Origin of the sequence: Variovorax sp. W2I14 (assembly GCF_050435205.1) — a bacterium.
Taxonomy (GTDB): Bacteria; Pseudomonadota; Gammaproteobacteria; order Burkholderiales; family Burkholderiaceae_C; genus Variovorax; species Variovorax paradoxus_C.
Genome location: NZ_JBNDJX010000001.1, coordinates 3,091,075 through 3,551,380, shown reverse-complemented (window position 1 = coordinate 3,551,380; position 460,306 = coordinate 3,091,075). Strand labels below are relative to the sequence as shown.

Sequence of the window (460,306 nt, the reverse complement as noted above, 5' to 3'; positions counted from 1 at the left end):
CGGCCGGGCGTGAAGGGCACCGTCGCGGCATGGCCCGCGTTCTTCGCGCCTTGCTCCACACCGGCGCAGCCGGCCAGCACGATCAGGTCGGCCATCGAGATCTTCTTGCCGCCCGATTGCGCCTTGTTGAACTCGGCCTGGATGCCTTCCAGCGTGTTGAGCACCTTGGCCAGCTTCGCCGGCTCGTTGACTTCCCAATCCTTCTGCGGCGCCAGGCGGATGCGGCCGCCATCGGTGCCGCCGCGCATGTCGGAGCCGCGGTAGGTGGCGCCCGACGCCCAGGCCGTCAGCACCAGGTCGGAGACCGACAGGCCCGACGCAAGAATCTTGGCCTTGAGCGCAGCAGCGTCCTTGTCGTCGACCAAGGGGTGATCGACCTTCGGGATCGGGTCTTGCCAGATCAGCTCTTCCTTCGGCACTTCCGGGCCCAGGTAGCGCGAGCGCGGACCCATGTCGCGGTGCGTCAGCTTGAACCATGCGCGCGCGAAGGCGTCGGCGAACTGCTCCGGGTGCGCGAGGAACCGCCGCGAGATCTTTTCGTAGGCGGGGTCCAGGCGCAACGAGAGGTCGGTGGTCAGCATGGTCGGCAGGCGTTTCTTCGACGTGTCGTGCGCATCCGGAATGTCGGCCGCAGCGCCCTTGGCCTGCCACTGTCCGGCGCCGGCCGGGCTCTTGACCGGCTCCCATTCGAACTTGAACAGGTTCTCGAAGAAGAGGTTGGTCCACTTCGTCGGCTCCTGGGTCCAGGTGACTTCCAGGCCGCTGCCGATCGCGTCGCCGGCGATGCCGCTGGCATGCGTGCTCTTCCAGCCCATGCCCATTTCTTCCAGGTCGGCCCCTTCAGGCGACGAGCCGACGAGGTCCGCCGGACCGGCGCCGTGGGTCTTGCCGAAGGTGTGGCCGCCGGCGATCAGGGCGACGGTTTCCTCGTCGTTCATCGCCATGCGGGCGAAGGTCTCGCGGATGTCGCGTGCCGCCGAGACCGGGTCGCCGTTGGCGTTCGGGCCTTCGGGGTTGACGTAGATCAGGCCCATCTGCACGGCGCCGAGCGGATTCTCCAGGTCGCGGTCGCCGGTGTAGCGCTTGTCGTCGAGCCAGGTGGTCTCGTTGCCCCAGTAGACGTCCTGGTCGGGCTCCCATGTGTCGGGGCGCCCGCCGGCGAAACCGAAGGTCTTGAAGCCCATGGACTCCAGCGCCACGTTGCCGGTGAGGATCATCAGGTCGGCCCACGAGATCTTGCGGCCGTACTTCTGCTTGATCGGCCACAGCAGGCGCCGGGCCTTGTCGAGGTTGACGTTGTCGGGCCAGCTGTTGAGCGGCGCAAAGCGTTGCTGGCCACGACCGCCACCCCCACGTCCGTCGCCGGTGCGGTAGGTGCCGGCGCTGTGCCAGGCCATGCGGATGAACAACGGTCCGTAGTGGCCGAAGTCCGCCGGCCACCAGGCCTGCGAATCGGTCATCAGCGCATGCAGGTCTTGTTTCAGCGATGCGTAGTCGAGGCTCTTGAACTCCTTCGCATAGTCGAAGTCCTGGCCCATCGGGTCGGACTTGGAGGAGTGTTGGTGGAGCAGGTCCACCCGCAACTGGTTGGGCCACCAGTCGCGATTGACGGTACCGCGACCGACCGCATGGTGGACGGGACACTTGGCTTCCGTTTGAGGCTGGGTCATCGAGGTTTCCAGTTCTTTGTTTGAGGGCTCTGCATTCTGAATCCGTAACGACGAGCAGGGCAAATCCTTTGGCTATGACGACCATAGCGTTCGATACTCTTCAACCTGCCTTCATCCGATCTCAATCCGCATGCCCGAACTCCCCTACAGCCCCGCCGCCGATCGCAACAAGCAGCCCATCCTCGATGCATTGACGCGCATCCTCGGAGAGCACGGCACCGCACTGGAGATCGCATCCGGCACGGGCCAACACGCCGCGTGGTTCGCAACCTCGATGCCCCGATGGACCTGGCAACCCACCGACGCAGACCTCCGCACCTTGCCCGCGCTCGCAAGCCGGGTCGCGGAAGCCGCACTGCCCAATCTCCGGCCGCCACTTCTGCTCGACGTGATGTCGCCGCGATGGCCATCGCAGGACACTGCATTCGCTGAAGGAGAACAAGAAAAGTTCGATGCGATCTACTGCGCCAACATGCTGCACATCGCGCCGTGGGCCACATGCGCCGCCTTGATGCAAGGCGCCGCGCGGCATCTCCGTTCCGGCGGATTGCTGATCACCTACGGGCCTTATCTCGAACGCGGCGTCCCAACGGCTTCGAGCAACATGGCGTTCGACCAGGACCTGCGTGCGCGCAATCCCGCCTGGGGCATCCGCCGCCTGGAAGACGTCGCTGCAGAGGCGCGTCGGGCGGGCCTTGCGTTGCGTGAGCGGCATGCGATGCCGTCAAACAACTTGCTGCTGGTCTTCGGCCGCTGAAATCAAGGCTCGCGAACCATGATCCAACTCTCTGCCCCGCCGCCCATACCCGGCTCTGCTTCTCTTCACACCATGCAAGAGCGCTTCATCGCCGACATCCTCAAGAACCGAAACAACCAGGCAATCCTCGCGCGATGGGATGCGCTGGCTCTCCCCGACGGATGGCTGGTCGCCGGCTGCCTTTTTCAAACCGTGTGGAACCTGCGGTCCGGCGCTGCGCCGGAAGCGGGCATCAAGGACTACGACCTGTTCTATTTCGATGCCGACGACACGAGCGAGGCGGGGGAGCGTCGTGTGCAAGCGCGAGCCGATGAAGCGCTGGGCGATCTCGGCATCATGGTCGAAGCCTCGAACCAGGCGCGTGTTCACCTCTGGTACGAATCGTATTTCGGCCACTCCTACGAGGCGCTCGGCAGCGCGCGCGATGGCATCGACCGCTTCCTTGTTCCAGCCACATGCGTCGGTGTTCGGCCGGGCGAGCTCTATGCACCGAACGGTCTCTCCATGCTGTACGACGGCGTGCTGACGATGAACCCGCTGATGCCGCATCGCGAGCTGTTCGACAAGAAAGCGGCGTCGTATCGCGCGCGATGGCCGTGGCTGCAGATTCAGCCGGGCGGTCTTCCTCACGCCAGGACGGGCTCGACATGCTGAAGAAAACCCTTGCCGCATTCGGTCTGCTGCTGCTCGCCGCCATCGCCTACCTCGCTCTCTGGCCCGTCCCGGTCCGGCCCGTCGTCTGGTCCGCGCCTACCGACCCCGGCTACACCGGCGCCTTCGCGGTCAACGATCATCTTGCGCAGCTCAACATGATCGACCTCGGCCGCGAAGAGGGCCCGGAGCACATCGTCATCGGTCCCGATGGCAAGCTCTACACCACGGTGCTGAGCGGCAACATCCTTCGCATGAACCCAGACGGCAGCGCGCAGGAAGCCTTCGTCAACACGGGTGGCCGCGTGCTCGGCTTCGACTTCGACTCAAGCGGCAATCTCATCGCGGCCGACGCCATCAAGGGGCTGCTGTCGATCAGCCCTTCGAAGCAGATCACCGTGCTCGCCAACCAGGTCGACGGCCAGCCGATCCGCTATGCCGACGGCGTGGTGGTGGCGCGCGGCAGCGGCACGATGTATTTCACCGACGCATCGACCCGCTTCGCACCGGCCGAGTGGGGCGGCACCTTCGAGGCCAGCGTGCTGGACATCCTCGAGCAGTCCGCCACGGGTCGCGTGCTGGCCTACGACCCCGCCACCAAAGCCACGCGCGTCGTCGCGCGCGGCCTCGCGTTTGCGAACGGCATCGCATTGAGCGCCGACGAGAAAAGCCTGTTCGTTGCCGAGACCGGCAAGTACCGCGTGTGGAAGATCGGGATCGACGCGAGCAACCTCGACGTGGGCGCGGGCACCGCCAACCCGCAAGCCGCCGTGCTGCTCGACAACCTCCCCGGCTACCCCGACAACCTGATGCGCGGGCTCGACGGCAAGATCTGGGTGGGCCTCGTGAAGCCGCGCAACCCGACCATCGACAAGCTCGCCAACAAGCCGTTCCTGCGCAGCGTGACGATGCGCCTGCCGCGTTCGCTGTGGCCGGTGCCGAAGGCCTACGGCCATGTGGTCGCGTTCAGCGAGGACGGCAAGGTGCTCGCGAGCATGCAGGATGCGACGGGTGCGTACCCCGAGACCACGGCCGTCACTGAAACGCGTGATCGGCTCTATGTGCAGAGCCTGCATGCGAAGGGGCTGGGGTGGTTGAAGCGCTAGCTGGGTTCTGAACGGACGGCGCAGATCGAGAAAGCCGTGGCACCTGCAGGAAGGGCTCGCTCAATGCCCGCGTCAATCCATGTGCGCCACCGCCTTGACCTCGATCAACTGATGCGGAAACGCGAGCCCCGAAACGCCAACGAGCGTCACCGCCGGCCGGTGCGCTCCCATGTACGCCTTGAACACAGGCACCAGCGCTTCCGTGTGGGCCTGTGGGTCGGTCACATAGATCACCAGCTCCGCAAGGCTCGCCTTCGTCACGTTGAACGCCGCGAGCACGCGGTCGAGGTTCTCCAGCGTCTGGGTTGTCTGCGCCGCGATGTCGCCTTCGCCGACGAACGCGCCCTGCATGTCGTGCGAGAACTGCCCCGATATGTAGAGCGTGCCGTTCACGCTGTACCCTTGGCCGACGCCGAAGGCTTCTTCCCACGGCACGCCATGGCTGTAGAGGACGGGCTGTTGTTTCATGTGTGCTTTCTTTCCTTCCGGACAGTGACTGATGAAGTGATGAACGACTGTAGTCACGCCATTGGCGAAGCGGCTTCTACACAGACGCGAAGCGCATTCCATCCCGACCACCTCCATCCCCAGCCATGCAGCGCACGAACCTGAACGAGATCCTGGTCTTCATGGCTGTCGTCGACGAAGGCAGCTTCATCGCCGGCGGGCAGGCCATGGGCCTCACGCGCTCGGCGGCGGGCAAGGCGGTGGGCCGGCTCGAAGACAGGCTCGGCGTGCGCCTCTTGAACCGCACGACGCGCACGCTGAGCCTCACCGACGAGGGCCGGGTGTTCTACGAGCGCGGCCTGCTGATCCTCTCGGCGGTCGATGAGGCAGAGGCGAGTGTGGCGGGCCCTGGCGGCGCGCCGCGCGGCGTGTTGCGTCTCACCGTGCCCGACGCCTTCGGCCGGCTGGTGGTGCTGCCGCTGCTGCAGAAATATCTCGCGGCATGGCCCGAGTTGCAGGCCGAGGTGAGCTTCAGCGACCGGCTGGCCGATGTCGTCGAGGATGGTTTCGACCTGGCCGTGCGGATCGGTGCAGGCGGGGAGAGTGCGGACACGGGGCTGGTCTCTCGCGTGGTCGCCAGGTACAAGGCGCTGTTGTGCGCGTCACCTGCCTACCTTGCGCGACAAGGCGAGCCGATGGACATCGACGCGCTCGCGGGCCACGACTGCCTGTTCTTCAGCAGCCGCAACCAAAGACAGAGCTGGCGCTTCCGAAGCGAGGGTGGCGACTGGATCAAGGCACAAGGGCGCAGCCGCCTGCGGCTGGACAGCGGAGAGGCCTTGCGCGATGCCGCCGCCGCCGGGCTCGGCATCGCACTGCTTCCGGACTTCCTCGTGGCCGAAGACCTGGCCGCGGGGCGCCTCCGGCAGGTGCTGCCCGGGCTCGATGCAGGCGATGTAAATATCTTCGCGCTGTATCCGACACGTCGGCTGCTGGAGCCGCGCGTGCGGCGGTTCATCGACCTGATGGCCGAAGAACTTCCCCGCTGAAGCGGGACACATGGATTCCTTGATCCACGTCTTCGTGTGGCTCCTGATCGGCATCGCCATCGGCCCGCTGCTGCTGCTCGGCATCTAGGCGATCGCCAGCTACTTCGGACTCGGGATCGCCGACCGCATCCTGTTGCTGACCGGTCGGGTCCTCGCCCTGCAGTGGTTCAGCGGCGGCGTGCTGAACGCCGTGGGCGGAATCGCGCTCGCTGCGCTGTGGGTGTGGGCCGTGCTGCACTTCGATCCGCTCCCGCACCGGCTGCTCGCTGCCTTGCTGGTGCCGTTCGGGGCCTGGAGGGCTTACCTGGGCGTCGCGGTGCTCAACGCGATCTCGAAGACGGAAGACTTGCCCTGAATGCCAGCCCACCTGCGCGGCGGGCACTTCACTGACCCTGAGAGAGTGCGATCGCATCGGCGCCCGCCGGATACCGCAGCTTCGTGCTCGCATCGTTCGCGGCATGCCACACGGCCTCGGCCACATCCGCTTCGGTCGTCACCGCAGCCGGACTTCCCAGCGCAGCGAAGATCGACTGCGCAAGCGGTGCATACGCCTCGGGAATCAGGCCCTGCATGCGCTCCGCCCCATTCGCCGTGAAGCGCGTGCCCGGTCCATAGCCCGGCTCGACGAGCTTCACGCGCACGTTGAATGGCTCGAGTTCGAACGCGAGCGATTCGGTGAAGCCCTCGATCGCGGTCTTGCTCGCGGTGTATGCCGCCACGAGCGGCATGGGCGCCAGCGTGACGGTCGAAGTCACGTTGATGACCAGCCCCGATCTGCGCTGGCGAAACTGCGGCAGCACGGCGTGGGTCGTGGCCATCATGCCGAAGGTGTTGGTCTCGAAGATCTCGCGCACGGTGGCCATCGGCGTGGCCTCGAATGCGCCGAACAGGCCGAGACCTGCGTTGTTCACGAGCACGTCGATGGGGCCGGCGGCTTCGAGCGCCGCCGCGATGCTCTCGGGCTTCGTCACATCCAGAGGCAGCACGCGCAGGCGCTCCGAGCGGGGCAGAAGTTCGGTGCGCGGCGTGCGCATGGTGGCGACGACATGCCAGCCCTGGGCGAGAAAGTGGCGCGCGGTTTCGAGGCCATAGCCGGACGAGCAGCCGGTGATCAGGACGGTCTTCATTGGGTTTCTTTCCTTGGAGGTTTGGGTAGAAGGTGCGTCACGATATCGGCGATGGGAAGGACTTTCTATAATCAAAGATCCATAATTTGTTCGCAGGAGTCCTGATTGACCGATCCGCTTGCAGAGGTCGTCTCGTTGCTTCGGCCGCGCGCGGTGTATTCGAAGGTGATCGGCGGCGCGGGCGCATGGGCGGTGCGTTACTCGGCCTTCGGAGAACCCAGCTTCTGCACGATGCTGGAGGGCGAATGCACCCTGGCCGTGGACGGGCAGGCGCCCATCACCCTCATGGCCGGCGATTTCGTGCTGATGCCGTCCACGCCCGGCTTCACGATGTCGGCCCTCGAGACGGCAGAGCCTGTCTTCGTCGATCCCAGGCTGGCGCCCGCGCCGACGGACGAAATCCGCCACGGCAGGCAAGACGGTCCACCGGATGTGCGAATGCTCGGCGGCTACTTCGCCTTCGATTCGCCGGACGCCTCGCTGCTGGCGTCGCTGCTTCCGACGCTGCTGCACGTGCGCGACGTGGGGCGGCTTTCGGTGCTGGTGCAGTTCGTGCGGGAGGAGTCGATCGAAGCGAAGGCTGGGCGCGATCTCGTACTCGAACGATTGGTCGAACTGCTGTTGATCGAAGCGCTGCGCTCCACGCCCGGCGAAAGCGCGCCGCCGGGGCTGCTGCGCGGGTTGGCGGACCCGCGGTTGTCCGTGGTGCTGCGGCACCTGCACGGCGACCCGGCGCAACCCTGGACGGTGGCCGAGCTCGCGAAGAAGGCGGCGCTGTCGCGCTCGGCATTCTTCGAGCGTTTCCTGCGCGCGGTCGGGCTGCCGCCAATGGAGTATTTGCTGGCGTGGCGCATGGCCGTCGCGAAGGATCTGCTCGCTCGCGAAGATGTCGGCATCGCCGAAGTTGCAGAACGCGTGGGCTACGGGTCGGCCAGCACGTTCAGCACGGCGTTCAGCCGGCATGTGGGGCAATCGCCGGGGCGGTACGCGCGGCAGCACTAGCCGGCGCTGCATTGCCGGCCTCCGCTGTCGTCAATAGCGGCGCAGCGCCTTGGGAATGGTCGCGACGATCAGCTTCTTGTCGCCCAGGATCATCAGGGTCGTGCCGTCCTTGCTCACTTGCATCCTGGGCCTGTAGCAGGAGTATTTGGGATAGGTCGACGCCTGGCAGGCGGGGAAGTCGGCCAGCGTGAAACTCCCGATCTGAGACAGGTTGACTCGGGTGCCGGCCGATGGGGTCGTATCGAAGGCACGGACAACCGGCAGCGCGGGCGATCCGGGTTCGACGACGTAGTTCAGCGTGTACGCCCGGCGCCCATCCGGCGAGATCCGGGCGGCCCTCATGTCATTCACCAGAGGCAGCGTACCCACCGTGCCGAACGCGCGGTCATAGACCGTTTCGCCGCTGAACAGGAAGCGATTGCCATCGTCGCTCAGGCTCGTCATCCAGTAGAAAAAATCGAGCCCGACGGGATTCGTCCGGAGCACGCCGTCGCCCCCGTCCATATAGAGCATCGGCGGCCTTGGCGTGAGGCCCGCGGTCTGGGTCACCATCAACCTGGACCCATCGCCCGAGACTGCGAAGTACGGTCCTGAGTAGCACATGGGGCAGGCGACGGTTCCGAAGGCCTGGGTGCGCAGATCGAAAAATCCCAGGTTGTGCCAGTTGTAGCCCTCCCCCGATGGCATCCACAGCTTGCCGTCGCCGGCGAATGCGATCGCCACCTCGATGTTGCTGCCCTGGTCGCCAATGCCGAAGGGTGCGATATGGGTGCTCTTCACGCTGAACGTCGCCAGGTCGATCAGGTGAACCTGGTTGCTGCCATCTGTCGCAGCCAGCACGCTGGCGTCGGGCGCGAGCGCGATGTCCTGCAGGCCGGGCAGGGAGAGCGACGTGCTCGTCCAGTTCATGCCGTTGGTGCGGAACCGCACGATGGCACTCAGACCGATCGATTCGTAGGTGGTGGGATACGAGGCGTAAATGTCGCCATGCACCGCGTCATAGACTAGGGTCCGAGGCATGCCGAAGGCGCTGGTGTCGAGCGTTCTGTACACCACAACACCATCGCTGGCTGCTCGCTGTGCGAGAGCCGCAGAGACATCCGCACCCGATGAACGAAGGGCGGCGACTCCTCCCAGCGAGTCGGCGGCTCCGGCGGACAACTGTGTCGCATCGGCCGCGTCTTCCTTCTCCAACTTGTTCGCCACCGCAGGCGAAGAGGGCGACTGTCCGGACGACAAGCCGCCCAAACCCCCTCCGCCACCATCACCTCCACCGCCGCAAGACACGAGCGCTGCAAGCAGCAATGTCAGGGCAACCCTGCAAGTAAGTGTTCCCATCCCTCACACTCCTACTCTTTGTGAATACTTTTCGTCTTTGTGATTGCGCGCGTTGAGGCGGTTCCACTTATATCGTCGGCGCGGCGTATTCTGCACGAGGCCAATGAGGGAAACGTGCTTCGGTGCCGGCACCCTGGTGTTTGTGCCAGTGGAGTCTGTATCGATCGGGGGGGCGACCGGTCGGGGTTCCGGATTTCAGGCCAGGTGCCCGAGCGCGATGCGAAACCGAAGCTCCGGCGTGCCCCCCAACTCCGCCGTCTTGATGAACTCCTCCGCAAGCACGCCGCCATTGGCGCGAATGACGTGTTGCGAGGCTACGTTGTCCGGGCTGGTCGTGATTTCGACATAGCCTAGCCCGACTGACGCAGCCTCTGGCAGCAGCGAACGCAGCGCTTCCTTGGCATACCCTCTGCCGCTCTTCCAAGGCACGACGCCGTAGCCGATGTGCCCGAGGCAATAGCCGGGCAGGGCGTTCGTGCCGTGCTGCCAACGCAGGCCGATGCTGCCGCAGAACTCGCCGTCCCACAGCCATCGCCGATAGCCGGGCAAGCGCGGGACCGTGCTGCCATCGGGAAGCGCGACTGGTGGCCCCTTGGCTTCGCGGTCGACAAGGCTCTTCAGAAACCCATCGGCGTCCGCTCGTATCAGCAGGAGTTCTTCTTGGGTGGCCTCGGGCCGAAGGTTGTTGGGCGACCATCCGCGTTCGAGCGCGGCGACATAGCCCGCCAGATACTCGTGTGACGGCCAGACCAGCCGGGCTGTTGAAGTGGCTTCGGGAATCGGCATGAGATCAATTTTCGGTGAGAAGGCTGGCCCTCACACCACCTGCGGCCGCCACGCGATGACGCCCTGCGTCCGCGCCCGCACCTCGGGCGAGGCCAGGCAACTGGCAACCGCCTCGTAGCCCGGCGCACCCGGCCAGGGCGCGACCCGGCTCGGCGGGCTGTGGTTGGCGGGGCAGAAGATGATCGACTCGTCGGTGCCCACCGCGGCCAGGTCCAGGATCACGCAGGAGCGCGTCAGCAGAAAGAGCGGTCGGGCATCGGGGTCCCGGCGGCGCAAATGCGCGCTCACGGCTTGCTGCGTGGCCGAATCCAGCCCTTGCTCCACCATGTCGACAACCAGCGCGGCCGGGCCTTGGTTTTCCAGTCCGGCGAACAGCGCGATCAACGCATCGGACACCGTAGCGCCATCGTCGGCAAGCCAGGCCAGCGTCTGTTCGACGCGCGACCTGAGCGCCGTGTTGGCATCGAGCCGTGCCGCCGCATTGCCGCCCTCGAGCCGCTCCAACCCGAGGAACGCAGCGGACGGCAGGGTCTCGGCAATGCGCAGGGCCAGCCGGGTCTTGCCGCTGCCCAGCGGTCCGACGATGTAGTTCAGTGGCCGCACGTCGCACAGCCTGAACAGCTCGCCGCCCCAGGGCCAGGGAAGTTCGAACTCGACATCGATCCTCGCGGCAGCGCCCAGCAGTTGCGTCAACGCCTCGGCTGTCGGTGCCCGGCCTTGGGCGAGGTCGGTCCGCAGATGGCGGACTTTTCCGATGGTCTCCGTCAATTGACGGGCGCGACCCTCTAGTGCCGCTTGGTGCGCGGCCAGCGCAGATTCGAGCGTCGCTGCATCGCCTGCCAGTACGCGCGCCACCTGCGCAACGCTCAGGCCCAGTGCGCGCAGGGCCACGATCTCGGCGCCGCGGGTCATTTCGTCGGGGCTGTAGGAGCGCCATCCAGCGGCATTGCGCGCCGGCGCCACCAGGCCGCGCTGCTCGTAGAGACGCAGTGCCTTGGCGGAAACGCCGAGCCGCCGGGCCGCCTCGGCTGGGTTGAGGAATCGGGTGGAAGCGTTCAAGAATCACCTCGTGGTTGGATCGGACACTGCCTTTATCGAGGCGGCCGCAGGGGCCGGGTCAAGTGGATTCCACGCGACGCGTCCGAAGGCCCGCGCCTACGGCCGCGCCTGAACCAACGGCTCCAGCTCCGCCCGCAAGCGCCGGATCGTCACCTCATGCCGCAGCGTCTGCGCACCGCGCCCGTACGTCATCGCCTTGCGAACCAGCCGCAGCTGCTCGCGCTGCAGTTGCGTCTTCAGCCGCCTTGCCCGCAGGCCGAAGGTCCAGCCGATCTCGCGGCGCACCTTGTAGCGCTGCAGCGGTGCGCCCAGGCGCATCCATTCGTCGTCGCGGATCAGCTCGCGTTCGGGCACGAAATACGCCGCGAGCGCATGGAGGTACGCGCCGTTCTCGCGCGCGGCAACGCGCCAGAAGAGCCCGGCCGCGATCATCGCGGGGATGCCCTTCACGGCGAGCATCACGGCCATCTCGCGGTAGCTGCCGTCGAAGAGGTCTTCCAGCCACGGCGAGTTCCAGATGAAGTGCATGGCCCAGGCGAGCGCGAAGCACAGCACGGCCACGGCGATCCGCGTCAGCTTCGATCGCTCCGGATGCAGCAGGAACCAGGCAACGCCGAAGGACGCGATGGTCGTGTAGGCCGCGTGGCTCCAGAGGCCGCTCAGCAGCCCGCGCGTGAACAGGTTCAGCAGCACCGGATACACCTGGTTCTCGAGCGGAAAGTGCATCGAGGCGTTGACGGTGTAGCTCAGGTTCTCCACCACCTGGAAACCGAGGCCCGCCATGGCGCCGACGATCAGCACCGAGAGGTACGTCTGGAACTGGTTGCGCGCCACCAGCACGAGCAGGATCACGCCCGCGAGCTTCAGGAACTCCTCGGTGATCGGACCTGCGATGGCTGGCCCCCAGGCCGCCACGAAGTCCGGCGACACCAGCTTGGCGCACAGGCCCTGGATGGCGATGTTCGCCGGCGCGGCGAAGTACACCGCGCCCATTCCGCCCCATGCGAACGCGAGCACGAAGGCCTCGGGCGGATGTTGTTCGAGCAGGTCCAGCGTGCGAAAGACGAGCAGGAAAAGCAGCGTGTAGATGCCCCACACCAGAAGGCCCAGCAACGCGGTGACGGGCACCACGCGAAAGCCCATCGAGAACATGTTGACCGTGTAGAAAAGGCCGTTGACGATCATCGCGGCCAGCAGCCAGAACGCTGCGCGATGCGGTTGCCAGAACGAGTCGGTGCCCACTGGCCATTCGCCGCGATCCTGTTCGGGGCCGGCGAGTCTCTCTGTGCCCTCGGAACTCATGGCGAAGCCTCCAGGTCCATCGACTCCAGCATGCTGCGGGCCTCGGCCATCGCTTCGTTCAGGCCGTCACTGGCGCCGTAGAAATCGATCTGCACGAGCGACTTTCGCTGCAGGTCGACCACCTGCCAGAACCGGCCGGCGAGCTTCGATCCGTAGTACGCGAAGGTCTTGCCCTGCAAGCCCCATGGTGTGACGAAATCGGAGATGTCGCCGTCGATCTCCAGGTGCTGGCCGCGCTCCATGAGGCGCTGCTGCCGCACCAGCGGCCCGTCGGGCCCGCCCACCCAGGGAGCGGTGGAGACCAGGAACTTGTGGCCGCCCTTGAAGAGCATCAACGACCTGCCGGCCTTGGAGCGGTCCACGTCCATCTCCCATCCGGCGGCGGGCTCGAACCGCGCATGGCCGACGGACACGGTCTGCCCCACGGGCAAGGGCCGCGCGCCGGGCGTGTGGTTGTTCCAGAAAGTGAGGCCGCCCACGTAGGCGGCGATGGCCAGGAGCACCGCGAGTGCGCCTGGCCAGGTGCGGTACGGAATGCGGCGTGACGGCTCGGGCATGCCGCGATGCTGCCATACGGCAGGCGCCGCTCGCTGCTCAGCCCTGCGTGCGCGCCTGCTTTCGGCGCCAGTCCCCGGGCGGCAGTCCGAAGCGCCGCTTGAAGGCCCGGCTGAACGCCGCTTCCGATTCGTAGCGCGCGTGGTCCGCGATGGTCTTGATCGGCAATTCGCTGCTCTTGAGACGCCGTGCCGCCAGCTGCAGGCGCCAATGTCCCAGGTACTGCATCGGCGGCTGGTCGAGGAAGTGCTTGAACCGCTCGCCGAGCACGGTGCGGGAGACGCCCACGCCGCGTGCCAGCCGCTCCAGCGTCCAGTCTTCGAGCGGCGCCGCGTGCAGCAGCTTCAGTGCCGGTCCGGCCACCGCATCGTTGCAGGCCGCCAGCCAGCCCACCTCGCCGGCCGTCAGGGTCTGCATGTGCTTGCGCAGGATTTCCACGAACATCAGCTCGGTCAGGCGCGGGAGCATGGTCCGCCAGCCGGGTTGCGGCTTGCCGGCTTCGTTCACGGTGTGCCGGATGGTGGTCGCCAGCCACTGGTCGGAGGGCGTGCTGTCGGGCCGGATGTGCAGCACCTCCGGCAGGTGCCCGAGCACGGGATGGAACAGCAGTTCGTCGCAGCGGATGAAGCCGCAGACGATGCTGGTGGATGCTCCGCCTCCGCCATGCTCGACCACCGGCATGCCGGTCCATGGCAACTGCGGCAGCAGCTGGCCGATGTGCACCGGCGCGGCGCTGTCGGCGCATCCGCCCAGACGGTGGACGCCACCCGATGGCAGCACCACCGCGTCGCCGCTGTCGAGCCGCACCGGTTCGCGGTCGGGCAGTGCCAGCAGGCAGCTGCCTGCTCCGACGATGTGAAAGGGAATCACGCGGCTCGAACCGAGCGCGAGCATCGCCGCGAGCTGCCCCGAGTCGGCGCTCGTGACCGACCAGGGCTCGCGAAACTCGGCGCGGAACAGCACCATGCCGGTGACGTGCATGCTTTCGAGCAGGTCCGAGAGCAGGTCGCCTGCCCCCGGCGCCATGTCGGGCGGCGTGCCCGGCGTTGTTTGGATCAAGACTTCCGGCATTTCGGTCATGGCCTGCCTCCTGCACGAAGCGTACGCTGGCCTTTCTTCAATCACTCATCCGAAAGGAAGGCCGCAATGAACACCGAGACACGCGATCTGGTTGTTGTGGTGACGCATGGCATCGACCACGAATTGTCCTCCGTCGGGCTGGTGATCGCACTGGGCGGCATGACATCGGGGCTGAAAGTCTCCATCTTTCTCACGAGCTCGGGCGTCGACCTGGTCCGGCGCGGCGCCGCCGACACCACGCACGTGAAGCCGCTGGAGCCCCTTGCGGACATGCTGCGCGACTTCGTGGCGCGCGGCGGCACGCTGTGGGCCTGCACCCCGTGCGTGAAGAGCCGCGGCTACACGCAGGAGAACCTGATGGAAGGCGTCGTCATCGCGGGGTCGAGCGTGATGCACGAACTCATCAAGCGAGGCGCCGCGACCCTCAGCTTTTGAGAGGCGCGGCAGCCGGGCCGCTACAGTCGGCCCACGTCCACCCGACCTGCCGCTCCTCCATGCCAGATACCGCCGTGCCCCCGCAGCGGGCCGAACGCCCGCGACGCCTGCAACCTTTCCGAGTGCCGCCGTTGCGTTGGCTCTCCATAGGGGTCTTCCTGCTGATGGCGGGTTGCGCCAGCCCTCCCGCGCCGCAGAGGACGCCGGTCTCCAGCATTCCACCGCTCACGGCCGAGCAATCGAACAGCATCACGATCCATGCGCTGGGGCTCGTCGGCACGCCGTACCGCTATGGCGGCAACACGCCCGAGGGCGGCTTCGATTGCAGCGGGCTCATCGGCTATGTGTACCGCAGCAGCCTGGGGCAGGTGCCGCCACGCACGGTCTCGCGCATGGCGTCGTTCGGCCGGCCCGTGGCGATGTCGGAAATTCGTTCCGGCGACCTGGTGCTGTTCGGCAACTCGACGCCGTCGCATGCGGGCATCTACGTCGGCGACGGGCGCTTCGTGCATGCGCCATCGACCGGTGGCGAGGTGCGGCTTGACCGGCTCGATGGCGTGTACTGGTCGCGGCAGCCGACGCAGGCGCGGCGGCCCTGAGCTGCTGAACCCGGCTGGCTAGATATTCAGCGCCGGGAACGACTTCACCAGATCGTCCAGTGCCTTGAGCTGCGTCAGCAGCGGCTCCAACTGCGCCAGCGGCAGCGCGCTCGGGCCATCGCACTTGGCCTCGGCCGGGTTCGGATGGGCCTCGAGAAAAAGACCGGCCAGGCCGACCGCCATGCCGGAACGCGCCAGGTCCACCAGTTGCTCCCGCCGGCCGCCGGAAGCGGCGGCGCCGGCCTCGCGTTGTTGCAGCGCATGGGTCACGTCGAAGATCACCGGCAGGTCTTGCGTCACCTTCTTCATGACGCCGAAGCCCAGCATGTCGACCACGAGGTTGTCGTAGCCGAAGCAGGTGCCGCGGTCGCACAGGATGATCTGTTCGTTGCCGGCTTCCTTGAACTTCTCGACGATGTTCAGCACCTGCGACGGGCTCAGGAACTGCGGCTTCTTGATGTTGATGACGCGGCCGGTCTTGGCGAGCGCCACCACCAGGTCGGTTTGCCGCGCGAGGAAGGCCGGCAGCTGCAGCACATCGACCACCTCGGCGACCGGAGCGGCCTGCCAGGGCTCGTGCACGTCGGTCAGCAGCGGCACGCCGAATTCGGTCTTGACCTCCTGCAGGATCTTCAGGCCTTCGTCCAGGCCGGGGCCGCGGTACGAATGGATCGACGAGCGGTTGGCCTTGTCGAAGCTGCCCTTGAAGACATAGGGAATGCCCAGCTTGCCGGCAACGCGCACGAATTCGGCCGCGGTGCGCAGGGCCAGGTCGCGCGACTCGAGGACGTTGACGCCGCCGAACAGCACGAAGGCGCCGTCGTTGCGAACATTGATCTGGGGATGGATGGTGACGGTGGACATGGGGGAGTTCTCCGGATACGTGGCGGCATTCTCGCGCCCCGCGGGGGCGGGCGATCCGGCCGGGCCCGTGCGCACCTCGGGTTTTCCTCGGGTTTCCCTCGGGTTTTCCATTACGCAGTGCCACGCAACCCGCCCACGCGGTCCGACGGATGCCAATGCGCGCCCTTGCGGCAAGACTCCCGGGTTCCAATATCGAGGAGACATCCGCATGCAAACCCTCCGCCGCCACCTGGTGTGGCTGGTCGTGGCCGTCGTCGGCGCATTCGCGCTCGGCACGGTGGCCCTGACCCGTGGTGAAAGCGTCAACGCCCTCTGGGTGGTGGCGGCCGCGATCTGCACCTACCTGATCGCCTACCGTTACTACAGCCTCTTCATCGCCGACAAGGTGCTGGGGCTCGACGGCAACCGCAAGACGCCCGCGCACCGCCACAACGACGGCCTGGACTACGTGCCGACCGACAAGAACGTGCTGTTCGGCCACCATTTCGCGGCCATCGCGGGCGCGGGTCCGCTGGTGGGCCCGGTGCTCGCGGCGCAGATGGGCTACCTGCCCGGATTGCTGTGGGTGCTGGCCGGCGTGGTGTTCGCCGGCGCGGTGCAGGACTTCATCATTCTCTTCATCTCCACGCGCCGCGACGGCCGTTCGCTCGGCGATCTCGTCAAGCAGGAGATGGGTGTGGTGCCCGGGATGATCGCGCTCTTCGGCACCTTCATGATCATGATCATCATCCTGGCGGTGCTGGCGCTGATCGTGGTGAAGGCGCTGGCCGAATCGCCATGGGGCACCTTCACGGTGGCCGCGACGATCCCGGTGGCGCTCTTCATGGGCATCTACCTGCGCTACATCCGCCCGGGGCGCATCGGCGAGGTCTCGCTGATCGGCTTCGTGCTGCTCATGCTCGCCATCTTCGGCGGCCAGGCCGTGAGCCAGAGCGCCGAATGGGCGCCGCTCTTCACCTTCGACGGCAAGGCGCTCACCTGGATGCTCGTGGGCTACGGCTTCGTCGCCGCGAGCCTGCCGGTGTGGCTGCTGCTCGCGCCGCGCGACTACCTCTCGACCTTCCTGAAGATCGGCACGATCATCGCGCTGGCCATCGGCATCGTGTTCGTGATGCCGACGATGCAGATGCCGGCCATCACGCAGTTCGCGCAGGGTGGCGGGCCGGTGTGGTCGGGCAGCTTGTTCCCGTTCCTGTTCATCACCATCGCCTGCGGCGCGGTGTCGGGTTTTCATGCGCTGATCTCCTCGGGCACCACGCCCAAGATGCTGGACAACGAGCGCCATGCGCGCTTCATCGGCTACGGCGGCATGCTGGCCGAATCGTTCGTGGCGGTGATGGCGCTGGTGGCAGCCTCGTGCATCGAGCCGGGCATCTACTTCGCGATGAACAGCCCGGCTGCGCTGGTCGGCAGCACCGCGCAGCAGGCGGCGCAGACCATCTCGAGCTGGGGCTTCGTGGTCACGCCCGAGATGCTGCTGCAGACCGCCAAGGACGTGGGCGAGACCACCATCCTCGGCCGCGCAGGCGGCGCGCCGACACTGGCCGTGGGCATGGCCCATATCCTCCACCAGGTGATCGGCGGGCAGGCCATGATGGCCTTCTGGTACCACTTCGCGATCCTGTTCGAGGCGCTCTTCATCCTCACCGCCGTGGACGCCGGCACGCGCGCAGGCCGCTTCATGCTGCAGGACTTGCTGGGCAGCTTCGTGCCCGCGCTCAAGCGCACCGATTCGCTGCCGGCCAACCTCGTGGCGACAGCGCTGTGCGTGGCGGCCTGGGGCTACTTTCTCTACCAAGGTGTGGTCGATCCGCTGGGCGGCATCAACACGCTGTGGCCGCTCTTCGGCATCTCCAACCAGATGCTCGCGGCCGTCGCATTGCTGCTCGGCGTGGTGGTGCTGTTCCGCATGAAGCGCGAGCGCTATGCGTGGGTGGCCATCGCGCCGGCCGTGTGGCTGCTGGCGTGCACGCTCACGGCGGGCTGGCAGAAGATCTTCTCGGCCGACCCGAAGATCGGCTTCCTCTCGCATGCGGCGAAGTACACCGAGGGCCTCGCCAACGGCGTGTTGGTGGCACCCGCGAAGACGCCCGAGGCGATGTCGCGCATCGTCTTCAACGACCGCCTCGACGCGGCGCTGTGCGCGCTCTTCATGTTCGTGGTGCTGAGCGTGCTGGTCTACAGCATCAAGGCCTGTCTTGCGGCGCGCGCGGCCAACCGGCCGACGACGCAGGAGACGCCGTTCGAGCCGGCCGGCGCATCGGCCGCGGCGGCCCACTGAGCACGCCCATGGCCCTCGCATTGCCGGAAGCCGGGCGCTACTTCGCCCGCTCGCTCAAGCAGTCGCTGCGGCTGATGGTCGGCCTGCCCGACTACGACGCCTACCTCACTCACATGGCGGCCACGCACCCGGACCGACCGCCGATGAGCTACGAGGCCTTCTTCCGCGAGCGACTGGAGGCGCGCTATGGGGCGGGCAAGGGGCGTTGCTGCTAGGCGCATCAGTTGTGCGACCCATCCGTTCGGGCTGAGCCTGTCGAAGCCTTGCACACGGCTTCAGTCACCTGTTGTTGTTCGCTTGACCCGCGCGGAACGCGGGTGCTAGCCTGCTCCGCCTGCAAGGAGCAGGCTTTCTTTTTCGTGCCGGGCTGATGCCGCACATCGAACGAACAACAGAAACGGACCTCATGACTTTTCCCAAGCGCCCATCCCCCTTCAAGAATCCCGCGCCGATGCGCGCCGCCTGCCAGAGCGCGCTGCTTGCCTGCGCATTGCTCGCCGCGGCCGGCAATGCCATGGCCCAGAAGCCGCATCAGGGTGCGCTCGATGCGGCCACGCAGCAGAAGGACGAGGCGCTGAAGCTGCTGGAGCGCATGGTCAACATCGACTCCGGCTCGACCGTCACCGAGGGGCTCGACAAGGTGCGCGAGATGGCTGTCGAGGAGCTGCGCCAGCTCGGCGCGCGCATCGAGACCTTTCCGGCCGATCCTCACCCCGGCACCAACGTGGTCGCCACGCTGACGGGGCAGGGCAAGAAGAAGATCCTGATCCTCGCCCACATCGACACCGTGTTCAAGGACGGCACCGCCGCGGCCAAGCCGTTCTACATCAAGGACGGCCGCGCCTACGGCCCCGGGGTGATGGACAACAAGGGCGGCGTCGTCGCCGGGCTGCAGGCCCTGAAGGTGCTGCAGAAGATCGGCTTCAAGGACTACGGGCAGATCACCTTCCTCATCGACACCAACGAGGAGATGGGCTCGGTGGGCACCACCGCGCTCATCGAGCGCGTGGCCAAGCAGCACGACGTGGCACTGAACCTGGAGCCGGGCCGCCCGGCCGATGGCCTCGTGGTGGAGCGCAAGGGCTCGGCCACCGCGCTCGTCGAGGTGAAGGGCCTGGCCGCGCACGCGGGCGTGGCGCCCGAAACCGGCCGCAACGCGGCGATGGAAGTCGCGCACCAGGTGCTGCAGCTCTCCAAGACGGCGGATGCCGCGAAGAAGACCACGGTCAATTTCACCGTGCTCACGGCCAACGGCGCGACCAACGTGATTCCCGCCGCCGCGAGCGCCAAGGGCGATGTGCGCGTCGCCACGCCCGAGGAGTTCGACCGCGTCGAGAAGGACATGGTGCGCATCTCGCAGAACAAGCTGATCCCCGACACCGAAGTGCGCGTGCGCCTCGTGCGCGGCCTGCCGCCGATGCCGCGTTCGCCCGCCTCGGACAAGCTGGTGAAGATGGCCGAAGGCATCTACGCCGAGATCGGCAAGAAGCTCACCATCGAGAGCAGCGGCGGCGCGGCCGATGCGAGCCTCGTGGCCGGCGTGGGCGTGCCGGTGCTCGACGGCTTCGGCATCGTGGGCGGCGGCATCCACACGCCGGAGGAATACGCCGAGGTCGAGAGCGTGGTGCCGCGGGTGTACCTGCTGTCGCGCATGCTGATGGACCTGAGCGCCAACTGATCGACGGCGGGCTGACCGGCAACTGACCGTGTAGGACGGCTGCTTACAATCGCCGGCTCGCGCGAATGCGACCCCCTTCACCGATCCACCGGCCGCTGCGCCGGTTCGGATCGGCAAGGGAACCCAACCCAGATTTCTCCAGGCAGGGCCCGTGCGTTTCGTCATCCGATGGATGGCGGGATGGCATGGCGCTTCGCGATTTTTTTTATCGCCCTGAAAGAAACCCGATGCCCGTTCGTTCGCGCGCGCCCCGCCTGTGCCTCCAGCCCCTGCCTGTTGCAGTCCTCGCCGCCCTGGCCGTTCTGCACTTCGCCGCACAGGCGCAAAGCGGCACCGCGCTCAAGGAAGTGACCGTCAACGCCGAGCAGGACGCCGGCTACGCGCCCTCCGTCAGCAGCACCGCCACCAAGGGTTCCGCGCCGTTGCGCGACATTCCCCAGGCGGTGAACGTGCTGCCCGCGCAGCTCTTGCGCGACCAGGGCGCGACCTCGATGCAGGACGCGCTGCGCAATGCGCCCGGCGTGTCCTTCAATGCCGGCGACGGCCAGCGCGACCAGGTGGTGATCCGCGGCTTCTCCGCAATCGCCGACTGGTTCGTGGATGGCGTGCGCGACGACGCGCTGTACTTTCGCGACCTGTCGGACACCGAGCGCATCGAAGTGCTCAAGGGACCGGCGGCCGTGCTGTATGGCCGAGGCTCGTCGGGCGGGCTGATCAACCGCGTGACGAAGAAGCCGGTCTTCGAGCGCCCCTTCGGCGAGGTCTCGCTCGGCCTGGGCAGCAACGATTTCAAGCGGCTCACCACCGACCTCAACCGACCCATCGGCGAGAACATGGCGTTCCGCCTGAACGTCGCGCGCGAAAAGTCGGGCAGCTACCGCGACCAGCAGTTCATCGACCGCTACAACATCGCGCCCTCGCTCGCGATGAAGTTCAGCCCGCAGACCGACCTGCTGCTGCAGTACACCAATGCCTACGACCAACGCCTGACCGATTTCGGCATTCCTGCCCTCAACGGCCGGCCGGTGAACGTGCCCATCGGCACCTACTACGGCTCGGCGCTCGCCAGCCGCGACGACACCACCACGACGCGGGTGCAGTCCTTCACCGCCACGCTGAACCATCGCTTCAGCGATGCGCTGAACCTGCGCAACACCACCCGCTACTACAGCTACAAGCTCGACCGTTTCAACACCCTGCCCAGCGGCACCACCGATCCGGTGCGCATGACCGTGGGCCGCACGCGCGGCTTTGTCGACCGCGACGAGAGCGGCTGGTTCAACCAGACCGACCTCACGTGGCGCAACGACCTCGGCGGCTTCAAGCAGGAGTGGCTGGTCGGTGCCGAATTCGGCAAACAGGACAAGCGCCTGTACTCGGTGTCCTCGGCGACCGGCTACGAGCGCGTGAGCATCCTCAACCCGGTGGCCGTGCCCGCGCCCATTCCGTTCGCCAGCTACCAGGCCACGAGTGCGATTCCGAGCAATTCCACCTTCAAGACGGCGGCGCTGTATGCGCAGAACCAGATCACGCTGGCGCCGCAATGGAAGGCGCTGGTCGGCGGGCGCTACGACGTGTTCGACCAGGAGACCTCGTTCGAGCGCTCACTCGCGCCGATGTCGCGCACCGACCGCAAGTTCAGCCCGCGCGCGGGCCTGGTCTGGCAGCCCACCGACACGCAGTCGTACTACGTGTCGTACAGCCGCTCGTTCCAGCCGTCGGCCGAGACCTTCGCGCTGTCGGCCAACAACGCGGCCAACGAACCCGAGATCACGGTGAACAAGGAGATCGGCGCCAAGTTCGATTTCCTGGACGGCACGCTCAACCTCACCACGGCGCTCTTCAACCTGGAGCGCTCGGGCATGAAGAACACCGACCCGGCCAACCCGGCGCGACAGATCAACGTGGGCACGCAGCGCACCAACGGCATGGAGCTCGCATTGGCCGGCAAGCTGCCGGGGCGCTGGGACGTCAGCGCGGGCTATGCGTACCTCGACGGCCGCATGACCAAGTCGCTGGCCACGGTGAACGCGCTGCAACTGCCCGTGGGCGCCCCGATACCGGTGCAGGGCAAGGTGGCGGCGCTCACGCCGCGGCACTCGGCCTTCGTGTGGCTCATGAAGGACCTGGGCAACGGCCTGAGCGCGGGCGGCGGCGTGAATTACGTGGCCGCGCGCTATGCCTCCCTCAGCAACCTGGTGACACTGCCTTCCTACGTCACCGGCGACCTGGCGGCCAGCTACAAGACCGAGCGCTACGAACTCTCGGTGAACCTGAAGAACATCACCGGCAGGAAGTACTACGTGTCCGCGCACGGCAGCGTGGACAACCTGATCATGCCGGGACCGGGACGCGAGCTGCAGGTGTCGCTGACCGCGAAGTTCTGAGCGCGCGCCCGTGAGGGCGAGCCTCAGGCGCCGGCTGAGGCGTCCTGCGCGAATTCCAGTTTTTCTTTTGGCGCGCGCGAGGCCACGATGGCTCCACATCAATGACATGAGGAGAACGTCGATGGCATCCGAACTCAACCAGGTCGCGAGCTGGTCGCTGCGCTGGCGCATCTTTCTCTCGGGCGCGCTCTGCCTCATGGCGGCGTTCGCCGCGGCGGGCCCGTCGGACCGCAGCCTCGAACTGCATGCGGCGCAGCGCTTCCAGCTTGCGCTCGAAGCCCAGACCGCCCGCGACTACCGCACGATGCTCGTGCAACTGCGCGAGGCCGCCACACAGGGCGATGCCGAGGCGCAGGAAATGCTCGGCATGGTGTTGCTCACAGGACCGGTGCTCTATGGCATGTCGGTGCGCGCCGATCGCTGCGAGGCGCGCCAGTGGATGCGCCAGGCGGCGATGCAGGGCAGTGAAACGGCGAAGGTGCAGCTGACGTTTCTCAATCGCTTGCGCAATTCGCCGGTGGGCGTGAGCGCTTGCGATTGATTGACGTGAAGCGAGCGGGCACGAGCGGCCCGCTCGTTGCGCTTCAGGGTGCCGTGGACGCGCCGAGCAGGTAGTCGGTCACCTCGTCGGAGAACCACGTGAGTTGCCCATCGACGATCACGCCCTCCGAGCCGCCCGGGTCGGGCTGCACGGTGGGCATGCCGTGGGCGACCAGTGCCTCGGCGCAGCCGACCCAGTCGCCGTCATCGGTCGGCCGGTTGAGCGAGGCCCACGACAGCGAGCCGCGGACGTTGTCGCCGAAGCCATGCCGCTCGGTCCAGGTGGCGCCGTGTGCGAGCAGGAAGCGCGCGAGCGCCGCATCGCCGCGGAACACGGCCTGGTTCAGCGCGGAGCCGTCCCAATCGCCGCCGGTCGTGGCGATCGGCCAACCGAGCTCGACCATGAGCTGCACGGCCGCGCCGCAGCCCGGCTGCGCGGCGAGTTCGGGGAGCAGGCGCAGTTGCGCGGGAGACAGCGTGGAAAGCACCGTTGGATGTTCTTGCTGGAGGCGTCGTGCGGTGTGCCCGTCGCCGCGCGCGCATGCGGCGACGAACTGCTCGTCGAGCGGCAACTGCGCATTTCCGCCGGTGCGTTGAGCGAGCAGTTGCGCCACCTCCGTCAGCCCGAAGCGCAGCGCCAGCGTGTGCGCATCGATGCCTTCGGGCGTGCGCGCCGACGCATCGGCACCCGCGTCCAGCAGCGCCTCGATGTGCGCGGCCGAGCGACGCCGCCGGATGGCCCACAGCAGCGGCCATCCCCAACTGCTCGAGGGTTCTCCGGGCGCGACCTCGTTCGGATCGCCGCCGTGGGCGAGCAGCAGCTGCAGCGATTCGAGCTGGTCGAGGTCGAGCACGCGGTAGAGCGCGTTTGTGCCTGAGACACGCGCACCGGCCTTCAGCAGCAGGCGCGTGCAGGCGGGTTCTTCGACCGAGTGATAGAGCGATTCGCCGTCGTTCGGATCTGCGCCAGCGTCCAGCAGCAGTCGCGTGATCTCCGCGTCGCGGTTCTGGCCTGCTGCGCCGTACAGCGCGGACAGGCGGTCTGTCCCGGACGGCGCAGCGAGCGACGCGGGCGGCCAGCGGCTGCCGATGGCCTGGTTCGGATCGGTGCCGGCATCGAGCAGCAGCTTCGCGCAAGTGCGCAGGCGCTCGCGAAAGGCCGGCAACTGCACCAGGCTGGAGTACGTGACGGCGTTGAGCGGCGGCAGCAAGAGCGGACCTCCCGCGCGCCGGACCCAGTCCGGATCGCGCGCGATCGCCTGGCGCAGCACGTCGGCATCGCCGATGGCGCAGGCGAGGTACGGATCGTCGCCCAGGAGGCCCGGGCTTTCTTCGAGCAGGCGCGCAGCCACCGCGGGCTTTGCAACGTTGTTGCCGCCCGAGATATCGCCCGCATACGCGGCGCGCAGCCAGAGCAGCACCGCGCGCGCCGGGTCGTTCGCCTGCGCGATGCGGGCAAGCACGAAGCCCTGCAGATCGACCCACGACACGAAGCCGTACTCGCGCGCGAGGCACGACTGCGCATCGTGCAGGCGCAGGCCGAGCGCTGCAATGGCGGGGTCGTCCTTGCCGGCGGCAAGCGGGAGCGATTCGCGGAATCGGGAAAAGCCGGCGGGGTCGCCGCTGCGGTAGCTGGCAAGCAGCTCTTTGGCTTGCTTCTTGAGATGCCCGAGATCGGGCCGAGCGGGAATGCGTTTCACATCAACCTCCGTGCATGAAGCGCCGACGACCCGCAAATCCGGCTGCACAAAGGAGCTGGTGAATGGCGCCGCGCGAGCGCGCGGCAGCATGCAAAAGCAAGTGGGTTCAACCCTTCCCGCGGGCCCGGGCGCGGCTTGCACCGCGGGGGCGATGTTAGGGCATGAGGCGCAAGAGGGTCAACGCGAACCGGCCATCGCCGCGAATCCGCGTGTCAGGTCGGCCCTCAGGTCGGCCGGCGCTTCCAGGCCGATATGCAGCCGCACGACGGCGCCGCGCGCGCTCCAGTCGGTCACGCTGCGTGCGGCGCGCATGTTGGTCCACGCCACGAGGCTTTCGTAGCCGCCCCATGACGAGCCACGGCCGAAGAGATCAAGCGCATCAACGAAGCGCTCGACGACCGCGTTCTCGGTGCCCGGCTTGAACTCGAAAGAGATCAGCCCGTTGGTGCCGCTGCAATCGCGCTTCCAGATGTCGTGGCCGGGGTGCTGCGGCAAGGCGGGGCAGAACACCGTCGCCACTTCGGGCCGCGCTTCGAGCCAATGCGCCACTTCGAGCGCATGCCGCTCGTGCATCTGCAGCCTTGCGGAGAGCGTGCGCATGCCGCGCAGCACCAGCCAGGCATCGTCGGGGCTCACGGTCATGCCGAAAGCGTCGCAGCGTTCGTTGAGCGGCCGCCACGCTTCGCGCGTGGTGGCGACGGTGCCCATCATCACGTCGGAGTGGCCCGAGAGGTACTTGGTGGCGGCCATCGTGGAGATGTCCGCGCCGAGAGCGAGCGGCCGGTATTGCACGCCCGAACCCCAGGTGTTGTCGGCCGCGAGCAGGGCGCCGCGTGCATGCGCGAGTGCGGCGAGCTTGGGCAGGTCGCACATCTCGTAGACCAGCGAGCCGGGGCACTCGGCATACACGAGCCGCGTGGTGGGCTCGAACAGGTCTTCGATGCCGCTCCCGTCCGCCGCGAAGAAGCTGCTGCGAATGCCGTACGGCTCGAGGAACGAATGCACGAGGTTGCGCGTCGGCTCGTACACGCTGTCGGACATCAGCACGTGGTCGCCCGGCTGCAGGTACGACAGCAGCACCATGCCGATGGCCGCGAGCCCGGTCGGAAAGAGCCGTGTGCGGTAGGCGCCTTCGAGCTCGCTCACCGCGTCTTCGAGCGCGAAGGTGGTGGGCGTGCCGCGCGCGCCGTAGCTGAAGGCGCGCTCTTCATCGCGGCGTGCGCGGGTGTCGCGCATCGCGGCCACGCTGTCGAACAGCACGGTGCTCGCTCGCACCAGCGGCGTGTTGACGGGCGTGCCGCCGAAGTACGCCGGCGCTTTGCCGGTGCGCGTGAGCCGCGTATCAAGGGCCTGGGCCGCGGGGTCTTCTTTGTGCGAGTCGGACATGGTGGTGTTCTGTCGAGCGTGGGCCAAGCCTCTATGGTGCGTCAATCCGCCTTCGCGCCGGAGAGCTTGACGATGCGGGACCAGCGGTCGATGTCCTGCTTCAGCTGCGCCGCGAAGGCGTCCGACGAGTTGGCCACCACTTCGCTGCCGCCGTCGTTCACCAGCTTGGTCACTTCGGGCAGGCGCAACGTGCGCACGATGGCTTCGTTGAGATAAGCCACGCGTTCGGGTGGCGTGCCGGCCGGGGCGAAGAATCCGTACCAGTCTTCGAAGCGCGCGCCGGCGTAGCCCAGCTCTTCGAGGGTCGGCGACTTGGCGAACACGCCGATGCGGCGCGGGCTGGTCACGGCGAGCACGCGCAGCTTGCCGTTCTGCACGAGGCCCGCGACGGAGGCGGTGGAAGTCACGAGCACATCGACCTGTCCGCCGAGCAGGTCGGTGAGTGCAGGGCCGGCGCCCTTGTAGGGCACGTGGGTCATGTCGATGCCGTTGTCCTTGGCGAGCACCACGCCCACGAGGTGCGAGAGCGTGCCGTTGCCCGGCGTCGCGTAGGTCACCTTGCCGGGCGTCGCCTTGGCCTTGGTGGCGAGGTCGGCAAAGCTCTTGAGCGCCGAGTTGGCATCGACCACGAGTGCGAGCGGCGCTGCGTTGATCTGCGTGATCGGGATGAAGTTCTTGATCGGATCGAACCCGGCCGAGGCGTAGAGCGTGGGGTTCACCGCCATGATCGACACCTGCGAGGTGAGCACCGTGTAGCCGTCGGGTTTGGACTCGGCCACCGTCTTGGCGCCGATGTTCCCGCCGGCGCCGCCGCGGTTGTCGACCACCGCGGCCTGGCCCATGATTTCCGGCAGGCGCGTGGTGACCAGCCGCGCCGTCGCATCGTTGCCGCCGCCGGGCGGGAAGGGCGAGATGAACTTCACCGTCTGTGAAGGGAAGCCGTTCCGCGCGGGCAGCGGGTCGGCCGATGCGGGCTGCAGGGCCAGCGCCGCGAGCCACGTGGCGGCAAGGGCGAGACGAGCGAGATGCGGAACGCGGAAGGCAGACGACATGGCAGGACTCCTGAAATAGGAACGGACAACGACGAGCGGAAATGGAGAAAGCGGTGGCTAGGCGTGCGATGCGGCCGAGGGCAGCCTGAACGCGGCGCGCTCCTGTGCATCGAGCTGCGCGACGAGGCCGGTTTCCCACGCGAGGTAGCGGCGCGCGGCCTCCTTGTTGCCGTCGTGCCGGTCGTGCACGAAGAAGAGGTAGTCGATGCAGTCGCTGTCGGCGGGCAACGCGGGCGTGGCTTCGACGGGCAGGCCGGCGGCGCGCCATGCGGTCATGCCACCTTCGAGCAGGAGCGGGGCGTGATCGGCGAGTTCGGACGCGGCGGCCCATGCGGCGAGCGCAGCGTCGTCGGCAATCAACACGATCTGACGCATCTCGCCCTGCACGTCTTCGGCAAGGCGCGGACGAATCGACCAGCGCGCCTGCGGGATGTGACCCGCGCGAAATTGCATGCTGCCGCGCAGGTCGATCAACGCGACGTCGTTTTGCGCGAGCCGCGCAGACAGCGTTTGCGCATCGATCGTCTTCAATTCGGGGGCAGTCGACGTGGCTGCGGGCGCGAGCGAGAGCCCGCTCGCGAGCCCGCCTTCGAGCACGCTCGCGTCGTGTCCCATCTGCCGCAGCCAGCTCGCGATAGTGGGCGCACGTACGCCGTCGTTGTCGATCAGTACAAGCCGCGCACCGCGCACGCCGAAGTACTGGTCGCCGGCCTGCATCAACTGGCCGCCGGGCGTGTGCTGCGCGCCGGGCAGGCTGCCGGCCGCGAACTCCTCGGGCGTGCGCACGTCGCAGAGGAACAGGGTGTGGTCCGTTTGCGCTGCCCATTGCTGCACGGTCTTCGCCGTCACCGTGGGCACATCGAAGCGCTTGGCCAGCGCCTTCGCGGCGGGGCGCAGGTCGGTGGTGCCGCTGTCGGCCGCATAGCGCTGCGTGCCGCCGTGTTCGAGTGTGTGGTCGTTCAGGTACCAGCCCTGCGTGCCGTTCTCCAGCGCATAGACCGGGTTCGGCGAGCCCGAGGTTGATGAGCGTCTGCGCGCCGATGATGCTGCGCGTGCGGCCCGCGCAGTTGATGACGATGGGTGTGGTCGTGTCGGGCACGAGCTGCCGCACGCGGTAGGCCAGTTCGCCGTTGGGGCAGCAGGTGGCGCCGGGGATGTTCATCTTGTGGAACTCGCTGACGGGGCGGCCGTCGAGCAACACGACCTTGTCCTTGCGCGCGAGCATCTCGGCCAGCTGGTCGGCGCTGACGCGGGGCGTGTGGTACGTCTCCTCGGCCAGTTCGCCGAAGGTCTTCGAAGGCAGGTTCACGCCCGCGAAGAGCACGTAGCCCGCGGCCTTCCACGCGGGTGCGCCGCCTTGCAGCACATGCACGTCGGTGTAGCCCAGCGTGGTCAGCCGTTCGGCCGCGCGCAGGGCCACATCGGATTCGCCATCGTCGTACGCGACAACCCGCACGCTGCGGCGCGGCAAGAGGCGCGGTGCGTCGATTTCGAGCCGGCTGAAAGGCAGCGGGATGCCGTAGAACAGGTGTGCCTCTCCGTACTGGCCGTGCTCGCGCACGTCGAGCAGCGCGATCTCGCCGCCGTCGTGCAGCCAGGATTTGAGGGTCTTCGGGTCGATGTGAGAAGTCATGAGGCAAGTCGTTGGGACGAACGAGGTCCTGCGAGGCGCGCGCCTCGCATGAAAGAAGGTGAAGCGAAAGGAGGAAGAGGCCTAGCGGCGCGTCTGCACGCCGATGCCCATCGTCTGGTACGTGCCCGCAGCCATGTCGTACGCGGTGCGCTGGTTCAGCGTCTCGAGCGCGCGGCCGTACATGTGCAGGTGGCGAATGACCTGCTCGCCCTGGATCTCGACCGAGTGGATGTCTTCAGGCATCAGCGCGATGCCCTTGCCCGGTGCGACGACAACCAACTCGGTCTCTTTGAGCTTGCCAACGCCCGGCACGGAGCCATCGTCGGTGCGCGCATACACGCGGTTGTGCTCGGTGCCTTCGACGGCCGCGATGCAGGCCCAGGTCGTGTGGTTGTGCGGCACGATCTTCTTGCCCGGGCGCATCACGTTCAGGTAGAGCGCGTAGCTCTGGTCCGGGTCTTCGGCGATCAGGTAGCGGGCCTGGTGTTCGCCGGCTTCGGGCGGCGGAAAGTCGGCGGCGCCCCAGTACTCGGTGTGTGCGGCCAGGCCTTGCAGCGAACCGAGCACCGCATCGAGCTTTTCGCGGGTTGGTTCAGCGCCGCCGATGGCTTTCTTCATTTCGGCGATCGATGCCTCGACCGCCTGGCGGCGTTGCTCGGATGGGGTGCTCATGCGGTTTCTCCAGTGGGGTTGCCTGTTTCGTGTGCATTCACTGTAGTGACGGCGGCGTGACGCAACAATCCAAGCGCCAGAAGAAACACATCAATAAAATTAATGTATGCCCACGCTCGATCTTGAACTGCTGCGCTCGTTCGCGGCCGTTGTCAGTCTCCACAGCTTTGCGGCCGCGGCCGTTCACCTGGGGCGCACGCAATCGGCGATCACGCAGCAGATGCAGCGGCTGGAAGAGCAGATCGGCCATCCGCTCTTCATCAAGCAAGGCCGCCAGAAGCGGCTGACCGAGCACGGCGAACGGCTGCTGAGCTATGCGCACCACATGCTCGCACTCAACGACGAGGCGCTCCGGAGCCTGCGGCAAGGCCAGCTCGAAGGCAACCTGCGCATCGGCGCGCCGCACGACGTGGCCGAGACGATGCTGCCGCTGTTGCTGACCGAGATGGCGCGCACTTCGCCGCTGTTGCAACTGGACATCCACATCGGCCGCAGCCCTTACTTGATGACCTCGCTCAAGAGCGGCGAGGTCGACATGATCATTTCCAACCGCGCCGATCCGCAGTCGCAGTTCGAAGGCGTGGTGCTGCGCAACTCGCCCACCGTGTGGCTGTGCGCGGCCGGCTATGTGCACGACCCCACGAAGCCGGTGCCGCTCATCATGGCGGACGGGCCCAGCATCTTCCGGCGCATCGGGCACGAGGCGCTGGATGCCGCGGGCGTGGCGTGGACACCGCGGTACACATCTTCGAGCCTGATCGGCATCAAGGCGGCGCTCAGGGCAGGGCTGGGCGTGACGGCGCGGGGCGTCGAGCAACTGGATGCGGGGCTGAGGGTGCTGGGCGCGGGCGACGGCATGCCGCGGCTGCCCGACCTCGCGTACTACCTGTATGTGCGCAGCCATGTGGTGAACCCGGTCACGCGGCAGGTGTTCGAGACACTGAAGAAGCACCTGCGGTTGCCTCGGACGGACATGCCGGCCTGACGGCGTTTGCGTCGGTGCCGAATCCGCCGGCCCCTTCCTCGCGTAACTGATGGGCGTGTGAAGAATCCCGTCGGTTTCGAGACAAAGGTGTTCATGAAATTTCCCTCTGGCCTGGGTTCGAAGCCCTGGCTGCTTGGCGCGCTCTTGGGCAGCGCCGCAGCGTCCGCCCAGCAGGCCCACCTGCCTGCCATCGAGATCGTCGGTCCGCGCGATGCCTCCATCGGTGTGGCGGACAGCGCCAGCGAAGGCGCGGTAGAGCGCGAGTCATTCCAGAGGCGGCCCAAGCTGCGGCCCGGCGACATCGTCGAAGCGGTGCCGGGCGTGGTCGCCACGCAGCATTCGGGCGACGGCAAGGCCAACCAGTATTTCCTGCGCGGCTTCAACCTCGACCATGGCACCGACTTCGCAGTCACGGTCGACGGCATGCCGGTGAACATGCCTACGCACGGACACGGCCAAGGCTATGCCGACCTGAACTTCCTCATTCCCGAACTCGTGTCGGGCGTGCGCTACCGCAAGGGGCCGTACTTCGCCGAGAGCGACGACTTCTCGCTCGCGGGCAGTGCGTCGCTCGACTACTTCAGCGTGCTCGATGCGCCCTTCGCCGAACTCACGCTGGGCGCCAACAACTTCAGGCGCCTGCTGGCCGCGGGTTCGCAGACCCGCGAGGACCAGACCTGGCTGGGCGCCATCGAGATCGAAGGCAACAACGGGCCCTGGGACGTGCCGGAAAACCTGCGCAAGGTGAGCGCCGTGGCGCGCTACTCGCAAGGCTCGCCCACGCGCGGATTCAGCGTCACCGGCATGGCCTACAAGAGCCGGTGGACCTCGACCGACCAAGTGCCCGAGCGCCTGATCGACAGCGGCCAGCTCTCGCGCTTCGGTTCGCTCAACCCCACCGACGGCGGCAGCACTGAGCGCGTGAGCCTGTCGGGCAAATGGTTCGACAAGGGACCGGATGGCGAGACGACGATCAGCGCCTATGCGATTGCCTACCGCTTCGGCCTGTTCTCCGACTTCACCTATTTCCTGAACAACCCGGTCAACGGCGACCAGTTCGAGCAGACCGACCGCCGGCGCATCTTCGGCGCGCAGGCGGCCCGCACGATGCCGACGAAGTTCGGTGGCCTGGACGGCGTCCTGAGCTTCGGTGCGAGCTGGCGCGGCGACCGGATTTCGGAGGTGGGCCTCTACGACACGCAGGCGCGCGAGCGGCTCTCGACGGTGCGCAACGACAAGGTCTCGCAGGACCTGTTCTCCGTGCACGGCCAGCAGCTCGTGTATTTCACCGACCGGCTGCGCGGCTACGCGGGCGTGCGCGGCGACATGCTGCGCTACCGCGTCGACGGGCGCGAGCCCGTGTACGGCGCCATCAACAGCGGCAGGGGCCGTGATTCGATCGCGAGTCCAAAGGCCGGCCTCGCCTTCGCGCTGACGCCGCAGCACGAGCTCTACCTGAACGCCGGCGTCGGCTTTCACAGCAACGACGTGCGCGGCGCGACCATCGCCGTCGACCCCGCGAGCGGCGCGGCCGCCGATCGCGTGCCGGCGCTCGTCAAAGGGCGCGGCGCGGAGCTGGGCTGGCGCTTTCAACCCGACGAGAACTTCACGGCGACGGTGTCGCTGTGGCAGCTCAAGCTGGATTCGGAACTCGTGTACGTCGGCGACGCCGGCACCACCGAGCCCGGACGCGCCAGCAGCCGCCGCGGCATCGAGGCGACGATGCGCTGGAGGCTGAGCAGCGCCTGGCGCGCGGAGTTCGACGGCGCGGTGTCGCGCGCGCGCTTCAAGGGGCTCGCGCCCGAAGGCGAGGGCAACTACATCGACAACGCGGTCGAGAAGGTGTTTGCCGCCGGGATCACGTACACGCAAGGCCCGCTCACCACGTCGCTGCGGCTGCGCTACCTGGGCCCGCGCGCGCTCGACTCGCGCAACGTCGAACGTTCGAAGGCCGTGACGCTGCTCAACCTGGGTGTCCGCTACGCCGTCAACCCGCGGCTCACGCTGGGCCTGGACGTCTTCAACGTCGCCGGCAAGAAGGGCAACGACATCGAATACGCCTACGCTTCGTGTTCGGCGGGCGAGATCGCGAGCGGTGCCTGCGGCGAGGGCATCGACGGCCGGCATGTGCATCCGATGGAGCCGCGCAGCGCGCGTGTCAGCGCACGGTGGACTTTCTGAACGCCGAGCGGTCGGGCGTCAGTTCAACGGCGTGAGGTGCGAATGCGGATGTGCCGGTGCATGCGCGTGGGCATGCGGTGTTGCGTCGTCCGTCAGCGCCACCACATTCACGTGGCCGTGGCGAACGCCGCGCAGCGACATCAGCTGGTCCGCCACATCTTGTACGGCTCCTACCGGACCGCGCAGCACCACGCACTCCATGCAGCTGCCGTGATCCAGCGGCGTCTGATGGCAGGCGACGGCCATGCCATGGTGCGCATGGCGCAGGGCCAGGAGCCGCGCGGCCAGTGCGAGCTCGCGCGTGTCGTACACATAGCTGACGTTCGCGATGCACGACGACACCACGGCGTCGAACTGCATGCCCCTGAGCCCCGCGCGACCGAGCCCGTAGCGGATCAGGTCGCGCACGGCCTCGGAACGGCTCGTGTAGCGCTTCTGCGCAATGAGCATCTCGAACTGCCGTGCGAGTTGCTCGTCAAGGGAAATGGTGAAGCGGTTCATCGGCGGTATGCCTGCAGGTACGCGAGCCGCCATCTGCCGGATTCAGCGCGCGTGCCTTCCTTTCCCTTTCTCATCTTTGCTCTTTTCAGGAGAACGGCAGCACCTTCACGTCGAGCACGCGTTCGCACAGCCACACCGTGGCGAGGGCCACCGCGGCGACCGAACCGCCGTGCAGCACCAGTGGCGGATACCGCCGCCAGTTGCGCAACCCCAGGAGCACGACGAGCGCCACGACCACCACCGCCAACTGGCCGGCTTCCACCCCCAGGTTGAACTGAAACAGCGCGAGCACGAACTGCCGCGTCGGCAGTTCAAGCTCGCCCAGGGCGCCCGCGAAGCCGAAGCCATGGATCAGGCCGAACAGGAAGCTGAAGAGCTTGCGGCGCCCGCGCAGCACGGGCCAGATGTTGTCGAGCGCCGCCACGATGATGGTGAGCGCGATCGCGGGCTCGATGATGCGCGGCGAGATCGTCACGATCTTCAGCCCCGCGAGCGCCAGCGTGATCGAGTGCGCGATGGTGAACATCGTCACGATGCCGAGCATCGGCAATGCGGCGTCCTTCCATGCGCGCACGGGTGTCCAGCCGCCGCCCTGACGCTTGAGCACGGCGGGCAGCAGGAGGCAGATCAGAAACAGGATGTGGTCGTAGCCGATCAGGATGTGGTGGATGCCGTCGCGAAAGAAGCTGGCCGGAGGTGCGGCACCTTGGGTGTCAGCCCATCCGATGGAGACGACGCCGGCCGATGGGTCCAGCGAGCGCAGCAGCGGCGCGGCGGCGCCTCTGGTTTCCGCGCGCAGCAGGCCGCGGTGCGTCGGGTCCACGTCCTGGAAGAGACGGTACTCGATGGACAGTGCATCGGCCGCGCCGCACGGTGCGCGCATCTGCAGCACGAGGTAGGCGCCGTCGATGCGGTTCTCGATGGCGGGCGCCTGGGTTTCGGCAGGCGCGCATTGGCCACCCTGAAGCCGCAGCCGCCCCAGCGCAAAGGCCTTGATGTCGTCCAGGCGGGTGCGTACTTCGCCCCAGGAAAGTTTCTGGTCGGCATTGGCGTCCAGGTCCAGCACTGCATCGAGGTCGCGCAGCGCGATGTCCCAGCGCAGGTCGATGCGGTCGCCGTCGCGCGAGAGCTGAAGGTAGGCGTCGCTGGCCTTGTGCGCATGCGCCGGCAGCACGAGCAAGGCGAGCATCCAGAAAAACAGCGAGACCGGCAAGGAGCGAAAGATGCGCGAGGTCATGGCATGGCGTTCAAAGCAGCGCATCGACACGTGCATCGCGCAAGCCGATCTGCTGCACCAGGGCCTTGACTTCGGCGCGCGCCGGCTCGTCCTTCGCCGCGACGGCGGCGCGGGCGAACAGCAGCAGGTCGATGGGTTCGCGTTGCAGCTTCACGTTGAGCCTGGCGAGGTCGAGCGCGCGCTTTGCATTGCCTTCGACGTCGAGCGCGAACATCGCTTCCTCGCGCGCATGAACCGCGGTGGTGCCGGGCCGCTCGGCGGCCGCGCCGAAGCGGGCCTTGAGTTCGTCCGCGTCCGCGCGCGCGCCCTCGAGGCCGCGCGCGGCGATGGCCATGCGCAGCAGCACTGCATCGCTGCGTGCTTCCGTCTCCAGCAGCGGGGGGATCTCCTTGGGCCGGCCGGCGCGCTGCAGGTAGTCGCTGTAGGCGAGCAGCAGATAGCCCGAGCGCTCGACCTGCAACGCGCGGCGATAGGTGGCGTCGGCCTCGGCGGGGCGGCCGGCGAGCTCCTCGATTTCGGCCAGGCTCGTGAGCAGCCACTGGCGCGTGCCGGCCTGCTCGCGGGCCTGGAGCTGCGGGTCGTCCAGCAGCTTCTTCAAGGTGCCTCGCGCCTCGTCATGGTTGCCCCGCAACCCGGCGTTCTCCGCCATGCACGCGAGGCCGTAAAGTGCCGGCCCGACCCGGCCGAGCGCGCGGCAGGCCGCGTCCGATTCGTTGTAGCGGCCGCGCACGCGATAGATGGTGGCCAGCGTGATCCAGGCCTGAGCGTTGGACGGTTGCCGGGTGAGCGCGGTCTTCAGCAGGGCCTCTGCGCCGTCGAAGTCGTGCAGGAACTGCGCGATGGTGGCGCGCATCACCAGCACGGCCGGTGGCGTCTCTCGGGGCGGCAGGGCGGCCCAGTGGGCGAGGGCGCCCATGGCATGGCCCGCGTAGCGCGCGTCGCCCTGCGAGCGCGCGAGTTCAAGGTAGCGGGTGGCCGCGGTGACGGCCACTGTCACGTCCGTGGGCCGTTGCTGGAGTTCGCGGCGCAGCGTGCGCGCTTCGCGCGACCATCCGGCGACGGAGGGCAGCGATTCCACGACTTCGTTGTCGTCGGTGGGAACGCGGGGTGCGGCGCCGACGCAGGTTGTCGCCGCAGCCATCCAGAGGGCTGCGGCGCATGCCTGCAATGCGTACCGCGCGGACAGGCGCCGGCGCATCGCCGTCACTCGGTGGAGACAGGGTCCTTGGTTTCAGAGGTCGGCGGCGGATCGAACATCGCCACGTCCGCGGCCTCGGCCGTGTCGAGTCCGCCGCCGGTCACCAGTGCCTTGACGTAGGCGATGAAGGTGTCGTATGCATCCGCTTGCGGCGGTGGCGTCGTCGGCGGCTGTCCCCCTCCGGCGGGCGGGAACGGATAGAAGCTGAAACCCCCGCCGCCGCCGCCACCACCACCGCAACCCGCGAGGATCGCGGCGACCAGGAGCGGGCCGGCGACGCGATAGAACTTGTTCTTCGTCATGACGTTCTCTTTATTGAGCGCCAGGCAGCGGCGTGTTCAGGTAGGGGAAGGTTTCCGGGAACTGCGCCGCGCTCTGCATCGCGCCGTCGGTGATCGCCGCCGAGCCCGCGGGCGCGTCGGACGGCTTGCAGCCGACCTTCAGCGTGTCGGTGGCGCCGGTGGCCACGCACAGCACGCCCATGGCCACACGCAGTTCCGCATCGACAACGTCGTCGCCCGGGCGACGGCCGTTCGGGAAGCCGGCCGTGTCGCCGCCCAGGACGCCCAGGTTGTTCTGGCCTGCCTTGGGTGTCGGCGCGATGCCGGTGTTCAGCCGGAGCATTTCCGAGGCGGTCACATTCGCGGGCTTGTTGACGCCCTCCACGCCTGTCAGGAACGCGGCCACGAGGTCGGTGCGCGGGAAGTTCGTCGGCGCCGGTGCCGAGGGGAACAGCGTTTGCACAAGCGCGGGCAGCGTCGGATTGGTCACGTAGTCGGCGAACTGCCCGTCGTCCTTCGGCTTGGAGCTGTTGAAGCGGTCCTTGTCCTTCAGGCCGATGACGACCTCGTTGACCAGGGGCATGCCCAGGCGCGAGACCTGCGCCCATGCGCCGCCGGCCAGCGTGGTGGTGCCGTGGCCACGCTTGGGCGGGCTCGCGACGAGCTGGCCCTGGCGCACGCTTGCGGTGGTCCAGCCGCCGATGATCGGCTTGCCGGCGGTGGTGACGCAGGCGATGGGCACTTCGAGCGCCATGGTGGTGACGTTCTTGCCGGCGAGTGCGTCGGGGTTGCCGTTCGGCGTACCGAGCGGGTTCAGGTTGATCAGGTCGAAGACCTGGCCCAGGGCCACGCTGAACGGGTCCTTGCGCTGCCCGACGAACACGCGGCCCGGTGCCGCGCAGCCCGGGATGTTGACGTTGTAGAGATGCTGGGCCGCATAGGCGGCATAGCCCGTGGGGCCGCCGAAGGTCTTGTCGCCGATGTTGTCGGTCGGCTTGTCGAATTCCTTGACGCCACCGGCCGCGGTGACGGCCTCGCTGGTGCCGGTGCGGCGGTCCCCGCGCACGATGTTCAGCGTGAAGGTCTCGCGCAGGTTGCTGGTCGCCTGGTTCGGGCCCGTGATGCCGCCGGCCTGCACCAGCGGAATGGAGACCTGCTTGCCGGCGATCGGCAGCTGGATGTCCCGCAGCGTGTTCTTGAAGCGGAACTGGAAGGTGATGTTCTCGACCGCATCGCCGTCAGTGTCCAGGTGGATCTCGTAGAGCGCGTTCGGGTCCATCGCGAAGTAGTTCGGGCCGCCGTACGGACTCTGGTCGGGCTGGTAGTTCGCGATGAGGGTGACGTAGTCCTGGCGACCCGTCTCGTAGCTGCGGAACATGTAGAAGTCGGTGGCGTCCACCTTCGGCGTGCCGGCGATCGATGGCGCCTCGCGGTGGCTGGAGGCAAAAGCGCCGGATGCCGTCATCGTGCAGGCCGCGAGAACGCAGGCATGCAGGGGAATTCGAACGAAATTCATTGCTGTCACCCTCGGTAGGAGTCGGTTGTTGGAAGGAGTCCAACTCCAATACGGAGGCAATGGCTGAACGGTTTGTCGGACAGCCGCCCGTGAATTTCATACGAAACGGGCATGGCGTCATACGCCCGGCGATGCTGCCCTCAGGTCGACCAGATCCGGGGCGTGGCTGCTGGCAACTGCCACAACTCGGCCCGCCAAGCCTGCCAAATCTCCCGCAGCAACTGCATCGCAGGCTCCACCACAGGCGCCAGCACACGCAGCACAACAACTTCCGCATGCGGGCTGGTCGCGCCAGCGCTGTCGAACAGCTCATGCGCTTCAAGCAATCTGCGCGCATGCGCCAGCAGCGTTTCGCGCCGCGCCCGTGTCGCCGGCGAGCCCGACACGAAGAACAGCGATGCAATGCACTTGTGCCCGCCAAAACCCAGCGGACTCTGCAGCAACCGTTGATCCGCCGCATCGATGCGCCCACGCTCCAGCCACACCCCAGGCACTTCGATGTGCTGCAAGTAGCTGCCCCGCTCGAACGGCTGGTTCGCATTCGGCAACCCAAGCGCCGTCACATCCCATCCGATCATCTCGGCACCCGGCTCGACCTCGATCGTCAGCCGGTTCTCCGCCTGGCATCCGCTGTAGCAAATGGCTTCCAGTGGCAGCCATTCGAGCCGCGCGCCCCTGGCCAGTCGAATGCGCGTGCGTTGCAACGCAAGCTCGCCTTCGGAGCGATAGAAGCGCGAGGCCCCCGGCGTGGTGATCAGCCCGTGGCTGCCATCCGCCCCTTCGATGTCGATGTCGAGCGTGTCCCCCCCGACCAAGCCACCCGGCGGATGCACCAGCACGTTGTGGCAGATCGCATCGCCTTCGGGGTACAGGCTCTGCAGGATGCGCAGCGGCCCGTCGTGACGGAAACGGGCGACGGTGCGGTCGGATTCTTGTTGGTAGTCGAGGTGGAGACGGGCGTGCCAGGGCATGCGCCGAGTCTATCGAGCCATGACGCCGCTCTCGCCGCTCAGACTTTCCAGGCCCCGTCGTGTGCCGCGGCGGATTCGTCCAGCAGCGCCGGCCCGATGCACTCGATCGGGTGCGGCGATGCGCGGAACACGTCGCGGCACGAGAGCTCCGCATCGCGCTGATCCTGGCGCTCCCCGCGGAACACGCGCAGGCGTTCGGCGTCGATGCCGAACACCACGCGGCCGATGTTCGACCAGAAGATCGCGCCCGCGCACATCACGCAGGGCTCGCCCGAGGCATAGAGGGTGGCGCTCGCGAGCGTGTCGCGCGAGATGCCGCGGCCGGCCAGCGCGCGGATCGCGTTGGTCTCGGCGTGGCCGGTGCAGTCGCCCGTCTCGCCCGTGTTGTTGTAGGCCTCGGCCAGCACCTCGCCGTCGGCGGAGACGATGACCGACCCGAAGGGGCGGTTGCCCTGGCGGCGCGCAAGGTGCGACCAGCCGATGGCCTTGCGCAGGTACCGCCCGTCGCGCTCGTCGAGCGCGGTTTCTTCGGGGAGCGAGGTCGTGTTGTTTGTGTTGCTGAAGTTCATGCCTTGGTGGAAATCATGCGTTCGTTGCGTGATGGGAGCATCGAGGTGTTGAAGATGGCGTCGGCCGCGGGCTTGACCTTGAGTCCGAAGACGTCGGCCACCTCGTCGACCTGCTGCTCGAGCGTGAGCTTTCGGATGTCGCCGAGGCCGTGGCCGCGCGTGTCCGCCGCGCCCACATATTGCGCCGTGACGCTCCAGCGTTCAAGTTCGATCTTCTCGTCGAGGATGGGCTCGCGCTGGCGCATGGCGGCGATGCTGGGCGCCGGGTTGGCAAAGGTCTCGACGATGGCGCGGTTGGTCGCGCGCAGGAAGGCGGCGACGACCTTCGGGTTCTGCGCGACGAGATTGCTGCTCGCAAGGATCGCGTTGCCGTACAGGTTGACGCCCGCGTCCGCGTACTTGAGCACCGAGAGTTCCTCGGGCTTCATGCGCGCGAAGAGCGAGATCGCCGAGTCGTGGAAGTAGGTGGCGGCATCGACATCGCCGCGCACCATCACGTTGTCACGCGCGCTGAAGTCGGTGGTCTGCCACTGGAAGGCGTCGGCACGCATGCCCTGCTTGCGCGCGACCATCGGCCAGGCGCGGCGGGTCGATTCGACCGCCGCGGCCGCCACCTTCTTGCCCTGCAGGCTCTTGAACTCGCCGGTCACGCCGCGGTCCTTGCGGCCGATGATCACGAACGGTGCGCGGTTGTAGTACTGGTACACGGCCTGCACCATCGGTGTGCCGGGGTTCTGGGCATTGAACTCGACCAGCGAGCTGATGTCGCCCAGGCCCATCTGGTAGACGCCGCTCGCGATGCGGGTGATCGAGGCGACCGATCCGGCGCCGGTGTCGATGCTCACGTCGAGCCCTTCGTCCCTGTAGTAGCCCTTGGTATGCGCGAGGAAGAACGGCGCGGTCTGGCCGTTGATGCGGAAGTCGAGCGTGAACTTGATCGGGGTGAGCTTGCCGGTGCCTTGGGCCATGACGGACGGAACGGCAAGGGTCGCGGCACTGGCCGCTAGAAAGAATCGACGTTGCATGTGGGGCCTCGGAATCTTCGGGTCTTGAAAAAACCTTCCGCTGCAAGAACAAAGCAGAAGGCGCTTCAAGAGCAATTTCCGGGCGGGCGCACGTTCATGGTGCGTGCGCTGCTGAACGCTTCTACTCTTGCCATCGCTGTTGCACGACGCATGCCAAGGGGTTTTTCTCGGGCTTTGTCGTCGTGGCTTGGCGCATCGGCCGGGCTGCGCGCACAATCCGGGCGCGCAATTTGCAAGGCAGGTTGCGCAGAGTAGAAGCGTTCAGCCGCGCGATGCCCCACGCAGCATCCAGGCAGGAAATTGCTCTTTCAGGTTCGTTCGTACCCACGCGCAACAACAGAAGGAGTCCACGCATGCTCGTTACCCAACAACCCGTCTTCCGCAAGTTCTGGCATGCCGTCATGCCGCTCACCGAACTGGCCGATGGCCCCAAGCCTTTCAGGCTGCTGGGCGAAGACATCGTTCTCTTCATCGACGCCAGCGGCGAGCCGGCCGCGCTGCGCGATCGCTGCTGCCACCGCACGGCGAAGCTCTCGAAGGGCTGGTGCGTCGATGGCCAGGGCAAGGCCTGCGGACAAGGCGCCATCCAATGCGGCTACCACGGCTGGACCTACGACCGCAGCGGCCAGGTCATCCGCATTCCGCAGTACGAGGCCGACCGCAAGATATCGCCCGAGTACCGCACGACGGCTTATCGCTGCACCGCGCGCTACGGCTATGCATGGGTGGCACTTGAAGAGCCCATCGCCGACATCCCCGAGATTCCGGAGTTCACCGACCCGGCCTACCGCACGATCTTCCAGTTCCATGAAGAGTGGCAGACGAGCCCGATGCGCGCGCTCGAAAACTCTTTCGACAACTCGCACTTCAGCTTCGTGCACCGCGCCACCTTCGGCGTGGCCGCGAGCCCGAAGCCGAGCAAGTACGAGCTGGTGGAAAACGAATCAGGCTTCTACGCGGAGACGGTCATCGAGGCGAGCAATCCGGTGAAGTTCCACGCGATCAGCGGCGTGACCGATGCGATCACCACGCGCCACATGCGCAACGCCTATTTCCTGCCGTTCTCGCGCCGCCTCGACATCGAGTACCCGAGCGGCGTGCGGCACATCATCATCAATTGCTTCACGCCCATCGACGACGGGCGCATGCAGCTGTGCCAGTGGCTGTTCCGCAACGACACCGAGGCCGACTGCGCGGCGCAGATGCTGATCGATTTCGACGCGGAGATCACGCGCGAGGACAAGGACATCCTCGAATCGACCGACCCCGATGCGCTGGTCGACACGCGGCGGCGCGGTGTCGAGTATTCGATGGAGTCGGACCGGCCCGGCATGCTGATCCGCAAGCACCTGATGCAGCTGCTTGCGAAGCATGGGGAGGCGGAAGTGCACCGCGGGAATGCTGCGCGCCGAGTCATTACCACCCCCGTTCGGGCAGAGCTTGTCGAAGCCTCGCGCAGCGGTTCGACAAGCTCAGCGTGAACGGTTTCGGGGGCGGTGCGCTACTCAGGCCGTTGCAGTGACGGGGCTCGGGCGCGCGCCGCGCGATGGCGCCTGTTCGTAGCGGTCCATGCCGAGCCCGTCGGTGCGGATGTCCGGCTGCTGGCCCATCACCATGTCCGAGATGAGCTTGCCCGAGCCGCAGGCCATGGTCCAGCCCAGGGTGCCGTGGCCGGTGTTGAGGAACAGGTTCGCATAGCGCGTGGCGCCGACGATGGGCGTGCTGTCGGGCGTCATCGGACGCAAGCCCGTCCAGAAGGTGGCGCGCGGCAGGTCGCCGCCGGGGAACAGGTCGCTCACCACCTTCTCCAGCGTGGCGCGGCGGGCCGGGTTCAGGCGCAGGTCGAAACCGCCGAGCTCGGCCATGCCGCCGACGCGGATGCGGTTGTCGAAGCGCGTGACCGCGACCTTGTAGGTCTCGTCGAGCACGGTCGATTGCGGCGCGAGCGATTCGTCGAGAAGCGGCACGGTGAGCGAGTAGCCCTTGACGGGGTACACGGGAATGTCGAGGCCCAGTGAGGCGATGGCCGCACGCGAGTAGCTGCCGAAGGCCATCACGTAGCGATCGGCCGTCAAGATCTTGCCGGTGGTGGTGCGCACGCCCGTGATGCGGCCGCCGTCCGTTTCGAGGCCGTCGATGGATTGGCCGAAACGGAAGTCCACGCCCAGGCCGCGCGCGATGTCGGCGAGGCCGCGGGTGAAGAGGTGGCAGTCGCCGGTTTCGTCGTTGGGCAGGCGCAGGCCGCCGGTGAGGCGATCGCGCGCGCCGGCCAGCGCGGGCTCGATGCGGGCGAGGGCGTCGCGATCGAGCAGTTCATAAGGCACGCCGCATTCCTCGAGCACCGCGATGTCACGCTGCACCGCATCGAGCTGCGCCTGCGTGCGGAACAGCTGCAACGTGCCGCCGGTGCGGTGTTCGTACTGCAGGCCGGTGTCGGCGCGCAACTGCTGCAGGCAGCCGCGGCTGTATTCGGCCACGCGCATCATGCGTTCCTTGTTGACCGCGTAGCGCTCGGGCGAGCAGTTGCGCAGCATCGCCGCCATCCATCGCAATTGGAACAGCGTGCCGTCAGGGCGGATCGACAGCGGCGCGTGCTTCTTGAACATCCACTTGATTGCCTTCAGCGGAATGCCCGGCGCGGCCCACGGCGTGGAGTAGCCCGGCGACACCTGCCCGGCGTTGCCGAAGCTGGTTTCTTCCGCGGGGCCGGACTGCCGGTCGAGCAGTGTCACGTCGGCGCCGGAGCGCGCGAGGTAGTAAGCCGTGGTGGTGCCGATCACGCCGCCGCCCAGAACGATGACTTTCATGGTGTATCCGCTGATTCAGATGGAATACATGGAATCTAAAGTGCACAATGCAGTGGCTTCCATTGTTTTTCAGGGTTTCGCGGTGAAATTCGCTGCCGAAAATCCCCCAACGCAGCCCGAGGAGTGAAATGCCGGAACTCGACCGAATCGACCGCAAGATCCTCGACCTGCTGCAGCGCCAGGGCCGTGTTTCGATGACTGAATTGGCCGAGCACATCGGCCTCTCGGCCTCGCCTTGCGCCGAGCGCGTCAAGCGCATGGAGCGCGACGGCGTCATCACCGGTTACCACGCGCGCGTGTCGCCGGAGGCGCTGGGCAAGACGCTGCTGGTGTTCGTGGAGATCAAGCTCTCGGCCAAGTCGGGCGATGTGTTCGACAAGGTCAAGCAGGAGCTGCTGCACATGCCCGAGGTGCTCGAATGCCACCTCGTCTCGGGCAGCTTCGACTACCTCGTGAAGGCGCGCCTGAGCGGCATGAGCGAATACCGGCACCTCTTGGGCGACATCCTCAAGAAGCTGCCGGTCGCGGCCGAGTCGCACAGCTATGTGGTGATGGAAGAGATCAAGGAAACGCTGGTGCTCGCAGTGGACCGCTGACGACTACGGATCGCCGCGACTACCATCCGGTCGCGCCAACGAATCTCTTTTCATCCCCAAGGAAACCGGCATGAGCATTTCGATCCGCCGCGACGGCACCACCGGCACGCGCCACATCCTCAAGATCCGCAACCACGAGATCCCGGTCGATGCTTCGCCGGCCGGCGGCGGCGCCGATGCCGGCCCCGAGCCACACGACCTGTACGACGCTTCGCTTGCTGCCTGCAAGGCGCTCACGGTGCTGATCTACGCGCGCCGCAAGGGCATTCCGGTGGAAGACATCGAGGTGGTGGTCGATCGTGACGACAGCGAGGAGCGTAAGGGCGTCTATCGGCTGAAGTCGGGCCTGCGCCTGACCGGCGATCTGACCGAAGCGCAGCGCGACGAGTTGCTGCGCGTGGCGGGCAAGTGCCCGGTGCACAAGCTCATGACCGAGGTGAAGACCGAGATCGAGACCGGCTGGGCCGACTAGCCTTCGGATTTTTTGCGCGCGGCCTCCACGCGCTTCGCATAGCGATCTCCCCAATCGGCCAGCGGCCCGAGCGCCGCATTGAGCGTGGCGCCCAGCTTCGTTTCCGAGTATTCGACGCGCGGTGGCACTTCATGAAAGGCCTCGCGGTTGACCAGACCATCGGTCTCCAGCTCGCGCAGTTGCTGGATCAGCATCTTCTCGCTGATGTCCGGCAGCAATCGCTTCAGCTCGCCGAAGCGGCGCGGCTGCACATGCAGCTCCCACAGGATGACGGCTTTCCACTTGCCGCCGATGACTTCGAATGCGGGCCCGATGCCGCAGTTGTAGGGCTTCATTGCCTTCATGCCTCGATCCAATACATGCGTTTTGGTAAGTACCGCACTTTATGGTAGGTACTTGACCGTTTGCAAGTGGAATTCCTACGATGCACCCGTCATCACAAGCGTGCAATATCTGCATTGGAATCGCCATGAGCAACAAGGAAGTTTCGGTTCTCGGCCTCGGTTCGATGGGCATCACCATCGCGCGGCTTTATCTCGCGCAGGGCTACAAGGTCACGGTGTGGAACCGCACGGCTGACAAGGCCGATGCGCTGGTCGCGAAGGGCGCCGTGCTTGCCCGCAGCGCGGCCGAGGCGGTGCGTGCCGCCAAGGTCGCGGTGATGTGCGTCTACGACTACCGGGCTGTCGAGGCCATCCTCGCGATGGAAGGCGTTGCGGCCGCGATGGACGGCCGCCTGCTGGTTCAACTCACCACCGGCAGCCCCAGCGATGCGCGCGATGCCGAGGTGTGGGCGCACCGGCACGGCGCCACTTACCTCGAAGGCGCCATCCAGGCCGCGCCGGACCAGATGGGCCAGCCCGACACGCCGATCCTCATGTCCGGTGCGGAGGCTGTTTTCCGCGCAGCGCAGCCGCTCCTGAAAGTGCTGGGCGGCGGCACCGTGTACCTGGGCGAGAAGGCCAGCGCCGCCGCAGCGATGGACCTTGCAACGCTCTCCACCATCTACGGCACGCTGCTCGGCTTCATGCATGGCGCGCGCATCGCCGAGCACGAAGGCTTCGACGTGGCCGAATACGGCCGCATCGTCGCCGGGATCATGCCGACCTTCGCCGGCTTCCTTCAGCATGAAGGCGCCGTGATCCAGTCGGGCGACTTCAAGATCTCGCAGAGCCCGATGCGCATCTCGGTCGAGGCGACACAGCGCATATGGCAGACGGCGCAGGAGGCGGGCATCAACACCGAGTTCCCGGCGTTTGCCGCGGGCCTCTTCAGGCGCGCGGATGCGGCGGGGCTCGGCGGCGAGGAAATCGCAGCGCTGATCAAGCTGCTGCGCTGACCAGCACGCATGCGCGTCATGCCCACGTCACATGGCACGAAGTTCGTGCCGGCGCCGGGGTTGAAACCAAAGCGGTGGGGTCAACGAGGAAGGAGGGCTGTTCACGTCGATGCGCTTTCCGGATGAGCGCGTTCCAGTGTGGTTTTCGCGTCTGAAGAGCACCTGCGTTCTTCATGAAGGTTTCCTGAAGTCCCCGCGTGGGGCTTGGCAGATACTTCGCCCCATTCCGGCCAATGGGCGACTCCGCCCTGCACACCCCATGAACCTTCTGCTTGTTGAGGACGATCTCGATCTCGGCAACGGCGTGCGCATCGCGCTGGCCAACCAAGGCATGGACGTCGTGTGGGTCCGTCGCCTCGACGACGCCTTGCGCACCCTCGCTGGCGGCACCTTCGACATGGTGCTGCTGGACCTCGGCCTGCCCGACGGCGACGGACTCGACCTCTTGTTCCGCCTGCGCCGCGACCGGCAGATATTGCCGGTGCTCGTGCTGAGTGCGCGCGATGCGCTCGACGACCGCCTGCGGAGCCTGGACGACGGCGCGGACGACTACCTCGTCAAGCCCTTCGCGCTGGCCGAGCTGCTGTCGCGCGTGCGGGCATTGGCGCGCCGCAGCTACGGCTTCAACGACGAGACCATCCGCATGCGCGGCCTCGCGCTGCACGAGCCCACGCGCGGCGTGATCGTCGATGGCGAGCCGGTCGAGTTGTCGCGCTGCGAGTTCGACCTGCTCGCGCTCCTGCTCAAGCGTACCGGCCGCGTGGTCACGCGCCGCGTGATGGAAGAGCAGGTGTTGCCCGGCGGCCAGGCCAACGGCAGCAACTCGCTGGAGGTGCACATCTCGAACCTGCGCAAGAAGATCGGGCAGGGCTACATCCGCACGGTGCGCGGCATCGGCTACGTGATCGATGTGCAGTCGCTGGTGCGGAGCACGCCCAGATGATGCAGGCGCTGGCGCTGCGCTGGAGGAAGTGGAAGCAGCCTTCGCTGATGCGGCGCCTGCTGCTCGCGCAGATGGTCGTGGTGGCGCTGTTGTGGACCATGGCCATCGCGCTCCTGCTCTACGACTCCTACGAAGACCCTGAGCTCTTGAAGTACCAGAAGATCTTCCACGCCATCACGACGATTGCGGAGAACCTGGCCGACCGGCCCGATCGCCAGCAGGAGACGCTGGCCGCCTTCGACCAGGTGCTGGTCGAAGCCTCGGGCGACGGCGACGCCGCCTCGGACACGGCGGCCGTGCTGCAGGTCTGGCAGAAGGATCGGCTGATCTACCGCTCCACCGCTGGCGTGCCGGTCATCCTCAACACGGTGCCCAACCGCATCGAGACCGTGGAGGCGGGGGGCCGTGCATGGCGTGCGCGCACGCACGTCTCGCCCAATTCCGATACGCGCGTGACGCTGGCCGAGCCGAGCGTCTGGCGCCTTACCGTCACCATGGCGTACCGGGGCTACTACCTGCTGCCGCTGGTCATCAGCCTGCCGTTCCTGATCTTCCCGGCTTGGCTCTCGATGCGCGTCGCGCTGCGCCCCTGGCGGCAGGTGACCAAGGAAACCTCCGAGCGCGGACCCGCCGACATGACGCCGCTGTCGTACACGCCGCCCCACAAGGAATTGCAGCCGCTGGTGCAGAGCATCAACAGCCTCTTGCAGCGCGTGCGCGACAGCACCTCGCGCGAGCGCAGCCTGATCGCCGATGCGGCCCACGAACTGCGAACGCCGCTCGCGGCCATGCGCGTGAACGTCGAGGCGCTGAAGGAGCAGAGCACCGACGAAGGCCAGCGCGAGCTCATGGGCAACCTCTTGCGCAGCAACGACCGCGCCGCGCGGCTGGTGGGGCAACTGCTGCAGCTCATGCGCAGCGATGCGGTGCTGCATGGCGACCTGCCGGTCATGCTGTCGCTCGACGCGCTGGTGCAAGACCGGCTGGCCATGATCGAAGGCCTCGCCAGCGCCCGCGGCGTGGAGCTGGAACTCGAATGCGAGGGGCACGTGCCGGTGCTGGGCGAGCGCGAAAGCCTGGTCTCGATGATCGACAACCTGATCAACAACGCCATCAAGTACAGCCCGGCGAACGGAACGGTGCTGGTGAAAGTGGCCAGCGAAGGTGACCGGGCGGTGCTGACCGTGGCCGACCAGGGCCCAGGCATTCCGCCCGCGCTGCGCGAGCGGGTGTTCGACCGGTTCTTCCGCAACCCCGACCAGACGCAGAGCGGCAGCGGGCTGGGCCTGGCCATCGTCAAATCGGTGGTGGACCGGCACAGCGGCGAAGTGGTGCTCGAAGAGGCCGAGGGCGGCGGCCTGCTGGCTACGGTGCGCCTGCCGCTGGCGGTGGCCGAGGCGCCCCAGCCCCTGCTTTCCCTCTGAAACCTCCCTCCGGGCACGGCCAAAGGGCCTGGTCAGGTCCATTTTGGGGCGGAGATTTACAATGCCCGGCTACCCCCGGCGCCGTCTACAGGACACTTTCACCAATGAAGTGGGTCATTCTTGCAATCTTCGCGCTCAGCGCGCTCTACGTTCACTTCCGCGGGCAGGTCCGGCATCGTTTCTTCAGACAGCTTTCTGATCACTCGACCTTCCTCGCGCCGCTGAACGTCTTCATGTACCTTTTCTCGAAGGTGCCCGGCACGCCGTACCTGTCGCCCGCGCAGTTTCCCGAGATGCGCGTGCTCGAAGAGAACTGGGAAGTCATCCGCGAAGAGGCGCTGGCCATGCGCAACGGCGGCAGCATCAAGGCCTCGAGCCAGTTCAACGACGTGGGCTTCAACTCCTTCTTCAAGAGCGGCTGGAAGCGCTTCTATCTCAAGTGGTACGACGAGGCGCATCCTTCGGCCGCCATCCTGTGCCCGCGCACCACCGAGCTGCTCAAGGGCATCGGCACCATCAAGGCCGCCATGTTCGCCGAGCTGCCGCCGGGCAGCCGTCTCGTGCGCCATCGCGATCCCTTCGCCGGTTCGCTGCGCTACCACCTGGGCCTGTGGACGCCCGGCGTCGAAGGCTGCTACATCGACGTGGACGGCCAGCGCTACCACTGGCGCGACGGCGAGGCCGTGGTGTTCGACGAGACCTTCATCCACTACGCCGAGAACACCACCGATCACGACCGCGTGATCCTGTTCTGCGACATCGAGCGCCCGCTGAAGTACCGCTGGGCCAGCGCGGTGAACCGCTGGTTCGCCAAGAACCTGCTGGCCGCTGCGAGCTCGCCCAATGACGCGGGCGACAAGACGGGCGGCATCAACCGCGCATTCAAGTACATCTACCAGATCCGCGTGATCGGCAAGCGCCTGAAGGCCTGGGACAAGCGGGCGTACTACCTCGTGAAGTGGTCCATCTTCGGCGGCCTGGCGCTCTGGATCTTCTGGTAGTCGTGAAGGGGGATCACCCCTAGTCTTCGCGCACTTGGTGTCGCTTCGCCTACCCGCTGCTGGGGGCAATACCCGAGAGTCGGCAAGGCCGGTTCCTCGGTAATCCCGAAGGATCAGGCCTCGGCCAGCACCAGCCGCTTGCGCTTCGTGCGTGCCCAGCCGACAAGCACCGCCAGCAGCGTGCCGCCGACCACGTCGAGCAGCACGTGCTGCCGTGTCGCCAGCGTCGAGTAGACGATGCCGAAGGCCCACAGCAGGTTCAACCATTGCGTCCACGAGGGCGCATCCACGCTGCGCAACTGACGGCCCAGCAGCATGGCCGTGAACACCGCGAAGGCCACGTGCAGCGATGGGAAGGCATTGCCGCCCACGTCGGTGGCCTTGAGGAACTGCAGCGCCGGGTACTGCGACCAATCGACAGCGAACACCGGCACCGTGGTCGGAAAGAACCAGAACACTGCAAGACCGACGGCCGCCATGGTTGCGGCGCCCCGCGCACAGGCCCACAGCTCTGCCTTGTCTTTCGCGAAGGCGGGGGCGAGCGAGATGTAGAACCACAGCGAGCCATAGAGCAGCATCGCGTCGTCGCTCACGTCCACCCAGTGATCGAGTGGCGTGAGCGGCATCACCGTCGGCGTCGACGGCGGGTTGTGCATCACCCAGAAGTACAGGAAGAAGAAGCCCGAGATGCCGAGCGTGGTGCCGATCATCTTCACGATCCAGAGCGTCGCGAACCGCTGTCCCAGTGCCAGGTACCACGGTACGGAAGGAAGGGCTGCGGGGCTTGAGCGGGATGTCATCACCGATGCGGCTTTCGGGGAGGGGGGAGCGCCACAGCTTATGCAGCCGCATTGCGTGAACATTGCGCAGCCCGACAGGGCGCGGCAGGGGGCCTCTCCTAGAATGTCCCGCCCATCCGTTCGCACCGCCCACCTCTCATGAGAATCCTGCTCGTCGAAGACGAAACCGATCTGGCGCAGGCACTCGCGTCTGCCCTGCGTCAGAACCAGGCGGTGGTCGATGTGGCGAGCTCCCTGCGTGAAGCCGAAGAGGCCGCGCTCGGTGCGCAGCACGACGTGATCGTGCTCGACCGCGGCCTGCCCGACGGCGACGGCCTCTCGCTCGTGGCGTTCCTGCGCCAGAACGACATTGCCGCCGCGGTGCTGGTGCTCACCGCGATGTCCGATGTGGCCGAGCGCGTGCTGAGCCTGGATGGCGGCGCCGACGACTACTTGGCCAAGCCCTTCTCGATGGACGAACTCATGGCGCGCGTGCGCGCACTCGCGCGCCGCCCCGCGGTGCGCGCCAACCTCATGATGACGCTCGGGCAACTTCGCTTCGAGCATCACACGCGGCAGGTTCATGTGGGCGAGGTCGGCCTCACGCTCCCGCGACGCGAACTCCTGGTGCTCGAAGCCCTGCTCGAGCACCGCGGCCGCACGGTGCAGCGCGAAGCACTGCAGGACCGCGTGTACGGCCACAAGGACGACATCCAGTCCAATGCGCTCGACACGCACGTCTCGCGCCTGCGCTCCAAGCTCGACAAGGCCGGTGCGCAGGTCGAGATCCATGCGATTCGGGGCGTGGGGTATCTCATCTGTGCGGCATCGGCGCTGTGAGCGGCATGAGCCTGTTCTCCCTGCGCTGGCGCCTGATCTGGAGCTTGATCCTGCTGCAGGTGGTGGTCGGCTCGCTGGTGCTGGGCGGCTTCCTCGGGCTGGCCTGGGTGCTGGGGCGCGTGGTCGACGAAAACGGTCAGGAGACGGTGGCGGTAATCGGGCGCGCGGTGATGCGCGGCGCCGATGGCCAGCTGGCCATCGAACCGACACGGGAGCTGCGCGGCCTGCAGCAAGCCGATCCGCCGCTCTGGTTCATTGCGCGCGACGAGCACGGCTCGGAGCTGCGCAGCGGCGATGTGCCGCCCGTCTACGCGGCGCTCATGCAAGCGTTCGGCGATGTGGAACGCGTGGCCATCAACCCCGAGGACGACAACACCCGGCCCAAGGCCCGCTTCGAGCGCGTCGAGACCCGCGCGGGCCCCATCGCCGTGATGGCGCAGACCGGCGGCCCGCTGACGATGAAGAACACGCTCAAGGGAACCGGCATCGCTTTCCTGTGGCTGGTGGCGCCGATGGCACTGCTGACGAGCCTGGGCGTGATCCTGGCGACGCCGTTCGTGGTGAAGCGCGGTCTGAAGGGTGTTGTGGCCACGGCCGAGCATGCAGAGGGCATCGACGTGCACGAGCGCACCACGCGCCTGCCGCTGGCCAATGTGGCGAGCGAAATCCGACCGCTGGTCAATGCCGTCAACCGCGCCTTCGACCGGCTCAACGAAGGCTACGACCGGCAGGAGCGCTTTCTGGCCGATGCCGCGCACGAACTGCGCACCCCGATCACCACGCTGCAGATCCATCTGGAGGGCCTTCCGAACGATCCGCTCAAGGTGAAGCTGATGCAGGCCTCTGCGCGGCTCGCCACGCTGGCCGAGCAGTTGCTCGACCTGCAACGGCTCGACCACCTCGTGCCGCAAGAGCAGCAGGTGGACCTGAAGGCGCTGTGCGAGCGCGTGGCGGCCGACATCGCGCCGCTCGCGATCCAGAACCGCTGCACGCTCTCGGTCGATGCACCGCAGGCGCTGACCGTGCGCGGCGATGCGCCGTCGCTCGAACGCGCGCTCAGCAACCTGATCCAGAACGCCATCGAGCATGGCGGGCAGGGCTGCGACATCGAGGTGCGGCTGTGCGAACCTTCATGCATCGAGGTGCTGGATTCAGGGCCCGGCATTCCCGAGGCGGACCGCGAGCGCGTGGTGGCGCCGTTTCACCGGCTGGTGCCGCGTGGGCGAGGTGCGGGGCTGGGGCTTCACCTCGTGGCCGAAGTCGCGCGCCTGCATCGCGGGCAACTGACCATCGGATCGAGCGAATCGGGCGGCGCGAAGATGCGGCTCGAACTGAACCTCAGCGCCTGAGAATCTCGTCGCCATGAACCTCATCGACCGGCTGCCCGAGCCCACGAATCTCGCCAGCGCGCAGGCGTTGATCGCGCGCGTGCAGGCGGTGCTCGATGCCCAGGGGCTCGCCATGCGCCCACCGCCACCGGAGCCCACCACCTGCTGCGGGCGCGGCTGCAACGGCTGTGTGTGGGAGGGCTGGCTCGCCGCGGTGAACTACTGGCGCGACGAGGCCTCGCTGCTGCTGGCCTAGCGCCCGAAGCCCTAGCGGGTCTCCCAGAACCCGCGGTGCGTGGCGATCATTTCCTCGGCCGCTTCAGGCACCGGTCCGATCACTTCGACCTTTTTCTGTCCGCGCGCGAACACCTCGCGGCAGGGCAGGCTCAGCGTCGGGTTCTCGGGGTGGTCGCCGGTGAGCGCGAGCAGTGCCGATTCCTCGGCGCCGTAGACGACGCGGCCGATGTTCGCCCAGTAGCTCGTGCCTGCGCACATCGCGCAGGGCTCGAAGGTAGTGACCAGCGTGCATTGCCACAGGTACTCGGCCGGCCAGTTCTGCGCGGCGTGGCGCGCGAGCGTGGCCTCGGCGTGATTCACCGTGTCGATGTTGCCTTGCGCGGCGAGGATGGTCTCGCCATCGGGCGCGACGAGCACCGCGCCGAAGGGATGGCGGCCCATCGCCATCGCGCGGCGGGCCACTTCGTCGGCACGCCGCAGCGCGCGAATGATTTGATCCTGATTCATGCGCGCATTATTGGTTTTGCGAACCGCGGTGCGCCCAGCCGGTCGTGTGCTTCTCGATCACGCTGAAGAGTTCGTACATCAGCATCGCCATCGCGCCCACCACCATCAGTCCCGCGAAGGCCAGGCCCATCTGCATGGCCGAGCCGGCGGAGATCAGCAGGTAGCCGATGCCTTCGTTGGCGGCAGTCATCTCGCTCACCGTGGTGCCGACGAAGGCCAGCGTGATCGCCACCTTCAGCGAGCCGAAGAAGTAGGGCATGGAGCGCGGCAGGCCGATCTTCATGAGCACGTCCCAACGCTTGGCGCCCAGCACGCGCAGTACGTCTTCGAGCTCGGGCTCGAGCGTGGCAAGGCCGGTCGCGATGTTGACCATGATCGGAAAGAAGCTGATCAGGAAGGCCGTGAGAATCGCCGGCCCAGCGCCGATGCCGAACCACACCACCAGGATCGGCACGAAGGCCGCCTTGGGCAGCGCGTTGAAGGCCGTCATCAGCGGATAGATCGCCGCATACGCGATGCGCGAACTGCCGATGACGAAGCCCATCAGCACACCCACCACGATCGCAAGGCCGAAGCCAGCCATCGTGACCCAGAAGGTGCGCCACGCATGGCCCGCGATGATTTCCTTGAACTCCCAGAACTGCGTCCAGATGCGCCAGGGGCTCGGGAAGATGAAGTCCGAGACCTCGAAGCCCGCGCAGATGATCTGCCACAGCAGGATGACGGCGACCAGCAGCAGCCAGGGCGCCCAGCGTTCGATTTGCTTGGTGTTCTTCATGGCGCGCCGTTCAGTGGGAAACAGCCGCAGCGGTTTGCGCTGCACTGATGCCCGTGTTTCGGATCGCACCGATGTGCCCGCGCAATTCCAGCACGATGTCGGTGAACTCCTTCGTGTAGGTGAGTTCGAGCTCGCGCGGACGCGGCAGCTCGATCTCGCGCTTCACCACGAAGCGGCCCGGGCTCTTGCTCATCACATACACCGTGTCGGCCAGAAACACCGATTCGCGCAGGTCGTGCGTGACCAGGATCACGTTGAACTGCTGTTCGGTCCAGAGGTCGCGCAGGATGCACCACAGCTCTTCGCGCGTGAACGCATCGAGCGCGCCGAAGGGCTCGTCGAGCAGCAGCATCTTGGGTTCGTGGATGAGTGCGCGGCAGATGCTCGCGCGCTGCTGCATGCCGCCCGAGAGCTGCCACGGGAACTTGTCTTCGTAGCCCGCAAGCCCGACCTTCTGCAGCAGCTTGCGCGCACGCTCGATGTATTCCTTGCGCTTGGCCTTGAAGTTCGAGCGGTAGGGCTCGACGATTTCCAGCGGCAGCAGCACGTTGTCGACCGTGGTGCGCCACGGCAGCAGCGAGGGTGCCTGGAAGGCCATGCCCGAAATCTTGAGCGGCCCGGTCACGGGCGCGCCATCGATGCGGATCTTGCCCATCGACGGCATCTTGAGCCCCGTGGTGAGCTTCATGAAGGTCGACTTGCCGCAGCCCGAAGGCCCGACGATGGCGATGAATTCACCGCGCTTGACCTTCAGGTCGATCGCCTCGACCGCGAAGTGGTTCTCGCGCAGCAGCTCCTCGTTGTACGCGAGCCAGACGTCCTGGAATTCGACGAAGGGGGCGGCGACGTCGCTCGGTGCGCCTGCCATCACTTGCGCAGGATTCCGCTGAGTTCGGCCGCCGGCGGCAGCAGGGCGGCCGTCCACACGGCATCGGGGCTCACGCGGGTCTTCGTGTTGAAGGCGTCGGACACCTGCGACGCCATCAGCGACATGCGGCCCGCGTTGACGCCGCCGAAGCCTTCGGCGCGCGCATCGGCGCTGTTGATCACCGTGTCGATGGCCAACTGCAGGCGGCGGGTTTCCAGCTTGCTGTCGATGATGCCGTCGCGCGCCTTCACCGATTCGATGGCCACGGCCGGGTTGGCGATGACTTCCTTGGCACCCTTGGCGAAGGCCGAAAGGAATTTCTTCACCGCCTCCGGGTTCTCCTTGATGAGCTTGGGCGACGCGATGATCACGTTGCCGTAGAGCTTCACGCCGTAGTCGGGATAGGGAAGGATCACCACGTCGGCCGCCTTGGCGCCGCGCGCCTCCAGGTTCAGCAGCGAGGTGAAGGTGAAGCCGGTGATGGCGTCGATGTCGCCGCGGATCAGCATGGTCTCGCGCAGCGTCGGGTCCATGGCGGTCCAGTTGACCGCGCCGACGTTGTTGGCCTTGGCGAAGATCGGGAATGCGCGGCGGCCCGCGTCGAACACCGGCGCGCCGAGCTTCTTGCCGGCGAGGTCGGCGGGCTTGGTGATGCCGCTCTTCTTGAGCGCCATGACCGAGGCCGGCGTGTTGTTGTAGACCATCATCACCGCGACCGGCTTGTTCGGGCTGTCGGGGTTGTTGGCGTGGAACTCCATCAATGCCGCGAGGTCGGCAAAGCCCATTTCGTAGGCGCCCGAAGCCACGCGCGTGACCGTCCCGCCCGAGCCGTTGCCCGCGTCGATGGTCACGTCCAGCCCGGCCGCCTTGAAGTAGCCCTTGGCGGCCGGATGCAGGAACAGCGCCGCCGGCCCTTCGAAGCGCCAGTCGAGCTGGAACTTGATCGGCGTCGGGGCTTGGGCAAAGGCTGGTGTGAGGCCGAAGCTGAAGGCCGAGGCGGCGAGGAAGGACTGGAGCAGTAGGCGCTTGTTCATGCGGGAATCCGTGAAGGTGAATGCTTCGGCATTCAAGCAAAAACGGTGCCCGCACGCGATTGGTGCGAACCCTTCCGCACCTTTCCTTGGCGTTGCCGGGGCGTCCGGCTTAGAGCGCGGCGCCGATCTTGCGCAACTCGGCGATCTGCGGTGCCTTGGGCAGCCAGACCTTGTCGAATTCCGCAATGATCGACGCGGGGTTGTAGCCTTCGCCGCTCTTGATGGCGATGCCGCTGCCCTTGAACTTGTCGATCAGGCCGAGCTCGGTCGTCACGATGTCCTTGATCTGTGTGTCGAGCGACTGCTTGACCAAGTCGGTGATAAGCGCCTTGTCCTTTGCGTCGAGCGTTTGCCAGATGCGGCCCGACACCAGCGGTGCGAAGGGCATGAACAGCGCGTTCATCGGCAGCATGGTCTTGGCGACGCGGTCGAAGCGCTGGTTCCAGGAAAACTCGATGTCCGCCTCCAGCCCGTCGACCTGGCCGTTGGCCATGGCGTCGAATACGCCCGGCGTCGGAATGGGCGTGGGCGCTGCGCCCAGCAGTTGGTAGAAGTCGCGGTACACCGGCGTGGGGTTGATGCGCAGCTTCATGCCCTTGAGGTCGGTGGGCGTCGAGATGTCCTTGGTTGCGAACACCACGCGCATGCCGGTGATGCCCCAGCCCAGGCCGACGGTGCCGGTCTCGCGCGGCAGCACATCGAGCAGCTTCAGCGCGGCGGGCGTGCGCACCAGGGAAGCGACGTTGGTGGTCGAGCGTACGAGGTACGGCGCGTTGATGGCCGCCACGCTGGCCACGCGCGAACCCAGTTCGGCCGCCTGGATCCAGCCCATGTCCAGCGCGCCGGACTGTAGCTGCTGCATCATGGCCGACTCGTTGCCGAGCTGGCCCGAATGGAACACCGTGGCGCTCAGGCGCCCGCCGGTGGCCTTCTTGAGCGCTTCGCCGAAGCCCAACGCGGCGCGGTTCCATGAGTGGCCCGCGGGCGTGATGAGACCAAGGCGGAATTCCTTGGTCGTCGCGGCACGCGACACGGTGCCGAAGAGGGCGGTCGACGCGGCGGCGGTGCCGGCTGCGGCCTTGACGAACTGGCGGCGGGAGAAGGACATGCGAGGCTCCGGTTGAGTGAAGAGAAAAGGAAGGAAAGGCAAAAAAGGGGGGTGTTACTTGATGAGCGCGAGCGACAGGCCGGGATACAGCGACAGCAGCACCAGCGCCACGCAGCAGATCACGAAGAACGGCAGCGTGACGATGAACATCTTTCCGGGCTTGGCGCCGGTCACCGCGGAAGCCACGAAGAAGCTCAGGCCCACCGGCGGCGTCATCAGGCCGAGCACGAGGTTGATCACCACCACCACGCCGAAGTGGCGCGGGTCGATGCCGTAGATCTCGGTGGCGATGGGCAGCAGGATCGGCACGGTCATGATCAGCCCGGGAATGCCGTCGATCACGGTGCCGATGACCAGCAGGATCAGGTTGACCAGCAGCAGGAAGGTGATCGGGTCCTTGGCGACGGTCTGGATCCATGCGGCCGTGGCCTGGGGCACCTTGCCGTAGATCAGCAGCCACGAGAACACCGCGGCGGCCGCGACCAGGAACAGCACCACCGCCGAGTAGATCGCCGCCTTCAGCAGGATCTGCGGAATCATCGCGAAGCGGAATTCCTTCGTGACGTAGCGGCCGACCAGCACCGCGGCCATTGCGCCCACCGCCGCCGATTCGGTCGGGTTGGCGACGCCGCCCAGGATGGAGCCGACGATGACGATGGGAATCAGGAGCGTCGGGCAGGCTGTGAGCACAGTGTGCAGCCGCTGCTTGAGCGTGCGTTTCTCGGTGCGCGGATAGTTGTAGACCATGCCCATGCACGCGATCACGATGAAGAAAAGCACCGTGAGGATGACGCCGGGAATGATGCCGGCGATGAGCATGTCGCCCACCGCCACCTGCGCCAGCACGCTGTACACCACGAACATCACCGACGGCGGAATGATCGGGCCGAGCATGCCGCCGTACACCGTGATGCCGGCGGCGAAGGTCTTGTCGTAACCCTGCTTTTCCATCTCCGGCACCATGATCTGGCTCATGATCGCCACTTGCGCCGTGGCAGAGCCGATGATCGACGACACCAGCATGTTGGCCAGGATGTTCACGTAGGCGAGGCCGCCCTTGACCGAGCCGATGAAGGCCAGCGCCAGGTCGACCAGTCGCCTGGTGATGCCGCCGCCGTTCATGATCTCGCCGATCAGGATGAAGAGCGGAATGGCGATGAGGCTGTAGCTGTCGACGCCGCCGAACATCTGCACCGGGAACGACTGGAACAGCACCGTGTCGCCCGAGTTGAGGATGTAGACGATGCCCGAGAGGCAAAGGCAGGCGCCGATCGGCACGCCGATCAGCATGATCGCCAGGAAGAAGAAGGAGGTCAGCATTTCAGTTCACCGCATCGGCGTTGGCGACATGGAACTCGTTGTGCACCCGCTTGGGCTGCAGGCCGAGGTCTTCGATGAGGTTGGACAGCGCATGCACGCTGAGGGTGAGCGAGAAGACCGGCAGGATGATCTGGACCAGCCATGTCGGCCAGTCGAGCGTCTGCGTCTTCTCCGTGTAGAGAAAGTTGAAGGTTTCCGCGGCGAACTCCTTCGCGTCGAAGCCGTGGCGCACGATGCCGATGGGGTCCATCCAGAGCCAGCACATCGCCAGCAGCGCCAGGCCGAGCAGCAGCACCCCGCCGGAGGCGCAGGCCTTGACGATGCCCGCGGTTTTGGCGCCCAGCTTGTCGGTGAGCAGCGTGACCGCGAAGTCCAGCCGCAGCCTGGTCATCGCGGAGGCGCCGATGAAGGTGAGCCAGACCACGCAGTACACCGCGGCCTCGTCCACCCAGTAGAGCGGGAAACCGCTGTAGCGGGTGACAACGTTCAGCAGCACGAGCGCGATGAGCAGACCCATCAGGCCGGAGAGCAGATGGCGCTCGCAGCGAAGGACGAAGTCCGACACATCGAGCATCCGGCGGGACAGCCGCCCGCGTTTCAAGGCGTGTTCTTGCATGGTGTTGCGGCCCTGGTGGCAAGAGGAAGGAGGAGTCGCTGGCTCAGGCAACCGACTGGTACTGGGCCGGGCGCGTGGCGAGCGCCTTCTTCACGATGTTCTCGATGAAGGCGCGCTCCTCGCCAATCAGCGGCAAACGCGGACGCCGCATGTGCTCCGTGCCCACGCCGACCAAGAGGTCGATGAGCTTCAGGTTCTGCACCAGCTTGGTCGATACATCCAGGTGCAGCATCGGCGTCATCCACTGGTAGAGCTTCAGCGCCTCGGCGAACTTGCCCGCCTTCATCAGGTCGTAGAGCGCCACGGTCTCGCGCGGGAAGGCGCAGCCAACGCCCGCGAGCAGGCCGTCGCAGCCGAGCGCCAGGCCTTCGTAGGCCAGGTCGTCCACGCCCAGGAACAGCTGGTAGCGGTCGCCCACCGTGTTGCGCAGGTCGGTGATGCGGCGGATGTTGTCGGTGCTCTCCTTGATGGCGGCGATCCACTCGCAATCGGCCAGCTCGACCATGTGCTCGGGCTTCAGATCGACGCGGTAGGCCACCGGGTTGTTGTAGACCATGATGGGTTTCTGCGCCGCGTTCGCGATGGTGCGCACGTTGAGCATGGCTTCGCGCGCGTCGGCCACATAGATCACCGAGGGCATCACCATAAAGCCGGCCACGCCGAGCTTGTTGGCGCCGTCCACGTAGCGCAGCGCCTCGCGGGTGCTGGTCTCAGACACGTTGGCCAGCACCGGGATGCGGCCGTCGGCGGCTTCGAGCGCGATCTTGGCGACCTGCAGCTTTTCTTCGAGCGTCAGCGTGCTGGCTTCGCCGAGCGAACCGCAGGTGACGAGGCCGTGGATGCCGTTGCGGATCTGGAAGTCGATGTGGCGCGCGGTACCTTCCGCATCGATGCTTTCGTCGGCGTGGAACTTGGTGGTGATGGCGGGAAAGATGCCTTGCCAGCGGGGATTGGTCATGGTGCTGCTGCTTCGAGTGAGTGAGTGAAGGGAGGGATTTAAATATATTAGTAAGATATTTGAAATATCCGCTCAGGGTATTAGCAGATTGCGTGCCAGCCGAATTGGTGGTTGGAGGCGCCTGAAAAGGGCCGAAAGCGCCTCGGGCGGCACCGTCCTGGCGCACCGGGCGCCGCCACGGATGCCTCGGGCGAAAAAAAGCCCCGCCTGCGTTCACCGCAGCGGGGCGTGTAGGTCCGGAACCGGACGCCGGGCTGTTACTTCAACGCCGTCGTCGCATTCGCCACAGCCAGCGCCGTCATGTTGACCACGCGCCGCACGGTCGACGAAGGCGTCAGCACATGCGCCGAGCCCGCGCCGCCCAGCAGGATCGGGCCGACCGTGATGCCATTGGCACCGGTCATCTTCAGCACGTTGTAGAGGATGTGCGCCGAGTCGAGGTTCGGGCACACGAGCAGGTTGGCCTCGCCGGTGAGCGTGGTCTCGGGCAGCGCGGTGCGGCGCACTTCTTCCGAAAGCGCGGCGTCGCCGTGCATCTCGCCGTCGCACTCGATGTCGGGTGCCATCTGTGCGAAAAGGTCGCGTGCGAGGCGCATCTTGCGCGCCGAGCCGCGGCTGGAGGTGCCGTAGTTCGAGTGCGACAGAAAAGCCACCTTGGGCGGCAGGCCGAAGCGGCGCACTTCCTCGGCGGCCATCAGCGCGATGCTCGCGAGCATCTCGGCGCTCGGGTCTTCGTTGACGTTGGTGTCGGTGATGAACACCGTGCGCTTCTCGAGCGTCAGCGCGTTCAGCGTCGCGAAGCCCGGCGCGCCGCGCTTCAGGCCGATCAGGTTGCGGATGTGCTCCAGGTGCACGTCGAAGCGACCGACCAGGCCGCAGATCATCGCGTCGGCATCGCCCAGGTGCAGCATCAGCGCGGCGATGGTGGTGTTGGAGCGGCGCACCATGGTCTTGGCGGCCTCGGGCGTCACGCCGCGGCGGCCCATGAGCTTGTGGAAGGCCTCCCAGTACACACGGAAGCGCGGGTCGTCTTCGGGGTTGACGATCTCGAAGTCGGTGCCCGGGCGGATGTGCAGGCCAGCCTTCTTGATGCGCGCCTCGATCACGGCAGGGCGGCCCACCAGGATCGGCTGCGCCAGGCCTTCATCGACAGCCAGCTGCGCAGCACGCAGCACGCGCTCGTCTTCGCCTTCGGCGTACGCCACGCGCTTGGCGGTGGCCAGCTTGGCGGCGGTGAACACCGGGCGCATGAACATGCCCGTCTGGTAGACGAAGCGCGTGAGGTGCTGGCGGTAGGCCTCCATGTCCTCGATCGGGCGGGTGGCCACGCCCGAAGCGGCGGCCGCCTTGGCCACGGCCGGCGCGATGCGCAGGATGAGCCGCGAATCGAAGGGCTTGGGAATGATGTAGTCGGGGCCGAACGAGAGCTCCTGTCCCGCGTACGCCGTGGCCACTTCCTCGCTGATGTCAGCCTTGGTGAGGTCGGCGATCTCGCGCACGCAGGCCAGCTTCATTTCTTCCGTGATCTTGGTGGCGCCGCAATCGAGCGCGCCGCGGAAGATGTACGGGAAGCACAGCACGTTGTTGACCTGGTTCGGGTAGTCCGAACGGCCCGTGGCGATGATGCAGTCCGGCCGCACGGCCTTGGCCAGTTCGGGGCGAATCTCGGGCTCGGGATTGGCCAGCGCCAGGATGATGGGCTGCGTGCCCATGGTCTTGACCATCTCGGCCGTCATCACGCCGGGGGCCGAGCAGCCGAGGAACACATCGGCGTCCTTCACCACGTCGGCCAGGGTGCGGGCGCCGGTGTCTTCCTGGGCGTAGCGCGACTTCGATTCGTCAAAACCGCCCGCGCGGCCGATGAAGATGAGGCCCTTGGAATCGCAGGCGTAGATGTTGGCGGGCTTGGCGCCCAGGCCGACCATGACGTCGAGACACGCGATGGCTGCAGCGCCGGCGCCCGAGACGGCGATCTTCACGTCCTCGATCTTCTTGCCGACGAGCTCCAGGCCGTTGATCAGCGCCGCGGCCGAGATGATGGCCGTGCCGTGCTGGTCGTCGTGGAACACCGGGATGTTCATGCGCTCGCGCAGCTTCTTCTCGATGTAGAAGCACTCGGGCGCCTTGATGTCTTCCAGGTTGATGCCGCCCAGCGTCGGCTCCAGCGCCGCGATGATGTCGACCAGCTTGTCGGGGTCGTTCTCGGCCAGTTCGATGTCGAACACGTCGATGCCGGCGAATTTCTTGAACAGGCACCCCTTGCCTTCCATCACCGGCTTGGCGGCCAGCGGGCCGATGTTGCCCAGGCCCAGCACCGCGGTGCCGTTGGTGACCACGCCCACGAGGTTGCCGCGGGCGGTGAATTCGACCGCCAGCGACGGGTCGGCCGCAATGTCGAGACAGGGATAGGCCACGCCCGGCGAATAGGCCAGCGACAGGTCGCGCTGGTTCAGCAGGGGCTTGGTGGGGGTGATCGAAATCTTGCCCTTGACGGGCGAGCGGTGGTATTCGCGCGCTGCCTCGCGAAGTGCTTCTTCTGCGGGGGAGAGGGGTGCAGCCATGAAATGTCTCCTTGTTTCTGACGGGCAATGAGGCTACCGCAAAAGCGCGGCCCGCTCCCGCGGGGGGAATGCCGAAAACGCCTAGACCCATAGCCTGCGCGAAACCGGGTCGGCCGGTTCGCTAAACTCCGGCGCTGTTAACCAAGGTGAATCAAGGTTAACCAGTTAACCATAACAAGGCCGAGCCTTGCCGCGACGGCGGCCGGCATCGTCAACCCAGACACGAAGACAACGGAGGGGCAGCGCATGACACCCGGACCTTTCACCACCACCGACCCCGATGTCGTGGTCATCGGCGGCGGCCCTTCGGGCTCCACTGTGGCCGCGCTGCTGGCGGACAAGGGCCACGACGTGGTGCTGATCGAGAAGGCGCAGCACCCGCGCTTTCACATCGGCGAATCGCTGCTGCCGATGAACATGCCGCTCTTCGACCGGCTGGGCGTGCGCACCGAGGTCGAGGCCATCGGCATCAAGAAGCACGGCGCCGAGTTCGTCTCGCCCTGGCACGACCACACGAGCCATTTCGATTTCGGGCAGGCGATGGACAAGAGCTTTCCGTACGCGGTGCATGTGCGCCGCTCGGAGTTCGACGAATTGCTGTTCCGCCACGCCGGCAAGCGCGGCGCGCGCACCTTCGAAGGCCAGCGCGTCACCGGCGTGGACATGGACGCCGGCAAGGGCACGCCAGACAACCGCCCGCTGGTGAAGATCAAGGCCGACGATGGCACCGAGACCCAGTGGCGTCCGCGCTTCGTGATCGACGCGAGCGGCCGCGACACCCTGCTGTCGAACCAGTTCGACGCCAAGCAGCGCAACCGCAAGCACGCGAGCGCGGCGCTCTATGGCCACTTCGCCAATGCCGAGCGCCGCCCGGGCCGCTTCGAGGGCAACATCTCGCTGTTCTGGTTCGACCACGGCTGGTTCTGGTACATCCCGCTGAAGGACGGCACCGTGAGCGTCGGCGCCGTGGCCTCGCCCGCGTACTTCAAGCGCCGCCAGGGTGCGTCGCTCGAAGACTTCCTGATGGAGACCATCGCGCTCGCGCCCAAGCTGGCCGCGCGCCTGAAAAACGCCACGCTGATGGAGGGCGCCACCGCCACCGGCAACTACGCCTACGACTCGAAGTTCTGCCGCGGCGACCGTTTCATGATGGTGGGCGATGCCTACGCCTTCGTCGACCCGATGTTCTCTTCGGGCGTGTACCTGGCGATGAACAGCGGCTTCGAGGCCGCGAACGCCGCCGACCTGTGGCTCAGGGGCGAGGCGAAGGAGGCTGAAAGGGCTTTCCGCCATTACGAGAAGGTCATGAAGCGCGGCCCGAAGATGTTCTCGTGGTTCATCTACCGCATCACCTCGCCGGCGATCCGCCGGCTCTTCATGGCGCCGCGCAACATCTGGCGGATGCAGGAGGCGCTCTTGTCCATCCTGGCCGGCGACCTGTTTCGCGACACGCCCATCGGCCCGCGCTTCTGGGGCTTCAAGGTGACGTACTACGCCTCGTGCATCGGCATCCTGCCGCAGGCCATCAAGACTTGGGCATGGCGGCGGCGGAACCTGAAAGAGTCACTGGAAACGGCCAAGACCTGAGGTCTTCACCGTTCTCCCTGAGCCTGTCGAAGGGCCGGCGCGTGATCGCGCAAGGCTTCGACAAGCTCAGCCCGAACGGTGGTCGTGAAGGGAACGCCTCTGGCCTCGATAGCAGCCCGTTCACACTGAGCTTGTCGAAGTGCTGGCGAGAAGCTTCGACAAGCCGAGCCCGAACGGTGGTGACCGATCAGTCCGGTGTGACGGTGTGCTGCGCCAGTGCTTCGAGCGCCTTGACCAGCGCCGAGTGATCCGACTGCCCATGGCCGAGCGCCGCGCAGGCGTTCATCAGCTGCGCAGCACCCGCCGTCTGCGGCAGCGCCACGCCCAGCGAACGCGCGCTCTGCAGCGCGAGGTTCAGGTCCTTCTGGTGCAGCGCGATGCGGAAGCCCGGTGCGAAGGTGCGCTTGATCATCCGCTCGCCGTGCACTTCGAGAATGCGCGAACTTGCGAAGCCGCCCATCAGCGCCTGGCGCACCTTGGCCGGATCGGCGCCGGCCTTCGATGCGAACAGCAGCGCCTCGCCCACGGCCGCGATGTTCAGCGCCACGATGATCTGGTTGGCCACCTTGCAGACCTGGCCGTCGCCCACGCCGCCCACCAGCGTGACGTTCTTGCCCATCTTGTCGAGCAGCGGCTTCACGCGTTCGAAGGTGCCTTCGTCGCCGCCGCACATGATCGTGAGGCTCGCGGCCTTGGCGCCGACTTCGCCGCCCGAGACCGGCGCGTCGATGTAGCCGCAACCCAGCGCCACGATGCGCTTGGCAAACGCCTTGGTGGCGATCGGGTCGATGGAGCTGCAGTCCACCACGATCTTCCCGCGCGAGTCCTTCAGGCCTTCGGCCACGCCGTGCGTGCCCGGCTCGCCGAAGAGCACCTTCTCCACGTCGGGCGTGTCCGGCACCATGATGAAGATGATGTCGGCCTGGCGCGCCACCTCGGCGGCCGAGGCGCAGATCTTCGCCTTCGAGATGAAGGGCTCGGGCGTGTTGCCCTGCGTGTTCACGAAGAGCTGGTGGCCCGCGTCGAGCAGGTGGCCCGCCATGGGGGCGCCCATGATGCCGAGGCCGATGAATCCGATTTTCTGGGGTGTGGTCGTCATGTCTGTCGTTTCCGATTTGAAGTTGTCTTTGTCTCTTATTGCGTGAGGGCTTCGCGCCACCCCAGGCCATCGACCGTGTCCTTGCGCGGCTTGTATTCGCAGCCGATCCAGCCGTCGTAGCCGATCGCATCGATGTGCTTGAACAGCCACGGGTAGTTGATCTCGCCCGTGCCCGGCTCGCCGCGGCCGGGGTTGTCGGCCAGCTGGATGTGGCCGATCTGCGCAAGGTGCTTGGTCAGCGTGTTGCCGAGCTCGCCCTCCATGCGCTGTGCGTGATAGATGTCGTACTGCACCTTCAGGTTGGGCGAGCCCACCGCCTCGATCAGCGCGAGCGCCTTGTCGGTGCGGTTCAGGTAGAAGCCCGGAATGTCGAAGGTGTTGATCGGCTCGATCAGCATGCGGATGCCGGCCGCTTCGAGCTCCCGCGCGGCCAGGCGCAGGTTGTCGATCACCGTGCGGTTGACCGCATTGATGTCGGCGCCCTCGGGCACCTTGCCGATCAGGCAGTTGACCTGTGGGCAGCCGAGCGCGGTCGCGTAGTCGATCGCCATGCCGATGCCTTCGGCGAATTCGCCGGTGCGGTCGGCAAGGCACGCGATGCCGCGCTCGCCCTTGTCCCAGTCGCCGGCCGGCAGGTTGTGCAGCACCTGCTGCAGGCCGTTGGTGCGGAGCGCCGCGGCGAGTTCCTTCTTCTCGAAGGGGTAGGGGAAGAGGTATTCCACTCCCTTGAAGCCCGCCTTGGCGGCGGCTTCGAAGCGTTGCATGAACGGCAGCTCGGTGAAGAGCATCGTGAGGTTGGCTGCGAACTTGGGCATGTTGCGTGTCTCCTTGCTTGTTCGCTTGCTCAGTCCAGCATCTCGGCCGCGACCGCGGTGGGCGCATCGGCCGGGTGCTCGGCCAGCGGCTCGAACTCGGTGATGTTGTCGATCTCGGTGCCCATCGCGATGTTGGTCACGCGCTCGAGCATCACCTCGATGACCACCGGCACGCTGAACTCGGCCATCAGCGCCTCGGCGCGCTGGATCGCCGGCGCGATCTCTTCCTGCTTGTTCACGCGAATCGCCTTGCAGCCCAGGCCTTCGACGACCTTCAGGTGATCGACGCCGTAGCTGCTTTCGATGCCGGCATCAGGCCCCGCATTGATGTTGTCGAACGCGAGCTGCACGCAGTAGTCCATCTCGAAGCCGCGCTGCGCCTGGCGGATGAGGCCGAGGTAGGAGTTGTTCACCACGATGTGGATGTACGGCAGCTTGAACTGCGCGCCCACGGCCAGCTCCTCGATCATGAACTGGAAGTCGTAGTCGCCCGAGAGCGCGACGATCTTGCGCGTCGGGTCGGCCGCACGCACGCCCAGCGCGGCGGGAATGGTCCAGCCCAGCGGGCCGGCCTGGCCGCAGTTGATCCAGTGGCGCGGGTTGTACACGTGCAGGAACTGCGCGGCCGCGATCTGCGAGAGCCCGATGGTGCTCACGTAGCAGGTGTCGTTGCTGAAGTTGTTGTTCATGCACTGGTACACGCGCTGCGGCTTCATCGGCACTTCGTCGAAGTTGGTCTTGCGCAGCATCGTCTTCTTGCGCTCGATGCACGACTTGGCCCATTCGCGGCGGTCGGTGAGCTTGCCCGCGGCCTTCATTTCCTCGGCCACTTCGACGAAGAGCGTGAGCGCGGCTTTCGCGTCCGAGACGATGCCGAAGTCGGGCGTGAACACGCGGCCGATCTGCGTGGGCTCGATGTCCACGTGCACGAACTTGCGGCCCTTGGTGTAGACGTCGACCGAGCCCGTGTGGCGGTTGGCCCAGCGGTTGCCGATGCCCAGCACGAAGTCGGAAGCGAGCATCGTCGCGTTGCCGTAGCGGTGGCTGGTCTGCAGGCCGCACATGCCGGCCATCAGCGGATGGTCGTCGGGGATCGCGCCCCAGCCCATCAGCGTCGGGATCACCGGCACGCCGGTGGCTTCGGCAAAACGCACGAGCAGGTCGGACGCATCGGCGTTGATGACGCCGCCGCCGGCCACGATCAGCGGGCGCTCGGCCGCTTGCAGCATGCCGATGGCCTTCTCGATCTGGGCGCGCGTGGCGGCCGGCTTGTAGGGGGTGAGCGGCTCGTAGCTGTCGATGTCGAACTCGATCTCGGCCATCTGCACATCGAAGGGCAGGTCGACGAGCACGGGGCCAGGGCGGCCCGAGCGCATCAGGTGGAAGGCCTGCTGGAACACCTGCGGCACCTGGCCGGGCTCGCGCACGGTGACCGACCACTTGGTGACGGGTTTGGAGATCGACTCGATGTCGACCGCCTGGAAGTCTTCCTTGTAGAGCCGCGCGCGCGGCGCCTGGCCGGTGATGCAGAGGATTGGAATCGAATCCGCCCAGGCCGAATAGAGGCCCGTGATCATGTCCGTGCCCGCCGGGCCCGAGGTGCCGATGCACACGCCGATGTTGCCCGCGACTGCACGCGTGTAGCCCTCGGCCATGTGCGAGGCACCTTCGACGTGGCGCGCAAGGATGTGCGAGATGCTGCCGCGCTGGCGCAGCGCCGAGTACATCGGGTTGATGGCGGCACCGGGCACGCCGAAGGCCTGAGTGACGCCTTCTTTTTCCATCACAAGCACGGCGGCTTGGACTGCTTTCATTTTTGCCATGAGACTGTCTCCATTAAGTGGAGCCCACTGTAGGAAGTGGGAGCCATTCGAAGAAGACGGCTGCGGACCATAAAACCTATTCCGTCGCAGAATAACTGGCTACCATCCGCGAATGGACAGACTCTTGGCAATGGAAATGTTCGTGCGGGTCGTGGAGACCGGCAGCTTCTCGAAAGCGGCGCGCGAATTCAACACCACGCAACCCACCGTGACCAAGCAGATCGCGGCGACTGAAACGCGGCTGAAGGTGCGCCTTCTCAACCGCAACACGCGCGGCGTGAGCCTCACGGAACCGGGCGCGCTCTACTACGAGAAGTGCAAGACCATCGTGCGCGATGCCGAGGAGGCCGACAGCATCGTGCAGTTGCGGCAGAACCAGGCGCAAGGGCTGCTGCGTGTGGGCACTTCGGTGGCATTCGGGCGGCGCGTGGTGGTGCCGCTCGCGCTCGAATACATGCGCCGGCATCCGCAGGTGCAACTCGACCTGAGCTTCGAGGACCGTTATGTCGACCTCATTGCGCAGGGCATCGACGTGGCGATCCGCATGGGCAAGCTGGCCGATTCGTCGCTGGGTGCGCGCTACCTCGGCGCGAACCCGTGGGTCATGGTGGCGGCGCCCGGCTATCTGAAGAAGCACGGCACGCCGAAGCGTGCGCAGGACCTGAGCGCGCACGTGGCGCTCATCTACAGCAGCGTGGTGGGCGATGAGTTCTGGCGCATGCACACGCCCAAGGGCGAGCCGGTGACGGTGCCGGTCTCGGGTCGCTTTCGCTCGAACAATCTCTCGGCTGTGCTGGCGGCCGCGCGCGACGGGTTGGGCATCGCGCTCATGCCGCGCTACGTGGCGAGCGAGTCGATGGCAGCCGGCAAGGTGGTCGCGGTGCTCGGCGACCACGCGTTGCCCGAGCAGGAGATCCACGCCGTGTTCCCGTCGCCCAAGCTGGTGCCGGGCAAGGTGTCGGGGTTCGTCGCGTTCCTGCAGGGGCGGTTCGATGAAGGCTGGTGGGCGGCCTGATACGGACTTGCGATTCATCGACATCCGTTCGGGCTGAACCCACGCGCCCGTTCGGGCTGAGCTTGTCGAAGCCTTGCGCCGGCACTTCGACAAGCTCAGTGCGAACGGATCGGGAAGCGGCGGTAAACCCGGCCATCGTTCGCGTTGAGTTCAAAAACATCCGTTCGGGCTGGGCCTGTCGAAGCCTCGCGCGGCGCTTCGACAAGCTCAGCGTGACGGTTTGATTTTTTCAGGCCGGAACGAACGCCCCGTGCAGACCCAGCGGAAGCGCGTACGGCAGCGTGGCCTGTGCCACCGGCCCTGCTGCCAGGTGATCGGCAGCGAAGCACGACAGCACCGTTCTCTGCCGGCCGAAGTCGAGCACCGTGCCCAGCACCCAACCCGGCTTCGAGCCATCGGGCACGAAGACGTGCTCTTCCACGATGGACCGCGGCCCATAGCTGAAGCGCTGGCTGCGACCGGTCTCGACATCCGTGCGCGCGACCGCACCGAAGCCCGGCAGGCCGGGCCGCAACTGTGTCGCGTGCACCACATGGCGATGGCGCAGGCCGACGCGCCGCGGATCGATGCGCGGAAACTCCGCTTCCAGCGGCAGTGCTTTCTGCGCGGCCTCGCCGGTGCCGAGGTTCAGCGTGGCGACGGTCAGGTGCGGACGGGTGCTTCTTGCGATGCGCGCCCGCATCAGTTCGCGGTTGGTCGTGAACACTGAGTCGGCGTTGTCGGAGCGCACGTAGTCGATGTGGATCTGTGTGCCGCGCGGCGTGTCTTCTTCCCAGGCATTGCCCACGTGGAACAGGAAGCCGGCCGGCAGCGTGAGCATCTGGCGCTTGTCCCAATTCTGTTTGTCGACCACCAGCGCGCGCATGCCGAGTTCGGGCCGCCAGACATGCGCGTCGAGAAAGCTCGCGCCGGCTTCCTTGCGCTTGCCGTCGTAGACCAGCGGTGGCATCAGGAACACCAGGTGCCGATCGGTCACGGCGAAGTCGTGGACCATCCCGATGTCGGGCACGGGCAGTGCGGTCGCGCGGCGGAGGGCCCCGTCGGCGCCGATCTCGTACAGCGCCATCAGGCCTTGGCTGCTGCTGACGCCGAAGTTCCAGACCGTGCCGTCGGGGTCCACCTTGGGATGCGCCGAGAAGGGCATGCCCGCGAGGTCGGGCCGCCAGGTCTTCACGCCGAGCGTGTCCAGCGTGCGCGCATCGACGCGCGTGGCCGAGCCGCCTTCCCACAGCGCGAGCACTTCGCCCTGCAACGGCAGCACGCTGGTGTTCGCGACGTTGATGCTGTCGGCCGAGGTCGGCGGCTCGACGCCTGGCGGCATGGTTCCGAAGGCCTCGAACAGCCGGCGTCCGGCCCGCACCTCGGCCACGCGCTTGGGCGTGGCGACGTAGCGGCCCTGATGGCGCACATCGGACCCATCGATCACGAAGCGATGCACCATGCCGTCGCCATCGAACCAGTGGTGGTAGCGCTCGCCGCCCAGGTCATGGCCCGCCGGACCGATGCGGAACAGCGTGCCGGCGACGGCGTCGGGGAAGCGCCCGCGCACCGTGGCGCGGGTCAGCGGCAGGTCGCCCGGCGGCGTGGCGAAGCCGGTCTTCCAGGGCGCGTCGGCCGCCTCGAAGTCGGTCTGCCAGGTGTCCTTGCCCGCGGCGCGCGCCAGGGGCGCAAGAAGGGAAAGTGCGCCGGCCGAAGCCAGCAGGCGCATGAGTTCGCGTCTTTGCATGGCGGCCTCAGCGCAGGTGGATGACGGTCTGCAGGTCGGCATCGACGCCGATGGTGGCAGCGTCGAATTCGGGCGCGCCGCGGTTGCCCTTGGCGTCGTTCGAGAAGCCGTAGCGTTCGGTCGGCATGCCCAGCAGGTTGGTGTCCAGCTTGCCGTTGCCGTTCTCGTCCGCGAACACGCGCACCGCATAGCGCCCCGGCGCCAGGCCCGGGAACACGAGCTGCGCCGCACCGGCGCGCATCGGCACCATCTGCGAAGCCAGCGCGGTGCCTGCGAAGCCGGCGGCGCTGTCGTAGAGCGCGGCGTACAGCGTGGCGTCGGCGGCGGGGCCGTCGGCCACGCTCAGGCGCAGGTCGGCGGCAAAGGCGCCCAGCGGCGCGAGGAGGGCGGCGGCGCACATCGCGCGCACGGCCGGGCTGGAAGGGAGAGCGAAAGGTTGCATGGCGGGCCTCGTTGCAGTGAAGAGGCCCCGACGATCCCGCAGGCGCCGAGCGGCGCCCAGCGGCATGCGACGAAATGCGGAAATGCGCGCGCCAAATGCAGCGAGTGCGCGCGACCGGCGGCGGGTGCGCCGGCTTGTGGCGGGGTCAGCCCTTCTTGCGGTTCTCGGGCAGGACTGCCGGGTCGGCTGCTTCCGGCGTCTGCGGCGGCTCGATCGTCTGGTGGCCGTTGCCCACATGCCCCGAGTCCGCGAACAGGCTCCACGCCGCCATGAACAGCGCCGCGATCACCGGCCCGATCACGAAGCCGTTGATGCCGAAGATCGCCATGCCGCCGATGGTGGACATCAGCACGATGTAGTCGGGCATCTGCGTGTCCTTGCCCACGAGCACGGGGCGCAGGATGTTGTCGACCAGGCCGATCACGAACACGCCCACGAAGATCAGCACCCCGCCCTGCCAGAAGTGCCCTGTGGCCAGGAAGTAGATCGCCACCGGGCCCCAGATGAGCGCCGCGCCCACGGCGGGCAGGAGCGACAGGAAGGCCATCAGCACCGCCCACAGCAGCGCGCCCTGCACGCCGAGGAACCAGAATGCCAGCCCTCCGATCGTTCCCTGCGCGATGGCCACGGCCACGTTGCCCTTCACGGTGGCGCGGATCACGGTGGTGAACTTGTTGAGCAGGTAGTGCGTGTGCGGCTTGGCGAGCGGCACCGCGTCGCGCATGGTCTTGGAGAGCGTCGAGCCGTCGCGCACCAGGAAGTACAGGAGGTACAGCATCACGAAGAAGCTGATGACGAAATCGAAGGTGTTCTGCCCGATGGCCAGCGCCTGCCCTGCAATGAGCTGGCTGCCCTGGCCCGCGATGGCCGAGATGCGCGCCTGCCAGGCCGCCACGTCGCCCAGGTTGAAGCGCTCCACCAGGTTCAGCAGCCACTGCGGCGCGGCGGCCAGGATCTGCTGGAAGTAGGCCGCGAAATTGATCTGGCCCGAACGGATGTTCTGCGTGACCAGCGCGACCTCCTGCACCAGCGACACGCCCACCATCGCGAGCGGCAGGATGACGATGAACAGGCAGATGGCCAGCGTCGAGAGCGCGGCGGCATTGCGCTTGCCGGGCATCTTCCTGAGCAGCCACTTGTAGAGCGGCGTGAACAGGATCGCCAGCGCCACGCCCCACAGCACAGCGCCGAAGAACGGCAGCAGCACCCAGACGAAGGCGACAGTGACGGCGGCGAGCAGGGCGAGGAACACGCCGCGCTGGAGTTGGGGTGAATTCATAGGTGTCTCGGACTGTAGCCGAGCAGGGCGGCGCCATCCTGTCAGCGGGCACGCTCTTGTGCAGGGGCGCGCCATGAGCGGGCGATTTCGCCCGCAGCTGTTGCCGGGCCGTCGCCGCGTGCTATCTCATCGATAGCGTGCCGTGGCACTAATGCACGGACGGCTTCAGCGCTTGGCGCGCGGCAGCGCGACCGGCGCCAGCGTGGCGCGCAGGCGGCTCGGCGCATCGGGCTCGGCGGTGGCTTCCACCTCGAGCGCACGCTCGACGTTGCCGATGTGATCGAGCATCAGGCGGCGCGCCTTGTCCGTGTCGCCTTCTTCGAGCGCCGCGACGATGGCGCCATGCTCCGCGCACGACTGCCCGGCCTCGTGCTTCGACTGGTAGAGCGTGGCCGCGAGCGTGGTGCGCGCCGTGAGGTCGCGCAGCACGTCGACCAGCAACTGGTGCCCCATCTGCTCGGCGAGGCAGACATGAAAGTCCGCCAGCAGGAAGGCGCGCGTTGCGGCATCGGCGCCTTCGATGGCGCGCTGCTCGTCGGCGATGTGGTCGCGGAGCTTCCGGATCACCTTGCCCAGCGGCCGGCCTTCGCTCGCGGCCAGGATGCCGGCCTCGACGATGCGGCGCGCCGAAAACGCATCGCGCGCTTCCTCGGCCGAAGGCTCCACCACGTACCAGCCGCGGCGCGACTGCACCTCGACGAAGCCGCGCGCCTGCAATTGCATGAGCGCCTCGCGCACCATCGTGCGGCTCACCGCGAAGTTCTCGGCCAGGGCCTGCTCGCCCAGCCGCTCGCCCGGCGCGAGCTTCTGCGCAAGGATCGCCTCGACGACGCGCTCGGCGATGGCGGTGGGACTGACGTCGTTGGCCATTGTTTTCAGTGGGCGGTGGAAGTGGATGCAGCGACGGTGTTTGTCACGGGCGCGTCGGCGAGCGGCTCGTCGTCCGGCGTGTACGTGCCGTCGAGCACCGCATGCGCGCGCTCGCGGTCGATGTCGCCTTCCCACGCGGCAATCGCCACCGTTGCCACGCAGTTGCCGATCAGGTTGCCGAGCGCGCGGGCGATGCCCATGAACCAGTCCACCGACAGCACCAGCACCAGGCCGATGGCGGGGATCGCCGGAATCGCATGCAGCGTCGCGGCCAGCACCACGATGGCCGAGCCCGGCACGCCGTGCGCGCCCTTGGAGGTGACCAGCGCGATCGCCAGAATGGTCAGCAGGTCCGCCATCGAGATCGGCGTGTTGGTCGCCTGCGCGATGAACACCGCCGCGAGCGTGATGTAGATCGAGAAGGCATCGAGGTTGAACGAGTAGCCCGTCGGGATCACCAAGCCCACCGTCGAATCGCGGATCCCCATGCGGCGCAGTTTGGCCATGATCTGCGGCAGTACGCTGTCCGACGAGGTGGTGGCGAACACGATGGCGAGCTCTTCGCGCAGGTACCGCAGCAGCTTCCACAGGGTGAAGCCCGAGAAGCGCATCACCAGCCCCAGCACCACGAACACGAAGACCAGCACAGCGCCATAGAAGAGCGCGACCAGCATGCCCAGCTGCTTGAGCGAACCGATGCCGTACTGCCCCACCGTGAACGCGATGGCGCCCAGCACGCCCAGCGGCGCCAGCTTGATGATGATCCCCATGATCTTGAAGAGCACCAGCGAGAGCGCGTCCACCACCACCGCCACCGGTTTGCCGCGATCGCCCAGGAGCGACAGCGCGCAGCCGAACAGCACCGCGAACAGCAGCACCTGCAGCACGTCGCCCGTGGCGAAGGCGTTGACCACCGTGGTCGGGATCAGCTTCATCAGGAACTCGACCGTGCCGCCGCTGGTGAGCTTGTCGGCGTTCGACGCATAGGCGCTCATGGCGGCCGGGTCGAGCTTGGCCGGGTCCACGTTCATGCCCACGCCCGGCTGGAACACGAAAGCCAGCACCAGGCCCATGGCGAGCGCGATGGTGGTGAGCACCTCGAAATAGATCAGCGCCTTGACGCCCACCCGCCCCACGCGCTTCAGGTCCCCCGCGCCCGCGATGCCGTGCACGACGACGCAGAACACCAGCACCGGGATGATCATCTTGATCAGCTTGATGAAGCCGTCACCCAGCGGCTTGAGCTTGACGGCGTACTCGGGCCAGAAGAGGCCGGCGAGCACGCCGAGCACCAGCGCGATGACCACCTGACCGAAGAGCGATTTGGCGAAGCGAGGCATGGAGTCTCCTGTCTTTATGTCTTGTCGAGGTTGCATGCAAGCGTCGCTTTGTCTTGCATACAAGAAATGTAGGCAAGAAGGGTTCAAGGGCGGCAGAGGGTATTCCCGGGCGTCTGGAATTGCCTACGGGATGGCGATCGAACCTTTGCGCCCCGGGGCTGTCTGACCGGCCAAGCTGGAGCATCAGCGAATCGGTTCGAAGTGCGTGGACGGACGCACATGCAGCGACAGGAGGAACGCATGTCCATCAGGCCCCTCGTCGGGAGCGGTGAGATCGTCGAGCGCGTTGCGTCGACGAGGTCGGCGCTCGATAGGTCCTGGCTCGGCGGAAGGGTGCGCCTGGACCATCGGCACTGGCAGTCCGCGGAGAGCGATGTCGTCTGGACGGCGCCCCAGCACCTGCTGGTACTCACCGACAGCGGGCGCACCGGGCGAACCCTGATTCGCGCGAACGGCAAGGTCGTCTACGACGGCGCCGACTACGCGGGCGCGCTGACCTTCGTGCCGGCAGGGACCGAGCGGCGCAACGCCTATCTGGAGGCCCGACTGTCCTATACGGCACTGTGGATCGACCCGAGTTTCGGAAGCTCGGCCTTGCCGGACGGCATCGGCATCATCGCCAACGCGCGCGACGAGGTCCTGCGTGTCCTGATCGCCAGCTTGCGCGACGAACTGCTGGCCGGCTGGGGCCCGTCGGCGGGCTATGTGGAGCATCTGACCGCGCTCGTCCTGGATCGGCTGGCGGTCGTCGGCGGCCGGGCCGCATCACCGCTCCCGCCGACCCGGCACGCCGCGCTTTCTCGCCCGGCCAGCGAAAGGGTGCGTGACTATGTGCGTGCCCATGTGGGGACGGATCTCTCGATCAAGGACATGGCCGCCGTCGCCGGCCTCGCCCCGGACAGCTTCGCGCGGCGTTTCAAGGCGACGACCGGCATGTCTCCCTATGCGTTCGTTCTGGAGGAACGCGTGCGGCAAGCCGAAGCCCTGCTGGCCGAAACCCGCGAGCCCATCGGAGGCATCGCCATGCAGCTCGGCTTTGCCAGCCAGAGCCACCTGACGTCCACGTTCCGGCGGCAACGCGGGATCACGCCGCTGGCTTTTCGCGCGAATTTCGTTCCGCGATCCTGACAAGCCTCCGGGTTTCTGAAAGACGGCGTGCCAGGCGCCTTCGCATACTTTCATCGCAGGAACAAGCCGGCTTCCGTCGGTGAATGGGCTCGATGCCCGATGCCGCCGATCCCGGGATCTGGCGAATCAACCCTTCTCAAGATGACGGACACACGATGACTCCATCCGACGACGATGCCCTGACCCGCAACGCGCCCGTCACGCGCCGCGAATTCCTGGCCGACACCGGCATGGCCGGCGGTGCGGCAGCGCTGATGCCGATCTGGCCCAACCCGGCGCGGGCGCAGGCCGGACGCGAAGACGGCGCGGCCGCCTTTGCCGAGATCGCATTGCGCATCAACGGCCGCGAGCACCGGCTGAACGTGGACACCCGCACCACGCTGCTGGACCTGCTGCGCGAGAACCTCGCACTGACCGGCACCAAGAAAGGCTGCGACCACGGGCAATGCGGTGCGTGCACCGTGCTGGTGGAAGGGCGCCGGATCAATTCCTGCCTCGCGCTTGCCGTGCTGCATGACGGCGCGGCGCTCACCACCATCGAGGGCCTGTCGCGCGGCGATGCGCTGCATCCGGTGCAGGCCGCCTTCATCGAGAACGACGGTTTCCAGTGCGGCTACTGCACCCCGGGGCAGATCTGCTCGGCCGTGGGCATGCTGGACGAAGCCGCCAAAGGAGCGGCGAGTTTCGTGACGCCGGACGTGCGGGCGAGCGGGCGGGTAGACCTGACCGATGCCGAGATCCGCGAGAGGATGTCCGGCAACATCTGCCGATGCGGTGCGTATCCGGGCATCGTGTCCGCGGTCAGGTCGGTGGCCCTGCCCGCGAGCCGCCGGAGGGCTCGCGCATGAAGCCCTTCGCCTACCTTCGCCCGGCCGACGAAAGCGCAGCCATCGAGGCGGCCAGCCGCGAACCCCGCTCGACGATGTTCATCGCCGGCGGCACCAATCTCGTCGATCTCATGAAGGAGGGCGTGGCCATGCCCGACCGGCTGGTCGACCTGAACCGCTTGCCGCTCTCGCGCATCGAGACCACGGCCCGGGGTCTGCGCCTGGGAGCGCTTGCGCGCAACAGCGACACGGCCAACCACGCCGCGGTGCGGCAGCGCTACCCGCTGCTGAGCCAGGCCATCCTTGCGGGCGCGTCGGGCCAGTTGCGCAATGTCGCCACCAACGGGGGCAACCTGCGGCAGCGTACGCGCTGTCCGTATTTCTACGACGTGAACCAGGCCTGCAACAAGCGCCTGCCGGGCTCGGGCTGCGGCGCGCTGCAGGGCTTCAATCGCCACCATGCGGTGCTGGGGGCGAGCGAGCAGTGCATCGCCACCTACCCGGGCGACATGGCGCAGGCCCTGCACGCGCTGGAGGCGACGGTGCAGGTGCGAGACCCGGACGGCCGCCGCGCCATTCCCATCGCCGATTTCCACCGGCTGCCCGGCAACGAGCCGCAGCACGATGCGAACCTCGCGCCCGGCGAACTGATCACCGCGATCGACCTGCCCGCCGATGCGGCGCGCTTCGCTTCGCGCTCTGTCTACCTGAAGGTCCGCGAGCGCGCGAGCTACGCCTTTGCCTTGGTGTCGGTCGCCGCCGCGGTGGACATGGACGGCAACCGGATACGCGAGGCGCGCCTGTGCCTGGGCGGCGTGGCGCACAAGCCCTGGCGGGTGCGGGAGGCGGAAGCGATGCTCAAGGACGCCCGCCCCGACGCAGCCACGCTGCGGGCCGCCGCCGAGGCCGGGCTTGCCGAAGCCAGGCCGCTCGCGCACAACGGGTTCAAGGTCGAGCTCGCCCGGCGCCTGCTGGTGCGTGCGATCTCGCAGCTGACCCTCGACCACGCGACGGAGCGCCGCGCATGAAGCCCAATACGCAACCGCTCGTCGGCCAGGCCGTCTCGCGAATCGATGGCCGTCTCAAGGTGACGGGCCAGGCGCGCTATGCCGCGGAGTTCCCTTTCGACGGGCTGGTGCATGCGGTGGCGTTGAACAGCAGCATCGCGGCCGGCACCATCCGCGACATCGACACCCGTGCGGCCGAACGCCTGCCCGGCGTGCTGGCCGTCATCACCCACCGGAATGCGCCGCGCATGCCGGCGCAAGAGAGGGCAGACGCCGCAGAACCGGCTGACCCGCGCGATCCCGGTGCTGCAGGACAACCGGATTCACCACCACGGGCAGTTCATCGGCATCGTGGTGGCCGAGACGATCGAGCAGGCCCGTCACGCGGCCAGGCTGGTGGCGGTGAGCTACGACGCGCGGCAGCCGGCCATCGGCTTCGATGACCATCTCGAGAACGCATATGCGCCGCCCATCGTGAATGCGGGGATCAAGACCGACTCGGCGCACGGCAACGCGGATGCCGGCCTGGCGGCGTCGGCGATGCGCGTGGATGCGGTGTACGACACGCCCATCGAGCACCACCACCCGATGGAGGCGCACTCGACCATCGCCGTCTGGAACGGCGACCGCGTGACCGTGCACCACTCGCTGCAGATGGTGGTGGAAGCCGTGCCGACGATTGCCGCCACCTTCGAGATCCCGCGCGAGAACGTGCGTGTGCATTCGCCCTTCGTGGGCGGCGGCTTCGGCAGCAAGATACAGACGCGCGACAACGCGGTGCTCGCCATCCTGGCGGCGCGCATCGTGCGCCGGCCGGTGAAGCTCATGCTGACGCGCCAGCAGATGTTCATGAACGTCGGCTTGCGCCAGCACAACCGGCAGCAGATCAGGCTGGGCGCGGACGCCGACGGCCGCCTGCAGGCCGTGGTCCACGAGACGATGACCCACACCTCGATGACCGAGGAGTTCGTCGAGCAGACGGGTGTGATGGCCCGGATGATGTATGCCACGCCGAACTCGCGCGTCACGCACCGCGTGTTCCGGTTGAACGTGCAGACGCCCAAGTGGACGCGCGCCCCGGGCGAGGCGCCGGCGAGCTTCGCGCTCGAATCGGCGATCGACGAGCTCGCGGCGGCGATGAAGCTCGATCCGATCGCGCTGCGGCTGCGCAACGACACCCCGATGGACGCCGACACCGGCCTGCCGTTCTCGTCGCGCTCGCTGGCCGAGGCCCTGCACCTGGGCGCGGAGCGATTCGGATGGCATGAACGCAAGGCCGAGCCGCGTGCCACCAAGCGCGGGCACTGGCTGATCGGCCATGGGGTGGCGGCGTCGTCGCGCGGCGCGCCGTTCCGCGGCGCATCGGCCAGGGTGAGCATCACCCGCCGCAGCCGCGTGGACGTGCATGCGCTGGTGGAGATGGCCGCCACCGACATCGGCACCGGCAGCTACACCATCGTGGCGCAGGCGGCGGCGGACGCGCTGGGGCTGCCGCTGGACCGCGTGGAGGTGCGGCTGGGCGACTCGGCCCTGCCGCGCACGCCCGGCTCGGGCGGGTCGTGGGGGGCGGGCACCTTCACCGCGGCCGCGCAGGCGGCGTGCCGCCAGGCGATGGATGAATTGCAGGCGCGCTCGACCCTGAAGTTCGTGCGCCCGCCCACGGTGGCCGAACTGATGCAGGCCGCCGGCGTGAACGCCCATTCGGCCAGCGTCGACATGCCCGGCCCGGAGCCTGCCAAGGCCACGCATTCGCACTACACCTTCGGCGCGAATTTCTGCGAGGTTTGGGTCGACGAGGACCTGGGCATCGTGAAGATCCCGCGCTTCACTGCGGCGATCGCCGCCGGCCGCATCCTCAACCCGAAGACCGCGCGTTCGCAGATCGTGGGCGGCATCGTCTGGGGGCTCGGCAACGCGCTGATGGAAGAGTCGGTGCTCGACACGCGGGACGGCAGCTTCATCACCCGCACGCTGGCCGACTACCACGTGCCGGTGAACCTGGACATCGGCGACATCGATGTCGTGTTCGTGCCGGAGACCGATCCGCGCGTGAACCCGATGGGCGCCAAGGGCATCGGCGAGATCGGTGTGATCAGCGTCGCCGCCGCGGTGGCGAATGCGGTCTACAACGCGACCGGGCGGCGCGTACGCTCGTTGCCGCTGACGCCGGACAAGCTGCTTGCGGGAGCCGCGGGCTGAGCTGTGGGATTTCGCCGATCTTTGTCCCGAGAGGGGGCGGTAAAAGCCTGTACTTGTTGCAGTAAGGATGCTAGTCCGGAACATTAATGCTTGTGCCGCTGCCACTTGCCGTTTGGTATCAGACATCTCGTACTCTCGACGCAGCGGACTTTCACATCAGACAACCGACATGCACGCCATCCTCATCCACGGCCTCGGCCGAACGCCCGTCTCGATGCTGCTGCTCGCCAGGCGCCTGCGCGCCAAGGGAATCACGACCCATCTGTTCGGCTATTCCGCCGCGTTCGAAGGCTGGGATGCGTGCGTCGCACGGCTTCGCGGATTCATCGCCACACGCACGCATGGCGAGCGCTTCATCGTGGTCGGGCATTCGCTGGGCTGCGTGTTGACCCGGGCCGTGTTGCCGACCTTGGCGCACGCGCCGGAACTCGGCGTTTTCCTGGCGCCGCCGAGCACGGCATCCAGCCTGGCGATCAGGCTGTCGAGGCGGTGGTTGTTCCGCGTGCTGACCGGCGAGATGGGCCAGTTGCTGGCCAGCCGGAACTTCATGGACGCCTTGCCGGTGCCCGACATTCCCTTGCGCGTGTACGCCGGCACCAAGGGGCCGCGCGGCAAGTGGATGCCGTTCGGCGACGAACCGAACGACGGCATCGTCTCGGTGAAGGAAGTTCAACTGGCATCGATCCCGGTGCAGCTGCTGCCGACCATCCACACCCTCATCATGAATTCACGCCAGGTGGCGGCCGATATCGGAGCGGCCTTGAAGCAGTGACATGCGCCGCGTCCGGCGTTGCGGCCGTTCGCCGCGATGCAAGCATGTCCACCGATCTTTCAAGGCCCGTCAGGTCCTTCCTGTGCCGCAGTGCTTCTTGGATGGTGTCTAGGCAGCCCCGGGGCGAACGACGATGCCGAGCGCGAGCCAGGCCTCCAGCGCGTCCACCACATCCCAGTGCTCGACCAGCAGGCCGTCTTGCAGGCGATAGCGGTCCGCCGTCGAGAAGTGCAGTGCCTTGCCCGTGGCCGGCACGCCGAAGAAGACGCCGGTGTGCGTCGCCTCCCATTGCGTCATCGCCATGAGGCCCTCATCCTCGACAAGGACCTCCTGGTGCACCGGCTTCAGGTCGGGCAAGCCCGTGTAGAAGGTCTTCACGAATTCCTTGTAGGCGGGCCGTACATCGATGTGCGATGCACCGCTCGATCGTGCCGCCTCCAACAGCGGACGGACATTGGCGCTGTGGCTCGAAAATTCCGGATGCAGATGGTCGTCGACGGCTGCTAGATCGTGCAGGTTGTAGAGCCGGCTGCGAAAGTCGAGAAAGCGTTCCCTGATGCGCGCGATGGGTGTCATTCGGTGGTCTTCCGTTGGTTGAAAAACCCAGCGTAGAGGGCCTAACATCCCTCGACAAGACAGGAAGTTATCCGGGTATAAAAAACACCGGTCTCACGCAATGACCTCACCGTCCAGCATCCCGGCGCGCGCCGAAATGGCCGCGTTCCTGCGCAGCCGCCGCGAGCGTTTGCAGCCCGCCGAAGTCGGCCTTCCGACCACGGCGAGGCGGCGCACGCCGGGCTTGCGGCGCGAAGAGGTGTGCCACCTCGCAGGCGTCGGCCTTGCCTGGTACACGTGGCTGGAGCAGGCGCGCGAGATCGAGGTGTCGGCGCATTTCCTCGACCGCATCGCCCAGGCACTGAAGCTCGATGCGACCGAGCGCGCGCATCTTTTCACCTTGGCGCACAACCGGCCGCCGCCGATCGTGCCCGGTCCTTCGCTCGCGGTCACGCCGCACCTGCGCCGCATGCTCGATGCAGTCACCGGGCCGGCCTATCTCGCCACCGCATCGATGCACGTGATTGCATGGAATGACGCGCTGTCGGCGGTGTTCGGCGACCTCTCGGTACTCGCGCCCGAAGACAGGAACATGCTGTGGCTGGTGTTCGCAAGCCCAGCGCACCGTGCGGCGATACCGCAGTGGGAAACCGATGCACGCGCCATGCTCGCGCGCTTTCGCGTCGAGTTCGGGCGACATCGCGACGATCCGGTTTTTCTCGCGTTGATCGAACGCCTGCAGGCCGCCAGCCCCGAATTCAGGCAATGGTGGCCGGACCACAACGTGAGCATGCGCACCGACCGGGCCAAGCGCTTCGAGGTGCGCGGTGTCGGGCGGATGGAACTGGAGCAAAGCTCGTTCATGGTCGAGGAGTCGCCGGACATGCGGCTCGTGGTCTACACGCCGGTCGATGCCCAGAGCGCGCGGAAGGTGAAGCTGCTGCAACGCCGCTGGAATGAACGTGATGCGCAACATCTCGGTTCAGCCCATCGTTAGCGAGCACGGCCGATTCCAGTGCAACTGCGTCGCGCGCAGCGTGGGTTCGTTACTGGTCCCGCTCCCGCACCGTGATGTAGCCATGCCCGAGTGCCTCCATCTGCGCAAGCATTCCGACCGCCTGCGCGAAGAGCGCCGGTTGCTCCTTGAAGGTAAAGCGCACGTGCTCAGGCAACTCGAGCGCCCCGGCGCCTTCAGGCGTGAGGGCGAGTGCGAGGCCTTCGCCCCGCACCGCGAGCGCCAGGACTTCCCCGCTACATGCCAGGTCCTGGCTCGTACGCTCCAGATACAGCGCGTCTTCTTCCAAGATGCCGGTGGGCGTCTTCCCACAGACGACGTGCAGTACGTCCAGCGGCTCGCCCAGCGAGGCAAAGCCGAGCGTGAGCCACAGCATGCCGTCGTCGTCGCCCACGAAGAGTTCAACCACGTCGAAAGCGGTGATGGCTACAGGTTCCGGCACGGCGTGATTCATTCGGAGTGGCGTGAAGGTTTTCGCGGGGACTCTAGGAGGCCGATGGCCGGCTCGCCAGTGTCGGAAGTCACCCCTCCCGGGTCGCGGGCATGCCTGCCGCTTGCTTGCATCGCCCTCGTACCATTGCCCACATGCGAACACTCCCACTCCCCACCGGCGGCGAGATGCCGGTCCTCGGCCTTGGTACCTGGCGCATGGGCGAGGTGGCCTCACGCCGCGCGGCCGAGGTCGCCGCGGTGCGCGAAGCCATCGTGCTGGGCTACCGGCTCATCGACACCGCCGAGATGTACGGCGAAGGCGGCGCCGAGACCGTGCTCGGCCAAGCCATCGGCGAGGCGCTGCGTGCGGGCGATGTGCGGCGCGATGAGCTCTTCATCGTGAGCAAGGTCTACCCGCACAACGCGAGCCGCCGCGGCACGCGCGAGGCTTGCGAGCGCAGCCTCAAACGATTGGGGCTCGATGCCATCGACCTCTACCTGCTGCACTGGCGCGGCAGCCATCCATTGCGCGAGACGGTCGAGGCGATGCATGCGCTGGTGTCTGACGGGCGCATCGGTCACTGGGGCGTGAGCAACTTCGACACCGACGACATGGAGGAGTTGGAGGGCGTGATCGGCGGCGGACCCGGCTGCGCAGCGAACCAGGTGTACCTGTCGCTCGGCGAGCGCGGCCCCGAGTTCAGCTTGCTGCCCTGGCTGCGCGAACGCGGCATGCCGTTGATGGCCTACAGCCCGATCGACCAAGGTGCATTGGCCGAAGGCGATGGGCTCAGTGAAATAGCCGAGCGCCTCGGCGTGACCGCCGCGCAGCTCGCGCTGGCCGCGGTGATCGCGCGGCCCGGCGTCGTCGCGATTCCGAAGGCGGTGCGCAGCGCGCATCTGAAAGAAAACCTTGCAGCCGCCGAACTGAAGCTCGATGCGGCGACCCTTGCCGAACTGGATCGCCTGCACCCACCGCCGCGGCGCAAGACGCCGCTGGCGATGATCTGATTTCCCTTAGTGCGCGTCAGCGTGCTTGGCCGCCGCAATCACGGCTTGCTCGTCGTGCTTCGCGCCGTTGAGGAACAGGTTCAACAACACCGCCGCAATCGACGCGAGCAAGATGCCCGACTCGATCAGCGAGTGGATCGCATGCGGCATCCACTGCTTGAAGTTGGGCGCGATCAGCGGAATCATCCCGACGCCGATCGACACCGCGACGATCATCGCGTTGTGGCGATTGTTCTTGAAGTCCACGCCCGAGAGAATGCGGATGCCGGTGGCCGCCACCATGCCGAACATCACGAGGCCCGCGCCGCCGAGCACCACGGTGGGCAATGACTCCACCAGCGCTGCCATCTTCGGCAGCAGGCCCAGCACGATGAGAATCACGCCGCCCGCCACGCACACATAGCGGCTCTTGATGCCGGTGACGGCCACAAGGCCCACGTTCTGCGAGAAGCTGGTGTACGGAAAGGTGTTGAAGATGCCGCCGATCAGCGTGCCCAGGCCGTCGGTGCGCAGACCCTTGGCCAGGTCCTTCTGCGTGATCTTGCGGTCGGTCATCTCGCCGAGCGCGAGGAACATGCCGGTGGATTCGATCATCACCACGATCATGATGAGCGTCATCGTCAAGATGAGGATCGGGTCGAACTGCGGCATGCCGAAGTGAAAGGGCAGCACGATGTCGACCCACGCGGCCTTGCCGACTTTCTCGTAGGTCATGAGGCCGGTGAACGTGGCGACGACCGCGCCGATCACGATGCCCAGCAGCACCGAGATGTTGGCGACGAAGCCCTTGGCGTACTTCACGATCAGAAGAATCGACACGAGCACCAGCGCCGCGACGCCGAAACCCGAGAGGTCCGCGTACTTGGGGTTGGGCACGGTGGGCATGATCGCGAAGCCCTTGGGCACCGCGGGAATGGAGCTGCCCGGCGAGGTGACTTCGGCGAGCCACTTGGCATACACCGGGTCGACCAGCGCGGGCGCCGTCGGCCCCACGGGGTTGCCGAAGATCCAGTTGATGCCCACGCGCATCAGGCTGATGCCGATGACCGCGATGATCGTGCCCGTGACCACCGGCGGAAAGAACCGCAGCATGCGGCTCACGAGCGGCGCGATGAGGATCGACACCACGCCCGCGCCGATGATCGCGCCGAAGAGCAACTGCGCGCCGTTCTGCCCGGGGTTGGCATTGGCGATCGCCACCATCGGTGCGACCGATGCGAAGGTCACGCCCATCATCACCGGCAGCTTGATGCCGAAGAACTGCGTGGCGCCCAGCGCCTGGATCAGCGTGGCGATGCCGCAGCAGAAGAGGTCGGCCGAAATGAGCAGCGCGACTTCATCGGGCGAGAGCTTGAGCGCGCGGCCGACGATGAGCGGCACTGCGACGGCGCCCGCGTACATCACCAGCACGTGCTGCAGGCCGAGGGCCGCGAGCTTGCCGGAGGGCAGGCGCTGGTCCACCGGATGGACTGTTGAAACAGCGGAAGAATCGGAAAGGGTCTCGGCCGTCATCGTGTATCTCCTGGCGCAGGCAAGGGGAGAAAAGGCGCGGACGGCGCGGCGTTTCGCGGCGTCCACAAAGTGTGTACGCGAAACTGTATACAATTTATGCGGCAATACGGATGCAGGAAAACCCGCATCGCAGCGCGCAATGGTGTCGGGCTGTTTCGGGTGGTTCTAGGCGAGCAGGGCCTTGACCAGGTCGAGTTGCCGGTCGGGCTTGTCGGTGCCCAGTTCGAGGCTCGCTTCGATGCGTTCGAGGTGCTCGGCCATGCAGACCACGGCACCTTCCACGTCGCCCTTGCGGCAGATGCGAAGGAAATCGGAGTGCTCGTCCGACGAGCAGTGCGGATCGTTCGACGAGTGATACAGCATCGCGATCAGCGAGCTGCGCGCCACCAGCTCGCGCACCAGTTCCGTCAACGTGTGGTTGCCCGTGGCTTCGGCCAGCGCCACGTGGAAGTCGCCCAGCACCTTCTCGCGCACCGTGCCCATCGCGGGGCTCTGGCGAAGCGCGGTGCGCTCGAACTTGATGTGCTGCTCCAGCACCTGGTAGTCGCGCGGCCGCGCATTCGCGATGAAGAGGCGCACCACTTCGCTCTCGAGGATGCGGCGCACCGCGAACACCTCGCGCGCCTCCTGCACCGTGGGCTGCGAGACGAAGGCGCCCTTGTCGGGAATCATCTCGATGAGCTTGTCCTTCGACAGCATCAGGAGCGCCGCGCGCACCTTCGTGCGGCTCACCGAATAGACGCGGCCCAGCGCTTCTTCGCGCAGCCACGTGCCGGGCGGCAGGCGCTTCTCGACGATCGCGGTGGCGATGTCCTGGGCGATGCGCTCGATGGAGCTTCCCTTGCCAACGGCTACACCGTTCTCGGCCGGCGTGGCGATGGGTTCGGTCGGGGCGGGGGTTTTGGAACTGGCGCGAGGCATGCGGCAATTGTGGCTCAGCGTTCGATGGCTTTGCCCGCACACGCTTGCATCACCCGCGCAGCGTGAAGCTTTCGAGCGCGCCCGTCATGGTCTTGGGCAGCGGCCGCGCGAGTTCGCCGCGCTTGCTGGTCCTGAGCTTCAGCGTGACCAGCGATTCGATGAGCTTGGTGCCCGCGGCCACGCCATCGATCACCGGCACGCCGAGCAGGTCGCCGATGTGCTCGCACAGGTCTGTCATGCCGGCGCAGCCGAGCACGATGCAGTCGGAGCCGTCTTCTTCGAGCGCGTGCCGGCATTCGTCGACGATGCGTTCGCGCGCGTTGGAACCCGGCTCTTCAAGCTCGAGCACCGGCAGCTCGCAGGCGCGCACGTTGGCGCAGAAGCGCTCCATGCCGTAGATCTCCGCCAGATGCCAGGCCTGGCCCATCGTGCGGCCCAGCGTGGTGACCACGCTGAAGCGGCTGCCGATCATGCTGGCCAGGTGCATCGCGGCCTCGGCGATGCCGACCACCGGACCGCGCGCGAGTTCGCGTGCAGCCTTCAGGCCCGGGTCGCCGAAGCAGGCGATCACGTAGCCGTCGATGCCCTCGCGCTCGCCCGCGGCAATCTCCTGCAGCAGGCCGGGCACGGCCAGCGCCTCGTCGTAGTGGCTCTCGATGGAAACCGGCCCCATGGCCGGGCTGACCGCGACGATTTCCGTGCCGGCGTGCGCCACCGCGCGGGCGCAGGCGCCGATCTTCTCGGTCATGCTCCAGGTGGTGTTGGGGTTGATGATCTTGATGCGCACGGCGCGGCCCTTTCTTTCTCTTCAGTGTTTCTTCAAGTCTTGTTGCTGCGGTTCAGGAGCACGTAGAGCACGAAGCCCAAGCCCATGCCGATGAACCATGCATAGTTCGCGCCACCGCGCAGCGCCGGCACCATCACGCAGAGGATGGGCACGAGCGCCGACGGCACCAGCGCCTGGATCGCCTTCGGGTTGTAGCCGCCGCTGTACCAGTACTTGCCCTGCTTGCTCATGGTGTAGAGCGCATCGACGTCGATCTTCTGCTTGCGCACGATGTAGTAGTCGGCAATCAAAATGCCGAACAGCGGGCCGATGAACGAGCCCAGCACGTCGAGCGTGTAGTGAATGACTTCGGGGCTGTTGTAGAGGTTCCACGGCGTCAGGAACACCGAGCCCACCGCGGCGATCATGCCGCCCGTGCGCCAGCTGATGTGCTGCGGCGCCACGTTCGAGAAGTCGAAGGCCGGCGAGACGAAGTTGGCGACGATGTTGATGCCGATGGTGGCGATCATGAAGGTCAGCGCGCCCAGCACGACGGCGGTGGTGCTGTCGATCTTGCCCACGGTGTGCACCGGATCGGTGATGAGTTCACCGAACACGGGCAGCGTGGCGGCGGTGGTGATCACGGTCAGCAGCGAGAAGAACACGAAGTTGATGGGCAGGCCCCAGAAGTTGCCCTTCTTCACCGCGTCGAAGCTCTTGCCGTAGCGCGAGAAGTCGCCGAAGTTGAGCATCGGGCCGCTGAAGTAGCTCACCACCAGCGCAATGGCCGAGAGCATCACCGGCAGCGCGTCCCAACCCTGGAACTTGATGCCGCCCAGGTTCAGGTCGATCTTGCTCCAGCCCGCCTTCCACACCAGCCAGCCGCACAGTACGGCCATCACCACGTACACGGCCGGGCCGGCCCAGTCGATGAACTTGCGGATCGCTTCCATGCCGTGCCAGAACACGAAGGCCTGCAGCACCCACATGACCATGAAGGCGACCCAGCCGAGCGCGGAGAGGCCGACAAAGCCGTACTGCGCGACATCGGCGTACGGCGCGAGGCCGGGCGCCATGTGCAGCGCCAGCACCATGAAGGCGGCCGACGCGAGATACGTCTGCACGCCGTACCAGGCCACCGCGATCAGCCCGCGGATGATGGCCGGGATGTTCGCGCCCAGCACGCCGAAGGACGCGCGGCACACCACCGGGTAGGGCACGCCCGTCACCTGGCTGGGCTTGGCCACGAGGTTGCAGAAGAACTGCACGATCACGATGCCCACCAGCAGCGACACCAGCACCTGCCAGCTCGACAGGCCCAGGGCGAACAGGCTGCCGGCGGTGATGTAGCCGCCCACGCTGTGCACGTCGGACATCCAGAACGCGAAGATGTTGTATTGCCCCCAGGTCTGCTTCTTGAGCGGCGCGAGGTCCTCGTTGGTCAGGCGCGGGTCGTAGCCGGGCTTGATGAGGGCGTTCGATTCCGCGTGCGGCGCAAGGCCCGCTTCGCTGGCCCCGGCGGGGGCGTGGCTCACGACTGTGCTCATGGTCTTTTCCTCGTGCAAGTGTTGGGAAGATGAAGCCCGTTTTTGACGCAAATATCGCGCCACATATCGAGTGCGTTATTTGTATACAAAAAATGCACGCAATCAAGACCATTCGGGGAATCATATATCCGTAGATTCCCTGATGCGGCTGGCCGTCAATGAAGTGCGTCGCCATTTCGCCCCCCAACGGCCGCAGTCAGGTTTGACTTCGCCAAGCGGGCGAAAGCCTACGGACGCTGCATTTACTGCGCGCGCGGCTCTTTGTCGCCGGCTCGCAGGTACTTCTTGAAGGTATTGCGAGACAGGCCTGTACGCCTGGCTCTCTCGCGAATGCACATCTGCTCGCGCAGGGCCCAGCGTCTACCGGTTGTTTGCCAGCCGAACTCAGAGCCCCTGGACGAGGTCTTCCTGTTCAAGGCCGGTGGGCGCCTCGATCACTCCGGACAGCCTCGATTGCCAGCCAATCAACCAGAGGTGGAGTTCGGCGTGTTCTGCTTGCGTGAGCTTCGCTCCTCGCAAGGCCACCTCGTCGAATTTGGTCAGCACCTCGCCCACGGGCAGCTGGACTGTCTCCGAGAGTCGCGTCGGGCGCTTTGCCCACTTGGGCGCGTCACCTGTCGCCAGCCACCGCGCATGGACACGGAAGTAGTCCGCGATGGCAAACAGATACGACGAGTTGATGCCGTTGTTGCGGCCGGAGAGCCAGTTCGAGATCGCGGGACGCGACACGCCGCAGTGTCGCGCCAGATCGGCCTGCCACCCCCGGTCAGCATTTGCCGCGAGCTCGTTCAATCGTTCGCTGAAACTGCCGCTCATCTGCATCGCTCCACAACTTTCAAGTCGAAACAAGGGGTGGGATCGGCCGCAACGGACCTTTGAAAATTGCGCTTTGACCGAGGCGGCCGAACAGAAGGTGCCGCCGCTTGCTCAGGGAACCGGAGCCGCAGCAATCCTGTTCGCAAGACGGCAGCAGTCGGCGGACATCGCGGCCCTTCGCACGCCTGCACGTTTGTCGAAAAAAGGTGAACTATTCCCGCTACTTCCTGAATTTGCTGTGACAAATGTTAACAGTTTCAGGCTCTTCGTTTGAAAATGTGAACCAAAGGTTTCCTGGAAAACCTGGACTCCCTGGCCCCGCGGCGCAGCACAGATGCTCTCAAGCCGCCGGAATGTTTCACGGAAAAAACAAACAAACGGACCTCCGAGCCGAAGATGCGAGACTTTTCTTTGTCCGATGTGCGGCTCTTCACGAAAGCCGCCCAACTCGGAGGATTGACGCCGGCGGCCGACGCCCTGAGCGTGCCCAAGGCGTCCGCTTCGCGCCAGCTCCAGCGGCTGGAAGCGATGGTCGGGCACCAGCTGCTGCATCGCGGCTCCGCGCGGTTTGCACTCACCGAAGAGGGGCGCGAGTTCCTGGTGGCGGCCCAGCATGTGCTGACCGTCCTGGACGACGTCATGGTGAGCCTTTCTTCAGGCGGTGGCACGGTGGCCGGGCGGCTGCGCGTGATCGCCCCTCAGTACTACGGCAGGGACCTGCTCGCGATGCACCTACCCCAATTCATGTCCACCTATCCGCAGCTCGAGGTTGCAGTCGAAACCGGGAACGACCTTGACGAGCTGTCCCGCGGAGAGGTCGACGTGGCGATCCGGCGCGGGCGGGAGGGCTGCGACGAAATGGTGGCGCGCCACCTGATGGACGAGCCCATGGTGCTGTGCGCCGCACCGTCCTACCTTGCGTCGCGCCTCGCCATCGAGAAAGTGTCCGACTTTGCGTCGCATGCATTCCTGGTCAGCGAATCCGAAGGGCGCAAGAAGGAAATCAGCCTCCCGACGATCGGCGAAACCCACCGGCTGAGCGTGGAGAGCGTATTTCAATCGGACGACCAGGAATTGATCCTCAAATTGACATTGGCGGCCAAGGGAATCGGGATGTTGCCTTTGTCGCTGGCGCAGTCGCATATCGACAGCGGCGCATTGGGGCCGGTATTGCCATCCCTGAATTTGTCGCCTCAGGAAATCAATCTGGTTTATTTGCCGTCGCGCCGCCATTCCCCAAAGATCAAGATTTTTGTTGATTACGTTGTGAATATCTTCAAACAGCCTTGATGCCCACCGGGCACTCGACCGGCGGTCGCTCCGCCCCGGACAGGCTCCCTCCCTTCCAGCCTTGTCGCCTGCATTCCGCAGGAGACCCGGCGTGCGCCACGAAGGTTCTTCGGGTGACGCCGGCTCACCAAGCTCGGAGTTGTCGAAAACGGGACTGTCGTTCCATACCGATAATTTTGTGGAAAGTTAACACAAAACTACTCATTTGAACGCGCGCTCAGTAACATTGAGAAATACTCTATAACAATCTGAGATCGACTGACAGCGACAGAGAAATCGTGCAGTCCTGCGGATGGCGGCCCTTTCGAGGCAATTCGAAAGAGGGCGCCGATCGCTCTTCCAAGCACCGGCCGTTGCAAAGGCCGGTGCTCCTCCCGCGGCCCGAGCCGCTCAAATTCATCACCGGCCCGAGCTGGAGGTGGACCCCTGTGTGTCTTGAATCTGGAGCAACCATGTCCATTAAAAAACTGACTCAAATCGTGTCCCGTCGTCGAATTTCCAATTTGGGAGCGTGCGCGTTCCTGCTCGCCGGTTTTGCCGGCTTTATCGGTTTTTCCGGACCGGCTGCGGCCCAATCCGCGCCCACCCTGGAGGCCGGCCAGAAGAAGGCCGTTGCCGTCGTCCTCACCCAGTCCAAGGTGGTGAAGGACGCACAGGGGAGGGAGCAACTGGTCGATGCCAGCTCGGTCAAGCCCGGCGACATCGTCGAGTACCGGGCCGTCTATACCAACAACACCGGCAAGCCGGTCACCGGCCTGGTGGCGGACCTTCCGATTCCCGAAGGTCTGGAGTACCAGCCGCGCAGCGCCAAGCCGGGCGCGGGCCTGGTCCAGGCCGCCGCCAAGGACGCCGTGTTCGGCGCGGAGCCGCTCATGCGCAAGGCCGCCGGCAACAACAAGACCGAGCCGGTGCCCTATGCCGACTACCGGTCGCTGCGCTGGACGCTGGGCCAGCTGCCCGCCAACGGCAGCACCGCCGTGAGCGCGCGCGCCAAGGTGGAGACGGTCGCGCCGGCCGCAACGCAGGCCTCGGTGGCAGCGCCGACGTCGCCGGCCGCGCCGGCACAGCGCTGATCCGGCGCCCCGCCTTCTTCACCGTATCCCCAGCGACCGATTTTTTCGAGTGCAGCCCGGCTGCCGCGATTTCGAGCAACGAAACACGGCAACCGGGTTTTTTCATGTCCCACCGCCTTTTTGACCACCGAGGAGAAACCACGTGATTTCCACCCTGCCAACCCGGCGCGGCATCGGCTTCAAGCCGACCGTGTCCTGGGCCGGCGCCGCAGCCTTGACGCTGGGCTTCCTGTTCGGAAGTTCAGCCGCCCTGGCCGCGGCCCCGCCTGCCAATACCGTCATCGGTAACCAGGCTTCAGCCACTTACTCCGACTCGGCCGGCACCACGCAGCTGGCCACGTCCAACCTGGTCCAGACCACGGTCCAGCAGGTGGGTTCCTTCACGCTCGACTCGGTCAACCAGGTCACGACGACCATCGTCAACACCAAGATCGGCGCCGCGGGTTCCATCGTCTATGCACCGCACACGCTGACCAACACCGGCAACGGTACCGACACGTTCACGCTGACGGTCGATGCCGACGCCGACAAGTTCTCCAAGGTCGAGGTCTACGCCGATGCCAACGGCGACGGCGTGCCCGACGGCACCACCCCGCTGTGCACGGCCGCAGCCGCGGGCGTCTGCAGCGTGCCCGCCCAGAGCGTGGCCGGCAACAACGGCGTGTTCCGCTTCGTCGTGGCGTACACGATCCCCGGCACGGCCAACGGTGCCGGTGCTTTTGAAACGGCGACCATCACCGCCACTCCGGGTACCACGGCGCTGTACACCGCGCCCAACACCTCGGCGGCCGACAAGGATCAGGTCACGCTGACGACGGACGCGGCGTTCAATGTCACCAAGTCGATCGGCATTCCGTCCGTGGCTGGTCCGGGCAATGGCGCCTGGCCGACCGCGACCAGCGGTGGTCCGCGCTCGACGGCGGCATGCGCCACGACCTGGTCGGCCGGCCTCGCTTCCAGCGCGACCTGCCAGTACACGGTCTACACGCTCACGTTCAACAACACGGGCGGCGCGCCAGGCAGGTTCGCAATGTCCGACGCGCTGCCGAGCGGCATGACCTACGTCGCGGGTTCCGCGGTGTGGAGCAGCGCACCCGGCACGGCACTGGGCGACGGCGTGGGCGGCGATCCGGCCGGCATCGACTTCCAGGTGAGCGGCAATACGCTGAACACCGTGGTTGCCGCGCTGGGCCAGAACGTGACGCAGACCGTGAGCTTCGTGGTGCTGGTGAACAGCAACGCGGCGATCGGCACCTCGACCACCACCAACGTGGCGAAGTTCGAGCCGGCCAACGTCCCCTTGACGATCACGGCGGCAGCCATCGGCACGCCGGGCTCGAGCACCAACCCGTCGGCCTACACGGTCGTGGCGAGCTACAGCATCGCGGTGGGTACCAACCCATCGACCGCTGCCACCGCCGTCGACACGACGCCCGGCACGCCCAACGGCACCGCAGCCGACCTGACCACGCGTCCTTCGGTCGTGGCCGGCGGCAGCGTCAAGTTCGCGCAGTCGGTGTTCAACGCGGGCACCGGCACCGACACCGTGAACCTCACGGTGGCGGCAGGCACGTTCCCGGCAGGCACGACCTTCGTGCTGTTCGCGGCCGACGGCGTCACGCCGCTGCTGGACACCACCGGCGACGGCGTGCCCGACACCGGCCCGATTGCGGCCGGCGGCAGTGTCAACATCGTGGTGCAGGCCAACGTGCCGTCCGCCACGGCAGTGGGCGCCGGTCCGTTCGCGGCCACGGTGACCGGCCGCTCCGCAGGCGACGCGACCAAGATCGATGCCACGCTCGATCGCGTGACCATCGTCGTCGGTTCGCTGGTCGACCTGACCAACACCGCGGCAGGCACGGGCACCGGCTCGGTGGCTGACGGCGACCTGGGCCCCGGCCCGAGCCCGCTGCCCACCTCGACCAATGCAACGGCCGCCGGCACCGGCACCGTGTTCGCGCTGTTCGTCAAGAACAACGACTCGGTCAACAACACCTACAGCCTGGCTGCCAGCCAGTCGACCAGCTTCCCCGGCACCCTGCCGACCGGCTGGACGGTGAAGTTCGTGGCGTCGGGCGGCACCTGCGCATCGGCGGCGATCACCAGCGTGGCCGTCAATGCCGGCGCGCAAGGCCAGGTCGCTGCCTGCGTGACGCCGCCTGCCACGCAGTCGCCCGTCACCGCGCAGAAGGTCTACTTCCAGGTGCAGTCCACCGCCGTCGCCTCGACCGGTGTGATCGTGTCCGACACGAAGACCGACGCCGTGACCGTGACCGCCGCACTGGTGTCGAGCGCCACGCTCACGCCGAACAACAGCGGCCAGCTCGCACCGGGCGGCACCGTGGTGTATCCGCACACGCTGACCAACACCGGCAACCAGAGCTGCGGTGCGTACACGCTGACGGCCACCGTGCCGGCGGCCGACGCCTCGCTCGGCTGGACCACCGCGATCTACCTGGACGTCAACGGTGACGGCCAGATCGACGCGGGCGACACGCTGGTGACCGGCCCGCAAGCCGGCCCGCTGGCCGTGGGCGCATCGCAGAAGCTGCTGGTGCGCGTGTTCGCACCGGGCGGCGCCAGCGCCGGCGCAACCGACACCACGACCGTGACCGCGACCTTCAGCGGCCCAGGTGGCTGCGGCGCCCCGTCGGCCACCGACATCAGCACCGTGATCACCGGCCAGATCCGCGTCCTCAAGACGCAGGCTGCCGACGTCGCCTGCGATGGCACGGCGGACGGCGCATTCGCGGCAGCACCGCTGTCGCTCAAGCCGGGCCAGTGCATCGTCTACAAGGTCGTCGCCACCAACGAAGGCACCTCGCCGGTCGCCAACATCGCGATCAACGATGCAGTGCCTGCGTACACCTCGCTGAGCGCCACGCAACCCACGGCTGCAACGCAGTGCACCTCGACCGGCGTGTCCGGTACGGCACTCGTCTACGCACAGACCGCCACCGCGGTGAGCTGCGGCAGCGCCAGCAATTCCGTGGCCCCGAGCGGCACGGCCACGTTGACCTTCGCCGTGAAGATCAACCAGTAACGACAAGGGTTTGAGTCGCCGGCGGGCCTTGCGGTCCGCCGGCTTTCGCGAGGCGCTGCCGCATCGGCTCGCTTCGCCTTTTTCCCTTGCCGCTTCCAACAAAGCAGCACGCAACCGCACCTGTATTTGCAGGCGGCAGAGGAAAAAGTTTTTTGAGTTTTGACGGCTCGCGCCGCGTGCGAGGGGCCGACGGAAGGTTCGTGGCGTGCAATTTCTTCTGGCGTACCTGAGCACCCGCTCGCAGCAATGGCGAGGCGGCATGGCCGCTGCCGTCGCTGCGATGGCGGTTCTGTGCTGCACGGTCGCCGGACCTGTCGCGCACGCCGCCGCGCCGGCCGGCGGCACCGTGCTGCGCAACGTCGCCACCGCCACCTATGTGCCGGCTGGCCTTGCGCAGACCGAGATTTCGAGCTCCAACAGCGTCGTCGCCAGCGTGCTGCCGGTGGAGGCGCTGGTGCTCACGCACGACCAGTCGGTCGACCGCCCGCCGGCCTCGGTCGTCACGCTGAGCCACCTGCTCACCAACACCGGCAACGTGCCGTCGAGTTACACCATCGGCCTGGCGAACAACGGTGCGGGCTGTCCGGCCGATGCGCTCGATCTCTCCGCGCTGCGCGTGGTGCGCGACAGCAACAACAACGGCGTGGTCGATGCGGCCGATCCGGTGCTGCCGCTGGGCGCCGGCGGCGCGATCGCACTGCAGCCCGGCGAAACCGCGGCGCTGCTGGTGCAGGGCACCGTGCCCGCCACGGCCACCGGGAGCGCCTGCGTGGTGCTCGGCGCCACCACCGCGCTGCAGAAACTCAGCGCGGTCAACCGCGACACCGTCACCGCGGGCGACGTGGCGGTGCTCGCGCTCACCAAGTCGGCCAGCTATCCGGGCCTCGTGGTGCCGGGCAGCACGCGCATCGACTTCACCGTGTCGAGCACCAACATCGGCGCGCGCGACGCCCGCCCCGGCAACACCGCCGCACCTGCCGGCACGCCGGTGCTGGTGAACGGCACGCCCACCGCCCTGTTGCTGGTGCGCGACCTCGTGCCCGCGGGCACGCGCTACATCGCGGGCAGCCTGCAGAGCACGGCGGCCGGCGCGGTGCGGCTGTTCCGCCTGCCGGGCGATGCGGACTTCAGCTATCGCACCGTGGACGACGCCTCGGCCGTCGAAGTGGCCATCGGCGTGCCGGCACCGCTGGCGCGCAATGCGTCGATCGCGATGCAGTTCGCGGTGCAGGTCAAGGCAGACCAGGCGGGGGACATCCGCAACACCGCGCAGGGCTACTACAACGACGGCGTGGCGCCGGCGGCGTCGCCCTCGAACACGGTGGTCATCACCTCGAGCCAGAACCGCATCGGCGTCGCCAAGGCGGCCTCGACGCCGCGCATGAACCACGGCGCTGACGGCCAGCTCGACGGCACCGCCACCGTGAGCTTCAGCGTCAACGTGCGCAACTACGGCGCCGTGTGGCTCTACGGCGTGCAGGTGGCCGACCTCATGGAAGGCAGCGGCACCACGCAGTTCGGCGCCTTCACTCCGGCGGCCGTGCCGGCCGCGAACCAGTACACGATCGTGCCGGGCTCGCTGGCCATCGCCAGCAACCAGGGCAATGGCGTGAGCGGCACCGTGGCCGCCGTCAACAGCGCGTTCAACGGCACCGCCGGTGCAGAGAACCTGCTCGCACCCGGCGCGGTGCTGCCGGTGGGTGCGCAGTTCACCGTGCGCTTCGACGTGCGCTTCAATGTCGGCGGCCGCGCCGGCACGCTCCTGAACACCGCGCGCGCGCAGGGTGCGCTCGCGCCCGGCGGGGCACCCGTGGCCTTCGACGATTCGGTCAACGGCAGCAACCCTGATGCCGACGGCGACGGCAATCCGAACAACGACAGCTCGCCCACGCCGGTGTCCACGCAGTTGCCCACGCTCTCGCTGGTCAAGACCGCCTCGGCGCCGCGCCGAGTGGCGCAGGGCGTGTACGAGCTCGACTACCACCTGAAGGTGACCAACACCGGCGTGGCCGCGGCGCCGAACCTGCGGCTCATCGACAACCTGAACTGCACCTTCGACATGGACAAGCCCGACGGCCTCGTGGCCGCCTGGGAACTGATCGCACCGCCGAAGGCGCGCAACGGCGTGCTCAACGCGGCGGCCGGCTTCACGGGCCGCGCGAGCTGCGACCGCGAGTCGCTGGCGAGCAGCGATCCGTTCAAGCTGCCGACCGAGGCCGTGCTGAGCGTGACCGACGGCAGCCGCTCGCTCGCGCCGGGCCAGAGCGAAGAGCTGTCGTTCACCGTGCGCATGACGCAGAAGCCCGCGGCCATCGGCGGGCGCATGGCTGTCACCAACAAGGGCTGGGCCGCGGCCTTCGACCAGAACACGGTGAACGTCACGCCGGCCATGCTGGTGGTGGCGAGCGCGAGCTCGGTGCAGTCGCTGCTGGTCGATCCGCAGGGCGTGGTCTACAACGCGGTCACGCGCGAGCCGGTGGCCGGCGCGGTCGTCACGTTCACGCGCCAGTCGTGCAGCAGCGGGGCGGTCACGCCGATCACCACGGACCAGTTGTACGGCGGCGCGTCGGGCCTCTACACGGTCAATGCCAACGGCAGCGTCTCGATGGTCACCGGCGCCGACGGCGGCTACCAGTTCTACCTGCAGTCGCCGCCGGTCACCGGCTCGTGCACCTATGCGATCGGCGTGGTGCCGCCCGCGGGCAGCGGCTACGTGGCGCCGTCGCAGCTCATCCCGGCCACGGCCGGCACCTTCAGCCGCTGCGGCGCCATCGTGCCCAATGCCGGCGCGCCGCAAGGGGCGGATGCGACAACCCATTACTTCTCGGTCAACGCAGGCCTGGACGCCGCGGGCGCCGCCTGCGACGTGGTGCACAACCACATCCCGCTCGATCCGGGGAATGTGCTCGGGCTGGTGCTGCGCAAGGAAGGCAGCAAGCGCCAGGCCGAGTTCGGCGACTTCATGGACTACGCCCTGGTCGTCACCAACAAGACCGGATTTCCGGTCACCGGCGTGCGCCTGTCCGACACGCTGCCGCCGGGCTTTGCTTATGTGACCAAGAGCGTGCGGCTGAATGGCGCGGCGGCGGTCGATCCGGTCGGCGGCGCGGGCCCGCAGTTGTTCTTCGACTACCCGGCGCTGAAGCTGGGCGTGGACCAGTCGGCCACGGTGCGCTATCGCGTGCGCATCGGCGTGGGCGCGCCCACCAACGGCGACGCCGTCAACCGCGCGCGCGCGAACTCGGGCCCGATGCAGTCGAACCTGGCGAGCTGGACCGTGCGCGTGACCGGCGGCGTGTTCTCCGACGACGCCTTCATGTTCGGCAAGGTCTACATGGACTGCAAGCGCAACGGGCGGCAAAAGGGCGACGATGAAATCGGCGTACCCGGCGTGCGCCTCTACATGGAAGACGGCACCCACGTCATCACCGACGTGGAGGGCAAGTGGAGCCTGTACGGCCTGAAGCCCCTCACGCACGTGCTGCGCATCGACCAGACCACGCTGCCCCGCGGGGCGCAGCTCGCGGTGCTCGACAACCGCAATGCCGGCCGTCCCGAGAGCCGTTTCGTCGACCTGAAGAAGGGCGAGTTCCACAAGGCCAACTTCATCATCGGCAACTGCGACGCACCCGACGTGATGAACGACGTGATCGCGCGCCGCGCGGCCATCGCCGCCATCCCTGACACCGAAGCCGAAGCGCAGGTGCGCATGCGGCTCGACCCCGAAGGCCGCATCGTGCCGGTGGGCGACGTGCGCTCGCTGCCCGCCAGCGGCCAGTCGTCGGTCACGGGCAGCACCGGCAGCACCGGTTCCACGCTCGCCAACTCGGCACCGCTCATCGCGATGCCGGTGGCACCGTCGGGCGCAAGCAGCTTCGTCAACGGCGCATCGGGCACGGCGAGCGGCACGCTCGGCGCCAGCGCCGCGCCGGCACCCACGCCCGCCGGCAGCCTGTTCGCGGCATTGAACGGCCTGCCCACCAACGCGCAGGGCGCTTCGGCCACGGGTGGCGGTGCGGCCGGCGTGGGCGCCTTCGCCAGCCGGCCGGTCAACACCAGCACCCAGATGCTCGAGCCGCGCGCCAACCCGCTGCTGCCGCAGGCCGTGCCCAGCCTGGTCGAACTTGAAGCACTGCTGCCGCGGATCGAAGGCAACGCCCTCGGCTTCATCGACCTGAAGGACGGCGACACGCTGCCGGCCCAGTCGGTCAATGTGCGCGTGAAGGGCGAGGCCGGCCTCGCGCTGCGCCTCACCGTCAACGGCAAGGCCATCGAGGAGCGGCGCGTCGGCAAGAAGACCCAGCTCGATGCGAAGAAGCTCGGCGCCTGGGAATACATCGGCGTGGTGCTGCAGCCCGGCGCCAACCGCCTGTTGCTGGAGGGCATGGACCCCTTCGGCAACGCGCGAGGCGCCGCGCAGCAGATCACCGTGGTCGCGCCCGACAAGCTCGGTGCGATCCAGGTCGAGCTGCCCGCGTCCGCGCAGGCCGACCTGCGCACGCCCGTGATCGTGAAGGTACGCCTGACCGATGCCGCCGGCGTGCCCGTGACCGCGCGCACCCAGCTCACGCTGGAAACCGACCGCGGCCGATGGCTCGACGAAGACCTGAACCCCGCCGAGCCGGGCACGCAGGTCTTCATGGAAGGCGGCGCGGCCGAGTTCCGCCTGCTGCCGCCCGGCGAACCCGGTGATGCGCGCCTGCGCGTGACGGCCGGCAGCTTCGTGAAGGAAGTGCGCCTCGCGCTCTTGCCCGAGATGCGGCCAATGATCGGCGTGGGCATCGTCGAAGGCGTGCTCGACCTCACCAGGCGCGGCGGCGTGCCGTTGGGCGCCATGCCTGCCGGCGCCGCCTTCGAGGCCGAGCTCGCCGGCCTGGCCGACGAGAGCAACAACCGCCGCGCGGCCGCCCGCAGCGCCTTCTTCTTCAAGGGCACCGTCAAGGGCGAGTACCTGCTCACGGCCGCCTACGACTCGGCCAAGGCGCGCGACGACCGCCTGTTCCGCGACATCCGGCCCGACGAGTTCTATCCGGTGTACGGCGATTCGTCGGTCAAGGGCTTCGACGCGCAGAGCACGCAGAAGCTCTACGTGCGCATCGACAAGAACCGGTCGTACCTGCTGTACGGCGACTTCACCACCGCCAGCAGCACCGAGGTGCGCAACCTGAGCCAGAACAACCGCGCGCTCACGGGCGCCAAGCACGTGTACGACGACGGCAACGTGCGCGCCACCAGCTTCTTCTCGCGCACTGCGCAGACGCAGCAGGTGGAAGAGTTCCGCGCGGTCGGCACCTCGGGCCCGTACTACCTGAGCGCCACGGGCGGCGAGTTCGTCGACAACAGCGAGCAGGTCGAGGTGGTGGTGCGCGACCGCAACCAGCCCAACCTCGTGCTGCAGCGCACGACGGTCGCGCGCTTCGTGGACTACACGATCGAGCCGCTCACCCGCCGCATCCTGTTCACGCATGCGATCTCCTCGGTCGATGCGAACCTCAATCCGCAGTCGATCCGCGTGACCTACGAGGTCGATGCCGGCGGGCCGAAGTTCAACGTGGCCGGCACCGACGTGCAGGTGAAGGTGACCGACAACCTGCAACTGGGCGTGGTCGCGAGTACCGACGAGAACCCCGAGAACCGCCGCAAGCTCGGCGCGCTCACCGCGGTGGCGCGCGTGGGCGAGAACACCACCATGGCTGGCGAGTGGGTGCGCACCGAGTCCGACAAGAACGGCAAGGGCAGCGGCGGCCGCGTGGAGCTGCGCCACCAGACCGAAGACCTCGCCGTGGTGGCGCTGGCCAACAAGACCAGCACCGGCTTCGACAACCCCGGCGCGAGTTTCTCGGCCGGGCGCACCGAAGCCTCGGCGCGCGCCGAGTACCGCATCGACACCAGCACCGCGCTGCGCGGCGAGGCGCTCTTCAGCCAGGACGCGCTGCTCGGCGGCAGCCGCCGCGGCTTCACCGCCAGCGTGCAGAAGAAGGTCGGCGAGCAACTGGTCGCCGAAGTGGGCCTGCGCCACGGGCAGAGCGGCGCGGGCCTGGGCACCAGCTCGGGTTTCGACTACGGCCAGATCTCGACCTACAGCGGCAATCTCGGCAGCGGCGTGGGCGCGGGCAACGTCACCGCGTTGGGCGCCGCGGCCGCCGCGAATGCGAATGTGGAAGACCTGACGACCGTGCGCGCGCGCATCTCGGCCCAGGTGCCGGGCCTGCCGCAGGCCAATGTGTTCGTCGAGGGCGAGCAGGACATACGCAAGTCCGATCGCCATGTGCTGGCCATCGGCGGCAACTACGCCGTGACCGACAAGACGCGCATCTACGGCCGCTACGAATTGGTCTCCAGCCTCTACAGCCAGGACGAACTCGGCACGACCGGCTCGAACAACGTCGGCATCCTGGGCATCGAGAGCAGCTACATGGAAGGCGGCCGCGTCTACAGCGAATACCGGCTGGCCGACAGCATCGACGGCCGGGCCGCGCAGGCGGCCACCGGCGTGCGCAACACCTTCAAGCTCAACGACCAGTGGCGCCTGACCGGCGGCATCGAGCACACGCGCCAGCTCGGCGGCCTGGCCAACAGCGGCAACACCGGCACGGCCTATTCGGGCGGCCTCGGCCAATCGACGGCCATCACCGGCGGCGTCGAGTACGGCACCGAGCGCGTCAAGGCGAGCGGCGTGCTCGAAGGCCGGCGTGGCGACGATGCGAACACGCGCCTGTTCAGCGCCGGCTTCGGCTACAAGATCGATCGCGCGTGGAGCCTGCTCGCACGCAGCGTGATGAGCGACAGCGAAGGGCAGGGCACCAACGCGGGCAACGAGCATCACCTGGCGCGCCACCAGATCGGCCTGGCCTACCGTCCCGTCGACACCGACAGCTGGAATGCGCTGATGCGCTACGAGCGCCGTTCCGAGCGCGTGGTGGGCACCGGCAGTTCGACCGGTGCGCTCGACGGCGCGAGCGTCTTCGGTTCGGGCTCGGGCAATGCGAGCTTGCCGGGCAGCACGAGCGCCGACATCGTCTCGGCCCACCTCAACTACAACCCGCGTCCCGGCACCGTGATCAACGGGCGCTACGCGGCCAAGTGGTCGCGCGCCGACGACGGCTGGCTCAGGAGCACCTACTGGGCGCACCTGCTGCAGGCGCGCTACACGCAGGACATCGACAAGGACTGGGACTTCGGCATCCAGGCCGGCCTCTTGTACGGCAAGGGCGGTGCGCTGCAGAAGACGCTGGGCGTCGAAGTGGGCTACCAGGCGATGACGAACCTGTGGGTCTCGGTGGGCTACAACGTCGTCGGCCTCAAGGACCGCGACCTCACCGCCAACGAATACACCAGCAAGGGTGCGTACATTCGCCTGCGCTTCAAGTTCGACGAGACGGGGCTCGGCTTCCCCTCGGCAGGCGCCGCGAGCGCGAATGCGGCAGCCCGCCCATGACAAGAAAAGATTCGGCCGGCATGGCAGGACAGATGACTCAATTCCTTTTTTCGGGCGTCCTGCGCGCGCGCGCCGTGCTGGCGCTCGTTGCGCTTTTGGCGCTGCTCTCACTGCTGCTCATGCCGGCACCGGCGCAGGCCGCGCAGGCCACGTGCACGCCGCAATCGGGCTACAACTCGTGCGTGCGGATGACCTACTCCGGCGACGACCAGACCTTCACCGTGCCGACCGGCGTGACCTCGGTGTTCATCAAGGCCTGGGGCGCCGGCGGCGGCGGACCCAACAGCAGCTACTTCCCCACGCAGCGCGGCGGTGGCGGCGGCGGGTTCGCCTCCGGCACGCTGACGGTGACGGCGGGCAGCGCGCTCGGTGTTCGCGTGGGCGAGGGCGGCGGCGTCAACGATACGTCGACGACCTACGGCGGCGGCGGCGCGGGCGGCACCTCGCAGGCGACGGCCATCGGCGCGAGCGGCGGCGGCCTGTCGGGCGTGTTCGCCACCACGACCTACACGCAGGGCAACGCGCGCCTCATTGCCGGCGGCGGCGGCGGCTCGTCGCCGGGCGGAGACGTGGGCACGCCTGCCGGCGGCGGCGGCGGAGGCGCGAGCGGAAGCGACGACGGCGTTGCCGCCAGCGGGCGGCCCGGCACCCAGGCGGGCGGCGGCGCGGCCGGCTCGGGCGGCACCTGCAACCTCGGCGCACCGACGGCCGGCTCCGCGCTGCAGGGCGGCAACGGCGGCTCCACCAACGAGAACCAGAACGAGGGCGGCGGTGGCGGCGGCGGCGGCTACTTCGGCGGCGGCGGCGGGCTGTGCCAGGGAAGTTCGCCCAACGGCATGGGCGGTGGCGGCTCCGGCTATATCGGCGGCGTCACCGGCACGACCTCGACGGCGGGGGCGATCTCTACGTCCAACAATGGCGGCGGCGCGGCGGCCGGCACGGGCGACACCCACTACGCGGCCGGCATCGGCAACGGCGGTGGCGGCGACGCCAGCGGCGGCAACGGCCAGGTGGTGATCCAGTTCAATGCGCCGCCGTCGATCACGCTGTCCAAGACGGCGCCGGCCACGGTGGCACCGGGCGCGGCCATCGCCTACGTCCTGAGCCTCACCAACAACGGCCCCGCCGCCACCGGCACTTCGGTGGTCGTGCGCGAGCAACTGCCGCCGGGTGTCGTCGCCGTTTCGGCGAGCGGCGGTACCGGCGTCAATTCGGTGAGCTGCGGCACGCTGCCCAGCGCAGCCGGCGCAGCGCTGACCTGCACGTTGACGCTGACCAACGCCGGCATCGCCGCCAACGGCGGCGCGCGCAGCTTCACGCTCAATGCCACGGCGCCGCTGGTGGCCGCGGGCACGGTGCTCACCAACTACGCGAACACCAACGTGGCCGGCAGCGGAACGCCGGCCACGGCGCCGGGTGCGGCGTGCGTGTCCAACGCCACGGTGAGCTGCGCCAGCGCCGCGACCACCGTGGTCACCGGCGCCGCGGCCCTGGCGCGTTCGGGCGAGCGCACCGTCACCGACAACCAGGTGGCCAACGGCAGCGCGCAGGACGTGCTCGAAGCCATCGTGCGCGACGCGGCCGACAACCCGGTGGCCGGCACGGTGGTGACCTTCGCCGCCACCACTGGCGTGGCCTTCAATGGCGGCGCCGTGGGCGCGGCAGGCACCTGCACCACCGCCACCGACGGCACCTGCCAGGTCAGCGCGACCAGCACCGTGCCGGGTACGAAGAGCACCGTGGTCAGAATCCCGCTCGGTGTGTTGACCGGCGTCTTCACCGCGAACGGCCAGAGCTACGGCGCGAGCCCGGCGAGCTACAGCTTCGTGGCCGGCACGCCGAGCGCCGCCCAGTCGGGCCTGCGCGTGGTCACGGACAACCAGATGGCCAATGGCACCGCGCAGAACGTGCTGCAGGTCTTCGTGCGCGACGCGAGCGGCAACCCGGCCGGCGCCGGCGTGGTCGTGAACTTCGGCGCCACGCCCGACGTGGCCTTCAACGGCGGCGCGGAGGGCGCGGCGGGAAGTTGCACCACCAGCGCCGCCAGCACCTGCCAGGTGACGGCAACGACCACCGAGGCCGGGAGCTACAGCACCACCGCAGTCACCCTGGGCGGCGCGGCACTGGGCGGCACCTTCACGGCCAGCGGCAGCAGCTACCTGCCGAGCCCGCAGACGTACCGGTTCCTGGCACTGCCGACGGTGACTATCCGCGCGATCTCGACCAACGGCGTCGGCACCTTCGATTTCACCGGCACCAACGGCCTGGCCGCGCAGAGCATCACCACTACCGTGGCCGGCACCGCCGCCAGCGCAACGACCCAGACGCTCACCGCCGCGAGCACCGCCACCACCATCACCGAAAGCGTGCCACCGGCGGGCTACACACTGACGGCCGCGTCCTGCACTGGCCTGCCCTCCGGCGGCACCGCCACGTTCTCGGGCCGCACGCTCACGCTCAATGCCGCGGCCACGGTGCCCGGCACCAACCTGGTCTGCACCTTCACCAACACGGGCGCCACCGGCACCACCTCGCCGCCGGTTCCGCCAACGGTGAGCTGCCTCTCGAACGCCGCGATCTTCAACACCGCCTACAACGGCGCGAACGGACCGCCGCTCACCAGCGGCCGCGACACGGTGTGGGAGTCGGGCGAGGGCGCTGCCAGCGGCGGCCCCGGCACCGTGAGCTCGTGGCAGCGCGCCTACGTGGGCAACAAGGCGCCCGGTGCGTGGATCGACTCGCCCTTCGGCAACGCCAACTGGAACTCGAACTACAACCCGAACCACACGGGCAACGTCGACGTCTACCACCGCTTCACCTTCAACATGGCGGCCTCGGTGAACCCGGCGACCTTCTCGCTGAAGCTGGACTTCTATTCCGACAACTCGGTGGCGGAAGTGTTCGTCAACGGCGTGCTGCAGACCGTGCCCGGCGTGCCGCAGGGCGGCAGCGATCCCTACAACTTCCGGGGGTTCGATCCGGGCCGGCAGGCGAGCGCGACGCTCGCGAGCAACTGGCGCGCCGGCAGCAACACGGTGGTGGTGCACATCAAGAGCGGAGCGAACGCCGAAGGCTTCCTCGCGCAGGCGACCACCACCGCGGTCTGCGCGCCGCCGACCGTGGTGCTGTCGAAGACCACCACAGGCGGCGCCGGCGGCCCCTTCAACTTCACGCTGAGCAACACCACCCAGACCAACGGCGTGGTCAGCACGGTGGCAGCGGGCACGGCGGTGCAGGTCGACGGCAACACCGCGACCGCCGGCACGCAGCCCTTCTCGGCCACGACGCAGGGCGCCGCGATCACCATCGCCGAGCCGGCGGTGCCGGGCTGGAACCTGGCGGGCGCGACCTGCACCGATGCCGGCACGCCCGTCGGCAGCCTGGGCAGCGGCGCCGACGCGCGCACCTACACGATCCCCGCGGCCAGCGTGCAGTACGGCCGGCCGCTGGTGTGCACCTTCACCAACGCCGCCTCGGCCACGGTGACGATCAGCAAGGTGAGCAACGGCGGCGTGGGACCGTTCGGCTTCGCCGGCACCAACGGCCTCGCGGCGCAGACGATCACCACGGTGACGGCCGGCACCGCGGTCGCGGGCGCGATCCAGACGCTGACCGCGCCCGGCGTGGCCACCACCATCACCGAAGACCCGCTGCCCGCCAACTACGCGCTCACCGGCGTGAGCTGCACAGGCCTCGGCGCGGGCGGCACCGCCACGCCCGACCTGCCCAACCGCAGGGTGACGCTCGATGCGGCGGCCACCGCGGCGGGCAGCAACATCGCCTGCACCTTCACCAACACCTTCACGCCGCCGTTCCCCCGGGTGCAGATCGTGAAGACCACCACCGGCGGCACCGGCACCAACCTGTTCGGCTTCGCGCTCAGCGGGCTCTCGGCCGCCACCGACAGCATCAGCGTGACCGGTGCCGGCACCGCGAGCGGCGCGGCCAACCTGACCGGCACGGCCGGCCAGTTGGCCAAGATCAAGGAAAGCGCGCCCGCCGGCTGGCCCGCCAACCCGGTCAGCGCGAGCTGCCTCGATGCTTCCAGCGCCACGCCCACCGTGCCCTTCGGCACGCTCGCGGGCAACGAGCTCACGATTCCTGCGGCCAACATGGTGGCCGGCGCCAACATCACCTGCACCTTCGTCAACAGCTTCGGCTTCAGCGTGACGGGCCGCGTGTTCCTCGACAACGGCACAGGCTCGGGCGTGGCGAACGACGGGCGCATCAACGGCACCGAAGGCGGCATTGCCGGCGTGAGCGTGCGGTTGACCAACTGCGCGGCCACCGTGCTCTCGAGCGCCACCACCGACGGCGCCGGCAACTACGCGCTCGACGTGCCCTTTGCCACCGCCGCCAATGCGCCGCTGTGCGTGGAAGAGACCAACACCGCAGCGCGCCTGTCGACCGGCGCCTCGTTCGGCAGCGTGGCGCTGCCCTCGGGCACGGCGGTGGCGGGCGGCGGCACGAGCTACACCTACACCCGCACCGGCACGCCCGACCGCATCGCCTTCACTTGGAACGGCACCGGCCACGCCGGCCTGAACTTCGGCGACGTGGACCGCAACACCTTCGCGGCCGACGGCGCCAAGAGCGGCATGCCCGGCAGCACCGTGAGCTACGCCCACACCTTCATCGCGCGCACCGGCGGCACGCTGCGCTTCGGCATCTCGAATTCGGTCGACACGCCGGCGGTGAGCGGCTGGAGCGGCAAGATCTTTGCCGACACCGGCTGCACCGGCGCGCAGCAGCCCGGCGCCGCGCTGCTGTATCCGCCCTCGGCACCGCTCACGGTGGTGGCGGGGCAGAACGTCTGCATCGTGATGCAGGAGTTCATTCCGGCCAACGCGGCCAACGGCAACAACAACCAGAGCACGGTGCAGGCAAGCTTCGACTTCACCAACGCCGGCCCCGCGCTCAGCGCGAGCTACACGGTGCTGGACACCACCACCGTGTCGAACAGTGCGCTGGAGCTCAAGAAGGAAGTGCGCAACGTCACGCAGGGCGCGAGCTTCGGCGTGAACAACCAGGCCAAGTCGGGCGAGACGCTGGAGTACCGCGTGACCTACACCAACAACGGAACCACGCCGATCTCCGGCATGACGGTCAACGACACCACGCCCCAGTACACCAGCTTCGTGGCCGCGCAGGCCGGCACCACGCCGGCTTCGCTCACCGCATGCAGCAAGAACACGCCGGCCAATGCGTTGCCTGCGCCGGCTGTGGCCTGTGCGGCCTCGCAAGCGGCGGGCGGCACCGGCGGGCTGCGCTGGTCCTTCACCGGGTCGCTGGCGCCGGGCGCCACCGGGGCGGTGCTGTTCAGCGTGAAGGTGGACTGAGCCAGGTCGCCGCGAGGGCGCTCGGCCCGCGCGCCTTCATTCCGCGGTGTGCGAGCCTGCTGTCCCTTGCATGCTCAGCCTTTCGCCGGCCAGCCAGATGTAGAGCTCGATGCGCTCGGCCTCGTTCATCTGCTCTTGCCGGGCGACCACTTCCTCGAACTTGCTCAGTACCTCGCCCACGGTCGGGTGCACATTCTTTGACAGGTCCATCGGGATTTCGGCCCACTTGGGGCCTGCACCGGTGGCCAGCCATCGCGGGTTGACCCGGAAATAGTCGGCAATGGCGAACAGGTGCGTCGATTCGATGCCCTTGTTTCGACCCGAAAGCCAGTTGGTGATGGCTGCACGCGTCACCCCGCAGTGGCGGGCGAGGCTGGCCTGCCAGCCGCGGCCGACGTCCGCCGTGAGTTCCTTCAGACGCTCGGTGAACGTACCGCTCATCACGCGTACCCCGGGATCCGACCTCGCCTTTGCGGCGAGGCAAAGAGGCGCAAGGAGCGCCGCGGCGAGGCCGCGATGGGGCAACACTGCAGGAGCAGCCAGGGGAACGGGCGCGTCCCTGTGCGTCGGGGGAGGTGATTCACCGGATGAAAAGCGCTGCCTGGGAGGGCGAAGGACGGAGACATGAAATCCAGGGGTTGGGAACGGTTCCGTGACGCTCTCCCTGCCAGGCTCTGCGTCCATGGTCTGCGCCGATGCATCTGTGCATTTTTTCACGAAGACGGTTATTTGCCATCATCAACTAGTGACATCTGCGATGAATTGATCAGGCAAGCAACACTGGTCCGGATCGCATGCGCTTTCGCTGGCGTTCGTGGGCTGGCAAGGGCACTACCTCCTCACGACACCACGGGTCCGGGCGTCTCTTTTGACCTTGGCCGCCTCGAGCTCTCGTTCGGAATGGAGCTGGTGCTTGCCGCAGTTGTCGCAGCGATAAAGGCGCAGCCACGGCAGGAGTCGCATCCACGTGCTGCGGCGCATGCGCTTGAGATGATCGATGCCGCAGGGGCAGGCAGAAAACAGGTTTTGCATGAAGAGGGCGATCTGGATGTGATGGACCCCCTTGCCAAGCTCTGACGGCTTATCGGCAGATGCACTGCAGTGCAGCATTTTTCAGCGAGCCCCTGAGTGCCGCACTCCCATGTTCACGGTATTTGTAACTTTGTTACTACATTCGTGTCCATTGAACCGCGAGGCTCTGGCTGCACTCCAGCTCCTCGGAGCAGACGAGCCGCGGACATGCCCGGATCGCGCATTTCGCCGTCGGTTGGTCTTGGCTCGCTCGACGCGCGACGTCAAGCAGCCTTCACCGGCGCACATCGGGCCGGAAGATGCGGATCTTCGACAGACCTGACCGGAACACCCGGCCGGTTGCCTCTGCCGTCAGGCACCTCTCAAGTGAGATTCGCGTTCCTCGGCCAGTGACGGCGCGTGCCGCCCGCGCGGCGGTCGGCCTTTTCGGGAACGGCGTCCTGTGCATTCAGTTCCTGGCTGCGCAACTCGACGCGGCGCAGGCATTCGAGAAGCACGTCGTGGTGCCTCTCGTCGAGGCCATCGAGCAGGCCGGTGTTGAGATCGGCGATGCGCGGAAACACGTCCTCGTAAAGCTGCCTGCCGGCGGCGCTCAGCTGCACGTGCACCTCGCGGCGGTCGTCGGTGTCCTGCCGCCTCTCGACCAACGCCTTGTCGAAGAGGCCGCGCAGGGCGCGCGAGGTGAGCACGCGGTCCAGCTTCATTCGCTCGGAGAGTTCAGAGGGCCTGATCTCCCCGATCTGCGCAAGCATGCCGATCAATCCCCACTCGCGGTGGGTGATGCCATGGCGCTCCTCCACGATGCGCGTTGCCAGTTTGCTGCCCGGACGCAAGGCGCGCCACAGGCGGTGGAGCAGGAGATCGTCCAGCGCGCGGGGCGCGCTCGGTTCGGTCGTATCGGCAAGGGCTTGCATGCGATTTCGGGGTCAGTTGGTCACACGGAACGTGGCATCGGCGCGACCCGTCGGGTTGCCGATCGTGTCCATGCGCAATGAACCAGCAGGTAGCCCGCCGACTGCGCTTGCGCGCCGTCCCATGCGGCGACCGGCATGACCGCGGCAAAAAGCCGAACGGATCGATTTCAAGTACGTCTTCACCAGTGAATTCCTGTCTCCATATAAAGGCAGCCCGTTCGCTCGCTGCCGCTTGCCGGCGAAGGCGCTGAAGGCTTGCCCAAATCCCGTGATCGCCAACCCAGCCTTGTCGAAAGGACGGATTCACGAGCCAAGGGGTTCGTTGCCCCTCGCTTATCCGGCGAGTAGGCGACGGCGATGCTAGGGAAGCATCCGCAGGAGCACCAATCGTTTTTTCGCTTGCTGAGATACCTAAAGTTCAGAAGTCCCAAGGAATTGAATCGCCGTATCAGAAATCGGCGAATCCAACTGCAAAAAATTGCGCGTCATAGAAATACTGGCCCACGTGCAATTTGCCTGGCAACTGATTGCAATGTTATTGGCAAAAATTCATTGCCGATCTCAATGATATGGAGCGAGGGAAGGCTCCTTTGGCTGCCGAGCCGCGAATCAGACGGTCGTCCGGGGGAATACGCCGCTAGCGTTTGATTGAATTGCATTGAGTAATTGCGTGCATCAATTTCCGAGGGAAATGTACAAGCCGAATTTGTCGAGTTGGTTCTGATGCCGAGGACTCGAATCGAAGCGCTCCACGCCTGCTGGTCAGCTACGGAAGGGCGGTCACCCCCGACGCGCAAGCCTTGCGCCGGACCCACCGCAATCAGCGCCCTAATTCTTTCCTAATTAACAGGTCAGCCCATGGTCAGGCCACCTGTGGCTGCGAATTGTCACGCCGCAAATGTATGCATTGAATTAGCCAGAAATTAGCAAAAAGCCAAATCCTCTTTTGACACATAGATGTCACCCGCTATTTCTACATTGCTCCTCGATGTGGCGTTTCGTACTCAAACGCACGATGCCCGCATGGCTCATGCAGGCCGGTCAAAACCATCGATAACCAACAGCCCCTATATATGATGATTTTCCAGAAAAGAGTTTTGCTCTCGTCATTGACGACGGTTGCAGCCTGCGTGCTCGCCGCTTGCGGCGGCGGAAGCGACGGAGGGAGCGGCTTCTTCCCGATCGTTCCTCCGCCGAGCAATACGAGCAGCACGACCTACAGCGGCGTGGTCGCCGCCAGCGGCTACGTGCCGGGCAGCACCACCGGCAACCCGGCCCTGAAGCCCGGCTATTACCAGAAGGCCACGGTCTTCGTCGATGCCAACGGGAACGGCGTGCTCGACAGCGGCGAAACCTCGACCGTGACCGATGCCAGCGGCAAGTTCACGCTCACGACCAGCGCCAGCGGACAGCTGGTGGCCGACATCGGCACCGGCACGACGAACACCGCCACCGGCGCCGTCGTGGCCAAGCACCTGATCCTGCGCGCCTCGGCCGCCCAGATCGCCGACCAGGGCACGGACAAGATCGTCATCAGCCCGCTGTCGAGCGAAGCGCAGCGCCTGGTGGAAGCCAACGGCAGCGACTACGCGACCGAAAAGGCCAACCTCGCCGCACGCATGAACGGCCCGGCCTTCAACCTCGGCGATGCGAAGTTCAGTGACCCGCTGGCGGACGTGAACACCCTCGGCGGCGCCACCCAGTACGCCGCGCTGTATCAAGACAACGAGCTCACGAACCGCTACACCTACGCGACCGCCAAGCTCGACCGCAAGGACATGTTCCCGGACAACCTGGCCATCGCCGGCGGCGACCCCCGCCTCGTGGGCCTCGCGGGCGTGACCCTCACCAACTCCGACGGCACCAAGGCCACCCCCTCGGCACCGACGCAGAAGCAGGCGGTCATCACCTTCGCCCAGGCGCAGCAGGCGGCCTTCGATGTGGAAGGCGTGCCGGCGTACGACAACATCTTCGTGATCATCGAAGAGAACAAGTCGACCGATGCGATCGTCGGCAACCCGCGGGCCGTGAACATCAATCACATCCTGAACAACTACAACCAGCTGAGCACGTACTACTCGACCGGCAATCCGTCCGAGCCGAACTACACCGCGCTGGGCGGCGGCGACGACTTCGGCATTCACGACGACAACTGGTTCGGCTGCGGCGCCGTCGCGCCCTACGACATCAAGGACGTCGCATTCGCCGGCGGCACTGCCTCCGACGGCCAGCCGCTGCCGGCCCAGGGCGACCGCCCGCCGACGAACACGCGCGCGGGCTGGAGCGGGACCGCTGGCGCGACCTGCAGCGACACGCCGACCGGCGGCACGGTGCACAACGTCCCCGGCGACAACCTGTTCACGCTGATGTCGAGAACGGGCCGCACGATCCGCACCTACAGCGAATCGATGAACCCTGGCCAGGACGTGCGCGGCGACAGCATCGCCGATGCCAACGTGGTCGCCACGTACGACACGAGCCGCCTGAAGGGCGTGACCAACCTCGATGGTTCCGCCATCCCCGCCCTCGTCGGAACGTCCAACTTCGCGGTGGTCAACGGCCTCTACAAGGTCAAGCATGGTCCGTCGATCGCCTTCCAGGACGCGCGCAACCTGCCCGAGTTCGCGGCCACCAACCGCACCATCTTCGGCACGCAGTACCAGGAAGCCGACTGGCTCAAGACCACGGCCTACAAGGTGCCGGGCGGCTGGGTCTACGACCAGTTCAGCAAGGACCTGGCCGCGGGCGACGTGGGCAACATCAACTTCATCGTGCCGGACCAGTGCGACGACATGCACGGCGTGGGCAGCGATTCGAGCTGCCAGGGCGGCAACGACGGCCAGGGTCCCAACATCAAGCGTGCCGACATCTACCTGGGCATGACAGTCAAGGCGATCCAGAACTCGGCGCTGTGGAAGAACCCGCACAAGCGCGTGGCGATCGTGGTGATGTTCGACGAAGGCGAAGGCGGCAGCAACGGCTCGTGCTGCGGCTGGAACGCGGGCGGCCCGAATTCCGGCGCCGCGCCGGTGACCGTGGACGCGAGCGGCAAGGCCGTCGCCACCACACCGCCGGCCAACTACGCCGGGGGCAAATTTCGGCCACGGCAATTCGATCTTCGGCATCCTCACGAACCAGCAGGACGTGGGCACGGCGAAGAAGAAGGTTGCCGACAGCGACGCCTACAGCCACTTCTCGTTCCTGCGCACGCTGCAGGACATGTTCCAGATCGCCGACCCGGCGGTCGATGCGACGTACCTGAACCGCGCCAAGTACTCGGAAGCGTTCATCACGGCCAACATCCTGGCGCTGCCTGAGTACCAGAACAGCGCGGACACGCACTTCGACTCGGTGCGTCCGATCAACCACGCCTACGTGATCCCGGCCAACTACAAGCAGAAGCTGTACGCGAACGACATCGTCGGCGTGAAGGATCTGGAGACGGGCCAGACGGAAGGCCAGATCACGCCGCAGGTCGGTGCCGATGCGAGCCAGAGCAGCGTCTGGGCGACGAAGTAAGTCAACCGAAGACCGACGACAGAAAAGCCGCGGAGGGTGCGGAGGCGGGACGCGAGGCGTCTTGCCTCCGCGCCCTCCGCGGCACAAGCTTGAAGCGATCTCTCTTTTGATGAATCTGGCAACGGACAAGATGGTCCCGCTCGTCATGGCGCTCTCTGTAGCGCTGTTGGCTTTGACGGCGTGCAACGGCAACGGCAATGCGGTGGCGACCGCCCCCGCCCCGCGCAAACAGGTGCTGAGCATGCCGGCGCAGGTCGGGCAGCTGGCCTTCTTCGACAAGAACCTCTCTAGCGGCAGGAACATGTCGTGCGCGAGCTGCCACGACCCGCAATACGCCTACGGTCCGCCGAACAGCATCTCGGTGCAGCTGGGATCCGACATCAAGCAGACCGGCGCGCGCGCCGTGCCCTCGCTGCGCTACAAGGAATCGACGCCGCCCTTCAGCGAAGACGCACCGAACCCCGATGGCGTGACCTCCAACTCGCCGGGCGGCGGCTTCATGTGGGACGGCCGCGGGACGACGACGATGGCGGCACAGGCCGCACTGCCGCTGCTCAACCCGGTCGAGATGAACAACAGCTCGAAGGAGGCGGTCGTGAAGGCGGTGCAGAACGGCGCCTATGCAGGCCTCTTCAAGCAAACCTTCGGCGCCAACGTGTTCGACAACACCGATGCCGCCTTCGACGCCCTGGGCACCGCGATCCAGGCGCTGGAGACCGAAGACCTGAGCTTTCATCCGTACAGCAGCAAGTACGACCTCTATGTCTTCAACAAGATCGGCGGCGTGCTCACGCCGGCCGAGCGGCGCGGCGAGGTGCTGTTCCACAGCACCGGCGTTACCAACTGCTCGGGCTGCCACTACACGGGCGCCAACTTCAACGGCAACAGCGGCCTGATGACGGACTTCACTTATCAAGCCCTGGGCGCGCCGCGCAACGACCGGTCGATCCCGAACAACCCGGACCCGATTCCGGCGAACGACGACCCGGCGTATTTCGACATGGGCCTCTGCGGCCCCTTCCGCACCGACTACATGCCGGCCCCGGGCAAGGCCCATCCGTACTGCGGCATGTTCAAGGTGCCGGTGCTGCGCAACGCGGCGACGCGCGGCGCCTTCTTCCACAACGGCGTGCTGCATTCGCTGGAGCAGGTCGTCAACTTCTACAACACGCGGGACACCAATCCCGAGTACTGGTATCCATCGCATGGCGACGGCACCGGCAAGCCGCAGGCCAATCCGGTCTGGGCGCTGCAGCCCACCGCCGTGCCGGGTGCGACGGTCGACAAGTACAACGACCTGCCGCCAGTGCAACAAGGCAACGTCGACGAGGAAATGCCGATGGGCACCGGCGAGGGCGGCGAGAAGACGCTCGCCAGCGGCACGAAGCCGCGCGCGCCCGGCGCCACCCCCGTCATGACGCCGCAGCAGATCGCCGACCTGGTCTGCTTCCTGGGCACGCTGAGCGACGGCTACCAGCCTTCCTCCGCGCCATCGGCCAGCGGCAGGTGCGTGAAATGAAGACGAATGCAAGCGCCATCCTTCGGTGCATCGGCGGTGCGGTGTCCCTGCTGGTGGTCCTGGTCTCGTTCGCCGGCTGCGACAACGAAGCGGCGCGCATGCCGAGCCAGGAGAACTTCACCGCGACGACCAACGACTACCTCGCGCAACGAGGCCATGTGTGCCTCGCCAAGTACGAGTGGCCGATCAAGGTGCTGGCCGGATCGCGCGAACCCGATGCGCAGCAGATGCTCGTGCTCGAGAAGCTGGGGCTGGTGACGGGCAAGGATGTCGTCGCCGCCACCCCCAAGGACACGACAGCGACCGCGCCGGCCCGCGAATACGCGCTGACCTATGCGGGCCGCAAGTCCTATCTGCAGGTGCCGGTGGTGATCCGCACCACGACCGAGAACATCACGCACCCAGCCGACTTCTGCGCGGCCACGCTGAGCCTGGACCGCCTCGTCGGCTGGGACCCGCCGCAAACGCGCGATGGCCGCACCGCGACCTCGCTGCTCTTCACCTACCGCATCGCGCTCGAACCCTGGGCAGCGACCCCCGAGGCGCAGCAAGCCTTTCCGCTGCTGGCGCGCGCCATCCAGCGCGAGGGAACGATGCAGATGCGCCTGGGCGTCCACCTGACGCAGCGCGGCTGGGTCGCGGACGAACTCGATGCGCACTGACCGAATCCACGACCGCCACGCTTTCCGTCAATCCACAACAAGACTCCGCATGAATTTCCGTTCCATTCGCCCGAGCCGCCATGCCAAGACCCTGGCGGGCATCGCCCTGGTCTCTGCACTGGCCGCATGCAGCACCAGCCACGATGCCAACGCACCCACTGCCGAGAACCTCGCGGCGCCGCTGGACGACTACCTGGCCCAGCGCGGCGACATCTGCCTCGCGATGGCCGACTGGCCGATCGACCTGACCGAAGCCGAGGCCGGCGCCGGTGCCCGCCATGCCATCCAGTTTCCGGTGATGGAGCAACTGGGCCTGGTGCACAGCACCATCGTCGCTGTGCCCAAGAGCACAGAGAACCCGGATGGCGCCGTCAAGCGCTTCGAGCTGACCGATGCGGGCCGCAAGTTCTACAAGCCGCATGCGTCCGTAGTGCAGGGCGCCGGACAGCAAAAACAACCGGCCAACGATTTCTGCGTGGCGCATCTCAAGCGCGAGCAGATCGTCGACGTCAAGGTCGATGCCTCCAACGCGCAGCATCCGATGGCGGTGGTGAGCTACACCTACCAGATCGACACCGCACCGTGGATGCAGGACGCCGATGCGCAGCGCGTGTTTCCGATGGTCGCGCGCATCGCCAACGGCGCGGGCGGCAAGCTGCAACTGCGCCAGGGGTTCACGCGCGGCGACAAGGGCTGGGTCGCCCAGACGGGGCCGGTCTGATTCGGCAACGCGCATGAGCACCGTCGTCCGTTTCTCGCCCGACCTGGGCCGCTGGCTCACGCACAACCTCAATGCCGGCCAGATGCCGCAGGCGCTGGTGGCCACGATGCGAAAGCAAGGCATGAACGAGCGGGCCGCGCAGGCCATCGTCGCGGCCTACCTCGACGCGCGGCAGCGCGGCGGGCCGATGCCGGCCGATGCCATCGAACTGCCGGACGAGACGCCGTCCAAGGCGGTGGCGCGGCTCGCGCCGGGCACGCGAATCCTCGCGGCCGACCGCGAGATCGTCGTGCACTCGCGCGGCGAAGACCCGGTCTTTGCGGCACTCGGCAACGTCGTGGATGCCCACGAATGCAAGGCCCTCATCGAGATGGCGAAGCCGCGCCTGAAACCTTCCACGCTGGTCGATCCGATGAGCGGCCGCGACGTGGTGAGCGACAAGCGCGCGAGCTGGGGCATGTTCTTCCGCCTCGGCGAGAACGACCTCGTCGCCCGTCTCGACCGGCGCCTTTCGGCGCTGATGAACCTTCCGCTGGAAAACGGCGAGGGGCTGCAGTTGCTGTACTACCCGACCGGCGCCGGCAGCGAGCCGCACCACGACTACCTGGCGCCCACCAACGCCGCCAACCGCGAATCCATCGCGCGAAGCGGCCAGCGCGTGAGCACGCTGGTGACCTACCTGAACGACGCGCCGGAAGGCGGCCAGACGGTCTTTCCGCAGCTCGGCCTGGCGGTGTCGCCGATACGCGGCAACGCCTGCTACTTCGAATACTGCGATGGCAACGGCCGCGTCGATGCACGCTCCCTGCACGCGAGCGCGCCGGTGACGCGGGGCGACAAATGGGTCATGACGAAGTGGATGCGCGAGCGCCGCTTCGTGGCCGCCGACGACGCGGCGCGTTGAAGCGGCCATGAAAGAAGCGCCATGCCCCCGGCGAGGGACATGGCGCTTCGTGTCGGGCAAAAACTACTGCGCCGCGACCTTCACGAACACCGGGTTCGAATAGAACCACAGGTCGCTGTAGTTGCGCGCGTTGATGGCGTTGAAGCGCGCCACGTTGTCCGCGCCGCTTGTCTGCGCATCGAACAGCGGCTCGCCGCCCGCGGTTTCGTTGGGCACGTCGGTGCCGAGGTTGGTGCCGCGCAGGCGGAAATACTGGTTGCTGCCGGCCTTGACCGTGTAGCTCACCGAGAAGTAGCCGTCGGCATCGAGCTTCCAGTCGCTGCGCGTGAAGCGCTTGACCACGCGGGTCGATGGATTGGTGTCGCGCGCATAGCCCGGCGTGCCCGGGGTTTCGCGGCCGATCACGTCGCCTGCGATGAGGTCGACGTGATCGACCACGGGCTTCACGTTGGCGAACACGCCGCTGCCCAGCTGGAACTCGTAGTTGTTGCGCTCGGGGCTCTTGAAGCGGATGGTGATCTTCAGGTCTTCGCCCGGCACGGCCGGCACTTCGGCGCCCATCTCGCCCGTGGCCTTGGCGCTCTGCACCTTGAAGTCGAGCGCGTCGATCAGGCCGCCGTTCACCGCGAAGAGCTTGCCCGCGCGAAAGGCCGCGAGCAGCGACTTCGGGTCCTTGATGTCGCCCCAGAGGTGGTTCTTCGCGTACTCGCCAGGTGCATAGCCGCTGCTGTACTGGCCCTGCGAGACGGTGAAGTGGTAGTCGGAATCCGCCACGTTCCAGATGTGGCGGCCCTCGGACAGCAGTGCGTCCCAGGTGCCGCCGAGTTTGGCGACCAGGTAGTCCACGCCGCCGTAGGTGCGCGAGGGCAGGTTGGCCGGCGTGTAGGCGCTGTTGTAGCCGCCGCGGTCGGGCTCCATCTGGTTGCCGACCATGCCTTCGAGCGAGAACACGATGTTCGGCGCGGCATCGTTCATCTCGCGCAGCTGCGCGGCCGTGTACTTGCCCGGGTTGCGCGAGGGATGGTTGATCTGCAGGTAGCTCGTGTCCGGATAGTTCTTCTTGAGCCAGGCGATGGCCGCAAGCACGTCGGCGTGCGTGGAGAAGGCGCGCGCATCCTTCGCATTCCACGCCGTCACGTCGTCGGCCGGGAACAGCGCGGGGTCGCGGTTGGTGAACAGGTATTCGAACTGGTTCGCGGCCTTGAGCGCGGCATCGGACATCGGGCTGTCGGTGAGGATGCCCACGTTGCCGTGGTCGTGCGTGGCCATGTCCCATTCGAAGGACGCGAAGATCGTCTTGTCGGCGTACTTGCCGCCGGCCTGCAGCGCCTTGATGCGCGGCACCTGGTACTTCGCCATGCCCTCCGAGAAAGGAATCTGCTTGGCCAGCTTGTTGCCGTTGTTGTCGTAGGAAGACAGGCGCAGGTGATCGGAAAGTGCGGCCCAGTCGAGCCCGAACTGGTCGAAGGCCTTGGCGAGCACTTGGTCAAGCGTGGAGATCTGCTGCGTGTCGTCCGACTGGATCGTGTGGACGTGCAGGTCGCCGACGGTCCAGCGGCCGGTGGGTTCCGAGGGCGGCGCCGGCGGCGCGGGAGGTGGCGATGCAGCAGGGGCCGGTGCGGGCGCCGGTGCCGCCGGAACGATGGGCAGCCCCGCGAACGGGTTGCCGCCGCCAGAGCCGCCGCCGCAAGCGGTCAGGGCGGCCGCGGCGAGCGCGAAGGTGGAGAAGCGGGCGGCGGGGGAGCGGGAGGAAAGAGGATGGGATTTCATGACGGCAGACACGGCGACGGCCAGCAAAGGCTGGCCGTCGCTCCAAGGTTTCAAGAGAACCCCGAGTCTGGAATCCTGTCGTGACGCGGCGATGAAACTGAAGTGAAAGGTTTGAGCGGGAAAGGCCGAAGTCTCGTCCGCGGGAACGCTCGCTACAGTGAATCACCGGCCGACGTCATCCGCCGGACAAGGACGACACGTGCGACATCTTCTTTCATCGGTTCTTGCCGCAACCATTCTCGCGATGCTCCTCTCCGCGAGCGCGGCCGCGCAGCCGATCACCAGCGAAAACTGCAACGCCAAGCGCGAAGCCATCGAGCGCGACATCGACGCGGCAAAGGCCAAGGGTCAGGCGCAGCGGGTGCGTGGGCTGGAGCGGGCGTTGAGCGCCAATCAGCGCAACTGCAGCGAGGAGCGGCTGCAGGCCGAGCACCGCAAGCGGGTGAAGGCCCAGGAGCGCAAGGTGGCTGAGCGACAGCGCGAGCTGCAAGAGGCCAAGCACAAGGGCCGCGCAGACAAGATCGCGCAGCGCGAGGGCAAGCTGCGCGAGGAGGAGGCCGAGCTCGAGCGGCTGAAAGCCGCCCACTGAGCCCGCCGAGGGCCGCCCTCAGGCCAGCAGGTCGCTCAGCGTGCGCGCAATCACCTTGGTCGCGCGGCGCAGGTCTTCGAGCACCACGCGCTCGTCGCTGCGCTTGGCGTGCGACTCGAGCACCGTGCGCGGGCCGGCGCCGTAGATCACGCCGGGAATGCCGGCTTCGCCGTAGAGGCGCACGTCGGTGTAGAGCGGCGTGCCCATCGCCTTGACCGGCTCGCCGAACAGCTCGCCGCCGTGCTTCTGGATCGCATCGACCAGCGGCTTGTTGCCCGCGAGCGGCTTCATCGAGTTGGCGAGCAGCAGTCGCTTGATGTCGACCGTGATGCCGGCGCTTTCGGCGGCCGCATCGGCGATCACCTTGCGGATAGTCGCTTCGACCTCGACCGGGTTCTCCTCGGGGATCATGCGGCGGTCGAGCTTGAACACCACCTTGCCGGGCACGACGTTGGTGTTGGTGCCTCCTTCGATGCGGCCGACGTTGAGGTACGGGTGCGTGATGCCCTCGACCTTCGACGTCACCTGCTGGTAGAGCGTGTTTTGCGCATAGAGCGCGTTGAGGATCTTCACCGCGCCTTGCAGCGCATCGACACCGGTGGTCGGAATGGCCGCGTGCGCCATCTTGCCGTGCACCGTCACTTCCATCTGCAGGCAGCCGTTGTGCGCGGTGACGACTTCGTAGCTGAAGCCGGCCGCGATCATCAGGTCGGGCTTGGTCAGCCCCTTCTCGAGCAGCCAGCCCGGGCCGAGGATGCCGCCGAATTCCTCGTCGTAGGTGAAGTGCAGCTCGACGCCGCCCTTGCTCGGCTTGGCGACCGCTTCGAGCGCACGCAGCGCGAAAGTGAAGCTCGCGAAGTCGCTCTTGCTCACCGCGGCGGCGCGGCCGTAGAGGCTGCCGTCGGCGATCTCGCCACCGTAGGGGTCGTGCGTCCAGCCTTCGCCGGGAGGCACCACATCGCCGTGGGCATTGAGCGCGACCGTCAGGCCGTCGTTGCCGTACTTCCGGCGCACGATCAGGTTGGTGATCGATTCGAGGCCGTAGTCCTTCACCTCCTGCGCGGGCACGGCGTGCTTCTCGGCGTCGAGGCCGAAGTCCTTCAGCAGCTCGGCGGTGCGCTCGGCGTGTGGCGCGTTGTTGCCCGGAGGCGTGTCGGTGGGCACGCGCACGAGTTCCTGCAGGAACTTCACTTCTTCGTCGAAGTGGGCGTCGATCCAGGCGTCGAGCTTGGCGTAGTCGGTCATGGGTGTTCTTCTGAAAGTCAATGAGCTTGTTCGGCTGCGAGGTCGTTCAGCAGGTTCTGGAAGGCCTGCACCGCGAGCTGGATGTCGTCGTTGGTGCTCGATTCGAGCGGGTTGTGGCTGATGCCCGAGTTGATGCCGCGCACGAAGAGCATGGCCTGCGGCATCACCTCGTGCAGCTTCATCGCGTCATGGCCGGCGCCGCTGGGCATGCGGAAGAGCGGAATGCCCAGCGCATCGACCGCTTTCTCCCAGCGCTGCTGCCAGTCGGGCGCGCTCGGCGCGGCGGAGGCGCGCATGCTTTCCTCGATCTCGTAGCGCACGCCGCGGCGTGCGCAGATGGCCTTGAGCTCGGCGAGCACGTCGTCGGTCAGCGCGTCGCGCTGCGCGTTGTTCGGCGCGCGCATGTCCAGGCTGAACTTGCAGCGGCCGGGCACCACGTTGATGGAACCGCTGGGCACTTCGAGCATGCCGACGGTGCCGACCGAGTCGCCGTCTTTCGCGGCGCGCTGCTCCGTGTAGAGGATGAGTTCGGCGACCGCGGCGGCGGCGTCGCGGCGGCGGTCCATCGGCGTGGTGCCGGCGTGGCTGGCCGTGCCGATCACTTCGCCCACGAAGCGCACGCCGCCGTTGATGGCGGTGACGATGCCCAGCGGCAGGTCGAGCTCGGTGAGCACCGGACCTTGTTCGATGTGCACCTCGACAAAGCCGAGGTAGCGTGCCGGGTCGCGCTGGATCTTCGGAATGTCTTCCGGCTTCAGGCCCGCGTGCTGCATGGCCTCGCGCATGGTGATGCCGTCGGCATCCTTCTGGTCGAGCCAGCGCTGGTCGAAGTGGCCGATGAGCGCGCCCGAGCCGAGGAAGGTCGCCTTGTAGCGCTGGCCTTCTTCTTCCGCGAAGCCGACGACTTCGAAGGCGAAGGGCAGGCGCTTGCCTTGCCGTGCGAGTTCGCGCACGCAGGCGATCGGCACGAAGATGCCGAGGCGCCCGTCGTACTTGCCGCCGTTGCGCACGGTGTCGTAGTGCGAGCCGGTGAGCAGGGTCTTCGCATCAGGAGTCGAGCCCTCGTAGCGGCCCACCACGTTGCCGACCGCATCGACGTGCACCGAGTCGAAGCCCACGTCGCGCATCAGCGCGCTGATCTGCGCGGCGCAGGCGCGGTGCGCGTCGGTGAGGTAGGTGACGGTGAGCTGGCCCTTCTCGGCATAGCCGGGGTCGGTGTGCACCGAGAGCTGTTCCTGCCAGTCCCACACGTCGTTGCCGAGCGTGACGTCGGCGGCGAACTTGTCGTCGAGGCGGATCTCGGCGATGCGGTGGATGTTGCGCAGCGCTTCGCCGAGTTCGAATTCGGGGTGGTTGAAGAGCCGGCGCTCGAAGGTGTCGATGATCTCGCGCTTGGCGAGGCCGGTGCCGCGCGGGCCGCGCACCGCCAGGATGAACGGAAAGCCGAACTTCGCGTTGTAGTCGGCATTGAGCTTCTGGATCTTGGCGAACTCTTCGGGCGTGCAATCGGTGAGGCCGGCCTTGCTCTGTTCGTTGGTCGATTCGGCCGTGAGTGTCTTGCTGACCATGGCCTTGCCCGCGAGCTCGGGGTGGGCGCGGATCAGGCCGATCTGTTCGTCGACCGAGGATGCGGCCAGTGCTTTCACCAGCGCGTGCTTCAGGTGCGCGAGCGAGCGGAAGGGGCGGGCGGGCAGCGCGCGTTGCGCGATCCAGGGCGAGTGTTCGTAGATGCCGTCGAGCAGGGCGACGGCTTCGGCGGGCACGGCCGCGTTGAGTTGGGCGATGGTGAGGCTCATGGTCAACTTCCTGTGACGGCCGATGCGGCGTCCGATGTGTAGGGATGCGCCTGCTTCCAGTGCCGCGCGATGTCCACGCGCCGGCAGACCCACACGCGCTCGTGCTGCGCGATGTGGTCGAGGAAGCGCTGCAGCGCGGTGATGCGGCCGGGCCGCCCGAGCAGGCGGCAGTGCATGCCGATGCTCATCATCTTGGGGCTGTTGTCGCCGTTCGCGTCGCCTTCTGCGTAGAGCGCATCGAAGGTGTCCTTCATGTACTGGAAGAACGGGTCGGCGTGCGAGTAGCCCTGCGGCAATGCGAAGCGCATGTCGTTCACGTCGAGCGTGTAGGGCACGATGAGCTGCGGCACCACCGTGCCGTCGGTCTTCTGCACCTTCATCCAGAAGGGGAGGTCGTCGCCGTAGTAGTCGCTGTCGTATTCGAAGCCGCCGTAGTCGGCCACGAGGCGCCGGGTGCGCGGGCTGTCGCGGCCGGTGTACCAGCCGAGGGCGCGCTCGCCGGTGAGCTTTTCGATGGCCTCCATGCCCAGGCGCATGTGCTCGCGCTCGGTGGCTTCGTCGAGGTTCTGGTAGTGGATCCAGCGCCAGCCGTGGCAGGCGATCTCGTGGCCGAGTTCCTTGAACGCTGACGTCAGCTCGGGGTAGCGCTCCAGCGCCATGCCCACGCCGAAGACGGTGAGCGGCAGGCCGCGCTTTTCGAACTCGCGCAGGATGCGCCAGACGCCCGCGCGCGAGCCGTATTCGTAGATGCCTTCCATGCTGATGTGGCGGTCCGGAAAGCTGGCCGGATTGAACATCTCGGAGAGGAACTGCTCCGAGCCCGCGTCGCCGTGCAGCGTGGCGTTTTCGCCGCCCTCTTCGTAGTTGAGAACGAACTGCACCGCGATGCGCGCGCCGCCCGGCCATTGGGCATGCGGCGGGTTGCGGCCGTAGCCGACGAGGTCGCGCGGGTAGGGCAGGGTGGTGTCGTAGACGGTCATGAGGTCAAGGGCTTTTCAGGACAGTGCGAGAGCGATGTCGTTGGTCGGAACCTTGCGGTCGAAGGTCAGGTTGGCCTCGACGTGTTCCAGGTGTTCGGTCATGAGGCGCACGGCGCGCTCTTCGTCGCGGGCGGCCAGCGCCTTCACGATGTCGGCGTGCTCGTCGTTGGAGTGCTCGGCCGCGCTCACGCTCTGGTACATGAGCGTGATGAGGGCGCAGCGCGAGATCAGCTCGCCGAGGATCTGCGCCAGCACCTGGTTGCCCATGAGCTCGGCCATGCGCACATGGAAGTCGCCGAGCAGCTCGGTGCGGCCCGAGATGTCTTCACCCGACACGGCGGATTTCTCGAGCGCGACGTGTTCCTTCAGCGCCTTGATCTTGGCCGGCGTGACGGTGCGCACGAACTCGCGTGTCATCTCGGCTTCGAGCATGCGGCGCACGGCGAACACCTGCTTGGCCTCGTCCACCGCCGGTGCGGCCACGAAGGCGCCGCGCGCCGGCTCGAGGCGGATCAGCTTGTTCTGCGAGAGCTGGAACAGCGCCTGTCGCACCAGCGTGCGAGAGACACCGAAGTGATCGGCCAGCTTCTGCTCGGCGAGCTTGGTGCCGGGCTGCAGGCGATGCTCGACGATGGCCTTGGTAAGGGCATCGACGATCGAACGGGTGGTGGAGGACTCCATGTTTTTCATGATAGACCCAAAGCCGGTAACTGTATACACTTTTGTCCACCGGAATTTCCCGCCCCCGATCCGAGCCCCTCGCTCGATCTTTCTCGATCTTTGAAGGAGCGCCCCATGGGCTTGAGCACTCACGTACTGGACACGATGCACGGCGGCCCCGCGGCCGGCATGGACGTGGCGCTGTACACCACCGACGGCGATGCCGCGACGCTGGTGAAGCGCTTCACGCTGAATTCGGACGGCCGCAGCGACGGGCCGCTCTACGACAACCACTCGATCAAGGTCGGCACCTACCGGCTGGTGTTCGACGTGGCGGGCTACTTCAAGGCGCGCGGCGTGAAGCTGCCCGAGCCGAATTTCCTCAACAAGGTGTCGCTGGATTTCGGCGTGGCGCACACCGATCAGCACTATCACGTGCCGCTGCTGGTCAGCCCGTGGAGCTACTCCACGTACCGCGGCTCCTGAGGTCAGTCGCCTTGTTGCTGACCTTCGGTGAGCGTGTCGAGCTGGAATCGGCCGCTCTTGTCCCAGAGCCAGGTGTCCGTCCACGTCACCGCGCCGAGCCGCGTGGCGGCAGGGAAGGGCGCGGCCTGCAGCACGGCGCGCTCGATCTCGGCGATGACCTCGGGCGCATGCTGCGGTGCGCGCAGCCAGTGCATCGAGACGACCTTGCCGCCCGTATCGAGGTTCACCTGCAAGGTGCCGACCGCGTAGAGCATGGGCGGCATCTGCCCGCTGTAGATGCGCGACCGGTTGAGGTCGTACACGTGGCGGGCCGCATCGCGCCGATAGTCGCGCGCGGTGGCCGCATTCGATGCGCGAGGAACGGCACCGGATGCGCCGCCTTTGGCGCTGCTCAACTGACCGGGAACCGCGCCGGGGCTGCCGCAGCCGGCGAGCCAGAGTGCGGAACAAAGAACGGATGCCGCCAGTGCAAGGCGGCGCGGCGTAAGCTGGGCATTCATCGCCGGGTTTATACCGTGAGTCCTTGCGGGCCCGGCAACCGAAGGTATCGGGCATGAGCGGTGCGGTCGATCAATTGCTGGCACGTCTTCGCACCGAAGACGCCGTGCTGGTGCGTGTCGAGTCCACGCAGGGCTCGGCGCCGCGCGAGGCGGGCACGTGGATGGCAGTGTGGGCCGATGCGCTCACGGCCACCATCGGCGGCGGGCAGCTCGAATACCAGGCCACGCAGGAGGCGCGCGAACTGCTCGCGGGCAAGCGCGCCATCGACGGCATCCAGCGCTATCCGCTCGGCCCCAGCCTGGGGCAGTGCTGCGGCGGCGTGATGTTCCTGTCGTACCGGCGCATCACTGCAGCCGATGCACCCGCATTGCAGCGCGAACTGGTCGCACAACTCAAGCCCGTCGCGCTGTTCGGCGGCGGCCATGTAGGCGCCGCGCTCGCACGGCTGCTCGCCGCGCTGCCGTTTTCAGTGCGCTGGATCGACAGCCGCGACGGCGTTTTCCCCGACGAACTCCCCGCGCAGATCGACACCGAGCATTCCGAGCCGGTGCAGGACGCCGTGGCCGCGCTCGCCCCGGGCAGCCGCGTGCTCATCATGAGCTTCAGCCACGCCGAAGACCTCGACATCGTCATCGCGTGCCTCAAGCGCCTGCGCACGCGCAACGACCTGCCCTACATCGGCCTCATCGGCAGCAAGACCAAGTGGGCCACCTTCAGCCACCGGCTCGAAGCGCGCGGCTTCACGACCGACGAACTGGCACGCATCACCTGTCCGATCGGCGTGCCCGGCATCACGGGCAAGGAGCCCGAGGTGATCGCCGTCGCGGTGGCGGCACAGTTGTTGCAATCTTTGGGCTGATGTGCGGGACGTTCGGGAATGACAGAGCCGTTCACGCTGAGCCTGTCGAAGCGCCGCGCACGGCTTCGACAAGCTCAGCCCGAACGGCCGTCATCGGTCTCGCATAAAAAAGCACCCCGACCTTTGCCAAAACTGTATACACTTTCGGTCCACAACAAGCCGCAGCGGAGCGAGGCCCATTTCATGGAGCCTGCGTTCGCGGCACTTTCTCTGCTTACAGCGCCCGCAGTGGTGAGCAGGCTGAAACCCCTCATCGACGCCCCACGCGTCTAGAGGGTTGAGAGAGAGCACATGGAAAGCTATTACCTCGACTGGGCCAACCTGCTGCTGCGCTGGGTCCACGTCATCACCGCCATCGCCTGGATCGGCGCCTCCTTCTACTTCGTGATGCTGGACAACAGCCTCGAGAAGCCGCAGGACCCCGAATCGCTCGACAAGGGCGTGGGCGGCGAGCAGTGGGCCGTGCACGGCGGCGGCTTCTACAACATGCAGAAGTACGCGCTGGCGCCCAAGAAGCTGCCGGACCACCTGCACTGGTCGTACTGGGAGAGCTACTCCACCTGGATCACCGGGTTCACGCTCTTCACCATGTCGTACCTGTGGAACGCCAGCACCTACCTCATCGACAAGTCGAAGATGGACTGGCAGCCCGGTGCCGCCATTGCCGTGGCGCTGGCTTTCTTCGTCGTGTTCTGGATGGTCTACGACGGCATCTGCCAGGTGTTCGGCCGCCGCAAGAACGGCGACACCATCGTCGGCGTGCTGATCGCGATCTTCATCGTCTTCGCGACCTGGCTGGCCTGCCAGTGGTTCGCGGGCCGCGCGGCCTTCCTGCTCGTGGGCGCCATGATGGCCACCACGATGAGCGGCAACGTGTTCTTCTGGATCATCCCAGGCCAGCGCAAGAACGTGGCGGCGCTGCGCGAAGGCAAGCCGGTCGATCCGGTGCACGGCCAGCGCGGCAAGCAACGCAGCGTGCACAACACCTACTTCACGCTGCCGGTGTTGTTCGCGATGCTGAGCAACCACTACAGCTTCACCTACACGCACAAGTACAACTGGATCGTTCTGCTGCTCATCATGCTCGGCGGCGCGGCCATCCGGCAGTTCTTCGTGGTGCGGCACCGCTTCAAGCTCGGCAACGCGGGCAACCCGCTGCCGTATGCGCTGGTCGGCATCGTGGTGCTGGGCCTCACGATCGTCTGGATGAAGCCCGAGCCGGCCGCCGCTCCCGTGGCTGCCGCAGCGGCGCCCGCGGTCGCGTATGCCGACGTGCAGAAGGTGCTCGAGCAACGCTGCTTCATGTGCCACGGCGCGGCCGTGCAGATGAAGAACGTGCGCGTCGATTCGCCCGACCAGGTCGCGGCGCATGCGCAGGCGATCTACCAGCAGGTGGTGGTCACGAAGATCATGCCGATGAACAACGCAACCGGCATCACCGATGAAGAACGCGCATTGATCAGCCGCTGGTTCCAGGCTGGCGCAAAGACGAATTAAGACGAATCGGATAGACCGCGGTCAAGAGAGCGGGCCCACCGCTCCCCGCACAATTGCCGGATGGAGACAAAGCAAGCCATGACCGCATCGACCTCGTCCTTCGGGCCCGCGCCCGATCCGCGCGAAGCACCCCGCGCCTTCCTCGAACACCTGTACCGCGTGGCGGTGGACCGCGCGCTGCCGCTGTCTACGCTGGGCGCCCACCTGCCCAAGCCGCCCAAGGGACGCACCGTGGTGCTGGGCGCCGGCAAGGCAGGCGGCTCGATGGTGCAGGCGCTCGAAGCCCTGTGGCCGGCGGATGCGCCCCTCTCGGGCCTCGTCGTCACGCGCTACGACCACATTCCGCCGCGCCCCGAAGGCGTGCCGCAGCGCATCGAACTCGTCGAGGCCGCACACCCCGTGCCCGACGCGGCCGGGCAGCAAGCGGCCGAGCGCATCCTCGCACTCACGCAGGGGCTCACGGCCGACGACCTCGTGCTGTGCCTGATTTCGGGCGGCGGCTCGTCGCTGCTGGTGCTGCCCGCCGAAGGCCTCACGCTGGCCGACAAGCAGCGCATCAACAAGCAACTGCTCGACAGCGGCGCGCACATCGGCGAGATGAACTGCGTGCGCAAGCACCTCTCGCGCATCAAGGGCGGCCGGCTGGCTGCGGCCTGCGCGCCGGCGCGTGTCGTGACGCTCACCATCAGCGACGTGCCGGGCGACGACCCGGCCGTCATCGCGAGCGGCCCCACGGTGCCCGATGCGACGACGTGCGCCGAGGCGCTCGCCATCCTCGACCGCTACGGCATCGAAGTGCCCGCACCCGTGCGGGCGCAACTGCAAAGCGGCGAACTCGAAACGCCCAAGCCGAACGACAAGGCCTTCGCCGGCCACGAGACCCACATGATCGCCACGCCCCAGCAGTCGCTCGAAGCGGCGGCCCAGGCGGCGCGCGAGGCCGGCATCGAGGCGCACATCCTCAGCGACGAGATCGAAGGCGAATCGCGCGAAGTCGGCAAGGTGCATGCGGCCCTGGCGCGCGCCGCGGCCCAACGCGGTCAGCCGTTCGCTCGGCCCTGCGTCATTCTTTCGGGCGGCGAGACCACGGTCACGATCCGTCCCCGCCAGCCGGGCCAGGCCAAGGGACGCGGCGGCCGGGCCGGCGAGTTCTGCATGGGCCTGGCCGGTGCGCTCATGGGCGTGCCGAACGTGTGGGCGCTGGCCGCCGACACCGACGGCATCGACGGCGTGGAAGACAACGCCGGCGCCTTCGTCACGCCCGACACCCTGGCGCGCGCCACCGCTGCGGGGAAAAAGCTGTCGGACCACCTCGACCGCAACGACGCCTACGGCTATTTCGACGCCATCGGCGACCTGTTCGTGACGGGGCCGACGAACACCAACGTCAACGATTTCCGCGCGCTTTTGATCCTGTAAAGGGGCAAAAGGGCGATTTGTGAGCCCCGGCGAAGACTGTTAACTCGGGTTAATCTACGCACCCGGCGGCAATTTGCCGCCGCTGTCGCATGCGCACCTCCCAAAAGGTGCCGCGCCGCGCACCCAGATTTCCCCTTTTCATCATCCAGTCCTCGAAGGAAAAGCTCGTCATGACCGCCACCTACACCGACACCCGCCTGCTGATCGACAACGAATGGGTCGACGCCACCGGCGGCAAGACGCTGGACGTCGTGAACCCCGCCACCGGCAAAGTCATCGGCAAGGTGGCGCATGCCAGCATTGCCGACCTGGACCGCGCCCTGGCCGCCGCCCAGCGCGGCTTCGACAAATGGCGCAACACCCCCGCCAACGAGCGCGCCGCCGTCATGCGCCGCGCCGCCGGCCTCATCCGCGAACGCGCCGGCGACATCGCCAAGCTGCTGACGCAAGAGCAGGGCAAGCCGCTCGCCGAAGCCAAGGGCGAGACCCTGGCTGCCGCCGACATCATCGAATGGTTCGCCGACGAAGGCCGCCGCGTCTACGGCCGCGTCGTTCCCTCGCGGAACCTGGCCGCGCAGCAGCTCGTGCTCAAGGAGCCGCTCGGCCCCGTCGCAGCGTTCACGCCGTGGAACTTCCCGATCAACCAGATCGTGCGCAAGCTCGGCGCAGCGCTGGCCACCGGCTGCTCGTTCCTGGTGAAGGCGCCCGAGGAAACCCCGGCGTCCCCCGCCGCGCTGCTGCAGGCTTTCGTCGACGCCGGCATTCCCCCCGGCACCGTCGGCCTCGTGTTCGGCAATCCCGCTGAAATCTCGAACTACCTCATCGCCCACCCGATCATCCGCAAGGTCACCTTCACCGGCTCGACGCCGGTCGGCAAGCAACTGGCCGCGCTGGCCGGCTCGCACATGAAGCGCGTCACGATGGAACTGGGCGGCCACGCCCCGGTGATCGTGGCCGAAGACGCCGACGTTGCCCTGGCCGTCAAGGCCGCCGGTGCCGCCAAGTTCCGCAACGCGGGCCAGGTCTGCATTTCGCCGACCCGCTTCCTGGTGCACAACAGCCTGCGCGAAGAGTTCGCCCGCACGCTGGTCAAGTACACCGAAGGTCTGAAGCTCGGCGACGGCCTTGCCGAAGGCACGACCATCGGCCCCCTGGCCAATGCGCGTCGCCTCACCGCGATGGCCTACGTTCTCGAAGACGCGCGCAAGAAGGGCGCCACCGTGGCGGCCGGCGGCGAACGCGTCGGTGACTCGGGCAACTTCTTCGCGCCCACCGTGCTGACCGACGTGCCGCTGGACGCTGACGTGTTCAACAACGAACCCTTCGGCCCCATCGCCGCGATCCGTGGCTTCGACACGCTCGAAGAAGCGATTGCCGAAGCCAACCGCCTGCCATTCGGTCTGGCCGGCTACGCCTTCACCAAGTCGATCAAGAGCGCGCACCTGCTGAGCCAGAAGCTCGAACTCGGCATGCTGTGGATCAACCAGCCTGCCACCCCGTCGCCGGAAATGCCGTTCGGCGGCGTGAAGGATTCGGGCTACGGTTCGGAAGGCGGCCCCGAGGCGCTCGAGGCTTACCTGAACACCAAGGCTGTCTCGATCCTCGGCGTTTAATCAGTCCTCGGCGCTGGCGTTCCAGAAGGCCTGCTGGACGCCATTCAGCGCTTCGAGTTCCGTGATCACCTGGTCGAGCTCCAAAGGCTCGACCGCGGTCGCATACAGCGTCGCTTCGATCTCCGTGTCGGCCGGCCCGAAGGCGTGCTGGTCGACATCACGCACCGGGTAGTTCGCGGCTTCGAGCAAAAGCAGCAGCTGGTCCATCACATCGGGCCGTGCTGCGCGCGAGCAGATCACCCGCACCGTGTAGGTCGCCTCGCTCGATTCTTCATTGATCGGCCGGCGGTTGATGCGGTTCACCACCGGCAGCAGCAGCGTGTTGCTGGCCAGCACGAACATCGCGGCGATCATCGCTTCGCCGATCAGATCAGCGCCCGCGCAGGCCCCCACGGCCGCCGACCCCCACAGCGTGGCCGCCGTGTTCAGGCCCGTGATGTTGGTGCCTTCTTTCATGATCGCGCCCGCGCCCAGAAAGCCGATTCCGGAGACCACGTAGGCCGCCACATGCACGGCCCCATCGTGGCCATGCAGCCGGTTCGCCATGTCCACGAACACAGCAGCACCCACCGCCACGAGCGTGTTGGTGCGCAGGCCCGCGGCGCGCTGCCGTATCTGGCGCTCCAGGCCGATCAGCGAGCCGAGCGTGAAGGCGACCGCCACGCTGACGAAGGTGTCGAGCAGCGAGGGCAGGTTGAAGTTTTGAATGGCTTGCATCCGATATGTCTTTCGATGTTTTGCGCCAGTGTGCGGGGCTTGGGTGTCATCTGCGTGTAGCTTTGTTCAGGGCGTCGATCACGCCGACGGGGTACACGGCGAAGCGAATGTCCCCCGGCTTCGCCTCCTCCTTGATTTCGCTGCGCAAGGCACCCCATCGGCGTGCTCGTCTTCAGAGCCGTTGTTGATCAGCGATACACCAGCAGCGTGCCCAAGTGCGCAGGGCGTCGGGTGCTCCCCGCAGCGAAATAAAGGAGGAGCGAAGCGGGGGACATTCGCGGAGGGGAGTACCCGGCGGCCTGTGCACGCGCCCTGAACAAAGGCGCTTGATGCTCACTGCCACCCATACCGCCGCGCATACCAACCTTTGACCGTCTGCGTCAGCACCGCATACCCCACCAGCATCGCCACCAGCCACGGGAAGTAAGCCAGCGGCAGCGCCTGTAGCTTGAAGTAGTGCGCGAGCGGCCCCATCGGCAGCCAGATGCCGACAGCCGCGATCGCCGCACCCATCGCCAGCAGCGGCCAGGCCGCGCGGCTTTGCAGGAACGGGATCTTGCGGGTGCGGATCAGGTGGACGATGAGCGTCTGCGACAGCAGCCCCTCGATGAACCAGCCCGACTGGAACAGCGTCTGGTGCTCCACCGTGTTGGCCGAGAACACGTACCACATCACCGTGTAGGTCAGGATGTCGAACACCGAGCTCAGCGGCCCGAAGAACACCATGAAGCGCCCGAGGTCGGCCGGGTTCCATTGCTGCGGCGACTTGAGGAATTCCTCGTCCACGTTGTCGAACGGAATCGCGATCTGCGACACGTCGTACAGCAGGTTCTGCACCAGCAAATGGAGCGGCAGCATCGGCAGGAAAGGCAGGAATGCGCTCGCCACCAGCACCGAGAACACATTGCCGAAGTTCGAGCTCGCGGTGAGCTTGATGTACTTGAGCATGTTGGCGAACGTGCGGCGACCCTCGACCACGCCTTGCTCCAGCACCATCAGGCTCTTCTCCAGCAGGATGATGTCGGCCGACTCCTTGGCCACGTCCACCGCGCCGTCCACCGAGATGCCGATGTCCGCTGCACGCAATGCCGGTGCGTCGTTGATGCCGTCGCCCATGAAGCCCACCACGTGCCCGTTGGCATGCAGCGCGTGCACGATGCGCTCCTTGTGCGCGGGCGTGAGCTTGGCGAACACCTGGTGCTTTTCGACCAGCACCCGCAGTTCGTCGTCGCGCAGGTTCTCGATTTCGCGGCCGAGCACGATGTGGCCGGCCTCGATGCCCACGTCGCCGCAGACCTTGCGCGTGACCAGTTCGTTGTCGCCCGTCAGCACCTTCACCGCCACGCCGTGCTCGGCCAGCGCGCGCAGTGCGGGCGCGGTCGATTCCTTCGGCGGATCGAGAAAGGCCACGTAGCCCAGCAGCGTAAGGCCCGATTCATCGGCCACGCTGTACGCGGGCTTGCGTGCATCGGCAGCCATCGTGCGACTGGCCACCGCCACCACGCGCAGGCCCTGCTTGTTCAGCTCCGAAGCGACGCTGTGGATGCGCGCGAGCAGCTCGGCATCGAGCGCCAGCACCTCGGCGCCGCGCTCGACCGAGGTGCACACCGACAGGATCTCTTCCAGCGCACCCTTGCAGATCAGCAGGTGCTCGCTGCCGCCGTTCTCCACCACCACCGACATGCGGCGGCGCGAGAAGTCGAAGGGCACTTCGTCGATCTTGCGGTAGGCCGTCTGCAGCCGGGTCTCGGGCTGCATCTCGGCGTGGTTCAGCACCGCCTTGTCGAGCAGGTTCTTCAGGCCCGTCTGGTGAAAGCTGTTCAGGTAGGCGAGTTGCAGCACATGGTTGGAGCCCTCGCCCCATGCGTTGGTGTGGCGCTCCAGCACGATGCGGTCCTGCGTCAGCGTGCCGGTCTTGTCGGTGCACAGCACGTCCATCGCGCCGAAGTTGTGAATCGCTTCGAGGCGCTTGACGATCACCTTCTGGCGCGACATCACGACCGCGCCCTTGGCGAGCGTGGCGGTCACGATCATCGGCAGCATCTCGGGCGTGAGGCCGACTGCGATCGACAGCGCGAACAGCGCCGCTTCCCACCAGTCGCCCTTGGCCACGCCGTTGATCACCAGCACCAGCGGCGCCATCACCAGCATGAAGCGGATCAGCACCCAGCTCACGCGGTTGATGCCGGCCTGGAAGGCGCTGGTGCCGCGGTCGGTGGCCGTCACGCGCTGCGCAAGGGCGCCGAAGAAGGTGCGGTCGCCGGTGTGAACGATGAGTGCAGTGGCGGTGCCGCTGATCACGTTGGTGCCCATGAAGAGCAGGTTCTCGCGCTCCAGCACGCCGGCCTCGTGGTCGCCGCGGTCGATGGAGAACTTCTCGACCGGCATCGCTTCGCCCGTCAGCGCCGATTGGCTGATGAAGAGGTCCTTGGCCGTGAGCAGCCGGCAGTCCGCCGGAATCATGTCGCCGGCCGAGAGCGCGATCACGTCGCCCGGCACGAGGTCGCGCATCGGCACCTCGACGCGCACCGTGCCCGCGTGCGTGGCATCGAAGCCCTCGTCGCCCGCGGCGCCGGCCTTGCGACCCGGCGCGGGCCGCAGCACCGTGGCCGTGTTGCTCACCATGGCCTTGAGCCGGTCGGCCGCCTTGTTGGAGCGCGACTCCTGCAGAAAGCGCAGCACCGTCGAGAGCACCACCATGCTGCTGATGACCAACGCGGCCTTCATGTCCTCGGTCACGTACGAGATCAGCGCCAGTACCGTGAGCAGCAGGTTGAAGGGGTTGCGGTAGCACTGCCACAGGTGCGTCCACCACGGCAGCGGCTGCTCGTGGCGCACCTCGTTGCTGCCCAGGCGCTTGCGCAGCACCTGCGCGTGGCCTTCGCTCAGGCCGCGCGGCGAGCTGTCGAGCTTCACGAGCATCTCGCCGGCATCGGTGCGCGATGCCGTGGCCAGCGCCTTCGCGATGTCGGGCGGCATCGCAACCGAGCTCACGCCGACCGGCTTGGAGCCCAGCAGCGTCTGCCAGCGCTCGAAGTGATGCAGCATGTGGCGGCTGCGCAGGAAGCTCTCGAAAAAGGACTTCAGGACGTTCTTCATTTTTTTCTCCTCGCGGCGCAGGCCGGGCAGGAGAAGAACGCCCACGCGTCAATCAATCAGACGTGCGAGTCTCTCCGCAGCACGGCGCGCTGCGCTGTTGTTGCAATCGACAGGAACCGGTGGGGCGCGCAGGGGCGCCGATGAGGGGCTGGGTCCATGGAAGGCCTCCTTCGTGGCGTGCGGCCGGGTTTCAGCGCTGTGCTGCGCGCAGTGGCTGATCGAGCAGCAGGAAGAAGCTGCGGATGCGCCGCGTGGTCCAGAGCGCGGCGGCCCGGTCCAGCGTTTCGTTCTCGACGTCCTGCGCCGTCACCGCGCGCGCAGGCTCGTGCGCCGACGGGCGAACGGGTTCCTGCACCGGCTGCTGATGCTGCTGCTGCTGACGAGTTTGAAATTGACGCATGACAAGGCTCCTTCGTGTGGAAGGGCCTCGCGCACGAACACGCAAGCTGACTGAACAAGTCAGTGACGGAGAACGACGGATTTCGGGAGGGGAGAACCGCTGGCCTGATTGGCGAACGGGTCACGCTGCGTGCACGGCGGCCACAGCGCGAGAGAGCCTGCGCTAGAGGGCCGGATGTGTCACGCCTGCCGAGGCACGCGTCTTCTTGTCACTGATCCAACTGGCACTGTCCACGCACGGGGCTCCGAAGTAAAGATGCAGGATTGTTGCACCGCGTCACAATGAGCGTCAACCTTTTTGGGCTTGTCCTGCAATGCCAGCAGGGTCGTTATCGCCTCGTTGTTGCGATTTCGCCTCGGCCTGCGTTTCAACCTTTCAACAGGCTTTCAATTCGATGACTCAACCCTGCGTCTTGTTCATTTGCACCGGCAATATCTGCCGGTCTCCCACTGCCCATTCGCTCCTGCTGCACAAGGCCCGCCTTGCAGGTATCTCTGTCGATGTCGACAGCGCGGCCATCTCCGACGAGGAGCGCGGCAACCCGCCCGATCCGCGCTCGGTTGCCGAGGCGCGCCGGCGCGGCATCGAGATGCACGCGCATTGCGCGCGTCAGGTTCGTAGCAGCGACTTCGAGCACTTCGACTGGATCGTCGGCATGACGGCGCAGCATTGCGCCGCGCTGCGACGCCTCGCACCTGCGGGCACCGCTCACAAGGTGCACCTGCTCACGGACTTCTCCGAGGACGACGAAGGCGATGTGCCCGACCCCTGGTACGGCGGCCGGCAGGCCTTCGTCGAAGCCTTCGACCTGATCGATCGCGGCGTCGACGGTCTGCTCGCGAAGCTCCAGGCCAAGACCTGCTGAGCGGCTATTCGCACAGCGCGCGAATGCTCGGCGGAATCGGCACCGCACGGATGCCTCCGCCTTCGCGCTTCGCCGCGAAGATCCGTACCTCCTCGCATTCGAGGATCAGCTCTTCGCCGCGCGTTACGCGGTAGGTCTGCACAAAGCTCTTGTCCCGCCACTCGGTGATGCGCACCGCAATTTCCAACGTGTCGCCGTAGCTCGCGGCTTTCACGAAGCGCGTGTGAGTGTCGACCAGCGGCGTGCCGATCACGCCGAGCGTCTTCGTGGTTTCTTCCCAGCGCGGCACGCCGCAGCCGGCGAAGAAATGCCGCGAGGCCGCATCGATCCAGCGAAAGAAGTTGGGAAACCAGACGATGCCGGCCGGATCGCAATCGCCGAACTCGACGCGTGCGGTGTAGACGATTTCCTTGTGTGTGCTCATCAGCCCATTCTCGTCGGCAGCCACAGCGCGATGACCGGGAACGCGATCAGGATCACCAGGCGCACGATGTCCGTCACGATGAACGGGAGCACGCCCTTGAAGATGGTGGTGAAGCTCACGTCCTTCACCACGCTCTTGATGACGAAGACGTTCATCCCCACCGGTGGATGGATGAGGCCCAGCTCCACCGTCATCACGATGATCACGCCGAACCAGATCGGGTCGAAGCCCAGGTGCACGATCACCGGAAAGATGATGGGCACCGTGAGGATGATCATCGCCATCGCGTCCATCAGGCAGCCGAGCACCAGGTACATCACCATGATGAGCGCGAGCACGCCGTAGCGGCCGATGCCCAGGCCGGTGAGGAACTCGGTGAGCTTCTGCGGGCTTTGCGTGATGGTGAGGAAGTAGCCGAACAGCAGTGCGCCGATCAGCACCGTGAACACCGCCGCCGCCGTGCGCGTGGCAGAGAGCAGCGCCTCGCGGATCTTCGGGCCGTCGAGCTTGCGCCGCACGAGCCCGAGGATGAACGCGCCGCTCGCGCCCACGCCGCCGGCTTCGGTCGGCGTGAAGAAGCCGCCGTAGAGCCCGCCGATCACGAACACGAACAGCACCAGCGGCGCCCACACGTTCTTCAGGTCCTTGAAGCGTTCCGACCACGGCTTCACCTCGCCGCCGGGCAGCCAGTCGGGCCGCAGCTTCACGATGATCGCGATCGTCAGCACGTACATCGCCATCGCCAAAATGCCCGGCACGATGCCCGCCATGAAGAGCTTGCCGATGTCCTGCTGCGTAAGGATCGCGTAGACCGCGAGCACGGTGGACGGCGGCAATATCGCGCCCAGCGTGCCGCCCGCGGCGATCACGCCGGTAGAGAACGACTGCGGGTAGTTGAAGCGCCGCATCTCCGGATACGCCACCGCCGAGAACGTGGCCGCCGTGGCCACCGACGAACCGCAGATCGCGGCGAACCCGCCGCAAGCTACAACGGTCGCGACGCCGAGGCCGCCGCGCAGGTGGCCGATCATCGAGTTGGCGGCCTTGAAAAGTTCGCGGCTCACACCCGACACCGACACCAGCGCGCCCATCAGCATGAACATCGGGATCACGCCGAAGGTGTAGTCGGTCACGGTGCGCATGGAGGTCTGGCCCACCAGCTTCAGCGCGGGCCCGGGGCCCACGAGGTAGCTGTAGCCGACAACGCCCACGAGGCCCATCGCCATGCCCACCGGCACGCGCAACAGCATCAATACGAAGAGGGCGACGAAGCCCAGGATGGCAACTGCGTCGGGGCTCATTCGTCGGCCTTCTGTTCAGCGTGAACTTCTTCTAGCTGCTCGGGATGAAAGATCAAACGGTAGGTGCGAATGGCGATCAGCAGCACCGCACACACGTCGCCGAACCAAGCCACCTCATAGAACGGCCAGGTCGGGATGTTCATGTCGTAGGTCAGCACGTTGTCGACGTAGGTGCTGCGCACCTTGTCGAACAGCATCGCGGTCTGCACCGCCACCACGAACAAAAGAACGAGCGTGGCGAACACGTCGATCACCCGCTTCATGCGCGGGCCCGCCGCCGTCCACACCAGGTCGACCGTGATGTGGCCGCCGCGGTAGCTGGTGGCCGCTATGCCCCAGAAGATCAGGATGCCCAGCAGCATGCGGCCGAAGTCGTAGGCGTCGGGGATCGAGGTGTCGAAGAACTTGCGCAGCACCACGGCCACGAAGATGTTGAGCGCAACGATCCCCACGAAGATGGCGGCGAGCCATTCAATGGTGTTGATCGCGCGGTCCATATAGCTGGCGGACCGGGCAGCCATCGCTCAGAGCGCCGACTTGTATTTCGTGAGGCTGCCCTTCAAGGCATCCATCACCGCCTTCGGGTCTTCGCCCACCTTCTTCACGCTCTCGGCCCATTGCGCCTCCGAAGGCGCGGCCGCCTTGCGCCATGCGTCGAGCTGTTCCGGCGTGAGCTTGTAGACCTCGTGCCCCGATTGCGCCGCGATCTTCGCGCGCCCGCCGAATTCGAAGTCGGCCCAGGGCCCCGCCACCTTCTGCGCCCATTCGCTGGTGCAGTGGTCGTCGATCACCTTCTTCTGCCCGGCGGACATCGCGTCGTACTTGCCCTTGTTCATCACCCAGACGAAGGGCGTGACGTAGAGCGGCGCATCCATGTGGTACTTCACCACCTTGTCGATGCCGAAGAGGCCGATCGATCCCCACGGGAAGGTGATGGCATCGGCCACGCCGCGCTCCAGCATGTCGCGCGACTCGGGCGCCGAGGCCTGCACGTTGGTTCCGCCCAGCGAAGTGATGAGCTGGCCCACGGTGCTGGTGGCCGGGCGCACCTTCATGCCCTTGATGTCGGTGGGCAGCGTGATCTTCTTGCGCGAGTGGAAGGTGCCGGGGTCGTGCACGAACGCGAAGCAGTACTTCACGTCCTTCATTTCCTTGGCCGCGTAGTTGCGATACCAATCGTCGATGGCGGCCGAGCCTTCCTTGCCATTGGCGAAGAGGAAAGGCAACGATGCGCCGGCCATCACCGGGAAACGGCCCGGCTGGTAGCCCGGGTTCACGTACGAGAAGTCGGCGATGCCGTCGCGCGCCATGTCGTAGTGATCGAAGGCCTTGCCGAGCTGCTCCGACGGAAACAGGATCGCGGTGAGGGTGCCGTTCGATGCCTTCTTGATGTCGTCGGCCCAGGCCTGCAGGGCCGGGTTGAGCGGGTGTTGCGCGGGCACCCAGCTCGAGAGCTTGAGCTGCACGGGCTTGTCCTGCGCGTGCACGGCGGGCGTGCCGAGCACGAGCGCCGCGCAGGCTGCGAGCAGGGCGGCGGGCGAGGGGCGCACGCTGCGGCGATGGGAGTGGCGGTCGGTGGTTTTCATGGTCTCCTTCTTTATGGTCTGTTTGAAATCGTCGAGACCGGTCAGCCTAGGCAGTGGCGTGGACCGGGTAAATGGAGGCTTTCCCGCGCGGGATTTCCTTGGGGGGTGCGGTGGCGCGGGCAGGCCGACGTGGCGCCGGCGAGTTCGCCCCCCCCGCGATGCGCCGACGAGCGTCATCGTGCGCGCGGCGGCGGTGGTCTTCGACGTTGATCGATGCCATCGTGTCGCCTCCCGCCTCAGGCGCCGCCGTTCGGCTTGCGCTTCATCCAGCGGATGGGCTGGGCCCTGACCGCGCGCGCGGGCGCACCGTGCGCGACCAGCGCGGCATCGAGTGCGCGGCCGGCGTCGTCGGTCAGGGCGGCGTTGCGCGCCGCCGCCACGGATTGCGCGCGCACGGACGGCGCCACGCCGGGCTGTGCCGCGAGATGGTCGGTCACGTGCAGCAGGTTCTCCTTGCCGCGTTCGTTGGTGCTGCCGTAGCCCTTGATGAGCCTGCCGCACAGCGCAAGCTCGTGGCCCAGTGCCCAGGCCTCGCGCGTGCCGGCTTCCACGGCCGCGAGCCAGCGTTCGATCAGCGCCTGCTCTTCGGCGAAGCGGCTGCCTCGGCGGCGCAGCCACTTCAGCGACGACAGGAGCCGCAGCGACGCCATGCCCAAGACCGAGTGGCTGCCCACCTTGAGCGGCAGCGCCCAAGGCTCGCGGCCGCGCGCCTGCCGGCCGCGGTCCCACGCGGTCACGCGGCGCGACAGCGCGGGCGGCAGCAGCGCGGCGAACTCGGCGGCGCCGGGTTTGAAGTGGTCGTAGAGCTTCACGATGTCCTCGTCGCCCGCGCGCACTTCCTGCCGCACGCGCTGGGCGCGGCTCGCGCGCCCCTTGAGCGCGGCCACGCGCACGATGTCGTCGAAGGCCATCCACAGCGCGAGCCAGCGCGCGGCCTCGCGGGTGAGGGCAAAGCCGTGCGCGCCGGCCGGATCGGCGGCGCGCTCGGCATCGAGCACCTTGCCCAATCGATCGGCGTACAGCGCCGCGTAGGCGGCGTCCTGGTAATCGAGCACACGCGCGTGGCCGAGCGCGAGCAGGTCGTGCACGGCCGGGGGAAAGCGGCGCGCCAGTTCGTCGGGCAGGGCGCGCGCGGGTGGCGGCGCATCGGCGGTGTCGCCGGCCATCACGCTGTTCACGAAGGCGGCCTGCGTGCGCGGTGCGCTCACCGCATCGAAGGCGGCCGCGAAGCCGCGGAGGCTGGCGGCGGCCATCTTGTTGAGCTTCTCGGGCGCGCTCGTGTCACCGCCGCGCACCACGTGCTCATAGGCTTCGCGCGGAAACGGGAAGAGGCCGCTGCCCGCGATGGCGCCGAGCATCACGGCGCTGACCACCGTGCCGGTGTCGCGCGCGATGGCGTTCATGTCGAACACATGGTGCTCGCGGCTGAAGGCTTTCACCACATCGACCAGCCGTTGCGCATCGGCGCGCCCGTCGCCGGGCTCCATGCGCTCAGCGGTGGTGAAGATGCGCGCCGACGAGCTGATGACCAGCGTGCGCAGCGGCGCGCTCATGCCATTGCCGATCTGCCGCGCGGTCTCCAGCAGTTCCGACGAAACGATCGCATCGAGCGCGCCGGGCACCGGGCTCAGGCTGAACACCGGGCGCCTGCCGCCCAGTTGCGCGAGCGGCACGGGGAACACCTCGATGTAATAAGTGGTGGCGCCGGTGCGCTGCGCGACGCCGGGGATGGAGGTGCTTTGCGCGGCGTAGCCCGCATGGCGGGCGATGTCCACCAGCCATTCGGTGAGCACGCCGCCGCCTTCGCCACCGAGGGCGCAGACGAGGAGGGTGAGGGGACGATTCGTTTCCATGGCGCGGCTCATGTGGCTCATGCGGGTTGCAGTGCGCGAACGACCGCGCCGCGCAGCGAGTGCACGAGGCGTTCGTGCCACTTCGGGTTCTGCACCACCTCGGCGCGATAGAAGCTCGGGCACAGCGTGGCCGCGTGCGCGTTCTCGCCGCACAGGCCGCAGCCCACGCAGCCGTCGATCACGGTCGCGACCGGGTCGACCTTCAGCGGATCGGGGTTGTCCTTGAGCGTGAGCGTGGGGCAGCCCGAGAGGCGGATGCAGGCGTGGTCGCCGTTGCACACGTCTTCATCGACGCCGTACTTCACGCGCACCACGCGCTCGCCCTTCTTGAGCAGGCTGGCGATCCACGGCTTGATGCGCCGCTGCCGCTCGAGCTGGCACTCGCCCTCGGCGATCACCACCTTGAGGCCGTTGAAGTCGCTGGTGAGCGCCTCGGTCAGCGTCTTGCGCATGCGCTCCACGTCGTAGGTGGTCACGGTGCGCATCCACTTCACGCCCAGGCCGGTGAGCGTGGCCTCGATGGTCTGGTTCTTGTCGACCAGGCTCTGCTGCTTGTCGACAGCGCGCTCCTTCATCTCATCGTCGGGCGTGGAGATGATGTCCTGCGTGCCGGTGGCCGAGGTGTAGCCGTTCTTGAAGATCAGCAGCACCGCGTCGTCGTCGTTGAAGAGCGCGCTCTGCACGCCGGTGAGCAGACCGTTGTGCCAGAAACCGCCGTCGCCCATGATCGAGAGCGTGCGGCGGTTCATCATCGGCGCCACGCCCGCGCGGCTCGCGAGGCTCATGCCATAGCCGAGGATCGAGTGGCCCATAGAGAACGGCTCGAAGGTGCCGAAGGCGTGGCAGCCGATGTCCGCCGCGATGTGCACCGGCCCCGTCTCCTGCTGCGCGAGCTTGAGCGCGGAAAACACGGGGCGCTCGGGGCAGCCGATGCAGAAGCTCGGCGGGCGGTTGGGCAGCGGCGCGGTGAGCTGGCGCGCGACGGCCTCGCGGCGCTCGCGGTTGCCCGCGAGCCAGACCTGTGCGGACGACAACGCCTCGCCGGCCTCGATGTATTTCGCGGCGAAGGCGCCGATGCCGCCCGACAGCACTTCGACGCCGTACTCGCCGGCCGCGGGCAGCATGTCCTTGCCGTGCAGCGGCGTCTGGATGTCGCGTCGGCGCAGCAAGGTCGCGATGTCCTGCTCGATGTACTCGGGCTGGCCTTCTTCCACCACCAGCACCGCGCGCTTGCCGATGCAGAAGTCGGCCACTTGCTCCGGCACCAGCGGGTAGGTCACGTTGAGCACGAGGATCGGGATGTCGGTCTCGCCGAACGCATCGGCCAGGCCTTGCTGCTGCAGGCTGCGGATCAGCGCGTTGTAGAGCCCGCCCTGCACCACGATGCCCAGGTCCGTATGGCGATGGCCCGGCATCAGCTCGTTGAGCCCGTGTTCGACGATATAGCGCCGCGCCGCCGGAATGCGCGCGTCGCCCTTGAGCTTCTCGTGGCGGAAGGTGACGGGCGGGTGCGCGAGGCGCATGTAGTCGAAGCCCGCGGGCTCGGTCATCAGTGCGCGCGTGGAGACGGCGGGCGCGATGTTGTCCTTGCACTCGAAGCTGCCGCGCACATGGCAGGTGCGGATGCGCAGCTCCATGAGGCAGGGCATGTTCGAGGTTTCCGAAAGGCGAAAGCCTTCTTCGACCATGCGCACCATCACGCCGAGGTCGGGCCGCGGATCGAGCAGGCACATGCTCGACTTGAGCGCGTAGGCATGGGTGCGTTCCTGGATCACGCTCGCGCCTTCGCCGTAGTCCTCGCCCACCACGACCAGCACGCCGCCGGTCACGCCCGGTGAGGAAAGATTCGACAGCGCATCGGCCGCCACGTTGGTGCCGACGATGGATTTCCAGGTGACCGCGCCGCGCAGCGGGTAGTGGATGGAGGCGCCGAGCATCGCCGCGGCCGAGGCTTCGTTCGAGCACGCCTCGACATGTACGCCGAGTTCATCCATGTAGGCCTTGCCCTGGACCATCACGTCGAGCAGGTGCGACACGGGCGCGCCCTGGTAGCCGCCCACGTAGGCCACGCCCGACTGCAGGAGGCCCTTGGTGATGGCGAGGATGCCCTCGCCGTGGAAGGTGTCGCCGGCGCCCAGACGCAGCATTTCCACTTCCTTGCTGAATGAGACTTCCAAGAGATTCGGCTCCGATAGGGGGGGTTGATGGGTGGTTGGGGGGAATTTCGGGTGCGCGGTGCGCTGCGTCCGCATGGCGCACTCGCAGATGTCGTACGGCGGTGTTACTTCGGTGGAGGCTTCGCGGGTGCGCCGGGAAAGCGCGCGACGTAGTAGGCGAGCGTGTCCAGGTCCTCCGGCGCGACGCGGCTCACCGCCTCGCCCATGGCCTGCGTGTAGCCCGGGCGCTTGCCCGTGCGAAAGCCGTGCAGCGTGAGCTGCAGGTAGTCCTCATGCTGCTGGCCGATGCGCGGCACCTGCTGGCCACCGCTCAGGTCGGCGCCGTGGCAGATCACGCAGCGATGCTCTTGCGCCAAGGCTTGGCCGCGCGTCATGCGTGCGACATCGGGCGGCGCGGCGGCCGGCGGTGCGGGCACCGCGGGCAGCGTGGCGATGTAGTCCGAGAAGCCGCGCAGGTCGGCGTCGGTCATGGTCTTGGCCACAGCCGTCATCACAGGGTTGTCGCGCCGGCCTTCTCTAAAGAGAAAGAGCTGCGTGATCGCATAGAACGAATGCTGGCCCGCAAGCACCGGCGTTCCGGCCATGTCGCTGCGGCCGTTCGCGCCGTGGCACGAGGCGCACAGCGATGCGTAGCGCTGCGCATAGCTAGGCTGCGCTGACGCAGCCGGCTTCGTGCCCTGCGCAACCGCCGACGACAGCGCCACCGCCATGAAGCCCGTCGCTAGCGCTTTCGCAATGACGCCGGCTCTCGTCATCTGCCGCCGTAGCTGATGCGATAGATCGCACCGGCGTGGTCGTCGCTCACCAGCATCGAGCCATCTTTCAGCACGAGGAAGTCCACCGGCCGGCCGAGGTAGGTGTTGTTCTCGACGAAGCCCGTCATGAAGGGCTCGACCTTCGCGCCGCCCTTGCCGTCGGGCCACGCGACTGCGATGTCGGCGTACTTCGTGGTGCGGTTCCACGGGCCGTGGCGCGCGATGAACATCGCGCCGCGGTACTTGGCCGGGAAGCTCTTGCCGTTGTAGAACGTGAGGCCCAGCGCCGCGGCATGCGCGCCGAGCAGGGCCGCGGGCTTCTGGTAGTCGTCGCAGCGCTTGCCCCAGCCGAACTCCGAATCGAGGATGTTGCCCTGGTGGCAGTACGGATAGCCGAAGTGCTGGTCGGGCTTGGTCACCACGTTGAGCTCGTCGTTCGGCAGGTCTTCGCTGAGCCAGTCGCGGCCGTTGTCGGTGAACCAGAGGTTGCCGGTCTTCGGATCGAAGTCGAAGCCCACCGTGTTGCGCACGCCGCGCGCCACCGTCTCGATGCCGCTGCCGTCGGGGTTCATGCGGAAGATGCGCGCATGCGCGTCGTCGGGCTCGCAGAGGTTGCAGGGCGCGCCGACCGCGTAGTAGAGCTTGTCCTTGTGCATGCGCAGGTACCGCCAGCTGTGGTCCTGGCCGCCGGGCAGCTTGTCGTTGAGCACCACCGGCGTACCGGGGTTGTCCAGCTTGTCCTCGATGCCGTCGTAACGCACGATCTGCTTGTGCGTGGCCAGGAAGAGCGCGCCCTTGTAGAACTCGATGCCGGTGGCGAACTCGGTCTTGTCGATGATGGTCTTGGCCTTGCGGTCGCCCTTTTCGGCAATGGCGTAGACCTTGTTGCCCACGAAGAGCGTGCTCACGAAGACCGTGCCCTTGGCGCCCTGGCGCAGCTCGCGCGCATCGAGCACGCCGGAGGCCCAGGTCTCCACCTTGAAGCCCGGCGGAAGCTTGAACTTGGCGGTGGGCAGTTGGTCGGGTGCGGTGGGAATCGGGAAGGAAGGCACGGGTGCGAGACGCGTGGCGGCCTCGTTCTTGGGTCGGCCCTTGGCCCACCCCGGTTCCTCGGCCGGGGGCTGTTGGGCCCATGCGGCGGTGGCTGTGAAGAGCAGGGCGGCGAGGACCGCGTGCGAACGGCGTAGGGCCATGTCGTGTCTCCTTCTTGTCGTGGGGTGTTCGATCGATTCGGCTTTGGGGCCGACTGAAAACCGCTCACCAGTGTGCGTGCCATGGGGTCCGTGCTCAATAAAATAATCAAGCTAAGCAATATGAATGGCATGCATATCGACTCGGTCGACCTCAACCTGCTGCGCTTGTTCGATGCGGTCTATCGCGAGCGCAGCGTGAGCCGCGCGGCGGAGTCGCTGGGCCTCACGCAGCCTGCGGCAAGTCACGGTTTGGGGCGGCTGCGGTTGTTGCTGAAAGACGCGCTCTTCACGCGCACCCCTGGCGGCGTGGCGCCGACACCGCGCGCCGACCGGCTCGCGGTCGCGGTGCAGGCGGCGCTCAGCACGATCGAGGCGGCGCTGCACGAGCCCGATCGCTTCGAGCCGCAGGTCTCGCGCAAGAGCTTTCGTATTCACATGAGCGACATCGGCGAAGGGCGCTTCCTGCCCGCGCTGATGGCGCGGGTGGGCGAGCTGGCACCCGGCGTGCGGCTGGAGACCCTGCCGCTGCTGCCGGCGGATGTCGCGCCCGCGCTCGACAGCGGCCGCATCGATTTCGCCTTCGGTTTCCTGTCGAACGTGCGCGACACGCAGCGCACGCATCTGCTGAAAGACCGCTACATCGTGCTGCTGCGCAAGGGCCATCCGTTCGTGAAGCGCCGGCGCAAGGGGCAGGCGCTGCTCGAGGCGCTGCAGGAGCTCGACTACGTGGCCGTGCGCACGCACGCCGACACGCTGCGCATCCTGCAGCTGCTGAACCTCGAAGACCGCCTCCGCCTCACGACCGAGCACTTCATGGTGCTGCCGGCGATCGTGCGTGCCACCGATCTCGCGGTGGTGATGCCGCGCAACATCGCGCGCGGTTTCGCGGAAGAGGGCGGCTACGCGATCGTCGAGCCGCCGTTTCCATTGCGCGACTTCAGCGTGTCGCTGCACTGGAGCAAACGCTTCGAGGGCGACCCGGCCAATCGCTGGTTGCGGCAGGTGATCACGGCGCTGTTCTCCGAGCGCGCCTGAGGCGACGGCGCGTTCGACAACCAAAGTACGCGCCGTGTTGCGTGTACGCGCGGGCATCTGCGATTAACACGATGAGCGATGCCCCTACAACTTCCTCGCCAAGTTGCTGCATCGCAACAAGCTTTTGGGGTGCACGGCGCCCGAAATACGATGAAAGCCTTCGATTCCGAAAGCCGCGATTCATGTCGCAACGCAAGGATGAAATCTTTCGCGCTCAAAGGCGTTCATGAAATGTTTTTACCCCAAAAACCGTCATTGAAAGTGTTGCAACCACTTGTACAGTGGACTGGCAATGTGAACGGATTGTTACCGCGGAGCACCGGCATTTCTCCTTGAGCGGCCGATGCACGACGCGTCCATTTCACGCGCACATGCATCGTTGCCAATTTCACTCAAGACCTGGAGAAGTGCATGAGTACCGTCGATCAGCTGGGCCGCACCGCCCCCCTTACCTCGGGGCAGATGGCGATGTGGCTCGGCGCAAAGTTCGCCTCGCCCGACACCAATTTCAACCTCGCCGAAGCCATCGACATCGCGGGCGAGATCGATCCCGACATCTTTCTCGCCGCCATGCGCCAGGTGGCCGATGAAGTCGAGGCCACGCGATTGAGCTTCGTGGATACCCCGCAAGGACCGCGGCAGGTGGTCGCACCTGTTTTCGCTGGGGAAATTCCGTACCTCGACCTCAGCGGCGACAGCGATCCGCTGGCCGATGCAGAGCGCTGGATGCGCGCCGACTACACCCGCAACATCGACCTCGCGCATGGGCAACTGTGGCTGTCCGCGCTGATCCGCCTCGCGCCCGATCGCCACATCTGGTATCACCGCAGCCACCATATCGTGCTCGACGGCTTCAGCGGCGGGCTCATTGCACGCCGCTTCGCCGACATCTACACCGCGATGGCCGACAACAACGCAGCGGTGCCCGAAGACTCGCGCCTCGCACCGATCTCTCAGCTCGCTGACGAAGAACATGCCTACCGCGAGTCCGGCCGCTTTCCGCGCGACCGCCAGTACTGGACCGAGCGCTTCGCCGACGCACCCGATCCGCTGAGCCTCGCCTCGCGCCGCTCGGTCAACATCGGCGGCCTCTTGCGCCAGACGGTGCACCTGCCCGCGGTCAGCGTGCAAGCCTTGCAGGCCATCGCGCAGGAGCTCGGCACCACGCTGCCGCAGATCCTGATCGCCACCACCGCCGCCTACCTGTATCGCGCAACGGGCATAGAGGACATGGCGATCGGCATCCCCGTCACCGCGCGCCACAACGACCGCATGCGCCGCGTGCCCGCGATGGTCGCCAACGCGCTGCCGCTGCGCCTCGCGATGCGCGCGGACCTGCCGATTCCGGAACTGATCCGCGAAGTCGGCCGGCAGATGCGGCAGATCCTGCGGCACCAGTCGTACCGCTACGAGCACCTGCGCAGCGACCTCAACATGCTGGTGAACAACCGGCAGCTCTTCACCACCGTGGTCAACGTCGAGCCCTTCGACTACGACTTCCGTTTTGCGGATCACCCCGCCAAGCCGCGCAACCTCTCGAACGGCACGGCGGAAGACCTCGGCATCTTCCTGTACGAACGCGGCAACGGACAGGACCTGCAGATCGACTTCGACGCCAACCCCGCAGTGCACACCGCAGAGGAATTGGCCGACCACCAGCGCCGCTTGCTGGCGTTCATCGATGCTGTGATCCGCCTGCCGCTGCAGGCTGTCGGCCAGATCGACCTGCTCGGCGCCGACGAACGCAAGCAGTTGCTGGTCGAGTGGAACGACACGGCCCACGCGGTGCCCGACACGCACCTCACTGCGCTCATCGAAGCGCAGCTCGCCGCCAACCCGCAAGCCATTGCGTTGCGCTTCGACGGCGACGCGATGCCCAACGAAGAACTGAACCGCCGCGCCAACCGTCTCGCGCACCTGCTGCGCGCACGCGGCGCAGGCCCTGAGCGCACCGTGGCGCTCGCGATTCCGCGTTCGATGGACCTGATGGTCGCGTTGCTCGCCACGCTGAAGACGGGCGCGGCGTACCTGCCGGTCGACCCGGACTTCCCGCAGGACCGCATCGCCTTCATGCTCGGCGATGCGCAGCCCGTGTGCCTCGTCACGACCGAATCCCTCGCGGAGTCGCTGCCGGCAGCCGCCCCCACATTGCTGATCGATGCAGCGCAAACGATTGCCGAGTTGGTGACTTGCGACGACAAGAACCCCGGCGTCGCGATCGATCCCTCGCACCCGGCCTACGTGATCTACACCTCGGGCTCGACCGGCATGCCCAAGGGCGCGGTCGTGTCGCACCGCGCCATCGTCAACCGCCTCTGCTGGATGCAGGACCGCTACGGCCTCCAGGCCGACGACCGCGTGCTGCAGAAGACACCCTCGAGCTTCGATGTGTCGGTGTGGGAATTCTTCTGGCCGCTGATCGACGGCGCCACGCTGGTGCTCGCGAAGCCGGGCGGCCACAAGGATGCGGCGTACCTTGCTAGCCTCATCGCCGACGAAGGCATCACCACCATTCACTTCGTGCCGTCGATGCTCGAAGTCTTCCTGCTCGAACCCACGGCTGCCGCGTGCACCACGCTGCGCCGTGTGATCTGCAGCGGCGAGGCGTTGTCGCCCGCGCTGCAGTCGCAGTTCCAGCAGCGCCTTTCGTGCGAGCTGCACAACCTCTACGGTCCGACCGAGGCCGCGGTCGACGTCACTTCGTGGGAATGCGAACGCACGGCCGAGGCGGAAGCCACGAGCGTTCCCATCGGCCGCCCGATCTGGAACACGCAGATGCACGTGCTCGACAGCGGCATGCAGCCCGTGCCGGCCGGCGTGACCGGCGAGCTGTACATCGCAGGCGTCGGCCTCGCGCGCGGCTATCTCAAGCGCCCGCTGCTGAGCGCCGAGCGCTTCATCGCCAACCCCTACGGCGCGCCCGGCAGCCGCATGTACCGCACCGGCGACCTCGCGCGCTGGCGCAAGGACGGCAGTCTCGATTTCCTCGGCCGCGCCGACCAGCAGGTGAAGATCCGCGGCCTGCGCATCGAGCCGGGCGAAGTCGAATCGGCGTTGTTGCAGCATCCGCAGGTCGCGCAGGCCGCGGTGGTGGCGCGCGAAGACGTACCGGGCGAGAAGCGCCTCGTGGCCTACGTCGTCGCCGCCGATGCGGCAGATCCGCAAGCGGCCGAACTGCGGGCACACCTCGCGCAATCGCTTCCCGAGTACATGGTTCCGTCAGCCTTCGTCAGCCTCCCGTCGCTGCCGCTGGGCCCGAGCGGCAAGCTCGACCGCAAGGCGCTGCCGCCCCCCGAAGTGCAGGCCGCAACACCTTATGCCGCGCCGCGCACGCCGACCGAAAAGATCCTCGCCGGCCTCTGGGCCGAGACGCTGCACCTGCCGCGCGTCGGCGTGAACGACAACTTCTTCGAACTCGGCGGGCACTCGCTGATGATCGTGCAGCTCATGTCGATGATCCGGCAGCAATTCATGATCGACCTGCCGGTCGACACGCTGTTCCAGGTCTCCACCATCGCGGGCCTCGCCGAACTGCTCGACCAGGAATCGATCACACGTCCGAGCCTCACTCCGATGCCGCGCCCCGCGCGCATTCCGCTCTCGTTCGCACAGCGCCGCCTGTGGCTGATGAACCAGCTCGAAGGCGCGAACCCAGCCTACAACATGCCGCTCGCGCTGCGCCTCTCCGGCACGCTCGACCGCGCCGCGCTGCATGCGGCGCTCGGCGACCTCGTGCAGCGCCATGAAAGCCTGCGCACCGTCTACCCGAACGAAGACGGGCTGCCGTACCAGCACATCCTGGACGGCGCGGATGCGCGCCCGGCGGTGATTGAGGCCAACAGCAGCGAAGAAGAAATCGCCGCGCAACTTCACACCGCTGCAGGCCATGCCTTCGACCTCGGCAACGCGGCGCCGTTGCGCGTCTACCTGTTCAAGCTCGTGGCCGACGAGCACGTGCTGCTGCTTCTCACGCACCACATCGCCGGCGACGGCGCGTCGCTGCTGCCGCTGGCGCGTGACCTCAGCGTGGCTTATGCCGCGCGCTGCGAAGGCAAGGCGCCGGGCTGGGAGCCGCTGCCGCTGCAATACGCCGACTACGCGCTGTGGCAGCAGGAACTGCTCGGCAGCGAAGACGACGCCGACAGCATGGCCGGCCGCCAGCGCGAGTTCTGGCGTTCCTCGTTGGGCGACCTGCCCGAGCAACTGGCATTGCCCGTCGACCACGCACGTCCTCTCGTTCCCACCTACCGCGGCGACGTGGTTCCGCTGCAGATTCCGGCGCACGTGCACGAACGCATCCTGCAACAGGCACGCGACGGGCAGGCGAGTGTTTTCATGGTGCTGCAGGCCGCGCTCGCGGGTCTCCTGAGCCGTCTTGGGGCGGGCGACGACATCGTCATCGGCAGCCCGGTCGCCGGGCGCAGCGACCACGCGCTGGACGAGCTCATCGGCTGCTTCGTCAACACGCTGGTGCTGCGCACCGACACCTCGGGCCAGCCGAGCCTGCGTGAACTGGTCTCGCGCGTGCGCGCCACCAACCTCGCGGCCTATGCGAACCAGGAGTTCCCGTACGACCGCCTCGTCGAGCTGCTGCGCCCGGGCCGCTCACGCGCCAACCTGCCGCTGTTCCAGGTCATGTTGGGCTTCCAGAGCACCAACCGCCTGTCGTTCAGCCTGCCGGGCCTGTCGATCACGCCGCAGCCGGTGGCCATCGATACCGCGAAGTTCGACCTGTCGTTCATCCTCGGCGAGCAGCGCAGTGCCGATGGCCTGCCGGGCGGCATCTCCGGCGGCATCCAGTACAGCACCGACCTGTTCGAGCGCAGCACCATCGAAGCCCTGGGCGCGCGGCTGGTGCGCTTGCTCGAAGAGGCTTGCGAGGCACCCGACGACGCGGTGAGTGGGCTCGCGATCCTGAGCGCGGAAGAAACCGATCGCCTGCTCTCCGACTGGAGCGGCCGCACGCGCGCTCTCGCACCGCTCTCGTTCGCCGACATGGTGGCTTCGCACGCCGCCGAGCGCCCGCATGCAGACGCGGTGGTGCTCGACGACGCGACCGTGAGCTACGCCGAACTCGATGCGCGCGCCAACCGGCTCTCGCACCTGCTTCGCGCACAGGGCATTGCGGCCGGCGCCATCGTCGCGACGGTGCTGCCGCGTTCGCTCGACCTCATCGTGGCGCACCTGGCCATCGTGATGGCCGGCGCGGCCTATCTGCCCATCGACCCCAACCACATGGCCGCGCGCAGCGCCTTCGTGTTCGAGGAGGCCGCGCCCGCCGCCGTGCTGACGCACGAGGCGCTGCTGCCCGAGCTGGCCGGTGTTCTCCGCTGCATCGCGCTGGACAGCGACAGCATGGTCGCCGCGCTGGCCATCCAGTCGGACGAACCGCTCGCGCAAACGGCCGCGCCCGACGATGCCGCCTACATCATCTACACCTCCGGCTCCACCGGCGTGCCCAAGGGCGTGGTCGTGCCGCATGCGGGCCTCGCCAGCCTTGGCACCGCGATGGCGGAACGGCTCGTCATCGACCACGACTCGCGCGTGCTGCAGTTCTCCTCCAGCGGCTTCGACGCGTCGGTGATGGATCAGTTGATGGCCTTCCGCGCCGGCGCCGCACTGGTGGTGCCGGGGCCGGAGCAACTGCTCGGCACGGACCTCGCCGACCTGCTCGAGAAGCAGGCCGTGACCCACGCGCTGATTCCGCCCGCCGCACTCGCGACCTTGCCGCATGGCGAGTTCCCGCACCTGCGGACGCTGGTGGTCGGCGGCGATGCCTGTCCCGCCGCGCTGGCCGCGAAGTGGTCAGAGGGCCGCCGCATGATCAACGCCTACGGCCCGACCGAGATCACCATCTGCGCGAGCATGAGCGCGCCGATGACGGCCGGGGAGCTGCCTTCCATCGGCCAGCCGATCTGGAACACGCGGATGTACGTGCTCGACGACGCCCTGCAGCCGGTGCCGCCGGGCGTCGCGGGCGAGCTCTACATCGCTGGCAGCGGCGTGGCGCGCGGTTATCTCAACCGGCCGGCGCTGAGCGCGGAGCGCTTCATCGCCGACCCGCACGGCGCCCCCGGCAGCCGCATGTACCGCAGCGGCGACCTCGCGCGCTGGCGCGCCGACGGCACGCTCGATTTCCTCGGCCGCGCCGACCAGCAGGTGAAGATCCGCGGCTTCCGCATCGAGCCGGGCGAAATCGAATCCGTGCTGCTCAAGCATCCGCTGGTCACGCAGGCCGCAGTCATCGCCCGCGAAGACGTGCCCGGCGAGAAGCGCCTCGTCGCCTACTTCGTCGCCGGCTCCGAACCGCAGCCGACCGAGCTGCGCGCCCATATGGCGCAGGGCCTGCCTGACTACATGGTGCCCTCGGCCTTCGTGCGCCTGCCTTCGCTGCCGCTCACGCAAAGCGGCAAGCTCGACAAGAAAGCGCTGCCGGTGCCCGACCAGCAACCCGTCGCGCTGTATGTGGAGCCCCGCACGCCCACCGAGAAGCTGCTCGCGGACCTCTGGGCCGAGACGCTGCACCTGGAGCGCGTCGGCATCCACGACAACTTCTTCGAGATCGGCGGGCATTCGCTCATGGCCATCCAGCTCGGGATGCGCATCCGCCAGCAGGTGCGCGCGGACTTCCCGCACGCCGAGGTCTACAACCGCCCGACCATCGCCGACCTGGCCGCGTGGCTCGACAACGAAGGCGGCACGGCCGAGGCGCTGGACCTGTCGCGTGAACTCGACCTGCCCGCGCACATCCGCCCACAGGCCACCGCGCCGAAGCTCGCACCGCGAAGTGTGTTCCTCACCGGTGCCAGCGGCTTCGTCGGCAGTCACTTGCTCGCAGCGCTGCTGCGCGACACCGCGGCCTGCGTGGTCTGCCATGTGCGTGCGCCCGACGAACAGGCCGGCGAAGCGCGCCTGAAGCGCACGCTGGCCCAGCGCCAGCTCGGCGCGATCTGGGACGACGCGCGCATCAAGGTCGTGACCGGCGACCTCGGCAAGCCGCGCCTGGGTCTCGATGACGCGGCCGTGCAGTTGGTGCGTGATGGCTGCGACGCCATCTACCACTGCGCCGCGCAGGTCGACTTCCTGCATCCCTACGCGAGCCTCAAGCCCGCGAATGTCGACAGCGTGGTCACGCTGCTCGAATGGACGTCGCAGGGCCGCGCGAAGAGCATGCATTACGTCTCCACGCTTGCGGTGATCGACCAGAACAACAAGGAAGACACCATCACCGAGCAGTCGGCGCTGGCCTCGTGGAGCGGGCTGGTCGACGGCTACAGCCAGAGCAAGTGGGTCGGCGATGCGCTGGCCCGCGAGGCGCAGGCGCGGGGCATGCCGGTCGCGATCTACCGGCTGGGGGCCGTCACCGGCGACCACACGCACGCGATCTGCAATGCCGACGACCTGATCTGGCGCGTGGCGCATCTCTATGCCGACCTGGAAGCGATTCCCGACATGGACCTGCCGCTGAACCTCACGCCGGTGGACGACGTGGCGCGCGCCATCCTCGGCCTCGCGGCGCAAGAGGCCTCGTGGGGCCAGGTGTTCCACCTGATGAGCCAGGCGGCGCTGCGGGTGCGCGACATTCCGCACGTCTTCGAGCGCATGGGCATGCGCCTCGAGCCGGTCGGGCTCGAACCCTGGCTGCAGCGCGCACATGAACGGCTGGCGGTGGCGCAAGACCGCGACCTGGCCGCCGTGCTCGCCATCCTCGACCGCTACGACACCACGGCCACGCCGCCGCAGGTGAGTGGCGCGGCCACGCATGCGCAGCTCGAAGCCATCGGCGCGCCGATCCGCCCGGTGGACCGCGACCTGCTGCAGCGCTACTTCGTCGACCTGGGCATCGACACCAAGGCGCGCCGCGCCTTGGAAACCACCACTACATAGGAGCAAACGGAATGGCACGCTATCTCATCGCAGCAACCGCCTTGCCGGGACACGTCCTGCCGATGCTGGCCATCGCGCAGCATCTGGTGGGCCAGGGGCACGAGGTTCGGGTGCACACCGCGAGCCAGTTCAAGGTGCAGGCCGAGGCCACCGGCGCGAGCTTCACACCGTTCGAGCGTGCGATCGACTTCGACTACCGCGACCTCGACAAGCGCTTTCCCGAGCGCCAGCGCATCGCCTCGGCGCATGCGCAGATGTGCTTCGGCCTGAAGCACTTCTTTGCCGACGCGATGGCCGCGCAGCACGCGGGCCTGCGGTCGATCCTCGAAGACTTCGAGGCCGACGCCATCCTGGTCGACACCATGTTCAGCGGCACCTTCCCGCTGCTGCTGGGCAAGGCGCGCGAAGACCGTCCGGCCATCGTCGGCGTCGGTATCTCGGCGCTGCCGCTGTCGAGCTGCGACACCGCCTTCTTCGGCACCGCGCTGCCCCCGTCGGCCACGCCGGAAGGGCGGGTGCGCAACAAGGCGATGAACGCCAACCTCAAGCAGGCGATGTTCGGCGAGGTGCAGCGCTACTTCGACACGCTGCTCGCGCGCGCGGGCCTGCCCGCGCTGCCCGATTTCTTCGTCGATGCGATGGTGAAGCTGCCCGATCTGTACCTGCAGCTCACCGCGCCTTCGTTCGAGTACCCGCGCAGCGATCTGCCCGCGTCGGTGCATTTCGTCGGCCCGCTGCTCTCGCCTGCGAGCCGCGACTTCACGCCGCCCGAGTGGTGGCATGAACTGGACGACGGGCGCTCGGTCGTGCTGGTCACGCAGGGCACGCTGGCCAACCAGAACCCGTCGCAACTGATCGGCCCGACGCTGCAGGCGCTGGCGGGCGACAAGAACATCCTCGTCATCGCCACCACCGGCGGCCCGGTGCCGCCGGCGCTCACGGTGAACCTGCCCGCCAACGCGCGCGTCGTGCCTTTCCTGCCCTACGACCGGCTGCTGCCCAAGCTGCACGCGATGGTCACCAACGGCGGCTACGGCTCGGTCAACCATGCGCTGAGCCTTGGCGTGCCGCTGGTGGTCGCCGGCACTTCGGAAGAAAAGCCCGAGATCGCCGCGCGCGTGGCCTGGTCGGGCGCCGGCATCAACCTCGCCACCGGCCAGCCGACCGCGCGCCAGGTCGGCGACGCGGTGCGCAAGGTACTGGGCAACTCCACCTACCGCCAGCGCGCGGCGGTGCTGCGCGAGGACTTCGCGTGCCATCGCGCGCTGACCGGCATCGCGGAAGCCCTCGAGGCGCTGCCGCAAACCTCCGCATCCGCGGAAATGGCCTGAGCCTGAACCTCACAAGACAACAAGGAAATTCGAGATGAGCAATCCCTTCGACGACAAGAACGCCAGCTTCCAGGTGCTGGTGAACGACGAGGGCCAGCACTCGCTGTGGCCCGCCTTCATCGCCGTGCCCGCTGGCTGGCAGGTGGCGCTGGCGCCGACCGACCGCGACGCCTGCAGCGCCTACATCGAGGCGAACTGGCAGGACATGCGGCCGCGCTCGCTGGTGGCGGCCACGGCGGCTGGCTGACGCCGAGGATGTCCGTCCCGTTCGGTGCCGTCGTCGTCACCTATTTCCCGACCGACGAGCAAGTGGCGAACCTGCATTCGCTGGCCGCCTCATGCCCGCGCCTCTGCGTGATCGACAACACGCCGCAGGTCGACGGCTGGCATCCGGCGCTCGTCGAGGCGGGCGTCCCGGTGCTGCACAACGGCAACCGCGGCGGCATCGCGGGTGCCTTCAACTGCGGCATCGCCGAACTCGAAGCGCGGGGCGCCGAACTCTTCTTCCTGCTCGACCAGGATTCGAAGTTGCCGCCCGGCTACTTCGATGCCATGTGCGAGGCTGCGACGGTGGCGCGGGGCAGGGAAGGTGAGCGTGAAGACGACGCGGCGTTCCTCATCGGCCCGCTGGTGCACGACACGAACCTGGATGCGCTGATCCCGCAATTCGGCCTCGAGGGCAAGCGCGTCTACCAGTTCGACCTGCGGCAGCCCTTCACCGAGCCGTTGATGCGCTGCGCCTTCATGATCTCCTCGGGCTCTTTGATTTCGCGCGGCGCGTGGGCCAGGGTCGGCCGCTTCGACGAGCGCTACGTGATCGACCACGTGGACACCGACTACTGCATGCGCGCCCTCGGCAGCGAGGTGCCGCTGTACCTGAACCCGCACGTCGTGCTGCGGCACCAGATCGGCGACATCCAGGCCCGGTCGCTGTTCGGCTGGAAGATCCATTTCATCAACTATCCGGCGGCGCGGCGCTACTACATCGCGCGCAATGCGCTGGACCTTTCGCGGGCGCATGTGCGCGCCTTTCCCGCGATTCTTTTCATCAACGTCTACACGCTCAAGCAGATCCTGCCCATGCTGATGTTCGAGCGCGACCGGCTGAAGAAGACCATCGCGCTCGTGCTCGGCTGCTTCGATGGCCTGTTCGGGCGGCTCGGGGGGCTCATCGAGGCGCATCCCCGCGTAGGCAAATACCTGATGAGTCGCAGCGAGTGAGCGCCACCCTTCCAGCACCGCGCGTGCGCCGTGCCGCGCTCGCCTTCATCTTCGTGACGGTGCTGATCGACTTCCTGGCGTTCGGCCTGATCCTGCCCGGCCTGCCGCACCTGGTGGAGCGCCTGGCCGGCGGCAGCACCGCGACGGCGGCGTACTGGATCGCGGTGTTCGGCACTGCGTTCGCGGCAATCCAGTTCGTGAGCTCGCCGATCCAGGGCGCGCTGTCCGATCGTTTCGGTCGGCGGCCGGTGATTCTGTTGTCGTGCCTCGGGCTCGGCGTGGACTTCGTGTTCATGGCCCTGGCCGACAGCCTGCCGTGGCTGTTCGTCGGTCGGGTCGTGTCCGGCGTGTTCTCGGCCAGCTTCACCATTGCCAATGCCTACATCGCCGATGTGACGCCGCCGGAAGATCGCGCCCGCAGCTACGGCATCGTGGGCGCGGCCTTCGGCATGGGGCTGGTGTTCGGGCCTGTGCTCGGCGGGCAACTGAGCCACATCGATCCGCGCCTGCCGTTCTGGTTCGCGGCCGGCCTGACGCTGCTCAGCTTCTGCTACGGATGGTTGGTGCTGCCGGAGTCGCTGCCGCCGGAGCGACGCGCCCGCAAGTTCGACTGGTCGCATGCCAATCCGCTGGGGTCGCTGCTGCTGCTCAAGCGCTATCCGCAGGTGTTGGGGCTGGCGGCGGTGATCTTTCTCGTCAACCTGGCCCAGTACGTCTACCCGAGCGTGTTCGTGCTGTTTGCCGACTACCGCTACCACTGGAAGGAAGACGCCGTGGGCTGGGTGCTCGGCGCGGTGGGCGTGCTCAGCGTGTTGGTCAATGCGCTGTTGATCGGGCCGGGCGTGAAGCGCTTCGGCGAGCGCCGTGCGCTGTTGTTCGGCATGGGCTTCGGCGTGCTCGGCTTCATCGTCATCGGCCTGGCCGATGTGGGCTGGATGCTTCTGGCCGCACTGCCGTTCGGCACCTTGCTGGCGTTCGCCGGGCCGGCGGCGCAGGCGCTGGTCACCCGGCAGGTTGGCGCGGCCGAGCAGGGCCGCATCCAGGGCGCGCTGACGAGCCTGGTGTCGGTGGCGGGCATCGTCGGGCCGGCGATGTTTGCCGGCAGCTTCGGCTATTTCATCGGCACGGACGCGCCCGTGCACCTGCCGGGCGCGCCGTTCTTCATCGCCGCGCTGTTCCTCTGCATCGGCACGCTGATCGCGTGGCGCTACGCACAGCCGAAACCCACGGCGACAGCGGTGCCCGAGCCGACCTGACGCGAGCGGCCCGGGGTGCGCCCCGCGCCCATGGCCCGGTAATTGCTCCCGCCTTCCAGGGTTTCCCCCTAGGTCGCATACCCGCGCCCACATACGCAATATGGCTCCCGCGGTATGTGGGTTGCGGCCCAAGCGACTAACGTCCAGGCTTGGCCGGAAACACCGAGCCGCCCACGAGCGAAGCGCATGAGTACAGAGCCCAACAATATCCAGCCCGTCCGTTTTTTCCATCGCGGCAAGATCGTCGACGTCAGCGGCGTGCATCCGACCCGTTCGGTGCTCGACTGGCTGCGCGAGGACGCGCACTGCACCGGCACCAAGGAAGGCTGCAACGAAGGCGACTGCGGTGCCTGCACCGTGGTGATCGGCGAGCTGGCCACCGACGCGAATGCACCCGGCGCCATCGGCGGCCTGCAACTGCAGACGGTCAACGCCTGCATCCAGTTTTTGCCCACGCTGCACGGCAAGGCGCTCTTCACGGTCGAAGACCTGAAGGCGCAGTGCGCCGCCCCGGCGCTGCAGGACAAGAAGCACCCCGTCCACACGCTGCATCCGGTGCAGCAGGCGATGGTCGACTGCCACGGCTCCCAGTGCGGCTTCTGCACGCCGGGCTTCGTGATGTCGCTGTGGTCCACCTACGAACACCACCAGGCCGAGGGCACGCAGCCCACGCGCCAGCAACTGGCCGACGACCTTTCGGGCAACCTGTGCCGCTGCACCGGCTACCGCCCGATCCTCGATGCGGGCCAGCGCATGTTCGACCTGCCGGCCGTGCGGCTCGACACGAAGCCCGTGGTGGCCGCGCTCACCGCGCTGCAGAACGGCGGGCAAGACCTGAACTACGCCGCGCCGCTCGGCGCCCGCATCGACCACTTCCACGCCCCCAGGACCATCGCCCAGCTCGCCGCGCTGCGTGAGCAGAAGCCGCGTGCCCAGTTGCTGGCCGGCTCCACCGACGTCGGGCTCTGGGTCAACAAGCAGTTCCGCGACCTCGGCGACATCATCTATGTGGGCGACGTGGCCGAAATGAAGACCATCGAGACCCGACAGACCACCGATGGCGGTGAGCTCTACATCGGCGCAGGCGCCTCGCTCGAATCCGCGTTCGAAGCCTTGGTGCAGCGCGTGCCCAGCCTGCAGGACGTGTGGCTGCGCTTCGCCTCGCCGCCCATCCGCCATGCCGGCACCATGGGCGGCAACGTGGCCAACGGCTCGCCCATCGGCGACTCGCCGCCGGTGCTGATGTCGCTCGATGCAGAGATCGAACTGCGTCGCGGAGACGCGGTGCGCCGCATGCCGCTGCCCGACTTCTACATCGACTACATGAAGAACCAGTTGCAGCCCGGCGAATTCGTGCAGGGGCTGGCGATTCCGCTGGCCGCCATGCGCCGCCAGGTGCGTGCCTACAAGATCAGCAAGCGCTTCGACTGCGACATCTCGGCGCTGTGCGCGGGCTTCGCGATCGAACTCGAAGCGGGCAGCGACACGGTGAAGGCCGTGCGCCTGGCCTTCGGCGGCATGGCCGCGACGGTGAAGCGCGCGGCGAATGCCGAAGCCGCGCTCGTCGGCAAACCCTGGACGCAATCCAGTGTCGCCACCGCCAAGCTCGCGCTGGCGCAGGACTTCAAGCCCCTGTCGGACATGCGCGCGTCGGCCGACTACCGGTTGCAGGTGGCGCAGAACCTCATCCAGCGCCTCTGGCTCGAAACCCGCACCGAAGACGCGCTTTCGCTCGAAGAAACCAGCGTCTGGAGCGTGATGCCCCATGCCTCCGCCAAAGCGCAGGCGGAAGGAGTCTGACCATGAACAAGCCCATCGACGCCCGCCTGCTGCAGCCCGCCGAGGCCTTTGCCGATTACCTGAAGAACACCGCCGCGCGCATCGACCCCGCGGCCGAAGCGGTCGCGCACGACCTGGGCGCACGCGTCGGCATCAGCCGGCCGCACGAGTCGGCGCACCTGCACGTGGCCGGTGAAGCGACCTACATCGACGACATTCCCGAAATCACGGGCACGCTGCATTGCGCGCTCGGCCTTTCGCCCGCCGCCAACGGCCGCGTGACGGCGCTGTCGCTCGACGCGATCCGCGCGATGCCCGGCGTGGTGGCGGTGCTGACGGCCGAGGACATCCCAGGCACCAACGACTGCGGCTCGATCATTCACGACGATCCGATCCTGCTGCCTGTGAACGACGGCGGCGAGATCCGCTACCTCGGCCAACCCGTGTTCGCGGTGATCGCCGAAACGCGCGAGGCCGCGCGCCGTGCTGCCGCCAAAGCCAAGGACGCGCTGACCATCGAGGCGCAACCGCCCGTCATCACGCCGCAGGACGCGCATGCGCGCGGCCAGTACGTCGTGCCGCCGATGCACATCGTGCGCAGCGGCGGCAGCGCCAACGAAGGCGACGAGGCCGCTGTGCGCGCCGCCATCGCCAAGGCGCCGCATCGCCACAAGGCCACGCTCGACGTGGGCGGGCAGGAGCAGTTCTACCTGGAAGGCCAGATCAGCTACGCCATTCCTAAGGAAGGCGGCGCGCTGCATATCCACTGCTCCACGCAGCATCCGAGCGAAATGCAGCACTTGGTGGCGCATGCGCTGCACCTGCAGTCGAACGAAGTGCATGTCGAATGCCGGCGCATGGGCGGCGGCTTCGGCGGCAAGGAATCGCAGTCGGCGCTGTTCGCCTGCGTGGCGGCCATCGCGGCGCGGCAACTGCAGCGCCCCGTGAAGCTGCGGCTGGACCGCGACGACGACTTCATGATCACAGGCCGCCGCCACTGCTTCTGGTACGAGTACGACGTCGGCTTCGACGACGAAGGCCGCATCCTCGGCGCGGAGATCACCATGGTCTCGCGCGCCGGCCACTCGGCGGACCTCTCGGGCCCGGTGATGACGCGCGCGCTCTGTCACTTCGACAACGCCTACTGGCTGCCCAACGTGGCGATGCACGGCTTCTCGGGCAAGACCAACACGCAGAGCAACACCGCGTTCCGCGGCTTCGGTGGCCCGCAGGGCGCCATTGCCATCGAGAACATCATGGATTCGGTGGCGCGCGAGTTGAAGTGCGACCCGCTCGACGTGCGGCGCGTCAACTTCTACGGCAAGGCGGAGAACAACGTCACGCCCTACCGCCAGACCGTGACCGACAACATCGTCCATGAACTCGTGGCCGAGCTGGAGGCCAGCAGCGACTACCGCGCGCGGCGCGAAGACATCGCCGCGTTCAACAAGAAGAGCACGGTGCTCAAGCGCGGCCTGGCGCTCGCGCCGCTCAAGTTCGGTATCTCGTTCAACGTGAAGCACTTCAACCAGGCCGGCGCGCTGGTGCACGTGTACACCGACGGCTCGATCCTCGTGAACCACGGCGGAACCGAGATGGGGCAGGGCCTCAACACCAAGGTGGCGCAGGTGGTGGCGCACGAGCTGGGCGTGAGCTTCGAGCGCGTGCGCGTCACCGCGACCGACACGACCAAGGTGGCGAACACCTCGGCCACGGCCGCATCGACCGGCGCCGACCTGAACGGCAAGGCCGCGCAGGATGCGGCACGGCAGATTCGCGAGCGCCTCGCCGACAGCGCGGCGGAGCGCCACGGCGGCAAGGCCAGCGACGTGCGCTTCGCGAACGACAAGGTCGAGGTCAACGGCAAGTCGCTGACCTTCAGCACCGTGGTCGGCGAGGCGTATCTCGACCGGAAGCAACTCTGGTCCGACGGCTTCTACGCCACGCCCGGCCTGAGCTGGGACAAGGACAAGATGCAGGGCCGCCCGTTCTACTACTACGCCTACGGCGCGGCGGTGAGCGAAGTGGTCGTCGACACGCTCACCGGCGAATGGAAGCTGCTGCGCGCCGACATCCTGCACGACGCGGGCAAGTCGTTGAACCCGGCGGTGGACATCGGCCAGGTCGAAGGCGCCTTCATCCAGGGCATGGGCTGGCTCACGACCGAAGAGCTGGTGTGGCACCCGCAAAGCGGCAAGCTCACCACGCACGCACCGAGCACCTACAAGATCCCGACCGCCAACGACTGCCCACCGGTCTTCAACGTGCGCCTGTTCGAAGGCCAGAACTTCGAGGATTCGATCCACCGCAGCAAGGCCGTGGGCGAGCCGCCGCTCTTGCTGCCGTTCTCGGTGTTCTTCGCGATCCGCGATGCGGTGTCGGCGGCCGGCGGCCACAGGGTCGATCCGCCGCTGAAGGCGCCGGCCACGAGCGAGTCGATTCTTCGTGCCGTCACCGCCGTGCAGGCGGGGCCGGCTGCATCGGCCGAATGAAAACGGGCCGTGCTCGCACGGTCCGAGCTTCACTCCCACACCCGGTTTCGCCAAATGCTGCGCTGTATAACTGTTCGCACAGACAAGAAAGGTGTGAACAGCCATGAGAGACCAAGCGCTTTTCGACAAGATCGATCTCCACCTGATCCGGGTGCTTCACACCGTGCTGACCGACCGCAGCGTCTCGCGCGCCGCCATTCGCCTGGGGATGTACCAGCCGGCCGTCTCGGCTGCGCTCAAGCGCCTGCGCGAGCTGTCGGGCGATCCGCTCCTGGTGCGCTCGGGCTCGGGCATGGTGCCCACCGATGCGGGGCTGCGGATGATCGAACCCGCGGCCAGCATCCTGCGTGCGGCCGAGATGCTGTTCTCCGATGCGCGCGGCTTCGAACCGCAATCGGCGGCCACCACCTTCCGCATTGCAGCGAGCGACTACATGGACCCGCTCTTCCTGCCGATGCTGGTGGCGCATGTGAAGCGCGAGGCGCCGCTCTGCCAGATCGAGATCCACGCGCTCTCGCCCGATTCGGACTACCACGGACATCTCGCGCTCGGGCAGGTCGACCTGGTGATCGGCAATTGGTTGAAGCCGCCGGAAGACCTGCACATGGCGCGGCTCTTCGGCGACGAGGTGGTGTCGCTGGTCAACCAGGACCATCCGGCGGTGCGCCGCGGCTGGGACCTGGAGACCTGGCTCGCGGCCGAGCACATCGCGCCCACGCCCATGCATCCGGGCGGGCGCGGCATCATCGACCAGATGCTCGACGAGCTGGGCCGGCAGCGCAACATCACCGCGCGCTGCGCGCACTTCAGCCTCATTCCCGACATGGTGGCCTCGAGCCTGCTGGTACTCACCACCGGCCGCCAGTACTGCGAGCGTTTCGCCGCGCGGCTGCCGGTGACGATCATCGATTGCCCGGTGGCGCTGCCGCGCCTCATGTATTACCAGCTCTGGCACGAACGCACCCATTCGTCGAGCTCGGCGCGGTGGCTCCGCGAATGCATCAAGGAGGTGGCGGCGTCGCTGCGGCCTCCGGTTTCCGCGATATCCGGCGCGGCCCGCCCGTTCGCCGCCCCTGAAACCCCGGATCCCTGAAAAACCCCCGTTCGCGCCGGCGTCGTGAGCGGGGGAACGATGAAACCGCCACTACAACAGCTGGAGACAAGCGAATGAGTACGTTGGAACAGGCGCCCAAAGGCGCCGAGCCCCACACCCCGGGGCATGTCGAGTCCGCGCGTCCGCGTGCGGCTGTGGGCAGCGCAAGCGGCTCGGGTCTGCTTGAGCGGGTGTTCAAGCTCAGTGCGCACAACACCACGGTGCGCACCGAGGTCATCGCGGGGCTCACGACCTTCCTCACGATGGCCTACATCATCTTCGTGAACCCGACCATCCTCGGGGACGCGGGCATGCCGAAGGGCGCGGTCTTCGTGGCCACCTGCCTCATCGCTGCGCTGGGCACGCTGATCATGGGCCTCTATGCCAACTACCCGATCGCCATGGCGCCGGGCATGGGCCTGAACGCCTACTTTGCCTACGTGGTGGTGCTGGGCATGGGCTACACGTGGCAAATTGCGCTGGGCGCGGTGTTCATCTCGGGGTGCCTGTTCCTCATCGTCACGGTCACCGGATTGCGGGAGCTGTTCATCGCGGGCATACCGCAGTCGTTGCGAACGGCGATCACGGTGGGCATCGGCATGTTCCTCGCGCTCATCGCGCTGAAGAGCGCGGGCATCGTCGCGGCATCGCCCGCCACCTTCGTGACGCTGGGCGACCTGCACTCGCCACCGGTGGTGCTGGCCACGCTGGGCTTCCTGGTCATCGTGGCGCTCGACAAGCTCAAGGTGCGAGGGGCGATCCTCATCGGGATCCTGCTGGTGACGGTGCTGTCGTTCTTCTTCGGCGGCAACAAGTTCCATGGCGTGTTCGATGCGCCGCCGTCGATCGCGCCCACCTTCATGCAGCTGGACATCCTGGGTGCGCTCAAGGGCGGCATCCTGAACGTGGTGCTGGTGTTCTTCCTGGTCGAGATGTTCGACGCCACCGGCACGCTGATGGGCGTGGCCAAGCGCGCCGGCCTCCTGGTGCCCGGCAAGATGGAGCGCATGAACAAGGCGCTCCTGGCCGACAGCGGCGCGATCTTCGCGGGCTCGCTGCTCGGCACCTCGAGCACCACGGCGTACGTGGAAAGCGCGGCCGGCGTGCAGGCGGGCGGCCGCACCGGCCTCACGGCCGTGGTGGTGGCGGTGATGTTCCTCGCCTGCCTCATGATCTCGCCGCTCGCGGGCTCGGTGCCGGCCTACGCCACCGCCCCGGCGCTGCTCTTCGTGGGCTGCCTCATGCTGCGCGACCTCGTCGAGCTCGATTGGGAAGACACCACCGAGGTGATTCCCGCCGCGGTGACCGCGCTGGCCATGCCCTTCACCTACTCGATCGCCAACGGCCTGGCCTTCGGCTTCATCACCTATGCGGTGCTCAAGCTGTGCACCGGGCGGGCACGGGAAGTGCATGCGATGGTGTGGGTGATCGCGGCGATCTTCCTGTTCAAGTTCGCCTACATCGGCGGGCACTAAGAGATTGAGAGGCACTTCGGCATGACCGCTCATCCCCCGCAAACAGACCCGCTCTGCGTTGCAAATGCTCGCCATAGCCCTAGCCATGGCTGCGCTTTGCGCCTTGATCGGCCCCGTTTGCGGGGGCTGCTCGGCCACGCCGAAGCGCCTCTCAACCTCTGAGCTGAGCGCCGTCGGGCGCCGCTGGTCGCGGGAGCAGTCGTCAGTGCTAATAAACTGACAACTGTTCCCGCTTTGTTGCTGTTGAACGAGACAAACCCACGAAACCCGGCATGACAACCCCCCGACTCCAGCTCGCGCACATCACCAAGCGGTATCCCGCGGTGGTGGCCAACAGCGACATCTCGCTGGCCGTCGCTCCCGGCGAAATCCATGCCGTTCTCGGCGAGAACGGCGCGGGCAAATCGACGCTGATGAAGATCATCTACGGTTCGGTCAAGCCCGACGAAGGCACCGTCACCTTCGACGGCCAGGCCGTCAACCTGCGCAATCCCCAGCAGGCGAGGGCGCTGGGCATCAGCATGGTGTTCCAGCACTTCAGCCTGTTCGACACGCTCACGGTGGCCGAGAACGTGTGGCTGGGCCTCGACAAATCGCTGCAGCTCGCGGAAGTGGCGCGCAGCATCACCGCCAAGGCCAGCGAATACGGGCTGGACATCGACCCCTCGCGCCCGGTGCATACGCTCTCGGTGGGCGAGATGCAGCGGGTCGAGATCATCCGCGCACTGCTCACCAACCCCAAGCTCCTGATCCTGGACGAGCCGACCTCGGTGCTCACGCCGCAGGCGGTCGTCAAGCTCTTCACGGTGCTCAACAAGCTGGCGTCGGAAGGCTGCAGCATCCTTTACATCAGTCACAAGCTGCACGAGATCCGCGAGCTGTGCACCGCCTGCACGGTGCTGCGCGGCGGCAAGGTCACGGGCGTGTGCAATCCGCAGAACGAGAGCAACGAATCGCTCTCGCGGCTGATGATCGGCAGCGAGCCGCCGCCGCTGCAGCACCGCCCTGTGCACGCGGGCGCCGTGGCGCTGCGCGTGAAGGGGCTCACGCTGGCGCGCGAAGACCAGTTCGGCGTCGACCTCGACGGCATCTCGTTCGAGGTGCGTGCGGGCGAGGTCGTCGGCATTGCGGGCGTCTCGGGCAACGGCCAGAAAGAACTGCTCTACACGCTCTCGGGCGAGGACGTGCGCGCCGATGCCTCGATGATCCAGGTGTTCGACAAGCCCGCCGGCCGTCTCAGGCCACGCGCACGCCGCGCACTGGGCCTGCACTTCGTGCCCGAGGAACGCCTCGGCCGCGGCGCGGTGCCCACGCTGGGGCTCGCGCACAACCTGCTGCTCACGCGCGGCAATGCGGTGGGCAAGGGCGGATGGATCCGCACCGCCGCACTCGAAAAGCACGCCAAGGGAATCATCGAGCGCTTCAACGTCAAGGCGGGCGGCCCGAATGCGGCGGCGCGTTCCCTCTCTGGCGGCAACCTGCAGAAGTTCATCGTCGGCCGCGAGATCGACGCCAACCCCAAGCTCTTCATCGTCTCGCAGCCCACCTGGGGCGTGGACGTGGGCGCGGCCGCGCTCATCCGTGGCGAGATTCTCGCGTTGCGCGACGCCGGCTGTGCGGTGCTGGTGGTGAGCGAAGAGCTCGACGAGCTGTTCGACATCAGCGTCCGCCTGCACGTCATCGCCAAGGGTCGGCTCTCTCCGTCCATCGACCGTGCCGCGGCCACGCTGCCGCAGATCGGCGAATGGATGAGCGGACTCTGGAACAAGGAAGCGGCTCATGCTTAAGCTCGAACCCCGCCCGGAGCTTTCGCGCTTCTGGACTTTTGCCTCGCCAATCCTGGCGCTGCTCATCACGGTGCTGATCGGCGTGGCCCTCTTCGCCGCGCTCGGCAAGGACCCGGTCAAGGGCCTGATGGTGTTCTTCTACGAGCCGATCAAGAACGGCTATGCGCTCGGCGAGCTGATGATCAAGGCGACCCCGCTGCTCATCATCGCGCTCGGCCTTGCGGTGTGCTTCCGCTCCAACGTGTGGAACATCGGCGCCGAGGGGCAGTTCGTGTTCGGCGCCATCGTCGCGGGCGGCGTGGCGCTGCTGGCCGACAAGAACACGGGCTCGTGGATCGTCGTCGCCATCCTCGTCGCGGGCACGCTCGGCGGCATGGTGTGGGCGGGCATCGTGGCGTTCCTGCGCGACAAGTTCAACGCCAACGAAATCCTCGTGAGCCTGATGCTGGTCTACGTGGCCACGCTGCTCCTGAGCTACATGGTGTTCGGCCCGTGGAAGGACCCGCAGGGCTACAACTTTCCGCAGTCCAAGACCTTCGAGGCGGTCACGCAGATCCCGCGGCTCTTCAAGGGTTCGCGCGTGAGCATCGGGTTGATCATTGCGCTGGTGGGCGTGGGCGCGCTGTGGGTGTTTTTGTTCCGCACGCGCGCGGGCTTCGCGCAGCAGGTCGGCGGCCTCGCTCCGGCGGCGGCGCGCTATGCCGGCTTCTCGGCACGGCGCGCGGTGTGGATCGCGCTGCTCACCTCGGGCGGCGCGGCGGGTCTCGCCGGTGCGCTCGAAGTCGCCGGCCCGCTCGGCCAGCTCACGCCCTATGTGCCGGCCGGCTACGGCTTCGCGGCCATCATCGTGGCCTTCGTCGGGCGGCTGCATCCGGTGGGCATGGTGTTCTCGGCCATCCTCATGAGCATGTTCTACATCGGCGGCGAGCTGGCGCAATCGCGCCTCGGCCTGCCCAAGTCGCTGACCGGCGTGTTCCAGGGTCTCTTGCTCTTCACGCTGCTGGCCTGCGACACGCTCATCGCGTACCGCATCCGCCGGAAGGCCGCGGCGAAAGCCATCCTCGCGACGAGCTCGCTGCAAGCCAGCACGCCGCTGACCGCGCCTGTTGCGCGTTCGAACGAAGGAGCCCTCTGACATGGACAGCTACGCACTCCTCCTCGGCTCCACGCTGAGCGCCGGCACCGTCCTCGCCATCGCCGCACTGGGCCTCCTCATCAACGAGAAAGCCGGCATCGTCAACCTGGGCGCCGAGGGCATCATGCTGTGCGCCGCCATCGCCGGCTTCGCGACGGTGGTCACCACGCACAACCCCTGGCTCGGCTTCCTTGCGGGCATGGCGGCAGGCGCATTGCTCGCCGCGTTCTTCGGCGTGCTGGTGATCTGGCTCAACACCAACCAATACGCGACCGGGTTGGCACTCAGCTTGTTCGGCGTCGGTTTCTCGGCCTTCGCCGGCATCAACTTCGTGCAGGCCAAGCTGCCCGAAAGCGCGAGCTATGCGATCCCCGTGCTGGCCGACATTCCGCTCGTCGGCCCCGCGCTGTTCCGCCATCACCCGATGGTGTATTTCGCGGTGGTGCTGACGGTCGGGCTCATCTGGTTTTTGTACCGCACGCGCGCGGGCCTCGTGCTGCGCTCGGTCGGCGAATCGCCCGAGTCCGCGCACGCGCTCGGCTATCCGGTGCGGCGCATCCGCTTCATGGCGGTGATCGCGGGCGGCGCGCTCTGCGGGCTGGCGGGCGCGTACCTCTCGACGGTCTACACGCCGCTGTGGGTCGAAGGCATGGTCGCGGGCCGCGGCTGGATCGCCTTGGCGCTCACCACCTTCGCCACCTGGCGGCCGATCCGCGTGCTGCTGGGCGCGTACCTCTTCGGCGGCGTCTCGATGCTGGGTTTCCACCTGCAGAGCAGCGGCGTCGATGTGCCGCCCCAGTTCCTCAGCATGCTGCAGTACATCGCGCCGATCGTGGTGCTGGCGCTGATCTCGCGCAACCCCGCGTTCATCCGCATCAACATGCCGGCTTCCATAGGGAAACCGTTCTACCCCGGCTCATAATCGCGTTTTTCGTTTTCCCGCCAACCCGTCCTTTTTGAGGATTTCCGACAATGAATGATCTGAACAAGCGCTCCCTGCTCAAGCTGGCCGCCCTCACGGCGGTCGCTTCGGCGGCCCTGATCGGCTGCGGCAAGAAAGAAGAAGCGGCAGCACCGGCCGCGGCCCCCGCGCCCGCTCCGGCCCCCGCAGCAGCCGCACCGGCTCCGGCAGCGCCGCTCAACATCGCATTCGCATACATCGGCCCGGTGGGCGACGGCGGCTGGACCTTCGCGCACGACAACGGCCGCAAGGCGCTCGAGAAGGAATTCGGCGACAAGATCAAGACCACCTTCGTGGAAAGCGTGCCCGAAGGCGCCGACGCCGAGCGCGTGTTCCGCGACATGGTCGGCCAGGGCAACAAGCTGATCTTCGGCACCACCTTCGGCTATATGGAGCCAATGCTCAAGGTCGCCACCGACAGCAAGGACGTGAAGTTCGAGCATGCCACCGGTTACAAGACCGCCGACAACATGCGCACCTACGACAGCCGCACCTACGAAGGCGCGTACATGGCCGGCATCATTGCCGGTGCCATGACCAAGAGCAACACGCTCGGCGTCGTCGGCTCGGTGCCGATTCCCGAGGTGCTGCGCAACATCAACAGCTTCACGATGGGCGCGCAGTCGGTCAACCCGAAGATCACCACCAAGGTCGTGTGGGTCAACGAATGGTTCAGCCCGCCCAAGGAAACCGAAGCGGCCACCGCGCTCATCAACGGTGGCGCCGACATCCTGTTCCAGAACACCGACTCGCCCGCCGTGCTCAAGACGGCGCAAGAGAAGGGCAAGCGCGCCTTCGGCTGGGATTCGGACATGACCGCCTACGGCCCGAAGGCCCACCTCGGCTCGGCCACCATCAACTGGGCGCCGTACTACATCAAGGCCACGCAGGACGCGCTCGACGGCAAGTGGGCGACCGGCCAGGCCTGGTGGGGCGTGAAGGAAGGCGCCATCGACCTCGTGTCGATCGCCGAGGACGTGCCGGCCGAAACCAAGGCCAAGGTCGAGGAAGTGAAGAAGGGCCTGAAGGACGGCAGCTTCTCGATCTGGAAGGGCCCGATCCTTGGCCAGGACGGCAAGGAAGTGGTTGCCAAGGACGCGGTGGCCGACGACAAATTCCTGACGGGCATCAACTTCTACGTCAAGGGCGTCGAAGGCAAGGTGCCCGGCAAAAACTAGGCTCGCCCCCAGGCTGCGCGCACTTCGTGTCGCTTCGCCAACCCCCTACCGGGGGCAACACCAGCGGCCCGGCGAAGCCGATTCCGCGGTGTTCGCCAAGGGGCCTTGCGCCGATAGAAAGCTGCCATCTGTTGGCAGCTTTTTTTTTGAAGAAGGGATTCGCACCATGAAACCGATGTTCATCGCCGCAGGCGCCGCACTGCTGTCGGCCTCGCTGTCGTTCGCGGCCGAGCCCGCGAAATTCTCGAAGGACGAGAAAGCCCTGCAGAAGGCCGTCTCCGACACCGAGATGTGCTTTCACTTCGCCGGCGAGTTCAATGGCGACGGCTCCGCGCGCGACAAGGAAATCAACCACATGCAGCGCAAGAACTGCAACAAGGCGGGCCAGCAGCTGCTGCAGAAGGCGTATCGCGCGAACCCGCAGGACGCGCGCCTCTATCCGGCCGTGCTGATGCTCAACAGCTTGGCCACGGAGTTCCTGTCGAAGGCCGAGGTGGCCAGGCTGTGCGCGGCGTCGAAGACGGAACTGGTCTGCCCCTGAGCCCAGGGGCAGACGGCGGCGCCGTGCCCTACTTCGGCGTGTAGGTGATCTGCGTGGCGACGACCATCCCGAAGTCCTCGCCGATGCGGGTCACCAGCTTGAGCATCTGGCCGCGGTAGGGGCCGTCGGCGGCGATCCAGTTGTCCTGGTTCTGGATGAGGTCCGTCCCGTCCACTTGCCGCACGCGCGTGATGCCAGAGAACTTGCAGGCACTGAACGAGCCCATCGGCGTCACGAGGGTCTCGCGCCCGACGAAGGTGTCCGTTCCCGAGATGGGCTGCTCGTTCCGGATCTCTCCGTTCGCGCCGCTCACGGACTTGACCACGTAGTTCAACTCCAGCGTCTGGCCCGGCGACATGACGGGCATCGCGAACGTCGGCACGTTGGTGTTGGTGCCGAGCGCAGGGTCGGCGCCTTCGCCACCATTGCGGGAGCCGTATCGCAGGATCTTGCCGTCCACGAAGTCGATGTACTGCCGCTCCGTTCCTTCCGAGTTGTTGAAGTAGTTGAAGGTGGTGCGCAGCAGCCGCACCGGGTTCGCGTCGGCAAAGGACTCGCGGGTGCGGGTGACGGTGGTCACGCGCTGCTTGAAGGTCTGGTCCTTGGCGGTGACGTCCAGTTCCACCACAGACGTGGTGCCCTCGTGCAGGTCGGCTTCGTTGAAGCAGGCTGCGGACGAGGTGTTGTCGGGGTTGGGGGCCGGTGCAGGTGCGGGTGCGGGGGCCGGAGCAGGGGCCGGAGCTGGCGGGCTGACCGGAACGATCTGGAATGGGCTTGGGCTGCTATCGCCGCCTCCACCACAGGCAGCCAGCGTCGCAACGGCCACGGCCGCCAATACAAATCTTGTGTTCATGAGCTTCCCTCTTTGTTCTAGAAAAAGAAGCCCGGAGGTCTGGATTCGCCTCCGGGCGCGCCGAACTATGGCGCGGGAGCACCCATGTTCACCAGTGCCATAGGTCACGCAAACTTTGGTGTCTACGGCTTGCCGGTGCACCTGTCCGCAAGCACGATTTCCGCCCTCGAAGCGCTCGAAGCCCCCCTGCGGCACGTCGCTTGCTGCGACCGGTGCGCAAGCACGGCCGCAGGGAGTAAAAAAACGCTTACATTGGTCGCCTCGCACTCCCGCCAGAACGCCTCCCATCCGAACCGCGAGTCCCATGTCCGCGACAGCCCAAAACCTCGCCGATGCCTGCTTTCCCGGCTTCGGCTCGGCGTTCACCATGGCGTTCCAGCCGATCGTGGATGTCGCGCGGCGCGAGATCTTTGCGCACGAAGCGCTGGTGCGCGGTCTTTCGGGACAAGGCGCCACCGAGGTGCTCGCCGGCATCGACGACTCGCAGCGCTTTGCGTTTCATGAAGCCTGCCGCGTGAAGGCCATCGAGATGGCGGCGGGGCTGGGCATGGCATCCAGGCTCAGCCTCAACGTGCTGCCGAACGATGTGGCCGGCCGGCCCGAGTGCTTTCGCACCGCCATGGCCGCCGCGCAGCATTGCAATTTTCCGGTGGACCGCCTGATGTTCGAGGTCACCGAGGGCGAGCGGACGATCGACCTGCCCGGACTCGCGGCCGTCTTCCATGACTTCCGGCGCCACGGCTTCACCTCGGCCATCGACGATTTCGGCGCCGCCTATGCCGGTTTCGGGATGCTCGCCGCGTTCCAGCCCGATGTCCTGAAGATCGACATGAGCCTGGTGCGGAACATCCATGCCGACCCGGTTCGGCTGGCCATCATGAGGGGCTTCGTCGCCACCTGCGACGAACTCAACATCCGGGTGATCGCCGAAGGCGTCGAGGTGCCGGAAGAGGTCGGCGCCCTTCATGCGCTCGGCGTGGACCTGTTCCAGGGCTACTTCTTCGCAAGGCCCGCCATTGCCGCATTGCCGGCGGTGGCCTGGGGCACCGCCTGACCTGACCTGACGGGGCGGGGCGGGCGAGTCCCGCTCACACGTTGCTGGTCGCGCGCACTTCCTCGATGGTCGTCTGCCCGGCCAGCACCTTCTCGATACCGTCCTGACGCAGCGTGCGCATGCCTTCGCGCAGCGCCGCTTCCTGCAGTTCCTCGGCACGCGCCCCGTTCTGCACCAGGCGCCGAAGCGTCCTGGACACCACCATCAGCTCGTGAATGCCCACACGGCCCTTGAAGCCCGTATCGCCGCAATGCGGGCAGCCGGTGCTGGTGAAGGTGTGCAGATGGCCGTCGCGCCCATGGCGTGCGATCCAGTCGCCGCGCACCGCCTCGCGTTCGGCGGGCGTGGCCTCCGCGCCGAAGGCATGCATGTAGTCGGCCAGCAGTTCCTCGACCTTCTCGGGGCTCGCGGGGCTGCTGGTCGTGCACTGGGTGCAGAGGCGGCGCACCAGCCGCTGTGCCAGCACGGCCAGCAGGGAGTCCGCGAAGTTGAAGGGGTCCATGCCCATGTCAAGCAGGCGCGTCACGGTCTCGGGGGCGCTGTTGGTGTGCAGTGTCGAAAGCACGAGGTGGCCGGTCAATGACGCCTCGATGGCCGTCCTGGCGGTTTCCTCGTCACGGATTTCGCCCACCATGATCACGTCGGGGTCGGCGCGCACGAAGGCCCGCAGGGCCTTGGCAAAGGTCCAGTCGATGCGCGGATTGACCTGCACCTGCCTGAGCCCCGCCTGCGTGATCTCGATCGGGTCTTCCGCGGTCCAGATCTTTCGCTCCGGCGTGTTGATGTGCATCAGCGCCGAGTGCAGCGTCGTGGTCTTGCCCGAACCCGTGGGGCCGACGCACAGCACCATGCCGTAGGGGCGCTCGACCGCCTGGGTGAGCTGCGCGAGATTGCGCGGCGAGAGGCCCAGCGCGTTCATCGCGATGGGCTTGGCCGATGCAAGGATGCGCATGACCACGTCTTCCAGGCCATTGCTGGTCGGGATGGTGGCAACGCGCAGCTCGATGCGGTGCTGCGGCGAGTACTTGCCGAAGTTGATCTTGCCGTCCTGCGGCTTGCGTTTCTCGCTGATGTCCAGGTCGCACATGATCTTGATGCGCGCCACCACGGCGTTGCGATAGCTGGACGGAAGCTCCAGGTACGTATAGAGCCGGCCGTCGCGGCGAAACCGGATGCGGGTCTTTTCGTCGCCGGGCGAGCTTTCGACGTGGATGTCCGATGCGCCTTCGCGATGCGCCTCCAGGATCATGCTGTTGATCATGCGCACCAGCGAGTTGTCCGACTGCTCGATCGGCGCCTCGGTGCTGGCGATCGAGCGGCCTTCTTTCTCGAGCGTTTCGAGCAGTTCGCTGGTGCCGGCCATGTCGAACTCCAGTGGCCGCATCGGATCGAAGCTGGCCGGGCGCGGCGTTGCCGGGTCGCCGAGCTTCTCGTAGGCCTTGTGCAGCACGCCGTCCAGGTCGAGGCATTTCCCGACCACCGGGATCACCTTCGACTGGGCAATGAATTCCACTTCGTCGATGGCCGAACGCCGGTTCGAGGGATCGTCCAGCGCGAGGACCAGGCGGCCCTCGTGCAGCATCAGCGGCATCACCTGCAGGCGCTGCGCCGCGCTGTGGCCGATCTTGCGCAGGGCCTCGGCGGACGGCGCGAACAGGTGCAGGTTGACCAGCGGATAGCCCATCTTGTGCACCAGCGCCGCCTGCAGCTGGGCACGGTTGATCAAGCCCATGCGCACCAGCATCTCGCCCAGCGGCACCGTGGGGGCGAGCTGCTGCTGAACCAGTCCACCTTGCAACTGCGCCGCGGTGATCATGCCCAGCGACATCAGCGTCTGGCCGATCTGCGCGATCGGCATGCGGGTCTGGGCATCGAGTTCGGTCAGCAGTTGTTCCGGTGTGGTGACTTCGGCGGATGGCATGGATGGAATCTCCTGTTCTGGTTTCTCTGCGCTGGCACGCAGCGAGCGTTGGCGTGCAGTGGTGCTGCGGCCGGAGCCGCGGTTCATGGGCAACGGATCAATCGGAAAACTCGAACCTGTTCCTCCCCGCCGACTTGGCGGCGTAGAGCGCGCTGTCCGCATGCGCCAGCAATTCTTCGGCGGTGACCGGTGCATCGCCGCCCTGGCGGAATGCGATGCCGATGCTCGTCGTGACCTGCAGCAGCTGGCTGTCGAGGCGAAACGCGGGGGCGCGAATCTGCGCGAGGATTTTCTGTGCAACGGCTGCCGCCCCATCCCGCGCAGGCAGGTTTTCCAGAACGACAACGAACTCGTCCCCCGCCAGCCGCGCCACGGTGTCGGTGGCGCGCACGCTGGACCGCAGGCGGTTGGCGTATTCGGCCAGCACGCTGTCGCCGCTCGCATGGCCCAGCGTGTCGTTGATGGTCTTGAACGCGTCGATGTCCAGGAACATCAGGGCCATCGCGCTTCCGGTGCGCTGCGCGCGCAGGAGCGCCGCGGGCAGGAGCTCGTTGAAGGCGAGCCGGTTCGGCAGGCCGGTGAGCGTGTCGAGCCGGGCCAGCTCGATCAGCTGGCTCTCCACCGCCTTCAGGGCCGTGATGTCCAGGCAAAGCGAGAAGATGCCGTTCGTGGCGCCGTCCGCGCCGACATCGGGCACCAGGCTGATGCGGGCGACACGACCCGCGCCGACGGCCCGGGTCTGGTCCTCGAACTCCACACGCTCGCCGGCGAGCGCCCGGTCGATCAAGGCCTTGCGCTTGTGGTACACGCCATGGCCCACCACATCGTGGAGCGGCCGGCCCAGCAGTTGCGAGGGTTCGAGTCCGAACCACTCGCGATGGGTGGCATTGGCGAAGGTCACGATCTCGTCGCGGTCGATGTAGGTGATGAGCGCGGGCAGGTTGTCGGTGATGGTGCGCAGCCGGTTCTCGCTGTCGGCGCGCTGCAGTTCCGCCTGCTTGAGCGCGGTGATGTTGAAGGTCATGAGATAGAAGCCCAGGACGCGGCCGCCAAGGTCCTTGTCGGGAATCAGGTGGGCCTGGAAGTGGCCATCCTTGCCGTGCAGCGGCGCATGCAACGGAAAGCGCACCTGCTTGCCCGCGAGCACCACCGGGATGTAGGGCGCGTGCTGTGCGTACATCGATTCGCCCAGCGCCGAGCGCAGCGTGACGCCGTCCAGCGGGCGGTCGCCATGGTCTGCCATCTGCCGCGCGCGGCTGTTGGCGTAGAGGCAGTTTTCCTCGGTGTCGAAATAGCCCACCAGCGCGGGAATGCTGTCGGTCACGTCGCGCAGCCGCTTCTCCTGCTCGGTCAGGGCCTTGCGCACGTTCACTTCGTCGGTGATGTCGAAGGTCATCGCGAACACGCCCTGCACCGCGCCGCTCGCATCCTGGTCGGGAATGTAGTGGGCCTTGTAGGTGCGCTCGCCGATGCCGCGCGCAGGATCGCCTTTTTTCTCGACGACCACGGCCTCGCCGGCCAGGGCGCGCCGGATGTAGGGCTCGACGATGGCGAAATCCGCCGCACCGCGCGCCTCGGGCATCGACTGGCCGACCATCGAATCGTTCCGGAGCAGCGCCCGGATGTGCGCGTTCACGAAGGTGTAGTTGAGCGATGCGTCGACATGCGACACCAGCGCAGGAATGTTGTCCGCAATGATGCGGACCTTCGCCTCGCTGTGCGCCAGGCTCACCTCGATGCGCTTGCGCTCCGTCACGTCGAAGGTCATGGCGTAATAGCCGCGGTACTGCCCGGCGTGGTCGAGGTCGGGAATCAGATCAGTCTGGAAAAAGCGCTCTTCTGCATCTGGCCCCGAGGTGTCGCGGCGCTCCAGGCTGACCGATTCGCCCATCGCCACGCGCCGCAGCCCGGCTTCGAGTGCCGCGTCGTCGCCGGGGCTGCGCATGCTCTGCACCCGCTGCCCGATAAGCTGCGCGGCGCTCTGGCCCAGCTTCTCGCACAGGCGGGCATTCACGAAGGTGTAGCGGCCTTGCGCGTCGGCATGCGACACCAGGGCCGGGAGGTTGTCGGTGATGTCGCGCAGGAATTTTTCGTCCGCCTGCCGTTGCCGCATCAGCCGGTCGAAGGTGCGCGAGAGGTCGCCGATTTCATCGTTGGTGTACCTGCGCAGCGCCGCCACTTCGGCCGGTGCGGCTTGCGCACGCAGCATGTGGCGGTGCAGCGCGGTCAGGGGCTTGAGTTGCTGCCGCACGACAGCCAGCGCGATCGCACCCGCCAGCAACGCGAGCACGAAGGCCCCCGCCCAGGCCGCCCGCTCGATGGCATCGACGTGCGCAAACGCCTCGTCGCGCGGATACATGGCGCCCATGATCCAGTCCGCCTGCCGCAGGCGCCTGAATGCATACAGGCCGTGCACGCCCTCCCGGTTGACGCCTTCGGTCGCGCCCTCGAAGCCTCTGATGGCGCGCTCTATCTCGGGGTTGCGCGCCGTGTTCGGGCTGGCTGCTTCGAGCACGCGCTCTTCGCGGGGATGGTCCACGACGATGCCGTTCGTCGTGGTGATGAACAGGTACCCGGTCTCGCCGAACCTGACGCTCGCCAGCTCCCCCAGGATGTTGCGCTCCTTCAGGTTGATGGAGGCCGTGATCACGAACTGCACGCGCCCTGCGCTGTCCAGCACCGGTTCGGTGATGGCGACCTGCGCCAGGCCGTTCAGCCGGTTGCGGTAGGGCTCCGAGATCACGCCCTCCTTGAAGGCCACCGTGTCCCGGAAATACGCACGGTCCTTGATGTTGATCCGGCGGACCTGGTTGGCGTTGTTGAGGTTTGCCACCAGGTTGCCGTCCATGTCGATGAAGGCCACGTTGTCGAACGCCTCGCGCAGCGACGCGTGCCGTTCCAGAAAAGCCTGCAGCGGCGCCGCGTCCGCCAGCGTGAGCGCCTCCGCGCTGTCGCCGAAGGTCTTCAGCAGCGTGCGCCGGCTGATGAACTTCTGGTCAACCGCATCCGCCAGCGCCGAAACCCGCGCGAACTCCTCCTGGGCAATCGACTCCCGCATGCTGGTCTTGACGAACTGCAGCGCCATCGTGGCAATGGCGAACGTCGCTGCCAGCACCACTGCCGCCACGCCGAGGCTCATGCGCGTGTTCAGACCGATGCGGAATTTTCTGGAACCTGATGGATTCATTGACCTGCATAGTGCATCGCAACCAAGGAACGGGTGCAGGCCCGCAAGTTAGGCGTTCCGGGAGAGAAGCGCAAGTAGCCATTCACCTGACCGGGCGTAGAGCGCAGGTTGCTTCAGGTCGGCACGCCTCTCGTCCGGATCACGCCTGCCGCGCTGTCGACGAACCCCTGTATCAACCGCTGCCGGGGCGACGCCCGCAGCCACAGCACGCCGAAGCGCCGCGGCTCCGAGGGCAGCGGCAGCGGGATCTTCACGATGCGCTGGCCGTCGAGCAGCGGCGATGCGATGTCGGGCACCAGCGAAACGCCCAGCCCCCGGTCGACCATCATCGCGATCGCCAGCAGCGAGCTGAGCTCGAAGCGCTCCTGCGGCACGATGCCCGCGGCGCGCAGGTACCGGTCGGCCTGCTTGCCGCCGCCGAGCGCGCGGTCATAGCGGATGAACGGCGAGGTTCGCAGCAGTTCGTGCGGGTCGCGCCTGGCAAGGCGGCTTGGCGCGAGCAGCACCAGCGGTTCCTCCCGCAGCAGCGACCAGTCGAAGGTCTTGGCAAGCACATACGGCGGATAGAGGCACACGGCCGCATCGAGCTCGCCTTGCTGCACCGCCTTGTGGAGCGTGGCCGTCGTGCCCGATTGCAGGAAAACCTTGACGCCCGGATGCGTCTTCACGAAGCGCGCGAGGATGTCCGGAAGCAGGCTGTGAATCGCCGTGTTGATGGTGCCGATGAGCAACTCTCCGCCGGCCGCGTCGCTGTTCAGCAGCGTCTTGATGTCGCCCACCTCGCGCAGCAGGTTGCGCGCGCGCTGCAACAGCAGGTGCCCTGCCTCGGTCGGCTGCACCGTGCGGCCCGCGCGGGCGAGCAGCGGCGCGTTGAGTTCGCGCTCCAGCGTGCGTATTTGCTGGGCCACGGCCGCGGGCGTCAGATCGAGCCGGCGTGCCGCTTCCGACATCGAGCCCGACTCGACCACCAGGAGAAAGCTTTGCAGGTAGGCGGTTTCCATGAAGATAGATTTTCTATGAACTGATCATAGAAAGCATGTGTTTTTCTTTTCTCACGCGCTGCGCACACTGCGGCGCATGAGAAGCAAACTGTTCGTTCCCGGCACGCGCCCCGAGTTGTTCGCCAAGGCGCTGGGCGGCGCGGCCGATGGCGTGTGTTTCGACCTGGAAGATGCGGTGTCCGAGCCGCGCAAGGGCGAGGCGCGCGATGCCGTGCGGCAACTGCTGCAGGGCGATGGCGTGGCCGCATCGGGCAAGACCGTGATCGTGCGCGTCAACGCGATGGACACGCCGCACTTCGCGGACGACATCGCGGCGGTCGCCCAGCCCGGCGTCCACCTCATCAACATCCCCAAGCCCGAGAGCCCGGCGCATGTACGTACCGCCGTCGAGGCCATCGAGCGCGCCGAGCAGGCCAACGGCGTGCGCGCGCCCATCGGCCTGTTGCTGAACATCGAAGCGCCTTCGGCGTTGCGCACCGCGGCGCAGCTTGCGTTGGCGCATCCGCGCGTGGCGGGGCTGCAGTTGGGGCTCGGCGATCTGTTCGAGCCGCTGGGCATCGCGCGTCGCGAGCCGGCCGCGATCCAGCAGGCGATGTTCGCGATGCGCATCGCCGCGGGCGAGGCGGGTGTCTATGCCTACGACGGCGCGTTCGCGGACATCCGCGATGCCGAGGGCTTCCGCGCCGAAGCCATGTTGTCGCGCAACCTCGGCTTTCTTGGCAAGACCTGCATCCATCCGAGCCAGATCGCGATCGCCAACGAGGTGTTCCGGCCGACCGATGAAGAAATCGCCCACGCCTGCAAGGTGGTCGAAGCCGCGCGCGACGCCGATGCCAAGGGCGTGGGTGCCTATGTGGTCGACGGAAAAATGATCGACATCCCTTTCGTGATCCGCGCACGCGCCATCGTTGCGAGCGCGCGCAGCCTGGGCCTGCTGCCGGGTTGAGTTTTTCGCTTTCTTTGAAAAATCAGGAGACAAGACAGATGAAGATTTCCCCGTTGTTTCGCTTGCGCACGCTCGCTGTTGTTGCAGCTGCCGCTGGCGGCTGCCTGTCGAACGGCGCCGCCTTCGCACAGGCCGCGTATCCGACCAAGACCATCACCATCGTCGTGCCCTATCCGGCGGGTGGCTCGAACGACACCTTTGCGCGCCAGGTGGCCAAGGAACTGGGCGACGAGCTCAAGCAGCCGGTGATCATCGACAACCGCCCCGGCGCGAGCGGCAACACCGGCACGGGGCAGGTCTCGAAGGCCGCGCCCGATGGCTACACGCTGGTGGCGGTGTCGTCGAGCATGACGACCAATGCGGCCGTGCAGTCGAAGCTGCCGTTCGATCCGGTCAAGGGCCTCGCGCCCATCGCGATGTTCGCCAAGGGGCCCTTCATCGTGGCGGTGAACAACGAGTTCCCGGCGAAGACGCCGGCCGAGCTCATCGCCGCCATCAAGGCGAAGCCGGGGCAGTACAACTACGCCTCTTCGGGTGCGGGCAGCGTCAACCAGTTCGGCACCGAGCTGCTCAAGGCCAAGGTGGGCGACCTGCAGATCGCGCACATCCCCTACAAGGGCATGGGGCCGGCCGTGACCGACCTCGTCGGCAACCAGACGCAACTGCTGATTTCGAGCGGGCCCTCGCTGCTGCCGATGGTGCGTGCAGGCAAGCTGCGCGCCGTGGGCATCACGAGCCTGAAGCCCAGCCCGATCGCGCCCGACCTCACACCGGTTTCCACGGCAGTGCCGGGCTATGAATTCGAACTCTGGTGGGGCCTGCTCGCACCGGCGGGCACGCCGCCCGACGTGGTCGCCAAGCTCAACGGTGCCGTGAACAAGATCATCACCAAGCCCGAGATCGCGGCCAACTTCCTGCGCGAAGGCGCCATCGCCACGCCGCTCTCGCCGGCGCAGTTCGGCACGGTCATCGCCGAGGACGTCGAACGCTGGAAGAAGCTGGCCAAGCAGCAGAACATCACCGCCGACTGAGCATTGAAGAAAGAAGAATCCATGAGCCTCGACGTCCCCCACGACGACACTCGCCTGCCCGCGCGCACCGGCCCCGCGGGGCCATTGAGCGGCCTGCGCGTGCTCGACCTGAGCGCCTACATCGCGGGCCCCTACGGCTGCTCGCTGCTGGCCGACCAGGGCGCCGAGGTCATCAAGATCGAGCCGCCCACGGGCGACAACCTGCGCAAGTACCCCTCGACACTCGAAGCCGAGAGCCGCGCCTTCATCGGCGTGAACCGCAGCAAGCTCGGCGTGGTGCTCGACCTGAAAAATGCGGAAGACCTTGCCGCGTTGATGGCGCTGGTGCGCACGGCCGATGTGCTGGTGCACAACTTCCGGCCCAGCGTGCCGCCGCGGCTGGGCATTGCGTACGACCAGCTGAAAGTGGTCAACCCGCGCCTCATCTATTGCAGCCTCACGGGCTATGGCGAGACCGGTCCGCTGCGCGAGAAGGCCGGCTACGACCAGGTGCTGCAGAGCATGACCGGCATGTGCGCACTGCAGGGCAAGCGCGGCGAGCCGCCCGAGATCATCTACGGCTCGGTGGTCGACTACTACGCGGCCGCGCTGGTCGCCGCGGGCGTGGCCTCGGCGCTGTACGAACGCGAGAAGAGCGGCCAGGGCCAGTTCGTCGGCGTGTCGCTGTTGCGCTCGGCGCTCACGATGCAATCGGCGCGCATGGTGTGGGCCGAGGGCGAGCCGAAGGAGGTGGGGCGCGACATGCGCTCGGGCGGCATCACCGGCCTGCATCCGACGCGCGAAGGGCACCTCTACATCTCGGCCAACACGCCGCACTTCTGGCAGGCGCTGTGCGCCAAGGTGGGCCTGCCCGAACTCGCGGCCGACGAGCGCTACGACTCGGTGCGAAAACGCGCGCTGCACTTTGCAGAGATCGTTCCGCGCCTGCGCGAAGCGCTGGCTGCACGCACCGCGCTCGAATGGGAAGAGCTGTTCGGCGAGGAAGTGCCTTGCGCGGCGGCACGCACGGTCGAGGACATGTTCGACAACGAGCAGGTGTTGGCCGAGGACATGGTGGCGAACTTCGCGCATCCTACGCTCGGCTCGTACCGCGGATTCACGCGGGCGGTGAAGTTCGGACGCACGCCCGGCCCCGAGCCCTTTGCGGCGCCAACGCTGGGGCAGCACACGGACAAGGTGTTGAAGACCACGAACGCAGCGGACTGAAAACGCGCATGGACGTCAGCTACCCCAACAGCAGCGGAACGCGCCGACCCGTTAGCGTGGCGCCAGAGGGCGCGTGCGATGCGCACATGCACATCTACGACCGCCGCTTCGAGCTGCACGGCTCGCCCGACGCGATGGTCGACAAGGCCACGGCCGACGACTATCGCCTGTTGCAGCAACGCATCGGCACGCAGCGAACGGTCGTTGTGCAGCCGCGCGTGCATGGCACCGACAACAGCGTGACACTGGACGCCATTCGCGCGCTCGGTGCCGAGAACACGCGCGGTGTCGCGGTGGTCCGGCCCGACGTGACCGATGCCGAACTGGAGCGTCTGCACGCGGGCGGCATTCGCGGCATCCGCTTCACGCTCTATACGAGCGCCAATGCGGCCACAGATTTCTCGATGGTCGAGCCGCTTGCACAGCGCGTGCATGCGCTCGGCTGGCATGTGCAACTGCACTGGAGCGCCGACCAGATCGCGGCGCATGCGGACCTGCTTGCGCGGCTGCCGTGCACGATCGTCTTCGACCACCTCGCGCGGTTGCCGCCGCCCGACGCGCTTTCGCATCCCGCGTTCGATGTGGTCAGCCGGCTGCGCGACAACGGCCGCACGTGGATCAAGCTGTCGGGCCCTTATCTCGATTCGAAGCTGGGAGCTGCGGGCGGCTACGCTGACACGACGGCCATCGCGCAAGCCTGGGTCCGCCAGGCCCCCGAACGCGTGGTGTGGGGCAGCGACTGGCCGCATCCGACCGAGCCTCTTATCAAACCCGACGACGCGGTGTTGTTCGACCTGTTGAGCCAATGGGTGCCCGACGCGGGCACACGTCACCGCGTGCTCGTCGACAACCCGGCGCTGCTGTACGACTTTGCTGAAATGACGACAAAGACCGAGACACCTGAAAAATGACGAAGAGACGCTTCCTGAAATCCATCGCCGCGCTGGCCGCGTGCACTCCGCTGCTCGGCTGGGCCGCATGGCCCGACAAACCCATCCGCATGGTCGTGCCGTACGCCGCGGGCGGCGGCGCCGACAACACCGCGCGCGTCGTCGCGCAGCACATGAGCACCGCGCTCGGCCAGCAGATCGTCATCGACAACAAGCCCGGCGCCGGCGGCGTGATCGGCGAGGACAACGTGGCGAAGGCCCCGGCCGACGGCTACACCGTGCTCTACGACGCCTCGGCGTTCTCGGTGAACCCGTCGCTGCGCAAGCTGCCATTCGATGCGACGAAGGATTTCATTCCCGTCTCGCTCGTGGCCACCGCGCCGCAGATCCTCGTCGTGCCCGCCACCGCGCCGTACAAGACGGTGGCCGAGTTCCTCGACTTCGCGCGCAAGAACCCCGGCAAGCTGAGCTTCGCCTCGGCGGGCGGCGGCACCGGCTCGCACCTGGCGGGCGAGGCGCTGAACGAGCAGGCGAAGGTCAACCTGATGCACGTGCCCTACAAGGGCGGCGCACCGGCGCTGACCGACGTGATGGGCGAACAGGTGTCGGCGTACTTCGGCAACGTGGCCTCGACGCTGGGCTACGTCAAGTCGGGCAAGCTGCGCGCGCTGGCGGTGAGCTCCAGCAAGCGCGTGAACGGGCTGCCCGACACGCCCACGCTCGCCGAGTCGGGCCTGCCGGGCTACAACGTGGTCGAGTGGAACGGCGTGTTCCTGCCCAAGGGCACGCCGGCCGATGTCGTTCAGCGGCTGGGCAAGGCGGTGCAGGCGGCGGTGAACGATCCCACGGTGAAGCAGAAGCTGCTGCAGTTCGGCCTGGAACCCGCGGGCACCACGCCCGAGGCGTTCGCGAAGTTCGTACAGGACGAGATGGGGCGGGTGAGCGCGTTGGTGAAGGCTCGGAACATCCGCGTCGATTGAGCGCGGCCACGGCGCAGCGGCTCAGGCAGGGAAGGCGTCCCAGCGCTTCTTGAAGGCTGCGAACACCGCAAGCGGATTCAGCTGCTCGGCCGACCGGTCCTCCAACGCTTCGGCTTCGTCGGAATCCGAGATGCTGCAAAACAGGGTCAGCGCCTGCCTGTCGGCCCCCGCGCCGAAGAAACCTTCCTGGTCCAGATCGGCCAGCGCCTGGGCCATCGTGTCGTGCAGTCGCGAGCGGAAGGCACCGAAGGCACGGTCGTCGTCCAGCGTCAATAGATGGATACTCAGACGCTTGCACGGTGCGTCGAACCGCTCCGCGTGCACGGCTTCGTAGGCCCACTCCGCAGTGCCCCAGCGGGCGTACGCGACATCGGCGGGGTCGGTGAATTCGCCGTCCAGCAGGATGCGTTGAAAAGCCTCCTCGCTGTTGGCGCTCGGGCAGACCGTCATCGCGCCGTCGTCGGTGTAGAGGGCCATCGCATAGAACCGCTCGTTCGGGTGCGCGGCACGCAGCGTGCCGAAGGCGTGGCGGGCGGCATCGCGGATCTGGACGCGGAGCGTTTCGAAATCGAAAGAGGTCATGTGGGCTGAGGGCAAGTGAGCCAGCCGCGATGTTAGATGGGCTCTCGCTTTCATCGGCCTCCGCCGCTCGGACCACGCTGGCGCAATCAGCCTGCGCAAATTGCCGCGGCTGGCCCCGGGTACTCCATCTCCTGCATGACCCAGTCATGCTGTGCCTCGCCATGGCGCGCGGCGATCTCGCACAGCGTGCGATCCAGTTGCTGCACCGGCTTGAGCGAGGAAGTCAGCAGCAGGCGGGTCGATTTTTCGCGAGCTGGCTGCGTAACGAGCACGAGCCCGCTGCGCAACGTGACCGAACCGGACGCAGACGCAGCATCGACTTTCATATGCCCCGTGCGCGTCCACGCATCCGCCGCCAGCGCAAGCGCGATGTCGTCGGTGCCGTTCCGCACTTCGATTTGTCCCTGCTCGCCGCGCCAGAACGCGGCCTTGTTGAGCAGGTAGCTGCCGCCGCGCTTCACGTCCAGGCCGAAGGGTGCACTGTCGTGTGCGGGGCTCCACGACGCCACGCCGAGTTCGTCGGCCATCGACTTCGCCTTCTCCGGCCCGCCGATCGCTTCGACCAGCGCCAGCATCGTCGGCACCGAGGCGGTGATGCCGGTGGTGGTCGCGACATCGCGGTCCATCACGTAGCGTTGATGCGGCACATGGGTCGCACCGGGGTGGCGCTTCAGCAGCGTCTTGCGGTCGTACCAGTGGCCTGCGAAACGCCGCCCGTCGAGCAGCCCGGCATAGCCGACCACCAGCGCGCCCGAGCAGACGCCGATCACCCGCGCGCCCCGCGCGGCCTGCTGCTTCAGCCAGTCCGCCACCGCTGGATCGTCTTCGACGATCATCGCCGGCACGATCACGTAGTCCGGCCCCGAGGGATGCGCACGATCGAAGCTCGCGAAGTCCTGTGCGCCATCCACCTGCAGCGCGGGATACAGGGTCACCCGGCCGCTCTTCGGCGCGACGATCCGCACATCGGCCACGTCGGCGCGCTGGAGCACCGCGTGGGGCAGCAGCAGGTCGGTCGTTTCGGTGCCTTCGTTCAAGGCGAGCACGGCGATCACCGGCCTGCCAGCGCGACGCGGCTTCAGGGCTTCGACGAAGGCCTGCTGCTCGCGCTCCCTCGCGGAGGCGTCGGCCGGCGTGGGCGGCAGCGGCGCGCCCGCGCCGCATCCTGCGAGGGCAAACGCTGCAATACTGGCGCCGATCAGCGCCCACACCGCTCTCCACATGGCTCTGTTCTCCTGTCAACCCGACGATGCCCAGAGATTAAGAATGCCGACCCCGACCCACAAGGACGAAGACACCGCGGTTCCTGCCAGCAACGTCGTGCTGGTCGTGTTCGACGGCGTCGAGGTGCTCGATGCCGCCGGCCCTTCCAGCGTGTTCAGCAAGGCCGAGGAGATGCGCCCCGGCACCTACCGCCTGCACATCGCATCGCCCGGCGGCGGCACGGTGTCGACGAACGGCGGCTTGCAGTTCGGAGGCACGCTGGCGCTGCAGCAGTTGCCCGCCGCCATCGACACGCTGATCGTGGCCGGCGGCGACGAGCCCGCGGTGCGCGAAGCGATCGTCGAGCACTGCATCGGCGCGTGGCTGAAAGACGCCGCACCGGGCATCCGCCGCGTCGCGAGCGTGTGCAGCGGCGCTTTCGCGCTCGCGGCGGCGGGCCTGCTCGACGGTCGGGATGCCACCACGCACTGGCGCTGGTGCGACCAGCTGCAGGCGCTGCGGCCGCAGACGCGCGTGCAGCGCGAGCGCATCTATGTGCGCGATGGCCCGGTGTGGACATCGGCTGGCGTCACGACCGGCATCGAATTGGCGCTGGCGCTGGTCGAAGACGACCTCGGCCATGGCGTGTCGATGGACATCGCCCGCACGCTCGCGCTGCCGATGCTGCGCGGCGCGGAGCAGCCGCAGCTGAGCCAGGCGCTACAGGCGCAAGGCGCGGCGAGCCATCGGCTGCGCGAGCTGGTGGCGTGGATCGGCACGCATCCGCAGGAGACGCTGTCGGTCGAGTTGCTGGCCGAGCGCGTGCAGATGAGCCCGCGGAATTTCGCGCGCGCGTTCGCGGCGGAAACAGGCTGCACACCGGCGCGCTTCGTCGAGCAGACGCGCGTGGCCGCGGCGGCGCAGTTGCTGCGGCAGACGGAGTGGCCGCAGGAGCGCATTGCAGCGCGCAGCGGTTTCGGGTCGGTCGACGCACTGCAGCGTGCGTTTGCGCGGCAGCATGGTGTGACGCCGCAGCGCTATCGAGATGGTGGCGATGGCGAAGGGCGCCATGCATCCAGGTAGCGGACTGCCATTCCACCCGGCGCGGCCGCCCCCGATGAACCGTCACGCGCAGATCGAACTGAATGAACAATGACAACGAGGAGCACCATGACCCTTTCGACGAAGAACCTGAAGCCGCTCCCGGGCATCCAGGAACTGAAGCGGCTGACGCAATCGCTCGCCATGCTCGACGCCATCCTGTCGCCGGAGTGGGAGTACCGCTACTACTCGTTCAACCAGGCGTGGTCGGATGGCGGGATGATGGCCTCGATGCGTAATGGCTCGGGGGACCACTGGTTCGCCATCTTCTGCGCGGCGGGTGCTGCCATCCATGGCCTTGCGCATGAGGCGCCGATTTTCAGGCACGGCAATCCGCAGCCCGCGATCTTCGAGGGCCTGCCTTCGGCGTTCCACGCGAACCTCTTGCACGAGCCCGCATTCGCCACCCACGACAGCACGTTCTGCATCTGGCGCCTGAGCGACGACGAACACTGGTCCTGCGGAAATGTCGAACTTCCGGCGGGTGAAGACCCCGATGGATCGGCTGATTTGCTCGGAATTCTTGCGGGGCGCCCCGAGCAATACGCAGCGTTCGCCGGTGAGTACTACGAGCGCGATGTCGCCGTGGGCGACGTCGCCGCGATCTACCGCCACGAGCCGCTCAGCGTGGAACTCGTTCGGCGGCTCAATTCCGATGTCGATCTGGCGTCGCTCGCCGATGACATTGCCGAGATCGGGTATCCGCGTTGAGCGCGCGCTAGATCACGACCACCAGCTTGCCCTTGGCCTCGTTCTGTTCCATCGCCCTGTGCGCTTCGGCGATGTCGTCGAACGCATAGGTCTTGTCGATGGGAACGGAAAGCTTGCCCGACGCCACATCGTCGAGATAGCCTTGCAGGACGGGTGACGGCAGGTCCGCCGCCTCGCCCGAATAGGCGCACAGCCTCACCGCATCGGGCAGATAGCCGATCGGGTAGAAATCCTTGACGGTCCATTCGTTCGACAGCATGCCCGTGAAGCACGCGACACCGCGCCGGCGCAATGCGCGCAGGGTGTCGGGCAGCGTGGGCGTTCCGACCAGTTCAAGGGCGAGATCGACCCCTTCCGGGAAAAGCTTGCGGACCTGCGGCGCCACGGCGCCGTCGTCGATCAGCACATGATCGACACCGGCTGCGGCCAGCGCGGACTGCTTGGCTGCGCTTCGCGTGGTCGCAAGAACGGTCAGGCCGCGTTGCTTCGCAAGGCTCGCCGTGGCCAGCCCCACCGATGAGGTTCCGCCCCGGATCAGGATCGACTGGCCCGCCTTTGCATCGAGCGCCGACACGAGCGAGCCGTACGCGGTCTGCAGCATCTCGGGCACGGCGCCCACCACGTCCCAGGGCAGCGTGCTCCTGAAGGCGATCACATTCGACACGGGCACGCAGGTGTATTCGGCATAGCCGCCGTCGTAGGTGCGGCCCATGTTGCCCATCATCGCGACGACTTGCTGCCCGACCGCGAACTCGTTGCCCGGGCACGCGGCGACTTCGCCGCACGCCTCGATGCCCAGCACGCGCGGAAAGGTCACGCCCTCGGCAAGGCCGATGCGGGTGTGCAGCTCGGAGCGGTTGAGCCCGAAGGCGCGCACCTTGATGAGCACCTGCGCGGGACCGGGCACGGGAATGGGCAGGGCGCGAATCTTCAGGGCCTCGGGCGGGCCCGGGGCGTCGAGCACGACGGCGCGCATGGTGGGGGTCATGGAAGTCCTTGGAGTCGAGGACCGAAGCGTAGCGTTGTCGAGTTGCCGATGCGACTCCGCTGGGGAAAACTCATTTCCACCAGCGCGGGTAGTCGTTCCTCGGGTGACGTGTTCCCCGGTGCGCCGGGAAACGCCTGAAAACGCCGCTCAAGCCAACCGGTCCAGCAAGCTGTACCAAGCCACCCCGCCCGCCACATAGAACCGCTGCAACCGATGCAGCGGTATCGGCTGCATCTCCGTCACCGGATACGGAAACTCCGCCTTCGCATCCACGAGCCGCGCCGCGAGGTGCTTGCCCATGCTCGTTGCGAGCGCGATGCCGCGCCCGTTGAAGCCCAGCGCGATCGTCATGCCCGGTGCGGGCGTGTGCACATGCGGCATGAAGTCGCGCGTGACGGCGATGCGGCCGGCCCAGCGGTATTCATAACGCAGCGGGCCGAGTTGGGGAAACAGCAGTTCGAGCGAGCGCTCCAGGTGCGCGAAGTCCGCGGGCCCTTCCGGATCGGCGAAGTGTCCGCGCCCGCCCATCAGCAGGCGGCCCTGCGCGTCCTTGCGGAAGTAGAGCAGCAGCCGCTGCGAGGTCGATGCCGTTTCGCCGCGCGAAAGAATCGCATCCGCGGCGGCGCCTTCGAGCGGTGTCGTCGCCACGATGAAGCTGTTCGCCGCGAGCACGGTGCGCGACAGCCCCGGCCACAGTGGCCCGGTGTAGCCGTTGGTCGCCAGCACCACCTGGTCCGCGGTGACGGTGGCGCCGGTCGATGTGCTCGCATGCCAGTGCGCGCCCCGGCGCTCCAATGCCGTGACTTCGGTGCCGCCATGCACCGCCGCACCGAAACCCTGCGCGGCGCGCACCAGCCCGCGCGTGTAGGCCAGCGGCTGGATGCCACCGGCGCGCGGGTCGAGCCAGCCGCCCGCGAAAGCCTCGGTGCCCAGGCGCGCGCTGACGGCGGCGTGGTCGAGCATTTCCGTCTTCACGCCGCGTCGGGCCCATTGTTCTGCGCGCGCATGCAGCCCGGCCACCTGCTTGGGCGAATAGGCCACCTGCAGCCAGCCGTTGCGCACCGGCTGGCAATCGATGCCGTGCCGCGCGATCAGGTCGAACACGACATCGGCCGAGCGGGAGACGGCGTCGATCAGCGGCGCGGCGCGGTCGCTGCGGTAGAGGCGCGTCAGCTCGTCGGGGTCGTGCTTCAGCGTGGGATTCACCTGCCCGCCGTTGCGCCCGGACGCGCCCCAGCCGGGCTCGTTCGATTCGAGCACGCAGACCTGCACGCCCGCCTCGGCGAGGTGCAGCGCGGTCGAGAGGCCCGTGAAGCCGCCGCCGACGATCAGCACATCGACCTTGCGCGATTCGCGGAGCGGCGGCGTCGGCGGGGCAGGGGGCGCGGTGGCAGCCCACAGCGACGGCGGAAGCCCTGCGCTCATGCCCGCACCTCGGCTGGGACGGCCGACGACGGATGCAGCACGCGCCGCAAAAAGTCCTGCGTGCGCGGCTGCTTCGGTGCGCCCAGCACCTGCGCGGCGGGGCCTTCCTCGACGATGCTGCCGCTGTGCAGGAAGCACACGCGGTCGGCCACCTCGCGTGCAAAGCCCATCTCGTGCGTGACCACGATCATGGTCATGCCTTCGTCGGCCAGCGCGCGCATCACGCCGAGCACGTCGCCGACCAGTTCGGGGTCGAGTGCCGAAGTGGGCTCGTCGAACAGCATGGCCTCGGGCTTCATCGCGAGCGCGCGGGCGATTGCCACGCGCTGCTGCTGGCCGCCGGAGAGCTGCGCCGGATAGGCGCCCGCCTTCTCGGCGAGCCCGACCTTGGCGAGCAGCGCGAGCGCCTCTTCGCGCGCCTCGGCGGGCTTCTGGCCCAGCACGTAGACGGGGCCTTCCATCACGTTCTCCAGCACCGTGCGGTGCGGAAACAGATTGAAGCGCTGGAACACCATGCCCATGCGGCTGCGCAGACGGTGGATGGCGCTGCTGTCGCGGTCGACGCGTTCTCCGAAGGCGCGCACCTCGCCGCCTTCGTACGACTCCAGCCCGTTGATGCAGCGAAGCACCGTCGACTTGCCCGAGCCCGAAGGCCCGATGAGGCACACCACCTCGCCCGCATCGACATGCAGGCTCACGCCCTGCAGCACGCGGTGCGTGCCGAAGCGCTTCTCCAGTCCATCGACGCGGATCATGGCTGCTTCCTTCCGGCGCCGAAGCGCTTCTCGAGCCGCCGCAGGCCGTAGACCAGCGGCAGGCTCATGAGCAGGTAGAGCAGGGCAACGAGCGTGTAGACCGTCATGTTCTGGAAGGTGGACGAGGCGATGAGCTGGCCGGCGCGGGTCATTTCGGCCACGGTGATGGTGGAGACGAGCGAGGAGTCCTTGAGCATCATCACCAGCGTGTTGCCGTAGGGCGGCAGCGCGATGCGAAAGGCCTGCGGCAGGATCACGCGCCGCATGATCAGCGCCGAGCGCATGCCCATGGCCTGCGCGGCTTCGCGCTGGCCCGGGTCGACCGCCTCGATGCCGGCGCGGAAGTTCTCGGCCTGGTAGGCCGAATAGGCGATGCCCAGGCCGATCACGCCGGCCTGGAAGGCCGTGAGCTGCACGCCGAACTCGGGCAGCACGAAGTAGATGTAGAAGAGCTGCACGATGATCGGCAGCCCGCGGATCACGTTGACGATCACCGCGCCCGTCCACGCGATCGCGCGCACGGGCGAGAGCTTCATCAGCGCGAGCCCGAGGCCGATCGCGCTGCTCAGCAGGAACGAGAGCACGGTGACCTGCACCGTGACCACGGCGCCCTGCAGGAGGATCGGCAGGAAGTCCTGCGCGTTCTGGGGAAAGGAGGCAGCCATGGGTGCGATGCGTCGTCAGATGCCCCACTTCTGGACGATCTTCGCCAGAGTGCCGTCGGCCTTGATCGCGGCAATGGCCTTGTTCAGCCGCGCCATGGTTTCGGTGTCGCCCTTGCGCACGACCAGGCACACGTCGCCCACGTTCACCGGCTTGTAGCTCTCGACCAGCTTCACGCCGGGAAAGGTGTTCTGCCGCAGCTGGTAGGCAATGATGGGCTGGTCGCCCAGGCCGGCCTTGATGCGGCCGAGCGAGAGGTCGCGCGTCATGTCGGCCACCGAGTCGTAGCTGCGAACTTCTTTGAAGATGCCCTTCTTGGTGAGCATGTCCAGGAACACGGTGCCGACCTGCGCACCGACCACCTCGCCCTTGAGCTCGTCGAGCGAGACGTACGCGCGGGCGTCGTCGGCCTTGACGATCAGGCCCTCGCCGTACGAATACACCGGGTCGCTGAAGTCGACCACCTCCTGGCGCGCCGCGGTCTTGAGCATTGCGGCCGAGACGATGTCGATCTTGCGGGCGGTGAGCGAGGGAATGAGTGCCGAGAACACCGTCTGCTGCACGTTGACGCCGAAGCCGCCGGCCTTGCCGACGGCAGTGACGGTGTCCACCATCATTCCCTGGATGGTGTTGGTCTTCACGTCCAGAAAGGTGAACGGCACGCCGGTGGCAGTGGCGCCCACGTTGTAGGCCGCGGGCGCCGCGCCCTGCGCCCCGGCCAGCGAGGCGGCACCAGCGACGCAGAGGCCCAGGGCAAGCTGGCGAAGCTGGTGCAGTTGGCGAAGGCGGTGAACGATGCGATGAACGATGGAATTCACGGAAGCACTCCTCGGAAAGGTGGATGAAAGAGCAGAAGGAAAACTGTCGATAGGGGCGATGGGCCGTTGCAACATGTATGCCAATAATCGATTCTTTCAAATCTCATATCAATAATGAAAAACCACTAGACGAATCATTGGTATCGATATTCGATATTTCAGGGCGACATAGCTATACTTCGCAGCCATGGACGCCACACCCGAATCCGCTCCCGAAGACAGCCCGAGCCTCTTGTTCAACCAGTCGCTGGAGAAAGGCCTGGCCGTGCTGCAGGCCTTCAGCGCCCGGCGGCGCACCATGACGCTGGCCGACGTGGCCGAGGCGACCGACATCACCAAGAGCTCGGCGCAGCGCATGGTCTTCACGCTCGAAAAACTTGGCTACGTGCGCAAGCACCCGAAGACGCGGCGCTACCAGCTCACGCCGCGCGTGATGGAGATCGGCTTCAACTACCTGGCGGCCAATTCGCTGATCGACGCGGCCAATCCGTTCCTCGCGGAACTGACCAAGGTGACTGCCGAGACTTCGTGTCTCACCGAGCCCGACGGGCTGGACATGGTCTACGTCGCGCGCTTCGTGAGCGCGCAGTTCGTGCCGGTGCACATGCCGATCGGCAGCCGCATCCCGATGTACTGCACCGCCTCGGGGCGCGCCTACCTGGGCGCGCTGCCCGAAGACGAGGCGCGGGCGCTCATCGAGGCGTCGGATCGCGTGCCGCACACCGCCCACACCCGCACCGACGTCGACGAGATCCTCGAGGTGCTGCGCCAGGCGCGGCGGCAGGGTTTCGCCACCAATGCCGAAGAGCTGTTCCTCGGCGACATGACGATTGCCGCTCCGGTGGTGGGCAGCCAGGGCCGACCGGTCGCATCGGTGCACATCGTCGCGCCGACCAGCCGCTGGACCATGGAAGAGGCGGTGCGCAAGCTCGCGCCGACGCTGCTGCTGTGCGCGCGCTCGCTCACGAACTCGGCCCGCGGCATCGACTGACGGCTATACGTTTCGCACGATGGCGCGGGCCGTGCCTGCCTTTATGCTGTGCGGGATCACAACGCACAGCCCCACGCCATGACCGACTTCCGCCCTGTCTACGACCCGCGCTTCGACAACATTCCCGCCGACCGGCTCCCCGAGCTGCTGCGCGCCATGCCCAAGGCCGAGCTGCACATGCACATCGAAGGCTCGCTCGAACCCGAACTGATCTTCGCGCTCGCGCAGCGCAATGGCGTGGCCATTCCGTATGCCAGCGTCGAAGACCTGCGGAAGGCCTATGCCTTCACCAACCTGCAGAGCTTTCTGGACATCTACTACGCCGGCGCGAGCGTGCTGCTGAAGGAGCAGGACTTCTACGACATGGCCTGGGCTTATCTGGAGCGCGCCGCGGCCGACAACGTGGTGCACACCGAGATGTTCTTCGACCCGCAGACGCACACGGCGCGCGGCGTGGCAATGGAAACGGTGGTCAGCGGCTTGCACCGCGCTTGCGTCGATGCGCAGCCGAAGCTCGGCGTGAGCGCATCGCTCATCCTCTGCTTCCTGCGCCACCTGAGCGAAGAAGAGGCTTTCGAAACGTTGGAGCAGGCGCTGCCGTTCCGCGACTTGTTTCTCGGCGTGGGCCTCGATTCGAGCGAGGTCGGCCATCCGCCCGAGAAGTTCGCACGTGTGTTCGCACGCTGCCGCGAGCTGGGCCTGCACCTCGTCGCGCATGCGGGCGAAGAAGGCCCGCCCGAATACGTGTGGAGCGCGCTCGATGTGCTGAAGGTCGAGCGCGTCGACCACGGCGTGCAGAGCGCCAAAGACCCGGCGCTGATGAAGCGGCTCGCGCAAGACCGCGTTCCGCTCACCGTGTGCCCGCTGTCGAACCTCAAGCTCTGCGTGTTCCCCGACCTCTCGAAGCACAACCTCGGCGCGCTGCTCGATGCGGGGCTCGTTGCCACGGTCAACTCGGACGACCCCGCCTACTTCGGCGGCTACATGAACCAGAACTTCACGCAGACCTTCGAAGCCACCGGGCTCAAGGTGCAGCACGCCTGGCAGCTCGCGGCCAACAGCTTCGAGGGCAGCTTCATCGACGTGGCAGCCAAGCGCGCCTACGTGGACCGGCTCAACGCCGTCTTCGCGAGCTTCTGATCGGCAACGGCGGTCCGCGGCACCAGCAGCGGCATCGCCACCAGCGCGCAAGCGCTCGCCGCGAGCCACACCATCGGCCAGCCCTGCAGCGCGAGCAGGTGCGGAATCGAGAAGGGCGTGACGAAGCACACCAGGAACACGCTGGTGTTCGCCATGCCCAGCGCGGTGCCGGCGCGCGCCGCACCGGCCAGCGTGGCGAGCTCGGTGTAGGCCACGCCGTGCCAGGCCGACACGCACACGCCGCTCACCCCCAGCAGCACGACCAGCGCAATGCGCAACGCCAGTGAATCGGCGGTGTGCGTGCCCGCGGCCATCACCAGCACCGCGAGCGCTGCGAAGAGCAGCACGCTGAGTGCGCTGCAGGCGCGCAGGTAGGCGGGGCGGTTGCGGCGGCGGTCGGTCCAGCGGCCGCTCCACACGCGCATCACCATCGCGCCGACCTGCGTGAAGACCATGGTCGCGGTGATCGTCGCGAGGCCCGCATGCCCGAAGTCGTGCAGGAACACCGTGCCGAAGGACAGCACCGCGAATTGCGGCGCGCAAAGGATGCCGATGCCCAGCACGATGCGCCAGACGCGGGCGTCGCGCAGCGGCCCGGTCTTCGGAGCTTCGGCCGTGGCCGCTGAGGTGCGTGGCGCATCCTTCGCAATCGGCGGCTCGTGCACCCATGCCCAGCTCATTAACGCACTCAGCGCACACAGTAGCGCGAGCAGGCCGTAGAGCGCAGCAAAGCCGAAGTGCAGCGCGACGAACGGCAGCACGAGCGCGCCGATGCCGCCGCCCAGCGGCACGGCGGTCTGGCGGATGCTCATCGCGAGCCCGCGCTCGCCCGCGGCGAACCACGTCATCACCGCGCGGCCGCTCGCGCCATTGACGCTGCCGCCCAGGAGGCCGACCAGCAGCAAGCCCGCGGCAAGCCAGCCGAGGCCGGGGATGTGCTGCGCGCTCGGAGCGGCCCAGAGCGCCATTGCCACGAGCGCGATCGCGGTGCTGCCGAGTCCGGTCAGCAGCACCGGCCGATCGCCCCAGCGGTCGGTCAAAAGGCCCCACGGCAGCTCGCTCACCGCGATGCCGAGGCCCATGAGGCCGAGCACGAGGCCGAGCGTCGCGTTGTCCAGTTGGTAGCCGGTGCGCATCAGCACGGCAGTCATGGGAATGCCGCTGAAGGCCACTGAGAACGCCGCATTGGCGGCCACGCCCGCGGCCAGCACCTTCCAGCGGTGGCGGGGCGAATACGAAGGAGAAAGAGACGACTGGGTCATGGTGCGGCGAAGTTTCCGCCGTTGCCAAGGTTTTGAAAATCAGAAATAATGAGTGAACCGTCCCAAAAATCAGGATGATTGAAAAAGGATGAATCCATGTCCCAGGTGATGTTCGATCTCGACGTGCTGCGCAGTTTTTCCACCGGCATCGCACTCGGCAGCTATGCCCGCGCGGCCGACCGGCTGGGGCGCTCCACTTCCGCGGTGAGCGCGCAATTGAAGAAGCTGGAGGCGCAGGCCGGCACCGTTCTGTTCCGCAAGGCCGGCCGTGGCCTGGAACTCACCGATGCCGGCGAAACCTTGCTGGCCTACGCACATCGCATGCTCGAGCTCAACGAAGAAGCGAGCGCCGCCATGCGCGGCGCCGACCTCGAGGGCTGGGTGCGCCTGGGCCTGCAGGAAGACTTCGGCGAGACGCTGCTGCCCGCGGTGCTCGGGCGCTTTGCGCGTGCGCATCCCAAGGTGCGCATCGAGGCCTGCGTGGCGCGCAGCGCCGAATTGCGCGAGCGCCTCGAACTCGGCAAGCTCGACCTCGCGCTGGCGTGGGACGCGGGCGACCAACCGCCGTCGCTGCATGCCGAGCGCGTGGCGCGGCTGCCACTGCAATGGATCGGCCCCGCGTCCGGCGACATGCTCGATGCGGCCTGGTGGAAGGAGCGCGAGCGCCGCGATGGCGCAGGCCGCGGCGCGCGCAAGTCGAAGGAACCGCTGCCGCTGGTGCTGCTCGATGCGCCGTGCCCGCTGCGCGACATCGTCACCAACACGCTCGACCGCGCCGGCGTGCCGTGGCGCCATGCGTTCACCAGCGCAAGCCTCGCTGCACTGTGGGCCGCGAGTTCGGCGGGCCTCGGCCTCACGGTGCGCACGCCTTTCGGGCTGCCATCGCATGTGCGCGCCATTGACCGCACGGCGGTCGGCCTGCCGGCGCTGCCGCAGATGTCGATGGCGCTCTATCGCGCGCAGGCCAATGCCGAGGCCCCGGTCGGCCGGCTCGCGTCACTGCTGCTGGAGGCTGTGCGACAGCATGTGCAGGTGGAGGCTGCGCAGTTTCACTGAGTCGCGCTGGACACCAGCGGGCCTGCGCGGCGGGTGCCGACGGTGATCGTCAGCGCTCAGCTGATGCGGCCGCTCGCTGGGCGAGCCAGTTCCATCCAGCGCCTGCGGCCATCAGCACACAGGTGCCGAGGAACACCGCCCGCATGCCGATGTGCCCGCCCACGAAGCCGCCGAGCAGCGGCCCGGCGACCTGCCCCGTGTACTGCGCCGAGGTCGAGTACCCGAGCATGTTGCCGGCCACGCGCTCGGGCACGTTGTGGCGGATCACGCTCGCGATGCAGGGCAGCAGCCCGCCGAGCGAGAGCCCCATCAGGAAGCGCAGCACCACCAGCTGCCAGCCCGAGGTGACGAAGGCCTGCGGAATCAGCAGCAGTGCCGACACCGCGAGGCACCCGACGATCACGTTCCAGTGCCCGATGCGGTCGGCCAGCTTGCCCAGGCGAGAGGCCGAGAGGATGCTGCCGAGCGCGGCTGCGGACATCACGAGGCCGGCCATCATCGTCACACGATCCGGGTCTTCGACCAGCGTGGCGACGTAGACGGTGATGATCGGTTCGATCGACATGTTGGCCAGCATCAGCAGCATGCCGGTGAAGAGCATCGCGATGAGCGGGCGCTTGTCGGGAATGGCGGCCCAGCCGGTGTCGGAGGCGTCGCCGTGCTTCGAGGCCGACGGTGCCTTCTTCTCTTCGCGGATCATGAAGGCGGTCGCGAGAAAGGCCACGAAGATCATCGCGCCCGCCGCGAAGAAGGTCGCCCGGATGCCGATGAGCGGCGGCAGCGCGCCACCGACCAGCGGACCCACGAGGTTGCCGGCCATGATGGCCGAGGACATCGTGCCGAGCGCCCAGCCGGTGCGGTCCTTCGGCGTCTGCGTGGCGACCAGCACCATCGAGCCCGAGGCGTAGCCGCCCAGCAAGCCCGCGAGCAGACGCAGGCCGACCAGTTGCCACACGTTGCCCGCCATGCCGATGAGCGCCATCGCCACCGCCATGCCCAGGCTCGCGCGGATCAGCATCGGCTTGCGGCCATAGCGGTCGGCCAGGCGCCCCCACAGCGGCGCGACCAGCGCAGCGCTGAAGAAGGTGGCGCCGTAGGCCGCGCCGGACCATTGCACGATGGTCGCATGGTCCTGCACGCCCAGTTGCTCGACGTAGAGCGGCAGGAAGGGCAGCAGCAGCGTCATCGCCACGATGGTGGTGAAGGAGCCGAACATGCAGACGGCGAGGTTGCGCTGCCAATGCGCGTGCGCAGCGACGCTGCTGGCGGAAATTGTCGGGTTCGTCATGGGGCGAACCATTGTCCCGCCGCATGGGCGAAGGCGCGCCTGCCGATTCGCGGCGGCACCCATCGTGGCGTTGCATGGGTGCGCGCCGCGCGCGCCGTTCGTGTGACCGATCGGCCGCCGGTCAGGCCGTCTTGAGCTGCTCGGGATCGATCGGCAGCTTGCGCACCCGCTTGCCCGTCGCCGCGAAGACGGCGTTCGTCAGCGCCGGCGCCAGCCCCGAGGTGCCGGGCTCGCCCATGCCGCCGGGCGCTTCCTTGCTCGCGACGATGTGGGTCTCGATGATGGGCGTCTCGTTCATCCGCACCACGCGCACGTCGTGGAAGTTCGATTGCTCGATGCGTCCGTCCTTCACCGTTGCCTTGCCCCAGAGCGCGGCCGAGATGCCGAAGATGACGCTGCTCTGCACCTGGGCCTGCACGGTGTCGGGGTTGACGATCACGCCCGCGTCGAGCGCGCAGACCACGCGCTTGACGCTCACGTCGCCCGACTTGGTGACCTCCGCATCCACCACCAGCGCCATGAAGGTGCCGAAGGCGAATTGCAGCGACACGCCGCGCCCCTGGCCCGCCGGCAGGGGCTGGCCCCAGCCGGATTTCTCGGCGGCGAGCTTCAGCACCGCCAGCGCGCGCGGGTTCTGCGCGAGCAGCGCGGTGCGAAAGGCGACGGGGTCGGTCTTCGCGGCGGCCGCGAGTTCGTCGATGAAGCTCTCGACCACGAAGACGTTGTGCGTCGGACCGACGCCGCGCCAGAACGCGGTCGGCACCGGCGGCTCGTGGTTCACGTAGTCGACCAGGATGTTCGGCAGCGCGTAGGGCGGCTTCTCGGCGCCGTCGATGGTCTCAGGGTCGAAGTTGTTGTTGTAGGCCGGCGGCAGCCAGCGCTTGAGGATCGAGGAGCCGGTGATGCGGTGGCTCCACGCGACCGGCTTGCCCTGTGCGTCGAGCCCGGCGCTCACGCGGTCGTAGAAGTAGGGGCGGTACATGTCGTGCTGCGTGTCTTCTTCCCGCGTCCAGATCACCTTGACGGGGCCGTCGACCTTCTGCGCGATCTGCACGGCGCGCGTGACGCTGTCGACCTCCAGCCGCCGGCCGAAGCCGCCGCCGAGCAGGTGGTTGTGCACCGTCACCTTCTCCACCGGCAGGCCCGTGACCGCGGCGGCCGCGGCCTGCGCGCGCGTGAGCACCTGCGTGCCGACCCACACCTCGCAACTGTCCTTGCGCACGTGCACGGTGCAGTTGAGGGGCTCCATCGCCGCGTGGATGAGGAAGGGCACTTCGTAGACGGCCTCCAGGCGCTGCGCCGCGCCGGCCATGGCCTTGGCGTTGTCGCCTTCCTTGCGCACGACCGCGCCTTGCTTCTGCGAGGCCGCAGCCATCGCCTGCACGATGCTTTCGGTGCTCACCTTGGCGTTGGCGCCGTCATCCCATTCGATGACGAGAGCGGCCAGGCCCTTTTTCGCCGCGCCCATGTGGTCGGCGACGACCGCCACGCAGTCGTCGAGCCGCACGACCTGGCGCACGCCGCGCACCTTCAGCGCGGCAGCGTCATCGACGCTGCGCACGCGGCCGCCGAACACCGGCGACTGCTTGAGCGTGGCGACCCTCATGCCGGGCAGGCGCGCATCGATGCCGTACATCGCGGTGCCGTTCACCTTGGCGGCGCTGTCCAGGCGCCTGGCCGGTGTGCCGATCAGTTTGAAGTCGGCTTGCGGCTTGAGCTCGACCTTCTCGGGCACGGGGAGCTTGGCGGCATCGGCGACCAGCGCGCCGTACTTTAGGCGGCGTCCGCTCGCGGTGTGGACCACCTCGCCGCGCACGGCGCGGCACGAGGCCGGCTCGACGCGCCAGCGCTGCGCCGCGGCCTGCACGAGCACCGTGCGGGCCGTGGCGCCTGCGCGCCGCATCGGCTCGTAGGCACCGCGGATGGTGGTGGAGCCGCCGGTCACCTGGAAGCCCAGCAGCGGGTTGCCGTAGAGCTTGTCGCTGGGCGGCGCGTGTTCGAGGCGCACGCCGGCGAGGTCGATCTCCAGTTCCTCGGCAATCAGCATGGGGATGCTCGTGTACGTGCCCTGGCCCATTTCGATAAAGCCCATGACCACTGTCACCTGGCCATCGGGGGCGATGCGCACGAAGGCATTGGGTGCCCAGGCCGCAGCAGTGGGACCGGCCGCATCGGCGGTGGAAGGGGCGACGCCGAAGCCGACGCCGATGAGCAGGCCGCCGCCGAGCGCGGCGCCCACCGAGAGAAAGCTGCGGCGCGACAGCGCGGTGTCGGCTTCAGGGGTCGTCAATCGATCGAGGATCATGTCAGGCCGCCTTCTTTGCTGGTGCTGCTGTCTTGCCGGAAAGAGCGAGTGCCGCTTCCTTGATGCCGGCGCGGATGCGCACATAGGTGCCGCATCGGCAGATGTTGCCGCTCATGGCGCCATCGATCTCTTCGTCGGTGGGGGATGTGTTCTTGCTCAGAAGGGCCGTGGCCGACATCAGCTGGCCCGATTGGCAGTAGCCGCATTGCACGACGTCCAGGTCGAGCCAGGCCTTCTGCAGTGCGCGTCCGACGCGCGTGCCCGCGAGCGATTCGATGGTGCCCACGTTCGCCTTGTTCACCGATTCGACCGGCGTGATGCACGAGCGCGTGGCCACGCCGTCGATGTGCACCGTGCAGGCCCCGCACATGCCCAGGCCGCAGCCGAACTTGGTGCCCGTCATGCCGAGCACGTCGCGCAGCACCCAGAGCACGGGCGTGTCGCCGTCGACGTCGACCGGCCGTTCGATTCCATTGACTTTCATAGCGGTTCTTTCTGTTGTATGCCGCGTGGGACGGCTGATTGACCGGTCGGAGGATGTCACGTAGCCTTTCGGCCGGAATGTCGAAATTACCTCTTTTCAGGACATCATGCAGAAGCGCATCGCCGTCGTCGTTTTTCCGGGCTTCCAGATCCTCGATCTGGCCGCCGTCGCCGCCTTCGAGCTGGCCAACAAGCACGCGGGCAAGCCGGTCTACAAGGTCGAGCTGCTATCGGAAACCGGCGGCGTCATTCCCAGTTCGTCGGGCATCGGCGTCGAGACGAAGCGGTTGACCGCATCGAAGTTCGACACGCTGGTGATGACCGGCGCGCTCACCATCGAGCCGACCTCCGAAGGGCTTTGCAGGATGCTGCGCACGGGCCAGCGCAACGCTCGGCGCATGGCCAGCATCTGCACCGGCGCATTCGGTCTTGCGGACGCGGGGCTGCTGGACGGCCGGCGCGTGACCACGCACTGGGCCTTCGCGCAGGAGCTGCAGAAGCGCCATCCGCTGGCCAAGGTGCAGCCGGACCGCATCTTCATCAACGACGGCTCGCTCTGGACATCGGCCGGCATGACCGCGGGCATCGACCTGATGCTCGCGCTGGTGGAGGAAGACCTGGGTGTGGAGGCCGCACGCATGGTCGCGAAGAACCTTGTCGTCTACCACCGCAGGGCGGGCGGGCAATCGCAGTATTCGGCGCTGCTCGAACTGGAGCCCAAGTCCGACCGCATCCAGCAGGCACTGGTGCATGCGCGCGCCAACCTGCGCGGTGCGCTCTCGGTCGAAGACCTTGCCGAAGTGGCGCACCTGAGCCCGCGCCAGTTCAGCCGTGCCTTCAAGTCGGAAACCGGCCAGTCGCCCGCGCAGGCCGTCGAGCACCTGCGCGTAGAAGCGGCGAAGGCGTTGATCGACGCGGGCGGCCTGGCGCTCAACGTGGTGGCCGATGAAACGGGCTTCGGCGACCCTGAGCGCATGCGCCGCGCGTTCCTGCGCACGCTGGGCCAGCCGCCACAGGCCGTTCGCCGGGTGGCCAGGCAAATTTCGGAAGTGGCGTAAAAAGAGGTTTATATGACATTTACGCCATAACCTTGAAGGGGGAAACTTCCTTTCATGCCGCACCGACGCGGCTTCCAAAGGAACCTCCAATGACTGCAACACCCAAGGGCACAGCCCTCATCACCGGCGCTTCTTCAGGCATTGGCGCCGTCTACGCCGACCGGCTCGCCCGCCGCGGCTTCGACCTCGTGCTGGTCGCGCGTAGCGGCGATCGACTGCAGGCGCTGGCCGCCAGGCTCACGACGGAGACGGGCCGCAAGATCGAGACGATCGCTGCCGATCTCACGGACAAGAAAGACATCGCGCGCGTCGAAGCCGCCATCCGCACGAACCGCGAGCTCACGCTGCTGGTGAACAACGCCGGCGTCGGCGCCACCGCGCCGCTGCTCGCCTCGGACATCGAGAAGATGGAAGAGATGATCGCGATCAACGTGAATGCGCTCACGCGCCTCACGTATGCGGCCGTGCCGGGCTTTGTGGCGCGGGGCGCGGGAACGCTGGTGAACATCGCGTCCATCGTGGCGGTTTCGCCCGAAACGCTCAACGGCGTGTACGGCGGCAGCAAGGCCTTCGTGCTCGCGCTCAGCCAGTCGCTGCAGCATGAGGTGGGCGACAAGGGCGTGCGCGTGCAGGCCGTGCTGCCGGGCGCGACCGCCACCGAGTTCTGGGGCATTGCGGGCTTGCCGGTGGAGCACCTGCCGAGCGCGATCGTCATGAGCGCGGAAGACATGGTCGATGCCGCGCTCGCGGGTCTCGACCAGGGCGAGAAGGTCACGATCCCGTCGCTGCCCAACCAGGACGAGTGGGACGCTTTCGATGCGGCGCGGCGCGCCATGTCGGGCCGGATTTCCAGTTCGGTGCCTGCCGCTCGTTATGGCGTGAAAGGCGCGAGCGCAGAGGCAGCAGCGGTGGCCTGAAACGGTCGCACTAAAATCCGCATCCCGCAGTTGGGCGTCCCGGCCGACTGCGGGTTTTTGCTTTTCCGGGGCCATGTAGAGGACCACCATGTACAAAAACCTCGCGGGCCGCGCCGTTCTGGCGTGGGTGACCGCCTGTTTTTTATCTCCCGCTTTTTCGCAAACGCCGGCGCCCAATGCACCGCTGAAGATCGGCTTCGTCTACGTCACGCCGGTCACCGATGCCGGCTGGGTGCGCCAGCATGAAGAGGGCCGCAAGGCCGTCGATGCGGCGCTCGGCGCGAAGGTGAAAACCACCTTCGTCGAGAACGTGGCGGAAGGCGCCGATGCGGAACGCGTGATCCGTGATCTCGCGCAGCAGGGCAACAAGCTCATCTTCACGCCCAGCTTCGGCTACATGGAGCCGACGCTGAAGGTGGCGCGCGATTTCCCCGATGTGAAGTTCGAGTCGATCACCGGCTACAAGCCCGCGGCCAATGTCGCGACCGCCAATGCGCGCTACTACGAAGGCCGCTATCTCGCGGGCATCGCGGCAGGGCGCATGACGAAGACGAACGTCGCGGGCTATGTGGCGGGTTTTCCGATTCCGGAGGTGCTGCAGGGCATCAACGCGTTCACGCTGGGCATGCGCTCGGTGAACCCGAATGCGAAGGTCGTCGTGGTGTGGCTCAACGAGTGGTTCGATCCGCCGAAGGAGCGCGATGCGGCCATGGCGCTCTTCAACCAGAACGCCGACGTCGTCGCCTTCCACACCGGCTCCACGGCCGTGATGGCCGCGGCGCAGGAGCGCGGCAAGATGGCCATTGCGTACCACTCCGACATGCGCAAGATCGCGCCCGATGCGCAGATCGTCGCGGTCACGCACCAGTGGGGCGGCTACTACACGCAGCGCGCAAAAGCCGTGCTCGATGGCACCTGGAAGAGCGGCAATCTCTGGGGCGGCGTGAAGGAAGGGATGATCCGCGTCGGCGACTTCGGCACCAAGGTGCCCAAGGCCGTGCAGCAGGAAGTGCTGGCGCGGCAGCAGGACGTCGCGGCCGGCAAGCTGCAGCCGTTTCGCGCGGTAAGCGCCGATGTGCGCGACAACGAGGGCCGCGTCGTGATCGCCAAGGGCGCGCAACTGAACGACGAGCAGATCCTCAAGATGAACTGGCTGGTCGAGGGCGTGCAGGGCCGCGTGACGCGCTGATTAGCCCAATCGCTCCACAACGAAGTCGACGAAGGTCCGCAGCTTGGCGCTAGGCCGCGCTTCGGGCAATCGCATGATGTGCACGGCGCGCGTCGGCAGTTGCCACTCGGGCAGCAACTGAACCACCTGCCCCGACGCCAGGGCAGGGCCGAGGAGCGCATCGGCCTGCACGATCACTCCCACGCCGGCCATTGCGGCGGCGAGCAGCGCTTGTCCGTTGTTGGTGGTGAGCGGACCGCGCACCGGCACATGCACCGTCTGGCCGTCGCGCGTGAAACGCCATGCGTGGTCCGGGCCCCAGGTGGCAAAGCCCAGCAGAGGAAACGCTTCGAGGTCCGACGGGTGCTTCGGCTGGCCGTGACGCGCGACCCATGCGGGGCTTGCGACCGCGAACATGCGCGCCAATGCGAGCGGCCGCGCGATGAGGCGTTCATCGACCGCCGCCCCTGAGCGGATGCCGCAGTCGAAGCCTTCTTCGGCCAGGTCGACCACGCGGTCGTTGAGCACCAGGTCCACCTTCACCTGCGGATAGGCGGCGATGTAGTCGCCGATCACGGGCGTGAGCCGGTGCGCGCCGTAGGCCACCGGCGCCGTGACGCGCAGCACGCCTTGCGGCATCGCGCGCAGCGATTCGGCCACGCCGTCGGCGGTGTGCACGCTCGCAAGCACGTCGCGGCAGCGCTCCAGGTAGGCGGCGCCGATTTCCGTGAGCGCATGGCGGCGCGTGGTGCGTTCGAGCAGGCGCGCACCCAGTTGCGCCTCCAGCGCGCGGATGTGCTTGCCGACCATGACGGCCGAGAGATCGAGCGCCTCGGCGGCCGCCACGAAGCTGCCCGCGTCCACTGTGGCGACGAAGACTTCCATGGCGCGCAGCTTGTCCATATTGAGAACCAAAAGTTTCGAATTGCCGAACCGAACGGCAATTTATCAAACTATCCGTTCGCAAAACAATGGGCTCCTCTTGATTCATTTGGCGAGGTTTTTCATGAAGATTCTTGTTGTGGGCGCCACGGGTGCCATTGGCGGTGCGGTGGTCCAGGTTCTGGCCGAACGCGGGCACGACGTGGTGCGCGCAGGGCGCACGCGGGGCGACCTGCAGGTCGACATCACGAGCGATGCGAGCGTCGAGGCGCTGTATGCGGCGGTGGGGCGCGTGGATGCAATCGTCTCGGCGGCCGGTGGCCTGTTCTTTGGGCCGATTGCCGAGATGCGGCCGGCCGACTTCAACGTCGGTCTGCAGGACAAGCTCCTAGGCCAGGTGCGGCTCGCGTTGCTGGGGCAGCACGTTTTGGCCGATGGTGGGTCGATCACGCTGACCACTGGCGTCGCGGCCGAAGACCCGGTTCGCGGCGGGAGCAATGCGGCGGCGGTGAATGCCGGGATTGAAGGTTTCGTGAAGGGAGCGGCAATCGAACTGCCGCGCGGCCTGCGCATCAATGCGGTGAGTCCGACGCTGCTGACCGAATCGCTGGCGGCGTATGGCGCGCTCTTTCCGGGCGTCGAGACCGTGCCGGCCGCGCGTGTGGCGCTGGCATACGTGCGCAGCATCGAAGGCCCGCTGACGGGGCGCGTGTTGCGCGTATGGCAATGAGCGGGCGCGCACGGCTGGCCGGCGCGTTGCTCGCGCTTGCCGCGACGGCGGCCACTGCCGCACCGCCCGCGACGCAGGCGCTGCCCGAGGACTGGTATCCGGAGAGCGTCGCCATCGGACCGGACGGCGCGTTCTACGTCGGCAGCTGGCGCCAGGGCGCGGTCGCGCGATTGAAGCCGGGCGCCGCGACTAAAGCCGAGGTGCTTGTGAAGCCCGGTGCCAACGGCCTCGCGAACGGGCAGGGCGTGCTGGTCGATGCGAAGCACCGGGCCCTGTGGGTCTGCTCGGGCAACAGCGGCTTCACCACCGTGCCGCAGACGCCGAGCGCGCTCAAGCGCTACGACCTCGCCACCGGTGCGCCGCATGCGAGCTATGCGATGCCCGATGCGGGCTACTGCAACGACCTGGCGCAGGACGCGCACGGCAACGTCTACGTGACCGACTCCTTCCATCCGCGCGTGCTGCGGCTCGCGCCGGGCGCGGTCGCGCTCACGGTCTGGAAGGAAGACCCGGCGCTTGCCGGCGAAGGTCCCTACAAGGGACTGAACGGCATCGCCATCGATGGCGGGCGCGACGTCTATGTGAGCCTCGTGGCGGAGTCGTCGCATCTGCTGCGCATCGGGTTGGGCGCGGACGGCCGGGCGGGCGAAGTCACGCGCATCGAGGCGCCGCGTGTGATGAAGAACGTCGACGCGATCCGCGCCTGGCAACCCGGGCGGCTGGTGCTGTTCGAGAGCAATGCCTTCGGCGACGGGCCGTATGGCGGGCAGGTCACGGTGGCGCGCGTCGATGGCGCGAAGCTCGGGCTGCAAACGGTGGTGACCGGGCTCAACGATCCGTCGTCGGGCGCAGTGCTGGGCGACCGCGTCTACTTCATCGAGTCGAAATACGCGCTGCTGACCAAGCGCAAGGATGGCGACGGGCCCGTGCCGCCCGGCGTGCCGTTCGACATCCAGTCGCACGTGTTGCCGCAAGACTGAGCGGCCGCCGGGGAGTGCATTCGCATATAGCACTCATATGCGCATGGAAATTGCGACTGCGCGAGGCTGGATTACCCTCCGCAGCCACGATGAAAAAAGCCTACCGCGCCTCCCTCCTGCGATTCGACAACGCCGGCCTGCCCCTTTTCGATGAAGACGGCCTGCTGGTCGTCGGCCCCGACAACGCTGGCCGGCAGCGCGTCGTCGATGCCGGCAGCCACGCCGCCGTGTCGCCGCGCCATCCCGATGCCGAGGTGACGCACCTGCCGGGCCGCATCCTCGCGCCGGGCTTCGTGGACATGCACATCCACTTTCCGCAGACCGACATCATCGGCGCGCCGTCGCCGGGCCTCTTGCCCTGGCTCGAGAACTACACCTTTCCGGCAGAGAGCAAATTCGCCGACCCGGCGCATTCGCGCGAAGTGGCCGACGTGTTCTTCGACGAGCTGCTGCGCAACGGCGTGACCACCTCGCTCACCTTCGCGACCTCGCACGTGGCCTCGGTCGATGCCTTCTTCGAGAGCGCGCAGCGCCGAGGCCTCCGAATGATCACCGGCAAGGTGCTGCAGGACCGCAACTCGCCCGACGGCGTGCGCGATGAAACCGAGCAGAGCCTGGTCGATACCGAGTCGCTGATCCGCAAGTGGCACAACGTCGACCGCCTGGGCTACGCCATCACGCCGCGCTTTGCGCCGACCAGCACCGACGCGCAGATGCGCGGCGCGGGCGAGCTGGCCGCGAAGTACGGCGACACCTGGATCCAGTCGCACGTGGCCGAGAACAAGGACGAAGTGAAGTGGGCGCGGGAGCTCTATCCGAAGTCGCGCTCCTACCTCGACGTGTACGCCGGCTTCGGCCTGATGCGCGAGCGCGCCGTGTACGCGCACTGCATCTACATCGACGACGAAGACCGCCGCCTGATGCGCGAGACGAAAACCGCGGCCGCCGTAAGCCCCACCAGCAACCTGTTCCTGGGCAGCGGCTTCTTCGACTTCGGCGCGGCCGACCGCATCGAGTCGCCGTACGGCCTCGCGAGCGACGTGGGCGGCGGCACCAGCTTCAGCCCCTTCCACACCATGCTGGCCGCCTACTACGTCGGCCGCGAAGGCCAGACCAAGACCGGCCTGAGCATTCCGCCCTCGCGGCTGTGGTGGCACCACACCGGCGGCGCGGCGCGCTCGCTGGGGCTCGATGGGGTGGTCGGCAACCTGCAGCCGGGTTGCGAGGCCGACTTCCTGGTGCTCAACCCCGCCGCCACGCCGCTGCTGGCGCGCAAGACGAAGCTGGCGAACACGCTGGAAGAAATGCTCTTCGCGATGATCGTGCTGGGAGACGACCGGCTCATCGAGCGCACGGTGATCTCGCAGGCGGGCTGACCTCTGCGGGGGAGGGCGCCGAGGGCGCCCGTGCCACAATTCGGCCCCGATTCCCCCGCAGCAGCAGCGAGCGCATATGAGCATCAAGAGCGACAAATGGATCCGGCGCATGGCCGAGCAGACTGGGATGATCGAGCCCTTCGAGCCCGGTCAGGTCCGCGAAGCCTCTGGCCACAAGATCATCAGCTACGGCACCTCGAGCTACGGCTACGACATCCGTTGCGCGCCCGAATTCAAGGTCTTCACCAACATCCACAGCACCGTGGTCGACCCGAAGAACTTCGACGAGAAAAGCTTCGTCGACATGCATGGCGACTACTGCATCATCCCGCCCAACAGCTTCGCGCTGGCGCGCACCGTCGAGTACTTCCGCATTCCGCGCAACGTGCTGACCATTTGCCTGGGCAAGAGCACGTATGCGCGCTGCGGGATCATCGTCAACGTGACGCCGTTCGAGCCCGAATGGGAAGGCTACGTGACGCTGGAATTCAGCAACACCACGCCGCTGCCCGCCAAGATCTACGCGGGCGAAGGCTGCGCGCAGGTGCTGTTCTTCGAGAGCGACGAAGTCTGCGAGACCAGCTACAAGGATCGCGGCGGCAAGTACCAGGGCCAGCGCGGCGTGACTCTGCCGAAAACCTGACGCGCCACCGGGCCCGGCACTGACGCCCGGTTACCCCGGGCCGCCCTGAGGCAAGTACCATCCTGCAACGGTCCGGCAACACTTCTGCAATGCCGGGAAGGAGACTGCGATGAGATGGGAAGGCAACGAACAATCCGACAACGTTGAAGATCGCCGCGGCGAAGGTGGTGGGGGCGGCGGTGGCGGCTTCATCGGCGGACGCGGCATCGGCATCGGCACCATCGCGGTCGCGCTGATCGCAGGATGGATCTTCGGCATCAACCCGCTCACCGTGCTGAGTTTGCTCAGCGGCGGCGGTGGCACCGAGCAGGTGCAGCAGGCACCGCAGGGCCCCGCGCCCAGGCCGCCTTCGGGCGACCGCGAAGCGGCCTTCGTCTCGACCGTGCTCAAGAACACCGAAGTGGTGTGGACCGACATCTTCCGCAAGAACGGCGGCAACTACCAGGCGCCCCGGCTCGTGCTGTTCCGCGGCGCCACGCCCACCGCTTGCGGCACCGGGCAATCGGCGATGGGGCCGTTCTACTGCCCGGGCGACAAGAAGGTCTACATCGACCTGGGCTTCTACGACACGCTCAAGAACCAGCTCGGCGCGCCGGGCGAATTCGCACAGGCCTACGTTATCGCACACGAGGTCGGCCATCACGTGCAGGACGAGCTGGGCATCACCGCGAAGGTCGACGGCATGCGCGGGCGGCTGAGCCAGTCGCAGAACAACGCGGTGAGCGTGCGCGTCGAGCTGCAGGCCGACTGCTTTGCGGGCGTGTGGGCGCACCATTCGCAAGAGTCGAAGAAGTGGCTCGACCCGGGCGACATCGAGGCCGCGATGAACGCCGCGCAGAAGATCGGCGACGACGCCCTGCAGCGTTCCGCGGGCCGCGCAGTGGTGCCGGACAGCTTCACGCATGGCTCCAGCGCACAGCGGCAGAAGTGGTTCGGCGCGGGTTATCAAAGCGGCGACATGAAGTCGTGCGACACCTTCAACGCGCGGAATCTTTGAACTTCATGGGGCCGAAGGCCCGATGCTTGTTGACTTCGATGCTATTGAATAAGTAGCAATGCCGGCGGCGCGGACGTTGTCACCGCGCCGTCACTGCCGTTTTTTGCGGCAATGCGACAATAGCGGGCTCAATGACAAGCTCCTTCTCCAATCTTTCGCTGGCAGAACCGCTGGCCCGCGCCGTAGCCGAAATGGGCTACGAGACCATGACACCGATCCAGGAGCAGGCCATTCCGGTCGTGCTGTCGGGTCAGGACGTGATGGGCGCCGCGCAGACCGGCACCGGCAAGACGGCAGCGTTTTCGCTCCCGCTGCTCCAGCGCATGCTCAAGCACGAAAACGCCTCCACCTCGCCTGCGCGGCATCCGGTGCGCGCGCTCGTGCTGCTGCCCACGCGCGAGTTGGCCGACCAGGTCGCGCAACAGGTCAAGCTGTACGCCAAGTACACGAACCTGCGCAGCACGGTGGTGTTCGGCGGCATCGACATGAAGCCGCAGACGCTGGAATTGAAGAAGGGCGTCGAAGTGCTGGTCGCCACGCCGGGCCGGCTGCTCGATCACATCGAAGCCAAGAACGCGGTGCTCAACCAGGTCGAATACGTGGTGCTCGACGAAGCCGACCGCATGCTGGACATCGGTTTCCTGCCCGACCTGCAGCGCATCCTGAGCTACCTGCCCAAGCAGCGCACCACGCTCCTGTTCTCGGCCACGTTCTCGCCTGAAATCAAGCGCCTGGCCGGCAGCTACCTGCAGAACCCGGTCACCATCGAAGTGGCGCGGCCGAACGAAACGGCTTCTACGGTCGAGCAGCATTTCTACAGCGTCTCCGACGACGACAAGCGCCGTGCGCTCAAGCAGATCGTCAAGCAGCGCGGCATCACGCAGGCTTTCGTGTTCGTCAACAGCAAGCTCGGCTGCGCGCGCCTCGCACGCTCGCTGGAGCGCGACGGTCTGCGTACCACCGCACTGCACGGCGACAAGAGCCAGGACGAACGCCTGAAGGCGCTCGCCTCGTTCAAGGCCGGCGAAGTCGACCTCCTGGTGTGCACCGACGTCGCGGCCCGCGGCCTCGACATCAAGGACGTGCCCGCCGTCTTCAACTTCGACATTCCGTTCAACGCCGAAGACTACGTGCACCGCATCGGCCGCACCGGCCGCGCCGGCGCCTCGGGCCTGGCGGTGAGCTTCGCGAGCGGCGGCAACGATGCACGCCTGGTGGCCGACATCGAGAAGCTGATCAAGAAGAAGATCGAGCTCGAACCCGTCGAGTTCGAAGAAGACCGCCCGCGCGGCCGCATCAACGACGGACGCCGCCACTGGCGCGAAGAAGGCGAAGCCGGCGACGCACGCGACGTGCTCGACCAGCCGCGCGAACGCAGCAGCAGCGGCTTCGGCGCCGACGCTCCCCGTCGCAGCAGCGGCGGTGGCGGCGGACGCCCGCACCGTGCGCCTTCGGCGCCGCGCGATCCGTTCTTCGACAAGCCCTACGAGCCGGGCGCGGCCGATGCCACACCGGCATGGGAAGCCGCCGCCAAGGCAGCGCCTGCACGCGGCATCTCGAGCAACATCAAGAGCAAGCGCAAGGTCGCGGCGCTGTTCAAGAGCGCCGAGCCGAGCTGATCCGGCTCGTGCCGTGCAAAGCCGCGGCATCCCTTCCAGAAACACCGAGGAACCGGCTTTGCCGGGCCTCTGGTGTTGCCCCCGGTAGAGGGTAGGAGAAGCGACACGAAGTGCGCGCAGCCGGGGGCGAGCCTTGCTCACCGCCAGCCGCGGTGCCAGCCGTATTGCGGATGGTGCCAACCCCAGCCGTAGCGCGGGTGGTACGCCCACACGAAACCAATTCCTGGCGACACATACGTCGGCGCCATATAGGCCACGCCCGGAGGCGCCGAATAGACGGGTTGGGCCGGTGCAACGACGCAACCGGTAAGGGCGGCTGAGAGCGCAACGGCCGACAGCGCAAGAACAACAGGAAATCTCATGGCGAAGCTCCTTGGGGGCGAGTTGTTGTGGGTGTGCACAACCAACGCCTTGCAGAGCCCTCGGATGACGGCCTTTACGCCTGCGACACAGTGTCACCGGCGTGTTGTCATCCTTTCAAAACGCTTTCTCAGATCACCTTGAAATGATGCGTGCCGTCGCGCCCCAGTTGCGCGACCAGGCCGTACTCCCAGTCGAGGTACGCCTGCATGGCTTCCGCCGGTGCATCGGTCCCTTCATAGGGCCGGCGATAGCGATCGGTGCGCGCTGTCGCAAGGCGCGTCTCGCCGGTCTCCGCTTCGAGCCCTGCGGCGAACCATGCCGCATTGCCACCGGCGAGCACCAGTACTTCGACATCGCGTTGTCCGCGTGCATCGAGCAACGCGCGCAGGTCGGCCGCGGCATAGCGCGCGAGCAGGCTGCTGCCGCAGGTCAGTACGTAGCGCTGCGATGCGGGGATGACCACATCGATCGCACCCGCGAGCTGCGCGCGAATCACATACCAGGCGCCCGGAATGTGGCGCTTCACGTAGTTCGCGCTGGTGGTCACGTCGAGCACGGCGGTGCCGGGCTGCTTCAGCAACTCGGCCAGTGCCTTGGGCGCGATTTCTCCGACCGTTGCGGCGACTGGCGGATAGGCGGGCGAGGGCGCCGCCTTCTCGGTGAACGCCGAAGCAGAAGGCGCTGTGTCGGGCACATAGACCTCCCACCCCATCTGCGCGAGCCACGATGCGCTCATCGATGCGCGCACGCCATCGTCGTCCGCCAGCACGATGCGCGCGCCGCGCACCGGCACCTGGTGATCGGTCTCCTGCACCAGCTGTCCGCCGGGCGCGCTTGCAAAGCCGGGCAGATGGCCTGCCGCATATTCCTCAGGCGTGCGCACGTCGAAGCGATAGACCGTGCGGCCCGGCGCCTCCAGCGTCTGCACCGCATCGAGCGGGATGCGGCGCACGCCGGCCTTGTCGGCCACGCGGCGCGCATCGGCCTCAGCCTTCGCGCGAAGCGGATCGGACACCGCAGCCGGCGCTTGCCGGCTCGCGCCATGGTCCAGCACCTGCCCCGCAAGCTTCCAGCCGATCGTGCCGTTGCGCAGGGCCGCCACCGGGTTCGGAATGCCCGCATTCACCAGCGACTGCGTGCCGATGATGCTGCGCGTGCGGCCCGCGCAATTGACGATCACCTGCGTAGCCGGATCGGGCGCGAGCTCGCGCACCCGCAGCACCAGCTCCGCGCCGGGCACGCTGGTGGCCGAGGGAATGCTCATCGTCTGGTACTCGTCGAAACGGCGCGCATCGAGCACCACCACGTTGGCCTTGGCCTCGACCAGCGCCTTCACCTCGGGCGCGGAGAGCGAGGGCGTGTGCCGCTCGTGCTCGACCAGTTCGCCGAACGACTTGCTCGGCACGTTCACGTCGCGAAACAGCTCGCCGCCCGCCGCGCGCCAACCTTCGAGGCCGCCTTCGAGCAGATGAACGTTCGTGTAGCCGAGCGCGGCGAAGGTGCGCGCGGCAAGCGGTGCGAGATCGACGCCTTCATGCGTGCCATACAGCACGATGAAAGTGTCGAGGCGCGGAATGCGCCGCCAGGCCTCGATCTCGATCTTCGAGAGCGGCAGGTTCGCGGCCCACAGCGGGTGCTCCTGCGCGAACGGATCTTCCTCGCGTACGTCGACGAGCGCCGTTTCTTCGCGCGCAATGAGCCGCTCGCGCACGGCGGAAAAAGACACGAGGGGGAAGGCAGCGGTCGTCGTCATGCGAAGGTCGATCTGAGTTCTTCGGAGCGGTCCCAGAGGTTGGGAAGCAGCGTGTTGGAGTAGCCCGAGACAAACGGCTTGCGCCCGCCCTCGGCCGGGTAAGTATGCCGCCGTACCGCACCGATGTTGGCGCCGTAGACGTGGATGCTGATCGACACGCGGTCCGCATGCGCGTTGTGCACGCGGTGCAGGTCGCCGACGGTGGGCGACAAGGCCTCCACGTCGCCGGCATCGAGCCGCACCGCGTCGCCCTGCGGCTGCGCGCGGCCTTCGTCGTCGAACACATGGCCCTGGCTGTACTCCGCGCCGCGCAGCATGCCGATGAGGCCCCACACCGTGTGGTCGTGAACCGGCGTGGCCTGCCCCGGACCCCAGACGAAGCTCACGACCGAAAAGCGCTCGGTGCTGTCCGCATGCAGCAGGAACTGCTGGTAGCGCGCCGGGTCGGGCCGTGCGAAGGCATCGGGCAGCCAGTCGTCGCGCGCGACCAGCGTGCGCAGCAGCGCGCCGCCTTCACGAAGGATGCGGGGCTCGTCGGGCGCGCTGTCGAGCAGCCGGCCGAAGGCGCCGACGAAGTCGCGCAGCGGCGCGATCACGCGGGGCGCTTCCAGAGTTGTGTGTCGGTGATGGCGCGCACGTCCACGCGCACCGGCAGGATGCCGTCGCGCGCCGAGCGGTCGGCCACGGCCTGCAGCGCGACGATGTCCGCCTCGCTCACCGGCCTTCCCGCGACAGAGGCGCGCGCCGTGATGATGCGTGCCGACTCGATCGGCAAGCGCGTGAGCTGGCTGTAGGCCTGCGCATAGGCCTCGGGGTTGGCCAGCGCCCAGTCGCCCGCGCGGCCCAGCCGGTCGAGGAACTGCACGATGGCCGCGCGCTTGGCCGGATCGGCCAGCGAATGCTCGCTGGCGGTGATGAAGCCCAGGGCCGTGTTGATGCCGCGCCCGTCGCGCAGGATGCGCCCACCCTGTTGCAGCGCAATCGCGTAGTACGGATCGAAGATGGCCCACGCGTCGATCTGCTTCGAGGCGAACGCGGCCGCCGCATCGGTCGGGAGCACGAACTTCACCGTGACTTCGCTGCGCTGCACGCCGGCCTCTTCGAGCGCGCCGTAGAGCTGGTACTGCGAAATGCTGCCGCGCGCCGACGAGACGATCACCGTCTTTCCGCGCAGGTCGCTCACGCTGCGCAGCGGTGAATCGGGCTGCACCACGATGCCCAGCGAATCGGCCTTGCCGACGCGCGTGGCGACGATCTTGAGCGGTGTCTTGCCGACGGCCGCGGCGAGCACCGGCAGATCGCCGGCCATTGCCGTATCGACCGCGGCGCTGCGCTGCGCCTCGAACAGCGGCGCGGCGCCCTGGAAGTTGGCCCAGCGATAGGCAAACGGCGCGCCCTCGAGCGCCTTCGACGCCTCGAACAGCGAGCGCAAGCCGCCCGCCTGGTCGCCGAGGATCAGCGTGGTTTGCGGCTGCGCCCACGCACGCAACGAGCCGGTCGCGGCCAGCGAGAGTGCCGCGCCTTGTTTCAACCAACTGCGGCGAGATGCTTTGGAAAACAGCAGATTGGTCATGCGGCAACTCCCGTCGACAGCAGCGCTCGCTTGCCCGCGCCCACCAGGATCGCATCGTCCTGCGGCGTGTGGATGCGGCTGCACAGCACGTCGCGGTAGTGGCGCTCCAGCGGGTTCTGCCGCGTGAGGCCGTGGTTGCCGCTCAGCTGCAGCGCGAGTTCGACCACGCGCACCGCGTTGCCCGTTACCGTGTGCTTGAGCAAGCCACTGTCGGTGGCTGGCTGCGCGTGGCCGTTGTCGACGGCCGAGGCCGCGTCGTCGAGCAGCACGCGGTTGGTGCGCAGCAGCGCCTCGATCTCGCCGACATGCTCCTGCACGCGCGGCAGGCTCGCGAGCGGCGCGCCCAGACTGCCGGGCGCGCGCTGGTTCAAGAAGCTCACCAGCCAGTCGCGCGCGGCCTGGGCCACCGCGTCGTAGAGGCTGCCGAGCAGCACGACCATCCAGGCCTGCTGGGTCGCGTGCGCGTCGATGTCGGTCTGGCTGCCGGCGTCGGGTGCCCAGTCGGCTGGTGCGCGCAGATCGACGGCGTGGTCGATGTCGATGGCCACGTTCTCGAAGATCACCTCGTGGCTGCCCGAGGCGCGCAGGCCCAGGTGGTCCCAGCTCGCGATCACGCGCACGCCGGGGGTGTGGCGCGGCACCAGGAACACGCCGGTGCGCGGCACCGCTTCGTCGGTGCGCGCCCACACGGCGAGCCATGTGAGGCCTTCGATGCCGGTGGTGTAGAGCTTGTGGCCATCGATGGCCCAGCCGTTGCCGCTGCGCCTTGCGACGGTCGAGGGCAGGCCGCCGCGCGAGGGCGAACCAAGCGCCGGCTCCACGCGCAGCGCGTTGATGAGCGCGCCGCGCTCCACCGCATCGCGCGCCACGCGTTCGCGCAACTGCGGCGGCCAGCGGTTGTCGCCACGTGTGAGCGCGTGGTGCTGCAGGTAGGTCATCGTGAGGATGAGCGCGGTGGCCGGCTCGCCGCGCGCGACGGCCGCGATCACGCGACGCGCTGTCGCCAGCGTGGCGCTCCCGCCGCCATGCGCCGCGGGTGCCACCAAGCCGACGAGGCCGTTCGCCTGCAACGCCTCGAAGTTTTCCTGCGGGAAGGCGCCGCTGCGGTCGTAGTCGGCCGCCGTGGCAGCGAACTGGGCCGACAGCCGGGCCAGCAGCGCGGCATCGACGGTGGCGGAAGGGGTTTCTTCTTCAGGCGTGGCCGACGGGCGGCGCAAGGGGAGTGCACTCATGGTCCCGCACGGTACCGACCCGCCGGCCGTCCGAAAACTACGCATCGCGCATATGCAAACTCGTTTTTCTGCGTTCGCTTTTGCGGGGTACCTCGGTACGGTCTCGCTTCTCTCCTGCGGCTCCCGTGGGCAGGGAAGAAGAAAGACCGCAACGCATGACACCCGATTTCCCCCTCGATCGCCGCAGCCTGCTGCAGGCCGCCGCCGCATGGGGCGCATCAGCCGCCTCTGGCCTCGGAGTGCAGGCGGCACAGGCCGCAACACCATCGCGCGACCTTTCGGGCGTGACCTTGCGCGTCGGCACCTACAAGGGCCTGTGGCGCCCGCTGCTGCAGGCCTCGGACCAGGCGAACACGCCCTACAGGATCGACTGGCGCGAGCTCAACAACGGCGTGCTGCACATCGAAGCGATCAATGGCGACGCGCTCGACCTGGGTTCGGGCAGCGAGATCCCGCCGGTGTTCGCGGCACGCCAGAAGTCCAGCGTGCGCCTCGTCGCCGTGACGCACGAAGACCTCAACAACCAGGCCACGCTCGCGCGCAAGGACTCGCCGATCCGCACCATCGCCGACTTCAAGGGCAAGCGCGTGGGTTACGTGCGCGCCACCACCTCGCACTACTACCTGGCCAAGCAGCTGGCCGAGGCGGGGCTCTCGTTCAGCGACATCCAGGCCGTGAGCCTCACGCCCTCGGACGGCCTCTCGGCCTTCGCACGCGGTGACCTCGATGCCTGGGCGATCTACGGCTACAACGGCCAGATCGCGCGCACCCAGTACGGCGCGCGGGTCATCAAGACCGGCGTGGGTTATCTCTCGGGCAACTTTCCGATCTACGCCAATCCGCGCGCGCTCGACGACACGCTGCGCCGCGCGGCATTGAGCGACCTGCTGCAGAGGCTGCAGCGTTCGTTCGCATGGATCAACGGCAACTACCTGGCCTATGCGCGTGCGCAGTCGGCCGAGACGCGTGTGCCGGTCGGCGACATCGTCGAGCTCTTCAACGGCCGCAGCGGCGACTACAGCCTCGGCCCTGTCAGCGACGCCGTGGTGCGCAGCCACCAGGACGTGGCCGACACCTTTTTGAAGATCGGCGTGCTCGACGGCCCGGCCGATGTGAAGCCTCTGTGGGATCGCAGCTTCGAAAGCGTTCTGCGCCTGCCCGCCGCCTGATCGACCCCCAAACCTCGACAACAAACAAAGGACTCCCATGAGCCAGAACACCCAGAGCGACGTTGAATTCATCGGCATGATCCAGGGCCAGAAGGTCTCGGAGATCCACCCCGCCAAGGGGCCGGCCATCGACCGCGACTACGTGCGCGCATTCGCACAGGCGCACGAGAACGCCGGCTTCGACCGCGTGCTCGTGCCGCACCATTCGACCGGCCCCGACGCCACGCTCACCGTGGCGTATGCCGCCTCGGTCACCGAGCGCATCCACTTCATGCTCGCGCACCGCCCGGGTTTCGTTGCGCCCACGCTAGCGGCGCGGCAGTTCGCCTCACTCGACCAGTTGAGCGGCGGCCGGCTCGGCGTGCACTACATCTCGGGCGGCTCCGACGAAGAGCAGCGCCGCGACGGCGACTGGCTCGACCACGACCAGCGCTACGCCCGCACCGACGAATACCTGGAGGTGCTGCACAAAGTGTGGGCCGCCGAAAAGCCCTTCGACCACGAAGGCGCGCACTACCGCTGCCAGAGCGCTTTCTCCGAAGTGAAGCCGCTGCAGACGCGCAACGGCAAGCCGCATGTGCCGGTGTATTTCGGCGGTGCGTCGGAGGCGGCGATCCCGGTCGCCGGCAAGTACGCCGACGTGTATGCGCTGTGGGGCGAATCGCTCGATCAGGCCCGCGAGCTCACGACGCGCGTGCGCGCCGAGGCCGCCAAGCACGGGCGCAGCGTGCGCTTCTCGGTGTCGTTCCGCCCGATTCTCGCGGAGACCGAAGAGGCCGCCTGGGGGCGCGCCGAGAACATCCTGGCCGAGACCAAGCGCCTGCGCGTGGTGCAGGGCTACAACCGCGGCGGCCCGCAGCAAAGCGAAGGTGCCAAGCGCCTGCTGGCCGCGGCCGACAAGGGCCCGCGCGTGGACAAGCGCCTCTGGACGGCCATCGCGCAGGAAATCGGCGGCCGCTCCAACAGCACCGCGCTGGTCGGCACGCCCGAGCAGGTGGCCGACGCGCTGCTCGACTACTACGACCTGGGCGTGACCACCTTCCTCATCCGCGGCTTCGATCCGCTGGAAGACGCGACCGACTACGGCCGCGAGCTGATTCCGCGTACGCGCGAACTCGTTTCGCAGCGCGCAGTCTCCGTTCGCAAAGCGGCATGACCTGACTTTCTCCCTCCCCCTCTGGGGGAGGGCAGGGGGTGGGGCAAGCGGCATTCACGACGCCGCAGCCTTTCGAGCGCCGCTTGCCCCCATCCCAACCTTCCCCCGAGGGGGAAGGAGCAAAAACCGAACACGAGGAATCCCCATGAGTGCCGTTCTCTCCATCGACCGCAGCGCGGCCCAGCCGCTCAGGCTCAATCCGAATCCGCAGCAGAAGTACTGGTTCGACCCGGTCCCGCCGCGCACCAGCGTGCAGGCCGAGCGCCGCCACCGGCAGGAGCGCCTGGCGGGCGCGTTCCGCCTGTTCGCGCGCTTCGGCTTCGCGCAGGGCCTGGCCGGCCACATCACCGCACGCGACCCCGAGCTCACCGACCATTTCTGGGTCAACCCGCTGGGCATCCACTTCTCGCGCATCAAGGTCTCCGACCTGCTGCTCGTCAATGCGCAGGGCGAAACCGTGATCGGCGACAAGCCGCTCAACAAGGCCGCCTTCGCGATCCACGCGGCGATCCACGAGCACAACCCGAAGATCGTCGCCGCCGCCCACACGCACTCGACCTACGGCAAGGCCTGGTCCACGCTCGGCCGCAAGCTCGACACGATCACGCAGGACAGCTGTGTGTTCCACGAAGACGTGGCCCTTTTCGACGACTTCACCGGCATGGTGGTCGACACCAGCGAGGGCGACCGCATCGCCGAGGCGCTGGGCGACAGGAAGGGCGCGATCCTCAAGAACCACGGCATCCTGACCGCGGGCCCGACGGTGGAGGCGGCCGCGTGGTGGTACATCGCGCTGGACAACGCCTGCCACACCCAGCTCCTCGCCGAAGCCGCCGGCAAGCCGCAGCCCATCGACGAGGAAACCGCGCGCCACACGCACAGCCAGATCGGCGGCCCGGAGGGGGCGATCCATTCCTTCGACAGCCTCTATGAAGGCCTCGTGGAAGCGGAACCCGAGCTGCTGCTTTGAAACCCGGTCGCGCACGGAAACCCATGGACCCGCTCGACCCATCCCGCCGCAAGCTCCTCGCCCAAGGCCTCGCCGCCGCCACGGCCGCTGCCTTGCCCGCCTTCTCTCTGCCGGCCCGCGCACAACAGGGCCGCCCGGTGCTCAAGGCCGGCGACCAGAAGGGCGGGCTGCGCGCGTTGCTCGAAGCGGCCAACGGGCTCGAAGGGTTGACCTACGACATCCAGTGGTCCGAATTCCCCGCTGCGGCACCGCTGGCCGAAGCGCTGAACGCGGCGGCAGTCGATTCGGGCCCCATCGGCGATGCGCCGCTGATCTTCGCGCTGGCCGCGGGCACGCGCGTCAAGGCCATCGGCGCGAACCGGTCCGATTCCTACGGCACGGCAGTGCTGGTGCGGCCCGATTCCTTGCTCAAGACCGCGGCCGACCTCAAGGGCAAGAGCATCGCCACCAACCGTGGCTCCATCGGCCACTACGTGACGCTCAAGGCGATCACCGCGGCGGGACTGAAACCCGAGGACGTGAACATCCGCTTCCTCGCGCCGGCCGATGCCAAGCTCGCGCTCACGCAGGGCTCGGTCGATGCCTGGGCCACGTGGGAGCCCTACACCGCGCTGGCCGAGGTGAGCAAGCACGCGCGCGTGCTGGTGAGCGGGCGCGGACTGCTGCCGGGCCTCAGCTACCTCGCGGCGACGGACTCAGCCATCGCCGCCAAGCGGCCGGTGCTGCAGGACTTCCTGCAGCGCGTGGTGAAGGCGCAGCTCTGGTCGTACCGCAATGTCGACGCCTACTCGGCCGCGCTGGCCCGCATCATCGGCATCCCGCCCGAGGCGGCGAAGCTGCAGTTCGAGCGCCGTCAGCAGAAGTGGGTGGCCATCGATGCACAGGTGGTCGCCGACCAGCAGGGCACGGCGGATTTCTACCGGCAGGTAGGGCTCATCAAGCAGCCGCTCGATGTGAAGGGCACCTTCGACACCAGCTTCGGCGTGGCGGGTTAGGCGGACGGCGCCTGCGGCACCTGAGGCATCTGCCAGGGGTCCGGACGCTCGAGGCGGTACGTCTGCGACAGCGCGCGGAACTCCTGCGGCGCCATGCCGTGGGCCCGGCGAAAGGCGCGGGTGAAGTCCGACGCGCTCTTGAAGCCGACCGCATAGGCCACGTCCGTCACCATCATGTGCGGGTAGCGGGCGAGTTCGTCGGCCGCCTGGCGCAGCCGCAGGTGGCGGATGTAGGCGCCCAGGCCGCCTTCGTGCTGGAACATGCGGTAGATGGTCGGGCGCGACACATGCAGGGCGCCGACCACGCCTTCGGGCGTCAGCTCGGCGCGGTGCAGGTTGGCCTGGATGTAGCGCCGCACCCGGCCAAAGAGCGCCGCCCGCGCCGCCGAGCGTGCATTGCCGCTCAGGCCGGCCTGCTTGCCGAAGGCAGCGACGACCAGGTGCGCGGCGTTGCGCACGGCGCTGTCGGCCGCGGCGGCGGTCATGCCGCCGATGTTGGCGCCCAGCGCCGCCGCGTGTTCGAGCGCCAGCCGCGTGAGCGGGGTCGCGTCCTGGATCGTGCGGCCGTGGATGGCTTCTGGGTCGGGCAGGGTCTCCTGCACCAGCGAGGCTGGCACGAAGAAGGTGAGCACCCGGCAACTGCTGCGCCGCATGCGCACCGGCTGGTTCATGTCCAGCGCGAGGATCTTCGTGGTGGCGCTGGAAGAGGGGGCTTTGTGGCGCGGCGACGAGGCGCGCAGCGCGACGTCATCGACGCCGCCCTCTGCGAACACATGGAACACGTAGTCGCGCACGCTGTCCGTCGAGATGCGGGCCAGCGAGCGCTCGAGCAGCATCGCGTCGGAGCGGCAGTCGGTGAAGAGGAGGCCATCGACCTTGTAGCGGTCGATCTCCGCGCTGAAAGGCTTCCCGATGTCCGCCTTCGAAGGCAGCACGTCGATCACGTGGCCCACCCGCTCCCGCCAGGCCAGCAGTTGCCGGTGCGCCGGCTCGCCATGCACGCTGAAATGGCTGCGCGCCACGGTGCCTTGCGCGGGAAGGGCGGGAGCCTGGAGGTCGCCTCGACGGGCGCGGGAGTTCATGGGTGAGGAGAAATTCGCGAGGTGCGACCGCTGCGATTGCGCGATCGCGGCACCCAATGAATGGAAAAAATCGTTAAATAAGGCGCAAATTCGAATGAATTCTCTCAATAACTGAGACGGACGGTCAAGTCCGCCGGACCGGCTCCACGACTCTTGCCTTCGAGCGGCCGCATGGCCGAACGAACCTGATTTCTTGAGCGAGTACCGAAATGTCCACAGGAAAAGCCGATCCCGCCGCAGCAGCCACCGGTGCCTTCGGTCATCTCTTCAACGAGGCCAGCGAGGACGAACTGGCCGCCCTGATGTTTTCCATGGAGCGCAGCAATTCGCCCGGCGCCTCGCGCATCGCGCGCCACATGCTGGCGCTGATCGCGGCGGCCGCGAAATCCCGGCCTCCTTCGGCCATCGCGACGAAGCCCCGCACGGGCGCCGCGCCGCCGGCGGCGAACGTTTCGCTGTCTCCGCGAGAACTGCAGGTGCTGCAGCTGGTGTCGCAGGGCCTGAGCAACCGCCGGATCGCCGAGGCGCTCAGCCGGTCGGCCAACACCATCGACACGCAGATCAAGAGCATCTACCGCAAGCTGGACGTCAACTCGCGGACCCGGGCGGTGCGCGCGGCGATGGAGCAGGGCTTGCTGAGCTGGGACGGCAGCCGTCCGCAGTAGCCCGGCACTGCAAGTGCTCCATACAGCGTTGCGTTCGAAAAGATAAAACCGTTCACGCTGAGCTTGTCGAAGCGCCGCGCGAGGCTTCGACAAGCTCAGCCCGAACGGTTCTCATGGATTGATCGCCAATTCGTATCAGGCGCCGCTGCCGCTGTCGCCGCATTCCGCAGCCCGCGCCAACTGCGACAGGCGCTTGACCAGCGGCTCGAAAAGCTCCGCCGACGTATTGCCATAACCCAGCACCAGCCCGTTGTCCGAGGGCAGCGGCCGCAGCGCGAAGCTCGACAGGGCCACGGGCGCGAGCTGGTGGCGCAGCGCCTCGGCGGCGATCCGCCGGTCGTCGAAGCGGGGCGGCAGGCGCACGGTGAGGTGCAGCCCGCAGTAGCCGCCGTCGATCTCGTGCGGCACTTTCAGGTGCCGGGTCAGCGCGAGCCGCAGCGCCTGCTGCCGGTCGCGGTACAGACGCCGCATGCGGCCCAGGTGCCGGCCGAACTGGCCGCTCTCGATGAAGTCGGCCATCGCCAACTGCTCGTGGCGGTGGCCGCCGCGCAGCATTTCCTCGAGCGGCGCCTGCACGCTGGCCAGAAGCGCTTCGGGCAGCACCAGGAAACCCAGCCGCAGCGACGGAAACATCGTCTTGCTGAAGGTGCCGATGTAGAGCACGGGCGCGTCGGGCACCAGCCCCTGCATCGCGCCGATCGGCTCGCCGGTGTGGCGGAACTCGCTGTCGTAGTCGTCTTCGATGATCCAGGCGCCGTGCCGGCGGGCCTCGGCGATCAGCGCGAGCCGGCGCGCGATGCTCAGCACCGCACCGGCCGGATACTGGTGCGAAGGCGTCGTGTAGATGAGGCGGGGCGGGTGCCTCCGCCAGTCTTCCGCGCTCGCATGGAGGCCTTCCGCATCGACGCGGATCGGCACCATGTGCATGTCGCCCGCGCGCATGGCCGCCTTTGCGCCGCGGTAGCCCGGGTCTTCGATCCAGCCGGTTTCGCCGGGGTTCGACAAGAGCCGCACGCACAGCGAGATGGCTTCCTGCGCGCCCTCGGCGATGACGACCTGCCGCGGCTCGCAGCGCACGCCGCGCGCAATCGCCAGGTGCCGCGCGATCGCCGCGCGAAGCCGGGGCTCGCCCAGCGGATCGCCGTAGCCGAGCGTGGCCGGGCTCGCGGTGCGGATGGCGCGGTCGAGCGCGCGCCGCCAGGCGGTCGCGGGAAAGTGCGACAGCGCGGGCACGCCGGGGCGAAAGGTGGCGTCCGGCTCGGTGAAGGCGGTGCGCGGCTGGATGCTCGCGAGGCGGTGCGCGGTAGTTGGCGAGCCCGTGGTTTTGTTGCGCGGGCGCTTTGTCGTCGTGGTCGCTGCCGGAGACGACAGCTCGGTCACCCGCGTGCCCTGGCGGTCGGGCTGCACGTAGCCCTCGGCGGCCAGGTGCTCGTAGGCGGCGGTGACGGTGTTGCGCGAGATCGCGAGCGCCTCGGCCAGCGCGCGCGAGCCGGGCAGGCGGCTGCCCGGGGCGAGGCGGCCATCGAGGATGGCGCGCTTCAGGCGCTCGTGCAGCTGGCGCTGCATCGAGTCCGCGTCACGGTCCCGCGCAAGCGGGGACTCGAGCAATGCGGCCAGGTCTGGCGGGTTGGGCATGAAGCGATGGACGGAGCGTGGCACTACGAAATGAATGCCTCGTGGCACTTCTCGTAGAGCCACGGCGGGCGTACTTTACCGTTCTCCGGCATCGCCGCTCTTCGCTCCTGAAAGACTCTTCATCCCATGCCAGCCCGCCACAACGAATTCGGCCAATCCCTCGGCCCCCTCATGCCCGAATGGAGCGCCCGCCCGCTGCCGCCGCGCACGCCCGTCGAAGGCCGCTACTGCACGCTCGAGCCGGTGAACGCCGCGAAGCACGCCGACGACCTGCACGCCGCCTACGCGCAGGCCCCCGACGGCCGCGACTGGACCTACCTGGGCGCCGAGCGGCCCGCCGACCTGAATGCCATGCGCGCCCATGTCGAGCGCCTTTCGCAAACCACCGACCCGCTGCACTTCGCCGTCATCGACAGGCAGAGCGGCCGGGCCGTCGGCACGCTGTCGCTGATGCGCATCGACGCCGCCAACGGCGTGATCGAGGTCGGTCATGTCAATTTCTCGCCGCTGCTGAAGCACACGCCGATGTCGACCGAAGCCCAGTACCTGCTGATGAAGCTCGTCTTCGAGGGGCTGGGCTACCGGCGCTACGAATGGAAGTGCGACAACTTCAACGAGCCGTCCAAGCGCGCGGCAGGCCGCCTGGGCTTCCAGCCCGAGGGCCTGTTCCGGCAGTACAGCATCTACAAGGGCCGCAGCCGCGACGCGGCGTGGTTCGCGATCCTCGACAGCGAATGGCCCGTTCTGCGCAAGGCGTTCGAGCGTTGGCTCGCGGCGGAGAACTTCGATGCGGACGGCCGGCAACGCATGGCGCTGGACAAGTTCCGGCTGCCGCGCGCGGATTGAGGGGAGAGAGATGCGGCGCCGGGCTCGCGCGGCCTTGCGGCAGCAGGCGCGGGAAATGCTAGATGGTTCCGGAAAATAACGATTGTTGAAAGCCCGGCAGCTTTCTATGCTGGGCGAACGCCGCATTTTTTCGCTGTTCCGTCTTCCCCCTTTGCCACCCATGCCCATCGATTTCGCATCCACCCCTTCCCCTCGTCAAAACCGCCGCCAGCGCCGCCTGTTCGCGCTGGTGCCCGCAGCGTTCCTCTTCCTGTGCAACGGCCCCGCGCAGGCCGCCGAACTCTCTCCGGCGCTTGCCGAGCGCCATGCGCAGGCCACCTACCGCGAGTACTTCGAACTGCTGGCCCTGCCCAACGACGCCACCGTGCCGGAGGACATCCGCAAGAACGTCGACTGGCTCGAGCAGGCCTTCCGCAAGCGCGGCTTCACGACGAAGCAGTTGCCCAACAACGGCAAGCCGATGCTCTATGCCGAGTTCCCGGGGAGCGACCCTGCGCGCAAGACGGTGCTCTTCTACATGCACCTCGACGGCCAGCCGGTGATTCCCGCGCAGTGGGCGCAAAAGAGCCCATGGACGCCGGTGCTCAAGCGCAAGACGGACAAGGGCGACTGGGAAGAGATCGATTCCGCCCCGCTCTTCAGCGGCCCGCTCGACCCCGAATGGCGCGTGTTCGGCCGGGCCTCGGCCGACGACAAGGGCCCGATCATGATGATGCTGGCGGCCATCGATGCGCTCAAGGCTGGCGGCGGCCAGCCGGCGGTCAACGTGAAGGTGATCCTGGACAGCGAGGAAGAAAAGGGCTCGCCGTCGATCAGCCAGGTCATGCAGGCGCACCGCGAGCTCCTGCGCAGTGACGCCATCGTGATCCACGACGGCCCGATGCACGCGACCAACCGGCCCACGCTGGTGTTCGGCAACCGTGGCGCGGCCGATGCGCGGCTCACCGTGTACGGCGCCAAGGTGCCGCTGCACAGCGGGCACTACGGCAACTACGCGCCCAACCCGGCCCAGCGCCTCGCCAGCCTGCTGGCCTCGATGAAGGACGACACGGGGCGGGTCACCGTCCCCGGCTACTACGACCGCGTGAAGATCGGCGAGGCCGACCGCAAGATCATGGCCGCCGTGCCCGACGACGAGGCCGCGCTCAAGCGCCGCCTGGGCATCGCGCAGACCGACAAGGTCGGCGCCAACTACCAGGAGGCGATGCAGTACCCCTCGCTGAACGTGCGCGGCATGGCTTCGGCAGCCGTGGGCGACAAGGTGGCGAATATCGTCCCCGACAAGGCCGAGGCCGAGATGGACCTGCGCACCACGCCCGATTCCGACGCACCGTACCTCGGCAAGCTGATCGAGGCGCACATCGCCAAGCAGGGCTACCACCTCGTGAAGGGCGCACCGACGGACGAGGAGCGCGCCCGCTACGACAAGATCGCGAGCTTCACCTACCGCAGCGAGGGCGCCGACGCGGCGGGCTCGCCGATCAATTCACCGATCGGGCAATGGGCCTACAAGGCCTTGACCGACACCTTCGGCACCAAGCCCGAACCGGTGCGCATCCGCATGATGGGCGGCACCGTGCCGACGGCGGAAATCGTGCGCGTGCTGCAGGTGCCGTTCGCGATCATTCCACTGGTGAACGCCGACAACAACCAGCACGCGGCCAACGAGAACCTGCGCATGGGCAACTACGTGACGGGCGTGCAGACGGTGTACGCGTTGATGACGCACGGGTTCTGAGCGCGCGGCGCGCTCGCTCGTCAGGCTTGCTTGCCGGGCTTCTGCGCCGCTTCGCACTTCACCTGGATCAACTCGCGCTCGTCGAGCGTCGCGCCGATGCGAACGGCGCTCAGGCACCCGCCCCACACGCAGCCGGTGTCGGTCGAGAGGAGGTCGGGTCGCGAGAGCCAGCCAAGCGTGGACCAATGGCCGAATGCGACGGTGGCTGCCGCAGTCTTGCGGCCCGGCACATCGAACCACGGCAGGAGGCCTTCGGGGGCGGGGATCGCGCCGTCCTTGGTCTCGAAGTCCATCACGCCCTCGGGCGTGCAGTAGCGAAGGCGCGTGAGCGCGTTGACGATCACGCGCAGGCGCGCGCTGCCGGTGAGCGTATCGCTCCATTGCGCCGGCTCGTCGCCGTACATGGTGAGCAGGAAGTCGCCGAGCGCCGGACCGCGCAGCACCGATTCGACCTCTGACGCCAGCGCGAGCGTGTCGCCGACCGTCCACTGCGGCAGCACGCCGGCGTGGACCATCAGCAGGTCGCTAGCTTTGTCGCCCTGGCCGATCTGCATGTGCAGCGCCATGTGCTGGTGGCGGACCCAGTCGAGCATCGCCTCGCTGTCGGGCGCGGCCAAAAGATCGGCCAGCGTGTCCTTGCGGCCGGCCTTGCGCGCGCCGTGCGCCACGCCCAGCAGGTGCAGGTCGTGGTTGCCCAGGAGGCTCCGTGCCGAGGCGCCGTAGCCCTGCACGCGGCGCAGCACGGCGGCCGAATCGGGGCCCCGGTTGACCAGGTCGCCGAGCAGAACGAGGGTGTCGCGGCTGGGGGAGAAATCGATCTCGCCGAGCAGCCGCCCGAGGGCAGGGTCGCAGCCCTGCACGTCGCCGATACAGTAAAGTGACATTCCCTCATTCTCTCCCCCTGTTCATGGATGTCTTCCTGCTGGCCTTGCTGACCACCCTCAACGCGGTGTTCGCAATGTCCGAAATGGCCCTTTCAACCAGCCGGCGCGCACGCCTCGCAGCCCTGGCCGAAACGGGGGACACCGGCGCGGCCGCTGCGCTGAAATTGATGGAGGCGCCCACCCAGTTCCTCTCGACCGTGCAGATCGGCATCACCTCGATCGGCATGCTGAGCGGCATCGTCGGCGAGGCCGCCTTCGCCGCGCCGCTGGCGGTGTGGATGGAGAGCGTGGGCATGGGCGCGGGCACCGCCAGCATCGTCTCCACCGCAGTGGTGGTGACCTGCATCACCTTCTTCACCATCATCTTCGGCGAGCTGGTGCCCAAGCGCATCGGCCAGCTCTACCCCGAGCCGGTGGCGCGCTGGGTGTCGCGCCCGATGCGGGGCCTCGCCAAGGGCGCCAAGCCCTTCGTGTGGCTGCTGGCCGGCGCCACGGCCACCATGCTCAAGGTGCTGCGCATCGATGCCAATGCGGCGCGCTCGGTGACCGAAGAAGAAATTTCCGCAAGCCTCGAAGAAGGCGTCGATGCCGGCGTGATCGAGCAGCACGAGCACCAGATGGTGCGCAACGTGTTCCATCTGGATGACCGTCGCCTGTCGTCGCTGATGATCCCGCGCGCCGACATCGAATGGCTCGACGCCTCCAACACCGTGTCGCAGGCGCTGCAGAAGGTGGCGGATGCGGCGGCGCTCAACCTCGTGCACTCGTGGTATCCCGTCTGCCGCAACTCGCTGGACGACGTGGTCGGCGTGATCAGCGTGGCGCACCTGCTGCGCCTGGGCTCCGCCCACAAGGGCGTGCTCGGCCAGGAGGCCACGCCGGCCGTGTTCGTGCCCGAAACGCTCACCGGCATGGAGCTGCTCGAACAGTTCCGCGCCCGCGCCGGCCGGTTGGTGTTCGTGGTCGACGAATACGGCGTGGTGCAGGGCCTCATGACGCCCCGCGACCTGCTCGAAGCCATCACCGGCGAGCTGCAGCCCGGCATGCAGACCGACGCCTGGGCGCGCGAGCGGCCCGATGGCGTGTGGGAGCTCGATGGCCTCATGCCCGTGTCGGAACTGCGTGCGCGCCTGGGCATCCGCGAACTGCCCGAAGAAGACCGCGGCCGCTACAACACGGTGGCCGGCTTGCTGATGTCGGTGTCGGGCCGGCTGCCCGCGGTGAGCGAGCGCATCGAATGCGCTGGATGGATCTTCGAGATCGTCGCGCTCGAAGGCCGCCGCATCGACCGCGTGCTGGCTTTGCCCGACCCCGCGGCGCCGCACGAAGAATAAGCAACAGGCACCGCACGGCCATGCTGTCGCTGCTCGCACTGAGCTGCCCGCAATGCTCCGCGCCGCTGCCCCGCGCCGCGCGCTGGCGCACCGTCAACTGCAGCTACTGCGGCGCGACCATCACGCGCGGCGAGGAAACGGTGGAGCGCGAGAGCTTCCGCGCGGCCTTGCGGCGAGCCAACGCCGACGTCGCAGGCGGACGCATCGTGCAATGGTGCGGCGCGCGCTATCGCGTGCTGGCACCGCTGGGCTTCGGCGAGCACAGCGAAGTGCTGTTCGCCGAGCGGCTCGGTGCGGTGCCTGAGCGCGTCACGCTGAAGCTGGCGCGCGAAACCTCCGACAACGATGTGCTGCTGCGCGAGGGCGCGGTGCTGCAGGCGCTGCAAGACCTGTCCGTTCCAGGCGCCGCCTACTTCACGCGCCGGCTGCCGCAGCCGTTGGGCACGGGCATCGCCGAAGGCCTCGGCGACGGCAAGCGACAGGCCCTGGTGCTGCGCCATCCCACCGGCTTCTGGGGCAGCCTGCAGGATGTGGCGCAGGCCAACCCGCAAGGCATCGACCCGCGCCACGCCGTCTGGATCTGGCGCCGCATGCTCGAGGTGCTGGCCTTCCTGCATGGCGCCGGCTGGACGCATCGCGATCTTTCGCCCGCGCATGCGCTGGTGCATCCGCGCGACCATGGCGTGCTGCTCATCGGCTGGTCGCAGGCGCGGCAGGCCTCGGGTTCGGCGCATGCGGCCGCTGCGGCGCGCGATCTCGCGCAAGCCGCGTGGACCGTGCGTGCGGTGCTGCACGGCGGCTCGGCCGGAGAGCCGGGGCTCGGTGCGCGCACACCCGCGCCACTGGCTGCGCTGCTGCGCCAGTGCAGCGAAGACGCCGCCTTCTGCGAACGCCTCGGCGCGCAGGGCATCGAGCAGGCGCTGTCGGCCGCATCGCGCGAAGCCTTCGGCGCACCGCAGTTCGTTCACTTCGATCCCGCACCGCGCCTCGGCGGCTGACTGACAGACAGACTGACATTCCAAGGAGCACCCCATGGGTTACGGAAACTACTCGCACGCCGCCCACACGGCGCTGATCGCCGACCGCGCCGCCAAGCCCGGCGCCGAGGTGTTCACGCAAACGGCCACGCATGCGCTGATGAACCCGCACGGCCTCAAGGTGCGCGAGTCACGCGACAACGCCGACCACCCCAACTCGCTGGGCATCGTGTTCGCGCTCGACGTCACCGGCTCGATGGGCGACATCCCGCAGACCCTCGCGCGCCGCGAGCTGCCCACCTTCATGAAGTTGCTGACCGACTGCGGCGTGGCCGACCCCCAGCTCATGTTCATGGCCATCGGCGACGCCACTTCCGACCGCGCACCGCTGCAGGTCGGCCAGTTCGAATCGACCGCCAACCTCATGGACCAGTGGCTCACCTGGAGCTACCTCGAAGGCGGCGGTGGCGGCAGCGGCGAGGAGAGCTACGAACTCGCCTTCTACGTGATGGCGCAGCACACCGACATGGACTGCTGGGTCAAACGCAAGAAGCGCGGCTACCTGTTCGTGACCGGCGACGAGCTGCCGTACCCCGCCGTCTCGCGCCACCAGATCGAGGGCCTCATCGGCGAGAAGCTCGACGAGGACATCCCCATCGAGGAAGTCATCGCCGCCGCTGCCGAGACCACGAACCTGTTCTTCCTGATTCCCGACGCGCAGCGCCGCCGCCGCTGCGAGCCGCGCTGGCGCGAACTGCTGGGCGATCACGTCATCTGCATGGATTCGCCCGACGACGCCTGCGCCGTGGCCGCCGGCATCGTCGCGCTCACCGAGAAGGCCGTGCCCAACCTCGACGGCCTCGCCAAGGTGATGGGCGCGACCGGCATGGCCAAGGAGCGCGTCGGCGGCGTGCTGCATGCGCTCGATGCGTATGCGGCGCTGCTCGACCCGACTGCGCCGCGCCGCGCGCCGCCGGCCACGAGCGCGCCACAGTCGTCGTGGTGGAAGCGGCTCTTCGGCTGAAGGCTGCGTGAGCATCACCGCCGCGGCCACGCGCTACGTCTCGCTGCTGGGTCTGGGTTTCGGGGACTGCGGCAAGGGCCTCTTCACCGATCACCTGTGCGGCGCGTGGCAGGCGCACACGGTGGTGCGCTTCAACGGCGGCGCGCAGGCCGGCCACAACGTGGTGCTGCCCGGTGGGCGGCACCACACCTTCTCGCAGTTCGGCGCCGGCAGTTTTCATGCGGGCGTGGCGACAGTGCTCGCGAGCCCGGTGGTGGTGCATCCGACGGCGCTGCGTGTCGAGGAAGAGGCGCTGCGCCGCGTGGGCGTGACCGATGCGTTCGCGCGCTTGCTGATCGACGCGCGCTGCCGCGTGACCACGCCATTCCATCAGGCCGCGGGCCGGCTGCGTGAATGGGCGAGGGGAGCGGCGGCGCATGGCACTTGCGGCGTGGGTGTCGGCGAGACGGTGCAACAGGCGCTGGCTGCACCCGGCGATGCCTTGCGCTACGGTGACTTGTTGCATCGTGCGCGCACGCTTGAAAAGCTGGAGGCTTCGCGCACGGCACTGCGCCGCGAGTTCGCAGACATGGCGCCACCGCACCCCGAGGCCGCGCAGGAGCTGGCGTTGCTGGCCGACGCTTCGCTCGGCCAGCGCTGGTTCGACGCCGCGGCGCCGTGTGTGCGCCTGTCGCCGCCTGCAAGCGCCGACGCCATCGGTGCAAGGCTCGCGCGTCCCGGCACCGTGCTGTTCGAAGGCGCACAGGGTGTGCTGCTCGACGAATGGCGCGGCTTTCATCCGCACACCACGTGGAGCACCATCTCGGCCGCCGCTGTCGAAGCCGTGCTGCATGACGCGGGGATCGATGCGCCCGTGCAGCACCTGGGCGTGCTGCGCAGCTACCTCACGCGCCACGGTCCGGGTCCGCTGCCCACGCACGAACGTGCACTCGATGCGCGATTCGCCGAGCCGCACAACGCCGATGAAGGCTGGCAAGGCGCGTTCCGACGCGGCCACCCCGACGCGGTGCTGCTGCGCTATGCGCTCGGCGCGGCCGGACCGCTCGACGGTTTGGTGGTGAGCCATCTCGATGCCGTTGCGGGTGCGGGTCTGCATTGGTGCACCGGCTACCGCGCCGCTGACGGCACCCACGTTGCGTCGCTGCAGTTCATCGACAAACCAGACCTCGACCATCAGCACGCACTGACGCAGTTGTTGCAAGGCGCACAGCCCGTCTACGAACTGCCCCCCGTCGACAGCGCGCAAGCGTGGCTGGAGCGCGCCGAAGCCTTCAGCGGCCTGCCCGTGCGCTTCGGCGCCTTCGGCCCGACGCGCGACACCGTACGGGCGCGTGAGCACATCTGAAAGACCGCGTGATGCTCAACATCTTCCTGATCGTCGGCGCCGCGCTCAGCGTCATTGCAGCGCTGCTGCACATCTGCGTCATCTTCGGCGGGCCCGCGTGGTATCGCTTCTTCGGGGCGGGCGAGCGCATGGCCAGGGGCGCGGAAGCGGGGCACTGGTATCCGCCCATCGTCACGCTGTTGATCGCCGGCGTGCTGGGCGTGTGGGCGGCGTACGCGCTCTCCGGTGCGGGTGTGTTGCAGCCGCTGCCGTTGCTGGCGTTCGTGCTTCCCGCCATTACCGCGGTCTACCTGCTGCGAGGGCTCGTTGCCGTGGCGCTGTTCGTGTTCGACCGGCGGCGGCTGAGCGCCTTCTGGGTGTGGAGCTCGGCCATCTGCTTCGCGTTTGGCCTCGTCCATCTGATCGGACTCGTTCAGGTCTGGGAGACGCTCTGAACGAGACCCTGATCGATCAGCGTGACAGCAGCGCTCGCAGCCAACGAAGAAGCGGCCAGCCGGCAACGATCAGGACTGTCGAGACCAGCAGTGCTTCAATGGTGAGAGACCGCTCTGCCAACTGCGCCAGGTCCGGCTGATTCTGGTATTCGAGGTAGTAGCCGCCGCGCCTGAAGAGCCTGATGAATTCCGCTCCCACCTGGACAATGCGATGCAACCCGAGCACGGCAAGGAAGGCGAAGGTCACATAGGCCCAGGGCTTCTGCAACTTGCCCCACCAGAATGCAGAGGTGATGCCGACCAGCAGCACGCACACGGCGAACGGCAGCACCAGCGAGAGAAGGAACGACACGATCGCGTCAGCCTTGCGCTTCGAACCCAGGCGCCTGGCTCATCTCCGAAGGCTTGTAGATCTTGTGCTGCGCAATCGCAGTGCCTGCGTCGGAAACCACCAGCAGCCGCCAGAGCGGCTCGCGCACCGAGCAGGCCTGTTCCTCGCTCGTGAGCTGGAACTTGGGCGATCCGGTGGAGGTGCCCTTCACCACGACGCGCAGGAGCGTCGCGCCCTTCGCGTTCGACACCTCGATGCTGTAGCCGATGTTCTTGCCGGTCAGGTCTTCGGCGTTGTAGCCGTAGCCCTTGAAGTGACGCATGACGTAGTCCATGGCGGCGGCCTGGACCTCTTCGGGCGAAACCGGCGCGGGCGGGGCGGCGACCTCGGGCTCGACCTCGGCCACCACCGGCACGCTGCCGCGCGCCGTGGCGGCCTTCACTTCCGCCTCGTCGGGCGTCCAGCCGCGCGGGCCGCGGACCAGCACCGCGAGCTGCTGCTCGGGCTCCCAGCTGGCGACGTGCCATTCGGCATCGTCGCGCACGCGCGTGGAGACCTTCGCGGCCTTGTTGCTTTCCAGTTCGGCGATGGCGACCCGGTTGGTCTGCAGCACTGCCCGGAAGCCCTGGCCTGCGTCGAAGGTGCGCTTGAGCAGTGCGAGGCGGTCCTTGGCGCGCTGGACCTGGAAGGCGGTGCGCGTGCCGCCGCCGGCGCGAAGCTGCGTGTCGAGCGATTCGAGGCAGAACCAGCGCCCGCCGCTGCCGACGCTCACGTATTCCGCCCAGATGGTGGCGATGACGTTGTCGCCGGTCGCCAGCCAGGCCTGGTCGAACGGCTTTTCCCGTGCGTCGAACACCCCCATCTTGGCGACGATCTCGACCGGCGTGAGCCGGGGTCCTGAGAGTCGCATCTCATCGATGACGGTGAGTACGTGGGGGTCGACTTCCTTGTCCATGCGGGTGGTTTTGTGGCGTGTTTGGGGGGTGGGAGTATGCCGCATCGGGTGCGCGCGACGTCGTGTGGCGGGCCGTCGCACTTGTCTCGGCGGCCGCAATGGGCCATTCTTTTGCCATGCCGGGCGTCCGTTCGGCGTTCGGAAAAAGGAATTGCCATGACCGGGGCCGACCTGCCCACCCTCTACCGAAGCTACATCGCCTGCCTCAACGCGCGCGACTGGGCGAATCTCGACAGGTTCGTTCACGCGGAGGCTCATTACAACGGCCGGCGGATCGGCCTCGCCGGCTATCGCGAGATGCTGGAGAAGGACTGCGACGAAATCCCCGACCTGCGCTTCGACATCCGCTTGCTCGTCTGCGATCCACCCCGCATTGCCAGCCGGCTGCAGTTCGATTGCACCCCGAAGGGCGCGTTTCTCGGGCTGCCGGTGAACGGCCGGAAAGTCTCGTTCGCCGAGAACGTGTTCTATGAATTCCGGGATGAAAGGATCGCAAGCGTCTGGTCAGTCATTGACAAGGCGGCCATCGAGGCTCAACTCGCCGGCGACAGCAGAAAAGGCGCGGCACCGGAACAGGCAAGGCAATCCCCATGAAGGTGTCGGCCCGAAGGCACCGACCGCGCTGCAATCTCACATCGGCGGCATCCTGTCGAACTTCGGCAACGCCGGGTCCAGGAAATCCCATGCGTGACCGCGCACGCCGTACGTGATTGCCTGCGGCCGGTAGCGGGCTGGATCGTCCAGGCTCGCGGCATGCACGGCGAACATGTCGGGCATGGCGGCAAAGCTCACGTACACGGGCGATCCGCAGCGCGGGCAGAACGCGCGGGTCTTCACATGGCCGCTGTCGCTCACCATGTCCCACAGCGTCGCTTTGCCGCTGTGCTTCACGCCGGCGCGGGGAAAGGTGAGGTACGAGCCATGGCCGGTGCCGCTCTTGCGCTGGCAGTCGCGGCACTGGCAGTCGTTCTGGAAGACCGGCTTGCCCGAGATCTCGTAGCGGATCGCGCCGCATGCGCAACCGCCTGTGTAAGGCTGGTCGATCTCTGCTGTTTTTTCGATGATGTCGGTCATGGGGCGCTCCGTTCCGTTGGTTCCAAAAAATCCACGCATGCCGCATGGCGTGAGGACCAATCTATTCGAGGGAGCGCACCGCGAGGGAGTAACAAGATCGTCGCGAATCGCCGGGTCGGGCCGCGCGGTGGTGCGCGATCTTGAGGAGATTTCCGCTGGATATCATCGCGCTCCAGAACAAAGGAGCGGATTCATGGGGAACAAGGTGCAGGGCGTGATCGCCGTCGTGTGGGGTGGCTGGGCAATCACCCGCTGGATGAATCTCCCGCAGGCTGCTGCCGGCGCCGAAGCCGGCTATTCGGCCGGAAAATCCGCCGGCATGCTGGTCTTCGCCGTCGTGTTGCTGGCGTTCGGGGCGTACAAGCTGTTCAAGCGCTAGGCCGCGCAGTCAGTCATCTTGCGGGGTGACCCTCATCGGCGATGGATGGGTCCGAGGGAAGCACACGAAAGCGCTGCTGCACCCGTCATGTCACATCTTCCTGATGTGCGTCATTCCGTGCTTGCTGGATCGATCGTCTTCGTTGCGATGCCATAGAGCGCCAGCATGCCCAGCACATGCCCGATGGCCACGCCGGGCTCGCCCGATTCGATGCGCGCGATGGTCTGCACATGCACGCCGAGCCGTGCAGCGGCTGCCGACTGGCCTTCGCCGGCGCGCGTGCGTGCCAGCTTGGCCTGCGCCCCCATGTGCTTGATCGCCTGGAGGGCGTCGCTGTCGATGTCTGCCGAGATGCGTTTGCCTTGAGCCATGGCGGAATTGTCGCTGCACAATCCGGCCGTGCCCCGAACCCAGCCAGACCCTCAGCCCACGCCCGCGGCCGTCCTCACCCCCACGCCGTATTGGCTCTATCTCCTGGAGTGCGAAGGCGGCGTGTACTACGCGGGAGTCGCGCTCGATGTGGAGCAGCGCTTCTTCCAGCATGTCTTCGGGCTGGGCGCCAAGTTCACGCGCGCGCGTCCGCCGTTGCGCGTGCTTGCCGCCCGCGTCTATCCGGACAAGGGGGCCGCATTGCGGGCGGAGCTCAAGGTGAAGGCACTGCCTCGAACCCGCAAGCTCGCCTTCTTCGAGGCCGATACCTAGTCGCGGTCCGCCGCAGGAAGAGAACAGCGCATGGCGACAAAGGTGCTCCTGGATTTCCTCGCTTCGGTCCGCGACAAGGCCTTGCTGCGAATCGACGCCAGGTCGGTGCTTCGCCCTGTTATCGCGCTGGTCCTCGCCGCCGTGCTCGCGGCCTGCTCCAGCTTGCCTCTGCAGATCGCCACACCGCCGACCGCCGCCATCGGCGACTACGCGCAGACGCCCCTCGGCGCCATCACGCAGAAAGTGCTCCCCACCGATGGCCGCTCGGGGTTCCGTCTCCAGCCCTACGGCCCCAATTCGTTCGCCACGCGCATCGAACTCACGAAACTCGCCACCCGCAGCCTCGACGTGCAGTACTACCTGCTGCCAGGCGACAACACCGGCCGCGCGCTGATGCGTGCCATGCGCGATGCCGCCGCACGCGGCGTTCGCGTGCGGCTCCTGGTCGACGACCTCTACACCTCCGGCGAAGACGACCTGCTGCTCGGCCTTGCGAGCTACCCCAACGTCGAGGTGCGCCTCTTCAATCCGTTCCCGGGCGGCCGAAGCAGCATGGCCACCCGCTTCATCAGCTCGGGCTTGTTCGACCTCCGCCGCGTCAACCGGCGCATGCACAACAAGCTCTTCGTTGCCGACAACGCGGCGGCCGTGGCCGGTGGCCGCAACATGGCCGATGAATACGTGATGAATGCCGAGGGCAGCAACTTCATCGACATGGACACCTTCGTGGCCGGACCGGCGGTGCGCGACCTGTCCGCCGAGTTCGACCACTACTGGAACAGCGAGGTCGTGTATCCGCTCGAGCGCATCGCGCACAGCGGTTTGAGCCGCGCGCAGTTGCAGGACCGCTTCGAGCGCCAGACCGCGGCGGCCAAGCCTCCTGTGGCGGCCGAGATTCCACTGGACGGCAAGCCGCTGCATCCGAGCCCGGACGATCCACCCTTGCTGCCGCTAGAACTCGTGCCCATGCTCAATCTGCCGTTCGAGCTGGCGAAGCGCCAGCTGAGTCCGCTGCTGTGGGCCAATGCACGCGTGCTGTTCGATCCGCTCACGAAGACGCAGGGGCTCAACGAGCGCGAAGGCTCGATCAAGGGCACCGTCACCGAAGGCGTCGTGCAGTGGCTCATGACGGCCGACAAGAACATCAAGATGGTGTCGCCGTACTTCGTGCCGAGCGACGAGGCCGTGGCGAACCTCGTGCGGGCGCGCAAGGCCGGCCTCGGCGTCGAGCTGGTGACCAACTCGCTCGCATCGACCGACGAGCCTTGGGTCTACGTGGGCTACTGGCCGCACATCAAGGATCTGCTGGCCGCGGGCGTCGTCATCTACGAGATCAGCCCCTCGCTGAGCGTGAAGCGGCGCAAGCTCGGCGTCTTCGGGCACCGCACCGGTGCGCTGCACATGAAGAACGCGATCCTCGACCACAAGGAAGTGTTCCTCGGCTCGATGAACCTCGACCCGCGCTCGGCGAGGCTCAACACCGAGCTGGGCATCATCATCCAGAGCGAGGAAATGGCGCGGCAGCTGGAGAGCTTCGCGGATGCGGGCAGCGGCTACACGCTGCGCCTGGGCGCCGATGGCCAGGGCATTGAATGGGTGGAGGAAGACGACGGCAAGCAGACGGTCTACGACGTGCCGCCGGAGACGACCGCGTGGCAACGCCTGCGGCTGCGCCTGCTGGCGCCGTTCATCCCCGAGCAGGAGCTCTAGCAGGCCCGGCGATGTTCCCGGCTCTTGGGGACGAAGGCCTGTTGCCAATGAACACGTCTTTCGCGCGGCACCCGTGAATAAACTGCTCCGATGAAACGCAAGAGCCTGGGCATCGGAACGGGCCTGGCCGTGGGTGTGGCCACCGGCCTGGCGATCGACAACATCGGCATGGGGATCGGCATCGGGCTCTCGCTCGGCATCGCGCTGTCCCTGGCCGTCGACGAGAAGGACAAATGAATTCATGAGCACCGCGGACGATACGGACGACACGGACGACATGGAAACCTGGCTGCTCGAAGCCGGCGACGCAATCATCGAGAAAAGGGCGGCGCAGGGCGAGGCCTCGCTCTCGCCGTCCGAGCATGCGATCTATTGCATGTGGGCTCTCGACTACGCCGTGAGGAATGCGGGCTCTCTCGATGCGTTGGAAGACGTGCACGAGACGGCGATCGCAGAGCTGGCTGACTTTGCCCGCGCGCACAAGATCGACATGCTTTCCACGCTGCTCGACATGACTGCGGATGAGGATGAGGAAGCGTTCGTCGATGCCTACTACGAGCAGTTTGACACCGCCTGCACCGAACTGAGACGTTTGAACGAAACACGGCATTGAGCGGAAAGGGCTGCGCTCGTGGAGTGCATCGATATGATCGCCGCCACACAACCGCGGAGACCGGCGATGCGCATGCACCGAAAGATCAATTCTTCACTGGCCCATCTCGCAACCGCATTGCTGTTCGCGGCCATGCCGCTCAAGTCCGCATGGGCAGATGAGCCCGCCGCATGGCCCACCGCCGGTTGGGCGACGAGCACGCCCGAAGCACAGGGCATGGACTCTGCGGCGCTCGCCAAGCTGGTCGAACGCGGCGAGGCGAACAGCCTGGACAGCATCCTCATCACGCGCAACGGCAAGCTGGTCGCCGAGGCCTACTACGCGCCGTACCGCGCGGGCCTCAAGCACGCGGTCAACTCCGTCACCAAGGCCGTCGTCGGCACGTTGACCGGCATGGCGATTCAAGACGGCCTGCTGGCCTCGCGCGACCAGCCCGTGCTCGAGTTCTTTTCCGGTCGCACGGTGGCGAACGCCGATGCCGCCAAGAAGTCGATCACCCTCGGCCACCTGCTCGACCAGACCTCGGGCCTCGACTGGAAAGAAAAGCTCGACGCCAGCGTGCCCGAAAGCATGATCCAGATGCGCCGCAGCCGCGACTGGCAGGGCTTCGTGCTCGACCGGCCGATGGCACAGGCGCCCGGCAGCAGCTTCAACTACAACAGCGGCAACTCGCACCTGCTGTCGGCCATCGTCGCGAAGAAGACGGGCGGCAGCACGCTGGCCTATGCGCAGAAGCGCCTGTTCGAGCCGCTGGGCGTCGCCGACGTCCGCTGGATCAAGGACCCGCAGGGCATCGAAGCGGGCGGCTTCGGCCTCTACCTGCAGCCGCGCGACATGGCGAAGATCGGCTACCTCTACCTGCGCAAGGGCCAGTGGGCGGGCCGGCGGCTGCTGCCCGCCGAATGGGTGGAGAAGGTGTTCAGCGCTTCCGTCGACATGGGCTTCGGCGCCAAGCCGGCCTTCAGTTATGCCAACGGCTGGTGGACGATTCCGGAAAACCGCGCCTACATCGCGGCGGGCTACAACCGGCAGCTGATCATCGTGCTGCCCGAGCTCGACGTGGTCGCCGTCACCACCAGCCGGCGCAACTTCCCGCTGCCGCCACTCATCGACGCGATCACCGCGGCCGCACGTTCGGCCACGCCGTTGCCCGCGGACACCGTCGCACAGGCGCAGCTCGCCGACCGCATCCGCGATGCGGCCGTCGAGAAGCCGAGCGCGGTCGCGTCTCCTTCCGAGCTCGCGGCGGTGGTCTCCGGCAAGGTCTGGCAATTCGATCGCAATGTGCTGGGCATCAGGAGCCTGATGCTCGACCTGAAGGCTGTGACGCCGGCCTACGAGATCGTGTTCGACAGGAAGGACGCCGATGCGCCCGCACAGCCCTTCGCGGGGCCGATCGGGCTCGACGGCCTTTTTCGCATCAACGACAAGGCCGCCAACGCGCCCGTTGCAGTCAAGGGCGACTGGCTCGATGCGCAGAGCTTTCGCATCGTCTCGCGCGAACTGGGCGAAGACATGGTGGTGACGTACACCCTGCGCTTCGACGGGCAGCGGGTGAACGTGGCCTTCGAGAACAGCCGCGGCTTCAAGGCGCAGATGCAGGGCCGGGCGGAGGAGTAGCAGCGCACGCGCAGCGCACGTGGTTGCCTCAGGCTTGGCCGCGCGCCTTCGCATCGATCTTCCAGCAGGCGGCCGCAAAGCGCACTTCATCGCCATGCACGAACGGATCGAAGGCGGCGCGTAAGGTGCCGATGACCTGCCGGCGCGTCGCCTCGTCCGCGTCCTCGAGAACCTGGCCGACGACGCCGAGCCGCGTGAAATAGCCGACGAGGTCCTTCTCGGGATAAGCGCAGCTCGCATCGATCGGCTGGATGTCGATTTCGCCCCATCCGCTCTCCTGCAGGATGGACGCGACCCGATGCCGGTCCGCAAAGGCGAACTGCCCCGGTGCGCCCGGCTGGCGCACCGGCAGGTTCGGCAGCAGCGGCGCCGCTGCGCGCTCGGCGGCGGTCATGTAGGGGTTCTCGGCGGCGCTTCGCCATGCGATGACCTGGAGCCGCGCATTCGCGCTCGCCGCACGGCGCAGGTTCGCGAAGGCGGCTACCGGGTCGTTGAAGAACATCACGCCGAAGCGCGAGATGACGAGGTCGAAACTCGCGGGCTCGAAGGCGTGGGTCTGCACGTCGGCGGCGATGAAGCGAGCCGTCGAGCCTAGCTGCGCGGCGCGTGCGCGGGCGACCGCGACCATCGGCTCCGAGATGTCGATGCCGAGGCAATCGCCCTGCGCGCCCGCTGCCCGTGCAGCGGCCAGCGTGGTGCTGCCCGTTCCGCAGCCGACATCGAGCACCCGCCGCGCGGAGGTGGCGCGCACCGTGTCGGCGAGCAGGTCTTCGAACGAGGCGAACATCCGGTCGAGCGTCGCCTGTCCGTCGATCCAGGCGCGGCCTGCGCGTCCATTCCAGAGCGTGGCCTGTTCGGTGGGATTCGATTGCGTGGCATTCATGGGGTCTGGTCCTTTCTTTGCATGCCCCCGGGAAAAGAGGCGACGACTAGACTGTGCAACTTCAAGTCGACTTGAGGTCAAGCGGTGCAACATCTGGACATTGCCGAGGTGGCGCAGCAGTCGGGTATTCCGGCTTCGACGCTGCGGTTCTACGACGAGAAGGGGCTCATCGCCTCGACCGGCCGACGCGGGCTGCGCCGCCTGTTCGATGCCGGCGTGCTGGAACGGCTGGCGCTCATCACCGCAGGGCGCGCCGCCGGTTTCTCGCTCGATGAAATCGGCCGCATGTTCGCGCCGGAGGGCTCGCCGCGCATCGACCGGCAGATGCTCGCGGCCAAGGCCGACGAGCTCGACCGCACGATCCAGAAACTGAGCGCCATGCGCGACGGCCTGCGCCACGCGGCCGTGTGTCCCGCGCCGAGCCACATGGAGTGCCCCACCTTTCGCCGCATCCTGAGGGCGGCCGGCTCGGGTGCCATCGGCGGGAGAAGGAAGAAGAAAACGCCTCACCCGCCAGGGAACTAAATCCTGACACAACCCTATCCAGGAACGAGGCGAAACTAGGGCACCGCTCAAGTACACAAACACAGGCCTCGCGCCACCTGCCTCGCTGCTCAGGAAAAAACCTTGCTCTCCAAAGCCAAAGTCGCCCGCATCGCGCTCTCCGCCTCGGCCGCCGCCATCGGCAGCCTCGCCGCCTACTGGACCCTTCTTGCCACGCGGCAGGGGCACATCCTCTTCAATGCCCGCAAGCACCCGGTCGTCCAGCTGTCGGACGACTTTTCCACCTACTCGCACACGGTGCCGGGCGGCATGGTCCGCGGCTATGTCTACCACCCCCAGGGCGAAGAGGCGGTGCAGGACCTGTTCATCTATTTCGCGGGTCGCAGCGAAGACGTTCGCGCCACCGCGCAGACCTTGCACTGGCTGCCGGAAGGCTTCGGCTTCGCCGCGATCAACTACCGCGGCGTGGCCGACTCGCAAGGCCACCCTTCGGAAATCGCCTCCGTCGAAGACGGCGCGCAGTTCGCAAAGCACCTGCGCCGCGCCTTCCCGAATGCGCGGCTGCACGTCGTCGGCCGCAGCCTCGGCACGGGCGTGGCCATCCAACTCGTGGCGCGGCAGGAATTCGCGAGCCTGCAACTGGTCACGCCCTACGACTCGATGCTCGAAGTGGCGAAGAAGCGCTTCCCGCTCGTGCCGCTGTCGCTGCTGCTGCGCAACCGCTTCGACTCGCTCACGCACTGCGCGGAGGTCGCGGCCAAGACCCAGGTGCTGCTGGCCGAGCACGACGATGTCGTGCTGCCGGAGCGCTCGCAGAAACTCATCGCGGCATGGCCGACGCCGGTGTCCGTGGAGACCGTTCCGGAGTCGGACCACTACAACATCATGGGTCTCGAAGAGACGTGGCTGCGGCTGATCGACTTTGCGTTGACGGCGATATTGCCGGAGCCGAAGGCGGCGTAGCTGCTTTATTCGAGAGGACCGCGATGAAGTTTCAACGCCCCGGCAAGCTGGAGGGATTCCTCCACCTGGTGGATGGCGCAATCGGCATCGGATTGATCTCCGGTGCCGCGCTGGCCGCGATCGTCGGTCAGTTCATCCTGGGCGGAATACTGACGGCACTCGCAATCGGCATGTTCTTGCGATTCAAGCGCGGGCGCGTTCGCAAGTAGAAGCTCCGAAGCCAGCGCGCACCCGCATCGAAACCACGGCAAACACCACTGGCGATCAAGCCTGTGACGGCGAGCATTGCCGCCGTGTGAACACCCACCGCCGCGAACGCGAGCATCAGTGAATCGGATGCAGCGATCTGCTTGCCCGCGCCGTCTGTCATGCACAGCGGAATCAACGCCGGCACCAGCATCAACCCCGCCCCGTGCGCGGTGGACATCATGAAAGACCAGAGCGCGAGCCCGGCATGCCCTGCCGGCGCACGCGCAGGCTTGGGCGTCCGGTGCCAGAGGTGAAGCACCACGGCCGCAACGAACAGTCCACCCGCCAACACCTGCATCGCCACACGGTCCATCGCGAGGCCCAACGCCACTGCGCCAGCTACCAGTGCAATCGATGCCGCATGCCCGACCGCGATCGGCATCAGTGCCCGCAGCGCCTGTGCCCGGTCACCCGAGCGCACGCCCCACGCGGCGGCCAGCATCCAGCCGGTCGCGGGGTTCAGCCCGTGAAGGGCGCCGACTCCCGCGACCGCGAGCCATGGCCAGAGGTCCGCGGCTGCCATGGCATCGTCTCCGCGCGTTCAGTGGTTGCCGTGGTCGTCGCCGTGGCAGCACGAACCCGCCGCGGGCTTCGCGGCCACCGGCTGCGGCTCGTAGCGGTCGTGATGCCGCACCCAATCCATCGCGTAGACCGGGTTCTGCTCATCGCGCCCCTTGGGCGTGAGGTCGAGCAGGTTGTACGTGCCCATCATCACTTCGACGCCGCGCTCGTAGGTCGAGTAGGTGTGGAAGACCTCGCCCGCGTCGTCCTTGTAGAACACGCTGATGCCGGGCGCCTCCTGCGCGGGGAAGGGGCGCACGCTGTAGTTGTAGTAGACCTCGCCCTTGCCTTCAGCCCATTCCTGCGGCTTGAAGCTCACGCCGAAGTCGTAGTTGAAGTCGCTGTCGTGCGCCGACACCCACTTGAACTGCCAGCCCATGCGTTCGCGAAAGCGCTCGATCTCGGCCAGCGGCGCGCGAGAGACGACCAGCAGCGTCACGTCGCGGTGCTCCAGGTGCACCTTCATGCCCGCGATGTGATCGGCCATGTACGAGCAGCTCGGACAACCTTGCTCCCAGTCCGGGCCGAGCATGAAGTGCTGCACCACCAGTTGGCGGCGGCCTTCGAAGAGATCGGCGAGCTTGCGCGGTCCTTCGGGTGTGTCGAAGCTGTAGTTCTTCTCGACGCGTGTCCACGGCATGGCACGGCGCTCGCGGGCGATCTGGTCGCGCAGGTGCGTCAGTTCCTTCTCGCGCGCCAGCAGCGCCTTGCGCTGGGCGAGCCATCGGTCCTTCGACACGACGGGGTGGTTCTTCAGGCTGCTGGTTACTTCTGCAACGGCGGTGTTCATGGTGTGTTCTCCTTGAGTGAGTTGGGGAGCGCGAAGGCCTGGGTTCAGGCCCTGGCGGATTTCGGACGGCGCACGGCGCGGATTTTTCCGGTGCCGCCGCCACCGCAATAGAAGAGGTCGGCCCCGTCGGACTCGAGCCCGCTGATGTTCACGCCGCGCGGCATTTCCAGCCGTTCGAGCACGGCGCCGCTCTGGGGATCGATGTGGCGCAGTTCGCTCTCGTCGCCTTCCCAGGTGGCGTGCCACAGCTCGCCGTCGACCCAGGTCACGCCGGTCACGAAGCGGTTCGATTCGATGGTGCGCAGCACCGCGCCGGTGGCGGGGTCGATCTGGTGGATCTTGCGGTCGCGGTACTGGCCCACCCAGAGGCTGCCCTCGGCCCAGGTGAGGCCCGAGTCGGCGCCGTGCCCGGGCGCGGGAATCGACTTGAGCACGTCACCGGTGGCGGGGTCGATCTTGTCGATGCGCTCCTCGGCGATCTGGTAGAGGTGCTTGCCGTCGAAGGCGGTGCCGGCGTCGGCGGCGCGGTCCAGCGTGCGGGTCTGTTCGCCGCTTTTGGGGTCGAAGGCGATCAGCCGGGCACCGGTGGCGGCCCAGACGCGCTGGCCGTCGTGCGTCACGCCGCCCACCTTGTCGACGCCGTCGAAGGGACCGTACTCGCGCACGACCTCTGCCATGCGCACGGCGGACTGGGTGCTGCTGCTGTCTTTCTTGCTGTTCATCGTTGGCTCCTTGGGGAGGCACCGCGGATCGGCGCCTTGGAGACAACTTTAGGCAATCGGCAGCGAAGAGGGGAGTAACAAGATCGTCGTGAATCCCGCGAGCGGCGGCGCGAGCCAGCGCTGCGCCCGCGCCCGGCCGATGGCGCGCACGCGCCCCTCGGCCTCCAGTTCGGCGAGCGCGCGCTGCACGGTGCGCTGGCTGGCGTCCAGGGCGAGCGCGAGGGCCGAGGTCGACCACGCCGCGCCATCGGACAGCAACGCCACCAGCGCGCCCTGCTCGCCGTCGATGGGCGGCGCCAGCAGCACCACCTCGCGCCCGTCGCGCGGCTTGAGGGCGAAGCCGCGCGCGGTGGCCTCGATGCCCGCTTGTGCCGCGACGAGCGCGCGCAGTCGGCCGATCTCGACGCGCAGGCGCGCGCGCAGCGTTTCGTCGGGGTGGCGGGTGTTGAAGGCGTAGGCGATCAGCGCCTCGCGCTCGACATCGCCGGGCCAGGCTTCCGCGAGCGCACGTGCCAGCGCGAACAGCACGGGCCGGCGCGCGAGCGGCCGCCATGCATCGCCGGCACCGACGCCGCGGCGGCAGGCATCGACCACCAGCGCGTCGGAGGCCAGGAGCGCGGCGACCTCGTCCAGCCGCAGCGCCTGCTCGCCGCCGGGAAAGAGCCGCCGTGCGGCGGGGCGGTCGAGCGCGGCCAGCGCTTCCGCCACCTCGGCCGCGAGCGCCGGCACGCGGGCGCGCCCGGCCGCTTCGTGCGCACGGGCGAGCGAGGCACGCGCGGGGCCGATGCGCAGCGAGCGCAACGCCAACTCGGCCGCGGTGAGTTCGGCCACCGCCGCGAGCGGCGGCGACAGCGCCTGGCCATCGAGCAGCGCCAGCGCGGCGGCGGCCTCGTCCAGGCGCCCGAGCAGCAGCAGCCGGCGCGCCGCGATGAGCCGTGCCTGCCGCGCGTTGGCGAAATCGTCATGCGCTTCGAGCGTGGCAGCAGCCGCTGCGAGCGCGCGTGGCGTGCCGCCCAGGTCGCGCATCGCCATCGCCACTTCGGCCTCGGCGACGACGCAGCGCGCACGCGCCAGCTCTTCGTGCGCGCCGAAGGCACGCGCGGCGCGGCGCAGCAGTTCGCGGGCGCGTGGGTGTTCACCGAGCTGCGCCATCGCGATGCCGCGCAGGGCCAGCGCGGGCGGATCGTCGCGCAGCGCGATGCGCTTGAGCGCGCCGAGCGCGTCCCCGCCGGCGAGGGCGCGTGCGGAGGCGGCGATCAGGGAGTCCATGGGGGCCGAGGCTACACCGGCAGGGGCGCCATCGGCCTCCATGTCCGGCCGGCATGCTTCCTCCCGTCCTACACGGATCGCGCGCCGCGGTCCTCAGGATCGCCGCATGAACAAACTGATCCTTGTGGGCGTGAGCGTGGTCGCGTGGTCTTCGTTCGCCGCCGCGGAAGAGGTGAAGGTGCCGATCGACAGCAGCGACAAGGGCACCGTCTACGTCGCCCCCAACGTCAACTCGACCGAAACCTCGGCCTACACCAAGGGCGCAACCGTCGGCGTGCAGCGGCCCGACGGCAGCGGAACGTACATCGGCACCGACACCTCCATGCCGCGGCCGGTCTATTCGCTGGGTGGGAGCACGGGCGGGAGTCTCTCGTTCAACGGCGGCGTGACTTCCGACGGCAAGGCCAACAACGGAGTGAAGGCGGGCGTCACCATCAAGTACTGATCCGGTCCGACGGATAGACTCCCCCGCACCATTGCTTGAGGAGACCCTTGATGCCGATCGACACCCTCGCCACCTGGCACCGGCTCGTGAAATCGCATGACGCGAAGGGGCTTGATGCCCTCCTGGACGACAACGCCGTCTTCCTCTCGCCCGTGGTGCACAAGCCGCAACTGGGCAAGGCCATCACCGCCAAGTACCTGGGCGCGGCCTTTCATGTGTTCTTCAACGAAAGCTTCCGCTACGTGCGAGAGTTGAAGGGCGAGCGCGATGCGGTGCTCGAATTCGAGGTCGAGATCGACGGCATCTCGGTCAACGGCGTCGACATGATCAAGTGGAACGACGCGGGCCTGATCACCGAATTCAAGGTGATGCTGCGGCCCCTGAAGGCCGTGAACCTGATCCACGAGAAGATGGGCGCGATGCTGCAGGCGGCATCGTCGCTGTCCTAGCCGGCGCTCAGACGGAATTGCGTTCGATCCACCCAAACCGTTCGGGCTGAGCTTGTCGAAGCTTCGCGCTGCGCTTCGATCCTTCGACAGGCTCAGGACAGGCCAAGCTCGGCATGAACGGTTCTCGGGCATCAGACCAGTGTGCCGTACACGATGAACCCGTCGTGCGTGGCCACCTTGTCGTAGAGCGTGCGCCCCGCTGTGTTGGTCACATGCGTCTGCCAGTAGACGCGGTGGCCGCCCACGCGCTTCACATGCGCGTACACGCCCTCGATCAATTGCCGGCCGACACCCTGGCCGCGCTCCGATGACAGCGTGAACAGGTCGGACAGGTAGCAGGTCGGCTCGATGCGCGTCATGCTGCGGTGAAAGAGGTAGTGCGTGAGCCCCACGAGCTGGCCATCGCGCTCCGCGACGAGCGCATGCACCGGCTCGTACACATCGAAGAAGCGCTGCCACGTGATCTGCGTGATTTCGTCGGGCAGTGCGGTCGGCCCCTCGCGTCCATAGAAGGCGTTGTAGCCGTCCCAGAGCGGCTTCCAGCCCGCGTAGTCATCGGGCACCGGCGGGCGGATCAGAAGAGGGGAAGAAGAGGTCGTCGTCATGCGTCGGCTGCCTGCACGTTGTTGAAAAAACGTGCGATTGCAACACGACCCCAGCCTCAGCGCGAGAAGAAATCGCTCAGTGCCGCCTCCGGAAGCCGTTCGCGCAACCCGATCGCCACCACGGCCGCGCGCGCGTCGTCCGGCGGCGCGGCCTTGCGCAGCGAGCCATGGCGGCCCGCGAACTGCACCTCCGACCATTCGTCGCCGCCCGCGCCATGGCCGGTTCGCAACACGCCCTTGAGCCGCAGCACGCCCGCGGGCACCTCGCGCAGCCAGGTGCGCAACGCGGCGGCGGGAATGACCGCCTCGGGCTGCGCGCTCCAGGTCGCGAACAGCGCGCCATGGTCCGGCGCGTGGTCGTGATGCTCATGGTGGTCGTGATGGTCGCAGCCGGGACCGCAGACGTGAACCGCCGCGTGCGCAGTCGCAGGCAACGCCAGGCCGCTCAGCAGCGACAGCGGCACCGTCGCCTGCGCGGTCTGGATGCACGGCGTTCCGGGCGCGGTGGCGTCCACCCAGGCCCGCGCTTCGGCCAAGACCGTTTCGCTCGCCAGGTCGATCTTGTTGACCACCACCAGGTCGGCCGACTTCAACTGCCGCGCCAGCGTGTCCGCCAGCAGGGGGTCGCGCGACTGCCGCGCCGCGGCGCTGGCATCGACCAGAACGATCACGCCTTCCAGGCTCAGTTCCGGCGCGGCCATGCCGATCTGCGCGATGCGCCACGGGTCCGACACGCCGCTCGCCTCGATCACCACCGCGTCGAACGGCGTCTTCGCCTCGATCGCCTCGACCAGCGCGCGGCCCAGGTCGTCGCCGATCTGGCAGCACACGCAGCCGTTGGTCAGCGCGAGCGTGTCGCCGTGCGTGGCGGCGATGAGGTCCGCATCGATGTTGAGCGCGCCGAAGTCGTTCACCAGCACCGCCATGCGCAGGCCCTTCGCCTCGCGCAGCCAGCGGTTGAGCAGCGTGGTCTTGCCGGCGCCCAGGAAGCCGCCGATGACGGTGAACGGCAGGCGCTTTCTTGTCGGCATCACGCGTGCGCCCCGTTCAAGCGTATTGCGCCTTGAAGACGCGGCCCGAGAGCACCGTGCCCCACACGCGCGCATCTTTCAGGGCCATCGGGTCCATCTCGAGCGGGTCGTCTTCGAGCACGCAGAAATCGGCGCGCTTGCCGCACTCGATGCTGCCGATCTCGCCGTCCAGCTTCAGCGTCCAGGCCGCGCCGAGCGTGATGGCGCGCAGCGCCTCGGCCACGGTGATGCGCTCGGCCTCGCCCAGCAGCCGGCCCTTCGGCGTGACGCGGTTCACCGCGCACCACGCGGTGAAGAGCGGCCCGAGCGGCGTGACCGGCGCATCGGAGTGAATGGCCAGCGGCACGCCCGCGGCCAGCGCGCTGCCGCAGGCATCGAGCCGGTTGGCGCGGTCGGGGCCCATGGTCATCTCGTAGTGCTGGTCGCCCCAGTACCAGATGTGGTTGGCAAAAAGGTTGGCGCACAGGCCGAGCGACGCCATGCGGCGGAACAGCGGCGCATCGATCATCTGGCCGTGCTGCAGCGTGTGGCGGTGGTCGGGCCGCGGCGCACGCGCGAGCACGCGTTCGATGGCATCGATGGCCACCTCGCTCGCCTCGTCGCCGTTGGTGTGCGTGTGGATGGTGAGGCCGGCGCGGTGGTAGGTCTCGAAGTCGGCCTCGTACTGCGCGGGCGCCGTGACCCAGATGCCGTTGGGAGCGCCGTTGAAATGCCCCGGCCAGCGCAGCCGCGCCGAGAACCCCTGGATCGAGCCGTCGAGCATCATCTTCACGAGGCCGTAGCGCAGACGGTCGGTGTTGCGCGGCACGAGGCTCTTCACATGCTCCGCGCCCAGCGCCGCGCCGTGCGTGCCGTGAAAGGCCTGGAATGCGGGGAGGATGCGCACGCCGAAGCCGTCGTCGCCCGTCGTTGCCTCCAGCACGCCGCAGTCTTCGGGCGTGAGCTTGTTCACCAGGTCGGTCGCGGTGGTCACACCCTGCAGGCAGGCCAGTTTCGCGAAGGAGCGCACGCCGGCCTCGGTCATCGGCGCGAGCAGGCCGGCGTTGCCGATCTTGCGCAGCACCAGGAACATGGCGGCCGGCTCCTGCAGCTCGCCGGTGGGCTCGCCTTCGCTCGGGCCTTCCGCGAACTTGACCACGCCCTCGACCTCGTTGTCGCGCGTGATCTCGGCGATGCGCAGCATCGCGCTGTTCACGTTCATCAGGTGGCCGTTGGCATGGCCGATGACGATGGGCCGCGTGGCGCTCGCGCGGTCCACATGGCGCACGGTCATGCGCTCGCCGCCGAAGTAGATCGGGTCGAACCCCCAGGCGATCAGCGGCTCGGTGTCGGGCACGCCTTCGGCGGTCATCTTCGCGGCCACCTCGGTGAGGCGCGCCACCACTTCGTCCATGGAGCGCAGGCCGCTCCACACCTTGCCCGCGGGGTCGCGGCGGTCGAACCAGCCGAGGTACGTCCAGTCCCACATGCTGCCTTCCTTCAGGTGGCAGTGGCCTTCGACGAGGCCGGGCATCAGCACCTTGCCGGCAAAGCGCTCGTCCAGCGTGAACGCGCCCCAGGCCTGCATGTCCGCGAGCGTGCCGACGGCCAGCACGCGCCCGTCGCGCACCGCCACGTGGGTGGCGTGCGGCTGCATCGGGTTCATGGTGATGATCTTGCGGGCGGGATAGACGGTGGTGGTTGCGTTGTTGAGGCTCATGGCGACTCTGGAATCGAAAGAGGAGGGCGCGGCAGTCCGTCGACGATGTCGACGCGCCTGCAGCGCACCCAGTGATCGGGCGCGACCTCGCGCAGCGGCGGCAGCTCGGCCGCGCAGGCCGGCTCTGCCACGGGGCAGCGCCCGGCGAAGCGGCAGCCCTTCGGCGGATCGATGGGGCTCGGCGGATCGCCGCTCAGCTTGATGCGGTTCGCGGCGCGGCGGCGGCCACCGCTGACCGTCGGCACCGCCGACATCAGCGCCACGCTGTACGGATGCAGCGGCCGCGCGAAGAAGCTGCGCCGCGGCGCGCGCTCGACGATCTGGCCGAGATACATCACAGCGATGTCGTCGCAGATGTGTTCCACCACCGCCATGTCGTGCGAGATGAACAGATAGGTCAGCCCCAGCTCGCGCTGCAGCCGCGCGAGCAGGTTGAGGATCTGCGCGCGGATCGCGATGTCCAGCGCCGACACCGGCTCGTCGCACACCACCAGCTCGGGGTTGGTGGCCAGCGCCCGCGCGATGTTGATGCGCTGGCGCTGCCCGCCCGAGAACTGGTGCGGAAACAGGTGCTGCTGCTCGGGCCGAAGACCCACGGCCTCGAAGAGCTCCGCCACGCGGCGGGTGCGCTCCTCGGGCGTGCCGACGCGCATCAGGTCCAGCGGTGCGCGCACCGCCGCGCCCGCGCGCTCGCGCGGGTTGAGCGAGGAGAACGGGTCCTGGAAGATGATCTGCATGCGCGTGCGCGCCTGCCGCAGCGCCTCGCCCTGCAGCGCGCCCAGGTCGGTGTCGCCCAGCTGCATGCGGCCCGAGGTGACGGGCGCGAGCCGCATCACCGCCAGCGCGGTCGTCGTCTTGCCCGAGCCCGATTCGCCGACCACCGCGAGCGTGCTCCCGCGGCGCACCGCGAACGACACGCCATCCACCGCCTTCACCACCTCGGGCGTGCGGCCCCAGCCGGACTTGCCGCGCGGAAAGTGCACCTTCAGGTCTTCGACCGAAAGCAGCGTGTCGGTCTTGCCGATGAATGTCATGCGGCCTCCCGTTCGCGTGCTTCGAGGGTTTTGAAGGCCTCGCCATGCAGCCAGCAGGCAGCGCCATGCGGCGTGCCGGCCGCCACTTCGCCAGTCACCGCGAACATCGGCGGCACCTCGGCCGCGCAGCGCTCCATGGCGCGCGGGCAGCGCTCGCGAAAGGCGCAGCCCGTGCCTAGTTCCCAGATCGAAGGCACCACGCCCGCGATCTCGGCAAGGTCTTCGCGCACGTCGCCTTCCCGGGCCGCGCTGCTGCCGAGCTCGGGCAGGCAGTCGATGAGGCCGCGCGTGTAGGGATGGCCGGGCTCGGACAGCACCTGCTCGGTGGTGCCCTGTTCGATGACGCGGCCGGCATACATCACCATCACGCGGTCGGCCATCTCGGCGACCGCGCCCATGTCGTGCGTGATGAGCATGATGGCCGTGCCCTTCTCGCGCTGCAGCTCGCGCAGCAGGTCGAAGATCTGCGCCTGCACCGTCACGTCCAGCGCGGTGGTGGGCTCGTCGGCAATGAGGATGTCGGGCCGGCAGGCCAGCGCCATGGCGATCATCACGCGCTGGCGCATGCCGCCGGAGAGCTGGTGCGGGTACTCGTCCACGCGCCGCTCGGGTGCCGGAATGCCCACCTGGCGCAGCATCTCGATGGCGCGCTGGCGCGCCTCGCGCGCGTTCATGCCGGCATGCAGCTGCAGCGACTCGCCGATCTGGTCGCCCACCGTGAACACCGGGTTCAGCGAGGTCATCGGCTCCTGGAAGATCATCGAGATGCGGTTGCCGCGCACTTCGCGCATGCGCGCGTCGCTCGCCTGCACCAGGTCTTCGCCCTGGAACAGCACGCGGCCGTCGCGTATGCGCCCGGGCGGCGAGGGAATGAGCCGCAGCAGCGCCAGCGCCGTCATGCTCTTGCCGCAGCCCGATTCGCCGACCACGCACAGCGTTTCGCCGGCGCGGATTTCGAAGTCGACCCCGTTGAGCACCAGTGCCTGGCCGCGCCGGGTCTTGAACTCGACGTGCAGGTCCTGCACGCGGAGCAGTGCATCGCCGTTGTTGTTGTCGTTGCCCGTTGCCATCAGCGTTCCCTCAGCTTGGGGTTGAGGGCATCGTTCAGCCCGTCGCCGATGAGGCTGACGGCCAGCACGGTGATGAAGATCGCGGCGCCCGGAAAGGCCACCGCCCACCAGCACGAGAGCACGTACTGCCGGCTGGAGCCGATCATCAGGCCCCAGCTCATCTGGTTCGGGTCGCCGAGACCGAGGAACGACAGGCCCGCCTCGAACAGGATCGCCGCGCCGATGGCCAGCGTGGCCGACACCACCAGCGGCGGCAATGCGTTCGGCAGGATCACCTTCCAGATGATGCGCGCGTCGCGCGCGCCGATGGCCCGCTCGGCGCGCACGAACTCCAGTCCGCGGTACTTCATGAACTCGGCGCGCGCGAGGCGCGCGGTGCCGGTCCAGCTCACGATGCCGATGGCCAGCGTCACCGTCACCAGCGTGGGCGAAAAAAGCGTGACCACCACCATCGCGAAGAGCAGCGCGGGCAGCACCTGGAAGAACTCGGTGAGCTTCATCAGCGCGGCATCGACCTTGCCGCCGTAGTAGCCCGCGAAGGCACCGAGCGTGATGCCGATCACCACCGACAGCAGCGCGGCCACCGCACCCACCAGCAGCGTGGCGCGCCCGCCGTAGATGAGCGCGGTGAGCACGTCGCGCCCGAGGTAGTCGCTGCCCAGCCACGCGTCTTCGCTGAAGGGCGGGGTGAGCGGCGCGGTCTTGATCTCGAACGGGTCGGCCGGATAGAGCCAGGGCCCGGCGATGGCCACCGCCAGCATCAGCACCAGCATGACCATGCCGGCGATGGCGGCGGGATTGCGCAGGAACATGCGCATCGCTTCCGTGCCCGGGTGCTCCACCCGCACCGCGGGCGAGGTCTTGGGCGTCTTTGAAGATGCGGCAGCGACAGAAGGCATCGTGATCACCTTGCTCATGAGGCCTTGATCCTCGGGTCGATGAAGCGATAGCAGAGGTCGGTGAGCTGGTTCATCACCACCACCACGATCGAGGAGAACAGCAGCACGCCCAGAATGGTCGGGTAGTCGCGCCGCAGCACCGACTCGAAGGCCAGCCGGCCGAGGCCCGGCCAGTTGAACACCGTCTCCACCAGGATGGCGCCGGCCAGCACGTTGCCGAACTGCAGCCCCAGCACGGTGACCACCGGCAGCAGCGCATTGCGCAGCGCGTGCTTGTAGAGCACCACCCGGTCGGCCAACCCCTTGGCGCGCGCGGTGCGGATGAAGTCCGAGCCCAGCACGTCGAGCATCGAGGAGCGCGCCAGGCGGCTGTACTGCGCGAGGTACACCAGGCTCAGCGTGAGCGTGGGCAGCACCAGGTGATGCGCCACGTCGAGCATGTCCTTCAGGCCGCCGCCGCCCGTGGAGTCGATGGAGCGCATGCCTGCGACAGGAAGAATCGGGAACACCGAGGCCAGCAGGATCACCAGCATGATGCCCAGCCAGAACACCGGCGCCGCGAACCCCACCAGCGACAGCACCGTGATGAACTGCGAGAGCCAGCCATTGGGCTTGCGCGACGACAGCACCCCGAGCGCCGTGCCCGCGAAGAAGGCCAGCAGCACCGAGCTGAGCACCAGCAGCAGCGTGGCCGGCACGCGCTCCGCGATCATGGCCGTCACCGGCAGGTTGAAGAAGTACGAGTAGCCCAGGTCGCCCCGCGCCACCTTGCCGAGGTAAACGCCCAGTTGCACCGGCAGCGATTGGTCGAGCCCGTACTGCGTGCGCAGTTGCGCCATGAGTTCGGGCGACATGCCGCCGCTGGCACCGGCGATGGTCTCCACCGGGTCGCCCGGTGCGGCGTGCACCAGCACGAAATTGAGCACCACCACCGCGAGCACCAGGCCGATGGCCTGGAGCAGTCGCGAGGCGGCGTAGCGAAGCGTGCCCATCGCGCCCGCCTTACTTGAAGTAGACCTCGTCCATCGGCGAGAGCGGCCCCCAGATGGTGGCGGGCACGTTGCCCAGCTTCTTGCTCGCGATGGTGTGGTAGGGCACCTGGTTGATGAACTCGATCGGCAGGTCGTCGGTCACGATCTTCTGGAAGGTCGCGTAGTAGGCCTTGCGCTGGGTCGCATCGATCAGCCCGCCCGCGGTGTTGAGCAGCTCGTCCACCTTCGGGTTGGCATACGACTGCGTGTTGGTCCACACGATCGGCTTGATGTTGGTCGACAGGTACGTGCGGTGCACGCCGATGATCGGGTCGCCCCAGTTGAACACCAGGTCCATCGACATGTCGAAGTCGTGCGAGGCCAGGCGCTTGGCCCACGCCGGAAAGTCGGCCGAGGCGCGCACCTCCACCGTGATGCCCACCTTCTTGAGCTGGCCGCGGATGTATTCGGCCACGTTCTTCTGCTGGTCGTCCGCGCCCGGCAGGTAGTCGATGGTGAGCTTGAAGCGCTCGCCGTTCGCGCCGGCCTTGTAGCCCGCCGCATCGAGCATCTCGGCGGCCTTCTTCAGGTCCAGCGGATAGCGCACCAGGTCGTTCACCGCGAAGGGGCTCGCGGCCACCAGCGGGCCGTCGGACACGGTCGCGAAGCCACCCATGAGCGCCTTGGCGATGAAGTTCTTGTCGATGGCCGTGGCGATGGCCTTGCGCACCTGCACGTCAGAGAGCGGCTTCTTCGCCGTGTTGAAGGCCAGCCAGTTGAGCGCGCCGATGCCGTCGTAGCCCTTGGGCGTGATCGACACCTTCGGGTCGGTCGCCATGCGGCGCAGGTCGGTGGGCAGCGTGGCAAAGGGCAGCATCTGGATGTCGCCGCGCTCCAGGCCCAGCATGAGGCTCGCCATGTCGGGCGTGACGTTGACGATCACCTTGTCCAGGTAGGGCTTGCCGGACAGGAAGAACTTGTCGAAGCGCTCCAGCACGATGCGCTGCGCCGGCTTGAACTCAGTCACGCGGAACGGGCCCGAGCCCACCACGTCGGTCGTGTTGCGCGGATGGTTCTTCAGGTCCTGCCCGTCGCCGTAGATGTGCTTGGGAAGAATGGGGCACAGCGCCGGCGACATCGCCAGCACGATGGCCGGGTGCGGCACGCTCATGCGGATGATGGCCGTCTGCGCATCGGGCGTCTCCACCTTCTCGACCGGGCCGAGCATGGTGGTGAACGGATGGTTCGCCTTGATGGCCATCACCGAGAACGCCACGTCGGCCGAGGTGACCGGCTTGCCGTCATGGAACACCGCGTCCTTGCGCAGCTTGAGCGTGAGCGACTTGCCGTCGTCGGCGAGCTTCCACGATTCGGCCAGGTACGGCTGCGGGTTCCACTTGTCGTCGAAGCGCAGCGGGCTCGCGAAGATCTGCGTGGAAGGCATCGCCGTCGCAATGCCCGACTGCACCGCGCCGTTCAGGTGCCGCGGCGTCTGCGTGCTGCCGATCACCAGCGTGCCGCCGCGCCTGGGTTCGTCGGCGGCCGATGCGGGCAGCGGGAGCAGCGTGCTCGCGGCCACCGAGGCGGCCGAGAGCAGGGTGGCACGGCGCGTGAAACGGGGAAGGGACATGGCAGGACCTCAGGAAGTTCGACACAGGCAACAGGCTTCGGCCGCTTCGGCCTTGCCGTCGAAGATAGGCGCTGGCTGCGTGGGGGCGAAGAGCCAATTGCGCGCGACTCGCAGGGCCAGAAGCCACGGGTTTGCCCCGTTGTGCACCAGCGGCATGCGCCACTTCGGTGAATGCGCGCGGGCGGTGCGCGGCTCGGCGCTCCTTGTTGCTTGCTTGTCTACTTCTCGTCCCGCAGCCAATACCACTTGTAGAGCGCGCGCTGCCCGATGCGCCGGAACGGCGCGAACGCGCGCGACTCCACCAGCCCCATCACGTTCGGAAACGGCAGCGGCGAGTGGTAGATCGGGAGCTCGAACACGTCCTTGCCCGCGTCCTTGCCCGCCATGCGCTCGGCCAACCGCTTGCCCGCCCATGTCGAGAACGACACGCCGTTGCCGCCGTAGCCCACCGCGTACCAGATCTTCTTGGCCGCATCGGGCTGCGTGATGCGCGGCATCATGTCGTGGCTCATGTCGACCCAGCCCCACCACGAGTAGTCGATGCGGATGTCGGTGAGCGGCGGAAACTTGCGCGCGATCGCGTCGGTCAGCAGCTTCAGGTGCACCGGGTCTTCGGCATCGGCGCCGCTCACCGCGCTGCGGCTGCCGATCTGCAGCCGGTTGCCCTTGAGCAGCCGGTAATAAAAGCGCAGCGTGCGCGTGTCGGTCAAAAAGGTGTGCGACTTGAAGTTGGTCGCGGCCAGCTCCGCATCGGAGAGCGGCCGCGTCACCACCGAGTTCGAGAGGATCGGCATGATCCGGTTCTTCAGCATCGGGCTCAGCGCCTGCCCCGTGTAGCCGCCGGTGCACACCGCCACGCGGCGCGCGCGCACCGTGCCGGCGGGGGTGCGGAGGTGGTGCACGCCGTCGATGGTGTGCCAGCCCTGCACAGGGCTCGATGTGTGCACCGTCACGCCCAGCGCACGCGCGCGGCGCATCAGCCCGAAGGTGAATTTGAGCGGATGGATGCCCACGCCCTCGGCCTCGAACATCGCGCCCTTGGCCTCGCGCTCGTCGCAGTAGTCGCGCCGCAGTTCCTCGGTGCCCATCATGCGGGTCGCGTAGCCGAAGGTCTCGCGCATCAGGCGGGCCTCGGCTTCCAGGCCGACCAGCTTCTCGGGCCGGTGCGCAAGATAGAGATGGCCGCCATCGAAGGCATCGCAATCGATCTGCGTCGTGAGGTGGCGGAAATTCTCGAAGCCCTTGCGGATCTCGGCATCGAGCTTCTTCGCGGTGTCCAGGCCCCAGCGCTCGATCCACTGCGAGCGCTTCAGCCGCCCGCTCGCGTTCTGGCCCTGTCCGCCGCTGCGGCTGGAGCAGCCCCACGCGGCCTGGTTGGCTTCGAGCACCGTGGCCTTGATGCCGTGTTCCTCCGCGAGGTACAGCGCCGTCGCCATGCCCGTGGCGCCCGAGCCGATGATGGCCACGTCCACGTCGATGTCGTTCAGCAAGGGCCCATCGTCTTCGGGCGGCGTGCCCGCGCTCGCCACCCACCAGGTGGGCGCGTACGCGCGGCCGGCGCCAGGGTCGGGCGCAAGCAGCGGGTCGTATTGCGGGTCGTAGGGGCGGAACGGGTCTTGCGGTGGTTGCATGGGGGCGGCGCCGTCGATGGTCGCGGCGCTGGCGTCACTGGTGAATCGGGTGGTCCCTGCTGCGATGGTCATGAGAGGGCTCCAGGTGAGGAAGGCAGGTCGTTGCCGCCCAGCTACTTCGCCGCGGGCAGGTTCGGCCGGGCCTTGCGGAACACGTTCTTCAGATGGATCTTTCCGTCCCTGAAGGTGAAGACGTCGATGCCGTCCGTCTCGATGCGGCTGCCGTCGGCGGCGGTGCCGGTGAAGGTCCATTGCGAGGTGCCGAAGTCGCCGTGCACGAAGTGCTGGCCGTTGACCCACTGCGCATCGGGCACCGCCTGCCAGGCGCCAGCGAAGGCCTTGCGCACCGCTTCCGTGCCCACGTGGCGGGCGCCGCAGGCGTCGGGTCCGGCGGCCGTCTGGAAGATGCAGTCCGGTGTCATGAAGCTCATCAGCGCGTCGATGTCGTGGCGGTTCCAGGCGTCGCTGAAGGCGGCGAGGGTGTCGGTGGTCACTGAGGAAGAAGATGAAGAGGGTTGGGCGGTCAAACGGAACTCCGGAGCGGAAATGAATGGCACAAGCGTAGGCAGCCGGGTGGCGGCGCGATAGGGCCAGATGGGGTGATTCGACCGAGCCAGAGCGCCATCGGGCATTGCCAGGGCACCACGAAGGGGGTGCCTGTCCTAAACTGCGGCGCACCATGCCTCCGAACCCGCGATCCACCCAGTGGGCGCAGCTTTTTGCGCTGCCCGACCAACCGGCGCTGCCGCTGCAGGCGCGTTTGCGAACCGCCGTGGTGCAGGCGATCCTCGAAGAGCACCTCGCGCCCGGCGCGCCGCTTCCTTCGTCGCGCGAACTGGCGGCGCTGCTCGGGCTGAGCCGAAACACCGTCACCTCGGCGTACCTGCAACTGATCGATGAAGGCTTTCTGGAAGCGCGCCCGCGCAGCGGCGTGTTTGTGGCGCACAACGCACGGCCGCTCACTGCGGTGCATGCCGAACCGCTGGTCGGCCGCAGCGGGCAGGCGAGCCAGCCGCCCGACTGGTCGGGCCGCGTGCTGCGCTCGCTGGTCGACAAGCCCACGCTCTCCAAGCCGGACAGGTGGCGCGACTACCCGTACCCCTTCGTCTACGGCAACTACGACCCGCAGTTATTTCCGACCGAAGACTTTCGCGAATGCTGCGCGCGCAGCCTGGCCCGATCGCAGTTGCCGCACTGGACGCCCGATTTCGAAACCGACGATGTGCCCGACCTCATCGAGCAGATCCGCACGCGCTTGTTGCCCAAGCGCGGCGTGTTCGCGCTGAAGGAAGAGATCCTCGTGACCATGGGTGCGCAGCACGCGTACTACCTTCTGGCCGAGGCGCTGTTCGACGAGCAGACGCGCGTGGGGCTGGAGGAGCCGGGCCACCCGCATGCGCGCAACAGCTTTTCGCTGCGGCAGCCCAAGTGGGTGGAGGTCGATGTCGATGAAGACGGGCTCGTGGTCGATGCGCTGCCCGCGGCCGACTACCTGTTCGTCACGCCCTCGCACCAGAGCCCTACGACTGCGACGCTGAGCCTGGAAAGACGGCAGTGGCTGCTGCGCAAGGCCGAGCTGCAGGACTTCGTGATCATCGAGGATGACTACGAGGCGGAGAACCTGTACGAAGGTGCGCCGATGCCTGCGTTGAAGAGTCTCGACAAGACGGGGCGGGTGATTTACGTGGGCTCGGTGTCGAAGAGCTTGTCGCCTGCTTTGCGGCTGGGGTTCATCGTGGCGCCTCGGGCGTTGATCAAGGAACTGCGCGTTATTCGGCATGCGATGGTTCGGCATCCGAGTGCGTTTTTGCAGCACGCGTATGCGCTGTTTCTTTCGCTGGGGCATCACGAGTCGCATGCGCGGCGGGTGAACCATGCGATGCAGGAGCGGCTGGCGATGGCGGCGCAGGCGCTGCGGGATCATTTGCCGGATTTTGAGTTCCGGCTGCCTTCTGGGGGGGCTTCGATCTGGGTTCAGGCGCCTACCTGGGTGGATGCGACGGAGCTGTCTCTCATGGCTCGGAGCCATGGGGTGCTTATTGAGGCTGGTGATGTGTTCTTTGCACGGCCGCCGTATCCATGTCCGTTCTTTCGGCTACGGCTTTCGTCCATTGCGGCTTCACAAATTCCGGCTGGTATCCGTGCGCTAGGGATGGCGGTTGAGGAGCTGGCTTTGGCGCGCGGCGAGAAGAGAACCGCTGGGTTTCGTACGCATTGATCTAGTTTTCTTTCCGAGGCCGGGTCTCGCCCCGGCGGGCGACTTACTTTCTTTTGCTTCGCCAAAAGAACGTAAGCAAAGAAAAGGCGACCCCACTGTCTGCGACCCCTGCGCTTCGCTACGGGGCAACCTGCGGTGCTCGCGGTTCGCGGGGTCTCGCAGAACTCGCCTTCGGCTCAAACAGCTGCGAGCCCTGATCCGCGAAACGCTGCGCTCCTCGGCGCAGCCAGAGGGGCTTGGATACCGAACGGGCCATTGCTTCGCTCGGCTTGGCAATCGGGCCATTGCTTCGCTCGGCCACCGTGCCCCCACCCCGGCCCTCCCCCGGGAGGGGAGGGAGAAAGACAAGACATGCGACACCGGGCCTGATGCATTGCTCCTTCCCCTTCCGGGGGAAGGCTGGGATGGGGGCACGATGGCGCTCGCTACACGGCAGCGCCTCATCAAGTGCCGCATGCCCCCACCCCAACCCTCCCCCGGAAGGGGAGGGGGCCAATCCGGACTCAGTGGGAGCAAAAGCTCGTCGCCGCAGAGAAAACCAACTCAAGCCGAGCAAAGCGAAGGCCCGAGAGCTGGCCGAGCGCAGCGATGGCGCGTTGGTCCCCCAAGCCCTTCTGTATGCGCCGAGGAGCGGAGCGTTTCGCGGATCAGGGCTCGCCCTTGTTTGAGCGAAGCGAGTTTGGGCGAGACCCCGCGAAACGTGAGCACCGCAGGTTGCCCGCAGCGAAGCGGAGGGTCGCAGACAGCAGGGTCGCCTTTCTTTTGCCTACCTTTCTTTGGCGAAGCAAAGAAAAGTAGGTCGCCTGCCGGGGCGAGACCCGGCCTCGGAAAGCAAAAGAAAGCAAGTAACTCAAAGCCCAGCCAGCGCCGCGGGGGCAGCAAGAACGCCCCGTCTGAGTGCCATATGCACCACAACAAGGGTATTCACGGACAAGCTGGCTCCATCCCCCCAACCTCGCTGGTACTTCCTGGCCGCACGCGTTAAGTGCAAAGTCGCTCCGATCACTCAATTGGAGAAACCCGATGACCACGTCCCGCCGTCTCCCCCTCCAACTCGCCATCCTGGCCGCCACCCTCACGCTCTGCGGCATCTCCTCCGCACAGCAAGCCAAGGAGGTCACCTTCGCCCACCAGGACATGCTGGTCCCCCTGCGCCTGGTCATGGAATCCGGCGAGGTCGAAAAGGCCACCGGCTACAAGATCAACTGGCGCATGTTCTCCGGCGGTGGCGACGTCATCCGCGCGATGGCTTCAGGCGACGTGCAGATGGGCGAGACCGGCTCCAGCCCGCTCACCGCGGCAGCCAGCCAGGGCCAGGACATCAAGCTCTTCTGGATCTCGGCGGACATCGCCAACGCCGAAGCGCTCATTGCCCGCAACGCGTCGGGCATCAACAGCATGAAGGACCTCGCGGGCAAGAAAGTGGCCACGCCCTTCGTCTCGACCGCGCATTACCAGCTCATGGCCGGCATGAAGATGGACGGCGTCGACCCGAAGAGCGTCAACGTGATGAACATGCGCCCGCCCGAGATCGCCGCCGCATGGGAGCGCGGCGACATCGACGCCACCTTCATCTGGGACCCGGTGCTCTCCAAGATCAAGGGCACGGGCAAGACCATCGCCACCTCGGGCAGCATCGGCAAGCGCGGCGCGCCGACCTTCGAGGGCATCGTCGTCAACGCCAAGTGGGCCGCGGCCAACGAGCCTTTCATGATCGCGTTCGTCAAAGCCCTGAACCGCGCCAACGAGGAATACAAGGCCACCGGCAAGAGCTGGACGCCCGATTCGCCGCAGACCAAGGCGATGGCCAAGTGGACCAAAGCCGACCCGAAGGACGTGGGCGCGGCCATGTCGCTCTACACCTTCCCGACCATGGCCGAGCAGGTCTCGCCCACGTGGCTGGGTGGTGGTGCGGCCAAGGCGATGGCGGGCACGGCGGCTTTCCTGAAAGAGCAGGGCCGCGTGCAGGAAGTCAAACCCGACTACGGCGCCTATGTGACCACCGTGTACGTCGACAAGGCGATGGGCAAGTAAGAGCGGGGCGCACATCCGATGCCCACGCTCGACATCCGCGACCTCACGGTCAACTACGCCGTCAAGGGCGGCACGCTGCAGGCGCTGGCGCCCGTCAACCTCACGATGCACGACGGCGATTTCGTCGTTGCGCTCGGTGCTTCGGGCTGCGGCAAGACGACGCTGCTCAACAGCATCGCGGGCTTCCTGCCGCCATCGACCGGCGAGATTCTTCTGGATGGCAAACCCGTCGTCGGCCCCGGTGCGGACCGCGGCGTGGTGTTCCAGAAGCACGCGCTCATGCCCTGGCTCAACGTGCGCGACAACGTGGCACTCGGCCTGCGCCTGGCCGGCACGGGCAAGGCCGAACGCGACCGCATCGCCGAAGACAAGCTCGCGCTCGTCGGCCTGCAGCAGTACGCGGACCGCGCGGTGTACGAACTCTCGGGCGGCATGCAGCAGCGCGTGGGCATTGCGCGCGCGCTGGCCAGCGACCCGGCCGTGCTGCTGATGGACGAGCCCATGGGCGCGCTCGATGCGTTCACGCGCGAGCAGGTGCAGGAGATATTGCTCAAGGCCTGGTCCAAGTCGAACAAGATGGTGTTCTTCATCACGCACTCGGTGGAAGAGGCGCTCTTTCTCGCGACGCGCCTCATCGTGATGAGCCCGAGCCCGGGGCGCATTTCGCACGTCTACGACAACGTGCCGTTCTCGCGCCAGTACCTCTCGCACGGCGATTCGCGCAAGGTGAAGTCGGAGCCCGAATTCATCCGCATGCGCGAAGAGGTCTTGTCGATCATTCACCATCGCGAGGCCGCCCATGCCTGAGGTCACCATCGCATCGCCCAACGCTGCTGCTGTTGTTGCCATGACGCCGCCTTCGAAACCCGCCGCATCGCCGCCGCCCGCGCCGGGCGCCAAGCTCAAGACCAGCGCCTTCAAGGTGCCGGGCGAGGGCTCCAGCGTCGTCATCAGCGTGGTCACCGTGGTGACGCTGGTCGCGCTGTGGTTCGTCGTCACGAACATGGGCTGGGTCAAGCCGCTCTTCTTGCCGACGCCGCAGGCCGTGTTCCAGCAGTTCTACGAATACCTCACGGGCCAGGCCAACGACAAGCCGCTGTGGCAGCACTTCCTCGCGAGCATGTTCCGCGTGTTCTCGGCGTTCTTCCTTGCGTGCGCCACCGCCATTCCGGTCGGCATTGCGATGGGCATGAGCCGCTTCTGGCGCGGCATCTTCGATCCGCCGCTGGAGTTCTATCGGCCGCTGCCGCCGCTCGCGTATTTGCCGCTCATCATCATCTGGTTCGGCATCGACGAGCTGCCCAAGGTGCTGCTGATCTTTTTGAGCTGCTTCGCACCGCTGGCCCTCGCCGCGCGCTCTGGCATGCGGAGCGCCTCACAGGAGCAGATCAACGCCGCGTACTCCATGGGCGCGAGCTACATGCAGGTGATCCGCCACGTCATCCTGCCCTCGGCGCTGCCCGACATCCTCGTGGGCATGCGCATCGCCATCGGCTTCGGCTGGACCACGCTGGTGGCCGCCGAGATGGTCGCGGCCAACATGGGCCTGGGTCAGATGGTGCTGAACGCGTCGAACTTTTTGCGCACCGACATCGTCATCATGGGCATCATCGTCATTGGCGTGGTGGCGTATCTGTTCGACCTGCTGATGCGGTGGCTCGAGCGACGTCTCGTGCCCTGGAAAGGGCGCATGTAACCGGGGGCGAGACCGGTGACGCCGGTGGCGATGCCGGCATCGTGGGCGGGTCGCCCAGCGGCTCCATCGACTTCTCCAGGAAGTCGAGCATCGCCCGCATCGCCGCGCTGTTGTGGCGGCGCTGCGAATAGGCCGCATACAGCCAGTGGTCGCGCGGCATGTGCTCGCGCAGCACCGGCACCAGCGCCCCGCGCTCCAGGTGCGATTGCGCCAGCGGCTCCGGCACATAGGCCACACCCACGCCGCGCAGCGCCAGCTCGATGAGCGCCATCGCGTCGTTGGCCTCCATGCGGCTGTGAACCGCCACCTCGTGCGGCCTGCCCTCGGTCTCGAAGGGCAGGTGCGTGGTCGGCATCGACGCATAGCTCAGGATGTCGTGACGGCCCACGTCCTCGGGCACCTGCGGAATGCCGCGCCGCGCCCAATAGGCCGGCGAGGCGCACACCACCATGTCGTACTGCACCAGCCGGCGCACGATCAGGTTCATGTCGTCGATGCGCCCACCCGTCAGGTGGATGTCGATGCCTTCCTCGATCAGATCGATGTCGCGGTTGGTGAACACCAGGCTCACGTACACGTCGGGATAGAGGTTGATGAATGCGGCCATCACATCCGAGAGCCAACCCGCGATCATCCCGTTCGGCGCGCTCATGCGCAGGCGACCCTTGGGGTGCGAGCCGTGCGCCTGCAGGTCGTTGAGCGTGTTCTCGGCCATCGCCACCAGCTCGGTGCTGCGGTCCAGCAGCACCTGCCCGGCATCGGTGAGGCTCAGCGAACGGGTGGAGCGGTTCAGGAGCCGCACGCCGCTGCGCGTTTCGAGCTCGGCCACATAGCGGCTGACCGTGGCCTTGGACATGCCGAGCGAATCGGCGGCGCGGGAGAAGCTGCGGCGGAAGGCAACTTCGCGGAAGGTTTTGATGAGGTCGAGGCCGTCCATGGTGGGGCATTGTTCCAGCATCGGGGGAGGGGCCATGGACAGTAGGGGCATCCCCGGTTGACGGGGGCGAATGACGAGTACTGCGTGGCTATACTGCGCCGGTCATGTCAGAAAAAGGCGTGACCGGGATTGGACTCCTGAAGCATCTCTGCGACGAAAGCCGCAGTCACCCGCAAGGTCTGCGGCTTTGTCATTCGTGCCCCCAGTTTTGGCGGCTCGACGGGCGGGCGCAAGCCCGGCCGGTTCTCGCAAGAGGTGCCCGGTAGTCCAACCCGTCGAGCTGCCGCCCCGTTTGGACTCGGAGGCGGCGGTTTCTGCAAACCGCACCTCTTGGAGGCCATACATGGCTCACGCTCCCTCGTTCCCCGAATCTTCTGAAACTCCCAGCGCAGGATTGCTCGCGCTGCGGGCTTGCGATGACATCGACAGTCTTCGTGTTGTGCAGCGCGCATATGCGTGCCTCGAAAAACTCATCGGTCCTCCGCACCCGAACGATGCGGAAGAGATTTATCCGAATCGCACGGAGTTCAGTGCGTTGATGGGGTTGATCAATGAGGAGTTGCAACGACGGATTGAGTCGGTCGATGCCACGATGCAATCACTGCATGTTGCCTTGAGCGGAGGCGGTGCGAAGACTGCCCCTTGAGCGCGAGGTATCGCCATCGAAGGCTCTTGGCCGATTTCATGCACCAACTCTCGTCCGGGAAGTGGGCGGCTTTGAGGTCACGGACTGTGACCTCAAGGCTTGACTAAGAAAATCAGAACCTGAGTTTTACTCTAGCTGGGGGTAGGCCTCCGGAAATTGCTCCAACTCAATCAGGCGCACAGCCCAAGCGCGAATCCGACCTCTCCATGCCATCCAGTATTCGCCGCTATCTCTAAGTTCCTCTGCAGTGGATGGGTCCTGAGGCGTCACAGTGATTCCCTGGATCGCCCACTCGTTCAGCGGTTCAAAAGCGAAAGTTTTTTCAGCCTTTTTTATCGTGAGCCTGCCAATCGGCTGCCATTCACCCTCTGGGTTGAAGTCCAGCGAAACCACTAGATAGCTGACAACTGTCTCGTCCTCAGCGTCCTTCTTCAGAAGCATGTGGGTAGTAAAAGCCATGTTTCACTCTACCAATCTTTTCCAAAGACACTTCGATTTCTGAAAACAACATCTGGGTGATACAGGTCCTTTTCTCGATTTTGCTGATTGCGCAGCACTTGCTCGTGGCTCTGTTTTTGTATTTTCAATGCATCTTCGAGCGGGAGCTTGCGAGCAGGCCTGCATAGATCAGCTTCTGCCATCTCATGCCGATAGAACGCAACATCCCATGGGCTTTCTTCACCCCGGCGCAGACGGTCTAGCATCTCTCGATTTGGAGCATCAAATGGGTCCTTATCGAAGTCCGCTCCTTGAATGCCCGAGAGCCATCGCAAGTGGCCTTCAACCGTTGGTAGCCCGAGATACTCGGCGAGTCCCAACGGATCGCTGTACCGAAGAGGATTTGCACCAACGTACCCGAATCTGTTCCACCCGCCACCAAGCCCAATCGGATCAGGCTGGCTGTATCTCCCGGTCCTCGCGTCATAGCTGCGGAAGTAGTTGTAGAACAACCCCGATTCCTCATCCGCATACTGCCCCGGATACCTCAGGTTGAACTTCACCTCCGAGATGCCCGTCGTGCCCGGATTCGGCGTCACTTCCAGATTCGCAAACCGGTTCTTCGCCACCGTCGGCTTGTCTTCCCCGAACGCGCTGTAGCTCCACTGCCAGACTGCTTGCCCGCTCGCGTTCGTGAGCTTGCGCGGCGTGTTCAGGTGATCGCTGTGCACCGCATACGTGGCGCCGTCGATCACCGCCGCAATCGGCATCGGCCCGTTGGCCGTGGGCAGGTAGATGTACTGGCTCTGCCCCGCGCTGTTCGTGCCGCCGCTGCCCACCTCCGCAATGAGGGTGCCCTGCTCGTCGTAGACATACGCATAGCCCAGTTGCTCGGCCTGTGTCGTGCTCGGGCTCCACAGTTTGGTGAAGAACGCGATCAGGCTCTGCATGAAGCCCGGGTCGGCCTCGTCGCCCTGGCTGGGCGGGTACAGCGGCTCGGTCTTGAAGACGCGCTGGCCCAGCGCGTTATGCGCGTAGCGCGTGGTCGGGCTGGTATCGGTGGCGCCGGTGGTGGAGGCGGCCAGGCGCCCTTCGGCGTCGTAGGTGTAGCTGCGCAGGCCGTCGGTGAGGAGGTCGCCGTTGGCGTTGTAGGCGTAGGTGACGCTGGTGTTGCTCGCGCCGTTGATGCTCTGGGTGAAGCCCGCAAGGCGATTGCTCGTGGCGCCCACCGTGTAGGTGCGGCTGGTGCTCAGGCTGCCGAGCATGCGCGTGCTGCTCGAGCGGTTGCCGTTGGCGTCGTAGCCGAAGCCGGCGGTGTTGCCGGTGGCGTTGAAGCCGGTGATGCGGCCCACCGCGTTGTAGCCAACGGTCCAGGTGACGTTGCCGCTGCCGATGGTGTTGTGCGTGGGATCGGCGTCGCCGGGCTGGTAGAGGTTCTGCGTGAGGCTGGTGATGCGGCCGGCGGCGTCGTAGACGTAGCTGCTGAACTCGGTGGTGGTCAGGCGGCCCGCGGTGTCGTAGACGCGGTAGGCCGCGAGGCCCGGGCTCGGAGTGAAGGCCCAGGTCCAGGCGATGGGTTGGCCCAGCGGGTTCCAGGCGACGTTGGTGACGAGCGGCGTGCCGTTCAGGCTCAGGCCCGTGAGGCGGCCGGTGCTGTCGTACAGGTGCGTGAGCGTCGGGCCGGCGGGATAGATGATCGCCGCCAGCGTGCCGTTGGCGTTGTACTCGTACTTGACCTGCTGCACGTTGCCCGTACTTGCGCCTGTCGCCAGGGTCTGCTTCTTCAAGGTCACGCGGCCGAAGGCATCGCGGGTGTACTCGGTGGTGCCGCTGCGGTCGATGATCTCGGAGAGATAACCCTTGCTGTTGGTCGTGAGGTCGTAGCGCAGCGTGGTGGTCTTGCCGTCGGCGAAGACGAGGCCGGTGGGGCGGCCCAATGCGTCGCGCGTGATCGTCGTCGCCTGGCCGAGCGCATCGGTGATCTGGCTGGGGAGGCCGAGGTTGTCGTACTGGGTGCTGGCGGTGCCGATGTCGGTGCTGGCTTCGGCAGTGGCGTTGCCTTGGGCGTCGCGGGCGTAGGTGGTGGCCACGCCCTTGAAGTCCTTCGCTTCGGTGACGGCGTCCAGGGCGTTGTACTTCAGCGTGGCCGTTGCGTTGGCCGCATCGGTCACGGCCTTGACGCGGCGCAGGCCGTCGAGGCCGTACTGGGTGCTTTGGTTCAGGCCATTGGTTGCGGTGATCAGCTCGCCGTTGGCGTCGTAGCCGAAGGAGCTGGCCTGGTTCGGGCCTTCGGTATTGGCGCTGAGGCGGTTGATGTTGTTGATGGTCCGCGCCGTGTTCCACGCGATGTTGCCGGCGCTGTCCTTGATCTGCTCGGCCGTGCGGTTGCCCATGCCGTCGAGGGTGTAGGTGCCGGACTCGCCGCGGTTGTTGCTCCAGCCCGTCAAACGATGTGCCGCGTCGTAGGTGTAGGTGAGCACGAGGCCGGTGGGCAGCGTGATGGTCTCGACGGTGCCGTAGGGCTTGTAGGTGAGGGTGGTGGTTCGGGCACCGATGGTTTGGGTCAGCAGGCGGTCGCGCGGGTCGTAGGTGTAGGTGGTGGTGAGGCCGTTGGGGGCAGTGGTGCTTGCTACGCGGTTGGCGGTGTCGTAGGTGTAGGTGGTGACGTGGCCGAGGGCGTTGGTTGAGGTGAGGGCGTTGCCTCGTGTGTCGTAGGTGTAGCTTGTGACTGCGCCGTTGGGCTCAATCGACGTGTTCACGAGGCTTCGAGCGTCGTAGGTCCACTGCCAGAGTTGGGCCTTGCTGGTGGCTGTGTCTGTGACGGTCTTCGACAGGGTGTTGCCGAAGGCGTCGTAGGTGTAGGCGGTGGTGCGGCCGGGCTCTGTGACCAATGCAGGCAGGCTGAAGGTGGGGTGCCACTGGGTGGTGACGGTCCGGGCATCGGGTGTGCCGGAGGTATAGGCCACGGACGTGGGCAGGCGACGGGCGGTATCCCAGGTTGTGGTGGTCACCGCGCCGTTGAAGTCGGTCTCGGAGGTGATCAAGCCGTTGGCGTTCTGCACACGACTGGCTGCATCGCTCTTGCCCTCGCCCGAAGGCAATGAGCCTCCAGTAACGGCGAGTTTGCCCATCGTAGTGCCGTAGCTGTAGTTGCGGCTTGTGCCCAACGGATCGACAACCGTGGCGGAAGTTGTGGATGGATAGCTCACCTGATAGCTACTGACAGAGCCGGCGAGTTGTGTGCTGATTGCGCGGCCCGTACTGTCGAATGCAAACGTGCCCCAGCGAACACCGGCCTCATCGAAGATGCCTGTCAGCGCTTGAGGGAACGATGCGTTCTCGTAGACGAAGCTGCGGGCCTTGCCGTCGGGGTACAGAACCGAGGACAGACGGCCGGTGCCGTCGTAGCCATAGACGATGACGCGCGCATCGGGGGCGGTGACAGTGACCAGTTGACCAGAACCGTTGTACGAAAAGACGAGAGTGCGCCCGAAACCATTCGTGACGGAGGCCAGTTGGCCGGCGCCGTTGTATGTGTAGGCGGTGGCCCAACCGTTGCGGTTCGCTTCGGTTTGCAACTTGCCGGAGCCGTCGAAACTGAGTGCGGTGTCGTCATCGGCGCGGTGGTAGCTCCAGGTGCCGGAGGAGAGTTGCACCAACGTGTCAGCGCTGTTGCTGGCAGTCCAGGTGGTGGCGCCCGCTAGCTTGCCAAAGGTGCGTACGTACCCTTCGCCAGTGGTGATGGCTACGCCCAAAGGAGCCGTGCTGGGCGTGGCAACTAGCTTGGTGCTGAAGTTGTGCGACCAGACTTGGCCGAGTGGATTGCCGACCCGGGCCGGATCGCTGGCCCAGTTGCTGTGGTAAGTACGCGTGAAGGACAAGGCCTCGGGGCCGGAGTCGGACCAGTCGATTTCGGAGCGGTATTTTTCGCCGGTGACGGGAAGAATTGGAGTTGCGGTGCTTGCGCCATCTACCCACGAGGCTGAAGCAGGAATTCTGCAGATACGCGCAGGCTCCGGGTTAGTCGCGATGCAAACCGCATTCGTCGCATCCTCCTGAAAACCTCTCTTGCAGCTACACACGCTGCCAGCCTGAATAGTGTTTTCGGGGCACAGGAAAAAAGTGTTCAGAGGAACGAACCACGTAAAAGTCCCGCTCCCACTAGCTGGGAATCTCGTGGCTGTTGCGGTGCAGTGAACTCCGTCATTTGTGAGCGGCGTCAACGTTGCAACGCTAGTGATTCGTGGATCGCCAACGAAAACAGAGCCCGCTGCGCACGTGGCCGACCATGAATCAAAAGCCCCTGAAGTTGTTCCATCGGGCCAGCTGGTCTTGTAGACGCGCTTCGCATCAAAGCCGTATCCACAGGTACAAAAGCTGGCGAGGAGGAGCAAGGTAAGAAAGAACCGTTCGAACTTCCAGTTAGTCGGCCTTTGCGAAAGACAACTCGGGACCCAGTTTTTTTTTGTGCTTCTCGCAACAGCTCCCGGGTACTGCAGCCGTTGGAGCTTCTTCAGATCTCTCATTGCACCCACCCCTCATGCCTTTTCATTTACGTGTCTGAGCATCGACAGCTCGCTCTTCGCGAACTGCGGCAGTCAGCATTTCTTAAACAATCAACCACCCCCTCAGGTGATTGCGTGTCGCAAAACAGCGAACCCGTCCAAGTCGTTTCAGGCTAGTCGAAAGGCTACATGCAGACAACGACAGATGGATGATCCGGGAGCGTTGATGAAGAAATGGCGACTAAAAGTACTCACTAGATTGACGGTGTTGTGGTCGATAGGCGACTGCATTTCCTGTCAACGCGCTAGCGTCGGAGGCCAGAGCCTCATCCAAAAGAGTTCTACCTGCGTACATCCCTCAACAGCACCCGTCCCGACGTGCCCGTGTCCCCGAGGAGAACCGCTCATGCCCCAAGACCTCACCTCCGCCCTCCACTGGGTAGAAAAAGGCCTAGTCCCCGACCCCTTCATCCGCCGAGGCATCCGCCGCCTCCTCAAGGCGCGCCTGACCGAGCTCCACGCCGGCAACCCCCTCGCGACAGCCGACCTGACCCAAGCCTTCCTCACCCAGATGCGCTCCGCCCACCTGGCCCCGCTCCCGGAGAAGGCCAACGAACAACACTACGAAGTCCCCGCCGCCTTCTTCGGTGAGGTTCTGGGAAACCACCGCAAATACAGCAGCTGCTACTGGCCCGAAGGCACCCACACCCTCGAGCAAGCCGAATCCGCCGCCCTCACAGCCACCTGCGAACGCGCCGGCCTCGTCGACGGCCAGGACGTCATGGAACTGGGCTGCGGCTGGGGCTCCCTCACCCTCTGGATGGCCGCGAACTACCCGAACAGCCGCATCACGGCCCTCTCCAACTCCAACTCCCAACGCGAATACATCGAAGCCCAGGCCACACAACGCGGCCTCGCCAACGTCCGCGTGCTCACCCGCGACATCAACGCCTTCGACACCGAAGAGCGCTTCGACCGCATCGTCTCCGTCGAGATGTTCGAGCACCTGCGCAATTGGCCCCAAGCCTTCGCCAATGTCGCGCGCTGGCTCAAGCCGGAGGGCCGTTTCTTCATGCACGTCTTCGCGCACCGCGAGGCGCCGTACCCGTTCGAGGTGCGCGATGCGAGCGACTGGATGAGCAAGTACTTCTTCTCCGGCGGCATGATGCCCAGCGACGATCTCGCGCTGCACTACCAGGACGACCTGCGCCTCCTGCGCCGCTGGCGTTGGGAGGGCAGCCACTACCAGCGCACGGCCGAGGCGTGGCTGCGCAACATGGACGCGCGCCGCGAGCAACTGCGTCCGCTGTTCCAGGCCACCTACGGCGCGGAGGCCAACGTGTGGTGGACGCGCTGGCGGCTGTTCTTCATGTCGGTGGCGGAGCTGTTCGGCTTTGATGGCGGACAGCGCTGGTGGGTGAGTCACTACCTCTTCGAGCGCCGCGCATGACGACAGGGGGAGTGACTGGCATCGCATTCGCAGGACTCGCATGGACCGCACTGGTCGTGCTGCTCACCTGGCTCGCCAGCCTCGTGCGCCATGACGTGAGCCTGGTCGATCGCGTCTGGTCCGTCTGCATCGTCGGCGCAGGGCTCGTCTATTTCGTGCTGCTGCCGGGCCACACGCCGCGCGGCCTGTGCATGGCGGTGCTGGGCACGGCGTGGGCGGTGCGGCTTTGCCTCTACATCACCTGGCGCAACTGGGGGCACGGCGAAGACCGCCGCTACCAGGCGATGCGCGCACGCAACCAGCCGGGCTTTGCATGGAAGAGCCTGTACCTCGTGTTCGCGCTGCAGGCGGTGCTCGCGTGGATCGTCTCCGCACCGTTCCTGCCCGGCATGGCGGCGGTGCAGCCGATGAGTTTCATCGACCTCGCCGGCATCGTGCTCGCGCTGTTCGGGCTTTTCTTCGAGGCCATCGGCGATGCGCAGATGGCGCGCTTCAAGGCCGACCGCGCGAACGAAGGCAAGGTGATGGACCGCGGCCTCTGGCGCTACACGCGCCACCCCAACTACTTCGGCGAGGCCTGCGTCTGGTGGGGGCTGTGGCTCATCGCCATCGGCGGCGCGGGCTGGAGTGGCGCGTGGACCGTCATCTCGCCGCTGCTCATGACCTGGCTGCTGCTGAAGGTCTCCGGCGTGCGCATGCTCGAAGAAGACATCGGCGAGCGCCGCCCCGCTTATCGCGACTACATCGCACGCACCAATGCCTTCGTGCCGGGGCCAGTGCGCAACAACCGGAATCGCTCATGAGAAAAACGCTCTTCGTGCTGGCCGCCCTGTGGTGCGGCGCTGCTTCGGCCGCCGGCCCCGCGAGCGGCGAATGGAATTTTCGCGTGCTGCTCGACGACTCGCCCATCGGTGAGCACCGCTTCGCGCTCGCGCCCAACGGCGAAGAGCGCAAGCTGACGAGCGAGGCGCAGTTCGCGGTCAAGCTGCTGGGCGTCACGGTCTATCGCTACAGGCATTCGGCGACCGAGCAATGGCGCGGCGATTGCCTGCGCCATCTCGCCTCGAAGACCGACGACGACGGCACCCCCGAGAAGGTGGACGCCGGCGCGACCGGCGACAACGCGGTCACGGTCACCACGGCCAAGGGCACGCAGTCGATCGACGGCTGCGTGATGAGCTTCGCCTACTGGAACCCGGCACTCCGAAAGCAGGAGCGCCTGCTCAATTCGCAAAGCGGCAAGCTCGAAGCGGTGCAGGTGAGCCGCGCAGGCAGCGGCACGGTGGAGGTGCGCGGCCAGCAGGTCGCGGCCACGCGCTGGCGCATCGCCACGCCGGCGCAGCCGATCGACATCTGGTACTCGCCGGATGGAGAGTGGATCGGCCTCGACTCCACCGTGAGCGGCGGCCGCAAGCTCAGTTACCGGCTGAAGTAGAGCGCCGCCTCAGCGCGAAGCGGTGACAACGGGCGCATCCGCCGTATCGACCGCATCCGCCGGCGACGGGCTGCGCCCGATCATCCACGCGCACAGCGCCGACACCACGCCCGCGAACAGCACGTATATGCAGATCTGCCACGGCTCGCCGCCGCCTGATTTGAGCAGCGCGGTCGCGATGATCGGCGTGATGCCCGAGGCGAAGATGCCCGAGAACTGGTAGACGAAGCTGATGCCCGTGTAGCGGACCTTCGCATCGAACAGGTCGCAGAACAGGGCGGCTTCTGGTCCGTACACCGAGGCATACAGGATGCCGAAGGGCACGATGATCGCGAGCCACACCAGCAGCACGTTGCCCCCGCTGTGCGTCATGAGCCAGAAGCCCGGAAACGCCGACACCGCGGTGATGAGCGATCCCCACATGTAGACCTTGCCGCGTCCCACCTTGTCGGACATGCGGCCGAAGAAGGGGATGAAGAAGATCATCACCACCGCTGCCGCCATCACGCCCAGCAGCGCGTCGGTGCGGCTGATCTTGATGGTGCTGGTGAGGTAGTTGATCGAGAACACGCCGAAGATGTTGAAGAACACGCCGTCGATGTAGCGCGCGCCCATGCCCTTCAACACATTGCCCGGGTAGCGGCGCAGCATGTCCATGAACGGAATGCGCAGCTCGGCGTTGCGCGCCTTCACCGCCGCGAACTCGGGGGTTTCCTGCACGTGCAGGCGGATGTACATGCCCACCAGCACCATCACGCCGGAAATCAGGAACGCGATGCGCCAGCCCCACGACATGAACTGCTCGTCGGTGAGCAGCGACGACAGCAGCGCCACCACGCCCGAGGCTAGGCAGAGGCCAATGGCCAGCCCGATCTGCGGCAGCGATGCGTAGAAGCCGCGTTTGTCCTTCGGCGCGTATTCGTACGCCATGAGCACCGCGCCGCCCCATTCGCCGCCAAGGCCGATGCCCTGTGCCACGCGAAGCAGCAGCAACAGCACGGGTGCCGCGATGCCGATCTGCGCATAGGTGGGCACGAGGCCGATGAGGAAGGTGGCCACGCCCATGATCATCAGCGTGATGATGAGCATGCTCTTGCGGCCGATCTTGTCGCCGAAGTGGCCGAAGATCACACCGCCCAAAGGCCGCGTGACGAAGCCCACCGCGAAGGTGGTGTAGGCCAGCAGCACCGACACCACCGGGTCGCTGCCCGGAAAGTACAGCTTGCTGAACACGATGCCGGCCACCACGCCGTACAAAAAGAAGTCGTACCACTCGATGGTGGCGCCCACCAGGGCGGAGATGACCACCCTGCGAATCGCTTTCTCGTCGGTTGCGCTCATGTGTTTGTCTCCAATGCGTTGTTGTATGCGGCGGCCTCTTCGGGCCTTCGATATCAGGAACCCTTGGCGTCCTCTCTGATCATGTCGACGGCCTTCTCGGCCATCATCACGGCGGGTGCGTTGGTGTTGCCGGACACCAGCGTCGGCATCGCCGAGCAATCGATGACGCGCAGGCCCGCGATGCCGTGCACGCGAAGGCGCGCATCGACGACGGCGAGCGCGTCGCTGCCCATGCGGCAGGTGCCGGTGGGGTGGAAGATGGTGGCGCCGTTGTTGCGGCAGAACTCGAGCAGGTCTTCGTCGCTCGCTGCCGTGGGGCCGGGCTTCACTTCGCGCTTCACGTAGGGGCGCATCGCGGGCGCATCGGCAATGGCGCGCGCGGCCTTGACGCCGGCCACGGTGGTCGCGCGATCAAGCTCGGTGGCCAGGTAGTTGGGCTGCATCTCGGGCGGCTCGGCCGCATCGAGCGAACGGATGCGGATGTGCCCGCGCGACTCGGGCCTCAGCTGGCACACCGACATCGTGAAGCCCGAGTACGGATGCACCTTGCCGCCGGCCATGTCGGCCGAAAGCGTAGCGACGTGAAACTGGATGTCGGGCGTGGCGGCCACGGGTTGGCCGTGTTCATCCTTCAGCGCGCGCATGAAGCAGCCGCCCTGGTTGATGCCCACGGCCAGCGGGCCGGTGCGGTGCATCAGCCACTCCATGCCCATGCCGATCTGGCCCGACCAGGCGTTGAGCTGGTCGTTGGTGGTGATGGGTTTCGTGCACTCGTAGCCGAGGCGGATCTGCAGGTGGTCTTGCAGGTTCTCGCCGACGCCGGGCAGGTCGTGGACGACGGGAATGCCCAGGCGATCGAGCAGCGCGCGCGGCCCGATGCCCGAGAGCTGCAGCAGCTGCGGCGACTGGATCGAGCCTGCCGAGAGCAGCACCTCGGCGCGGCAGCGCGCGGTCTTCAATTCACCGCCTTGCCGGTAGGTGATGCCGACGGCGCGGCGGCCTTCGAACACGAGCTTGCTCGCGAGCGCTTCCGTCTCGATGCACAGGTTGGGGCGGTGCTTCGCGGGGGTGAGGTAAGCCTTGGCGGTGCTGCAGCGCCAGCCCTTGTAGGTCGTCAGCTGGTAGTAGCCCGCGCCTTCTTGCGCGGCGCCGTTGAAGTCCTCGGTGCGCGGCACGCCGGTCTGCCGCGCGCCGTCGATGAAGGCTTCGATGAGTTCGTGCTTCGCTGCGATGTCCGACACCTTGAGCGGCCCGTCGCCGCCATGGAAGGCATCGCCGCCGCGCTGGTTGCCTTCGGACCTGATGAAGTAGGGCAGCACGTCGTCGTAGCCCCAGCCGGCGTTGCCGAGCGCGGCCCAGTGGTCGTAGTCCTCGCGTTGGCCGCGGATGTAGATGAGGCCGTTGATCGCGCTCGATCCGCCCAGCGTCTTGCCGCGGGGCCAGTAGATGCGGCGGCCGTTCATGTTCGGGTCGGGGTCGGTCTCGAAGCGCCAGTTGTAGGTGGGGCTCCACATGGTCTTGCCATAGCCGATGGGCAGATGAATCCAGAGCGACCGGTCGCGCGGCCCGGCTTCGAGCAGCAGCACCCGCGTGGCGGGGTCTTCGCTCAGCCGGCCGGCCAGCACGCAGCCGGCCGATCCGGCGCCGACGACGATGTAGTCGAACTCTTCATCACGCATGCTTGGCACCGCTTGGCATCACTTGGCATTCGGGGAGTGGAACAATCGCTTCCGATCCGCCGCATCCTAGGTTATTGTTTTTCGGAACGCAATGTTCCATTTTTAAGGTTTACCCGCATGCCACGAGCCGCGCGCGCGCCTGCTGAAGTGATTCCCGCCGTTCCTGACGCCCCGCTTGTCGAGGAGTCGGCCTCCGGTTCGTCCGCCGAGCGCAGCCTGCGCTTGCTGGCGCTGTTGGCCAATGAAGGCCGGGCGCTGACGCTTGCCGAGTTGGCCGCGCAGCTCGGGCTGCCCAAGGGCACAGCACACCGCATCTGCACGCAGTTGCTGACGACGGGGTTCCTCGCGCGCGATGTGGACGAGCGCTCGTTCAGCGTGGGCCCGGCGTTGCGCAAGCTCGCCTTCGACACGCTGAACCACGGCGTGGTGCGGGGGCTGCGGCACGAGGTGCTGTCGGAGCTCGTGCGCAAGGTGGGCGAGACCTGCAACCTGACGACGCTCGACGGCGCGCAGGTGCTGTACCTCGACCGTGTCGAGGCGCAGTGGCCGCTGCGGTTGACGCTCGATGTGGGCTCGCATGTGCCGCTGCATTGCACCGCGAGCGGCAAGCTCTTTCTCGCGCTGATGCCGAAAAAGGCGCGCGACGTGCTCGTCGACAACCTGCCGCTAGAGCGCATGACGGCGAACACGATCACCAAGGCCGATGCGCTGCGCGCCGAGTGCGACGAGATCGCGAAGCGCGGCTACTCGCGTGATCGTGAGGAGTTCATCGCGGGGCTGGTGGCGGTGGCTGTGCCGGTGCGCGACGCGGCGGGTGAAGTGCGCGCGGCGCTGGCGGTGCATGCGCCGACGGCGCGGATGTCGATGGAGGATGCGGTCAAGCGCATCGATGCGTTGAAGGCTGCGGCGGGGAAGATGAGCGGGTTGCTCTGAAGGTTCTTGTTCGCGCTGTGTTCAGGGCGTGCGCACAGGCCACCGGGTACTCCCCTCCGCGAATGTCCTCCGGCCTGCGGCCTCCCCCTTGATTTCGCTGCGGGGAGCACCCGATGCCCTGCGCGCGCAAGGCGCTCTCGTTGTGTCGGGCGATTGACCGCGGCGCTCACTGTTCGTAGCAGATGTCCAGGCGGATCAAGGTGCCTTTGCTGTCGATGCGGTCGGCGCGGAAGTAGTAGCGGCCGCGGTAGCTGTCGAGGTGAAGGGGCAGGTCGACGGGGTCGCCCCAGCTCGTGAGTGCGAAGCCTTGGTCGCGCAGATATTGCAGCAGGGCATTCAGGCGCTGTGGGTCTGGCTCTACGCGGATGTCGGCGTCTGCGGGCGGCGTGCTGTGCGGGGCTTCGGGGGCTTGCAGCCATCGCGCGAAGCTGCCGAGCAGGGTGAAGGCATGGCCCTGTGTGCGCACGGTTTCGAGCAACGCGGCGGTGGCTTGCAGGTCGATGCGCTCGCGCTGCTTGCGGAAGACCAGTGCGTATTCGTGGCGACGGTCGGTGCGTGCATCGGTGCTGGGCCCATCGCTTTCGTGCGGATAAATGAGCACACGCTCGTCTTCCATGACGAAGAGCGAACCCAGGATGCGTGCGAGATCGAACGCGAGGGGCAGCACGCGGTCGCCAAGGCGGATGTTCTGCACCATCGCAATGCAGGCGCCGCCTTCGCGCAGGCCTGAGCGAACGCGGTGGAACACGTTGCGAAGGCCGTCGAGGTGTTGGGCGTAGCTCTGGCTGTCGTAGAGCTGCGAGGCCGCGGGCGCGCCCGTCCAGCCGCAGCCGAAGTAAGGCACGTTGGTGAGGCAGAGGTCGAAGGGAGGGAGCGCGGCGTCGTCGAGCGCATCGCACGAGCCGTGCAGGAGCGTTGTGCCCTGCGCGAGATCGTGGCGTGCCAGGCGCTCGCGGATGAGAACGATGCGGCCCGCATCGACCTCGCAGCCCGAAGCCAACCGGCCTTCGAGCCTCGCCGCCAGCAATGTCGTGCCGAAGCCTGCGAACGGATCGAACACCGTGTCGCCCGGCTGCGAGAACTGGTGCACGAAGGGCAGCATCTGCTCGACCCATCCGCAATCGCGACCGCCCATCGGGTCGCGTGCGCGCAGGTCGTCGGGCAGCCGGTAGCGCGGCGATTCGCGGTCGAGCATCAACCAGCTGTGGCTAGCCATGGGCGAGGGCCTGTTGTTCGGTGCGGGTGTCGAGCAGCACGTCGTGCCCCGGCTCCCAGCCAGCGCAGAGTTGGCCGTCGGCAAAGTAGACGAGCTTGTAGATGTCGCCGGTCGCGTGGCGTTCGTGCATGGCGCCGTAGTCGGCGCTTTCGAAGACGACGTTCAGCCCGCTGGCGGTGCGAAGGCGCAGGTTCCAGAAGTAGTAGCCCTCGGTGAGGGCGTCGAGTGTCCATCCGCGCGAGACCTCGGGGTTGCCGAGGCAGGCGGTCAGCAGGGCGTCCATGGACACGCGTTCCGCGCGCAGGTAGCGTGCGGTGGCGTTGTCGCGGTAGCCGTCGTCCAGGCGCGAGAACTCGCGGAAGACGACGGTGCCGGCGCCGCATTGCCGTGCCCACGAGAGGTACGCCGCCACGTCCTGCGGTTGCGCGACGCCGCCGCGCTGCAGGATGCACACGAGGCGCAGCGGAAGCGCATCGGCCAGTTGCCGCGCGGTGCGTTCGAACACCGTCTGATCGCCGATCGCCACCTCGGGGCGGAATCGCATGATGGCCTGGTTGGTCGCGCCGTCGTGGTGATGGCGGGACAGCTCCAGCCAGCTCAGCCCGAAGGCTTGCACGGCGCGTCGCAGCGCCTCGCCTTGCGGCGCGGCGAAGCCGGCGCCGTTGGTATAGAGCACGCGGTCTTCGATGAGCGGGCCGTCTTTTTCGCTCGCGGTGAGCGTGTGAAGCAACTGAAGCATCCAGCCGGCGTCGTCGCTCGTTTCAAGACCCGAGAGGGACCACGAGAGCGGCACGCCGCGCAGGGCCCGCAGCGCGCGAGCGAGGCCATCGAAGTAGTCGGACGCGGGGCGCAGCCGCGATGCCGGCGTTCCGCCCTCGGTCTTGCGCAGGTTTTCCGAGCAGAAGCTGCAGCGCGCCGAGCAGGGCCGCACCGACGCATACGGCGTGAAGGTGATCGGCTGCGCAAAGCGCCGCGCGACGCCGCCGATGATGTGCGTGTGCCAGCGCGCGGCTTCATGCGCCAGCGGGGTGCGCCGGGTCACCCGGCTCACCGAGGCGCGCAGCCGCTCGAAGAGCGGGCAGCTCGCGCTCCGTGGCAAGTCGGCAAGGGCAATTTCGACGGGAGGGGCGGGGTGCATCGCGGGTGGTGGAGGGGGCGGAAATGGCTGCAGCCGCAACGATACGACAGCGCCGTCTCCGATTGGGAATTCGTGCGCGATCTGTTAGAACCGCCCCATGCGCACCTCCCTCGTCCTCATCCCGCTTTTCTTCGCCGCCCTGGCCGCGAATGCGGACGTGGTGCGCTGCACCGATGCCAACGGCAAGATCTCGTACACCGACGGCAAGTGCCCGACCGACACCAAGCAGTCGCGGCAGGTGGCCATCGACGAGACACCGCCTCCGCCGGTGCCTGCCCCGCGCCCGCAGGCCGAGGAATCGCGCCAGCCGGCCTACACGCCGCCGCCGGTCGCTGCGCCTTCGGGCCCGGCCATCATTCCGCGCCACCCGGTCGCCGAGGCGCCGCCCGTCGATCCGCCGGTCTACATCCTGGGGCCGGAGCCTTACTACGACGGGCCGCAGCGGCACGCACAGCGTCCGCCCCGTATGCGCGACCAGGGGCCACCGCCCGGCCAGCGGCCATGCCAGAACCTCGCGGGCATCAAGCGCAACAACTGCTGAAGGCTGAGGGGCGCCGGCCCTGCATTCGATCCATGACTCTTTCTGCTTCCGCGCCGGAGCGCCACTGGACCGTCCATTGCGACGGCAGCGCCATGCCCAACCCGGGCCGCATGGGCATCGGCGCGGTCATCACGCAGCCCGATGGCACCCGCCACACGCTCTCGCAGGCCACGCACGCCATCGGCTGCAACAACGAGGCCGAGCTGCTGGCATTGACCTTGGCCCTGAAGGAACTGCGCGCCCGCGGTGCCAGCGCCGTGGTGGCGTACAGCGACAACAGCATCCTGGTCGAGCAGCTCGGCGCGGCCGATGCCCGGCCGATCGCGCGGCTGGCACCGTTGTTCGACGACGCGCGCGCGCTGCTTGGCGAGTTCGAAGAAGCCCGCGTGCAGTGGATTCCGCGCCATCGCAATGCCGAGGCCGATGCGCTGGCGCGCGCGGCCCTTGGCATGGGGCCGAAGCCGCCGCCCAAGCCCTGGAAAAAGCGGCGCTGAAAAGCGCCGCTGGTCGAGGTCCTTATCATTCGGGTCGTTCCCGAACCACAGACTCCCATGACCGAAGAAACTACCCGCCCGCCGCTTCCCGATCACCTCTCCACCGATGCGCGCAGCCCGCACCATGTGGCCGCCGTCTTCGAATTCCCCATCGGCATCCGCTTCAACGGCAAGGAGCGGCTCGACGTGGAGGAGTACTGCATCAGCGAAGGCTGGATCAAGGTGCCGGCCGGCAAAGCAGTGGACCGCAAGGGCTATCCGCTGCTGCTGAAGCTCAAGGGCACGGTCGAGGCCTACTACCGGTAAGACAGAAGGAAGGGGCCTGAAACCCCTTCAGCGCCACTGCAGCAACAGCGACCACGGCTGGCGGCTCATGTGGCGATCGATGCAGCCGGCCGTGCCAGTCGTTCCCGTCGTGCTGGCCGCGCATCCCTCGGGCAAATAGCTCCGATCCAGCAGCCGCGTGCCGGGCGCGAATGCCAGGCGCCGCAAGGTGACCGACTGGATCACGTTGCCGCCGATGGTGTCGAAGCCCGTGGCATCGACACCCACCACCACATCGCAATGCATCGGCAAGGCCTCGCCGCCTGTAGGGCGCTGGGCCAGCACTTCGCCGATCCGCTCGAAGGTGTCGTAGCCCGCGCCGGTGCCGCGCGCCTGGCAGACGAGGTCGCCCACGCGCGGCGGCGTGCGCATCAGGTCGCAAGCGCGCATTGCATAGCGCGTCGGTCGGTTCGCGGCTTCGTCGAGACCCGCTCTCCACGCGGCGCCGGCGTAGTCGGCATGCGCTTCCGAAAAAACGAATTCGTCCGCGCCGAGCCCGGCCCGCTGCGCGATCCAGCTGATGAAGGCGGCGGACCACGGCGCATCGATCACCGCGACGCGGCTCAATGCGTTGTCGATGGACTGCGGCTCCGATGAATCGGGCGCGGCATCGGGGTCGGTGCCACGCAGGCGCACGCCGGTCGCCTGCCAGTAGCCGAGCACGCGCTGCCAGGGCGCAAGGTCTTGCGCGGTGGCGCGGAAGTTCTCTGCCTCCCAGGCGCCGGCGTAGGTGAGGCGGCCTTCGGCGTCCATGGTTTGTGCGCCGAAAGCCTGGTGCTCCTGTTGCGCGAAGGTCGCCATGGCGAGTGCGCGGGAGGGCGACGGGATCTGCGTGGAGGTGTCGAGGCAGGCCGCCGCCGACGCGGCGCCCGACGCCACCAGCCAGGAAAGAAAAACAAGAACGCCCACAGCCAGGCTCTTCGGAGATGAAGAAATGGCGGTGGGCGAATTCATGGCGAAGGAGCATAGCCCGTCGGGCCATGCGCCTGTCGCCATGCGCGTGCTAGTTGCAGTACTGCGCGTCGTTGTCGGTGTTGATCGGCGCGGGCGGATCGGCCAGGAACTGCTGCACCGGCACGATGGTTGCCTGGCAGTTCGCATCGGTGGTCATGTCGAACACATGCCAGATACGCGTCGACGAGGTCTCGCCGGCCGGCGGAGCGAAGATCGACTGTGCGCCGCGGTTGGCCACCTCTATCCGTGCCGGAGAGCCGGTCTGTCCCGGATCGAAGGTGTCGGAATAGTTGTGCACGACGAACCGGTAGGTGCGGTTCTTCGCGAGCTTCGCGAACGTGGTGACCTCGGGGCCGAAGCTGTCCCGGTCGTCCACGTCGAGGCCGATGAACGGCGCCTCGGTGAGCGAGCCCTTGTTCTCGAAATACACCAGCTCGTTGGCGTTTGCACCGAAGGTGTACGAATCCAGGTCCAGCGGGCGCGAGCCCCAGGTCAGCTTGACCGACACCGCCGAGCGCGTGAGCGTCAGGCAGGCGCCCAGCGAGACGTCTTCGTCGCCGACAGACACCGTGGGTGCGTTGGAGATTTCGGTCGCGGTGTTGGCGATGACGTAGGCCTCGCTCGTGCGTTTCACCGCCACCGAGAACTCGCCGTTCGCGTTGGTCAGTGCGGTGGCCAGGCCGGTGTAGGTCTTGCCTTCGCTTGCGACCAAGGCGCCGCCCACCCGCTCGCCGGCCGCGTTCTGCACGCAGCCGTTGATGCGCACGGTGTTGTAGATCTGGTCCGCGTTCCAGGTCGTGAAGTGCGTGACCGTGCCTTCGTAGTACTGCGACGGTGCCGTGCCCTGCAGCGTGGCCGTGCCTTCCTGCACCCAGAGGCCCGTGGTGGTGTTGTAGTGGAAGAGCGGCACGCTCGGCGGCAGCACCGTGGCGCGCGATGAGGGCGCGATGCGCAGTGTGGCGTCCATGCCGGCCGCGAGGTTCAGCGGTGCGCCGTCCGCATCGACGAAGCTGGCGTCCAGTGCGCCGAAGCTCTCGATCGGAGCCGCGCCGCCGTCCGTGCCGGCGAGGTAGTTGCCGGGCATCACGTTGACGTCGCTCGCGGGGGCGATGGGCGTGACGCGTGCGGTCGCAGGGCCGGTGGGCGCGCTGCCGTCGGCGCGGCGCAGCGAGTTCGCGCGCAGCCGCACCATGGCGGTGGAGCCGGGCACGACGACGTCGTACGCGGCCTGCGGGTCGAAGTTCACCGTGACCGCCACCGGCAGCATCGGGATGTTGATGACCGTCGAGGAACCCGAGGCCGACAGCGCGGCGGTGGCGCGGCTCTGCGGCACCATGCCGGCCTTGGTGAAGCTCAGCAGCACCGATGCGGCGGGCGCAATTTCGGTGAGGGTGTAGCTGCCGTCGTCGGCGGTGAGGGTGGACGAGGAACCGGTGCTGACCGTGACCTGGCCCACGCCCTGGCCGCCGAGTGCGTTGGTGACGCGGCCGGTGACCTTGGCTTTCTGTTGCTGAGGTGGCGGTGGTGGCGGCGGTGGGTTCTGATCCGGCGGCGGAAGGATGATCGGCGGGTAGTTCACGTCGTCGCGACCTCCACCTCCGCAGGCTGCGACGGTCAGGGCGGCCAGAACGGCTGCAGTGGCCGCCCATGGTTTGAATTTCATGATGATCCCCTCTTCTCTTTGATAAACGATTTGTTGAGCCGTGTCGCAGGCTCGAATCGCCAGCCGGCAGGGCTGCCCGATGGTGCGGAACACGGGGGCGTCATGCCAGTGCCGAAGGGCACGTGTCGAAAGACACATGCCGAAAGTCACTTCGAACGAGAGAGAGGAGACGAGAAGAGCGCTGCGGCCCGCAAACGCAGGCCCATGGAACTCTGTTTCAGGCCATCAGGCTGAAGAGTGAACGCAGCACGCTCACCGTGGCGAGCGCGATCAGCAGGTTCAGCACGTGCTTTCTGAACTGCTCGGGCGACACGCCCTTGAACGAGCGCTGCCCCCACCAGATGCCCGCGAGCATCGCGGGTGCGAGCCACACCGCCCACTTGAGCGTGGCCGGTCCGAGCAGGGTGCCCGACGCATGCGCGGAAGACGGCATGAGCGCCGCGGCAATCAGCGACACCACGTCGCTGAAGAGCAGCAGCGCGATCAGCGTGGCGCGCAGCGCGGCGGGCGCCATCTTCGCGGTGCTCAGAAGTACCGCGATAGCGATGCCGCCGATGGCCGCCACGCCATTGATGAAGCCCGAGGCCAGCCCCGCCGCGAGCCGCACGCCGCGCGTGGGCACGAGGGTGACGTGCGCGCCGCCGCGCAGCAGCAGCGCCGCGGCCATCAGCAGCGCACCGATCAGAAGGCGCAGCGGCGTCTCGGGCAGCCATGCGAGCAGCGCCACGCCGAGCGGAATGCAGATGAAATTCCCCACCATCAACCAACTGAGCCAGGGTATGTCGACATCGCGCGCGATGCCGCGCAACTGGCTCAGGCTCGCGAGGATCTCCAGCATGAAGATGGCCGGCACCACGAGCGCGGGCGACACCACCAGCGACATGCCCGCCACCGTGATGGCAGAGAAGCCGAAGCCCGCGAAGCCGCGCACGATGCCCGCGGCAAACACCACGCACAGGCTGTAGATGAGCAGCGCCGGCGCGAGCGGCGGAACCAGCAGTTCGGCCGCCGTCATTCCTCGAAGAGCGGCAGCAGCTTCAGGCGCTGCACCTTGCCCGAAGGCCCGCGTGGCAGGTCGGCGACGAAGCGGTAGTGGCCCGGCGTCTTGTAGCGGCCGAGCGCGGTGGCGCTGAAGGCGCGCAGCTCGTCCTCGGTGCAGGCGCAGCCTTCGCGCAGCACGATGCACACGCCGATCTCCTGGCCGTAGTGGCGGTCGGGCACGCCCACGGCCGCGGCTTCGAGCACCGCGGGGTGCCGCAGCAGCGCCTCGTCGATCTCGCGCGGCGCGATGTTCTCGCCGCCCTTGATGATCAGCTCCTTGATGCGGCCAGTGACGAAGAAGAAGCCGTCTTCGTCGCGATGGCCAAGGTCGCCGGTGCGCAGCCAACCGTCGGGCGTGAAGCTCGCGCGCGTGGCCTCTTCGTTCTTGTAGTAGCCGAGCATCACGTTCGGCCCGCGGATCACGAGCTCCCCGGTCGTGCCGTCGGGCACGGCCGCAAGCTCTGCATCGACAACACCAGCCATGCAACCCGAAGCGCGGCCGACCGAACCGAGCTTGCGCGCGGCCGGGTCCATCGGGTTGGAGAACGAAGGCGCCGCCGTCTCGGTGAGGCCCATGGTCTCGACGATGCCGATGCCGAACATCTGCTCGAACGCGCGGTGATGTTCGGGCGGCAGCGCAGCCGAGGCCGAGCGGCAGAAACGGATCGCCAGCGTCTGCGCGAGCGGCGGCTTCGGGCCTTCGAGCAGGTACGAAATCATGGTCGGCACCACGTTGATCCAGCTGCACTGCGTTTGCGTCGCCTGTTCCCAGAAGCGGCCGGCCGAAAACTTCGGCGGCATCGCGAGGCTGCCGCCGTGCGCGAGCGGCGCGAGCATGGTCACGGCGAAAGCGTTGATGTGATAGAGCGGCAGCACCGCGAGCACGCGGTCCGCGGGCTGCAGCGCATGCTCGGCGCTGATGGCATGCGCATTGGCCGCGAGGTTGCGCTGCGAGAGCATCACGCCCTTGGGCATGCCGGTGGTGCCGGAGGTGTACATCAGCAGCGCGACGGCGTCGGGGGCGGGCGGTGGCGCATCGGCTGCTGCATCGGCTTCGTCCGGCAAGGCATCGGCTTCCGGATCGACCACGATCACCGTCACCGCCCGGTCGAAGGCCTGCACCATCTCGCGCACACGCGCTTCCCATTCGGGCGCCACGCAGACCACACGGCAGTCGGAATGCGCGAGCACATAGCGCATCTGCTCGGGCTGCGACAGCAGGTTGACCGGGTTCACGCAGTAGCCCGCGTGCATCGCGCCCAGCAGCAGGCGCAGCGTCTGCAGCCCGTTGGGCATGACCACGGAGATCGTCTCCCCGGGCTTGGCATGCCGGGCCAGCACACCCGCCACGCGACGGCAGCCGCGCGCGAGTTCGCCATAGGTGATGTGGCGATCGCTCTCGGTGGCGCGCGCATACACCGCATGCGGCTGGCGTGCCGCCTGGCGCTCGATCAGCGCATGGACTGTCGTGGAAGCCGCGGCGCCGCTCATTTCGCTCCGTGCTTGGCGAAGTACGCGCCGAAGATCTCGTCCTCGCTCGGCACCTTCTCCGGAATCGGCCGCGACACGCGCGTGATGTTGAGGTAGTGCCGGTAGTTCATGTTGTCGGAAAAATTGTTCTTGCCCCAGGTGCCGCAGCCCATCGAGAGCGAGAAGGGCAGGCCGTTGTCGAAGCTGCCGCCGGTGGCGATGCAGTGCGCCTGGTCGACGATCACGCGTGACACCGGCAGCGTGAGGCCCAGCGTCGTCGCGCGTTCGGGCACGGCGCTGTGCAGGCCGACCGAGTGGCCGGCGCCTTCGTAGGCGTAGATGCGCTCGACCGTGGCCGCTGCTCCTTCGAAATCGCGCGCGGCGTAGACCGCGAGCACAGGGCTCAGCTTCTCGCCTGAAAACGGATGGTCGTGGCCCACGCCGTCTTCGGCCACCATGAGGATGCGCGGGTCGGTGGCGGCAATGGCAAGCCAGCCTTCGCGGTTGACACCAGCTACTTCCGCCGCGCGCTCCGCGATCGTGCGTGCCGATTGGCCGATGACGGCCGCCGAGAGCTTGCCCTCGGGCCACATCAGCGATTGCAGCGTGGCTTTCTGCGCGGCCGCGAGCATCACGGCGCCGCGGTCCTTGAGCGCGGCGAGCATCGAGGCGCGCACCGCATCGACGATCACCAGGCTGTTCTCCGACGAGCAACTGGTCGCGTTGTCGAAGGTCTTGGAGCGCACGATGCGTTCGGCCGCCGCGTTCACGTCGGCCGTTTCATCGACGATGCCCGCCACATTGCCCGCACCCACGCCGAAGGCCGGCGTGCCGCTCGCATAAGCGGCGCGCACGTTGGCCTGCGAGCCTGTCGCCACCACGAGGTCGCACAGGCGCATCAGCTCCGCTGTCGCCTGCTTGTTGATCGGCAGCGGCAGCAACTGCACCAGGTCGCGTGGCGCGCCGATGCGGTCGAACTCCGCATGGATGAATTCGATGAGCCGCGCCGCCGTCGACCAGCCCTTGGGCGAGGGCGCGACGATGACCGCGTTGCGCCCCTTGAGCGCATTGATGATCTTGTTGGCCGGCGTCGCGCCCGGGTTGGTCGAGGGCGTGACCGCGCACACCACGCCCACGGGCCGCGCGATCTCCACGATGCCGCGTGCCGGGTCTTCACCGATCACGCCGACCGAGCGCGCGCCGTGCAGGTCGCGCAGCAGGCCGAAGGTCTTTCTGTAGTTCTTGCGGACCTTGTCCTCGACGTTGCCCACGCCGGTGTCGGCCACGGCCAGCTCGGCCAGCTCGCGGTTGCGCGCCGGCTCGATGATGGCCCAGCCGGCCGCGACGACCGCGGTGTCGACCTGCTCCTGCGACCAGGTTTCGTAGATGCGCTGCGCGGCGCGTGCGCGCGCCACCAGCTCGGCGATGGGGGAAGAAGAGGTTGCTGCGTTTTCCATGGATCTGCTTGTCTGTCTGCGTCGATCAATCGACCTTGATGCTGGCTTCTTTCGCGAGCTTCTGCCAGCGCGCGAGTTCAGTGGTCACGACCTTGCCCAGTTGCTCGGGCGTACCGCCGACGCCTTCGCTGCCTTGCGCCAGCAGCTTCTCGCGGATCTCGCGCTCCTTCACCACGGTGTTGATCACGCGGTTGAGCTTGTCGATGACGGGCTGCGGCGTCTTCGCGGGCACGAACACGGCGTACCACGAGTCCACGTCGAAATCGGGAATGCCGGCTTCCTGCATCGTCGGTACGTCGGGGAAGGCGGCGCTGCGCTTGGTGGTCGAGACCGCGAGCGCCTTGAGCTTGCCGGCCTTCACGAATTGCGCCGCAGCGGGAATCGACACCCACAGCAACGGTACCTGCCCGCCCATCACGTCGGTCACGGCCGGGCCGCCGCCGCGGTAGGGAATGTGGGTCATGTGCGTGCCGGTGCGCAGCTTGAGCAACTCGCCCGCGAGGTGGCCGGGCGAGCCGTTGCCCACCGAGGCGAAGGAGACGCTGTCGGGCTTGGCCTTGGCGAGCGCGACCAGCTCTGCCACGGTATTCGGCGCGAACTGGTTGTTGGCCACCAGGATCTGCGGCAGCGAGGCGACCAGGCCGACCGGCGCGAAGTCCTTTGCGGTGTCGAAGCTCAGCTTGGTGTAGATGGCCGGGTTGATGGTGTGCGACGACAGGGTGAAGAGCACCGTGTAGCCATCGGGCGCGGACTTGGCCACGACCTCGGTGCCGATCGAGCCGGCCGCGCCGCCGCGGTTGTCGATCAGCACCTGCTGGCCGAGCAGGGTCGAGAAGCGCTCCTGCACGATGCGTGCGATCACGTCGGTGCCGCCGCCGGGCGGGTAGGGCACGACCAGGCGGATCGGCTTGGCCGGATAGTCGCTGCCGTTTTGCGCCTGCGCGGCGAAAGGTGCTGCCAAGGCTGCCAAAGTCGCAGCGGCCAAGAGGCCGGCGCGCAGCCAGGGGGCGGGGAACAGGTTCATTCGGATCTCCTTCTCTTTATGGTGGATGTCGGCAGCGCGCTCGCGCGGTAGCCCAGCGTCACGCTCGCATCGCGCGCGCAGGCCATGAGGCGGTCGGCCAGGCCCCGCGCCTGCGTGCGCGCGAAGCGGATCGAGGGCACGCTCATGCCGACGGCCGCGACCGCTTCGCCGCGTGCGTTGAACACCGGCACGCCGAGGCCGCAGACGCCCAGGCGCCATTCCTCGCGGTTCTCCGCGTAGCCGCGCGTGCGCGTGCGTTCGAGCTCGAGAAGGAGTGCATCGAAGTCGGTGATGCTGTTCTTCGTGTGGGCGGCCAGCGTGCCGAAGCGCTCGTGCAGCGCGGGCGCATTGGGCGCCGCTGCGGCCAGCAACGCCTTGCCCGATGCCACGCAGTAGGCCGGCGCCCGGCCGCCGATGCGCGAGTAGGCGGCCACCGGCAACGGGCTGTCGAACTTGTCGAGGTAGACGATCTCCGCGCAGTCGAGCACGGCGAGGTGGATGGTTTCGCCCGTTTGCTGCGCGAGCGCCGCCAGGTGCGGCCGCAGCAGCGCGCCGACATCGGCCGCATCGCCGACCAGTGCGCCCAACTCGAAGAGGCGCAGGCTCGGCCGGTAGGCGCTGGTGTCCGGGTCTTGAACGGCCCAGCCGCAATCGACCAGCGTCTGCAGCGTGCGGTGCGCATTGCTGCGCGCCATGCCGAAGGCTTGCGCCAGGTCGGTGACGCGGCAGGGGCGTTGCTGGCGCGTCATCCATTCGATGGCGGCCAGACCTTTGGCGAGCGTGGAATCCATGAGGCTTTCAGATGTGTTCCAAATATCGGAACACTGTTCCCGGATATGAAACCCAATGTAAGAACCATGGGTGCCCTTTGTCAATCGGGACTTGGATGTAATCCGAAAAGCCTCAGCCCTGCCTCAGCCTTCGCTTCAACGCCGGTGGCGGCCCGCCATGAGGTCGATCACTTCGCGAAAGATCGTGTTGCCCGTGGATGTGGCCAGGTCGAGCACATGGCTGCGGCTGTAGTACGGGCTCAGGTCGAGCCCGACGCCGATGCCCGCGATCTCGATGTCGCCGCGCTGCTCCTGGCGCGCGACCACATCGCGCAGGTGGTGGTCGAGGTAATGCGCGTCGTTTGCGAGATGGGTGGCGCTGTCCATCGGCGAGCCGTCGGAAATCACGAGCAGCAGCTTGCGCGCCTCGGAGCGTTGGCGCAGGCGCTGGCAGGCCCAATCGACCGCCTCGCCGTCGATGCCTTCGCGGAACAGGTCGGCTTTGAGCAGCGCGGCCATCGCGGGGCGGGCGCGGCGCCATGGCGTGGCAGCGGCCTTGAAGACGAGGTGGCTGCGCTCGTTGAGTCGGCCGGGATGGGAAGGCCTGCCGGCGCGCACCCATTCGCGCTGAGGGCGTCCGCCAGTCCATGCGCCGGTGGTGAAGCCCAGCACCTCGCTGGTCACCCCTGCTTGTTCGAGCGCACGCGCGAACACGTCCACCATCATCGCGGCCGATTCGGCGTGCTCCTTGATCGAGCCCGAGCAGTCGATGAGAAAAGTCACCATGCAGTCGGCCACCGGCTCCATGCGCTCGGTGCGGAACAGGCGGCGCTCGGTCGGCGAGGCGACGAGTTGCGCGAGCCGGCGGCCGTCGATGAGCCCTTCTTCCTGCCCGCCGTCCCAGCCGTCGCGCGTGGGGTTGGCGAGCAGCGCGCGCAGTTCTCTTGCGAGGCGCGCGATGTTCACGCCTTGGGCGGCGATGCGGCGGTCGAGCTTTTCGCGGTGGTCGGCGAGCACTTCCTTGCGCGCGAGCGCGGCCGCGTCGTGCTCGCGGTCGTAGGCGGTGGTGAAGACGCGGTAGGCGCCGCCGGCTTCTTCCATCACCGCGCTGCGGCCCGACTCGGCGGTGGTGAAGCGCTCGATGATCTCGCGGTCCATGTCGGCGACGAGCATGAACACGCTGCGCTTGTCGTCCACATGCGGGTCGCGCGCGTCGGGGCTTTCTTCGCCGGCCTCGTGCAGCATCGCGGCGACGGTGCGCGCGATGGCGAGTGCGTGCACGGCGTAGGCGGCCTGGTTGGCGCGATCACGTCGGAGGCCCGCGAGCGCGTGGCCGATCAGCGGCGCCAAGTGAAAGCGCGTGGCCTCGAGCATGTCTTCGGTTTCTTCCACCACCTGCTGGCCGCTGACGCGCGCCCTGCAAATCTGCGCGACGGCGTAGAGCAGCAGGCCGCGCGCGGTGTCGGTCAGACCCGAGTGATGGAAGGCGAGCGACCACTGTTCATGGCGGTGCCGGAGGTTGTGGCGCATGCCGGCCATGACCTCGGGCGCGAGCGCCTCGACGCGGAACTGCTCGAGCATTTCGAACAGCATGCGTTCGACCGGCTCTTCGGGCCGAAGGCTTTCATGCAGCACCGCATCGGACACGGTGAGCCGCAGTGCGAGCCCATCGGCCACGCCGCGGAACGAAGCGAAATCGTCGGTGTCCGCCGAGGGATGCAGATGCGGCGCGAACCACGGCAGCGCCACGCGCCCGCGGTGCAAACGCTTGCCGCGAAAGTGCAGGTCGCGCTCGCCGCTGAAGGCCCGCACCACGCCCGCGCAAAGTTCGGCGACCTGCTCCTCCTGCCGCACGCGGCGCTGGGCATCGCTCATATCAGTGGGTGTTTAGAAAGGTGAAACCCAAGCCGTTCACGCTGGGCTTGTCGAAGCCGCGCAAGGCTCCGACAAGCTCAGCCCGAACGGTTCTTGTCGATCGACAGAAAGTCCGCATCATCCTGGACGGCCGAACTGGTGCGACTCCGCAAGCTCCTGGTCGAAGCAGCGCTGGAAGTATTCCGCCACGAGCGGCCGCTCGGCGTCGTCGCACTTGTTGACGAAGGAGAGACGGAACGCGAGCGCCGGGTCCTTGAAGATCTCGACGTTCTCGGCCCAGGTGATGACGGTGCGCGGCGACATCAGCGTCGAGAGGTCGCCTGCCGCGAAGCCCTTGCGCGTGAGGTCGGCCACGGCCACCATCGCCGCGACGAGCTTGCGGCCCGCGTCGTCGGCGAGCGAGGGCACGCGCGCCTGCACGATCGCGATTTCTTCATCGGGCGGCAGGTAGTTGAGCGAGGCGACGATGTTCCAGCGGTCGATCTGCGCATGGTTGAGCCGCTGCGCGCCGTGGTACAGGCCGTTCAGGTTGCCCAGGCCCACCGTGTTCGCGGTCGCGAACAGCCGAAAGAACGGATGCGGTCGCAGCACCTTGTTCTGGTCCATCAGCGTGAACTTGCCGTCGCGCTCCAGGATGCGCTGGATGACGAACATCACATCGGGCCGGCCCGCGTCGTACTCGTCGAAGATCAATGCCACCGGCCGCTGCAGCGACCACGGCACGATGCCTTCCTGGAACTCGGTGACCTGCTGGCCCTCGCGCAGCACCACCGCGTCCTTGCCCACGAGGTCGAGGCGGCTGATGTGGCCGTCCAGGTTCAGGCGCACGCAAGGCCAGTTCAGGCGCGCGGCCACCTGTTCGATGTGCGTCGATTTGCCCGTGCCGTGCAGGCCCTGCACCATCACGCGCCGGTCGCGCGTGAAGCCCGCGAGGATCGCGAGCGTCACGTCGGGGTTGAAGCGGTACACCGCATCGACCTCCGGCACGTGGTCGTCGCGCTCGCTGAAGGCGGGCACCTGCAGGTCGGTGTCGATGCCGAACACCTCGCGCACGCTCAGCATGCGGTCGGGTCGCAGGTCTGCGGTATCGGTCACGGTGGGCTTTCGAAAAAAAACGGAGGGATCAGGCCGAGGCGCGGTCGTTGCCCGCTTCGGTGTCGATGCGGCTCAATGCGAGCGCGGCGCGTTGCAGCGCGGGCAGCAGCGTCTTGGCCTTCGCGGCGTCGAGCCGCATGATCGGCGCCTGCACCGCGATGCACAGGTTCGAGGGCGCCTCGTCGCCCGAAGGCACCAGCGCGGCGATGCAGAGCAGGCCTGGCAGGAACTCCTCGTTGTCGATCGCGAAGCCGTCCTTGCGCACGCGCTGCACTTCCTTCTCGAGCGCGGCGGGGTCGGTCAGCGTCTTGGCGGTGTACGTTTCGAGCGGCGCGTTGGACAGCAGTCTTCGGCGCTGCGCCGCGCTCATCTGCGAGAGAAAGATCTTGCCGCTGGCCGAGCAATGCACCGGCACGCGCGAACCCGGATGCAGGTAGAAGCGCAGCGGCGCGGCGGTCTCCACGCGGTCCAGGTACACGACCTCGCTGCCCGAGAGCGAGGTGAGGTTGCAGCTCTCGCCGATCTCCTCGCCCAGCTGGCGCAGCACCGTGTGGCGCGCGCCGTGCAGGCTGTCGTTGAAGAGCAGGTTCTCCGACAGGCGCCGAAGCCGCGTGCCGATGCCGTAGTGGCGCCCGTCGCCTTCGCGCTGCAGGAGCCCCGCGGCTTCGAGCTGCTGCAGCATGCGGTGCAGCGTGGGCTTGGGCAGGCCGGTCTCTTCGACGAGGCCCTGCAGCGAGTAGCGCTGGTCCTTGGCGGCCATGACTTCGAGCAGGCCGAAGAGGCGCATGGTGGGCGTGTCGCCCGCCGGTTCGGACGCTTCCGGACGCGCTTCAGAGGAAAGGCCTTTGACGATCTTCATGCGGCGGATCATAGTTGTTTTACAAAAAACAAGACAAGGCGTACCGATTTTTGTAAATTGTTTGACGCCACGGCATTGCCGTCCTATATTCCGCCGGAAAGAAATTCGGAACAAGCAGTTCCGACTTTCGAGCTTCAGCATCCCGCCCGACCCCGCCTCATTCCCATCAGGAGACGCCTTCCATGAGCCAGAAGAAACCAGCAGCACCCGCCCGCGAAGCCGTCACCGGCGTGCAGAAGATGACGCCCTCCGAGGCCTTCGTCGAGACCATGGTCGCCAATGGCGTGACCGACATCTTCGGCATCATGGGCTCGGCCTTCATGGACGCGATGGACATCTTCGCGCCCGCCGGCATCCGCCTGATTCCGGTGGTGCACGAGCAGGGCGGCGCGCACATGGCCGACGGCTATGCGCGCGTCTCGGGCCGCCACGGCCTCGTGATCGGCCAGAACGGCCCCGGCATCAGCAACTGCGTGACCGCCATCGCGGCTGCCTACTGGGCGCACAGCCCGGTCGTGATGATCACGCCCGAGACCGGCACGATGGGCATGGGCCTCGGCGGCTTCCAGGAGGCCAACCAGCTGCCGATGTTCCAGGAGTTCACCAAGTACCAGGGCCATGTGAACAACCCCAAGCGCATGGCCGAGTACACGGCGCGCTGCTTCGACCGCGCCATCTCCGAGATGGGCCCGACGCAGCTCAACATTCCGCGCGACTACTTCTACGGCGAGATCACCACCGAGATCCCGAAGCCGATGCGCGTGGAGCGCGGCGCGGGCGGCGAGAACAGCCTGAACGCCGCGGTCGAACTGCTGGCCTCGGCCAAGTTCCCGGTGATTCTTTCGGGCGGCGGTGTCGTGATGGGCGATGCGGTCGAGGAATGCAAGGCTCTGGCCGAACGCCTCGGCGCGCCGGTGGCGAACGGGTACCTGCGCAACGACTCGTTCCCCGCGAGCCATCCGCTGTCGGCTGGCCCGCTCGGCTACCAGGGTTCGAAGGCCGCGATGAAGCTCATCGCGCAGGCCGACGTGGTGCTCGCGCTCGGCTCGCGCATGGGCCCGTTCGGCACGCTGCCGCAGCACGGCATGGACTACTGGCCGAAGGACGCGAAGATCATCCAGGTCGAGGCCGACCACACCAACCTCGGGCTGGTGAAGAAGATCACCGTCGGCATCCACGGCGATGCGAAGGCCACTGCCAAGGAACTGCTCAAGCGCCTGCAGGGCAAGACGCTCGCCTGCGACGCCACCAAGGCCGAGCGCGCCGACAAGATCAAGGCCGAAAAAGCCGCGTGGGAAAAAGAACTCGACGAATGGACCCACGAGCGCGACCAGTTCAGCCTCGACGCCATCGAGGAAGCCAAGGGCGAGAAGACGCCGACCGGCGGCACCTACTTGCACCCGCGTCAGGTGCTGCGCGAGTTGGAGAAGGCCATGCCGCCGCGCGTGATGGTCTCCACCGACATCGGCAACATCAACGCGATTGCCAACAGCTACCTGCGCTTCGAGGAGCCGCGCAGCTTCTTCGCGCCGATGAGCTTCGGCAACTGCGGCTACTCGCTGCCGACCATGATGGGCGCCAAGTGCGCCGCGCCCGACCGGCCGGCCGTGGCCTATGCCGGCGACGGCGCCTGGGGCATGAGCATGGTGGAAATCATGACGGCCGTGCGCCACGACATTCCAGTGACCGCCGTGGTCTTCCACAACCGTCAATGGGGCGCGGAGAAGAAGAACCAGGTCGATTTCTACAATCGCCGCTTCGTCGCGGGCGAGCTCGAAAGCGAAAGCTTTGCGGGCATCGCCAAGGCGATGGGCGCCGAGGGCATCGTGGTCGACAAGCTCGAAGACGTGGGCCCCGCGCTCAAGAAGGCCATCGACATGCAGATGAACGAAGGCAAGACCTGCGTGATCGAGATCATGTGCACCCGCGAGCTGGGCGACCCGTTCCGCCGCGACGCGCTCTCCAAGCCGGTGCGCTTCCTGGACAAGTACAAGGACTACGTCTGACCGAATCGCTGCTCACGCTGAACGCCGGGTCGTCGTCGATCAAGGTCGCGCTGTTCGCGGCCGCCGGCGACGGCGATGCGCTGCCGGCCGCGCGCTGGTCGGGGCAGGCCGATGGGCTCGGCGGCGGGCTGAAGGCACGGCTGCGCGTGCGCGATGCGGAGGGTCGCACGCTGCACGATGCGGCGCTCGATGGCGACCGGCGCTCGCACCAGGGCGCGCTCGCGGAGCTGCTCGAATGGCATGCGCAGCAAGGCGGTGGCGATGACCGCATCGCCGCGGTCGGCCATCGCATCGTGCATGGCGGCGTGAATTTCGTGGCGCCGGTGCGCATCGACGATGCGGTGCTCGCCGAGCTGGCCGCGCTCGAACCGCTCGCGCCGCTGCACCAGCCGCACAACCTCGCGGGCGTGCGTGCCGCGATGAAGGCTTTCGATGGCGTTCCGCAGGTGGCGTGCTTCGACACCGCTTTTCATTCGACGCAGACCGAGGTCAATCGCCGCTTCGCGCTGCCACGCGCATTGCATGATGCGGGCGTGCGGCGGTATGGATTCCACGGGCTTTCGTACGAATCGATCATTGCGCAGTTCACGCGTCTTGCGCCCGAGCTGGCGGACAAGCGTGTGATCGTCGCGCACCTGGGCAATGGCGCCTCGATGTGCGCGATGGCGCAGGGGCGTTCGGTCGCGACGACGATGAGCTTTTCGCCGCTCGACGGCCTGACGATGGGCACGCGCTGCGGGCACCTCGATGCGGCTGTCGTGCTGTACCTCATGCGCTCGCACGGCATGTCGGCCGAGCAGGTCGAGACGCTGCTGTTCCGCGAATCGGGGCTGCTCGGCCTCTCGGGTGTCTCGAGCGACATGCGTGAGCTCGAAGCCTCCACCGCACCCGAAGCCGCCGAGGCGATCGCGCATTTCACCGAGCAGGTCGTGCAGCACATGGGCAGCCTCGCCGCCGCGCTGCGCGGTGTCGATGCGGTGATCTTCACCGGTGGCATCGGGGAGAACGCCGCGGCATTGCGCGAGCGCATCCTCGAAGAATGCGATTGGCTCGGCGTGCACGTCGATGCCGCCGCCAACGGCGCGGGCCATGCGCGGCTCACGACGCCCGAGAGCCCCGTGAGCGCCTGGATGCTGCGCACCGACGAAGAGGCGGTCATCGCTCGCCACACCGCGCAGGTGCTGCGCGGCTGAACGCTAGCTCGGCTGGATATCCGCCGCCTTGATGACGTGCGCCCAGCGCGCGATCTCCTCGGTGAGAAAGGGCGCGAAGCGCTCCGGCCCGCGCGCATCGATCACGAAGCCTTGCTGGCGCATGCGCTCCTCCAGGCCGGGCTGCGCGAGGATCTTCATCACCTCCGCGCCCAGCTTCTGCACCGCGGCATCGGGCATGCCGGCCGGCGCCATCATCCCTGTCCAGTTCTCCACCTGCAGCGTGGGCATGCCGGCCTCGGCCGTCGTCGGCACGTCGGGCAGGAGCGGATAGCGCGCCTTGCTCGCGATGGCGAGCGCGCGCAGCTTGCCGCCCTTCACATGCGGGATCGACTCAGGGATGTTCGAGAACACCACGTCGAGCTGTCCGCCGATGAGGTCGGTCATGCAGGGCGCGCCGCCCTTGTAGGGCACGTGCTGGATGGCGGACTTGTTCAGGTCGTTGAAGAGCGCCAGCGTCAGGTGCGGCGGTGTGCCGCTGCCGCTCGAACCGGCGTTGAGCTTGCGCTGCTCCTTCGCCGCGGCGATCAGGCCCTTCAGGTCCTGGATCGGGCTGGCCACCGGCACCACGATCAGCATCGGGCTGCCGGCGATCAGCGCGACCGGGCGCAGGTCCTTCTGGAAGTTGAAAGGCGACTTCGGGAACAGCGTCACGTTGGCCGCGTGCGTGAGCGTTATCGCGAGCAGCGTGTTGCCGTCGGGCGGCGCCTTGGCCACGAGGTCGGCGCCGATCTGGCCGTTGCCGCCCGGGCGGTTGTCCACCAGCACGCTGACCTTCCAGCGCTCGCCGAGCTGCTGGCCGATCTGGCGCGCCATCACGTCGGTGAGGCCGCCCGCCGGGAACGGGACCACGTAGCGCAGCGTGGCATCGGGCTTCGGGTAGTCGCCGCCTTGTGCTCTCGCAAGCATCGGCATGCCCAGCGAGCCGGTCGCCGCCAAAACGGCGGCGCCTTGCATCCATTCACGTCGTTTCATCGTGTTGTCTCCTGTTGTTGTGTTCGGGGGAGTTGGCGCTCTGCGGCGCCTCTCGGGGTCTACCGTCGCCACTGCGCGAGCAGCGCGTCGGGCACCTCGATGCCCTCGGCTTCCGCACGGCGTCTCAGGTCTTCGCGCCGCGCGCCGGGCAGGCGCACGCCGTCGTCGCGCAGCATCTCGGCCACCAGCACCTCGACGCGGTCGAGGTAGCTCGCCGAGCCCGCCAGCGCGCCAGGGTCGATGACGATGAAGGCCTGGCCGATGCGCGGCCGGTTGCCCGCATCCTCGAAGAAGCTCGAGGCTTCGAAGCCGAACTGCGCACCGATGAGCGCCGTGACCAGCAGCTCGACGACCAGCGCCAGCATCGCGCCCTTGGGGCTGCTCGCGGCGCCGATGGGCAGCATCGCGCCTTCGAGCGCGGCCTGCGCATCGGTGGTTGGCTGGCCGTCGCAGTCGACGGCCCAGCCGAGCGGGATCGGCTTGCCCTGCTTGGCGGCGACCATGACCTTGCCGCGCGCCACTTCCGAAAGGCTCAGGTCGATCATCAGCGGCAGCGTGCCGCGACGGGGAAACACCGCCGCCACCGGGTTGGTGCCGAAGATCGGATGACGCCCGCCCGCCGCCGGCATCGCAGCCGGCGAGTTCGCAAAGCCCAGGCCGACCATGCCCGCGTCGGCCACAGCGCGGAGGTGATCGACCACCACGCCGCAGTGATGGCTGTCGGTCACGCCCGCGATGGCGATGCCGAAGTCGCGCGCGCGGGCGATCGCTTCGGCCACCGCCATCTCGCAGGCGGCGAAGGCGAGGCCTTCGTGCGCATCGATGAGCGCGGCGGCGCCTTTCTCGCGGCGCAGCGTCGGCACCGCATCGCCGTTGACGCGGCCGTTGCGAAGGTGCGTGGCGTACTGGGCGACGCGGCCGAGGCCGTGCGAGCCCAGGCCTTGCGCCTCGGCCAGCACCAGCGCGCGCGCGGTGGCCGTGGCCATCGCTTCGTTGGCGCCGGCTGCGCGCAAGGTCTCGGCCACGGCCCGCCGTGCTTCCTGAAGACTCAGCATCGTCATGGTTCGAGCGCCTCCAGCACCTTCTGCGCGATCAGGCTGCTCACGCGCTCGTTCGATTCGGCCGTCACGCCCGCGATGTGCGGCGTCAGCAGCAGGTTGGGACAGCCTTCGAAGTGCGCGCTGGCCGCGAGCGGTTCGGCATCGAACACATCGAGCGCCGCACCGCCGAGCCGGCCTTCGCGCAGCGCGAGCGCCACCGCGGCTTCGTCGACGATGCCGCCGCGCGAAGTGTTGATGAGCACCGCGCCGCCCTTCATCGCCGCGATGCGCGCCGCGCCGAACAGGTTGCGCGTGCCATCGACCAGCGGCACATGCAGGCTCGCCACGTCGGCCTGCGCCACCAGTTCATCGAGGCCGAGCGGCTGCGTGCCGTTTTCCGCGAAGGCCGGATGGCCCGCATCCATCATCGCGTCGAACGCCACGGTGCGCATGCCCAGCGCCCTGGCGAGCCGCGCCGTCAGTTGCCCGATCGCGCCGAAGCCGACCAGCCCGAGCGTCTTGCCCGACAGCTCGCGCCCGTTGGAAAGCGCGTTGCGCGGCCACCGGCCCGCGGCGACATCCGCTGTCGATGCATAGGCGCCGCGCAGCAGCAGCATCGCGCTCGCGATCACGTACTCCGCCACGCTCAACGCATTCGCGCCCGTAGCCGGAATCACGCGGATGCCGCGCGACTCGCAGCCCGCCACATCGATGTTGTCCAGCCCCACGCCGAGCCGGCCCACCACCGTGCACTGGGCCATTGCATCGAGCAGTTCGCCGCGCACCTGCGTGCGGTTGCGAACGATGAGGGCGTTGGCCCACTTGGCTTCGCGGTACAGGCGGGCGCCGTCGTCCACCAGGGCCACGTCGTAGAGAACGTCGTGCCGCGCGCGCAGTTGCGCGACCGCGGCGGCGTCCATGAACTCCGCAATGACGATGCGCTTCATGGCGCGCTCAAGCCGATTCGTACAGCCGCGTCATCACGAACTCGCGGTGGCCCAGCGCCTCGGCCGCGGTGAGCCGGCCGTTGGCGGTGCGCAGCATGCACTCGAGCAGCTGGTCGCCGGCCTGGTCGAGCGTCATCTCGCGCTGCAGGAGGCCCGAGGTGTCGACATCCACGTGCTCGCTCATGAGGCGCACGGTGCGCGGGTTCGCGCAGATCTTGATGACCGGCAGGATCGGGTTGCCGATCACGTTGCCCTGGCCCGTGGGGAAAAAGTGCACCGCGTAGCCCGAGGCGGCGCACAGCGTGACCATCTCGGCCGCGGCGCTGGACGAGTCCATGAACCACAGGCCCGGGCCGGTGGGCACCTCGGCCTTGTCGAGCACGCCGTCGACCAGGCATTTCTTGCCGATCTTCTGGATGTTGCCGAGCGCTTTTTCCTCGATGGTCGTGAGGCCGCCCGCGATGTTGCCCTTGGTCGGCTGCGAGTCGGAGAGGTCGCTGGTCTTGTGGCGGTTGATCATCTCCTGGTAGCGGTTGAACATGAACATGAAGCGCTCCTTCACGTCGGGCGTGCGGCAGCGGTCGGCCACGATGCGCTCGCCGCCGGTGATCTCGGAGGTTTCGCCGAACACCAGCGTGTTGCCGGTCTCGTAGAGCTTGTCGAAGGCGTTGCCCACCGTGGGGTTGGAGCCGCAGCCCGAGGTGGTGTCGCTCTCGCCGCACTTGGTGGAGACCCACAGCTCGTGGATGCCGCAGGGCTCGCGGCGCTTCTCGCTCGCGTTCTGCACGAACTCGCGCGCCACCTTGCTCGCGCGCAGGATGGTGTCGTGGTCGCCGTGGCCCTCGATGCCGAAGCCGGCCACCGGCTTGCCGGTGGCGGCGATGCCGTCGACCACCTTCTGCGTCCAGCTGTCCTCGATGCCGATGACGACCACGGCCGCCACGTTCGGATTGCAGCCCGCGCCGATCAGCGTGCGGAAGTGCAGCTCCAGGTCGGCGCCGAACTGCAGGCGGCCGTACGGGTGCGGAATGGCGAGCGCGCCCTTGATGTTGTGCGCCACCGCTTCGGCGGCGGCGTTGGAGAGGTCGTCCAGCGGCAGGATGATGACGTGGTTGCGCACGCCGACGCGGCCGTTTTCGCGGCGATAGCCGAGGAAGGTGGTGTCTTTGGAAATGATGGACATGCTGTGCTTTCGGATGCGTGGGTGATGAAAGTTGGCGAAGCGCGGCGGCTGCTTACCAGCGCTTGGTCTTGATGTTCTGGACGTGCGCGTGCTCGCCCGCCTTGATCGGCGCGACCACCTTGCCCATGTCGATGCCGTACTTCCACACGGTGTCGCCGGTGGCCATGTCCTTGAGTGCGACCTTGTGGCCGATCGGGATGTCCTGGCGCGCATCGACGCTGGTCATCCGGTCCTCGTCCATGATCCAGCCGGTGAGCGACATGCCGGCTTTCACGCCTTCCACCACCACGACCGCGACCGTGTCCTTCGCGTCGTGCAGAACGAAATGAATCATCGTTGTCTCCTGTTGTGACTCGCTGAGAATTTGCAGCCGGGCCAGTGTCCGAGTGCGTGTCTCCGGGTGTCAAACAGGTCATATGGATGACTTGAATGAATCGCGATGTGGTCGAACAATCGCGCCATGCCACGCTCGACCGACCTGTCCGCGTTCGAACCGATTCCGCCCGATGCGGGAGGCGCGCCGCTCTACCGGCTCGTGAAAGCGCTCGCTGCTGCGCGCCATCGAATCGGGGCGCTGCGCGGCGGGCAGCACGCTGCCGAGCGAGAGCGAACTGGCGGCAGCGCTCGGCGTATCGATCGGCACGCTGCGCCATGCAACCGACGACCTCGTGGCCGAGCACATCCTCGTGCGGCGCCAAGGGCGCGGCACCTTCGTTGCGGTGCACAACTCGGACCGCTTCATGTTCCAGTTCTTCCACGTCGAGCGCAGCGATGGCCTCAGGCAAGCGCCGCAGGTGGAGTTCGTCGCCTTCGAGCGCGTGCGCATGGAAGAAGAGCCCGCGCAGGCATTGGGCCTGCGCACCGGCGAGCCGGCCATCCAGATCGACAACCGCCTGCTGCTGCAGGGCAGGGCGGTGATCCACGACCGGCTCACGCTGCCGGCGATGCTTTTCAAGGGGCTGACCGAGAAGCGTTTTCGCGACCGGCCGAGCACCATTTACCACCTCTACCAGACCGAGTTCGGCATCACCGTGACGCTGGCGCGCGAACGCGCTCGCGCGATGACGGCCGACCGCAGCGTGGTGCGCATCCTCGGGGTGGCGCAGGGCGCGCCGGTGATGGAGGTGCGGCGCACCGCGCTCACCTTCGGCGACAAGCCGGTGGAGTACCGCGTCTCGACCATCAACACAGCGCAGTACGAGTACGTGCACCAGCTGTCGCGGCCGGCCTGACCGCGTTGCTGGGCGCTAGCGTGCGGCGGGTGTGCGCGGCACCGTGGCGCCGCAATGGCGAAGGAAATCGGCGGTCGCGCGGCCGAGCAGCTTGTCGCGGTGCATCACCGTCGCGAGTCGGCGCATGCCCGCCGGCAACCGCGTGCGCAGCTCGACCAGATGCCCGTCTTCCAGCGCCTGCGCCACCGTGTAGCGCGAGAGGCAGGCCAGGGCCGTGCCCGAGGCCACCACGCGCTTGATGGCTTCGGTGCTGCCGAGTTCGAAGCCCACATGCACCTGCTCCAGGTTCTGGATCAGCCAGGCATCGGTGACCTGCCGCGTGCCCGAGCCAAGCTCTCTCAGAACCCAGGTGGCCTGCGAAAGCTGGCGGTGCGTTGCGATGCGGTTCGCGAGCGCATGGCCCGGCGCGGCGACGATGACCAGCTCGTCTTCGCGCCATGCGCGCACCACGAGGTCGGGGTGCGTCTGCGGGCCTTCGATGAAGCCCACATCGACCTCGAAGCCCGCGACCGCCTCGATCACGTCGCGCGTGTTCGCGATGTGCAGGTGCACCTGGCTCTGTGGATGCAGCGCGGTCCACTGCGACACGCGCTCGGGCAGCAGGTATTCGCCGATGGTGAAGCTGGCCGCCACGCGCAGCGGCGCGGCGTGCTCGCCGCTGAAGAGCGCCTGCACCTCGCCGGCCTGGTCGAGCAGCGCCTGCGCCTTGGGCAGCAGCGCGCGTCCGTTCTCGTTGAGCACCAGCCGGCGGCCGATGCGGTCGAACAGCAACACGCCGACGGACGATTCCAGGTCGGCCAGTGCGCTGCTCGCGGCGGACTGCGAACGGGCCACGCGGTCGGCGGCCGCCCGGGTGCTGCCGCCTCGCGCCGTGGCCACGAACACCTCGAGCTGGCGCAGGTTCAGGCGCAGGCGCTGAGGGAGGTGTTGATCTGATTTTCCGGTCATGGTGAGCGATATTCTCCGCTTTTCCGATTGATCACGGCTCCCTAACATCGGCGCTGCCCCGCTTGAAAACAAAGGACCGCCAGTGTTCAGTTTCCTGTCCAAAGAGCCCGTGCACGACCCGCTCACCGCGCCGACGCCCACGGCGGACACCGAGGTCAAGACCACCACCTGCTACATGTGCGCCTGCCGCTGCGGCATCCGCGTGCATTTGCGCGAAGGGGAAAAAGGTCCCGAGGTGCGCTACATCGACGGCAACCCCAACCACCCGCTGAACCAGGGCGTGATCTGCGCCAAGGGCTCCTCGGGAATCATGAAGCAGGTATCGCCCGCGCGCATCACGCAGCCGCTCTTGCGCAAGGCGGGCAGCGAGCGCGGGGCGGGGGAGTTCGAGCCCATCAGCTGGGAGCGCGCCTACGACATGCTGACCGAGCGGCTCGGCAAGATCCGCGCGACCGATCCGAAGAAGTTCGCGCTCTTCACCGGGCGCGACCAGATGCAGGCGCTCACCGGCCTCTTCGCGCGGCAGTTCGGCACGCCCAACTACGCGGCGCACGGCGGCTTCTGCTCGGTCAACATGGCCGCGGGAATGATCTACACCATCGGCGGCAGCTTCTGGGAATTCGGCGGACCCGACCTGGAGCGCGCCAAGCTGTTCGTGATGATCGGCACGGCCGAAGACCACCACAGCAATCCGATGAAGATCGCGATCAGCAAGTTCAAGCGCGCGGGCGGGCGCTTCATCTCGATCAACCCGGTGCGCACGGGCTACTCGGCGATCGCGGACGAGTGGATTCCGATCAAGCCGGGCACCGATGGCGCGCTGTTCATGGCGCTGCTGCACGAACTCATCGGCAACGAGCTGGTGGACCATGCGTTCCTCAAGCGCTTTACCAATGCACCGCAGCTCGTGGTGCTCGACGACTGCGAGCGTGAAGGGTTGTTCGCGTTCGACCCCGAGCGCGGTGCGCCGGGCGACGGGCGCAATCCGCACAACAAGCTGGTGTGGGACAAGGCAAGCGGCAGCGTGATGCCCGCGTACCCCGAGGGCATTGCCGAGGGTTGCGACCCGGCGCTCGAAGGGCACTACACGCTGGCCGATGGCACGCGTGTCGCGCCTTCGTTCCAGTTGCTGCGCGAGCGCGTGGCGCTCTGCACGCCCGAATGGGCAGAGGGCATCACCGGCATCGATGCGGCGCGCATCCGCAAGCTCGCGCGCGAGATGGGCGAGACGGCGCTGAAGCAGGCCTTCGAGCTGCCGATTCCGTGGACCGATGCGTGGGGAAAGAAGCACCCGACGACGCAGGCGCGGCCCGTGGCCTTCCATGCGATGCGCGGCCTCGCGGCGCACTCCAATGGCTTCCAGACCGTGCGCGCGCTCGCAGTGCTGATGAGCGTGCTCGGCACCATCGATGCGCCCGGCGGCTTTCGGCACAAGGCGCCGTATCCGCGCCACATCGTGCCGAACTACCGCGCCTTCAACGATCCCGGAATGATCCAGCCGAACACGCCGCTCAACGCCGCGCCGCTGGGCTTTCCGGCGAATCCGGAAGAGCTGGCGATCAACCCCGACGGCTCGCCGATCCGCATCGACCATGCGTTCTCGTGGGAGCACCCGCTGTCGGCGCACGGGCTCATGCACAACGTGATCACCAATGCGGTCAAGGGCGACCCCTACCGCATCGACACGCTGCTGATCTTCATGGCCAACATGGCGTGGAACTCCAGCATGAACACCATGGGCGTGCGCGAGATGCTCAACCGCAAGGACGAGAAGGGCGAGCACATGATTCCCTTCCTCGTGGTGTGCGATGCCTTCCAGAGCGAGACCGTGGCCTTTGCCGATCTCGTGCTGCCCGACACCACCTACCTGGAGCGGCACGACGTGATGGGCATGCTCGATCGGCCGATCTCGGAGTTCGACGGACCGGTCGATTCGGTGCGCGTGCCGGTGGTGCCTCCGACCGGCGAGTGCAAGCCCTTCCAAGAGGTGCTGATCGAGCTGGCCTCGCGGCTGAAGTTTCCGGCCTTCACCACGCCGGAGGGCGGACGCAAGTACACGGGCTACCCGGACTTCGTCGTCAACTTCGAGCCGCAGCCGGGCATCGGTTTTCTCATGGGCTGGCGCGGCAAGGACGGCACCGAGCATCTGCGCGGCGCGCCGAACCCGAAGCAGTGGGAGGCCTATGCAGCGAACAATTGCGTGTTCCAGTACCACATGCCCGAGACCATGCACTACATGCGCAACTGGAACCGGGAGTACCTCGATTTCGCGAAGGACAAGGGCTGGCGACAGCGCAACGACCCGGTGCAGCTGGCGCTGTACTCCGACACGCTGCAGAGCTTTCGCCTCGCCGCGCAAGGCAAGAGCCCGGGGCGGCAACCGCCTGATGCGCTGAGGGAGCGCATCGACACCTACTTCGATCCGCTGCCCTTCTGGTATCCGCCGCTCGAGGAGGCGGCGACCGACCTGGAAGCCTATCCACTCAACGCACTCACGCAGCGGCCGATGGCGATGTACCACTCGTGGGATTCGCAGAACGCATGGCTGCGGCAGATCCACAGCCACAACTACCTGCATGTGAATCCACTGACCGCGCAGGCCGCGGGCATTGCGGACGGCGGCTGGTGCTGGGTCGAGAGCCAGTGGGGCAAGGTGCGCTGCATGCTGCGCTACAGCGAGGCGGTGGAGCCGGGCACGGTGTGGACGTGGAACGCGATCGGCAAGGCTGACGGGGCGTGGCAGCTCGCACCCGGTTCGGACGAGGCGCGCAAGGGCTTCCTGCTCAACCACCTGATCAGCGAGGAGCTGCCATGCGAAGGCACGGCGAGCGGGCGCATCAGCAATTCCGATCCGATCACGGGGCAGGCGGGCTGGTACGACGTGCGCGTGCGCATACGGCCGGCCGAGCCCGGCGAGCCCGAAGAGAGCTATCCGCAGATCGCGAGCATGCCGAGCGTGCCCGGGGTGCTGGGCAAGGCGGCGAGCGTGTTGACGTACTTTGCGGGGAGGGGCAAGAAATGATGCAGTGGCTCAAGGACTTGATGGCGTCCGCTCCCGTCTTGCCCCCTCTCCCGCTCGCGGGAGAGGGCTGGGGTGAGGGCGGCGGCGCTGAAACTGCAAGCCGCGGTGCGATGAAGGCCGCACCCTCACCCCAACCCTCTCCCGCAAGCGGGAGAGGGAGCCAATCCAGACGCGCAGAGCCCGGCGAAACCCTCGCCAAGCAACTCGCCCTCGTCATCGACCTGAACGTCTGCGTCGGCTGCCACGCATGCGTGACCTCGTGCAAGCAATGGAACACCTCCGGCAGCGCGGGTCCGCTCGCTGACGAGCGACCTTACGCCGCCAACCCGACCGGCACCTTCTTCAACCGCGTGCAGACCTACGAGGCCGGCGCCTTTCCGGCGACCGAGACGGTGCACCTCCCCAAGAGCTGCCTGCACTGCGAAGACCCGCCCTGCGTGCCCGTGTGCCCGACCGGCGCGAGCTACAAGCGGAAGGAAGACGGCATCGTGCTCGTCGACTACGACAAGTGCATCGGCTGCAAGTACTGCGCATGGGCCTGCCCCTACGGCGCGCGCGAGCTCGATGAAGAACGCCAGGTCATGACCAAGTGCACGCTCTGCGTGGACCGCATCTACGACGAGCTGCTCCCCAAGGAAGACCGCAAGCCCGCCTGCGTGAAGGCCTGCCCCACGGGCGCGCGCCTCTTCGGCGATGTGAAGGACCCGGACTCCGAGGTGTCGAAGGCGATCCGCGAACGCGGCGGCTACCAGCTGATGCCCGAATGGGAAACCAGCCCGGCCAACCAGTACCTGCCGCGCCGCATCACGCAGTCGACGGACGCGCAGGGCCAGTAGGGTAACGGCATGCATCCCGCGTTCTCGATTCTTTTCTTCACCACGCTGGCCGGTGCGGCGCAGGGCCTTGTCTTCACGCTGGCACTCGCCGCACTGTTTGGCCTGGAGATGGCGCCGGGCTTTCTGACGTTGGCGTTGGGCGTGGCCGAGGTGCTGCTTGTGGCGGGGCTCGCCGCATCGTTCATGCACCTGGGCCGCAAGACCCGTGCATGGCGCGCGGTGCTGATGTGGCGCACCTCGTGGATGTCGCGGGAGGTCATCGTGCTGCCGGCCTTCATCGCGCTGGTGGCGCTGTGGTGGTTGTCGCTGCGCTTCGGCGTGGGCGCGCCGTGGTCATGGCTGCTGCCGGTGCTGGTGCTGCTCGGTGCTGTCGCGCTCTGGTACTGCACCGCGATGATTTATGCGTGCCTGCGCTTCATCGAGGAATGGGCGCATCCGCTCACCATCGTCAATTTCACGCTGATCGGGTTGTCTTCGGGGCTGGTGCTGGCCTGCGCGATGGCGGCCGTCGCCGGGGAGGCGCGCTTCGTGCAGGTCTTCGGACCGTGCGCGCTCGTTGCCACGCTGGCGGCGTGGGCGGCGCGCGGGCAGGCATTGAGGCGCAACGCCGGCATTCGCCACAAGTCGACGCTGCAATCGGCCACGGGCATCCGCACCGAGAAGCTGGTGCAGAAGTCGATGGGCATGTCGGCCGGGTCGTTCAATACGCGCGAGTTCTTTCATGGCGCATCGTTGGCAGCGTTGAAGAACATCAAGCTCGGCTTCCTGCTGTTGGCCTTCGCGCTGCCCGCGCTGCTGCTGGCGTGGGGCCTCGCGAGCGCGACCGTGCTGCCGTGGCTGCTCGCGGTGCTGGTGCAGGCGCCTGGCCTGCTGGCCGAGCGCTGGTTCTTCTTTGCGCAAGCGAAGCATCCGCAGAACCTGTACTACCAGGTGGTGTCCTAGGCCTCGTAGTTGAGCGCCAGGCCCGGCGTCGGCCAGTCATCGATGGCAATCAACCTTCCGCTGCCCGAGAGCGTGATGTAGGCCGTGCGCCGATCGCGTCCGCCGAAGCAGATGTTGGTGGTGTAGCGGTCGGGCAGCGGCACATGCTCGACGGTGCCGCCATCGGGCGCGACGATGCTGATGCCGCCGTGCAGCAGCGTGGCCACGCAGAGGTTGCCGAGCGCATCGACAGCCATCGAATCGAAGCGCTGGTAGTGACCGCCCGGCGAGGCGCAGAGCATGCGGCCGCCATGCGGCGAAGGCCAGCCGTCCTTTCGCACGCGGCCCGGCGCGGTGATGTCGAAAGCCCAGACGCGCGCGCCCTCGGTCTCGGCGTAGTAGAGCGTGTCGCCATCGGGTGAGAGCGCGATGCCGTTGGGCGTCATCACCGGCCGCGCGATCACGCGGGCTTCGCGGCCGTCGGCGTGGCCGTAGAAGAGGCCGCCCCGGTCCATGTCGCGCTCCCGGGTCTTGCCGAGGTCGGTGAAGTAGAAGCCGCCGTGCGCATCGAACACGATATCGTTGGGGCCGCAGAGCGCGCCGCCTTCGACGGTGTCGAACAGGCGCTCGGTGCGGCCGGTCGCGAGGCTCACGCGCTCGATGCGACCGCCCGAATAGTCCGCGGCCTGCCCCACGGGGCGATGGCAGCCGTCAGCCTCGGTGTGCCATCTGAAGCCGCCGTTGTTGCACACGTAGACCGCGCCGTCCGGCCCGATGGCCGCGCCGTTGGGGCCGCCGCCGAGGTCGACCACTACTTGCACCAGTCCGTCGTGCCGCACGCGCGTGAGCGTGCCGCGCGCGATTTCGACCAGCAGCACCGAGCCATCGTCCATGGCGATCGGGCCTTCGGGGAATTGCAGGCCGGTGGCGAGTTCGCGGATGTGCATCGGTGTCTCCATGCGCTGGCGTGTGCGGGGTTGCGAGTTTGCGGCTTCCGGCCGCGCTTTGCACGTTTCATCGAGACGTCATGAATGCGTCACCGCGCCTTTATAGATTGCCGCCTTCGCTTCAACACAACGAGGAGGGCATTCATGACCCGAGGATTCATCGATTCGATCTGGCAGCGCCGCCTGGTGGCGGTTGCCGCCTGCACCGTGATCGCCGCATGTGGCGGCGGCGGCGAGGGAGGAGGTGGTGGTTTTCCATTCGTGGTACCGCCGCCGGCACCCGCGCCCGCTCCCGCCCCGGCACCACCGGCTCCGCCCCCTGCGCAAGAAGGCGCCGGGTTGTCGCACCAACTGACCGGCTGGGCTTCGCTCTCGGACACCGCGCGCTGGCCCGGCCCGACGACCGGGCAGTTCATCACCGCAGCGCTCGGCGTCACGCCGCCCTTCATCGACGGCCAGCCGATTCCCGGTTTCTCCGCGCTGCTGAAGAACGACGACGGCACCTGGACCGCCATGGCCGACAACGGGTACGGCAGCAAGGGCAATTCGGCCGACTTCGTGATCGGCATCTACAACATCGGCATCGACTTGCGCACGGCGTCGAACGGCACCAGCGTGCCGGGCGCGATCAAACTGAACAGCCGCATCGATTTCAACGATGCCAAGGGCTTCCTGAAAGACGGCAAGGGCGTCGACCTGAAGATCACCGCCGACTTCGCCAACTATCAGACCGTCTCGGGCAACAACCTGGTCGACAGCGGCAAACCGGTGGATGCGCGCATCCGCAACGGCCGGCTACTGACGGGCTTCGACCTCGACGTGGAATCGATTGCACGCGCGAGCGACGGCACCTACTTCGTGGGCGAAGAGTTCGGCCCCTACATCCTGCACTTCGACAAGGACGGCACGCTCATGAGCGACCCCGTGCCGCATCCGTTCCTGCGCAGTCCTTCGAATCCCGAGGTGATGAACAACGGCGCGAGCGTCACTTCGCTCGCGAGCCGCGGCTTCGAGAGCCTCGCGTTCAACGGCGACCGCAGCCGGCTCTATGCGGTGCCCGAAGCCGCGCCCTCGCTGGCCTCGCTGCGCCCTGTGGCCGACGACGAGCGCTATCTGAATATCTTCGAGTTCGATCCGGCCGCGATGCTCTACACCGGCAAGAACCTGGTCTACAAGAAGGACGGCCCGGCGAAGGACAACCAGATCGTGATCGGCGATATGACGCACGTGGGCGGCAGCCGCTTCGTGCTGATCGAACGCGACAGCCTGTTCGGTGCGAAGGCAGTGGTCAAGCGCCTGTACATGATCGATCTGAACGTGAAGGACGCCGATGGCGCGCTCAAGAAGACGCTGCTGGTGGACCTCTTGAACATCTCCGATCCGAAGGACATCGGTGGACCGCTGGCCGGTGTGGCCGATGGCAAGTTCAATATGCCCTTCGATTCGATCGAGAGCGTCGAGGTGGTGGACGAGCACACGCTGGCAGTGGCGATCGACTCGAACTTCCCCACCGAAGACGGCCGCGTGCCGGGCAACCCGGACGACACGGAAGTGATCACGCTGCGTTTCGACCAGGCGTTGTTCAACCGCAAGGCGCCGTAGTTCGTGTTGAAAATAATCGACTGAACTTGTTGACGATCGGGTAAAGACTATTTACAGTCCAACCCACTCGCGGTTCAGGCCGCAAAGATTTTCAGCAAACACACACAGCAGCATCGACCAGGAACCATCGTGAAGACCGCAGCCATCCGCATCCACAGCATTCGACCCGCATCGGGCCGTTCGCTCGTGCGCGTCGCGCTGTGCGATGGCCTCGGCGTGCTGCCGCGGCAGCGGCTGCTCAATCAATACCCGGATTCCATTCAAGCGCTGCAGGCCAACCTGTGGGATTGCGCTGATGAGGATCGGGTGACACCGGGTGGAGGAAGCGCTTAGGCGCGTAACTCCCAAGCTCTCTCACAAAGAGGCCCGGACACCGCAAGGTTCCGGGCCTTTTTGTTTTGTTGTTCGACGTTCAACACACACGCAGTGATCGCGCTGCATGACACCGTGCTTCAACTCGGTGGACGCTCATTAAAAGTTCGCGGCGCATCCATTCATTTATCCACTGCCCCGGTGACGGAACCGGCATACGTGTCCGCCTTAGAAGCGGAATTCTGGGAGTTCGAATCTCCCCTGGGGCACCAACCTTTTCTTGTTCGATTTTTCTCTGGGTGTAGTGTCAATCTGGTAGACGGCCTGCCTTGGAAGCAGGAGGCTGCAGGTTCAAATCCTGCCACTCAGACCAATCATTTTTTCATCACGCGTGTGTAGCTCAATTGGCAGAGCACTGGACTCCAAACCCAGCGGTTGAAGGTTCGAATCCTTCCGTGCGCGCCACCTGTTTCTCATCAACGTCTCGTTCGTCTAGCGGTCAGGACCCCGGGCTTTCATCCCGGTGATCGTGGGTTCGAATCCCACACGAGGCTCCAGTTCGATGGCCCTTCGCCTGATGGCCCTAGGCACCGGTTTTGATCCCGGCATCCAAGACTCGAACCCTTGGGGGCCTGCCATCGTTTTCTTTCTCTTCGTTCCGCTAACTCAGTGGCCAGAGTGCCTCCCTGTCCAGGAGGAAGCCAGGGGTTCGACTCCCCTGCGGAACGCCACATACAACTTGGATCGTGAGCAGCACTGGCGACTGCAGCGGGCTGTAACCCCGTCTCTTCGGAATACTTCGTTCGACTCGAAGACGATCCACCATTCATTGATTGCTTCTTCGGCGCGGTAGCAAAGCGGCCATGCAGCGGATTGCAAATCCGCAGACCCCGGTTCGAATCCGGGCCGCGCCTCCATTCCTTTGTTCTCTTTTCCCCGGTAGCTCAGCTGGTAGTAGCGGCGCACTGTTAATGCGCAGGTCACACGTTCGACTCGTGTTCGGGGAGCCAGTTGATGGTCATTTCTTGCTCTGCATGCGGCTGATGATCTTGCCGGTCTCGTTGCCTTCCTCGCGGCCATCGGGATAGCGGCGGATGTAGTCGAACACCTTCGCCTGAGACACCTTGACCATCTGTCCGGCGTGCAGGCCCGGCACATCGACGGGCTCGTTCTTCAGCAGCCCGTCGATCGCGTCACCGGGCCAGCGCGTGACCTCGACCCCACATCCACTCGTTGCCTCCGCGCCTTGCGAAGGCCGCCTTCACGAGGATGTATTCACCCGGCTGCAGTCCCTTGTTGAAGGCCTCGCGCAGCTTGGGCAATTGCGCGACTGCGGTCTTGCTGGCGGCGATCACTTCGTCGTTGTGCTGCAGGCGGGTGACCGAATCTTCCTCGGCGCCGAATGTGGCAATCAGCAAGGCGGTTTGACGCGCGTAGCGGTCGGGCCCGGGGTAACGGTCGAACTGAATCTCGTAGAGGCGGTTCTGTGGATCGCCGCTTTCCCACTTGCCGCTCACCAGCGAAAGCTTCGCGACCGCCGCGGCATTGGTCTTCTGATTCGAAAGGTGGGCGTTGCGCAGGCCCGCATGCCGGATTGCGCGCGGGTCCAGGTCGTACTGGCCTGCGCACGCAAGGCTGGCGCCTTCGACCATCGCTTGAGAGAACATGACGACCAGGCTGCCCATCGACTTGCTGCTGGACCACGAGAAATCGCTCACCACCACATCGGGCAGGCCGAACTTCACCATGCCCAGCGTGATCGCGCGGACCATGTTGTCGCTGCGGTATGCATGGATCGTCGTGTGGTCTGCCACGTTGGGGATGCCGTTTGCCCAGGAGTCGATGCGGCGCTTGCGCCATTCGTCGGGGGTGAAGAGCTCGCGCGTTTCTTCGTCCCACAACAAGCCATTGGTGTCGCGCGCGACCTGCAGGGCCAACTCGGTTGCCTTGAAAAGCGCGGTGCGAGCCTGCGGTGCCTGATGCGCGAAATCGAGAATCAATGCCTTGTCGGCGTTCTGCAGGGCTTCGGCCTGCTCCCGCGAGAGGCCGTAGCCGAAGCGTTGCAGCATGTCCATGCTGGGCGGCCGGTACTCCTTTTGCACTGTGGTCGTGTTCCAGTTCGCGAAGACCACCGCCTCGCGCACCGAGGCCGGCGCAGGCATGGTTGCGGCGAGCTTCGGCGCGCCATCGAGCGTTGCGATGCGGTTGCGCAGCGCCGTCATCGGATCCGTTGTGGGGCGTGCCGGATAGTAGATGGCGAACTGGAAATGGATCGGCCCTGCAACTGGCGAGCCTGCGGGCGCGGGCTCGCCGGGGGTTGCGCGAGGAGGCGCTGCGCTGGCCGATGCAGCCATGAAGGAAGACACCAGGCAGGCGAGTGCCGCGGAGAGGAAGGAGGCGCGAAGCAGCTTGAGCATGGGCGCCATTCTCTGGTTTCACGCCGTCGGCGAGAAGCGAGGCACTGCCCATTCGCATCGTGGCGCGGGACACGGTGGAGGTCGAGATTCCAGGCTTGGGGCTGCTGCGCAATCGCTTCGTTGCCCAGCGGGACTGAGACGGCCGCGCTTCGGTGCACGGTGTTGTGTAGGGCTCGCCCCACAGTTATGTCGTGGTGATGGCGCTCTCGGTAATCTGAAAGTATCAACGCGGCGGAGCTGAGTCCGTGCTGCGTGCGTTTCGTCTTTGCCGAGAGGAATGCGACGGATATCATTTGCAAACTGCATGCAGCCTGCGGCTGCGCACGCGGTGCATTCGTGAAATAAAAAAGACAACAGACCGGCCCGGGATTCGCCCATCGGAGGCCGACAGAGGCAAGCAAGAGCGACGAATTGCGCCGAAGGATCACGGGGGAGGCGCCGCGGTATGCGGCGGTGGATCGAGAGTCACAGGGAGAGAGAGAAATGGCGGACTTCAACTCTGCGTCGCTGGGCGCACAGCTGCGCGCGAGTACTTCGCAGCGCGACCGCCTGTTAGTGCTGCATACGCCGCTGGGTGCCAACAAGCTCTTGGCCGAACGTCTTGATGGCGTGGAGTCTTTGGACGATGGCGGCTTCCGCTTCGAACTCACCGCGTTGAGTGACGACGCGAACATCGAACTCAAGACGTTGATGGGGCAGGGCGTGCGTCTTGATCTGCAGACCGCGCAAAGCCGCACTGACCTTCGCCCCTTCCACGGCCATGTGACCGAGGCCGAATGTGTTGCGAGCAACGGCGGCATGGCGCGCTACCGGCTCGTCATCGAACCCTGGCTCGCATTCCTGCGCCACCGCCAAGACAGCTGCCTCTTCCAGCACCAGAGCGTGTTCGACATCGTCGATGCCGTGTTCGCGCGCTACCAGAGCCAAGGCAAGCTCGCCGTGCAATGGCGCTGGGAGATCGCGCAGCGCGACATCTATCCCGTGCGCGGCATCACCACGCAGTACCACGAGAGCGACTTCGCTTTTGTTTCGCGGCTGCTGGCCGAAGAAGGCCTGTACTACTGGTTCGAACATGCGACAAGCAAGGACGGCAGCCTCGGTAGCCACACCCTCGTCATCGCGGACCACAACGGCGCCTTCCGCGCGAACACGCAAGCCACCATCCGCTTTCACCGCGCCGACGCGAGCGAGCGCGAAGACACCATCCAGCAATGGCGCGGCAGTCGCCAGCTGCAGACCAACAGCCTGGCGCAGCAGAGCTGGGACTACAAGAGCGTGAGTGCGAGGCCCGTGCAGCAGCAAAGCCGCGGCGCAGGCCAGCGCACCCTGCGGTGGAGCGATGACCCTGGTGCCTACGGTTGGGAGACTTCGGCCCAGGGCGAACGCCTCCTGTCCAACGCCCTGCAGGCCTTGGAGCTGCGCAACAAGCGCTTCGAAGGCCAGAGCGCCGTGCGCACCCTGGCACCCGCCACCACCTTCAGCCTGAGCGGTCACGAGCAGCATGACAAGGACAGCGAAGAGGATCGCCGCTTCGCGGTACTGGCCGTGCGCCACATCGCGCGGAACAACTTCGATGAAGACCTCAAGGCCGGTGTGAGTGAGCGCCTGGGCCTGCCGGACATCGCCAGCGTGTTCGATGCATCGCATGAGAGCGGCAACGCCACTTCCAGCCCCGACCAAGTCACCCACTACCGCAACGACTTCACGACCGTTCGCGCAGCCATCCCCTACCGCCCGCTGAGCGTGGACGGCCACGGCCAGCGCATCCACCCCAAGCCCAGCGTGCACGGCAGCCAGAGCGCCATCGTCATTGGCGTGGGTGAGAACGCTCCCGTGCACACCGACCGCGACCACCGCATCAAGGTGCAGTTCCACTGGCAGCGCGGCAGCGGCTCCAGCGCAAGACAACCGCGCCCCGACGGACAGGACAACGCCCCCGCGGCGGATCGATTGGGCGCCTGGGTCCGCGTGGCCGCCGGCGCGGCCGGCGACAACTGGGGCCAGGTCACCCTGCCGCGCGTGGGGCAGGAGGTGCTGGTCGAATTCCACCATGGCGACATCGACCGTCCCGTCGTCGTCGCGGCCCTCTACAACGGTGCTGGGCAGATCGATGCCCAGCACAACGAGAAGTCTGCGGGTGCGGCCCAATCGACCGGCAATGCGCCAGCGTGGTTCGCGGGCGAGGGCAAGGACGCCAAGGAGCATGCGCACAACGCTGTGTTCTCGGGCATCAAGACCCAGGAGCTGAGCGCCAGCCAGAGCGGCGATGGCGGCTACAACCAGTTGGTCTTCGACGACACGCCCGGGCAGGGCAGCACGAGCCTCGCGACCACGCAGGCTATGAGCCGGCTGCACCTGGGGCATCACAAGCAACAGGACGACAACGCGCGCGGCAAGGCGCGGGGGCACGGCGCAGAACTCGCGACGACGGCGCAGGGTGCCATCCGCGCTGGATCGGGATTGCTCGTGAGCGCCCACGCCCAGCAGAACGCCAAGGGTGCGTTCATGGCCAGCCGCGAGGCGCAGCAGCAGACCAAGCAGGCCGAAGAGCTGGCGACCTCGCTCGCGAAGAGTGCGCAGACGCAGAAGGCGCAGATCAAGGGTGAGGGTGCACCCGAACAACTCCCCGCCATCGAGGCGCTGAAGCACGTGTCCGAGGTGCTCGGGGCGACGCAGGAAGGCACGTCAGCAAGCGGTGCAAACGGCAGCGGCGGCGACATCAAGGCCACCGAAGGTGGCCAAGGCAGCGTCACCGCCTACAGCGAGCCGCACCTGCAGTTCAGCGCGCCGATGGGCATCGGCTTCGTCACACCGAAGGAGGCGATTGCCGTTAGTGGCAAGAACACCGCCATCGTCGCCAACCAGGACATCGACCTGCCCGCGCAAGGGCAGATCGCGGTGAGCGCGGCCAAGGGGGTGAGCATGTACACCGTGGGTGCGAAGGCTGCAGAAGACGGCGAGCCGAATCAGGAGCGCGGCATCACGCTGCACGCAGCGAGTGGCAGCGTGACGCTGCAGAGCCAGAAGGGCGCGACCAAGATCGCGGCCGACAAGACGGTGACGATCGCCAGCACGACGAAGAACGTCGACGTCGAGGCGCCCACGCACCTGTTGCTGACCAGCGCAGGGGCGTACATCAAGCTGGAAGGCTCGAGCATCAAGATCCATGCGCCGGGGAAGGTGACGTTCCGGGGGATGCACAACTTCGTCGGGCCGCAGGGTGATAGCAGCAGCAACGCGGCAGCCAAGAGAACGCTGACGCTGTGCGACTACAAGATGAAAAGCGCCGATGCGGGTGGCGACGCACTTGTATCGATACAGGCCTAACGAGCGTCATGGACCACCGGTTTCTTTTTGCGCACGATTACGCACTCATCAACCCCTTGCAGGTCGAGGCGTCAGCATGGGAGGCTTGGCCTGCCAAGCCGATTGCAGTGCCTCAACTGGGCACCCAGTCTCTCGTATTGCCGCGTTTGTTGAGTCTGCGTGTGTTAACTGATGCCGAATCCACGACGCTGTACGAGCAAGTTCTCAAGTGGGAAAAAGCCAACCCGGATCGTCCTTTTTTCACCGCGCTGTTTGCCACTGATTTGTCTGAAGAGCGAGTGTTGAATCGTTTGGGGAGCCGGTTTCTGCATCGTCGTACGCCCCAAGAGCATGTGTTGCTGCGGTGGTACGACCCCCGTGTCTTTTGCCACCTCTTGTGGCTGCTCGACAAGGCGCAGTTGGCCCAGCTTCTCGGGCCATTGCATGTCTGGTCATGGCGTGACGCCGCACGTGTCTGGCACCAGTACGAACGTGCGGCGATTCCCACGACCTTCGCTCTTTTCAGGCCGAGCCCCGCGCAATGGGCGACGCTGGGTCGCATTGGTGTGCTGAACCGCATCCTGGTCTATCTCGAGAGTGAATACCCAGGCCTGCAGGTGAAACCCGCACAGGCAGAGCAATTTCTGGCTCAGGCCTACGAGACCTGGGACATGGAGGACGAGTCCGACTGCCGCCTCTTCGTCGAGCAGGCTCTGTGCATTCATCCGGAAATCCATCAACACCCTGCAATACGCGAGCGCTTGCAGCAGGTGCGAAGGCGCGAATGCAGCTACGTCGGTGCCTGTGCCGATCTTGACCCAAGCGATCTGCAAAGCATGGCATCGCGATTCCCCGGTTCGCTCTGATGAACTTCAAAAATTAACGGAGTGCAAATGGCCTGCGACCCCTCTAAAAAATGTCCGATCTGCGACCAACAGGGCTTGGTCTTCCTGCCGGTGCGCTACAACCTGGCGCGCACGGACGGCGTGCAGGAAAAAGCAGCTGCGCCGAGTTTGAAGTTGCCGTTCGCCGCCACGAGCAGCAAGGTGCCTGGATCGAAAGCCGATTTGCCTGTCGAGAGCATCGAGTTGCCTGGAGGCAGTGCCAAATACACTCTGCGCCTCCTGCGACAAGGCTTTTTGTACGTCTACAACGAAAAGCGCAGGGAGTGGAAGGGCTACGCCGTCACCAAGGACGCTCACTTGGTTGAATACGACATGCGTTCCGCGCCGCCCAAGCTCGATGAAGCGGAACCCTGCGCGCGCATGGCCACTCAGCAAACGGGGCGCTACCTTGTGATTCCCGATGCGCATCGTCCTGACCTACTGGGAGACATCTGGCTGGCTTTTTCGCCCATTTCATGGACAAAGAGCACGTGGGACAAACACAAGTCCCTGGCGCATCGGGAACGCCACATGCGCCGTATCGACGCCAAGGCATGGGCGACAAGCGGATCCGCGCAGACGCATCTGGATGTGCTGTACGGCGCCAAGGACCAAGTGGCGGAATTTCACCTTGCCCATGGCTACCAAACCATCTCCCGCAGGGAGGGGCGTCTTTCCACGCCGGCAACGGTCACCGTGTATGCCGGCAACCAGCCGTTCGATCACAGCCTTGAGGAATGGATGCCGTGGACCCGCATGCAGGTAGATGCGATGGTCATGTCGGCCCGAGGTGCCGCAGGTCAGATCACCCCCGCCGAAAAGAGACCGCCGCCGGGCCTCGTGGCGTTGGACGACCCCATCGGCATGGTCGCTGACCTGAACCAGCTGATCATTCAGCAAGGAATGGATTGGGCCAATGAGCCGGACCGGCTGGAGAAATTCGAAAGCGCTCAAAGCCTCATGGCCGTGCGTGAAGCCATCAAGAATGGCGCAGTGACTTCCGAAGAAGCTTGGCGCAAGGACAAGGCCTTGCTGGGGCGTGCTTTCATGGGCACCATTTTTGGCCGTACCCATACTCAGCCGTTCATTCGGCCCGTGCAGGAGTGGGACGATGAATGGTTCAAGATCGAGGACGAAGAAGAAGTGCAGCGATTGGGGCGTGAGGCATGGGAAAAGTACGAAAAGCGCCTAAAAGGCAAGAACGACTACGAAACCTATTTCAACAAGACCTACCCCCGCGAGCTGAGAAAACTCACCCAAGACGTGCTCAAGCCCTTGGACGCGGCTTTCATTGCCTGGCTCGACAGCGCCATCTTCAAGCAGCACATGATCTGCAACTTCGACCCGCAGAGTGCCAGGGACGGCATGCAGTATCAGGAAGCGGCGCTGGCAATCCTGACCGACTCGCTTGGGCGCACAGCCATGTTCGAGCACGTGGGCAAGCTGCTTCGGCAAGACCCTGAAAACCCCGAATCCATTTTCATGCGTGCCTTTGTGTGGAATCTGGACGAAGCCGTTAAGCAATGGAAGGCTGCCAGCGAAAAGGCCGCCGAGCCAACTGAATGGTTGGGTGCATTCAGCACTTTTTATAGCGGACTCAAGGAAATTCTCGAAAAAGGCGCAAATGGTGGGCTGGACGGTAAAGACTTCTTTACCACCACCGCCAAATTGGTCTATCAAGCGGCGGGCTCGTTCACTCACATGATGGGCGAGGTGGTGGACAGCATTGCGGGCAAAGCCACGATGCTGATGCCCCACAAGCTCCAATTAACGCTCCTGGGCGCCGTGGCCAAGTCCGGCAACCCGAAGATGGAACTCATGGATTTGAGTGGCTACACCCATCCCAAACAGGCCGCACGCGCGCTGGCTGCTCAAGTGGCCGTCAAGGCCGGCATGTCGTCGTCACAGGGTATGCGCAGCGCTGCACGCGCGGTGCTGGAACCCAGCGTCAGCACGGATCGCGTCACAGGCACAAAGTTGTTCAAGTTCAACACGATTGTGTTGATGGACGGCGAAAAGCTGGAACGCATGAAGTCCATAAACCTGGAGTCCAGGGCGATGCAGAGCGTGCGCGCCGATGTAGTGGCCAAGGCTGTGCGTGCAGAAGATCTCGACCAATTGCTGTACCACAGCGTGGGCAAATTGGGCGGACTGGAATTCAAGACAGGTGTGGTGGCTCTCGTTCTTGCGGGGGCGAGCCTGCCCAAGCTCATCAAGGACCAGGAAGATGCGGCACCCGGCGGCGCCAAGATAGTCAAGACCACGGCGCTCGCCGCGGGCGTCATGGGGTTGCTGGGCAACGCCGTCGAGTTGACGGGGACGCTGATGAAAAACCTTCCTTGGGGTTCTCAGAAGCTGGCTCAACCCATGGGCCGTTTGATGATGGGTTCGACCACGCGCGCCGGGGTGGTCGCTGTAAGCGGAAAATGGCTGGGGGCCGCTGCCGGATTTGTGGCAGGCGCATTGACTCTGAAAGAAGGGATGGAGGATATCGATTTGGATTTCAATTACGGATTCGCCATGCTTTCAATTGGTGCCGTTTCAATGGCACTCGCCATATTTTTGCTGTTCGGCTGGTTTCTTCCATTTGCCGGTATTGCCTTCATTTTGCTTGCAATAGTGACGGTGATAGTGGGCTGTTTCAAACCAGACGACATAGAGCGCTGGCTCGACAAGACCCTGCACTGGGGAAAAAATGCCAGTGGAAAATTCTCATCCATGCTGGACCAGACCAACGCCATCAAGGCGTTGCGAGAGGCAGCTCAAAAGGCAGCTCTCGAAGCAGCCAAGGCAGGCTGACCCATGTTGACCGGCTGGTATCCGCAATTCTCAAAAAATCGTCCGCTGACTGCGCAGGAGGAAACAGACCATCTCCCGTTCGGGCGCAAGCAGGACGTCATACCCGAAGACGGCGTGGGATTGATCCACTTCAATTCGACCTGGATGGAATTCGTCGATCGAGGATTCAAGATCAAGGGGAGCTCGGCGACCCTGGCCTTCCTGTTTTGCGAATTGATCGTTCTTGGCGCTTTTTTTGGCGGCATTTTCCTGGCCGTTAGATCGACTCAAGAGTTCTCAGTCGCGACGTACGTCATATTGGCTGCGGGTGAAGGCACGTTCCTCTTCCTCGCCTATTTCGTCTGGAAGAATTTGCTTCGCTTCGACCTCTTTGCCTATACCCACAACCCTGTTCGATTCAATCGCAAGACCGGCAAGATTCACGTCTTCCGCCATAACGGCCCCGGTGGTGTGCTGAGCATGCCTTGGAATGACGCCAGCCTCTATTTCCACATTGGGCACGGCATGCAAAACAAGGCGCTGCGCGACCTGCGCTGCCATGTGCTCGATGCAAGCCAATCGGTTCAGGACACCTTCACCGTAGGTCATAGCACCGACGAAGACCTGCGCATCCGGGAGCAATGGGAATTCATCCGACGCTACATGGAACAGGGCCCTGCCCACGTGGTCGACGATCCGCTCGACGGCGTGATCACCCTTTCGCTCAAGTCGAGCTGGAAGAACTGCTACATGTGGGTGTGCTTTGCCTTGGGGCAAAGCCTGTTTCCGATGCGGCATGTGCTGTTTCCGCTGTACGGCGCGCTCACCCTGACACGTTGGCTGAGCTTCAAGACCTGCAAAGAGCCCGTGTGGCCCACTGACATCCAGGCCGAAGGCGCCATGGAACCCGGTGATCCGCATCATTGGCCCGAGCCCGAGTTCATGGGCGCTTTTGCCGAAGACGATGCGATCTACCAGCGCGCAGTCCGCCGCAATGAACTGCGCAAGCCGCGGCCTTAAGTTCAGGCATCGAGCGAAGGCTGAGAGGGCACCAGAGGTGCAAGCGAACGGAGTAGGGGAGGGGCGGGCGTCACCCGCGTCGTGGTGACCTCGACCTCACGCCCCACTCCGCTCATCGCCAGTGCCCGCTACGAAGTGATTTGCGCATTCGCCTGGAGGCTCGGCCGACAAGTGACCGCAGAGTATTTCGAAAAAAGGCGCCGTGGAGGAATTGACCGAACTTGAAAAGGCTGCCCAGGCTGTTGGGGCTGGAGGTTGAACATGCGAGCAAAGAACGCTTTGTCTGACAACGATCAGGCCGACATGTTTTTGATCGAAGGAGTGCTCAGCGAATTGCATGTGGAGCATGGCGTGGAGAACCTGTTGCAAAAAATCAGCCGTCACTACAGGGGACGCAGTGTGTTGACAGGCGCGGCTGCTGCGGCGAGCGGGCTGTTCGGGCAAACGGCCAACGCTGCCATGCTTGCGATGTACGACGGGGAAGCAACACAAAACTTTGCCTGCATCATCAACGGCCAGGTCGTGTGCGGCCAGTTTTCAGGTGCCCAACTGCTTCAGGAAGGAAGCCGGGTGCGAGTGGCGGCCTCACACAAGGGCGACGTGATCGTCGCGCGCGGCATCCTGGATGAACGGCAGGGATTGGTGTGGGTCGCGCATGCCTGGGGGGCAGGGGCCGAGAAGGCCGCCAACTGGAAAATGGCGTGGTGGTTCTTCGGCCTCGGCAATGCTTTCTTTGCGGCTACTTATTGGTTTATCGGAGGGCGAGGCAGTTTTCTCGAGAACCAGCTGCTGTATCTGGCCGGTCTGGCAGTTCTTTGCTTCGGCATGGCCCTCTGGGCGAACAAGGACATGCAGGCACTGGCTGCACCATCTACTGAAGTGTTCAGATTGCTTGGATTTGCAGAGCCCGCCAAGGTCAACCTCAACCGTTATCTGCTTTCCATTGTGGGCAAGATGGGGCGCACGCCCGATCGACCGGGACGGCCCTCGGTTTCGAACATGTTGGACGAGGACATTCGCAACGTGCACGATTACAAGCAAGCCGTCGAAGATGGCCGGGTGGCGATGGTGACTTGATGGCCATCGGGTCCCGCGACGCTCAGATCAAGACCCACTCCGATCCCGCGAAGACACAGCCGTCTCATCTGCATATTGGGCACGTTGTCCGCGCCATCGGATGCCCCGTCGATCGTGAAGGTCGATTGCCTCTTCAGCGCCTTCTGCTCGAACGCATCGAAGATCGTGAATCAGTTCGCCATCCGCAAACGCCCCGGTGCCGAGGCTTTCAGCAGCGTCGACTTCGCGCTGTTGGAGCAGGTGAATCCGCTCGCCCAGTTAGGGGCTGCCACCATGACGCCAAGCGAAATGGAGAAATGGGCCAAGCGCACTCGCTTCGGCAACAGATCCAGCGGCAAGTTCAAGAGCTGGGCAGAAGAGGAAGCCGAGCTGAACAAGTTGTTCTCGCCGCCGGAGAAGAAAGCACCTGCAGCGCCGAGCATCCCAACCATGATCTTCCCGATCATGATTCCCGGCAATGAGCCACCACCCGGGCCACAAATGGCATGAAAGAACTCAAACTTCTCAAGCACGGCGAGCGCGTGCGAATTGAATATCAGGCCCCCTCTGGAAGCGCCGAAGGTGCGATGGGCGCCAGCACCGAAGAGGAGCGTCCTGGCGGAAAAGTCTCCGGAATCGTCAAACGATACCGAAAGGACCGAACGGCTGAAGGTTTCCCGCAAGCACTGGGTTGGATCAAGGCAACTTACAAAGATGCCGTTAAGTACACGGGAATGACGAAGGAATTGCGCGGGTACGGATTCTTCTTGGCGGTGTTTTTTGGGGGAGTTGGGTTTGCAGTAAGCGTGATAGCAGCGATCGATTTTTTCACGACCAACGATTGGTTTCTTGCGCTGCTTGATGCGGTATTTGGTCCTGTAGCGCTGGTTTTCGCGCTTTGGATAACGACCTTCGGCTTGCGCATCGATCTATTTAAACCAACAGACCTTCCGATCATCTTCGACCGCAAACACGGCAAGGTCTATCGCATCCTGCGCGAGGAGCAACCCGGTTGGCGCGGCCTTTTCAAGCCCTGGCCCGTGCTGGCTTGCGAGTACGACTGGGAGCTCGTCGATGCCGAGCACGAGGCGGAAGTGCTCTCAACGGGTGCGACCGTCGTGCGCAACCATTTCCTGATGTTCATCGTGCGCAAGAGTGCGAGCGATCCGACCATCATCGACAGCTTTCAGATCGCCAATGCCAGCTCCCTGAGTGAGCATCTCGTGCCGGCCGTGTGGGAGCACATTCGTCGCTTCATGGAGGAGGGCGGCCCGCATCTACCGTCGCTCACCGAGCCGTTGGCCAATATGGAAGCGCCGCTTGACTGGTGGCACAGCGTGGGTGCGACCGGCCCCTTTGGGCCGGGCTATATGAAGCGCTGGAACGAACAGCCTGGGTACATGTGGTTCATGCACCTGGCGCTGCCGGTGACCCTGCCGATGTTTCTGCTATGGGGAACGGGAAATTGGTTGAGCTACAAGACCGCGATCACCGTCGATTGGCCACAAGAGGTGAAGCGCGCTGTAGGTCCGAGCATGAAGTCGGAACCAGTATGAAGAGCGCTCAGGCGGGCGACTGGCCGCACCGAGACGATCGATCCGATCTCAAGACCCACTCCGATCCCGCGAAGCCACAGCCGTCCGCACCTTCGGCACAGCTACCACCGCCGCCGGCGCTGCCGCCTGCGTCATCAGCTGCTCAGCCACATCCTTCTCCCCCTCCTTCAACGCCAACGCCCGATACGGCGTGATCTGCGCATTCACCTGCATGTTCGCCGACACGCTAGCGATGTTCCCCATCGCATCCACAGCCCGCGCCTCGATGCTCGCGTAGCCAGCCGCCCCCGGCGTCCAGTTGCACGTATACGGCGCCGCCTTCACCGTGCACAGCGTCTTCCCATCCACGATGAACTGAAGCTCCGCAATGCCCGAGTTGGCTTGCGCCGCGGCTGACAGCGTCGTCGTCCGGCTGACGCCCGTCGCCGCTGGCACAGCCACCGACACCACAGGCGGCGCCACATCCGCAGGCGCATTCACCATCACATTCGCAGTCGCCATCGCCGAGTTGCCCGCCGCATCCACGCCGATCACACGAATCGTCTGCATGCCCGGCGTCATCGGCGTCCAGGTGCAGGTGAAGGGCGGTGCTTCGAAAGTGCAGATCGGAATGCCATCGGCCCCTGCCACCTTCACGCCCCACACGCCCACGTTGTCCACCACGGCCGGCGCGATGGTCACTGGCTGCCCCAGCGTGGCCATCGCGGGCGCTGACACCGACACCGTCGGCGGCACGTTGTCCACGCCGCCCAGCGACATGTCGATCGTGAACGTCGATTGCCCCTTCACCGCCTTCTGCTCGAACGCATCAAAAATCGTGAACCAGCTCGCCGTAGGCGAACGCCCGGGCGCCGATGCCTTCACCAGCAGCGTCGATTTCGCGCTGTTGAAGCAGGTGAAGCCGCAGGCCCAGTCGAAAGAAAAGCGCCCCGCCTCATCCACCACGCCCTGCGCCAGCAACACCATCGGCTGCTCCGTCGATGTGCCCGCATTGCGCCACACCGACACCTGCGCGCCCGGCAATGCGGCGCCCGTTCCGCGATCGGTGATGCGCACCTGCGTCGCCGTCGTGCCCGCCATGAACTTCGAGGTGCCGTACTTCGGCCAATCGCTCCAGTCGGTGTTGATGTTCGCCTTGGTGCCCGCGGTGAAGCGGATCATGTTCAGCGTGATGACGCGGTTCGTCGCCGGGTCGCGCCGCTGCTCGAACACCGTGCCCAGCAGCGGATCGAGCCGCCAGCTCTGGCGCGTCCACCAGTAGCGGTCGGTGTCGCTCATCAGCGCCAGGTCGGCCTGCGGTGCGGTGCCGGTGGTGTCTTTCACCGCCGAGGCGTTGTAGTACTCGCCCGCGCCGGCGCCGAACACGTGCTCCAGTTCGTGCAGCAGCGTCTTGAGCTGGCGGCCCAGGTAGTCCTTTTCGGTGGACTCGGGCGCGGCCTTGGTGATGTCGCGCGACAGCCGCAGCGGGTCGTGAATCGCGATCCAGTTCAGGTTCCAGGCCACGCCCTTCTGCGGAAAGGTCCAGCTCGCGGCAAGGCCGCCGTGGCTGTAGCCCCGCGCCGACTTGGAGATGCACACCGCGATCTCCCCGTTCACCAGGCCGTTGTGGCTGCATGCCGGCGCATCGGCAGGGGCGATCAGCTGCAGGTCGTTGACCGGATCGAAGACGAAGCTGCGCACCGTCTCGCGCGTGAACACCGTGTTGACGTCCGCCACGTACTGCGCCAGGCGCCGGCCGGCTTCCGCGGCGCCGATGCCGTCGGCCAGTTGCGGATCAACGAAAAGCTTCAGCCGATGGATGCTGGGCGTGGCCTTGCCGACTTCGTTCAACCCGGCCCAGGCGGCCGGCGGGCCGAAGAACACGGCGCAACAGCCAAGCACCACACCGAGGCGACGCGCACCTGCAATCAGCGAAAAAGAAGTGCGCATCGAACACGTGAAGTTGTTTCAAAAATGTAAGTTTAGTGTGTGGAAAGTGTCACAAGCATCTGTTACTTACATTACAGAAACACTTTTTGTGTGTTTTATGCAACTTAAATGTAGATGGGAGCCGAGTCGCGACCGACGCCAGCAGCAGCCGGCGGGGCGGAACTCAGGTGATCAAAGTGCGGGGCTGGGCGGTAGAGCGGCGTCAGTGACGCTCTTGGTCACCGCGGGCCGCGTGTGATCGCACCGCGAGGCAGAACCTCGCTCTCCCTGCGCTATCGGTGGATCGGCGCCGCCGACATCCTGCGCCGCGTGGCGTCGTCGAGCAGTTCGCGCAGCGTGCTGAAAAGCGGCGCGGTCCCCGTGTGCTTGCGCCCGTACTCCAAGTTGAACGCGTAGTCGAAGTCGTCCGGATTCGCGCCCTGGCTGTGCTGCAGGATCGTCTCCAGCTTGTCGAGCGCCTTCACCGCCTTGGCCTCGGGCGAGTCGGCGGCTTCGTACTCGTCCCACGGCGCGAGCAGTTCGCCGCGCAGCTTGGCATCGAGCGGCGCCATCAGCGTCAGCAGATCGTTGCGCTCGCGCTCGCTCTTGTCGGGATGCGCGTGTTGGCTGATCGCCGGAATGTCGCCATGAATCGCCTCGCCCAGGTCGTGCACCACGCACAGCTTCAGCACCCGCAGCAGGTCGAGCCCGGCCAGCTCTTCTTCGAACGCCATCGCCATCAGGCACAGCCGCCAACTGTGCTCGGCCGTGCTCTCCGCGCGGCCGGAGGAGGTGTGGCCGCTGCGCAGCACGTCCTTGAGTTTTTCCGCCTCGCGCAGGAAGGCGAGCTTGCCCTTGAGTTGCTCGATGTTCATCGGCGGGGATCGTAGGGAGGCGATGGGGCGATGTCCACGCATGAGATATGCGCGCGCGCGTGGCGTGGCGTGCCGGCTACTTGCTCACCCCACCGCCTTGATCAACCGATCCCTCCCCGCCTTCACCAACATCGAAGCCACCGCACAAGACGCCAACCGCGCCGATTCCGAATCCGCCCGGCTCGTCAAAATCACCGGCACCTTCGTGCCCAGCACGATGCCCGCCGCGTAGGCGCCGCCCAAAAAGGTGAGGCTCTTGGCGAGCATGTTGCCCGCGTCCAGGTCGGGCACGATCAGCACGTTGGCGCGGCCGGCCACCGGCGAGACGATGCCCTTGATGCGCGCGGCCTCGGCGTCGATGGCGTTGTCCATGGCGAGCGGGCCGTCGAGCTGCGCGCCGGTGATCTGGCCGCGGTCGGCCATCTTGCAGAGCACGGCGGCGTCGAGCGTGGAGGGCACCTTGGCGTTCACCGTTTCGGTGGCCGAGAGAATCGCCACCCGCACGGCCGGCATGTGCAGCGCATGCGCGAGGTCGATGGCGTTCTGCACGATGTCGACTTTCTCTTCGAGCGTCGGCGCGATGTTGATCGCCGCGTCGGAAATGACCAGCGGCTGCGCGTGGCCCGGAATGTCCATCACGAAGCAGTGGCTGATGCGCCGCGAGGTGCGCAGGCCCCCTTCGCGCCGCACCACCGCGCCCATCAGCTCGTCGGTGTGCAGGCTGCCCTTCATCAATGCATCGACCTCGCCGCGCAAGGCCATCGCCACAGCGGCATCGGCCGCGGCGTGGCTGTGCGGCGCATCGACGATGGTGAGGTGCGAGATGTCGGCGCCGGCCTCGCGCGCCGCGGCTTCGATCTTCGCGCGCGGGCCGACCAGCGTCGGCGCGATGAGGCCCAGCGCCGCCGAAGCCAGCGCCGCTTCGAGCGACACCGCGTTGACCGGGTGGACCACCGCGACGCGCAGCGGGGGGAGGGCGCGGGCGGCGGCGATCAGGCGGTCGTAATGGGGATGGGAAGCGGGGGGCGAAAGCGCCATGCGGACTCCAGGGGGTCGGTGGTCCGGAGAGTTTGCCGCAACTGGTTGGCCGGGAGGCCGGCCCGTCAATCTCCCCCGCACCCGCTTTGCTGGAGCACCGGCAGCAACTGCGGCCCCAGCGACTTCAGCAACTGGGTCGGCAGCGCGCTCGTGAACCGATAGCGCGCGGCATGGGGCTCGTGCACGTAGACCATGATCGTGCCGAAGTAGCGCTCGCCGATCATGAACACGAAGGTGGCCGAGCGGTTGATCTTGCGCTCCGAAACCACCCGCCCGCCGCGGCCGATTTGCCCGTAGCGATGGTCGCCGGTGCCGGTCTTGCCGCCGATCTCGGTCACGCGGCCGTTCTCGTCCACCAGTGCGTCCTTCAGGCGCCGTGCCGTGCCGCCGTTCACCACCTCGACCAGCGCGCGGCGCACCGTCGCGGCCACCTCCGCGGGCAGCACCTGTTCGGCGCTCGCGCTGCGCGGCTCCAGTCGCGTTTCGTAAGGCGTGTCGCGCGCGAAGTGCAGTGCGCCCACCCGTTGCGTGGGCAGCCGCATGCCGTCGTTCACGATGATGCCCATCAGCTCCGCCAGCGCCGCCGGCCGGTCGCCCGATGCGCCGATCGCGCTCGCGTACGACGGCGTCAGCGACGCGAACGGGTACCCCACGCGCTGCCATGAACGATGAATCCGCGCGAAGGCGTCGAGCTCGATCAGCTCGCGCACGCGTCGGTCCTGCGCGCTCTTGTGGCGCGTCTTGAAGAGCCAGGCGTAGACCTCCTGGCGTTCGCTCGCGCTCGCCTGCAGCACCTCGGTCAGCGAGGCGCCGGGGTGCCTGCGCAGGTAGCCGACCAGCCAGAGCTCCAGCGGATGCACGCGTGCGACATAGCCGCGATCGGCCAGCGACAAGCCCGCGTAGGTGTTGCGCAGCGCCGCGAGGGCGCGCGGCGAGCCGGCGCCGCGGCCCAGCCGCTGCACCAGGAGTGCATCGAGCCGCGCGTCGCTGGCCTCGGGCTCGATCGTGAACAGCACGCTCGCCAGGCGCGGTGCCGACGGCCTCAGGCCGCGCAGCAGCAGCGCTTCGGCGCCCGCGGCCGACTGGCGCTGGTATTTGCGATGAAAGCGGATGAGATAGGCCGAGCCTTCGCGGTCCGCAAAGCGCGCGAGCAGTTCGCGCCGGCCCGGCGCGGCAGGGTCCTTCAGCAGGCGCTCGGCCTCCGAAGCGCCGCCGAACATGCGATGCCGCACCAGGTCGCGCATCAGGCGAATGAACACCAGGTTGACCGAATGCTTGAAGGCTTCCCGCACCGTCATCGAACTGCCGTTGCTCGAGCGCTCGAAATTCCCGAACCGGTGCAGCCCGCCGCCGGTAAAAAAGGCCTCGCCCGGGCTCGCCGAATACTTGCGCTCCATGGCCGCCTCGAGCATCGGCATGAGGCGCCGATCCTTGGCGCGCAGCAGGTACTGCCGCGCCCACGCGCCCAGCGGGTCGCGCAGGCTCGGGGCCAGCGCCGACAACTGGGCCGGGCTCAAGTCGGCCCAGCCCGCGTGCAGCTCGGCCACCAGTTCCAGGTAGCTCACCAGCGTGCGCAGCTTGGCCGTCGAGCCCAGGTCCAGCCGCGCGCCCTGGTTCAGGTCGAACGGCTGGTCGATGTTGTCGGCCTGAACGCGCAGCAGGTTCGCCCCGGCGCTGCGCTCGAACAGCGTGAAGCTGTAGATCAGCGGGCCCGGGTTCGCGCCCGGGTCCAGCATGTGCGAGCCGAACAGTCCCGCCGCCTTCGCCGCGGCGGGTGTCCGCAGGCCCGCCAGCACCCGCGCCACCAGCGCCTGCGCTTCGCCGTCCAGGCTGCTTTCGGCGTCGAGGTCCAGGCGCTCCACGTCGTAGGCGCGCGGCACGTCGAGCAGCGCCGAGATGTGCGTGCGCAGCGCGCTCGCGGCCTTGCGCTGCACGAAGTCCGGCCGCGGCACGGGCGGCAACTCGGGCTGCAGGTGCAAGGCCAGCGGCAAGGCCGCATCGCGCAGCGCGGGCGTGATCAGGCCTGCCTCGGCCATCAGCCGCAGGTAGCTGTCGGTCAGCCGAGCCAGGCCCACGCCATCGCCCAGCAGATGCTGCGACGGGCGGCGCTGCGCGATCATGAGCGACAGCGCCTGCTTGAAGGCCTCGGCCTGCTGCCGGAGCGCTTCGTCCGTGGGCGCCGCCGCCTCCTCCGCGTTGTCGGCGAGCAGGCGGTTGACCTCGCCGAAATCGCGTCCGTACCAGGCCCACAGCCCATCGCCCAGGCCGTGCACCTCGCCCATGCCCGGGCGTGCGGCCAGCGGCACCGTGTCGAGGTAATCGACCACGATCTGGCGGCGCCGCGCCTGCGTGTCCTCGCCGTCTTGATAGGCACGCAGCGAGGCCGATGCCATCTGGCGCAGCTTGTCGCCCACCGACCCCGTGCGGCCCTGCGGCGAATGGCGGTACTTCTCGATCTGGGTGGCCAGCGTGCTGCCGCCCGTTGCCGACTGGCCCAGGCCGACCGCCCGCAGCGCCTGCTCCAGCGCTGCCTTCGCGAAGCGTTCCGGATCGAGCGCCGGGTTGCGCTGCAGCGGCTCCGCGTCCAGCAGGTGGCGGTCTTCGACGAACAGCAGTGCACTCACCAGCAGCGGCGGCACCTCCTCGAAGCGCTCGTAAGCCCGCTTGGGCACGCGCGTGTGCAGCAGCGCCGCATTGCGGCAGTCGCGCACCGTCAGGCCGGCCTGGTTTTTCTCGCGGTAGGGGGCGTAGAGCCCGTAGTCCTGCAGCGCGATGAGCCGCGGCGACATGCGCGCCTGGCGGGTGACCACATAGCCCTGCGGCTGCAGGCGCTCGATGTAGCCGGGAAGGCCGTGGTAGCCCAGCCGCTCGTCATAAGGCCCGGTGTGGGGGAAGCGAATCGCATCGCTGGCACCGACGTCGACGCTGAAGCCGGCATCGCTGGCAAGGTCGCGCCACAGGGCCGATTGCAGCCGGGAAGTCTTCAATTCGTCTGCCGCGAACAGGGCACAAACACCCCCCGCGGCGAGCCCAGCGCCGACCCAGAAAAGCTTTGAGAACCTTCTTGTCATGCTCTGCCTCGCGAACAGTCTGCACTGCGGGTCCGTCAGTGAAGATGATGCGCTTTTTGCGGTGATTTGGGGTGGGGTTCACCACCATCACCGAGCCGGCCATTCGGCCTAGGCCGGGTTCGACCGGCACGACAACAAGCAGGCGTTCAGCGCGAAGCCTGCGGCGCAGCAGCGTCGCCGTGCCCGCTCACACGTGCGCCCGCATTGCGCGGCAAGCCCGCTGCATCGATCAGCGCCAGCAACGCCAGCGCCGCCACCAACCCCAGCGCGATCCGAAAGTCCGCCACGCCCGGATGGCCCGCGTGCCCCGTGAAGCGTTGGGCCACGCTCAGCGCGATCGCACCGAACGCGATGCCGATGCCTGCGCTCAGTTGCTGGAACATGCTGAACAGCGTCGTTGCGCTGCTCGTCTGCGCGGGCGTGGTGTCGCAAAAGGCCAGCGTGTTGAACGCCGTGAACTGCATCGAGCGGCACATGCCGCCCACCACCATCACCGCGGCCATCACCGCGCGCGGCGTGTCCGGCGACAGCGCCGCGCAGGCCACGAACCCCAGCGCCACCAGCACGCCATTGACCATCAGCGTGCCCCGAAAGCCAAGGCGCCGCATCACCCAGCCCGTGGCCGGCTTCATGCCCAGGTTGCCCGCGAACAGCGCCAGCATCATGAAGCCCGAGGCGACCATGCTGAAGCCGAAGGCCAGCTGAAACATCAGCGGCAGCAGAAACGGCGCCGTGCTGATCGCCACCCGAAACAGCGACCCGCCGAACACCGACACCCGGAACGTCTGCACGCCGAACGCCGACAGATCGACCAGCGGATGGCTCGTGCGCCGCAGGTGCCACAGCGCCCACGCGAGCGAACACGCCCCGCCCGCCACGAAGGCCAGCGCCTGCGGCCAGTCGATCGCGGTGTGGCTCAACAGATCGAGGCCGTACATCAGCGCGGCAAGACCCGCGCCGCTCGCAAGGAAGCCGGGCCAGTCGAATGGCCGCCGCTCCCCCGGTGCGCCGTCGATCCAGCGCAGGGCCAGCACCAGGGCCACGGCGCCCAGCGGCACGTTGAGAAAGAAGATCCAGTGCCAGGTCCATGCGCTGGCGATCCAGCCGCCCAGCGGCGGGCCCAGGATCGGCGCGACCAGTCCGGGCCAGGTGATCGTGGCGATGGCTTTCACCAGCCCGCTCTTGGGCGTGCTGCGCAACACCACCAGCCGACCCACCGGCACCATCAGCGCGCCACCGATGCCCTGCAGGATGCGCGCCGCCACGAACACCGGCAGGCTCTGCGCGAGGCCGCAGGCCACCGAGGCCAGCGTGAAGAGAAGGATCGCGCTCGCGAACACCTGGCGCGGACCGAAGCGGTCGGCCACCCAGCCGCTCACCGGAATGAACACGGCCAGCGCCAGCAGATAGGCGCTGATGCCGATCGACAGCGCGACCGGCGCCACGCCGAAGCTCTGCGCCATGGCCGGCACGGCGGTGGTGATGACGGTGGCGTCGAGGTTCTCCATGAAGAACGCGGCAGCGACGAGGAAGGCGACGCGCCGGCTGCGGGGCGGGTCGACGGCCGGCGCGTCGGGAGCGGCCGGCGCAGTTGGATCGGGGGGCGCAGAGGTCATGGGCTTGGCGAGCATAGCGACGCAGCGCCAGTCGCGCAGGAGCCTCTGCGCATGCCTAAAGCGTTTCGACCAACCGCGCCGACGTCCCATCCGACAGCGTGAGCCGCGTCCACCGGCAACGGCTCTGCGCAATGGGCACGAGCTGCGAACTGTTGGTGCCCGTCGCGAACTCCAGCGAGGGCGGCGCGAGCGCATCGCGCCAGCCGATGCCATCGAGCATCGCTTCCTTGCCCGCGATCTCCGGCGTGGCATAGCGCCAGAGCGAGCGGCCCAGCAGCAGCGAGAGCGGCGCGCCGAACTCGGCGGCCCTGCGCGCGGACGAGGCCAGCAGGCGATGCGTGATGTCGCACACCAGATGCACCGGCCGCGGGCTCTCGTTGACCAGCCTGGCCAGCGCGTGGTCGGCGGCCGCATCGAGCCGCGCCGACAACAGCGCCTCGGCACGTGCGCGCTCGGCGGGCTCCATCGCCTGCGTGCCGGACTCCCAGCGCGAGATGGTCGATTGATTCACGTTGAAGAGCTCGGCCGCGTGCGATTGCTTCACGCGATGCAGCAGGCGCCAACGCTTCAGGGCCGCGCCCAATTGCGGATGCGTGGCGGGGGTGGTGATGGTGATGACCGGGTCTTGCATGTCGTCGATTCATTGCCGATTTATTGCCGCGACCAATGCCGAGACAAAGGGCATTTTGTTTTGGTTTGCCGATGTGGGCAAAGTTGGCGCGATGCGCGATTTGCTCGCCGCACAAGCGCTCCGTTGAAGCGCTTCTGTTCGTATATTTGTCGACCGCCGCGCCTCACGGCGGGACATCGAAATGCACACCGCAGCGATGTCGATGTGAGGCAGAAAAGGCGACGGCCAAGGTGCGCTAACACCATGGCCGTCTGACCAATCAACGTGCAAATCTTTGACAAGGAGCACATCAAATGGCTGATCGAATTATCGCCGGGCAAAATTCGCCCACTTCTCACGACGTAACCCAGGGCTCGGACGCGTCGGACATTCTTGAGAACAAGTTGACCCAACTGCAATCTCTGCTGCACTGCTGCTACGGGGAGGAGCAGGAGTTGTTCGAGGCAATTGGGGCGAGGCACCGGGGCAACCTCATGTGGCTTGGGGCGGATCTGGCGGAAGACATCGCCCGGCTCACGCAAGGCCTCCTGAAGAGGCTTCGCGTGCTAGATCAGCAGAAGGCCTGAAGGATCGAGGTGGGCATCACCGCCCATCTCCGATCCTCATGCCGGGACCGCAGCGATCGCACCGGGTGACAGCCGGGCGCGGAAATAAGCTGCGGTCTCTTCGTCGCTGCAGTAGACGTAGCACCCCTTCATGCCTCGCGTCATCAACGTGCGGTAGGTGTTTTTGATGATGAGGTCGGCTTCTGCAGCGGCCTTTTTGGGATCGGCCTTGGCTCGTACCTTGTAGCCACGCAATGTCTTGTCGTATCGATCTCGTGCCGCCGGCACGGTCTTGACGTTTCCATCGCGCACGATCAGGTCCGGCCCGATGATCACCCCGATGTAGTCGACCTCCAGCCCTTGGCAGGTGTGGATGCAGCCGACTTCGTTGATCGAGTTCGGCGCAATGATCCACAGGCTGCCATCGACATCGAGGTTCCAGCGCTTACGGTAGTCACCGATGACGATGTCGAAAGCCTTCGGGTCTTTCTTGCTGGTCCACGGCCAGCAATAGCCGGCCACGACGCGCGCAGTGCCTGACGTGTTCTTCGCGGCGATCGATGCATGAAGCTCGTCGGGTGTGCCGAAGACCTTGAAGTCGAATTCGGCGGGAGTGAGCGTCTGGTTCGCAGTCGTTCGAACGTCCAGCGTGTCGTCCAGCCATGCGATGTAGCCGGCTGAACCACTGCACCTGAACTGAGAGGCCAGTTCGTGCTCCGACACCTCCGCGCCCTTGCCGATGCCGAAGTCGCGAATGGTCTTCTTGGTGCCGATGTCGCTCAGCGTCACGCGCTGATCCTCGTCAATGAAGAACACTGTGCACTTGGCGGCGGCGATGAGTTCCTTGACTTGGTTCTCGCCCAGGTTGCCGTACAGGCCGCTCTTCTCGTTCAAGCGGTGGGCCTCGTCCACGATCAGCACATCGAACTGGTCGGCGGGCGTGTCGATAAAACCACCAGAGCCCGTGAAGAGGTTGGAGTAACGCGTGCGCGTCATCGTGCCGGCTAGCTTGGTCTCGTAGACGCGCCTTGGTGCGGCGTTTTTCGAAACGTACTTGCAGTTCAAGCCGGCACCCATCAATGTGACGAGCGCATTGATGGCGAGAACCGTCTTGCCAGTCCCCGGCCCGCCTTCAACGATCACCACCTTGGGACTCGCGCTCGATGCGGCTCGACCTGCGGCCAGGATGTTCTCGTAAACCTCCTTCTGGTCGTCGATCAAGATGAACTCTGCATTTCCCTTCAGCAAGCCTGCGAGGCTGTCGCTGAGCGCCTTCGATGGCCTGATGCGGCCGTTCACCAATTCGTAGAGCACGCTCGGGTCGCCGAACTTGATGTGCTGTTTGATGAAGTTGCGCAGCAAACCTCGCTCGGACTCGCCTCGGAGGAACAGCGGCGCCTTCGCGATGTAGCCGGCGTAGTGGTCCGAGTCGATGACGCCATCGCGCTCGTAGTTGTGGAGGTACGCGCAAGCCTGAACCGAGATGCCGCCGGAATAGACCGCTTCGTTGAAGCCCTCCATCAACGAGGCATAGGACCACGCTTGGTACGAGGGATGAACCACCTCCCGATGTCCTCCGCCAAGGTAGGTGTTGACCAACGCGTCCTTGGTCGAAGCCTTCACCTTGTCCCACTGCTTGAGCTCGACGATGACGACGTTCTTCGAGTCGTCGTGACCTCGGCCGGTCAGGCTGATGTCGATGCGCTTGGAGCTTTGCGGGATGTGCAGCTCGACGGCCACACCGACGTCATTCGGGATTTCAGAATCGCTGAGGACTCTCGACATGTAGCCGAGCGAATCCCTCCACGACCTCATCTCTGCCGCTGGCACCTTGCGGCCGGTAGCGCCGAAGTACTTGGCGAGGATGACGTCCTCGATGTCCCTGTCGTTGTTGTCGCTGAGAAACTGCTTCTTGTCGGCCTCGTAGACGATCACGTCAGTCCTTCCCAGATTCGCCGACTTCGGGCTGGCTGTGCTTCTTGCTGCTGCCCCGCACCTTGTCTGCGGGATAGCGCATGGCGTTGTCCTTCAGCTTCTGCTGGACCGCTGCGTCGAGGTCCACGCCCAAGACTGAGGAGAGGCGCACGAGGTAGAGCAGAACGTCCGCAAGCTCGTCTTGCACGGCCTTTGCGGTTTGGGCATCTCGGCCGGCTTCTTTGGACGCGGCCTCGGACATCCACTGAAAGATCTCGTTCAGTTCGCCGACTTCGCCCGTCAAGGCCATCACCAAATTCTTGGGTGAGTGGAACTGCGCCCAGTCGCGCTCCGTGGCGAATTGATCGAGCTTCGCGGCAAGGCGGGTGACATCGACGAGGAGAGCGCCTTGCCCTGAACTGCCTTCCTCGGTCACACGCGTTCTCCTGGTTTTCCCGAGTCCGTGCGGAGCTGGGCGCGAGCGGTCAGACGGGATTTCATGAAACGAGTGTATCTAGCGTCGAGTCGCGAATTGCAGGCTCTCCTCTGAGAAATGTCTGAATGGGGCCCGAAATCGGTCAAGATTGTCAAATCTGATGCTTGCAGGCATATCGCGAGGAATGGTTCTGACCAGCCTTCTCGAGTTCGCTCTGGCTGCCCTTTTTGACTTCCGCTCGGACCATGACCCGCATATTCAGCTTCGAGGACTTGCCGACTGCCGACCTTGTGGTGGATGCGATCTATGAGGGCGGGAGTGCTCGCAATACGGGGAGCGATCCCATCGCCAAATTACTACCGGGTTCCGGCAACCAAGGCGGCTTTCGCGCATCCGGTGCGGGCGCAAAGAAGAAGTTCGTCGTCCTCTACTCGAGTGGTGAAGAGGGCGATTGGCCGGATCGCCTTGATCTGAATACGGGCCAGTTCGTTTACTACGGCGACAACCGGACGCCGGGCCACGACCTTCATGACACGACGCGTCGCGGCAATCTCATCCTGAAGGCCGCCTTCGAGAGCGCGCATGGCGATGCGACAAAGCGATCGCAAGTCCCTCCGTTCTTTGTCTTCACCAAGTGCCCCACGGCAAAGAGCAACAGGTCCATTCAATTCAAGGGGCTCGCCGTGCCGGGGTTTCCCGGTCTTCCCATGACGGAGGACTTGGTTGCCGTGTGGAAGACGACCTCGGGCGAACGGTTTCAGAACTACCGCGCGGTCTTCACCGTGCTCAATGCAGCCACCATTCCGCGCGGGTGGATCAACAGTCTCAATTCGCAAGAGATCGCCTAGGCAACGGCGCCGAGTACGTGGCGCTCTTGGGTCGAAACGGGCGCGTACAGCCCGTTGACCTCCGAGCCCACGAAGGTGATTCGAACGGAGAGTGAACAGACGCCAGACACGCCGCTCAAGGCCGCGATCTTGGAGCGCGTATGGGCTCATTTCAAAGACTCGCCGCTTGCTTTCGAGTCCTTCGCTGCGCGGGTTTATCAGCTGACGGATCGGCGCGTGATCATTGATGAGATCACCAGAGGTAGCGTCGATGGCGGACGAGACGTTATCGGAAGGTACTTGTTAGGCCTGAGTGCTGATCCCGTGTACGCAGAGTTCGCTTTGGAGGCCAAGTGCTATCGACCTAGTTCTGCAGATGCCCCAGCAAACACGGTTGGTGTGCGTGAAGTGGCGCGATTGATCTCTCGCATTCGCCATCGCCAGTTCGGCGTGTTGGTCACCACGTCGGTGATCGCTCGGCAGGCCTACACGGAGGTGCGGGATGACCGGCATCCCATTGTTCTCATCAGTGGACGAGATATCGCCGAAATCTTGATTCAGGCGGGCTACGGATCAGTCGAGCGAGTAGGGGAACTGCTCGGAGAGGGGTTGGCTTGACGAGTGCGCACGCCCGTAAAGGACGCCAAAGCGTCCGCCCAATTGAGCAGACAGCCGATCGAGCATCCTGAGGATGCGAAGACATTCTTGACTGGATATTTAGTAGTTTGAAGGCGCGGAACCTAGGCTAACTAGCTGCGCAGCATAGTTCGGGCGAACCCCGTGTTCTTTCGGTTTAAAACGCGGTTACATTCGCCTTTTTATCCAAGCTGCTGTCAGCAGGATTTCATCTATGACGTTAGCAGTAGCAAATTCGAAAAGCACAACCTTGCAAGCTACAGATAGAAATCTTCGCTTTCTTCATTTAAGCGATATTCACGTTGGCATGGAATTACAAGGCTGGCTTTGGCCCACCTTCAAAAAACATTTTCTTGATGACCTGGAACGGACTTTTAGAAAAAGCGGGCCATGGGACGTCGTCATATTTTCCGGAGATTTGACCCAGCGCGCTGATCCAAAAGAATATGCGAAGCTCACAGAAATTCTGCTTGAGATTTGGGCGAAATTCGGTGAGCTTGGCTGTCAACCGTTCTTCTTTCCGATCCCTGGAAATCATGACTTGCTACGCCCCTCTCCGATGGCTTCGACCGCAAGAGCATTCAAAGATTGGTGGGATGAACCAGAAATTCAAAAGGCGTTTTGGAAATCTGACCCAATTGAGTACAGGGGGCTAATAAACTCGATATTTGATAATTACTCCGTTTGGTTCGCATCTCTCCCAGAGACCGGATTGCCAATGCCAAAAATAAAAAATGGGATTCTTCCGGGTGACTCATCGGCGCGAATTGAATTGGAGAATGCAACAATTGGTCTCGTTGGACTTAACTCTGCGTGGCTCCAGCTTGGAGACTGGAACTACGAAGGGCAATTGGAAGTTCACCCAAAACAGTTGCTCGGTGTTACCGAGGATGACGCCGATTCTTGGTGCGCGAAGAACGACTTCAATTTGTTAGTAACTCATCATCCGGTCTCTTGGCTAAATCCGAAGAGTCTAGCTTTGTGGCGTAGCGAAATTTATTTAAGTCCTCGCTTCGATTGCCATCTCTTCGGACACATGCACCAATCGATGGCGACTTCGATTTCTGAGGGAGGAGCGGCTCCAAGGCGCATGCTTCAGGCAGCATCGATATTTGGCCTTGAAAGTATCTCGAAGCAAGAAATACAGCGAACCCACGGATATTCCGCTTTTAGGATTAGCAAAAGCGGTGCAAAGACCATAATCCGGCAGTGGCCCCGATTGATGGTTGACCGAGCAGATGGAACACGATGTCTTGTTCAAGATTTTAATTTCGCCATTGATGAAGATGGTTCTTATGAGGTGGATTCTGCTTCGAACGAGGATCAAAAACTAGGTTCTCAAGTGGCGCTTTCGGAAATCATCACGAATATCGGGAATGAAAACAACCTAAAGACGGTTCAAAAAACTCTGCCAGAAGAACAAGCGCACATCGCGGTTAGAAAGGCGGAACAAGGAGTTGCCGCAGCTACGCTCGAAAATAGGACGCTATTGTGGGTGGTGTCAGATTGGGGTGCGGGTTCGCATGAATTTCTAAGGTCGGTGACAAACCGGCTTAATTTGGGAAAAGCACCAGTCTATCAAATCGATGTGAGTCGTTGCTCAAACATCGCTGAAATGATGGCAGCGGTGGAGGAACAGGTCGGAGTGAAATTTCCTCAATTTTGCGATCAACTTGCATTGCAACCACCATGTTTGCTGATTCTTGAAGATGCGGCAAACAATGAGGAGATTGAGGAGCGAAGGAAAGTATTGGAGCTTGGCATTTCTGAAATTGCCAAAATATTGTTGGAGTATTGCGATGATTTGAAGTTGGTCGTGACTTCACGCACCACTCCAATTTACTCTCAAATTAAAGTAGTCGAATTAAAGCCGCTTGATCAGGCAGATACGGCCACGTATGTTGCGGAGCATCCACTCTGGGCTAAACGCCCCACAACACCTGAATTCATTGCGAGATTTCACAGATATACAGGCGGAATACCAACTCGAATTGACGCCGCACTCCGAGATATTCCACTCGTTGGGGTAACGGAGCTGTTAAGTTTAGATACTGACTCTACAGGAAAATCAAGCGCCGTTCACACCGCACCGCCAGGGTTAGCTGAAACTATAGAGGAATTACGGACTTCTTCTGATCCAAATATAAGAAGAGCTTTTGAACTTCTAAGAGTGTTAACTCTATTTCCTCGCGGGGAGCAGTTGGCGACTGTTAAGAGATTTCATTCAACCAAGCCCTTCTACCCACAGGATGCGCGCTTTCTCGCGAATTCCGCCTTAGTTGATGTGGTGGAAATTCCGATCGTCGCAAACGAATTTGAGATTGCTGCCGGTAGCGCCCTTGTGGTTCGGCGTCAGGTTCGAGACTATATCTATGCGATTGCCGCAGACACAGAATTGCGAGCGCTTAATCGCCGCGCTTTTGCAATTTACTTCGGTGAAAATTGGTCGTTGAAGGGCATCAAGACTCCGAAGGAGTTGAAATTTGATGACAGAAACTGCGGTGACTGGAAGATTGGAAACGCATCTATGCTCATATTGAGAGCAGTTAAAGATGCCGTTTTCCAAAATACGTCGCTAAAGGTGAAATCGGCACTTGACCTTGCAACATCGTATTGCACGTCTCTTATGGGTGGGGATCGTTGGAATAGTATCGTGATGCTTTGCGCCGATTTGATGCCTGTTTTTAGAGATAGCAACCTCAGCTCCACGGATTTATGGATACTGAATTCTCTTCATGCTCAGTCTCTGCGAATGATCGGCAAAACTCAGGACGCATTAGATATTTACTTGAGCATTGTTCCAATCGGATCGTCGAGTGGGGCTTTAAAAAGGCAAGAAAATCTTTTAAATCTGGCGTTGTGCTACGAACGACTCGAAAAAAGTGGCGATGCCGTTTCTGCGGCAAAAAAATGCATTGAACTAAATTCAAGAAATTCACTGGCGCTTCAGGCACAATCTATAGTGCTTGAGCATGATGCTAATAGCTCGACAAAAGATGCTCGCCTTCAAAAGCTCGAAGTTACTGCTAGAAAAAAAGGAGCAGCAACGGTGGCAAGCACCCTGGCGCTCGAAAGGGCAAGAAAAGAAGTCAATAAGAATAACAAACGAGAGATTTTGAATGCCATTGTGAATATTAAAAATCGGCAAGATGACCAATACAATGTTATGAGGGCAACATTGAGTCTGGCGGAAATGGATCTGGATGATGGAAAACATCTCGGAATCGGTTTGCTCGGTGAAACCATCGAGGCCTACCATTATTTATATAGCGAAAACCTATCCTCCATATTTGAGCAATGTACGGAAGTGCTATGGAAGGAATTCGAAAATTCCGGACAAACAGATAACTTACTGAGTTTATTTCGTCATAGCTCATTGATTTGGAGGCTGCGCGGCGTCAGAAGCATAGAAGAAAAATATCTCTTGAAATTGAGCCGTAAAATCGGTGCCAGTGGAAATGAACTTCTCCGTGGGGCGAGCCGGGAGTTGGCGTATTTTGTATCAAGAGCCTCAGAGCTAATTAAAAATTCTTCGGATGGAATTGAAGCGGCATAGAGCGTGCCGTGGTAACAAGGATCTCGTGCCGCCAATAGGCGGTAGCGCGATTTTGAAAAATTTGAACAATCCTACGCTGGCTCTAATTTGAGTAGCTGGGCGCGCGCGAGGTACGCGCTCCGCGAAAGCGATCCCGGAAGAAAAAAAGCCCCTGACTCTTGCGAATCAGGGGCTTTCTATTTGGTGCCGGAGAGATGAATCGAACACCCGACCTTCTCATTACGAATGAGCTGCTCTACCGACTGAGCTACACCGGCGAAGCCTCAGATTATAGCCACCTCATCAGGCCTTTTCGGCGTGGTACTGGGTCAAACGCTCAACTTCGTTACGCGAACCCAACATCACGCTCACGCGCTCGTGCAGCTTGGTGGGCTTCAGGTCCAGGATGCGCTGCTTGCCGTTGGTGGCCGCGCCGCCGGCCTGCTCGACCAGCCAGCTCATCGGGTTGGCCTCGTACATCAGCCGCAGCTTGCCGGCCTTCTCGGGCTCGCGCTTGTCCCACGGGTACATGAACACGCCGCCGCGCATCAGGATGCGGTGCACGTCGGCCACCATGCTGGCAATCCAGCGCATGTTGAAGTCCTTGCCGCGCGGGCCTTCCTTGCCGGCCAGGCACTCGTCGATGTAGCGCTTCATGGGCTCGTCCCAGTGGCGCATGTTGCTCATGTTGATCGCAAACTCTTTGGTGTCCGCCGGAATCTGGATGTCTTGCTGCGTCAGCACGAAGCTGCCTTGCTCGCGGTCGAGCGTGAACATGTCCACGCCGTTGCCCACGGTGAGCACCAGCGTGGTCTGCGGGCCGTAGATGCAGTAGCCCGCGGCCACCTGTTGCGTGCCGGCCTGCAGAAAGTCGGCCTCCTGCACGCCGGGGGTGTCGTCGGGCTTCTTGAGCACGCTGAAGATGGTGCCGATGCTCACGTTCACGTCGATGTTGCTGCTGCCGTCCAGCGGGTCGAACATCAACAGGTATTCGCCCTGCGGGTAGCGGTTGGGCACCACGTAGATGCTGTCCATTTCCTCGCTGGCCATGGCCGCGAGGTGGCCGCCCCATTCGTTGGCCTCGATGAGCACTTCGTTGGCGATGATGTCCAGCTTCTTCTGGATCTCGCCCTGCACGTTCTCGCTCTCGGCTGTGCCGAGCACGCCGCCCAGCGCGCCCTTGTTGACGGCCTGGCTGATGCTCTTGCACGCACGGGCCACCACTTCGAGCAGCAAGCGCAGCTGGCCCGGAATGAGGCCGTCGGCGCGCTGTTGTTCGACGAGGTAGCGGGTGAGGGAGATCTTCTGTTGTTGAGCCATGTGCTTCTGTGTTCCTTGCTTGTCTGCTTGATAGCTAGCTTGGTGCTTGATCAGTTACCGGCGAGCGCGCGGGTAACGACTTCGTGGGTGTCCTTGCTGAGGTCGGGCTTGGCCGCCACGCGCGCAATCGCTTCGCGCGCCGCGCTGCGGTACGGCTCGGCCAGCTTGCTCCAGCGGTCGAGCGAGCGCGCCAGGCGTGCGGCCACCTGCGGGTTGATGGCGTCCAGCTCGATCACGCGGTCGCTCCAGAACACATAGCCGGCCGCGTCGGGGCGGTGGAAGGCGCCGGGGTTCGCGCTGCAGTAGCTGAAGATCACGCTGCGCGCGCGGTTCGGGTTCTTGAGCGAGAAGTCCGGGTGCTTCATCAGCTGCTTGACCAGCGGCAGGATGTCGCCGCCGCGGTCGCTGGCGCCGGCCTGCAGCGAGAACCACTTGTCGATGACCAGCGCCTCGTCCTTGAAGATGGCGTGGAACCGGGCGAGCGCCTGCGCCGCGAGCGTGTGGCCCGACGACACGAGCGCGTTGAGCGCGTTGAAGCGGTCGGTCATGTTGCCCGCGTCCTTGAAGCGCTGCAGCGTCTTGCCGGGCCACACGGTGTCGCCCGAGGTGCGCGCCGCCAAGCACAAAAAGTTGAGCGCCATGCCGGCGAGCGCGCGGCGGCCCGAGGAGGTCGGGTCGGGCGTGTAGGCGCCGGTGTCGTGGTTCTCTTCGTACACCTGTTCCCAGTCGGCAAAGAGGGCGGTGGCCAGCTGGGCGCGCATGGCTTCGCGCACGAGGTGCACGCGCTGCGGATCGACCACGTCGAGCTGTTCGGCGATATACGTTTCCGACGGCAGCGTGAGCACCAGTTCCTTGAAGGCGGCGTCGAGCTGCGGGTTGCGCAGCACGCTGCGCATGGCGTCGATGTAGGCGTCGTTCAGCACCGGGGTGGTGTCGGTCGCCAGGGCCGCAATGCCCTGCAGCGCGGCGCGCAGGCCGAGGCGCTGGCCGGCTTCCCAGCGGTTGAACGGGTCGGGGTCGTTGGCCAGCAGGGTGAGCAGCTGGGCGTCGGTGTAGTCGAAGTCGAGGATCACCGGCGCGCTGAAGCCGCGCAGGATCGACGGCACGGGCTCGGCATCGAGGCCGACGAAGGTGAGCTGCTCGCCGGCACGCGAGAGCACGATGGTGCGGGTGCCGCGGGTCACGTCGCTTTCGCCTTCGAGCTGGATCGGCAGCTCGCGCCCGTTGGCATCGAGCAGGCCGATGTTCAGCGGAATGACGAAGGGCTCCTTGGTCGGCTGGCCCGGCGTGGGAGGGCAGCTTTGCACAACGCTCAGGGTGTAGCTGCGGTTCTGCGCGTCGTAAACGCCATGCGCTGCAAGGCGGGGCGTGCCGGCCTGGCTGTACCAGCGCTTGAACTGGGGCAGGAGGCGGGCCAGTTCCGAATCGGGGTTGGCATCGGCAATGGCCTGCGCGAAGTCGTCGCAGGTCACGGCGTGGCCGTCGTGGCGTTTGAAGTAGAGGGTGATACCCGCCTCGAAGCCCTTGCGGCCGACCAGCGTCTGCATCATGCGAACCACCTCGGCACCCTTTTCATAAATGGTGACGGTGTAGAAGTTGCTGATCTCGATGTAGCTGTCGGGCCGCACCGGGTGGGCCATGGGGCCGGCGTCTTCGGGGAACTGGGCGGTGCGCAGCACGCGGACGTCTTCGATGCGCTTCACGGCGCGAGCCGACGCATCGGCGCACAGGTCCTGGCTGAACTCCTGGTCGCGGAAGACGGTGAGGCCTTCTTTCAGCGAGAGCTGGAACCAGTCGCGGCAGGTCACGCGGTCGCCGCTCCAGTTGTGAAAGTACTCGTGGCCGACGACGCTCTCGATGTTGCTGTAGTCGGCATCGGTGGCGGTGGCCTGGTTGGCCAGAACGTACTTCGTGTTGAAGATGTTCAGGCCCTTGTTCTCCATCGCGCCCATGTTGAAGTCGCTGGTCGCAACAATCATGAAGCGGTCGAGGTCCAGCGGCAGGCCGAAGCGGGCTTCGTCCCACAGCACGGAGTTGATGAGCGAATTCATCGCGTGCTCGGTCTTGTCGAGGTCGCCGGCGCGCACGTACACCTGCAGCAAGTGCTCCTTGCCGTTGCGCGCGGTGATGCGCTGCTCGCGCGCCACCAGCTTGCCGGCCACCAGGGCGAACAAGTAGCTGGGCTTGCGGAACGGGTCGACCCATTTCGCGAAGTGGCGGCCCTCGGGCAGGTCGCCCTGCTCGACGAGGTTGCCGTTCGACAGCAGCACCGGGTACGCGGCCTTGGCGGCGCGCAGCGTGACGGTGTAGGTCGACATCACGTCCGGGCGGTCGAGAAAGTACGTGATGCGGCGAAAGCCCTCGGCCTCGCACTGCGTAAAGAACGTGTCTTCGCTCACGAACAGGCCCATCAGCTTGGTGTTCTTGATGGGGCAGCAGGTGGTGAAGATCTCGAGCTCGAAGTCGCCTTCTTCGGCGTAGGGCAGACCATCGATGACGAGCTGGTCGCCCTCCATGCGGAACGAGGCGCCCTGGCCGTTGACGAGCACGCGCGCCAGGTTCAGCTCGTCGCCATCGAGCCGCAGCGGCTGGATGGGCGCATCGGGGTTGCGGCGAAGGCGCATGCGGTTGAGCACGCGGGTCTTGGCGGGGTCCAGGTCGAAGGTGAGGTCGACGGTGTCGATCCAGTAGCCGGGCGCCGCATAGTCTTCGCGGCGAATGGCAATGGGTTGCCCTTGGGCATCACGCAGCATCATCGAGTGTCTCCAGAAAATTCGAATGGGCGAGTTCGTCGTAGTCGCGAACCGCGGCAATCACATGGGGGCCGGCCAGCTCGGCGGCGGTATGGGTGCTGCACACGGCCACGGCACGCATGCCGCCGCGGCGGGCTGCTTCGATGCCGAAGGGCGCGTCTTCGAACACGATGCAGCGCTCGGGCGCCACGCCGATGCGGCGCGCGGCTTCCAAGAAGATCGCGGGCGTGGGCTTGCCGCTGAAGCCTTCGTCGCCACCGACGATGGCGAGCGGCAGCGGGTCCATCTTCAGGCGCGACATCGCGAACTCGATGTTGTGCTTGTCGCCCGCCGTGCCCACCGCCACCTTCAGGCCGCGCGCAACGGCGGCCTTGGCGAAGGCGGTGAAGCCAGCGACTTCGGTGAAGTTGTCGCTGAACATGGCGCGGTAGATCTCTTCCTTCTCGTGCACCAGCACCTGGGCTTCGTCGTCCGAGAGCTTGCGGTCGAACAGCTCGTGCATGCACTCGACGCCGGTGCGGCCCGTGGTGCGCGCGAGGATGTCGCTCACATCGAGCTTCAGGCCGTGGCGCGCCACGAACTCCACCCACGAGCGCGCATGCCAGGGCATGGAGTCGATCATGGTGCCGTCCATGTCGAAGATGAAGGCTTCGACCTTGCCGTGCGTCAGAGTCATTGGGTTTACACGCCTTGCTTCAAAGAGGCTTCGATGAACACATCCAGGTCCCCATCGAGCACCTTCTGCGTGGCAGAGACTTCGACATTGGTGCGCAGGTCCTTGATGCGGCTGTTGTCCAGCACGTAGCTGCGGATCTGGTGGCCCCAGCCCACGTCGGTCTTGCTGTCTTCCAGCTTCTGCTGCTCTTCCTGGCGCTTGCGCATCTCGTGGTCGTACAGGCGCGAGCGCAGGCGCTTCCACGCCACGTCGCGGTTGCTGTGCTGGCTGCGGCCGTCCTGGCACTGCACGACGATGCCGGTCGGAATGTGCGTCAGGCGCACGGCCGAGTCGGTCTTGTTGATGTGCTGGCCGCCCGCGCCCGAGGCACGGAAGGTGTCGGTGCGCACGTCGGAAGGGTTGATGTCGATTTCGATCGAATCGTCGATTTCCGGGTACACGAAGATCGATGCGAAGCTGGTGTGGCGGCCGCCCGAGGAGTCGAAAGGAGACTTCCGCACCAGGCGGTGCACGCCGGTCTCGGTGCGCAGCAGGCCGAAGGCGTAGTCGCCCTCGACCTTGATGGTCGCGCCCTTGATGCCGGCGGTGTCGCCGGGAGTTTCGTCTTCGATCTGCGTCTTGAAGCCCTTGCGCTCGGCGTACTTGAGGTACTGGCGCAGCAGCATGCTGGCCCAGTCGCAGGCCTCGGTGCCGCCGGCGCCGGCCTGGATGTCGACAAAAGCGTTCAGCGGGTCGGCCGGGTTGTTGAACATCCGGCGGAATTCGAGCTGCTTGATGTCGGCTTCGAGCGTGGCGGCGTCATCCGAGATGGACTGCAAGCCGTCCATGTCGCCTTCTTCCTTCGACATCTCGAAGAGCTCGGAATTGTCCGAAAGGCCGTTGGTGAGCCGGTCGAGCGTGACGACGACGTCATCGAGCGACTTCTTTTCCCGGCCCAGTTCCTGGGCCTTCTTCGGGTCGTTCCAGACGTTCGGGTCTTCGAGCGATGCGTTGACCGTCCTCAGTCGTTCAGCTTTGGCATCGTAGTCAAAGATACCTCCGTAAATCGACCGTGCGGGCGCTCAGGTCCGCGAGCATTGCGCCGATTTGGTTGATCTGTTCTGCGTCCATGGGGTGTCCTGACTGTGTGAGGTTGGTGTTCGGGGGAACCCGGCATTTTCTCACGCTCGGGAAACCGGCTTTGGAGAGGCCCGGTATTGCGCCTTCCCCCTCTGGGGGAAGGTTGGGATGGGGGCCAGCGGCTCAATGCCATCGCGGTGTTCGATCGTCCCGCCCTGATCCTTCACTCCAAGACTACGGTTGCCGCCTCGGGATACAGATTCGGAAAAAGGATGTTCAATGAGGCAAGCGGAAAACCGATGCTCAGTTCCGCACGATGGCCATCGCTTGTCAAAAGTCCATCCTTGATGAATCGCGAAATCACCTTTCGGGCCGTCCGCTCTTCCAGCCCGGTCATGCGTATGAAGTCACCGCGCGATACCGAGCCGATGCCCGCGACGGTATGCAGCGGAAGCAGCGCCTCTTCGCGATATTCGGTAATGCCATCGGTGGCCCCTCGCACCAACAAATAAGCACGAATGCGGTCCTTCAGCTTGGGAAGGTCGAGCATCGATGTCATGAAATCGACCTGGTCCTCGCACAGCGCCAGGAAGTAGCGGCACCAGGCCCAGAGCATCTTTTCGCTGAGGTTTCCTCGCCCATCGAGATCTCCGTGCCTTGCGCTGTCCGCGTTGTCTAGCATCTCGTAATAGCGGTCGCGATGGCGCGCCAATCCGCGATTGGCAGACCACAGTCCGCCGCTGATCAGGTGCAAGGCGCAATGCGTCTGGAGCCGGACGGCACGTCCGTTTCCATCTTCGAAAGGATGTGTCCAGGCCATCCTGTGGTGCGCTGCGGCGATCGTGTAGATCACCGCATCGACACCCTGGAGGCGGCCGTAGACCTCATCCATCCTTTTCAGGAACCGCGGAATCGACGTCCATGTCGGCGGCTGATGCCGTCCCACCGCAACGTCGTGCGTGCGCAAGGCCCCCGGAGCGATGAGCCGACCATCGTCCGTGAGGCGATCCGATTCGGGGAGTCGGCGATACAGGCTTTCGTGGGCCTGGATCAGGAAGCTGCTGCTCAACGCGCCTGCCTCGGTGACGACGATCGCTTCCAGTTCCCGTTCGGCTTCGATGTGCGCCAGTGCGACGCGCTGGCGCTTGGCCACGTCCGGCTTGTCCGAGAAGTCCGCTTTCAGCGCCCGTTCGATATTCACAGGGTGGGTGCCTTGCCCCTCGATGCGATTCGAGTAATACGAGTTCATCGAGCGCACGATCTCGCGCAACGCGGCCCGTGCTTGCGGGCTCGCGGAGCTTTTCAACGCGGATGATTTTTCGAATATCCGGCGCGTGATCTCGCTCAGCTCGCCGAGCTTTTGCGTTGGCAGCAGTGGCTCGATCTGATGAGGCTGGTCATAGACCAGCAAAGACTTGGGTTTGACGGACATGGATTCCGGTTGAAATTCCGTCCAGTCTATTAGAAAAGTTGTTATTAATCAAAGGGTTATAGCCGACTGAGAAATCGCAATTTTCTGGTTTCGATTCCGGTTTCTTTGCCCGTTGAAACGCATGCTCAACCAAAAAGGAAGAAGCCTCCCGGGCACGCGGCGCGCACCCAGGGGGCAAGGGGGAAGACTGTGTCCGTGCGGATCAGAACGCCGGTACCAGCGACCCCTTGAACTGCGTCTCGATGAAGCTCTTCACCTCCGGCGATTGGTACGCCGCCACCAGGCGCTTGGCCCACGGCTTGTCCTTGTCCGCGCGGCGCACGGCGATCAGGTTGGCGTAGGGGCTCTTCGCGGCTTCCTTGATCACAGCGTCCTTGTTCAGCGACAGGCCCGCCTTCTCGGCGTAGTCGTTGTTGATCGAGGCGATGGTCAGGTCATCGAGCGAGCGCGGGAGCTGGGCCGCGTCGAGCGCCACGAGCTTCAGTTTCTTGGGGTTCGTCACCACGTCCAGCGGCGTGGCGTTGTTGTTTTTCACCGCTTCGGGCTTCAGCGTGATGAGGCCGGCCTGTTGCAGCAGCAGCAACGCGCGGTTGCCGTTCGACGGATCGTTCTGGATGCCGACCGAAGCGCCGTCCGGCAACTGGTCGATGGACTTGATCTTGCGCGAGTAGAAGCCCAGCGGCGCGGTGATGGTCAGGCCCACGGGCACGATGTCGAAGCCGCGCGCCTTGTTCTGGTTGTCGAGGAAGGGCTGATGCTGGAAGGCGTTGGCGTCCAGGTCGCCCGAGGCCAGCGCCGCGTTGGGCAACTGGTAGTCGTTGAACACGACCACCTGGATGTTCAGGCCATCCTTGGCGGCGACCTTCTTGACCACTTCGAAGATCTGCTCGCCGTTGCCGACGGAGACGCCGACCTTGAGCGTGTTCTTGTTGTCCTGCGCGAAGGCGGTGCTGCCGGCGAAAAGAGCGGTGGCCAGTGCGGCGAGGGCCAGGGTGCGGCGGCGGAAAGTGCTGTGCATGTTGTTGTGCGCGAATCAAAAAATGAAGGCGCGAATGTGGCACCGCCGCACGGATTTAGGAACGAACCAATCCGCATATCGTTATGGCGCTCGCAGCACGCACATTGGAATGCTTATGCGATTTCATGCATAAGCAAGCGCCGATTTGTTCGTTCCCTTTTGGGGCCGTTCTTTTCATACTCGGCACCTTTTTGCGAACTCCGCGACCGGCTTTCACGCTGGCTGCGCCTCCTCTCCATGACCAACCATTCGCCTGATACGGCCCGCGGCGACGCGGAGCAGCCGGTCATCCGTCTTCAATCGGTGCAGAAATCCTTCGCCCTGCCCAGCGGCGAGGTGTTCGACGCCGTGCAGTCGCTCTCGCTCGACATCCACCAGGGCGACGTGTTCGGCCTGATCGGCAAGAGCGGCGCCGGCAAGTCGACGCTCCTGCGCCTCATCAACCTGCTGGAGCGGCCCGATGCGGGCCGTGTGCTCGTCGGCGGGCGCGACCTCACCACGCTCTCGCGCCGCGAACTGCGCGACACGCGCCAGAACATCGGCATGATCTTTCAGCAGTTCAACCTGCTGCAGAACGCCACGGTGTTCGACAACGTGGCCTTCCCGCTGAAGATCCACGGCCGCCACTCCAAGGCCGAGATCAACACGCGGGTGCGCGAATGCCTCGACCTCGTGGGCCTCGCCGAAAAGATCGACACCTACCCGGCCCAGCTTTCCGGCGGCCAGAAGCAGCGCGTGGCCATCGCCCGCGCGCTGGCGCCGCGCCCGCAGGTGTTGCTGTGCGACGAGCCCACTTCGGCGCTCGACACCGAAACCACCCGCTCGCTGCTCGAAACGCTGCGCGACATCAACCAGAAGATCGGCGTGACCATCGTGATCGTCACGCACGAGCTCTCGGTGGTCGAGGTGCTGTGCCGCAACGTGGCCATTCTTGAAAAGGGCCGGCTGGTCGAGCAGTTCGCTGTTGTCGATGCGCCGAGTGAAGAGCGCAAGACCGCGCTGGGCCGCGAGATCGACGAACTGGTGCGCCGCCGCGAGCGCGAGGCGCGCCTGCCGGTCGAGCCGCGATCCTCATCCGCCGCGCGCAATGCACAGGAGGTGGCCTATGTTTGAAAACATCACCCCCATCCTTCCCGAGCTCTGGACCGCCACGGGCCAGACTTTCATGATGCTGGCCATCGGCCTTTCGGCCGCGGTGCTGATCGGCGGGCCGCTGGGCATCCTGCTGTTCCTGCTGGGGCCGGGGCAGTCGCTGGAGAACAAGCCGGCGTTCCTCATCCTCAACTGGATCGTGAACACGGTCCGCTCCTTCCCTTTCATCATCCTGCTGGTGGCGCTGGTGCCGTTCACGCGAATCATCGCGGGCACCTCCATCGGGCCGCTGGCGGCCGCGGTGCCGCTGTCGTTCGCAGCCATTCCGTACTTCGCGCGCCTGGTGGACCAGTGCCTGCGCGAAGTGCCGCGCGGCGTGATCGAGGCTGCGCATGCCATGGGCGCCTCGGAGCTGCAGATCGTCTGGCGCGTGCTGGTGGTCGAGGCGCGCTCGGGCCTGGTGCTCGCGCTCACGGTGCTGGCGGTGAGCTTTCTCTCGTACTCGGCGATTGCCGGCGTGGTGGGCGGCGGCGGCATCGGCGACCTGGCGATCCGCTACGGCTACTACCGCTTCCAGACCGACGTGATGGTGCTCACCGTGGCGCTGCTCGTGGTGCTGGTACAGATCCTGCAGTTCGTGGGGAACACCACGGCGCGCAGGCTGGACAAGCGTTGATTTCCTTCGTTCTCCCTTTCTCTTTTCTCCTGTTGCTCACTCCATGAAAACCGCATTGCTGCGCCGCTCCGTCCTCGCCGTTTCCCTCGTCGCGCTGTCGTTCGGCGGCCTCTCGCTCGCGCAGGCGCAAGACGCCAAGAAGAACCTCGTGATCGGCGGCACCGCCGGCTCGAACATCGACCAGCTCAAGGTCGGCATCGTCCCCATCCTCGAGAAGAAGGGCTACAAGGTGAAGCTGGTCGAGTTCAACGACTATGTGCAGCCCAACCTGGCGCTCGCCCAGGGCTCGCTCGACGCCAATTTCTTCCAGCATCAGGTCTACCTGAAGAAGTTCTCTGCCGACCAGAAGCTGGACCTCGCCGAACTGGTGCAGGGCCCGATCGCGCCGCTGGGTGTGTACTCGACCAAGCGCAAGACGCTGGCCGATGTGAAAGAGGGCGACCGCGTCACGCTCCCGAACGACCCGAGCAACCTGGCGCGCGCGCTGGTGCTGCTGGAGCAGAACAAGCTCATCACCATCAAGGCCGGCGTGGACCCGATCCGCGCGTCTGAAAAAGACGTGGCCGAGAACCCGAAGAAGCTCAAGTTCATTCCGCTCGAAGCCGCGCAACTGCCGCGCTCGCTGGGCGACACCGAGTACGCCATCGTCAACGGCAACTTCGCGATCTCGTCGGGCCTGAAGCTCAACGAAGCCGTGGTGCTGGAGAAAACGCCCGACTACTACCTCAATGTGGTCGCGGTGAAGACCGGCGACAAGAATTCGGCCTGGGCCAAGGACATCGTCGAGGCCTACCACTCGAAGGAATTCAAGACGGTGGTCGATACCAAGTTCCAGGGCTACGCCAAGCCCAGCTTCCTGCAGTAATCCAACCTCGACAAAGGACGCCCCATGCCCGTGCTCGCCGTATTCGATGCCCAAGCCAACTGGCGCGACACGCATGTGTGCGACGGATGGATCACCGAGCATCTGGCCAAGCAGGGCGTGAGTTGGGGACGGGGCAAGGCGAGGAAGGGGCAGCGCGCGCTCGATGGGGCGGGGCTGTTCTACCTGCCGACTGCGGACGGATATCTGGGGCTGCTTTTCGAAGGGGGCGAGTGGGTTTCCATTCCCTCTGAGAAGCTGCATTTCTTCGATGCTGGGGAGGCGGAAACCCTTGAGGGACTGCCTGCTGAGCTGCCGCTGTTCGAGGCCTTTGTCGAAGAAGTGCTGTCGCTGACGGGAAACGACGCCGACGACGAGTAAAGACGGGATCGGGGGGCCGGTATTGCTCCTTCCCCTCCGGGGGAAGGCTGGGATGGGGGCAAGCGGCGCTTGCAAAAGCCGTGCATGCGCGAATGCCGCTTGCCCCCACCCCGGCCCTCCCCCGGAAGGGGAGGGAGAAATACAGCAAGGCCTTCAAGCCGCCAGCCGCTGCGCAGCCCGCCCACCCGGCCGCGCCAGCCCGAGGTGATCGCGCAACGTGCGCCCCTCGTACTCCGTACGAAAGAGTCCGCGCTTCTGCAATATCGGCACCACGCCATCGACAAATTCCTGCAGCCCATGCGGCAGCGCATCGGGCATCAGGTTGAACCCGTCCGCCGCACCGCCCTTGAACCAATGTTCGATGTCGTCGGCAATCTGCTCCGGCGTCCCCACGATCACTCGGTGCCCGCCGCCGCCCGCGAGTTCGCGGATCAGCTGGCGCACCGTGTAGCCATGCGTGCGTCCGGCCGCGACCACCGCGTTGAAAAAAGTGTGGTTGCCGTTGCCATTGCCTGGGAGTGGCAGGTTGTCGGGCAGGCGCTCGTCGAGCTTCAGGCGGTCGGGCGTGATGCCCAGCGTGCCGGCCAGGCGCGTGAGGCTGTAATCCCACGGAATCAGGTCGACGAGCTCGTCGCGGCGGCGGCGCGCCTCGGCCTCAGTGCCGCCCACGATGGTGGTGAGGCCGGCGAGCACCTTCACCGCATCGGGGCCGCGGCCCAGTTCGGCGGCGCGGGTCTTGAGGGCGCGCGCGTAGGCCAGCGATTCTTCGAAAGACTGGGAGGCCGAGAACACGGCTTCTGCATGGCGTGACGCAAGCTCGCGCCCATCGGCTGATGCACCCGCCTGCACTAGCACCGGATGCCCCTGCGGCGCACGCGGCAGGTTCAGCGGACCTTGCACCGCAAAGTGCTCGCCACGGTGCGCAATCGCATGCACCTTGGCCGGGTCGATGAAGCTGCCGGTGGCCTTGTCGCCGATGAAGGCGTCGTCCTCCCAGCTGTCCCACAGCGCTTTCACGATGTCGGCGAACTCCGAGGCGCGGGCGTAGCGCTTCGTGTGGTCGGGCGTGGTGTCGAGGCCGAAGTTGCGGGCCGAGGGCAGGTCGGCCGTGGTCACCATGTTCCAGCCCGCGCGGCCGTTGCTCACATGGTCGAGCGTCGAGAAACGGCGCGCGATGTTGTAGGGCTCGTTGTAGCTGGTGGAGGCGGTGGCGATGAGACCGATGTGCGTCGTCGCCGCTGCCACGCAGGCCAGGAGGATAGTGGGCTCCAGTGCGGTGATCGGGCGGAAGTGGATCTGGTCGACGATGGCCGCGTTGTCCGCGAGAAAGATCGCATCGAGCTTGGCCGCTTCGGCCATCTGCGCGGTGCGGATGTAGTGCTGGATGTCGGCGAACGCCCACGGGTCGCTCTCCGGCAGGCGCCACGCCGAGGGCACGAAGCCCGAGTGCAGGATGTTGACGTTGAGGTGCAGTTGCCTGCGCGGTGTGGCGCTGTTGTTGTTGCTCATTGGTTGAAGTAGTCCGGCAGCCTGTAGCCCGCCCAGACCGGGTTGGCCCTGAAGAACTTCTGGAACTCGGGCGACTGGTAGGCGGCCACGATGTCTTTCGCGAACTTCGCGTTCTCGTTGCTGCGCTTGACGGCGACCACGTTCACGTAGGGCAGCGTCATGTCTTCGAGCTTCAGCGCCTCGGTGAGCTTCAGGCCCGAGGCGACGGCGAAATTGCCCTGCACGGCGGCGAGGTCGGCATCGGCCAGCGAGCGCGGCGCCTGTGCGGCGTCGAGCGGAACGATCTTCAGGCGCTTGGGGTTGCTCGCGATGTCCCGCTCCGACACGCTCAGCGGACTCACGCCCGGCTTCAGCGTCACCCAGCCGATGGCCGCGAGGATGTTGAGCGCGCGCGCCGCGTTCACAGGGTCGGCCGGCAGCGTGACGGTCGCGCCGTCGGGCACCGCGGCGAGCGACTTGTGGCGCTGCGAGTAGAGGCCCATCGGCGGCGTCGGCACATGCACCACCGGCACGAGATCGAACCCCTGCTGCTTGTTCGTGGCGTTGAGGTACAGCGTGTGCTGGAAGATGTTGGCGTCGATCTGCCCGCGCTCCACCGCGTCGTTGGGCTGCACGCCCTGGCTGAATTCGACGTACTTGATGGTGTAGCCGAGCTTCTTGAGCTGGGGCTCGATGCCGTGGGTGAAGGCGTCGCGGTACGGGCCGGGCATGAAGCCCACGCGCAGGTCGTCGGCATGGGCGGAAACGTGCAGCAGCAGGCTCAGTGCGAGGCCGCCGGACAGCGGCGCGAGGCGGCGCAGCCACGACGGCGCGCGCGAAAAGAAAGGCATGACGACAACTCCGAGAGACGGCAACAGGAGTCGGGCACTCTAGGCGGCGGTGCCTGTCGCGCGAACGAAGATTTGCGCGCTTGGATATCCGGTCGGCGGATATCGGAGTGAGGGCGATGACGTCGATCCGCACCTTTTGTAGGATGCCGCCATGACCCAGCACATCGGAATCGTCGGCTGCTCCGCCGAAGGCGCATCGCTTTGCTACCAGACCATCTGCGTGGAGGGCGCGAAATTCCTTGGGCCGCACGCGCACCCCGAGGTCTCGATGCACACGCCTTCGCTCTCGGACTACATGGAATACATCTATCGAAACGACTGGCGCAGCGTGGGCGAAGTGATGCTCGCCTCGGCGCACAAGCTCGCGAAGATCGGCGCGGATTTCCTGGTCTGCCCCGACAACACCATCCACCAGGCACTGCCGTTCATCGAGGGGCGCTCGCCGCTGCCCTGGCTGCACATTGCGGAGTGCGTCGCTGAAGAGGCAGTGCAGCGCGGCTTTCGGCGCATCGGCATCACGGGCACGCGCTGGCTGACCGACAGCGAGGTGTATCCCGAGAAACTTTCGGCGAGCGGCCTGGAATACGTTCGCCCCACCATCGAGGAGCGAGACGAGGTTGCGCGGATCATCATGGAAGAGCTGGTCTACGGCGTCTTCAAGCCCGAGGCCATTGCCACTTTCCAGCGCGTGATGCAGCGCATGAAGGACGAGGAGGCCTGCGACGCCGTGGTGCTCGGCTGCACCGAGATTCCGCTGATCATGAGTGACGCGAATTCACCGCTGCCGACGCTGGATTCGACGCGGCTGCTGGCGCGTGCGGCATTGCGCAGGGCGACCGGTGGCGGCAAGTAAGCCGGTGCGTTTCTTCACGTCTTGCCTTGCGGCAGCTTTCTTGCTGCTCGCAGGTGCGTGCACGGCGCCCCCTGCCGGTCACGCGAGTGCCGCGGTCTTTCCGCTTTCGTCGTGGGAGACCGTTCCCCCATCGCAACTGAGCGCCGCATGCAGCCGCGAGCTCGATGCAACCCGCACCTACCTGAAGACGTTGGACACCACCGCCCTGATGGCGGCGCAGGACGGGCGCGTGCTGTTCAGCGACGGTCCGGTCGATGCTGTCAGCATCGTGTTCTCCGTGCGCAAGAGCCTGCTCTCGATGATGTACGGAAAGTACGTGGCGGACGGCACCATCGACCTCGATCGCACGCTGGCTGACTTGGGCATCGACGATGTGGGGGGCCTGCTCGCGAGCGAGCGCGAGGCACGCTTGCGCGATCTGCTGACGGCGCGCTCCGGCGTCTATCACCCGGCGGCCAACGGCGGGGACGATCTGGCGTTTGCGCCCGCGCGTGGATCGCAAAGGCCCGGCAGCTACTTTCTCTACAACAACTGGGACTTCAACGCCGCGGGCACCGCCTTCGAGAAGCTGACCGGACGCAGCATCTACCCGGCCTTTGCCGACGATCTTGCGGCGCCGCTGATGCTGGAGGATTTCGATCTCGCGCGACACAAGCGCAGCGGCGACGGCGCGAAGTCCGCGCACCTGGCCTATCCCTTCTTCCTGTCGACGCGGGACATGGCGCGCCTGGGCTACCTGATGCTTCACCAGGGCAACTGGCGCGGGCAGCAATTGGTTCCCGCGGCCTGGGTCGCACAGATCACGCAGCCCGTGACCTCGTCGGCGCAAATGCACCCGCCCCATGTGGCCAGGCGCGGCTTCGGCTATGGCTACCTGTGGTGGCTGTTGGAAGAGCCACCGGACTCCGTGCTGAACGGCGCCTACATGGCCTGGGGCGTGCACGGCCAGTACATCCTCGTGATCCCGAAGCGGCACATGGTGATCGCGCACAAGCGGCAGGTGCCGGTGGCGGGCAACTGGAATCCGAGCACGGTGGTGCCGAGCGACTTTTTGCGCGCCGCAAGGATGCTTGCAGCAGCGCCCTGCGGCTGAGTTCAGCCGGCCAGGAAGTCTTCGATCAGCCGCGCCACGCGCTGCGGCTGGTCGTGGTGCAGCATGTGGCCCGCGTCGTCGAGCCGTTCGATGCGCACCGAGGGCACGGACTTCAGGCGCTCGTGGAATTCATCGAGCGTGTAGCGGTTCTTCCACCAGCCCTGCAGGCTGTCGTCGGAGGCCTCGACCATCAGCGTCGGCGCGGTGATGCGCGCATAGAGCGCGAGGGTTTCATCGACGCGGAAGATGTGCGCATTGACGATCTTGTGCGCCGCCTCGCCGAGGATCTGCCAGCGCGTGCTGCCATCGGGCTGCTGGTGGCCGGCCGACCAGTGGCTTGCGAGCCAGTCGGCCTTGTCTTGCGAGAGGCGCGGGTTGGTCTTCATGAGGCGGCGGGCCACGCCGTCGACGGCCGAGTAGCCGGCGAGCGCTTTCTCGCCGCGGTGCAGGCCCTTGAGCTCGTCGATCCACTGGCCATAACGCGCGGGCGCTTCATCGGGTTTGCGCGCGGGCATGCCGAAGCCTTCGAGATTGACGAGGCGGCGGATGCGCGCGGGCCGCACGCCCGCGTAGTGCATCGCGACGTTGCCGCCCATGCTGTGGCCGACGAGGTCGACCGGGCGCGCATCGTCGCCCTCGCCCGCGTAACGGTCGAGCAGCCATTCGAGGTCGGCGAGGTAGTCGGCGAGCCAGTAGTTGTCGACGCCGCCGCCGTCGGTGAGACCGAAGCCGCGCCAGTCGGGGGCGATGATGAAGCGGTCTTCGGCCAGTGCATCGACGACGAACTGCCATGAGGCGGCGACGTCCATCCATCCGTGCACCAGCACCAGCGGCGGGCGTTCGGCCGAGGGCTGGCCCCAGAGGCGCACGTGGTAGCTGAGGTTGCGCACGGGCACGAATTCGCTGCGCGAGGGACGGAGGGCTTGGTACATGGGCGCCGATGATAAGGAGCGGGGCGCATTCGGGCAGTCCGGCAGACGACAGGTGCGGACGGCCGCGGGCAACTGCCGCTCGGGCTTTGGCCGCGCGGCCAGCGCGTTGCGGGGGAGGGCGGTAGCATCCCGCGCATGAAAAAGATCCAACTCGGTCAGAGCGACCTGCACGTCACCCCGATCTGCCTCGGCACCATGACTTTCGGCGAGCAGGTGGACGAACCCACCGCCCACGCCATCCTGAGCCGTTCTCTGGAACGCGGCGTCGACTTCATCGACACCGCCGAGATGTACTCGGTGCCGACCCGCGAGGAAACCTACAGCGTCACCGAAACCATCATCGGCAACTGGTTCGCCGCCAATCCCGGCGCGCGCCAGAAGCTGGTGCTGGCCACCAAGGTCGCCGGCCCGCTGCGCAACACGCCCTGGGTGCGCGAAGGCGTGGGCATGACGGCCGCCGACATCGTGGCCTCGTGCGACGCGAGCCTCAAGCGCCTGAAGACCGAGACGATCGACCTCTACCAGATCCACTGGCCCGAGCGCCACGTGCCGGCCTTCGGCAACATCTACTACGACCCGGCCAAGGAGGTTTCGCAAACCCCGATCCACGAGCAGCTGGAAACTTTCGGCAAGCTGGTGAAGGCCGGCAAGATCCGCGCGATCGGCCTGTCGAACGAAACGCCCTATGGCGTGCACGAGTTCGTGCGGCTGGCCGAGCAGCACGGCCTGCCGCGCGTGGCGACGGTGCAGAACGTCTACAACCTCGCGAGCCGCGGCGTGGAAAACGGGTTGGACGAAACGATGCACCGGCTGGGCGTGTCGCTGCTGGCGTATTCGCCGCTGGCCTACGGCCTCTTGACCGGCAAGTACGACCAGAGCGGCATCACCGGGCCCGACGCGCCCGCCGAAGCGCGCATCACCCGCTACGAGTCGGTGCGCAAGCTGCGCTGGGGCCGGCCCGATGCGCTGAAGGCCGCGCGCCTGTACAACCAGCTCGCGCGCGACAACGGCCTGGCGCCCACGCAGCTCGCGCTGGCCTTCTGCTACACCAAGTGGCAGGTGGCGAGCACGATCATCGGCGTGCGCACGCTCGAGCAGCTCGATGAGGACATCGACGCCTACGGCACCACGCTGTCGCCGGAAATCCTGGCCGAGATCGACAAGATCCGCTGGGACATCCGGGACCCGGCGGCGTGAAAGACCAGAAGGTGAAGAAGGTCCATGTTTCCGAAACGCCCGCAACGCAGCTGCTGCGGGCGAACAAGATCGCCTTCACCGAGCATCCGTACGAGTACATGGAGCACGGCGGCGCGCAGCGCGGCGCCGAGATGCTGGGGCTCGATCCGTTCACCGTCATCAAGACGCTGGTGATGCAGGACCAGGACGCCAGGCCGCTCATCGTGCTGATGCACGGCAACCGCACGGTGTCGACCAAGAACCTCGCGCGGCAGATCGGCGCCAAGTCGGTCGAGCCCTGCAAGCCCGAGGTGGCGCAGCGCCACAGCGGCTACATGGTGGGGGGCACCTCGCCCTTCGGCACGCGGCGCGAGATGCCGGTGTACATCGAATCGACCATTCTCGAACTGCCGAAGATCGTGCTCAACGGCGGGCGGCGCGGCTACCTCGTCGGCATCGATCCGCAGGTGTGCGTGGCGCTGCTGGGGGCCAAGCCGGTGCAGTGCGCGCTGGCAGAATAGCCGCCGCGGCGCGTCGGCCCACGACGGCGCCCTTCGACAAAAAAGAACAACCATTTCCCCGCGGAGCGCTGCCTTGAGCTTTCACCTGCCTTCCCTCATTGCCATCGTGGCGTCGTACCTGATCGGCTCGCTGTCGTTCGCGGTCATCGTGAGCAAGTCGCTCGGCATGGCCGATCCGCGCAGCTACGGCAGCGGCAACCCTGGCGCCACCAACGTGCTGCGTTCGGGCAACAAGGGCGCGGCGCTGGCCACGCTGGTGCTCGATGCGGTCAAGGGCTGGCTGCCGGTGTTCTTGATTCGCCACTACGGCGCGCAGTGGGGCCTGGGCGATGGTGTGGCCGCCGTGGCGGGCCTTGCTGCCTTTCTGGGCCACCTGTACCCGGTGTTCTTCGGCTTCCAGGGCGGCAAGGGTGTGGCGACCGCGGCGGGCGTGCTGGTGGGCATCGCGCCCTGGCTGGGGCTCGCGACCGGCGCCACCTGGCTGATCATCGCGGTCTTCTTCCGTTATTCGTCGCTGTCGTCGCTGGTGGCGGCCTTCTTTGCGCCGGCCTATTACCTCCTGGGCGGCAACATCGTGTGGCCGCTCGACCGCACGGTGCTGATCGCGATCATCATCATGAGTCTGCTGCTGGTCTGGCGGCACCGCGAAAACATCCGCCGGCTCGCGGCCGGCACGGAGTCGAAACTCGGCTCGAAGAAAAAGGCTTGAAGAACACCATGGCAAACATCACCCGCTTTCACGTCGGCCCGCGTCTCTCGGAGACGGCCGTGCACAACGGCACCATCTACCTCGCCGGCCAGGTGCCCGACGACACCACGCAGGACATCCGCGGCCAGACCGCGCAGGTGCTCGCCATGGTCGACCGCCTGCTGGCCGAGGCCGGCAGCGACAAGTCGCGCATCCTCATGACGCAGATCTTCCTGGCCGACATCACCGACATCACGGCCATGAACGAGGTGTGGGATGCGTGGATTCCGGCCGGCAACACGCCGCCGCGCGCGACGGTGCAGGCCAAGATGGCCAATGCGGCCTACAAGATCGAGATCGTCGTTACGGCCGCACAGGCCTGACGCGCAATTTCAGTACCGCTTTTCCAGGACCATCTGGTCCGCGTCGCGGCGCATGGAGAAGCGGTTGATGAAGCTGTTGCCCAGCAGCACGAACGGCATCGGCTGCGGCGACACGACCGCATCGATGTCGTACACCTCCACATCGCCCACGCGCACCGACTGCAGCCGCAGCTTGTAGCCCTGCGACACACCATTGGCGGTGTTGATCTGGATGCGCTGGCCTTTGCTGTAGTCCAGGCCAATGCGCTCTGCATCGGCGGCCGAGAGCGCGATCGATGTGGCGCCGGTGTCTAGCATGAACGTGACGGCGCGGCCGTTGATGGCCCCCTGCGTCATGTAGTGGCCGCGGCTGTCGGCCGGCAGCACGATGCGGTTGCCGCCACCGCCTGAACCGCCGCCCCCGCCGATGCTCACCGGCGTGTCCATGCGCAGGTTGACGCGCTTGCCTTCGAGCTCGACCACCGCCTGCTCGGCCTGCAGCGACACGAGCTTGACCCCCTGAAAACTCTCGCCGACCGCGACCGTCTTGGGCGGTGCGCCGTTCACGATCAGGATCGCGCGGCTGCCGATGGTGCCGGTGAGCATCACCGAGCTTGCAGCGTACGCCGCCGCAACGGCAGCCAGAAGACACGCTGCCGTCGCAAGGGCGAGGGGTTTCATGAGGAGATCAGTCGCGGAAGTTGTTGAACGACAGGGGCATGTCCGGCACGTCCTTCTTGATCAGCGCCATGGCGGCCTGAAGGTCGTCGCGCTTGGCGCCGGTGATCCGCACCGCGTCGCCCTGGATCGCGGCCTGCACCTTGAGTTTGCTGTCCTTGACGATGCGGGTGATTTTCTTGGCCTGCTCGCTCTCGATGCCGCTCTTGACCTTGATGACCTGCTTGACCTTGTCGCCGCCCATCTTCTGGACATCGCCCTTGTCGAGGAAGCGCACGTCGACGCTGCGCTTGGTGAGCTTGCTGCGAAGGATGTCCTCGACCTGCACGAGCTGGAACTCGGCGTCACCGATCATGGTGATTTCCTTGTCCTTGAGGTCGACGGCGGCGGCGGTGCCCTTGAAGTCGAAGCGCGTCGCGATTTCCTTGGCGGTGTTCTCGACTGCGTTCTTCACTTCGGGCAGATTGGGCTCGCAGACGGTGTCGAAAGACGGCATGGGCTCTCCTGAATTCTTGCGGGTGCTGAATGCGACAATTCTCCCATGATCGTGGAGCACAACGTCCCCCTGCAGCCGTACAACAGTTTCGGCATCGTCGCGCGCGCGCAGCGCCTGGCGCGCATCACGGACGAGGCCGATATCGCCGAGCTTCTGGCCGGCCCCGACTGGCAGGGCGCCCCCCGTTTCGTGCTGGGCGGCGGCAGCAACATCGTGCTGACCGGCGACGTCAAGCCGCTGGTGCTCAAGGTGGAAATCAAGGGTCTGCGGCTGGTCGAAGAGACGCCCCGGGCCTGGATCGTGGAAGCCGGCGCGGGCGAAATCTGGCACGACGCGGTCGAATGGATGGTGCGCAACGGCTACCCGGGCCTCGAGAATCTCGCGCTCATTCCGGGCACCGTGGGCGGCTCGCCCGTGCAGAACATCGGCGCCTACGGCGTCGAGCTGCAGGATCGCTTCGAATCGCTCGACGCCATCGACCTGGACACCGGCCGCAGCTTCACGCTCGATGCCGCCCAATGCGCCTTCGGCTACCGCGATTCGGTGTTCAAGCACGTGCGCAGCGGCCCGAACGACTTCGGCCTTGCGGGCCGGGCGCTCATCACCCGGGTGCGCTTCCGGCTGCCCAAGCCCTGGAAGGCGGTGGTCGGCTACCTCGATCTCGAACGCAAGATGGAAGAAACCGGCAACTTCACGCCGAGCGCCGTCGACATCTTCGATTGGGTCTGCGCCATCCGCCGCGCCAAGCTGCCCGACTGGCGCGTGCTGGGCAATGCCGGCAGCTTCTTCAAGAACCCGACCGTCACGCCCGAGCAGTGCGCCGACATCATCGCGCGCGATCCCAAGATCGTTCACTACCCGATGGCCGATGGCAGCATCAAGCTGGCGGCCGGCTGGCTCATCGACGCCTGCGGCTGGAAGGGCAAGTCGGTCGGCAATGCCGGCGTGTACGAGCGGCAGGCGCTGGTGCTGGTCAACCGCGGCGGCAGCGAGAACCCGGTGACCGGCGGCGAGGTGATGACGCTGGCCAAGGCGATCCAGACCAGCGTGTACGAGCGCTTCGGCATCCGGCTGGAGCCCGAGCCGGTGGTGGTCTGATGAAGTAATCAATGGATCTCGACTTCCTGCACCTGAACTACCGCCGGCGCATCGCCGCGCTGGTGTGGGCGCAGCGGATCGTCATCGTGGCTGGCATTGCCTCGGTGTTCCTGGTGCCGGCGCGCTGGTGGGGATCGGCGCTGCTGTTCATCGCAGCCTTCTGTTTCGCGGCGCTCCTGAGCCGCATCGAAGTGAGCCTGCGCCGTCAGTTCATTCGTGAAGCGCGACTGCCGCCCTTTCTGATCGGCAAGCTGCGCGAAGCCCATCCGCAACTGAGCCGCCGCGACGCTGAGCTGGTGCTGCGGGGCCTGCGCCAGTTCTTCATGGCGCACCTGCGCAGCGACCGCAAGTTCGTCGCCATGCCTTCGAAGGTGGTCGACACCGCCTGGCACGAATTCATCCTGCACACGCAGGGCTACCAGAACTGGTGCAAGGCGGCCTTCGGCGGCATGCTGCACCACAGCCCGGCCGAGGTGCTGGGCAAGGACCCCAAGCGCAACGACGGCCTGCGCCGCACCTGGTACTGGTCGTGCAAGGAAGAGAGCATCGATCCGCGCAAGCCCGCGCGCCTGCCGCTGCTGTTTGCGCTGGACATCAAGTTCGCGATTCCCGGCGGCTTCGCGTACGTGCCCGATTGCAAGGCGGTCGACCGGCACAACGGCTCGACCTCGCAGTGCGGCAGCGAATTCGGCGAGTCTTCGTCGGATGGCGGAAGCTCGGGCGATGCCGGTGGATTCGGTGGCAGTGAATCGAGCAGCGGCAGCAGCGATGGCGGAGGCGGGGACTCTGGAGGCGATGGGGGTAGCGGTTGCGGAGGTGGCTGCGGCGGAGGCGGCGGCGACTGATCGACACAGCGGCGCACCAAAGAAAAACGGGCCCATCGGGCCCGTTCGTCATTGAAGCGCGTTCGGCTTACTTGGTGCCGCTCTCGTCGTCGTTCGCGAGCTTGGGCAGCGATGCGCCCTGGCTCGACGACAGCAGCCCGGTGCGGGTGTAGATCGCCAGCTTCTCGCGCGTGTCGATGATGTCCAGGTTGCGCATCGTCAGCTGGCCGATGCGGTCCAGCGGCGTGAAGGCGCCTTCGACCTTTTCCATGCTCAAGCGCTCGGGCTTGTAGGTGAGGTTCGGCGACTCGGTGTTCAGGATCGAGTAGTCGTTGCCGCGGCGCAGCTCGACCGTCACTTCGCCGGTGATGGCGCGCGCCACCCAGCGCTGGGCCGTTTCGCGCAGCATGATCGCCTGCGGGTCGAACCAGCGGCCCTGGTAGAGCAGGCGGCCGAGCTTGCGGCCGTGGTCGCGGTACTGCTCGATCGTGTCTTCGTTGTGGATGCCGGTGACCAGGCGCTCGTAGGCGATGAACAGCAGCGCGAGGCCCGGAGCCTCGTAGATGCCGCGGCTCTTGGCCTCGATGATGCGGTTCTCGATCTGGTCGCTCATGCCCAGGCCGTGGCGCCCGCCGATGCGGTTGGCTTCCAGGATCAGCTCGACCATGTTCGGGTAGGCCACGCCGTTCAGCGCGACGGGCACGCCTTCTTCGAAGCGCACCGAGACAGTCTCGCGCTTGACCTCGACCTCGTCCTTCCAGAACGCGACGCCCATGATGGGCTGCACGATCTGCATGCCGCTGTTCAGGTGTTCGAGGTCTTTGGCCTCGTGCGTGGCGCCCAGCATGTTCGAGTCGGTCGAGTAGGCCTTTTCGGACGACATCTTGTAGGCGAAGCCGGCCTTTTGCATGAACTCCGACATCTCCTTGCGGCCGCCGAGCTCGTCGATGAAGACCTGGTCGAGCCATGGCTTGTAGATCTTGAGCGCGGGGTTGGTGAGCAGGCCGTAGCGGTAGAAGCGCTCGATGTCGTTGCCCTTGTAGGTGCTGCCGTCGCCCCAGATGTTGACGTCGTCTTCCTTCATGGCCGACACCAGCATGGTGCCGGTCACCGCGCGGCCGAGCGGCGTGGTGTTGAAGTAGGTGACGCCAGCGGTCGTGACGTGGAAGGCGCCGGCCTGCAGCGCGGCGATGCCTTCATTGGCGAGCTGTGCACGGCAGTCGATCAGGCGGGCGTTCTCGGCACCGTAGAGCATCGCCTTGCGCGGAATCTCGTCGTAGTCGGGCTCGTCGGGCTGGCCGAGGTTGGCGGTGTAGGCGTAGGGGATCGCGCCCTTGTTGCGCATCCAGTGCAGCGCGGCGCTGGTGTCCAGGCCGCCGGAAAAGGCGATGCCGACCTTCTGGCCGGCGGGAACGTTTTGGAGAATGGTCGACATGTCAGGTCCCGGTTCAGCCGAAGTGGCAGATGTAGCTGTAGGGCTCGCCGGTCACCCGGATCTGGAAGCTGGAATTGGCCGGCACGTTGAACTTCTGGCCCGGACCGGAGGCGACCCATTCGCTGGTGCCTGCGAGCAGGTATTCGCAGCTGCCGGCGGTGCCTTCCATGATTTCAGCCGCGCCGGTGTTGAAGGTGAGGGTGGACGGCAGGATCACGCCGACCGATTTCTTGGTGCCGTCCGCGAGCGTGAGGCTGTGGCTCACGCATTTGCCGTCGAAGTACACATTGGCCTTGGTGGCCACTGCGGCGCTGTTCAGAGTGTCGGTAGTCGTCGTCATTGGGTGGCGCCGGCGCGCGGGCGGTCGGCTTGTCGAGGACGCACCGCGCAGGCGGCGCACCCCTCAGGGGTTGGAAAAGTCCTCGATTTTAGGGGCTCGTCCGGCCCCCACCCGCTCACACCTTCTCAGCGGTGCCAGCCGCCGCGGTAACCGCCGTAGCCGCGATACCCGTAGCCCCGGCCGTAGTAGCCGCCACCCCAGCCGCGCGAATAGCCCAGGTTCAGCGAGATGCCCACCGGCGGGTACACGTAGGGCTGTGCGTACGGGTAGGTGTAGGCGGGCTGCACGTACACGGGCGGCGCATACACCGGCGCCGGCTGCACGTAGACCGGCGCGGGCGCGTTGGACACCACCACGCCGGGTTCGGGCACGACGCTGTCCCAGGGCGAGCCGCTGCCCTGGCTCTGGTATTGCTGCTGCGACTGCGGGTCTTGCTGATACTGATACTGCTGCTGGTATGGCTGGCCGTTGTTGTTCGCCTCGACTGGATAGGGCTGCAACTGCGATTGCGGCTGCACGGGCGCGGTGGTCGCACCCGAAGTGGTCACGCCGTAGGCACTGGCCTGGACCGGGATGGTCGCGCCCGGCCGGCTGGTGGTGCGGGTCGTGTACTGGCGGCCCTGGTATTCGTAGGTGACGTTGTAGCTGACGTCGCTGCCGGTCGTTTCGCGGATCGGCGTGGCCGAAATCACCCGGGCCTGGACCACTTGCTGGGCCTGCGCGATGCCTGCGCCCGTCGTCAAAAGCCCGGCCACCGAAAGCCCCGCGAGGGTGCGAAAAACGTGTCTGTTCATGGTGTTCTCTCCTGCAGATCGGGTTTGGAGGCCGGCCGGCGAGGCGGGGTTCCAGGGTTTACAAGGCGTTCACAGCCCAGTTTTCGGCGTCGAATCCTGTCGTAACGCCGGTTTTCGGGCCCCAGTTGACCACCGGCCGCTTGATCAGGCTCGGGTTGGCCAGCAGCACGGCGCGGGCCGAGGCGGCATCGACCACGCTGTTCTGGGTGGCTTCGTCCAGCTTGCGCCAGGTGGTGCCGCGGCGGTTGACCAGCGCCTCCCAGCCGGGCTGCTTCAGCCACTGGTCGAGCTCTGCCTCGGGCACGCCCTGTTTCTTGAAATCGTGGAAGGTGTAGGCCGCGTTGTGTTCGTCGAGCCAGGCGCGGGCGCGCTTGACGGTGTCGCAGTTCGGGATGCCGTATAGGGTTGTCATGGCCGCCATGATGCCGCGCCCGGCGGGTCGGCGACAATGCCGGCCTCCATGGAAACCCTTAACGACTGGCTCGCGCGCGCCGAGCAACTCCATCCCAAGAACATCGAACTGGGCCTCGACCGCGCCAAGGAGATGGCCGGGCGCCTCGGGCTGAAATTCGACTGCCCCGTCATCACGGTGGCGGGCACCAACGGCAAGGGCTCGACCTGCTCCATGCTCGAATCGATCTTGACGCACGCCGGCTACCGCACCGCCGTGTTCACCTCCCCGCACCTTGTGCGTTTCGAGGAGCGGCTGCGCCTGAAGGGCGAATCGGTCGATGCTTCCAAACTGATAGCAAGCTTCGAAGTGGTGGAAAAGGCGCGTGGCGACATGGCGCTGACCTACTTCGAGTTCACCACCCTCGGCATCCTGCACCGGATGATCGAGGAAAAGCCCGATGTGGCGATCCTCGAAGTCGGGCTCGGTGGCCGGCTCGACGCGGTCAACATCATCGATGCGGACTGCGCGGTCATCACCAGCATCGACCTGGACCACATGGATTACCTCGGCCCCGACCGCGAAAGCATCGGCTTCGAGAAGGCCGGCGTCCTGCGCGCCGGCAAGCCGGCCATCGTGAGCGATCCGATGCCGCCGCAGAGCGTGATCGACCACGCGAACGCCATCGGCGCCGACCTCTGGCGCTTCGGGACCGACTTCAACGTGTCGGGCGACAAGCAGCAGTGGGGCTGGTCGGGCCGCGGGCGGCGCTACAGCGGGCTGGCCTATCCGGCGCTGCGCGGCGCCAACCAGCTCATCAATGCCGCGGGCGTGCTCGCCGCGCTCGAGGCGCTGCGTCCGCAGTTGCCGATCACCGCGCAGGCGGTGCGCAATGGGCTGGCAATGGTCGAGTTGCCGGGCCGCTTCCAGATCGTGCCGGGCGAGCCCGCGCTGGTGCTCGATGTGGCGCACAACGCGCACGCGGTCGCGGCGCTCGCCGAGAACCTCGATGCGATGGGTTTCTTCACCACGACGCACGGCATCTTCGGCGTCATGGCCGACAAGGACCTCGCGCCGATCCTCGCGCGCATCGGGCCGCTGATCGACCGCTGGTACTTCACCGACCTGCCGACCGCGCGGGCCGCCACGGCGGCTGATCTGCAGGCCGCCTGGCAGGCGCAGAACACCCGGACCGACGCATCCGCCAGCGTGCATGCAGGCCCCATGGACGCGCTGCGCGCAGCCATCGAGCACGCAGACCCCGCTGATAGAATCGTGGTCTTCGGATCGTTCTTCACCGTGGGTGGCGTGCTCGAAAACGGCACCCCCCGGCTGCAAGCCAAACACCTGTCGCCGGGCGGCTGACCGACAGGTCTCCGCACCATCTGGCATCACCTCGCTGCACTCCTTCAGGGATCGAACTTCATGGCGTTTTTCAAGTTCCGCACGCGCGGCCCACAAGGCAACGAAGGACGCAGCGCCCCGGCGGCCGTCCCTGCGGAAAGTGTCGAAACCATGCGTCGGCGCGCGCGCCATCGGCTGCTGGGCGCCGCGGTGCTGGTGCTGCTGGGCGTGATCGGATTCCCGCTGCTGTTCGACACCCAGCCGCGTCCCGTGTCGGTCGACATCCCCATCGAGATTCCGGACCGCAACAAGGTCAAGCCGCTGCCCGTGCCCGCCGCACCTGCAACGCCTCCTGCGACGAGCAGCGCACCGCCCGCACCCGAAAGCAGTTCCCGCGTGGCGGCCGTCTCCTCGGCCGGCGGCATGATCACCGAGACCGCCGACGGCACCGTGATCGATTCCGGCAAGCCGGTGGCCAGCACGCCGCCTGCCGCCGAGGCCAAACCCAAGCCCGAGCCAAAACCCGAGCCGAAGCCGGAGGTCAAGCCAAAGCCGGAACCCAAGCCCGAAGTCAAGCCTGAACCCAAGCCAAAGCCTGAACCGAAACCCGAGGCCAAGCCGAAGCCGGAGCCCAAGCCAGCCGCCTCGGCGGACGATGGTGCACGCGCCCGTGCCTTGCTCGAAGGCAAGCCCATCAGCGCCACGCCCAAGCCTGCCGCCGCCGACGAGGCTGCCGGCCGCTTCATCGTGCAGGTCGGCGCCTTCGCCGATGCGGACAAGGCGCGCGAAGTCCGGCAGAAGCTGGAGCGCGCCGGCCTCAAGACCTATGTTCACGTTGCCAAGACGGCCGATGGCGAGCGCACGCGTGTGCGTGTCGGCCCCTTCGCATCGCGTGCCGAAGCGGACAAGGCTGCGGAAAAGGTCAAGGGCTTGTCTTTGTCGGCCGCGATCCTCACGTTGTAAGCGCGGGCGCCTGTTGTCGTGGCCCTGCTCGACTGGATCGCTGTCACGCTCATCGTGGTGTCGATGCTGTTCGGCCTCATGCGGGGGCTGGTGTTCGAAGTGATTTCGCTGGCGGGCTGGGTGGCTGCATTCATCGCGGCCCAGTGGCTGGCTTCCGATGTGGCGGTGTGGTTGCCGTTCGGCGAGCCGCAGGCGACGTGGCGCTATCCGTTGGCCTTCGTGCTGGTGTTCGTGGGAGTGGCGTTCGGTGTGGGGCTCATTGCGGCCCTCACGCGCAAGCTGATCACCGTGGTGGGCCTTCGGCCCGTGGACCGGATTTTGGGAGCTGCCTTCGGTGCGGCGCGGGGCGCAGTGGCCCTGCTCGTGCTGGCAGTCATTGTTCATTTGCTGGTGTTGAGCGACAGTGCCTGGTGGCGCGACTCGCTCAGTGCCGGTGTTCTCGATGCGGCATTGCAGGGCCTGAAACCCGCGCTGCCTGAAAAGTTGGCAAGCTACCTGCCCTGAAGGAATCGCTCATGTGTGGAATCGTCGGCGTTGTCAGCAACGCACCCGTCAACCAGTTGCTCTATGACGCGCTGCTGCTCCTGCAGCATCGCGGCCAGGACGCGGCCGGCATCGTGACCTTGCTGGAACGCAAGTTCTTCATGCACAAGGCCAAGGGCATGGTGCGCGATGTGTTCCGCACCCGCAACATGCGCGCGCTGCCGGGCAACGTGGGCCTGGGCCAGGTCCGCTATCCGACCGCCGGCAATGCCTACAGCGAGGAAGAGGCGCAGCCCTTCTACGTGAACGCGCCCTTCGGCATCGTGCTCGTGCACAACGGCAACCTCACCAATGCGCACGCGCTGCGCTCGGAGCTGTTCTCCACCGACCATCGCCACACCAACACCGAGAGCGATTCGGAAGTGCTGCTCAACGTGCTCGCGCACGAACTGGAGCGCTCATCGCGCGGCGTGCCCCTGCATCCGGCCGAAGTGTTCGCCGCGGTCAAGAACATGCACAAGCGCCTGCGCGGCTCGTACGCCGTGGTCTCGCTGATTGCCGGCCACGGCCTGCTCGCCTTCCGCGATCCGTACGGCATCCGCCCGCTGTGCATGGGCCGCAACGAGAAAGACGGCACCGTCATGGTGGCCAGCGAATCGGTCGCGCTCGAGGGCTCGGGCCATGTGTTCGAGCGCAACATCAACCCGGGTGAAGCGGTGTTCATCGACCTGGAAGGCAAGGTCCATTCGATGCAGTGCGCCGAGGCGCCCACGCTGAACCCGTGCATCTTCGAATTTGTGTATCTCGCGCGTCCGGACTCGGTGCTCGACGGCATCTCGGTCTACCAGGCGCGCCTGAACCTGGGCGAAACGCTGGCCAAGCGCGTGGTCTCGACCGTGCCGCCGAACCAGATCGACGTGATCATCCCGATCCCCGAATCGAGCCGTCCGAGCGCCACGCAACTCGCGCATCTGCTGGGTGTGCCGTACCGCGAAGGCTTCGTGAAGAACCGTTATGTGGGCCGCACTTTCATCATGCCGGGGCAGGGCGTGCGCAAGAAGTCGGTGCGCCAGAAGCTCAACGTGATCGCGAGCGAGTTCAAGGGCCGCAACGTGCTGCTGGTCGACGACTCCATCGTGCGCGGCACCACCAGCCGCGAAATCGTCCAGATGGCGCGCGATGCCGGTGCCCGCAAGGTGTACCTGGCCAGCGCCGCGCCCCCGGTGCGCTACCCCAACGTCTACGGCATCGACATGCCGACCAAGGACGAGCTGGTCGCGCACGACCGCACTGTCGACGAAATCCGCGAACTGATCGGCTGCGACGCGCTGATCTACCAGGACGTCGATGCGATGAAGCGCGCCATCGGCTCGCTGAACACCAAGCTCGACGGCTTCGACGCCTCGTGCTTCGACGGCGTGTACGTGACTGGCGACATCGACACCGACGCCATCTCGCGCATGAACGGCAACCGCCCGCGCATCGAAGAGACCGAAGAAGATTCTTCGCGCCTCGCGCTCCCCAATCACAGCGAGTGAGAGCTGAAGTGACCGACGAACGAACCCTGCCGCCCGGACTGCACCGCGACACGCTCGCGCTGCGCACCGGGCTGGCGCCCAGCCAGCATGGCGAGCATTCCGAAGCGCTGTTCCTCACCAGCGGCTTCGTGCAGCCCGACGCCGAAACCTCGGCACGCCGCTTCGCCGGCACCGAGCAGGGCTTTACCTACTCGCGCACCTCCAACCCGACGGTGACCAGTTTCGAGCAGCGCCTTGCCGCGCTCGAAGGCACCGAAGCGGCCATCGGCGCGTCCACCGGCATGGGCGCGATCCTCATGATGTGCATGGGCCTGCTGAAGGCCGGCGACCATGTGATCTGTTCGCGCTCGGTGTTCGGCTCGACGCTGAACCTGTTCGGCAAGGAGTTCGCGAAGTTCGGCGTCGAGACCACTTTCGTCTCGCAGACCGACGTGGCCGAGTGGCGTGCCGCGATCAAGCCGAACACCAAGCTGCTGTTCGCCGAGACGCCGACCAATCCGCTGACGGAAGTCTGCGACATCCAGGCGCTCGCCGATCTGGCTCACGGTGCGGGCGCGCTGCTTGCGGTCGACAACTGCTTCTGCACGCCGGTGCTGCAGCGGCCGGCCGAACTCGGCGCCGACCTCATCATTCATTCGGGCACCAAGTACCTCGATGGGCAGGGCCGCGTGATGGCGGGCGCGATCTGCGGTCCGTCGAAGCTCATCGTCGATGTGTTCGGCCCGATCGTGCGCACCGCCGGCATGGCGCTGTCGCCGTTCAATGCATGGGTCGTGCTGAAGGGCCTTGAAACACTTGGAATCCGCATGAAGGCGCAGTGCGCGAATGCATTGGCCGTGGCGCAGTGGCTAGAGCAACAGCCGGGCGTCGCGCGCGTCTATTACCCCGGTCTCGCTTCGCATGGGCAGCATGAGCTCGCAATGCGCCAGCAGTCGGGGCAGGGCGGGGCGGTGGTGTCGTTCGACGTGATCGGCGACACGCCGGAAGCGGCGCGCGCCAATGCCTTCCATGTGATCAACAGTACGCGCGTGGTGAGCATCGCCACCAACCTGGGCGACACCAAGACCATCGTCACGCACCCGGGCACGACCTCGCACGGTCGGCTCGCCGAAGTGCAGCGCCAGGCGGCTGGCATCAGCCAGGGACTGATCCGCGTTGCGGTCGGCCTCGAATACATCGACGACATCACGGCCGACCTCGCGCGCGGCCTGAGCACCCTGAATTCCTGAATCGAGTTTCATGACCGGCAAAGTTCGCACCCGCATCGCTCCGTCTCCCACCGGCTTCCTTCACTTGGGCACGGCCCGCACCGCGCTCTATTCGTGGGCCTACGCGCGCCACCACGGCGGCGAGTTCGTGCTGCGCATCGAGGACACCGACGTGGCCCGCTCCACGCAGGACTCGACCGACCAGATCCTCGCCTCGATGCACTGGCTCGGCCTCGACTACGACGAAGGCCCGATCTACCAGATGCAGCGCCTGGAGCGCTACCGCGAAGTCATCGCGCAGATGCTCGCGGCCGGCACGGCCTATCACTGCTACTGCACGCCCGCCGAGCTCGACGAGATGCGCGAGGCACAACGCGCGCGCGGCGAGAAGACACTGTACGACCGCCGCTGGCGCCCCGAGCCGGGCAAGGTGCTGCCGCCCGTGCCCGAAGGCGTGCCGCCGGTGGTGCGCTTCTGCAATCCGCCCGAAGGCGACGTGACCTGGAACGACCTCGTCAAGGGCGAGATCACCATCAACAACCGCGAGATCGACGACCTCATCATCCTGCGGCCCGACGGTGTGCCCACGTACAACTTCGCGGTGGTGGTCGACGACTGGGACATGAACATCACACACGTGTTCCGCGGCGACGAGCACATCAACAACACGCCGTGGCAGATCAACATCTTCCGCGCGCTGGGCGCACCGCTTCCTCAGTTCGGCCATGTGCCGGTGATCCTGGGCGACGACGGGCAGAAGCTCTCGAAGCGCCGCGGCGCCGTGAGCGTCACTGCGTATGAAGAGAACGGCTACCTGCCTGAAGCGATGCTGAACTACCTCGCGCGCCTGGGCTGGAGCCACGGCGACGACGAACTCTTCACGCGCGAGCAGATGGTGAGCTGGTTCGACGGCTCGCACCTTTCCAAGAGCCCTGCGCAATGGGATGCGGCAAAGCTCGCATGGGTGAACGCGCAGTACATCAAGGCGAAGGCCGATGCGGAACTCGCGCCGCTCGTGGCCGCGCAACTGAAGAAGCGCGGCATCGAGGCGGACGACCGGCTCGTCGCCATCTGCGCGCTCTTCAAGGACCGTTGCGAAACCACGGTCGCGCTGGCCGATTGGGCCACGGCGTTCTACGCGGACGTGGCGCCGAGCGAAGCCGATCTCGCGCAGCACGTCACCGATGCGGTGAAACCCGTCATCGCGACGCTGGCCGAGAAGCTCGCGGACGTGCCATGGGAAAAAGTTTCGATCGCCGCAGCCATCAAGGAAGTTCTGGCCGCGCATTCTGTGAAAATGCCCGTGTTGGCCATGCCGGTTCGCGTCCTCGTGATGGGAACACCGCAGACGCCATCCCTCGATTCGGTGCTCGCACTCTTTTCTCGCGAAAAAGTTGTGGAGCGTTTGAAAAGGGCCTGATTTTTCGGTCTATAATTTGAGGCTCGACACCGACACAAGGTAATTCTGAAAAGAAGAACCTGAAAGTCAAATTGGGGGTATAGCTCAGCTGGGAGAGCGCTTGCATGGCATGCAAGAGGTCATCGGTTCGATCCCGTTTACCTCCACCATCAAAAGTGTCGAGAAGAAGATAAGTGCTGATCGCAGCACGGTTCCTAAGGTTTTGACCCTATCGTCTAGAGGCCTAGGACACCACCCTTTCACGGTGGCTACCGGGGTTCGAATCCCCGTAGGGTCGCCAGTTTCATGCAAGTGAAGCAGGCACAAGTCGTCAGCACTTGGCTCCGCAAGGAGTGAACGTTGTCTACCAGGAGTGGTAGTTCAGTTGGTTAGAATACCGGCCTGTCACGCCGGGGGTCGCGGGTTCGAGTCCCGTCCACTCCGCCAGATAAAACCCCTCGCAGCTTTCGAGCCGCGAGGGGTTTCCTCTTTGTGGGCTGCCCCAAACGTTGGCAATACACATGGACCTTCGCGCGCTTCGCTACTTCATCGCAGTGCTAGAGGCGGGAAGCCTCTCCCGGGCCGCGGCTTCGCTCTACGTGGCCCAGCCTGCGCTCACTGCGCAGATAAAAAAGCTCGAAAACGAACTCGGCACCCAGCTCTTCGAACGCTCGCATGCAGGCGTCACGCCGACGACCGCGGGCATGCAGCTCTATCACGACGCGCGCCGGCTGCTGTCCGATGCGGCTGCGCTGCGAGAGCGCTTCCAGCGGCCGCCGAACGGTCTCGAAGGTTCGGTCACGCTGGCAATTCCCTCGCTGCTTTCATCCTTGCTGCTCGGCCCTGTGCTGATGCGGCTGAAAGACCGACATCCGCTCGTGCGCGTCTTCGTGCTGGACGACCTGAGCCTCATGGTGAAGAAAGTCATGCTCGATCGCCGGGCCGATGTCGGCATCCTGGTGGACACGCCGGCGCTCGAAGGCATGGCGTGCGAGCCGCTTGCGGAAGAGTCGATCTTTCTCTGCGGCTTCGATGTCGGCGGCATGGCGGCGCCGCTGGTGAAGCGCCCGCGCAAGTCCGCATCCGGCAAGGCGGTCACGCGACGCGGCATCGGTGACATCGCCTTCGCAAAAGCCGCGCAGCTCCCGTTGGTGCTGCAGTCGCGGCGCTTCAACATCCGGCAGCAGGTCGAAGGCGCCGCATCGAACCTCGGCATCGAACTCAACGTGGCCTACGAACACGATTCGGCACGCGTGCTGCGCTCGCTCTACCAGGCCGGCGCAGGCTTCACTTTCACGCCCGGATGCGCGCTCGACGCCTCGGCATTGACGAACGAACACTGGATCTGCGCCCGCGTGACCGAGCCCGAACTCAAGCGCAGCTACACGCTCGCGACGCCCGCGAACCGTGCGGTCGATCCGGTCGCACAGGCGCTGATCGATGTGCTGCGCCAAGAGATCGAGCGCATGGTCGGCGAAGGAATCTGGAAGGCCGAACTCCCGGCCGGCCATCAGAAAGATTGATGCCTTCGCATCAGCAAACGGTATTTCCTCCTCGAGCGCCTGCGCCGCGATAGTGGCGGCAATCCACCCGAATGCAGAGGTGGCGCACAGGAGATAGCTTTTGAATTCCACATCCTTCGAGGTCGCCAACGTCGGCGGCCTCGTCTCTCGCGCCTCCCGCGCGTTCTCGAAACAGATCGCGATCAAGAGCCCGGCGCGATCGATCACCTACGACGCACTCGAGCGGCGTTCCAACCGCCTGGCCCATGCGCTGCTCGCACAGGGACTCGCACGCGGCGCCCGGGTCGGCGTGTACCTGCCCAATTGCATCGAGGTCGTCGAGCTCGAACTCGCCTGCTACAAGGCGGCGCTCGTGAAGGCGCCGATCAATTCGCGGCTCTCGCCCGTCGAAGTGGCCGAGGTCATCGCAAACAGTGAGGCCGAGCTGATCGTGACCACCGCCGCGCGGGCCGAAGCATTCCTTCCCTTGCTGAAAATCTCAGCGCCGCGTCTTCTGTTGATCGACCAACCGGAAGGCGCATCGAACAGCTACGAGGCTGCATCGGCCGCCGCAAGCGATGTGTTCGAAGCCGTGCGCGTGCGCTCCGACGAACTGGCCGTGCTGCACTACACCTCCGGCTCGAGTGGCGTGCTGAAGGCGGCCATGCAGACCTTCGGCAACCGCCTCGCGCAACTGCGCAAGTTCCTGATGCGCGCCGACGGCATGCGCCCCGGCGAACTGCTCGGACTCGTCGGTCCCATCACGCACGCCTCGGGCATGCAACTCGTGCCGGCGCTTTGCAGCGGCGCGACCATCCGGCTGTTCGACGGCTTCGAGCCCGGACGCTTTCTTGCGGAGATGCGCGCCGACCGCGTCGCCCACACCTTCATGGTGCCGACGATGATCAACATGCTGCTCGCGCACCTCGAGGGCCAGTACCTCCCGCTGCCCGATCTGAAGCGGCTCGGCTATGGCGCGGCGCCGATGGCGCCCGCGCGCATCCTGCAGGCGATGGACGTGTTCGGCCCCGTTCTTTCGCAAGGTTACGGCGCAGGCGAAACTACGTCGGGCGTGTGCGGCCTCTCGGTCGAAGACCATCTGTTCGCACGTGCCGCGCGGCCCGATCGGCTCGCGTCCTGCGGCCGGCCGTTCCTGGAGTCACGCGTCGAGATCGTCGATGACGAAGGCCAGCCCGTCGCAGTCGGCGAGATCGGCGAGATCGTGGTCAGCGGCCCCGACATCTTCGCCGGCTACTGGCGCGCGCCCGAACTCACGGCCGAAGTGCTGAAGAACGGCGGCTATCACACCGGCGACCTCGCGCGCGCGGACGACGACGGCTACATCTACATCGTCGACCGCAAGAAGGACATGGTGATCACCGGCGGTTTCAACGTCTATCCGTCGGAAGTCGAGGCGGTGCTCTACCAGCATGCGGCCGTCGCGGATGCCTGCGTGTTTGCGGTGCCCGACGACAAATGGGGCGAGGCCGTCGCCGCGCACATCGTGCTCAAGCCCGGCGAGGCGCCCGATGCGGCCGTGCTCGACGCCTTCTGTGCCGACCGGCTCGGCGGTTTCAAGCGTCCTCGGATGATCGAGTTCGTTTCGGCGCTGCCCAAGAACGCCAACGGCAAAGTGGCGCGCAAGACCATCCAGGCCCCGTACTGGGCCGACCGCGCGCGGCGCGTCAATTGAAGAACGGAGGACCCATGACTTCATCCACCCCGGCAACGGCCCCGTTCGAAGGCTCGGCAGAGGCTGCCGAACTCTCCGCCCGCATCGGCGATTTCATCCACGGCGAACTGGCCGCGATCGTCCGCGAGCACGGCATCAACCATGAGCGCAGCCCCGACCGCGAGACGCTGCGGCGTGTCTGGCGGCGCTCGAACGAACTCGGCTTCTACGGCATCACCTTGCCCAAGGCGATGGGCGGCCTCGGCCTGTCCGTGCTCGACCACGTGCTGATCAAAGAGGCCATCTACGCCAGCGGTTCGCCGCTCGCGCCGCATGTGTTCGGCGAACTCAGCGGACCGCCCCGGGTGGGTGCGCTGGCGCGGCAGGCCACGCCCTACCAGCTGGAAGCGTTCATCCAGCCAGTGGCGAATGCCGACAAGGCCATCTGCTTCGCGTTGACCGAGGCCGAAGCCGGCTCCGACGCCGGCGCCGTCCAGACGCGTGCCGAGCGGCAGGGCGACGACTACCTGCTCACCGGCCGCAAGCGCTTCATTTCGGGATCGCCGTTCGCGGACTTCGCGCTGGTCATGGCCTCGACCGCGACCGATCCCGCCCAGCGTGAGATATCGGCCTTCTTCGTCGACCTGGGCCAGCCTGGTGCGCGCGTGGAGTCGGGCTACAAGACCATGGCCGGCCAGTCGCACACCGGCGACATCGTGCTGGAGGCCTGCCGCGTGCCGGCGCGCAACATGATCGGCGAGCCGGGGCGCGGGCTCGCGCTCGCACTCGGGCGCATCACGGTGAACCGGCTGCTTCATTGCCCCGCGATGGTCGGGCTCGCGCGCGTGGCGTTGAACGATGCGCTGGACTACGCGCGCGGCCGGCGCCAGTTCGGCCGCGCGATCGCGCAGTTCCAGGCCGTGCAGCACATGCTGGCGAACATGGCGACCGACCTAGCCGCCGCGCGCGGGCTGATGATCGCCACCGCGCGCCAGATCGATGCCGGCGGCGAGGCGCGCGCCGAGGCTTCCATGGCCAAGCTCTTCTGCTCCGAAGCCGCTTTCCGCATCGCGGACTCGGCCGTGCAGATCCATGGCGGCGAAGGCATCGTGCAGGGCCGGCGCGTGGAGTTCCTGTTCCGCATGCTGCGCATGTACCGCGTGCTCACCGGCACCAGCGAGATCCAGCGCAACACCATCGCGCGCGAACTGCTGGGCGACCCAGCCGCCTGACGGCAAGCGCCTCGCCGCCTACAAGAACCAGATCGAGAGACAAGACAGACATGAACCACCAGGATCACCTAGCCACCCGGCGACAACTGTGCAAGGTACTCGCCACGTCGCTGCTGCCGGCCGCTTGGCCGGCGTTCGCCGCGGACGCCGATTGGCCCAGCCGCCCCATCAAATGGGTGCTTCCCTATCTCGCGGGCACGGGCCCCGACAACACCGCGCGTGCGCTGGCCGAGGCGGTCGGCACGCTGCTGGGGCAACCGGTGGTCATCGAGAACCGCGGCGGCGCCGCCGGCAACATCGGCGCGCGGCTGGTGGCGCGCGCGCCGGCCGATGGCTACACCTGGATCTACTCGGCCGCACCGATGGCGGCCAACATGCGCATGTACGCGAACCCCGGCTACGACGCGATCAAGGACTTCCGGCACATCATGCGATTGACGACCTCGGACATCCTCCTGATCGTCCATCCCTCGTCGGGCATCGACACCGTGCGCGATCTCATCGACCGCACGCGCGCCAACCCGGGCAAGCTCGACTACGCGTCCGGTGGCGTGGGCACGCCGTCGCACCTGGGCATGGAGCTGTTCCTGAGCGCGGCCGGCGTGCAGGCGATGCATGTGCCCTACAAGGGCGCCTCGGAGCTGGTCAATGCGGTGCTCGGCAAGCAGGTGCTCTTCGCGATGCCGATCTTCAGCGTTGCCTATCCGCACGTTCAGGCCGGCCGGCTCAAGGCGCTGGCCGTCGCCGGCAGCCAGCGCAACCCGGCGTTGCCCGAGCTGCCCACGCTGGCCGAGGCGGGCGTGCCCGGCGTGTCGCTCACGTCGTGGGGCGGCATCTCGGTGCCGGCGCGCACACCCGATCCGATCGTCGCGAAGATCCATGCGGCAGTCGAAGAGGCGTTGCGCCAGCCGGCCGTGCGCACCGTCATCGAGGTCTCGGGCGGGAGCGTCAGCCCCTCCAGTTCGCAGGAGTACGCCAAGGGCTTCGTGCAAGAGATCGCGCTGACAGAAACCATGATGAAGAAGGCGCATCTCGCGCCGATGTGAGGCCCGATCGGACCCTCAAAGCCTTCTTGAAAATAGAAGGCTGAAGCGATTTCAGGACCAAGCAGAGTCATGAAATGCCTCTGCGATGCGCTCGTAACGCCTTCTGATATTGGCAATACAAAGTACGTGCCAACCCCGATCCTGCGGCACGACTCCTGCTTCTAGACTTGCTCGCGAAACAGTCTTCAAGCAGGTATTCGATGCAGCAAAGAAAACACAAAATCGCCGTCATCCCGGGTGACGGCATCGGGATCGAAGTGGTGCCCGAAGGCCTTCGCGTGCTCGACGCGGTGAGCCGCAAGTTCGGCATCGAATTCAGCTTCGATCACTTCGACTGGGGCTCCGACCACTATGTGCGGCACGGTCTCATGATGCCGGCCGACTGGGACGAGCGCATCAAGGGCCACGACGCGATCTACTTCGGCGCCGTCGGCGCGCCCGACAAGGTGCCCGACCACATTGCCGTGTGGGGCCTTCTCATCAAGATCCGCCGCGAGTTCGACCAGTACGTGAACCTGCGCCCCGTGCGCCTGATGCCCGGCGTGCCCGGACCGCTCGCGCATCGCAAGCCCGGCGACATCGATTTCCTCGTGGTGCGCGAAAACACCGAAGGCGAATACACCTCGGTGGGCGGGCGCCTCTTCGAAGGCACGCCGCGCGAAATGGCGATCCAGGAGGCCGTGTTCACGCGCCACGGCGTCGACCGCATCCTCAAGTACGCCTACGAGCTCGCGAGCAAGCGCCCGCGCAAGAACCTCGTGGCGGCGACCAAGTCGAACGGCATCTCGATCACCATGCCGTACTGGGACGAGCGCCTGGCCGAGATGGCCAAGCGCCATCCCGACATTGCGACGAGCAAGTACCACATCGACATTCTTTGCGCGCACTTCGTGCAGCACCCCGACAGGTTCGACGTGGTCGTGGCCTCCAACCTCTTCGGCGACATCCTGTCCGACCTGGGCCCGGCATGCACCGGGACCATCGGCATCGCGCCTTCGGCGAACCTGAATCCCGAGCGCGCGTTCCCGTCGTTGTTCGAGCCGGTGCACGGCTCCGCGCCCGACATCGCGGGCAAGGGCATCGCGAACCCGATCGGCCAGGTCTGGTCGGCCGCGCTGATGCTCGACCACCTGGGCAACGGCGACCCCGTGTATGCAGAGGCGTCGGCCGCCGTGCTCGCGGCCATCGAGACGGTGCTGAGCGAAGGTCCGCGCACGCGCGACATGGGCGGCACGGCGAACACGGTCGACGTGGGCCGCGCCATCGCGAGTTGCATCGAATGACGCGCCACCGCCGCACGAAGCAACGAGACCGATAGATGGGCCTCTTCCTGCTCAAGCGCCTGGCCACGCTGGTCGGCACGCTGATCGGCGCGTCGATCATCGTGTTCCTCGTCCTGGAGATACTGCCCGGCAACGCCGCGCAGATGCTCATGGGCCCCGACGCATCGCCCGATGCGGTGGCCGCGCTCGCCACGAAGCTGGGCCTCGACCAGCCGGCGTGGACGCGCTACTGGCACTGGATCGGCGGCATCCTCACCGGCAACCTCGGCGACAGCTACGCCTACGGTTCGCCGGTGCTCGACCTCATCCTCGAACGCCTTGCGCTCACCGTGCCGCTGGCCGTGCTCGCGATGACGCTCACCACCGTGCTCGCGCTCGTCGTCGGCGTGACGGCGGCCGCGCGCCACAACAAGATGGGCGACGTTGGCTTGATGGGCATGACGCAGGTCGGCATCGCGATCCCGAATTTCTGGTTCGCGATCCTCTTGATTCTGGTGTTCTCGGTGAAGCTGCAGTGGTTCTCCGCGGGTGGCTTCGACGGATGGGGCGAGGGCGTGCTGGGCGGCGTGAAATCGCTGTTGTTGCCGGCGCTGTCATTGGCGGTGGTGCAGGCCGCGATCCTCGCGCGCATCACGCGTTCGGCGGTGCTCGAGGTGATGCGCGAAGATTTCGTTCGCACTGCGCGGGCCAAGGGCGTGTCGCAGCGCGCCGTGTTGTGGCTGCACGTGCTGCGCAACGCGATGATTCCCGTCATCACCGTGATGGGCATGCAGTTTTCCGAACTGCTGGCCGGCACCATCGTGATCGAGAACGTGTTCTACCTGCCGGGCCTAGGCCGGCTGATCTTCCAGGCCATCAGCAACCGCGACCTCGTCGTCGTGCGCAACTGCGTGATGCTGCTCGCGGCGCTTGTCGTCATCGTGAATTTCGTGGTCGACGTGCTCTATGCCGTGATCGACCCGCGCATCAAGGCGAGCGACATATGAACACCATCGCCGCTCCTGCAGTTCCCAGCGCAGCCGCGCTCACCGTGCCGGGATTCTGGCGTCGTGCGCGGCATCACCGCAGCTTCGTCATCGGCGCCGTCCTCGCGCTGCTGCTGCTCCTTGCCGCGCTCGTGTCGTTCGTGTGGACGCCGTGGTCGCCGTACGAGATGGACATGGCCAGCAAGATGCAAGCGCCCTCGGCCGCGCACTGGCTGGGCACCGACGCCTTCGGGCGCGACGTCGCCTCGCTGCTGCTCGTCGGCGCGCGCGCTTCCATCCTCGTGGGCGTGATCGCCGTGGGCATCGGCCTCGTGGTCGGCACGGCGCTCGGTTTGCTGGCGGCCGCTCGGCGCGGCTGGGTCGAGGAGGCGATCATGCGTTTCGCCGACTTCTCGCTCGCGTTCCCCGCGATCCTCTCGGCCATCATGATGACAGCGGTGTTCGGCGCGGGCATCGTCAACGCCATCGTCGCGATCGGCATCTACAACATCCCGACCTTCGCGCGCATCACGCGCGCCTCGGCCAATGCGATCTGGTCGCGCGAATACATCGCTGCGGCACGCGCATGCGGCAAGGGTTCCTTCTCGATCACGATGCAGCATGTGCTGCCGAACATCTCGGCCGTGCTGATCGTGCAGATCACCATCCGCTTCGCCATCGCGATCCTCGCGGAGGCGGCGCTCTCGTACCTGGGCCTAGGCACGCAGCCGCCGCAGCCTTCGTGGGGCCGCATGCTCAGCGAAGCGCAGACGCTCATGTTCCAGCAGCCGCTGCTGACCGTGTTCCCCGGCATGGCCATCGCGCTGGCGGTGCTCGGCCTCAACCTGCTCGGCGACGGTCTGCGCGACCTGCTCGATCCGCGCCTTGCACGAGCCCGCTGAACCATGCCTCTTCTCGAAGTCAACGACCTGCGCATCGGCCTGCAGACCCAGCGCGGCCCGGCCGAAGCGGTGCGCGGTATTTCCTTTTCCCTGGAGCGTGGCGAAACGCTGGGCATCGTGGGCGAGTCGGGCTGCGGCAAGTCGATCACCGTGATGTCGCTCATGGGCCTTCTGCCTTCGACCGCGAAGGTCGGCGGCAGCATTCGCCTCGACGGGCAAGAGCTCGTCGGGTTGCCCGAGAAGGCGATGTGCCAGATCCGCGGCAACCGCATCGGCATGATCTTCCAGGAGCCGATGACGGCACTGAACCCGGTGCACACCATCGCGCGCCAGGTCGGCGAGCCGTTGCGGCTGCATCGCGGCCTCTCCAAGGCCGAGGCGCGCAAAGAAGCGCTGGGCCTGCTGGAGCGCGTGGGAATTCCCGATGCGGCGTCGCGGCTCGATGCATATCCGCACCAGTTCTCGGGTGGACAGCGCCAGCGCATCGGCATCGCGATGGCGCTGGCCTGCGGTCCCGACCTGCTGATCGCCGACGAGCCCACCACCGCGCTCGACGTGACTATCCAGAAGCAGGTGTTGGACCTGATCCAGAGCCTGGTCGCCGAGATGGGCATGGCGCTGATCCTGATCTCGCACGACCTCGGCGTGATCGCCAACAGCGTGCAGCGCATGCTCGTGATGTACGGCGGCAGCATGGTCGAGAGCGGGCCGACGAAGGCCGTGTTCGCCGAGCGCGCGCATCCCTACACGCGCGGCCTGTTCGCGGCGCGTCCGGTGCTCGGTGGGCCGCGAACCGGCCGGCTGGCCACCATCCGCGGCAGCGTGCCCGAGCTGGTGGACCTGCCGCGTGGCTGCGCATTCGCAGGGCGCTGCGGCTTCACGGCCGAAGCCTGCTACACCACGAAGCCGCCGCTGGCCATGAAGCCGAGCGGCCATGCGGTGCGATGCCTCCGTCTCGAAGAAATCGCGGCGCAGAGCGCTGTTCCCGCATGAGCAGAACCGCCACAACCCAGCCGCTGCTGGAGGTGACCGACCTTGTGCGGCACTACGACCTGCCGCGCGAAAAGCTCTTCGCACCGCCGCCGACCGTCAAGGCGCTCAACGGCGTGAGCTTCAAGGTCGAAGCCGGCCGCAGCCTCGGCATCGTCGGTGAATCGGGCTCGGGCAAGTCGACCATCGCGCGCCTCGTGATGGCGCTCGACACGCCGACCTCGGGCAGCGTGAAGCTGCTCGGGCGCGATCTGCACACGTTGCCGAAGAGCGAACTGCGCAATGCGCGACGCGATTTCCAGATGGTCTTTCAAGACCCGTACGGCTCGCTCGACCCGCGCCAGACCGTCGCACGCATCGTCGCCGAGCCGCTTGAAGCATTGGCCGAGGTTTCCCGCAAGGAACAACGCGAGCGCGCCGCCGAATCGCTCGCCGCCGTGGGCCTGCGCACCACCGACATGGACAAGTACCCGCACGAGTTCTCGGGCGGGCAAAGACAGCGCATCGCCATCGCGCGTGCGCTCATCACGCGGCCCAAGCTCATCGTCGCCGACGAACCCGTCAGCGCGCTCGACGTGTCGGTGCAAGCGCAGGTGCTCAACCTGATGCAAGACCTGCAGCAGCAGTTCGGCATCAGCTACCTGCTCATCAGCCACGACCTCGCGGTGGTCAACCACCTGTGCGATGACGTCGCCGTCGTCTTCAAGGGCCAGATCGTGGAGCAGGGCGCGCCGGGCCACCTGTTCCGCCACGCGCAGCACCCCTACACGCGGACCCTGCTGTCCGCCGTCTTGCAGACACCCGCCGGTTGAGCCGCGCGGGGTCGTTTCCCCTTACTTTCAGGAGAGATATCGAATGTTGAAGCGACGCACCCTCATGGGCACCGCCATGGCCGCGGCGATCCCGGGCGCCTTTCTCCCGCTCGCGCAAGCGCAGACGGGCAAGAACACGTTGAGCATCGGCATGCCGCTGGAACCGCCAGGCCTGGACCCGACCGCCGGTGCCGCATCGGCCATTGCCGAGATCACGCAATACAACATCTTCGAGACGCTCACCAAGGTCAACGCCGACGGCTCGGTCACGCCGATGCTCGCCGAGAGCTGGTCGTCGTCGCCCGACATGAAGACCTTCGTCTTCAAGCTGCGCCGTGGCGTGCGCTTCGAGAACGGGCAGCCTTTCAACGCCGCGACGGTCAAGTTCTCGTTCGACCGCGCAGGCGGCGCCAAGAGCACGAACAAGGACAAGCGCTTCTTCAGCGAGATCGGCACTGTCGTGCTCGACGAGTACACGGTGGGCGTCAACAGCACGCTGTCGAACCCCGACCTGCCGTTCATGCTGGGCCAGTCCACCGCCTGCATCGTCGAGCCCAAGAGCGCTGAGACGAATGCGACCGCGCCCGTCGGCACCGGCCCCTACAAGCTGGCCGCCTGGCAGCGCGGCGCCTCGTGCACGCTGGTGAAGTCGCCGACTTACCGCGACCCGGGCCTCGCGAAGGTCGAGAAGTTCGTCTTCCGCTTCATGTCCGACACGGCCGCGCAGACCGCGGCGCTGATGGCCAACGACATCGACATCTTCCCGCGCGCGGGCACCCGCTCGGTGGCGCAGTTCAAGGGCAACCCGCGCTTCCAGGTGCTGGAGGTGGGCACGCGCGGCAAGGTGATCCTCACCATCAACAACCGCAAGAAGCCGCTGGACGACGTGCGCGTGCGCCGCGCGATCCTGGCGGCGCTGGACCGCAACACGATCATCCAGGGCGCGGCCGACGGCTTCGGCAAGCCCATCGGCAGCCATTACGCGATGGGCGCGCCGGGCTTCATCGACACGACTGCGATGAACCCCTACGACATCGAGAAGGCCAAGCGCCTGCTGGCCGAAGCCGGCGTGAAGACGCCGCTCGAGCTGCGCCTGACGCTGCCGCCGCCTTCGTACGCACGGCAGGGCGGCGAGATGATTGCGGCGCAACTGGCGCAGATCGGCATCCACGTGAAGATCCAGAACGTCGAATGGGCGCAGTGGCTGAGCGGCACCTTCGGCGGCGCGCACGACTTCGACCTCACGATGGTCGCGCACGTCGAGCCCTTCGACCTGGTGAAGTACACCGAGCCCGATTACTACTGGGGCTACGACTCGAAGAAGTTCCGCGACATGTTCGTCGCGATCCAGAACGAGGAGAACAAGAAGCGCCGCGCCGACCTGCTGGCGGATGCGCAGCGGCAACTCGCGACCGATGCGGTCAACGGCTTTCTCTACCAGGCGGTGTTTCCCACCATCGCGCGCAAGGAGGTCAAGGGCCTGTGGGCGAGCATGCCGATCGTGGTGAACGACCTGGCCGCCATTTCCTGGAGCTGATGCCATGACGAAACCCCTGTATGCCCTGAGCGCGGCCGAGCTCGGCACGGCCTACCGCAGCAAGGAACTCTCGCCGGTCGAGGTGGTGCGCGCAATCAACGAGCGCATCGCGGCGCTCGAGCCGAAGCTGCATGCGACCTGGCTCTTTCGCCCTGAACTTGCGGTCGAGCAGGCGCGCGCCTCCGAAGCGCGCTGGCTGGCCGGCACGCCGCGCGGCGTGCTCGACGGCGTGCCCGTGACCATCAAGGACAACCTCGCAACCGCCGGCGATCCGATGCCGCTGGGCACCGCGGCCTACGACCTCGTGCCGATGCCGGAGGATTCGCCACCGGCCGCGCGCCTGAAGGAAGACGGCACGGTGCTCGTCGCCAAGACCACGATGCCCGATGTCGGCATGCTGTCGTCCGGCCTCTCGACTTTTCATGAACTCTCGCGCAACCCGTGGGACCTGTCGCGTACGCCCGGCGGCTCCAGTGCGGGCGCCGGTGCGGCCGCGGCCGCGGGGCTACGGTCCGCTGCACGCGGGCACCGACATCGGGGGGTCGCTCCGCCTGCCCGCGAGCTGGTGCGGCATCTTCACGCTCAAGCCCAGCTTCGGCCGCATCCCGTTGAGCACGCCCTACATGGGCCGCTGCGCCGGCCCGATGACGCGCACGGTGGAAGACGCCGCGCTGATGATGCAGTCCGTCGCCCAGCCCGACAGCCGCGACTACTCCGAGCTGCCGCCGCCCACCATCGACTGGCTGGCCTTCGATGTCGATGCCTCCTTTCTCGCGGGCAAGCGCGTGGGCCTCCTGATGGACGCGGGCTGCGGCCTGCCGCTCGATCCGCAGATCCGCAAGGCGGTGCTCGCTGCCGCGAAGAAGATCGAGGCGACCGGCGCCCATGTCGAGGAAATGAAGCCCTTCATGACGCCGAAGATGCTGCAGGGCATGGACCACTTCTGGCGCATGCGCTCGCTGGGCGACCTGCGCGCCATGGCGCCCGAGCGCCGCGCGAAGATGCTGCCCTACATCGACGCCTGGGCCGAGAGCGCGGCCGGCTTCTCGGGCGAGCACATCTTCGATGCCTACAGCCAGTTCGTCGCCACGCGCGCGGCCACCATCGCCGCGACCGTGGGCTTCGACTTCGTGATTTCACCGGTGTCGCCCAACATGCCCGCGCCCGCGGAGCACGCCTCGCCGACGAACGACCCGATGCGCTCGCTGGAGCACATCGGCTTCACGGTGCCCTACAACATGTCGGAGCAGCCGGCGTCGTCGGTCAACTGCGGCTATTCGGATGCGGGGCTGCCCATCGGGCTGCAGGTGGCGGGTCGCCGCTTCGACGACCTGGGCGTGCTGCAGTTCAGCCGCGCCTTCGAGCTGATCCGCGACGCGCAGAAGCCCTGGCCCGAACTTCAGTGATCCGCTTGCCAAGAGGAGACAAGAAATGACAGCAACCCATTACATCGACGGCGGCCGCATGGCCTCGCTCGGCACCGAAACCATCGCCGTGATCGACCCGAGCGACGGGCAACGCTTCGGCGAGATCGCACGCGGCACCGCAGCCGACGTGGACGCCGCCGTGCGCGCCGCGCGCAAGGCCATGGGCGAGAACTTCGACGGCCCCTGGGGCGCGATGACCGCGCTCGAACGCGGCCGCCTGCTCGCGAAGCTCGGCGCCGCGGTGATGCAGCACCACGAGGAGCTCGCGCAGCTCGAAGCGCGCGACACCGGCAAGGCGCTGCGCGTGGCGCGCAACGACGCCACCGCACTCGCGCGCTACTTCGAGTACTACGCCGGCGCCTGCGACAAGCTGCACGGCGACACGCTGCCTTACGAGCGCGGCTACACGGTGCTGACGGTGCGCATGCCGCATGGCGTGACGGGGCACATCATTCCCTGGAACTACCCGATGCAGATCGCGGGCCGCAGCGTGGGCGCATCGCTCGCCGCGGGCAACGCCTGCGTGGTCAAGCCGGCGGAGGATGCGAGCCTCTCGCTGCTGCGCCTGGCGGAAATCGCGACCGAGGTGGGCTTTCCCGCGGGCGCGCTCAATGTGGTGACGGGCTACGGCAGGGAGGCAGGCGCGGCGCTGTGCGCGCATCCGGGCATCGACCACATCTCGTTCACCGGTTCGACCGTCACCGGCCGCAGCGTCGGCCTCGCGGCGGCCGAGCGGCATTGCCCGGTCACGCTGGAATTGGGCGGCAAGTCGCCGCAGCTCGTGTTCGCCGATGCCGACCTCGATGCGGCCGTGCCGGTGCTGCTCAACGCGATCATCCAGAACGCCGGCCAGACCTGCTCGGCGGGCAGCCGCGTGCTGGTCGAGCAGTCGGTGTACGAAGAAGTCGTGAAGCGGCTGACCGAGCGCTTCTCGGCCGTGCGCTCGGGTCCGCCCGCCGACGACCTGGACATGGGCCCGCTCATCAACGAAAAGCAGTTCCGCCAGGTGCGCGACATGGTCGCGACCGCCGAGGCGAACGGCGTGAAGGTGGCCGCGCGCGGCACGGTGTCTTCGAATGCATCCGCAAATGGCTACTACCAGGAGGCCGTGCTGTTCCGCGACGTGCCCGCCGACAGCGAACTCGCGCAGCGCGAAGTCTTCGGCCCTGTGCTGGCCGTGATGCCCTTTGCCGACGAGGCCGAGGCAATCCGCCTTGCCAACGGCACCGATTTCGGCCTGGTGGCCGGCGTGTGGACCCGCGACGGCGCGCGGCAACTGCGCGTGGCGAACAAGCTGCATTGCGGGCAGGTCTTCATCAACAACTACGGTGCGGCGGGCGGCGTGGAACTGCCGTTCGGCGGCGTCAAGTCGAGTGGCTTCGGTCGCGAGAAGGGTTTCGAAGCCCTGCTAGGCTTCACGACCCTCAAGACCATCGCCATCAAACACGGATGAACGAACCCATGAACACGAACGCACAACAAGTACAAGAGCCCCGCCGCGTCGGCCTGGTCGGCGTCGGCCTGATGGGCAGCGGCATCGCGCAGAACATCGTCAAGCACGGCCACAAGCTGACCATCCTCGATCACCCCGGCAATCAGCCCGTGGGTGCGCTGCTCGCGGCGGGCGCCACGGCGGTGTCGGACGTGACGGCATTGGCCGCGGAGGTTGACGTGCTGATCCTCTGCGTGACCGGCACGCCGCAGGTCGAGGCCGTGATGCTGGGTGACAAGGGCGCGCTCGCAAGCCTCCGCCCCGGCACCGTGGTGATCGACTGCTCGACCGCCGTGCCCGACTCCACCACCAAGGTCGCACAAGCCGTGCAGGCCAAGGGCGGCAAGTTTCTCGATGCGCCGATGACGCGCACCGCCAAGGAAGCCGCCGAAGGCCGGCTCAACCTGCTGGTGGGCGGCGATGCGGAGGTGTTGGCCTCGTGCCTGCCGCTTCTGCGCTGCTTTGCCGAGAACATCACGCACGTGGGCGGCATCGGCGCGGGCCATGCGATGAAGCTGCTGCACAACTTCGTGTCGCTCGGCACCGTTGCGCTGCTGTGCGAAGCGGCTGCCTGCGCGGAGCGCGCGGGCGTGGCGCCCGATGTGTTCGTCGATGTGCTGGCCAAGGGCGGCGGCAACGGCGTGGCGCTGGAACGCGTCAAGCCCAAGCTCCTGACCGGCAGCACCGATTCGCTGAAGTTCTCGATGGCCAATGCCAAGAAGGACCTGGGCTACTACAACGACATGGCGCAGCAGTCGTCGGCCAGCCACGGCATCGCAGAGGCCGTCGAGAAGTTGCTGACCCACGGCATCGACACCTTCGGCCCCGACCGCATGGTGCTCGACCTGGTGGAAGCGCTGAAGAAGTAAGACGCGGCGCCTCGCGCTACGGCACGTAGCGCGAGAGCAGGTGATCGACCAGGCGGCGCTGCGGAAACGTCAGCGTCTCCTGCCGCGTGCAGAGGTACATGCGGCGCGACGCCCAGGCGTCGGACAGATTCAAGAAGCGCAGGCCCATTTCCTTGCGATAGGTGGCCGCCGCGCCCTCGGGCAGGATGCCCACGCCCATGCCGGCTTCGATCATCCGGCACACCGCCTCGAAGCTCTTGACCTTCACGCGCAGGCGCAGCACCTTGCGCGCGGCGACCGCCGCATCCTCGATGGTGCGTGCGATGGCCGAGTCGTTTTCCAGGCCCACGAAATCGAAGTCGAGCAGTTCCGCGAACGACACCTCGCGGTTGCGGTACGGGTGCTTGCGATGGACGATGGCCACCAGCCTGTCCATGCGGTAGGGAATGAAGTTGAGCGTGGTGTCCGCGGTGTCGCCGGTGATCACGCCGACATCGGCCTGCCGGTCGCGGATCGCCTGCACGATCCACACGCTGCGGTGCTCTTCCACGTCGACGCGAATCTCGGGATAGCTGCGGCGAAAGCTCGCCACGTCGTCGGGCAGGAACTGGCCCATGGCCGATGCATTGGCCTGCAGCCGCACACGGCCGGTCGCGCCCTGCGCGTAGTCCGAAAGATCGGCGCGCATGCGATCGACGTCGCGCAGGATGAGCCGCGCATGGATCGCCAGCGACTCGCCCGCACCGGTCACCGTCACGCCCTTGGAGGTGCGCTGGAAAAGCGGCACGCCGAACTCGGTCTCGAGGATGCGGATGCGGCGGCTCGCGGCCGACAGCACCATGTGATGCTCTTCGGCGGCCTTCGACAGGCTGCCGGATTCGAGGGCGCTCAGGAAGAGCGCGAGGGAATCGAGGTCGGGCCGCATCGGTCCGTTCAGCGCAAGGTGATGGACAGCGAGTCGAACGGCGCCTCGAACTCGGCGCGCCAGGTTTCGCCAGGCGCGATGGGCCAGGCGTCGGTCCATGTGCCGGTGGTGACCACGTCGCCGGGTTGCAGCGCGGGTGCGCCCGGGCAGGTCTGCAGTTCCTGCACGAAATGGCGCAGCGCATGCAGCGGACCGTCGAGCACGTTGACGCCGGTGCCTTGGTCGATGGCCGCATCGCCTTTGAACAGCGTGAGGTGCGTGGCGGCCAGCTTGTCGTCGAGCTCGGCGCCGGTGTTTGCGAACTGGCGAACGGGCGTTTGGCGGCCGACCAGGAGGCGCGCATGCAAGGCGCCGTCGGCCACGGTTTCGGCGGCGGTGAATTTCCAGTCGGCGCAGTGCGATTGCACGATCTCGAAGCCGGGCGCCAGCCACTCGATGCAGTCGAATACCTGTTCCAGCGTGGCATCGCGCGGCGGTGTCGCTGCAATGCCGAAGACGATTTCCGGCTCGATGCGGGGTTGGAGCGTGCCGATGAGGTCCACCGTTCCGTGGTCCTCGCAACGCGTGAGCGTCGTGTTCCACACCGGACCCCAGATCGGCCCGAACACGCCGTAGCGTTGCCAGATCGTGCGGTTGGTGAAACCGATCTTGTAGCCCACTGGCCGCTCGCCGCGTGCGAGCCGGAGGGCCCGCAGCGCGAGTGCATCCTGGTAGGCGGCGGCAACATCGGCAGGGCCGCGGGCAGGGCGGTCGGCAGGCCACAGCGCGGTCTTGTCGTAGTGGGCGAGCAGGGCTTCGGGGGTCATCGAATCAGTCTACATGCGACGAAGGGGCGGTCACAACCATGTCACGCTGCGCGTGGCACCCTCGCGGCCTTGGAACCAACACGCCGCTTTCACCTGCGACCCGCTCTCATCGCATCGGCGGTCGCCTGCCTGATCGTGCTGGCCATTGCGTGGCACTTCACCGCGAGAACCTCGCAAGCGGCAGGCCCGCCGCTCGAGATTCGATGGCACGGCAACGGCATCATCCTGCAGGGCCAGGTGAGAGACGTGGCCACGCAGCGCGTGCTGGCCGAGGGCGCCGCCGCACGGCTCGGCGGCGAGGCCGACCAGGTGGTGGACTGGCTCGACATCGTGCCTTCCGCATTGCCGGTGGCGGACGCCGCGGCGCTCGCCGAACTCGTCCTTCTCGGACAGGAAGGCTGGCACCTGCAGCGGCGGCCGAAGGACGGATGGCTGGCTGTGCAGTCGCTCACCGACGAGCGCAGCGCGAAAGCTCGCACGCTGCTGCGCACCGCGTTCGGCCCCGGGGTTTCGATGGAGCTGGTGGCCCTTCCCTGAGTCCCCGCGCGGACGAGGGATGGTCACGCCATCGTCATGCCGCGTTGCCAGCATGCGCTGCATTCCAAACGGAGGAGAAGATCCATGCATGCATCGCTGAAACATCTCGCGCTCGCGGGTGTCGTCCTGGCCACCTTGTCCGCTTGCGGCGGCAGTGGCAGTTCGAGCAACTTCTTTCCCTTTCTTCCGTCGGCACCACCGCCCGCACCGGCGCCTCCGCCTGCGCCGGCCACGCCGGGCAGCATCGACGTGAAGCTCATCGCGTTCAACGACCTGCACGGCAACCTCGAGCCGCCCAAGCTCTCCATCACCGCGCCCGCTGCTGGCGGCGGCACCGTGCCGGTGCCCGCGGGCGGCGCGGCCTACCTGGCCTCGGCCGTCGCATCGCTCAAGGCGAAGAACGAGAACAACGCGGTGGTCTCGGCCGGCGACATGATCGGCGCCTCTCCGCTGGTGTCGGCGCTGTTCCTCGACGAGTCGACCATCGAGGCCGTGAACGCGATGAAGATCGACTTCAACGCCGTCGGCAACCATGAGTTCGACAAGGGCCAGACCGAGCTGCTGCGCATGAAGAACGGCGGCTGCGCCAAGAACACCGCGCTCGAACCCTGCCGGGTGAACAAGGCCTTCCCGGGCGCGAACTTCGGCTTTCTTGCGGCCAACACGGTGAAGACCGACGGCAATACCCTGTTCCCCGCCACCGGCATGAAGAGCTTCACCAAGGACGGTGCCACGGTGAAGGTAGCCTTCATCGGCATGACGCTCAAGGGCACGCCCAACATCGTGACGCCCGCCGGCGTTGCGGGCCTGAGCTTCAAGGACGAGGCGGACACGGCCAACGCGCTGATTCCGCAACTGAAGGCGCAGGGCGCGGACGCCATCGTCGTGGTGATCCACGAGGGCGGCACCACCACCGTCGGCTACAACGACAAGAGCTGCGCCGGTTTGAGCGGCGACATCCTGCCGATCCTGAACAAGCTGGATGCGGCGGTCGATGTGGTGATCTCGGGCCACACGCACCGCTCGTACGTCTGCGACTACGGCAAGACCAACCCGGCCAGGCCCTTCCTGCTGACGAGCGCGGGCCAGTACGGCACGCTGCTGACCGACATCAACCTCACCATCGACACCCGCACCCGCAAGGTGACGGCCAAGGCGGCCGACAACGTGATCGTGCAGGGCGAGGCCTTCACGAGCGGCGCGAACACCGTCGCGTTGACCGACCAGTACCCTGTGTTCGGCAAGAACCAGGAAGTGGCTGCGCTCATCAGCCAGTACCTCGCGATTGCCGGGCCGCTGGTGCAGCGAGTCGTGGGCTCGCTCACGGCCACTGCCACGCGCACGCCGGCGTCATCGAGGGAAAGCGCGCTGGGCAACCTGATCGCCGATGCGCAATTGGCGGCGACCAGCCCGGCCGGCAAGGGCGCAGCGCAGATCGCCTTCATGAACCCAGGCGGCGTACGCGCCGACCTCGCGCCGGCGCAGGATGGCAGCGTGACCTACGGCCAGATCTTCGCGGTGCAGCCCTTCGGCAACAGCCTGGTGGTGAAGACGATGACGGGCGCGCAGATCAAGGCGGTGCTCGAGCAGCAGTTCAACAGCGGCTCCAACACGGTGGCCGCGCCGAAGGTGCTGCTGCCCTCGCGCGGGCTGACCTACAGCTACAGCGCCTCGGCGCCCGGCGGCGCGCGCATCGGCAACCTGGCGCTGAACGGCACGGCTATCGATCCGGCGGCGAACTACCGCGTCACGATGAACAGCTTCCTGGCCACCGGGGGCGACAACTTCACCGTGTTCAACCAGGGCACCGACACGCTCGGCGGCGACCAGGATGTGGATGCGCTGGAGGCCTACATCAAGGCGAACAGTCCGCTCGCGCCGCCGGCGACCGACCGCATCACGGTGCTTCCCTGAGCGGGGACGGCCTTGGCCGGGTGATTCGTTGAAGGCGCGTCGGCGCGTTGGCGATCGCGGCCTTGCCCCAACGTTGCATTGCTCGCCTCGATGCTGCGGTGCAAAACCGGGCTCCAGAACCCCGCCGTCATCCGTGGCCAGTGCCTTCGCAGGTACGCGGCCTGACTTCGCGTAGGCGAGATTCCCACGTCGGATTTTTCGTGTTTTGGCCGCCGTAGCATGGCTCGATCTGCCGCTGCAGGCAGAGAGCTTTACTGCCGATCCATGTTCTTTCTTTTGCAAAGGAATTCATCATGAACACCATGAACCTCCGCACGCTCGCGCTCTCTTCGGTCGTTGCAGCGTGCAGCCTTGCCTTCGTTGGATGCACCACGACGCGCCCGCAGGACCAGGGCACCAGCGCGACCTCGCGCACGTCGATCGATGCACAGGTCGACGCCTCGCTGTCCAAGCTGTACGACACGGTGAAGGGATCGCGCGAACTGGTCGCCAAGTCGAGCGGCGTGCTGGTGTTTCCGGCGGTGGTCGGGGCGAGCCTGGGCGTCGGTGCCGAATATGGGCGCGGCGCATTGCGCGTGAACGGCCGCACGCAGTCTTACTACAGCACCACCGCGGGCTCGGTGGGCTTCCAGGCCGGCGCGCAGTCGAAAGCCGTGATCTACCTCTTCACCACGCAGGCGGCGCTCGACAAGTTCCGCAACAGCAGGGGTTGGACGGCCGGTGCCGATGCCACGGTGGCGCTTGCCACCATCGGCGCCAACGGCAGCGTCGACACCAACACGATCCGGCAGCCGGTGGTGGGCTTCGTGCTGACCAATGTGGGGCTGGAGGCGGGCGTCTCGCTGTCGGGCGCGAAGATCACTGAGATCCAGCTGTAAGAGGGTCGATGGCGGGGCTCTCGCCCCGTCGTCAATCGGCCAACTGCACAGCCAGTTGCGCCTGAAGATCGGCGACCTGCTTGCGCAGGGCGTCGTTCTCGCGCGTGAGTTCGGCCACGCGGTGCTCCAGTGCTTCGACCGCATCGGGCTTGGCGGCCTGATCGTTCGATGCGGGCTCGGGTGATTCTTCGCGCGGCTTGCGCTTGGCCTCGCGCACGCGCTTGGCGGCCTGCTTGAGTTCGTCCTTGCCAGCGTTCGCTGCGGAGACTTGTTCTTCGGCAGGCAGGCTGGCCACGGCCGCGGCGGTATTGATCGAGATCACACCCGACTTCACGGCCGCCACCAGTTCGGGCGCGGCCTGCTTCTGGATCTTCTCGATCATCACGACCTGGCTGCTGCTCAGGCGCGCGGCCTTGGCGATGGACTCGCGGCTGTTCAGCGGCGCTGGCGGCGGCAGCGCGCTGGCGTTGTCGGCGGGGGATTCGCCGGCGGGCGTGTCGACATCGAAAGGCGGATCGTCCGACGACGTTTCCGACAGCGCGCGGGAGCGTTGGTCGTCGACGATGACTTTCTTGCGCAGTGCCAGCACGCCGCGCTGGTAGTCCGAGATGCTGCGCCGGCCGAGGTGCTGGTCGATCATCCAGAGGTGCACGTCCTCCATGGTCTTGAAGTGCGTGTTCTGCACCGTCTGGAACGGCAGGCTGTGCTTCTGGCAGATGCCATAGCGGTGGTGGCCGTCCACCAGCACGTCGCCCCACAGCACCAGCGCGTCGCGGCAGCCCTCGGTGAGGATGCTGCGCTCCAGCGCCGCGTATTCCTCCGGCGACATGGGATCGATATAGGCTTTGAGTTCTTCGTTGACGACGATGTTCATGAGGGAGGGATCGGGGAAAGGGGCGAAATTCTAGATGCGCGCGTCGTGCGGACTTCCACCACGCGCTCCGATTGCAGGGGCGCTGTTTCGTGGCAAACGATGCGCGCGGCGGTCGAGGTGCAGAGGGCCACCATGTGGTCGGGCGTGGGCTGCAGTTGCTGGAAATGCCATGCGGCGTTGCCGTGCGGATCGGCGAGGGAGAAGCCGATGTCGCCTGCGTTGTCGAGGGCGAAAGCGAAGCTGTCGAGCGGGATCTGCAGGCCCATGCCGCGTGCCTTGATGTAGCTTTCCTTCAAGGTCCACAGTTCGAAGAAGCGATGCGGCTGCAAGGCGGTTGGCAATGCACCCAATGACTTGGCCTCGGTGGGCGCGAAGAAGTGATCGACGGCTTCGAGGACGGCGGGGCGGCGGATGTTCTCGACGTCGACACCGAGCTCGATACCGCGGGCAATCGCCAGCACGATGAGGCCGGCGGTGTGGCTCAGGTTGAAGTCCAGGCCGCGTGTTTCTTCGATGTCCGGGCTGACAGCGATGCGCGGGCGGCCGAAGGGGCCGTTGGCGAAGTGCCAGTTCTGCGCCTCGATCGGCGCGTAGCGCGAGAGGACCGTGCGCACCAGCACTCGGGTCAGCAGGTAGCGGTACCGGTCGCGTGGGAAGTGGAAGCGATCTTTTTGTTGCAGCTCCTGCGGCGTCAACAGTGCGCGATAGCTTGCATCGAGCGCGGGATCGCCGGAGTCGCCATGGGGGCAGAGCCAGAGATGGATGTCGCCCGCGGGCAAAGGGAGAAGAGGGGCGGGGCGATGCATGGTGGGCGGCAGCGCTTCCCCGTAATCCTGCTTTGCAAATGTTTGCACGAAGCGCAAGTCGGCTATTATCGCGACCCCCTGTGCCGGGTTCCGCGTTCTCTCGTTGATCGCTCGGCCATCCGATTCGCCGCTGCGGATTTTCTGGGGGCTCCTCATGTCGTTTGTTTGAGTGTCGATCCGGAAGGGTCATGGAAATGCCTCAAAATCCGCCTATAAATAGCAATGATTCTTATTTCGATTTGTGCATCGAAAGTAGTAAATCGGATCTGCGGCCCGTCTCGGCTCGCTCACTGGAACTGGAGGAAGAGGTGTTGAACATGCCGTTGCCGCATTCATCCGAGCCTTCGCTCGCCGAGGTTTTCATCGCGCACCGGGCGCAGCTCTGGCGGGTCGCTCGGAAGATCGTCAACACGGCGGACCTGGCCGACGACGTCGTGCAGGACGCCTACCTGAAGATCGCCGACGGCCCCTGCGTGCGCCAGGCCGAACGTCCCATCGGCTATTGCTGCCAGGTGGTGCGCAACATGGCGCTGGACTACTGCCGCCGCCACCGCGTCGAGGCCAGCTATCGCACCTTCGACGTGGACGTGGAACTGCTCGACATGCCGACAACCGCTTCGACACCCGACCGCATGATGTGCGAACGTCAGGTGATCACCGCCATCGACAAGGTTCTGGCCGGCCTTTCGCCCCGCACGCGGCTGGTGTTCGAGCTTTACCGTCTCGAAGGCCTCACGCAGCGCGAGATCGCGACGCGCCTGGGCTGCGCGCTGGGCCTCGTGAACGGGCTGATCGCCGAGGCCGCCAACGCGATCAAGTCGTGCGGCTACCTGCTGCTGGAGAGCGACGCGCACTAGCTGCGGCTTCTACGCAGCGGGGCCGCGCTCGTTTGCCGCGAGAATGCGCGTTTGGACCGGCCGGGTCCGTTCAACAGCAACGACAGCACCCGGCCTCGACGGACAACGCGAACAGTTGGCTTCACGAATGACACAGGAAACGGGCGATCCCATCTGGAACACCGCATGGGGCTGGGTGCAGCGCGAGCACGACAGCGAAAGCTTCGACGAAGCCGCGCGCGCCGAAATGACAGCCTGGCTCCTCGCGGAGCCCGCGCACCGCCGGGCCTATGACAAGGCCGCCCGGCTCTGGCTCCTCGCGGGGTTCGTCCCGCCGGCCAACGACTTCGGCGACGACCTGCCGGACGACGACGCCGAGCCTCGCACCGGCAAGTAAAAAACTGCATCCAGCGTGAAACGCGCGCCTCCTGCGCGCGTTTCGGCACCGGCACGCCTGCGGCGTTCGCCGTCCCGCCGTGAGAAATGAACAGATCGACCTCTGAAGCGTCCTCTTGGCAGGGGCGCTGAGATTCCGTCCGGTCCGCGACCGGCCGCGGTGCGCTCCTTCTCTCTGTTCAATCACACAAGGATGCACCGATGTCGACCAGCTGTTTTGACCGCGAAGACGAGACCTTCATCGTTCTGGTCAATCAAGAAGACCAGTACTCCATCTGGCCGCACTGGAAGGCCGTCCCGGGCGGATGGACCGCCGTTGCGGGCGTGCAGGGCGACAAGAAGACCGTGCTCGCCTACGTCGAGAGCCACTGGACCGACATGCGTCCCAAGTCGCTGCGCGAATGGATGGCGCAACAGGCGGATGCCGCACCGGCCACGGAATCCGCGGCAGGTTGATGAGCGCCCCGGCGCCCCTGGCGCTGCTGTGCCTGCCCTGCGCAGGCGCCAGCGCCTCCATGTACCTGCGGTGGCGGCGTTTCGTGCCGTCGTGGGTTCGCATCGTGCCGGTGGAGTTGCCGGGGCGCGGCGCGCGCATGGGCGAGGCCTTCGTCGAAGACTTCGATGCGCTGGTCGCGCGCATTTGTGCCGAGCAGGCCGAGGCCATGCGCGGCGATTTCGCGCTCTTCGGCCACAGCATGGGCGCCTTGCTTGCACACGGCGTGACTCGCCGACTTCAGTCCTTGCGCCGGCCGCTGCCGCGCGCGCTGCTGGTGTCCGGCTGCGCAGCCCCCTCGCGGCGCGATCCTGAACGTTTCGATGGCAGCGAGGACGACGCCTCTCTGACCGCCGAACTGCGCAAGCAGGGCGGCACGCCCGAAGAGGTTTTCGAGAGCGAAGAGCTCATGCGCATCACCCTCGACACGCTGCGTGCCGACCGCCGCGTCTGCCGCAGCCACGCCCATGTCGCCGCCTGGCCGCCGCTTCCGTTGCCGATCCATGCCTTTGCGGGACGCGAGGACGACATCGAGGTGCCTGCAATGGCGGCCTGGTTCGAAGAGACCGGCGGCATCTGCACGCTCGACTGGTTCGACGGTGGGCATTTCTTTCTCCGGCACCACGAGCCCGCATTTCTCGCGGCGCTCGCACGGCGTCTGCCGACGCACCTTCATCAAGCGCACCCTGCGGCGCATCAAGGCCAGATATGAATGAACTGCTCGCGACCGCGTCCGCCGGCCGGCAACCGCGCAATTTCGTGGCGCACCTGCGCGCGTTGGCCGAACGGCGTCCGCACGACGTCTGGCTCACCGTGGTCGACGAGGTCGATGGTGTCCACAGCGAACTGCCCTTCACCTACGCATTCTTCGAACAGCGCGTGCGCGCGCTCGCGGCCCGCCTGCAGCAGCAGTTCGCCAAGGGCGATCGCGCGCTCGTCATGCTCGACAACGGCGACCACTATGCGGTGAGCATGCTGGCCTGCTTCTACTGCGGCGTGATCGCGGTGCCGGTGTTTCCGCCCGAATCGACGCGGCCGCAGCACCTGGCGCGGCTCACCGGCGTGGCGAGCGATTCAGCGGCGCGATGCGTGCTCACGTCTGCCGCCTTGAGCGACGCGATGTCGGCGGTCGGCAACCAGTTCGGCGATGTGCAGATCGTCGCCGTCGACGCGGTCGACATCGCGCTCGCCGATGCCTGGCAGCCCTTCGAGCCGGCCGATGACGACGTCGCCTTCCTGCAATACACCTCGGGCTCGACCTCGGCGCCCAAGGGCGTCATCGTCACGCACCGCAACCTGATGGCCAACGAGCACGCGATCCAGGTCGGCATGGGCATCGGGCCTGATGACAAGTTCGTCTCGTGGGCGCCGCTCTATCACGACATGGGCCTCATCGGCGGCCTGATGCAGCCGCTGTACAGCGGCATCCCACTGGTGCTGACCTCGCCGCGCTATTTCCTCGAACGCCCCGTGCGCTGGCTGGAGCTGATCTCGCGCCACCGCGCCACGCTCAGCGGCGGTCCGGACTTCTCGTTCCGCCTCTGCCTCGAACGCGTGAAGGACGCGCAGATCGCGCAGCTCGACCTCTCGAGCTGGCGCGTGGCCTATACCGGCGCCGAGCCGGTGCGCGCCGACACCGAATTCGATTTCATCGAACGCTTCGCCCCTGCGGGCTTCGATCCCGGTGCGGTCTATGCCTGCTACGGCCTCGCCGAAGCGACCCTGTTCGTGACCGGCGGAAAGCGCGGTTCCGGCATGGTCGCGCGCGGCTTCGGCGCTGACGGCCTGGCATCCGGCAAGGGCACGCCGAGCGAAGGCGGCACGCTGCTCGTCGGATGCGGCGCGGTAGCGGCCGAGCATGTGGTCGAGATCGTGGATCCCGCCACGCTGTCGGTGGTGGCCGAGCCCGGCCGCATCGGCGAAATCTGGGTGAGCGGCGCGAGCGTCGGCGCCGGCTACTGGGGCAAGCCGCGCGAATCCGCCGAGACCTTCGTCGAACGCGCGGGCCGCCGCTGGCTGCGCACCGGCGACCTGGGCTTCGTCTGCGATGGCGAGCTCTACGTGACCGGCCGCATCAAGGATCTGATCATCGTTCGCGGCCACAACATCTATCCGCAGGACATCGAGCGCGTCATCGAGGCCGAGGTCGATGCGGTGCGCAAGGGGCGCGTGGCGGTGTTCGCGGCCAACGGACCCGGCGGCGAGGGCATCGGCGCCGCGGCCGAGGTGTCGCGCAGCATGCAGAAGCTGGTGCCGCCGCAGGTGCTGGTCGAGGCGCTCAGCGCCGCGGTCAGCGAAGTGTTCGGCGAGGCGCTGTCGGCCGTGCTGCTGCTCAACCCGGGCGGTATGCCCAAGACCACGAGCGGCAAGCTGCAGCGCAGCGCCTGCCGCGCGGGCTGGCTCGATCGCAGCGCGGATGCGTATGCGATCTACGAGCGCGGTGCTTTCGTCAAGGGCGGTCCCGTCGAGTCGCAGGCCGAAGCGCCGGTGCTCGATGAGACGGAGCGCGCCGTCGATGCGATCTGGCGCGAAGTGCTCCGGCCCGCTGACGCGAAGCCTTTCGCGCGCGACGCCCATTTCTTCACCCGCGGTGGCAGTTCGCTCACCGCCACGCAAGTCGCGGCCCGCGTGTCGGATCACTGGGACATCGACTTTCCGGTGCGCCTGATGTTCGAACAACCGCGGCTCTCCGAGTGCGCGGCCACCGTGCGCCAGCGCCTGGCCGAAGGCGCGCGTGCGCGGCCCGCGCCCATCGCGGTGCCGCCGGCCGAGCGCCGGCTGCATGCGTTGCCGCTGTCCCATGCGCAGGAGCGCCAGTGGTTCCTCTGGCAACTCGACCCGACGAGCGCGGCGTACCACATGAGCGGCGCGCTGCGCCTCACTGGTGCCTTGCAGGCTGATGCGCTGCGCGCGGCGCTGGACGATCTCGTCATGCGCCACGAGTCGCTGCGCACCGTATTCCGCGCGGGCAGCGACGGCGTTGCCGCGCAGTGGATCCAGCCGACCGGCACGCTGCCGCTCGAAGTGGTCGACCTGCGCGACGCGCCCGCCGATGAACGCGACGTGCGCCTGGAGAGCGAGGCCCGCCGCATCAAGAGCGCGCCCTTCGATCTCATCCGGGGCGGCCTGCTGCGCGCCGTGCTGCTGCGCCTGGCGGACGACACGCAGGTGCTCGCCCTGGTGATGCACCACATCGTGTCCGACGGCGCCTCGATGCAGGTGCTGATCGACGAACTGGCCGCGGGCTATGCGGCGCGCCTGCAGGGCCGTGCCGCGGCGCTGCCCTTGCCGCGCGCGCAGTACGCCGACTACGCGGTGTGGCAGCGCGAATGGCTGGCCGCCGGCGAGGCCGAACGTCAGCTCGCCTGGTGGCAGAAGGAACTCGGCGACGAGCACCCGGTGCTCGAGCTGCGCACCGACCACCCGCGCAAGCCGCAAGCCAGCTACCGCGCCGCACGTCACACCTTCGAACTCCCCGTGCCTTTGCTTGGTCAACTGCGCGGCGTCGCGCAGGCCGACGGCGCCACGCTGTTCATGGTGCTGCTCGCTGGCCTGCAGGTGCTGCTGCACCGCTACACCGGGCAGGAAGAAATCCGCGTCGGCGCCGCGATCGCCAACCGCAACCGGGTGGAGTTCGAGAACGTCATCGGCCTGTTCGTCAACACGCTGGTACTGCGCAATCCGATCAATGGCCGCACGTCGTTGTCGCGCGTGCTCGCGCAGGCCCGTGAGGCCGTGCTGGGCGCGCAGGCGCACCAGGACCTGCCCTTCGAGCAACTGGTGCAGCGTCTGCAGCCCGAGCGCAGCATGAGCCACAGCCCGCTGTTCCAGGTGATGTTCAACCACCTGTTCGAGGATCACCGCGCACTGCAGCGGCTGGACGGCATCCAGGTGCAGGACCACGCGCTGCCCGACCTGCAGACCCAGTTCGACTGGGTGCTGGAGGCGCGCGAGCGGCCCGATGGCCGGCTGATGCTCGATGTGATCTATGCCGAAGATCTGTTCGAGCGCGACACCATCGTGCGCATGGCGCAGCACTACGTCGCGGTACTCGGCGCGCTCTGTGCCGACACCGGCCGCGCGGTGGGCGACATCGCCTTGCTCGACGCCGCGGAAAACGCGCAACTTGCAGGGTGGAGCATCAACGCACGCCGCGAGCCGCAGCCGCAACCCGTGCACCACGCCATCGCGCAACATGCGAAGCAGCAGCCAGACGCCATCGCGCTGCTGTTCGACGAACAAGCGCTGTGCTTCGCCGAACTCGACCGTCGCGCCAACCGCCTCGCACACCGCCTCGTCGCGCTCGGCGTGAAGCCTGACATGCGCGTGGGCATCGTGATGGAGCGCTCGGTCGAGATGGTGGTGGGGCTGCTCGCCATCCTCAAGGCCGGTGGCGCCTATCTGCCGCTGGACCCCGACTACCCGCTGCAGCGCCTGGCCTACATGGTGGAAGACAGCGGCATCGCACTGCTGCTGACGCACCGCGCCACCCGCGAGCACATCGCCGAGCGCGTGGGCCTCGCGCGGCTGGAGGTCGACAGCACCGATCTCTCGAACGAGCCCGACACGGACCCCGGCGTCGCGTTGCACGGCGAGAACCTCGCCTATGTCATCTACACCTCCGGCTCCACCGGCAAGCCCAAGGGCGCGGCCGTGCGTCACGCGGCGCTGCACAGCTGCATGGCCTGGATGCAGGACACCTACCGCCTCGGCCGGGAGAACACCGTGCTGCACAAGGCGCCGTTCGGCTTCGACGTGTCGGTGTGGGAGATGTTCTGGCCCCTGACCGCGGGCGCGCGGCTGGTGGTGGCCAACCCCGGCGACCACCGCGACCCGGCGCGACTGGTCGAGCTGATCCGGCGCCACCAGATCACGACGCTGAATTTCGTGCCCTCGATGCTGCAGGCCTTTCTGTCGCACAAGGACATCGAGTCGAGCACGCGGTTGCAGCACATCATCTGCGGCGGCGAGGCCATGCCCGCCGAGACACAGAAAGAGACGCTGCAGCGCCTTCACGGCGCCACGCTGCAGAACCTCTACGGCCCGACGGAAACCACCATCCACGTCACGCGCTGGACCTGTCGTGACGACGGCCAGAGCCTGGTGCCGATCGGCCAGCCGATCAGCGACACCCAGTGCCACATCCTCGATGCCGAGCTCAACCCCGTGCCGCGCGGCGTGGCCGGCGAGCTGTACCTCGGCGGCGTGAGCCTGGCGCGCGGCTACCTCAACAAGCCGGGCCTGAGCGCTGAGCGCTTCGTGGCCAACCCCTTCGGCGCGGGCGACCGGCTCTACCGAACCGGCGACCTCGTGCGCTGGAACACCGAGGGCCAGATCGAATACCTGGGCCGCATCGACCACCAGGTGAAGATCCGCGGCTTTCGCATCGAGCTCGGCGAAATCGAGGCGCAGATCCTCGCGCAGCCCGCGGTGCGCGAGGCCGTGGTGGTGGCGCGCGAAGGCGCTGCCGGCGCCTCGCTCGTGGCCTACATCGCGGCGCACGCGCAGCAGGCGGTCGACACCGCCGCATTGCGCGAGCAACTGGGCCAGGTGCTGCCCGACTACATGGTGCCGCGCGCCGTGGTGGTGCTCGAAGCCCTGCCGCTGAACGCCAACGGCAAGGTCGACCGCAAGGCGCTGCCCGAGCCTGAAGGCCTCGGCCGCGCGGCCACCTACCAGGCGCCAGAGGGCCATGTGGCGCGCACGCTCGCGGCCATCTGGTCGGAGGTGCTGCAGGTCGAGCAGGTCGGTTTGCACGACAACTTCTTCGACCTCGGCGGGCACTCGCTGCTGCTCATTCGCGCGCACCGCCTGCTGGAAGACCGGCTGCAGGGCAGCTTCCCGCTGGTCAATCTCTTCAAGTACCCCACCGTCGAATCGCTCGCGCGCTGGATCGAGCAGGGCGGCGCGCAAGCCGCGGCCGTTTCCGCGGCAAGCGCCGACGATCGCGCGCTGCGCCAGCGCGCCGCCATGCTTCAACGCCGCAAAGTGGCAGAGAGAGTCAATTGATGACCACGTCCTTCAACGAATCCGCCGAGCCAACCGGACTGGAAATCGCCATCGTCGGCCTGTCGGGGCGCTTTCCCGGTGCCGATGATGTGGACGCCTTCTGGCGCAACATTCGCGATGGCGTGGAGTCGGTATCGCGCTTCACCGACGAGCAACTGCGCGAACGCGGCGTGCCGCAAAGCCTGCTGGACGACCCCGACTACGTGAAGGCCGGCGTGATGTTCGAAGGCTTCGACCAGTTCGATGCCGGCTTCTTCGGCTACACGCCGCGCGAAGCCGAGAACCTCGATCCGCAGCAGCGCGTCTTTCTCGAATGCGCCTCGGCGGCGCTCGAACACGCCGGCTGCGACCCCGAGCGCTGGCCTGGCAAGGTCGGCGTGTATGCGGGCGAGGGCGCCAACGTCTACCTGATCCGCAACCTGCTGCCGTCCTTTGGTCTCGGCGCGCACACGGGCATTGCCGACCTGCTCGGGCTCATGAGCGGAAACTCCGGCGGGTCGCTCTGCACGCGCGTTGCCTACAAACTGAACCTGCGCGGCCCGGCCGTGAGCGTTCAGACCGCCTGCTCGACCTCGCTCACGGCAGTGCACACCGCCTGCCAGGCACTCTTGAGCCACGACTGCGACATGGCCCTGGCCGGTGGCGTGTGGCTCAACCTGCTGCAAGAAGGAGGCTACCGCTACCAGGCCGGCGCGATCCTCTCGCCCGATGGCCATTGCCGCGCGTTCGACGCCGACGCCGCCGGCACGGTGATCGGCAGCGGCGCCGGCGTGGTCGCGCTCAAGCGCCTCGATGAAGCGCTGCGCGACGGCGACACCATCCATGCGGTCATCAAAGGCACCGCGGCCAACAACGACGGCTCGGCCAAGGTCGGCTTCACCGCGCCCAGCATCGACGGGCAGGCCGAGGTCATCCGCGCGGCACAGCTGATCGCAGGCGTCTCGGCCGACACCATCGGCTACATCGAGACGCACGGCACCGGCACCACGCTGGGCGACCCGATCGAGATCGCGGCGCTCACGCAGGCCTTCCGCGCCGACACCGAGCGGCGCGGCTTTTGCGCCGTCGGTTCGGTCAAGACCAACATCGGCCACCTCGATGCGGCCGCCGGCGTGGCGGGGCTCATCAAGGCCACGATGGCGCTCAAGCACGGCGCGCTGCCGCCCAGCCTGCATTTCACGAAGCCCAATCCGCAGATCGATTTCGCGAGCAGCCCGTTCTATGTGAACGCGCAGCGCCAGCCCTGGCCTGAAAGCCGCACGCCGCGCCGCGCGGGCGTGAGTTCGTTCGGCATCGGTGGGACCAATGTGCATGTGGTGCTTGAAGAGGCGCCGGTGGCGCAGCCCAGGGCTCAGAAGACCGCGCAGTGGCAGGTGCTGCCGCTGTCGGCGAAGGAAGAGGCTGCGCTCGCCCAAGGCCGCGAACAGCTCGCGAAGCACCTGCGTGCGAACGACGGGCTTGTGCTCGAAGACGTGGCGCACACGCTACAGAGCGGACGTCGCAGCTTCGCCTGGCGCAGCGCCGTAGTGGCGAATCAATCCGGGCTGGCCGCGGAAATGCTCTCGTCGCCCGCCGTGGCGGCAACCCGTGCTGCCGCCTCTCCGCCCGAGGTGGCCTTCCTCTTCCCCGGTGGCGGCACCCAGCATGCGCGAATGGGCGAAGACCTCTACCGCACCAGCGCCGTCTACCGCGAGGCGCTCGACCGCTGCGCCGCCGTGCTCAAGGCCGACAGCGGCATCGACCTGCTCGCGCTGCTGTTCCCCCCGGCCGGCGATGAGCAGGCCGCCAACGATCGCCTGTTCCGCATTGAGTTCGCACAGCCCGCGTTGTTCGCAGCCGAGTACGCCATGGCGCGCTGGTGGATGAGCTGCGGCGTGCAGCCTGCGGTGCTGCTGGGCCACAGCCTGGGCGAATACGTCGCGGCCTGCCTGGCCGGCGTGTTCACGCTGGAAGACGCGCTGCGCATCGTGGCCGCGCGCGGCCGCCTGATGCAGACGCTGGCTCCCGGCGCCATGACCGCCGTGCCGCTGTCCGAAGCGGAACTCGCGCCGTTCCTCGCCACGGGATGCGACCTGGCCGTGATCAACGGCGAGCAGCTCTGCGTGCTCGCCGGTCCGGCCGACGCCATCGCGCGCGCCGAGGAAGAGCTGCTCGCGCGCCAGCATCAACCGCGCCGCCTTCATGTGTCCATCGCCTCGCACTCCCGTCTGGTCGAACCCATGATGGCCGAGCTGGAACGCCTGATCGCCGCGGTGCCGAAGCAGGCACCTCGCATTCCCGTAATTTCCAACGTGACGGGCAAGCCGATCACCACCGAAGAAGCGACCAGCCCCGCCTATTGGGGCCGGCACCTGCGCGGCACGGTGCGCTTTGCCGACGGCCTGCGCGAGATCTTCGCCGTGCCCGGCCGCGTGGTGCTCGAAGTAGGCCCCGGCGAAACGCTGGCCGGGCTGGCGCGCCAGCACCCCGGAGGCAAGTCGGCCGCGGGCATCTGGGCCAGCCAGGCTCATCCGCAGCAGTTGGCACGGAATGCGCAGCAACTGGCGAACGCCATCGCTGGCCTCTGGACCGTGGGCGTCGATATCGACTGGGCGGCGTGCCGCACTGGTCCCGCGCCGCGCCGGGTGCCGTTGCCTACCTACGCGTTCCAGCGCCGCCGTTTCTGGGTCGAGCCTGGTGACGCCGCGCAGCCGGCAAGTGCTGCCGTGCCCGGTCTCTTCTATGCGCCGGCCTGGAAGCGCACCACGTTGCCGCCGGTGCAGGCGACGGCTGGGCCGTCGGGCTGCACGCTGGTGCTCGGCGATGCGAACAGCTTCACCGACCGCTTGGCGCGCACGCTGCGCGAACAGGGCGGACGCGTGATCCTGGTGCTGCGCGGCAAGAAGTTCTCGCGCACCGCCGAAGGGCAGTACGCCGTGCGGCCGGCTGAACGCGTCGACCACGAGGCAGTGCTGCGCGAGGTCGAATCCGAGGCCGGGCCGGTCACGCGGCTTTTCCACCTGTGGAGCCTGGACGGCGACGCCCCGGCACCTTCGCACGCCGCGGCATTCGAGGCCGGCTACTTCAGCCTGCTCGCGCTGGCGCAGGCGCTGGACAACGTGGGGGGCGCGTTTCGCCCCCCGCTTGCGCTCGCCGTCGTCACCGACCGCGTCGAGGATGTGGCCGGCACCGAGGCGCTGGCACCGGAAAAGGCGACCGTGCTGGGCATCGCCAAGGTGCTCGGACAGGAGTCGCCCACCATCGCCTGCCGCATCGTCGACGTGGTGCTGCCCGCGCCCGAAAGCACCGCTGAAACCGACCTCGCACGCCGCGTCATCGAGGAGGCTGCGGCCACGCAGGAGGACTTTGTCGTCGCCTACCGCGGCCCGCATCGCTGGACGAAGTCGTACGACGCCTTGTCGGCGCAGGTTCCGGGCGCGCAACGGCTGCGCCAGGGCGGTGTGTATCTGATCACCGGTGGGCTGGGCGGCGTTGGCTTGGCGCTCGCGCGCTATCTCAGCAAGACGTGGCAGGCCAAACTGGTGCTGCTGGGCCGCACGCCGTTGCCCGAACGCGCCGAGTGGTCGCGCATCGCCGCATCGGCCGACCAGCCCGCGCCGCTGCGCCGCAGGCTGCAGCAATTGATCGAGCTGGAAGCGAACGGCGCGGAAATGATGCCCATCGCGGCCGACGTCACCGATCCGGCGCAACTGCGCAACGCACTGGCCGCGGTGCATGCGCGCTTCGGCGCGGTCAACGGCGTGGTCCACGCCGTCGTCCAGCCCGACCGCGGCATGATCGCCCAGCGCACCCAGGCCTTGGTGGAGGCCGCATTCGCGCCCAAGATCGCGGGCACGCTCGCGCTGCTCGATGCGCTGCGCGCCGAACCGCTCGACTTCGTGCTGTTCTGCTCCTCGGTGGCGAGCCTCATCGGTGGTCTCGGTCGCAGCGACTACGCGGCCGCGAACGCCTACCTCGACGCGCTGGCCCATGCGCATCGGCGCAGTTCGTCGCTGCCGGTTTTCTCGGTGAACTGGGATGCCTGGCGCGATGTGGGCGTGGCGGTCGACATGGACATGCCCGAAGGCGTCGGCCTGGACGAACGCACCGGCGTATTGGCTTTCGAGCGCATCGCGAACGGTCCCGACCTGCCGCAGACGGTGGTGTCCATCTCGCCCTTCGCGCCACGCCTGCGCCCGCTGGACGGCCTGTTCGAGTCGCTGGACGACGAGCCCGCGCCCGAGGCCCGCACGGGGCATCCGCGCCCGGTGCTGCAGACCGCGTTCATCGCGCCCGAAGGCGACCTGGAAGAAGGACTCGCCGAGCTCTGGACCGAAGCGCTGGGCATTGCGCCCGTGGGTGCCAACGACAACCTGTTCGAGCTCGGCGGCGATTCGCTGCTCGCAATCCGGCTGCTGTCGCGGGTGCGCAAGGCCTATGGCGTCGAACTGCATCCCGCCGCCTTCTTCAAGGCTCCCACCATCGCCGAGCTGGCCGCACTGGTCGAATTGCGATTGATCGAGGAGATCGAAGGCGATCCCGAAGCCGAAGAAGCCCAAGCAGGCGCAACCACCACGAGTCTTTGATCATGAGCGAGCGCAACGATCTTTCCGAACGCCGGGCGAAGCTGTCGCCAGCCCAACTGGCGCTGCTGCAGCGCAGGCTGCGGCGCGACAGCGATGCAAGCGCGGCCCCATCCCAGCCCTCGCGCGACGCCATCGCGCGCAGCGTGGACGACGGCGTTTTCGTGCCGGTCTCCTTCACGCAACAGGGGCAGTGGTTCCTGTGGCAACTCGATGCGGGCAACACGGCCTACCACGTCGGCGGCGGCCTGGGCTTTGCGGGCCCGCTGGACGTCGCGGCGCTGCAGCATGCGGTGCAGGCGCTCGCGATGCGCCACGACACGCTGCGCACCGTGTTCCGCTCGGGACCCAACGGATTGCCCGAGCAGCGCGTCGAGCCCGAGAGCCGCATCGCAATTCCCTTCGTCGATCTCAGTGGGCTCGATGCCTCGTCCCGCGCGTCGCGCTACCGCGAGATGGTGCACGAGGTCTGCCGCACGCCGTTCGACCTGACGGCCGGGCCGATGCTGCGCGGCACGCTGCTGAAGATGGCGGAAGGCGACCACCAACTGCTGCTGACGATGCATCACATCGGTTCCGATGCATGGTCCGTCGAACTCATCCTTGATGAACTGGCACGCTTCTACGCGCAGCGCGTGGGCGAGGCACCGGCCGGTACGGACCCTGAGCCCGAGATTCGCTACGCGGACTTCGCTCGGTGGCAGCGCAAGTGGCTGGAAAGCGCCGAAGGCGAACGGCAACTGGCCCATTGGCAACGTCGCCTTGGCGGCAGCCAGCCGGTGCTGGAACTCACCACCGACCGGCCGCGCTCCGCCGACGCGAAGTACAGCGCTGCGCAGTACACGCTCGACGTGCCGTCGAATCTGGCGCGCGAGCTGAAGCAGCACGCGCGCGCACAGGGCAATACCTTGTTTGCAGTGCTGCTTGCGGCCTTCCATGCCTTGCTTTTTCGCTACACCGGCCAGGACGAAATCCGCATCGGCGTTCCCGTCGCCGGCCGCAACCGGCCCGAGACCGCTGGCGTAGTGGGCGCCTTCATCAACACCGTGGTGATGGACGCCCGGCTGCATCCGCGCATGAGCCTGGCCGAGTTGCTGGCGCAGGTGCGTGACACCTCTCTCGATGCGCAGGCGCACCAGGAGCTGCCCTTCGAGCGCCTGGTGCAGGTGTTGCGCCCGGACCGCGCGCATGCGGGCTCGCCGCTGTTCCAGGTCATGTTCAACCATCTCGGCGAAGGCAACCGGCCGTTGCGCGGATGGCCCGGCCTTCAGGTGCGGCGCATCGACCTTGAGGAGCGCGCGGCGCCGTTCGAACTGATTCTGGAGACCATCGAGTGCGAGGACGGCAGCATCCGCGCCGCGTTCCGCTACGCGGCCGAGTTGTTCGACGCGCTCACCATCGATCGGTTGGCCGGCCACTACCACCGTGTGCTGGAAGCCTTCGTGACCGACCCGACGTGCGTGCTGGGCGAACTGGCGTTGCTGGATGAAGCGGAACTTGCCGAGCTCGCTCTGCGCGCTGGATGGGACGGGCGCACGCGCAAGACCCCCGCAACGCAGACGGTGCATGGCCTGATCGAGCGACAGGCGGCGGTGCAGCCCGAAGCCATTGCCGTGGTCTTCGAGCAGGATGCGCTCAGCTATCGCGAACTCAACCAGCGGGCCAACCGGCTCGCGCACCGGCTGATCGCGCAAGGCGTGCGGCCGGAAACCCGCGTCGGCGTCGCACTGGAGCGCGGCACCGATCTGGTGGTCGCGCTGCTGGCGGTCATGAAGGCCGGCGGTGCCTATGTGCCGCTGGACCCGGACTACCCGGCCGACCGCATCGCCTACATGGTGGAAGACAGCGGCCTCGCGCTGGTGCTCACGCACGACCATCTGCGCGGGCGCATGGCCTTGCCCGTAGACATCGATGTGCTCGTCATCGACACCGCGGACCTGGCCGGTTGCCTGGCCACCGACCCCGCCGTGACGGTGGACGGCGACAACCTCGCCTACGTGATCTACACCTCGGGCTCCACCGGCCGTCCCAAGGGCGCGCAGCTGTGCCACCACAACGTGACCCGGCTGCTCGCTTCCACCGAACCATGGTTCCGGTTCGGACCGACAGATGTATGGACGCTGTTCCATTCCTACGCCTTCGACTTCTCGGTCTGGGAAATCTTCGGCGCGCTGTGCACTGGCGGTAAGCTGGTCGTCGTGCCGTTCTGGGTGAGCCGTTCGCCGGTGGACTTCCTGCAGTTGTTGCGGACGCAGCAGGTGACGGTGCTCAACCAGACGCCCTCGGCCTTCGGCCAGTTGATCGCGTTGCCGCAGGCGCTGGACAAGGGCCTTTCGCTGCGTACGGTGATCTTCGGCGGCGAGGCGCTGGAGCCGCAGCGGCTGCGCGCGTGGATCGAGCACCACGGCGACCAGCATCCGCAACTGGTCAACATGTACGGCATCACCGAGACGACGGTCCACGTGACCTGGCGACGCATCACCGTGGCGGATATCGGGCAGCAGCGCAGTCCGGTCGGCATCGCCATCCCGGACCTGGGCCTGCGGGTACTCGATGCGGACCTGAACCTCGTGCCGTCGGGTGTGGCCGGCGAACTGCACGTGTCGGGCACCGGCCTGGCGCGCGGCTACCTGAACCGCGCGGGCCTCACGGCCGAGCGCTTCATCGCAGCGGAAAACGGCGATCGCCTGTACCGCACGGGCGACCTCGTGCGCTGGAACGCGCAGGGTCAGCTGGAGTACCTCGGGCGCATCGACCATCAAGTGAAGGTGCGGGGCTTTCGCATCGAACTCGGCGAGATCGAGACGCAACTGCTCGCGCAGCCCGAGGTGCGCGAGGCCATCGTCATTGCAAGGGAACACGCGGGCGCGACGGTGCTCGTGGCGTACCTGTCGGCGCAGGCCGGAAAGGCGATCGATGCGGCACAGGTGCGTGTGAGGCTGGGTCGCGCGCTGCCCGAGTACATGGTTCCCGGTGCCATCGTGGTGCTGCAGACGCTGCCGTTGAATGCAAACGGCAAGGTCGACCGCAAGGCGCTGCCCGAGCCCGGCTTCGGCAGCGAGCGCGCCTATGCCGCGCCCGAGGGCGATGCCGAAGAGGCGCTGGCGCGCATCTGGTGCGAAGTGCTGGGCGTGGAGCGTATCGGCCGCAACGACCACTTCTTCGAACTCGGCGGCCACTCGCTGATGTCGATGCAGGTGATGGCGCGCGTGCAGGGCGTCCTGCACGTTGACCTTGCCGTCAGGGACATCTTTCAAAACCCCGTCCTGATGGACATGGCCCGGCTGATCGCCGAGGCGGGCGAGCGCAAGCCGCATGCCGATGCCTTATCCGACATCGACTCCTTCATTGACAGCCTCGAGACCACTTGATGGAAACCACGGCCACCCACGACCACATCGGCCGGCGCTTCCTGCGCCTGACCCCGGCCCAGCGCCGCGCGGTGTACCAGAAGATCCGCGCCGAGGGCCTCACGATCGGGCAGTTTCCGATCGTGGCGCGCGAGGAGGCGGTGCGCGCGGCTTGTCCGCCTTCGTATGCGCAGTTGCGGCAGTGGTTTCTCTGGCAACTGGAGCCGGCGAGTTCGGCCTATCACATCGCGGGCGGATTGCGGCTCGAGGGACGGCTCGATGCCGTGGCACTGAAGGCAGCTTTCGATGCGCTGGTGGCGCGCCACGAGTCGCTGCGCACGGTGTTCAGCGTGAATACCGTGGGCGAGGTAGAGCAGCGCGTGCAGACGCACTTGGCGCTCGATATTCCGCTCGTCGAACTTGCTCATCTGCCGGAGGCTGAGGGTGAGGCGCGAGCGCGCGAAGAGGCGCGGCGCATCGCGGATGCACCCTTCGACCTGACCACCGGACCGCTGCTGCGGGTGGTGCTGATTCGCCTGGGTGCGGAGGTGCACATGCTGGCGGTCGTGATGCATCACATCGTGTCCGACGGATGGTCGATGCGCATCGTGGTGGACGAGTTCGTCGCCGAGTACCGAGCGCGCGTGCAGGGCCGCACGCCGGAGCACGCTGCGCTGCCGGTCCAATACGCCGACTACGCGCTCTGGCAACGGCACTGGCTCGAAGCGGGCGAGAAGGAGCGGCAGCTGGATCACTGGAAGGCGCAGCTCGGCGCCGAGCATCCGGTGCTGCAGTTGCCGGCGGACCGCATGCGGCGCGCCGACGGCAAGTACCGCGCCGCGCGCCACGCCACGGCACTGCCGCCCTCGCTGGTCGAGGCGCTGCGCCGCCGTGCGCAGACGCGTGGGGCAACGCTGTTCATGATGCTGCTCACCGGTTTCCAGGTGCTCTTGAACCGCTACACGGCGCAGCCGGATGTGCGGGTCGGCGTGCCGATTGCTAACCGCCATCGCGTCGAGTCGGAGCGGGTGGTCGGCTTCTTCGTCAACACGCAGGTGATGCGCAATGTGCTCGAAAGCCGCACCCGCCTGCACGAGGCATTGGCCGCAACGCGCGAAGCGGCGCTGGGCGCGCAGGCGCACCAGGACCTGCCGTTCGAACAACTGGTGGAGGCGCTGCAGCCTGAGCGCAGCTTGAGCACGGCGCCTCTCTTCCAGGTGATGTTCAACCACCTCCAGCAGGATCACAGCGCGCTGGAAAATCTTCCGGGGCTCGTGCTGCAGACTTGGGAATTCGGTGAGCAGACGGCCCAGTTCGAACTGACGCTGGACGTGGTCGAGGACGGCCGTGGACAGGTGCAACTGGTCTTCAACCATGCCCGCGAGCTGTTCGAGCCGCAGACCATCGAAAGGATGGCGGGGCACTACGTGGTGATCCTCGATGCGCTGGCGGCGGATGACACGCGTGCGGTCGGCGACATCGACCTGCTGGGGGCGCCGGAGAAGGCGCAGCTCACGCAGTGGAGCGTGAACGCAAGTCGGGAGCCTGGTGCGGAGCTGGTGCATGACAGCATCGCTCGACACGCGCTGCAACAACCCGATGCGACAGCGCTCTTGTTCGACGAGACATCGCTGAGCTTCGGTGAGCTGAATGCGCTCGCGAACCGCCTGGCTCATCGACTGATCGCGCTGGGCGTGCAGCCGGACATGCGCGTGGGCATCGTGATGGAACGCTCCATCGAGATGGTGGTGGGGATCCTGGGGATATTGAAGGCCGGCGGCGCCTACCTGCCGCTGGACCCCGAGTACCCGGTGCAGCGGCTGGCCTACATGGTGGAGGACAGCGGCATCCAATTGCTGCTGAGCCACCGGGCCACCCGCGAGCTCATCGCGCCGCGTGCCGGTCTCAGCATGCTGGAAGTCGACAGCCTCGATGTCTCGGGCGAGCCCGACAGCGATCCTCAGGTCGCGCTGCACGGCGAGCACCTGGCCTATGTCATCTACACCTCCGGCTCCACCGGCAAGCCCAAGGGCGCCGCGGTGCGCCACGAGGCGCTTCGCAGTTGCATGGCCTGGATGCAGAGTACCTACGGACTGAGCGGCGACGATACCGTGCTGCACAAGGCCCCGTTCGGCTTCGACGTCTCGTGCTGGGAGATGTTCTGGCCGATGACCTCGGGCGTGAGGCTGGTCATCGCCAATCCCGGCGACCACCGCGACCCCGAGCGGCTGGTGCAGCTGATCCAGCGCCACCAGATCACCACGCTGAACTTCGTGCCCTCGATGCTGCAGGCCTTCCTGGCGCATCCGGGCATCGAGGCGAGCACGCGCCTGAAGCACATCATCGTCGGCGGCGAAGCCATGCCCGCGGAGACGCAGAGAGAAGCATTGCGGCGCCTGAGCGGCGCGACGCTGCAGAACCTGTACGGCCCGACCGAGACGACCATCCACGTCACGCGCTGGACCTGCCGGGACGACGGCCAGAGCCTGGTGCCGATCGGGCGGCCGATCAGCGACACGCAGACGTGGGTGCTGGATGCAGAGCTGAACCCGGTGCCGCGCGGCGTGGCGGGCGAGCTCTATCTGGGCGGGGTGAGCCTGGCGCGGGGGTATCTCAACAAGCCGGGCCTGAGTGCCGAGCGCTTCGTGGCCGATCCCTTCGGCAGCGGCGGGCGCTTGTACCGCACGGGCGATCTCGTACGCTGGAACGCCGAGGGGCAGATCGAATACCTGGGCCGCATCGACCACCAGGTGAAGATCCGCGGCCTTCGCATCGAACTCGGGGAGATCGAAGCCCAGTTGCTCGCTCAGCCTGAGGTCAAGGAAGCCGTGGTGGTAGCCCGGGAGGGTACCGCCGGTCCCTCGCTGGTGGGCTACGTCGCCGCGCACGCGGGGCAAGCCATCGATGCCGATGTGCTGCGCGAGCGCCTGGGCCAGGTGCTGCCCGATTACATGGTGCCAAGGGCCGTCGTCGTGCTGGATGCCTTGCCGCTGAACGCCAACGGCAAGGTCGAGCGCAAGGCGCTGCCCGAGCCGCAGTTCGCCGAGGGCCGGGGCCATGAAGCACCGCAGGGCGAGATGGAAGAGGCTTTGGCGGCCATCTGGGCCGAGGTCCTCGGGTTGCCGCGGGTCGGGCGCAACGACAACTTCTTCGAGCTGGGCGGCCATTCGCTGCTGGCGCTGCGCCTGCTCGAGCGCATGCGTGCGCGCGGCTGGCAGGCGCAGGTGCGCACGCTGTTCCAGCACCCCGGGTTCGCCGCCTTCGCCAAGGCGCTGGCGCAGGACACGGGCCGGCCCGAGGTGCAGGTGCCGGACAACGGCATTCCGGCAGAAGGGTGCGAGGCGATCCGCCCGGAGATGGTGACGCTGGTGGCGCTGAGCGAAGAGGAGCTGCGCCGCATCGAGGCGGCGGTGCCGCGGGGGGCGGCCAACATCCAGGACATCTATCCGCTGGCGCCGCTGCAGGAGGGCATCTTGTTCCATCACCTCATGCAGGCCGATGGCGATGTCTACATCACGCCGCAGTTGCTTTCCTTCGCATCGAAGCAGCGGCTGGAAGATTTTGTCCGCAGCCTGAACCAAGTGATCGCACGCCACGACATCCTGCGCACCGCCGTGCTGTGGGAGGCACTGTCCGCGCCCGTGCAGGTCGTGTGGCGCAAGGCGCAACTGGATCTCGAATGGCTGGACGTGCCGGCCTGCGACGACGTGACCACCCGCCTGACGGCCGATGCGGGCGGGCGTCGCATCGACGTGCGCCGCGCACCGATGATCCGCGCCATTGCCGCCGAGGACGCGGGCAACGGGCGCTGGCTGCTGCAGCTTCCGAGCCACCACCTGGTGCTCGACCATGCCACGCTGGAACTGATCGTCGAGGAAATCGGTTTGCTGGCGAGCCATGGCCCCGACGCGTTGCCCGCGCCCGTGCCGTTCCGCCGTTTCGTGGCGCAGACCCGGCTGGGCGTGAGCCAGGCCGAGCACGAGGCCTTCTTCGCCCGGATGCTCGGCGATGTGGACGAACCCACGACGCCCTTCGAGCTGCTGGATGTGCGAGGCGACGGCGCTCGTGCCGAAAAGGCCGAACTGATGCTGGAAGCGGAACTGGCCGCATCGCTGCGGCACGAGGCGCGGCGCCATGGGGTGAGCGCGGCGTCGCTCTTGCACCTGGCCTGGGCGCTGGTCCTGGCCAAGGCGACCGGCAGGAACGACGTGGTGTTCGGCACGGTGCTCTTCGGTCGTATGCAGTCAGGCGCGGGCGCGGACCGCGCGCTGGGACTGTTCATCAACACGCTGCCGCTGCGTATCAAGCTGGGTGCGCTCGGCGTTGCGCAGTGCGTGCAGGAGACGCATGCGACACTCACGCAACTGCTGCACCACGAGCACGCCAGCCTCTCGCTCGCCCAGCGCTGCAGCGCATTGCCGGGGAGCACGCCGCTGTTCTCTGCATTGCTGAACTATCGGTACAGCGCCGCGGTAGAGAAGAAGGATGCCGCCGCCTGGCAAGGCATCGAGTTCCTCGGCGGGCAGGAGCACAGCAACTATCCCTTCGACATGTCGGTGGACGACCAGGGCGACGGCTTCTCGCTGACCGCGCAGGTGCATGAATCGGTCGATGCACGGCGCGTGTGCGGGTTCATGCACGCGGCCGTCCGCTGCATCGTGGAGGCATTGGTCACGGAGTCACAGCAGCGCGTGTGCGAGCTCGACCTGTTGTCGGGAGAGGAGATGCGCTGGCTCACGCAGTGGAGCGTGAACGCAAGTCGGGAGCCTGGTGCGGAGCTGGTGCATGACAGCATCGCTCGACACGCGCTGCAACAACCCGATGCGACAGCGCTCTTGTTCGACGAGACATCGCTGAGCTTCGGTGAGCTGAATGCGCTCGCGAACCGCCTGGCTCATCGACTGATCGCGCTGGGCGTGCAGCCGGACATGCGCGTGGGCATCGTGATGGAACGCTCCATCGAGATGGTGGTGGGGATCCTGGGGATATTGAAGGCCGGCGGCGCCTACCTGCCGCTGGACCCCGAGTACCCGGTGCAGCGGCTGGCCTACATGGTGGAGGACAGCGGCATCCAATTGCTGCTGAGCCACCGGGCCACCCGCGAGCTCATCGCGCCGCGTGCCGGTCTCAGCATGCTGGAAGTCGACAGCCTCGATGTCTCGGGCGAGCCCGACAGCGATCCTCAGGTCGCGCTGCACGGCGAGCACCTGGCCTATGTCATCTACACCTCCGGCTCCACCGGCAAGCCCAAGGGCGCCGCGGTGCGCCACGAGGCGCTTCGCAGTTGCATGGCCTGGATGCAGAGTACCTACGGACTGAGCGGCGACGATACCGTGCTGCACAAGGCCCCGTTCGGCTTCGACGTCTCGTGCTGGGAGATGTTCTGGCCGATGACCTCGGGCGTGAGGCTGGTCATCGCCAATCCCGGCGACCACCGCGACCCCGAGCGGCTGGTGCAGCTGATCCAGCGCCACCAGATCACCACGCTGAACTTCGTGCCCTCGATGCTGCAGGCCTTCCTGGCGCATCCGGGCATCGAGGCGAGCACGCGCCTGAAGCACATCATCGTCGGCGGCGAAGCCATGCCCGCGGAGACGCAGAGAGAAGCATTGCGGCGCCTGAGCGGCGCGACGCTGCAGAACCTGTACGGCCCGACCGAGACGACCATCCACGTCACGCGCTGGACCTGCCGGGACGACGGCCAGAGCCTGGTGCCGATCGGGCAGCCGATCAGCGACACGCAGACGTGGGTGCTGGATGCAGAGCTGAACCCGGTGCCGCGCGGCGTGGCGGGCGAGCTCTATCTGGGCGGGGTGAGCCTGGCGCGGGGGTATCTCAACAAGCCGGGCCTGAGTGCCGAGCGCTTCGTGGCCGATCCCTTCGGCAGCGGCGGGCGCTTGTACCGCACGGGCGATCTCGTACGCTGGAACGCCGAGGGGCAGATCGAATACCTGGGCCGCATCGACCACCAGGTGAAGATCCGCGGCCTTCGCATCGAACTCGGGGAGATCGAAGCCCAGTTGCTCGCTCAGCCTGAGGTCAAGGAAGCCGTGGTGGTAGCCCGGGAGGGTACCGCCGGTCCCTCGCTGGTGGGCTACGTCGCCGCGCACGCGGGGCAAGCCATCGATGCCGATGTGCTGCGCGAGCGCCTGGGCCAGGTGCTGCCCGATTACATGGTGCCAAGGGCCTTCGTCGTGCTGGATGCCTTGCCGCTGAACGCCAACGGCAAGGTCGAGCGCAAGGCGCTGCCCGAGCCGCAGTTCGCCGAGGGCCGGGGCCATGAAGCACCGCAGGGCGAGATGGAAGAGGCTTTGGCGGCCATCTGGGCCGAGGTGCTCGGGTTGCCGCGGGTCGGGCGCAACGACAACTTCTTCGAGCTGGGCGGCCATTCGCTGCTGGCGCTGCGCCTGCTCGAGCGCATGCGTGCGCGCGGCTGGCAGGCGCAGGTGCGCACGCTGTTCCAGCACCCCGGGTTCGCCGCCTTCGCCAAGGCGCTGGCGCAGGACACGGGCCGGCCCGAGGTGCAGGTGCCGGACAACGGCATTCCGGCAGAAGGGTGCGAGGCGATCCGTCCGGAGATGGTGACGCTGGTGGCGCTGAGCGAAGAGGAGCTGCGCCGCATCGAGGCGGCGGTGCCGCGAGGGGCGGCCAACATCCAGGACATCTATCCGCTGGCGCCGCTGCAGGAGGGCATCCTCTTCCATCACCTCATGCAGGCCAAGGGGGACGTGTATGTCTATCCGTTGCTGATGAGCTTCGACAGCAGGGATCGGCTGGAGCGCTTCATCGAGAGCTTCAACCAAGTGATCGCGCGCCACGACATTCTTCGCACGGCGATCGTGTGGGAGGGGCTCCGGGAGCCAGTGCAGGTCGTGTGTCGCGAGGCCCGGCTGACGCTGCAATGGCTCGAAGGTGATGCCGCATCGGCGGGCGTGAGCGTGGCCGAGCGGCTCAACGCCCACGTCGATCCCACCGGCTACCGCATCGACGTGCGGCGCGCGCCGATGATCGATGCGGTGGCGGCGCACGATGCGGCGCAACAGCGCTGGCTTCTGCAGTTGCCCAGCCATCACCTCATTTCGGACCACACGACGTTGGAACTGCTGATGGGCGAGATCACCTCGATCCAACAAGACCCGGATATCGCCCTGCCGCCACCCGTGCCATTCCGCCGTTTCGTGGCCCATGCCCGGCTCGGCGTGGCACAGGCCGAGCACGAAGCTTTCTTCACTCGCATGCTGTGCGATGTGACGCAGCCCACCACGCCTTTTGGCCTGACCGATGTGCAATGCGACGGGTCCGATGTCGACGACGCGCAGCTTCCGATCGATGCTGCACTGGCGTCGCAGCTGCGGCAGCAGGCGCAGCGCCATGGCGTGAGCCCGGCGACGCTGTTCCACTTGGCGTGGGCGCTGGTGCTGGCCAAGGCCACCGGACAGGACGATCTCGTGTTCGGCACCGTGCTGTTCGGCCGCATGCAGGCTGGCGAGGGCGCCGGGCGGGCCATGGGCCTGTGCATGAACATGCTGCCGGTGCGCATCAAGCTGGGTGCGCTCGGCGTGGCGCAATGCGTGCAGGAAACGCATGCGGCATTGGCGCAGTTGATGCACCACGAGCACGCCAGCTTGTCGCTCGCGCAGCGCTGCAGCGCGTTGCCCAAGGGTGCGCCGCTGTTCTCCTCGCTGCTGAACTACCGCCACAGCCCCCGCCGCGCGCCGGAGATGGACTCCGCGTGGGACGGCATCGAGTTCGTCTCGGGCCAGGAGCGCAGCAACTACCCGGTTGGCGTGTCGGTGAGCGATTTCGGTGACGGCTTTGCGCTGACGGCGCAGGTCAGCCGGTCAGTGGGCGCCGCGCGCGTCTGCGAGCACATGCGCGCGGCCGTTGCCGAAGTCGTCGAAGCCCTTGCCATGCAGCCACAGCGGCCTGCACGCGAGCTTGGCGGGGTGGCGTTGCAAGCCGGGCCTGCCGTCGCCGCCTTGCCGCAAGCGGTGGTGGTCAGCCGCAAGGCCTACGAGGCGCCACGGGGTGAGTCGGAGCAGGCGCTGGCCGCGCTCTGGGAGCAGTTGCTGGGCATGCGGCGAGTGGGCCGCCATGACAGCTTTTTCCAGTTGGGTGGGGATTCGCTGTTGAGCCTCAAGTTGTTGCTCGGCCTGCGGGAGCAGGTGCCGGGCGGCAGCCGGCTGATCTTGGCGGATGTGATGAAGGCCGACAGTCTTGCGGACCTGGCGGCGCGATGCCTCCCGTCCTGATCTGTTGATTCACCCGCCGGCTGGCGGAATGCAAAAAGGTCCGGCGCATTGGATGCGCCGGGCCTTTTCTATTCAAGGGCCCACTCAAGGCGCATTCGCGCCTACGGAGCCTTGCCTGCTTACCAGCGGTAAGCTGCCGTCGCAACGATCGAGCGTGGAGCGCCGTAGTAGCACTTGCCGAACTGGTCGCAATTGGCGATGAAGTCCTTGTTGGTCAGGTTGCGCAGGTTCAGCGCCAGGCTCCAGCGTTCGAAGTCGTAGCCGATCATGGCGTCGAACACCGTGGAGGCAGGCACCTTGTACGGCGCAACCTTCTCGCCGTCGCCGTAGTTCGAGCCGGTGTATCGCGCACCCAGGCCCACCTTCACGCCACTGGTGAAGCGGTAGTCGGCCCAGATCGCGAACCGGTGGCGCGGCACCGCATTGGCTTGCTTGCCGACTTCGGCAGGGTTGGCGCTGGCCGTGACGATGGCGCGCGGCGTGTAGCCATAGGACGCGGTGACGTTCACGCGCGAGGTGAGTTCGGCGGTGCCTTCGAGCTCCAGGCCGCGGACCTGGATTTCACCGGTCTGCTTGGGGATGAAGTTTGCGTCGTTCGAGATGTAGTTCTGGCGGCGCAGGTCGAAGATTGCCGCGCTGTAGCTCTGCTTGGTGCCCGGCGGTTGGTAGCGGATGCCCGCTTCGTACTGCTTGCCGGTCTCGGGCTTGAACGGCTGGCGACTGACCGGATCGAGTCGGCCGGTCGGCGAGAACGACTCGGTGTAGCTGAGGTAAGGTGCCACGCCGTTCGGCGCCAGGTAGACGAGGCCTGCACGCTTGGTGAACTTGTTCTGCGAGATGCTCGTGCTCTTGGCCGTCAGGCGGTCGAACACGTCGCTGTCGCCGCTGTCATAGCGGCCGCCCAGCGTGAGCGCCCAGCGGTCGCCCCACTTGATCTGGTCCTGGATGTACAGGCCGGTCTGGGTCAACCGGGTGTCGGCGTTCATCCACGGTGCGCCTTCCTTGATCGGGCCGACGTATACGGGTGCATACACATTGATCGTCGGCGCGGTGCCGGTGGAGAAGCTGTACTGGTCGATGCGGTTGCGCTGGTAGTCCAGACCGACCAGCACCTTGTGCTGCCAGTCGCCCGAGCGCAGGTCGGCCTGCACCTGGTTGTCGATGCTGAAGGAGGTGACGCGCTCGCGGCTGCCGGTGGGGTAGCGGCCCAGGAACATGAAGTTCTGCGGATTGAGCGGATTGCGGGCGTCCACGGTGGTGAGGCGGCGCAGCGGCCAGACACCGGCGTAGTCGACCTTCAGCTCGCCGTAGCGCGCGTTCTGGCGCACGGTGATGGTGTCGTTCACTCGGTGCTCGAACTCGTAGCCCACCAGCCACTGGTCGCTGTTGAAGTGGTCGTAGTTGGCGTCGCCGGTCGCCAGCGATGGCGAAAGGCGGGTGCCTATCGCAGTTGGAATCAGCGAGCCGACCTGCGGCTGGATGCGGTTGTAGACACCGGCACGCGTGCGATCGATTTCGGCGTGCACCGTCAGCTTGGTGTCGTCCGAGGGGCGCCAGGTGATGGAGGGCGCGAAGTACGAGCGGCGATCGGGCATCTTGCCGGCGGGAAGGTCGCCGTCGCGGATCAGGCCGACCACGCGGTAAAGCACCTTGCCGTCGGCGTCCAGCGGACCCGAGAAATCGCCGGCGATCTGCTTGCGGTTGTGGTCGCCGATCTGCATCTGGAGCTCACGCAACGGTTCGGCCGTCGGCCGCTTGCTCACGACATTGACCACGCCGCCTGGACCGCTTGCGCCATACAAGACCGAAGCGGGGCCGCGCAGCAGCTCGATGCGCTCTGCACCGTAGTTCTGGGTACGCCAGACACCCCAATTGCCGTTGTTACGCAGCGGCAGGCCATCCAGGTAGAAGCCCGGTGCATAGGCGTCGAAGCCGCGCAGCGTGAGCCAGTCGTAACGCGAATCGGCACCGAAGGTCGTGATGGCCACGCCTGGCGAGTAGCTCAGCGCATCCTTGAGCGTGGTGGAGCCCGTGGCCTGCATGCGGTCGGAAGTGACGACCGAAATCGACTGCGGCGTTTCGATGATGGGCGTATCGGTCTTGGTGCCCGTGCTGCTGCGCTTGGCGACATAGCCGTTCACGTGGCTGGTGGCGCTTTCCTCCGACTCGGCATTCACCGTCACCGCCGGCAGCGTGGCGATGGCGGGATTGCCGCCCGCGGGTGCCGCCGCGGGAGCGGGCGTCTGGGCATGGCTGCCGACGCTCCAGAGCGCAGCGGTCGTGCCGAAGGCTGCCGCAAGCGAGGCATGCAGCAGGCGTTGGCGGGGGAGGAAAGGAAGTTGCATGAAAGGACTTTGAAAGTATTAAAGGGCGGCCGGATTTTAATGAGAATTGTTCTCATTTCAAGCCGAAACTTCGTCCAAAGAGATGCGCCTAGCGAGTTTGCGGACCCAAGACGTGGGGCGCCAACAACGACATGCCTTGATGCATGGCCGGAAAGAGGCTCCGGTTGAAATTGTTCCAGCGCAATTCAAGGATCGTGTCTTCCGGATCGATGGGCGTGTCGAGCACGTCAAAGATGACTTCGCCCGAATCGATGCCGTTGTCCACGTAGTGCAGCGAGGCACCGGTCCGGTCGACCACCGGGACTTTCACCTTCGTCATCGCGGCCCAGTCGACCACCTTGTGGCCCTGCGCACCGTGCAGCGCATCGAGCGTGGCATAGGCGCCGCGGCGCTGGAAGGGCGACTCGAGCCGCGTGATGCCCGGATGGATGTTGACGATCTTCCGGTAGTAATGACTGCCGGGCCGCACCAGTTCGTCGAGGATGACCAGCAGTCCGTCGAGCAGCACGACGTCGGCGCCCAGCGTGAGCAGCTTGTCGAACAGCGCGCGTTCGAACGCGCTCTTGCCCGCCGCCCGCCCGGGCGCATTGAGCGGCAGCCGGCGGTAAGCCGAGGGCACGGGATGCAGCATGTCTCGAAGCAGCTTGCCCTGCGCGCGCAACTCCGCGGGAAAGATCCATTTGCGCTCCGGATGCCAGGCGAACCCATAGTCCGCAAGGGCTTCCTGATCGCGCGGCGATTGCGCGTCGTCGTCGTAGACGATGCCTTCGAGCGAATACGCGTCGCCCAGCGGCGTGGTATCGAGCGCTTCTGCCAGGTACTCGAGCGGCGACTTCATGTAGCGCGGCGCGCCCTTGTAGTCGACGTTCTGGCCGGCCTTGTCGGCGGCGGCGTTTCGCAAGGACATGATGTAGACGAGCTTGGCCTTGGGCATGGTGGTGTCTTTGTAGGGTGGGTGATGTTGAACAGGGCGGGCCGGCGCCACTCAGGCGCGCACGTTCCCGTGCTTCCCCGCGCCGCCCCTTGAGGAGACGAAACGCGGCGCGATCTGTTCACCGGTGTTGCGGCGCCAGCGGGCAGATGCTGCAGTAGCCCTCGTCGGGCAACAGGTGGTTGAGGCAGCACTGGCGGTGCAACTTGACCGGCACCGCGCGGCGGTTCTCCCACCGGGTGATTTCGCGCCGGCACCCGTGCAGCGGATTGGCCGCTCCTTGTGCCCACGTCGCACGGTGCAGCAAATGCTCGCGGTCCTGCACAAACGGCGCCGAGCCGCCGGTGAGCGCCACGCCTTGGTCAAGGATCGGCTCGAGAATCCGCGCGGCATTGCCCCAGAGGATCTTCGGCGCGATCCGCGTCAGCCTAGCGATGGCCGAGAACAGCGGCGACAGGTGCTGCGACAACAGCGGCGCATAGCGCTGCGCGGTGTCGGCACCGTGCTGCGGCGTGCCCAGTTCCCGAATGTGAAAGCTCACGGCCTCGGCGCAGCCGTCGAGCTGCACCCACATCTGCGATGCCGCGGCTGGAAAACCGTGATGGAACACACTGGCGCCCGCCACCAGTGGCGGCAACAGCACGGAAAGATATTCGAGGCTCCAGGCCGAGGCGACGGCGCGCAGGTCTCCGTCCGTCACGCGATGCACGGCCGCATGCCGGTTCAGCACCTCGGCCAGCAGCGCGGCGGACGCCACCAACTCGGACACGCGCAGCGCCCCCGAAGGAACTTCCGGCGCGCACACCAGACGTTCGCCGAGCGGGCGCCAGTTCACCGCGGAAGATGGGCTCCAGCAGGGCAATCACGGAAGGGCGCAGCAGTGCTCGGTGGGCATGTCTCCAAGACGTTCTCGCGCTGCGCATGTTCATCGCGGCGAATGCCGATGAACATCGGCCACGCCCGACCGTCTATGCAGAAGGTGGCCTCGTGCCGCCCGCATCCTGCCCGCCGGGCCGGATGGCTCCCAGCTGTTTTCCGGGTCCCGTCGCGGGGCCTTCGTCGCCCCGCGGGCGGAAAGAGTTTGCATGACATCGACCCCTGGCAGTGAAAGCCGCGAAGGCAGCGGCGGCGCCCAAGGCGGCGGCAACGGCGCGGAAATCGCGCAGCTGCTCAAACCCTTCCTTCCGTGGATCGTGCTGTCGCTGGTCACAGGCGTGTGCGCGGGCGCGGCCACGGTCGCGCTGCTGCGCACCATCAACCTGGTGCTCAACCAGGAGGGCGGCATGGCCGGCGGCCTGCTGCTGACCTTCATCGGCCTGTGCCTCGTTGCGCTGTTCGGCCGCATGGCCTCGGACGTCTCGACCAATTTCGTTGGCCAGCGCCTGGTGGCCCAAGTGCGCAAGAGCCTGGCGCAGAAGATCCTCTCGGCACCCATCGATGCGCTCGAGCGCTACCGCACCCACCGACTGATGCCTGTGCTCTCGCAAGACGTGGACATGATCAGCGATGTCGCCTTCGTGCTCTCGTCCACCTTGATCGCCGTGGCCGTCGCACTGGGTTGTCTTGGCTACCTGGCCTGGCTGTCGCTGCCGCTCTTTGGCCTGTTGGTGGTTGCGCTCGCAATCGGAGCGACGATCCAGGTCGTCGCCCAGACACGCGGCAGCGCCGGCTTCTGGAAGGCGCGCGAGCACGAAGACCAACTGCACAAGGCCTACCGCGCGATCAGCGAAGGCGCGAAGGAACTGCGCATGCACCGCGACCGCCGCACGCGCATGTTCGGCGACCAGGTCGAGCGCATCGTCGACAACATTCGCACCGTCAACAGCCGCGCGATCAACACCTACGTGATGGCCACGGCCTTCGGCTCGGCCTTGTTCTTCCTCCTGATCGCGATGATCCTCGGATGGGCCGCATTCCGCGCCACCGAGCCCGTGGTGCTCAGCGGCTTCGTGCTGGTGCTGCTGTTCCTGAAGGGTCCGATCGACATGATCGCCGGTGCGCTGCCGAACGTCGGCCGCGCCAAGGTGGCGTTCCAGCGCATCGCCGATCTCTCGGCGCGCTTCGCGACGCCCGAACCCCACCTGCACCTGGAGCGCCCCGAGGGTGGCGCGAAGATGGAAGAGGGCATCGGCATGCGCGGCGTGCGATACGCCTTCGATGCGCCCGAGGGCAGCGAGCCCTTCGTGCTCGGCCCCATCGACCTGCAGTTGCGCCGCGGCGAAATGGTGTTCGTGGTCGGTGACAACGGCTCGGGCAAGACCACCATGATCAAGCTGTTGCTCGGCCTCTACGCGCCACAGGGTGGCCAGGTGCTGCTCGACGGCGAGGCCGTGACGCCCGAGACGCGCGACGATTACCGCCAGCTCTTCACGACCGTGTTCTCCGACTTCTACCTGTTCGAAGACTTGGCCGCCAGGAAAGGCGAGAAGGGCGACATCGGCGGGCAACCGCTGCCGCAGGCGGCGCTGCCCTACCTGCAGCGCCTGGAAATCGCCCACAAGGTGAGCATCAAGGACGGTTCCTTCAGCACCGTGGACCTGTCGACCGGCCAGCGCAAGCGCCTGGCGCTGGTGCATGCCTACCTCGAAGGCCGTCCGGTGCTGGTGTTCGACGAATGGGCCGCCGACCAGGACCCGACCTTCCGCCATCTCTTCTATACCGAGCTGCTCCCCGAGCTGCGCGCCAAGGGCCATCTGCTGGTGGTCATCTCGCACGACGACCGCTATTTCCACCTGGCCGACCGCGTCATCACCATGAAGGCCGGCCGCATCGCGGAAGACCGGGTCCGTGCTCCCGCGAGCCTTGCTGCATGAAGGCCCGCACTTTTCGCCTGCATCCACACACTGAGGAGTTGACATCCCATGCAACACATCCATGACCTGATCGGCGTCGGATTCGGCCCTTCGAACGTCGCACTGGCCATCGCACTCGAAGAAAAACGCCACGGCGGCAAGCCGCTGGACGCCCTGTTCATCGAGCGGCAACCCAGCTTCGCCTGGCACCCGCACATGCTGCTGGAACAGGCGCATATGCAGATCTCCTTCCTGAAGGACCTCGCAACGCTGCGCAACCCGACCAGCCGATTCACCTTCATCAACTATCTGCACGAGCAGGGCCGGCTGCCGGACTTCATCAACCTCAAGAGCTTCTTCCCCAGCCGCCACGAGTTCAACGACTACTTGGGATGGGCCGCGGGCCAGTTCGAGGATTCCTGCGCTTACGGCGAGGAGGTGTTCGAGGTGCTGCCTGAAAAGCAGGGCGGCGAGGTTTCGCTGCTGCGCGTGTGCTCGCGCGGCGCCGACGGACGCGTGCAGGAGCGGCTCGCGCGCAACCTGGTGGTGAGCATCGGCGGCACGCCCAACGTGCCCGAGGCCTTCCGTGCCCTGCGCGGCGACGGGCGGGTGTTCCATTCGAGCACCTACCTCAAGGACATCGCGCGCCATGCCGATGCGCGCCGCGTCGCGATCATCGGTGCCGGCCAGAGCGCAGCGGAGATCTTCATGGACCTGCAGGGCCGGCCGAACCAGCCGCAGGTCGACCTCGTCATGCGGGCGCGCTCCATCCGCCCGTCGGACGACAGTCCGTTCGTCAACGAAGTCTTCAACGTCGACTTCACCGACTACATGTACAGCCGGGCGAGCGACGAACGCGCCGCGCTGCTCGATGAGTTCTCGCAGACCAACTATGCAGTCGCCGATCTCGATCTGATCCAGCAGATCTTCGGAGTCTTCTATCAGCAGAAGGTCGCGCGCGGCAATCGACTGCGCATGCTGCGCCAACATGACGTGCGCGCGGTGCGTGCCGCCTCCGACGGCATTCACCTCACGCTGCGCGACCAGGACGCGCAGTGCGAAAGCACGGTGCGCTACGACGCGGTGGTGCTCGCAACCGGCTATGCGCGCGAGCAGCACAAGGACCTGTTGAAGCCGATCGCGCCCTACCTGGGCGACTTTTCGGTCGATCGCTATTACCGCCTGCAAGCCGCGCCGGACTTCCATCCGGGCGTCTTCCTGCAAGGGGCCTGCGAGGACAGCCATGGATTGAGCGACACGCTGCTCTCCGTGACGTCCGTGCGCACCGGGGAGATCGGCAACGCGCTGCTCGCGGCCCAGCCGCGTGCGCGCAGCAGCAATGCTGTGCGAGAAGAGGCTCAGGCCGTTCAGCTCTAGCTGGTCAAGTCGGTCGGCTGATCATCCGTCCGGATGCCGGAGCGTGCGAGGTGATCCGGCCTCGCCTGCACGCAGCGACACAGAACCCGCGCATCCATCAAAGGCAGTCGAGGATGACTTCCAGAACCCACGTTCCCGCAGAGACCGCCTTCGACACAGCATGGACGCTGTTCTGCCAGCTGCACGACAGGCCTTCGCCCGAGCTCGCAGGCCAACTCGTCCACTGGCTTGCCGAGGACCCGGGGCATGTGCGTGCGCTCGACGAGGCACTCACGCTGTGGGCCCTCACCGGCGCAGCGCTGGTCAAGCCCGTGCTCGAAGAGGCTCAGCGCCGCGGCGCCGACTTGCAGTAGCCAGCTGATGCGGCGCGGACTTCAGCCCCGCTTGGGAATATTGAGCCCCTTCACCACCGCAGGCCGCGCCACGAACGCCTCGAGCACCCGCGCCACGTTCTTGAACTCGCTGAACCCCACCAGCTCGCCCGCTTCATAGAAGCCGATCAGGTTGCGGATCCACGGGAACGAGGCGATGTCCGCAATCGTGTACTCGTCGCCCATGATCCACGCGCGGTTCGCCAGGTGCTTGTCGAGCACGCCGAGGAGGCGCTTCGATTCGGCCACGTAGCGGTCGCGCGGGCGCTTGTCTTCGTAGTCCTTGCCGGCGAACTTGTTGAAGAAGCCGAGCTGTCCGAACATCGGACCGATGCCGCCCATCTGGAACATCACCCACTGGATGGTTTCGTAGCGGCCGGCGGCATCCTTCGGGATGAACTTGCCGGTTTTCTCCGCGAGGTAGATCAGGATCGCGCCCGACTCGAACAGCGCGAGCGGCTTGCCGCCGGGCCCGTCGGGATCGAGGATCGCCGGGATCTTGTTGTTCGGGTTGAGCGACAGGAACTCCGGCGACATCTGGTCCTGGGTCTCGAAGCTCACCAGGTGCGGCTCGTAAGCGAGGCCGGTTTCCTCCAGCATGATCGACACCTTCACGCCGTTGGGCGTGGGCAGCGAATAGAGCTGCAGGCGGTCAGGGTGCTGGGCGGGCCACTTGGCCGTGATGGGGAAGCTCGAGAGATCGGTCATGGGTGTTCCTGAAAAAGCGCAAGCGGGGGATTCTGCCCCCGCCTGTGTTTTTTTCAGACGCCGGGCTTCAGATGCCCAGCCAGCGCATCAGGTCCGCTTCCGAGTCGTTCGTGGCTGCGACGAATCCCGTGTAGTTCGATGCGGCAAGCGCGCGCTTGCCGGCATCGCTCTGGCTGAGGCCGAGCAAGGTTTCGCGCACGGTCGCGACGGTGGCCGCATCGGTCTTGGTGGACACGAGCCACTGCTTGATCGGCACGCCGCGCGATTCTGCGCAGACCTTGCCGCCCCCGTCGGTCCAGGTCTTGATCACGCCGGCCGATGCGGTCGCGCCATACGCGGCGAAGCCGTTGGTCACGTAGAAGGGCACGGCCTCCTGGAAGCGCGTGTTGGTCACCTTGACCGCGGACTCCGCAACGCCGTGCTCGCGCAGCATCGCGCGCGTGATCACCGAGGTGATCGAGTCCACCTCGGGCAGCACCAGGCTCTTGCCCGCGACGGCCTTCCAGTCGGAGATGGGCTGCGCCTGCTTGCACAGGAACGAGACCTTGTAGTCGGTGTAGCCCGCGGTGAAGGCCAGCGCCTTGTAGTTGCCCGACTTCACCGCTTCGAGCGCGACGTGCGCCGGGTGGATGAACACCAGGTCCACCTCTTTCTTCTTCAGCGCCTCGCGTGCCAGGTTGTACGAGATCAGCACCTTGATCGTCACCGGCTGCTTGAGCGCCTTGCTCAAGGCTTCGGCAATCGGCTCGAAGCGCGGGGCGATCTGCGCCTCGGTGACCTGGTAGCTCACGCCTTCGGTGACACCGATCACAAGCGCATGGGCCGAGGCGCCGGCCGTGAGCAGGAGCGCCGCGAGCCCGCGTGCGGCCATGCGAAGCGACGAGGGGAGGGTGCGGAATTCCATCGGGGGCTTTCTTTCAGAGCGGTCCAAGATTGTTACAACATGTTGAATTCGATCATAGACAGCCGAAACGTTTGCGCCCTCACGGGTTAGTACCAAGGTGAACATTTCTGATGCGCACGGGCAACGCCTGCAGCCATCTCGTTCGGAGATATGCAGGTCTTCAATCCATATGAATCTTGCGTGTTAACCCGCTGCGGCGAGGCCGCCCGGCGCCGCGACCATCGTCTCCACAACGAAAGCGAGACACAAAACCCCATGAGCACACCCGCAATGACACAGCCCTACGAGGGCCGCTTCGACAGCACCTCCGACGCGGTCTACCGCAAGGTCAGCTGGCGCCTGATTCCGCTGCTGTTCCTCTGCTACATCGTGGCCTACCTGGACCGCGTGAACGTCGGCTTCGCCAAGCTGCAGATGCAGGGCGACCTGCAGTTCAGCGAGGCGGTGTATGGCCTGGGCGCCGGCATCTTCTTCGTCGGCTACTTTCTCTTCGAGGTGCCGAGCAACGTGGTGCTGCACCGCGTGGGCGCGCGCCGCTGGATCGCGCGGATCATGGTCACCTGGGGCCTGCTGTCGGCGGCAACGATGTTCGTGAGTTCGCCGATGTCGTTCTACGTGATCCGCTTTTTGCTCGGCGCGGCCGAGGCGGGCTTCTTCCCCGGAATCATCCTGTACCTCACCTACTGGTACCCGGCCGCGCGGCGCGGCAAGGCGACTTCGCTCTTTCTCGCGGCGATTCCGTTCGCGGGCATCCTCGGCGGACCGATTTCGGGCTGGATCTTGCAGGGCATGGGCGGCGTGCATGGCTGGGCCGGATGGCAGTGGCTCTTCCTGCTGCAAGGCCTGCCGACCGTGGCGCTGGGCGTGGTCGTGTGGCGCTACCTCGACGACCGCGTGAAAGACGCGCAATGGCTCACGCCGGCCGAGCGCGAGCTCATCGCACGCGACATCGCGGCCGAAGACGCGGGCAAGTCCGAAGCGAAGATCCTCACCGTGCTCGCCAATCCGCGTGTCTGGCTGCTGGCGCTGGTGTACTTCTCGTTCGTCTCGGGGCTCTACGGCATCTCGTTCTGGCTGCCGAGCATCATCAAGGCGATCGGCGTGAAGGGCGCGCTGGACATCGGCCTCGTCAGCGCGATCCCCTGGGCGTTCGGCGTCGTCGCGATGTACCTGGTGGCGCGCAGTGCCGACCGCCGGCTCGAGTACCGCTGGCACAGCGCCATCGCGGCCGTGGTCGGTGCCATCGGGCTGGTGCTGAGCGTGGCCTTCCATGGCAACGCCGTGTATGCGATGGCCGGGCTCACGCTGGCCACCATGGGCATCATGGCCACGCTGCCGATCTTCTGGGGCATGCCGACCGCGTTCCTCGGCGGTGCGGCGGCCGCGGCGGGCATTGCCTTCATCAACTCGTTCGGCAACCTCTCGGGCTTCAGCGCGCCTTTCATGATCGGCTTGATCAAGGACGCGACCCGGAGCACCGACGCGGGCCTGCACATGCTGGCCGCGCTGCTCGTCATCGGCGCAGTGCTCGTGCTCTTCGTCAAGCCGGAAGCCGCTTCTTCGAAGAAGCGCTGAGGCATTCGTTCCCCGCACCGCGGCATTCGCCCGCGGTGCTTTCCCAGAGTTCAGGAAAGAAGACCCCATGGATGCGGTTGTGAGTCCCCCTGCGCGCGCGCGAAAAAACGCCGCGCCCCCTCGAGCGAGCTGCTCGGGTTGCTGGAGCGCCGCTTCGGCGAACGCTGCTCGACCAGCCAGGCCGTGCTGCTGCAGCACGGCACCGACGAATCGGCGTACCTGCCGCAGCCGCCCGATGCGGTCGTCTTCGTGCAGAGCACCGACGAGGTGGCCTTCGTCGTCAGGGCCTGTGCGCGGGAGCGCGTGCCGGTCATCGGCTTCGGCGTCGGCTCGTCGGTCGAAGGGCATCTGCTCGCGGTGGAAGGCGGCGTGTGCGTCGACTTCTCGCAGATGAACAAGGTGCTGGCGATTCGTCCCGACGACCTCACGGCCACCGTCGAGGCCGGTGTGACGCGTGGGCAACTGAACACGGCGCTGCTGGAAACCGGCTTCTTCTTCTCGGTCGATCCGGGTGCGGACGCATCCATCGGCGGCATGGTCGCGACCGCCGCCTCGGGCACGAACACGGTGCGCTACGGCACGATGCGCGACAACATCGTGAGCCTCACCGTGGTCACCGCCAATGGCGACGTGGTGCGCACCGCATCGCAGGCGCGCAAGAGCTCGGCGGGCTACAACCTCACGCAGCTCTACTGCGGCTCCGAAGGCACGCTGGGCCTCATCACCGAAGCGACCGTGCGGCTGCATCCGCACCCCGAGGCCTATGCGGCGGCGGTGGTGCACTTTCCGACGGTGGCCGCCGCGGTCGACTGCGTGATCGAGTCGATCCAGATGGGCGTGCCGCTCGCGCGCGCCGAGATGCTGGATGCGCTCACCATCCGCGCCGTCAACGCGCACAGCCGCACCGCGCTCCACGAAAGCCCCACGCTCTTCCTCGAATTCGGCGCGAGCAAGGCGCAGATCGACGAGCAGTCGGACATCGTTCGCGAGATCGCGGCCAATCACGGCGGCGGCGAATTCCAGTGGGCCAATCTGCAGGAAGAGCGCTCGCGGCTGTGGACGCCGCGCCATCACGCTTACTTCGCGTGCCTGCAACTGAAGGCCGGCAGCCGCAGCCTGACCACCGATGCCTGCGTGCCGCTGTCGGCCCTGGCGCAGTGCGTGGAAGAAACCCAGGCGGACATCACCGAGCACGGCCTGCTCGCACCCGTGTTCGGCCATGTCGGCGACGGCAATTTCCACTGCCTCGTGCTGGTCGATCCGAACGATGCGGCAGAGAACGAAGCGGCCGAAGCCTTCAGCCACCGGCTCGTGCAGCGCGCGCTGCGCCATGGCGGCACATCGACCGGCGAGCACGGCGTGGGCCTTCACAAGATGCAGTACCTCGTCGAGGAACACGGCGTGCACACCGTCGGGCTGATGCGCGCGATCAAGCAGGCGCTGGACCCGCACGACATCTTCAACCCCGGAAAGATCATCGGCCCGGCCGAGTCTCTTCCTCTTCATCAGGAGACATAAAAAATGAAAGCCAGGCACACGCTGGTCTCGATAGCGGTTGTCATGTTTGCGGCCGGTTGCGGCGGAGGCGGGGCCAACGGGGGCTTCTCGCCGCTGCTGCTTCCGGCCGCTCCTGCTGCACCCCCGCCCGGGGCACCGCCGCCGCCGGCCATGTCGCTCGCCGAGAAATGCCCCACGTTGAAGGGGCAGACGCTTGCCGCAGGAGCCGTCGCCATCGACGATGCGAAGGTCGCCGCCGCATCGGCGCCGCAGCCGGAGTACTGCGTGGTCACCGCGAGCTTCAAGGGCTCCACGCTGCGCTTCGAGGCGCGGCTGCCGACCTCGGGTTGGAACGGCAAGCTCGCCTTCATCGGCGGCGGCGGTTTCGACGGCCAGATGCCCACGGCCACCGCCGCGCAGTTCAGTGAATCGATCTTCACCGAGCGCTACGCGACGGTCGGCACCAACGGCGGCTACGACTACCCCGGCGCCACCGACCTCAACTACTTCAAGGGCGAGTTCGCCCTCGATCCGGTCAAGCTGCTCGACTTCACGCAGCAGTCCGAACACCGCGCGCTGCCGCCGGGCAAGGAGGTGATCGCGCAGTTCTTCGGCACCGCGCCCACGCGCAGTTATTTCGAAGGCTGCTCGATGGGCGGACACGACGCGATGATGCAGGCCCAGCGCTTTCCCGAAGACTTCGACGGCATCGTGGCGCGCGCGCCGGCCGGCAACATCATGGGCCTCTTCATGCAGTTCAACCGCATCGCCAAGCAGGTGCGCGTGCCGGCCAACACGCTGAATCCGGCAAAGCAGACGCTGCTGGCCGACGCGGTGCTGGCGCAGTGCGACGGGCTCGACGGCGTGGCCGACGGCATCATCTCCAGGCCAGCGGCGTGCACCTTCGATGCGATGTCGCTGCGCTGTGCAGGCGGCGCGGACACCGGCGACAGCTGCCTGTCCGATGCCCAGATTGCCACGGTGAACACCATCACCTCGCCGATCGCCACGTCCGATGGCGCGTGGTCGCACACGGGCTACAACTTCGGCGCGGAGAACTCGCCCAAGGGCTGGGGTGAGTACATCTGGCCGCAGGCGGCATTCGGCGGCGCTTCGGTGCAGGGGCTCTTCTCCGACGGCTTCGTGCGCTCGTTCATCACGCGCGATCCGCTGTTCGACACCTCCACCTGGAACCCCGACCAGTGGCTCTCGCGCATGGGCGTTATCGGCGGCATGTTCAGCGCGGCCGATCCGGACCTGGGGCGCCTGCATGCACGCGGCGCGAAGCTGATCATGTGGAACGGCACCAACGACACCTCGGTGAGCGCGCGCGACAACGCGCGCTATTACGAGCAGGTCGTCGGCACTCTGGGCGCGCAGAAGGCGGACGAGACGGTCGAGCTCTTCCTTGCGCCCGGCGTGGGCCACTGCTACGGCGGCGCGGGCCCCGACAAGGTCGACCTGCTGAAGGCGATGTCCACCTGGGTGGAGCAGGGCGTGCCCGCCTCGGCGCAGAAGCTGGTGCACCGCAAGGTCGATGGCGCAGGCGCCACCACGATGGCGCGCCCGATGTGCAAGTACCCCGCGTACCCGCGCTACAAGGGCGCGGGCGACGTGAACGATGCGGCGAGCTTCGATTGCGTGAGCTGACGAGCGGTTGGCCGAGAGCGCGGTCCTAGAATGACCGGCCGCCCGCTGCACCCCCGCATCGGGCGGCCGGAGACACGCCGATGGAGTTGCGCCAGTTCAAGTATTTCGTCGCCATCGTGGATTGCGGCAGCCTCTCGCGCGCGGCGCAGCAGCTCTTCGTGGCGCAGTCGGCGCTCAGCAAGCAGATGGCCGAACTCGAAGGCGAACTGGGCACGCCGCTGCTGCTGCGAAGCCGCAACGGCGTCACGGTGACCGAGGCGGGCAAGGTGTTCTACGAATACGCGCAGGGCATCACCAAGCAGGTCGGCGATGCGAAGGCCGCGGTGCACGTGGCGGCGGATTCGGTGGTCGGCTCGGTGGTGGCCGCGCTGCCGCAGAGCGTGTCGCCGATGATCGCGCTGCCGTTGATGCGCGCGGCCGCCAGGCGCTACCCGGACGTGGTGTTCCATCTCAACGAAGAACTCACCGGCAACATGGCCGACCAGTTGCTGCGCGGACGCGTCGACGTGGCGATCTTCTCGCCCACCATGCCCGCGGAAGACATCGCCTTCACGCCGCTCGTCGAGGAGGACTTCGTCTTTCTCGAATCGCCGCAGGACCCGCGCGCGCTGCCGCCGGGCGACGTGAGCATCGAAGAGGCCACAGCGCGTCCGCTGGTGTGGCCTGCCAATGCGCATGGCCATTGCACACGCTGGCTGGTGGATGCGGTGCTCGAAGCGGCGGGTCAGCCGCCGGCGCGCGTGGCGGCGGAAATCAACTCGGTCTACACGCTGAAGGCGGCGGTCGAAGCCGGGCTCGGCGCGACCATCATGCCGCTCGGTCTTGCGCAGCGCGAGGTGCGCGAAGACCGGTTGAGGGCGCATCGCATCGATTCGCCTGCGATGTTCCGCACGCTCGGGCTGTGCGTGTCGGTGCACCTGCCGACGACGAATGCAAAGCGTGCGATCTGCAACCTGATCGGCGACGTGATCCGCGACCTCTGCACCAGCGGCCAATGGGAAGGCACGCGGCTCGCGGCGCCCGCAGGCAAGTCGAGAAAGGAAGTGCGCGCCTCTGCACCGCGACCGCCTTCACCGCTTCAGCCGCGCCGATAGTGGTCCTGGTGCGCCTGGCGCAGTTCGAACTTCTGGATCTTTCCGGTTGAGGTCATCGGCAGCGCAGGCAGGAAGACGATTTCCTTCGGCACCTCGAACCCGCCGAGGTGTTCCCTGCAATGCGCGGCGAGGTCCGCCGCGGTGAGCTCCGCCGCCGCATCGGGCCGGCGCGTGACGAAGGCGGTGATGGCCTCGCCCCAGTGGTCGTGCGGCAGCCCGACCACCGCCGCGTTGAGCACGGCGGGATGCCGCAACAGTACCTCCTCGACCTTGAGCGAGGGCACGTTCTCGCCGCCCGACTTCACCATGTCCTTCAGCCGGTCGAGGAAGATCAGTTGCCCGTCGTCGTCGAGCTTGCCGAGGTCGCCCGAGTGGTGCCAGCCGAAGCGCTGCGCGTTCGCCGTCGCCTCGGGGTCCTTGTAGTAGCCGAGCATCACGTTGGGACCGCGAAAGACGATTTCGCCGACCTGGTTCGCGCCGAGCAGTTCGCCGCTGTCGCCCATCACCGCGACCTCGTTCACCAGCGTGCCCACGCCCCAGTAGGAGCCGAAGCGCTGTCGCTGCTCGTGCACCTCGAAGATGGTGGCGCCGGGGTACATCTCGGTCTGGCCCGAGACCAATGCGAAGTTCGGGCAGAACTCGTCGAGCAGGCGCAGCAGCAATGTGCGTGACATCGGCGCCATCGCGTAGACGCACAGGCGCAGGCTCGAGAGGTCGCGCGCCTCGCGCTGCGGATGCGCGAGCAGCGCGCCGTACATCATCGGCAGGCCGACCACGACGGTGATGCGGTGGCGCTCGATGGCTTCGAGCAACGCGGCCGGATCGAAGCCCCGAAAGATGACGAGCGCGCCGCCGACCGCGAGCGCCGACATCAGCACTGTGTGTTGGCCGCAATGAAAGAGCGGCAGCACGCTGCTCCACACGTCGCAGCGCTCGGGGCTGCTGCCCCATTCGACCATGTTGCTCAGCAGCACCGAGTGCACGGAGGCGTGCGAATGCATCACGCCTTTCTGCCGGCCGGTGGTGCCGCTCGTGTACATGATGAGCGCAAGCTGCGTGCTGTCGATGTCCACATCGGGCAGCGTGGCGGCGCCCGTAGCGATCGCTTCTGCCACGGTGGGAATTCCCTCGGGCGGCGCATCGCCGTCGAGCACGCAGAGCATCGGCGCGACGCCTTGGTCCTGCAGCAGGTCGCACAGCGCGGGCTTGGCGTGCAAGGCCGTGTCGATCACGATGTGACGGATCTCCGCATGCGCGAGGATGTAGCCGATGGCATCGACCGCGAGCGCGGTGTTGATCGGCACCCACACCATTCCGGCCTTCTGGATGCCGAGCATCGCGACGACCATCTGGATCGAGTTGTTGCACAGCATGCCCACGCGCTCCCCGCTCGGAAGGCCGAGGCCCAGCAGGTGGTGCGCGAAGCGGTTCGATGCGGCGTCGAGCTCGCTGTAGCTCATGCGGTGCGCCCCGTCGATCAATGCGGTGCGCGCGCCGAAGCGCCGCGCGGAACGGTGGAGCACGTCGCCCAGCGCAATGCGCGAGATGCGCGAGATGCGTGCTATGGAGGGGGATGGCTGGGGCGTGGGCGCGGGGCGGACTGCGGGCATGGCTTCGTGTCTCCGGTCTTCGGTCGGTCGTTGATCGATCTCGCGGCCAGAGGCTAGGGCCCGCCCGGCGCCGCGTCTTGCGAAGAGTGGCTACACGAAGAAAGGCCCGCCGAAGCGGGCCGCCTGCCGATTCAGGATTTGGCTCGACCGCGCGTCAGAAGCGCGCCTTCAGGAAGGCCGAGGGGCCTTGCAGCCGCACCTTGAGCCGCGAGTCGGCGGTGCTGCCGTCGCGCGTCAGGTCGATGTTGGTCACGCCATAGGAGACCACGAGGCCCACGTTCTTCACAGGGAACCACTCGACGCCGGCCGATGCGTTGTAGATGTTGCCGTGGAAGCGGCCGCTGCTTTTCCACACGCCCGAGGCGTCGGCGAACAGGCGCAGGTCGGGCGTGATGGCGTGGCGCACGCCAATTTCGAGCAGCGGCGCGACCGCGTTGTCGCTCGAGCTTTCGTTCAGCGTGCCAACCTGACCGTTCACCGCGGCAAATGCGGTGACGCCCAGCGTGGCGCGGTAGTAGGCCGCGCCGGCACCGAGGCCGAACACCGTGTTGCCCGAGCCGAGCCACCACTTGTACGAGAGCTTGGCGAAGTCGAGCTTGGTGTTGAGGTTCGCGTTGCCGAGGGTGCTCAGCGTGCCGAAGGGGCCGAGCGAGGTGTTGTTGCCGAACTGGCCGCCGTACTCGCGCTTGTACTGGTAGTAGTCGAAGGAAATGCCGTGGCTGTCGCCGATCAGCAGGTCGGCGGTGATGCGGGGCATCGTCACCCGGCCGGGCTTGATGTCGCCCGTCTGCAGCGTCCCGTAGGGCGTGGCCACCGAGGCGTCGAGCTTCGGATCGGCACTGAAGCCGCCCACCGAGAAACTGAACCGGTCCAGCGCCGGCGAAGGGTCGGCCAGCGCGGGTGCGGTGGCGAAGAGGAAACCGGAACCCACCAGCGCACCGAGGGCGCCGAATCTGAACGTCCAGTCGAGCGGACGGGAGCGGAACGACAGCATGAAAAATCCTTCGGAAATTGAAGAAGCCCCGGGCATTGCCTCGGGGCCAGACTCCCTTGAATCGCAGTACCTTAGTGAGGCGTCAGAACGCGTCGAATGCGCGGAATGCGGCTCTTCTTGTAGGAATTTCTTGATGGTGCGGAGGGCGGCGCTACAGTGCCGCATGCGCAAACACCTCTCCACGACCACGGGCCCGCAGCGTCTTCTCTACGGCTCCGTTGTCGGGATCGCCGTGGCGCTGGCACCGTGGCCCGTCGGCGGCATGGCGCGCGGGCTGGCGGGCTGGTGCGCGGGGGTGCTGGTGTACCAGGTGCTGACCTGGTGGCTGATCGAGACCTTCGACGCGCGGCGCACGCGCGAGCGCGCGCAGTCGCTGGACCAGCCCAACCTGATGATCCTGGTGTCGATGCTGGTGGTGGTCGCCGTGAGCGTGATCGCCATCGCGATGCTGCTGCAGCAGGTGAAGCAACTGACGGGCTGGGAGCGCGCGGGCCACGTCGTGCTCGGCGTGGTGGCGCTGGTCGGCTCGTGGCTGATGATGCACACGATCTACGCCTTTCACTACGCGCACCGCTACTACATCGACCAGAAGGGCGGCTCGCCCGATGGCGGCCTCGACTTTCCGGGCAAGGACGACCCGGACTACTTCGACTTTCTCTACTACTCGTACGTGATCGGCATGACCTCGCAGGTGTCCGATGTGCAGGCCACATCGCGCGAGATGCGGCGCATCACGCTGATCCACAGCGTGCTGGCCTTCGCGTTCAACATGCTGGTGCTGGCGCTCTCCGTCAACGTGGTAGCGGGCGCCATATAAAGCTCGGCCCGTCTTACTCCCTCCCCTTTCGGGGGAGGGTTGGGGTGGGGGCACGACGGCGCCACCATCGGGCGCTCTGCCTGCCCCCATCCCAACCTTCCCCCGGAAGGGGAAGGAGCAAGACAAAAGTCAGGCCGTCTTTGATTTCGGGCCGAGCCGCACGATGCCCGTCGAGAGCGCCACGCCGCACACGATCACCACGGCGGAAATCAGCATCCACTGCGTGATGCTTTCGCCGAGAAACACCGCGCCGTAGAAGAGCGCGAACACCGGGACCAGAAAGGTCACGGTCAGTGCGCGGGCCGGCCCGGCGCGTTCGATCAGGCGGAAGAACAGGATGTACGCCACGCCCGTGCAGGCGATGCCCAGCGCCAGCAGCGCGAGCCATGCGCGCAGGCTCGGCATCTGCGCGGGCCAGAGCCAGATGGCCGGCAGCGCGAGGAAGAGCGTGGCGCCCAGCTGGCTGCCCGTTGCGGTGGCCAGCGGCGGCACACCGCCCAGGTAGCGCCGCGTGGCGCTGGCCGAGATGCCGTAGCACAGGCACGCCCCGAGGCAGGCGATGACGGCCCACAGCGCGGCGTTGCTGCTCGCGCCGGCGTGCAGGCCGGCGCTCCGGCTCGCGAGCATCGCGACGCCGGTAAAGCCGATAACGAGGCCGACGATGCGCGAGCCGCTCGGCCGCTCTCGGAACCACGCCCACGCGACCAGCGCGCCGAACATCGGCACGGTGGCGTTGATGACGGCAGCGAGGCCGGAGTTGATGGTCAGGAGCGCAAAGCAGAAGAGCGCGAACGGCATCCCCGAGTTGAAGACGCCGACGCCGAAAGTGGCCTTCCAGTGCGTGGCGATGGCCGGCCCCTGGCCGCGCACCAACGCGATCGGCAGCAGGAACAGCGCGGCGATCGCCACCCGCACCGCGGCCGTCGGCAACGCGCCGAATTCGGCCGCGCCGATGCGCATGAAGAGAAAGGATGCGCCCCAGAGCGCACCGAGCAGCACGAGGTCGATGAGCCAGGGCTTGGCGATGCTGGTGGCAGTGTTGTTCTGTGTTGTTGTGCTCATGCGTCTCTCGGTTCTTTTCTTATCTCGCGCCTTCCAATTCGAGGAGGGCGGTCTTGCGGTGAAGCCCGCCAGCGTAACCGGTCAGCGAACCGTCGGAGCCGAGCACGCGGTGGCAGGGAACGATCACGCTGATCGGGTTGCGCCCCACGGCCGCGCCCACCGCGCGCACCGCGGCCGGGTTGCCCACATGCACGCTGAGCGCACCGTAGGTCATGGTCTTGCCGGCGGGAATCGCGAGCAGCGCCTGCCACACGCTCTGCTGGAACGCGGTGCCGTGCGACAGGTCCAGCGGCATGTCGAAGTCGCCGCGCTTGCCGGCGAAATAGTCGCGCAGCTGCGTGCCGGCCTCGATGAGCGCCGGATGGTCGTCCTTCGCGATCCAGCCCGTGGTGTCGGGCCAGTGGCGCTGCTGGTCGAACCAGACGCCGGCCAGGCCCTGGTCTGTGGCCGCCATCGTGATGCCGCCGAGCGGCGTGTCGATGTGCGAGGTGTAGATGGTCTTGCTCTTGAACTTCATGACATTTCAGGCTGCGACGCCTGCCGTTGCGATGTGGGGAGAATCCGCCGCCATTTCTTCAGTGGCGGCTGGGGGAGAAGAGGGCGCGTGCCAGGCCCGCAGCACCGCATAGCTGCGCCAGGGCCGCCATGCCTGCGAGGCCTCGCTGGCCGCGCGCGCGGTGGTCACGCCCAGCGCCTTCTGCAGGGCGACGTCGCCGGCCGGAAATGCATCGGGCCAGCGCAGCGCGCGCATCGCGATGTACTGCGCGGTCCAGGCACCGATGCCGGGGAGTTCCTGCAGCGCGGCGATGGTCGCGGGCACGTCGGCGCCCGCATGCAGCGCCAGCTTGCCGGCCGCCACTTCGCGCGCGATGGCCTGCAGGGCGGCCTGGCGTTGCCGCACGATGCCGAGCTGCCCCAGCGCATCGCCGCTCGCCGCCGCGAGTGCCGCGGGTGTGGGAAACAGCTTGTCCAGCCCGTCGATGGGCGTGGCGATGGGTTCGCCGAACGCCTCGACAAGCCGCGAGCCCAGCGTGCGCGCCGCGGCCACCGTGATCTGCTGACCCAGCACCGCGCGCACCGCGAGCTCGAAGCCGTCGACCGTGCCGGGCACGCGCAGTCCGTCGCCGTGCGGGAAGGCCGCATGCAGCGCCGCGTTGATCGCCATCGGTTCGGCATCGAGATCGAGCATCGCGCGGGCCCGGCTGATCACGATCGGCAGCACCGCGGCGAGCGAATCGCTGACCGACAGCAGCATCTGCTCGCGTTCGAGGTCGAAGCGCAGCTGCAGCCATCCGGCGTTGGCCTGCCCGCGTTGCTGCACGCGCAATGTGCGGGCCAGGCGCACATAGGTCGGCGTGCTGCCCTTGGCGGGCGCCTTGCCGTCGGCTGTGGTCGCCACCTCGACACCACGCAGGGCGCGGCGCGCGAAGAAGCCGAGCATCGCGTTCACGTCGTAGGGTGGACGAAAGCCCAGCCGCACTTCGATCGCCTTGCCTTCGCCACCCTGTGTGCCGCCCGCGCGCCGCAGCGCACTGGGGTTGAGGCCGTAATGTTCGACGAACGCGGCATTGAAGCGGCGCACGCTCGCGAAGCCGCTGGCCAGCGCCACCTGCGTCATCGGCAGGCGCGTGTCGGCGATCAGCTGCTTGGCGGCCAGCAGGCGCCGCGTCTGCAGGTATTGCAGCGGGGAGACGCCGAACTGCGCCTCGAAGATGCGCCGCAGGTGCCGGTCGCTCACACCCAGTCGCGCCGCGATCTGCGCCGCGCCGGGGCCGTTGTCGTCGCCGTGGGTCCATGCGTCGGGCTCGTCGATCAGCCGTGCGGCCTGCAGCGCGAGGATGCGGGAGGCGTCTTCGGTCGACCAGCTGGCCGCGCGCGGCGCCAGCTCGGGCCGGCAGCGCAGGCACGGGCGGAAGCCCTCGGCCTCGGCCTGCGCCGCATGCACGAAGAACCGGCAGTTCTCGCGCCGCGGCAGCTTCACGCGGCAGACCGGCCGGCAATAGATGCCGGTGGAGGTCACCGCAGTGAAGAACGAGCCGTCGAAGCGCGCATCGTGCGTCTTCATCGCCAGGTAGCAGGCGTCGCTCTCGAGCGCTTCAGAGGGGGCTTGGGTGGAAGGCATGGACAAATGATACGGTTTCGAGTCGTTTCAACTGGCCGTTTTCGGACATGTGGGCAGGCGGGGCGTTGCCTACAATCCCCGTTCCAAAAACCCACAGGGAAACGCCTTTTATGCAGCTCAGCGCGTCGATCTTCAAGGCCTATGACATCCGCGGCGTCGTGCCCGTCACCCTCGATGCCGAGGTGGCCGAAGCCCTCGGGCGCGCGTTCGGCAGCGCCGCCCGCGCCGCTGGCGAGAAGACGGTGGCCGTGGGGCGTGATGGACGCCTGTCGGGCCCCGCACTGGCCGAGGCCCTGATCAAGGGCCTGGTGGCCACCGGCGTCGAGGTGATCGACGTGGGCGCGGTGACCACGCCGATGCTCTACTTTGCGGCCCACACGCTGTGCACCAGCGGCATCCAGGTCACCGGCAGCCACAACCCCAAGGACTACAACGGCTTCAAGATGGTGCTGGCCGGCCGCGCCATCTACGGCGACGAGATCCAGGGCCTGCGCAAGACCATGGAAGACGGCACCGCCAAGCTGGCACCGGGCGGCAGCGTGCGCAAGGTCGATGTGACCGACGCCTACGTCAAGCGCATCGCGGGCGACATCAAGCTGGCGCGTCCGATGAAGATCGTGGTCGATTCGGGCAACGGCATCGCGGGTGCCACGGCCCCCGCCATCTTCCGCGCCATCGGCTGCGAGGTGGTCGAGCTCTTCAGCGAGGTCGACGGCGATTTCCCCAACCATCATCCCGACCCGAGCAAGCTGGAGAACCTCAAGGACCTGATGGCCGAACTGGCCAAGGGCGAAGCCGAACTGGGCCTGGCCTTCGACGGCGACGGCGACCGCCTGGGCATCGTCACCAAGGACGGCCAGAACATCTTCCCGGACCGCCAGATGCAGCTCTTCGCACAAGACGTGCTCTCGCGCGTGCCCGGCGGCACCATCGTCTACGACGTGAAGTGCTCGCAGCGCCTCGCGCCCGCCATCGAGGCCGCGGGCGGCAAGCCGATGATCTACAAGACCGGCCACTCGCTCATCAAGGCCAAGATGAAGGAAATCGATTCGCCGCTGGGCGGCGAGATGAGCGGCCACATCTTCTTCAAGGAACGCTGGTTCGGCTTCGACGACGGCACTTACGCTGGCTGCCGCCTGCTGGAAATCTTGAGCAAGAGCCCGGACGCGAGTGAGGTGCTCAACGCGCTGCCCACCAGCTTCTCTACGCCCGAACTCAACGTGGCCTGCGCCGAAGGCGAGCCGCACGCGGTGGTCGACACGCTCGTGAAGGGCGCGAGCTTCGCCGCACCCGCCAAGGTCTCGACCATCGACGGCCTTCGCGTGGACTGGCCCGATGGCTTCGGGCTGATCCGCGCTTCCAACACCACGCCCGTGCTGGTGCTGCGCTTCGAAGGCCAGACCGATGCCGCGCTCCAGCGCATCCAGGCCGAAATGCTCGCGCTGCTGCGCACCGCCAAACCCGACGCCAAGCTGGCCGAAGCTTCCCACTGACACCTGTGCGTTCCCTGCTGCTGCGCCTGTACGGCGCCTTCACCACCGTCGTGCAACCGCTGGTGCGCCGCAAGCTGCGGCGCCGCGCGGAGGCCGAGCCGGGCTATGCCGTGGCCGTCGAGGAGCGCTTCGGCCACTACGACGAATCCATCACCGGCGAGGCCCAGTGCTGGGTGCACGCGGTGTCGCTCGGCGAAACGCGCGCGGCCGCCATCCTCATTGCCGAACTGCGGCGGCAGTACCCGGGCATTCCGATCCTGCTCACGCACGGCACCGCGACCGGCCGCGAAGAGGGCGCCAAGCTGCTCGAGCCCGGCGACACGCAGGTCTGGCAGCCGTGGGACACGCCGGGTGCCGTCGCGCGGTTTCTCGACCGCTTCAAGCCGCGCATCGGCGTGCTGATGGAAACCGAGGTCTGGCCCGAGATGGCCGCGGCCTGCGCCGAGCGCCGCATTCCGCTGGTGCTGGCCAATGCGCGTCTCAACGAGAAATCGCTGGCCGCGGCCGAGCGCCTGGGCTGGCTCGCGCGGCCCGCGTACTCGGCGCTGGCGGCCGTGTGGGCGCAGACCGAGGCCGACGCGCACCGGCTGGTGTCGCTCGGCGCCAAGGTGGCCGGCATCTACGGCAACCTCAAGTTCGATGCGACGCCGGATGCACGGCAGCTCACCGCCGCGACCTCGCTGCGCGAGCGCCTGCCCAAGCCCATGGTCGTGCTCGCGAGTTCGCGCGACGGCGAGGAACGGCTGCTGCTCGAGGTGCTCAAGCGCTTCGGCGCGACCTCGCCCGTGCCGCCCGAGCAAGGCGCGATCCGCTCGATCGCCAAGCGCGTGCACGACGTGCAATGGATGATCGTGCCGCGCCATCCGCAACGTTTCGACGAAGTGGCGGCGCTGATCGAATCGCAGGGTTTCGCGGTCGCGCGCCGCAGCGCCGCGGGCCAGCCGACGGATGCGGAAATCTGGCTAGGCGATTCGCTCGGCGAGATGGCGCTGTACTACGGCCTGGCCGACGTGGCGCTGCTGGGAGGCAGCTTCGAGCCGCTGGGCGGGCAGAACCTCATCGAGCCGGCCGCCTGTGGCTGCCCGGTGGTGATGGGGCCATCGACCTTCAATTTCGCCGAGGCGGCGCAGCTGTCGCTGGCGGCCGGTGCGTCGCTGCGGGTCGAAGGCATGGAGCAAGCGGTGACGGCGGCGCTGAAGCTGGTCGAGAACCCCGAGCGGCGAGCGGCGATGGCCGAGGCTGCGCTGGCGTTCTCGTCGTCGAACCGCGGAGCGGCCGAGCGCACGGCGGCGGCTGTGCTGGCGATTGCGCAGGCGGCGGAGCCTGTGGTGGCGGAGGGCGTGCCGTTGGCCGCCGAACCCGAGCGCGCGGAACCAACTCTGGACTGAGCCCGCTTTGCTCCTTCCCTTTCCGGGGGAAGGCTGGGATGGGGGCAAGCGCCCAACGAGCGCTGTGCAGGGGTTGAAGCCGTCGTGCCCCCACCCCGACCCTCCCCCGGAAGGGGAGGGAGAAGAAAAGATCTAACCCTCGTTCAGCGCACCGGCGGATTCACGATCACCGGCGGCACCGGAGCCGTCGGCATCGCCGGAGGCGTCGGGTTGAACGGCTGCACCGGCACTGGCGGCACCACCGGAATGCTGGGCGGCGTCACCGTCGTCGAGGACGGCGCAGGCGAACGATCCGGCGTCGTCGTGACCGAGGGCACCGCCGGCGTGCTCCCGTTGCTCGCCAGCGTCGCGTTGATCGCGTTCATGTCCGCGGTCGTCAGCGTCCCGTTGGCCTGGCGCAGTTTCAGGTTGCCCAGCAGCACGTTGTAGCGCGCCTGCGCGAGGTCGCGCTTGGTCTGGAACAACTGGCTCTGCGAATTGAGCACGTCGATGTTGATGCGCACGCCCACCTGGTAGCCGAGCTTGTTGGCATCGAGCGCGCTCTGGCTCGAGGCCTCGGCCGCTTCCAGCGCCTTGACCTGGCCCGCACCCGACACGAGGCCGAGGTACGCCGCGCGCGTGGCCTGGGCCACGCTGCGCCGGGTGCCGTCGAGCACGCTGCGCGACTGGTCTTCGAGCGCCAGTGTTTCCTTGATGCGGTTCTCGGTCGCGAAGCCCGCGAAGAGCGGCAGGTTGAACGTGACGCCGACCGTGGCGGCGTTGACGCGCGTGCCCACGGTGCTGGTGCTGGTGCCGGTCGGGTTGCGCGTGACGTTGTAGCCCAGGTTGGCGTCGAGCGTGGGCTTGTGGCCGGCCTGTGCCTTCTGCACTTCGAGCCCGGCCACATCGAGACCGAGGCGCGCCTGCTGGATCGCGGGATGCACCTCGTCGGCCTGCGCGACCCAGGCGTTGATGTCCGCGGGTTGGGCAGTGGGCAGCACGACGGGCACGGCCAGCGGCACCGGCACGCTGCCGGGGCGGCCGACGAGCTGGTCGAGCATGATCTTCTTGACCTGCAGGTCGTTCTCGGCGGCGATCTCCTGCGCGATCACGAGGTCGTAGCGGGCCTGGGCTTCGCGCGAATCGGTGATGGTGGAGGTGCCGACCTCGAAGTTGCGCTTGGCCGACGCGAGCTGTTCGGCCACGGCGACCTTTTGCGCGCGCACGAGTGCCAGACTGTCCTGGCTTGCGAGCACATCGAAGTACGCCTGGCTCACGCGCACGATCAGGTCCTGCTCGGCGGTGGTGAGCACCGCCAGCGCGATCTCCGTCTGGCGCTTGCCCTGCTCGTAGGTGGCCCAGTTGGCGGGGCGGTAGAGCGGCTGCGTGGCGTTGATGCCGACGTTCTGCGTGTTGAAGTCGCGCGAGGCGCTGGCGCCTCGGCTGGTGCCCGTGAGGGTGTCGATGTCCAGGTTGCTGCGGTTCACGCCGGCGGTGAGCCCGACGGCCGGCAGGATACCGGCCTTGGCCTGCGCGGCGCGCGCGACGTTCGCGTCGTACTGCGCCCGGGCGCCCTGGTACGTAGCGTCGTAGCCACGGGCGGAGTCATAGAGTTCGTTCAGTGTCTGGCCTTGGGCCGGCAGTGCAAGCAGGGTCGCGATAACGCTGGCGAGTGCTGCGGAAAGTGGCAGAAGCCGGGGCCGTGGAGGCATTGAACGTCCTTGAGGGAAAGAATCAGTAGCGCGGGACCGTAGGGTCGTGCGACGACCAGGCGTCGATGCCGCCCGCCACGTTGGCGAGCTGGTCAAAGCCGTTCTGGTTCAAAAACGCGGCCACGCGCTGGCTGCGCGCGCCGTGGTGGCAGAGACAGGCGACGCGTTGACCTTCGCCGAGTTCGGCGAGGCGGCCCGGAATCTCGTTCATCGGGATCGCCAGCAGCGTGAAGCCCGCGGGCGTGACGCTCGCCGTCTGCAGCTCCCACGGTTCGCGCACATCGAGCAGCACCGGGGTGGCATCGGCGTCCTGGGCGAACCAGGCGGCAAGGTCGGCGGGGCGGACTTGGTCGATCATTCGTGCGGCCCGCTCAGAACGAGAAGCGCGAGGGCTCGGGGAAGTTCAAGAGGCGCGGCGCCACGGTGTCCCAGGGCTGGACCGTGTCCCACTTGCTTTCGCTCGAGCGGGTGACGAAGTGGGCGCGCATCATCGGCTCCTCGCCCACGATGGCGGCGAGGCGGCCGCCGACCTTGAGCGATCCCAGCAGGTTCTGCGGAATGCGGGCGACCGAGCCGCTCAGCACGATCACGTCGAAGCTCGGGCCGCTGGGCAGGGGCACGGCGCCGTCGGCGTGGCGCACTTCGACGTTGCTCACGCCGTTCTGGCGCAGCGTCTCGGCGGCGCGGGCGGCCAGCACGGGATTGATTTCGAGCGACAGCACCTGGGCGGCGCGGGCGCCGAGGAGGGCGGCCATGAAGCCCGAACCGGTGCCGATTTCGAGCACCGACTCATGTTTCTGCACTTTCAGGTCGTGCAGCATGCGGGCCTCGACCTTGGGGGACAGCATGATCTCGCCAGGCACGGAGCCGTCGAGGAGGGGCAGTTCCATGTCGAAGAAGGAGAGCGTGCGGTGGGCTTCCGGCACGTAGTCTTCCCGGTGGATGGTGGCCAGCAGGTCGAGGATGTCCAGGTCCAGCACATCCCAGGGGCGGATCTGCTGTTCGATCATGTTGAAGCGCAAGCGCTCGAGGGTGGGGGTGGGGTTCATGGCGTGGCTTTCCTTGTGGGCTCAGGACAAACCTTCAATTTTAGGTGGCCCGGATGACGCCATCGGCCCGCTCGGCCATACAAACGACTTCTTCATGCCTTGTCTCCCGGGCGCACGCTGAGCCCGTAGAGCACGGTTTCGGCCTGGGTGGCGAGGAATTTCTCTGGGTCCAGGGCGCTTTCTCCGTCGACGCAGACCATGGCCGAATGCTTCCAGAGCATGAGAAAGACCATGGGTGCGATCACCGAATAGATCGCATGGTCGATGTCGACCGGCGCGAATTCGCCGCGGTCGATGCCGCGCTGAAGGATGCGCCGCAGCAGGTCGTGGCCGGGGCGCACCACCTGCTCGCGGTAGAACTCCGCCAGATCGGGGAAGTTGCCGCCTTCGCTCATCATGAGCTTGGTCAGGCCCGATGCCTTGGTCAGGCCCACGCGCTCCCACCACACGTTCATGCAGTAGCGCAGCATCTCGGCGGTGGTGCCCTCGAAAGCCTCGAACTCGGCGTTCCACTCGGTGAAGCGGCCGCCGAGGTTCTCCATGATCACGGCCTTGAAGAGCTCTTCCTTGCTCGGAAAATACAGAAAGAGCGTGCCTTTGGAGACCCCGGCACGCGCCGCCACTTCTTCCGAACGGGTGGCGGCAAAGCCTTTTTCGACGAACAGGTCGAGCGCGGCAGCCAGCAGTTCGCCGGGGCGCGCTTCCTTCCGGCGTTCGCGCTTGGAGCGCACCGGGCAGAACTTGTCGACAAGGGAACGGGGAGTGGGCATGTGGGTTAATGACTCGCGGGTTAGTAATGTAGTGACCGGCATCCGTCACGTCAAGCCGCGACAATATCGGGTTCGCCGTTTTCCAACCCAGCCGGAGCCGTGCCCATGTCTTCTTCACCGTCGCCCACCGAAACCATCGTGATTGGCGGGGGCTGCTTCTGGTGCACTTTAACAGCCTCCATTGGGACAACTAACCAATAGACGGGCGTTTGTCGAATTTTTGTCAAATTTCCTGAAGCTGTGGCGTCGCCTTAAGGGAAGAGGAGGCGCCACTGGCTGACATTCACAAGGGTTGCCTGGCACGTAGCGCAGCTAATCCGAAGGATCGAGACGACAGGCGGGCGTAGAAGGGAATCCCGCTTGCGAAGCAATGTGCAGAATGACTCAGACTCTTTGGAAGTAGGCCGTCTTCTCGTTGATAAGGTCTTGTATGTGCTTCGTGCCGAGTAGTACTTTCACAAGATTTGAGCCACTGACGAAAACTACGTTCTTTGCTTCGTTGATAACCAACTTCGACTTGTCGCCCGTCTTGCCAGTGTGAACAAAGATACCCAGGTGGTGTTTGCCCTCACGGACTTTCAAGGTGAGTTCTTCTACGTGTTTGGGATTGATGTGGCTGCTGTAGCGCTTACATTGAATAAGAACGCTGCCTAGTTTCAAATGAAAAATCCCGTCGATACCGCCATCCCCCGTGTACCTGGGTTTCGAATGATTCGAACATTGCTGTCCTCAATCGCTGAAAGAATGAGTTCTTCGAAGACAAAGGGGTTTATCTTTCTTGTGTAGCCAATGATTCGAGGTTCATGATTCGACTCTCTTGAAATTTCAACTAGCTTGATGTGAACTCGTTTGGCTTGCTTGATGAGGCGTTTATGTCGAAACTTGCGATAAAGTCGAAAGTAGTTGAGCGCCTTTGATATCCATTTTTGTAATTTCATTTTCCTTCGGCCAATCTTTGTTGGCCTTTCCTCCTTTGTTGTTATACAAAGAAGTTAGCGGAAATAAATGTGAGTCAAGTTGAGGCAATGAGCGGTGAGAATGAAAAAGGGCCAAACGGCCCTTTCTTGTTTACATGCTCATCACTGGTTGCTTCTCCTGCTTCGAGGTTCTGGATTTCTTACTCAAAGCAGTAAGCTCAACCTTCTGCTTTTTGCTGGGTGCTGCTTGTTGCTCGGGGTCAACTGTTTGAGCCTGAATCTGTTTTTGGATCCGCTTGGGAATACCAATAGATTCAAGCAAGTCATTTTGCTCGGGGGTAGCAATGTGCTGTTCGTTGAGCCCATATAGAAACTCTCTCAGGTGCTCCATGGCATAGTTAATCGCTCTTGAGGCCTCAGCAATGGTTTTCACCACATAGCTCTTGTCATTGACAATCGCTTTCTTCCAGCTTTGTAGATAAGATATGTGCATGTCGTGTTGGTAGTCGTCAGTTGGCATTCCCAATTCACGAGCGGCTAAGACTGTTGATGTTTCAGCTACGAATTCTTCTTTGGCATATGTCTCAGTGCCAAACTTCCCGTCCATTGGTCTTTCTAGCACGGGGCCAGTGGCGTGAGCTATTTCGTGGAGCGTTGTAAGCGCATGGCCCATGGCGGATTTGAACTGCTCGACGTGGGGAAGGCGTATCTCGTTCTTGCTAGGTATGAAGCAAGCCATATCGCCGCCGTCGATGAACTTGATGCCCATTCTGGCTTCGACCGCTTTTCTCATCTGCTCCACAGCAAATATCGGTTCGTGCTTGAAGACGCGCTCTTCTTCTGGCGGTAGTCCCTTTACCTGTTCTGCGTTAAATACAGTGAAGTATTTTCGAACCATGAACATTTTCGGTGTCCCATCGTCGTTCATAAGTTGCTCGCCTGTTTGCTTATTGCGAGCTCCAACTTTCAATACCTTGAACGCGGGGTATCCGGTTTGTCCTCGCCAATCTAAGGTAAGGCCGGTTTCTTCGACAATTTTCTTTAGTTGTCTGTGCGTGTAAAAACGAGAGTCAGAATAGCCTGCTGCAATTAAAACGGCAGTGTTCTCGCCTTGATAATTTTCATTGGTGTGCCCGTTTCTCGGTAGGCCACCTTTGAGTGGGAGCCAAGGGCGCTCCCACTCGCCCGCAATTGCTTTGTCTACCAGTTCAAGAAATTTTGTTCCAACTTCTTCGTGAATCTTTGAGATTTCTTCTTTTTCCATGACGGCCTCACATGCTCATTGCTTGAGCTTGGCGTTTCTTGCGAACTGGTGCTTTCGCCTTCTTCTCTTCGGATACTGGAATCTGAGCTATCACTTCCACTCTGACTTGCTCTTCAACCACCTGGGCTGGTGAAAGCTCTTTTCGGGCTTTAGGTGAGTGAATGTTCTTGTCGTACTCGAAGACCATGGCCTTCATGTAGGAGTTGTACTCAATGCTCTTCCATGGGCGCTTTAGCGGTTCGTTTTCGTCATCGCCTTCCCATCGTCCCAAAGCGCGTGCCACTGCGGCCTTGGGTTCAAGCCAATCCTGGCGTGTATGTAGAAACTTTTCGGTTGAGTGAAGAGTTATCCAGTGATTGGGGTCTTTGCTAACTTGGTCGCCTTGTAAATTGCCTCTACTGCTGTACTGAACCACGAAATATTCATTCACATCAATGATTGGCCCGTTGGAAAACTTTCCTTCCCTTGTGTCGGCGACTCGCTCATTCAGAACGGGATGTTCATAGCGCTGGGGTAGAGGGGGGAGGCTTGGAATTTCTTCTGGGCGTTCAGTGCGATAAGCCATCGCTTGGGTTAACCGGTTGTTGAATCCTGGCCTCTCAATATCGTCTATGGCTTTCCAGAGATTCTGCTTAACACCTGCTAGCCAGGTGCCCCGCATCTGCTCAAACTGGACCGCAAGTCTTCGTGCGCATTTAACGGCTTCCCTAACCTTGGGTAGTTCTGCAACGGGGACGGCGAATGCCTTTTGCTCTGAGTCCCATTTGGTAGGTTGTGAAAAGTAGCTGGTGAATTCTTTCCTGAACGCTGTGCTGGTCCGAAGTGAGTAGTCATGAGGGGTGATGAGAAAACGGTCCCGGTCATTGTCAAAAACTACCTTGACGTGATCTCTATCGCCCAAGGTTTCCCGTATGACGATTCTGAGTTGTTCTTTTTCTTTTAACTGCGATTCACTTTCGGCTTCCTTTTTCTCTTGCTTTTGCATGGCTGCTCCCCTTTATAAATGTTATGCAAATAAAGTAGCAGAACATTTTCAAAAAGCAAGCATTGAAAAAGCACCCGAAGGTGCTTCTTGTTTATCCGCCGCCACCAAGGGCGACAGCTCTACCTCTAATTATTTGTCTGTCAGCTGGGCTGTAGGTGATGGTCATAGGAATGCGTCTGCCAGTGCGGTCCATCTCTGCTTTCACTTCGCCGATAGGATCGTCAATGTCGTTGTCGGAAATTGAAGACTTGCCTGAGACTTTGAACTCAGGAAGAGTGGCAACGAAGGTGGAGGCTTTCCCGCCAATGAGGGCTGCGTAGGCCTCAGGGTCATTCCACAGGGCTTGCATGTAGACGCTGGAGCGCAAGTCGGTCTTCACCTCTCCCTTGAGCTTGTACGTGTACTGAAACTGCGCTCCAGCGGCTTTGGTTGCCTCTGGTGTGGGATTCGCCAACATTGCAGCAATTTTGGCTTTGAGCGTCCTGTACTTCACTGCGCCGCCAGGACCGACTTTGTATGCGTGGTAAACCAACACTGCTTGTTGGTGAGGCTTCAGTTGGTCAAAGCCTGGAATCCACGCTCTCATGGGATCTTCATATCCTGGCTTGAGGAGCAAGCTCATGCCCATGGCCTGCTCCGGGCTCACCTGGATTGCTGGCAAGCTTGGTGGGTCCATCTGTCCAGTCAAGCTCTCCAAGGTCCTTGCGGCCTGCTCGCTCTTCAGCACCTCGATACCCGCTCTGCGGTTTGTTTGTCTCGTCTGGTGGCTCGCGTTGAAGCCGAAACCAACGGCAAGGCCCACGTTGTCTCTGTAAAACGAATTTTTGAAACCCTCAACCTGGGCAACCAGACTTTCCCAGGGCTTGCCTTGGCCGAGGGCATAGCGGGAATACTCTGTGGCCACATTGCTTGACCTTGCGAAGGAGACCCGCTTCGCCTTTCCCTGAGGCTCCGGTGTACCTGATTGAGCTGCCGGCTGCGGAGCAACTGGCGCCACCGCAGCAGGGGTTTGGACGGTCGCCGCAGGAGTAGGTGTGCCTGGCACCTCGGGACTCACAGGCGCCTGTACGGGTGCTGGAGGAGGGCTGCTGACTGGTGGGGATACCCTGGGCGGGGTAGCGGGCGCAGAGGGCGGCTGCGCAGTGGAGGGGCTGAGGTCCTCCAGGTCGGGAAGGGCTGCCGAGCTACTGGCCTTCTCGCCACAGCCTACAAAGCACAGAGAGAGGAGAACGCCACAAACGAGATTTACTCGTCTGTGAGGTTTCATAAGTCCCCTTTCATAGCAAGAGCGGTTGCCTCGGCGACTTTCCCCTCATTGAGGAGCGGCACAAGGACCAATGCGCGTCTTACCTCCTCGCGGCCTTCAATTCTTCTGAATTCCTTGTCAAGCTCAACCTCTGGATACGGATTGCCATCAGGGTCAACACCCAGAAGCTTCACATAATCAACTCGGCGTAAGCCTGCTCTCAAGCACAAGAACAATCCAACACGGCTTATGTTGCTGAACTTGGTGTACGTCTTTTCATCGAGAATTGAAATGTTCTGGTCAGGTTTGGTAATGCCAATGGTGATCACGGGGAACTTGCCAACGTCTCTTTTCTTGTGGTCATACCCTCCGTCTAGGCCGAGAAGGCCATAGGCGTTCTTCATCGCGGCCATATTTGGATTCATCTCGTCATACATCGGCGCAGCCGCTTTGCGATTGTATGTACTCAAGAAGTCGATGCTCTCTGAGGGCATATTGTCTTTGATATAGCGAGGGGCAACACCAAGGCGCTCGCGCAAGTAAGCTTCCGTTTTAGGGTCGTTTGAGCCAAGGTCTAGGAAGTTGTTGAAGTTTCCCCAGTAGCCGTGAACAACAGCTTCTGAGAAGCGCCCCAATAACTGCGACATACTTTGGCTACAGTAAATCAGGTGAACTTTCCATTCGCGACACAGGGAAGCGAAAACATCGTCATCCATACGAGTTGGATTGGCTGTGTTAAGAGCGACGATAGAAAAGCACTCGTCAAAAACGTAGAAGCACTCGAATTTCTTCTCTTCTGTGGGGGTTTCGAAGGCTGCTCGTTTGAACTCACGGTTAATAAAGTGAAGATACAAAGAGCCACAAGCGCCTTTGTCCTCACCAAAACCGATACCGATGCGTTTGCCCTCCGTGAAGCACTCTTTCATTGAGATTGGTTCTGCGTCGGCGGACGCCCAGCCTGCCATATCGGGGTTGCTGGTGAAGTGAGAAAGCCAAAGGTTGGCGGTCGCCAAAATCGATTCCTTGGTCTGCTCGGGAAATGCGTCAAACTTCTTCTCAATGTAGTAGATAGCTGAAGCTAGGGGGGTGAAGCCAGAACTCATCTCAGGGTGAAGTTTTCTGATTAAATCAATAATCTGTGCATTGGCGTAGCCGGATTGAAGAAGACGGCTCATCATTACCAAGCCTTGAGGGTTGTACTTGACGTATTCCTCCCCTATGACGAGCTCCTCCTCTGCAATCTTGCTGTGGCACAAGGCGTCCATAAACTCCCAACACACGTTGATAAACGACAGTGCAGACTCTGGCCAAAATGGGTCTTTCACATCTCGGCTTATATATCTAGCTCGCAAAGCTTCGCAGCCATCAGTGGGTGTGAGTTTGGCGAAAATGTTGTATGGCTTATCGGGGGTGATAAGGTAATGGAGAGTTTTCTTCAATTGAAATGGCAAAGAGCCTTTGCCACAAGCCACCAGCATCCCGAATTGTTCGGAGCGAGCCACGGTGTAGGCGACTTGGCGTATCGATCCAGATTTGCCTTTGCCAGTAGCGCCGGTAATCCAGGTGTGATAGTTCGTGTCCTTGGTGCTCATACCGAGTTTGAGTCCTGGGTCTGCAATCGACGGGCTAATTACATCCCTGAAAGCACCTGTCGAAATGCCTATGTCGATTTGAATGGCGCCTGCGTCCATGTCCTTTTTGGCCTGGATTGCTTGAAGCTCACGCTGTTCTTTCCCAAGCAATCCTTTGATAACCAAAGCGCCAGCACTGTTGTGAGATTGGATAATGAGCTGGTCTAAGTGCTTCTTCTCCCTGTAGTAGGCGTAAACAACAGGTCCAAAAGCAAAAAACATTAAAAAGATAACGCTCACGTAGTGGTTTTCAAAGACTGATGCTCTGGCAATGAGAGTGTTGCCAAACCCCAAGAAAGCGATAGCCACACCAGCCAAAAGAAGGATTGAAGCTATTCGTCTGGACGCAAAAATGAAGTGTAGAAGCGAATAAATTGAGAGAACCACACCGAGTGCTCCAATGATTGCTCCTAGCTTGATGCTAGAGAGGGCAAGGATTAGGCCGGTAAGCACTGCTCCGATACCGAGCACGCCGTGGTAAAGAACAATTGAAGCTGGGCTGAGCGACATTCCCTCAATGTCTTCAGGTGTTGTGCGAGTGCTCATTAGAGAGCCACTCTTCGTTATCAAGAAGTTGGGCAAATAGTCTCGAAGGTCAGGCGCTACCCATTTGTTATCGGGTACGTCCCATCTTCCGATGAGGTCCTTCACGATGGCTTGGGTCTGCTCACCTATAGTGTGAAGTGGTAAAAATACATATGCCCCGGCATGCCAATTTATCATTGGCGATATCAGTTTGAGTTTTGAGACTAGCCTCTTAAAAAATTCCTTCATTGTTGTCCTCCTTATTTTCCTGTTAGTTCTTTGATTTGTTTGTATCGTGATTTTTCTTGTTCGGTTAGAGGTGTGGTTTTCGCCTTGGTGAGAAGATTGACTCCCTCGAAGTAGGCCTCTACCTTGGTGCGCCGAATGCCATCAGCAATGTCCTCGTTAAGAATGTCTTTGATTTTGGAAAGTTGTGTGGGGCTAATTTGAAGTGTTTTCTCTAATTGAGAAATTTGAGCTTCAATTTGGACTGCTTCGTTTGAGCCGACTGGCGACTGGGTTTTGGCTGTGAGCATCACTCGCAAGGCGATGAGATTCTTAAATGTTCCCTCATCAAGACCGGCTGCTGCTTCCTCCAGTCGTTTGCTGTTCAAACCAATCTTGTCTTTAAGGTATTGAAGGCATCCAGTGCTGTATTCCTCACCTGAACAAGAAGCGGTAGAGCCGAACCCACGTGCTAAGCCAATCTTTACTTTATTCGTTGTGCTTCGCTCCAGGCTGCTCACTCCTGAAATCAATCCGCTCACTACAGGTGGGAACACAAAGACCCAGAACAGAACGTTTGCCAACGATATTGGAGTCATATAAATGGCAATCCACTTTGTGAGTCGCCTGCGATAATCGTTGTCTTCGATTCGTTTAACCATCTGTCCTGGTTCGATGGACGTTAGGTGAATGCTTCGTCTTGGTAAATAGAAGCTTCCAAAAAGATTGACTCCAGAACGCTTGCTTAATTCCTCTATCGGTCCAATAAATCTGTCGCCAGCCCAGTCGTGTAATCTCTGCATCAAGCTGAATTTAATTCCAATCATATAAAACCTCCCTATTGTTGTTCTGTTATCAAATTAGCAGATTTCATGCTGAAGTCAAGTGATGTCTTGACATTGCATGTCTATTCGCTATATTAAAAATAACAACAAAGGAGGAGGGCCCGACAAATAGGGTTCAAATTATGAGCAATAGAATTGATTTGGCGAACCTGAACGAGAAGTTAAAAACAAAGCGCGTTGAGAACGATTTAGAAATGACCCCTGGCTTTGGAAGAGGGGGAGGGCCATCGAAGCGACAGACAGAATCAACCGTCCCCGATACCTCTGCGCAAAGACGGGGCGGCGAAGTGGAAGCGGTTGAGAGTGAGCCTGTGTCAGGTGCATTGCCTGTGAACCCGCAGGACGTGATTGACCTTGGTCAACGCTACGCGCAGAGGTATGGTGCGCAGGCCTCCCAATGGGCTAGAAAGCACCTGGAGGCGCTACCAGTAGAGGCGCAGCTCTTCTACTTGAAGTTCGCGGAGGACTCCAACGCCCGCATCGAGGACATAGCGATTGAGATCTCTGCCGCGCACGAGCTCCACAAACTCAGTGAAAAGACGATTGCCAACCTGCGGTCTGTGGTTGAGCGACAGTCCTCCAATTTGGCTGGAATGCTGGAGCAAGAAGAGAAAATCTTCGAAACGATAGGTAGAAGGGTTGAGGCCGTGAATGCTGAGCTCAACGAAAGCCTTGATGCAGTTCTTCAACACGTTGTGCAGGCTATGGAGCTGCTTGATAAGAAGAATGCTGAGATTGAGGAGAAGGCCAAACAGACACTTGCCAACCTCTCCTTGAACCTGGAGCCTCACAAGCTCAGCCAGAGTATTGTGGCTGAACACTCCGAAGCCGCTGGGGTGATAATCGGAGAGAAGGTACTCGGCTATATTAAAAGCATTGCAAAACGAGAGGCGGCAAAGCAAGTAGAAAGTCAGTGGCACAGGAAAGGTTGGCTTGTTAACCTCATGTGGCTTTTAGGTTCGATTGCGGCCTGCACTGCGACCTACATTCTCAAATAGCCTTTTGACAGGTCCAAGAAAAACCTCCGAATTGGAGGTTTTTTTGCTTTCACGCTTGGGCTCGTGTCGGATTGATCTTGTTAGCAACTACGTTGATGCGATTGGGTGAGGGCTCGGCAGCAAACTTCTCCGCTTCCTTCTCAAAAGAGACTCGTCTGGCAGGGTGAACTGTTCTGCCGCCCTTTTGCTCAATCTTTAGAGCCTCATGAAGTTTCATGAGTGCGTTAAAGTTGTGCACCTTTGAATCCTTCTCTGGGCTCAACTGCGCCTGTTCACGGTACGTCCATAGAGCTACTTCAATCTTATGGCGCTTTAGAACTTCTGGGTCGTTGCGACTTTCTTGGCGCTCCCGCTCATGCGCTTTCACCATATTTGTATGCGTGGCGTCGTGCAAGTTTCGCAATGAGGTGGTGTTGAACTTGTTCTTGTACTCGTATTCACTGAGACGTGTCAGAGCGGCACTTGGGTCTCCAGTCAGTGGAAGGTTGAGATAGTTTTCCTTGTCAATTACACGAAGTCTACTCTCTTCATCATAAGAAACGTTGAAGAAGTCTCGAATCCCATCCTCAGGATTTTTTAGACTTTTGCTTATGTCTCTGTTTATCCCGAACGAGCCAATCTCGGCTGGCGACAGGTTTTTCCCAAAATCTATGACAATCATTCGTTTGCCATCTGCCCTCGTTATCAAATTTGCTTCCGGCGTTAGAGCTACCTCGGCAACACCACTAGAGAACGCTGCACGCGATTCAGATTTTAGTTTATGCAGGTCTTCCTGGCTCAAGCCGTCTACCACTGATGGAGCCAGCAATTCGTTGTTATCGTTAGGCAGAGAAGTAGCCTGAATTGGCACTTCCTCAACGAATGGTTGTGAACTCGAATCATTGACGATGGCTGTGGGTACTGGATCTGATAGGCGGGTCGCATCAATCTTTTTTCCAAAAATTGTGGTTGGGCGCTCACTCATTCCATTCTTGTGGTCAACCGCCCCCACGGTTGCTTGTTCTGATTGCTGAACTTCTTCATGCTCAAAACTGTTTTTGAATTCAACTTTCTTCCTCAGTTGAGCTTCAATGCGAGTTAACTCTTCGTCAAAAGTTGTTTGATTGTGATTTTCCATCTTGCCTCCCTATTTTTGTTGTATGTTAGATAATGATATTAGTGAATTCCTTGCCGTTGTCAAGTCTTTGGCTTTTGGTAATTCCTTTCTCCTCTGATTCAGTGTTTCGTTGATGTTGATTTTTCTGCGGGTTAGTGCCTTGGATTTTGGTGTGCTGAGAGCTTCTTCAACAAAATCAATAATCGTGAGTGCGTGCTCTATTCCCGAAGAGCCAGCCAGACATGCAACTGGTGAGGCCATCTCGTCTAGGTCGAGGTAGTAGGGCTCGTCCTCATCTTCAGAATCGTCAGGGAGGTATTCGTAGCCAGGTGGGAGCTCGTCAATCTCGTCAGGGAGCTCCTCGTTCAGCATTTGCTCAACCTCTTGCGTGCTGGCCTTGCTGGCCGCTCTACCCACCGCGCCAGCGCCTGGTTGAGCTGCTGTGGCTGCTGTCATTTCCTTCGTCGCCCTGGGTACGCCCAACACCCAATCTGCGGGTGAGTACAGAGCTGAGAGCTGTGGAAAGCTGATTGGCGGCTGCTGGACTATGTAGACGTTCTTGTTTCGACTGAACCGGTAGAGCACTCGTGTCCTGCCGTGCGTGAAGCCCATCTTGTCTATTATTTCAGCTGGTGTGAGTACAAGCTCGTCGTGTTCTTGCTCATCATGCGATTTACCGCTCTCACTGTGGGTTATGTGCTTCTTTGTGAATGAGAGCTCACCAATGTTCTTGCTGTAAATCTCAGTCGTTTCACCTTGATTGGCGCCAGCCAAAATACTTACGCCCACGCTGCTCATGAGGGTCGCCACGAGGTTTTCGCTGTACACCTCTTTTAGCTGCGCAATGTCTTGTACGCCTATGCACAATCGCGCTCCTCGGTCGCGTCCGCGTTCCAAAATGGCATCAAGAAACTTGGCAAGGTTTCCGAAGCTTTGAAACTCGTCGCAGAAGAACCAAAGCGGAACGTTGTGCTTGCGGGACCACTCTAGATACCTGTCGCTATCTATGTAGCCAGCAATCATATTTAGGCAGCCGCGAAACATTGGGTCGTTCTGAGCGCTGTAGCCGCCAGTTTGAAAGATAAGGCAGTTTCGCTCGGGTGCTGGGTCGTCTAGCCACTCGGTGAAGGAGAACTCTGGGTAGTCAGAGCCCTTCCACTCACGAGCGAAAGATATCAGTGGGGCCAGGTAGGTCGCGATGTTGAACATCACGCTTGAAATGGTGTTCTCGGCGCTGGTGAAGATTTTGTAGGCTTCCGGGTACGACACTTTGCAGAGGTTCGCCAGTTCCTCATTGGGAAGTAAGTACAAGTCCTGAAAATCACTCCAGTCCCATTTGAGCGGCTTGGTGTTTATGAGGTGAGCCATGATTGCCACTGAGGACAACTTCGCCGCGTCGCTCCAGATCTTGTCTCCCTCGGAGGAAGGGATAACGCCTTCAATGAACTGAAGCGCAGCCGGTATGTTGCGAATATCCCTGCCTGGTATCCACTTGAACTGGCGCCTATCGTGGAAGCCCATCAAGAAGAAGTTATCTGGCGCGACTTCGGCGAGGTATTCGCCCTTTTTGTCCAGCACAACCAGCTTGTGTCGAAACTTGATGGCTTGGTGGAAGATGGGCTTCAAGGTCAAACTCTTCCCTGTACCAGTTCCACCCACCACCAGAAGGTGGGTGGAACTGCGGTTATCTGAGAGAGGAATACATTGGCTGAAGAGCGTGTTGTGGTTCGGCCCCTTACGTCTCATCAGCCGGTCTAGAAGTCGTAGCTTGCGCGGGAGCTCTCCTTTCACCTGGAGGAGGTCCACGCCTTTTGGCGCCGCCAGGACAAGTGGTGCGCTCTTGCCAGGCTGGTGCCCAAACTCGTCGTCCAAGAATTCCTTGAGGGCCTTGAAGCCGTCGCCACCAATCTCCCTGTCCTCATAGAGCACAGCGCCCCGAGTTTGGTTGAGCTTCTGAGGTTTCACGCTGCGCCCAAAGCGCCACGCAACAAGGCACGAGAGTGCCAGGTCGAAGTAGGTGAAGCCACTCTTGAAGCCGGCGTGCCAGGTGTCTGCAGGAAGGCCTACGAGCTCACCCAATTTGATGGCCGCGAACATCAGCGCCGTGAAGGTGAGGACAAAGCCAAAGCCAGCGGCAACGGCCCAGTCCTCGTAGTAGATAACCTGTGTGCCTCTGGGAATGTTCGCTTCGTTGTTGCGACTTCTATATAGGGTCCTCATCTACACTCCCTTAGATTTTGAACGTGTTGGATTTCGTTTGCGTTAGAGCCTTTTCCTTCTTCGCTTGGTTGTAGGCCGCTTCGTTCCCCAGCGCGGCTAGGTCGATTCGAACGGGCTTGCGAGCGACAGTAGCCTCCAGGAGGTTTTTCTCGCGGGTGGGAAGTGTTGCTTGATTGAAGGTGGCGGCAGGTACGTTAATCCGGTTGAAATCGTTTGGCATCACGTCTTTGAACTCCCTGATGCCGTACAGCCCAACAAATGATTTTCCAACCAACGTGTCAATCTGACCTACCGTTGAAACGTTGTTTTCCGAGCAGTTGAATATTCCGCCTATCTTGCTTGGTGCACCTTCCAAGCTAGTTATTCCTGAATGCTCGCAATCGAAATCGCCCCCGACCTCCTTTGGACATCCTTTCAATGAGGCAAGCCTGTTCTGAGAGATGCAGAAATCCCCTGAAACTTTGTTGAACCGTACGGGAAGTGTGTAGGGTTTAAAACGCTTTTCCTCAAACGCAAAATAGGAGCCTCGCCTTTCATAGGTGCCGTCATCGCAAAGCTTGAGTTCTTCGCGGTTCTCATGGTCGGTGTGCTCTTCATACCCTGCCATTTGTTCTAACCATTCGTTTTTATTCTGCGGTCTAAAACAATGGTCCAGATAGACGCTTCCTCTGACATCGACGCTTAGGTCATGATTTATTGTCCAGTTTTCAACTCCATACTCCTTGAGCCATTGACCAATCTCCTCTTTGGTCAGGCCGGAAGAGTTCATGCTCTTGCCAATGCTGTCAGAAGCCTTGCCTGGGTTTGACGCTTCTCTGTGTTGTGGGTGGTTGAATCTGAACGGTGTGCTTGTTTTGTTGTTCATGTGTCTTCCATATTAATCTTTAAAATAAGTTAGCATATATAAACTCTCGAAGTCAAGGATGCGGTATAAAAAAGCCACCTCTGAGGGCGGCTTCTTTGTAGTTATTGATTGTTTACATGGTTTGAACCAAGTCTTTACTCCTTCTCCTCACGGCTGCTTTGCCTAAAGGTGAAAGCGCTCCTAAGTCAATTTGTCGTGCCTGACTTCTCTTTTCATCGATTGTCGGAATCTCAGATGTTCTGACTATCGTTGATTTGATTACGGGCAAGCTATTTTTCACACGCGACTTTGTCGTCAGAGCCTTCATGAAGTCTTTGAGCTTCTCTTGGACAGGGGCGCTAAGTACGGATATGTCGAAAGTGCTTTTCTTGTAGTTAGCGCGCCCCATCGCTTCGAAGATTTGCACGAACTGGGCGAGTGTTTTAATTTCCATGAGCTTTTGCCTGGAAGACTGGCTATCAGCCGTCCACGCTTCACGGTGCGAGTTCAGATACTCACGGCAACCCTGGAATGTCTCCGTGAGCTCGTGCAGGCGCTTCGCTCTGGCCTCGTCAATGACCTGATTGGCCAAGTCCTTGGCTATCAAATCTCGAGCCCAGCTTTGCTGAGCCGGGGCGGGCTTCACCAACTTGCGGTCGCGGGCGATACGCTCCACCTGGTCTTCAGACAGGTACAGCTTCGTGTTCTCCTTGTGGCGCGAGACCTGGACATAGAAGCTGTGGAGGTTGTTGAGCATGTTGCTGGCGAAGAGGTAGCTGTTCTTTACGGTGTCGCCCTGGCTCTTGTGCGTCGTGAGACATGAGCCCAGCTTCAAGCTCTTGGCCTTCTCCGCCCCGAGGGTGAGAGGTTTGCCGTTGTCGAGCTCTATGGTGATTGCTCTGAGCTTTCCTGTGCGAGGGGAGTGCTCGATTTGCAGCACTCGGCCCACGTCAGCATTGTTCGCACGCCACCGAGCTGATGGGTCATCACTGTCGGTGGTGCGACTGAACACAACGCGCTCACCCACGTGAAACTGCCTGCTGATTCCGTCCTCGTCTTCGACAACCGCAACACCCAGCGCTCGGTTGAGTTCACCTCGCTCGATACGCTGGCGCTGAACCTCGTTGTTGATGGTGTCTGCGTCCTCGTTCAAGCTCGCCACAATGAACTTGTTCGACTCACTGGTAGGGTCGTCAAGGTAGTCCTTGGCGATGAGCTTCACGCGTTCCTCAGTGGTCTTCGTGACAGCAACACGCTTCTTCTCGTAGAGGGCAAGAATCGTGTCCATGGCCTTGCCCTGGCTCGCATTTGAAACCATCTCGCACTGCCAGGCTTCGCTTTGGCGCTGAATCTCGTTGAGCTCAACGCAAGTGAAGTTTTTCGTGAAGTGCCTGAATAAATTGCTCGCACCCACAGCCTGGATTTGGTCGCCATCTCCCAGCATGACGAGCTTAGCGCCTGCTGCGTGAATGAAGGCACTTATCTCCCACAGCTCCTGAGCTGAGGTCATACCGGCCTCGTCCAGCAAAACAATGTCCTTGTTAGTGAGCTTGAGCTTGGGTGGCTTGCCCTCTTTTCCCTTGAGCTGCATGAGAAGCGCTGCCGTATTTGCCCCGTCCTTGATGCCGCTCTCGGCCATCAGAATGTTGTTGGCCTTGCCTTGGGTGGCGGTGCCAATCATTCGATAGCCCTGGCTCTCGGCAATCTCCTTGGCAGCTTTCACCACGCTGGTTTTTCCGGCTCCAGCCTTACCCTTGATGCACATAACGGCGCCAGGCTCGCTCAGCATCGATATGGCAGCATTGAGCTGGCCTGCGTTGAACTTGAAGGCCTTTTTGTTGGCTTTGCTCATGCGCTCTTGATAATCTTTCAAGCCCTTGAGCACCGTGGTGCGGGGAATGACGAACCCTAGAGACTCTTCACGCGCTTTGTACTCGTTGAAAGTCTTGAGCTCGTTTTCCAGGTAGTAGTGAGAGACATACTTGGCACTCGCAGCAAGCTTGTGCTGGAGAGCCATGCGCTCCTGCGGGTTTGTCGACGTTTCGAGGCCCTCATAGAGTTCCTTCGTCTCGGGCGTTGTCGCAGCAAGGAAGTGCTCTTCGAAAATCTTCGCGGCCTTGCTCTCCACCACATCAGGGGAGTAGTGCAGCAAGAGCTGCTTGAAGAGGTGAGCCTTGATTTGTGCCTGGGAGCCGAACGCTTCACCGGTCCTGCGGTGGAAGCCCTTCACGAGCTCGATATCTGACTGCGGCTGGCGCTTCGGCGTCTCAGTCTCAGGACGCATAGCAAGCTCCTGAGCACGTTCCTGGTCGTACCCAAATTTCTCTCTGAGCTCCTTGTTCCACTGGTTGCGAAGCTCGGTCGAACTCAGCTCTGTCTTCTGCGCACGGGTGCTCGCCTGGGCTATCTCGGCCGCTTTGTGCCCCTTCTTGCCCTGCTTTTCGAGCTCCTTCTCAATCTCGACGCTGCGCTTGGAGTAGAGGGCTATGGCCTCCTTGGGAACGCCGGCGATAGCAAAGCTCTGGACGTTCTTCTGTGAGGCGTCAAGGTGCTGATTTTTCTTGTCTGGCTTGGTGTCGCTCACCACCAGTTGGGCGCTGAAGCGCTTCTTCAGGTAGTTCGCCAGGTGCATGTGAAACGCGGCGTCCATGAGGGACACGTTGTCGTGCAACCCCTTGTTCTCCAGGGCGTACAGCTTGCCGTCATGGCCCACCACTGAGTTGGCTACGCAAATGTGAAAGTGAAGGAATGGCTCGACTGCGCGGTTCTCGATGTGAGCAAAGGAAGTTATGAAGGAGAGGTTCTCTGCGTAGTATTTCTTGTTGTCCTTCTCGTACATTGCAAACTGTCGAATCATGGGGTAAAGCTCTTCTTGAACGATCCGATTCAGCTCTAGGAGCATCTCGTCTTGAACGGCTTTGCTCTGGGCGGCGAAGAAAATGCTGATTGACTTGTCGAAGGTAGGGATGAGCTCCGTCATGGGGACGCGTTCCTTCTTCTTTACACCAGCTTCGATTTCCTCTTTCGTGAGAGGTGGCTCAACGATTGGCTCGTGGCTCTCGTCTAACTTCTGAGGATTTCCGTTCAGTGGGTGATTGAACCAGTCGTCCTTGAAGGGGTTGTAGCCCATACAAAGCCTGTCCCACTCTTTCTCGGTGAAGGGCGTTCCCTCACGCCCTGCGGCCAGGGCCAATGCCCCCGTGGCAAGAGGTATGAGGGGGTCGTCCAGGTTCGCCCCTTCGTCAATTTGCTTTGTGTAATACGCCAGCTGGGGTTTGTGATAATCCATGTTGCGCATGTTTTTTATATTTATCATGCGCGTTCCTTAGATTTTGAATGTCTTGGTAGCTTCTTTAGTCTGTACCTTTTGCTTCTTAGCAGCGTTGTAGGCTTGCTCATCACCAAGTGCTGCCAAGTTAATGCGAACGGGTTCGCGCTTCGTAGCCTCAGGAGTAGCGCGGCTAAGGGAAATTTTCTCGCTCAGAGACTTCACATGTTCCGGTTCAAGATGTGGGTTGCCCTCGGTTTTGAAGTCTTTGCCAACATAGCTGGGTGCGCCCTTAACGCTGGACAGTTCGTTGGAAGAGCAGTCATAGACTCCTCCTACCTTCGCAGGGCCACCTTCCAAGCTGGACAAGTTGTTGCGAGCGCATATGAAGTCGCCTCCAATCTCGTGAGGTGAGCCCTCCAGAGAGCGTAGTGCTGGCAGGGTCTGGTGGACGGTCGCGTACTCACCATTTACTCCATTTGCAGAGATATCGAAGTTCCCTGAAACCTTCCCGAACTGGAAGGGTAGGTGGGTAAGAGGAATCTGATACTCCACGGGGCGAGATTCAATCCCGTCAACTTCGAGGACGTTATCTAAACTACGTTTGCTTCTTAGATTCACGTCTCCACTCACGTCCACTGTGAGGTCGTCATTGATGGTGAAGTCTTCAACCCCGTAGTGCTTGAGCCAAACCGCAATATCTTCCTTGTTGGTTAGGTCGCTCTGAGTCAGAACCTTCTCTAG

380 protein-coding genes, 11 tRNA genes and 6 pseudogenes (2 of these 397 running past the window's edge) are annotated in these 460,306 nt (G+C 66.2%); 206 read left to right on the top strand and 191 right to left on the bottom strand.

Features of this window, described 5'->3' with window-relative positions:
- Positions 1-1,670, bottom strand: partial view of a catalase/peroxidase HPI gene (gene katG, locus QF040_RS16625; protein ID WP_429611987.1) — the 5' portion only. It extends 517 nt beyond the left edge of the window; the window shows 1,670 of its 2,187 coding nt (coding positions 1-1,670); the start codon lies at positions 1,668-1,670; its stop codon lies beyond the left edge, outside the window.
- 130 nt (positions 1,671-1,800) lie between these two features.
- Here katG and QF040_RS16620 point away from each other — a divergent pair, with 130 nt between their 5' ends.
- The 3 genes from QF040_RS16620 (at position 1,801) to QF040_RS16610 (ending at position 4,184) form a co-directional block, all read left to right on the top strand.
- Positions 1,801-2,427, top strand: a complete 627-nt coding sequence (locus tag QF040_RS16620; protein ID WP_429611986.1) for a DUF938 domain-containing protein — start codon at positions 1,801-1,803, stop codon at positions 2,425-2,427.
- 72 nt (positions 2,428-2,499) lie between these two features.
- Positions 2,500-3,081 carry a nucleotidyltransferase family protein gene (locus tag QF040_RS16615; protein WP_429611985.1) on the top strand — a complete coding sequence of 194 codons (582 nt, stop codon included), beginning with the start codon at positions 2,500-2,502 and terminating at the stop codon, positions 3,079-3,081.
- Positions 3,075-4,184: an SMP-30/gluconolactonase/LRE family protein gene (locus tag QF040_RS16610; protein ID WP_429611984.1), complete on the top strand. Its 1,110-nt coding sequence runs from the start codon at positions 3,075-3,077 to the stop codon at positions 4,182-4,184. Before QF040_RS16615 ends, QF040_RS16610 begins: the two co-directional genes overlap by 7 nt.
- A gap of 72 nt (positions 4,185-4,256) precedes the next feature.
- On the opposite strand, the gene QF040_RS16605 is transcribed toward QF040_RS16610, so the two are convergent.
- Positions 4,257-4,652, bottom strand: a complete 396-nt coding sequence (locus tag QF040_RS16605; protein ID WP_429611983.1) for a RidA family protein — start codon at positions 4,650-4,652, stop codon at positions 4,257-4,259.
- A gap of 125 nt (positions 4,653-4,777) precedes the next feature.
- On the opposite strand from QF040_RS16605, the gene QF040_RS16600 reads away from it, so the two are divergent.
- Together QF040_RS16600 and QF040_RS16595 are read left to right on the top strand one after the other, a co-directional pair.
- Positions 4,778-5,680: a LysR family transcriptional regulator gene (locus QF040_RS16600; protein ID WP_429611982.1), complete on the top strand. Its 903-nt coding sequence runs from the start codon at positions 4,778-4,780 to the stop codon at positions 5,678-5,680.
- Between the two features lie 133 nt (positions 5,681-5,813).
- Complete coding sequence (locus QF040_RS16595) at positions 5,814-6,035, top strand: hypothetical protein (protein WP_429611981.1); 222 nt, start codon at positions 5,814-5,816, stop codon at positions 6,033-6,035.
- 28 nt (positions 6,036-6,063) lie between these two features.
- Here QF040_RS16595 and QF040_RS16590 read toward each other — a convergent pair whose 3' ends face one another.
- Entirely contained in the window at positions 6,064-6,807 is a 744-nt protein-coding gene (locus QF040_RS16590) for an SDR family oxidoreductase (RefSeq protein WP_429611980.1), read from the bottom strand.
- 105 nt (positions 6,808-6,912) lie between these two features.
- Here QF040_RS16590 and QF040_RS16585 point away from each other — a divergent pair, with 105 nt between their 5' ends.
- Positions 6,913-7,809, top strand: coding sequence for an AraC family transcriptional regulator (locus tag QF040_RS16585; RefSeq protein ID WP_429611979.1), 897 nt, complete (start codon positions 6,913-6,915; stop codon positions 7,807-7,809).
- Between the two features lie 30 nt (positions 7,810-7,839).
- Here QF040_RS16585 and QF040_RS16580 read toward each other — a convergent pair whose 3' ends face one another.
- The 6 genes from QF040_RS16580 to QF040_RS16555 all read right to left on the bottom strand — a co-directional run bounded on the left by QF040_RS16580 (position 7,840) and on the right by QF040_RS16555 (position 13,929).
- Positions 7,840-9,003 carry a hypothetical protein gene (locus QF040_RS16580; protein ID WP_429611978.1) on the bottom strand — a complete coding sequence of 388 codons (1,164 nt, stop codon included), beginning with the start codon at positions 9,001-9,003 and terminating at the stop codon, positions 7,840-7,842.
- 339 nt (positions 9,004-9,342) lie between these two features.
- Positions 9,343-9,933: a GNAT family N-acetyltransferase gene (locus QF040_RS16575; RefSeq protein ID WP_429611977.1), complete on the bottom strand. Its 591-nt coding sequence runs from the start codon at positions 9,931-9,933 to the stop codon at positions 9,343-9,345.
- Between the two features lie 30 nt (positions 9,934-9,963).
- The gene (locus QF040_RS16570; RefSeq protein ID WP_429611976.1) at positions 9,964-10,992 is read right to left on the bottom strand and encodes a MerR family transcriptional regulator; all 1,029 of its coding nucleotides are present in this window, start codon (positions 10,990-10,992) and stop codon (positions 9,964-9,966) included.
- Between the two features lie 96 nt (positions 10,993-11,088).
- Positions 11,089-12,294, bottom strand: a complete 1,206-nt coding sequence (locus tag QF040_RS16565) for a PrsW family intramembrane metalloprotease (protein ID WP_429611975.1) — start codon at positions 12,292-12,294, stop codon at positions 11,089-11,091.
- Positions 12,291-12,851, bottom strand: a complete 561-nt coding sequence (locus QF040_RS16560) for a hypothetical protein (RefSeq protein ID WP_429611974.1) — start codon at positions 12,849-12,851, stop codon at positions 12,291-12,293. The genes QF040_RS16565 and QF040_RS16560 overlap by 4 nt, the downstream gene beginning before the upstream one ends.
- Before the next feature lie 37 nt (positions 12,852-12,888).
- Positions 12,889-13,929 (bottom strand): AraC family transcriptional regulator, encoded by a 1,041-nt coding sequence (locus QF040_RS16555; protein WP_429611973.1) that lies wholly within the window; start codon positions 13,927-13,929, stop codon positions 12,889-12,891.
- Positions 13,930-13,995: 66 nt separating this feature from the next.
- Between QF040_RS16555 and QF040_RS16550 the strand changes: the two genes are divergently transcribed.
- Both QF040_RS16550 and QF040_RS16545 read left to right on the top strand, forming a co-directional pair.
- Positions 13,996-14,364, top strand: a complete 369-nt coding sequence (locus tag QF040_RS16550; protein ID WP_013542993.1) for a DsrE family protein — start codon at positions 13,996-13,998, stop codon at positions 14,362-14,364.
- 59 nt (positions 14,365-14,423) lie between these two features.
- On the top strand, positions 14,424-14,963 hold the full coding sequence (locus QF040_RS16545) for a C40 family peptidase (RefSeq protein ID WP_429611972.1): 540 nt from the start codon (positions 14,424-14,426) through the stop codon (positions 14,961-14,963).
- An 18-nt stretch (positions 14,964-14,981) separates the two neighbouring features.
- On the opposite strand, the gene kdsA is transcribed toward QF040_RS16545, so the two are convergent.
- The gene (kdsA, locus tag QF040_RS16540) at positions 14,982-15,827 is read right to left on the bottom strand and encodes a 3-deoxy-8-phosphooctulonate synthase (RefSeq protein ID WP_429611971.1); all 846 of its coding nucleotides are present in this window, start codon (positions 15,825-15,827) and stop codon (positions 14,982-14,984) included.
- Between the two features lie 208 nt (positions 15,828-16,035).
- Between kdsA and QF040_RS16535 the strand changes: the two genes are divergently transcribed.
- The 5 genes from QF040_RS16535 to QF040_RS16515 all read left to right on the top strand — a co-directional run bounded on the left by QF040_RS16535 (position 16,036) and on the right by QF040_RS16515 (position 22,714).
- The gene (locus tag QF040_RS16535; protein ID WP_429611970.1) at positions 16,036-18,108 is read left to right on the top strand and encodes a carbon starvation CstA family protein; all 2,073 of its coding nucleotides are present in this window, start codon (positions 16,036-16,038) and stop codon (positions 18,106-18,108) included.
- Positions 18,109-18,116: 8 nt separating this feature from the next.
- The gene (locus QF040_RS16530) at positions 18,117-18,323 is read left to right on the top strand and encodes a YbdD/YjiX family protein (protein ID WP_013542989.1); all 207 of its coding nucleotides are present in this window, start codon (positions 18,117-18,119) and stop codon (positions 18,321-18,323) included.
- Between the two features lie 236 nt (positions 18,324-18,559).
- Positions 18,560-19,786: a glutamate carboxypeptidase gene (locus QF040_RS16525; protein WP_429614659.1), complete on the top strand. Its 1,227-nt coding sequence runs from the start codon at positions 18,560-18,562 to the stop codon at positions 19,784-19,786.
- Positions 19,787-20,013: 227 nt separating this feature from the next.
- Positions 20,014-22,173, top strand: coding sequence for a TonB-dependent receptor (locus QF040_RS16520; RefSeq protein ID WP_429611969.1), 2,160 nt, complete (start codon positions 20,014-20,016; stop codon positions 22,171-22,173).
- 121 nt (positions 22,174-22,294) lie between these two features.
- Positions 22,295-22,714: a sel1 repeat family protein gene (locus QF040_RS16515; protein ID WP_429611968.1), complete on the top strand. Its 420-nt coding sequence runs from the start codon at positions 22,295-22,297 to the stop codon at positions 22,712-22,714.
- Positions 22,715-22,757: 43 nt separating this feature from the next.
- On the opposite strand, the gene QF040_RS16510 is transcribed toward QF040_RS16515, so the two are convergent.
- From QF040_RS16510 to QF040_RS16490, 5 genes and pseudogenes are all read right to left on the bottom strand, one after another.
- The gene (locus QF040_RS16510) at positions 22,758-24,413 is read right to left on the bottom strand and encodes a hypothetical protein (RefSeq protein WP_429611967.1); all 1,656 of its coding nucleotides are present in this window, start codon (positions 24,411-24,413) and stop codon (positions 22,758-22,760) included.
- 177 nt (positions 24,414-24,590) lie between these two features.
- The gene (gene metC, locus QF040_RS16505) at positions 24,591-25,799 is read right to left on the bottom strand and encodes a cystathionine beta-lyase (protein ID WP_429611966.1); all 1,209 of its coding nucleotides are present in this window, start codon (positions 25,797-25,799) and stop codon (positions 24,591-24,593) included.
- Positions 25,800-25,840: 41 nt separating this feature from the next.
- Positions 25,841-26,851, bottom strand: a complete 1,011-nt coding sequence (locus tag QF040_RS16500; RefSeq protein ID WP_429611965.1) for a Bug family tripartite tricarboxylate transporter substrate binding protein — start codon at positions 26,849-26,851, stop codon at positions 25,841-25,843.
- A 57-nt stretch (positions 26,852-26,908) separates the two neighbouring features.
- Positions 26,909-28,484: pseudogene (locus QF040_RS16495) on the bottom strand (rhodanese-like domain-containing protein).
- Positions 28,485-28,565: 81 nt separating this feature from the next.
- Positions 28,566-29,156 carry a hypothetical protein gene (locus tag QF040_RS16490; protein WP_429611964.1) on the bottom strand — a complete coding sequence of 197 codons (591 nt, stop codon included), beginning with the start codon at positions 29,154-29,156 and terminating at the stop codon, positions 28,566-28,568.
- A 106-nt stretch (positions 29,157-29,262) separates the two neighbouring features.
- Between QF040_RS16490 and QF040_RS16485 the strand changes: the two genes are divergently transcribed.
- Both QF040_RS16485 and QF040_RS16480 read left to right on the top strand, forming a co-directional pair.
- Positions 29,263-30,141 (top strand): LysR substrate-binding domain-containing protein, encoded by an 879-nt coding sequence (locus QF040_RS16485; protein ID WP_429611963.1) that lies wholly within the window; start codon positions 29,263-29,265, stop codon positions 30,139-30,141.
- A 93-nt stretch (positions 30,142-30,234) separates the two neighbouring features.
- A complete protein-coding gene (locus tag QF040_RS16480) occupies positions 30,235-32,322 on the top strand; it encodes a TonB-dependent receptor (protein ID WP_429611962.1) in 2,088 nt (695 codons plus the stop codon).
- A gap of 18 nt (positions 32,323-32,340) precedes the next feature.
- Here the strand turns inward: QF040_RS16480 and nikR are convergent, their stop codons facing one another.
- From nikR to QF040_RS16440, 8 genes are all read right to left on the bottom strand, one after another.
- Entirely contained in the window at positions 32,341-32,823 is a 483-nt protein-coding gene (gene nikR / locus QF040_RS16475; RefSeq protein ID WP_429611961.1) for a nickel-responsive transcriptional regulator NikR, read from the bottom strand.
- Positions 32,824-32,908: 85 nt separating this feature from the next.
- Positions 32,909-34,060: a HupE/UreJ family protein gene (locus QF040_RS16470; protein ID WP_429611960.1), complete on the bottom strand. Its 1,152-nt coding sequence runs from the start codon at positions 34,058-34,060 to the stop codon at positions 32,909-32,911.
- Between the two features lie 10 nt (positions 34,061-34,070).
- Positions 34,071-35,201 (bottom strand): tetratricopeptide repeat protein, encoded by a 1,131-nt coding sequence (locus tag QF040_RS16465; RefSeq protein ID WP_429611959.1) that lies wholly within the window; start codon positions 35,199-35,201, stop codon positions 34,071-34,073.
- A 62-nt stretch (positions 35,202-35,263) separates the two neighbouring features.
- On the bottom strand, positions 35,264-35,560 hold the full coding sequence (locus QF040_RS16460) for a hypothetical protein (protein ID WP_307503057.1): 297 nt from the start codon (positions 35,558-35,560) through the stop codon (positions 35,264-35,266).
- A 10-nt stretch (positions 35,561-35,570) separates the two neighbouring features.
- Entirely contained in the window at positions 35,571-37,055 is a 1,485-nt protein-coding gene (locus QF040_RS16455) for a DUF4331 domain-containing protein (RefSeq protein ID WP_429611958.1), read from the bottom strand.
- Between the two features lie 140 nt (positions 37,056-37,195).
- Complete coding sequence (locus QF040_RS16450) at positions 37,196-38,026, bottom strand: urease accessory protein UreD (protein WP_429611957.1); 831 nt, start codon at positions 38,024-38,026, stop codon at positions 37,196-37,198.
- Between the two features lie 38 nt (positions 38,027-38,064).
- Positions 38,065-38,595: a nucleoside deaminase gene (locus QF040_RS16445; RefSeq protein ID WP_429611956.1), complete on the bottom strand. Its 531-nt coding sequence runs from the start codon at positions 38,593-38,595 to the stop codon at positions 38,065-38,067.
- A complete protein-coding gene (locus tag QF040_RS16440) occupies positions 38,592-39,620 on the bottom strand; it encodes an ABC transporter substrate-binding protein (protein ID WP_429611955.1) in 1,029 nt (342 codons plus the stop codon). Before QF040_RS16440 ends, QF040_RS16445 begins: the two co-directional genes overlap by 4 nt.
- Positions 39,621-39,973: 353 nt before the next feature.
- Between QF040_RS16440 and QF040_RS16435 the strand changes: the two genes are divergently transcribed.
- Positions 39,974-41,101: a Rieske 2Fe-2S domain-containing protein gene (locus tag QF040_RS16435; protein ID WP_429611954.1), complete on the top strand. Its 1,128-nt coding sequence runs from the start codon at positions 39,974-39,976 to the stop codon at positions 41,099-41,101.
- A 24-nt stretch (positions 41,102-41,125) separates the two neighbouring features.
- Here the strand turns inward: QF040_RS16435 and QF040_RS16430 are convergent, their stop codons facing one another.
- Positions 41,126-42,427, bottom strand: a complete 1,302-nt coding sequence (locus QF040_RS16430; RefSeq protein ID WP_429611953.1) for a D-amino acid dehydrogenase — start codon at positions 42,425-42,427, stop codon at positions 41,126-41,128.
- A 128-nt stretch (positions 42,428-42,555) separates the two neighbouring features.
- Between QF040_RS16430 and QF040_RS16425 the strand changes: the two genes are divergently transcribed.
- Both QF040_RS16425 and QF040_RS16420 read left to right on the top strand, forming a co-directional pair.
- Positions 42,556-43,023 (top strand): winged helix-turn-helix transcriptional regulator, encoded by a 468-nt coding sequence (locus tag QF040_RS16425; RefSeq protein WP_013542969.1) that lies wholly within the window; start codon positions 42,556-42,558, stop codon positions 43,021-43,023.
- Positions 43,024-43,093: 70 nt separating this feature from the next.
- Positions 43,094-43,495: an OsmC family protein gene (locus QF040_RS16420; RefSeq protein ID WP_429611952.1), complete on the top strand. Its 402-nt coding sequence runs from the start codon at positions 43,094-43,096 to the stop codon at positions 43,493-43,495.
- Here the strand turns inward: QF040_RS16420 and QF040_RS16415 are convergent.
- Positions 43,492-43,839, bottom strand: coding sequence for a winged helix-turn-helix transcriptional regulator (locus tag QF040_RS16415; RefSeq protein WP_429611951.1), 348 nt, complete (start codon positions 43,837-43,839; stop codon positions 43,492-43,494). The genes QF040_RS16420 and QF040_RS16415 overlap by 4 nt on opposite strands.
- 125 nt (positions 43,840-43,964) lie before the next feature.
- On the opposite strand from QF040_RS16415, the gene QF040_RS16410 reads away from it, so the two are divergent.
- The 4 genes from QF040_RS16410 to lpxO all read left to right on the top strand — a co-directional run bounded on the left by QF040_RS16410 (position 43,965) and on the right by lpxO (position 48,202).
- Entirely contained in the window at positions 43,965-44,834 is an 870-nt protein-coding gene (locus tag QF040_RS16410; protein ID WP_429611950.1) for an NAD(P)-dependent oxidoreductase, read from the top strand.
- Positions 44,835-45,093: 259 nt separating this feature from the next.
- Positions 45,094-45,777, top strand: coding sequence for a response regulator (locus QF040_RS16405; protein WP_306880741.1), 684 nt, complete (start codon positions 45,094-45,096; stop codon positions 45,775-45,777).
- Positions 45,774-47,201, top strand: a complete 1,428-nt coding sequence (locus tag QF040_RS16400) for a sensor histidine kinase (protein ID WP_429611949.1) — start codon at positions 45,774-45,776, stop codon at positions 47,199-47,201. Before QF040_RS16405 ends, QF040_RS16400 begins: the two co-directional genes overlap by 4 nt.
- Positions 47,202-47,305: 104 nt before the next feature.
- Positions 47,306-48,202, top strand: coding sequence for a lipid A hydroxylase LpxO (gene lpxO, locus QF040_RS16395; protein ID WP_013542965.1), 897 nt, complete (start codon positions 47,306-47,308; stop codon positions 48,200-48,202).
- A gap of 113 nt (positions 48,203-48,315) precedes the next feature.
- On the opposite strand, the gene QF040_RS16390 is transcribed toward lpxO, so the two are convergent.
- Entirely contained in the window at positions 48,316-49,002 is a 687-nt protein-coding gene (locus QF040_RS16390) for a phosphatase PAP2 family protein (protein WP_429611948.1), read from the bottom strand.
- A 138-nt stretch (positions 49,003-49,140) separates the two neighbouring features.
- Here QF040_RS16390 and QF040_RS16385 point away from each other — a divergent pair, with 138 nt between their 5' ends.
- Genes QF040_RS16385 through QF040_RS16375 form a run of 3 tightly spaced genes read left to right on the top strand, consistent with a single transcriptional unit; the run spans position 49,141 to position 51,405 of the window.
- Entirely contained in the window at positions 49,141-49,821 is a 681-nt protein-coding gene (locus tag QF040_RS16385; RefSeq protein ID WP_429611947.1) for a response regulator, read from the top strand.
- Between the two features lie 5 nt (positions 49,822-49,826).
- Positions 49,827-51,170 carry a sensor histidine kinase gene (locus tag QF040_RS16380; RefSeq protein ID WP_429611946.1) on the top strand — a complete coding sequence of 448 codons (1,344 nt, stop codon included), beginning with the start codon at positions 49,827-49,829 and terminating at the stop codon, positions 51,168-51,170.
- A gap of 13 nt (positions 51,171-51,183) precedes the next feature.
- Complete coding sequence (locus QF040_RS16375; RefSeq protein WP_013542961.1) at positions 51,184-51,405, top strand: oxidoreductase-like domain-containing protein; 222 nt, start codon at positions 51,184-51,186, stop codon at positions 51,403-51,405.
- An 11-nt stretch (positions 51,406-51,416) separates the two neighbouring features.
- Here QF040_RS16375 and QF040_RS16370 read toward each other — a convergent pair whose 3' ends face one another.
- The 9 genes from QF040_RS16370 to QF040_RS16330 form a co-directional block, all read right to left on the bottom strand.
- Positions 51,417-51,893, bottom strand: a complete 477-nt coding sequence (locus QF040_RS16370) for a nucleoside deaminase (protein WP_429611945.1) — start codon at positions 51,891-51,893, stop codon at positions 51,417-51,419.
- Positions 51,894-51,900: 7 nt separating this feature from the next.
- Complete coding sequence (locus tag QF040_RS16365) at positions 51,901-52,671, bottom strand: ABC transporter permease (RefSeq protein WP_429611944.1); 771 nt, start codon at positions 52,669-52,671, stop codon at positions 51,901-51,903.
- Positions 52,672-52,681: 10 nt separating this feature from the next.
- Entirely contained in the window at positions 52,682-53,539 is an 858-nt protein-coding gene (locus QF040_RS16360) for an ABC transporter ATP-binding protein (RefSeq protein ID WP_429611943.1), read from the bottom strand.
- The gene (locus tag QF040_RS16355; RefSeq protein WP_429611942.1) at positions 53,539-54,573 is read right to left on the bottom strand and encodes an ABC transporter substrate-binding protein; all 1,035 of its coding nucleotides are present in this window, start codon (positions 54,571-54,573) and stop codon (positions 53,539-53,541) included. Before QF040_RS16355 ends, QF040_RS16360 begins: the two co-directional genes overlap by 1 nt.
- A gap of 109 nt (positions 54,574-54,682) precedes the next feature.
- Positions 54,683-55,681, bottom strand: coding sequence for a TRAP transporter substrate-binding protein (locus QF040_RS16350; protein ID WP_429611941.1), 999 nt, complete (start codon positions 55,679-55,681; stop codon positions 54,683-54,685).
- A 54-nt stretch (positions 55,682-55,735) separates the two neighbouring features.
- Positions 55,736-57,001: a TRAP transporter large permease gene (locus QF040_RS16345; protein ID WP_429611940.1), complete on the bottom strand. Its 1,266-nt coding sequence runs from the start codon at positions 56,999-57,001 to the stop codon at positions 55,736-55,738.
- A 1-nt stretch (position 57,002) separates the two neighbouring features.
- Complete coding sequence (locus QF040_RS16340) at positions 57,003-57,617, bottom strand: TRAP transporter small permease (RefSeq protein WP_429611939.1); 615 nt, start codon at positions 57,615-57,617, stop codon at positions 57,003-57,005.
- A gap of 43 nt (positions 57,618-57,660) precedes the next feature.
- Positions 57,661-58,575 carry a dihydrodipicolinate synthase family protein gene (locus QF040_RS16335; protein ID WP_429611938.1) on the bottom strand — a complete coding sequence of 305 codons (915 nt, stop codon included), beginning with the start codon at positions 58,573-58,575 and terminating at the stop codon, positions 57,661-57,663.
- Positions 58,576-58,832: 257 nt separating this feature from the next.
- Positions 58,833-61,136 carry an NADP-dependent malic enzyme gene (locus tag QF040_RS16330; RefSeq protein WP_429611937.1) on the bottom strand — a complete coding sequence of 768 codons (2,304 nt, stop codon included), beginning with the start codon at positions 61,134-61,136 and terminating at the stop codon, positions 58,833-58,835.
- 246 nt (positions 61,137-61,382) lie between these two features.
- On the opposite strand from QF040_RS16330, the gene QF040_RS16325 reads away from it, so the two are divergent.
- Positions 61,383-62,723 (top strand): NAD(P)/FAD-dependent oxidoreductase, encoded by a 1,341-nt coding sequence (locus QF040_RS16325; RefSeq protein WP_429611936.1) that lies wholly within the window; start codon positions 61,383-61,385, stop codon positions 62,721-62,723.
- Between the two features lie 187 nt (positions 62,724-62,910).
- On the opposite strand, the gene QF040_RS16320 is transcribed toward QF040_RS16325, so the two are convergent.
- Genes QF040_RS16320 through gcl form a run of 3 tightly spaced genes read right to left on the bottom strand, consistent with a single transcriptional unit; the run spans position 62,911 to position 66,460 of the window.
- On the bottom strand, positions 62,911-63,822 hold the full coding sequence (locus QF040_RS16320) for a 2-hydroxy-3-oxopropionate reductase (RefSeq protein WP_307648695.1): 912 nt from the start codon (positions 63,820-63,822) through the stop codon (positions 62,911-62,913).
- 35 nt (positions 63,823-63,857) lie between these two features.
- Positions 63,858-64,637, bottom strand: a complete 780-nt coding sequence (hyi, locus tag QF040_RS16315) for a hydroxypyruvate isomerase (RefSeq protein ID WP_429611935.1) — start codon at positions 64,635-64,637, stop codon at positions 63,858-63,860.
- A 29-nt stretch (positions 64,638-64,666) separates the two neighbouring features.
- On the bottom strand, positions 64,667-66,460 hold the full coding sequence (gene gcl, locus QF040_RS16310) for a glyoxylate carboligase (protein WP_429611934.1): 1,794 nt from the start codon (positions 66,458-66,460) through the stop codon (positions 64,667-64,669).
- A 112-nt stretch (positions 66,461-66,572) separates the two neighbouring features.
- On the opposite strand from gcl, the gene QF040_RS16305 reads away from it, so the two are divergent.
- Positions 66,573-67,475 (top strand): LysR family transcriptional regulator, encoded by a 903-nt coding sequence (locus tag QF040_RS16305; RefSeq protein WP_280808575.1) that lies wholly within the window; start codon positions 66,573-66,575, stop codon positions 67,473-67,475.
- Between the two features lie 229 nt (positions 67,476-67,704).
- Here the strand turns inward: QF040_RS16305 and QF040_RS16300 are convergent, their stop codons facing one another.
- The 5 genes from QF040_RS16300 to QF040_RS16280 form a co-directional block, all read right to left on the bottom strand.
- Positions 67,705-69,201 carry a carotenoid oxygenase family protein gene (locus QF040_RS16300; protein WP_429611933.1) on the bottom strand — a complete coding sequence of 499 codons (1,497 nt, stop codon included), beginning with the start codon at positions 69,199-69,201 and terminating at the stop codon, positions 67,705-67,707.
- Positions 69,202-69,208: 7 nt separating this feature from the next.
- Entirely contained in the window at positions 69,209-69,643 is a 435-nt protein-coding gene (locus QF040_RS16295; RefSeq protein WP_429611932.1) for a DUF2141 domain-containing protein, read from the bottom strand.
- Between the two features lie 145 nt (positions 69,644-69,788).
- Entirely contained in the window at positions 69,789-70,922 is a 1,134-nt protein-coding gene (locus QF040_RS16290; RefSeq protein WP_429611931.1) for an AI-2E family transporter, read from the bottom strand.
- Positions 70,923-71,087: 165 nt separating this feature from the next.
- The gene (locus QF040_RS16285; protein ID WP_429611930.1) at positions 71,088-71,792 is read right to left on the bottom strand and encodes a GntR family transcriptional regulator; all 705 of its coding nucleotides are present in this window, start codon (positions 71,790-71,792) and stop codon (positions 71,088-71,090) included.
- A gap of 5 nt (positions 71,793-71,797) precedes the next feature.
- Positions 71,798-73,132: a C4-dicarboxylate transporter DctA gene (locus tag QF040_RS16280; protein ID WP_429611929.1), complete on the bottom strand. Its 1,335-nt coding sequence runs from the start codon at positions 73,130-73,132 to the stop codon at positions 71,798-71,800.
- A gap of 240 nt (positions 73,133-73,372) precedes the next feature.
- Here QF040_RS16280 and QF040_RS16275 point away from each other — a divergent pair, with 240 nt between their 5' ends.
- From QF040_RS16275 to QF040_RS16250, 6 genes and pseudogenes are all read left to right on the top strand, one after another.
- Positions 73,373-74,260 carry a helix-turn-helix transcriptional regulator gene (locus QF040_RS16275; RefSeq protein WP_429611928.1) on the top strand — a complete coding sequence of 296 codons (888 nt, stop codon included), beginning with the start codon at positions 73,373-73,375 and terminating at the stop codon, positions 74,258-74,260.
- A gap of 155 nt (positions 74,261-74,415) precedes the next feature.
- Complete coding sequence (locus QF040_RS16270) at positions 74,416-75,108, top strand: 2Fe-2S iron-sulfur cluster-binding protein (RefSeq protein ID WP_429611927.1); 693 nt, start codon at positions 74,416-74,418, stop codon at positions 75,106-75,108.
- On the top strand, positions 75,105-76,115 hold the full coding sequence (locus QF040_RS16265; protein WP_429611926.1) for an FAD binding domain-containing protein: 1,011 nt from the start codon (positions 75,105-75,107) through the stop codon (positions 76,113-76,115). The genes QF040_RS16270 and QF040_RS16265 overlap by 4 nt, the downstream gene beginning before the upstream one ends.
- Positions 76,112-76,294: pseudogene (locus tag QF040_RS16260) on the top strand (hypothetical protein); the annotation flags it as partial. The gene QF040_RS16265 and the pseudogene QF040_RS16260, both read left to right, overlap by 4 nt.
- A 37-nt stretch (positions 76,295-76,331) precedes the next feature.
- Positions 76,332-78,293: a xanthine dehydrogenase family protein molybdopterin-binding subunit gene (locus tag QF040_RS16255; RefSeq protein ID WP_429611925.1), complete on the top strand. Its 1,962-nt coding sequence runs from the start codon at positions 76,332-76,334 to the stop codon at positions 78,291-78,293.
- A gap of 169 nt (positions 78,294-78,462) precedes the next feature.
- A complete protein-coding gene (locus tag QF040_RS16250) occupies positions 78,463-79,065 on the top strand; it encodes an esterase/lipase family protein (RefSeq protein ID WP_429611924.1) in 603 nt (200 codons plus the stop codon).
- 108 nt (positions 79,066-79,173) lie between these two features.
- Here the strand turns inward: QF040_RS16250 and QF040_RS16245 are convergent, their stop codons facing one another.
- Positions 79,174-79,641, bottom strand: coding sequence for an ester cyclase (locus QF040_RS16245; protein WP_429611923.1), 468 nt, complete (start codon positions 79,639-79,641; stop codon positions 79,174-79,176).
- A 100-nt stretch (positions 79,642-79,741) separates the two neighbouring features.
- Between QF040_RS16245 and QF040_RS16240 the strand changes: the two genes are divergently transcribed.
- A complete protein-coding gene (locus QF040_RS16240; protein WP_429611922.1) occupies positions 79,742-80,617 on the top strand; it encodes a helix-turn-helix transcriptional regulator in 876 nt (291 codons plus the stop codon).
- A 49-nt stretch (positions 80,618-80,666) separates the two neighbouring features.
- Here QF040_RS16240 and QF040_RS16235 read toward each other — a convergent pair whose 3' ends face one another.
- On the bottom strand, positions 80,667-81,077 hold the full coding sequence (locus QF040_RS16235; protein WP_429611921.1) for a hypothetical protein: 411 nt from the start codon (positions 81,075-81,077) through the stop codon (positions 80,667-80,669).
- Positions 81,078-81,220: 143 nt separating this feature from the next.
- Between QF040_RS16235 and QF040_RS16230 the strand changes: the two genes are divergently transcribed.
- Entirely contained in the window at positions 81,221-82,078 is an 858-nt protein-coding gene (locus tag QF040_RS16230; protein WP_429611920.1) for an aldo/keto reductase, read from the top strand.
- 6 nt (positions 82,079-82,084) lie between these two features.
- On the opposite strand, the gene QF040_RS16225 is transcribed toward QF040_RS16230, so the two are convergent.
- From QF040_RS16225 to QF040_RS16205, 5 genes are all read right to left on the bottom strand, one after another.
- On the bottom strand, positions 82,085-83,590 hold the full coding sequence (locus QF040_RS16225; protein ID WP_429611919.1) for a nucleobase:cation symporter-2 family protein: 1,506 nt from the start codon (positions 83,588-83,590) through the stop codon (positions 82,085-82,087).
- A gap of 165 nt (positions 83,591-83,755) precedes the next feature.
- Positions 83,756-84,511: a GntR family transcriptional regulator gene (locus QF040_RS16220; RefSeq protein ID WP_429611918.1), complete on the bottom strand. Its 756-nt coding sequence runs from the start codon at positions 84,509-84,511 to the stop codon at positions 83,756-83,758.
- Positions 84,512-84,560: 49 nt separating this feature from the next.
- Positions 84,561-85,298 (bottom strand): aspartate/glutamate racemase family protein, encoded by a 738-nt coding sequence (locus QF040_RS16215; protein ID WP_429611917.1) that lies wholly within the window; start codon positions 85,296-85,298, stop codon positions 84,561-84,563.
- 32 nt (positions 85,299-85,330) lie between these two features.
- The gene (locus QF040_RS16210; RefSeq protein WP_429611916.1) at positions 85,331-86,824 is read right to left on the bottom strand and encodes an NCS1 family nucleobase:cation symporter-1; all 1,494 of its coding nucleotides are present in this window, start codon (positions 86,822-86,824) and stop codon (positions 85,331-85,333) included.
- A gap of 384 nt (positions 86,825-87,208) precedes the next feature.
- On the bottom strand, positions 87,209-87,640 hold the full coding sequence (locus QF040_RS16205; protein ID WP_429611915.1) for a helix-turn-helix domain-containing protein: 432 nt from the start codon (positions 87,638-87,640) through the stop codon (positions 87,209-87,211).
- A gap of 396 nt (positions 87,641-88,036) precedes the next feature.
- Here QF040_RS16205 and QF040_RS16200 point away from each other — a divergent pair, with 396 nt between their 5' ends.
- The 5 genes from QF040_RS16200 to QF040_RS16180 all read left to right on the top strand — a co-directional run bounded on the left by QF040_RS16200 (position 88,037) and on the right by QF040_RS16180 (position 105,823).
- The gene (locus QF040_RS16200; RefSeq protein ID WP_429611914.1) at positions 88,037-88,930 is read left to right on the top strand and encodes a LysR family transcriptional regulator; all 894 of its coding nucleotides are present in this window, start codon (positions 88,037-88,039) and stop codon (positions 88,928-88,930) included.
- 452 nt (positions 88,931-89,382) lie between these two features.
- The gene (locus QF040_RS16195) at positions 89,383-90,003 is read left to right on the top strand and encodes a hypothetical protein (protein ID WP_429611913.1); all 621 of its coding nucleotides are present in this window, start codon (positions 89,383-89,385) and stop codon (positions 90,001-90,003) included.
- A gap of 142 nt (positions 90,004-90,145) precedes the next feature.
- Positions 90,146-93,046 (top strand): beta strand repeat-containing protein, encoded by a 2,901-nt coding sequence (locus tag QF040_RS16190; RefSeq protein WP_429611912.1) that lies wholly within the window; start codon positions 90,146-90,148, stop codon positions 93,044-93,046.
- A gap of 205 nt (positions 93,047-93,251) precedes the next feature.
- On the top strand, positions 93,252-100,484 hold the full coding sequence (locus QF040_RS16185; protein WP_429611911.1) for a hypothetical protein: 7,233 nt from the start codon (positions 93,252-93,254) through the stop codon (positions 100,482-100,484).
- Positions 100,485-100,516: 32 nt separating this feature from the next.
- A complete protein-coding gene (locus QF040_RS16180) occupies positions 100,517-105,823 on the top strand; it encodes a beta strand repeat-containing protein (protein ID WP_429611910.1) in 5,307 nt (1,768 codons plus the stop codon).
- A 36-nt stretch (positions 105,824-105,859) separates the two neighbouring features.
- Here QF040_RS16180 and QF040_RS16175 read toward each other — a convergent pair whose 3' ends face one another.
- Entirely contained in the window at positions 105,860-106,264 is a 405-nt protein-coding gene (locus QF040_RS16175) for a helix-turn-helix domain-containing protein (protein WP_429611909.1), read from the bottom strand.
- A gap of 183 nt (positions 106,265-106,447) precedes the next feature.
- Between QF040_RS16175 and QF040_RS16170 the strand changes: the two genes are divergently transcribed.
- Positions 106,448-106,900 carry a hypothetical protein gene (locus QF040_RS16170; RefSeq protein ID WP_429611908.1) on the top strand — a complete coding sequence of 151 codons (453 nt, stop codon included), beginning with the start codon at positions 106,448-106,450 and terminating at the stop codon, positions 106,898-106,900.
- A gap of 317 nt (positions 106,901-107,217) precedes the next feature.
- Here QF040_RS16170 and QF040_RS16165 read toward each other — a convergent pair whose 3' ends face one another.
- On the bottom strand, positions 107,218-107,769 hold the full coding sequence (locus QF040_RS16165; protein ID WP_429611907.1) for a MarR family winged helix-turn-helix transcriptional regulator: 552 nt from the start codon (positions 107,767-107,769) through the stop codon (positions 107,218-107,220).
- Positions 107,770-108,842: 1,073 nt separating this feature from the next.
- Here QF040_RS16165 and QF040_RS16160 point away from each other — a divergent pair.
- From QF040_RS16160 to QF040_RS16140, 5 genes and pseudogenes are all read left to right on the top strand, one after another.
- Positions 108,843-111,288 (top strand): annotated as a pseudogene (locus tag QF040_RS16160) (phosphoesterase).
- A 109-nt stretch (positions 111,289-111,397) separates the two neighbouring features.
- Positions 111,398-112,807: a cytochrome-c peroxidase gene (locus QF040_RS16155; protein WP_429611906.1), complete on the top strand. Its 1,410-nt coding sequence runs from the start codon at positions 111,398-111,400 to the stop codon at positions 112,805-112,807.
- A complete protein-coding gene (locus tag QF040_RS16150; protein ID WP_429611905.1) occupies positions 112,804-113,469 on the top strand; it encodes a hypothetical protein in 666 nt (221 codons plus the stop codon). Before QF040_RS16155 ends, QF040_RS16150 begins: the two co-directional genes overlap by 4 nt.
- Before the next feature lie 49 nt (positions 113,470-113,518).
- Entirely contained in the window at positions 113,519-114,190 is a 672-nt protein-coding gene (locus tag QF040_RS16145; RefSeq protein WP_429611904.1) for a hypothetical protein, read from the top strand.
- 13 nt (positions 114,191-114,203) lie between these two features.
- Positions 114,204-115,094, top strand: coding sequence for a 2OG-Fe(II) oxygenase (locus QF040_RS16140; protein ID WP_429611903.1), 891 nt, complete (start codon positions 114,204-114,206; stop codon positions 115,092-115,094).
- Between the two features lie 63 nt (positions 115,095-115,157).
- Here QF040_RS16140 and QF040_RS16135 read toward each other — a convergent pair whose 3' ends face one another.
- Positions 115,158-116,864 (bottom strand): S-layer protein, encoded by a 1,707-nt coding sequence (locus QF040_RS16135; protein ID WP_429611902.1) that lies wholly within the window; start codon positions 116,862-116,864, stop codon positions 115,158-115,160.
- A gap of 244 nt (positions 116,865-117,108) precedes the next feature.
- Between QF040_RS16135 and QF040_RS16130 the strand changes: the two genes are divergently transcribed.
- The gene (locus QF040_RS16130; RefSeq protein WP_429611901.1) at positions 117,109-117,453 is read left to right on the top strand and encodes a DUF1090 domain-containing protein; all 345 of its coding nucleotides are present in this window, start codon (positions 117,109-117,111) and stop codon (positions 117,451-117,453) included.
- Between the two features lie 18 nt (positions 117,454-117,471).
- Here QF040_RS16130 and QF040_RS16125 read toward each other — a convergent pair whose 3' ends face one another.
- Genes QF040_RS16125 through QF040_RS16110 form a run of 4 tightly spaced genes read right to left on the bottom strand, consistent with a single transcriptional unit; the run spans position 117,472 to position 122,164 of the window.
- The gene (locus QF040_RS16125) at positions 117,472-118,698 is read right to left on the bottom strand and encodes a M20 family metallopeptidase (RefSeq protein ID WP_429611900.1); all 1,227 of its coding nucleotides are present in this window, start codon (positions 118,696-118,698) and stop codon (positions 117,472-117,474) included.
- 17 nt (positions 118,699-118,715) lie between these two features.
- On the bottom strand, positions 118,716-120,494 hold the full coding sequence (gene uraD / locus QF040_RS16120) for a 2-oxo-4-hydroxy-4-carboxy-5-ureidoimidazoline decarboxylase (protein ID WP_429611899.1): 1,779 nt from the start codon (positions 120,492-120,494) through the stop codon (positions 118,716-118,718).
- 2 nt (positions 120,495-120,496) lie between these two features.
- Positions 120,497-121,474: an allantoinase PuuE gene (gene puuE / locus QF040_RS16115; RefSeq protein ID WP_429611898.1), complete on the bottom strand. Its 978-nt coding sequence runs from the start codon at positions 121,472-121,474 to the stop codon at positions 120,497-120,499.
- A 15-nt stretch (positions 121,475-121,489) separates the two neighbouring features.
- On the bottom strand, positions 121,490-122,164 hold the full coding sequence (locus QF040_RS16110; RefSeq protein ID WP_429611897.1) for a GntR family transcriptional regulator: 675 nt from the start codon (positions 122,162-122,164) through the stop codon (positions 121,490-121,492).
- A gap of 105 nt (positions 122,165-122,269) precedes the next feature.
- Between QF040_RS16110 and uraH the strand changes: the two genes are divergently transcribed.
- Entirely contained in the window at positions 122,270-122,620 is a 351-nt protein-coding gene (uraH, locus tag QF040_RS16105) for a hydroxyisourate hydrolase (RefSeq protein ID WP_307503182.1), read from the top strand.
- A 2-nt stretch (positions 122,621-122,622) separates the two neighbouring features.
- On the opposite strand, the gene QF040_RS16100 is transcribed toward uraH, so the two are convergent.
- Positions 122,623-123,120 carry a hypothetical protein gene (locus QF040_RS16100; protein WP_429611896.1) on the bottom strand — a complete coding sequence of 166 codons (498 nt, stop codon included), beginning with the start codon at positions 123,118-123,120 and terminating at the stop codon, positions 122,623-122,625.
- 53 nt (positions 123,121-123,173) lie between these two features.
- Here QF040_RS16100 and xdhC point away from each other — a divergent pair, with 53 nt between their 5' ends.
- The 4 genes from xdhC (at position 123,174) to QF040_RS16080 (ending at position 128,509) form a co-directional block, all read left to right on the top strand.
- Positions 123,174-123,980 carry a xanthine dehydrogenase accessory protein XdhC gene (gene xdhC, locus QF040_RS16095; RefSeq protein WP_429611895.1) on the top strand — a complete coding sequence of 269 codons (807 nt, stop codon included), beginning with the start codon at positions 123,174-123,176 and terminating at the stop codon, positions 123,978-123,980.
- Between the two features lie 291 nt (positions 123,981-124,271).
- Positions 124,272-125,477, top strand: coding sequence for a urate hydroxylase PuuD (locus QF040_RS16090; protein ID WP_307503187.1), 1,206 nt, complete (start codon positions 124,272-124,274; stop codon positions 125,475-125,477).
- A 78-nt stretch (positions 125,478-125,555) separates the two neighbouring features.
- Positions 125,556-126,896, top strand: a complete 1,341-nt coding sequence (locus QF040_RS16085) for a glycerate kinase type-2 family protein (RefSeq protein WP_429611894.1) — start codon at positions 125,556-125,558, stop codon at positions 126,894-126,896.
- A 170-nt stretch (positions 126,897-127,066) separates the two neighbouring features.
- Complete coding sequence (locus tag QF040_RS16080; RefSeq protein WP_429611893.1) at positions 127,067-128,509, top strand: NAD-dependent succinate-semialdehyde dehydrogenase; 1,443 nt, start codon at positions 127,067-127,069, stop codon at positions 128,507-128,509.
- Here the strand turns inward: QF040_RS16080 and QF040_RS16075 are convergent, their stop codons facing one another.
- From QF040_RS16075 to QF040_RS16065, 3 genes are all read right to left on the bottom strand, one after another.
- The gene (locus QF040_RS16075) at positions 128,510-129,226 is read right to left on the bottom strand and encodes an MgtC/SapB family protein (protein WP_307598122.1); all 717 of its coding nucleotides are present in this window, start codon (positions 129,224-129,226) and stop codon (positions 128,510-128,512) included.
- Between the two features lie 333 nt (positions 129,227-129,559).
- A complete protein-coding gene (gene mgtA / locus QF040_RS16070; protein ID WP_429611892.1) occupies positions 129,560-132,325 on the bottom strand; it encodes a magnesium-translocating P-type ATPase in 2,766 nt (921 codons plus the stop codon).
- A 190-nt stretch (positions 132,326-132,515) separates the two neighbouring features.
- A complete protein-coding gene (locus QF040_RS16065) occupies positions 132,516-132,725 on the bottom strand; it encodes a hypothetical protein (RefSeq protein ID WP_429611890.1) in 210 nt (69 codons plus the stop codon).
- Between the two features lie 394 nt (positions 132,726-133,119).
- Between QF040_RS16065 and QF040_RS16060 the strand changes: the two genes are divergently transcribed.
- Positions 133,120-133,590, top strand: a complete 471-nt coding sequence (locus QF040_RS16060; protein ID WP_429611888.1) for a low molecular weight protein-tyrosine-phosphatase — start codon at positions 133,120-133,122, stop codon at positions 133,588-133,590.
- A gap of 4 nt (positions 133,591-133,594) precedes the next feature.
- Here QF040_RS16060 and QF040_RS16055 read toward each other — a convergent pair whose 3' ends face one another.
- From QF040_RS16055 to QF040_RS16020, 8 genes are all read right to left on the bottom strand, one after another.
- On the bottom strand, positions 133,595-134,014 hold the full coding sequence (locus tag QF040_RS16055; RefSeq protein ID WP_429611886.1) for an acyl-CoA thioesterase: 420 nt from the start codon (positions 134,012-134,014) through the stop codon (positions 133,595-133,597).
- Positions 134,014-135,315, bottom strand: a complete 1,302-nt coding sequence (locus tag QF040_RS16050) for a TRAP transporter large permease (RefSeq protein ID WP_429611884.1) — start codon at positions 135,313-135,315, stop codon at positions 134,014-134,016. Before QF040_RS16050 ends, QF040_RS16055 begins: the two co-directional genes overlap by 1 nt.
- Positions 135,312-135,836: a TRAP transporter small permease gene (locus tag QF040_RS16045; protein WP_429611883.1), complete on the bottom strand. Its 525-nt coding sequence runs from the start codon at positions 135,834-135,836 to the stop codon at positions 135,312-135,314. Before QF040_RS16045 ends, QF040_RS16050 begins: the two co-directional genes overlap by 4 nt.
- A gap of 3 nt (positions 135,837-135,839) precedes the next feature.
- Positions 135,840-136,901 carry a TRAP transporter substrate-binding protein gene (locus QF040_RS16040; RefSeq protein ID WP_429611881.1) on the bottom strand — a complete coding sequence of 354 codons (1,062 nt, stop codon included), beginning with the start codon at positions 136,899-136,901 and terminating at the stop codon, positions 135,840-135,842.
- 236 nt (positions 136,902-137,137) lie between these two features.
- Complete coding sequence (locus QF040_RS16035; RefSeq protein ID WP_429611880.1) at positions 137,138-138,754, bottom strand: indolepyruvate oxidoreductase subunit beta family protein; 1,617 nt, start codon at positions 138,752-138,754, stop codon at positions 137,138-137,140.
- A 17-nt stretch (positions 138,755-138,771) separates the two neighbouring features.
- Positions 138,772-140,931 carry a thiamine pyrophosphate-dependent enzyme gene (locus QF040_RS16030; RefSeq protein ID WP_429611879.1) on the bottom strand — a complete coding sequence of 720 codons (2,160 nt, stop codon included), beginning with the start codon at positions 140,929-140,931 and terminating at the stop codon, positions 138,772-138,774.
- A 104-nt stretch (positions 140,932-141,035) separates the two neighbouring features.
- Positions 141,036-141,686 (bottom strand): c-type cytochrome, encoded by a 651-nt coding sequence (locus QF040_RS16025; protein WP_429611878.1) that lies wholly within the window; start codon positions 141,684-141,686, stop codon positions 141,036-141,038.
- The gene (locus tag QF040_RS16020) at positions 141,683-142,879 is read right to left on the bottom strand and encodes a PQQ-dependent sugar dehydrogenase (protein WP_429611876.1); all 1,197 of its coding nucleotides are present in this window, start codon (positions 142,877-142,879) and stop codon (positions 141,683-141,685) included. Before QF040_RS16020 ends, QF040_RS16025 begins: the two co-directional genes overlap by 4 nt.
- A gap of 120 nt (positions 142,880-142,999) precedes the next feature.
- Here QF040_RS16020 and QF040_RS16015 point away from each other — a divergent pair, with 120 nt between their 5' ends.
- The 15 genes from QF040_RS16015 (at position 143,000) to QF040_RS15945 (ending at position 168,050) form a co-directional block, all read left to right on the top strand.
- Positions 143,000-143,914, top strand: a complete 915-nt coding sequence (locus QF040_RS16015; protein WP_429611875.1) for a LysR family transcriptional regulator — start codon at positions 143,000-143,002, stop codon at positions 143,912-143,914.
- A 411-nt stretch (positions 143,915-144,325) separates the two neighbouring features.
- Entirely contained in the window at positions 144,326-151,801 is a 7,476-nt protein-coding gene (locus QF040_RS16010; RefSeq protein ID WP_429611873.1) for an amino acid adenylation domain-containing protein, read from the top strand.
- Positions 151,802-151,812: 11 nt separating this feature from the next.
- Positions 151,813-153,132, top strand: coding sequence for a glycosyltransferase (locus tag QF040_RS16005; protein WP_429611872.1), 1,320 nt, complete (start codon positions 151,813-151,815; stop codon positions 153,130-153,132).
- 34 nt (positions 153,133-153,166) lie between these two features.
- Complete coding sequence (locus QF040_RS16000; RefSeq protein WP_307503226.1) at positions 153,167-153,379, top strand: MbtH family protein; 213 nt, start codon at positions 153,167-153,169, stop codon at positions 153,377-153,379.
- Positions 153,380-153,387: 8 nt separating this feature from the next.
- Positions 153,388-154,353, top strand: coding sequence for a glycosyltransferase family 2 protein (locus QF040_RS15995; RefSeq protein ID WP_429611871.1), 966 nt, complete (start codon positions 153,388-153,390; stop codon positions 154,351-154,353).
- On the top strand, positions 154,350-155,609 hold the full coding sequence (locus QF040_RS15990; RefSeq protein WP_429611870.1) for a TCR/Tet family MFS transporter: 1,260 nt from the start codon (positions 154,350-154,352) through the stop codon (positions 155,607-155,609). The genes QF040_RS15995 and QF040_RS15990 overlap by 4 nt, the downstream gene beginning before the upstream one ends.
- A 186-nt stretch (positions 155,610-155,795) precedes the next feature.
- Entirely contained in the window at positions 155,796-157,409 is a 1,614-nt protein-coding gene (gene xdhA / locus QF040_RS15985) for a xanthine dehydrogenase small subunit (RefSeq protein ID WP_429611869.1), read from the top strand.
- 2 nt (positions 157,410-157,411) lie between these two features.
- The gene (gene xdhB, locus QF040_RS15980; RefSeq protein ID WP_429611868.1) at positions 157,412-159,880 is read left to right on the top strand and encodes a xanthine dehydrogenase molybdopterin binding subunit; all 2,469 of its coding nucleotides are present in this window, start codon (positions 157,412-157,414) and stop codon (positions 159,878-159,880) included.
- Positions 159,881-159,983: 103 nt separating this feature from the next.
- Positions 159,984-160,973 (top strand): LysR family transcriptional regulator, encoded by a 990-nt coding sequence (locus QF040_RS15975; protein WP_429611867.1) that lies wholly within the window; start codon positions 159,984-159,986, stop codon positions 160,971-160,973.
- Positions 160,974-161,047: 74 nt separating this feature from the next.
- Positions 161,048-162,448, top strand: coding sequence for an NCS2 family permease (locus QF040_RS15970; protein WP_429611866.1), 1,401 nt, complete (start codon positions 161,048-161,050; stop codon positions 162,446-162,448).
- A gap of 272 nt (positions 162,449-162,720) precedes the next feature.
- Complete coding sequence (locus QF040_RS15965; RefSeq protein WP_429611865.1) at positions 162,721-164,235, top strand: ABC transporter ATP-binding protein; 1,515 nt, start codon at positions 162,721-162,723, stop codon at positions 164,233-164,235.
- Positions 164,228-165,370, top strand: a complete 1,143-nt coding sequence (locus QF040_RS15960; protein WP_013542886.1) for an ABC transporter permease — start codon at positions 164,228-164,230, stop codon at positions 165,368-165,370. Before QF040_RS15965 ends, QF040_RS15960 begins: the two co-directional genes overlap by 8 nt.
- Before the next feature lies 1 nt (position 165,371).
- Complete coding sequence (locus QF040_RS15955; protein ID WP_429611864.1) at positions 165,372-166,292, top strand: ABC transporter permease; 921 nt, start codon at positions 165,372-165,374, stop codon at positions 166,290-166,292.
- Between the two features lie 50 nt (positions 166,293-166,342).
- Positions 166,343-167,509 carry a BMP family ABC transporter substrate-binding protein gene (locus QF040_RS15950; protein WP_429611863.1) on the top strand — a complete coding sequence of 389 codons (1,167 nt, stop codon included), beginning with the start codon at positions 166,343-166,345 and terminating at the stop codon, positions 167,507-167,509.
- A gap of 166 nt (positions 167,510-167,675) precedes the next feature.
- Positions 167,676-168,050 carry a hypothetical protein gene (locus QF040_RS15945; protein WP_429611862.1) on the top strand — a complete coding sequence of 125 codons (375 nt, stop codon included), beginning with the start codon at positions 167,676-167,678 and terminating at the stop codon, positions 168,048-168,050.
- Positions 168,051-168,078: 28 nt separating this feature from the next.
- On the opposite strand, the gene QF040_RS15940 is transcribed toward QF040_RS15945, so the two are convergent.
- Entirely contained in the window at positions 168,079-168,903 is an 825-nt protein-coding gene (locus tag QF040_RS15940; protein ID WP_429611861.1) for a hypothetical protein, read from the bottom strand.
- A gap of 304 nt (positions 168,904-169,207) precedes the next feature.
- Between QF040_RS15940 and QF040_RS15935 the strand changes: the two genes are divergently transcribed.
- Positions 169,208-169,957 (top strand): EAL domain-containing protein, encoded by a 750-nt coding sequence (locus tag QF040_RS15935; RefSeq protein WP_429611860.1) that lies wholly within the window; start codon positions 169,208-169,210, stop codon positions 169,955-169,957.
- 34 nt (positions 169,958-169,991) lie between these two features.
- Here the strand turns inward: QF040_RS15935 and QF040_RS15930 are convergent, their stop codons facing one another.
- The 3 genes from QF040_RS15930 to QF040_RS15920 form a co-directional block, all read right to left on the bottom strand.
- Complete coding sequence (locus QF040_RS15930; RefSeq protein WP_429611859.1) at positions 169,992-171,878, bottom strand: GspE/PulE family protein; 1,887 nt, start codon at positions 171,876-171,878, stop codon at positions 169,992-169,994.
- 97 nt (positions 171,879-171,975) lie between these two features.
- Positions 171,976-175,017: a PAS domain-containing protein gene (locus QF040_RS15925; RefSeq protein ID WP_429611858.1), complete on the bottom strand. Its 3,042-nt coding sequence runs from the start codon at positions 175,015-175,017 to the stop codon at positions 171,976-171,978.
- A 161-nt stretch (positions 175,018-175,178) separates the two neighbouring features.
- Positions 175,179-176,066 (bottom strand): LysR family transcriptional regulator, encoded by an 888-nt coding sequence (locus QF040_RS15920; RefSeq protein WP_429611857.1) that lies wholly within the window; start codon positions 176,064-176,066, stop codon positions 175,179-175,181.
- Between the two features lie 76 nt (positions 176,067-176,142).
- On the opposite strand from QF040_RS15920, the gene QF040_RS15915 reads away from it, so the two are divergent.
- Genes QF040_RS15915 through QF040_RS15895 form a run of 5 tightly spaced genes read left to right on the top strand, consistent with a single transcriptional unit; the run spans position 176,143 to position 181,119 of the window.
- Positions 176,143-177,012, top strand: a complete 870-nt coding sequence (locus QF040_RS15915) for an HpcH/HpaI aldolase/citrate lyase family protein (RefSeq protein WP_429611856.1) — start codon at positions 176,143-176,145, stop codon at positions 177,010-177,012.
- A gap of 38 nt (positions 177,013-177,050) precedes the next feature.
- Positions 177,051-178,043 carry a tripartite tricarboxylate transporter substrate binding protein gene (locus tag QF040_RS15910; protein ID WP_429611855.1) on the top strand — a complete coding sequence of 331 codons (993 nt, stop codon included), beginning with the start codon at positions 177,051-177,053 and terminating at the stop codon, positions 178,041-178,043.
- A gap of 21 nt (positions 178,044-178,064) precedes the next feature.
- On the top strand, positions 178,065-179,249 hold the full coding sequence (locus tag QF040_RS15905; protein ID WP_429611854.1) for a CaiB/BaiF CoA transferase family protein: 1,185 nt from the start codon (positions 178,065-178,067) through the stop codon (positions 179,247-179,249).
- A gap of 8 nt (positions 179,250-179,257) precedes the next feature.
- Positions 179,258-180,160, top strand: a complete 903-nt coding sequence (locus QF040_RS15900) for an amidohydrolase family protein (protein ID WP_429611853.1) — start codon at positions 179,258-179,260, stop codon at positions 180,158-180,160.
- Positions 180,157-181,119 (top strand): Bug family tripartite tricarboxylate transporter substrate binding protein, encoded by a 963-nt coding sequence (locus tag QF040_RS15895; RefSeq protein ID WP_429611852.1) that lies wholly within the window; start codon positions 180,157-180,159, stop codon positions 181,117-181,119. Before QF040_RS15900 ends, QF040_RS15895 begins: the two co-directional genes overlap by 4 nt.
- 21 nt (positions 181,120-181,140) lie before the next feature.
- Here QF040_RS15895 and QF040_RS15890 read toward each other — a convergent pair whose 3' ends face one another.
- Positions 181,141-181,701, bottom strand: a complete 561-nt coding sequence (locus tag QF040_RS15890) for a DUF4303 domain-containing protein (protein ID WP_429611851.1) — start codon at positions 181,699-181,701, stop codon at positions 181,141-181,143.
- An 86-nt stretch (positions 181,702-181,787) separates the two neighbouring features.
- Entirely contained in the window at positions 181,788-182,924 is a 1,137-nt protein-coding gene (locus tag QF040_RS15885; RefSeq protein WP_429611850.1) for a DJ-1/PfpI family protein, read from the bottom strand.
- 43 nt (positions 182,925-182,967) lie between these two features.
- On the opposite strand from QF040_RS15885, the gene QF040_RS15880 reads away from it, so the two are divergent.
- On the top strand, positions 182,968-183,987 hold the full coding sequence (locus QF040_RS15880) for a GlxA family transcriptional regulator (protein ID WP_429611849.1): 1,020 nt from the start codon (positions 182,968-182,970) through the stop codon (positions 183,985-183,987).
- 87 nt (positions 183,988-184,074) lie between these two features.
- Complete coding sequence (locus QF040_RS15875; RefSeq protein WP_429611848.1) at positions 184,075-184,716, top strand: hypothetical protein; 642 nt, start codon at positions 184,075-184,077, stop codon at positions 184,714-184,716.
- Between the two features lie 7 nt (positions 184,717-184,723).
- Here QF040_RS15875 and QF040_RS15870 read toward each other — a convergent pair whose 3' ends face one another.
- The 5 genes from QF040_RS15870 to QF040_RS15850 all read right to left on the bottom strand — a co-directional run bounded on the left by QF040_RS15870 (position 184,724) and on the right by QF040_RS15850 (position 189,365).
- Positions 184,724-185,704: a zinc-binding alcohol dehydrogenase family protein gene (locus QF040_RS15870; RefSeq protein ID WP_429611847.1), complete on the bottom strand. Its 981-nt coding sequence runs from the start codon at positions 185,702-185,704 to the stop codon at positions 184,724-184,726.
- A gap of 147 nt (positions 185,705-185,851) precedes the next feature.
- On the bottom strand, positions 185,852-187,129 hold the full coding sequence (locus tag QF040_RS15865) for an NAD(P)/FAD-dependent oxidoreductase (protein ID WP_429611846.1): 1,278 nt from the start codon (positions 187,127-187,129) through the stop codon (positions 185,852-185,854).
- A complete protein-coding gene (locus QF040_RS15860; protein WP_429611845.1) occupies positions 187,126-187,884 on the bottom strand; it encodes an amino acid ABC transporter ATP-binding protein in 759 nt (252 codons plus the stop codon). The genes QF040_RS15865 and QF040_RS15860 overlap by 4 nt, the downstream gene beginning before the upstream one ends.
- Positions 187,881-188,549, bottom strand: coding sequence for an ectoine/hydroxyectoine ABC transporter permease subunit EhuD (gene ehuD / locus QF040_RS15855; protein ID WP_429611844.1), 669 nt, complete (start codon positions 188,547-188,549; stop codon positions 187,881-187,883). Before ehuD ends, QF040_RS15860 begins: the two co-directional genes overlap by 4 nt.
- A 15-nt stretch (positions 188,550-188,564) precedes the next feature.
- A complete protein-coding gene (locus tag QF040_RS15850) occupies positions 188,565-189,365 on the bottom strand; it encodes an ABC transporter substrate-binding protein (protein WP_429611843.1) in 801 nt (266 codons plus the stop codon).
- A 187-nt stretch (positions 189,366-189,552) separates the two neighbouring features.
- Between QF040_RS15850 and QF040_RS15845 the strand changes: the two genes are divergently transcribed.
- Together QF040_RS15845 and QF040_RS15840 are read left to right on the top strand one after the other, a co-directional pair.
- Positions 189,553-190,356, top strand: a complete 804-nt coding sequence (locus QF040_RS15845) for an IclR family transcriptional regulator (RefSeq protein WP_429611842.1) — start codon at positions 189,553-189,555, stop codon at positions 190,354-190,356.
- A gap of 78 nt (positions 190,357-190,434) precedes the next feature.
- Positions 190,435-191,496, top strand: coding sequence for an adenosine deaminase (locus tag QF040_RS15840; protein ID WP_429611841.1), 1,062 nt, complete (start codon positions 190,435-190,437; stop codon positions 191,494-191,496).
- Here QF040_RS15840 and QF040_RS15835 read toward each other — a convergent pair.
- Positions 191,457-192,758, bottom strand: a complete 1,302-nt coding sequence (locus QF040_RS15835) for an MFS transporter (RefSeq protein ID WP_429611840.1) — start codon at positions 192,756-192,758, stop codon at positions 191,457-191,459. The genes QF040_RS15840 and QF040_RS15835 overlap by 40 nt on opposite strands.
- Positions 192,759-192,854: 96 nt before the next feature.
- Between QF040_RS15835 and QF040_RS15830 the strand changes: the two genes are divergently transcribed.
- Positions 192,855-193,814, top strand: a complete 960-nt coding sequence (locus QF040_RS15830) for a LysR substrate-binding domain-containing protein (RefSeq protein WP_429611839.1) — start codon at positions 192,855-192,857, stop codon at positions 193,812-193,814.
- Between the two features lie 49 nt (positions 193,815-193,863).
- Here QF040_RS15830 and QF040_RS15825 read toward each other — a convergent pair whose 3' ends face one another.
- From QF040_RS15825 to QF040_RS15815, 3 genes are all read right to left on the bottom strand, one after another.
- Positions 193,864-195,102 carry an MFS transporter gene (locus QF040_RS15825; protein WP_429611838.1) on the bottom strand — a complete coding sequence of 413 codons (1,239 nt, stop codon included), beginning with the start codon at positions 195,100-195,102 and terminating at the stop codon, positions 193,864-193,866.
- Between the two features lie 121 nt (positions 195,103-195,223).
- On the bottom strand, positions 195,224-197,407 hold the full coding sequence (locus tag QF040_RS15820; protein WP_429611837.1) for a molybdopterin cofactor-binding domain-containing protein: 2,184 nt from the start codon (positions 197,405-197,407) through the stop codon (positions 195,224-195,226).
- Position 197,408: 1 nt separating this feature from the next.
- A complete protein-coding gene (locus QF040_RS15815; protein WP_429611836.1) occupies positions 197,409-197,891 on the bottom strand; it encodes a (2Fe-2S)-binding protein in 483 nt (160 codons plus the stop codon).
- A 106-nt stretch (positions 197,892-197,997) separates the two neighbouring features.
- Here QF040_RS15815 and QF040_RS15810 point away from each other — a divergent pair, with 106 nt between their 5' ends.
- From QF040_RS15810 to QF040_RS15800, 3 genes are all read left to right on the top strand, one after another.
- On the top strand, positions 197,998-198,948 hold the full coding sequence (locus QF040_RS15810; RefSeq protein WP_429611835.1) for a GlxA family transcriptional regulator: 951 nt from the start codon (positions 197,998-198,000) through the stop codon (positions 198,946-198,948).
- An 89-nt stretch (positions 198,949-199,037) separates the two neighbouring features.
- A complete protein-coding gene (locus tag QF040_RS15805; RefSeq protein WP_429611834.1) occupies positions 199,038-199,865 on the top strand; it encodes an SDR family NAD(P)-dependent oxidoreductase in 828 nt (275 codons plus the stop codon).
- 88 nt (positions 199,866-199,953) lie between these two features.
- On the top strand, positions 199,954-201,054 hold the full coding sequence (locus QF040_RS15800) for a BMP family ABC transporter substrate-binding protein (protein WP_429611833.1): 1,101 nt from the start codon (positions 199,954-199,956) through the stop codon (positions 201,052-201,054).
- Here the strand turns inward: QF040_RS15800 and QF040_RS15795 are convergent, their stop codons facing one another.
- Positions 201,055-201,918, bottom strand: a complete 864-nt coding sequence (locus tag QF040_RS15795; RefSeq protein WP_429611832.1) for a LysR family transcriptional regulator — start codon at positions 201,916-201,918, stop codon at positions 201,055-201,057.
- A 121-nt stretch (positions 201,919-202,039) separates the two neighbouring features.
- Between QF040_RS15795 and QF040_RS15790 the strand changes: the two genes are divergently transcribed.
- The 6 genes from QF040_RS15790 (at position 202,040) to QF040_RS15765 (ending at position 208,260) form a co-directional block, all read left to right on the top strand.
- Positions 202,040-202,645, top strand: a complete 606-nt coding sequence (locus tag QF040_RS15790) for a short chain dehydrogenase (protein ID WP_429614658.1) — start codon at positions 202,040-202,042, stop codon at positions 202,643-202,645.
- On the top strand, positions 202,642-203,625 hold the full coding sequence (locus tag QF040_RS15785; RefSeq protein ID WP_429611831.1) for a hypothetical protein: 984 nt from the start codon (positions 202,642-202,644) through the stop codon (positions 203,623-203,625). The genes QF040_RS15790 and QF040_RS15785 overlap by 4 nt, the downstream gene beginning before the upstream one ends.
- 89 nt (positions 203,626-203,714) lie before the next feature.
- A complete protein-coding gene (guaD, locus tag QF040_RS15780) occupies positions 203,715-205,001 on the top strand; it encodes a guanine deaminase (RefSeq protein ID WP_429611830.1) in 1,287 nt (428 codons plus the stop codon).
- A 76-nt stretch (positions 205,002-205,077) separates the two neighbouring features.
- Positions 205,078-205,644 (top strand): dCTP deaminase, encoded by a 567-nt coding sequence (gene dcd / locus QF040_RS15775; protein ID WP_013542862.1) that lies wholly within the window; start codon positions 205,078-205,080, stop codon positions 205,642-205,644.
- 109 nt (positions 205,645-205,753) lie between these two features.
- Positions 205,754-206,641: a KPN_02809 family neutral zinc metallopeptidase gene (gene ypfJ / locus QF040_RS15770; protein WP_429611829.1), complete on the top strand. Its 888-nt coding sequence runs from the start codon at positions 205,754-205,756 to the stop codon at positions 206,639-206,641.
- Positions 206,642-206,772: 131 nt separating this feature from the next.
- A complete protein-coding gene (locus tag QF040_RS15765; protein ID WP_429611828.1) occupies positions 206,773-208,260 on the top strand; it encodes a DEAD/DEAH box helicase in 1,488 nt (495 codons plus the stop codon).
- Positions 208,261-208,397: 137 nt separating this feature from the next.
- On the opposite strand, the gene QF040_RS15760 is transcribed toward QF040_RS15765, so the two are convergent.
- The 5 genes from QF040_RS15760 to QF040_RS15740 form a co-directional block, all read right to left on the bottom strand.
- Entirely contained in the window at positions 208,398-208,622 is a 225-nt protein-coding gene (locus QF040_RS15760; RefSeq protein ID WP_429611827.1) for a hypothetical protein, read from the bottom strand.
- A 128-nt stretch (positions 208,623-208,750) separates the two neighbouring features.
- Positions 208,751-210,376 (bottom strand): rhodanese-related sulfurtransferase, encoded by a 1,626-nt coding sequence (locus tag QF040_RS15755; RefSeq protein WP_429611826.1) that lies wholly within the window; start codon positions 210,374-210,376, stop codon positions 208,751-208,753.
- Positions 210,373-210,972, bottom strand: a complete 600-nt coding sequence (locus QF040_RS15750) for a cysteine dioxygenase (protein WP_429611825.1) — start codon at positions 210,970-210,972, stop codon at positions 210,373-210,375. Before QF040_RS15750 ends, QF040_RS15755 begins: the two co-directional genes overlap by 4 nt.
- A complete protein-coding gene (locus QF040_RS15745; protein WP_429611824.1) occupies positions 210,969-211,949 on the bottom strand; it encodes an ABC transporter substrate-binding protein in 981 nt (326 codons plus the stop codon). The genes QF040_RS15750 and QF040_RS15745 overlap by 4 nt, the downstream gene beginning before the upstream one ends.
- On the bottom strand, positions 211,946-213,181 hold the full coding sequence (locus tag QF040_RS15740) for an acyl-CoA dehydrogenase family protein (RefSeq protein ID WP_429611823.1): 1,236 nt from the start codon (positions 213,179-213,181) through the stop codon (positions 211,946-211,948). The genes QF040_RS15745 and QF040_RS15740 overlap by 4 nt, the downstream gene beginning before the upstream one ends.
- 155 nt (positions 213,182-213,336) lie before the next feature.
- Between QF040_RS15740 and QF040_RS15735 the strand changes: the two genes are divergently transcribed.
- The 4 genes from QF040_RS15735 (at position 213,337) to QF040_RS15720 (ending at position 217,471) form a co-directional block, all read left to right on the top strand.
- Entirely contained in the window at positions 213,337-214,350 is a 1,014-nt protein-coding gene (locus QF040_RS15735; RefSeq protein ID WP_429611822.1) for an ABC transporter substrate-binding protein, read from the top strand.
- 37 nt (positions 214,351-214,387) lie between these two features.
- Positions 214,388-215,506 (top strand): LLM class flavin-dependent oxidoreductase, encoded by a 1,119-nt coding sequence (locus QF040_RS15730; RefSeq protein WP_429611821.1) that lies wholly within the window; start codon positions 214,388-214,390, stop codon positions 215,504-215,506.
- Between the two features lie 145 nt (positions 215,507-215,651).
- Entirely contained in the window at positions 215,652-216,476 is an 825-nt protein-coding gene (locus QF040_RS15725) for a class II aldolase/adducin family protein (protein ID WP_429611820.1), read from the top strand.
- 23 nt (positions 216,477-216,499) lie between these two features.
- Entirely contained in the window at positions 216,500-217,471 is a 972-nt protein-coding gene (locus QF040_RS15720; protein ID WP_429611819.1) for an ABC transporter substrate-binding protein, read from the top strand.
- Here QF040_RS15720 and QF040_RS15715 read toward each other — a convergent pair.
- Positions 217,468-218,553 (bottom strand): helix-turn-helix transcriptional regulator, encoded by a 1,086-nt coding sequence (locus QF040_RS15715; protein ID WP_429611818.1) that lies wholly within the window; start codon positions 218,551-218,553, stop codon positions 217,468-217,470. The genes QF040_RS15720 and QF040_RS15715 overlap by 4 nt on opposite strands.
- A gap of 209 nt (positions 218,554-218,762) precedes the next feature.
- Here QF040_RS15715 and QF040_RS15710 point away from each other — a divergent pair, with 209 nt between their 5' ends.
- A complete protein-coding gene (locus QF040_RS15710; protein ID WP_429611817.1) occupies positions 218,763-219,218 on the top strand; it encodes a response regulator transcription factor in 456 nt (151 codons plus the stop codon).
- Positions 219,219-219,353: 135 nt separating this feature from the next.
- Here QF040_RS15710 and QF040_RS15705 read toward each other — a convergent pair whose 3' ends face one another.
- Positions 219,354-220,853: a PLP-dependent aminotransferase family protein gene (locus QF040_RS15705; RefSeq protein WP_429611816.1), complete on the bottom strand. Its 1,500-nt coding sequence runs from the start codon at positions 220,851-220,853 to the stop codon at positions 219,354-219,356.
- A 126-nt stretch (positions 220,854-220,979) separates the two neighbouring features.
- On the opposite strand from QF040_RS15705, the gene QF040_RS15700 reads away from it, so the two are divergent.
- Together QF040_RS15700 and QF040_RS15695 are read left to right on the top strand one after the other, a co-directional pair.
- Positions 220,980-221,699 (top strand): GNAT family N-acetyltransferase, encoded by a 720-nt coding sequence (locus tag QF040_RS15700; RefSeq protein WP_429611815.1) that lies wholly within the window; start codon positions 220,980-220,982, stop codon positions 221,697-221,699.
- 160 nt (positions 221,700-221,859) lie between these two features.
- Positions 221,860-223,437 (top strand): M20/M25/M40 family metallo-hydrolase, encoded by a 1,578-nt coding sequence (locus QF040_RS15695; protein WP_429611814.1) that lies wholly within the window; start codon positions 221,860-221,862, stop codon positions 223,435-223,437.
- 20 nt (positions 223,438-223,457) lie between these two features.
- On the opposite strand, the gene QF040_RS15690 is transcribed toward QF040_RS15695, so the two are convergent.
- Positions 223,458-224,321 (bottom strand): symmetrical bis(5'-nucleosyl)-tetraphosphatase, encoded by an 864-nt coding sequence (locus tag QF040_RS15690; RefSeq protein WP_429611813.1) that lies wholly within the window; start codon positions 224,319-224,321, stop codon positions 223,458-223,460.
- 23 nt (positions 224,322-224,344) lie between these two features.
- Here QF040_RS15690 and QF040_RS15685 point away from each other — a divergent pair, with 23 nt between their 5' ends.
- The 5 genes from QF040_RS15685 to QF040_RS15665 are packed head-to-tail and all read left to right on the top strand — an operon-like array spanning position 224,345 to position 229,435.
- The gene (locus tag QF040_RS15685) at positions 224,345-225,655 is read left to right on the top strand and encodes a hemolysin family protein (RefSeq protein WP_429611812.1); all 1,311 of its coding nucleotides are present in this window, start codon (positions 224,345-224,347) and stop codon (positions 225,653-225,655) included.
- Between the two features lie 20 nt (positions 225,656-225,675).
- Complete coding sequence (locus QF040_RS15680) at positions 225,676-226,653, top strand: lipopolysaccharide kinase InaA family protein (RefSeq protein ID WP_429611811.1); 978 nt, start codon at positions 225,676-225,678, stop codon at positions 226,651-226,653.
- A 34-nt stretch (positions 226,654-226,687) separates the two neighbouring features.
- Complete coding sequence (locus tag QF040_RS15675; protein ID WP_429611810.1) at positions 226,688-227,656, top strand: VWA domain-containing protein; 969 nt, start codon at positions 226,688-226,690, stop codon at positions 227,654-227,656.
- A 7-nt stretch (positions 227,657-227,663) separates the two neighbouring features.
- The gene (locus QF040_RS15670; protein WP_429611809.1) at positions 227,664-229,001 is read left to right on the top strand and encodes an adenylosuccinate synthetase; all 1,338 of its coding nucleotides are present in this window, start codon (positions 227,664-227,666) and stop codon (positions 228,999-229,001) included.
- Positions 229,002-229,012: 11 nt separating this feature from the next.
- Complete coding sequence (locus QF040_RS15665) at positions 229,013-229,435, top strand: hypothetical protein (protein WP_429611808.1); 423 nt, start codon at positions 229,013-229,015, stop codon at positions 229,433-229,435.
- Between the two features lie 16 nt (positions 229,436-229,451).
- Here QF040_RS15665 and QF040_RS15660 read toward each other — a convergent pair whose 3' ends face one another.
- Both QF040_RS15660 and QF040_RS15655 read right to left on the bottom strand, forming a co-directional pair.
- The gene (locus tag QF040_RS15660; RefSeq protein ID WP_429611807.1) at positions 229,452-229,787 is read right to left on the bottom strand and encodes a hypothetical protein; all 336 of its coding nucleotides are present in this window, start codon (positions 229,785-229,787) and stop codon (positions 229,452-229,454) included.
- 7 nt (positions 229,788-229,794) lie between these two features.
- Positions 229,795-230,721: a protein NO VEIN domain-containing protein gene (locus tag QF040_RS15655; protein ID WP_429611806.1), complete on the bottom strand. Its 927-nt coding sequence runs from the start codon at positions 230,719-230,721 to the stop codon at positions 229,795-229,797.
- A 156-nt stretch (positions 230,722-230,877) separates the two neighbouring features.
- Between QF040_RS15655 and QF040_RS15650 the strand changes: the two genes are divergently transcribed.
- Positions 230,878-231,315 carry an ester cyclase gene (locus tag QF040_RS15650; RefSeq protein ID WP_429611805.1) on the top strand — a complete coding sequence of 146 codons (438 nt, stop codon included), beginning with the start codon at positions 230,878-230,880 and terminating at the stop codon, positions 231,313-231,315.
- Positions 231,316-231,351: 36 nt separating this feature from the next.
- Here QF040_RS15650 and QF040_RS15645 read toward each other — a convergent pair whose 3' ends face one another.
- A complete protein-coding gene (locus QF040_RS15645) occupies positions 231,352-231,795 on the bottom strand; it encodes a GFA family protein (protein ID WP_429611804.1) in 444 nt (147 codons plus the stop codon).
- A 193-nt stretch (positions 231,796-231,988) separates the two neighbouring features.
- Here QF040_RS15645 and QF040_RS15640 point away from each other — a divergent pair, with 193 nt between their 5' ends.
- A complete protein-coding gene (locus QF040_RS15640) occupies positions 231,989-232,174 on the top strand; it encodes a hypothetical protein (RefSeq protein ID WP_429611803.1) in 186 nt (61 codons plus the stop codon).
- 110 nt (positions 232,175-232,284) lie between these two features.
- Here the strand turns inward: QF040_RS15640 and QF040_RS15635 are convergent, their stop codons facing one another.
- The gene (locus tag QF040_RS15635) at positions 232,285-232,545 is read right to left on the bottom strand and encodes a helix-turn-helix transcriptional regulator (RefSeq protein WP_013542836.1); all 261 of its coding nucleotides are present in this window, start codon (positions 232,543-232,545) and stop codon (positions 232,285-232,287) included.
- Positions 232,546-232,573: 28 nt separating this feature from the next.
- Here QF040_RS15635 and QF040_RS15630 point away from each other — a divergent pair, with 28 nt between their 5' ends.
- The 5 genes from QF040_RS15630 (at position 232,574) to QF040_RS15610 (ending at position 236,819) form a co-directional block, all read left to right on the top strand.
- The gene (locus tag QF040_RS15630) at positions 232,574-232,876 is read left to right on the top strand and encodes a GIY-YIG nuclease family protein (RefSeq protein WP_429611802.1); all 303 of its coding nucleotides are present in this window, start codon (positions 232,574-232,576) and stop codon (positions 232,874-232,876) included.
- 30 nt (positions 232,877-232,906) lie between these two features.
- A complete protein-coding gene (locus QF040_RS15625) occupies positions 232,907-234,586 on the top strand; it encodes a phospholipase D family protein (RefSeq protein WP_429611801.1) in 1,680 nt (559 codons plus the stop codon).
- Positions 234,587-234,676: 90 nt separating this feature from the next.
- Entirely contained in the window at positions 234,677-234,823 is a 147-nt protein-coding gene (locus QF040_RS15620) for a hypothetical protein (protein WP_429611800.1), read from the top strand.
- Positions 234,824-234,827: 4 nt separating this feature from the next.
- Entirely contained in the window at positions 234,828-235,199 is a 372-nt protein-coding gene (locus QF040_RS15615; RefSeq protein ID WP_429611799.1) for a hypothetical protein, read from the top strand.
- A 66-nt stretch (positions 235,200-235,265) separates the two neighbouring features.
- On the top strand, positions 235,266-236,819 hold the full coding sequence (locus QF040_RS15610) for a serine hydrolase domain-containing protein (protein WP_429611798.1): 1,554 nt from the start codon (positions 235,266-235,268) through the stop codon (positions 236,817-236,819).
- A gap of 28 nt (positions 236,820-236,847) precedes the next feature.
- Here QF040_RS15610 and QF040_RS15605 read toward each other — a convergent pair whose 3' ends face one another.
- Positions 236,848-237,702: a class I SAM-dependent methyltransferase gene (locus tag QF040_RS15605; RefSeq protein WP_429611797.1), complete on the bottom strand. Its 855-nt coding sequence runs from the start codon at positions 237,700-237,702 to the stop codon at positions 236,848-236,850.
- Between the two features lie 84 nt (positions 237,703-237,786).
- Here QF040_RS15605 and QF040_RS15600 point away from each other — a divergent pair, with 84 nt between their 5' ends.
- Positions 237,787-238,227 (top strand): helix-turn-helix domain-containing protein, encoded by a 441-nt coding sequence (locus QF040_RS15600; protein WP_429611796.1) that lies wholly within the window; start codon positions 237,787-237,789, stop codon positions 238,225-238,227.
- Positions 238,228-238,329: 102 nt separating this feature from the next.
- The gene (locus QF040_RS15595; protein ID WP_429611795.1) at positions 238,330-239,169 is read left to right on the top strand and encodes an alpha/beta hydrolase; all 840 of its coding nucleotides are present in this window, start codon (positions 238,330-238,332) and stop codon (positions 239,167-239,169) included.
- 127 nt (positions 239,170-239,296) lie between these two features.
- Here QF040_RS15595 and QF040_RS15590 read toward each other — a convergent pair whose 3' ends face one another.
- Genes QF040_RS15590 through QF040_RS15575 form a run of 4 tightly spaced genes read right to left on the bottom strand, consistent with a single transcriptional unit; the run spans position 239,297 to position 242,760 of the window.
- Entirely contained in the window at positions 239,297-239,941 is a 645-nt protein-coding gene (locus QF040_RS15590; protein WP_429611794.1) for a hypothetical protein, read from the bottom strand.
- A gap of 18 nt (positions 239,942-239,959) precedes the next feature.
- Positions 239,960-240,769 carry a DUF899 domain-containing protein gene (locus QF040_RS15585; protein ID WP_429611793.1) on the bottom strand — a complete coding sequence of 270 codons (810 nt, stop codon included), beginning with the start codon at positions 240,767-240,769 and terminating at the stop codon, positions 239,960-239,962.
- 44 nt (positions 240,770-240,813) lie between these two features.
- The gene (locus tag QF040_RS15580; RefSeq protein WP_429611792.1) at positions 240,814-241,491 is read right to left on the bottom strand and encodes a hypothetical protein; all 678 of its coding nucleotides are present in this window, start codon (positions 241,489-241,491) and stop codon (positions 240,814-240,816) included.
- Between the two features lie 48 nt (positions 241,492-241,539).
- Positions 241,540-242,760, bottom strand: coding sequence for a helix-turn-helix domain-containing protein (locus QF040_RS15575; protein WP_429611791.1), 1,221 nt, complete (start codon positions 242,758-242,760; stop codon positions 241,540-241,542).
- A 106-nt stretch (positions 242,761-242,866) separates the two neighbouring features.
- Between QF040_RS15575 and QF040_RS15570 the strand changes: the two genes are divergently transcribed.
- Both QF040_RS15570 and QF040_RS15565 read left to right on the top strand, forming a co-directional pair.
- Positions 242,867-243,205: a hypothetical protein gene (locus QF040_RS15570; RefSeq protein ID WP_307503399.1), complete on the top strand. Its 339-nt coding sequence runs from the start codon at positions 242,867-242,869 to the stop codon at positions 243,203-243,205.
- Between the two features lie 50 nt (positions 243,206-243,255).
- Entirely contained in the window at positions 243,256-243,654 is a 399-nt protein-coding gene (locus QF040_RS15565; RefSeq protein WP_429611790.1) for a nuclear transport factor 2 family protein, read from the top strand.
- 131 nt (positions 243,655-243,785) lie between these two features.
- Here QF040_RS15565 and QF040_RS15560 read toward each other — a convergent pair whose 3' ends face one another.
- From QF040_RS15560 to QF040_RS15515, 10 genes are all read right to left on the bottom strand, one after another.
- Positions 243,786-244,259: an N-acetyltransferase family protein gene (locus QF040_RS15560; RefSeq protein WP_429611789.1), complete on the bottom strand. Its 474-nt coding sequence runs from the start codon at positions 244,257-244,259 to the stop codon at positions 243,786-243,788.
- 56 nt (positions 244,260-244,315) lie between these two features.
- The gene (locus QF040_RS15555) at positions 244,316-245,290 is read right to left on the bottom strand and encodes a CobW family GTP-binding protein (RefSeq protein WP_429611788.1); all 975 of its coding nucleotides are present in this window, start codon (positions 245,288-245,290) and stop codon (positions 244,316-244,318) included.
- 16 nt (positions 245,291-245,306) lie between these two features.
- The gene (locus QF040_RS15550; protein WP_429611787.1) at positions 245,307-246,989 is read right to left on the bottom strand and encodes an amidohydrolase; all 1,683 of its coding nucleotides are present in this window, start codon (positions 246,987-246,989) and stop codon (positions 245,307-245,309) included.
- Entirely contained in the window at positions 246,986-248,023 is a 1,038-nt protein-coding gene (locus QF040_RS15545) for an ABC transporter ATP-binding protein (RefSeq protein ID WP_307645824.1), read from the bottom strand. The genes QF040_RS15550 and QF040_RS15545 overlap by 4 nt, the downstream gene beginning before the upstream one ends.
- Complete coding sequence (locus QF040_RS15540; protein ID WP_429611786.1) at positions 248,020-249,093, bottom strand: ABC transporter ATP-binding protein; 1,074 nt, start codon at positions 249,091-249,093, stop codon at positions 248,020-248,022. Before QF040_RS15540 ends, QF040_RS15545 begins: the two co-directional genes overlap by 4 nt.
- A complete protein-coding gene (locus tag QF040_RS15535; protein WP_429611785.1) occupies positions 249,093-250,010 on the bottom strand; it encodes an ABC transporter permease in 918 nt (305 codons plus the stop codon). Before QF040_RS15535 ends, QF040_RS15540 begins: the two co-directional genes overlap by 1 nt.
- On the bottom strand, positions 250,007-250,984 hold the full coding sequence (locus QF040_RS15530; protein ID WP_429611784.1) for an ABC transporter permease: 978 nt from the start codon (positions 250,982-250,984) through the stop codon (positions 250,007-250,009). Before QF040_RS15530 ends, QF040_RS15535 begins: the two co-directional genes overlap by 4 nt.
- A 10-nt stretch (positions 250,985-250,994) precedes the next feature.
- Positions 250,995-252,593, bottom strand: coding sequence for an ABC transporter substrate-binding protein (locus QF040_RS15525; protein WP_429611783.1), 1,599 nt, complete (start codon positions 252,591-252,593; stop codon positions 250,995-250,997).
- Positions 252,594-252,811: 218 nt separating this feature from the next.
- The gene (locus QF040_RS15520; protein WP_429614657.1) at positions 252,812-254,224 is read right to left on the bottom strand and encodes an NAD(P)/FAD-dependent oxidoreductase; all 1,413 of its coding nucleotides are present in this window, start codon (positions 254,222-254,224) and stop codon (positions 252,812-252,814) included.
- A gap of 113 nt (positions 254,225-254,337) precedes the next feature.
- The gene (locus QF040_RS15515) at positions 254,338-254,751 is read right to left on the bottom strand and encodes a nuclear transport factor 2 family protein (RefSeq protein ID WP_307606271.1); all 414 of its coding nucleotides are present in this window, start codon (positions 254,749-254,751) and stop codon (positions 254,338-254,340) included.
- A gap of 152 nt (positions 254,752-254,903) precedes the next feature.
- On the opposite strand from QF040_RS15515, the gene QF040_RS15510 reads away from it, so the two are divergent.
- The 4 genes from QF040_RS15510 (at position 254,904) to QF040_RS15495 (ending at position 260,172) form a co-directional block, all read left to right on the top strand.
- On the top strand, positions 254,904-256,442 hold the full coding sequence (locus QF040_RS15510) for a PLP-dependent aminotransferase family protein (RefSeq protein WP_429611782.1): 1,539 nt from the start codon (positions 254,904-254,906) through the stop codon (positions 256,440-256,442).
- 1,023 nt (positions 256,443-257,465) lie between these two features.
- Positions 257,466-258,476, top strand: coding sequence for a taurine ABC transporter substrate-binding protein (gene tauA / locus QF040_RS15505; RefSeq protein WP_306883249.1), 1,011 nt, complete (start codon positions 257,466-257,468; stop codon positions 258,474-258,476).
- Positions 258,477-258,494: 18 nt separating this feature from the next.
- Positions 258,495-259,283, top strand: a complete 789-nt coding sequence (locus QF040_RS15500) for a taurine ABC transporter ATP-binding protein (RefSeq protein WP_013542810.1) — start codon at positions 258,495-258,497, stop codon at positions 259,281-259,283.
- Positions 259,276-260,172, top strand: a complete 897-nt coding sequence (locus QF040_RS15495) for an ABC transporter permease subunit (protein ID WP_429611781.1) — start codon at positions 259,276-259,278, stop codon at positions 260,170-260,172. Before QF040_RS15500 ends, QF040_RS15495 begins: the two co-directional genes overlap by 8 nt.
- On the opposite strand, the gene QF040_RS15490 is transcribed toward QF040_RS15495, so the two are convergent.
- On the bottom strand, positions 260,090-261,109 hold the full coding sequence (locus QF040_RS15490) for a LysR family transcriptional regulator (protein WP_307598220.1): 1,020 nt from the start codon (positions 261,107-261,109) through the stop codon (positions 260,090-260,092). The two genes, QF040_RS15495 and QF040_RS15490, sit on opposite strands and share 83 nt — an antisense overlap.
- A 343-nt stretch (positions 261,110-261,452) precedes the next feature.
- On the opposite strand from QF040_RS15490, the gene QF040_RS15485 reads away from it, so the two are divergent.
- Positions 261,453-261,755: a hypothetical protein gene (locus tag QF040_RS15485; RefSeq protein WP_429611780.1), complete on the top strand. Its 303-nt coding sequence runs from the start codon at positions 261,453-261,455 to the stop codon at positions 261,753-261,755.
- A gap of 126 nt (positions 261,756-261,881) precedes the next feature.
- Here QF040_RS15485 and QF040_RS15480 read toward each other — a convergent pair whose 3' ends face one another.
- Both QF040_RS15480 and QF040_RS15475 read right to left on the bottom strand, forming a co-directional pair.
- On the bottom strand, positions 261,882-262,214 hold the full coding sequence (locus QF040_RS15480) for a hypothetical protein (protein WP_429611779.1): 333 nt from the start codon (positions 262,212-262,214) through the stop codon (positions 261,882-261,884).
- Between the two features lie 8 nt (positions 262,215-262,222).
- Positions 262,223-266,719, bottom strand: a complete 4,497-nt coding sequence (locus QF040_RS15475; RefSeq protein ID WP_429611778.1) for an RHS repeat-associated core domain-containing protein — start codon at positions 266,717-266,719, stop codon at positions 262,223-262,225.
- Positions 266,720-267,104: 385 nt separating this feature from the next.
- Between QF040_RS15475 and QF040_RS15470 the strand changes: the two genes are divergently transcribed.
- From QF040_RS15470 to QF040_RS15460, 3 genes are read left to right on the top strand one after another with little or no spacing between them, the layout of a single operon-like run.
- A complete protein-coding gene (locus tag QF040_RS15470) occupies positions 267,105-268,148 on the top strand; it encodes an SAM-dependent methyltransferase (protein WP_429611777.1) in 1,044 nt (347 codons plus the stop codon).
- Positions 268,145-268,951: a DUF1295 domain-containing protein gene (locus QF040_RS15465; protein WP_429611776.1), complete on the top strand. Its 807-nt coding sequence runs from the start codon at positions 268,145-268,147 to the stop codon at positions 268,949-268,951. Before QF040_RS15470 ends, QF040_RS15465 begins: the two co-directional genes overlap by 4 nt.
- Positions 268,948-269,583 carry a DUF6134 family protein gene (locus tag QF040_RS15460; RefSeq protein WP_429611775.1) on the top strand — a complete coding sequence of 212 codons (636 nt, stop codon included), beginning with the start codon at positions 268,948-268,950 and terminating at the stop codon, positions 269,581-269,583. The genes QF040_RS15465 and QF040_RS15460 overlap by 4 nt, the downstream gene beginning before the upstream one ends.
- A 9-nt stretch (positions 269,584-269,592) precedes the next feature.
- Here QF040_RS15460 and QF040_RS15455 read toward each other — a convergent pair whose 3' ends face one another.
- Together QF040_RS15455 and QF040_RS15450 are read right to left on the bottom strand one after the other, a co-directional pair.
- Positions 269,593-270,924, bottom strand: a complete 1,332-nt coding sequence (locus QF040_RS15455; RefSeq protein WP_429611774.1) for an MFS transporter — start codon at positions 270,922-270,924, stop codon at positions 269,593-269,595.
- A gap of 53 nt (positions 270,925-270,977) precedes the next feature.
- Positions 270,978-272,603, bottom strand: a complete 1,626-nt coding sequence (locus tag QF040_RS15450; protein WP_429611773.1) for a GMC family oxidoreductase — start codon at positions 272,601-272,603, stop codon at positions 270,978-270,980.
- 117 nt (positions 272,604-272,720) lie between these two features.
- Here QF040_RS15450 and QF040_RS15445 point away from each other — a divergent pair, with 117 nt between their 5' ends.
- Positions 272,721-273,536, top strand: coding sequence for an IclR family transcriptional regulator (locus QF040_RS15445; RefSeq protein WP_429611772.1), 816 nt, complete (start codon positions 272,721-272,723; stop codon positions 273,534-273,536).
- A gap of 166 nt (positions 273,537-273,702) precedes the next feature.
- Here the strand turns inward: QF040_RS15445 and QF040_RS15440 are convergent, their stop codons facing one another.
- Positions 273,703-274,752, bottom strand: a complete 1,050-nt coding sequence (locus QF040_RS15440) for a DNA methyltransferase (protein WP_429611771.1) — start codon at positions 274,750-274,752, stop codon at positions 273,703-273,705.
- Complete coding sequence (locus tag QF040_RS15435; protein WP_429611770.1) at positions 274,745-275,890, bottom strand: hypothetical protein; 1,146 nt, start codon at positions 275,888-275,890, stop codon at positions 274,745-274,747. Before QF040_RS15435 ends, QF040_RS15440 begins: the two co-directional genes overlap by 8 nt.
- A 97-nt stretch (positions 275,891-275,987) precedes the next feature.
- Between QF040_RS15435 and QF040_RS15430 the strand changes: the two genes are divergently transcribed.
- The 3 genes from QF040_RS15430 to QF040_RS15420 are packed head-to-tail and all read left to right on the top strand — an operon-like array spanning position 275,988 to position 277,231.
- Entirely contained in the window at positions 275,988-276,431 is a 444-nt protein-coding gene (locus QF040_RS15430) for a DUF4124 domain-containing protein (RefSeq protein ID WP_429611769.1), read from the top strand.
- Positions 276,432-276,463: 32 nt separating this feature from the next.
- Complete coding sequence (locus tag QF040_RS15425; protein ID WP_429611768.1) at positions 276,464-276,925, top strand: reverse transcriptase-like protein; 462 nt, start codon at positions 276,464-276,466, stop codon at positions 276,923-276,925.
- A 57-nt stretch (positions 276,926-276,982) separates the two neighbouring features.
- The gene (locus QF040_RS15420) at positions 276,983-277,231 is read left to right on the top strand and encodes a DUF3297 family protein (protein WP_013542793.1); all 249 of its coding nucleotides are present in this window, start codon (positions 276,983-276,985) and stop codon (positions 277,229-277,231) included.
- A 27-nt stretch (positions 277,232-277,258) separates the two neighbouring features.
- On the opposite strand, the gene QF040_RS15415 is transcribed toward QF040_RS15420, so the two are convergent.
- The 10 genes from QF040_RS15415 to QF040_RS15370 form a co-directional block, all read right to left on the bottom strand.
- Entirely contained in the window at positions 277,259-278,203 is a 945-nt protein-coding gene (locus QF040_RS15415) for a DUF2272 domain-containing protein (protein WP_429611767.1), read from the bottom strand.
- A gap of 49 nt (positions 278,204-278,252) precedes the next feature.
- Complete coding sequence (locus tag QF040_RS15410; RefSeq protein WP_429611766.1) at positions 278,253-279,866, bottom strand: hypothetical protein; 1,614 nt, start codon at positions 279,864-279,866, stop codon at positions 278,253-278,255.
- 217 nt (positions 279,867-280,083) lie between these two features.
- Positions 280,084-280,881, bottom strand: a complete 798-nt coding sequence (locus tag QF040_RS15405; protein WP_429611765.1) for a TSUP family transporter — start codon at positions 280,879-280,881, stop codon at positions 280,084-280,086.
- Positions 280,878-282,398 carry an AMP-binding protein gene (locus QF040_RS15400; protein ID WP_429611764.1) on the bottom strand — a complete coding sequence of 507 codons (1,521 nt, stop codon included), beginning with the start codon at positions 282,396-282,398 and terminating at the stop codon, positions 280,878-280,880. Before QF040_RS15400 ends, QF040_RS15405 begins: the two co-directional genes overlap by 4 nt.
- The gene (gene sauS, locus QF040_RS15395) at positions 282,395-283,834 is read right to left on the bottom strand and encodes an acylating sulfoacetaldehyde dehydrogenase (RefSeq protein WP_429611763.1); all 1,440 of its coding nucleotides are present in this window, start codon (positions 283,832-283,834) and stop codon (positions 282,395-282,397) included. The genes QF040_RS15400 and sauS overlap by 4 nt, the downstream gene beginning before the upstream one ends.
- Before the next feature lie 25 nt (positions 283,835-283,859).
- Positions 283,860-284,858, bottom strand: a complete 999-nt coding sequence (locus QF040_RS15390; protein ID WP_429611762.1) for a tripartite tricarboxylate transporter substrate binding protein — start codon at positions 284,856-284,858, stop codon at positions 283,860-283,862.
- Positions 284,855-285,649, bottom strand: coding sequence for an IclR family transcriptional regulator (locus QF040_RS15385; RefSeq protein ID WP_429611761.1), 795 nt, complete (start codon positions 285,647-285,649; stop codon positions 284,855-284,857). Before QF040_RS15385 ends, QF040_RS15390 begins: the two co-directional genes overlap by 4 nt.
- Positions 285,650-285,784: 135 nt before the next feature.
- Positions 285,785-287,503, bottom strand: coding sequence for a cobaltochelatase CobT-related protein (locus QF040_RS15380; RefSeq protein ID WP_429611760.1), 1,719 nt, complete (start codon positions 287,501-287,503; stop codon positions 285,785-285,787).
- 117 nt (positions 287,504-287,620) lie between these two features.
- Complete coding sequence (locus QF040_RS15375) at positions 287,621-288,598, bottom strand: AAA family ATPase (RefSeq protein WP_429611759.1); 978 nt, start codon at positions 288,596-288,598, stop codon at positions 287,621-287,623.
- Between the two features lie 28 nt (positions 288,599-288,626).
- Complete coding sequence (locus tag QF040_RS15370; protein ID WP_429611758.1) at positions 288,627-289,469, bottom strand: IclR family transcriptional regulator; 843 nt, start codon at positions 289,467-289,469, stop codon at positions 288,627-288,629.
- A 170-nt stretch (positions 289,470-289,639) separates the two neighbouring features.
- Here QF040_RS15370 and xsc point away from each other — a divergent pair, with 170 nt between their 5' ends.
- Both xsc and QF040_RS15360 read left to right on the top strand, forming a co-directional pair.
- Complete coding sequence (gene xsc / locus QF040_RS15365; protein ID WP_429611757.1) at positions 289,640-291,463, top strand: sulfoacetaldehyde acetyltransferase; 1,824 nt, start codon at positions 289,640-289,642, stop codon at positions 291,461-291,463.
- Positions 291,460-292,656, top strand: a complete 1,197-nt coding sequence (locus QF040_RS15360) for an acetate/propionate family kinase (protein WP_429614656.1) — start codon at positions 291,460-291,462, stop codon at positions 292,654-292,656. Before xsc ends, QF040_RS15360 begins: the two co-directional genes overlap by 4 nt.
- A 3-nt stretch (positions 292,657-292,659) precedes the next feature.
- Here the strand turns inward: QF040_RS15360 and QF040_RS15355 are convergent, their stop codons facing one another.
- Genes QF040_RS15355 through QF040_RS15335 form a run of 5 tightly spaced genes read right to left on the bottom strand, consistent with a single transcriptional unit; the run spans position 292,660 to position 297,153 of the window.
- On the bottom strand, positions 292,660-293,649 hold the full coding sequence (locus tag QF040_RS15355; protein WP_429611756.1) for a Bug family tripartite tricarboxylate transporter substrate binding protein: 990 nt from the start codon (positions 293,647-293,649) through the stop codon (positions 292,660-292,662).
- Positions 293,650-293,708: 59 nt separating this feature from the next.
- Positions 293,709-294,710 (bottom strand): Ldh family oxidoreductase, encoded by a 1,002-nt coding sequence (locus tag QF040_RS15350; protein ID WP_429611755.1) that lies wholly within the window; start codon positions 294,708-294,710, stop codon positions 293,709-293,711.
- Positions 294,707-295,636 carry a hydroxyacid dehydrogenase gene (locus tag QF040_RS15345; protein WP_429611754.1) on the bottom strand — a complete coding sequence of 310 codons (930 nt, stop codon included), beginning with the start codon at positions 295,634-295,636 and terminating at the stop codon, positions 294,707-294,709. The genes QF040_RS15350 and QF040_RS15345 overlap by 4 nt, the downstream gene beginning before the upstream one ends.
- A 7-nt stretch (positions 295,637-295,643) precedes the next feature.
- Entirely contained in the window at positions 295,644-296,819 is a 1,176-nt protein-coding gene (locus QF040_RS15340; RefSeq protein WP_429611753.1) for a UxaA family hydrolase, read from the bottom strand.
- A 52-nt stretch (positions 296,820-296,871) separates the two neighbouring features.
- On the bottom strand, positions 296,872-297,153 hold the full coding sequence (locus tag QF040_RS15335) for a UxaA family hydrolase (RefSeq protein WP_093238744.1): 282 nt from the start codon (positions 297,151-297,153) through the stop codon (positions 296,872-296,874).
- A 214-nt stretch (positions 297,154-297,367) separates the two neighbouring features.
- Between QF040_RS15335 and QF040_RS15330 the strand changes: the two are divergent.
- Positions 297,368-297,475, top strand: a pseudogene (locus QF040_RS15330) (GntR family transcriptional regulator); the annotation flags it as partial.
- Positions 297,476-297,487: 12 nt separating this feature from the next.
- On the top strand, positions 297,488-298,051 hold the full coding sequence (locus tag QF040_RS15325) for a GntR family transcriptional regulator (protein WP_429611752.1): 564 nt from the start codon (positions 297,488-297,490) through the stop codon (positions 298,049-298,051).
- Between the two features lie 15 nt (positions 298,052-298,066).
- Here QF040_RS15325 and QF040_RS15320 read toward each other — a convergent pair whose 3' ends face one another.
- A complete protein-coding gene (locus QF040_RS15320) occupies positions 298,067-298,999 on the bottom strand; it encodes a LysR family transcriptional regulator (protein WP_429611751.1) in 933 nt (310 codons plus the stop codon).
- An 82-nt stretch (positions 299,000-299,081) separates the two neighbouring features.
- Between QF040_RS15320 and QF040_RS15315 the strand changes: the two genes are divergently transcribed.
- Genes QF040_RS15315 through QF040_RS15305 form a run of 3 tightly spaced genes read left to right on the top strand, consistent with a single transcriptional unit; the run spans position 299,082 to position 303,799 of the window.
- Complete coding sequence (locus tag QF040_RS15315) at positions 299,082-302,021, top strand: molybdopterin-dependent oxidoreductase (protein ID WP_429611750.1); 2,940 nt, start codon at positions 299,082-299,084, stop codon at positions 302,019-302,021.
- Positions 302,018-302,857, top strand: a complete 840-nt coding sequence (locus QF040_RS15310) for a 4Fe-4S dicluster domain-containing protein (RefSeq protein WP_429611749.1) — start codon at positions 302,018-302,020, stop codon at positions 302,855-302,857. Before QF040_RS15315 ends, QF040_RS15310 begins: the two co-directional genes overlap by 4 nt.
- A 9-nt stretch (positions 302,858-302,866) precedes the next feature.
- Entirely contained in the window at positions 302,867-303,799 is a 933-nt protein-coding gene (locus QF040_RS15305) for a dimethyl sulfoxide reductase anchor subunit family protein (protein ID WP_429611748.1), read from the top strand.
- Here the strand turns inward: QF040_RS15305 and QF040_RS15300 are convergent.
- A complete protein-coding gene (locus tag QF040_RS15300) occupies positions 303,796-304,737 on the bottom strand; it encodes an SMP-30/gluconolactonase/LRE family protein (RefSeq protein WP_429611747.1) in 942 nt (313 codons plus the stop codon). The genes QF040_RS15305 and QF040_RS15300 overlap by 4 nt on opposite strands.
- A 132-nt stretch (positions 304,738-304,869) precedes the next feature.
- Here QF040_RS15300 and QF040_RS15295 point away from each other — a divergent pair, with 132 nt between their 5' ends.
- From QF040_RS15295 to QF040_RS15255, 9 genes are all read left to right on the top strand, one after another.
- Positions 304,870-306,327 carry an esterase-like activity of phytase family protein gene (locus QF040_RS15295; RefSeq protein WP_429611746.1) on the top strand — a complete coding sequence of 486 codons (1,458 nt, stop codon included), beginning with the start codon at positions 304,870-304,872 and terminating at the stop codon, positions 306,325-306,327.
- Positions 306,328-306,456: 129 nt separating this feature from the next.
- Entirely contained in the window at positions 306,457-306,660 is a 204-nt protein-coding gene (locus QF040_RS15290; RefSeq protein ID WP_429611745.1) for a hypothetical protein, read from the top strand.
- Between the two features lie 174 nt (positions 306,661-306,834).
- A tRNA-Leu gene (locus tag QF040_RS15285) sits at positions 306,835-306,911 on the top strand.
- A gap of 23 nt (positions 306,912-306,934) precedes the next feature.
- Positions 306,935-307,012, top strand: a tRNA-Pro gene (locus QF040_RS15280).
- Positions 307,013-307,028: 16 nt separating this feature from the next.
- Positions 307,029-307,104, top strand: a tRNA-Trp gene (locus tag QF040_RS15275).
- A 16-nt stretch (positions 307,105-307,120) separates the two neighbouring features.
- Positions 307,121-307,196: transfer RNA gene (locus QF040_RS15270), tRNA-Glu, on the top strand.
- 98 nt (positions 307,197-307,294) lie between these two features.
- Positions 307,295-307,370: transfer RNA gene (locus QF040_RS15265), tRNA-Asp, on the top strand.
- 112 nt (positions 307,371-307,482) lie between these two features.
- Positions 307,483-307,556 (top strand) — tRNA-Cys (locus QF040_RS15260).
- Between the two features lie 16 nt (positions 307,557-307,572).
- A tRNA-Asn gene (locus QF040_RS15255) sits at positions 307,573-307,649 on the top strand.
- An 8-nt stretch (positions 307,650-307,657) separates the two neighbouring features.
- Here the strand turns inward: QF040_RS15255 and QF040_RS15250 are convergent.
- Both QF040_RS15250 and QF040_RS15245 read right to left on the bottom strand, forming a co-directional pair.
- The gene (locus QF040_RS15250) at positions 307,658-307,795 is read right to left on the bottom strand and encodes a hypothetical protein (protein WP_429611744.1); all 138 of its coding nucleotides are present in this window, start codon (positions 307,793-307,795) and stop codon (positions 307,658-307,660) included.
- A gap of 37 nt (positions 307,796-307,832) precedes the next feature.
- Positions 307,833-309,056 carry a hypothetical protein gene (locus QF040_RS15245; protein WP_429611743.1) on the bottom strand — a complete coding sequence of 408 codons (1,224 nt, stop codon included), beginning with the start codon at positions 309,054-309,056 and terminating at the stop codon, positions 307,833-307,835.
- A gap of 483 nt (positions 309,057-309,539) precedes the next feature.
- Between QF040_RS15245 and QF040_RS15240 the strand changes: the two genes are divergently transcribed.
- The 7 genes from QF040_RS15240 (at position 309,540) to QF040_RS15210 (ending at position 319,656) form a co-directional block, all read left to right on the top strand.
- Positions 309,540-312,383: a type VI secretion system Vgr family protein gene (locus tag QF040_RS15240; protein ID WP_429611742.1), complete on the top strand. Its 2,844-nt coding sequence runs from the start codon at positions 309,540-309,542 to the stop codon at positions 312,381-312,383.
- 8 nt (positions 312,384-312,391) lie between these two features.
- The gene (locus QF040_RS15235; RefSeq protein WP_429611741.1) at positions 312,392-313,228 is read left to right on the top strand and encodes a hypothetical protein; all 837 of its coding nucleotides are present in this window, start codon (positions 312,392-312,394) and stop codon (positions 313,226-313,228) included.
- 27 nt (positions 313,229-313,255) lie between these two features.
- Positions 313,256-316,045, top strand: coding sequence for a T6SS effector BTH_I2691 family protein (locus QF040_RS15230; protein ID WP_429611740.1), 2,790 nt, complete (start codon positions 313,256-313,258; stop codon positions 316,043-316,045).
- A gap of 3 nt (positions 316,046-316,048) precedes the next feature.
- A complete protein-coding gene (locus tag QF040_RS15225; RefSeq protein WP_429611739.1) occupies positions 316,049-317,044 on the top strand; it encodes a DUF6708 domain-containing protein in 996 nt (331 codons plus the stop codon).
- A 261-nt stretch (positions 317,045-317,305) separates the two neighbouring features.
- The gene (locus tag QF040_RS15220; RefSeq protein WP_429611738.1) at positions 317,306-318,121 is read left to right on the top strand and encodes a hypothetical protein; all 816 of its coding nucleotides are present in this window, start codon (positions 317,306-317,308) and stop codon (positions 318,119-318,121) included.
- 84 nt (positions 318,122-318,205) lie between these two features.
- Positions 318,206-318,610, top strand: coding sequence for a hypothetical protein (locus tag QF040_RS15215; protein WP_429611737.1), 405 nt, complete (start codon positions 318,206-318,208; stop codon positions 318,608-318,610).
- Entirely contained in the window at positions 318,607-319,656 is a 1,050-nt protein-coding gene (locus tag QF040_RS15210) for a DUF6708 domain-containing protein (protein WP_429611736.1), read from the top strand. The genes QF040_RS15215 and QF040_RS15210 overlap by 4 nt, the downstream gene beginning before the upstream one ends.
- Positions 319,657-319,704: 48 nt before the next feature.
- Here the strand turns inward: QF040_RS15210 and QF040_RS15205 are convergent, their stop codons facing one another.
- The 6 genes from QF040_RS15205 to QF040_RS15180 form a co-directional block, all read right to left on the bottom strand.
- The gene (locus QF040_RS15205; RefSeq protein ID WP_429611735.1) at positions 319,705-321,585 is read right to left on the bottom strand and encodes an Ig-like domain-containing protein; all 1,881 of its coding nucleotides are present in this window, start codon (positions 321,583-321,585) and stop codon (positions 319,705-319,707) included.
- Between the two features lie 272 nt (positions 321,586-321,857).
- Complete coding sequence (locus tag QF040_RS15200) at positions 321,858-322,439, bottom strand: HD domain-containing protein (RefSeq protein WP_429611734.1); 582 nt, start codon at positions 322,437-322,439, stop codon at positions 321,858-321,860.
- Positions 322,440-322,523: 84 nt separating this feature from the next.
- Positions 322,524-323,477, bottom strand: a complete 954-nt coding sequence (locus tag QF040_RS15195; protein WP_429611733.1) for a phosphate acetyltransferase — start codon at positions 323,475-323,477, stop codon at positions 322,524-322,526.
- 65 nt (positions 323,478-323,542) lie between these two features.
- Positions 323,543-326,548, bottom strand: coding sequence for a transglycosylase domain-containing protein (locus QF040_RS15190; protein WP_429611732.1), 3,006 nt, complete (start codon positions 326,546-326,548; stop codon positions 323,543-323,545).
- Between the two features lie 146 nt (positions 326,549-326,694).
- Positions 326,695-328,164 (bottom strand): DHA2 family efflux MFS transporter permease subunit, encoded by a 1,470-nt coding sequence (locus QF040_RS15185; RefSeq protein WP_429611731.1) that lies wholly within the window; start codon positions 328,162-328,164, stop codon positions 326,695-326,697.
- A gap of 55 nt (positions 328,165-328,219) precedes the next feature.
- Positions 328,220-328,795 carry a helix-turn-helix domain-containing protein gene (locus QF040_RS15180; RefSeq protein ID WP_429611730.1) on the bottom strand — a complete coding sequence of 192 codons (576 nt, stop codon included), beginning with the start codon at positions 328,793-328,795 and terminating at the stop codon, positions 328,220-328,222.
- Between the two features lie 293 nt (positions 328,796-329,088).
- On the opposite strand from QF040_RS15180, the gene QF040_RS15175 reads away from it, so the two are divergent.
- Positions 329,089-329,361, top strand: a complete 273-nt coding sequence (locus tag QF040_RS15175; RefSeq protein ID WP_429611729.1) for a hypothetical protein — start codon at positions 329,089-329,091, stop codon at positions 329,359-329,361.
- Between the two features lie 36 nt (positions 329,362-329,397).
- On the opposite strand, the gene QF040_RS15170 is transcribed toward QF040_RS15175, so the two are convergent.
- Both QF040_RS15170 and QF040_RS15165 read right to left on the bottom strand, forming a co-directional pair.
- Positions 329,398-331,275: a DNA/RNA helicase domain-containing protein gene (locus QF040_RS15170; protein WP_429611728.1), complete on the bottom strand. Its 1,878-nt coding sequence runs from the start codon at positions 331,273-331,275 to the stop codon at positions 329,398-329,400.
- 1 nt (position 331,276) lies between these two features.
- Positions 331,277-331,690, bottom strand: a complete 414-nt coding sequence (locus QF040_RS15165; RefSeq protein WP_429611727.1) for a nucleotide pyrophosphohydrolase — start codon at positions 331,688-331,690, stop codon at positions 331,277-331,279.
- 245 nt (positions 331,691-331,935) lie between these two features.
- On the opposite strand from QF040_RS15165, the gene QF040_RS15160 reads away from it, so the two are divergent.
- From QF040_RS15160 to QF040_RS15150, 3 genes are all read left to right on the top strand, one after another.
- Positions 331,936-332,538, top strand: coding sequence for a hypothetical protein (locus QF040_RS15160; RefSeq protein ID WP_429611726.1), 603 nt, complete (start codon positions 331,936-331,938; stop codon positions 332,536-332,538).
- A 54-nt stretch (positions 332,539-332,592) separates the two neighbouring features.
- On the top strand, positions 332,593-333,135 hold the full coding sequence (locus QF040_RS15155; RefSeq protein WP_429611725.1) for a restriction endonuclease: 543 nt from the start codon (positions 332,593-332,595) through the stop codon (positions 333,133-333,135).
- Between the two features lie 232 nt (positions 333,136-333,367).
- Positions 333,368-336,709, top strand: a complete 3,342-nt coding sequence (locus QF040_RS15150; RefSeq protein ID WP_429611724.1) for a metallophosphoesterase — start codon at positions 333,368-333,370, stop codon at positions 336,707-336,709.
- A 181-nt stretch (positions 336,710-336,890) separates the two neighbouring features.
- Here the strand turns inward: QF040_RS15150 and QF040_RS15145 are convergent.
- From QF040_RS15145 to QF040_RS15115, 7 genes are all read right to left on the bottom strand, one after another.
- Positions 336,891-336,966: transfer RNA gene (locus QF040_RS15145), tRNA-Thr, on the bottom strand.
- 25 nt (positions 336,967-336,991) lie between these two features.
- On the bottom strand, positions 336,992-338,008 hold the full coding sequence (locus QF040_RS15140; protein ID WP_306882782.1) for a class 1 fructose-bisphosphatase: 1,017 nt from the start codon (positions 338,006-338,008) through the stop codon (positions 336,992-336,994).
- Positions 338,009-338,058: 50 nt separating this feature from the next.
- Positions 338,059-340,764: an aminopeptidase N gene (pepN, locus tag QF040_RS15135; protein WP_429611723.1), complete on the bottom strand. Its 2,706-nt coding sequence runs from the start codon at positions 340,762-340,764 to the stop codon at positions 338,059-338,061.
- Positions 340,751-341,437, bottom strand: a complete 687-nt coding sequence (locus QF040_RS15130; RefSeq protein ID WP_429611722.1) for an HAD family hydrolase — start codon at positions 341,435-341,437, stop codon at positions 340,751-340,753. Before QF040_RS15130 ends, pepN begins: the two co-directional genes overlap by 14 nt.
- A gap of 5 nt (positions 341,438-341,442) precedes the next feature.
- Positions 341,443-342,547 (bottom strand): peptide chain release factor 2 gene (gene prfB / locus QF040_RS15125; RefSeq protein WP_429611721.1). Its coding sequence is split into 2 segments (ribosomal slippage): positions 341,443-342,465 and positions 342,467-342,547, totalling 1,104 coding nucleotides; the frame shifts between segments, so codons are not numbered across the junction.
- A 172-nt stretch (positions 342,548-342,719) separates the two neighbouring features.
- Entirely contained in the window at positions 342,720-343,928 is a 1,209-nt protein-coding gene (locus tag QF040_RS15120) for a Fic family protein (RefSeq protein ID WP_429611720.1), read from the bottom strand.
- A 202-nt stretch (positions 343,929-344,130) separates the two neighbouring features.
- Entirely contained in the window at positions 344,131-344,946 is an 816-nt protein-coding gene (locus QF040_RS15115; protein WP_429611719.1) for a MetQ/NlpA family ABC transporter substrate-binding protein, read from the bottom strand.
- A 237-nt stretch (positions 344,947-345,183) separates the two neighbouring features.
- Here QF040_RS15115 and QF040_RS15110 point away from each other — a divergent pair, with 237 nt between their 5' ends.
- Genes QF040_RS15110 through QF040_RS15095 form a run of 4 tightly spaced genes read left to right on the top strand, consistent with a single transcriptional unit; the run spans position 345,184 to position 347,957 of the window.
- On the top strand, positions 345,184-346,059 hold the full coding sequence (locus tag QF040_RS15110; protein WP_429611718.1) for a methionine ABC transporter ATP-binding protein: 876 nt from the start codon (positions 345,184-345,186) through the stop codon (positions 346,057-346,059).
- On the top strand, positions 346,052-346,714 hold the full coding sequence (locus QF040_RS15105) for a methionine ABC transporter permease (protein ID WP_013542754.1): 663 nt from the start codon (positions 346,052-346,054) through the stop codon (positions 346,712-346,714). Before QF040_RS15110 ends, QF040_RS15105 begins: the two co-directional genes overlap by 8 nt.
- A 43-nt stretch (positions 346,715-346,757) precedes the next feature.
- Positions 346,758-347,579 (top strand): MetQ/NlpA family ABC transporter substrate-binding protein, encoded by an 822-nt coding sequence (locus QF040_RS15100; RefSeq protein ID WP_429611717.1) that lies wholly within the window; start codon positions 346,758-346,760, stop codon positions 347,577-347,579.
- Between the two features lie 24 nt (positions 347,580-347,603).
- Positions 347,604-347,957 carry a hypothetical protein gene (locus QF040_RS15095; RefSeq protein ID WP_429611716.1) on the top strand — a complete coding sequence of 118 codons (354 nt, stop codon included), beginning with the start codon at positions 347,604-347,606 and terminating at the stop codon, positions 347,955-347,957.
- A 153-nt stretch (positions 347,958-348,110) separates the two neighbouring features.
- Here QF040_RS15095 and QF040_RS15090 read toward each other — a convergent pair whose 3' ends face one another.
- Both QF040_RS15090 and QF040_RS15085 read right to left on the bottom strand, forming a co-directional pair.
- A complete protein-coding gene (locus tag QF040_RS15090) occupies positions 348,111-349,466 on the bottom strand; it encodes an LLM class flavin-dependent oxidoreductase (RefSeq protein WP_429611715.1) in 1,356 nt (451 codons plus the stop codon).
- A complete protein-coding gene (locus QF040_RS15085) occupies positions 349,463-350,296 on the bottom strand; it encodes a MetQ/NlpA family ABC transporter substrate-binding protein (protein WP_429611714.1) in 834 nt (277 codons plus the stop codon). Before QF040_RS15085 ends, QF040_RS15090 begins: the two co-directional genes overlap by 4 nt.
- A gap of 151 nt (positions 350,297-350,447) precedes the next feature.
- On the opposite strand from QF040_RS15085, the gene QF040_RS15080 reads away from it, so the two are divergent.
- A complete protein-coding gene (locus QF040_RS15080; RefSeq protein WP_429611713.1) occupies positions 350,448-351,149 on the top strand; it encodes an aspartate/glutamate racemase family protein in 702 nt (233 codons plus the stop codon).
- Between the two features lie 190 nt (positions 351,150-351,339).
- Positions 351,340-352,242 carry a serine hydrolase domain-containing protein gene (locus QF040_RS15075; protein WP_429611712.1) on the top strand — a complete coding sequence of 301 codons (903 nt, stop codon included), beginning with the start codon at positions 351,340-351,342 and terminating at the stop codon, positions 352,240-352,242.
- Positions 352,243-352,244: 2 nt separating this feature from the next.
- On the opposite strand, the gene QF040_RS15070 is transcribed toward QF040_RS15075, so the two are convergent.
- Positions 352,245-353,174 (bottom strand): alpha/beta fold hydrolase, encoded by a 930-nt coding sequence (locus QF040_RS15070; protein WP_429611711.1) that lies wholly within the window; start codon positions 353,172-353,174, stop codon positions 352,245-352,247.
- A 135-nt stretch (positions 353,175-353,309) separates the two neighbouring features.
- Between QF040_RS15070 and QF040_RS15065 the strand changes: the two genes are divergently transcribed.
- The 4 genes from QF040_RS15065 to QF040_RS15050 all read left to right on the top strand — a co-directional run bounded on the left by QF040_RS15065 (position 353,310) and on the right by QF040_RS15050 (position 355,942).
- Complete coding sequence (locus QF040_RS15065; protein ID WP_429611710.1) at positions 353,310-354,371, top strand: aldo/keto reductase; 1,062 nt, start codon at positions 353,310-353,312, stop codon at positions 354,369-354,371.
- The gene (locus QF040_RS15060; protein ID WP_307612284.1) at positions 354,368-354,871 is read left to right on the top strand and encodes an aminoacyl-tRNA deacylase; all 504 of its coding nucleotides are present in this window, start codon (positions 354,368-354,370) and stop codon (positions 354,869-354,871) included. The genes QF040_RS15065 and QF040_RS15060 overlap by 4 nt, the downstream gene beginning before the upstream one ends.
- Positions 354,872-354,944: 73 nt before the next feature.
- Entirely contained in the window at positions 354,945-355,580 is a 636-nt protein-coding gene (plsY, locus tag QF040_RS15055) for a glycerol-3-phosphate 1-O-acyltransferase PlsY (protein WP_429611709.1), read from the top strand.
- 8 nt (positions 355,581-355,588) lie between these two features.
- Positions 355,589-355,942: a RidA family protein gene (locus tag QF040_RS15050; protein WP_093239442.1), complete on the top strand. Its 354-nt coding sequence runs from the start codon at positions 355,589-355,591 to the stop codon at positions 355,940-355,942.
- 9 nt (positions 355,943-355,951) lie between these two features.
- On the opposite strand, the gene QF040_RS15045 is transcribed toward QF040_RS15050, so the two are convergent.
- Both QF040_RS15045 and QF040_RS15040 read right to left on the bottom strand, forming a co-directional pair.
- Positions 355,952-356,602 carry a retropepsin-like aspartic protease family protein gene (locus tag QF040_RS15045; protein ID WP_429611708.1) on the bottom strand — a complete coding sequence of 217 codons (651 nt, stop codon included), beginning with the start codon at positions 356,600-356,602 and terminating at the stop codon, positions 355,952-355,954.
- Between the two features lie 7 nt (positions 356,603-356,609).
- Positions 356,610-357,095 (bottom strand): YajQ family cyclic di-GMP-binding protein, encoded by a 486-nt coding sequence (locus QF040_RS15040; RefSeq protein ID WP_013542743.1) that lies wholly within the window; start codon positions 357,093-357,095, stop codon positions 356,610-356,612.
- Positions 357,096-357,140: 45 nt separating this feature from the next.
- On the opposite strand from QF040_RS15040, the gene murB reads away from it, so the two are divergent.
- A complete protein-coding gene (gene murB, locus QF040_RS15035; RefSeq protein WP_429611707.1) occupies positions 357,141-358,193 on the top strand; it encodes a UDP-N-acetylmuramate dehydrogenase in 1,053 nt (350 codons plus the stop codon).
- Positions 358,194-358,204: 11 nt separating this feature from the next.
- Positions 358,205-359,038, top strand: coding sequence for a glycine-rich domain-containing protein (locus QF040_RS15030; protein WP_429611706.1), 834 nt, complete (start codon positions 358,205-358,207; stop codon positions 359,036-359,038).
- Between the two features lie 67 nt (positions 359,039-359,105).
- Here the strand turns inward: QF040_RS15030 and argG are convergent, their stop codons facing one another.
- The 4 genes from argG to QF040_RS15010 all read right to left on the bottom strand — a co-directional run bounded on the left by argG (position 359,106) and on the right by QF040_RS15010 (position 361,998).
- Positions 359,106-360,452 carry an argininosuccinate synthase gene (gene argG / locus QF040_RS15025; RefSeq protein ID WP_429611705.1) on the bottom strand — a complete coding sequence of 449 codons (1,347 nt, stop codon included), beginning with the start codon at positions 360,450-360,452 and terminating at the stop codon, positions 359,106-359,108.
- Positions 360,453-360,465: 13 nt separating this feature from the next.
- Complete coding sequence (locus QF040_RS15020; protein ID WP_429611704.1) at positions 360,466-360,792, bottom strand: pyrimidine/purine nucleoside phosphorylase; 327 nt, start codon at positions 360,790-360,792, stop codon at positions 360,466-360,468.
- Between the two features lie 125 nt (positions 360,793-360,917).
- Positions 360,918-361,586 carry a hypothetical protein gene (locus QF040_RS15015; RefSeq protein ID WP_429611703.1) on the bottom strand — a complete coding sequence of 223 codons (669 nt, stop codon included), beginning with the start codon at positions 361,584-361,586 and terminating at the stop codon, positions 360,918-360,920.
- A 58-nt stretch (positions 361,587-361,644) separates the two neighbouring features.
- Positions 361,645-361,998: an ArsC family reductase gene (locus tag QF040_RS15010; protein WP_429611702.1), complete on the bottom strand. Its 354-nt coding sequence runs from the start codon at positions 361,996-361,998 to the stop codon at positions 361,645-361,647.
- 36 nt (positions 361,999-362,034) lie between these two features.
- Here QF040_RS15010 and folC point away from each other — a divergent pair, with 36 nt between their 5' ends.
- The 22 genes and pseudogenes from folC to QF040_RS14900 all read left to right on the top strand — a co-directional run bounded on the left by folC (position 362,035) and on the right by QF040_RS14900 (position 384,641).
- The gene (gene folC, locus QF040_RS15005) at positions 362,035-363,342 is read left to right on the top strand and encodes a bifunctional tetrahydrofolate synthase/dihydrofolate synthase (RefSeq protein WP_429611701.1); all 1,308 of its coding nucleotides are present in this window, start codon (positions 362,035-362,037) and stop codon (positions 363,340-363,342) included.
- 60 nt (positions 363,343-363,402) lie between these two features.
- Complete coding sequence (locus QF040_RS15000; RefSeq protein WP_429611700.1) at positions 363,403-364,284, top strand: SPOR domain-containing protein; 882 nt, start codon at positions 363,403-363,405, stop codon at positions 364,282-364,284.
- 18 nt (positions 364,285-364,302) lie between these two features.
- Positions 364,303-364,788 carry a CvpA family protein gene (locus QF040_RS14995; protein WP_429611699.1) on the top strand — a complete coding sequence of 162 codons (486 nt, stop codon included), beginning with the start codon at positions 364,303-364,305 and terminating at the stop codon, positions 364,786-364,788.
- 11 nt (positions 364,789-364,799) lie between these two features.
- Positions 364,800-366,305, top strand: a complete 1,506-nt coding sequence (gene purF, locus QF040_RS14990) for an amidophosphoribosyltransferase (protein ID WP_306882804.1) — start codon at positions 364,800-364,802, stop codon at positions 366,303-366,305.
- Between the two features lie 8 nt (positions 366,306-366,313).
- Positions 366,314-367,534: an O-succinylhomoserine sulfhydrylase gene (locus QF040_RS14985; RefSeq protein ID WP_429611698.1), complete on the top strand. Its 1,221-nt coding sequence runs from the start codon at positions 366,314-366,316 to the stop codon at positions 367,532-367,534.
- A gap of 10 nt (positions 367,535-367,544) precedes the next feature.
- Positions 367,545-368,933: a glutamate--tRNA ligase gene (gltX, locus tag QF040_RS14980; protein ID WP_429611697.1), complete on the top strand. Its 1,389-nt coding sequence runs from the start codon at positions 367,545-367,547 to the stop codon at positions 368,931-368,933.
- Positions 368,934-369,006: 73 nt separating this feature from the next.
- A tRNA-Ala gene (locus QF040_RS14975) sits at positions 369,007-369,082 on the top strand.
- 55 nt (positions 369,083-369,137) lie between these two features.
- Positions 369,138-369,213, top strand: a tRNA-Glu gene (locus tag QF040_RS14970).
- A gap of 69 nt (positions 369,214-369,282) precedes the next feature.
- Positions 369,283-369,359 (top strand) — tRNA-Asp (locus QF040_RS14965).
- Between the two features lie 74 nt (positions 369,360-369,433).
- Entirely contained in the window at positions 369,434-370,435 is a 1,002-nt protein-coding gene (locus QF040_RS14960; RefSeq protein ID WP_429611696.1) for a LysR family transcriptional regulator, read from the top strand.
- 100 nt (positions 370,436-370,535) lie between these two features.
- Complete coding sequence (locus tag QF040_RS14955; RefSeq protein WP_429611695.1) at positions 370,536-372,107, top strand: AMP-binding protein; 1,572 nt, start codon at positions 370,536-370,538, stop codon at positions 372,105-372,107.
- Positions 372,108-372,121: 14 nt separating this feature from the next.
- Positions 372,122-373,318, top strand: a complete 1,197-nt coding sequence (locus tag QF040_RS14950) for an acyl-CoA dehydrogenase family protein (protein WP_306882809.1) — start codon at positions 372,122-372,124, stop codon at positions 373,316-373,318.
- Positions 373,319-373,368: 50 nt separating this feature from the next.
- Positions 373,369-374,364 carry a tripartite tricarboxylate transporter substrate binding protein gene (locus QF040_RS14945; protein WP_429611694.1) on the top strand — a complete coding sequence of 332 codons (996 nt, stop codon included), beginning with the start codon at positions 373,369-373,371 and terminating at the stop codon, positions 374,362-374,364.
- A 200-nt stretch (positions 374,365-374,564) separates the two neighbouring features.
- Complete coding sequence (locus tag QF040_RS14940; protein WP_429611693.1) at positions 374,565-375,647, top strand: tartrate dehydrogenase; 1,083 nt, start codon at positions 374,565-374,567, stop codon at positions 375,645-375,647.
- 35 nt (positions 375,648-375,682) lie between these two features.
- Positions 375,683-376,633 (top strand): ABC transporter permease, encoded by a 951-nt coding sequence (locus tag QF040_RS14935; RefSeq protein WP_429611692.1) that lies wholly within the window; start codon positions 375,683-375,685, stop codon positions 376,631-376,633.
- On the top strand, positions 376,630-377,514 hold the full coding sequence (locus tag QF040_RS14930; protein WP_429611691.1) for an ABC transporter permease: 885 nt from the start codon (positions 376,630-376,632) through the stop codon (positions 377,512-377,514). Before QF040_RS14935 ends, QF040_RS14930 begins: the two co-directional genes overlap by 4 nt.
- 3 nt (positions 377,515-377,517) lie before the next feature.
- The gene (locus QF040_RS14925; RefSeq protein ID WP_429611690.1) at positions 377,518-378,507 is read left to right on the top strand and encodes an ABC transporter ATP-binding protein; all 990 of its coding nucleotides are present in this window, start codon (positions 377,518-377,520) and stop codon (positions 378,505-378,507) included.
- Positions 378,504-379,316 (top strand): ATP-binding cassette domain-containing protein, encoded by an 813-nt coding sequence (locus QF040_RS14920; RefSeq protein ID WP_429611689.1) that lies wholly within the window; start codon positions 378,504-378,506, stop codon positions 379,314-379,316. The genes QF040_RS14925 and QF040_RS14920 overlap by 4 nt, the downstream gene beginning before the upstream one ends.
- Before the next feature lie 43 nt (positions 379,317-379,359).
- Positions 379,360-380,853, top strand: coding sequence for an ABC transporter substrate-binding protein (locus QF040_RS14915; protein ID WP_429611688.1), 1,494 nt, complete (start codon positions 379,360-379,362; stop codon positions 380,851-380,853).
- Positions 380,854-380,857: 4 nt separating this feature from the next.
- Positions 380,858-382,259, top strand: a pseudogene (locus QF040_RS14910) (amidase).
- Positions 382,260-382,284: 25 nt separating this feature from the next.
- On the top strand, positions 382,285-383,733 hold the full coding sequence (locus QF040_RS14905) for an aldehyde dehydrogenase family protein (protein ID WP_429611687.1): 1,449 nt from the start codon (positions 382,285-382,287) through the stop codon (positions 383,731-383,733).
- 8 nt (positions 383,734-383,741) lie between these two features.
- Positions 383,742-384,641 carry an NAD(P)-dependent oxidoreductase gene (locus QF040_RS14900; protein WP_429611686.1) on the top strand — a complete coding sequence of 300 codons (900 nt, stop codon included), beginning with the start codon at positions 383,742-383,744 and terminating at the stop codon, positions 384,639-384,641.
- Between the two features lie 16 nt (positions 384,642-384,657).
- Here QF040_RS14900 and QF040_RS14895 read toward each other — a convergent pair whose 3' ends face one another.
- Together QF040_RS14895 and QF040_RS14890 are read right to left on the bottom strand one after the other, a co-directional pair.
- Positions 384,658-385,545: a LysR family transcriptional regulator gene (locus tag QF040_RS14895; RefSeq protein WP_013542717.1), complete on the bottom strand. Its 888-nt coding sequence runs from the start codon at positions 385,543-385,545 to the stop codon at positions 384,658-384,660.
- 8 nt (positions 385,546-385,553) lie between these two features.
- A complete protein-coding gene (locus QF040_RS14890; protein WP_429611685.1) occupies positions 385,554-386,351 on the bottom strand; it encodes a 2-keto-4-pentenoate hydratase in 798 nt (265 codons plus the stop codon).
- Between the two features lie 69 nt (positions 386,352-386,420).
- Between QF040_RS14890 and QF040_RS14885 the strand changes: the two genes are divergently transcribed.
- The 3 genes from QF040_RS14885 to QF040_RS14875 all read left to right on the top strand — a co-directional run bounded on the left by QF040_RS14885 (position 386,421) and on the right by QF040_RS14875 (position 389,680).
- Positions 386,421-386,888: a hypothetical protein gene (locus tag QF040_RS14885; protein ID WP_429611684.1), complete on the top strand. Its 468-nt coding sequence runs from the start codon at positions 386,421-386,423 to the stop codon at positions 386,886-386,888.
- Between the two features lie 84 nt (positions 386,889-386,972).
- Positions 386,973-388,802, top strand: coding sequence for a bifunctional metallophosphatase/5'-nucleotidase (locus QF040_RS14880; RefSeq protein ID WP_429611683.1), 1,830 nt, complete (start codon positions 386,973-386,975; stop codon positions 388,800-388,802).
- Between the two features lie 293 nt (positions 388,803-389,095).
- A complete protein-coding gene (locus tag QF040_RS14875; protein ID WP_429611682.1) occupies positions 389,096-389,680 on the top strand; it encodes a BPSL1445 family SYLF domain-containing lipoprotein in 585 nt (194 codons plus the stop codon).
- A gap of 31 nt (positions 389,681-389,711) precedes the next feature.
- Here the strand turns inward: QF040_RS14875 and QF040_RS14870 are convergent, their stop codons facing one another.
- Together QF040_RS14870 and QF040_RS14865 are read right to left on the bottom strand one after the other, a co-directional pair.
- Positions 389,712-390,554, bottom strand: a complete 843-nt coding sequence (locus QF040_RS14870) for a plasmid replication/partition related protein (RefSeq protein WP_429611681.1) — start codon at positions 390,552-390,554, stop codon at positions 389,712-389,714.
- Positions 390,551-391,516 carry a 4'-phosphopantetheinyl transferase family protein gene (locus tag QF040_RS14865; protein ID WP_429611680.1) on the bottom strand — a complete coding sequence of 322 codons (966 nt, stop codon included), beginning with the start codon at positions 391,514-391,516 and terminating at the stop codon, positions 390,551-390,553. Before QF040_RS14865 ends, QF040_RS14870 begins: the two co-directional genes overlap by 4 nt.
- Before the next feature lie 161 nt (positions 391,517-391,677).
- On the opposite strand from QF040_RS14865, the gene QF040_RS14860 reads away from it, so the two are divergent.
- From QF040_RS14860 to QF040_RS14825, 8 genes are all read left to right on the top strand, one after another.
- Positions 391,678-392,217 (top strand): sigma-70 family RNA polymerase sigma factor, encoded by a 540-nt coding sequence (locus tag QF040_RS14860; protein WP_429614655.1) that lies wholly within the window; start codon positions 391,678-391,680, stop codon positions 392,215-392,217.
- A gap of 127 nt (positions 392,218-392,344) precedes the next feature.
- Positions 392,345-392,593 (top strand): DUF4880 domain-containing protein, encoded by a 249-nt coding sequence (locus tag QF040_RS14855; RefSeq protein WP_429611679.1) that lies wholly within the window; start codon positions 392,345-392,347, stop codon positions 392,591-392,593.
- Positions 392,594-392,793: 200 nt separating this feature from the next.
- Positions 392,794-393,048 (top strand): MbtH family protein, encoded by a 255-nt coding sequence (locus tag QF040_RS14850; protein WP_429611678.1) that lies wholly within the window; start codon positions 392,794-392,796, stop codon positions 393,046-393,048.
- Positions 393,048-393,797 (top strand): thioesterase II family protein, encoded by a 750-nt coding sequence (locus QF040_RS14845; protein WP_429611677.1) that lies wholly within the window; start codon positions 393,048-393,050, stop codon positions 393,795-393,797. The genes QF040_RS14850 and QF040_RS14845 overlap by 1 nt, the downstream gene beginning before the upstream one ends.
- The gene (locus tag QF040_RS14840) at positions 393,794-399,094 is read left to right on the top strand and encodes an amino acid adenylation domain-containing protein (protein ID WP_429611676.1); all 5,301 of its coding nucleotides are present in this window, start codon (positions 393,794-393,796) and stop codon (positions 399,092-399,094) included. Before QF040_RS14845 ends, QF040_RS14840 begins: the two co-directional genes overlap by 4 nt.
- On the top strand, positions 399,094-403,659 hold the full coding sequence (locus QF040_RS14835) for an SDR family NAD(P)-dependent oxidoreductase (protein WP_429611675.1): 4,566 nt from the start codon (positions 399,094-399,096) through the stop codon (positions 403,657-403,659). Before QF040_RS14840 ends, QF040_RS14835 begins: the two co-directional genes overlap by 1 nt.
- Positions 403,660-403,661: 2 nt before the next feature.
- Positions 403,662-407,027, top strand: a complete 3,366-nt coding sequence (locus QF040_RS14830; RefSeq protein ID WP_429611674.1) for an amino acid adenylation domain-containing protein — start codon at positions 403,662-403,664, stop codon at positions 407,025-407,027.
- Complete coding sequence (locus QF040_RS14825) at positions 407,027-415,258, top strand: amino acid adenylation domain-containing protein (RefSeq protein ID WP_429611673.1); 8,232 nt, start codon at positions 407,027-407,029, stop codon at positions 415,256-415,258. Before QF040_RS14830 ends, QF040_RS14825 begins: the two co-directional genes overlap by 1 nt.
- A 119-nt stretch (positions 415,259-415,377) precedes the next feature.
- Here QF040_RS14825 and QF040_RS14820 read toward each other — a convergent pair whose 3' ends face one another.
- The 3 genes from QF040_RS14820 to fhuF form a co-directional block, all read right to left on the bottom strand.
- Positions 415,378-417,603, bottom strand: coding sequence for a TonB-dependent siderophore receptor (locus tag QF040_RS14820; protein ID WP_429611672.1), 2,226 nt, complete (start codon positions 417,601-417,603; stop codon positions 415,378-415,380).
- 88 nt (positions 417,604-417,691) lie between these two features.
- Positions 417,692-418,537, bottom strand: coding sequence for a formyltransferase family protein (locus QF040_RS14815; protein ID WP_429611671.1), 846 nt, complete (start codon positions 418,535-418,537; stop codon positions 417,692-417,694).
- Positions 418,538-418,655: 118 nt separating this feature from the next.
- The gene (gene fhuF / locus QF040_RS14810) at positions 418,656-419,369 is read right to left on the bottom strand and encodes a siderophore-iron reductase FhuF (protein ID WP_429611670.1); all 714 of its coding nucleotides are present in this window, start codon (positions 419,367-419,369) and stop codon (positions 418,656-418,658) included.
- Positions 419,370-419,619: 250 nt separating this feature from the next.
- Between fhuF and QF040_RS14805 the strand changes: the two genes are divergently transcribed.
- The 3 genes from QF040_RS14805 to QF040_RS14795 all read left to right on the top strand — a co-directional run bounded on the left by QF040_RS14805 (position 419,620) and on the right by QF040_RS14795 (position 423,056).
- On the top strand, positions 419,620-421,347 hold the full coding sequence (locus tag QF040_RS14805; protein WP_429611669.1) for a cyclic peptide export ABC transporter: 1,728 nt from the start codon (positions 419,620-419,622) through the stop codon (positions 421,345-421,347).
- Positions 421,348-421,395: 48 nt separating this feature from the next.
- Complete coding sequence (locus QF040_RS14800; RefSeq protein WP_429611668.1) at positions 421,396-422,703, top strand: lysine N(6)-hydroxylase/L-ornithine N(5)-oxygenase family protein; 1,308 nt, start codon at positions 421,396-421,398, stop codon at positions 422,701-422,703.
- A gap of 113 nt (positions 422,704-422,816) precedes the next feature.
- Positions 422,817-423,056 (top strand): hypothetical protein, encoded by a 240-nt coding sequence (locus QF040_RS14795; RefSeq protein WP_429611667.1) that lies wholly within the window; start codon positions 422,817-422,819, stop codon positions 423,054-423,056.
- A 21-nt stretch (positions 423,057-423,077) separates the two neighbouring features.
- Here QF040_RS14795 and QF040_RS14790 read toward each other — a convergent pair whose 3' ends face one another.
- Together QF040_RS14790 and QF040_RS14785 are read right to left on the bottom strand one after the other, a co-directional pair.
- Positions 423,078-423,782 carry a glutathione S-transferase N-terminal domain-containing protein gene (locus QF040_RS14790; RefSeq protein ID WP_013542693.1) on the bottom strand — a complete coding sequence of 235 codons (705 nt, stop codon included), beginning with the start codon at positions 423,780-423,782 and terminating at the stop codon, positions 423,078-423,080.
- Between the two features lie 67 nt (positions 423,783-423,849).
- Positions 423,850-424,686, bottom strand: coding sequence for a phosphate/phosphite/phosphonate ABC transporter substrate-binding protein (locus tag QF040_RS14785; RefSeq protein ID WP_429611666.1), 837 nt, complete (start codon positions 424,684-424,686; stop codon positions 423,850-423,852).
- Between the two features lie 255 nt (positions 424,687-424,941).
- Here QF040_RS14785 and QF040_RS14780 point away from each other — a divergent pair, with 255 nt between their 5' ends.
- The 4 genes from QF040_RS14780 (at position 424,942) to QF040_RS14765 (ending at position 430,502) form a co-directional block, all read left to right on the top strand.
- The gene (locus tag QF040_RS14780; RefSeq protein ID WP_429611665.1) at positions 424,942-426,261 is read left to right on the top strand and encodes an MFS transporter; all 1,320 of its coding nucleotides are present in this window, start codon (positions 424,942-424,944) and stop codon (positions 426,259-426,261) included.
- Positions 426,262-426,390: 129 nt separating this feature from the next.
- On the top strand, positions 426,391-427,779 hold the full coding sequence (locus QF040_RS14775) for an FAD-binding oxidoreductase (protein WP_429614654.1): 1,389 nt from the start codon (positions 426,391-426,393) through the stop codon (positions 427,777-427,779).
- 3 nt (positions 427,780-427,782) lie between these two features.
- The gene (locus QF040_RS14770; RefSeq protein WP_429611664.1) at positions 427,783-429,408 is read left to right on the top strand and encodes a tannase/feruloyl esterase family alpha/beta hydrolase; all 1,626 of its coding nucleotides are present in this window, start codon (positions 427,783-427,785) and stop codon (positions 429,406-429,408) included.
- Positions 429,409-429,488: 80 nt separating this feature from the next.
- Positions 429,489-430,502 carry a LysR substrate-binding domain-containing protein gene (locus QF040_RS14765; RefSeq protein WP_429611663.1) on the top strand — a complete coding sequence of 338 codons (1,014 nt, stop codon included), beginning with the start codon at positions 429,489-429,491 and terminating at the stop codon, positions 430,500-430,502.
- Here the strand turns inward: QF040_RS14765 and QF040_RS14760 are convergent.
- A complete protein-coding gene (locus QF040_RS14760; protein ID WP_429611662.1) occupies positions 430,487-432,112 on the bottom strand; it encodes a class I adenylate-forming enzyme family protein in 1,626 nt (541 codons plus the stop codon). The two genes, QF040_RS14765 and QF040_RS14760, sit on opposite strands and share 16 nt — an antisense overlap.
- Positions 432,113-432,266: 154 nt before the next feature.
- Positions 432,267-433,106 (bottom strand): hypothetical protein, encoded by an 840-nt coding sequence (locus QF040_RS14755; RefSeq protein ID WP_429611661.1) that lies wholly within the window; start codon positions 433,104-433,106, stop codon positions 432,267-432,269.
- Between the two features lie 163 nt (positions 433,107-433,269).
- Here QF040_RS14755 and QF040_RS14750 point away from each other — a divergent pair, with 163 nt between their 5' ends.
- The gene (locus QF040_RS14750; protein ID WP_429611660.1) at positions 433,270-433,923 is read left to right on the top strand and encodes a DUF1345 domain-containing protein; all 654 of its coding nucleotides are present in this window, start codon (positions 433,270-433,272) and stop codon (positions 433,921-433,923) included.
- A gap of 129 nt (positions 433,924-434,052) precedes the next feature.
- Here QF040_RS14750 and QF040_RS14745 read toward each other — a convergent pair whose 3' ends face one another.
- Genes QF040_RS14745 through QF040_RS14735 form a run of 3 tightly spaced genes read right to left on the bottom strand, consistent with a single transcriptional unit; the run spans position 434,053 to position 437,107 of the window.
- Complete coding sequence (locus QF040_RS14745) at positions 434,053-434,985, bottom strand: DMT family transporter (protein WP_429611659.1); 933 nt, start codon at positions 434,983-434,985, stop codon at positions 434,053-434,055.
- Positions 434,986-435,004: 19 nt separating this feature from the next.
- Complete coding sequence (locus QF040_RS14740) at positions 435,005-435,502, bottom strand: methylated-DNA--[protein]-cysteine S-methyltransferase (protein WP_306882848.1); 498 nt, start codon at positions 435,500-435,502, stop codon at positions 435,005-435,007.
- A 6-nt stretch (positions 435,503-435,508) separates the two neighbouring features.
- Complete coding sequence (locus QF040_RS14735) at positions 435,509-437,107, bottom strand: DNA-3-methyladenine glycosylase 2 family protein (RefSeq protein ID WP_429611658.1); 1,599 nt, start codon at positions 437,105-437,107, stop codon at positions 435,509-435,511.
- 110 nt (positions 437,108-437,217) lie between these two features.
- Between QF040_RS14735 and QF040_RS14730 the strand changes: the two genes are divergently transcribed.
- Both QF040_RS14730 and QF040_RS14725 read left to right on the top strand, forming a co-directional pair.
- Entirely contained in the window at positions 437,218-438,600 is a 1,383-nt protein-coding gene (locus QF040_RS14730; RefSeq protein WP_429611657.1) for a phosphomannomutase/phosphoglucomutase, read from the top strand.
- A 5-nt stretch (positions 438,601-438,605) separates the two neighbouring features.
- Positions 438,606-439,988: a 3-deoxy-D-manno-octulosonic acid transferase gene (locus QF040_RS14725; protein WP_307602214.1), complete on the top strand. Its 1,383-nt coding sequence runs from the start codon at positions 438,606-438,608 to the stop codon at positions 439,986-439,988.
- A 143-nt stretch (positions 439,989-440,131) separates the two neighbouring features.
- On the opposite strand, the gene QF040_RS14720 is transcribed toward QF040_RS14725, so the two are convergent.
- The 10 genes and pseudogenes from QF040_RS14720 to QF040_RS14675 form a co-directional block, all read right to left on the bottom strand.
- Positions 440,132-441,679, bottom strand: a complete 1,548-nt coding sequence (locus QF040_RS14720) for a TolC family outer membrane protein (protein ID WP_429611656.1) — start codon at positions 441,677-441,679, stop codon at positions 440,132-440,134.
- Between the two features lie 22 nt (positions 441,680-441,701).
- Positions 441,702-442,037: a rhodanese-like domain-containing protein gene (locus QF040_RS14715; RefSeq protein ID WP_429611655.1), complete on the bottom strand. Its 336-nt coding sequence runs from the start codon at positions 442,035-442,037 to the stop codon at positions 441,702-441,704.
- Positions 442,038-442,050: 13 nt separating this feature from the next.
- Complete coding sequence (locus QF040_RS14710; RefSeq protein WP_013542677.1) at positions 442,051-442,728, bottom strand: protein-L-isoaspartate O-methyltransferase family protein; 678 nt, start codon at positions 442,726-442,728, stop codon at positions 442,051-442,053.
- A gap of 92 nt (positions 442,729-442,820) precedes the next feature.
- Complete coding sequence (locus tag QF040_RS14705; RefSeq protein ID WP_013542676.1) at positions 442,821-443,498, bottom strand: TetR/AcrR family transcriptional regulator; 678 nt, start codon at positions 443,496-443,498, stop codon at positions 442,821-442,823.
- A gap of 384 nt (positions 443,499-443,882) precedes the next feature.
- A pseudogene (locus QF040_RS14700) lies at positions 443,883-444,185 on the bottom strand (restriction endonuclease); the annotation flags it as partial.
- Positions 444,186-444,566: 381 nt separating this feature from the next.
- Positions 444,567-445,679 (bottom strand): zincin-like metallopeptidase domain-containing protein, encoded by a 1,113-nt coding sequence (locus QF040_RS14695; protein ID WP_429611654.1) that lies wholly within the window; start codon positions 445,677-445,679, stop codon positions 444,567-444,569.
- A gap of 7 nt (positions 445,680-445,686) precedes the next feature.
- Entirely contained in the window at positions 445,687-446,664 is a 978-nt protein-coding gene (locus tag QF040_RS14690; protein WP_429611653.1) for a hypothetical protein, read from the bottom strand.
- Between the two features lie 91 nt (positions 446,665-446,755).
- Entirely contained in the window at positions 446,756-447,568 is an 813-nt protein-coding gene (locus tag QF040_RS14685) for a hypothetical protein (RefSeq protein ID WP_429611652.1), read from the bottom strand.
- 359 nt (positions 447,569-447,927) lie between these two features.
- A complete protein-coding gene (locus QF040_RS14680; protein ID WP_429611651.1) occupies positions 447,928-450,087 on the bottom strand; it encodes a hypothetical protein in 2,160 nt (719 codons plus the stop codon).
- A 239-nt stretch (positions 450,088-450,326) separates the two neighbouring features.
- Positions 450,327-451,118, bottom strand: a complete 792-nt coding sequence (locus QF040_RS14675; RefSeq protein ID WP_429611650.1) for a hypothetical protein — start codon at positions 451,116-451,118, stop codon at positions 450,327-450,329.
- A 158-nt stretch (positions 451,119-451,276) separates the two neighbouring features.
- Between QF040_RS14675 and QF040_RS14670 the strand changes: the two genes are divergently transcribed.
- Complete coding sequence (locus QF040_RS14670) at positions 451,277-452,134, top strand: hypothetical protein (protein WP_429611649.1); 858 nt, start codon at positions 451,277-451,279, stop codon at positions 452,132-452,134.
- A 49-nt stretch (positions 452,135-452,183) separates the two neighbouring features.
- Here QF040_RS14670 and QF040_RS14665 read toward each other — a convergent pair whose 3' ends face one another.
- The 5 genes from QF040_RS14665 to QF040_RS14645 form a co-directional block, all read right to left on the bottom strand.
- The gene (locus QF040_RS14665; RefSeq protein WP_429611648.1) at positions 452,184-453,251 is read right to left on the bottom strand and encodes a hypothetical protein; all 1,068 of its coding nucleotides are present in this window, start codon (positions 453,249-453,251) and stop codon (positions 452,184-452,186) included.
- A 9-nt stretch (positions 453,252-453,260) separates the two neighbouring features.
- Positions 453,261-455,450, bottom strand: a complete 2,190-nt coding sequence (locus tag QF040_RS14660; RefSeq protein WP_429611647.1) for a type IV secretory system conjugative DNA transfer family protein — start codon at positions 455,448-455,450, stop codon at positions 453,261-453,263.
- A gap of 10 nt (positions 455,451-455,460) precedes the next feature.
- A complete protein-coding gene (locus tag QF040_RS14655) occupies positions 455,461-456,315 on the bottom strand; it encodes a hypothetical protein (protein WP_429611646.1) in 855 nt (284 codons plus the stop codon).
- 112 nt (positions 456,316-456,427) lie between these two features.
- Positions 456,428-459,583 carry an AAA family ATPase gene (locus tag QF040_RS14650; protein WP_429611645.1) on the bottom strand — a complete coding sequence of 1,052 codons (3,156 nt, stop codon included), beginning with the start codon at positions 459,581-459,583 and terminating at the stop codon, positions 456,428-456,430.
- Between the two features lie 36 nt (positions 459,584-459,619).
- Positions 459,620-460,306 carry the 3' portion of a DUF4116 domain-containing protein gene (locus tag QF040_RS14645; protein WP_429611644.1) on the bottom strand. The gene runs 1,725 nt beyond the window's last position, so the window shows 687 of its 2,412 coding nt (coding positions 1,726-2,412); its start codon lies beyond the right edge, outside the window; its stop codon occupies positions 459,620-459,622.

What these genes read in the sequence shown, in the direction of transcription:
- QF040_RS14675 (WP_429611650.1), bottom strand. Translation starts at nt 451,118, where the DNA reads ATGATTGGAATTAAATTCAGCTTGATGCAGAGATTACACGACTGGGCT.
- QF040_RS15305 (WP_429611748.1), top strand. Translation starts at nt 302,867, where the DNA reads ATGCATCCCGCGTTCTCGATTCTTTTCTTCACCACGCTGGCCGGTGCG.
- QF040_RS16085 (WP_429611894.1), top strand. Translation starts at nt 125,556, where the DNA reads ATGACCGCATCGACCTCGTCCTTCGGGCCCGCGCCCGATCCGCGCGAA.
- QF040_RS15065 (WP_429611710.1), top strand. Translation starts at nt 353,310, where the DNA reads ATGAAAAAGATCCAACTCGGTCAGAGCGACCTGCACGTCACCCCGATC.
- QF040_RS16020 (WP_429611876.1), bottom strand. Translation starts at nt 142,879, where the DNA reads ATGGCCCTACGCCGTTCGCACGCGGTCCTCGCCGCCCTGCTCTTCACA.
- QF040_RS15405 (WP_429611765.1), bottom strand. Translation starts at nt 280,881, where the DNA reads ATGACGGCGGCCGAACTGCTGGTTCCGCCGCTCGCGCCGGCGCTGCTC.
- QF040_RS15020 (WP_429611704.1), bottom strand. Translation starts at nt 360,792, where the DNA reads ATGACGACGACTACCGACACTCTGAACAGCGCCGCAGTGGCCACCAAG.
- QF040_RS14665 (WP_429611648.1), bottom strand. Translation starts at nt 453,251, where the DNA reads ATGGAAAATCACAATCAAACAACTTTTGACGAAGAGTTAACTCGCATT.
- QF040_RS14730 (WP_429611657.1), top strand. Translation starts at nt 437,218, where the DNA reads ATGCAGCTCAGCGCGTCGATCTTCAAGGCCTATGACATCCGCGGCGTC.
- QF040_RS15530 (WP_429611784.1), bottom strand. Translation starts at nt 250,984, where the DNA reads ATGGGCACGCTTCGCTACGCCGCCTCGCGACTGCTCCAGGCCATCGGC.
- QF040_RS15920 (WP_429611857.1), bottom strand. Translation starts at nt 176,066, where the DNA reads ATGGAAACCGCCTACCTGCAAAGCTTTCTCCTGGTGGTCGAGTCGGGC.
- QF040_RS14890 (WP_429611685.1), bottom strand. Translation starts at nt 386,351, where the DNA reads ATGACCCCCGAAGCCCTGCTCGCCCACTACGACAAGACCGCGCTGTGG.
- gcl (WP_429611934.1), bottom strand. Translation starts at nt 66,460, where the DNA reads ATGGCAAAAATGAAAGCAGTCCAAGCCGCCGTGCTTGTGATGGAAAAA.
- QF040_RS16060 (WP_429611888.1), top strand. Translation starts at nt 133,120, where the DNA reads ATGACTCAACCCTGCGTCTTGTTCATTTGCACCGGCAATATCTGCCGG.
- QF040_RS16320 (WP_307648695.1), bottom strand. Translation starts at nt 63,822, where the DNA reads ATGACGACCACACCCCAGAAAATCGGATTCATCGGCCTCGGCATCATG.
- QF040_RS15575 (WP_429611791.1), bottom strand. Translation starts at nt 242,760, where the DNA reads ATGGACTCCCTGATCGCCGCCTCCGCACGCGCCCTCGCCGGCGGGGAC.
- QF040_RS16280 (WP_429611929.1), bottom strand. Translation starts at nt 73,132, where the DNA reads ATGCCTCGCTTCGCCAAATCGCTCTTCGGTCAGGTGGTCATCGCGCTG.
- QF040_RS14935 (WP_429611692.1), top strand. Translation starts at nt 375,683, where the DNA reads ATGGGCCTCTTCCTGCTCAAGCGCCTGGCCACGCTGGTCGGCACGCTG.
- QF040_RS15490 (WP_307598220.1), bottom strand. Translation starts at nt 261,109, where the DNA reads ATGGACGGCCTCGACCTCATCAAAACCTTCCGCGAAGTTGCCTTCCGC.
- QF040_RS15030 (WP_429611706.1), top strand. Translation starts at nt 358,205, where the DNA reads ATGGATCTCGACTTCCTGCACCTGAACTACCGCCGGCGCATCGCCGCG.
- QF040_RS15525 (WP_429611783.1), bottom strand. Translation starts at nt 252,593, where the DNA reads ATGTCCCTTCCCCGTTTCACGCGCCGTGCCACCCTGCTCTCGGCCGCC.
- QF040_RS15150 (WP_429611724.1), top strand. Translation starts at nt 333,368, where the DNA reads ATGACGTTAGCAGTAGCAAATTCGAAAAGCACAACCTTGCAAGCTACA.
- QF040_RS15785 (WP_429611831.1), top strand. Translation starts at nt 202,642, where the DNA reads ATGAGCGGGCGCGCACGGCTGGCCGGCGCGTTGCTCGCGCTTGCCGCG.
- QF040_RS16565 (WP_429611975.1), bottom strand. Translation starts at nt 12,294, where the DNA reads ATGAGTTCCGAGGGCACAGAGAGACTCGCCGGCCCCGAACAGGATCGC.
- QF040_RS14800 (WP_429611668.1), top strand. Translation starts at nt 421,396, where the DNA reads ATGCAACACATCCATGACCTGATCGGCGTCGGATTCGGCCCTTCGAAC.
- QF040_RS15835 (WP_429611840.1), bottom strand. Translation starts at nt 192,758, where the DNA reads ATGACCCAGTCGTCTCTTTCTCCTTCGTATTCGCCCCGCCACCGCTGG.
- QF040_RS16075 (WP_307598122.1), bottom strand. Translation starts at nt 129,226, where the DNA reads ATGCAAGCCATTCAAAACTTCAACCTGCCCTCGCTGCTCGACACCTTC.
- QF040_RS16460 (WP_307503057.1), bottom strand. Translation starts at nt 35,560, where the DNA reads ATGACGAAGAACAAGTTCTATCGCGTCGCCGGCCCGCTCCTGGTCGCC.
- QF040_RS16175 (WP_429611909.1), bottom strand. Translation starts at nt 106,264, where the DNA reads ATGAGCGGTACGTTCACCGAGCGTCTGAAGGAACTCACGGCGGACGTC.
- QF040_RS15240 (WP_429611742.1), top strand. Translation starts at nt 309,540, where the DNA reads ATGGCGGACTTCAACTCTGCGTCGCTGGGCGCACAGCTGCGCGCGAGT.
- QF040_RS16380 (WP_429611946.1), top strand. Translation starts at nt 49,827, where the DNA reads ATGAGCCTGTTCTCCCTGCGCTGGCGCCTGATCTGGAGCTTGATCCTG.
- kdsA (WP_429611971.1), bottom strand. Translation starts at nt 15,827, where the DNA reads ATGTCCACCGTCACCATCCATCCCCAGATCAATGTTCGCAACGACGGC.
- QF040_RS14960 (WP_429611696.1), top strand. Translation starts at nt 369,434, where the DNA reads ATGGACCTTCGCGCGCTTCGCTACTTCATCGCAGTGCTAGAGGCGGGA.
- QF040_RS15565 (WP_429611790.1), top strand. Translation starts at nt 243,256, where the DNA reads ATGCCGATCGACACCCTCGCCACCTGGCACCGGCTCGTGAAATCGCAT.
- QF040_RS16355 (WP_429611942.1), bottom strand. Translation starts at nt 54,573, where the DNA reads ATGAACAAGCGCCTACTGCTCCAGTCCTTCCTCGCCGCCTCGGCCTTC.
- QF040_RS15590 (WP_429611794.1), bottom strand. Translation starts at nt 239,941, where the DNA reads ATGGCAGCCGCGGACCTCTGGCCATGGCTCGCGGTCGCGGGAGTCGGC.
- QF040_RS16560 (WP_429611974.1), bottom strand. Translation starts at nt 12,851, where the DNA reads ATGCCCGAGCCGTCACGCCGCATTCCGTACCGCACCTGGCCAGGCGCA.
- QF040_RS16010 (WP_429611873.1), top strand. Translation starts at nt 144,326, where the DNA reads ATGAGTACCGTCGATCAGCTGGGCCGCACCGCCCCCCTTACCTCGGGG.
- QF040_RS14695 (WP_429611654.1), bottom strand. Translation starts at nt 445,679, where the DNA reads ATGGAAAAAGAAGAAATCTCAAAGATTCACGAAGAAGTTGGAACAAAA.
- QF040_RS16205 (WP_429611915.1), bottom strand. Translation starts at nt 87,640, where the DNA reads ATGAGCGGCAGTTTCAGCGAACGATTGAACGAGCTCGCGGCAAATGCT.
- QF040_RS15960 (WP_013542886.1), top strand. Translation starts at nt 164,228, where the DNA reads ATGCTTAAGCTCGAACCCCGCCCGGAGCTTTCGCGCTTCTGGACTTTT.
- QF040_RS15875 (WP_429611848.1), top strand. Translation starts at nt 184,075, where the DNA reads ATGACCCTTTCGACGAAGAACCTGAAGCCGCTCCCGGGCATCCAGGAA.
- QF040_RS15995 (WP_429611871.1), top strand. Translation starts at nt 153,388, where the DNA reads ATGTCCGTCCCGTTCGGTGCCGTCGTCGTCACCTATTTCCCGACCGAC.
- QF040_RS15355 (WP_429611756.1), bottom strand. Translation starts at nt 293,649, where the DNA reads ATGAAACGACGTGAATGGATGCAAGGCGCCGCCGTTTTGGCGGCGACC.
- QF040_RS14865 (WP_429611680.1), bottom strand. Translation starts at nt 391,516, where the DNA reads ATGAGGAGCCCCCAGAAAATCCGCAGCGGCGAATCGGATGGCCGAGCG.
- QF040_RS14830 (WP_429611674.1), top strand. Translation starts at nt 403,662, where the DNA reads ATGAGCGAGCGCAACGATCTTTCCGAACGCCGGGCGAAGCTGTCGCCA.
- hyi (WP_429611935.1), bottom strand. Translation starts at nt 64,637, where the DNA reads ATGCCCAAGTTCGCAGCCAACCTCACGATGCTCTTCACCGAGCTGCCG.
- QF040_RS15425 (WP_429611768.1), top strand. Translation starts at nt 276,464, where the DNA reads ATGACTCTTTCTGCTTCCGCGCCGGAGCGCCACTGGACCGTCCATTGC.
- QF040_RS15755 (WP_429611826.1), bottom strand. Translation starts at nt 210,376, where the DNA reads ATGACGACGACCGCTGCCTTCCCCCTCGTGTCTTTTTCCGCCGTGCGC.
- QF040_RS15830 (WP_429611839.1), top strand. Translation starts at nt 192,855, where the DNA reads ATGTCCCAGGTGATGTTCGATCTCGACGTGCTGCGCAGTTTTTCCACC.
- QF040_RS16400 (WP_429611949.1), top strand. Translation starts at nt 45,774, where the DNA reads ATGATGCAGGCGCTGGCGCTGCGCTGGAGGAAGTGGAAGCAGCCTTCG.
- QF040_RS15090 (WP_429611715.1), bottom strand. Translation starts at nt 349,466, where the DNA reads ATGAGCAACAACAACAGCGCCACACCGCGCAGGCAACTGCACCTCAAC.
- QF040_RS15380 (WP_429611760.1), bottom strand. Translation starts at nt 287,503, where the DNA reads ATGAGCGATGCCCAGCGCCGCGTGCGGCAGGAGGAGCAGGTCGCCGAA.
- QF040_RS15760 (WP_429611827.1), bottom strand. Translation starts at nt 208,622, where the DNA reads ATGAGATTTCCTGTTGTTCTTGCGCTGTCGGCCGTTGCGCTCTCAGCC.
- QF040_RS16390 (WP_429611948.1), bottom strand. Translation starts at nt 49,002, where the DNA reads ATGACATCCCGCTCAAGCCCCGCAGCCCTTCCTTCCGTACCGTGGTAC.
- QF040_RS15205 (WP_429611735.1), bottom strand. Translation starts at nt 321,585, where the DNA reads ATGCGCACTTCTTTTTCGCTGATTGCAGGTGCGCGTCGCCTCGGTGTG.
- QF040_RS14680 (WP_429611651.1), bottom strand. Translation starts at nt 450,087, where the DNA reads ATGAGCACTCGCACAACACCTGAAGACATTGAGGGAATGTCGCTCAGC.
- QF040_RS16365 (WP_429611944.1), bottom strand. Translation starts at nt 52,671, where the DNA reads ATGAAGAACACCAAGCAAATCGAACGCTGGGCGCCCTGGCTGCTGCTG.
- QF040_RS15470 (WP_429611777.1), top strand. Translation starts at nt 267,105, where the DNA reads ATGCCCCAAGACCTCACCTCCGCCCTCCACTGGGTAGAAAAAGGCCTA.
- QF040_RS16090 (WP_307503187.1), top strand. Translation starts at nt 124,272, where the DNA reads ATGGAAAGCTATTACCTCGACTGGGCCAACCTGCTGCTGCGCTGGGTC.
- QF040_RS15095 (WP_429611716.1), top strand. Translation starts at nt 347,604, where the DNA reads ATGCCCGTGCTCGCCGTATTCGATGCCCAAGCCAACTGGCGCGACACG.
- QF040_RS14720 (WP_429611656.1), bottom strand. Translation starts at nt 441,679, where the DNA reads ATGCCTCCACGGCCCCGGCTTCTGCCACTTTCCGCAGCACTCGCCAGC.
- QF040_RS15910 (WP_429611855.1), top strand. Translation starts at nt 177,051, where the DNA reads ATGAAGATTTCCCCGTTGTTTCGCTTGCGCACGCTCGCTGTTGTTGCA.
- QF040_RS15695 (WP_429611814.1), top strand. Translation starts at nt 221,860, where the DNA reads ATGCCCATCGATTTCGCATCCACCCCTTCCCCTCGTCAAAACCGCCGC.
- QF040_RS16490 (WP_429611964.1), bottom strand. Translation starts at nt 29,156, where the DNA reads ATGAGCACCCCATCCGAGCAACGCCGCCAGGCGGTCGAGGCATCGATC.
- QF040_RS15320 (WP_429611751.1), bottom strand. Translation starts at nt 298,999, where the DNA reads ATGACCGGAAAATCAGATCAACACCTCCCTCAGCGCCTGCGCCTGAAC.
- QF040_RS14860 (WP_429614655.1), top strand. Translation starts at nt 391,678, where the DNA reads ATGCCGTTGCCGCATTCATCCGAGCCTTCGCTCGCCGAGGTTTTCATC.
- QF040_RS15795 (WP_429611832.1), bottom strand. Translation starts at nt 201,918, where the DNA reads ATGGAAGTCTTCGTCGCCACAGTGGACGCGGGCAGCTTCGTGGCGGCC.
- QF040_RS15510 (WP_429611782.1), top strand. Translation starts at nt 254,904, where the DNA reads ATGCCTCCGAACCCGCGATCCACCCAGTGGGCGCAGCTTTTTGCGCTG.
- QF040_RS14650 (WP_429611645.1), bottom strand. Translation starts at nt 459,583, where the DNA reads ATGGATTATCACAAACCCCAGCTGGCGTATTACACAAAGCAAATTGAC.
- QF040_RS15475 (WP_429611778.1), bottom strand. Translation starts at nt 266,719, where the DNA reads ATGAGAGATCTGAAGAAGCTCCAACGGCTGCAGTACCCGGGAGCTGTT.
- QF040_RS15845 (WP_429611842.1), top strand. Translation starts at nt 189,553, where the DNA reads ATGGACGCCACACCCGAATCCGCTCCCGAAGACAGCCCGAGCCTCTTG.
- QF040_RS16440 (WP_429611955.1), bottom strand. Translation starts at nt 39,620, where the DNA reads ATGCAACGTCGATTCTTTCTAGCGGCCAGTGCCGCGACCCTTGCCGTT.
- QF040_RS15225 (WP_429611739.1), top strand. Translation starts at nt 316,049, where the DNA reads ATGTTGACCGGCTGGTATCCGCAATTCTCAAAAAATCGTCCGCTGACT.
- QF040_RS14880 (WP_429611683.1), top strand. Translation starts at nt 386,973, where the DNA reads ATGCATGCATCGCTGAAACATCTCGCGCTCGCGGGTGTCGTCCTGGCC.
- QF040_RS15625 (WP_429611801.1), top strand. Translation starts at nt 232,907, where the DNA reads ATGGCGACAAAGGTGCTCCTGGATTTCCTCGCTTCGGTCCGCGACAAG.
- QF040_RS15815 (WP_429611836.1), bottom strand. Translation starts at nt 197,891, where the DNA reads ATGAAAGTCAATGGAATCGAACGGCCGGTCGACGTCGACGGCGACACG.
- ypfJ (WP_429611829.1), top strand. Translation starts at nt 205,754, where the DNA reads ATGAGATGGGAAGGCAACGAACAATCCGACAACGTTGAAGATCGCCGC.
- QF040_RS15645 (WP_429611804.1), bottom strand. Translation starts at nt 231,795, where the DNA reads ATGACCGACATCATCGAAAAAACAGCAGAGATCGACCAGCCTTACACA.
- QF040_RS14660 (WP_429611647.1), bottom strand. Translation starts at nt 455,450, where the DNA reads ATGAGGACCCTATATAGAAGTCGCAACAACGAAGCGAACATTCCCAGA.
- QF040_RS14765 (WP_429611663.1), top strand. Translation starts at nt 429,489, where the DNA reads ATGGAGTTGCGCCAGTTCAAGTATTTCGTCGCCATCGTGGATTGCGGC.
- QF040_RS15730 (WP_429611821.1), top strand. Translation starts at nt 214,388, where the DNA reads ATGAGCCAGAACACCCAGAGCGACGTTGAATTCATCGGCATGATCCAG.
- QF040_RS16410 (WP_429611950.1), top strand. Translation starts at nt 43,965, where the DNA reads ATGAGCAACAAGGAAGTTTCGGTTCTCGGCCTCGGTTCGATGGGCATC.
- QF040_RS15085 (WP_429611714.1), bottom strand. Translation starts at nt 350,296, where the DNA reads ATGCCTTTCTTTTCGCGCGCGCCGTCGTGGCTGCGCCGCCTCGCGCCG.
- QF040_RS16545 (WP_429611972.1), top strand. Translation starts at nt 14,424, where the DNA reads ATGCCAGATACCGCCGTGCCCCCGCAGCGGGCCGAACGCCCGCGACGC.
- QF040_RS15865 (WP_429611846.1), bottom strand. Translation starts at nt 187,129, where the DNA reads ATGAGCGCAGGGCTTCCGCCGTCGCTGTGGGCTGCCACCGCGCCCCCT.
- QF040_RS15050 (WP_093239442.1), top strand. Translation starts at nt 355,589, where the DNA reads ATGGCAAACATCACCCGCTTTCACGTCGGCCCGCGTCTCTCGGAGACG.
- QF040_RS16240 (WP_429611922.1), top strand. Translation starts at nt 79,742, where the DNA reads ATGACCTCACCGTCCAGCATCCCGGCGCGCGCCGAAATGGCCGCGTTC.
- QF040_RS15725 (WP_429611820.1), top strand. Translation starts at nt 215,652, where the DNA reads ATGAGTGCCGTTCTCTCCATCGACCGCAGCGCGGCCCAGCCGCTCAGG.
- QF040_RS16530 (WP_013542989.1), top strand. Translation starts at nt 18,117, where the DNA reads ATGGCCCTCGCATTGCCGGAAGCCGGGCGCTACTTCGCCCGCTCGCTC.
- QF040_RS15295 (WP_429611746.1), top strand. Translation starts at nt 304,870, where the DNA reads ATGACCCGAGGATTCATCGATTCGATCTGGCAGCGCCGCCTGGTGGCG.
- uraH (WP_307503182.1), top strand. Translation starts at nt 122,270, where the DNA reads ATGGGCTTGAGCACTCACGTACTGGACACGATGCACGGCGGCCCCGCG.
- QF040_RS15690 (WP_429611813.1), bottom strand. Translation starts at nt 224,321, where the DNA reads ATGTCACTTTACTGTATCGGCGACGTGCAGGGCTGCGACCCTGCCCTC.
- QF040_RS14655 (WP_429611646.1), bottom strand. Translation starts at nt 456,315, where the DNA reads ATGAACAACAAAACAAGCACACCGTTCAGATTCAACCACCCACAACAC.
- QF040_RS14845 (WP_429611677.1), top strand. Translation starts at nt 393,048, where the DNA reads ATGAGCGCCCCGGCGCCCCTGGCGCTGCTGTGCCTGCCCTGCGCAGGC.
- QF040_RS16435 (WP_429611954.1), top strand. Translation starts at nt 39,974, where the DNA reads ATGCTCGTTACCCAACAACCCGTCTTCCGCAAGTTCTGGCATGCCGTC.
- QF040_RS15070 (WP_429611711.1), bottom strand. Translation starts at nt 353,174, where the DNA reads ATGTACCAAGCCCTCCGTCCCTCGCGCAGCGAATTCGTGCCCGTGCGC.
- murB (WP_429611707.1), top strand. Translation starts at nt 357,141, where the DNA reads ATGATCGTGGAGCACAACGTCCCCCTGCAGCCGTACAACAGTTTCGGC.
- QF040_RS15580 (WP_429611792.1), bottom strand. Translation starts at nt 241,491, where the DNA reads ATGAACAGCAAGAAAGACAGCAGCAGCACCCAGTCCGCCGTGCGCATG.
- QF040_RS15370 (WP_429611758.1), bottom strand. Translation starts at nt 289,469, where the DNA reads ATGATCCGCCGCATGAAGATCGTCAAAGGCCTTTCCTCTGAAGCGCGT.
- QF040_RS16590 (WP_429611980.1), bottom strand. Translation starts at nt 6,807, where the DNA reads ATGAAGACCGTCCTGATCACCGGCTGCTCGTCCGGCTATGGCCTCGAA.
- QF040_RS15480 (WP_429611779.1), bottom strand. Translation starts at nt 262,214, where the DNA reads ATGGCTTTTACTACCCACATGCTTCTGAAGAAGGACGCTGAGGACGAG.
- QF040_RS16290 (WP_429611931.1), bottom strand. Translation starts at nt 70,922, where the DNA reads ATGAATTCACCCCAACTCCAGCGCGGCGTGTTCCTCGCCCTGCTCGCC.
- QF040_RS15885 (WP_429611850.1), bottom strand. Translation starts at nt 182,924, where the DNA reads ATGTGGAGAGCGGTGTGGGCGCTGATCGGCGCCAGTATTGCAGCGTTT.
- QF040_RS15705 (WP_429611816.1), bottom strand. Translation starts at nt 220,853, where the DNA reads ATGCCCAACCCGCCAGACCTGGCCGCATTGCTCGAGTCCCCGCTTGCG.
- QF040_RS16015 (WP_429611875.1), top strand. Translation starts at nt 143,000, where the DNA reads ATGAATGGCATGCATATCGACTCGGTCGACCTCAACCTGCTGCGCTTG.
- argG (WP_429611705.1), bottom strand. Translation starts at nt 360,452, where the DNA reads ATGTCGACCATTCTCCAAAACGTTCCCGCCGGCCAGAAGGTCGGCATC.
- QF040_RS14940 (WP_429611693.1), top strand. Translation starts at nt 374,565, where the DNA reads ATGCAGCAAAGAAAACACAAAATCGCCGTCATCCCGGGTGACGGCATC.
- QF040_RS16225 (WP_429611919.1), bottom strand. Translation starts at nt 83,590, where the DNA reads ATGACGGCCGAGACCCTTTCCGATTCTTCCGCTGTTTCAACAGTCCAT.
- QF040_RS15605 (WP_429611797.1), bottom strand. Translation starts at nt 237,702, where the DNA reads ATGAATGCCACGCAATCGAATCCCACCGAACAGGCCACGCTCTGGAAT.
- QF040_RS16005 (WP_429611872.1), top strand. Translation starts at nt 151,813, where the DNA reads ATGGCACGCTATCTCATCGCAGCAACCGCCTTGCCGGGACACGTCCTG.
- QF040_RS14945 (WP_429611694.1), top strand. Translation starts at nt 373,369, where the DNA reads ATGAACCACCAGGATCACCTAGCCACCCGGCGACAACTGTGCAAGGTA.
- QF040_RS15665 (WP_429611808.1), top strand. Translation starts at nt 229,013, where the DNA reads ATGCTCAACATCTTCCTGATCGTCGGCGCCGCGCTCAGCGTCATTGCA.
- QF040_RS15430 (WP_429611769.1), top strand. Translation starts at nt 275,988, where the DNA reads ATGCGCACCTCCCTCGTCCTCATCCCGCTTTTCTTCGCCGCCCTGGCC.
- QF040_RS15800 (WP_429611833.1), top strand. Translation starts at nt 199,954, where the DNA reads ATGTACAAAAACCTCGCGGGCCGCGCCGTTCTGGCGTGGGTGACCGCC.
- QF040_RS15400 (WP_429611764.1), bottom strand. Translation starts at nt 282,398, where the DNA reads ATGAGCGGCGCCGCGGCTTCCACGACAGTCCATGCGCTGATCGAGCGC.
- QF040_RS14755 (WP_429611661.1), bottom strand. Translation starts at nt 433,106, where the DNA reads ATGCTGTCGTTCCGCTCCCGTCCGCTCGACTGGACGTTCAGATTCGGC.
- QF040_RS16270 (WP_429611927.1), top strand. Translation starts at nt 74,416, where the DNA reads ATGACTCCATCCGACGACGATGCCCTGACCCGCAACGCGCCCGTCACG.
- QF040_RS16450 (WP_429611957.1), bottom strand. Translation starts at nt 38,026, where the DNA reads ATGCCCTGGCACGCCCGTCTCCACCTCGACTACCAACAAGAATCCGAC.
- QF040_RS15905 (WP_429611854.1), top strand. Translation starts at nt 178,065, where the DNA reads ATGAGCCTCGACGTCCCCCACGACGACACTCGCCTGCCCGCGCGCACC.
- QF040_RS16050 (WP_429611884.1), bottom strand. Translation starts at nt 135,315, where the DNA reads ATGAGCCCCGACGCAGTTGCCATCCTGGGCTTCGTCGCCCTCTTCGTA.
- QF040_RS14790 (WP_013542693.1), bottom strand. Translation starts at nt 423,782, where the DNA reads ATGACCGATCTCTCGAGCTTCCCCATCACGGCCAAGTGGCCCGCCCAG.
- QF040_RS16415 (WP_429611951.1), bottom strand. Translation starts at nt 43,839, where the DNA reads ATGAAGGCAATGAAGCCCTACAACTGCGGCATCGGGCCCGCATTCGAA.
- QF040_RS14750 (WP_429611660.1), top strand. Translation starts at nt 433,270, where the DNA reads ATGCGCAAACACCTCTCCACGACCACGGGCCCGCAGCGTCTTCTCTAC.
- QF040_RS15545 (WP_307645824.1), bottom strand. Translation starts at nt 248,023, where the DNA reads ATGACATTCATCGGCAAGACCGACACGCTGCTTTCGGTCGAAGACCTG.
- QF040_RS15190 (WP_429611732.1), bottom strand. Translation starts at nt 326,548, where the DNA reads ATGACAAGAAGGTTCTCAAAGCTTTTCTGGGTCGGCGCTGGGCTCGCC.
- QF040_RS16155 (WP_429611906.1), top strand. Translation starts at nt 111,398, where the DNA reads ATGAATCTGGCAACGGACAAGATGGTCCCGCTCGTCATGGCGCTCTCT.
- QF040_RS15115 (WP_429611719.1), bottom strand. Translation starts at nt 344,946, where the DNA reads ATGCACAGCACTTTCCGCCGCCGCACCCTGGCCCTCGCCGCACTGGCC.
- QF040_RS15520 (WP_429614657.1), bottom strand. Translation starts at nt 254,224, where the DNA reads ATGCAACCACCGCAAGACCCGTTCCGCCCCTACGACCCGCAATACGAC.
- QF040_RS16600 (WP_429611982.1), top strand. Translation starts at nt 4,778, where the DNA reads ATGCAGCGCACGAACCTGAACGAGATCCTGGTCTTCATGGCTGTCGTC.
- QF040_RS16295 (WP_429611932.1), bottom strand. Translation starts at nt 69,643, where the DNA reads ATGCAACCTTTCGCTCTCCCTTCCAGCCCGGCCGTGCGCGCGATGTGC.
- QF040_RS14950 (WP_306882809.1), top strand. Translation starts at nt 372,122, where the DNA reads ATGACTTCATCCACCCCGGCAACGGCCCCGTTCGAAGGCTCGGCAGAG.
- QF040_RS15825 (WP_429611838.1), bottom strand. Translation starts at nt 195,102, where the DNA reads ATGACGAACCCGACAATTTCCGCCAGCAGCGTCGCTGCGCACGCGCAT.
- QF040_RS15925 (WP_429611858.1), bottom strand. Translation starts at nt 175,017, where the DNA reads ATGAGCCTCGGCGTGGCGGCAGTGGTGCTGGCAGCGACGTTCGCCATT.
- QF040_RS15220 (WP_429611738.1), top strand. Translation starts at nt 317,306, where the DNA reads ATGCGAGCAAAGAACGCTTTGTCTGACAACGATCAGGCCGACATGTTT.
- QF040_RS15540 (WP_429611786.1), bottom strand. Translation starts at nt 249,093, where the DNA reads ATGGCAACGGGCAACGACAACAACAACGGCGATGCACTGCTCCGCGTG.
- QF040_RS15935 (WP_429611860.1), top strand. Translation starts at nt 169,208, where the DNA reads ATGTCCGCGACAGCCCAAAACCTCGCCGATGCCTGCTTTCCCGGCTTC.
- QF040_RS15740 (WP_429611823.1), bottom strand. Translation starts at nt 213,181, where the DNA reads ATGAGTGCACTCCCCTTGCGCCGCCCGTCGGCCACGCCTGAAGAAGAA.
- metC (WP_429611966.1), bottom strand. Translation starts at nt 25,799, where the DNA reads ATGTCCGACTCGCACAAAGAAGACCCCGCGGCCCAGGCCCTTGATACG.
- QF040_RS15385 (WP_429611761.1), bottom strand. Translation starts at nt 285,649, where the DNA reads ATGGATTCCACGCTCGCCAAAGGTCTGGCCGCCATCGAATGGATGACG.
- QF040_RS16425 (WP_013542969.1), top strand. Translation starts at nt 42,556, where the DNA reads ATGCCGGAACTCGACCGAATCGACCGCAAGATCCTCGACCTGCTGCAG.
- QF040_RS15500 (WP_013542810.1), top strand. Translation starts at nt 258,495, where the DNA reads ATGCCCACGCTCGACATCCGCGACCTCACGGTCAACTACGCCGTCAAG.
- QF040_RS16480 (WP_429611962.1), top strand. Translation starts at nt 30,235, where the DNA reads ATGAAATTTCCCTCTGGCCTGGGTTCGAAGCCCTGGCTGCTTGGCGCG.
- QF040_RS15715 (WP_429611818.1), bottom strand. Translation starts at nt 218,553, where the DNA reads ATGAACTCCCGCGCCCGTCGAGGCGACCTCCAGGCTCCCGCCCTTCCC.
- QF040_RS15100 (WP_429611717.1), top strand. Translation starts at nt 346,758, where the DNA reads ATGAAAACCGCATTGCTGCGCCGCTCCGTCCTCGCCGTTTCCCTCGTC.
- QF040_RS14835 (WP_429611675.1), top strand. Translation starts at nt 399,094, where the DNA reads ATGACCACGTCCTTCAACGAATCCGCCGAGCCAACCGGACTGGAAATC.
- QF040_RS16220 (WP_429611918.1), bottom strand. Translation starts at nt 84,511, where the DNA reads ATGCCTCGCGCCAGTTCCAAAACCCCCGCCCCGACCGAACCCATCGCC.
- QF040_RS15610 (WP_429611798.1), top strand. Translation starts at nt 235,266, where the DNA reads ATGCGCATGCACCGAAAGATCAATTCTTCACTGGCCCATCTCGCAACC.
- QF040_RS16000 (WP_307503226.1), top strand. Translation starts at nt 153,167, where the DNA reads ATGAGCAATCCCTTCGACGACAAGAACGCCAGCTTCCAGGTGCTGGTG.
- QF040_RS16080 (WP_429611893.1), top strand. Translation starts at nt 127,067, where the DNA reads ATGACCGCCACCTACACCGACACCCGCCTGCTGATCGACAACGAATGG.
- QF040_RS16035 (WP_429611880.1), bottom strand. Translation starts at nt 138,754, where the DNA reads ATGGAAACGAATCGTCCCCTCACCCTCCTCGTCTGCGCCCTCGGTGGC.
- QF040_RS16250 (WP_429611924.1), top strand. Translation starts at nt 78,463, where the DNA reads ATGCACGCCATCCTCATCCACGGCCTCGGCCGAACGCCCGTCTCGATG.
- QF040_RS16100 (WP_429611896.1), bottom strand. Translation starts at nt 123,120, where the DNA reads ATGAATGCCCAGCTTACGCCGCGCCGCCTTGCACTGGCGGCATCCGTT.
- QF040_RS15390 (WP_429611762.1), bottom strand. Translation starts at nt 284,858, where the DNA reads ATGAACCTGTTCCCCGCCCCCTGGCTGCGCGCCGGCCTCTTGGCCGCT.
- QF040_RS15900 (WP_429611853.1), top strand. Translation starts at nt 179,258, where the DNA reads ATGGACGTCAGCTACCCCAACAGCAGCGGAACGCGCCGACCCGTTAGC.
- QF040_RS14870 (WP_429611681.1), bottom strand. Translation starts at nt 390,554, where the DNA reads ATGAACATCGTCGTCAACGAAGAACTCAAAGCCTATATCGATCCCATG.
- QF040_RS15300 (WP_429611747.1), bottom strand. Translation starts at nt 304,737, where the DNA reads ATGGAGACACCGATGCACATCCGCGAACTCGCCACCGGCCTGCAATTC.
- QF040_RS16330 (WP_429611937.1), bottom strand. Translation starts at nt 61,136, where the DNA reads ATGGCTGCACCCCTCTCCCCCGCAGAAGAAGCACTTCGCGAGGCAGCG.
- QF040_RS15710 (WP_429611817.1), top strand. Translation starts at nt 218,763, where the DNA reads ATGTCCACAGGAAAAGCCGATCCCGCCGCAGCAGCCACCGGTGCCTTC.
- nikR (WP_429611961.1), bottom strand. Translation starts at nt 32,823, where the DNA reads ATGAACCGCTTCACCATTTCCCTTGACGAGCAACTCGCACGGCAGTTC.
- QF040_RS14850 (WP_429611678.1), top strand. Translation starts at nt 392,794, where the DNA reads ATGTCGACCAGCTGTTTTGACCGCGAAGACGAGACCTTCATCGTTCTG.
- QF040_RS15495 (WP_429611781.1), top strand. Translation starts at nt 259,276, where the DNA reads ATGCCTGAGGTCACCATCGCATCGCCCAACGCTGCTGCTGTTGTTGCC.
- QF040_RS15655 (WP_429611806.1), bottom strand. Translation starts at nt 230,721, where the DNA reads ATGGACAAGGAAGTCGACCCCCACGTACTCACCGTCATCGATGAGATG.
- QF040_RS14930 (WP_429611691.1), top strand. Translation starts at nt 376,630, where the DNA reads ATGAACACCATCGCCGCTCCTGCAGTTCCCAGCGCAGCCGCGCTCACC.
- QF040_RS15555 (WP_429611788.1), bottom strand. Translation starts at nt 245,290, where the DNA reads ATGCCGACAAGAAAGCGCCTGCCGTTCACCGTCATCGGCGGCTTCCTG.
- QF040_RS15615 (WP_429611799.1), top strand. Translation starts at nt 234,828, where the DNA reads ATGAGCACCGCGGACGATACGGACGACACGGACGACATGGAAACCTGG.
- QF040_RS14820 (WP_429611672.1), bottom strand. Translation starts at nt 417,603, where the DNA reads ATGCAACTTCCTTTCCTCCCCCGCCAACGCCTGCTGCATGCCTCGCTT.
- QF040_RS15680 (WP_429611811.1), top strand. Translation starts at nt 225,676, where the DNA reads ATGCTGTCGCTGCTCGCACTGAGCTGCCCGCAATGCTCCGCGCCGCTG.
- QF040_RS16500 (WP_429611965.1), bottom strand. Translation starts at nt 26,851, where the DNA reads ATGTCGTCTGCCTTCCGCGTTCCGCATCTCGCTCGTCTCGCCCTTGCC.
- QF040_RS15635 (WP_013542836.1), bottom strand. Translation starts at nt 232,545, where the DNA reads ATGGCTCAAGGCAAACGCATCTCGGCAGACATCGACAGCGACGCCCTC.
- QF040_RS14895 (WP_013542717.1), bottom strand. Translation starts at nt 385,545, where the DNA reads ATGCGGCCCGACCTCGATTCCCTCGCGCTCTTCCTGAGCGCCCTCGAA.
- QF040_RS16065 (WP_429611890.1), bottom strand. Translation starts at nt 132,725, where the DNA reads ATGCGTCAATTTCAAACTCGTCAGCAGCAGCAGCATCAGCAGCCGGTG.
- QF040_RS15195 (WP_429611733.1), bottom strand. Translation starts at nt 323,477, where the DNA reads ATGGCGCTTTCGCCCCCCGCTTCCCATCCCCATTACGACCGCCTGATC.
- QF040_RS15620 (WP_429611800.1), top strand. Translation starts at nt 234,677, where the DNA reads ATGAAACGCAAGAGCCTGGGCATCGGAACGGGCCTGGCCGTGGGTGTG.
- QF040_RS16605 (WP_429611983.1), bottom strand. Translation starts at nt 4,652, where the DNA reads ATGAAACAACAGCCCGTCCTCTACAGCCATGGCGTGCCGTGGGAAGAA.
- QF040_RS14900 (WP_429611686.1), top strand. Translation starts at nt 383,742, where the DNA reads ATGAACACGAACGCACAACAAGTACAAGAGCCCCGCCGCGTCGGCCTG.
- QF040_RS16575 (WP_429611977.1), bottom strand. Translation starts at nt 9,933, where the DNA reads ATGCCGATTCCCGAAGCCACTTCAACAGCCCGGCTGGTCTGGCCGTCA.
- QF040_RS16110 (WP_429611897.1), bottom strand. Translation starts at nt 122,164, where the DNA reads ATGAAAAACATGGAGTCCTCCACCACCCGTTCGATCGTCGATGCCCTT.
- QF040_RS15930 (WP_429611859.1), bottom strand. Translation starts at nt 171,878, where the DNA reads ATGCCATCCGCCGAAGTCACCACACCGGAACAACTGCTGACCGAACTC.
- QF040_RS16230 (WP_429611920.1), top strand. Translation starts at nt 81,221, where the DNA reads ATGCGAACACTCCCACTCCCCACCGGCGGCGAGATGCCGGTCCTCGGC.
- QF040_RS16455 (WP_429611958.1), bottom strand. Translation starts at nt 37,055, where the DNA reads ATGAATTTCGTTCGAATTCCCCTGCATGCCTGCGTTCTCGCGGCCTGC.
- QF040_RS16170 (WP_429611908.1), top strand. Translation starts at nt 106,448, where the DNA reads ATGAAATCCAGGGGTTGGGAACGGTTCCGTGACGCTCTCCCTGCCAGG.
- QF040_RS15130 (WP_429611722.1), bottom strand. Translation starts at nt 341,437, where the DNA reads ATGACTCTGACGCACGGCAAGGTCGAAGCCTTCATCTTCGACATGGAC.
- QF040_RS14795 (WP_429611667.1), top strand. Translation starts at nt 422,817, where the DNA reads ATGACTTCCAGAACCCACGTTCCCGCAGAGACCGCCTTCGACACAGCA.
- QF040_RS15915 (WP_429611856.1), top strand. Translation starts at nt 176,143, where the DNA reads ATGAGAAGCAAACTGTTCGTTCCCGGCACGCGCCCCGAGTTGTTCGCC.
- QF040_RS15970 (WP_429611866.1), top strand. Translation starts at nt 161,048, where the DNA reads ATGAGTACGTTGGAACAGGCGCCCAAAGGCGCCGAGCCCCACACCCCG.
- xdhB (WP_429611868.1), top strand. Translation starts at nt 157,412, where the DNA reads ATGAACAAGCCCATCGACGCCCGCCTGCTGCAGCCCGCCGAGGCCTTT.
- QF040_RS14705 (WP_013542676.1), bottom strand. Translation starts at nt 443,498, where the DNA reads ATGCCCACTCCCCGTTCCCTTGTCGACAAGTTCTGCCCGGTGCGCTCC.
- QF040_RS15335 (WP_093238744.1), bottom strand. Translation starts at nt 297,153, where the DNA reads ATGATTCATTTCGTTCTGCACGACGCGAAGGACACGGTCGCGGTCGTG.
- QF040_RS16325 (WP_429611936.1), top strand. Translation starts at nt 61,383, where the DNA reads ATGACACCCGGACCTTTCACCACCACCGACCCCGATGTCGTGGTCATC.
- QF040_RS15120 (WP_429611720.1), bottom strand. Translation starts at nt 343,928, where the DNA reads ATGTCCGTCAAACCCAAGTCTTTGCTGGTCTATGACCAGCCTCATCAG.
- QF040_RS16165 (WP_429611907.1), bottom strand. Translation starts at nt 107,769, where the DNA reads ATGCAAGCCCTTGCCGATACGACCGAACCGAGCGCGCCCCGCGCGCTG.
- QF040_RS16245 (WP_429611923.1), bottom strand. Translation starts at nt 79,641, where the DNA reads ATGACACCCATCGCGCGCATCAGGGAACGCTTTCTCGACTTTCGCAGC.
- ehuD (WP_429611844.1), bottom strand. Translation starts at nt 188,549, where the DNA reads ATGGCTGCCTCCTTTCCCCAGAACGCGCAGGACTTCCTGCCGATCCTC.
- QF040_RS16180 (WP_429611910.1), top strand. Translation starts at nt 100,517, where the DNA reads ATGACTCAATTCCTTTTTTCGGGCGTCCTGCGCGCGCGCGCCGTGCTG.
- QF040_RS15310 (WP_429611749.1), top strand. Translation starts at nt 302,018, where the DNA reads ATGATGCAGTGGCTCAAGGACTTGATGGCGTCCGCTCCCGTCTTGCCC.
- QF040_RS15185 (WP_429611731.1), bottom strand. Translation starts at nt 328,164, where the DNA reads ATGACCTCTGCGCCCCCCGATCCAACTGCGCCGGCCGCTCCCGACGCG.
- QF040_RS14855 (WP_429611679.1), top strand. Translation starts at nt 392,345, where the DNA reads ATGACACAGGAAACGGGCGATCCCATCTGGAACACCGCATGGGGCTGG.
- QF040_RS16615 (WP_429611985.1), top strand. Translation starts at nt 2,500, where the DNA reads ATGCAAGAGCGCTTCATCGCCGACATCCTCAAGAACCGAAACAACCAG.
- QF040_RS14740 (WP_306882848.1), bottom strand. Translation starts at nt 435,502, where the DNA reads ATGAAGTTCAAGAGCAAGACCATCTACACCTCGCACATCGACACGCCG.
- QF040_RS16125 (WP_429611900.1), bottom strand. Translation starts at nt 118,698, where the DNA reads ATGACCGACTACGCCAAGCTCGACGCCTGGATCGACGCCCACTTCGAC.
- QF040_RS15015 (WP_429611703.1), bottom strand. Translation starts at nt 361,586, where the DNA reads ATGAACAGACACGTTTTTCGCACCCTCGCGGGGCTTTCGGTGGCCGGG.
- QF040_RS15585 (WP_429611793.1), bottom strand. Translation starts at nt 240,769, where the DNA reads ATGAACACCGCCGTTGCAGAAGTAACCAGCAGCCTGAAGAACCACCCC.
- QF040_RS16485 (WP_429611963.1), top strand. Translation starts at nt 29,263, where the DNA reads ATGCCCACGCTCGATCTTGAACTGCTGCGCTCGTTCGCGGCCGTTGTC.
- QF040_RS16550 (WP_013542993.1), top strand. Translation starts at nt 13,996, where the DNA reads ATGAACACCGAGACACGCGATCTGGTTGTTGTGGTGACGCATGGCATC.
- QF040_RS15435 (WP_429611770.1), bottom strand. Translation starts at nt 275,890, where the DNA reads ATGCACCCCGCCCCTCCCGTCGAAATTGCCCTTGCCGACTTGCCACGG.
- QF040_RS14815 (WP_429611671.1), bottom strand. Translation starts at nt 418,537, where the DNA reads ATGCCCAAGGCCAAGCTCGTCTACATCATGTCCTTGCGAAACGCCGCC.
- QF040_RS14715 (WP_429611655.1), bottom strand. Translation starts at nt 442,037, where the DNA reads ATGATCGACCAAGTCCGCCCCGCCGACCTTGCCGCCTGGTTCGCCCAG.
- QF040_RS15765 (WP_429611828.1), top strand. Translation starts at nt 206,773, where the DNA reads ATGACAAGCTCCTTCTCCAATCTTTCGCTGGCAGAACCGCTGGCCCGC.
- QF040_RS16150 (WP_429611905.1), top strand. Translation starts at nt 112,804, where the DNA reads ATGAAGACGAATGCAAGCGCCATCCTTCGGTGCATCGGCGGTGCGGTG.
- uraD (WP_429611899.1), bottom strand. Translation starts at nt 120,494, where the DNA reads ATGAGCCTCACCATCGCCCAACTCAACGCGGCCGTGCCCGCCGAAGCC.
- QF040_RS15810 (WP_429611835.1), top strand. Translation starts at nt 197,998, where the DNA reads ATGCAGAAGCGCATCGCCGTCGTCGTTTTTCCGGGCTTCCAGATCCTC.
- QF040_RS15880 (WP_429611849.1), top strand. Translation starts at nt 182,968, where the DNA reads ATGCCGACCCCGACCCACAAGGACGAAGACACCGCGGTTCCTGCCAGC.
- QF040_RS14805 (WP_429611669.1), top strand. Translation starts at nt 419,620, where the DNA reads ATGACATCGACCCCTGGCAGTGAAAGCCGCGAAGGCAGCGGCGGCGCC.
- QF040_RS15450 (WP_429611773.1), bottom strand. Translation starts at nt 272,603, where the DNA reads ATGCGTGATGAAGAGTTCGACTACATCGTCGTCGGCGCCGGATCGGCC.
- QF040_RS14875 (WP_429611682.1), top strand. Translation starts at nt 389,096, where the DNA reads ATGAACACCATGAACCTCCGCACGCTCGCGCTCTCTTCGGTCGTTGCA.
- QF040_RS15535 (WP_429611785.1), bottom strand. Translation starts at nt 250,010, where the DNA reads ATGAGCAAGGTGATCACGATGCCTTCTGTCGCTGCCGCATCTTCAAAG.
- QF040_RS14760 (WP_429611662.1), bottom strand. Translation starts at nt 432,112, where the DNA reads ATGCCCGCAGTCCGCCCCGCGCCCACGCCCCAGCCATCCCCCTCCATA.
- QF040_RS15210 (WP_429611736.1), top strand. Translation starts at nt 318,607, where the DNA reads ATGAAAGAACTCAAACTTCTCAAGCACGGCGAGCGCGTGCGAATTGAA.
- QF040_RS16350 (WP_429611941.1), bottom strand. Translation starts at nt 55,681, where the DNA reads ATGTCCTTCTCCCGCCGCCAGTTCGTCAAGGCCGCAGCCGGCACCGCC.
- QF040_RS15180 (WP_429611730.1), bottom strand. Translation starts at nt 328,795, where the DNA reads ATGCAAGACCCGGTCATCACCATCACCACCCCCGCCACGCATCCGCAA.
- gltX (WP_429611697.1), top strand. Translation starts at nt 367,545, where the DNA reads ATGACCGGCAAAGTTCGCACCCGCATCGCTCCGTCTCCCACCGGCTTC.
- xsc (WP_429611757.1), top strand. Translation starts at nt 289,640, where the DNA reads ATGAGCCAGAAGAAACCAGCAGCACCCGCCCGCGAAGCCGTCACCGGC.
- QF040_RS15675 (WP_429611810.1), top strand. Translation starts at nt 226,688, where the DNA reads ATGGGTTACGGAAACTACTCGCACGCCGCCCACACGGCGCTGATCGCC.
- xdhC (WP_429611895.1), top strand. Translation starts at nt 123,174, where the DNA reads ATGAGCGGTGCGGTCGATCAATTGCTGGCACGTCTTCGCACCGAAGAC.
- QF040_RS16430 (WP_429611953.1), bottom strand. Translation starts at nt 42,427, where the DNA reads ATGAAAGTCATCGTTCTGGGCGGCGGCGTGATCGGCACCACCACGGCT.
- QF040_RS15720 (WP_429611819.1), top strand. Translation starts at nt 216,500, where the DNA reads ATGGACCCGCTCGACCCATCCCGCCGCAAGCTCCTCGCCCAAGGCCTC.
- QF040_RS15460 (WP_429611775.1), top strand. Translation starts at nt 268,948, where the DNA reads ATGAGAAAAACGCTCTTCGTGCTGGCCGCCCTGTGGTGCGGCGCTGCT.
- QF040_RS16265 (WP_429611926.1), top strand. Translation starts at nt 75,105, where the DNA reads ATGAAGCCCTTCGCCTACCTTCGCCCGGCCGACGAAAGCGCAGCCATC.
- QF040_RS15140 (WP_306882782.1), bottom strand. Translation starts at nt 338,008, where the DNA reads ATGGCTCAACAACAGAAGATCTCCCTCACCCGCTACCTCGTCGAACAA.
- QF040_RS15160 (WP_429611726.1), top strand. Translation starts at nt 331,936, where the DNA reads ATGACCCGCATATTCAGCTTCGAGGACTTGCCGACTGCCGACCTTGTG.
- QF040_RS16305 (WP_280808575.1), top strand. Translation starts at nt 66,573, where the DNA reads ATGGACAGACTCTTGGCAATGGAAATGTTCGTGCGGGTCGTGGAGACC.
- QF040_RS14770 (WP_429611664.1), top strand. Translation starts at nt 427,783, where the DNA reads ATGAAAGCCAGGCACACGCTGGTCTCGATAGCGGTTGTCATGTTTGCG.
- QF040_RS15685 (WP_429611812.1), top strand. Translation starts at nt 224,345, where the DNA reads ATGGATGTCTTCCTGCTGGCCTTGCTGACCACCCTCAACGCGGTGTTC.
- lpxO (WP_013542965.1), top strand. Translation starts at nt 47,306, where the DNA reads ATGAAGTGGGTCATTCTTGCAATCTTCGCGCTCAGCGCGCTCTACGTT.
- QF040_RS16555 (WP_429611973.1), bottom strand. Translation starts at nt 13,929, where the DNA reads ATGACCGAAATGCCGGAAGTCTTGATCCAAACAACGCCGGGCACGCCG.
- QF040_RS14925 (WP_429611690.1), top strand. Translation starts at nt 377,518, where the DNA reads ATGCCTCTTCTCGAAGTCAACGACCTGCGCATCGGCCTGCAGACCCAG.
- QF040_RS15010 (WP_429611702.1), bottom strand. Translation starts at nt 361,998, where the DNA reads ATGACAACCCTATACGGCATCCCGAACTGCGACACCGTCAAGCGCGCC.
- QF040_RS15415 (WP_429611767.1), bottom strand. Translation starts at nt 278,203, where the DNA reads ATGAATTCGCCCACCGCCATTTCTTCATCTCCGAAGAGCCTGGCTGTG.
- QF040_RS15640 (WP_429611803.1), top strand. Translation starts at nt 231,989, where the DNA reads ATGGGGAACAAGGTGCAGGGCGTGATCGCCGTCGTGTGGGGTGGCTGG.
- QF040_RS15950 (WP_429611863.1), top strand. Translation starts at nt 166,343, where the DNA reads ATGAATGATCTGAACAAGCGCTCCCTGCTCAAGCTGGCCGCCCTCACG.
- QF040_RS15945 (WP_429611862.1), top strand. Translation starts at nt 167,676, where the DNA reads ATGAAACCGATGTTCATCGCCGCAGGCGCCGCACTGCTGTCGGCCTCG.
- QF040_RS15340 (WP_429611753.1), bottom strand. Translation starts at nt 296,819, where the DNA reads ATGTCCATCATTTCCAAAGACACCACCTTCCTCGGCTATCGCCGCGAA.
- QF040_RS14710 (WP_013542677.1), bottom strand. Translation starts at nt 442,728, where the DNA reads ATGAACCCCACCCCCACCCTCGAGCGCTTGCGCTTCAACATGATCGAA.
- QF040_RS15175 (WP_429611729.1), top strand. Translation starts at nt 329,089, where the DNA reads ATGGCTGATCGAATTATCGCCGGGCAAAATTCGCCCACTTCTCACGAC.
- sauS (WP_429611763.1), bottom strand. Translation starts at nt 283,834, where the DNA reads ATGGAAAACGCAGCAACCTCTTCTTCCCCCATCGCCGAGCTGGTGGCG.
- QF040_RS16200 (WP_429611914.1), top strand. Translation starts at nt 88,037, where the DNA reads ATGCGAGACTTTTCTTTGTCCGATGTGCGGCTCTTCACGAAAGCCGCC.
- QF040_RS15820 (WP_429611837.1), bottom strand. Translation starts at nt 197,407, where the DNA reads ATGATCCTCGATCGATTGACGACCCCTGAAGCCGACACCGCGCTGTCG.
- QF040_RS15840 (WP_429611841.1), top strand. Translation starts at nt 190,435, where the DNA reads ATGACCGACTTCCGCCCTGTCTACGACCCGCGCTTCGACAACATTCCC.
- QF040_RS15465 (WP_429611776.1), top strand. Translation starts at nt 268,145, where the DNA reads ATGACGACAGGGGGAGTGACTGGCATCGCATTCGCAGGACTCGCATGG.
- QF040_RS14825 (WP_429611673.1), top strand. Translation starts at nt 407,027, where the DNA reads ATGGAAACCACGGCCACCCACGACCACATCGGCCGGCGCTTCCTGCGC.
- QF040_RS14840 (WP_429611676.1), top strand. Translation starts at nt 393,794, where the DNA reads ATGAATGAACTGCTCGCGACCGCGTCCGCCGGCCGGCAACCGCGCAAT.
- QF040_RS14735 (WP_429611658.1), bottom strand. Translation starts at nt 437,107, where the DNA reads ATGCCTTCCACCCAAGCCCCCTCTGAAGCGCTCGAGAGCGACGCCTGC.
- QF040_RS15230 (WP_429611740.1), top strand. Translation starts at nt 313,256, where the DNA reads ATGGCCTGCGACCCCTCTAAAAAATGTCCGATCTGCGACCAACAGGGC.
- QF040_RS15350 (WP_429611755.1), bottom strand. Translation starts at nt 294,710, where the DNA reads ATGACGATGCTGAGTCTTCAGGAAGCACGGCGGGCCGTGGCCGAGACC.
- QF040_RS15235 (WP_429611741.1), top strand. Translation starts at nt 312,392, where the DNA reads ATGGACCACCGGTTTCTTTTTGCGCACGATTACGCACTCATCAACCCC.
- QF040_RS16335 (WP_429611938.1), bottom strand. Translation starts at nt 58,575, where the DNA reads ATGACCAATCCCCGCTGGCAAGGCATCTTTCCCGCCATCACCACCAAG.
- QF040_RS15860 (WP_429611845.1), bottom strand. Translation starts at nt 187,884, where the DNA reads ATGATCCGCGTCGATGGACTGGAGAAGCGCTTCGGCACGCACCGCGTG.
- QF040_RS16525 (WP_429614659.1), top strand. Translation starts at nt 18,560, where the DNA reads ATGCGCGCCGCCTGCCAGAGCGCGCTGCTTGCCTGCGCATTGCTCGCC.
- pepN (WP_429611723.1), bottom strand. Translation starts at nt 340,764, where the DNA reads ATGATGCTGCGTGATGCCCAAGGGCAACCCATTGCCATTCGCCGCGAA.
- QF040_RS16375 (WP_013542961.1), top strand. Translation starts at nt 51,184, where the DNA reads ATGAACCTCATCGACCGGCTGCCCGAGCCCACGAATCTCGCCAGCGCG.
- QF040_RS16385 (WP_429611947.1), top strand. Translation starts at nt 49,141, where the DNA reads ATGAGAATCCTGCTCGTCGAAGACGAAACCGATCTGGCGCAGGCACTC.
- QF040_RS15570 (WP_307503399.1), top strand. Translation starts at nt 242,867, where the DNA reads ATGAACAAACTGATCCTTGTGGGCGTGAGCGTGGTCGCGTGGTCTTCG.
- guaD (WP_429611830.1), top strand. Translation starts at nt 203,715, where the DNA reads ATGAAAAAAGCCTACCGCGCCTCCCTCCTGCGATTCGACAACGCCGGC.
- QF040_RS16360 (WP_429611943.1), bottom strand. Translation starts at nt 53,539, where the DNA reads ATGGCAGGCGCACCGAGCGACGTCGCCGCCCCCTTCGTCGAATTCCAG.
- QF040_RS14745 (WP_429611659.1), bottom strand. Translation starts at nt 434,985, where the DNA reads ATGAGCACAACAACACAGAACAACACTGCCACCAGCATCGCCAAGCCC.
- QF040_RS14915 (WP_429611688.1), top strand. Translation starts at nt 379,360, where the DNA reads ATGTTGAAGCGACGCACCCTCATGGGCACCGCCATGGCCGCGGCGATC.
- folC (WP_429611701.1), top strand. Translation starts at nt 362,035, where the DNA reads ATGCCGGCCTCCATGGAAACCCTTAACGACTGGCTCGCGCGCGCCGAG.
- QF040_RS14690 (WP_429611653.1), bottom strand. Translation starts at nt 446,664, where the DNA reads ATGCAAAAGCAAGAGAAAAAGGAAGCCGAAAGTGAATCGCAGTTAAAA.
- QF040_RS16470 (WP_429611960.1), bottom strand. Translation starts at nt 34,060, where the DNA reads ATGACCTCGCGCATCTTTCGCTCCTTGCCGGTCTCGCTGTTTTTCTGG.
- QF040_RS16515 (WP_429611968.1), top strand. Translation starts at nt 22,295, where the DNA reads ATGGCATCCGAACTCAACCAGGTCGCGAGCTGGTCGCTGCGCTGGCGC.
- QF040_RS15895 (WP_429611852.1), top strand. Translation starts at nt 180,157, where the DNA reads ATGACGAAGAGACGCTTCCTGAAATCCATCGCCGCGCTGGCCGCGTGC.
- QF040_RS15745 (WP_429611824.1), bottom strand. Translation starts at nt 211,949, where the DNA reads ATGACCAATCTGCTGTTTTCCAAAGCATCTCGCCGCAGTTGGTTGAAA.
- QF040_RS16445 (WP_429611956.1), bottom strand. Translation starts at nt 38,595, where the DNA reads ATGAACTTCAGCAACACAAACAACACGACCTCGCTCCCCGAAGAAACC.
- QF040_RS15650 (WP_429611805.1), top strand. Translation starts at nt 230,878, where the DNA reads ATGACCGGGGCCGACCTGCCCACCCTCTACCGAAGCTACATCGCCTGC.
- QF040_RS16045 (WP_429611883.1), bottom strand. Translation starts at nt 135,836, where the DNA reads ATGGCTGCCCGGTCCGCCAGCTATATGGACCGCGCGATCAACACCATT.
- QF040_RS16520 (WP_429611969.1), top strand. Translation starts at nt 20,014, where the DNA reads ATGCCCGTTCGTTCGCGCGCGCCCCGCCTGTGCCTCCAGCCCCTGCCT.
- QF040_RS16370 (WP_429611945.1), bottom strand. Translation starts at nt 51,893, where the DNA reads ATGAATCAGGATCAAATCATTCGCGCGCTGCGGCGTGCCGACGAAGTG.
- QF040_RS16040 (WP_429611881.1), bottom strand. Translation starts at nt 136,901, where the DNA reads ATGAAAACCACCGACCGCCACTCCCATCGCCGCAGCGTGCGCCCCTCG.
- QF040_RS16535 (WP_429611970.1), top strand. Translation starts at nt 16,036, where the DNA reads ATGCAAACCCTCCGCCGCCACCTGGTGTGGCTGGTCGTGGCCGTCGTC.
- QF040_RS16055 (WP_429611886.1), bottom strand. Translation starts at nt 134,014, where the DNA reads ATGAGCACACACAAGGAAATCGTCTACACCGCACGCGTCGAGTTCGGC.
- QF040_RS16300 (WP_429611933.1), bottom strand. Translation starts at nt 69,201, where the DNA reads ATGCAAAGACGCGAACTCATGCGCCTGCTGGCTTCGGCCGGCGCACTT.
- QF040_RS15485 (WP_429611780.1), top strand. Translation starts at nt 261,453, where the DNA reads ATGGCTCACGCTCCCTCGTTCCCCGAATCTTCTGAAACTCCCAGCGCA.
- QF040_RS15345 (WP_429611754.1), bottom strand. Translation starts at nt 295,636, where the DNA reads ATGAAGCGCATCGTCATTGCGGAGTTCATGGACGCCGCCGCGGTCGCG.
- QF040_RS15410 (WP_429611766.1), bottom strand. Translation starts at nt 279,866, where the DNA reads ATGAAATTCAAACCATGGGCGGCCACTGCAGCCGTTCTGGCCGCCCTG.
- QF040_RS16405 (WP_306880741.1), top strand. Translation starts at nt 45,094, where the DNA reads ATGAACCTTCTGCTTGTTGAGGACGATCTCGATCTCGGCAACGGCGTG.
- QF040_RS16195 (WP_429611913.1), top strand. Translation starts at nt 89,383, where the DNA reads ATGTCCATTAAAAAACTGACTCAAATCGTGTCCCGTCGTCGAATTTCC.
- QF040_RS15975 (WP_429611867.1), top strand. Translation starts at nt 159,984, where the DNA reads ATGAGAGACCAAGCGCTTTTCGACAAGATCGATCTCCACCTGATCCGG.
- QF040_RS15445 (WP_429611772.1), top strand. Translation starts at nt 272,721, where the DNA reads ATGCCACGAGCCGCGCGCGCGCCTGCTGAAGTGATTCCCGCCGTTCCT.
- dcd (WP_013542862.1), top strand. Translation starts at nt 205,078, where the DNA reads ATGAGCATCAAGAGCGACAAATGGATCCGGCGCATGGCCGAGCAGACT.
- QF040_RS16145 (WP_429611904.1), top strand. Translation starts at nt 113,519, where the DNA reads ATGAATTTCCGTTCCATTCGCCCGAGCCGCCATGCCAAGACCCTGGCG.
- QF040_RS16285 (WP_429611930.1), bottom strand. Translation starts at nt 71,792, where the DNA reads ATGGCCAACGACGTCAGTCCCACCGCCATCGCCGAGCGCGTCGTCGAG.
- QF040_RS15000 (WP_429611700.1), top strand. Translation starts at nt 363,403, where the DNA reads ATGGCGTTTTTCAAGTTCCGCACGCGCGGCCCACAAGGCAACGAAGGA.
- QF040_RS15245 (WP_429611743.1), bottom strand. Translation starts at nt 309,056, where the DNA reads ATGCTCAAGCTGCTTCGCGCCTCCTTCCTCTCCGCGGCACTCGCCTGC.
- QF040_RS15200 (WP_429611734.1), bottom strand. Translation starts at nt 322,439, where the DNA reads ATGAACATCGAGCAACTCAAGGGCAAGCTCGCCTTCCTGCGCGAGGCG.
- QF040_RS15805 (WP_429611834.1), top strand. Translation starts at nt 199,038, where the DNA reads ATGACTGCAACACCCAAGGGCACAGCCCTCATCACCGGCGCTTCTTCA.
- QF040_RS15550 (WP_429611787.1), bottom strand. Translation starts at nt 246,989, where the DNA reads ATGAGCCTCAACAACGCAACCACCACCGTCTATCCCGCCCGCAAGATC.
- QF040_RS15110 (WP_429611718.1), top strand. Translation starts at nt 345,184, where the DNA reads ATGACCAACCATTCGCCTGATACGGCCCGCGGCGACGCGGAGCAGCCG.
- QF040_RS16340 (WP_429611939.1), bottom strand. Translation starts at nt 57,617, where the DNA reads ATGCAAGAACACGCCTTGAAACGCGGGCGGCTGTCCCGCCGGATGCTC.
- QF040_RS16610 (WP_429611984.1), top strand. Translation starts at nt 3,075, where the DNA reads ATGCTGAAGAAAACCCTTGCCGCATTCGGTCTGCTGCTGCTCGCCGCC.
- QF040_RS15890 (WP_429611851.1), bottom strand. Translation starts at nt 181,701, where the DNA reads ATGACCTCTTTCGATTTCGAAACGCTCCGCGTCCAGATCCGCGATGCC.
- tauA (WP_306883249.1), top strand. Translation starts at nt 257,466, where the DNA reads ATGACCACGTCCCGCCGTCTCCCCCTCCAACTCGCCATCCTGGCCGCC.
- QF040_RS15440 (WP_429611771.1), bottom strand. Translation starts at nt 274,752, where the DNA reads ATGGCTAGCCACAGCTGGTTGATGCTCGACCGCGAATCGCCGCGCTAC.
- QF040_RS15955 (WP_429611864.1), top strand. Translation starts at nt 165,372, where the DNA reads ATGGACAGCTACGCACTCCTCCTCGGCTCCACGCTGAGCGCCGGCACC.
- QF040_RS14780 (WP_429611665.1), top strand. Translation starts at nt 424,942, where the DNA reads ATGAGCACACCCGCAATGACACAGCCCTACGAGGGCCGCTTCGACAGC.
- QF040_RS16345 (WP_429611940.1), bottom strand. Translation starts at nt 57,001, where the DNA reads ATGCTGACCTCCTTCTTCTTCCTGGCGATCATGCTGATCGGCGTGCCG.
- QF040_RS15735 (WP_429611822.1), top strand. Translation starts at nt 213,337, where the DNA reads ATGACACCCGATTTCCCCCTCGATCGCCGCAGCCTGCTGCAGGCCGCC.
- QF040_RS16140 (WP_429611903.1), top strand. Translation starts at nt 114,204, where the DNA reads ATGAGCACCGTCGTCCGTTTCTCGCCCGACCTGGGCCGCTGGCTCACG.
- QF040_RS16135 (WP_429611902.1), bottom strand. Translation starts at nt 116,864, where the DNA reads ATGAAATCCCATCCTCTTTCCTCCCGCTCCCCCGCCGCCCGCTTCTCC.
- purF (WP_306882804.1), top strand. Translation starts at nt 364,800, where the DNA reads ATGTGTGGAATCGTCGGCGTTGTCAGCAACGCACCCGTCAACCAGTTG.
- QF040_RS16130 (WP_429611901.1), top strand. Translation starts at nt 117,109, where the DNA reads ATGCTCCTCTCCGCGAGCGCGGCCGCGCAGCCGATCACCAGCGAAAAC.
- QF040_RS15560 (WP_429611789.1), bottom strand. Translation starts at nt 244,259, where the DNA reads ATGACGACGACCTCTTCTTCCCCTCTTCTGATCCGCCCGCCGGTGCCC.
- QF040_RS16025 (WP_429611878.1), bottom strand. Translation starts at nt 141,686, where the DNA reads ATGACGAGAGCCGGCGTCATTGCGAAAGCGCTAGCGACGGGCTTCATG.
- QF040_RS14905 (WP_429611687.1), top strand. Translation starts at nt 382,285, where the DNA reads ATGACAGCAACCCATTACATCGACGGCGGCCGCATGGCCTCGCTCGGC.
- QF040_RS15870 (WP_429611847.1), bottom strand. Translation starts at nt 185,704, where the DNA reads ATGACCCCCACCATGCGCGCCGTCGTGCTCGACGCCCCGGGCCCGCCC.
- QF040_RS15940 (WP_429611861.1), bottom strand. Translation starts at nt 168,903, where the DNA reads ATGAACACAAGATTTGTATTGGCGGCCGTGGCCGTTGCGACGCTGGCT.
- QF040_RS15790 (WP_429614658.1), top strand. Translation starts at nt 202,040, where the DNA reads ATGAAGATTCTTGTTGTGGGCGCCACGGGTGCCATTGGCGGTGCGGTG.
- QF040_RS15455 (WP_429611774.1), bottom strand. Translation starts at nt 270,924, where the DNA reads ATGAGCGCAACCGACGAGAAAGCGATTCGCAGGGTGGTCATCTCCGCC.
- xdhA (WP_429611869.1), top strand. Translation starts at nt 155,796, where the DNA reads ATGAGTACAGAGCCCAACAATATCCAGCCCGTCCGTTTTTTCCATCGC.
- QF040_RS16275 (WP_429611928.1), top strand. Translation starts at nt 73,373, where the DNA reads ATGTCCATCAGGCCCCTCGTCGGGAGCGGTGAGATCGTCGAGCGCGTT.
- mgtA (WP_429611892.1), bottom strand. Translation starts at nt 132,325, where the DNA reads ATGAAGAACGTCCTGAAGTCCTTTTTCGAGAGCTTCCTGCGCAGCCGC.
- QF040_RS16465 (WP_429611959.1), bottom strand. Translation starts at nt 35,201, where the DNA reads ATGGCTGCGGCGACAACCTGCGTCGGCGCCGCACCCCGCGTTCCCACC.
- QF040_RS14785 (WP_429611666.1), bottom strand. Translation starts at nt 424,686, where the DNA reads ATGGAATTCCGCACCCTCCCCTCGTCGCTTCGCATGGCCGCACGCGGG.
- puuE (WP_429611898.1), bottom strand. Translation starts at nt 121,474, where the DNA reads ATGACCGTCTACGACACCACCCTGCCCTACCCGCGCGACCTCGTCGGC.
- QF040_RS16620 (WP_429611986.1), top strand. Translation starts at nt 1,801, where the DNA reads ATGCCCGAACTCCCCTACAGCCCCGCCGCCGATCGCAACAAGCAGCCC.
- QF040_RS14920 (WP_429611689.1), top strand. Translation starts at nt 378,504, where the DNA reads ATGAGCAGAACCGCCACAACCCAGCCGCTGCTGGAGGTGACCGACCTT.
- QF040_RS15045 (WP_429611708.1), bottom strand. Translation starts at nt 356,602, where the DNA reads ATGAAACCCCTCGCCCTTGCGACGGCAGCGTGTCTTCTGGCTGCCGTT.
- QF040_RS15040 (WP_013542743.1), bottom strand. Translation starts at nt 357,095, where the DNA reads ATGCCGTCTTTCGACACCGTCTGCGAGCCCAATCTGCCCGAAGTGAAG.
- QF040_RS15700 (WP_429611815.1), top strand. Translation starts at nt 220,980, where the DNA reads ATGCCAGCCCGCCACAACGAATTCGGCCAATCCCTCGGCCCCCTCATG.
- QF040_RS15080 (WP_429611713.1), top strand. Translation starts at nt 350,448, where the DNA reads ATGACCCAGCACATCGGAATCGTCGGCTGCTCCGCCGAAGGCGCATCG.
- QF040_RS15105 (WP_013542754.1), top strand. Translation starts at nt 346,052, where the DNA reads ATGTTTGAAAACATCACCCCCATCCTTCCCGAGCTCTGGACCGCCACG.
- QF040_RS15965 (WP_429611865.1), top strand. Translation starts at nt 162,721, where the DNA reads ATGACAACCCCCCGACTCCAGCTCGCGCACATCACCAAGCGGTATCCC.
- QF040_RS15420 (WP_013542793.1), top strand. Translation starts at nt 276,983, where the DNA reads ATGACCGAAGAAACTACCCGCCCGCCGCTTCCCGATCACCTCTCCACC.
- QF040_RS16210 (WP_429611916.1), bottom strand. Translation starts at nt 86,824, where the DNA reads ATGAGCACAGTCGTGAGCCACGCCCCCGCCGGGGCCAGCGAAGCGGGC.
- QF040_RS16420 (WP_429611952.1), top strand. Translation starts at nt 43,094, where the DNA reads ATGAGCATTTCGATCCGCCGCGACGGCACCACCGGCACGCGCCACATC.
- QF040_RS16255 (WP_429611925.1), top strand. Translation starts at nt 76,332, where the DNA reads ATGCGCCGCGCATGCCGGCGCAAGAGAGGGCAGACGCCGCAGAACCGG.